This window comes from Luteimonas flava, from assembly GCF_036584485.1.
GTDB lineage: Bacteria > Pseudomonadota > Gammaproteobacteria > Xanthomonadales > Xanthomonadaceae > Luteimonas > Luteimonas flava.
Genome location: NZ_JAZHBM010000002.1, coordinates 623,289 through 1,084,661 on the forward strand (window position 1 = coordinate 623,289; position 461,373 = coordinate 1,084,661).

Annotated in this window: 393 protein-coding genes, 2 tRNA genes, 3 pseudogenes and 2 riboswitches (2 of these 400 running past the window's edge); of the genes and pseudogenes, 228 read left to right on the forward strand and 170 right to left on the reverse strand. The window is 67.5% G+C overall.

The window, feature by feature from the left end; all coding sequences use genetic code 11:
• From V3391_RS09930 to V3391_RS09955, 6 genes are all read left to right on the forward strand, one after another.
• Positions 1-249: the 3' portion of a class I SAM-dependent methyltransferase gene (locus V3391_RS09930; protein ID WP_332078246.1), read on the forward strand. Its footprint begins 1,458 nt before the window's first position; 249 of the gene's 1,707 nt are visible here — the last part of the coding sequence; the start codon falls outside the window, past its left edge; its stop codon occupies positions 247-249.
• Positions 246-2,459, forward strand: a complete 2,214-nt coding sequence (locus V3391_RS09935) for a glycosyltransferase family 2 protein (protein ID WP_332078247.1) — start codon at positions 246-248, stop codon at positions 2,457-2,459. Before V3391_RS09930 ends, V3391_RS09935 begins: the two co-directional genes overlap by 4 nt.
• The gene (locus V3391_RS09940; protein WP_332078248.1) at positions 2,449-4,833 is read left to right on the forward strand and encodes a glycosyltransferase family 2 protein; all 2,385 of its coding nucleotides are present in this window, start codon (positions 2,449-2,451) and stop codon (positions 4,831-4,833) included. Before V3391_RS09935 ends, V3391_RS09940 begins: the two co-directional genes overlap by 11 nt.
• Positions 4,834-4,914: 81 nt before the next feature.
• The gene (locus V3391_RS09945) at positions 4,915-7,488 is read left to right on the forward strand and encodes a DUF7657 domain-containing protein (protein WP_332078249.1); all 2,574 of its coding nucleotides are present in this window, start codon (positions 4,915-4,917) and stop codon (positions 7,486-7,488) included.
• Positions 7,489-7,619: 131 nt separating this feature from the next.
• Entirely contained in the window at positions 7,620-7,958 is a 339-nt protein-coding gene (locus tag V3391_RS09950; RefSeq protein WP_332078250.1) for a DMT family transporter, read from the forward strand.
• 70 nt (positions 7,959-8,028) lie between these two features.
• Complete coding sequence (locus V3391_RS09955; protein ID WP_332078251.1) at positions 8,029-9,231, forward strand: glycosyltransferase; 1,203 nt, start codon at positions 8,029-8,031, stop codon at positions 9,229-9,231.
• Positions 9,232-9,241: 10 nt separating this feature from the next.
• Here V3391_RS09955 and wecB read toward each other — a convergent pair whose 3' ends face one another.
• The 6 genes from wecB to V3391_RS09985 all read right to left on the reverse strand — a co-directional run bounded on the left by wecB (position 9,242) and on the right by V3391_RS09985 (position 15,033).
• Positions 9,242-10,369, reverse strand: a complete 1,128-nt coding sequence (gene wecB, locus V3391_RS09960; RefSeq protein WP_332078252.1) for a non-hydrolyzing UDP-N-acetylglucosamine 2-epimerase — start codon at positions 10,367-10,369, stop codon at positions 9,242-9,244.
• A 4-nt stretch (positions 10,370-10,373) separates the two neighbouring features.
• Entirely contained in the window at positions 10,374-11,411 is a 1,038-nt protein-coding gene (locus V3391_RS09965; RefSeq protein WP_332078253.1) for a polysaccharide biosynthesis protein, read from the reverse strand.
• On the reverse strand, positions 11,404-12,255 hold the full coding sequence (locus tag V3391_RS09970) for a dTDP-4-dehydrorhamnose reductase family protein (RefSeq protein WP_332078254.1): 852 nt from the start codon (positions 12,253-12,255) through the stop codon (positions 11,404-11,406). The genes V3391_RS09965 and V3391_RS09970 overlap by 8 nt, the downstream gene beginning before the upstream one ends.
• A complete protein-coding gene (locus V3391_RS09975) occupies positions 12,243-13,277 on the reverse strand; it encodes a glycosyltransferase family 2 protein (protein ID WP_332078255.1) in 1,035 nt (344 codons plus the stop codon). The genes V3391_RS09970 and V3391_RS09975 overlap by 13 nt, the downstream gene beginning before the upstream one ends.
• Positions 13,274-14,218, reverse strand: a complete 945-nt coding sequence (locus V3391_RS09980; RefSeq protein WP_332078256.1) for an electron transfer flavoprotein subunit alpha/FixB family protein — start codon at positions 14,216-14,218, stop codon at positions 13,274-13,276. The genes V3391_RS09975 and V3391_RS09980 overlap by 4 nt, the downstream gene beginning before the upstream one ends.
• Positions 14,219-14,286: 68 nt before the next feature.
• Complete coding sequence (locus V3391_RS09985; RefSeq protein ID WP_332078257.1) at positions 14,287-15,033, reverse strand: electron transfer flavoprotein subunit beta/FixA family protein; 747 nt, start codon at positions 15,031-15,033, stop codon at positions 14,287-14,289.
• Positions 15,034-15,240: 207 nt separating this feature from the next.
• Here V3391_RS09985 and rfbB point away from each other — a divergent pair, with 207 nt between their 5' ends.
• From rfbB to rfbD, 4 genes are read left to right on the forward strand one after another with little or no spacing between them, the layout of a single operon-like run.
• On the forward strand, positions 15,241-16,296 hold the full coding sequence (gene rfbB / locus V3391_RS09990) for a dTDP-glucose 4,6-dehydratase (protein ID WP_332078258.1): 1,056 nt from the start codon (positions 15,241-15,243) through the stop codon (positions 16,294-16,296).
• Positions 16,293-17,180 carry a glucose-1-phosphate thymidylyltransferase RfbA gene (rfbA, locus tag V3391_RS09995; RefSeq protein WP_332078259.1) on the forward strand — a complete coding sequence of 296 codons (888 nt, stop codon included), beginning with the start codon at positions 16,293-16,295 and terminating at the stop codon, positions 17,178-17,180. Before rfbB ends, rfbA begins: the two co-directional genes overlap by 4 nt.
• Positions 17,177-17,734 carry a dTDP-4-dehydrorhamnose 3,5-epimerase gene (gene rfbC, locus V3391_RS10000; RefSeq protein WP_332078260.1) on the forward strand — a complete coding sequence of 186 codons (558 nt, stop codon included), beginning with the start codon at positions 17,177-17,179 and terminating at the stop codon, positions 17,732-17,734. The genes rfbA and rfbC overlap by 4 nt, the downstream gene beginning before the upstream one ends.
• Positions 17,731-18,636 carry a dTDP-4-dehydrorhamnose reductase gene (gene rfbD, locus V3391_RS10005; protein ID WP_332078261.1) on the forward strand — a complete coding sequence of 302 codons (906 nt, stop codon included), beginning with the start codon at positions 17,731-17,733 and terminating at the stop codon, positions 18,634-18,636. The genes rfbC and rfbD overlap by 4 nt, the downstream gene beginning before the upstream one ends.
• 69 nt (positions 18,637-18,705) lie before the next feature.
• Here rfbD and V3391_RS10010 read toward each other — a convergent pair whose 3' ends face one another.
• Both V3391_RS10010 and V3391_RS10015 read right to left on the reverse strand, forming a co-directional pair.
• Positions 18,706-20,118 carry a mannose-1-phosphate guanylyltransferase/mannose-6-phosphate isomerase gene (locus V3391_RS10010; RefSeq protein WP_332078262.1) on the reverse strand — a complete coding sequence of 471 codons (1,413 nt, stop codon included), beginning with the start codon at positions 20,116-20,118 and terminating at the stop codon, positions 18,706-18,708.
• An 8-nt stretch (positions 20,119-20,126) separates the two neighbouring features.
• Positions 20,127-21,476, reverse strand: a complete 1,350-nt coding sequence (locus V3391_RS10015; RefSeq protein ID WP_332078263.1) for a phosphohexomutase domain-containing protein — start codon at positions 21,474-21,476, stop codon at positions 20,127-20,129.
• Positions 21,477-21,611: 135 nt separating this feature from the next.
• Here V3391_RS10015 and V3391_RS10020 point away from each other — a divergent pair, with 135 nt between their 5' ends.
• Both V3391_RS10020 and V3391_RS10025 read left to right on the forward strand, forming a co-directional pair.
• Positions 21,612-22,343: a CoA transferase subunit A gene (locus tag V3391_RS10020; protein WP_332078264.1), complete on the forward strand. Its 732-nt coding sequence runs from the start codon at positions 21,612-21,614 to the stop codon at positions 22,341-22,343.
• Positions 22,343-22,978 carry a CoA transferase subunit B gene (locus V3391_RS10025; RefSeq protein WP_332078265.1) on the forward strand — a complete coding sequence of 212 codons (636 nt, stop codon included), beginning with the start codon at positions 22,343-22,345 and terminating at the stop codon, positions 22,976-22,978. The genes V3391_RS10020 and V3391_RS10025 overlap by 1 nt, the downstream gene beginning before the upstream one ends.
• Before the next feature lie 24 nt (positions 22,979-23,002).
• Here V3391_RS10025 and V3391_RS10030 read toward each other — a convergent pair whose 3' ends face one another.
• The gene (locus V3391_RS10030) at positions 23,003-25,063 is read right to left on the reverse strand and encodes a glycoside hydrolase family 99-like domain-containing protein (RefSeq protein WP_332078266.1); all 2,061 of its coding nucleotides are present in this window, start codon (positions 25,061-25,063) and stop codon (positions 23,003-23,005) included.
• A 57-nt stretch (positions 25,064-25,120) separates the two neighbouring features.
• Between V3391_RS10030 and V3391_RS10035 the strand changes: the two genes are divergently transcribed.
• Positions 25,121-25,714: an alpha-ketoglutarate-dependent dioxygenase AlkB family protein gene (locus tag V3391_RS10035; RefSeq protein WP_332078267.1), complete on the forward strand. Its 594-nt coding sequence runs from the start codon at positions 25,121-25,123 to the stop codon at positions 25,712-25,714.
• 116 nt (positions 25,715-25,830) lie between these two features.
• Here V3391_RS10035 and V3391_RS10040 read toward each other — a convergent pair whose 3' ends face one another.
• The 4 genes from V3391_RS10040 to V3391_RS10055 are packed head-to-tail and all read right to left on the reverse strand — an operon-like array spanning position 25,831 to position 29,400.
• Positions 25,831-26,529: an ABC-type transport auxiliary lipoprotein family protein gene (locus V3391_RS10040; protein ID WP_332078268.1), complete on the reverse strand. Its 699-nt coding sequence runs from the start codon at positions 26,527-26,529 to the stop codon at positions 25,831-25,833.
• The gene (locus V3391_RS10045) at positions 26,526-27,452 is read right to left on the reverse strand and encodes an MlaD family protein (protein ID WP_332078269.1); all 927 of its coding nucleotides are present in this window, start codon (positions 27,450-27,452) and stop codon (positions 26,526-26,528) included. Before V3391_RS10045 ends, V3391_RS10040 begins: the two co-directional genes overlap by 4 nt.
• Positions 27,452-28,285, reverse strand: coding sequence for an ABC transporter ATP-binding protein (locus tag V3391_RS10050; RefSeq protein WP_332078270.1), 834 nt, complete (start codon positions 28,283-28,285; stop codon positions 27,452-27,454). Before V3391_RS10050 ends, V3391_RS10045 begins: the two co-directional genes overlap by 1 nt.
• 2 nt (positions 28,286-28,287) lie before the next feature.
• Complete coding sequence (locus V3391_RS10055) at positions 28,288-29,400, reverse strand: ABC transporter permease (RefSeq protein ID WP_332078271.1); 1,113 nt, start codon at positions 29,398-29,400, stop codon at positions 28,288-28,290.
• Positions 29,401-29,518: 118 nt separating this feature from the next.
• On the opposite strand from V3391_RS10055, the gene V3391_RS10060 reads away from it, so the two are divergent.
• Complete coding sequence (locus tag V3391_RS10060; RefSeq protein ID WP_332078272.1) at positions 29,519-30,772, forward strand: threonine/serine exporter family protein; 1,254 nt, start codon at positions 29,519-29,521, stop codon at positions 30,770-30,772.
• Positions 30,773-30,842: 70 nt separating this feature from the next.
• On the opposite strand, the gene V3391_RS10065 is transcribed toward V3391_RS10060, so the two are convergent.
• The 3 genes from V3391_RS10065 to V3391_RS10075 all read right to left on the reverse strand — a co-directional run bounded on the left by V3391_RS10065 (position 30,843) and on the right by V3391_RS10075 (position 33,579).
• Positions 30,843-31,220 carry an H-NS histone family protein gene (locus tag V3391_RS10065; protein WP_332078273.1) on the reverse strand — a complete coding sequence of 126 codons (378 nt, stop codon included), beginning with the start codon at positions 31,218-31,220 and terminating at the stop codon, positions 30,843-30,845.
• 179 nt (positions 31,221-31,399) lie between these two features.
• Positions 31,400-33,094 carry a proline--tRNA ligase gene (locus V3391_RS10070; RefSeq protein ID WP_332078274.1) on the reverse strand — a complete coding sequence of 565 codons (1,695 nt, stop codon included), beginning with the start codon at positions 33,092-33,094 and terminating at the stop codon, positions 31,400-31,402.
• 74 nt (positions 33,095-33,168) lie between these two features.
• Positions 33,169-33,579 carry a DUF4124 domain-containing protein gene (locus tag V3391_RS10075; protein WP_332078275.1) on the reverse strand — a complete coding sequence of 137 codons (411 nt, stop codon included), beginning with the start codon at positions 33,577-33,579 and terminating at the stop codon, positions 33,169-33,171.
• Positions 33,580-33,686: 107 nt separating this feature from the next.
• On the opposite strand from V3391_RS10075, the gene pssA reads away from it, so the two are divergent.
• From pssA to V3391_RS10095, 4 genes are read left to right on the forward strand one after another with little or no spacing between them, the layout of a single operon-like run.
• Positions 33,687-34,457 (forward strand): CDP-diacylglycerol--serine O-phosphatidyltransferase, encoded by a 771-nt coding sequence (gene pssA / locus V3391_RS10080; protein WP_332078276.1) that lies wholly within the window; start codon positions 33,687-33,689, stop codon positions 34,455-34,457.
• Positions 34,454-34,708: a hypothetical protein gene (locus V3391_RS10085; protein ID WP_332078277.1), complete on the forward strand. Its 255-nt coding sequence runs from the start codon at positions 34,454-34,456 to the stop codon at positions 34,706-34,708. Before pssA ends, V3391_RS10085 begins: the two co-directional genes overlap by 4 nt.
• Entirely contained in the window at positions 34,698-35,204 is a 507-nt protein-coding gene (gene rimI, locus V3391_RS10090; protein ID WP_332078278.1) for a ribosomal protein S18-alanine N-acetyltransferase, read from the forward strand. Before V3391_RS10085 ends, rimI begins: the two co-directional genes overlap by 11 nt.
• Before the next feature lie 55 nt (positions 35,205-35,259).
• Positions 35,260-36,054 (forward strand): NYN domain-containing protein, encoded by a 795-nt coding sequence (locus tag V3391_RS10095; RefSeq protein ID WP_332078279.1) that lies wholly within the window; start codon positions 35,260-35,262, stop codon positions 36,052-36,054.
• Between the two features lie 19 nt (positions 36,055-36,073).
• Here V3391_RS10095 and V3391_RS10100 read toward each other — a convergent pair whose 3' ends face one another.
• A complete protein-coding gene (locus V3391_RS10100; RefSeq protein ID WP_332078280.1) occupies positions 36,074-38,305 on the reverse strand; it encodes a primosomal protein N' in 2,232 nt (743 codons plus the stop codon).
• Between the two features lie 458 nt (positions 38,306-38,763).
• Between V3391_RS10100 and V3391_RS10105 the strand changes: the two genes are divergently transcribed.
• Complete coding sequence (locus tag V3391_RS10105) at positions 38,764-39,726, forward strand: hypothetical protein (protein ID WP_332078281.1); 963 nt, start codon at positions 38,764-38,766, stop codon at positions 39,724-39,726.
• Complete coding sequence (locus tag V3391_RS10110; protein ID WP_332078282.1) at positions 39,713-40,357, forward strand: DUF3106 domain-containing protein; 645 nt, start codon at positions 39,713-39,715, stop codon at positions 40,355-40,357. Before V3391_RS10105 ends, V3391_RS10110 begins: the two co-directional genes overlap by 14 nt.
• A 19-nt stretch (positions 40,358-40,376) precedes the next feature.
• Here the strand turns inward: V3391_RS10110 and V3391_RS10115 are convergent, their stop codons facing one another.
• The gene (locus tag V3391_RS10115) at positions 40,377-41,546 is read right to left on the reverse strand and encodes a DUF3667 domain-containing protein (RefSeq protein WP_332078283.1); all 1,170 of its coding nucleotides are present in this window, start codon (positions 41,544-41,546) and stop codon (positions 40,377-40,379) included.
• 179 nt (positions 41,547-41,725) lie between these two features.
• Between V3391_RS10115 and V3391_RS10120 the strand changes: the two genes are divergently transcribed.
• The gene (locus V3391_RS10120) at positions 41,726-43,105 is read left to right on the forward strand and encodes an MATE family efflux transporter (RefSeq protein ID WP_332078284.1); all 1,380 of its coding nucleotides are present in this window, start codon (positions 41,726-41,728) and stop codon (positions 43,103-43,105) included.
• Between the two features lie 117 nt (positions 43,106-43,222).
• Positions 43,223-45,118 (forward strand): signal peptide peptidase SppA, encoded by a 1,896-nt coding sequence (gene sppA / locus V3391_RS10125; protein WP_332078285.1) that lies wholly within the window; start codon positions 43,223-43,225, stop codon positions 45,116-45,118.
• Positions 45,119-45,190: 72 nt separating this feature from the next.
• On the opposite strand, the gene V3391_RS10130 is transcribed toward sppA, so the two are convergent.
• Positions 45,191-46,219, reverse strand: a complete 1,029-nt coding sequence (locus V3391_RS10130; RefSeq protein WP_332078286.1) for a sugar kinase — start codon at positions 46,217-46,219, stop codon at positions 45,191-45,193.
• A 193-nt stretch (positions 46,220-46,412) separates the two neighbouring features.
• Between V3391_RS10130 and V3391_RS10135 the strand changes: the two genes are divergently transcribed.
• The 5 genes from V3391_RS10135 (at position 46,413) to V3391_RS10155 (ending at position 58,529) form a co-directional block, all read left to right on the forward strand.
• Positions 46,413-49,193, forward strand: a complete 2,781-nt coding sequence (locus V3391_RS10135; protein WP_332078287.1) for a TonB-dependent receptor — start codon at positions 46,413-46,415, stop codon at positions 49,191-49,193.
• Positions 49,194-49,468: 275 nt separating this feature from the next.
• Positions 49,469-52,624 (forward strand): TonB-dependent receptor, encoded by a 3,156-nt coding sequence (locus tag V3391_RS10140; RefSeq protein ID WP_332078288.1) that lies wholly within the window; start codon positions 49,469-49,471, stop codon positions 52,622-52,624.
• A gap of 31 nt (positions 52,625-52,655) precedes the next feature.
• Complete coding sequence (locus V3391_RS10145; RefSeq protein ID WP_332078289.1) at positions 52,656-53,600, forward strand: pectinesterase family protein; 945 nt, start codon at positions 52,656-52,658, stop codon at positions 53,598-53,600.
• Positions 53,601-53,608: 8 nt separating this feature from the next.
• The gene (gene pelA, locus V3391_RS10150) at positions 53,609-54,658 is read left to right on the forward strand and encodes a pectate lyase (RefSeq protein ID WP_332078290.1); all 1,050 of its coding nucleotides are present in this window, start codon (positions 53,609-53,611) and stop codon (positions 54,656-54,658) included.
• 55 nt (positions 54,659-54,713) lie between these two features.
• The gene (locus V3391_RS10155; protein ID WP_332078291.1) at positions 54,714-58,529 is read left to right on the forward strand and encodes a LamG-like jellyroll fold domain-containing protein; all 3,816 of its coding nucleotides are present in this window, start codon (positions 54,714-54,716) and stop codon (positions 58,527-58,529) included.
• 91 nt (positions 58,530-58,620) lie between these two features.
• Here the strand turns inward: V3391_RS10155 and V3391_RS10160 are convergent, their stop codons facing one another.
• From V3391_RS10160 to V3391_RS10170, 3 genes are all read right to left on the reverse strand, one after another.
• A complete protein-coding gene (locus V3391_RS10160) occupies positions 58,621-59,427 on the reverse strand; it encodes a rhamnogalacturonan acetylesterase (protein WP_332078292.1) in 807 nt (268 codons plus the stop codon).
• A gap of 176 nt (positions 59,428-59,603) precedes the next feature.
• Positions 59,604-61,211, reverse strand: coding sequence for a carboxylesterase/lipase family protein (locus V3391_RS10165; protein WP_332078293.1), 1,608 nt, complete (start codon positions 61,209-61,211; stop codon positions 59,604-59,606).
• Positions 61,208-62,161 carry an alpha/beta hydrolase gene (locus V3391_RS10170; protein WP_332078294.1) on the reverse strand — a complete coding sequence of 318 codons (954 nt, stop codon included), beginning with the start codon at positions 62,159-62,161 and terminating at the stop codon, positions 61,208-61,210. The genes V3391_RS10165 and V3391_RS10170 overlap by 4 nt, the downstream gene beginning before the upstream one ends.
• 141 nt (positions 62,162-62,302) lie before the next feature.
• Here V3391_RS10170 and V3391_RS10175 point away from each other — a divergent pair, with 141 nt between their 5' ends.
• The 4 genes from V3391_RS10175 to V3391_RS10190 are packed head-to-tail and all read left to right on the forward strand — an operon-like array spanning position 62,303 to position 65,979.
• A complete protein-coding gene (locus tag V3391_RS10175; protein WP_425497236.1) occupies positions 62,303-63,157 on the forward strand; it encodes a 2-keto-4-pentenoate hydratase in 855 nt (284 codons plus the stop codon).
• Positions 63,154-64,146 carry a TRAP transporter substrate-binding protein gene (locus V3391_RS10180; RefSeq protein ID WP_332078295.1) on the forward strand — a complete coding sequence of 331 codons (993 nt, stop codon included), beginning with the start codon at positions 63,154-63,156 and terminating at the stop codon, positions 64,144-64,146. The genes V3391_RS10175 and V3391_RS10180 overlap by 4 nt, the downstream gene beginning before the upstream one ends.
• A 29-nt stretch (positions 64,147-64,175) precedes the next feature.
• Positions 64,176-64,694, forward strand: a complete 519-nt coding sequence (locus tag V3391_RS10185; RefSeq protein WP_332078296.1) for a TRAP transporter small permease — start codon at positions 64,176-64,178, stop codon at positions 64,692-64,694.
• Position 64,695: 1 nt separating this feature from the next.
• Entirely contained in the window at positions 64,696-65,979 is a 1,284-nt protein-coding gene (locus V3391_RS10190; protein ID WP_332078297.1) for a TRAP transporter large permease, read from the forward strand.
• A gap of 1,051 nt (positions 65,980-67,030) precedes the next feature.
• Here V3391_RS10190 and V3391_RS10195 read toward each other — a convergent pair.
• From V3391_RS10195 to xylB, 4 genes are read right to left on the reverse strand one after another with little or no spacing between them, the layout of a single operon-like run.
• Complete coding sequence (locus V3391_RS10195) at positions 67,031-67,897, reverse strand: methylglyoxal synthase (RefSeq protein WP_332078298.1); 867 nt, start codon at positions 67,895-67,897, stop codon at positions 67,031-67,033.
• Complete coding sequence (locus tag V3391_RS10200) at positions 67,897-69,303, reverse strand: sugar porter family MFS transporter (RefSeq protein ID WP_332078299.1); 1,407 nt, start codon at positions 69,301-69,303, stop codon at positions 67,897-67,899. Before V3391_RS10200 ends, V3391_RS10195 begins: the two co-directional genes overlap by 1 nt.
• A 33-nt stretch (positions 69,304-69,336) precedes the next feature.
• Positions 69,337-70,680, reverse strand: coding sequence for a xylose isomerase (gene xylA, locus V3391_RS10205; RefSeq protein WP_332078300.1), 1,344 nt, complete (start codon positions 70,678-70,680; stop codon positions 69,337-69,339).
• Positions 70,681-70,715: 35 nt separating this feature from the next.
• Positions 70,716-72,209, reverse strand: a complete 1,494-nt coding sequence (gene xylB / locus V3391_RS10210; RefSeq protein ID WP_332078301.1) for a xylulokinase — start codon at positions 72,207-72,209, stop codon at positions 70,716-70,718.
• A 223-nt stretch (positions 72,210-72,432) separates the two neighbouring features.
• Between xylB and V3391_RS10215 the strand changes: the two genes are divergently transcribed.
• The 7 genes from V3391_RS10215 to V3391_RS10245 all read left to right on the forward strand — a co-directional run bounded on the left by V3391_RS10215 (position 72,433) and on the right by V3391_RS10245 (position 81,117).
• Positions 72,433-74,043 (forward strand): family 43 glycosylhydrolase, encoded by a 1,611-nt coding sequence (locus tag V3391_RS10215; RefSeq protein ID WP_425497250.1) that lies wholly within the window; start codon positions 72,433-72,435, stop codon positions 74,041-74,043.
• A gap of 95 nt (positions 74,044-74,138) precedes the next feature.
• Positions 74,139-75,191 carry a LacI family DNA-binding transcriptional regulator gene (locus V3391_RS10220; protein ID WP_332078303.1) on the forward strand — a complete coding sequence of 351 codons (1,053 nt, stop codon included), beginning with the start codon at positions 74,139-74,141 and terminating at the stop codon, positions 75,189-75,191.
• Positions 75,192-75,702: 511 nt separating this feature from the next.
• Positions 75,703-76,551, forward strand: a complete 849-nt coding sequence (gene kduI, locus V3391_RS10225) for a 5-dehydro-4-deoxy-D-glucuronate isomerase (protein ID WP_332078304.1) — start codon at positions 75,703-75,705, stop codon at positions 76,549-76,551.
• A 46-nt stretch (positions 76,552-76,597) separates the two neighbouring features.
• Positions 76,598-77,353, forward strand: a complete 756-nt coding sequence (gene kduD, locus V3391_RS10230; RefSeq protein WP_101925695.1) for a 2-dehydro-3-deoxy-D-gluconate 5-dehydrogenase KduD — start codon at positions 76,598-76,600, stop codon at positions 77,351-77,353.
• Between the two features lie 82 nt (positions 77,354-77,435).
• Positions 77,436-78,074: an RpiB/LacA/LacB family sugar-phosphate isomerase gene (locus V3391_RS10235; RefSeq protein ID WP_332078305.1), complete on the forward strand. Its 639-nt coding sequence runs from the start codon at positions 77,436-77,438 to the stop codon at positions 78,072-78,074.
• Positions 78,075-78,161: 87 nt separating this feature from the next.
• Positions 78,162-79,271: a GDSL-type esterase/lipase family protein gene (locus tag V3391_RS10240; RefSeq protein WP_332078306.1), complete on the forward strand. Its 1,110-nt coding sequence runs from the start codon at positions 78,162-78,164 to the stop codon at positions 79,269-79,271.
• Between the two features lie 274 nt (positions 79,272-79,545).
• Positions 79,546-81,117 carry an SDR family oxidoreductase gene (locus V3391_RS10245; RefSeq protein WP_332078307.1) on the forward strand — a complete coding sequence of 524 codons (1,572 nt, stop codon included), beginning with the start codon at positions 79,546-79,548 and terminating at the stop codon, positions 81,115-81,117.
• Positions 81,118-81,139: 22 nt separating this feature from the next.
• Here V3391_RS10245 and V3391_RS10250 read toward each other — a convergent pair whose 3' ends face one another.
• Entirely contained in the window at positions 81,140-81,397 is a 258-nt protein-coding gene (locus V3391_RS10250) for a hypothetical protein (protein ID WP_332078308.1), read from the reverse strand.
• Positions 81,398-81,459: 62 nt separating this feature from the next.
• Between V3391_RS10250 and V3391_RS10255 the strand changes: the two genes are divergently transcribed.
• Positions 81,460-82,236: an SDR family oxidoreductase gene (locus V3391_RS10255; protein WP_159677844.1), complete on the forward strand. Its 777-nt coding sequence runs from the start codon at positions 81,460-81,462 to the stop codon at positions 82,234-82,236.
• Positions 82,226-82,720: a methyltransferase family protein gene (locus tag V3391_RS10260; protein ID WP_332078309.1), complete on the forward strand. Its 495-nt coding sequence runs from the start codon at positions 82,226-82,228 to the stop codon at positions 82,718-82,720. The genes V3391_RS10255 and V3391_RS10260 overlap by 11 nt, the downstream gene beginning before the upstream one ends.
• Here the strand turns inward: V3391_RS10260 and V3391_RS10265 are convergent.
• Together V3391_RS10265 and V3391_RS10270 are read right to left on the reverse strand one after the other, a co-directional pair.
• Positions 82,717-83,364: a hypothetical protein gene (locus V3391_RS10265; RefSeq protein ID WP_332078310.1), complete on the reverse strand. Its 648-nt coding sequence runs from the start codon at positions 83,362-83,364 to the stop codon at positions 82,717-82,719. The two genes, V3391_RS10260 and V3391_RS10265, sit on opposite strands and share 4 nt — an antisense overlap.
• Entirely contained in the window at positions 83,361-84,053 is a 693-nt protein-coding gene (locus V3391_RS10270; protein ID WP_332078311.1) for a DUF4124 domain-containing protein, read from the reverse strand. Before V3391_RS10270 ends, V3391_RS10265 begins: the two co-directional genes overlap by 4 nt.
• A 625-nt stretch (positions 84,054-84,678) precedes the next feature.
• Here V3391_RS10270 and V3391_RS10275 point away from each other — a divergent pair.
• Both V3391_RS10275 and V3391_RS10280 read left to right on the forward strand, forming a co-directional pair.
• A complete protein-coding gene (locus tag V3391_RS10275; protein WP_332078312.1) occupies positions 84,679-87,726 on the forward strand; it encodes a TonB-dependent receptor in 3,048 nt (1,015 codons plus the stop codon).
• 86 nt (positions 87,727-87,812) lie between these two features.
• Complete coding sequence (locus tag V3391_RS10280; RefSeq protein ID WP_332078313.1) at positions 87,813-89,327, forward strand: tryptophan halogenase family protein; 1,515 nt, start codon at positions 87,813-87,815, stop codon at positions 89,325-89,327.
• Positions 89,328-89,601: 274 nt separating this feature from the next.
• Here V3391_RS10280 and V3391_RS10285 read toward each other — a convergent pair whose 3' ends face one another.
• The 9 genes from V3391_RS10285 to V3391_RS10325 all read right to left on the reverse strand — a co-directional run bounded on the left by V3391_RS10285 (position 89,602) and on the right by V3391_RS10325 (position 104,246).
• The gene (locus V3391_RS10285) at positions 89,602-91,083 is read right to left on the reverse strand and encodes an FAD-dependent oxidoreductase (RefSeq protein WP_425497237.1); all 1,482 of its coding nucleotides are present in this window, start codon (positions 91,081-91,083) and stop codon (positions 89,602-89,604) included.
• Positions 91,083-95,549, reverse strand: coding sequence for a glutamate synthase large subunit (gene gltB / locus V3391_RS10290; RefSeq protein ID WP_332078314.1), 4,467 nt, complete (start codon positions 95,547-95,549; stop codon positions 91,083-91,085). Before gltB ends, V3391_RS10285 begins: the two co-directional genes overlap by 1 nt.
• A 192-nt stretch (positions 95,550-95,741) precedes the next feature.
• Entirely contained in the window at positions 95,742-96,308 is a 567-nt protein-coding gene (gene tsaC, locus V3391_RS10295; RefSeq protein WP_332078315.1) for an L-threonylcarbamoyladenylate synthase type 1 TsaC, read from the reverse strand.
• A gap of 10 nt (positions 96,309-96,318) precedes the next feature.
• On the reverse strand, positions 96,319-98,895 hold the full coding sequence (locus tag V3391_RS10300; RefSeq protein WP_332078316.1) for a DNA topoisomerase I: 2,577 nt from the start codon (positions 98,893-98,895) through the stop codon (positions 96,319-96,321).
• A gap of 144 nt (positions 98,896-99,039) precedes the next feature.
• Positions 99,040-99,969 carry an RDD family protein gene (locus tag V3391_RS10305; RefSeq protein WP_332078317.1) on the reverse strand — a complete coding sequence of 310 codons (930 nt, stop codon included), beginning with the start codon at positions 99,967-99,969 and terminating at the stop codon, positions 99,040-99,042.
• 43 nt (positions 99,970-100,012) lie between these two features.
• Entirely contained in the window at positions 100,013-101,014 is a 1,002-nt protein-coding gene (locus V3391_RS10310) for an RDD family protein (RefSeq protein WP_332078318.1), read from the reverse strand.
• Positions 101,015-101,342: 328 nt separating this feature from the next.
• Positions 101,343-101,816, reverse strand: a complete 474-nt coding sequence (locus tag V3391_RS10315) for a DUF494 family protein (RefSeq protein WP_332078319.1) — start codon at positions 101,814-101,816, stop codon at positions 101,343-101,345.
• Between the two features lie 33 nt (positions 101,817-101,849).
• Positions 101,850-103,001, reverse strand: coding sequence for a DNA-processing protein DprA (dprA, locus tag V3391_RS10320; RefSeq protein WP_332078320.1), 1,152 nt, complete (start codon positions 102,999-103,001; stop codon positions 101,850-101,852).
• Between the two features lie 87 nt (positions 103,002-103,088).
• Complete coding sequence (locus V3391_RS10325; RefSeq protein ID WP_332078321.1) at positions 103,089-104,246, reverse strand: LysM peptidoglycan-binding domain-containing protein; 1,158 nt, start codon at positions 104,244-104,246, stop codon at positions 103,089-103,091.
• A gap of 135 nt (positions 104,247-104,381) precedes the next feature.
• Here V3391_RS10325 and def point away from each other — a divergent pair, with 135 nt between their 5' ends.
• From def to V3391_RS10345, 4 genes are all read left to right on the forward strand, one after another.
• Positions 104,382-104,900, forward strand: coding sequence for a peptide deformylase (gene def, locus V3391_RS10330; RefSeq protein ID WP_332078322.1), 519 nt, complete (start codon positions 104,382-104,384; stop codon positions 104,898-104,900).
• A 115-nt stretch (positions 104,901-105,015) separates the two neighbouring features.
• Positions 105,016-105,942 (forward strand): methionyl-tRNA formyltransferase, encoded by a 927-nt coding sequence (fmt, locus tag V3391_RS10335; protein WP_332078323.1) that lies wholly within the window; start codon positions 105,016-105,018, stop codon positions 105,940-105,942.
• 1 nt (position 105,943) lies between these two features.
• Positions 105,944-107,239: a 16S rRNA (cytosine(967)-C(5))-methyltransferase RsmB gene (gene rsmB / locus V3391_RS10340; RefSeq protein ID WP_332078324.1), complete on the forward strand. Its 1,296-nt coding sequence runs from the start codon at positions 105,944-105,946 to the stop codon at positions 107,237-107,239.
• 39 nt (positions 107,240-107,278) lie between these two features.
• Positions 107,279-108,112 carry a glycosyltransferase family 2 protein gene (locus V3391_RS10345; protein ID WP_332078325.1) on the forward strand — a complete coding sequence of 278 codons (834 nt, stop codon included), beginning with the start codon at positions 107,279-107,281 and terminating at the stop codon, positions 108,110-108,112.
• Positions 108,113-108,142: 30 nt separating this feature from the next.
• Here the strand turns inward: V3391_RS10345 and V3391_RS10350 are convergent, their stop codons facing one another.
• Positions 108,143-108,907 carry a glycosyltransferase family 2 protein gene (locus tag V3391_RS10350; RefSeq protein ID WP_332078326.1) on the reverse strand — a complete coding sequence of 255 codons (765 nt, stop codon included), beginning with the start codon at positions 108,905-108,907 and terminating at the stop codon, positions 108,143-108,145.
• Positions 108,908-109,003: 96 nt separating this feature from the next.
• Between V3391_RS10350 and V3391_RS10355 the strand changes: the two genes are divergently transcribed.
• Positions 109,004-109,930, forward strand: a complete 927-nt coding sequence (locus tag V3391_RS10355) for a glycosyltransferase family 2 protein (protein WP_332078327.1) — start codon at positions 109,004-109,006, stop codon at positions 109,928-109,930.
• A 15-nt stretch (positions 109,931-109,945) separates the two neighbouring features.
• On the opposite strand, the gene V3391_RS10360 is transcribed toward V3391_RS10355, so the two are convergent.
• From V3391_RS10360 to V3391_RS10380, 5 genes are all read right to left on the reverse strand, one after another.
• A complete protein-coding gene (locus V3391_RS10360; protein WP_332078328.1) occupies positions 109,946-111,496 on the reverse strand; it encodes a PH domain-containing protein in 1,551 nt (516 codons plus the stop codon).
• Positions 111,483-112,019: a PH domain-containing protein gene (locus V3391_RS10365; RefSeq protein WP_332078329.1), complete on the reverse strand. Its 537-nt coding sequence runs from the start codon at positions 112,017-112,019 to the stop codon at positions 111,483-111,485. The genes V3391_RS10360 and V3391_RS10365 overlap by 14 nt, the downstream gene beginning before the upstream one ends.
• A gap of 31 nt (positions 112,020-112,050) precedes the next feature.
• On the reverse strand, positions 112,051-112,971 hold the full coding sequence (locus V3391_RS10370; RefSeq protein WP_332078330.1) for a lauroyl acyltransferase: 921 nt from the start codon (positions 112,969-112,971) through the stop codon (positions 112,051-112,053).
• A 761-nt stretch (positions 112,972-113,732) separates the two neighbouring features.
• Entirely contained in the window at positions 113,733-113,882 is a 150-nt protein-coding gene (locus V3391_RS10375) for a hypothetical protein (RefSeq protein ID WP_332078331.1), read from the reverse strand.
• A 10-nt stretch (positions 113,883-113,892) separates the two neighbouring features.
• Positions 113,893-114,759, reverse strand: coding sequence for an outer membrane protein assembly factor BamD (locus V3391_RS10380; RefSeq protein ID WP_332078332.1), 867 nt, complete (start codon positions 114,757-114,759; stop codon positions 113,893-113,895).
• 90 nt (positions 114,760-114,849) lie between these two features.
• Between V3391_RS10380 and rluD the strand changes: the two genes are divergently transcribed.
• On the forward strand, positions 114,850-115,839 hold the full coding sequence (rluD, locus tag V3391_RS10385; RefSeq protein ID WP_332078333.1) for a 23S rRNA pseudouridine(1911/1915/1917) synthase RluD: 990 nt from the start codon (positions 114,850-114,852) through the stop codon (positions 115,837-115,839).
• Complete coding sequence (gene pgeF / locus V3391_RS10390) at positions 115,836-116,600, forward strand: peptidoglycan editing factor PgeF (protein ID WP_332078334.1); 765 nt, start codon at positions 115,836-115,838, stop codon at positions 116,598-116,600. The genes rluD and pgeF overlap by 4 nt, the downstream gene beginning before the upstream one ends.
• Positions 116,601-116,786: 186 nt before the next feature.
• Here pgeF and V3391_RS10395 read toward each other — a convergent pair whose 3' ends face one another.
• Positions 116,787-119,234: a TonB-dependent receptor plug domain-containing protein gene (locus V3391_RS10395; protein WP_332078335.1), complete on the reverse strand. Its 2,448-nt coding sequence runs from the start codon at positions 119,232-119,234 to the stop codon at positions 116,787-116,789.
• A 227-nt stretch (positions 119,235-119,461) separates the two neighbouring features.
• On the opposite strand from V3391_RS10395, the gene V3391_RS10400 reads away from it, so the two are divergent.
• From V3391_RS10400 to gloA, 5 genes are all read left to right on the forward strand, one after another.
• Positions 119,462-119,944 (forward strand): DUF3574 domain-containing protein, encoded by a 483-nt coding sequence (locus V3391_RS10400; protein ID WP_332078336.1) that lies wholly within the window; start codon positions 119,462-119,464, stop codon positions 119,942-119,944.
• Between the two features lie 26 nt (positions 119,945-119,970).
• Positions 119,971-122,241, forward strand: coding sequence for a TonB-dependent receptor (locus V3391_RS10405; protein ID WP_332078337.1), 2,271 nt, complete (start codon positions 119,971-119,973; stop codon positions 122,239-122,241).
• Positions 122,242-122,416: 175 nt separating this feature from the next.
• Positions 122,417-124,030 (forward strand): SulP family inorganic anion transporter, encoded by a 1,614-nt coding sequence (locus tag V3391_RS10410; RefSeq protein ID WP_332078338.1) that lies wholly within the window; start codon positions 122,417-122,419, stop codon positions 124,028-124,030.
• A gap of 54 nt (positions 124,031-124,084) precedes the next feature.
• Positions 124,085-124,642: a DUF4166 domain-containing protein gene (locus tag V3391_RS10415; RefSeq protein ID WP_332078339.1), complete on the forward strand. Its 558-nt coding sequence runs from the start codon at positions 124,085-124,087 to the stop codon at positions 124,640-124,642.
• Positions 124,643-124,699: 57 nt separating this feature from the next.
• Positions 124,700-125,230, forward strand: a complete 531-nt coding sequence (gene gloA, locus V3391_RS10420; protein WP_332078340.1) for a lactoylglutathione lyase — start codon at positions 124,700-124,702, stop codon at positions 125,228-125,230.
• Between the two features lie 403 nt (positions 125,231-125,633).
• On the opposite strand, the gene V3391_RS10425 is transcribed toward gloA, so the two are convergent.
• The 3 genes from V3391_RS10425 to otsB are packed head-to-tail and all read right to left on the reverse strand — an operon-like array spanning position 125,634 to position 129,609.
• A complete protein-coding gene (locus V3391_RS10425; protein ID WP_332078341.1) occupies positions 125,634-127,007 on the reverse strand; it encodes an alpha,alpha-trehalose-phosphate synthase (UDP-forming) in 1,374 nt (457 codons plus the stop codon).
• Positions 127,004-128,794: a glycoside hydrolase family 15 protein gene (locus V3391_RS10430; RefSeq protein ID WP_332078342.1), complete on the reverse strand. Its 1,791-nt coding sequence runs from the start codon at positions 128,792-128,794 to the stop codon at positions 127,004-127,006. Before V3391_RS10430 ends, V3391_RS10425 begins: the two co-directional genes overlap by 4 nt.
• Positions 128,791-129,609: a trehalose-phosphatase gene (otsB, locus tag V3391_RS10435; RefSeq protein WP_332078343.1), complete on the reverse strand. Its 819-nt coding sequence runs from the start codon at positions 129,607-129,609 to the stop codon at positions 128,791-128,793. Before otsB ends, V3391_RS10430 begins: the two co-directional genes overlap by 4 nt.
• 34 nt (positions 129,610-129,643) lie before the next feature.
• Between otsB and V3391_RS10440 the strand changes: the two genes are divergently transcribed.
• On the forward strand, positions 129,644-130,078 hold the full coding sequence (locus V3391_RS10440) for a thiol-disulfide oxidoreductase DCC family protein (protein ID WP_332078344.1): 435 nt from the start codon (positions 129,644-129,646) through the stop codon (positions 130,076-130,078).
• A gap of 7 nt (positions 130,079-130,085) precedes the next feature.
• Here V3391_RS10440 and V3391_RS10445 read toward each other — a convergent pair whose 3' ends face one another.
• Together V3391_RS10445 and V3391_RS10450 are read right to left on the reverse strand one after the other, a co-directional pair.
• Entirely contained in the window at positions 130,086-130,502 is a 417-nt protein-coding gene (locus V3391_RS10445; RefSeq protein WP_332078345.1) for a hypothetical protein, read from the reverse strand.
• Positions 130,503-130,543: 41 nt separating this feature from the next.
• Entirely contained in the window at positions 130,544-131,257 is a 714-nt protein-coding gene (locus V3391_RS10450) for a glutathione S-transferase (protein ID WP_332078346.1), read from the reverse strand.
• Between the two features lie 187 nt (positions 131,258-131,444).
• Between V3391_RS10450 and clpB the strand changes: the two genes are divergently transcribed.
• The 3 genes from clpB (at position 131,445) to V3391_RS10465 (ending at position 136,048) form a co-directional block, all read left to right on the forward strand.
• Positions 131,445-134,042 carry an ATP-dependent chaperone ClpB gene (clpB, locus tag V3391_RS10455; RefSeq protein WP_332078347.1) on the forward strand — a complete coding sequence of 866 codons (2,598 nt, stop codon included), beginning with the start codon at positions 131,445-131,447 and terminating at the stop codon, positions 134,040-134,042.
• 142 nt (positions 134,043-134,184) lie between these two features.
• The gene (locus tag V3391_RS10460; protein WP_332078348.1) at positions 134,185-135,084 is read left to right on the forward strand and encodes a TIGR01777 family oxidoreductase; all 900 of its coding nucleotides are present in this window, start codon (positions 134,185-134,187) and stop codon (positions 135,082-135,084) included.
• A 94-nt stretch (positions 135,085-135,178) separates the two neighbouring features.
• Positions 135,179-136,048: an AraC family transcriptional regulator gene (locus V3391_RS10465; RefSeq protein WP_332078349.1), complete on the forward strand. Its 870-nt coding sequence runs from the start codon at positions 135,179-135,181 to the stop codon at positions 136,046-136,048.
• Between the two features lie 10 nt (positions 136,049-136,058).
• Here the strand turns inward: V3391_RS10465 and V3391_RS10470 are convergent, their stop codons facing one another.
• The 5 genes and pseudogenes from V3391_RS10470 to V3391_RS10490 form a co-directional block, all read right to left on the reverse strand.
• Positions 136,059-136,349 (reverse strand): SIR2 family protein, encoded by a 291-nt coding sequence (locus V3391_RS10470; protein WP_332078350.1) that lies wholly within the window; start codon positions 136,347-136,349, stop codon positions 136,059-136,061.
• Positions 136,350-136,387: 38 nt separating this feature from the next.
• Positions 136,388-136,813 (reverse strand): annotated as a pseudogene (locus tag V3391_RS10475) (Sir2 family NAD-dependent protein deacetylase); the annotation flags it as partial.
• Between the two features lie 2 nt (positions 136,814-136,815).
• Positions 136,816-138,546, reverse strand: a complete 1,731-nt coding sequence (gene ybaL / locus V3391_RS10480; protein ID WP_332078351.1) for a YbaL family putative K(+) efflux transporter — start codon at positions 138,544-138,546, stop codon at positions 136,816-136,818.
• A gap of 501 nt (positions 138,547-139,047) precedes the next feature.
• Positions 139,048-141,447 (reverse strand): TonB-dependent receptor plug domain-containing protein, encoded by a 2,400-nt coding sequence (locus V3391_RS10485; protein WP_332078352.1) that lies wholly within the window; start codon positions 141,445-141,447, stop codon positions 139,048-139,050.
• A gap of 176 nt (positions 141,448-141,623) precedes the next feature.
• The gene (locus V3391_RS10490) at positions 141,624-144,023 is read right to left on the reverse strand and encodes a TonB-dependent receptor plug domain-containing protein (RefSeq protein WP_332078353.1); all 2,400 of its coding nucleotides are present in this window, start codon (positions 144,021-144,023) and stop codon (positions 141,624-141,626) included.
• A gap of 209 nt (positions 144,024-144,232) precedes the next feature.
• Here V3391_RS10490 and V3391_RS10495 point away from each other — a divergent pair, with 209 nt between their 5' ends.
• The 5 genes from V3391_RS10495 to V3391_RS10515 all read left to right on the forward strand — a co-directional run bounded on the left by V3391_RS10495 (position 144,233) and on the right by V3391_RS10515 (position 149,740).
• Positions 144,233-146,101, forward strand: a complete 1,869-nt coding sequence (locus V3391_RS10495; RefSeq protein ID WP_332078354.1) for an ABC-F family ATP-binding cassette domain-containing protein — start codon at positions 144,233-144,235, stop codon at positions 146,099-146,101.
• Positions 146,102-146,160: 59 nt separating this feature from the next.
• Positions 146,161-146,856 (forward strand): hypothetical protein, encoded by a 696-nt coding sequence (locus tag V3391_RS10500; RefSeq protein ID WP_332078355.1) that lies wholly within the window; start codon positions 146,161-146,163, stop codon positions 146,854-146,856.
• Between the two features lie 123 nt (positions 146,857-146,979).
• Positions 146,980-147,327, forward strand: a complete 348-nt coding sequence (locus tag V3391_RS10505) for an FmdB family zinc ribbon protein (protein ID WP_332078356.1) — start codon at positions 146,980-146,982, stop codon at positions 147,325-147,327.
• A gap of 111 nt (positions 147,328-147,438) precedes the next feature.
• Positions 147,439-149,214 carry an aspartate--tRNA ligase gene (gene aspS, locus V3391_RS10510; RefSeq protein ID WP_332078357.1) on the forward strand — a complete coding sequence of 592 codons (1,776 nt, stop codon included), beginning with the start codon at positions 147,439-147,441 and terminating at the stop codon, positions 149,212-149,214.
• Positions 149,215-149,221: 7 nt separating this feature from the next.
• Positions 149,222-149,740, forward strand: coding sequence for a GNAT family N-acetyltransferase (locus tag V3391_RS10515; RefSeq protein WP_332078358.1), 519 nt, complete (start codon positions 149,222-149,224; stop codon positions 149,738-149,740).
• Between the two features lie 36 nt (positions 149,741-149,776).
• Here V3391_RS10515 and V3391_RS10520 read toward each other — a convergent pair whose 3' ends face one another.
• Positions 149,777-150,205: an organic hydroperoxide resistance protein gene (locus tag V3391_RS10520; RefSeq protein WP_332078359.1), complete on the reverse strand. Its 429-nt coding sequence runs from the start codon at positions 150,203-150,205 to the stop codon at positions 149,777-149,779.
• A gap of 115 nt (positions 150,206-150,320) precedes the next feature.
• Between V3391_RS10520 and V3391_RS10525 the strand changes: the two genes are divergently transcribed.
• From V3391_RS10525 to V3391_RS10610, 18 genes are all read left to right on the forward strand, one after another.
• Positions 150,321-151,121 carry an AraC family transcriptional regulator gene (locus V3391_RS10525; protein WP_332078360.1) on the forward strand — a complete coding sequence of 267 codons (801 nt, stop codon included), beginning with the start codon at positions 150,321-150,323 and terminating at the stop codon, positions 151,119-151,121.
• Entirely contained in the window at positions 151,118-151,759 is a 642-nt protein-coding gene (locus V3391_RS10530; RefSeq protein ID WP_332078362.1) for an esterase/lipase family protein, read from the forward strand. Before V3391_RS10525 ends, V3391_RS10530 begins: the two co-directional genes overlap by 4 nt.
• A gap of 37 nt (positions 151,760-151,796) precedes the next feature.
• Entirely contained in the window at positions 151,797-152,513 is a 717-nt protein-coding gene (locus V3391_RS10535) for a YebC/PmpR family DNA-binding transcriptional regulator (protein WP_332078363.1), read from the forward strand.
• Between the two features lie 8 nt (positions 152,514-152,521).
• Entirely contained in the window at positions 152,522-153,046 is a 525-nt protein-coding gene (gene ruvC, locus V3391_RS10540) for a crossover junction endodeoxyribonuclease RuvC (protein ID WP_332078364.1), read from the forward strand.
• Between the two features lie 115 nt (positions 153,047-153,161).
• Positions 153,162-153,752, forward strand: coding sequence for a Holliday junction branch migration protein RuvA (gene ruvA, locus V3391_RS10545; RefSeq protein WP_332078365.1), 591 nt, complete (start codon positions 153,162-153,164; stop codon positions 153,750-153,752).
• A gap of 37 nt (positions 153,753-153,789) precedes the next feature.
• Positions 153,790-155,715, forward strand: coding sequence for a potassium transporter Kup (locus tag V3391_RS10550; RefSeq protein ID WP_332078366.1), 1,926 nt, complete (start codon positions 153,790-153,792; stop codon positions 155,713-155,715).
• 790 nt (positions 155,716-156,505) lie between these two features.
• Positions 156,506-157,489: an LLM class flavin-dependent oxidoreductase gene (locus V3391_RS10555; protein WP_332078367.1), complete on the forward strand. Its 984-nt coding sequence runs from the start codon at positions 156,506-156,508 to the stop codon at positions 157,487-157,489.
• A gap of 109 nt (positions 157,490-157,598) precedes the next feature.
• The gene (gene ruvB / locus V3391_RS10560; protein WP_332078368.1) at positions 157,599-158,630 is read left to right on the forward strand and encodes a Holliday junction branch migration DNA helicase RuvB; all 1,032 of its coding nucleotides are present in this window, start codon (positions 157,599-157,601) and stop codon (positions 158,628-158,630) included.
• 19 nt (positions 158,631-158,649) lie between these two features.
• The gene (gene ybgC / locus V3391_RS10565; protein WP_332078369.1) at positions 158,650-159,099 is read left to right on the forward strand and encodes a tol-pal system-associated acyl-CoA thioesterase; all 450 of its coding nucleotides are present in this window, start codon (positions 158,650-158,652) and stop codon (positions 159,097-159,099) included.
• A gap of 6 nt (positions 159,100-159,105) precedes the next feature.
• The gene (tolQ, locus tag V3391_RS10570) at positions 159,106-159,903 is read left to right on the forward strand and encodes a protein TolQ (RefSeq protein WP_332078370.1); all 798 of its coding nucleotides are present in this window, start codon (positions 159,106-159,108) and stop codon (positions 159,901-159,903) included.
• Positions 159,904-159,969: 66 nt separating this feature from the next.
• Positions 159,970-160,407, forward strand: coding sequence for an ExbD/TolR family protein (locus V3391_RS10575; protein ID WP_159677951.1), 438 nt, complete (start codon positions 159,970-159,972; stop codon positions 160,405-160,407).
• 1 nt (position 160,408) lies between these two features.
• Positions 160,409-161,386, forward strand: a complete 978-nt coding sequence (gene tolA, locus V3391_RS10580) for a cell envelope integrity protein TolA (RefSeq protein WP_332078371.1) — start codon at positions 160,409-160,411, stop codon at positions 161,384-161,386.
• A gap of 210 nt (positions 161,387-161,596) precedes the next feature.
• On the forward strand, positions 161,597-162,919 hold the full coding sequence (tolB, locus tag V3391_RS10585) for a Tol-Pal system beta propeller repeat protein TolB (protein ID WP_332078372.1): 1,323 nt from the start codon (positions 161,597-161,599) through the stop codon (positions 162,917-162,919).
• A 65-nt stretch (positions 162,920-162,984) separates the two neighbouring features.
• Positions 162,985-163,497 (forward strand): peptidoglycan-associated lipoprotein Pal, encoded by a 513-nt coding sequence (pal, locus tag V3391_RS10590; RefSeq protein WP_332078373.1) that lies wholly within the window; start codon positions 162,985-162,987, stop codon positions 163,495-163,497.
• 8 nt (positions 163,498-163,505) lie between these two features.
• A complete protein-coding gene (ybgF, locus tag V3391_RS10595) occupies positions 163,506-164,324 on the forward strand; it encodes a tol-pal system protein YbgF (protein ID WP_332078374.1) in 819 nt (272 codons plus the stop codon).
• 3 nt (positions 164,325-164,327) lie between these two features.
• Positions 164,328-165,008 (forward strand): 7-carboxy-7-deazaguanine synthase QueE, encoded by a 681-nt coding sequence (gene queE, locus V3391_RS10600; protein ID WP_332078375.1) that lies wholly within the window; start codon positions 164,328-164,330, stop codon positions 165,006-165,008.
• Between the two features lie 74 nt (positions 165,009-165,082).
• On the forward strand, positions 165,083-165,760 hold the full coding sequence (queC, locus tag V3391_RS10605) for a 7-cyano-7-deazaguanine synthase QueC (RefSeq protein WP_332078376.1): 678 nt from the start codon (positions 165,083-165,085) through the stop codon (positions 165,758-165,760).
• 72 nt (positions 165,761-165,832) lie between these two features.
• Positions 165,833-165,908 (forward strand) — tRNA-Lys (locus tag V3391_RS10610).
• Between the two features lie 266 nt (positions 165,909-166,174).
• On the opposite strand, the gene V3391_RS10615 is transcribed toward V3391_RS10610, so the two are convergent.
• Complete coding sequence (locus tag V3391_RS10615; protein ID WP_332078377.1) at positions 166,175-166,528, reverse strand: hypothetical protein; 354 nt, start codon at positions 166,526-166,528, stop codon at positions 166,175-166,177.
• A gap of 244 nt (positions 166,529-166,772) precedes the next feature.
• Between V3391_RS10615 and V3391_RS17835 the strand changes: the two are divergent.
• The 3 genes and pseudogenes from V3391_RS17835 to V3391_RS10625 form a co-directional block, all read left to right on the forward strand.
• Positions 166,773-166,889, forward strand: a pseudogene (locus V3391_RS17835) (ESPR-type extended signal peptide-containing protein); the annotation flags it as partial.
• 63 nt (positions 166,890-166,952) lie between these two features.
• Positions 166,953-174,437 (forward strand): YadA-like family protein, encoded by a 7,485-nt coding sequence (locus V3391_RS10620; protein ID WP_332078378.1) that lies wholly within the window; start codon positions 166,953-166,955, stop codon positions 174,435-174,437.
• 101 nt (positions 174,438-174,538) lie between these two features.
• Positions 174,539-175,378 (forward strand): OmpA family protein, encoded by an 840-nt coding sequence (locus tag V3391_RS10625; RefSeq protein ID WP_332078379.1) that lies wholly within the window; start codon positions 174,539-174,541, stop codon positions 175,376-175,378.
• 54 nt (positions 175,379-175,432) lie between these two features.
• Here the strand turns inward: V3391_RS10625 and recQ are convergent, their stop codons facing one another.
• A complete protein-coding gene (recQ, locus tag V3391_RS10630; RefSeq protein WP_332078380.1) occupies positions 175,433-177,265 on the reverse strand; it encodes a DNA helicase RecQ in 1,833 nt (610 codons plus the stop codon).
• A 110-nt stretch (positions 177,266-177,375) separates the two neighbouring features.
• Between recQ and V3391_RS10635 the strand changes: the two genes are divergently transcribed.
• The gene (locus tag V3391_RS10635) at positions 177,376-178,728 is read left to right on the forward strand and encodes a dicarboxylate/amino acid:cation symporter (protein ID WP_332078381.1); all 1,353 of its coding nucleotides are present in this window, start codon (positions 177,376-177,378) and stop codon (positions 178,726-178,728) included.
• A gap of 98 nt (positions 178,729-178,826) precedes the next feature.
• Positions 178,827-180,815, forward strand: coding sequence for a transketolase (tkt, locus tag V3391_RS10640; RefSeq protein WP_332078382.1), 1,989 nt, complete (start codon positions 178,827-178,829; stop codon positions 180,813-180,815).
• 300 nt (positions 180,816-181,115) lie between these two features.
• Here tkt and V3391_RS10645 read toward each other — a convergent pair whose 3' ends face one another.
• From V3391_RS10645 to V3391_RS10700, 12 genes and pseudogenes are all read right to left on the reverse strand, one after another.
• Complete coding sequence (locus V3391_RS10645) at positions 181,116-181,439, reverse strand: BolA family protein (protein ID WP_332078383.1); 324 nt, start codon at positions 181,437-181,439, stop codon at positions 181,116-181,118.
• A gap of 64 nt (positions 181,440-181,503) precedes the next feature.
• The gene (locus tag V3391_RS10650; RefSeq protein WP_332078384.1) at positions 181,504-183,492 is read right to left on the reverse strand and encodes an acetyl-CoA hydrolase/transferase C-terminal domain-containing protein; all 1,989 of its coding nucleotides are present in this window, start codon (positions 183,490-183,492) and stop codon (positions 181,504-181,506) included.
• Between the two features lie 104 nt (positions 183,493-183,596).
• Entirely contained in the window at positions 183,597-184,058 is a 462-nt protein-coding gene (locus V3391_RS10655) for a hypothetical protein (RefSeq protein ID WP_332078385.1), read from the reverse strand.
• A gap of 69 nt (positions 184,059-184,127) precedes the next feature.
• The gene (locus V3391_RS10660) at positions 184,128-184,679 is read right to left on the reverse strand and encodes a flavin reductase family protein (protein ID WP_332078386.1); all 552 of its coding nucleotides are present in this window, start codon (positions 184,677-184,679) and stop codon (positions 184,128-184,130) included.
• A 63-nt stretch (positions 184,680-184,742) separates the two neighbouring features.
• Positions 184,743-185,357, reverse strand: coding sequence for a molybdenum ABC transporter ATP-binding protein (locus V3391_RS10665; protein ID WP_332078387.1), 615 nt, complete (start codon positions 185,355-185,357; stop codon positions 184,743-184,745).
• Positions 185,357-186,067, reverse strand: coding sequence for a molybdate ABC transporter permease subunit (modB, locus tag V3391_RS10670; protein ID WP_425497238.1), 711 nt, complete (start codon positions 186,065-186,067; stop codon positions 185,357-185,359). Before modB ends, V3391_RS10665 begins: the two co-directional genes overlap by 1 nt.
• Before the next feature lie 3 nt (positions 186,068-186,070).
• A complete protein-coding gene (modA, locus tag V3391_RS10675; RefSeq protein WP_332078388.1) occupies positions 186,071-186,865 on the reverse strand; it encodes a molybdate ABC transporter substrate-binding protein in 795 nt (264 codons plus the stop codon).
• Positions 186,866-186,898: 33 nt separating this feature from the next.
• Complete coding sequence (locus tag V3391_RS10680) at positions 186,899-187,408, reverse strand: hypothetical protein (protein ID WP_332078389.1); 510 nt, start codon at positions 187,406-187,408, stop codon at positions 186,899-186,901.
• A gap of 62 nt (positions 187,409-187,470) precedes the next feature.
• Positions 187,471-188,337: an MBL fold metallo-hydrolase gene (locus V3391_RS10685; RefSeq protein WP_332078390.1), complete on the reverse strand. Its 867-nt coding sequence runs from the start codon at positions 188,335-188,337 to the stop codon at positions 187,471-187,473.
• Between the two features lie 105 nt (positions 188,338-188,442).
• On the reverse strand, positions 188,443-189,264 hold the full coding sequence (locus V3391_RS10690) for a S1/P1 nuclease (RefSeq protein ID WP_332078391.1): 822 nt from the start codon (positions 189,262-189,264) through the stop codon (positions 188,443-188,445).
• Positions 189,265-189,486: 222 nt separating this feature from the next.
• Positions 189,487-191,154, reverse strand: a pseudogene (locus V3391_RS10695) (type IV secretory system conjugative DNA transfer family protein); the annotation flags it as partial.
• A 45-nt stretch (positions 191,155-191,199) separates the two neighbouring features.
• Complete coding sequence (locus V3391_RS10700; protein ID WP_332078392.1) at positions 191,200-191,769, reverse strand: hypothetical protein; 570 nt, start codon at positions 191,767-191,769, stop codon at positions 191,200-191,202.
• Between the two features lie 429 nt (positions 191,770-192,198).
• On the opposite strand from V3391_RS10700, the gene V3391_RS10705 reads away from it, so the two are divergent.
• From V3391_RS10705 to V3391_RS10795, 20 genes are all read left to right on the forward strand, one after another.
• A complete protein-coding gene (locus V3391_RS10705; RefSeq protein ID WP_332078393.1) occupies positions 192,199-192,639 on the forward strand; it encodes a hypothetical protein in 441 nt (146 codons plus the stop codon).
• A gap of 10 nt (positions 192,640-192,649) precedes the next feature.
• Positions 192,650-193,519 (forward strand): VirB8 family type IV secretion system protein, encoded by an 870-nt coding sequence (locus V3391_RS10710; protein WP_332078394.1) that lies wholly within the window; start codon positions 192,650-192,652, stop codon positions 193,517-193,519.
• On the forward strand, positions 193,516-194,298 hold the full coding sequence (locus V3391_RS10715; RefSeq protein WP_332078395.1) for a TrbG/VirB9 family P-type conjugative transfer protein: 783 nt from the start codon (positions 193,516-193,518) through the stop codon (positions 194,296-194,298). Before V3391_RS10710 ends, V3391_RS10715 begins: the two co-directional genes overlap by 4 nt.
• Positions 194,295-195,491 carry a TrbI/VirB10 family protein gene (locus V3391_RS10720; protein ID WP_332078397.1) on the forward strand — a complete coding sequence of 399 codons (1,197 nt, stop codon included), beginning with the start codon at positions 194,295-194,297 and terminating at the stop codon, positions 195,489-195,491. The genes V3391_RS10715 and V3391_RS10720 overlap by 4 nt, the downstream gene beginning before the upstream one ends.
• Before the next feature lie 7 nt (positions 195,492-195,498).
• On the forward strand, positions 195,499-196,536 hold the full coding sequence (virB11, locus tag V3391_RS10725; RefSeq protein WP_332078398.1) for a P-type DNA transfer ATPase VirB11: 1,038 nt from the start codon (positions 195,499-195,501) through the stop codon (positions 196,534-196,536).
• 85 nt (positions 196,537-196,621) lie between these two features.
• Positions 196,622-197,434, forward strand: a complete 813-nt coding sequence (locus V3391_RS10730; protein ID WP_332078736.1) for a lytic transglycosylase domain-containing protein — start codon at positions 196,622-196,624, stop codon at positions 197,432-197,434.
• A 50-nt stretch (positions 197,435-197,484) separates the two neighbouring features.
• Positions 197,485-197,862 carry a TrbC/VirB2 family protein gene (locus tag V3391_RS10735; protein ID WP_332078399.1) on the forward strand — a complete coding sequence of 126 codons (378 nt, stop codon included), beginning with the start codon at positions 197,485-197,487 and terminating at the stop codon, positions 197,860-197,862.
• Positions 197,855-198,172 (forward strand): VirB3 family type IV secretion system protein, encoded by a 318-nt coding sequence (locus tag V3391_RS10740; protein WP_332078400.1) that lies wholly within the window; start codon positions 197,855-197,857, stop codon positions 198,170-198,172. The genes V3391_RS10735 and V3391_RS10740 overlap by 8 nt, the downstream gene beginning before the upstream one ends.
• Before the next feature lie 2 nt (positions 198,173-198,174).
• The gene (locus V3391_RS10745) at positions 198,175-200,658 is read left to right on the forward strand and encodes a VirB4 family type IV secretion/conjugal transfer ATPase (RefSeq protein WP_332078401.1); all 2,484 of its coding nucleotides are present in this window, start codon (positions 198,175-198,177) and stop codon (positions 200,656-200,658) included.
• A 34-nt stretch (positions 200,659-200,692) separates the two neighbouring features.
• On the forward strand, positions 200,693-201,448 hold the full coding sequence (locus V3391_RS10750) for a hypothetical protein (protein WP_332078402.1): 756 nt from the start codon (positions 200,693-200,695) through the stop codon (positions 201,446-201,448).
• Between the two features lie 17 nt (positions 201,449-201,465).
• Positions 201,466-202,494: a TrbL/VirB6 family protein gene (locus tag V3391_RS10755; protein ID WP_332078403.1), complete on the forward strand. Its 1,029-nt coding sequence runs from the start codon at positions 201,466-201,468 to the stop codon at positions 202,492-202,494.
• A 115-nt stretch (positions 202,495-202,609) separates the two neighbouring features.
• Positions 202,610-203,038: a DUF4189 domain-containing protein gene (locus V3391_RS17840; RefSeq protein ID WP_425497251.1), complete on the forward strand. Its 429-nt coding sequence runs from the start codon at positions 202,610-202,612 to the stop codon at positions 203,036-203,038.
• An 867-nt stretch (positions 203,039-203,905) separates the two neighbouring features.
• Entirely contained in the window at positions 203,906-204,910 is a 1,005-nt protein-coding gene (gene gap / locus V3391_RS10760) for a type I glyceraldehyde-3-phosphate dehydrogenase (RefSeq protein WP_332078404.1), read from the forward strand.
• 113 nt (positions 204,911-205,023) lie between these two features.
• The gene (locus V3391_RS10765; protein ID WP_332078405.1) at positions 205,024-207,738 is read left to right on the forward strand and encodes a DUF2339 domain-containing protein; all 2,715 of its coding nucleotides are present in this window, start codon (positions 205,024-205,026) and stop codon (positions 207,736-207,738) included.
• Positions 207,735-209,099, forward strand: coding sequence for a DUF3999 family protein (locus V3391_RS10770; RefSeq protein WP_332078406.1), 1,365 nt, complete (start codon positions 207,735-207,737; stop codon positions 209,097-209,099). Before V3391_RS10765 ends, V3391_RS10770 begins: the two co-directional genes overlap by 4 nt.
• Positions 209,100-209,273: 174 nt before the next feature.
• The gene (locus tag V3391_RS10775; protein ID WP_332078407.1) at positions 209,274-210,449 is read left to right on the forward strand and encodes a phosphoglycerate kinase; all 1,176 of its coding nucleotides are present in this window, start codon (positions 209,274-209,276) and stop codon (positions 210,447-210,449) included.
• Positions 210,446-211,087 carry an HAD-IA family hydrolase gene (locus V3391_RS10780; RefSeq protein ID WP_332078408.1) on the forward strand — a complete coding sequence of 214 codons (642 nt, stop codon included), beginning with the start codon at positions 210,446-210,448 and terminating at the stop codon, positions 211,085-211,087. The genes V3391_RS10775 and V3391_RS10780 overlap by 4 nt, the downstream gene beginning before the upstream one ends.
• Before the next feature lie 153 nt (positions 211,088-211,240).
• Complete coding sequence (locus tag V3391_RS10785; protein ID WP_232137261.1) at positions 211,241-211,459, forward strand: DUF6289 family protein; 219 nt, start codon at positions 211,241-211,243, stop codon at positions 211,457-211,459.
• Positions 211,460-211,550: 91 nt separating this feature from the next.
• Positions 211,551-213,041 carry a pyruvate kinase gene (pyk, locus tag V3391_RS10790; RefSeq protein WP_332078409.1) on the forward strand — a complete coding sequence of 497 codons (1,491 nt, stop codon included), beginning with the start codon at positions 211,551-211,553 and terminating at the stop codon, positions 213,039-213,041.
• Between the two features lie 117 nt (positions 213,042-213,158).
• A complete protein-coding gene (locus tag V3391_RS10795) occupies positions 213,159-214,163 on the forward strand; it encodes a class I fructose-bisphosphate aldolase (protein WP_332078411.1) in 1,005 nt (334 codons plus the stop codon).
• Between the two features lie 63 nt (positions 214,164-214,226).
• On the opposite strand, the gene V3391_RS10800 is transcribed toward V3391_RS10795, so the two are convergent.
• Entirely contained in the window at positions 214,227-214,745 is a 519-nt protein-coding gene (locus V3391_RS10800) for an O-acetyl-ADP-ribose deacetylase (protein WP_332078413.1), read from the reverse strand.
• A 98-nt stretch (positions 214,746-214,843) separates the two neighbouring features.
• Between V3391_RS10800 and V3391_RS10805 the strand changes: the two genes are divergently transcribed.
• A complete protein-coding gene (locus V3391_RS10805) occupies positions 214,844-215,326 on the forward strand; it encodes a hypothetical protein (protein ID WP_332078414.1) in 483 nt (160 codons plus the stop codon).
• 118 nt (positions 215,327-215,444) lie between these two features.
• Here the strand turns inward: V3391_RS10805 and cysK are convergent, their stop codons facing one another.
• Positions 215,445-216,404: a cysteine synthase A gene (gene cysK / locus V3391_RS10810; protein WP_332078415.1), complete on the reverse strand. Its 960-nt coding sequence runs from the start codon at positions 216,402-216,404 to the stop codon at positions 215,445-215,447.
• 170 nt (positions 216,405-216,574) lie between these two features.
• Between cysK and V3391_RS10815 the strand changes: the two genes are divergently transcribed.
• The 6 genes from V3391_RS10815 (at position 216,575) to V3391_RS10840 (ending at position 225,565) form a co-directional block, all read left to right on the forward strand.
• Positions 216,575-217,693, forward strand: coding sequence for an efflux RND transporter periplasmic adaptor subunit (locus V3391_RS10815; protein WP_332078416.1), 1,119 nt, complete (start codon positions 216,575-216,577; stop codon positions 217,691-217,693).
• The gene (locus V3391_RS10820; RefSeq protein ID WP_332078417.1) at positions 217,690-220,827 is read left to right on the forward strand and encodes an efflux RND transporter permease subunit; all 3,138 of its coding nucleotides are present in this window, start codon (positions 217,690-217,692) and stop codon (positions 220,825-220,827) included. Before V3391_RS10815 ends, V3391_RS10820 begins: the two co-directional genes overlap by 4 nt.
• Entirely contained in the window at positions 220,820-221,377 is a 558-nt protein-coding gene (locus V3391_RS10825) for a GNAT family N-acetyltransferase (protein WP_332078418.1), read from the forward strand. The genes V3391_RS10820 and V3391_RS10825 overlap by 8 nt, the downstream gene beginning before the upstream one ends.
• A gap of 111 nt (positions 221,378-221,488) precedes the next feature.
• A complete protein-coding gene (locus tag V3391_RS10830) occupies positions 221,489-222,979 on the forward strand; it encodes an alanine/glycine:cation symporter family protein (RefSeq protein ID WP_332078419.1) in 1,491 nt (496 codons plus the stop codon).
• 1 nt (position 222,980) lies between these two features.
• Positions 222,981-223,889, forward strand: coding sequence for a TrmH family RNA methyltransferase (locus V3391_RS10835; RefSeq protein ID WP_332078420.1), 909 nt, complete (start codon positions 222,981-222,983; stop codon positions 223,887-223,889).
• A gap of 53 nt (positions 223,890-223,942) precedes the next feature.
• Positions 223,943-225,565, forward strand: a complete 1,623-nt coding sequence (locus V3391_RS10840; protein ID WP_332078421.1) for a hypothetical protein — start codon at positions 223,943-223,945, stop codon at positions 225,563-225,565.
• 114 nt (positions 225,566-225,679) lie between these two features.
• Here the strand turns inward: V3391_RS10840 and V3391_RS10845 are convergent, their stop codons facing one another.
• The 4 genes from V3391_RS10845 to V3391_RS10860 all read right to left on the reverse strand — a co-directional run bounded on the left by V3391_RS10845 (position 225,680) and on the right by V3391_RS10860 (position 228,781).
• Complete coding sequence (locus V3391_RS10845; protein ID WP_332078422.1) at positions 225,680-227,119, reverse strand: M20/M25/M40 family metallo-hydrolase; 1,440 nt, start codon at positions 227,117-227,119, stop codon at positions 225,680-225,682.
• Positions 227,120-227,223: 104 nt separating this feature from the next.
• Complete coding sequence (gene mscL / locus V3391_RS10850) at positions 227,224-227,652, reverse strand: large-conductance mechanosensitive channel protein MscL (protein WP_332078423.1); 429 nt, start codon at positions 227,650-227,652, stop codon at positions 227,224-227,226.
• Positions 227,653-227,692: 40 nt separating this feature from the next.
• Complete coding sequence (locus V3391_RS10855; protein ID WP_332078424.1) at positions 227,693-228,418, reverse strand: fumarylacetoacetate hydrolase family protein; 726 nt, start codon at positions 228,416-228,418, stop codon at positions 227,693-227,695.
• 69 nt (positions 228,419-228,487) lie between these two features.
• Entirely contained in the window at positions 228,488-228,781 is a 294-nt protein-coding gene (locus V3391_RS10860) for a hypothetical protein (protein WP_332078425.1), read from the reverse strand.
• A 77-nt stretch (positions 228,782-228,858) separates the two neighbouring features.
• On the opposite strand from V3391_RS10860, the gene V3391_RS10865 reads away from it, so the two are divergent.
• Positions 228,859-229,212: a Rieske (2Fe-2S) protein gene (locus tag V3391_RS10865; RefSeq protein WP_332078426.1), complete on the forward strand. Its 354-nt coding sequence runs from the start codon at positions 228,859-228,861 to the stop codon at positions 229,210-229,212.
• Positions 229,213-229,259: 47 nt separating this feature from the next.
• Here the strand turns inward: V3391_RS10865 and V3391_RS10870 are convergent, their stop codons facing one another.
• The 4 genes from V3391_RS10870 to thiS all read right to left on the reverse strand — a co-directional run bounded on the left by V3391_RS10870 (position 229,260) and on the right by thiS (position 233,255).
• Positions 229,260-231,104 carry an SLC13 family permease gene (locus V3391_RS10870; protein WP_332078427.1) on the reverse strand — a complete coding sequence of 615 codons (1,845 nt, stop codon included), beginning with the start codon at positions 231,102-231,104 and terminating at the stop codon, positions 229,260-229,262.
• Between the two features lie 129 nt (positions 231,105-231,233).
• Positions 231,234-231,989 (reverse strand): tRNA (guanosine(46)-N7)-methyltransferase TrmB, encoded by a 756-nt coding sequence (trmB, locus tag V3391_RS10875; RefSeq protein WP_332078428.1) that lies wholly within the window; start codon positions 231,987-231,989, stop codon positions 231,234-231,236.
• Positions 231,990-232,122: 133 nt separating this feature from the next.
• Entirely contained in the window at positions 232,123-232,920 is a 798-nt protein-coding gene (locus tag V3391_RS10880; protein ID WP_332078429.1) for a thiazole synthase, read from the reverse strand.
• A gap of 134 nt (positions 232,921-233,054) precedes the next feature.
• A complete protein-coding gene (gene thiS, locus V3391_RS10885) occupies positions 233,055-233,255 on the reverse strand; it encodes a sulfur carrier protein ThiS (RefSeq protein ID WP_332078430.1) in 201 nt (66 codons plus the stop codon).
• A gap of 164 nt (positions 233,256-233,419) precedes the next feature.
• Between thiS and V3391_RS10890 the strand changes: the two genes are divergently transcribed.
• The 5 genes from V3391_RS10890 to V3391_RS10910 all read left to right on the forward strand — a co-directional run bounded on the left by V3391_RS10890 (position 233,420) and on the right by V3391_RS10910 (position 237,569).
• The gene (locus tag V3391_RS10890) at positions 233,420-235,267 is read left to right on the forward strand and encodes an autotransporter domain-containing protein (protein ID WP_332078431.1); all 1,848 of its coding nucleotides are present in this window, start codon (positions 233,420-233,422) and stop codon (positions 235,265-235,267) included.
• Positions 235,268-235,346: 79 nt separating this feature from the next.
• Positions 235,347-235,420: transfer RNA gene (locus tag V3391_RS10895), tRNA-Gly, on the forward strand.
• 99 nt (positions 235,421-235,519) lie between these two features.
• Positions 235,520-236,800 (forward strand): hypothetical protein, encoded by a 1,281-nt coding sequence (locus tag V3391_RS10900; protein WP_332078432.1) that lies wholly within the window; start codon positions 235,520-235,522, stop codon positions 236,798-236,800.
• Between the two features lie 5 nt (positions 236,801-236,805).
• A complete protein-coding gene (locus V3391_RS10905; protein ID WP_332078737.1) occupies positions 236,806-237,090 on the forward strand; it encodes a tyrosine-type recombinase/integrase in 285 nt (94 codons plus the stop codon).
• A 74-nt stretch (positions 237,091-237,164) separates the two neighbouring features.
• Entirely contained in the window at positions 237,165-237,569 is a 405-nt protein-coding gene (locus V3391_RS10910; protein WP_425497252.1) for a very short patch repair endonuclease, read from the forward strand.
• Positions 237,570-237,582: 13 nt separating this feature from the next.
• On the opposite strand, the gene V3391_RS10915 is transcribed toward V3391_RS10910, so the two are convergent.
• Positions 237,583-239,088 carry a DNA cytosine methyltransferase gene (locus V3391_RS10915; RefSeq protein WP_332078434.1) on the reverse strand — a complete coding sequence of 502 codons (1,506 nt, stop codon included), beginning with the start codon at positions 239,086-239,088 and terminating at the stop codon, positions 237,583-237,585.
• Positions 239,089-239,332: 244 nt separating this feature from the next.
• On the opposite strand from V3391_RS10915, the gene V3391_RS10920 reads away from it, so the two are divergent.
• The 5 genes from V3391_RS10920 to V3391_RS10940 are packed head-to-tail and all read left to right on the forward strand — an operon-like array spanning position 239,333 to position 247,510.
• Positions 239,333-240,826 (forward strand): ATP-binding protein, encoded by a 1,494-nt coding sequence (locus V3391_RS10920; RefSeq protein ID WP_332078435.1) that lies wholly within the window; start codon positions 239,333-239,335, stop codon positions 240,824-240,826.
• A 14-nt stretch (positions 240,827-240,840) separates the two neighbouring features.
• The gene (locus tag V3391_RS10925; protein ID WP_332078436.1) at positions 240,841-243,537 is read left to right on the forward strand and encodes a Z1 domain-containing protein; all 2,697 of its coding nucleotides are present in this window, start codon (positions 240,841-240,843) and stop codon (positions 243,535-243,537) included.
• Positions 243,530-244,480, forward strand: a complete 951-nt coding sequence (locus tag V3391_RS10930) for a PD-(D/E)XK motif protein (protein WP_332078437.1) — start codon at positions 243,530-243,532, stop codon at positions 244,478-244,480. Before V3391_RS10925 ends, V3391_RS10930 begins: the two co-directional genes overlap by 8 nt.
• Positions 244,481-244,482: 2 nt before the next feature.
• Entirely contained in the window at positions 244,483-246,528 is a 2,046-nt protein-coding gene (locus V3391_RS10935; protein WP_332078438.1) for an AIPR family protein, read from the forward strand.
• Positions 246,529-246,583: 55 nt separating this feature from the next.
• On the forward strand, positions 246,584-247,510 hold the full coding sequence (locus V3391_RS10940) for a hypothetical protein (protein WP_332078439.1): 927 nt from the start codon (positions 246,584-246,586) through the stop codon (positions 247,508-247,510).
• Positions 247,511-248,095: 585 nt separating this feature from the next.
• Here the strand turns inward: V3391_RS10940 and V3391_RS10945 are convergent.
• The 4 genes from V3391_RS10945 to V3391_RS10960 form a co-directional block, all read right to left on the reverse strand.
• On the reverse strand, positions 248,096-249,196 hold the full coding sequence (locus tag V3391_RS10945; RefSeq protein WP_332078440.1) for a response regulator: 1,101 nt from the start codon (positions 249,194-249,196) through the stop codon (positions 248,096-248,098).
• Between the two features lie 26 nt (positions 249,197-249,222).
• A complete protein-coding gene (locus V3391_RS10950) occupies positions 249,223-252,042 on the reverse strand; it encodes a sensor histidine kinase (protein ID WP_332078441.1) in 2,820 nt (939 codons plus the stop codon).
• 52 nt (positions 252,043-252,094) lie between these two features.
• Positions 252,095-252,493: a hypothetical protein gene (locus V3391_RS10955; RefSeq protein ID WP_332078442.1), complete on the reverse strand. Its 399-nt coding sequence runs from the start codon at positions 252,491-252,493 to the stop codon at positions 252,095-252,097.
• Between the two features lie 460 nt (positions 252,494-252,953).
• Positions 252,954-254,366 (reverse strand): site-specific integrase, encoded by a 1,413-nt coding sequence (locus V3391_RS10960; protein WP_332078443.1) that lies wholly within the window; start codon positions 254,364-254,366, stop codon positions 252,954-252,956.
• A gap of 363 nt (positions 254,367-254,729) precedes the next feature.
• Here V3391_RS10960 and V3391_RS10965 point away from each other — a divergent pair, with 363 nt between their 5' ends.
• The gene (locus V3391_RS10965; RefSeq protein WP_332078444.1) at positions 254,730-255,149 is read left to right on the forward strand and encodes an H-NS histone family protein; all 420 of its coding nucleotides are present in this window, start codon (positions 254,730-254,732) and stop codon (positions 255,147-255,149) included.
• Between the two features lie 30 nt (positions 255,150-255,179).
• On the opposite strand, the gene V3391_RS10970 is transcribed toward V3391_RS10965, so the two are convergent.
• Positions 255,180-256,151, reverse strand: a complete 972-nt coding sequence (locus V3391_RS10970; RefSeq protein ID WP_332078445.1) for a hypothetical protein — start codon at positions 256,149-256,151, stop codon at positions 255,180-255,182.
• A gap of 193 nt (positions 256,152-256,344) precedes the next feature.
• Between V3391_RS10970 and V3391_RS10975 the strand changes: the two genes are divergently transcribed.
• Together V3391_RS10975 and V3391_RS10980 are read left to right on the forward strand one after the other, a co-directional pair.
• A complete protein-coding gene (locus tag V3391_RS10975) occupies positions 256,345-256,809 on the forward strand; it encodes a JAB domain-containing protein (protein ID WP_332078446.1) in 465 nt (154 codons plus the stop codon).
• A gap of 251 nt (positions 256,810-257,060) precedes the next feature.
• Entirely contained in the window at positions 257,061-257,681 is a 621-nt protein-coding gene (locus tag V3391_RS10980; protein ID WP_332078447.1) for an NYN domain-containing protein, read from the forward strand.
• A 20-nt stretch (positions 257,682-257,701) separates the two neighbouring features.
• Here V3391_RS10980 and V3391_RS10985 read toward each other — a convergent pair whose 3' ends face one another.
• Positions 257,702-258,037: a helix-turn-helix domain-containing protein gene (locus tag V3391_RS10985; protein WP_332078448.1), complete on the reverse strand. Its 336-nt coding sequence runs from the start codon at positions 258,035-258,037 to the stop codon at positions 257,702-257,704.
• A 98-nt stretch (positions 258,038-258,135) separates the two neighbouring features.
• Between V3391_RS10985 and V3391_RS10990 the strand changes: the two genes are divergently transcribed.
• The 4 genes from V3391_RS10990 (at position 258,136) to V3391_RS11005 (ending at position 261,679) form a co-directional block, all read left to right on the forward strand.
• Positions 258,136-258,606, forward strand: a complete 471-nt coding sequence (locus V3391_RS10990; RefSeq protein ID WP_332078449.1) for a hypothetical protein — start codon at positions 258,136-258,138, stop codon at positions 258,604-258,606.
• Between the two features lie 11 nt (positions 258,607-258,617).
• Complete coding sequence (locus V3391_RS10995) at positions 258,618-258,929, forward strand: hypothetical protein (protein WP_332078450.1); 312 nt, start codon at positions 258,618-258,620, stop codon at positions 258,927-258,929.
• 35 nt (positions 258,930-258,964) lie between these two features.
• A complete protein-coding gene (locus V3391_RS11000; RefSeq protein ID WP_332078451.1) occupies positions 258,965-259,501 on the forward strand; it encodes a hypothetical protein in 537 nt (178 codons plus the stop codon).
• Positions 259,502-260,122: 621 nt separating this feature from the next.
• Complete coding sequence (locus V3391_RS11005) at positions 260,123-261,679, forward strand: MobA/MobL family protein (protein ID WP_332078452.1); 1,557 nt, start codon at positions 260,123-260,125, stop codon at positions 261,677-261,679.
• Positions 261,680-261,751: 72 nt separating this feature from the next.
• On the opposite strand, the gene V3391_RS11010 is transcribed toward V3391_RS11005, so the two are convergent.
• Positions 261,752-262,051 carry a hypothetical protein gene (locus V3391_RS11010; RefSeq protein WP_332078453.1) on the reverse strand — a complete coding sequence of 100 codons (300 nt, stop codon included), beginning with the start codon at positions 262,049-262,051 and terminating at the stop codon, positions 261,752-261,754.
• Positions 262,052-262,323: 272 nt separating this feature from the next.
• Between V3391_RS11010 and V3391_RS11015 the strand changes: the two genes are divergently transcribed.
• The 4 genes from V3391_RS11015 (at position 262,324) to V3391_RS11030 (ending at position 266,991) form a co-directional block, all read left to right on the forward strand.
• Complete coding sequence (locus V3391_RS11015) at positions 262,324-263,358, forward strand: S1 family peptidase (RefSeq protein WP_332078454.1); 1,035 nt, start codon at positions 262,324-262,326, stop codon at positions 263,356-263,358.
• Positions 263,359-263,692: 334 nt separating this feature from the next.
• Entirely contained in the window at positions 263,693-264,616 is a 924-nt protein-coding gene (gene rimK / locus V3391_RS11020; protein WP_332078455.1) for a 30S ribosomal protein S6--L-glutamate ligase, read from the forward strand.
• 337 nt (positions 264,617-264,953) lie between these two features.
• A complete protein-coding gene (locus V3391_RS11025) occupies positions 264,954-265,637 on the forward strand; it encodes a response regulator transcription factor (RefSeq protein WP_159678036.1) in 684 nt (227 codons plus the stop codon).
• Positions 265,624-266,991, forward strand: coding sequence for a sensor histidine kinase (locus tag V3391_RS11030; RefSeq protein WP_332078456.1), 1,368 nt, complete (start codon positions 265,624-265,626; stop codon positions 266,989-266,991). The genes V3391_RS11025 and V3391_RS11030 overlap by 14 nt, the downstream gene beginning before the upstream one ends.
• A 37-nt stretch (positions 266,992-267,028) precedes the next feature.
• Here the strand turns inward: V3391_RS11030 and V3391_RS11035 are convergent, their stop codons facing one another.
• Together V3391_RS11035 and metF are read right to left on the reverse strand one after the other, a co-directional pair.
• Positions 267,029-267,610 carry a hypothetical protein gene (locus tag V3391_RS11035; RefSeq protein ID WP_332078457.1) on the reverse strand — a complete coding sequence of 194 codons (582 nt, stop codon included), beginning with the start codon at positions 267,608-267,610 and terminating at the stop codon, positions 267,029-267,031.
• Between the two features lie 54 nt (positions 267,611-267,664).
• Entirely contained in the window at positions 267,665-268,489 is an 825-nt protein-coding gene (gene metF, locus V3391_RS11040; RefSeq protein ID WP_332078458.1) for a methylenetetrahydrofolate reductase [NAD(P)H], read from the reverse strand.
• A 209-nt stretch (positions 268,490-268,698) separates the two neighbouring features.
• On the opposite strand from metF, the gene mqo reads away from it, so the two are divergent.
• Both mqo and V3391_RS11050 read left to right on the forward strand, forming a co-directional pair.
• A complete protein-coding gene (gene mqo, locus V3391_RS11045; protein ID WP_332078459.1) occupies positions 268,699-270,402 on the forward strand; it encodes a malate dehydrogenase (quinone) in 1,704 nt (567 codons plus the stop codon).
• An 88-nt stretch (positions 270,403-270,490) separates the two neighbouring features.
• Positions 270,491-271,048: a DUF3228 family protein gene (locus tag V3391_RS11050; protein WP_332078460.1), complete on the forward strand. Its 558-nt coding sequence runs from the start codon at positions 270,491-270,493 to the stop codon at positions 271,046-271,048.
• 78 nt (positions 271,049-271,126) lie between these two features.
• Here V3391_RS11050 and ahcY read toward each other — a convergent pair whose 3' ends face one another.
• Complete coding sequence (gene ahcY / locus V3391_RS11055) at positions 271,127-272,575, reverse strand: adenosylhomocysteinase (protein WP_332078461.1); 1,449 nt, start codon at positions 272,573-272,575, stop codon at positions 271,127-271,129.
• Positions 272,576-272,611: 36 nt separating this feature from the next.
• Positions 272,612-272,687, reverse strand: a riboswitch (S-adenosyl-L-homocysteine riboswitch).
• Positions 272,688-272,900: 213 nt separating this feature from the next.
• On the opposite strand from ahcY, the gene V3391_RS11060 reads away from it, so the two are divergent.
• The gene (locus tag V3391_RS11060) at positions 272,901-274,622 is read left to right on the forward strand and encodes a LysM peptidoglycan-binding domain-containing protein (RefSeq protein ID WP_332078462.1); all 1,722 of its coding nucleotides are present in this window, start codon (positions 272,901-272,903) and stop codon (positions 274,620-274,622) included.
• Between the two features lie 256 nt (positions 274,623-274,878).
• Positions 274,879-277,398: a S9 family peptidase gene (locus tag V3391_RS11065; RefSeq protein WP_332078463.1), complete on the forward strand. Its 2,520-nt coding sequence runs from the start codon at positions 274,879-274,881 to the stop codon at positions 277,396-277,398.
• Between the two features lie 294 nt (positions 277,399-277,692).
• On the opposite strand, the gene V3391_RS11070 is transcribed toward V3391_RS11065, so the two are convergent.
• The 4 genes from V3391_RS11070 to metK all read right to left on the reverse strand — a co-directional run bounded on the left by V3391_RS11070 (position 277,693) and on the right by metK (position 282,392).
• Positions 277,693-278,424: a proteasome-type protease gene (locus V3391_RS11070; protein WP_332078464.1), complete on the reverse strand. Its 732-nt coding sequence runs from the start codon at positions 278,422-278,424 to the stop codon at positions 277,693-277,695.
• 64 nt (positions 278,425-278,488) lie between these two features.
• Positions 278,489-279,496: an alpha-E domain-containing protein gene (locus tag V3391_RS11075; protein ID WP_332078465.1), complete on the reverse strand. Its 1,008-nt coding sequence runs from the start codon at positions 279,494-279,496 to the stop codon at positions 278,489-278,491.
• 92 nt (positions 279,497-279,588) lie between these two features.
• Entirely contained in the window at positions 279,589-281,001 is a 1,413-nt protein-coding gene (locus V3391_RS11080) for a circularly permuted type 2 ATP-grasp protein (protein ID WP_332078466.1), read from the reverse strand.
• A gap of 179 nt (positions 281,002-281,180) precedes the next feature.
• Complete coding sequence (metK, locus tag V3391_RS11085) at positions 281,181-282,392, reverse strand: methionine adenosyltransferase (protein ID WP_332078467.1); 1,212 nt, start codon at positions 282,390-282,392, stop codon at positions 281,181-281,183.
• A 208-nt stretch (positions 282,393-282,600) separates the two neighbouring features.
• Here metK and olsF point away from each other — a divergent pair, with 208 nt between their 5' ends.
• Genes olsF through V3391_RS11100 form a run of 3 tightly spaced genes read left to right on the forward strand, consistent with a single transcriptional unit; the run spans position 282,601 to position 286,210 of the window.
• Positions 282,601-284,295, forward strand: a complete 1,695-nt coding sequence (olsF, locus tag V3391_RS11090) for a bifunctional ornithine lipid synthase OlsF (protein WP_332078468.1) — start codon at positions 282,601-282,603, stop codon at positions 284,293-284,295.
• The gene (locus V3391_RS11095) at positions 284,292-285,122 is read left to right on the forward strand and encodes a UDP-2,3-diacylglucosamine diphosphatase (RefSeq protein ID WP_332078469.1); all 831 of its coding nucleotides are present in this window, start codon (positions 284,292-284,294) and stop codon (positions 285,120-285,122) included. Before olsF ends, V3391_RS11095 begins: the two co-directional genes overlap by 4 nt.
• Before the next feature lie 38 nt (positions 285,123-285,160).
• Complete coding sequence (locus tag V3391_RS11100; RefSeq protein WP_332078470.1) at positions 285,161-286,210, forward strand: metal-dependent hydrolase; 1,050 nt, start codon at positions 285,161-285,163, stop codon at positions 286,208-286,210.
• Between the two features lie 21 nt (positions 286,211-286,231).
• On the opposite strand, the gene dusB is transcribed toward V3391_RS11100, so the two are convergent.
• The 4 genes from dusB to V3391_RS11120 form a co-directional block, all read right to left on the reverse strand.
• A complete protein-coding gene (gene dusB, locus V3391_RS11105) occupies positions 286,232-287,227 on the reverse strand; it encodes a tRNA dihydrouridine synthase DusB (protein ID WP_332078471.1) in 996 nt (331 codons plus the stop codon).
• 53 nt (positions 287,228-287,280) lie between these two features.
• Positions 287,281-288,231: a ribokinase gene (locus V3391_RS11110; RefSeq protein WP_332078472.1), complete on the reverse strand. Its 951-nt coding sequence runs from the start codon at positions 288,229-288,231 to the stop codon at positions 287,281-287,283.
• Positions 288,232-288,244: 13 nt separating this feature from the next.
• Positions 288,245-289,546: a NupC/NupG family nucleoside CNT transporter gene (locus V3391_RS11115; RefSeq protein WP_332078473.1), complete on the reverse strand. Its 1,302-nt coding sequence runs from the start codon at positions 289,544-289,546 to the stop codon at positions 288,245-288,247.
• An 84-nt stretch (positions 289,547-289,630) separates the two neighbouring features.
• Entirely contained in the window at positions 289,631-290,764 is a 1,134-nt protein-coding gene (locus V3391_RS11120; protein WP_332078474.1) for a GGDEF domain-containing protein, read from the reverse strand.
• A gap of 97 nt (positions 290,765-290,861) precedes the next feature.
• On the opposite strand from V3391_RS11120, the gene V3391_RS11125 reads away from it, so the two are divergent.
• The 9 genes from V3391_RS11125 (at position 290,862) to gcvH (ending at position 299,771) form a co-directional block, all read left to right on the forward strand.
• The gene (locus V3391_RS11125; RefSeq protein ID WP_332078475.1) at positions 290,862-291,833 is read left to right on the forward strand and encodes an aldo/keto reductase; all 972 of its coding nucleotides are present in this window, start codon (positions 290,862-290,864) and stop codon (positions 291,831-291,833) included.
• Positions 291,834-292,159: 326 nt separating this feature from the next.
• Positions 292,160-292,366, forward strand: coding sequence for a hemin uptake protein HemP (gene hemP, locus V3391_RS11130; protein WP_332078476.1), 207 nt, complete (start codon positions 292,160-292,162; stop codon positions 292,364-292,366).
• A gap of 146 nt (positions 292,367-292,512) precedes the next feature.
• Positions 292,513-294,762, forward strand: coding sequence for a TonB-dependent hemoglobin/transferrin/lactoferrin family receptor (locus V3391_RS11135; protein WP_332078477.1), 2,250 nt, complete (start codon positions 292,513-292,515; stop codon positions 294,760-294,762).
• Between the two features lie 2 nt (positions 294,763-294,764).
• Positions 294,765-295,382, forward strand: a complete 618-nt coding sequence (locus V3391_RS11140) for a Hemin transport protein (RefSeq protein WP_332078478.1) — start codon at positions 294,765-294,767, stop codon at positions 295,380-295,382.
• Between the two features lie 28 nt (positions 295,383-295,410).
• Positions 295,411-296,358 carry a DUF6607 family protein gene (locus V3391_RS11145; protein ID WP_332078479.1) on the forward strand — a complete coding sequence of 316 codons (948 nt, stop codon included), beginning with the start codon at positions 295,411-295,413 and terminating at the stop codon, positions 296,356-296,358.
• 265 nt (positions 296,359-296,623) lie between these two features.
• Positions 296,624-297,589, forward strand: coding sequence for an SPFH domain-containing protein (locus V3391_RS11150; RefSeq protein WP_332078480.1), 966 nt, complete (start codon positions 296,624-296,626; stop codon positions 297,587-297,589).
• Between the two features lie 12 nt (positions 297,590-297,601).
• Positions 297,602-298,033 (forward strand): NfeD family protein, encoded by a 432-nt coding sequence (locus tag V3391_RS11155; RefSeq protein WP_332078738.1) that lies wholly within the window; start codon positions 297,602-297,604, stop codon positions 298,031-298,033.
• A gap of 177 nt (positions 298,034-298,210) precedes the next feature.
• A complete protein-coding gene (gene gcvT, locus V3391_RS11160) occupies positions 298,211-299,305 on the forward strand; it encodes a glycine cleavage system aminomethyltransferase GcvT (RefSeq protein WP_332078481.1) in 1,095 nt (364 codons plus the stop codon).
• A gap of 70 nt (positions 299,306-299,375) precedes the next feature.
• On the forward strand, positions 299,376-299,771 hold the full coding sequence (gene gcvH / locus V3391_RS11165; protein ID WP_332078482.1) for a glycine cleavage system protein GcvH: 396 nt from the start codon (positions 299,376-299,378) through the stop codon (positions 299,769-299,771).
• Here the strand turns inward: gcvH and V3391_RS11170 are convergent.
• The gene (locus tag V3391_RS11170; RefSeq protein ID WP_332078483.1) at positions 299,738-300,217 is read right to left on the reverse strand and encodes a hypothetical protein; all 480 of its coding nucleotides are present in this window, start codon (positions 300,215-300,217) and stop codon (positions 299,738-299,740) included. The genes gcvH and V3391_RS11170 overlap by 34 nt on opposite strands.
• Before the next feature lie 400 nt (positions 300,218-300,617).
• Between V3391_RS11170 and V3391_RS11175 the strand changes: the two genes are divergently transcribed.
• Positions 300,618-301,151 (forward strand): hypothetical protein, encoded by a 534-nt coding sequence (locus tag V3391_RS11175; protein WP_332078484.1) that lies wholly within the window; start codon positions 300,618-300,620, stop codon positions 301,149-301,151.
• Positions 301,152-301,466: 315 nt separating this feature from the next.
• Here the strand turns inward: V3391_RS11175 and V3391_RS11180 are convergent, their stop codons facing one another.
• Positions 301,467-302,891, reverse strand: coding sequence for a serine hydrolase domain-containing protein (locus V3391_RS11180; RefSeq protein WP_332078485.1), 1,425 nt, complete (start codon positions 302,889-302,891; stop codon positions 301,467-301,469).
• An 82-nt stretch (positions 302,892-302,973) separates the two neighbouring features.
• Between V3391_RS11180 and V3391_RS11185 the strand changes: the two genes are divergently transcribed.
• Complete coding sequence (locus tag V3391_RS11185) at positions 302,974-303,579, forward strand: LemA family protein (RefSeq protein ID WP_332078486.1); 606 nt, start codon at positions 302,974-302,976, stop codon at positions 303,577-303,579.
• Between the two features lie 34 nt (positions 303,580-303,613).
• Positions 303,614-305,506, forward strand: coding sequence for a M48 family metallopeptidase (locus V3391_RS11190; RefSeq protein WP_332078487.1), 1,893 nt, complete (start codon positions 303,614-303,616; stop codon positions 305,504-305,506).
• A gap of 7 nt (positions 305,507-305,513) precedes the next feature.
• Here V3391_RS11190 and V3391_RS11195 read toward each other — a convergent pair whose 3' ends face one another.
• Positions 305,514-307,118: a GMC family oxidoreductase gene (locus tag V3391_RS11195; protein ID WP_332078488.1), complete on the reverse strand. Its 1,605-nt coding sequence runs from the start codon at positions 307,116-307,118 to the stop codon at positions 305,514-305,516.
• Between the two features lie 172 nt (positions 307,119-307,290).
• On the opposite strand from V3391_RS11195, the gene V3391_RS11200 reads away from it, so the two are divergent.
• The 3 genes from V3391_RS11200 (at position 307,291) to V3391_RS11210 (ending at position 312,785) form a co-directional block, all read left to right on the forward strand.
• Entirely contained in the window at positions 307,291-310,182 is a 2,892-nt protein-coding gene (locus tag V3391_RS11200; RefSeq protein ID WP_332078489.1) for a TonB-dependent receptor domain-containing protein, read from the forward strand.
• Positions 310,183-310,297: 115 nt separating this feature from the next.
• Entirely contained in the window at positions 310,298-311,665 is a 1,368-nt protein-coding gene (locus V3391_RS11205; RefSeq protein ID WP_332078490.1) for an NTP/NDP exchange transporter, read from the forward strand.
• Complete coding sequence (locus V3391_RS11210; protein WP_332078491.1) at positions 311,649-312,785, forward strand: NAD-dependent epimerase/dehydratase family protein; 1,137 nt, start codon at positions 311,649-311,651, stop codon at positions 312,783-312,785. The genes V3391_RS11205 and V3391_RS11210 overlap by 17 nt, the downstream gene beginning before the upstream one ends.
• A 154-nt stretch (positions 312,786-312,939) precedes the next feature.
• Here the strand turns inward: V3391_RS11210 and V3391_RS11215 are convergent, their stop codons facing one another.
• The 3 genes from V3391_RS11215 to V3391_RS11225 all read right to left on the reverse strand — a co-directional run bounded on the left by V3391_RS11215 (position 312,940) and on the right by V3391_RS11225 (position 316,313).
• Complete coding sequence (locus V3391_RS11215) at positions 312,940-313,191, reverse strand: hypothetical protein (RefSeq protein ID WP_332078492.1); 252 nt, start codon at positions 313,189-313,191, stop codon at positions 312,940-312,942.
• Between the two features lie 70 nt (positions 313,192-313,261).
• Positions 313,262-313,741, reverse strand: coding sequence for a hotdog fold domain-containing protein (locus V3391_RS11220; RefSeq protein WP_332078493.1), 480 nt, complete (start codon positions 313,739-313,741; stop codon positions 313,262-313,264).
• A gap of 94 nt (positions 313,742-313,835) precedes the next feature.
• Positions 313,836-316,313, reverse strand: coding sequence for an acyl-CoA dehydrogenase (locus V3391_RS11225; protein ID WP_332078494.1), 2,478 nt, complete (start codon positions 316,311-316,313; stop codon positions 313,836-313,838).
• Between the two features lie 186 nt (positions 316,314-316,499).
• Here V3391_RS11225 and V3391_RS11230 point away from each other — a divergent pair, with 186 nt between their 5' ends.
• On the forward strand, positions 316,500-317,120 hold the full coding sequence (locus V3391_RS11230; protein ID WP_332078495.1) for a TetR/AcrR family transcriptional regulator: 621 nt from the start codon (positions 316,500-316,502) through the stop codon (positions 317,118-317,120).
• A gap of 24 nt (positions 317,121-317,144) precedes the next feature.
• Here the strand turns inward: V3391_RS11230 and V3391_RS11235 are convergent, their stop codons facing one another.
• Complete coding sequence (locus tag V3391_RS11235) at positions 317,145-317,978, reverse strand: DUF2145 domain-containing protein (RefSeq protein WP_332078496.1); 834 nt, start codon at positions 317,976-317,978, stop codon at positions 317,145-317,147.
• Entirely contained in the window at positions 317,975-318,391 is a 417-nt protein-coding gene (locus V3391_RS11240) for a hypothetical protein (RefSeq protein ID WP_332078497.1), read from the reverse strand. The genes V3391_RS11235 and V3391_RS11240 overlap by 4 nt, the downstream gene beginning before the upstream one ends.
• Before the next feature lie 135 nt (positions 318,392-318,526).
• Here V3391_RS11240 and V3391_RS11245 point away from each other — a divergent pair, with 135 nt between their 5' ends.
• A complete protein-coding gene (locus V3391_RS11245; protein ID WP_332078498.1) occupies positions 318,527-319,270 on the forward strand; it encodes a helix-turn-helix domain-containing protein in 744 nt (247 codons plus the stop codon).
• Between the two features lie 651 nt (positions 319,271-319,921).
• On the opposite strand, the gene V3391_RS11250 is transcribed toward V3391_RS11245, so the two are convergent.
• The 3 genes from V3391_RS11250 to hslO all read right to left on the reverse strand — a co-directional run bounded on the left by V3391_RS11250 (position 319,922) and on the right by hslO (position 324,982).
• Entirely contained in the window at positions 319,922-322,879 is a 2,958-nt protein-coding gene (locus V3391_RS11250; protein ID WP_332078499.1) for a TonB-dependent receptor plug domain-containing protein, read from the reverse strand.
• A 243-nt stretch (positions 322,880-323,122) separates the two neighbouring features.
• The gene (locus V3391_RS11255) at positions 323,123-323,968 is read right to left on the reverse strand and encodes an XOO1806 family protein (RefSeq protein ID WP_425497239.1); all 846 of its coding nucleotides are present in this window, start codon (positions 323,966-323,968) and stop codon (positions 323,123-323,125) included.
• Between the two features lie 111 nt (positions 323,969-324,079).
• Positions 324,080-324,982 carry an Hsp33 family molecular chaperone HslO gene (gene hslO, locus V3391_RS11260; protein WP_332078501.1) on the reverse strand — a complete coding sequence of 301 codons (903 nt, stop codon included), beginning with the start codon at positions 324,980-324,982 and terminating at the stop codon, positions 324,080-324,082.
• A 59-nt stretch (positions 324,983-325,041) separates the two neighbouring features.
• Between hslO and mtgA the strand changes: the two genes are divergently transcribed.
• Positions 325,042-325,800 (forward strand): monofunctional biosynthetic peptidoglycan transglycosylase, encoded by a 759-nt coding sequence (gene mtgA / locus V3391_RS11265; RefSeq protein ID WP_332078502.1) that lies wholly within the window; start codon positions 325,042-325,044, stop codon positions 325,798-325,800.
• Positions 325,797-326,777: a glycosyltransferase family 2 protein gene (locus V3391_RS11270; RefSeq protein ID WP_332078503.1), complete on the forward strand. Its 981-nt coding sequence runs from the start codon at positions 325,797-325,799 to the stop codon at positions 326,775-326,777. The genes mtgA and V3391_RS11270 overlap by 4 nt, the downstream gene beginning before the upstream one ends.
• A 4-nt stretch (positions 326,778-326,781) precedes the next feature.
• Here the strand turns inward: V3391_RS11270 and V3391_RS11275 are convergent, their stop codons facing one another.
• The 6 genes from V3391_RS11275 to V3391_RS11300 form a co-directional block, all read right to left on the reverse strand.
• Positions 326,782-328,752, reverse strand: a complete 1,971-nt coding sequence (locus tag V3391_RS11275) for an AsmA family protein (RefSeq protein WP_425497240.1) — start codon at positions 328,750-328,752, stop codon at positions 326,782-326,784.
• A gap of 73 nt (positions 328,753-328,825) precedes the next feature.
• Positions 328,826-329,218 (reverse strand): hypothetical protein, encoded by a 393-nt coding sequence (locus tag V3391_RS11280; protein WP_332078504.1) that lies wholly within the window; start codon positions 329,216-329,218, stop codon positions 328,826-328,828.
• A gap of 56 nt (positions 329,219-329,274) precedes the next feature.
• On the reverse strand, positions 329,275-329,931 hold the full coding sequence (trhA, locus tag V3391_RS11285; protein WP_332078505.1) for a PAQR family membrane homeostasis protein TrhA: 657 nt from the start codon (positions 329,929-329,931) through the stop codon (positions 329,275-329,277).
• A 76-nt stretch (positions 329,932-330,007) separates the two neighbouring features.
• Complete coding sequence (locus V3391_RS11290) at positions 330,008-331,612, reverse strand: peptide chain release factor 3 (protein ID WP_332078506.1); 1,605 nt, start codon at positions 331,610-331,612, stop codon at positions 330,008-330,010.
• A gap of 71 nt (positions 331,613-331,683) precedes the next feature.
• Positions 331,684-332,589, reverse strand: coding sequence for a M23 family metallopeptidase (locus V3391_RS11295; protein WP_332078507.1), 906 nt, complete (start codon positions 332,587-332,589; stop codon positions 331,684-331,686).
• A gap of 14 nt (positions 332,590-332,603) precedes the next feature.
• Positions 332,604-333,704 carry an NHL repeat-containing protein gene (locus V3391_RS11300; RefSeq protein WP_332078508.1) on the reverse strand — a complete coding sequence of 367 codons (1,101 nt, stop codon included), beginning with the start codon at positions 333,702-333,704 and terminating at the stop codon, positions 332,604-332,606.
• A gap of 115 nt (positions 333,705-333,819) precedes the next feature.
• Positions 333,820-333,948: riboswitch (SAM riboswitch) on the forward strand.
• A 100-nt stretch (positions 333,949-334,048) separates the two neighbouring features.
• Here V3391_RS11300 and metX point away from each other — a divergent pair.
• The 4 genes from metX to V3391_RS11320 all read left to right on the forward strand — a co-directional run bounded on the left by metX (position 334,049) and on the right by V3391_RS11320 (position 338,305).
• Positions 334,049-335,101, forward strand: a complete 1,053-nt coding sequence (gene metX / locus V3391_RS11305) for a homoserine O-succinyltransferase MetX (RefSeq protein ID WP_332078510.1) — start codon at positions 334,049-334,051, stop codon at positions 335,099-335,101.
• Entirely contained in the window at positions 335,098-336,339 is a 1,242-nt protein-coding gene (locus V3391_RS11310; RefSeq protein ID WP_332078511.1) for an O-succinylhomoserine (thiol)-lyase, read from the forward strand. Before metX ends, V3391_RS11310 begins: the two co-directional genes overlap by 4 nt.
• Positions 336,336-337,424 carry a homoserine dehydrogenase gene (locus tag V3391_RS11315; protein WP_332078512.1) on the forward strand — a complete coding sequence of 363 codons (1,089 nt, stop codon included), beginning with the start codon at positions 336,336-336,338 and terminating at the stop codon, positions 337,422-337,424. Before V3391_RS11310 ends, V3391_RS11315 begins: the two co-directional genes overlap by 4 nt.
• A 125-nt stretch (positions 337,425-337,549) precedes the next feature.
• Complete coding sequence (locus tag V3391_RS11320; RefSeq protein WP_332078513.1) at positions 337,550-338,305, forward strand: DUF1521 domain-containing protein; 756 nt, start codon at positions 337,550-337,552, stop codon at positions 338,303-338,305.
• 55 nt (positions 338,306-338,360) lie between these two features.
• Here V3391_RS11320 and V3391_RS11325 read toward each other — a convergent pair whose 3' ends face one another.
• The gene (locus V3391_RS11325) at positions 338,361-339,056 is read right to left on the reverse strand and encodes an alpha/beta fold hydrolase (protein ID WP_332078515.1); all 696 of its coding nucleotides are present in this window, start codon (positions 339,054-339,056) and stop codon (positions 338,361-338,363) included.
• Positions 339,057-339,063: 7 nt separating this feature from the next.
• Positions 339,064-340,446, reverse strand: coding sequence for an L-serine ammonia-lyase (locus V3391_RS11330; RefSeq protein ID WP_332078517.1), 1,383 nt, complete (start codon positions 340,444-340,446; stop codon positions 339,064-339,066).
• Positions 340,447-340,495: 49 nt separating this feature from the next.
• Between V3391_RS11330 and V3391_RS11335 the strand changes: the two genes are divergently transcribed.
• Positions 340,496-340,732 carry a glutaredoxin family protein gene (locus V3391_RS11335; protein WP_332078518.1) on the forward strand — a complete coding sequence of 79 codons (237 nt, stop codon included), beginning with the start codon at positions 340,496-340,498 and terminating at the stop codon, positions 340,730-340,732.
• Between the two features lie 14 nt (positions 340,733-340,746).
• Here V3391_RS11335 and V3391_RS11340 read toward each other — a convergent pair whose 3' ends face one another.
• Genes V3391_RS11340 through V3391_RS11350 form a run of 3 tightly spaced genes read right to left on the reverse strand, consistent with a single transcriptional unit; the run spans position 340,747 to position 342,597 of the window.
• Positions 340,747-341,304, reverse strand: a complete 558-nt coding sequence (locus tag V3391_RS11340; protein WP_332078519.1) for a YceI family protein — start codon at positions 341,302-341,304, stop codon at positions 340,747-340,749.
• A gap of 4 nt (positions 341,305-341,308) precedes the next feature.
• On the reverse strand, positions 341,309-341,893 hold the full coding sequence (locus tag V3391_RS11345) for a cytochrome b (RefSeq protein WP_332078520.1): 585 nt from the start codon (positions 341,891-341,893) through the stop codon (positions 341,309-341,311).
• Positions 341,890-342,597, reverse strand: a complete 708-nt coding sequence (locus tag V3391_RS11350) for a YceI family protein (protein ID WP_332078521.1) — start codon at positions 342,595-342,597, stop codon at positions 341,890-341,892. Before V3391_RS11350 ends, V3391_RS11345 begins: the two co-directional genes overlap by 4 nt.
• A gap of 149 nt (positions 342,598-342,746) precedes the next feature.
• On the opposite strand from V3391_RS11350, the gene V3391_RS11355 reads away from it, so the two are divergent.
• The 11 genes from V3391_RS11355 to V3391_RS11405 all read left to right on the forward strand — a co-directional run bounded on the left by V3391_RS11355 (position 342,747) and on the right by V3391_RS11405 (position 363,527).
• Complete coding sequence (locus V3391_RS11355) at positions 342,747-346,343, forward strand: two-component regulator propeller domain-containing protein (protein ID WP_332078522.1); 3,597 nt, start codon at positions 342,747-342,749, stop codon at positions 346,341-346,343.
• 106 nt (positions 346,344-346,449) lie between these two features.
• Positions 346,450-347,451 (forward strand): ligase-associated DNA damage response exonuclease, encoded by a 1,002-nt coding sequence (locus V3391_RS11360; RefSeq protein ID WP_332078523.1) that lies wholly within the window; start codon positions 346,450-346,452, stop codon positions 347,449-347,451.
• A gap of 40 nt (positions 347,452-347,491) precedes the next feature.
• Complete coding sequence (locus V3391_RS11365) at positions 347,492-349,198, forward strand: cisplatin damage response ATP-dependent DNA ligase (RefSeq protein ID WP_332078524.1); 1,707 nt, start codon at positions 347,492-347,494, stop codon at positions 349,196-349,198.
• A 118-nt stretch (positions 349,199-349,316) separates the two neighbouring features.
• Entirely contained in the window at positions 349,317-351,770 is a 2,454-nt protein-coding gene (locus V3391_RS11370) for a ligase-associated DNA damage response DEXH box helicase (RefSeq protein WP_332078740.1), read from the forward strand.
• A 7-nt stretch (positions 351,771-351,777) separates the two neighbouring features.
• The gene (pdeM, locus tag V3391_RS11375; RefSeq protein ID WP_425497253.1) at positions 351,778-352,446 is read left to right on the forward strand and encodes a ligase-associated DNA damage response endonuclease PdeM; all 669 of its coding nucleotides are present in this window, start codon (positions 351,778-351,780) and stop codon (positions 352,444-352,446) included.
• Between the two features lie 142 nt (positions 352,447-352,588).
• Positions 352,589-353,497, forward strand: a complete 909-nt coding sequence (locus tag V3391_RS11380) for a hypothetical protein (RefSeq protein ID WP_332078526.1) — start codon at positions 352,589-352,591, stop codon at positions 353,495-353,497.
• Between the two features lie 98 nt (positions 353,498-353,595).
• Positions 353,596-354,222 carry a hypothetical protein gene (locus V3391_RS11385; protein WP_332078527.1) on the forward strand — a complete coding sequence of 209 codons (627 nt, stop codon included), beginning with the start codon at positions 353,596-353,598 and terminating at the stop codon, positions 354,220-354,222.
• 43 nt (positions 354,223-354,265) lie between these two features.
• On the forward strand, positions 354,266-356,269 hold the full coding sequence (locus V3391_RS11390; protein WP_332078528.1) for a flotillin family protein: 2,004 nt from the start codon (positions 354,266-354,268) through the stop codon (positions 356,267-356,269).
• An 81-nt stretch (positions 356,270-356,350) separates the two neighbouring features.
• Complete coding sequence (locus V3391_RS11395; protein ID WP_332078529.1) at positions 356,351-361,684, forward strand: DNA repair ATPase; 5,334 nt, start codon at positions 356,351-356,353, stop codon at positions 361,682-361,684.
• Positions 361,684-362,427, forward strand: coding sequence for a hypothetical protein (locus V3391_RS11400; protein WP_332078530.1), 744 nt, complete (start codon positions 361,684-361,686; stop codon positions 362,425-362,427). The genes V3391_RS11395 and V3391_RS11400 overlap by 1 nt, the downstream gene beginning before the upstream one ends.
• Complete coding sequence (locus tag V3391_RS11405) at positions 362,424-363,527, forward strand: toxic anion resistance protein (protein WP_332078531.1); 1,104 nt, start codon at positions 362,424-362,426, stop codon at positions 363,525-363,527. Before V3391_RS11400 ends, V3391_RS11405 begins: the two co-directional genes overlap by 4 nt.
• 186 nt (positions 363,528-363,713) lie before the next feature.
• Here V3391_RS11405 and hemE read toward each other — a convergent pair whose 3' ends face one another.
• The 5 genes from hemE to V3391_RS11430 all read right to left on the reverse strand — a co-directional run bounded on the left by hemE (position 363,714) and on the right by V3391_RS11430 (position 368,372).
• Positions 363,714-364,787, reverse strand: a complete 1,074-nt coding sequence (gene hemE / locus V3391_RS11410) for a uroporphyrinogen decarboxylase (protein WP_332078532.1) — start codon at positions 364,785-364,787, stop codon at positions 363,714-363,716.
• Positions 364,788-364,826: 39 nt separating this feature from the next.
• Positions 364,827-365,081, reverse strand: a complete 255-nt coding sequence (locus V3391_RS11415; protein WP_332078533.1) for a WGR domain-containing protein — start codon at positions 365,079-365,081, stop codon at positions 364,827-364,829.
• A gap of 26 nt (positions 365,082-365,107) precedes the next feature.
• Positions 365,108-366,202 carry a 3-dehydroquinate synthase gene (aroB, locus tag V3391_RS11420; RefSeq protein ID WP_332078534.1) on the reverse strand — a complete coding sequence of 365 codons (1,095 nt, stop codon included), beginning with the start codon at positions 366,200-366,202 and terminating at the stop codon, positions 365,108-365,110.
• 52 nt (positions 366,203-366,254) lie between these two features.
• Positions 366,255-366,848: a shikimate kinase gene (locus V3391_RS11425; protein ID WP_332078535.1), complete on the reverse strand. Its 594-nt coding sequence runs from the start codon at positions 366,846-366,848 to the stop codon at positions 366,255-366,257.
• A gap of 699 nt (positions 366,849-367,547) precedes the next feature.
• The gene (locus tag V3391_RS11430; protein ID WP_332078536.1) at positions 367,548-368,372 is read right to left on the reverse strand and encodes a kinase; all 825 of its coding nucleotides are present in this window, start codon (positions 368,370-368,372) and stop codon (positions 367,548-367,550) included.
• Between the two features lie 76 nt (positions 368,373-368,448).
• Here V3391_RS11430 and pdxH point away from each other — a divergent pair, with 76 nt between their 5' ends.
• The 6 genes from pdxH to V3391_RS11460 all read left to right on the forward strand — a co-directional run bounded on the left by pdxH (position 368,449) and on the right by V3391_RS11460 (position 372,979).
• Positions 368,449-369,057, forward strand: a complete 609-nt coding sequence (pdxH, locus tag V3391_RS11435; protein ID WP_332078537.1) for a pyridoxamine 5'-phosphate oxidase — start codon at positions 368,449-368,451, stop codon at positions 369,055-369,057.
• Positions 369,058-369,193: 136 nt separating this feature from the next.
• Positions 369,194-370,672 (forward strand): GGDEF domain-containing protein, encoded by a 1,479-nt coding sequence (locus tag V3391_RS11440; RefSeq protein WP_332078538.1) that lies wholly within the window; start codon positions 369,194-369,196, stop codon positions 370,670-370,672.
• A 70-nt stretch (positions 370,673-370,742) separates the two neighbouring features.
• Positions 370,743-371,537: a cobalamin-binding protein gene (locus V3391_RS11445; protein WP_332078539.1), complete on the forward strand. Its 795-nt coding sequence runs from the start codon at positions 370,743-370,745 to the stop codon at positions 371,535-371,537.
• A 139-nt stretch (positions 371,538-371,676) separates the two neighbouring features.
• The gene (locus tag V3391_RS11450) at positions 371,677-372,294 is read left to right on the forward strand and encodes an NAD(P)-dependent oxidoreductase (RefSeq protein ID WP_332078540.1); all 618 of its coding nucleotides are present in this window, start codon (positions 371,677-371,679) and stop codon (positions 372,292-372,294) included.
• A gap of 5 nt (positions 372,295-372,299) precedes the next feature.
• Positions 372,300-372,662, forward strand: coding sequence for a DMT family transporter (locus tag V3391_RS11455; protein ID WP_332078541.1), 363 nt, complete (start codon positions 372,300-372,302; stop codon positions 372,660-372,662).
• On the forward strand, positions 372,659-372,979 hold the full coding sequence (locus tag V3391_RS11460; RefSeq protein WP_332078542.1) for a DMT family transporter: 321 nt from the start codon (positions 372,659-372,661) through the stop codon (positions 372,977-372,979). The genes V3391_RS11455 and V3391_RS11460 overlap by 4 nt, the downstream gene beginning before the upstream one ends.
• A gap of 24 nt (positions 372,980-373,003) precedes the next feature.
• On the opposite strand, the gene V3391_RS11465 is transcribed toward V3391_RS11460, so the two are convergent.
• The 3 genes from V3391_RS11465 to V3391_RS11475 are packed head-to-tail and all read right to left on the reverse strand — an operon-like array spanning position 373,004 to position 375,019.
• On the reverse strand, positions 373,004-373,477 hold the full coding sequence (locus V3391_RS11465) for a DUF4426 domain-containing protein (RefSeq protein WP_332078543.1): 474 nt from the start codon (positions 373,475-373,477) through the stop codon (positions 373,004-373,006).
• On the reverse strand, positions 373,470-374,309 hold the full coding sequence (proC, locus tag V3391_RS11470) for a pyrroline-5-carboxylate reductase (RefSeq protein WP_332078544.1): 840 nt from the start codon (positions 374,307-374,309) through the stop codon (positions 373,470-373,472). The genes V3391_RS11465 and proC overlap by 8 nt, the downstream gene beginning before the upstream one ends.
• A 56-nt stretch (positions 374,310-374,365) precedes the next feature.
• Positions 374,366-375,019 (reverse strand): YggS family pyridoxal phosphate-dependent enzyme, encoded by a 654-nt coding sequence (locus V3391_RS11475; RefSeq protein ID WP_332078741.1) that lies wholly within the window; start codon positions 375,017-375,019, stop codon positions 374,366-374,368.
• Positions 375,020-375,198: 179 nt separating this feature from the next.
• Here V3391_RS11475 and V3391_RS11480 point away from each other — a divergent pair, with 179 nt between their 5' ends.
• From V3391_RS11480 to V3391_RS11490, 3 genes are all read left to right on the forward strand, one after another.
• Positions 375,199-376,236 (forward strand): type IV pilus twitching motility protein PilT, encoded by a 1,038-nt coding sequence (locus V3391_RS11480; protein ID WP_055246947.1) that lies wholly within the window; start codon positions 375,199-375,201, stop codon positions 376,234-376,236.
• Between the two features lie 103 nt (positions 376,237-376,339).
• The gene (locus tag V3391_RS11485; RefSeq protein WP_159679746.1) at positions 376,340-377,470 is read left to right on the forward strand and encodes a PilT/PilU family type 4a pilus ATPase; all 1,131 of its coding nucleotides are present in this window, start codon (positions 376,340-376,342) and stop codon (positions 377,468-377,470) included.
• Between the two features lie 190 nt (positions 377,471-377,660).
• Complete coding sequence (locus V3391_RS11490; RefSeq protein WP_332078545.1) at positions 377,661-378,287, forward strand: superoxide dismutase; 627 nt, start codon at positions 377,661-377,663, stop codon at positions 378,285-378,287.
• Positions 378,288-378,347: 60 nt separating this feature from the next.
• Here the strand turns inward: V3391_RS11490 and V3391_RS11495 are convergent, their stop codons facing one another.
• Both V3391_RS11495 and V3391_RS11500 read right to left on the reverse strand, forming a co-directional pair.
• Complete coding sequence (locus V3391_RS11495) at positions 378,348-378,644, reverse strand: hypothetical protein (protein WP_332078546.1); 297 nt, start codon at positions 378,642-378,644, stop codon at positions 378,348-378,350.
• An 11-nt stretch (positions 378,645-378,655) separates the two neighbouring features.
• The gene (locus V3391_RS11500; RefSeq protein WP_332078547.1) at positions 378,656-379,195 is read right to left on the reverse strand and encodes a DNA-3-methyladenine glycosylase I; all 540 of its coding nucleotides are present in this window, start codon (positions 379,193-379,195) and stop codon (positions 378,656-378,658) included.
• Between the two features lie 108 nt (positions 379,196-379,303).
• Between V3391_RS11500 and V3391_RS11505 the strand changes: the two genes are divergently transcribed.
• From V3391_RS11505 to V3391_RS11525, 5 genes are all read left to right on the forward strand, one after another.
• Entirely contained in the window at positions 379,304-379,759 is a 456-nt protein-coding gene (locus V3391_RS11505) for an FKBP-type peptidyl-prolyl cis-trans isomerase (RefSeq protein WP_332078548.1), read from the forward strand.
• Positions 379,760-379,864: 105 nt separating this feature from the next.
• Positions 379,865-380,419, forward strand: coding sequence for a YqgE/AlgH family protein (locus tag V3391_RS11510; RefSeq protein ID WP_332078549.1), 555 nt, complete (start codon positions 379,865-379,867; stop codon positions 380,417-380,419).
• Positions 380,416-380,886 carry a Holliday junction resolvase RuvX gene (gene ruvX, locus V3391_RS11515; RefSeq protein ID WP_332078550.1) on the forward strand — a complete coding sequence of 157 codons (471 nt, stop codon included), beginning with the start codon at positions 380,416-380,418 and terminating at the stop codon, positions 380,884-380,886. Before V3391_RS11510 ends, ruvX begins: the two co-directional genes overlap by 4 nt.
• 116 nt (positions 380,887-381,002) lie before the next feature.
• Positions 381,003-381,947: an aspartate carbamoyltransferase catalytic subunit gene (locus V3391_RS11520; protein WP_332078551.1), complete on the forward strand. Its 945-nt coding sequence runs from the start codon at positions 381,003-381,005 to the stop codon at positions 381,945-381,947.
• Between the two features lie 57 nt (positions 381,948-382,004).
• Complete coding sequence (locus tag V3391_RS11525; RefSeq protein ID WP_332078552.1) at positions 382,005-383,399, forward strand: amino acid permease; 1,395 nt, start codon at positions 382,005-382,007, stop codon at positions 383,397-383,399.
• A gap of 37 nt (positions 383,400-383,436) precedes the next feature.
• Here V3391_RS11525 and V3391_RS11530 read toward each other — a convergent pair whose 3' ends face one another.
• The 16 genes from V3391_RS11530 to V3391_RS11605 all read right to left on the reverse strand — a co-directional run bounded on the left by V3391_RS11530 (position 383,437) and on the right by V3391_RS11605 (position 396,735).
• Positions 383,437-384,267 (reverse strand): carboxylesterase family protein, encoded by an 831-nt coding sequence (locus tag V3391_RS11530; RefSeq protein ID WP_332078553.1) that lies wholly within the window; start codon positions 384,265-384,267, stop codon positions 383,437-383,439.
• Between the two features lie 19 nt (positions 384,268-384,286).
• Entirely contained in the window at positions 384,287-384,931 is a 645-nt protein-coding gene (locus V3391_RS11535) for a DUF1294 domain-containing protein (protein WP_332078554.1), read from the reverse strand.
• 10 nt (positions 384,932-384,941) lie between these two features.
• The gene (mgtE, locus tag V3391_RS11540) at positions 384,942-386,303 is read right to left on the reverse strand and encodes a magnesium transporter (RefSeq protein ID WP_332078555.1); all 1,362 of its coding nucleotides are present in this window, start codon (positions 386,301-386,303) and stop codon (positions 384,942-384,944) included.
• A 198-nt stretch (positions 386,304-386,501) separates the two neighbouring features.
• On the reverse strand, positions 386,502-388,235 hold the full coding sequence (gene ptsP / locus V3391_RS11545) for a phosphoenolpyruvate--protein phosphotransferase (RefSeq protein ID WP_332078556.1): 1,734 nt from the start codon (positions 388,233-388,235) through the stop codon (positions 386,502-386,504).
• On the reverse strand, positions 388,235-388,504 hold the full coding sequence (locus tag V3391_RS11550) for an HPr family phosphocarrier protein (RefSeq protein ID WP_332078557.1): 270 nt from the start codon (positions 388,502-388,504) through the stop codon (positions 388,235-388,237). The genes ptsP and V3391_RS11550 overlap by 1 nt, the downstream gene beginning before the upstream one ends.
• A 51-nt stretch (positions 388,505-388,555) precedes the next feature.
• Positions 388,556-388,948 carry a PTS sugar transporter subunit IIA gene (locus tag V3391_RS11555; RefSeq protein WP_332078558.1) on the reverse strand — a complete coding sequence of 131 codons (393 nt, stop codon included), beginning with the start codon at positions 388,946-388,948 and terminating at the stop codon, positions 388,556-388,558.
• A gap of 91 nt (positions 388,949-389,039) precedes the next feature.
• Positions 389,040-389,915: an RNase adapter RapZ gene (gene rapZ / locus V3391_RS11560; RefSeq protein WP_332078559.1), complete on the reverse strand. Its 876-nt coding sequence runs from the start codon at positions 389,913-389,915 to the stop codon at positions 389,040-389,042.
• Positions 389,912-390,871 carry an HPr(Ser) kinase/phosphatase gene (hprK, locus tag V3391_RS11565; RefSeq protein WP_332078560.1) on the reverse strand — a complete coding sequence of 320 codons (960 nt, stop codon included), beginning with the start codon at positions 390,869-390,871 and terminating at the stop codon, positions 389,912-389,914. Before hprK ends, rapZ begins: the two co-directional genes overlap by 4 nt.
• Positions 390,868-391,341: a PTS sugar transporter subunit IIA gene (locus V3391_RS11570; RefSeq protein WP_332078561.1), complete on the reverse strand. Its 474-nt coding sequence runs from the start codon at positions 391,339-391,341 to the stop codon at positions 390,868-390,870. The genes hprK and V3391_RS11570 overlap by 4 nt, the downstream gene beginning before the upstream one ends.
• A 39-nt stretch (positions 391,342-391,380) precedes the next feature.
• Positions 391,381-391,707 carry a ribosome hibernation-promoting factor, HPF/YfiA family gene (gene hpf / locus V3391_RS11575; protein WP_232137053.1) on the reverse strand — a complete coding sequence of 109 codons (327 nt, stop codon included), beginning with the start codon at positions 391,705-391,707 and terminating at the stop codon, positions 391,381-391,383.
• Between the two features lie 135 nt (positions 391,708-391,842).
• Positions 391,843-393,300, reverse strand: coding sequence for an RNA polymerase factor sigma-54 (locus tag V3391_RS11580; protein ID WP_332078562.1), 1,458 nt, complete (start codon positions 393,298-393,300; stop codon positions 391,843-391,845).
• Positions 393,301-393,336: 36 nt separating this feature from the next.
• Positions 393,337-394,056 (reverse strand): LPS export ABC transporter ATP-binding protein, encoded by a 720-nt coding sequence (lptB, locus tag V3391_RS11585; RefSeq protein WP_232137050.1) that lies wholly within the window; start codon positions 394,054-394,056, stop codon positions 393,337-393,339.
• Complete coding sequence (gene lptA / locus V3391_RS11590) at positions 394,056-394,595, reverse strand: lipopolysaccharide transport periplasmic protein LptA (protein ID WP_232149058.1); 540 nt, start codon at positions 394,593-394,595, stop codon at positions 394,056-394,058. The genes lptB and lptA overlap by 1 nt, the downstream gene beginning before the upstream one ends.
• A complete protein-coding gene (lptC, locus tag V3391_RS11595; protein ID WP_232137047.1) occupies positions 394,573-395,139 on the reverse strand; it encodes an LPS export ABC transporter periplasmic protein LptC in 567 nt (188 codons plus the stop codon). Before lptC ends, lptA begins: the two co-directional genes overlap by 23 nt.
• The gene (locus V3391_RS11600; RefSeq protein ID WP_332078563.1) at positions 395,136-395,693 is read right to left on the reverse strand and encodes a KdsC family phosphatase; all 558 of its coding nucleotides are present in this window, start codon (positions 395,691-395,693) and stop codon (positions 395,136-395,138) included. Before V3391_RS11600 ends, lptC begins: the two co-directional genes overlap by 4 nt.
• A 40-nt stretch (positions 395,694-395,733) precedes the next feature.
• A complete protein-coding gene (locus tag V3391_RS11605; RefSeq protein ID WP_332078564.1) occupies positions 395,734-396,735 on the reverse strand; it encodes a KpsF/GutQ family sugar-phosphate isomerase in 1,002 nt (333 codons plus the stop codon).
• 163 nt (positions 396,736-396,898) lie between these two features.
• On the opposite strand from V3391_RS11605, the gene V3391_RS11610 reads away from it, so the two are divergent.
• From V3391_RS11610 to V3391_RS11620, 3 genes are read left to right on the forward strand one after another with little or no spacing between them, the layout of a single operon-like run.
• On the forward strand, positions 396,899-397,150 hold the full coding sequence (locus V3391_RS11610; RefSeq protein ID WP_232137043.1) for a BolA family protein: 252 nt from the start codon (positions 396,899-396,901) through the stop codon (positions 397,148-397,150).
• Positions 397,150-398,409, forward strand: coding sequence for a UDP-N-acetylglucosamine 1-carboxyvinyltransferase (gene murA, locus V3391_RS11615; protein WP_332078565.1), 1,260 nt, complete (start codon positions 397,150-397,152; stop codon positions 398,407-398,409). The genes V3391_RS11610 and murA overlap by 1 nt, the downstream gene beginning before the upstream one ends.
• Before the next feature lie 3 nt (positions 398,410-398,412).
• Complete coding sequence (locus V3391_RS11620) at positions 398,413-398,709, forward strand: hypothetical protein (protein WP_332078566.1); 297 nt, start codon at positions 398,413-398,415, stop codon at positions 398,707-398,709.
• Between the two features lie 70 nt (positions 398,710-398,779).
• Here the strand turns inward: V3391_RS11620 and V3391_RS11625 are convergent, their stop codons facing one another.
• The 5 genes from V3391_RS11625 to purM are packed head-to-tail and all read right to left on the reverse strand — an operon-like array spanning position 398,780 to position 402,333.
• Complete coding sequence (locus tag V3391_RS11625; RefSeq protein WP_332078567.1) at positions 398,780-399,478, reverse strand: DUF3108 domain-containing protein; 699 nt, start codon at positions 399,476-399,478, stop codon at positions 398,780-398,782.
• Between the two features lie 17 nt (positions 399,479-399,495).
• Complete coding sequence (locus tag V3391_RS11630) at positions 399,496-400,218, reverse strand: DUF3108 domain-containing protein (protein ID WP_332078568.1); 723 nt, start codon at positions 400,216-400,218, stop codon at positions 399,496-399,498.
• Between the two features lie 10 nt (positions 400,219-400,228).
• Positions 400,229-400,885 (reverse strand): phosphoribosylglycinamide formyltransferase, encoded by a 657-nt coding sequence (purN, locus tag V3391_RS11635; protein WP_332078570.1) that lies wholly within the window; start codon positions 400,883-400,885, stop codon positions 400,229-400,231.
• Between the two features lies 1 nt (position 400,886).
• On the reverse strand, positions 400,887-401,318 hold the full coding sequence (locus tag V3391_RS11640; RefSeq protein ID WP_332078571.1) for a hypothetical protein: 432 nt from the start codon (positions 401,316-401,318) through the stop codon (positions 400,887-400,889).
• Positions 401,290-402,333 (reverse strand): phosphoribosylformylglycinamidine cyclo-ligase, encoded by a 1,044-nt coding sequence (purM, locus tag V3391_RS11645; RefSeq protein ID WP_332078572.1) that lies wholly within the window; start codon positions 402,331-402,333, stop codon positions 401,290-401,292. The genes V3391_RS11640 and purM overlap by 29 nt, the downstream gene beginning before the upstream one ends.
• Positions 402,334-402,479: 146 nt before the next feature.
• Between purM and V3391_RS11650 the strand changes: the two genes are divergently transcribed.
• The 3 genes from V3391_RS11650 to hda are packed head-to-tail and all read left to right on the forward strand — an operon-like array spanning position 402,480 to position 405,502.
• Complete coding sequence (locus V3391_RS11650; protein ID WP_332078573.1) at positions 402,480-403,574, forward strand: DUF2066 domain-containing protein; 1,095 nt, start codon at positions 402,480-402,482, stop codon at positions 403,572-403,574.
• A 34-nt stretch (positions 403,575-403,608) separates the two neighbouring features.
• The gene (locus tag V3391_RS11655) at positions 403,609-404,793 is read left to right on the forward strand and encodes an AI-2E family transporter (RefSeq protein ID WP_332078574.1); all 1,185 of its coding nucleotides are present in this window, start codon (positions 403,609-403,611) and stop codon (positions 404,791-404,793) included.
• A 7-nt stretch (positions 404,794-404,800) separates the two neighbouring features.
• Complete coding sequence (hda, locus tag V3391_RS11660) at positions 404,801-405,502, forward strand: DnaA regulatory inactivator Hda (protein ID WP_332078575.1); 702 nt, start codon at positions 404,801-404,803, stop codon at positions 405,500-405,502.
• Between the two features lie 75 nt (positions 405,503-405,577).
• Here hda and murU read toward each other — a convergent pair whose 3' ends face one another.
• Positions 405,578-406,303: an N-acetylmuramate alpha-1-phosphate uridylyltransferase MurU gene (gene murU / locus V3391_RS11665; RefSeq protein WP_332078576.1), complete on the reverse strand. Its 726-nt coding sequence runs from the start codon at positions 406,301-406,303 to the stop codon at positions 405,578-405,580.
• Positions 406,304-406,454: 151 nt separating this feature from the next.
• Here murU and V3391_RS11670 point away from each other — a divergent pair, with 151 nt between their 5' ends.
• Positions 406,455-406,928 (forward strand): DUF6491 family protein, encoded by a 474-nt coding sequence (locus V3391_RS11670; RefSeq protein ID WP_332078577.1) that lies wholly within the window; start codon positions 406,455-406,457, stop codon positions 406,926-406,928.
• Here the strand turns inward: V3391_RS11670 and V3391_RS11675 are convergent.
• From V3391_RS11675 to ftsY, 4 genes are read right to left on the reverse strand one after another with little or no spacing between them, the layout of a single operon-like run.
• Entirely contained in the window at positions 406,904-407,179 is a 276-nt protein-coding gene (locus tag V3391_RS11675) for an oxidative damage protection protein (RefSeq protein ID WP_310236905.1), read from the reverse strand. The genes V3391_RS11670 and V3391_RS11675 overlap by 25 nt on opposite strands.
• 2 nt (positions 407,180-407,181) lie before the next feature.
• Positions 407,182-408,261 (reverse strand): A/G-specific adenine glycosylase, encoded by a 1,080-nt coding sequence (gene mutY / locus V3391_RS11680; protein ID WP_332078578.1) that lies wholly within the window; start codon positions 408,259-408,261, stop codon positions 407,182-407,184.
• Entirely contained in the window at positions 408,258-409,565 is a 1,308-nt protein-coding gene (locus V3391_RS11685; protein WP_332078579.1) for an AsmA family protein, read from the reverse strand. The genes mutY and V3391_RS11685 overlap by 4 nt, the downstream gene beginning before the upstream one ends.
• Entirely contained in the window at positions 409,562-410,860 is a 1,299-nt protein-coding gene (gene ftsY, locus V3391_RS11690) for a signal recognition particle-docking protein FtsY (RefSeq protein WP_332078580.1), read from the reverse strand. The genes V3391_RS11685 and ftsY overlap by 4 nt, the downstream gene beginning before the upstream one ends.
• An 81-nt stretch (positions 410,861-410,941) precedes the next feature.
• Here ftsY and rsmD point away from each other — a divergent pair, with 81 nt between their 5' ends.
• The 7 genes from rsmD to V3391_RS11725 all read left to right on the forward strand — a co-directional run bounded on the left by rsmD (position 410,942) and on the right by V3391_RS11725 (position 416,268).
• Positions 410,942-411,553: a 16S rRNA (guanine(966)-N(2))-methyltransferase RsmD gene (rsmD, locus tag V3391_RS11695; protein ID WP_332078581.1), complete on the forward strand. Its 612-nt coding sequence runs from the start codon at positions 410,942-410,944 to the stop codon at positions 411,551-411,553.
• A gap of 75 nt (positions 411,554-411,628) precedes the next feature.
• The gene (gene coaD / locus V3391_RS11700) at positions 411,629-412,123 is read left to right on the forward strand and encodes a pantetheine-phosphate adenylyltransferase (protein WP_232137019.1); all 495 of its coding nucleotides are present in this window, start codon (positions 411,629-411,631) and stop codon (positions 412,121-412,123) included.
• Between the two features lie 40 nt (positions 412,124-412,163).
• Entirely contained in the window at positions 412,164-412,715 is a 552-nt protein-coding gene (locus V3391_RS11705) for a hypothetical protein (protein WP_332078582.1), read from the forward strand.
• 158 nt (positions 412,716-412,873) lie between these two features.
• Positions 412,874-413,128: a YfhL family 4Fe-4S dicluster ferredoxin gene (locus V3391_RS11710; RefSeq protein ID WP_232115790.1), complete on the forward strand. Its 255-nt coding sequence runs from the start codon at positions 412,874-412,876 to the stop codon at positions 413,126-413,128.
• The gene (gene ggt / locus V3391_RS11715; RefSeq protein ID WP_332078583.1) at positions 413,125-414,909 is read left to right on the forward strand and encodes a gamma-glutamyltransferase; all 1,785 of its coding nucleotides are present in this window, start codon (positions 413,125-413,127) and stop codon (positions 414,907-414,909) included. The genes V3391_RS11710 and ggt overlap by 4 nt, the downstream gene beginning before the upstream one ends.
• 46 nt (positions 414,910-414,955) lie before the next feature.
• The gene (locus tag V3391_RS11720) at positions 414,956-415,864 is read left to right on the forward strand and encodes an MBL fold metallo-hydrolase (RefSeq protein ID WP_332078584.1); all 909 of its coding nucleotides are present in this window, start codon (positions 414,956-414,958) and stop codon (positions 415,862-415,864) included.
• On the forward strand, positions 415,861-416,268 hold the full coding sequence (locus V3391_RS11725; RefSeq protein WP_332078585.1) for an MAPEG family protein: 408 nt from the start codon (positions 415,861-415,863) through the stop codon (positions 416,266-416,268). The genes V3391_RS11720 and V3391_RS11725 overlap by 4 nt, the downstream gene beginning before the upstream one ends.
• An 86-nt stretch (positions 416,269-416,354) precedes the next feature.
• On the opposite strand, the gene upp is transcribed toward V3391_RS11725, so the two are convergent.
• On the reverse strand, positions 416,355-416,987 hold the full coding sequence (gene upp, locus V3391_RS11730) for a uracil phosphoribosyltransferase (RefSeq protein WP_332078586.1): 633 nt from the start codon (positions 416,985-416,987) through the stop codon (positions 416,355-416,357).
• A gap of 124 nt (positions 416,988-417,111) precedes the next feature.
• Positions 417,112-419,931 carry a TonB-dependent receptor gene (locus V3391_RS11735; RefSeq protein WP_332078587.1) on the reverse strand — a complete coding sequence of 940 codons (2,820 nt, stop codon included), beginning with the start codon at positions 419,929-419,931 and terminating at the stop codon, positions 417,112-417,114.
• Between the two features lie 405 nt (positions 419,932-420,336).
• Here V3391_RS11735 and V3391_RS11740 point away from each other — a divergent pair, with 405 nt between their 5' ends.
• Together V3391_RS11740 and V3391_RS11745 are read left to right on the forward strand one after the other, a co-directional pair.
• Positions 420,337-421,722, forward strand: a complete 1,386-nt coding sequence (locus V3391_RS11740) for a purple acid phosphatase family protein (RefSeq protein ID WP_425497254.1) — start codon at positions 420,337-420,339, stop codon at positions 421,720-421,722.
• Positions 421,722-422,330 carry an inorganic diphosphatase gene (locus V3391_RS11745; protein ID WP_425497241.1) on the forward strand — a complete coding sequence of 203 codons (609 nt, stop codon included), beginning with the start codon at positions 421,722-421,724 and terminating at the stop codon, positions 422,328-422,330. The genes V3391_RS11740 and V3391_RS11745 overlap by 1 nt, the downstream gene beginning before the upstream one ends.
• A gap of 19 nt (positions 422,331-422,349) precedes the next feature.
• Here the strand turns inward: V3391_RS11745 and V3391_RS11750 are convergent, their stop codons facing one another.
• Positions 422,350-422,664 (reverse strand): hypothetical protein, encoded by a 315-nt coding sequence (locus V3391_RS11750; RefSeq protein ID WP_332078588.1) that lies wholly within the window; start codon positions 422,662-422,664, stop codon positions 422,350-422,352.
• On the opposite strand from V3391_RS11750, the gene V3391_RS11755 reads away from it, so the two are divergent.
• A complete protein-coding gene (locus V3391_RS11755; protein WP_332078589.1) occupies positions 422,663-423,037 on the forward strand; it encodes a hypothetical protein in 375 nt (124 codons plus the stop codon). The genes V3391_RS11750 and V3391_RS11755 overlap by 2 nt on opposite strands.
• A gap of 70 nt (positions 423,038-423,107) precedes the next feature.
• On the opposite strand, the gene V3391_RS11760 is transcribed toward V3391_RS11755, so the two are convergent.
• Positions 423,108-424,604, reverse strand: a complete 1,497-nt coding sequence (locus V3391_RS11760) for an aminotransferase class III-fold pyridoxal phosphate-dependent enzyme (RefSeq protein ID WP_332078590.1) — start codon at positions 424,602-424,604, stop codon at positions 423,108-423,110.
• A 162-nt stretch (positions 424,605-424,766) separates the two neighbouring features.
• On the opposite strand from V3391_RS11760, the gene V3391_RS11765 reads away from it, so the two are divergent.
• The 6 genes from V3391_RS11765 to secF all read left to right on the forward strand — a co-directional run bounded on the left by V3391_RS11765 (position 424,767) and on the right by secF (position 431,188).
• Positions 424,767-425,198, forward strand: a complete 432-nt coding sequence (locus tag V3391_RS11765; RefSeq protein WP_332078591.1) for an Lrp/AsnC family transcriptional regulator — start codon at positions 424,767-424,769, stop codon at positions 425,196-425,198.
• A gap of 391 nt (positions 425,199-425,589) precedes the next feature.
• On the forward strand, positions 425,590-426,630 hold the full coding sequence (queA, locus tag V3391_RS11770; RefSeq protein WP_332078592.1) for a tRNA preQ1(34) S-adenosylmethionine ribosyltransferase-isomerase QueA: 1,041 nt from the start codon (positions 425,590-425,592) through the stop codon (positions 426,628-426,630).
• Between the two features lie 25 nt (positions 426,631-426,655).
• Entirely contained in the window at positions 426,656-427,792 is a 1,137-nt protein-coding gene (gene tgt, locus V3391_RS11775) for a tRNA guanosine(34) transglycosylase Tgt (RefSeq protein WP_332078593.1), read from the forward strand.
• Between the two features lie 117 nt (positions 427,793-427,909).
• Positions 427,910-428,248: a preprotein translocase subunit YajC gene (gene yajC, locus V3391_RS11780; protein WP_332078594.1), complete on the forward strand. Its 339-nt coding sequence runs from the start codon at positions 427,910-427,912 to the stop codon at positions 428,246-428,248.
• A 77-nt stretch (positions 428,249-428,325) separates the two neighbouring features.
• Positions 428,326-430,209, forward strand: coding sequence for a protein translocase subunit SecD (secD, locus tag V3391_RS11785; protein WP_332078595.1), 1,884 nt, complete (start codon positions 428,326-428,328; stop codon positions 430,207-430,209).
• Positions 430,210-430,222: 13 nt separating this feature from the next.
• Entirely contained in the window at positions 430,223-431,188 is a 966-nt protein-coding gene (gene secF / locus V3391_RS11790; protein ID WP_332078596.1) for a protein translocase subunit SecF, read from the forward strand.
• Positions 431,189-431,520: 332 nt separating this feature from the next.
• On the opposite strand, the gene V3391_RS11795 is transcribed toward secF, so the two are convergent.
• A complete protein-coding gene (locus V3391_RS11795) occupies positions 431,521-432,351 on the reverse strand; it encodes an inositol monophosphatase family protein (protein WP_232137004.1) in 831 nt (276 codons plus the stop codon).
• A 116-nt stretch (positions 432,352-432,467) separates the two neighbouring features.
• On the opposite strand from V3391_RS11795, the gene V3391_RS11800 reads away from it, so the two are divergent.
• The 4 genes from V3391_RS11800 (at position 432,468) to V3391_RS11815 (ending at position 437,503) form a co-directional block, all read left to right on the forward strand.
• Positions 432,468-433,250 carry an RNA methyltransferase gene (locus V3391_RS11800; protein ID WP_332078597.1) on the forward strand — a complete coding sequence of 261 codons (783 nt, stop codon included), beginning with the start codon at positions 432,468-432,470 and terminating at the stop codon, positions 433,248-433,250.
• Between the two features lie 71 nt (positions 433,251-433,321).
• Positions 433,322-434,251, forward strand: a complete 930-nt coding sequence (locus V3391_RS11805) for a phosphate/phosphite/phosphonate ABC transporter substrate-binding protein (protein ID WP_425497242.1) — start codon at positions 433,322-433,324, stop codon at positions 434,249-434,251.
• On the forward strand, positions 434,248-436,380 hold the full coding sequence (locus tag V3391_RS11810) for a putative bifunctional diguanylate cyclase/phosphodiesterase (RefSeq protein ID WP_332078598.1): 2,133 nt from the start codon (positions 434,248-434,250) through the stop codon (positions 436,378-436,380). The genes V3391_RS11805 and V3391_RS11810 overlap by 4 nt, the downstream gene beginning before the upstream one ends.
• Positions 436,381-437,221: 841 nt before the next feature.
• Positions 437,222-437,503, forward strand: coding sequence for a hypothetical protein (locus tag V3391_RS11815; RefSeq protein ID WP_332078599.1), 282 nt, complete (start codon positions 437,222-437,224; stop codon positions 437,501-437,503).
• Between the two features lie 14 nt (positions 437,504-437,517).
• On the opposite strand, the gene V3391_RS11820 is transcribed toward V3391_RS11815, so the two are convergent.
• Both V3391_RS11820 and V3391_RS11825 read right to left on the reverse strand, forming a co-directional pair.
• Entirely contained in the window at positions 437,518-438,147 is a 630-nt protein-coding gene (locus V3391_RS11820) for an exopolysaccharide biosynthesis protein (protein WP_332078600.1), read from the reverse strand.
• Positions 438,137-439,450: a hemolysin family protein gene (locus tag V3391_RS11825; RefSeq protein WP_332078601.1), complete on the reverse strand. Its 1,314-nt coding sequence runs from the start codon at positions 439,448-439,450 to the stop codon at positions 438,137-438,139. The genes V3391_RS11820 and V3391_RS11825 overlap by 11 nt, the downstream gene beginning before the upstream one ends.
• 267 nt (positions 439,451-439,717) lie before the next feature.
• Here V3391_RS11825 and V3391_RS11830 point away from each other — a divergent pair, with 267 nt between their 5' ends.
• The 4 genes from V3391_RS11830 (at position 439,718) to V3391_RS11845 (ending at position 442,583) form a co-directional block, all read left to right on the forward strand.
• Entirely contained in the window at positions 439,718-440,344 is a 627-nt protein-coding gene (locus tag V3391_RS11830) for a DUF47 domain-containing protein (RefSeq protein ID WP_332078602.1), read from the forward strand.
• Positions 440,345-440,357: 13 nt separating this feature from the next.
• Entirely contained in the window at positions 440,358-441,485 is a 1,128-nt protein-coding gene (locus tag V3391_RS11835) for an inorganic phosphate transporter (RefSeq protein WP_332078603.1), read from the forward strand.
• Positions 441,486-441,515: 30 nt separating this feature from the next.
• On the forward strand, positions 441,516-441,866 hold the full coding sequence (locus V3391_RS11840; protein ID WP_332078604.1) for an MGMT family protein: 351 nt from the start codon (positions 441,516-441,518) through the stop codon (positions 441,864-441,866).
• Between the two features lie 63 nt (positions 441,867-441,929).
• On the forward strand, positions 441,930-442,583 hold the full coding sequence (locus V3391_RS11845; protein ID WP_332078605.1) for a rhomboid family intramembrane serine protease: 654 nt from the start codon (positions 441,930-441,932) through the stop codon (positions 442,581-442,583).
• A 178-nt stretch (positions 442,584-442,761) separates the two neighbouring features.
• Here the strand turns inward: V3391_RS11845 and V3391_RS11850 are convergent, their stop codons facing one another.
• Both V3391_RS11850 and V3391_RS11855 read right to left on the reverse strand, forming a co-directional pair.
• A complete protein-coding gene (locus V3391_RS11850) occupies positions 442,762-444,786 on the reverse strand; it encodes a M13 family metallopeptidase (RefSeq protein WP_332078606.1) in 2,025 nt (674 codons plus the stop codon).
• Between the two features lie 379 nt (positions 444,787-445,165).
• Positions 445,166-447,253, reverse strand: coding sequence for a M13 family metallopeptidase (locus V3391_RS11855; RefSeq protein WP_332078745.1), 2,088 nt, complete (start codon positions 447,251-447,253; stop codon positions 445,166-445,168).
• A 278-nt stretch (positions 447,254-447,531) separates the two neighbouring features.
• Here V3391_RS11855 and V3391_RS11860 point away from each other — a divergent pair, with 278 nt between their 5' ends.
• Positions 447,532-448,443, forward strand: coding sequence for an ABC transporter ATP-binding protein (locus V3391_RS11860; protein WP_332078607.1), 912 nt, complete (start codon positions 447,532-447,534; stop codon positions 448,441-448,443).
• A gap of 12 nt (positions 448,444-448,455) precedes the next feature.
• On the forward strand, positions 448,456-452,037 hold the full coding sequence (locus V3391_RS11865) for an ABC transporter permease/M1 family aminopeptidase (RefSeq protein WP_332078608.1): 3,582 nt from the start codon (positions 448,456-448,458) through the stop codon (positions 452,035-452,037).
• A gap of 48 nt (positions 452,038-452,085) precedes the next feature.
• Here V3391_RS11865 and V3391_RS11870 read toward each other — a convergent pair whose 3' ends face one another.
• Positions 452,086-453,942, reverse strand: coding sequence for a monovalent cation:proton antiporter-2 (CPA2) family protein (locus V3391_RS11870; protein WP_332078609.1), 1,857 nt, complete (start codon positions 453,940-453,942; stop codon positions 452,086-452,088).
• 3 nt (positions 453,943-453,945) lie between these two features.
• Positions 453,946-454,308, reverse strand: a complete 363-nt coding sequence (locus tag V3391_RS11875) for a hypothetical protein (RefSeq protein ID WP_332078610.1) — start codon at positions 454,306-454,308, stop codon at positions 453,946-453,948.
• Positions 454,309-454,749: 441 nt separating this feature from the next.
• Here V3391_RS11875 and V3391_RS11880 point away from each other — a divergent pair, with 441 nt between their 5' ends.
• Positions 454,750-456,126 carry a DEAD/DEAH box helicase gene (locus tag V3391_RS11880; protein ID WP_332078611.1) on the forward strand — a complete coding sequence of 459 codons (1,377 nt, stop codon included), beginning with the start codon at positions 454,750-454,752 and terminating at the stop codon, positions 456,124-456,126.
• Positions 456,127-456,604: 478 nt separating this feature from the next.
• On the opposite strand, the gene V3391_RS11885 is transcribed toward V3391_RS11880, so the two are convergent.
• Positions 456,605-457,252 carry a C40 family peptidase gene (locus V3391_RS11885; RefSeq protein WP_425497255.1) on the reverse strand — a complete coding sequence of 216 codons (648 nt, stop codon included), beginning with the start codon at positions 457,250-457,252 and terminating at the stop codon, positions 456,605-456,607.
• A 360-nt stretch (positions 457,253-457,612) separates the two neighbouring features.
• Complete coding sequence (locus tag V3391_RS11890; protein WP_332078613.1) at positions 457,613-458,182, reverse strand: C40 family peptidase; 570 nt, start codon at positions 458,180-458,182, stop codon at positions 457,613-457,615.
• 89 nt (positions 458,183-458,271) lie between these two features.
• Here V3391_RS11890 and V3391_RS11895 point away from each other — a divergent pair, with 89 nt between their 5' ends.
• The 3 genes from V3391_RS11895 to V3391_RS11905 form a co-directional block, all read left to right on the forward strand.
• Entirely contained in the window at positions 458,272-458,751 is a 480-nt protein-coding gene (locus V3391_RS11895; protein WP_332078614.1) for an FKBP-type peptidyl-prolyl cis-trans isomerase, read from the forward strand.
• A 60-nt stretch (positions 458,752-458,811) separates the two neighbouring features.
• The gene (locus tag V3391_RS11900; RefSeq protein ID WP_332078615.1) at positions 458,812-460,047 is read left to right on the forward strand and encodes a DUF418 domain-containing protein; all 1,236 of its coding nucleotides are present in this window, start codon (positions 458,812-458,814) and stop codon (positions 460,045-460,047) included.
• A gap of 154 nt (positions 460,048-460,201) precedes the next feature.
• A protein-coding gene (locus V3391_RS11905) for an NAD(P)/FAD-dependent oxidoreductase (RefSeq protein ID WP_332078616.1) crosses the window boundary here: on the forward strand, positions 460,202-461,373 show its 5' portion. It continues 76 nt past the right edge of the window; only the first 1,172 of its 1,248 coding nucleotides appear in the window; the start codon lies at positions 460,202-460,204; its stop codon lies off the right edge, out of view.

Consider the following 461,373-nt stretch of genomic DNA (forward strand, 5'->3'; position numbering starts at 1 on the left):
CACATTCGAGGTGCCGACGAAGGCGCAAAGGCACGTGCGGCTTCGATGGATGCGCGTCTTTCGGAGATCGAGGCAGGTCTGGCAGCCGCGATGCGGTCAGCCGATGAGGATAGATCCGCCGCAGTCTCTCGATGGACCGAGTTGGAGACGCAGAACGTCACGATCGCGGCCGCGTTGGAGCAGTTGGCTGCCCAGATCTCCGATGTACGCCGAATCAGTATGACCCCCTGGTGGAGGCGACGCGCTTGAATACAGTTTCGAGCACATCGGCGATCGGCCTTCCGGGATGGACCATCGAGCCTGTTTTCGATCTCGAGCCGAGTGACCGACCGGGATACTGGCGCGCCACCGGCAGCGATCCCCAGTTCGTGTTGATTCCCAAGGCGCCCCTGCGCGCGGGCTGGTACCAGGTCAGCTTCTTGCTCGATGCCGACCGCGTCCAGACGCGTCGTCCGGTGTTCTACGTCGACGCCGGCGAGGGATTCACCGAACAGGGCCGCACGTCGTTGGATTGCGGCGCATCCAGTGCCGTCGCCGTTCTGATGAAGATTGAGCACGATGTGCTGCGGTTGCGCTTCGACCCGATCGATGTGTCCGGCGAATTCCTGCTTCGCGATCTCCAGATCAGAGGTCTGACGCCTGCCGAGGCGGCGTGGCTGGCATTGCGTGAGGAGCGCGACCAGTGGGGCTCCGCAGCGCCCTTGCGGTTCGCGGCGTTCCTGGCCCAGGCCCGACGCCAGCAGGACACGCAGGGCGCTCAGGCGGTGCCTGACTGGATCTTGGCGCAGCGGTTGGACGCGAATGCGCCGACACGCTACCTGCGCTGGATCCGCAATGCGGAGTCGCAGGTGCCTGCCCCGGCGGAGGGGGGGGCGGGCGTCAGCGTCATCGTGTTGCCGCGGGCGGACATCGCTGATGCACTTGCGGCATATGCGAGCGTCATCGGACAGCTCGGCCGTGGTGACGAGGTGTTGATCCCCCGCGAGCTTGCCGCCGAACTGCCGCAGATCCCCGACGGCGTCCTCGTTGTTGACCGGTCCGATCCGGTCTTGTACGGGCTGTCCGAGGCAAGCAAGCCCTTCGTGACCTGGATCGGTCCGGGGGAGAGGCTCCATCGCGATGCGCTCGTGATCATCCGTGACGTTCTCGATCGCAGGCCCGGCACCAAGCTCGCCTACACCGATGAGGATTTCATCGACGACACAGGCGAGCGCCATACGCCCTGTTTCAAGCCGGACTGGGACGCCACCCTGCTGCTCTCGCAGGATTATCCGGCAAGGTCCGTGGTCCTCGACCGACAGTGGGTCCAGAGCTGTGCGGCGACCGGGCCCGTGGGCGACGCCTGGCTCTATTCCATCAGTCTGATTGCCAGCGAAACGCTGGACCGCGACGCGATTGTGCATATTCCTGCAGTGACGCGTCACCACGTCCATGCGCCCGGACCGCTGTTCGCACCGCTGCATGCGGATGCTCTCGCCCAGGAAGCGGCGATGCACCTTGCGTTGACGAATTGGGCCGGGAAGTGGCATGCGGCCGCCGAGATCCAGGCAGCTCCGCTGGCGGGGCTGGCGCGAGTCCTGTGGCCGGTACCGGACGGCGCGCGGATCGATATCGTCATTCCGACCCGCGATCGCGTCGAGCTGCTGAAGGTCTGCGTGGATAGTCTGCTGGCCCTGACCCGCACGCCCGATTACACGGTCACGATCCTCGACAACGGCTCGGTCGAAGCAGAGACGCTGGCGTACTTCGACCGCATCTGCGGCGATCCACGCGTGCGCGTGATTCGCCACGACGTGCCGTTCAATTACTCGGCGATCAACAACCATGCAGTTGCGCAGGGGGATGGTGATTTCGTCGTCCTGCTCAACAACGACACGGAGATCATCGACGCACACTGGCTGGACGAGCTCGTGGGTCTGGCTGCACGACCCGGGGTCGGCGCGGTCGGGGCACGGCTGTTGTTCCCGGATGGTCGACTTCAGCACGGTGGCGTGATCCTCGGTGTCGGTGCGGTGGAGGGGGGGGTCGCCGCGCATGCGCACATGCATCTTTCGACATCCGACCCCGGCTATTTCGGCCGTGCGCAGTTTCCCCAGGCGATGTCCGCGGTGACCGCGGCTTGCCTGTGCGTGAGCCGCGTCGCGTTCGAAGCCGTGAACGGGCTGGATGAATCACTGTCGGTTGCATTCAACGACGTCGATTTCTGCCTGCGTTTGCGCGAGGCAGGCTACATCAACCTCTGGACACCCTATGCGACCCTGATCCACCACGAATCTGCGAGTCGTGGTTACGAGGACACGCCGGAGAAGCAGGCGCGGTTCCAGAGCGAAGTGCGCACCATGCTGTCGCGCTGGCATGCACAGCTCGGTAGCGACCCTGCCTACAACCCGAATCTCGCGCTGACGCCGCGGGAGTTCACTATCGATCCGCGACGTTACGCACGTCGCGGTGCAGCTTGAGTTCGACGATGGTGTCACGCTGCAAGGGTTTTGCAGCGCGACCCGCAGCATCGCGTCTGCCTCTTTGAATCATGGATTACCTTTGCGAATGAACGCAATTCCCCCATTGCAGGACATCGAACTCGTGCCCATTCGCCACCTGAAGAAGGGAGCGGATGATTTCTGGTGCGCCACAGGAAACGACCCGGGATTCGAGTGTCGTTTACCGGTTGCCCGTCTGCCCGCCGGCTGGTACGAGGTCGAGATCGAGATCGCCCAGGAAAGCGGGTCCCCGATGTGCGCGTATCTGTATCCCGATTACGGTGAGCAGATCCAGGAGGCCAATCGATTGTTTCTGCCGTTCGTGCAGGCGGGGCAGCGCGTCCACCGAGGCGTGATTCTGCTGGTGCGCGATACGCTTGCGTTGCGCTTCGATCCTTCGATCTCGCCCTTCGAGTTCCGCCTGGGCGTCATGCGCATCACCCCGATCGGTCGCCGTCGCGCTGCCATCGATATGGCCGAGCACCTGTTCGCACGCACGCAGACCAGAGTCCGTGATTTCGGCAGTATCGTTGCGGGATTCGCGAAAGGTGGATTCCGTGGTCTGGGCGATGCCCTGTACCACACGTACTCCCGTCAACCCTCCATCTCGTTCTCCGCGCCTTACCAGACGTGGCTGGATCTTTATGACCAGCATTCGCCGCGCGCGATGGGCCTGGCAAGGGCGAAGGCCGAGGCACTGCTCGGCGATGGAGCGGTGAAGTTCTCGGTCCTCATGCCCGTCTACAACACGCCCGAGAAGTGGCTGCGAAAGGCCATCGACAGCGTGTTGAACCAGGCCTACCCGAGCTGGGAGCTGTGCATCGCCAACGATGCGTCGCCCGCGCCCCACGTCAGGCGGGTTCTCGACGAGTATGCGCGTCGAGATCCTCGCATCAAGGTCACTCACCGGTCGCAGAACGGCCACATCAGCGCCAGTTCGAACACCGCTGCGGATGCGGCGACGGGCGAGTGGATGGTGCTGTTGGACCATGACGACGAGCTGCACAGCCTGGCGCTGCTGGAACTCGCCGAGGGCATCGGTCGCAATCCGCGGTGGCGCGTGGTGTACACCGACGAGGACAAGGTCGACGGAGAGGGCCGCCGCTACGACCCCTACATGAAGTCGGACTGGAACTACGATCTCTTTCTTTCGCACAACTGCATCAGTCATCTGGGGGCCTACCACGCGACGCTGTTCCGCGATATCGGCGGTTTCCGGGTCGGCCTGGAGGGCAGTCAGGACTGGGATCTTGCGCTGCGCGCGATCGAACGCATCGACCATCACCAGGTGGGGCATATTCCCAAGGTGCTCTACCACTGGCGCGCAATCGAGGGGTCGACGGCGCTGGCACCGCAAGAGAAGGACTATGCCCACGATGCGGGATTGCGAGCGGTCCAGGAGCATCTCGACCGCCTGGCTGAGGGTGCAGTCGCGAAGGGAATTCCGGGCCTGAGGGGCAACTACCGCGTGGTGTACCCGGTACCTGCGCCCGCACCTCTGGTGAGCATCATCATTCCAACGAGGGATGGTGTGGATCTGCTGAGGGCCTGCATCGAGTCCGTGTTCGAGCACACCACCTATCCGAACTTCGAAATCGTCGTGATGGACAACCAGTCCGGCGATGAGGCGACGCTGGCGTACTTCCAGGAACTCACCGGTGCTGGTAGCGCCCGGGTCATCCGCTACGACGAACCGTTCAATTACGCTCGCATCAACAACGCGGCAGTGCCAGCGGCGCGTGGCGACGTGCTGTGTTTCCTCAACAACGACATCACGGTGATCACACCCGGCTGGCTCGAGGAGATGGTGGGCCATGCCTGTCGTTCGAACGTGGGTGCCGTTGGCGCGATGCTGTACTACCCCAACAACACCATCCAGCATGCCGGTGTCATGGTGGGCGTGCACGGCGTTGCTGCGCACGTGTACTCGGGGCACGGGCGTGGCTATCCCGGTCATATGGGGCGCGCGCGTCTGACGCAGACCCTGAGCGCGGTCACCGCCGCGTGCCTGGTTGTACAGCGCGAGAAGTTCGTGCTCATCGACGGTTTCGATACCGCGCTGAAGGTCGCGTTCAACGATGTGGATCTATGCCTGAGACTCGACCAGCGAGGCTTGCGCAACGTATGGACGCCTTTCGCAGAGCTCCATCATCACGAGTCCGCATCGAGGGGGTTGGAGGACTCCCCCGAGAAATTGGCCCGATTCCACGGTGAGGTGAAGTTCATGGTGGAACGCTGGGGCGACCGTCTCCGCGTCGACCCTTATTACAGCCCGAACTTCACGCTTGACGAAGAGCCCTGCCAACTCGCATTTCCTCCGCGATGGGAGTGGGCATTCGGCTCGGAGAGCTGATCAGGGCGCGGGCGGACGTGAAACTTATTCGGAGGTCAGGCAATCGACATTTCATCTGAACGGAGCAGCGAATTCGCGCCGTTGAAACTTGCGGTCTTTGTTGCGTTCGTGTTTTTTCTGATCGCAAACCTCGCGCTGTTGCTGTCGAAGAACACCAGCGTGTACGTGGAGATGCGCTCCACCGGAACCGCGCAGGGCCAACTGTTCTACGCGGTCGATGGTGGCGGATACTCTGCCGAGCAGGAAACGAGCCTTGAGGTGGTTCCCGATGGCGAGTGGCGTCGTTACCACCTGGAGATTCCGGTCGCCAAACGCCTTTCAGGCATCAGGATAGATCCGGGCGGGGCGTCGGGCGAGCTGGAACTGAGGTCCATTTCGCTGCATCGCGGATGGCGGACGACGGCGTTGACGGATCAGGCCCTGGCCAGGGCAGTCAATGCCAGCAACAATCTGGAGCAGCTCGACCAGGGCCGGGCTGTGAGTTTCCGGGTAGTCGGCGGAGATCCGTATATCGGGTTCAATGTCGAGCCTCCCGGCGGTCGAACGTTGGCGACGCAGATCGTGTCGTCCTTCGCGCCTTCGTTCGCAGCGGGTTTTGTCGCATTGCTGGGGGCGCTGATGCTGCAGCGTCTGGCCGCATCGGTCGCGTGGCAGGAACGATTCGGTCCACGAATCAGGCACGTGCTGACGCGGCTCGCCAGGCAGATGACGGACCGGAACGTTCTCGAAGTTTCGCCCGCGATGGTGCTCGTGATGATCTGCACGTTCGCGGCCGCGGGATGCTACGTCGCGTTGAACCTCAATCAGTCTTCGGTCGGCGTTTGGGACGGCATGTTTGGCCGGCCGGCGCCCACGTCGCAGATCTACGGCGAGCCCAAGTCGATCCGCTCAGACGAATGGAATGTGCAGACCCCGTGGATCCTCAGTCAGAAGGCGGCAGGGTTTTCCGTCAGCAACGAGAATGTGGGAGGCGAGCGTGCGCCGCTTGTGGCGGGCGTTCCCGTCGATGAATCGCTGATCTCGCTGAACCCGAAATTTCTGGGCCTCTTCGTGTTCGAGAGTCCCGATCGCGGCATCTCCTGGCTCTGGGCCTTCAAGAGCTTCAGCCTGTTCGCCGGTTTCGTCTGGCTGTTCCTGATCCTCACGCGGGGCGATTTGAGGATCGCACTGATCGGCGGCGTATGGGTCTACGGCTCGTCCTTCGTGCAATGGTGGTTCTCGAGCGGCTTGCCAGACATTCTGTCCGGCTTCGCTTTCTCGTGCGTGGGAGCGCTCTACTTCCTATTCGGCTGTCGAATCCGCTCGGTGTTGGCTGGGGCGCTGGTCGGACTTCTCGGCGTGGTGATGCTGATTTCGAACATCTATCCACCGTTTATCGTGCCGTTGGCATACCTGGGTGCGGCGATCGTCATCGGTTTTGGTTTCTCTCTGCCCAGTGTTCGCGAGGCATTGATCGCCTTCCCCAAGGCAAAGGTGTTTACGGGTGTCGTGTGTGCGTTGGCTGTCGGTGCCGGGCTCTACGGCTTCGCCGAGATGGTCAAGCCGACTTTGGATGTCATGACTGCGACGGTGTACCCGGGGCAGCGCGTTTCGGTACCCGGCGAAATCGACTATCGCCTGGGGGCAGTCGGCTTGTTCGAATACTTGCGCGCTGACCAGGGGCGGTTTCCGGGCATCACCCCCAACGCGTCCGAGGCCGGGAATTTCCTCATTCTGGCGCCATTCGCTTTGCTCCTGCTGCCGATCACAGGGCTGTTGAAACGTCGGTCGGCCGTCGTCTTGGCGCTCGTGGGCTACATCGCACTGGTCTCGGCTTGGGTATTTGTCGATCTGCCAGCGAATGTCGCGTCGGTGATGCAGACAGGTGGCTGGAAGTACGTGCCATCCTTCCGGGCATTGTTTGGAATCGGACTTGCTTCGATCATTCTGTGCCTGTTGATCACCTCGGGAATCTCCGCAAAAGCGCTGCCGCGGTATCACCCTCTGGTTCGACTGGTGCTGGTGACGGTGTTCACCGGGCTCGCGCTCGCCGTCGGCCTCTACTTCCGTGGTGCCGATCCGGTGTTCTTCACGCCGATCACGGTCCTGCTGGGGGCGTGTGCGGTTGCTTTGATCACTACAGGCATGGCGTTTGGGCGCGTCAGCCTGCTCGCCATCGGCGTGACCCTGGTCGTTGCCCCTTCGCTGACCGTGAATCCGATATCCGTCGGCACCGACTCGCTGACCGCGAAACCCTCGTTGTTGAGGGTTGCTGAACTCAATCGTGCGTCGGATCGATGGATGACGATCGATGACTTCATCTTCAGTCAGGGCATGAAGGCGCACGGCCTCAACGTGTTCAACGGAGCGCGCATGCTGCCGGACCACGAAGAGATGGCGCTACTCGACCCCGACGCCGCCTATGCGGAGGCGTGGAACCGCTACGCCAATGTAGTCGTCGCCTCGGTGCCCGGCACATCGAAGACGGAGTTCGGCCTCCCGGGGGCCGATCTCTACGTGATCAAGCTCGATGTGTGCGGAGCCGCTCCTAGAAGCGTGGGCATCACCAAGCTGGTCTACACCCAGGCCGTCCCGTCGGAAGATCTGGCATGTCTCAACGAGCTGCAGACCGGCGAGCCAGGCGTCAGGGTCTTCGAGTACCGCGATCCGCCATGACTTACGGGAACGGACAAGTGGCACACACTGCATCGTGGCATGAGGCGCGATTGAATGCTTCTTGGAAGATCAACGGGTAGACAGAGATGATCCGCGAAATACTCATGATCCTGTTCGTTACGTGCTCCACGATGGGCAGCCAACTGCTCGTCAAGCGCGCGGTGACCCAGATCGCAGCACGCGAACCCGTACCGCAGGGGCTGCAATGGTTGATCGCGGCCTGTTTTTCGCCGAGCGTGATTGCAGCCGTGGCCATCCAGGGGATCGGCTTCATCGTCTGGGTGGTCGTCGTGAGTCGCGTGAAACTCGGCCTGGCTTTCGCGATTTCCGGCGCGTTCTTCTATGTGCTGATCGCCTTGTCGAGTTGGGCGCTCTATGGGGAACGCCTCGCTGCCGCGCAATGGGCCGGGCTGGTACTCGTGTCGTGCGGCGTTCTGCTGATGACCCTCAGCGGCGGCAGGCCGGCTTGAGTTCTTTTCCAGGCGCGTGCAGCGACAGGCGCCCGGCGGTGTCTGACCGCCTCGATAACGGATCCGACAGATGAAAATCCTCTGGTGTCACGAAGTCAGCTATCTCGACAAGCCCGTCTACGAGTACCAGGACTTTGCCGAACGGCTTTCCGGGCGCGGGCATGTGGTGGAAGTGATCGATTTCTCGGAGGCAAGCGCGACGGCGCTCGCTACGCGACGGGTCAGCAGGACCGGCGAAGGCGAGGTGGCGTTGACGCCGATTCCGCACCGTAATCTGCCGGTGCTCAAGTACTTCGAGGCGAGGGAGCGCTTCCGGCGGATGCTGTCTTCGCGCCTTCGCAAAGGCGATGTCGACGCGGTATTCGTGTACTCGGTCTTCATCAACGGCACCCAGGCCGTGCGCCTCGCGCGACGTTACGGCGTGCCCGTGGTGTATCGCGTCCTGGACGCCTATCACCAGCTCAGGCCTGGCGTCCTGGCGCAGGCGATTCTGCGTGCGGGCGAGCGCTACATCTACCGGCACGCCGACCACGTGCTCGTGACCAACGAGAAAATGGGCGACTACGTCCAGGCGCTCGCAGGAGCGGGCGCGGCTGCGCCTTCGAGTGTGCTCGATCATGGTGTGGACTGCGCGCACTTCTCGCCCCGCTCGCCGGATGTGCAGTTGATGGGCGAGTACGGAGTAACTCGCGGCGACGAAGTGATCGTCTTCCTGGGAACGACCTACGGGTTCAGCGGGCTGCTCGAGCTTGTCCGGCGAATGCCCGACATCCTTCGGCGCCGGCCGGCCGCGAAACTCCTGATCGTCGGCGGGGGGGAGATGGACGAGGCGCTGGCAGCCGAGGTGAAGGCCTTGAGGCTCGAGGAGCGTGTCGTGCTCACTGGCATGGTGTCCTACCAGGACGTGCCGCGTTATCTCTCGCTGGGTCATGTGGCCGTCAATCCCTTCGAGATCAACGACATCACGCGCGACATCATCCCCATCAAGATCCTGCAGTACCAAGCGTGCGGGCTGGCCGTCCTGTCCACGCCCTTGCCGGATCTGTTGCGCAAGCACGACAGTGCGCGATCGGGCGTGCGCTACAGCGCCTCGGACGCACCCGATGCATTCGTGGAGTCACTGATCGGCATGCTGGACGACCGTGCCGCTACGGAAGCGCAGGCGCAACGGGGACGCAGGCTGATGGAGACGAGATTCTCTGTCGATGCCGCGATCGACCAACTGGAGCGGACTTTCGTGGAACTCGCCGCGGCGTCGAGCCGCGGCGCCTGATCGGGAAACGCTAGCCTGTCTTGTGCCAGACCTTCCGATTCACGTATGCGGTGTAGCTGAGCAGGATCCGCAGCACCTTGTCTGACACATTGGTGGTTGCATAGTCGGCAACCATCCGCGTCATCCTGCCGTCGCTGCTGCGGCGCGAGGCGGCGGCCGATTCCACGATGTCCAGGGCCTGCCGGACTTCGCGCAGTTCCAGGCCGGTCATGATGACCGCACCCTCTTCGAATCCTTCGGGACGTTCGTGCGCATCGCGGATGTTGATCGCCGGGAAGTCGAGGATGGACGACTCCTCGGTGATCGTGCCGCTGTCGGACAGCACCGCACGCGCCTGCATCTGCAGATGGATGTAGTCCAGAAAGCCGAACGGCTTCTCGAAGCGCACGCGCGCAGGCGCGGTCAGGCCCAGGCTGTCGATACGCTTGCGGGTGCGCGGATGGGTGGAGACGATCACATCTGCATCGCGCTCGCTCGCCAGGTGCGCCAGGATATCGAACAGCTTGCGGAGCTTGTCGTCCGAATCGACGTTCTCCTCCCGGTGCGCGCTCACTACGTAGTAGCAGTCGGCTCGAAGCCCCAGTGCCTTGAGAACATTTGATTGGTCGATGGCGGGCCGGTAGTGCTCGATCACCTCGCGCATCGGGCTCCCGGTGCAGATGATCTGGTCAGGCGGAAGACCTTCACGCAGCAGGTACTCGCGCGCGATCTGGCTGTAGGTGAGATTGATGTCCGCGGTGTGGTCCACGATCCTGCGGTTGATCTCCTCAGGTACTCGAACGTCGAAGCACCTGTTGCCCGCCTCCATGTGGAAGATCGGAATCTTCCTCCGCTTCGCGGCGATGACCGCAAGGCTCGAGTTGGTGTCTCCCAGTACCAGCAACGCATCCGGCTTGGCATCGGCCATCGCAGCGTCGGCGCGCGAAATGACCATCGCGATCGTATCCGCGGCCGATACGCCGGCGGCTTCCAGGAATCGATCGGGTGCTCTGATCCCGAGTTGCTCGAAGAAGATCTGGTTGAGTTCGTAGTCGAAGTTCTGGCCCGTGTGGACCAGCACGTGATCGCAATGGGCGTCGAGCTTGTCGATTACCCGCGAGAGCCGGATGATCTCCGGCCGCGTCCCGACGATGGTCATGACCTTAAGCACGCATCTGCTCCAGGGGACCGAGCTTGCCGACGATCGCTTTGACGCCTTCGATGTCGAGGCGCTCTGTATTGTGCGATGTGTAGTCCTCGCTGAGCGAGATGTCGACTTCGCCGTCGACGAAGTACTGCTTGTAGTTCAAGTCGCGCGCGTCGGCGGGAATGCGGTAGTAGCGGCCGAGGTCCTCCGCCCGTGCCATCTCCTCGCGCGACACGAGCGATTCGAACAGCTTCTCGCCGTGACGGGTGCCGATGATGCGGATCTCGTTGTCGCGGTCCAGCATCTGCTTGAGGGCCTCGGCGAGTACCGCGATGGTGGATGCCGGTGATTTCTGCACGAAGATGTCGCCCTGGCGGGCGTGATGGAAGGCATGGAGGACGAGATCGACGGAGTCGGTCAGTGACATCAGGAACCGCGTCATTCCAGGATCGGTGATGGTCAGCGGCTTGCCTTCCAGCAACTGCGCGACGAACAGCGGGATGACCGAGCCGCGTGAGGCCATCACATTGCCGTAGCGGGTCGCGCACAGCAGGGTCTTGCCCGGGTCACAACTGCGCGACTTGGCGACCATCACTTTCTCGGCCATGGCCTTCGACATGCCCATCGCATTGATCGGATAGACGGCCTTGTCCGTGCTCAGCACCACGACGCGCGACACCTCGTTCTCGATCGCAGCGTTGAGCACGTTCTCCGTGCCGATAATGTTGGTCTTGACCGCTTCGAGCGGGTAGAACTCGCAGGACGGAACCTGCTTCAGCGCAGCTGCGTGGAACACGTAGTCCACGCCCTTGAGCGCGTCCCGAACGCTTCCATAGTCACGCACATCGCCGATGTAGAACTTGACCTTGTCGCTCCTGAGCGAGGCGCGCATGTCGTCCTGCTTCTTCTCGTCCCGGCTGAAGACGCGGATCTCGCCGATGCCCGAATCGAGGAAGCGGGAAAGCACGGCATTTCCGAAGGAGCCCGTGCCGCCCGTGATCAAAAGCGTCTTGCCGTCAAATGCAGAATTCATAGGGGGTTCTTCGTCATCCAAAGTTGTGCATGGCACCAATCAGCTCTGGCCAGGCAGGCGGCTGGTAACCGGTCGCGAGGTTGAAGCGGGACGCATCGAGCGATCGGTCGATCTCGAGGCTGTCGTCGGGCACGATCTCGATCTCACGGCCGTAGGCCTCCGCCACCAGGGTCAACAGGTCGTACTTGCTGATCGGTGCGGACGCGACGTGGTAGAGCCCATGCAGGGCCGGATCGGGAAGCACTCGGGACTCGATGATGTTCGCGATCTCGATGGTCGGAAAGCCGGAGAAGATCGCACGAGTGAAGCCGCGAACCTGGCCCTGCTGTGAAAGAAACCAGCCGATGAGGCCATTCTTCGATCCCAGCTCGTGACCGATGATCGAGGTGCGCAGCGTCACTGCATGGGGGTAGTCCACTTCGCCGAGGAGCTTGGAACGTCCGTAGAGGTCGTCGGCATCGGGATGGTCGCTCTCGATGTAGCCGCCCTTGGTGCCGGCGAAGACGCAGTCGGTGCTGATGTGGACGAGCCGGGCGCCGGCGACCGCGCACAGACGGGCGAGCCTGTGGGGAAACAGCGCATTGATCGGCAGCGCGTTGAGCGGGTCTTTCGAGGAGGCGAGTTGCTTGATCAGCCCGACCGCGTTGACCACCACGTCCGGTTTCGCCTGTTCGACAGCCCGGGTGATCGAGTCGAAGTTCTCGGCGTCCACGCCTTCGATGATCGTGCCGGCGTCATCGGCGAACGACGCCCGGCCCTTCGATCCGCGCACGGTTCCCAGGGTGGTGAAGGCAGCATTGGCGGAGAAATGGCGGAACAACGTGTTGCCGAGCATTCCGGTAATGCCGATGATCAGGATCCGCATGGGGTTTCCTCGTTCTGGAACGAATCGGGCCGGTTGGGCAGGCGCGGGAAGAGCGTCCGGCGCGGTACCGATTGCATGTCCCACATCAGAAAGGCGAGCAGCAACTGCAGCCCGAGTATGATCGGCAGCGCCGCTAGCATCACCGTGCCAGCGGTGGACGGTGCGCCCGCCTGGGCGGACCATTTGAGGGCGCCGTACGCAGTGCCGCCGAGTACGAGCGCGCAGCCCAGAAGCAACTGCAGCGACGCGGCGGACATGTCGCGCAGAAAATAGTTGTAGAACAGGCGCTTTGCGAAGTTGCGCAGATGTCCCAGCAGGAAATCGCCGAGGATCCGTGAGATCTTGAGGTTGCTGACCTCGTCGTTGTAGCGGGCCGCCATCGGAATGTCGACGACGACGGCGCGTAGCGTATTGAGTCGGAAGAGCAGGTCGGACTCGAAGAAGTAACGCTTGCTGATCCGGTCCATCGGCAGGTGTGCCGCCACACGTGCGTGGATCGCGGTGTAGCCGTTGGTCGGATCGAACAGGTCCCAGTAGCCGCTCGATGCTTTCGACATGAAGGACAGACCCGCATTGCCGAGCAATCGAACAGCAGGCATCGACCGGACCAGGGCGAGGTCGTAGAAGCGGTTGCCCTTGGTGTAATCGGCCTTGCCATCGAGGATCGGCCCCACGAAGCGGCCGAGCAGCTCGGGCGGCATCTGGCCGTCTCCGTCGATCTTCACCAGGATGTCGGCGCCTGCGCGCAGTGCGGCCCGATAGCCCGCCATCACCGCGCCACCCACGCCGAGGTTTTCCGGATTCCAGATGACCTGCACACGTGGATCGCGGCAATGCTCGGCCACGAAGCGTCCCGAGGCGTCCGGGCACGCATCGTCGACGACGAAGATCTGGTGGCACTCGTCGCCGATGCGCGCGATGACGTCGAGGATATGGCGGGTCACGCGATAGCTGGGAATGACCACCGCCACTCGGGGCGAGGGGAAGAGGGGTTCGCGTTCCGTCGCCTCATAGGTACTCACCCGAGTGCCGCCTCCAGCTCCGGCAGCACCCTGAACAGATCGCCCACCAGGCCGATGTCCGCGATCTCGAAGATCGGCGCATCCGCATCCTTGTTGATTGCGACGATCGTGCCCGCGTCCTTGATGCCGGTCAGGTGCTGGATCGCGCCGGAGATGCCGATCGCGACGTAGAGCTCCGGGGCGATGATCTTGCCGGTCTGGCCGACCTGCAGCTCGTTCGGGACGTAGCCCGCATCGACCGCGGCGCGCGAGGCGCCCACAGCGGCGCCGAGCTTGTCGGCGAAGTCGAAGACGATCTTGAAGTTCTCTTCCGAGCCGACGCCGCGGCCGCCCGAGACGACGCGCTTGGCGCTCTGCAGGTCGGGGCGGTCGGTGCTGCCTGCGGCGAGGCCGATGAAGCGGGTGTGCGTCGGCAGCTCGACGTCGACGCTGGTCGTCTCCACCGTTGCGCTGCCGCCGCGTGCAGCTTCCTGCCACGATGCGGTGCGCACCGTGGCGACGACCGGTTGGTCGGTCGGGGCTTCGACCGTGACGATCGCATTGCCGGCGTAGATCGGACGCTTGAAGACGTGGCTGCTCTCGACCGTCATCAGATCGGAGATCTGGTTCACGCCCAACAGCGCGGCAACGACGGGGAGCAGGTCCTTGCCGAATGTCGTCGACGGCGCGAAGACGTGGCTGTAGCCGGCGGCCAGCTTGGCGATCTGCGGGCCCAGCACCTGCGCGAGCGCCTGTGCGTTGGCCGGATTGGCGACAGCGAGCACCTTCGACACGCCGGCAATCGCGGCGGCTTCGGTGGCGGCACCCGCCGGGTCCGCGGCGAACACCGCGATGTCGATGGCGTCGGGCGAAAGCGCCTGCGCCGCGGCGACAGTCTTGGCGGTCGCGCTGGCGTTTAGAGTGCCGTCGAGGTGTTCGGCGATGACAAGGACTTTGGACATCATGTTCTCCTGCGATCCGGCCCCGGGCCGGACGTCACTGGGCTCCCGCGGACGGGGAGCAACGGAATTCAGAGCAGGCCCTTGGCCTTCAGGGCGGCGACCAGTTCGGCCGCGTCCTTGACCATGACGCCCTTGCCGCGCTTGGTCGGCGCCTCGAAGTGCGTGGTCTTGAGCGTGTCGACGGACTCGACACCGAGGTCGGCGAACGGGATCGATTCCATCGGCTTCGACTTCGCTTTCATGATGTCGGGCAGCTTGATGAAGCGCGGCTCGTTGAGGCGCAGATCGGTCGTGACGACGGCTGGCAGGTCGACTTCGAGCGTCTCGAGGCCGGCATCCACTTCGCGCGTGACCGTAGCCTTGCCGTCGGCGATCTCGACCTTCGAGGCGAAGGTCGCCTGCGGTCGGCCCCACAGCGTCGCCAGCATCTGTCCGGTCTGGTTGGCGTCGTCATCGATCGCCTGCTTGCCGAGGATCACCAGGTCCGGCTGTTCCTTCTCGATCAGCTTGAGCAGGGTGCGGGCGGCCGTCAGCGGCTGGATCGCCTGGTCGCAGACCACGTGGATGGCGCGGTTCGCGCCCATGGCCAGACCGTTGCGCAGGTGCGCCTGGGCGTCGGCGGGCGCGATCGTCGCGACCACCACCTCGGTGGCGATGCCCTTGTCGCGCAGGCGCAGGGCTTCTTCCAGCGCGATTTCATCGAAGGGGTTGGCCGAGAGCTTGACGCCATCGGTGACCACGCCGGACCCGTCCGGCTTGACCTGGATGCGGACGTTGTAGTCCACCACGCGCTTGTAGGCGACGAGGATCTTCATCTTTGGGGCATTCCTTGTACTGGCGGATCACCCGGCCGCGGCGGCAGGCGCGGGGCAATCCGCCGATTCTAACGGGGCGACCTCCGGCGTGCGAACTCGGACCATGCCGCCTCGGTGTTCATGTTCGTACCGAAATCGCCGGAACGAGCCGGTATCCTTGGCGGCTGGCCCCAGATGGGCTTTTCGATCGTCTACAGGAGTGAACTCGTGCCCACATGGCTCGTCACCGGCGGCGCCGGTTTCATCGGCGGCAATTTCGTACTGGGGGCCGTGCGTCGCGGCGTCCGCGTGATCAATCTCGATGCCCTGACCTACGCGGGCAACCTGCAGACGCTGGCATCGATCGAATCCGACCCGAACCACGTGTTCGTGCACGGCGATATCGGCGACCGCGCGCTCGTCGCTGGTCTGCTGGCCGAGCATCAGCCCGATGCGGTGTTGAACTTCGCGGCGGAAAGCCATGTCGACCGTTCCATTGATGGCCCGGCTGCATTCATCGAAACCAACGTCGTGGGTACGCTCGGTCTGCTCGAGTCGGTGCGCGATTACTGGAAGGCGCTGCCGGACGGCCGTCGCGAGGCGTTCCGTTTCCTGCATGTGTCGACGGACGAGGTGTACGGCACGCTGGGGGAGACGGGCAAGTTCTCTGAGACCACGCCCTACGCGCCAAACTCGCCGTATTCGGCGTCGAAGGCCGCGTCGGACCATCTGGTGCGCGCGTTCCACCACACCTACGGGTTGCCGGTGCTCACCACCAACTGCTCGAACAACTACGGCCCGTATCACTTCCCGGAAAAGCTCATCCCGCTGGTGATCGCCAAGGCCCTTGCAGGCGAGCCGCTGCCGGTCTACGGCGACGGCAAGCAGGTCCGCGACTGGCTGTTCGTCACCGACCACTGCGCCGCGATCCGCACGGTGCTCGAGAAAGGCCGCGTCGGCGAGACCTACAACGTCGGTGGCGATTCCGAGCGTCAGAACATCGAGGTAGTCGAGACGATCTGCCGCCTGCTCGACGCACGTCGTCCGCGCGAGGACGGCCAGTCTCGCGCCACGCAGATCACGTACGTCACCGATCGCCCGGGCCACGATCGACGCTACGCGATCGATGCATCGAAGCTGCAGGGCGAACTCGGCTGGAAACCCGAGCACACCTTCGAAACCGGCATCGAAGCGACCGTGGACTGGTATCTCGACAACCAGCCATGGGTGCAGCGCATCCTGGATGGTAGCTACCGTCTGGAGCGCATGGGAGAGCAGGCATGACCGCACGCAAAGGCATCATCCTCGCCGGCGGCTCCGGCACGCGGCTGTATCCCATCACCAAGGGCGTCAGCAAGCAGTTGCTGCCCGTGTACGACAAGCCGATGATCTATTACCCGCTCAGCGTGCTGATGCTGGCCGGTATCCGCGAGGTGCTGATCATCAACACGCCGCACGAGCAGGTGCTGTTCCAGACTCTGCTCGGCGATGGGTCGCAGTGGGGTATGGACATCCAGTACGCCGTGCAGCCGAGCCCGGACGGTCTGGCGCAGGCGTATCTGATCGGGCGGGATTTCGTTGCCGGCAAACCAAGCTGCCTGGTGCTGGGCGACAACATCTTCCACGGGCATGGCCTCACCGAGACGCTCAAGAATGCCGACGCGCGTGGCGATGGCGCCACGGTGTTCGGATACTGGGTCAACGACCCGGAGCGCTACGGCGTGGCCGAGTTCGATGCGGCGGGCAAGGTCATCGACATCGCCGAGAAGCCGGAGGCGCCGCGTTCGAATTACGCCGTGACGGGTCTGTATTTCTACGATGGGCACGCGAGCGACTACGCCGCTGAACTGAAGCCTTCACCGCGCGGCGAACTGGAGATCACCGATCTCAACCGCCGCTATCTCGACGATGGCGCGCTGTATCTCGAGCAGCTCGGTCGCGGGTACGCGTGGCTCGACACCGGCACGCACCAGTCGTTGCACGAAGCTTCCAATTTCATCCAGACCATCCAGGACCGTCAGGGTTTGCAGGTGTGCTGTCCGGAGGAAATCGCCTTCGGCAATGGCTGGATCGATGCCGAGCAGCTCGAGCGGCTTGCCGCCCCCCTGTTGAAGAACGGGTATGGAAAATATTTGCACCAGCTGGCAGTTCGCGGGAGCGTCGTATGAAAATTCATGAGACCACGCTGCCCGGATGCATGGTCATCGAGCCGGCTGTCTTCGGAGACACGCGGGGCTTCTTCTTCGAGACCTGGAATGCCGAGCGTTATGGCCAGCATGGCCTGCCGACCAAATTTCTGCAGAGCAATGTCTCATCGTCTTCGAAGAATGTGCTCCGTGGTCTGCATTACCAATGGCCTCGCCCGCAAGGGAAGCTTGTGAGTGTTCTCGAGGGCGAGGTGTTCGACGTGGCGGTCGATATCCGGCGTGGCTCCCCGACGTTCGGCAAGTGGGAGGGCGTCGTGCTGAGCGCGGAGAACAAGCGCCAGTTCTGGATTCCGGAAGGGTTCGCCCATGGGTTTCTCGGGCTGACGGATCGCGTGGTGTTCACGTATCTGTGTACTGATGTCTGGGTCAAAGAGGTGGACTCCGGCATTCGTTGGGACGATCCGGACATCGGCATCCAATGGCCAGTCGACTTGCCGCTGCTGTCCGATAAGGACGCAAAGGCACCACTTCTGGCCGACATCGCACAGGACCGTCTGCCGGTGTTCGCTGCATGAGCCTGCTGGTCTTCGGCGCAAACGGACAGGTGGGGCAGGAGCTGCTGCGCGCGCTCGTGCCGCTGGGCGATGTGCGCGGTACGACCCGCGCCGGTACGCTGCCAGATGGCAGCGCCTGCCTGACCGCTGACTTTGCCGATCCGGAGTCGGTCGTCGCACTGCTCGACGCAACGCGACCGACGCGCGTGATCAACGCGGCCGCGTATACCGCGGTCGACAAGGCCGAGACTGAGTCCGCGGCGGCGCAAGCCGCGAATGCGGAGACCCCGGGCGCGATCGCGCGCTGGTGCGCCAAGCACGCGGTGCCGCTGGTGCATTACTCGACGGACTACGTGTTCGATGGCGGTGGCTCGCGTCCGTATCGTCCCGATGACGCCACGGCGCCGCTCGGCGTCTACGGCGCGAGCAAGCTCGCGGGTGAAGAAGCGATCCGTGCTGCGGGCGGGCGCCATCTGATCTTCCGCACCGCTTGGGTCTACGCCGCACACGGTCAGAATTTCCTCCGCACGATGCTGCGTGTCGGTGCCGAGCGCGACGTGTTGCGCGTCGTGGCCGACCAGATCGGCACGCCCACGCCCGCGGCTCTGATCGCCGACGTCACCGCGCAGATCTTGCATGGTGACGACTCGAGATCCGGCACGTGGCATCTCACCGCGACCGGGGAGACGAGCTGGCACGGATTTGCCGAAGCGATCTTCGACGGCGCCGTCGCGCGCGGTCTGATCGCGCGTGCGCCGACCCTCGAAGCGATCACCACGGCAGACTATCCGACGCCGGCCAAGCGTCCCGCCTACTCTCGACTGGACATCACGACGCTGGAGCACGATTTCGGGATTGCGCTGCCGACCTGGCAGGCTGGACTCGACGGCGTGCTCGATACGCTGGCGGCGGCACAGCGCTGACCCTGCGGCGTCGCGGACATGAAAACGGCGCCCTCGGGCGCCGTTTCTGCGTTGAACGATCCGCGCCGATCAGGCCCGGCCGTAGGTGTCCTCGAAGCGCACGATGTCGTCCTCGCCCAGGTAACTGCCCGACTGCACTTCGATCAGTTCCAGCGGCACCTTGCCGGGATTGCGCAGCCGGTGCGTCACACCGAGCGGGATATAGGTGCTCTGATTCTCGCTCAGCAACAGGACATCGTCGCCGCGCGTGACTTCGGCCGTACCACTGACGACGATCCAGTGCTCGGCGCGGTGGTGGTGCATCTGCAGGCTCAGCACGCCACCCGGCTTGACCGTGATGCGTTTGACCTGGTGCCGGGGGCCGTTGTCGATCGAGTCGTACGCGCCCCACGGCCGGTAGACCTTGCGATGCCAGGCGGCCTGCGGCAGCTCGCGCGACTTGAGCTCGGCCACGACCGCCTTGACCTGCTGGATGCGGTCGCTGCGGCCGACGAGGATCGCATCGGACGTTTCCACGACGATCGTGTCCGCCAGCCCGATCATCGCGATCAGGCGCTCGCCGTAGGCATAGGTGTTGCGGCAATCGATCGACACGACCTCGCCGTGATGGGCATTGCCGTCGGCGTCCTGCGGCGAGACTTCCCGCAGACTTGCCCACGAGCCGACATCGCTCCAGCCGGCGTCCAGTGGCATGACGACGGCGGCATCGGTCTTCTCCATGACCGCGTAGTCGATCGAATCCGATGGGCTGGCAGCGAACGCGTCCGCATCGAGCCGGGTGAAGTCGACGTCCTGGCGCGCCGCCATCCACGAAGCGCGTACCGCCGAGAGCATCGCCGGCGCGTGGCGTTCGAGCTCGGCGAGATACGCGTCGGCGCGGAACAGGAACATGCCGCTGTTCCAGAAATGATCGCCTGACGCGACGTAGGCCTGGGCGCGCGCCAGATCCGGCTTTTCGACGAACGCCTCGACAGGCGCCGGCGCGTCGCCCGATCCGCTGGCCGCCTTGATGTAGCCATAGCCGGTTTCCGGTCCGCGCGGCACCACGCCGAACGTCACCAGTTTGCCGGCCTCGGCCGCAGGCAGCGCGGCGCGCACTGCCGCATGGAAGGCCTCGGGCGTCTGTACGACATGATCCGACGGCAGCACCAGCAGCACCGCGTCCGGCGTCTCACGCAGCGCCTCGAGTGCCGCCGCCGCGATTGCGGGGGCCGTGTTGCGGCCGACCGGTTCGAGCACGATCGCCGCCGGCGTGACGCCGACCTGCTGCAGTTGCTCGGCGACGACGAAACGATGTGCCTCGTTGGCGACGACGATGGGGCCCGTATCCCCAGCCAGCGGCGCTGCGCGCAACCAGGTCGCCTGCAGCATCGTGTCCGTGCCGACCAGCGGCAGGAACTGCTTGGGGTACATCTCGCGCGACAGTGGCCACAGGCGGGTGCCTGAACCACCGGAGAGCAGGACCGGGACGATCGTGGACATGTCGGGCCTCACGCAGACAACAGATCGGACAGCTCGCGCGTGCGCGCGTCGAGCAGCGCGCGGTCGGCGCGCGTCTCGATGTTGAGCCGCAACAGCGGTTCGGTATTGGAGCTGCGCAGATTGAAGCGCCAGTCGCCGAAGTCGGCGCTGATGCCGTCGGTCCGATCGATCGCCGGCGACTGCGCGGCGTAGTGCGCCATGACGCGATCGACCGCGACTTTCGCATCCGCGACGCGGAAGTTGATCTCGCCACTGCACGGAAACTTCGCGACCCGCTCCGCCACCAGATCACCCAGCGAGCGGCCGCTGGTGGAGACGAGCTCGGCGATCAGCAGCCACGGGATCATCCCGGAGTCCGCATACGCGAACTCGCGGAAGTAGTGGTGCGCGCTCATCTCGCCACCATAGACGGCGTCTTCGGCGCGCATCTTTTCCTTGATGAAGGCGTGGCCGCTCTTGCACAGCACCGGCACGCCACCGGCGGCTTCGACCTGTTCGACGGTGTTCCAGACCAGACGCGGATCGTGCACGACCTTGCCACCCGGCTGTTTGGCGAGGATCGCCTCGGCCAGCAGACCGACGAGGTAATAGCCCTCGATGAAGGCGCCGGTTTCGTCGAAGAAGAAGCAGCGATCGAAGTCGCCGTCCCAGGCGATGCCGAAATCCGCGCCGTGTGCGCGGACCGCATCGGCCGTCGCCTGGCGGTTCTCCGGCAGCAGGGGATTCGGAATGCCATTGGGAAAGTTGCCGTCGGCCTCGTGGAACACGCGCACGAAGTCGAACGGCAGGTGGGGCGCGAGCAGATCGACGACCGTGCCGGCGCCGCCGTTGCCGGCATTGACCACGAGCTTGAGCGGACGCAGCGCCTTGGCCTCCACGTAGCCCAGCAGGTGCTCGATGTAGGCCGATTTGTCGGGCGCGGCAGTTTCGGTGCCTGGTGTCGCCACCGGCGCAGGCAGATCACTGGCCTCGACCGCGTCGGAGATCGCGAACAGGCCCGTGTCCGAACTGATCGGCCGCGCATGCTCGCGCACGAGCTTCATACCGTTGTAGTCCATCGGGTTATGGCTGGCGGTCACCATGACGCCGCCCGCCGCGCCGAGGTGGTCGACCTGGAAATAGACCTCTTCCGTGCCACCGACGCCGATGTCGATGATCTCGCGCCCCTGGCTGCGCAGGCCTTCCGACAACGCCGCCTGCAGTGCAGGGCTGCTCAGGCGCACGTCGCGGCCCAGCACGATCGCGCCTGGCGGCAGCTGACCGGCCAATGCGATGCCGATGTCGCGGGCGAGGGCGGGATTGAGTTCGTCCGGCACGCGGCCGCGGAGGTCGTAGGCCTTGAAGGCGGGCAGGGGCATGGTCGATCCATCGGTGGGGACGCCCGATTCTAGCGTTTCGCGCGGACGGAACCGTTTGCGCCACTGCACCAAGGTCCAAGGCCGTGGACACGCGCAGCCGGTAGAATCGAAAGCCGTTGCGCCATGAGGATCACAATGAGCGAGCAGAGTTCCGCCGCGGGTCGACGCGGCAAGCACTATCCCGACGCCGCGACGGCATTGGCCGATATCGTGGCCGACGGCCAGACCTTCGCGGTCGGCGGCTTTGGCCTGTGCGGCATTCCCGAGGCGCTGATCGCCGCATTGCGCGATTCGGGCGTCAAGGACATCACCGCGATCTCCAACAATGCGGGCGTCGATGGCTTCGGCCTTGGCCAGCTGCTGGAAACCCGTCAGATCCGCAAGATGATTTCGTCGTATGTAGGCGAGAACAAGGAGTTCGAACGCCAGTATCTGGGCGGCGAGCTGGAGCTCGAATTCAACCCGCAGGGCACGCTGGCCGAGCGCCTGCGCGCGGGCGGTGCGGGCATTCCGGCGTTCTTCACCGCGACCGGCTACGGCACGATCGTCGCCGATGGCAAGGAAACGCGCGAGTTCGATGGCAAGCATTACGTGCTGGAAACCGCGCTGGTCGCCGACGTCGCGCTGGTCAAGGCGTGGAAGGCCGACACCGCCGGCAACCTCGTGTTCCGCAAGACCGCGCGCAACTTCAATCCCGCCTGCGCGATGGCCGGCAAGGTGTGCGTGGCCGAGGTCGAGGAGCTGGTCGAGATCGGCGACATCGATCCGGACCAAGTGCACCTGCCTGGCATCTATGTCGACCGCATCGTCGTCAACGCGACGCCCGAAAAGCGCATCGAACAGCGCACCGTGCGAGGAGCGAAGTAATGGCCTGGACCCGCGATGAAATGGCCGCGCGCGCTGCGCGCGAGCTGACCGACGGCGCCTACGTGAACCTCGGTATCGGCCTGCCGACGCTGGTGGCGAACCACATTCCCGACGGTGTCGACGTGTGGCTGCAGAGCGAGAACGGCCTGCTGGGCATCGGCCCGTTCCCAGCCGAGGACGAGGTCGATGCCGACCTCATCAACGCCGGCAAGCAGACCGTGACCGCACGCAAGGGCGCGAGCTACTTCGGCAGCCACGATTCGTTCGCGATGATCCGCGGCGGCCACATCGATCTGGCGATCCTCGGCGCGATGCAGGTCACCGGCAGCGGCGATCTCGCCAACTGGATGGTGCCCGGCAAGATGGTCAAGGGCATGGGTGGCGCGATGGACCTCGTCGCCGGCGTCAAGCGCGTGGTCGTACTGATGGAACACGTCGCGAAGGACGGCAGCCACAAGATCCTGCCCGAGTGCACACTGCCGCTGACCGGCGTCGGCGTGGTCGACCGGATCATCACGGATCTCGCGGTGTTCGACGTGACCGCAGATGGCCTCGTGCTCGTCGAGATGGCGGAGGGTGTGGACGCCCTGGATCTGCAGGACAAGACTGGCGTGGAGTTCACCCACGCATCCTGAGTCTCGCTGCGCGGCGCGCCGGAATCAGTTCCGGCGCGCGTATGCGTATGGAGCGGTACTCGAGCGCAATGGCGGTGTACCACTCGCTGTCGCCGCGTCATCAAGCCGCTTTCGCTGAGCATGCGCCAGCAATCCGATCAGGCGTTCGACGGCGTGCGCAAGTGTGCCGTCGAGCTGCCCCCCTTCCGCCTCGAAGTCATCCGCAGACAGATGCGCATCGAGCAGTGGGCGCAGCGTATCGAGCCTGACCCAGAACATGCTGCCCGCCGGGAACGGCAATTCTAGGTCTTCTGTCCATGTCACACCGGTGCGCCGGAGCAGGTGGTAGATCGCTGTCTCGTTCGAGCTGAGGAAATAGCCGAGCGGATGGATATGGCCTTCCGGTGCCACGATCCCGAGCGCCGGATCGTCGAATGCTGAAAGAAGTGCGGCGGCGCGCGCCGGCGCCAGCAGACTTTCCAGCATCTCCGCGCGCCACGCATCTCCATCCGGGCGATGCGTGGAACGCTTCGTGTGCAGCTTGAGTACCACGAGCTGGCCATCGTCGAGCAACTCGTCGGCGATATGCAGGAACGGCAGGATGTCGCGGCCGTGGTTGGCGAAAATCCGGATGTCGGCCGAGAGGCCGACGCTTTCGAGACATGCCTGCACGTGTTCGCGCTGGGCATGACCCGTGGTGATCACGATACGCCAAACAAGGCCACTGGCAGACAGAGCAGACAGGATCTCCGGCAGCACCTCGGGATACCAGGCATGGATGACGACGCAGGGCGTCTGCGCCGTCACGGACGCTGGTAGCGTGAGCGCGGCACGCGTTGCCGTCAGCCAAGCATGACCAAGCCGCGTGTCCGGCTCCAGCACCGCGCCTTCGGCCCACTCGTTCCACGCATTGACGAAGACGATCCGTTCGGCCGGCGCGACGTCGCGCAGGCGACCGTGGATCGTCGCGCGCAGCCAGTCGCGATAGCCGCGCGGCGACGCATGCGCGAACACGCGGCCGCGCCCGGAGCGCCGCGGTTCGTTGTCCCATCCGGGATTCACACCCGGATAGAGTGGATACGACGGCATCGGACGGACGGCCGCGTCTGCTGCGAGCGCACGCCAGTCGAGCACGTCTCCGTTGAAATCCGGGTTGAGCAGTGTCTGCCTGTCGACGATCGATCGTGGCGTGCTCATGTTGGGCGGAAACTCGATCGCCACATCGAAACCGATGTCACGGGGATCGGGACGTTCGAAGCCCTGTACATACGCGAGCTGGAGTTCGCCGATGCCGGCATCGCGGCACCAGTCGCGCCAGCGGCCTGCTGTGGCCGCGGCATCGGGCAGCAGGTGCGGACGATAGACGAGCAGCAGCGGTTTGCCGTCGACCCGGATGTAGCGGGGATCGCGCAGGTAGTCCGCGATGTACGCGATGAACGCGATATCGTCCTCGGCGCTGTGCGACTGCGCGACGAGAACGTCGTCGGCGCGGCCGTCCCAGCGGCGCGACCAGTTCTCGTTGGCCCAGCACAGGCACAGCGGCAGTTCTATCGTCGGCTCGTCCAGCCAGCCACGTAGCGGCGCTTCCAGTAGCGTCATGCCACCGAACCAGTAGAAATAGCTGCAGAAGCCTTCGATGCCGGCCTCGCGCGCAAGGGCCGCCTGCGCGCGCATGACATCGGGTGCACGCAGATCGTAGAAGCCCAGGTCGGCAGGCAGGCGCGGTTGCTGGTGGCCTTCGAACTGAGGCAGTGCACGGGTCACGTTGTGCCATTCGGTGAACCCGGCTCCCCACCAGACATCGTTCTGGGGAATCGGATGGAACTGCGGCAGGTAGAACGCGATCAAGCGTGCGGACACGTCCGTCGGGGGCGGATCCGTGATCCGCGCCCGATAACCGATGGCGCGTGCGCCAGCGCGGGAACGCGGACGCATCTCACGTCTCGTGCCTGCATCCTGACCACGCGGCGGCGGCGGAACGAGGTGACTGTAGCGATCGAGGAAACGCGCACGCAGACGATCGCGTGTCGCGACAGTCATCGGAACGCAACGGAATGCGAAGCGCAGGAGCTTGAATGCGAAGGTGCGCAGTCGACGGCTGGACATCGGCACATGATCCCAGATTCCGCGCAGGCTCACGACCCGAGCTGTTACGGTCTGACCATGGGACCAGACCTGCGCGACACAACCGGATGGACGTTGCAGGCAGGCTGGCTGCCCGAGGCCCACGCCACAGCGGTGCTGGAAGCATTGTCGGCCGACATCCCCTGGACGCGCCATCGCCTGCGCATCTTCGGGCGCGAGATCGATGCGCCGCGACTCAGCTGCTGGATCGGCGATCCAGAGGCGATGTATCGCTATTCGGGCACGCGGTTCGAGCCCGAGCCGTGGCCTGCGGCGCTCGTGCCGGTGCGCGATGCGGTTTCCGAGGCGGCAGGCGTCGGTTTTAACAGCGTGCTCGCCAATCTCTATCGCGACGGACAGGACGCGATGGGCTGGCACAGCGACGACGAGCGCGAACTGGGGCCCGAGCCGGTGATCGCGTCGTTGAGTCTGGGCGCGACGCGGCGCTTCGTGCTGAAGGCGCGGGTGGCGGACGCGGACGGACAGTTCGCGCGGCATGTGCTGGAGCTGCCGCACGGCAGTTTGCTGGTGATGCGCGGCGACGCGCAGACGCGATACCGGCATGCGCTGCCGCGGACTGCGCGGCCGGTCGGGCCGCGGGTCAATCTGACGTTCCGGCGGATCCTGACCTGAGTCAGGTCGTCGCGACGGCACCGCGGGTCGACCACCCGCGTCGTCGGACGCGGCTGCAGATCAGCCACGCGCGCCGGACGAGGCGCTACGCAAGAAAAGCGCGGCGAAGACGCGACTCAGCGCCGCGGCGCGGCCACCGCCGGCGGCCTGCGATCGTGGGTCACTTCGTGCGCGTTGCCCGACTCGAGAATCCAGCCGACCATCTCGCCGCTGATGCTCTGCAGGGCAACCGAGAACGCATCGACGACCTGCGCGACTTCGGTGCTCGACGCCGGCTGCGCCGCGATGAACGTGCGCGAGCCCACGACGGTCTGGTCGATGTTGTGGATCAGCTTGACGTTGGCTTCGATCGTCGCCGCCGGCAGCACGTTGCCGTTGTAGTCGGCCTCGAAGCGGCGCAGGTCGATGACCAGCTTGTAGTCGGCGGTGATGCCGGCGCCCTGACGCGCGACGGCGGGAATGTTGCCCGAGTCTTCCATCGTGCGCAGCACGGTGTCCTGCAGCATGTCGGTCGGCGTTTTCGCCCAGCTGGCGCCGCGGTAAACCTGCAGTTCGGCGGGCGTCGGGCGCACGGCGATGCGGAAGCTGTCGATCATGCGCGCGGCGGTCGGCGGGCTCAGCGTGAGCTGCCAGTCGGCGCGCGGCCATGCGGGATTGGCTTCGACGCGGGGATCGGGCGCATAGATAGTCGAACGGTCGCGTTCACCGCCACCGCCACCCAGCAGGGAGCTGCAGCCGGCGAGCAGTGTGCCGAGCGCGAGTGCGACGGCGAGACGGGGCAGGGCGCGTCGCGCGGAGGTCGTGGGCGTGATCATTCGGGTTCGAATTCCTTCGGCGCGTCGCGGCCGAGCAGGTAGCGCGCGGGATTGGCGTCGAGACGGTCGCTGATGCGGCGCAGGTCGCGGACGAGCGAACGCAGTTCGCCGAGCGTCGGGCCGAGCTGCGACAGGCCGTCGTTGGCGAAGCTGCTGATCGCCGCGCGGTTCTCGTTGAGGATGGTATCGGCGCCGCCGGCGGCCGAGTCCATGCGCGCGAGCGTGCTTTCCAGGCTCGACACCAGGCCCGGCAGCTTCTGCACCAGCTCGCGGTCGAAGTTGGTCATCGCGCGATTGGTCGTGGTCAGCGTCTGCTCCAGCTGTTCGCTGGCGGTCCGCGCATTGACGATGATCGCGGCGAGGTCCTCGCGCTGCCCGGCGACCGAGCCGGTCATGCCTTCGATGTTCTCCAGCGTGTTGGAGATGCGCGCGACGTTCTCCTCGCTGAGCACGCGGTCGAGGCGTTCGACGAGGCGGTTCGCGGTGTCAGAGATGTTCTGCAGCGCCGAGGCTTCGGTCTGGATGATCGGCACGCGGTCGCTGTCTTCGGACACCAGCATCGGCGCTTCGGGCGAGCCGCCGGTGAGCTGGATGATCGGAGAACCGGTCAGGCTGGTCATGGACATGCGCGCACGGGTGTCGGTCTTCACCGGCGCATTGGCCTGCACGCGCAGCCGCGCGATGACCTGGCGCGGGTCCTGTGGCGCGAGCTGCAGGTTGTCGACAGTGCCCACGGCGATGCCGTTGTACTGCACGCTGCTGCCCTCGGTCAGGCCGGTCACCGGCTCGCGGAAGACGACGTCGAACTCGTTCCAGCTGCGGTCGGACGAATACTTCGCCGCCCACAGCGCGAAGCCGAGCAAGGCGATCGACGCGATGAGCGTGAACGCGCCGATGAGGACGTAATTGGCTCTGGTTTCCATCAGTGGGCTCCCGGGGCGTTGGCCCTGGCGTCGCGTGCGGCACGGCCGCGCGGGCCGTGGAAATAATCCTGGATCCAGGGATGGTCGACCTGTTCGATCTCCGCCACCGGCGCCACCGCGATCACCTGTTTGTCGGCCAGGACCGCGATGCGGTCACAGATAGCGTACAGAGTGTCGAGGTCGTGTGTGATCAGGAACACGGTCAGTCCCAGCGCTTCCTGCAGCGTGCGGATCAGGCGGTCGAACGCGGCCGCGCCGATCGGATCGAGACCGGCCGTGGGCTCGTCGAGGAACAGCAGCGGCGGGTCGAGCGCCAGCGCACGCGCCAGGCCCGCGCGCTTGCGCATGCCGCCCGACAGTTCCGCCGGCAGCTTGTCGAGCGCATTGGCCGGCAGGCCGGACAGTTTGACCTTCAGCAGCGCCAGCTCGTAACGCAGTGAATCGCGCAGGTCCGGATGGTGTTCCTTCAGCGGCACCTGCACGTTCTCGCCGACGGTCAGCGACGAGAACAGCGCGCCGTCCTGGAACAGCACGCCGGTGTTGCGTTCGATGTGCCGGCGCTCCTCGACGTCGCGCGACAGCGCATCGGCGCCCAGCACCTCTATGGTGCCCGCCTGCGGTGGACGCAGCCCCAGGATGCTGCGCATCAGCACCGACTTGCCCGTGCCCGAACCGCCGACCACGCCGAGGATCTCGCCGCGACGCACGTCGAGATCGAGGTTCTCGTGCACGGTCTGCGCGCCAAAACGGTTGACCAGGCCACGCACGCGGATCGCGATCTCGTCGCTGAGGTCGTCCTGCGCGCGCGCATCGCGGGTGGGTGTGTCGGACATCGTCACCATCCCACGTGCATGAACCAGATCGCGGCGAACGCGTCGAATACGATCACCAGCGAGATCGTCTGCACCACGCTCGAGGTCGTGCGCTCGCCGACCGACTGCGCCGTGCCCTTGACCTGAAGGCCTTCCAGGCAGCCGATCAGGCCGATCACCATCGCGAAGATCGGCGCCTTGGACATGCCGACGAAGAAGTGCCGGACGTTCATGGTCTCGTACATGCGCGCCATGTAGGCCTGCGGGGGAATGTCGAGACTGAAGGCACCGACGGTCAGGCCGCCGATCAGGCCGGCGATCATCGCGATGAAGGTCAGCAGCGGCAGCATCACCATCAGCGCGACCACGCGCGGAATCACCAGCAGATCCACCGGGTCGAGCCCGAGCGTGCGGATCGCATCCACTTCCTCGCGGCTCACCATCGCGCCGATCTGCGCCGTGAACGCACTGGCGGTGCGACCGGCGAGCAGGATCGCCGTCAGCAGCACGCCGAATTCGCGCAGGAACGCGATCGACACCAGTTCGACGACGAAGATCGTCGCGCCGAATTCGGCCAGGACGGTCGAGCCGAGAAAAGCGATGACCGCGCCGACCAGGAACGACAGCAGCGCGACCAGCGGCACCGCGTCGAGGCCGACCTGCTCCATGTGGTGCACGGTCGAGGTCATGCGGAAGCGTCGCGGCGACACCAGCAGGCGTCCGAGCTTGAGCAGGGTTTCGCCGAGGAAGCTGACGAGCGCGACGATCTCGCGCCAGTTGTCGTGCATCGTCTCGCCGAAACGGGCGAGCGCGGCGTACACGCCGTAATCGCGCTTCTTCTTCGGCCGGTCGTCGGCGACGTCCTCGATTGCCTCGACCAGCGCGTGGTGGTCGTCGCGGAACCGGAACGTCGAAAAATCCAGGCCGCGTTTTTCGGCGAAGCGCAGCAGCTGCAGCACGCCCACCGAGTCCAGCCGGTCGACGCCGGTCGCATCCACGTCGCCCGCCGGCGCCTCGTGCGCGCGCAGGACCGTCTCGATGTCGCCGGCGTAGGCGAGCGTCCAGTGCCCGCGCAGCCGCAGCGATCCACCGTCACCGGAATCGGCGCTGGGCGTGGCGTGACGGGGGACGGTCATGCAGGCATCGGTCGGTCGAGGTGCAAACGCCGGTGAGCATACCGAAATCAGGTGTGAGGCCGCGCATCACGGCGGCTCGGCCTACCGGGCGCCCGGCGCGACGTGCGATCCTGTGCCGATGTCCGGCGCCACCCCGCTCACCACTGCCAGCTACGCCACGCGCATCGCCTTCGTGGTCGAGCTGGCCGAGCATCTGCATGCCTACGGCACCACCGCGCAGCGCCTCGAAGGCGCGGTGATCGCGGTGACCCAGCAACTCGGTATCGACTGCGAGCCCTGGGTGAATCCGACCGGCATGGTGCTGTCCTTCAGCGATCCGCTGCGCCCGCCGGGCGACAGCGACACCACGCGCGTGATCCGCATGTCGCCGGGCGACGTGAACCTCTACAAGCTGTGCGAGACCGACCGCATCGCAGAGCAGGTCATGGCCGGCGAGATGGATCTGGCCGAAGGCTACGCCGCGCTGCGCGCGCTCGACGCACGCGAACCGCGCGCCTGGGGCAAGGCGGCGCAGGTCATGGGCTTCGCGATGGTCGCGATGGGCGTTGCCGGCCTGTGGCGGCTGCCGTGGGCCGACATCGCGACGGCGGGCACCATCGGCCTGCTCATCGGTCTGCTCGACCTGGTCACGCGCAACGGTACGCGTCTCAAGGAAGCGCACGAAGCGCTGGCCGGCATGGTCGCCGGCGTGGTCGCGATCCTGGTGTCGGCCTTCGTCGCACCGCTGAATCTCAATACCGTGGTCATTGCCTCGCTGATCGTGATGCTGCCGGGTATGGCGCTCACCAATGCGATCAACGAACTGACCAGCCAGCATCTGGTGTCGGGCACGGCGCGCTTCGCCGGGGCGATCACCACGGTGCTCAAACTCACCATCGGCACGATCATCGCGCTCACGCTGATGCAGATGCTCGGCGTCACGCCGAACGTGCGCGCGCTGCGGCCGCAGCCCGACTGGGTGGAATGGGCGGCGCTGGCGACCGCGGCCGGCGCGTTCGCGATCCTGTTCCGCGCCGGTCGACGCGACGTGCTGCTGGTCATGGGCGCCGCCGCGTCGGGGTATCTCGTCTCGCGCTGGGTCGGCGCTGCGCTCGGGCCGAACATCGGCCTGTTCGTCGCCGCGCTGGTGACCACCGCGGCCGGCAACGGTTACGCGCGCTGGGCCAACCGTCCGGGCGCGGTGATCCGGGTGCCGGGGCTGATCATGCTGGTGCCCGGCAGCAACAGCCTGCGCGGTCTGATGAATCTGGTGCAGCAGCAGGACATGGCCGCCGGCCAGGAAGCGGCGCTGGTGGTGATGAACATCGTGCTGGCGCTGATCGCCGGCCTGCTGTTCGGCAACGTGCTGCTGCCGGCGCGCAAGAACCTCTGAGCCGCATACGCAAACGCCCTCCGGTCGGAGGGCGTTCTCGAACGTCAATGCGCGGCGCGCACCGCCGGGCTCACTTCTGGATCAGGAACTCTTCCAGCTTGCGGCCCTTCTTGGTGTGCGCGGCCAGCCACAGCGGCTGCTTGCCACGACCGGTCCAGGTCTCGGCCTTGTTCGCCGGATTGCGGTACTTCGGCGCCACCTTGCCGAGCTTGCGACCCTTGGTCGCGCTCTTGCGCGCCGCAGGCGCAGCCGCGGTCGATGCCGCGCGCGGTGCGCCGCCACCGAACAGCTCGGCGATGCTGTAACCCTCGGCCGCGGCCATGTCGGTCAGCTTCTTGCGCACGGCCGTCAGCGGCTTGCGCTTCTTCAGCGTCGTCTTGCGCTCCTTGGCCTGGGTGATCAGCGCGTCGAGCTGCTGGGGTGAAAATGCATTGAGGTCAAACGCCATTCGAGTCGGCTCCGGCTGATTATCGGGAATACCAGTCCATTGGCATGGGCGGCATCTTAATCCTGTTTATCCCGGGCCGACAAACACCGCGCACACGGCGGCGCGGCCCGCTCGTGCAGGCCGCGTGAACATTCGGGATTATCCGGCGGTAAATGCCGCCGGTTTCGCGCAGGAAACCCTCAGCCGCGCAGGCGCGAGAACAGCGCCTCGCGATCGAGATTCTCCGATTCGCTGGCATGGCGCGCGCGATACTCGAACGCGCCCGATTCCAGTCCGCGCGCCGAGACCACCACGCGATGCGGAATGCCGATCAGTTCGATGTCGCCGAACATCATGCCGGGGCGCAGGCCGCGGTCGTCGAGCACGGTTTCAAAACCGGCCGCGCCGAGCTCGCGGTACAGCGCGTCCGCGGCCTCGGCCACGTGCGCCTCGTTCTTCGGATTGATCACGCACACCGCGACCTGCCACGGCGCCATCGCGAGCGGCCACACGATGCCGTTGGCGTCGTGGTTCTGTTCGATCGCCGCCGCGACGATGCGCGACACGCCGATGCCGTAGCAGCCCATGAAGGGCACGGTCGCCTTGCCGTTGGCGTCGAGCACCTTGAAGTGCATGGCCTCGGCGTACTTGCGGCCGAGCTGGAACACGTGGCCGACCTCGATCCCGCGCGCGATCTTCAGTTCGCCGCCGTCTTCGGCGCGGTCACCGGCGACGACGTCGCGGATGTCGGCGACCACGTCGGCCTCGGGCAGATCGCGGCCCCAGTTGACGCCGGCGATGTGGAAGCCGGTGGCGTTGGCGCCGACGACGAAATCGGCCAGTGCGGCGACTTCGAGATCGGCGACGACGCGGATCGGCTTCGCTGCGCCGATCGGTCCGAGGAAGCCCGGCGCCGCGCCCAGATGCGCGGCGATTTCCGCTTCCGTCGCCATGCGGTAATCGCCCAGGCCGTCGACCTTGGCGAGCTTGATCGCATTGACCGCATGGTCGCCGCGCACCAGCGCGAGGACGAAGGTCTCGCCGGCCATCAGCGCGATCGACTTCGCGGTGCGCGCGAGCGGAATGTCGAGCAGGGCGGCGACGTCTTCGCAGGTCTTCTGCGTCGGCGTGTCGACCTTGCGCAGGGTTTCCGATGCCGCCGGACGCGGCGCGGGCGCAGCGGCGCGCGCGGCTTCGACGTTCGCGGCGTATTCCGAGCCGGTCGAGAACACCAGCGCGTCTTCGCCGGAGTCGGCGATGACGTGGAATTCCTGCGAGGCGTCACCGCCGATCGCGCCCGAATCTGCCTGCACCGAGCGGAACTCGAGACCCAGACGGGTGAAGATGCGCGTGTAGGCCGCATGCATGGTCTGGTACGACGCGGCCATGCCGGCCTCGTCGATGTCGAACGAGTAAGCATCCTTCATCAGGAATTCGCGCGCGCGCATCACGCCGAAACGCGGGCGGATCTCGTCCCGGAACTTGGTCTGGATCTGGTAGAAATTCACCGGCAGCTGCTTGTAGCTGGCCAGTTCGCTGCGCGCGAAATCGGTGACGACTTCCTCGTGCGTCGGGCCGAAGCAGTACCAGCTCTCCTTGCGGTCCTGCATCTTCAGCAGCTGGCCGCCGAACTTCTCCCAGCGGCCGGTTTCTTCCCACAACTCACGCGGCTGCACGGCCGGCATCAGCAGTTCGATCGCGCCGGCGGCGTTCATTTCCTCGCGCACGATGCCTTCGACCTTGCGCAGCACGCGCAGGCCCAGCGGCGACCACGTATAGAGACCGGCGCCCAGCTTGCGCAGCATGCCGGCCTTGAGCATCAGCTTGTGGCTGGTGACCTCGGCATCGGCGGGCGTTTCTTTCTCGGTGCGGAGATGGAACTGCGACAGGCGCATCGGCGGCTTCTGGCTGGGAACGGGGGGCGATAGTGTGCCACGCGCCCCGCGCGTGCCGGCCTGCCGGCCGGGTGTCAGCGGCAGTAGGCGCGGACCGCGGCTTCCGACAGCGCGAGCTGGTCGGCGCGTTCGCTGCCGGCGAGTTCGCGCGGCTTGCCGTCGGCGCCGAGCTGCTGCACCGCGCCTTCGCCCTTGAGTGCGGCAACGTTGGTCCGGGCGAGTGCGCACTGGCTGTTGTCGCCCCCCGCACTGGCGGTGGTCGCCGCCGGCGCCACCGCGGGTGCGGCCGCCGGTGCAGGCGTGGCCGCCGTGGACGACGCGGCGTTGCCGTGCACGTTGCGCACTTCGAAACGCGTGCCGGCCGGCGGCGGTGTCTGCGAATAATGGGTGACGCCGCGCGCGTCCTTCCAGCTGTAGACCTCGCTGGCGGCGAGTGGCGCGGCGGCGATGAGCAATGCAAGGGCGGTCACGAAAGTGCGGCGCATGGCGGTCCCCGGCAGGTGCTCGAATGTGGCGGCGATTGCAGCACTCCGGGGCCGCAGGCGCAACCGCTGTCGCCGGCCGGCCCGATGCAGGCGCTACACTGGCCCGCATGAGCCAACCCGACCCGACCCCGCGCCGCGGCCGCGGCATCTACCTGCTGCCGAATCTGTTCACCACCGGCGGCCTGTTCGCGGGATTCTTCGCGATCATCGCCGCATCGCAGGGCCGCTTCAGCGCCGCCTGCATCGCGATCTTCGTCGCCGCGGTGCTCGACGGCATCGACGGCCGGGTCGCACGCCTGACCAATACCCAGAGCGAGTTCGGCGTGCAGTACGACTCGCTGGCCGACCTGATCAGTTTCGGTCTGGCGCCGGCGCTGGTGATGTACCACTGGTCGCTGATGGCGATGCGCCTCGACGGCACCACGCTCGGCAAGATCGGCTGGCTGGGCGCATTCCTCTACGCCGCCTGCGCGGCGCTGCGTCTGGCGCGGTTCAACAGCCAGGTGGCGACGGTCGACAAGCGCTATTTCGTCGGCCTGGCGAGTCCCGCGGCGGCGGGCCTGATGGCGAGTTTCGTCTGGACCTGCCACGAGCTCGACTTCACCGGCGACGCGCTGCGCTACGTCGCGCTCGCGGTCACGGTGGTCTGCGGCCTGCTGATGGTCAGCCGCATCCGCTACACCAGCTTCAAGGGCAGCGGCACCGGGCCGAAGTCCGATCGGGTGCCGTTCGTGGCGCTGGTCGTCGCAGTCGGCCTGCTGATCGCGATGTGGGTGGATCCGCCCAAGACCCTGCTGATCGCCGCCGTGCTTTACGCATTGTCCGGTCCGACGCTGTGGCTGCTGCGCCGCCGCGGAGGCGCGGAGGCCGCCTCGTGACCTGGGATGCGCTGCAGATCGCGGCGCTTGATGCGCTGGGCCACGACCGCTATCGCGTGCAGGTGCCCGGGCAGGTGTTGCCGGACGACCCGCTCGTCGACCCGTTGCTGCGCGCTGCCGGCCTGAGTCGCGAAGGCGACGGGGCATTCGCCTTCGTGCGCAGTCTCGGCACGTTGGCCGATCTGCGCTCGGCGTCGGCCAAGCGTGCCCTGTGGCCGCGGCTGCGCCGGTTGCGCCGTCATGGTGGCTGAGCCCGACACGCAGTCGACGCCGGATGCCGCCGCTGCGGCGCGCGACTGGTCGCTGCGTCCGATGCGCGCGACCGATGTCGACGCGGTCATGGAGATCGAACTGCGCGCGTATCCGTTCCCGTGGACGCGCGGCATCTTCGACGACTGCCTGCGCGCGGCGTATCCGGCGTGGGTGCTGCACGTCGACCGGCGACTCGCTGGTTACGGTGTATTGAGCGTCGCGGCCGGCGAAGCGCACGTGCTCAACGTCTGCGTCGATCCCGACCTGCAGGGCCGGGGTCACGGCCGCCGCCTGTTCCGCGCGCTGGTCGATCTGGCCCAGCAGCACGGCGCGCAGCGCGTGTTTCTCGAAGTGCGACCGTCGAATCCGAATGCGGTCGCGCTGTATCACGACGAAGGGTTCAACGAGATCGGCCGGCGGCCGCGTTACTACCCCGCGCACAACGGCCGCGAGGACGCGATCGTCATGGCCCGCGAACTGTTCGGCGCGGACTGAACACCCCGCCGCGTTGCATCCGGCGCGCGCTGCGCGCCCCGACCGGAGAGCCGCCTTGGGCGAACACACCCGTATCGACAACGAAAAACGCATCGCGCTGCTGATCGATGCCGACAATGCACCGGCGGTGAAGATCGACGTGATCCTCGCCGAGGTCGCACGCCACGGCGTCGCCAACGTGCGCCGCGCCTACGGCAACTGGAAAAGCCAGCATCTGGTCGGCTGGGAGAAAGTGCTGCACGAATATGCGATCCGCCCGATCCAGCAGTTCGCCTACAGCACCGGCAAGAACGCGTCCGACATGGCGATGGTCATCGACGCGATGGACCTGATGTACGCGCGCAACCTCGACGGCTTCGCGATCGTGTCCAGCGATGCGGATTTCACTCCGCTGGTGATGCGGCTGCGCAACGACGGGTATGCGGTCTATGGCTTCGGCCAAGAGAAAACGCCGACGCCGTTCGTCAAGGCATGTTCGACGTTCCTGTATCTGGAGAAACTCCGCGCGGCCGACGAGGTCGACAGCGGCGGCACGACCAAACCGCGCACCGGCGGTGAGCTGCAGGCCGATCGCGAACTCGTGCAGCTGCTGCGCAACGCGGTGTCCGCAGGCGCCGATGACGCCGGCTGGTCGCATCTGGGCGAGGTCGGCAGCCATGTGCGCAACCAGGGCTCGTTCGACGCGCGCAACTACGGCTATCGCAATCTCAGTGCATTGATCGATGCGACGGGACTGTTCGAAGTGCGCCGGGTCGGGCAGGCGGTCGAGATCCGCGAGGCGCCGAAAAAGCCTGCCGCGCAGCAGGCGTCACGTGCACGCGGTCGCCGCAAGCCGGCGGCCACCGACTGACGTATCGCGTCCGGTCGATTCAGTACAGATCGACCGGATCCACATCCAGCGACCAGCGCGCGCGGCGCGCTTCGGGCAGGGCGTAGATCAGCGGCAGCGCCGCATCGAGAATCGCGTGCAGGCGCGGGCGCTGGTCGGTAGCGATCAGCAGTTGCGCGCGGTATACGCCTGCGCGGCGCGGCATCGGTGCGACCACCGGTCCATCGAGCAGCAACGTCGGCATGCCGCCAGCGTCGCGACCTGCGTGCGGCGCGAGCACGCGGCGCGCGGCTTGCAGGAACGCCATCGGCGGTTCGGCCTGCTGCGATTCGGCGCGCAGCAGTGCGAGTGGTGCGAACGGCGGGAATCCCGCGGCCTCGCGTTGCATCAGTTCTTCCGCGGCGAAGGCGTGATAGCCGCCCTGGATCAGCGTCAGCAGCAGCGGATGTTCGGGATGGTGCGTCTGCAGCAGCACCTGACCGGCTTTCTCCGCGCGCCCGGCGCGTCCGGCGACCTGGATCAGCAGTTGCGCGAGTTTCTCGCCGGCGCGGAAGTCGGCCGAGAACAGTCCTTCATCGATACCGACCACGCACACGAGCGTGAGATTCGGCAGGTCGTGACCCTTGGCCAGCATCTGCGTGCCGATCAGGATGCCCGGCTGGCTGCCGAGTTCGCCCAGTAGATTTTCGAGCGCATCGCGTCGACGCGTGCTGCCGCGGTCGATGCGCAGCACCGGCACATCGGCGAAGCGCGCGGCCAGCAGTTCCTCGATGCGTTCGGTGCCCACGCCCTGCGGCTGCAGACCGAGACTCGCGCAATCCGGACACGCCAGCGGCGCGCTCGCGCGATGGCCGCAGTGATGACATTGCAGGCGACGTCCGCCGGCGTGCACGGTCATCGGATGCGGGCGATCGGGCGTGCTGCAGCGCGGGCAGTGCGCGCTCCAGCCGCAGTCGTGGCACAGCAGCACCGGCGCATAGCCGCGGCGATTCTTGAACACCAGCACCTGTCCGCCGGCGGCGAGCGCGGCGGAGATCGCCGCGAACATCTCCGGCGACAGACCGGCCTCAAGCGGGCGCTTGCGCACATCGAGCACGCGCACGGTCGGCGGTTTCGCCGCGCCCGCGCGATGGGTCAAACGCAGATGCGCGTAGCGGCCGGAGACGGCGTTCTGCAGCGATTCCAGCGACGGCGTCGCGCTGCCCAGCAGCACCGGCACGTCGAGCGCCTTGGCGCGCACCAGCGCGAAGTCGCGCGCGTGGTAGCGGATGCCGTCCTGCTGCTTGTAGCTGCCGTCGTGTTCCTCGTCGACGACGATGAGCCCGGCATCGGGCAGTGGCACGAACACCGCCGAGCGCGTGCCGACGACGACGCGCGCCTCGCCGCGCGCTGCAGCCGCCCAGACACGCGCGCGTTCGCCGTCGCCCAGTCCCGAATGCAGCGCATGCACCGGCACGCCGAGGCGGGCACGGAAGCGCGCGAGCGTCTGCGGGGTCAGGCCGATCTCCGGCACCAGCACCAGCGCCTGTCGTCCGCGCGCCAGACAATCCGCGATCGCCTGCAGGTAGACCTCGGTCTTGCCGCTGCCGGTCACGCCATCGAGCAGCAGCGCGGCGAAACCGGTGCAGGCGGCGACCGTATCGACCGCCTGCTGCTGTTCGTCGTGCAGCGCCGGCCCTGGCTGTGGCGTGGGTGCCAGCTGGGAGGCCGGAATCGCGAAGCGTTCGGCGAGGCCGCGACCGGCCAGCGTGCGCGCGGCGGCGCGCCAGCCGTCCATCGCCAGGTCCAGCGCGTCTTCGTCCCTGGGCGTGGGGGCGAGCAGGGCGGCCAGGCGCTGCGGGCGGCCACCGGCTTTGAGTCCGGACAACGCGGTCCGACCGGCTTCGGTCAACCGCCAGGCCCAGGCGTGGGTATCGGGCAGCGCCTCACCGCGGCGCAGGGCGGCGGGCAGGGCCGTCGCCAGCACTTCGCCCAGCGGCGCATGGGTGTAGCGGGCGAGCCAGCGCAGCGAGGCGGCCAGCTCGCCGTGCAGCAGCGGAGCGTCGTCGAGCCACTCGAGTGCCTCGCGGAGCGTCTGCGCGGGATCGTCGGGGGCGCCGACGCCCGCCACGACGCCGACCAGTTCCCGGGGCCCGAACGGCACCCGGACCCGGCGTCCGACATCGCCCGGTCCGACGGCGGCGCCGGCGGGCGCGCGATAGTCGAACAGGCGCGGCAGCGGCACCGGCAGGGCGATCTGGAGGACGGAAAGGGCGGCGTTCGGATCGGGCACCTGCAAATTCTATCGGCTCGACCGGCGCCTTCCCTCATTTGCGCGCCCAACCTCCCTTGACTTGTACGTTGTCGCTGCAAGTGCCGGAAAGAAAAGGGATTGCCGCTTATCCACATGATCTGTGGATAAGCCTGTGCATACACCGCTTCGAACACGACGTTATGCGGTATTCAGTGGGGTAAAGGATATGTTGGACAAAAAAGTGCCATATGGGTAATCCACAATGGAATCAAAGGCTTGGCCGTGAAACATTGTTGTCATGCAGCATCGGCATGTGGCCTTCTTCAGCTGGATGACAGCGTTGTGAACCCTGTGAACAACCACTTGCGCGCGTCGGCGCCTGTGGAACGTTTGCGCAACGATCTGTCAAGGCTTGGGCCGCGGCGGCGGATGGCTATGATGCGCGGTCGCACACGCCGGCCCCGATGACCACGCCTCCCCAGTCAGCTCCACCCGGAATGTCCTCCGCCGTCGCCGCGTTCCTGCGCGGGGTGGAGCGGCGCGCGGCCGCGTTCGCGCAGTGGCAGAGCGGCGACATCGAGACCGGCGACGCCGCGCTGGCCGCCGCGATGACCGATTTCGGCCAGCTGGCGACCAATACCCCGTTCCCCGATTGGCCGCGCCGGTTCTGGGCCCAGCTGCTGGCGGCGCCGGCGCTGCGCGCGCCCGCGGTGCTGCCCGACGACGCCGATGGTCTGCCCGCACTGGCCGGTCTGTCCGGCGGTCCGCGCGTCACGGTGCTGCTGCGGATGGTGGCCGGCCTGCCGGAACACGAAGCGGCCGCGGTTCTGGGCGTCACCCGGGCCACGTATCGACTGGGCCTGCAGCGCGCCTTGCCGCATCGCGAGGACGGCAGCCCCGATCCCGACGCCTGGCGTCGCATCGCCGAGGCCGCGCAGGCGGCGATCCGCGCGCTGCCGCCCGATCGCCTGGCGCGCCTGGCCGGCCTGCGCGAGGCCGCGCTGCGCGGCCAGGTGCCGCCGCTGCGCCGGTTTCCGTTGCAGCGCGCCGTCGCTGCGCCGCCCCCGGCCGAAGCTGCGCCGTCGCCGCCCCGGACCCGTGCCCGCTGGTTGTGGCCGGCGCAGGCGGTGGTTCTGGTCGCGATGCTCACCGCGCTGGCCTGGACCTGGCGCGATGCGTTGCCGGGCGGCGGTCTCGACGACGACACGACGATCCGGATCGAAGCTCTGCCGGATGCCCAGTCCCCGGCAGCGACCTACGACGACGAGGTCGCGCTGCTGACCGCGCCGGACTTCGAACTGCTGACCGAATCGGAAAACGCGCCCTGGCGCGAGGACCCCGCGTTCTACGCGTGGCTGTCCACGCAGATCGAAACACCGACCGACGACACCCGCGACGCCCATCTCGACGACGTGCCGGACGATGCCGACGGCATGGAGACCACCGATGCCGATCTCTGAGCGCGTGCGCCGCTTCGCTGGCGTCGCGGGGCTGCTGCTCCTCGCCGCGCCGCTCGCGCAGGCCGCCCTGCCGCCTGCCTTGAAGGCCGAATCGTTGCCGGCCGCCGAACGCGCACAACTCGAAGCCCGCGCCGCACGCCTCGCGCAGATGACCCCGGCCGAACGCGACGCATTGAAGGCGCGCCTGGCGGCGTGGCAGATCCTGCCGGCCGGCGAGCGTGCACGCCGGCGGATCGCCTGGCAGGCGGCCGACGCCCTGCCGCATGCCGAGCGCATGCGGCTGCAGCAGGCGGCCGCGCATTTCGAGACCCTGCCCGAGCCCGAGCAGCGCGAGCTGCGGCTGGCCTTCGAACAGCTCGATCTGAGCCTGCGCCGCGGCTGGCTGCTGGGCCCGGTACTCGGCGCCGATTGGCCGCGCCTGCATTCGCTGTTCTCGGCGATGCCCGAAGACCAGCGCGGCCCGGTGCTGCTCGCGCTGCGTGCGACGTCGCTGCAGGCGCGCGACGATCTCGCCGCCCTGGCCCAGCGCACGCCGCCGCAGGAGCGCGACGCGCTGCGTGCGCAGTGGCTGGCGGTGCCGGCCGATACGCGGGACGCGTGGCTGCGTGCGCGGGTGGCCGGAACGCCCTGACGGCGTTTCGAACGCGACGCTACAACGCGTACAGCGCGTAGCCCGCCATCGGAATCGCGACGCTGAGAAACAGCGCGAAGTACGCCATGCCGATGATCGCGAACTTCACCAGTGTCCACGGCCACGACTGGCCGTACACGCGCTTCTGCATCAGCAGCAGATAGACCGGCATCGCCCACAGCAGCAGGATCTGCGCGACGCCGACGATGCCCGTCGACCACGCCGCGTGCGTCGCCAGCCAGGGCGATGCGAGTGCACCGCAGAGCACCAGCAACAACGCCAGCATCAGCGCCGCGTGGCTGTAGAGGCCGACGACGACGTGCTCGAGATACAGCCGACCCTGGAACAGGTAGAGCAGCTTCAGCAGCACGGCGAACAGCGGTACCAGGATGAAGAGCGCGGTCGGTGCGACGCCGAACAGGGCGCGCACGAAGATCTGCGGATCGTTGTTGAACCGTTCGATGTTGCGCTCGATGCGTTCGCCGATCGGACCGCCGATGGTCGGCGGGCCGGATGTCGACGCGTCGGCGTCGTCGGGCGCGGGTGTCGTCGCGGCCTGTGGACCGGTGTCCAATGTGGCGGCACCGGGCGCCGCATCGGGGGCGGTCGGCGCCGCGCCGTCGGGCGCGAGTGCCGCGATCCGGGCCTGCGCCTGCGCGCGCACTTCCGCCGCGGCGACGTCGAGTTGTGGGCTCACGCCCGGCAGTGCGCCGACGGTGCGGCGGGTTTCGGCGATGCCGGCCAGTGCGTCGTCGCGCATCGTCCGCACCTCGTCGACGGTCTGCGCCTGCGAGAACTCGGTGGCGACATCGTCGGTGCGCACCATCTGGCCGGGCTGGACGTCCTGCATCGCGTCCTGGACGACGAACTTGGCGACGAAGAACGTCAGCAGCGTCAGGATCACGAAGAGCCGCATCGGTGCGACGTAACGCACGCGATGGCCGCCGAGATAGCGGTTGGCGATGCGGCCCGGCACGAACAGGTCGCGCAACGTGCGGAAGATGCGACCGTCGAGATGCCAGAACGATTCGAAGACTTCCTCCACCGCGTGGGCGACGTTGCGCACCGGGCTGTGCGTGGACTGGCCGCAGGCATGGCAGAAGTCGCCCTGCAACGGCGTGCCGCAGTTCTCGCAGGCGGACGGGTGCGCGTCGTCGGACGGCAGCGGCGGCAGGGCGGCGTGGGACATGCGCGGACGGATTCCTGGCAAGGCCGCAGCGGCGCGGCCGCGGACACGGAAAAAAGCAAGATATGGGCGCCGCGCGTGTCGCTCCCCTGCGCGGCGTGCCGGTAGAATGCGGTCCTTCGCGCCCCGGTGCCAGCGCACGCATCCGTCGTACGCGCGGCCGCAGCCGCAGAGCCGTTCCCATGTCCTCCGCAATCACGCCGCCGCCCTTCGGTCACGAGGTGCGGCGCACCGCCGTTCTGGCGGCCCCGCTGGTCGCCGGCCACGTCGCCACCGGCCTGATCGGTTTCGTCGATTCCGTCATCGCCGGCCACCACGGCACCGCCACGCTGGCGGGTGTCGCCGTGGGCACCGCGATTTTCTGGCTGCCGCTGATGGTGCCGATGGGCACGCTGATGGCGGTGCCGCCGTCGGTGTCGCAGCTCGACGGCGAAGGCCGCCACGCCGAGGTCGGCCCGCTGTTCCGGCAGGCGCTGTGGCTGGCGGCGGGTCTGGGCGTGGCGCTGTTCGGGCTGCTGGCGGCGCTGGCCGCCGGGCTCGGGCCGTTCGGCATCGCGCCGGACATCGTGCCGGGCGCGACCGCGTTCCTGCACGGCATCCGCTGGGGCGTGCCGGCGCTGACGCTGTATTTCTGCATGCGCTATCTCAGCGACGGCCTGCACTGGACGCTGCCGACGATGGTGTTCGGCTTCGGCGGTCTCGCCGTGCTGGTGCCGATGGGCTATGCGCTCGCGTTCGGCTGGGGCCCGTTCCCCGAGGGCGGCGCCGGTGGGCTGGGCATCGCGTCCGCGATCATGATGTGGACCCAGTCGATCGCATTCGCCCTGTATCTGGCGCTGTCGAAGCGGTTCGCGCGCTACCAGCTGTTCACCCGCTTCGACCCGCCGCGCTGGACGGAGATCCGCGCGCTGCTGCGCACCGGTCTGCCGATCGGCGTGACCGTGACGATGGAAGGCAGCCTGTTCGTCGTGACCGCGCTGCTGATCGGCCGGCTCGGCGAGATCGAGGCGGCGGCGCACCAGATCGCGATCAACGTCGCGGCGCTGTGTTTCATGGTGCCGTTCGGCCTGGCCGAAGCGACCACGGTGCGGGTGGGCAATGCGATCGGTCGCGGCCTGGGCAGCGCCGGCGTGCGCCGGGCGGGCTTCGCCGGCCTGACGCTGGTGCTGGTGACGCAGACGGTGTCGGGCGTGCTGCTGCTCCTGGGCCACGACCACGTGGTGCGCATCTACACCGAGGATGCGGCGGTCGCCGCGCTGGCCGGTTCGCTGCTGCTCTACGCTGCCGCGTTCCAGTTTCCCGACGGCATCCAGGCGCTGTCGGCCGGCGCGCTGCGCGGGCTCAAGGACACGCGCGTGCCGATGTTCCTCGCCGCGGCCGCGTACTGGGGCGTGGGCATGGCGCTGGGCGCCACGCTCGGTCTGGGGCTGGGGTGGGGGCCGAAGGGCATGTGGATCGGCCTGATCGCCGGCCTCACCGTCGCGGCCGTGCTGCTGGGCACCCGTTTCCTGCGCAGCAGCCGGCGCGTGCCCGCGCCGACCCTGGACCCGACGGCACAGTGACGACCGGCGCATGCAATGCCCTGCCGCGCCCGGTAGGCTGCGTGCTGGGCGGACCCGTGGCCGCACCGCTGCCGGCGGCCACGACCCGCGATTTCTTCTGATGGAGCCGTTTTACGCATGAGTACTGTGCAGCCACGCGCGCCGCTGACGCGCTTCATTGTCGGCATCTGGGACGGGATGAATTTCATCCGCCGGTTGATCCTCAATTTCCTGTTCTTCGGCCTGCTGTTCCTGGTCGCACTGCTGATCCTCATCGCGATCGTCGGCGGCGGTTCGCGACAGTCGCCGCTGCTCGAGCGCACCACGCTGGTCATCGCGCCGGAAGGCGCGCTGGTGGAGCAGTACAAGTCCGATCCCTTCATGCGCGCGCTGGCCGAGAACAGCGGCAGCGGCGTGGGCGAAGTGCAGCTTCGCGACGTGCTGCGCGCGCTGGAAGCGGCGAAGACCGACGACCGCATCGAACGCGTGCTGCTGCGCACCGACCGCATGACCTTCTCCGGTTACGCGTCGATGCGCGAAGTGGCCGAAGCCATCAGCGAAGTGCGTGCGGCCGGCAAGCAGGTCGTCGCGTTCGGCGAGTATTTCGGCCAGCAGCAGTACCTGCTCGCCGCGCAGGCCGACGAGGTCTACCTGGATCCCGAAGGCGGCATGATGCTCGAAGGCCTGGCCGGCTATCGCCAGTACTACCGCGAGGCGCTGGCCGACAAGCTCGGCGTGGACGTGCATCTGTTCAAGGTCGGCGAGTACAAGTCGGCGGCCGAGCCCTACATCCTCGACGGCGCGTCGCCGGAGTCGAAGGAAGCCGATCTCTACTGGATGAACGACATCTGGCAGCGGCACATCGCCGACATCGCCAAGGTGCGCGGCACCACGCCCGAGGCGCTCAATGCCGGCGTCGACACGCTGCCGCAGGGCATCGCCGCGGCGCAGGGTGATCTGGCGCAGTACGCGCTGTCGCAGAAGTTCGTCGACGGCCTGAAGACGCGTGGCGAAGTCGAAGACCTGCTCGTCGAGCGCGGCGTCGCCGACGAAGACGCCGAGGGCGGCTTCCGCCAGGTCTCGATGCGCGATTTCCTCGCCCACGTCTCGCCGGCCAGCTCGGCCGCGGACCGTCGCGACCAGGTCGCGGTGGTCGTCGCCGAGGGCGGCATCACCGGTGGCGAGCAGCCGCCGGGTACGATCGGTGGCGAGTCGACCTCGGCCCTGCTGCGCGAGGCGCTCGAGGACGAGCACGTGAAGTCGGTCGTGCTGCGCGTCGATTCGGGCGGCGGCGAAGTGTTCGCGTCCGAGCAGATCCGTCGCGAGGTCGACGCGCTCAAGGCCGCCGGCAAGCCGGTGGTGGTGTCGATGGGCGATGTCGCCGCTTCGGGTGGCTACTGGATCAGCATGAACGCCGATCGCATCTACGCCGATGCGTCGACGATCACCGGTTCGATCGGCATCTTCGCGCTGGTGCCGACCTTCCCGCGCACGCTGGAGAAGATCGGCGTGCGCACCGACGGCGTCGGCACCACGCGCTTCGCCGGCGCGTTCGATCTGACCCGAGAACTGCAGCCCGAAGCCGGCCAGGCGATCCAGGCGATCATCGATCGCGGCTACGCCAACTTCATCGGCAAGGTCGGGGAGGCGCGCGGCCGCAGCAGCGCAGAGATCGACACCGTCGCGCGTGGTCGCGTGTGGAGCGGCACCCAGGCGCTCGATCGCGGTCTGGTCGACGAGCTCGGCGGTCTGCGTACCGCGATCGCCAAGGCCGCCGAACTCGGTGGGCTGGAAGAAGGCAAGTGGCGCACGCGTTACGTGGAGAAGACCGCGACGCCGTTCGGCCGCTTCCTGACCGGCTTCGTCAGCGGCCGTCTCGGCGGCGCGCTGGTCGGCCACAGCGACATCGCGCGCGGCCTGCTGGCGCGTGCGGTGCCGCGGGCGGAGCAGGATCTGCAGCTGCTCGAAAGCGTGATCACCCCGCAGCCGGGTCGTCCGGTCAAGGCGGTCGCGTACTGCTTCTGCGAACTGTGAGGTCGCGCAGCGCCTGACACACGAACGGCCCGCCATTGGCGGGCCGTTTCGTTTACGGGATCGCGATTGCGGTCAGCGGCGCACGTCGAGCCGGCCGCTGTCGACGAGCGCGGTCACGTCGCTCTCGCCGACCAGATTGAAGTCGCCCGGCACGCTGTGCTTCAGCCGCGCCGCCGCGAGACCGAACGCGAGCGTGCGGGCATCGTCGAGACCCGACAGCACGCCGTGCAGCACGCCGGCTGCGAACGCGTCGCCGCCGCCGATCCGGTCGACGATGCCGTCGACGGGCAGGGCGTCGATGCGCTGCACGCCGCCGTCGCGACGCACCAGCAGTGCGCCCAGCGCGTGGCGGTCGACGCTGTGCACCGTGCGCTGCGTGCACGCGATGCGCTGCAGATGCGGGAACGCGGCGAACGCGCGTGCGGATGCCTGCAGGGTGCGTTCGGCGCTGGCGTGTGCGCCGGTCTCGGATGCCTCCGCGCCGAGCACGAGATCGATGTCGCGGTGATCGATGAAGGCGATATCGGCCTCGGCCAGCAGGCCGCGCAGCAGCGGCGCGGGCGTGTCGTTCCACGCGGCCCAAAGCTTGGGACGGAAATTGCCGTCGAAGGACACCGTGGTGCCGCGTGCGCGTGCGGCGCGCACCGCGGCCAGTGCCGCCTCGGCGGCATGCGGGCCCACGGCCGGCGTCACGCCGGAGACGTGCAGGCAGTCGATGCCGTCGAGCAGGGCAGGCCAGTCGTAGGTGTCCGGCGCGGCGCGTGCGAAGGCCGAGTCGGCGCGGTCGTAGACCACGTCGCTGGGCCGCAGACCGGCGCCGGCGGCGAAGAAGTACAGGCCCATGCGGCCCGGCGTGCGGATGACGCGCGAGACATCCACCCCGTGCCGGCGCAGTTCGCCCAATGCGCCATCGCCCAGCGCATTCGCGGCCACCGTACCGGCCAGCGCGGCGTCGTGACCGAAGCGGGCGAGCGACACTGCGACATTGGTTTCCGCGCCGCCGACGTGCACGTCCAGATGCCGGGATTGCAGCAGGAATTCGCGCCCTGGCGCGCCCAGGCGCAGCAACAGCTCGCCGAAACAGAGAATACGTTTGCCCATCGCGGCAATGCCTTTCGATCTGGCCCGGTGGGGGGAGCGGGCATGTGGATGTGGCGGCGCAACATGCTTTGCAGAATCGCCTCTGCTAGCGTTTGACCCGCGGTGTCATTCCGGCACCGGCGAACACCATAACAAGCGCGTCGATGCAGTCAAGACGCGCCGAGACCGCTTCGCACCCTGGGAGGGGAACGACATGACGCAGTTGTTCGGTTCGAAAAAGACACCGGTTACCTTGCTGGCCGCGAGCATTGCGATCGCGCTGCAGGCGGTGGCCATGCCCGTGTTCGCGCAGACCGCCGGGACCACTGCGGACGACGGTGTCGAAGAGACCGCCACCGCCGGTGACGCGACCCAGCTCGAAGCGGTGCGTGTCGTGGGCTACCGCGCCAGCGTCGAGAAGGCGCTCGACATCAAGCGCGGCGAAGCGGGTGTGGTCGATGCGATCGTCGCCGAGGACATCGGCAAGTTCCCCGATCTCAACCTGGCCGAATCGCTGCAGCGCATCCCCGGCGTGGTGATCGCGCGCGACGCCGGCGAAGGCCGCCAGATCACCGTGCGCGGTCTCGGTCCGGACTTCACCCGCGTGCGCATCAACGGCATGGAAGCGCTGACCACCGTCGGCGCGTCCGACCAGAGCGGCGGCTCCAACCGTGGCCGCGGCTTCGACTTCAACGTGTTCGCATCCGACCTGTTCTCGCAGCTGATCGTGCGCAAGACCGCGTCGGCGGACGTCGAGGAAGGTTCGCTCGGCGCGACCGTCGATCTGCGCACCGCGCGTCCGTTCGACTACGACGGTCTGACGATCGTCGGCAGCGGCCAGGCCAGCTTCAACGACATGGCCAACAAGGCCGATCCGCGCGTCGCCGGCCTGATCGCCAATACCTGGGCGGACGGCAAGTTCGGCGCATTGCTGTCGGTCGCCTACAGCGAGCGCCAGGCGCTCGAGGAAGGCAGCGGTACCGGTCGCTGGGCCAATGGTCCCAGCAACGGCGGCTTCAGCGCGGCATCGCCGTTCGCCGCCGCACGCGGCGCGAACGTGTTCCACCCGCGCTTCCCGCGTTACACGCTGATGGAGCACGACCAGAAGCGCACAGGCGTCACCGCGTCGCTGCAGTTCAAGCCGACCGACCGCACCGAGTTCTCGCTCGATGGCCTGTACTCGAAGATCGACGCGATCCGCGACGAGAAGTACATCGAGGCGATCTCCTTCAGCCGCAGCGGTACCGGCAAGCCGCAGACGATCGTGCGCGACGGTGTGATCGATGATCGCGGCGCGCTGGTGTACGGCCTGTTCGATGATGTCGACATCCGCTCCGAGAATCGCCACGACGAGTGGAACACCGTCTTCACGCAACTCACGCTCGACGGCAAATTCGAGGTCACCGACGACTTCACGCTGTCGGGCAAGGTCGGCACCTCGCGTTCGAAGCACGAGAACCCGATCCAGACCACGATCATCATGGACAAGGCGAACGTCGACAATTACAGCTACGACTATCGCGGCGATCCCTACAGGCCGGTGCTGAACTACGGCATCGATCCGCTCGATCCCAACGGCTGGACGCTGGCGGAAATCCGTCTGCGGCCGCAATACGTCGACAACGATTTCGACACCGCGCAGATCGACTTCAACTGGAACATGAGCCCGGGCTTTCGCCTCAAGGGTGGATTGCAGGCGAAGGACTATGCGTTCTCCACCCGCGAATTGCGCCGGGGTTCGGAAGTCTCGGTGCCGCGCTTCGCAAACGGCAGTTTCATCGTGCCGGGTGCGCTCACGGGCACGGGCAATCTGAGCGGCATCGACGGATCGCCGTCGAGCTGGGTCGTGCCCAGCTACGAAGGTATCGCCGATTTCTTCGATATCTACAGCGGCACCGGCACCTTCGCGCTGACCGAGCGCGCTGTGAACACCCGCAGCGTGGAAGAGCAGGATCGTGGTGCCTACCTGCAGGGCGAATTCTCGACGGACCTCGGCTCGATCCCGCTCTCGGGCAACTTCGGCGTGCGTTACGTGCGCACCAAGCAGGCGTCGACGGGCATCGCAACCGCCAGCGGTACCCCGATCGCATCGACGGTGACGCGTGAGTACAGCGACACCCTGCCGTCGATGAACCTCGTTGCCGAGATCGCCCCTGATTTCCTGGTCCGCTTCGGCGCCGCACGCGTGATGTCCCGCCCCGGGCTCGGCTCGTTGACGCCAGGCGTCACGGTCAACGTCAGTGGCGGTGCGCGCACCGTCAGCGGTGGCAATCCGACGCTCGACCCGGTGCGCGCGGATACCGCCGATCTCGGCTTCGAGTGGTACATCGACGAAGGCGCGATGCTCGGCCTGGGTCTGTTCTACAAGGATCTCAAGACGACCATCCAGCCGTCGCGCGAAGTGCGCAGCTATGCCTCCAGCGGCCTGCCTGCAAGCCTGCTCGAAGGCACGGGCGCCACCGTCAACGACGACTTCGTCTTCAGCGTGCCACTCAATACGCCGGGTGGTCCGTTGAAGGGCTTCGAAGCGAACTACGTGCAGCCGTTCACGTTCCTGTCCGGTGTCTGGAGCGACTTCGGCATCCAGCTCAACTACACCTATGTCGACACCGAGATCCAGTACCTGACGGCCTCGGGTGCGAACTCGCTGCGCACATCGTTGCTGGGTTCGTCCAAGACATCGTGGAACGCGACGCTGTTCTACGAGGGCCAGAGCTTCTCGGGCCGCATCTCGGCGACCAATCGCGACGACTATCTGATCCAGGTGCCGGGACAGGAAGCAGGCTTCACCGAAGACGTCCACGGCCAGAACGGCACGACGGTGATCGATGCGTCGCTGCGCTACAAGATCAGCGAGCAGATCGAGCTGAGCCTGGAAGGCATCAACCTGACCAACGAGCCGTCGGAAACCTGGGTCGGCGCCGGCTCGCGCCTGCCGCTCGATTTCAGCGAAACCGGCCGTCAGTACCTGCTGGGCCTGCGCTACAAGTTCTGACGATACGCGTGACCACATCGAAGCCGGAGCGGCGACGCTCCGGCTTTTTTGTGTCTGCGATCGGCGTCGCATGACGAACGCGTCGCACGCACGAAAAAAAGCAGGTTTCACCCCACATTCGATGCCGTCTTGTTGCGTTGCAAGATGCCGCTCGTGCCCCGCGCTGTTAGGTTACGCGCCTCGATGACCATCGGTGTCATTGACGAGACAGAGAGGGCGCGGGACGCGACCTTCCGCACGAGAAGAAGACCACAGGTTTTGGGGAGAGCGCGTTGATGGATCGAATCCGTAGCAGCCGGAAGACACCGGTTACCTTGCTGGCCGCCGGCATCGCCGTCGTCCTGTCCTCGCCGGCGATGGCGCAGCAGCCCGCGGATCAGGCGCGCGCCGTCGACATGGCCGCCGTGACCGTGACCGGCTATCGCGAAAGCCTGCAGAAATCGCTCGACGAGAAGCGTTACAGCGTGGAGCAGGTCGATGCGATCTTCGCCGAGGACATCGGCAAGTTCCCTGACCAGAATCTCGCCGAATCGATGCAGCGCATCGCCGGCATCTCGATCGATCGCGAAGGCGGCGAGGGCCAGCGCATCTCGGTGCGCGGCCTGGGCTCCGACTTTACCCGCGTGCGCCTCAACGGCCTCGAAGCGCTGGCGACGGCCGGCAGCGGCAGCGCCGGCGTCAACCGGTCGCGCGGTTTCGACTTCAACACCTTCGCCTCCGAGCTCTTCAGCCAGGTCAAGGTCAACAAGACCCAGTCGGCGCAGATGGACGAAGGCTCGCTGGGCTCGACCGTCGATCTGCGTGGCTCGCGCCCGTTCGACTTCAAGGGCTTCCGCGCCTCGGCCAGCGCGCAGGTTGGCTACAACGAACTGTCCGAAGAGAACGATCCGCGCGTGTCGGGCCTGATCAGCAACACCTGGGCCGACGGCCGCGTCGGCGCGCTGCTGTCGGCGTCCTACAGCCAGCGCACGATCTTCGAGGAAGGCTACAACCCGGTCCGCTGGGAGCACGGCAACCACCGCAACTCCAACCAGTCCAACGTCGCCAACAACGGCACTTACGGATTCTGTTCGCCGGCCGGTTACAACCCGCAGACGCCGCGCAATCCGCTGGCGAACGAAACGCCGGCCGGTGTCGGCAGCCAGGCCAACCAGGACCGCAACAACGGTTGGGGCAGCTACGGCATCGACGCCAACAACTGCGGCACCGGGCTGCCGCGTCCTGCCGCGACGCCGGAGAACATCGCCGCCTACGAGACCGCGACCAATGCCTGGCTGCCGCGCTATCCACGCTACATCCGCACCAAGCACGACATCGAACGTCTCGGCGTCACCGGCGCGTTCCAGTTCCGGATCAGCGACGACACCCTGCTGAGCTTCGACGCGCTGTACTCCAAGCTCGACAAGGACCAGCGCGAGGATTCGCTGGGCGCGAACCTGCACCGCACCGCCAATCTCGGCGGCAAGACCCAGATCGTCGTGCGCGAGGCACAGGTCGACGACCGCAACCGGCTGCAGTACGGCGTGTTCGACAACGTCGATTTCCGCACCGAATCCAGCCAGATCGAAGAGTCGACCGAGTTCAAGCAGTTCAGCCTGCAGCTCGAACACCGCTTCAACGACGCGGTGCGCCTCGACGCGACGATCGGCCATTCGTCGTCGGACTACGCGCGCCCGATCTTCTCGATGGTCAGCTTCGACAACGCCAACCTCGACGGCTTCGTGCTCGATCTGCGCGGCGATCCCGAGATGCCGAGCATGACCTTCCCGTTCGACACCAGCAGCCCGGATGCGTGGCAGTGGCTCGGTTACGGCGCGGTGCCGGTCAACAGCAACGGCACGGCCCGCGGCGCGAACATCAGCGAAGTGCGTCTGAACCCGAACTACGTCAGCAACGCCTTCGATTCGGCCAAGGTCGATCTGTCGTTCGATCTCAATCCCACGTTCACCTTCCGCACGGGCCTGGCGTGGAAGGACTACGACATGAGCACCGAGGAATACCGGCACATCAGCTACGGCCGCCTGCCGCAGGCGCTGCCGGCCGGGGTGACGATCGGTGATCTGAGCACCACGCTCGACGGCTTCGGCAAGAACCTGTCGGGCAGCATGCCGGCCTCGTGGCTGATTCCGGATTTCGACAGGATCGCCGGTCTGCTGAACATCTACAGCAACGCCGACAACGGCGTGCCGGGCGGCGACTACCGTCTCGCCGGCATCGGTCACTTCGGTTCGTCGAACAACAACTTCTCGGTCAACGAACGCAGCATGGCGACCTACGCCCAGCTCGACTTCAACACCGATCTGTTCTCGCGCGCACTGCGCGGCAACGTGGGCGTGCGACTGGTCAAGACCCAGATCAGCGCCGCAGGCTGGGCGCCGTGCCCGACGGGCGGCGAGGCGAACTGCGAGCGCGTGTTCGGTGTCGCCAATGCGACGTCCGCGGCCGGCGACCGCTTCGTCGTCGAGAGCGTCGTCGGCCACAACTACACCGACGTGCTGCCGTCGCTGAATCTCTCCTGGGATCTGACCGATACCTTCGTGATGCGCTTCGGCGCGGCCAAGACCATGGCCCGTCCGACGCTGACCTACATGTCGCCCAGCGTCACCGGTGGCCCGACGAACTTCTTCGACGATGGTCGCTTCTACTCGATCAACCTCGGCAACCCGAAGCTCGATCCGTTCCGCTCGACCAACTTCGACCTGAGCGCGGAGTGGTACTTCGGTGAGGGCGCCCTGCTGTCGGCCGCGGTGTTCTACAAGGACATCGAGACCTACGTGCAGCGCACGCGTCTGCTGAGCACGTGGTCGGAGCTCGGCTACTCGCTGGATCTGCTGCCGCCGGGCTTCAACGCCAATACGATCTTCAACGTGCAGAGCTACTACAACACCCCCGGCGGTCCTTTGAAGGGCTGGGAGCTGACCTACCAGCAGCCCTTCACCTTCCTTTCGGGCTTCTGGAGCAAGTTCGGTGTGCAGATGAACTACACGCATGTCGATTCGGACATCGAGTACATGTTCAGCACCGCGGCCAGCAACAACACCGCGGTCGTGACCCAGATCACCGAGAACCAGCTGGTGAACCTGTCGCCGAATTCGTACAACGCCACGCTGTACTACGACGACGGCCGCTTCAGTGCGCGCGTGTCGACCAGCTACCGCGACGGCTACATCGGTGAGGTGCTGAGCCGGGAGAACATCGTCGATCTCGACGGCAACCAGTTCGGGACCGCCGACGTCACCGGCAAGCACAGCGTGCGCAACGTGGACTTCAACACCTCGTACAAGCTCACCGACAAGCTGAGCCTGACGTTCGAAGCGGTCAATCTGCTCGACACGCCGGACCGCCGCTACGTCGATTCCGACCTGATGCTGCCCGACCGTTACACCACGACCGGTCGCCAGTACTACGTCGGTGCGCGCTATCGCTTCTGAGGCCTCCCTGCGTCACCCGCTGCCGTCGCGGATGCGACGGTGGCGGGGGCGTGTCTGCCTCGCACTGGCATTGGCACTGCTCGCGCCGGCCGCCCTGGCCGAGCGCGTGTTCGACGTCGGCACTGGCGACGCTGCATTCGATGATGTGCAGGCCGCGGTCGATGCGGCAGTCGCGGGCGACGAGGCCGCCACGATCCGGATTGCGGCGGGCATCTGGCGCGGCGTCGTCGACGTACCGCCGGGTGCACCCGCGTTGCGTCTCGTCGGCGCGGGCACGCAGCACACCCGCATCGTCCAGAATCACTACGCGAGCCGGATCGATCCGCGCACCGGCCAAGCGTTCGGCACCTACGGCTCGGCGACGCTGTTCGTGCGCGCCGACGATTTCCACGCCGAACATCTGACCATCGCCAACGACGCCGGACCGGTCGGGCAGGCGGTGGCGCTGGTCGTCGACGGCACGCGCGCCTCCTTCGATGACGTGCACCTGCTCGGGCATCAGGACACGCTGTATCTGCGCAACGCTGGAACCCGTGCATGGTTCCGCGACTGCCGCATCGAAGGCACGGTCGACTACGTGTTCGGCGCGGCGACCGCGCTGTTCGAGCGCTGTGCGCTGCATTCGATCGGCGACGGCTATGTCACCGCGCCGTCGACGCCCGCAGACCAGGCCCACGGCTTCGTGTTTGACGACTGCACCCTGACTGCCGCGCCCGATGTGAGCCGGGTGTATCTCGGCCGTCCATGGCGGCCGCATGGCGCCACGCGCTTCGAGAACTGCCGCATCGATGCGCCGGTGCCCGCCGAGGGGTGGCACGACTGGGGCAAACCCGACAACCAGGCCACCGCACGCTTCGCCGAGCATGGCAACACCGGCCCGGGCAGCGCGCTCGACGGCCGCGTGGCCTGGCTGCGTGATACCGCGGCCGCACCCGACACCGCCACGCTGATGCAGGACTGGAGACCTTTCGAATGAGATGTCCGATGCGTGGGTTGCAGTGTGCCGTGCTGCTGGCAGGCCTCGTCGCGGGCACCGCCGCGTTCGCCGCCGGTGCGGATCCCGTCGCCGAACGCATGCTGCAGACGCAGACCGCGTCCGGCGGCTGGCCCAAGCATCTCGAGGGCAAGGCCATCGACTACGCGAAGCCCTTCGATGCCGCCGCGAGCGCCGCGCTCGCGCAGGCCGATCGCGCAGACGACGCGACGATCGACAACGACGCGACCACGCGCGAGATCGCGCATCTGGCGGACGCGTGGCGCACGCACGGCGACACGCGCTATCGCGATGCTGCCGTGCGCGGCGTCGACTATCTGCTCGCCGCGCAATACGCCAACGGCGGCTGGCCGCAGTTCCATCCGGACCGCTCCAGCTATCGCGGCCAGGTGACCTTCAACGACGACGCGATGACCCATGTCGTCGGCCTGCTGCAGGACATCGCCGAAGGCGAGGGCGCATTCGCGGCACTGCAGCCTTTGCGCGGCGACGCCGCGGCGGGTGCGGTCGAACGGGCGATCGCATTGATCCTCGACCTGCAGGTCCGCATCGACGGCACGCCGACGATCTGGGCCGCGCAGTACGACGAGACCACACTGCAGCCGGCCACCGCGCGCAGCTACGAGTTGCCGTCGCTGGCGAGCGCGGAATCGGTCGCGATCGTGCGTCTGCTGATGCGACAGCCACCGTCGCCGCGCGTCGTCGATGCGATCGAGAACGCCGCAGCCTGGTTCAAGACGCACGATCTGGAAGACACCGCGATCGAACGCATCGGCCGCGACGGCGCGCGGCCGCGCGACGTGCGCCTCGTCGCGCAACCGGGCGCGACGGTCTGGGCCCGGTTCTACGATCTGCAGCGGCAACGGCCGTTGCTGGTCGATCGCGGCGGCGCGGTGGTCGCGTCGCTGGCCGACATGTCGCAGGAGCGCCGCACCGGCTATGCCTGGTACGGCATCTGGCCGCAGGCGCTGCTGGAAAAGGATCTGCCGCAATGGCGTCGCCGCCATGCGCTGGAGGGCCGTCGGGCCGACAATCCGTAATGACGTGCCGGCTGCGGCCGGCGCGCGCTGTCGAGGAGATCGAGTGTTGAACCAGATGTCGAAGCGAGTCCTGGCCGTTGCCTGTGCCTTGGGCCTGTCCGCCGCCGTCCATGCGGACGATACGCCCCGCCTGCTGTTCCATGTGTCGGCCGACCAGGATTTCGTCGCCGATACCGCGGCCGGTGATCCGGTGCCGAACTTCAAGGACAAGGTACGCCTGGTCGACGACGGCGTCCGCGGCCGCGCGATCGAATGGGACGACGACGGCGTGCTGTCGTGGAACGCACCCGGCAACATCGACGCCGCACGCGGCACGCTGAGTTTCTTCTGGCGCTCGCGCGATCCGGTCGGCGAGGCGCCGTTCGTGATCTTCCGCGTCGGCTATGCCGACCACTCCAGCTGGGACATGGCCTGGCTGCGCATCGACTGGAACGGCGCGGGTTTCGACGCCTTCGTGACCGATGCCAACCTGGCGCGCACGCGCGTCTCGTTCAGGATGGACGCCGCGCCCGCCGCCGATGCGTGGACGCATGTGGCGTTCGCCTGGGACGAGACCATCGGCGTGCGTCTGTACATCGACGGCCGCGAGGTCGCGCGCGAAGAGCGTCCGGCGAATGCGCAGGCCGGTTTCGACTACGACGCGGGCCTGGACCAGTTCGGTCTGGCCGCACGCATTCTCGCGCCGCACCAGGTGCAGAGCCGCTACAACTTCCTGCGTGGCAGCGATTTCGACGACATCCGCGTGCACGACCGCATGCTCGATGCCAGCGGCGTGCAGGCCGTGCGCAGCTTCCGCGCGCCGACCGCGGCTGTGGCGCCGAACGATCGCCATGCCGCGTGGCTGTTCCGCCACGGCTGGGCGGACGGCGCCGCGCCGCCGGTGCTCGACACGCCGGTGACGACGATCCGCAAGGTCGAGTTCGCCGATACCAAAGACCTGAAGCAGTGGATGTGGAAGGCCACCGACGGCATCGCCGAAACCACGTGGCCGGGCGTCTACAACCGCTCTCGGTTGCGCGGGCGCGACGACTACTTCCAGTTGCCCGACTGGAACACCTACGTCGACGGCGGCAAGGCGCTGGATCTGACCCTGCCCGACGAACCCTTCAATCGCATCGAACTGCGTGGCGCCGCCTATGGCGAAGCGACCTACGGCGCCGATGCCGACACGCAGCAGCCGCTGTTCTCGCGCCATCAGGGCACGGTGCGCAGCGTCGATGACTTCGAGACCCGCCAGGGCGGGCATCTGCGCTTCGCCAACACCGCGCAGGAAACCCCGATCCAGGAGATCTGGGCGTATCACGTCAGCGATGCCGCCGAGCCCGAAGGTTCGGTGAAGCAGGCCTACACGATCCGCAGCAATGCCGAGATCGATTACACCAACCTCGCCGACCTGCGTGCGTTCATCGAAGGTCGCTATGCCCCCGAGGAGCGCAGCATGGTGCTGGCGCTGCCGGGCCGCGCGGCGTTCCGCGAACGGACCACGCCGCCGGTGCGCGAGGCAAAGCAGCCGATCGTGCACGTGCTGATTCCGTCGGGCATCGGCAACGCGCCGGCCGCGCAGCCGTTGATCCGCAGCTGGGCGCACAGCTGGGAGAACATGTACGACGGGCTCGACGGCATCGCCATCGACATTCCCGCATTGAAGCTGCCGGCGACGCACAGCGTGGACGGCGCAGACGCGATCCCGCTCAACATCCGCATCAAGGATCCGATCTGGCCGGCGCGCGACATGATCGACGTGTCGGTCTCGGTGACGCCGGGCGAGAAGCGCACGCTGTGGCTGGACCTGCGCGACCGCATCCTGACCAACGACAGCCTGTGGATCAGCATCGCCTCGGCTGCGCCGGGTTTCGATGCGGCCGCGCTCGACGGCGCCGAAGTGCGCATGGTCTACAAGCCGCGCGACGAGGCGATTGCCGAGCACGTCACTGATCGCTTCAACCAGGTCCGCGACAACTGGGGCTTCCTGGTCGAGGAACACACCACGTCCAAGCGTCAGCGCCTCTACGCACGCGCGTACGCGGACATCAGCGATCTGCTGCGGGTGGATCCGGGCCACGAACTGGGCCGGCGCTACTGGAACTACATGAGCTACAACAGCCAGGGCCTGCCGCCGTTCGAGCAGCCGCAGGCGCCGGCCGGTGTGCCGCTGTGGGCGTTCCGCCAGCTGGAAGACCTCAAGGCCGTGCGCCGCTTCATCGAATGGTGGATCGACGAGCGCCAGGTCGAGTTCGGCGATTTCGGCGGCGGCATCTCCGACGACAGCGATCTGTCGCAGCAGTGGCCGGGCCTGGCGCTGATGGGCGTGATCCCGGACAAGCTCAACGCCTCGATCACCGCACTCGCCGATGCCGCCTACGCGAACGACATGTTCGCCGGTGGCCTGTCGACGATCGAGACCGACGAGCTGCATGCCTACGAGGAAGGCATCAATACCAACAGCGCGATGACCCTGCTCAACTGGGGCGATCCGCTGACGATGACGCGGCTGATGGAAACCGTGCGCGATCTCGACGAGAAGATCGTGCTGCGCAACCCGCAGGGCCACGTGCTGTTCTCGAGCAACTGGTTCGGCGGCCACAAGGTCTACCGCGAACCGCGCTGGCAGTGGCAGAAGCCGTACTCGTTCCCGGTGCTGCATCCGGCGTTCCTGCTCGGCGTGTTCAATGCCGACCCGACCAGCCGCGCGATGATCACCGGGCTGGCCGATGGCTATCTCGCCCACGCCTACACCGACGAGAAGGGTGCCTGGCAGCTGCCGAACGAGATCAACTGGGCGACCGGCGAGCGCCGCGGCGGCGACCTGTTCGACGGCTCCGGCGGCGCCGACACGATGCATCTGTACTGGGCCGCGTGGCGCTGGACCGGTGACGAGAAGTATCTGAAGCCGCTGCAGTACCGCGTGGACCGCAGCGGACCCGCGGGGCTGTCGAATCTGGCCGAGAACTATGTCGACGTGCTCGGCAAGCGCGAGGACTGGGGCACGCGTCTGCAGCAGTCGGCCGACAAGGGCGACACCGGCGTGCAGAGCGTGTTCGCCTGGCAGCAGACCGGCAACAAGGCGTATCTCGAAGCCCTGCATGCCGACGGTATCCAGGCCAAGGCGATGCGCGAGTACATGAACACCGAAGGCCACTGGTGGTCGGATCGTGTCGAAGCGCCGAGCGAGTTCCTGCAGCGCGCCCGTCTCGGCGGTCTGGCCCTGCGTCGCAATACCACGTATCCCGGTCATACGGTGAGCTGGCGCTTCGACGATGACGCGCAGGCGGAAACCGTTGCGCTGCTGGTATCGGCCCCCTCGCGCGAGGCGTTCAAGGTGATCGCGCACAACACCGACGCGCGCACCGCGAACGCGGCCATGACCGGCTGGAACGTCGCGCCTGGCCGCTGGCGCATCACCAGCGGTGTGGATCGCAACGGTGACGAGACCATCGACGGCCGCGCGCAGACGCGCGAGGTGCTGCTGGAGTCGAGCGCATCGGTGGACCTGTCGTTCGCGTCCGGCCAGACCCAGGTGTTCGAGTTCGAGCTGATCGAAGCCGGCACGCCGGTCGAGATGCGCGCCGACATCGGCATCGGTCGCGGCGACGTGCGCGTGGTCGACGGCGCGGTCGAGGTGACCGTGCACAGCCTCGGCCATGCCGATGCGCCGGGCGGCGTCGCGATCCTCGAAGATGCGCGTGGCCGCGAGCTCGCGCGTGCGGACATTCCCGCACTCGAAGCGCCGCGTGACCTGCAGCCGCGCAACGCGACGCTGCGTCTGGAACACGCCGCCGGCGTCGATCCGCGCGGTGGCCGCGTGCGCATCGCGCTGCCGGGCGACGGCGAGGAAGTGACGCGACTCAACAACGTCGCCGAGGTGCGATGACGTGAGGGGGGTCGCCGGCCGCAGGGTCGGCGATCCATCCTGTTGCCGCCGCTGTCGGCGCGGCGCGCGGCAGTCGGTCGACGGTACCGGCTCAGGGAATCAGATTGCGCCGCAGCGCCGGCACCTGCTGTGCGAGTTCGTCGGCGACGATCGCCGCGAACAGAGCGGCGCCCTCCGGGCCGAGATGCGTGTAATCGAATGCGAGCTTGGCCTGGCCCATCGGTTCGGCCGCGGCGTTGTCCTGCGCGGCGGGCCGTGCAGTCGTCGCAGCCGGAGTCGCGGGCGCAGCGGATGGCGGCGTGCCGATCGTCGTGCCCGCCTGCGCGGCTGCGACCTGCTCGGGCGCCGCCGGACGCTGTGCTGCGCGCATCGCCAGGACCGGTCCCATGCCTTGCACGAGCGCGCGACTGCGCGCGTGCAGATCGACCAGCGGCACGTCGAGTTCGCGTGCGACCGCGCGCGTCGCCTCGGCCCAGGGCGCCAGATCGTCGACCAGCACGCCGTCCTCGAACTGCCGGCGCGTCAGCGGCGTCACCAGCACCGGATGCGCACCGGCAGCGCGGATCTCGGCGACGTAGCGGCGCAGGTTGTCGGGATACTCGTTTGCCAGATCGGTCGATCGGCCGGGCTTGCCCGGCTGGTCGTTGTGGCCGAACTGCACCAGCACGTAGACCGCTGCATAAGGCCCGGCGCGCATCTCGTGCAGCGCGATGTCCCACGAGCCTTCGGCGCGGTAGTTGTAGGTGCTGCGGCCACCGCGGGCGAGGTTGGTGCAGGCGAGGAACGAGGCAACGTGGCGATCGCAGAACGCGCCGCCCCAGCCGCCCTGCACGGCGGTCGTGGAATCGCCGACCAGCACGATCTTGCTGGCCTGGATCGGCGTGACCGGCGGCCGCATGGGGTCATCGGCCGCGATCGCGGGCCAGGGGGCGAGCAAAGCGCAGGCGAGGGCGGTAGCAAGACATCGATGCATCAGAACGGTTCCAGTCAGGGAGTGGGAGGCGACGGTCCGTGTGGCGGCATCAGACGGCGCGTGTGCCGCTTACGGTGCGGACACGCAGGCCGAAGCCGTCGTCACTGGGTGCCCCTCTGCACGAACGGCGCCTGCTGGTAGAGCCGGCGCTCGCCGCCGCGCGGGTCGTGCTCGAGACGCGGCGCCGTATCGAAGACCATCGTCTCGCGCGACGCCATCGAATACGGCGCCCAGGCCGGCATTCCGGCGTGGTTGGGATCGCCGCTGCGTGCGAAAGCCAGCAGGGCGTCGCGCATGTTTGCGGCGACTGCGCGTGCGTCGTCGGCGTTTCCTGTCTTCGCGCCGGCCACGCCGGTGTTGTCGAACACCAGCGGAATGTCGAGCGTGTGGAACGCGCGCAGACGCGCGCCTTCATTGGTGCGCGGATACCAGTCGAGCTGGTAGGCCCAGGTGTTGCGGCCCTGCGCGGCGCGCACTTCCAGTTCCTCGACCGCACCGCGCCATGAGCGTCCGGCGGTGGTCGCGGCGAAGAACACCTCCGACGGCGTGTACTCCGGATACAGCCGGCGGTACTCGGTGACGACGACGGCGGGATCGAGATCGACGAACTGCTGCGTGCGCAGCTTCGCCGGCAACGCGTCCCAGCTCAGTGTGAAGTTGTCAGGATCGTTGCCGAGGAAGGCGCGCGTTTCGTCGCGGGTGTTGCCGATGACCATCGGAATGCCGCTCGACTGCGGCGGTGCATCGGGCCAGAACGGATGCCGCGGCAGATGCATCGTGTCGACGACCGGCCCGAAGTACAGCGCGCTGTCCTCGACGCGCGAGGGATCGCGCGCGCGCTGCGCATCGAGCAATGCCTGCATCGGCAGCGTGCGCAATCGCTCGAGATCCCCGGGGGCGATGCCGAGCGCATCGAGAAAGATCTGCGCGCGCTGCGTGGCCGCGCGCGGCCCGGCGGCGGTGACCTGCTGGCCGCTCATCGTCCACGCGCGATGGAACAGGCCACGCGTGGCCGGCATCGCCATCAGCGTCGCGATCTTCGCGCCGCCGCCGGACTGGCCGAACACGGTGACGTTGCCGGCATCGCCGCCGAACTCGGCCGCGTGCGCGCGCACCCATTCCAGCGCCTGCACCAGATCGAGCTGGCCGACGTTGCCCGCATGCGCGAATGACGCATCGCCGAGATCGCGCAGATGCAGATAGCCGAATGCGTTGAGCCGGTGATTGACCGTGACCACCACGACATCGCCGCTGCGGCACAGCGCACCGCCGTCGTAGAGCGGATCGCTGCCCGAGCCGGTGTTGAACGCGCCGCCGTGGATGTACACCAGCACCGGGCGCTTCGCGCCATCGCGCAGCGCAGGCGTCCAGACATTGAGGCGCAGACAGTCCTCGCTGCCGGGGCCGTCGCTGCCGCGCTGCGGCGCCGACGGGCCGTAGTCGACCGCATCACGCACGCCGCGCCAGGCGGCTTCCTGCAGCGCCGGCTGCCAGCGCCGCGTCGCGGTATCGGCGCCATACGGTACGCCGCGGAACACGTGCACGCCGTGCTCGACGCTGCCGCCGATGCGGCCACTGCGCACGCGCGCGACGGTGGTGCGAGGTGATGTGTCTGCTGCGAATGCGCCGGGCAGCGCGGACAGCGCCGCGATACCGGCGCCGACGCGCAGCCAGTGGCGACGGCCGGGATCGGTCGGGAAGTCGGTCATGGGGTCGGGGTCTGTTCCTGGATCCAGTCGAGGGCGAGCTGCGGCCAGCGGGCGAGGGCGCCCGTTGCGCCGCGCGTGCCGAAGCCGTGGCCGCCGTGCGGAAACACGTGCAGCGAGGCCGGCACGCCGGCCCGCAGGGCGGCGGCATGCATCGCCAGTGCATTGCCGACCGGCACCACGTCGTCGTCCTGCGCATGCAGCAGGAACAGCGGCGGCGTTCGACCGTCGACGTGCAGATCAGGCGAGTAACGGTCGAGCGCGGTCGCTTCGGGTGTGTCGCTGGCGGCCAGTACACGCGTGCGCGAGCCAGCATGCGCCAGTGGTGCGTGCATCGAGATCACCGGATAGACGAGCAGGGCGAAGTCGGGTCGAAACGACTGCGCGTCCGCCGGATCCGTGTCGGCGTAGACCGCATCCTGCGTGGTGGCGAGTCGCGCGGCGACGTGGCCGCCTGCGGAAAAGCCCATGACGCCGACGCGCGCCGGATCGACGCCGTAATCGGATGCATGCGCGCGGATCAATCGCATCGCACGCTGCGCGTCCGCCAGCGGCGCATCCGCGCCTTCGGCATGGACGCGATCGGGAAGCCGATAACGCAGTACGAACAGGGTGAGGCCCGCCGCGTCCACGAAGGCCGGCACCAGCGCCGTACCTTCCTTGTCGAGCACGATGCGCGCGTAGCCGCCGCCGGGCGTCACCAGCAGCGCGGCGCCGTTCGGGCGCGCGGGTGCGTAGACGGCGAGATAGGGCGCGCGGACGTCTTCGATAACGCGGTCGGGCACCTCGGGATCATCGCTGCGCTCGGTGATCCGGCCTGCCGGCGCGCCGTCCTGCGGCTTCCACAGGACGGTCGTCCGCGCCGCATCTTCGCGTGCGGGTGCAGCATGCGCGGCTGCAGGCAGTGCGATCAGGAACACCCACAAAAGCGCTGTAAACCTGCTTGACCGCATCGCAATCGCTCCCGCTTCCAACCGCGTCTTCGTGTTTTTGCCGCAGTGCACATTGAAGATGACACCGGTTTACCATACAAGACACCCCGAGACACCGCGATCTGCGGTGCAGCAAACGGACCCAGGCCAGGAGCAACCCGCTTGAACAACGCCTCCGCGCATCCATCGACGTCGAACGCGGCGCCGAGCGACGCCACCCGCGGCATCGTGGACGCCTTCCTCGACGCACGCCGGAACGGGCAGTCGCTGCCCGGTTTCCCCGGCGACATTCCCGACGATCTCGTCGCCGCATATGCGGTGCAGGACGCTGCGATCGCGCAGTGGCCCGAAACCCTGGTGGGCTGGAAGGTCGGCTACATCGCCCCGGAAAAGCGCGATGCTTCCGGCGACGAGCGTCTGCTCGGACCGGTCTTCCGCAACCGTCTGCAGCAGGCGGGCGAGGCCAGCGAGTTCCATGTCTTCGCCGGCGGCTTCGGCGCGATCGAGGCCGAATTCGTGCTGCGTCTCGACGCTGACGCACCGGTGGACAAGATCGACTGGACCCCGGACGAAGCGGCCGCCCTGCCGGCGACGCTGTTCATCGGTCTGGAAGTCGCCAGCAGCCCGCTGGCCACGATCAACCAGCTTGGCCCGCGCGTGGTGGTGTCGGACTTCGGCAACAACAACGGCCTGGTCGTCGGCAGCGAGATTCCGGACTGGACGACGCGCGACGAAGCCACACTGACCGCCGAGAGCTGGATCGACGACACGCGCGTCGGCACCGGCGGCGCGACCACGCTGCCCGGCGGCCTGCGCGCGGCATTCGCCTTCGCGCTCTCGCGTTCGGCGCGTCGCGGCCGTCCGCTCAAGCGCGGCGAGCTGATCGCGACCGGCAATGCCACCGGTATCCACGACATCCTGCCGGGCCAGCGTGCCCGCGTGGTGTTCGCCGGTCATGGCGAACTGGCGCTGACGGCACGCGCCGCGGTTCCGCAGACGGAGGAGGACGCGGCATGACGACACGGCGCGCCTTCCTCGCCGGACTCGGCGCGGCCTGCGCCGTGCCGCTGCTCCCGTCCGTGTTGCGCGCCGACGAGGCGCACACGGTGCTGACCGCCACCGATGTCCACGTGGCCAATTATCCCACCGTCAACGCGGTCAAGTGGATCGGCGAAACGATGGACCGCGAAACCGGCGGCCGCGTGCGTCTGCGCCAGTACCACTCGGGCCAGCTGGGTCGCGAGTCGGAGGCGATCGACATGGCGCGCTTCGGCGCGATCGACATGACGCGCGTCTACGCGGGCGCCCTCAACAACGCGTTCCCGCTGACCACTGCGCTGTGCCTGCCGTACGCATTCGACTCCGTCGCGCACATGCGCCACGCACTCGACGGCGGCGTCGCGCAGACCGTGCTCGACGGCTTCGGCACGCGCGATCTCGTCGGCCTGGCGGTCTACGACAGCGGCGCGCGCTGCTTCTACAACACGCGCCACCCGATCGTGACGCCCCGGGACCTGCACGGCCTGAAGCTGCGCGTCGCTTCATCTGACATGTTCATCGACCTGGTCCGCCTGCTCGGCGCGAACCCGACGCCGATGTCGCTGGGCGACACGTTCTCCGGCATGGAGACGCACATGATCGACGGCGCCGAGAACAACATGCGCAGCTTCCACTCCAGCCGTCATTTCGAGGCCGCGCACTACTGGTCGCAGAGCGAGCATTCGTACGCGCCCGACATCCTGCTGATCTCACGCAGCTCGCTGGATGCACTGCGTCCGGGCGATCGCGATCTGCTGATCGACACCGCGCGCGCGTCGGTGCCGGTGATGCGCAAGATGTGGGACGAATCCGAAGGCGCCGCGCGCCAGCAGGTCGCCGACTACGGCATCGAGTTCAACGATGTCGACATGGATGCCTTCCGCACGGCGGCGCAGCCGATCCGCGACCGCTACCTGCAGCAGCCGGAACTGCAGGCCCTCTACCGTCGCATCCGCGACCTCGCCTGATCCGACAGACTCCGACACGGGAATCCACGATGTCCGAAGACACGACCCTCGCGCCCGATGATGCGCCCAAGAGCGCGCTCGATCGCCTGGCCGATGCCGTCATCGCCATTGCCGCTACCGCCCTGTTCGGGTTGGTGATCGTGCAGGGCTGGCAGGTGTTCGCGCGCTATGTGATCAACGATTCGCCGAGCTGGACCGAGCCGGTGACCCTGCTGCTGCTGAGCGTAGCGATGAGCCTGGGCGCGGCGGCCGGCGTCCACACCAGGCGCCATTTCGGGTTCTTCCTGCTGCAGGACCACATGCGTCCTGCGATCCGCAAGCTGGTGGATCTCCTGATTCCGCTGGTCATCATCGCGATCGGCATCGTCATCGCCTACTGGGGCGCGGTGCTGCTGTTCGACGGGCTGCACATCAAGGCCGCAGGCGCCTCGTTGCCACAGAGCATCAACTATCTGCCGCTGTCGGTAGGCGGCGCGCTGATGGTGGTGTTCGCACTCAATCAATTCGTGGGCGTGCTGCGCGCCGCGCCGGCCGGGGAGGGCCTCTGACATGGCGATCGCGCTTCTCTTCATCGTCTTCGCACTGCTGCTGATTCTCGGCGTACCGGTGGCGTTCGCACTCGCCGCCGCGGCGCTGGCGACGCTGCTGTATCTCGACCTGCCGACGATCGTGCTCGTGCAGCAGGTGTCAGCCGGCATCGGCAGCGCCTCGCTGATCGCGATTCCGCTCTTCATCTTCGCCGGCGAGATCATGATGCGCGGTGGCATTTCCGAGCGTCTGATCGCACTGGCCTCGTCGCTGGTCGGCCGCATGCGCGGCGGCCTCGGTCAGGTGTCGATCCTGTCGTCGCTGTTCTTCGGCGGCGTGTCGGGCTCGGCGATCGCCGACGTCTCCGCGGTCGGCGGCACGATGATTCCGCAGATGGTCAAGCGTGGTTACGACCGCGACTTCGCCGTCAACGTCAGCATCACCGCGGCGCTGGTCGCGCTGCTGGTGCCGCCGTCGCACAACCTGATTCTCTACACCGCGGCGGCCGGTGGCGGTCTGTCGATCGCCGACCTCTTCGCGGCCGGCATCATGCCCGCACTGCTGATGACCGCCGCGCTGATGGTGACCGGCTACTTCGTGGCCCGGCATCGCGGCTACGGCGTGGAGATCTTCCCGGGCTGGCGCGCGGTGCTGCTGCGTCTGGTGTCGGCACTGCCGGGTCTGGGTCTGGTCGCACTGATCTTCATCGGTATCCGCGCCGGCATCTTCACCGCGGTCGAGAGCGCTGCGATCGCCGTGGTCTATGCGCTGCTGGTGACGATCGTGCTGTACCGCCAGCTCAAGCTGCGCGAGTTCAAGGACACGATCGTCCATGCCGCGCGCAGCACGGGCGTGATCCTGTTCGTGATCGCGACGGCCTCGGTGTTCGGCTGGTTGCTGGCCTACCTGCAGGTGCCGGCTGCCGCGGTCGACTTCCTGCAGTCGTTCGCGCACAGCAAGCTCGCGGTGTTGCTGATGATCGTCGTGATCCTGCTGCTGCTCGGCACCTTCATGGATCTGGCCCCGCTGATCCTGATCTGCACCCCGATCTTCCTGCCCGTCGCCCGCGCCTACGGCATCGACCCGATCCACTTCGGCCTCGTGCTCGTGCTGACCGGCGGCCTCGGTCTTGTGACGCCGCCAGTGGGCTCGGTGCTGTTCATCGGCACGGCCATCGGCAAGATCACCGTCGGCGAGAGTATGCGCACGATCTGGCCGTTCTGGCTCGCGGGTCTGGGGGTCTTGCTGATCGTGGCGCTGTTTCCGGAGCTGTCGTTGTGGTTGCCGGGGGTGTTGCGCGCCTGATTGGCGGGTGACGATGGATTGACGAGACGGCCCCGCATGCGGGGCCGTTTCTTTTGATGGATCAGATTCCAGCTAGTTTCTGTTCGCTTTTGCCGCCTTTGCCACCGTTTTTCGCCGATGCTCGCCTTCGCTCGACCACCGTCATTCCCGCGAAAGCGGGAATCCATTTTGATGGTGATTGGGCTTTGGTTTCGGCTTGTGCTCTGGCTCTGTGCTTTTGACTTCAATCGAGTCGTAAAGCGAGCCGAGCATCGCAGGGCGACGGGGCCGAAGAGCAGCCCATGTCTGAGCGCAGCGAGTTCGGGCTGCGGAACCGTGAAGGTCCCAATGTGTCGCGTTGCCCGAGAAGCGTAGGGGACCGGCACGGCGTAGCCGGGTCGGCTCGCGTCCGGCGAAGACGGTTTTGCTTACTTTTGCCAAGACAAAAGTAAGCCGCGCGACAGCGCGGAAGCCCTGTCTTTGATCTTCTCTCTCGGCGTTCATTCGTCTCCCTCAAGCCGAAGAATCAAAGTCGCAAAGCGACGAGCAAAGAAGCCCGAGCAAGTGCAGGGCTTTCGCCCGCTGCGCGTGCGAGTCCCTTTTGGATGGACCCAAAAGGAACCAAAAAGTCCCTTCGCCGGACGCGATCCGCCGCGATACAGCCGCGGCGGTTCCCTGCGCTTCTCGGACGACGGGGCACGCAGCCCAAACTCGCTGCGCTCAGACATGGGCTGCTCTTCGGCCCCGTCGCCCTGCGATGCTCGGCTCGCTTTACGGCTCGATTAAAGTCAAAGGCGGAGGCCAAAGCCAAAGCCAAGGGCGGGCAAAGCCAAAGCAATATCGAAATGGATTTCCGCTTTCGCGGGAATGACGGCGGTGAAGCCATAGCCAAGTCAAAACGAAGGACGAATCAAACCCAAAGGCAAAGCAAAGCGCAAAGAAGACCCACTCAAACTGCCGGAGAAAACTGACCCGAGCGGAGCGAGCGAAAAGGCTTCTAACTAGAAGTCGCGACCAGTTGAGAGATAACTAGGCAAGGGAAAAGCATAGAGAGCGAACCCTCACTCAATCCCTACCGCATCCGCCTCTGTGCCGCCCGCGCCCACCGGTCCGCCACCGCCGGTGACGTCAGACACGCCACCGTATCCGTCACCGTCGTCACTGCCCGTTCCAGCAACTGGATATCCGCCTCGTGCTGACGCGCGACGTGCGGATCCTCGAAGAACACGGCGCGCTGGCAGCGGCCGGACAACACCAGATCGGCGATCTGGGCATCGCCGCCGAGCGGGCCGCTCTGGAAGCGCTGCGTCCACGGCTGGTCGACGGGCCAACCACGTTGCCAGGCGAGATCGTTGAGCAACTGCCCCGTGGTGCCGGTCGCGACGCGGCCGGCGAAGCGGGACAGCAGGTCGAAATGGTGTGCAGCGAACTCCAGCATCCGTGGCTTCATCGCGTCGTGGGCGATCAGGGCGACGGTCTGGTGTTCGAAAGCGTGCAGATCGTCGGCGCCGGGATCGGCGGCGAGCCCGGCATGCAGGCGCTCGCTCTCGATGAAATCGCGCGCCGAGGCCACGGTCGACAGGAACGGCTTGCCCTGGATCACGCACTGGCGTTTCAGTGCCACCGCTTCGGGAAAGATCGATGACGGATCGACCGGATCGATCAGATACACCACGCCGTCGAGCGTGCGCTCCGGGCCTAGACCGACGATTTCCGCGACCAGGGTCATCAGGCCGCCGTCGCGGCCGTAGGGATAGCGCCGCAGGCCGGCGTGACCAGCGAGTGCATCGCGTTCGACGATCGCGTCGAAGGTGCGGCCCACGGCGTGCAGGCCGATGTCGAGTGCGCGGATGCCGGCGCCGCTGGCGTTGAGCCAACGGAACAGCGCGGCATCCGGGCGCGCGTGGTGCAGCCGGTTCGCGGCCAGCCCCAGGCGCATCAGCCCTCCATCTGTTCGAGCGCGCGGCCCTTGGTCTCGTGCACATAGCGCAGCACGAAGAACACCGAGACGATCGCGGCGACCATGTAGATGGCGTAGGTGCCGGCCAGGCCGATGCCGGCCAGCAGCACCGGGAACGTCATCGTGATCGCGAAGTTCGACGTCCACTGGGCGGCGCCGGCGACCGCGAGGCCCGAGCCGCGGATCTGGTTGGGGAACATCTCGCCGAGCATGACCCACATCACCGGGCCCCAGGACATGTTGAAGAACACCACGTAGACGTTCGCCGCCACCAGTGCCACCGTGCCCATGTGGCCGGGCAGACGCAGCTGGCCATCGACCAGCGAGCCGGTGGCGAAGGCCCAGGTCACCAGCGCCAGCGACACGGCCATGCCGACCGAGCCCACCCACAGCAGCGGCTTGCGCCCGATGCGGTCGATCAGCAGCAGCGCGACGATGCAGGCGCCGATACTCAGCGCGCCGGACAGCACGTTGATCAGCAGTGCGTCGTTCTCGGAGAAACCCACCGCCTGCCACAGCACGGCGCCGTAATAGAACACCACGTTGATGCCGACCAGCTGCTGGAACGTCGCCAGGCCGATCGCCACCCACACGATCGGACGCAGCTTGCCGGTCGTGCGGCTGACCAGATCCGAGAGCCGCGGACGGTGCTGCTCGGCGGCCAGCGAGCCTTCGATCTCGCCCAGCGTGCGCTGCGCCTGCGACGTGCCGAACAGACGCGTCAGAACCGCCAGCGCTTCATCGCGGCGGCGCTTGACCACCAGGTAGCGCGGGCTTTCGGGGATCACCAGCAGCAGCACGAGAAACGCGACCGACGGAATCGCCATCATCCAGAACATCCAGCGCCAGGCGGGCATGCCCATCCAAAGCGCCTCGGTCGACGCGCCCGCCGCACGCGCGAGCAGATAGTTGCTGAGAAAGGCCGCGAACAGGCCGGAGATGATCGCGATCTGCTGCACCGTGGCCAGCCGGCCGCGATAGCGGGCCGGCGCGACTTCGGCGATGTAGGCCGGCGACATCACGCTGGCCGCGCCGACGGCGAAGCCGCCGAGCACGCGCGCGATGATGAACATCACCGAGCCCGTGGCCGCGCCCGAACCCAGCGAGGACAGCAGGAACAGCACCGCGGCGATCAGCAGGACGCTGCGCCGGCCCCAGCGATCGGCCAGGCGCCCGGCGAAGAACGCGCCGATTGCGCACCCGATCAGCATCGATGCGATCTCGAAGCCGTGCATCCACTCGCCGGACTGGAACGCGGCGTGCAGCCCGTCCTGGGTGCCGTTGATGACGCCGCTGTCGAAACCGAACAGGAAGCCGCCGATCGTGGCGACGCAACTGATCAGGATGATCAGGCGCGTGTTCTCGCCCGCGTGAGATGTGCTCATGCCGCGTCTTCTCCGGGAAGTGGACCGTCGCGATCAGCGACGCAGGTACTGGTTGATCAGGTTTTCGTAGAGTTCCTGGCGGCCGCTGCGCTGCTGCGGCTCGCCGCTTCTGCACGCGATCGCGTGCAGATCGGTCAGCGAGCGCTCACCGCGTGCGAAGGCCTGGCCGTCGCCGTCGTCGAAGCTCGCGTAGCGCGCGCGGCGCCAGTCTTCCATTGGCGAGGTTTCGAGCAGGGCGTGCGCGACCTCGAGGCCGCGCGCGAACGCGTCCATGCCGCCGATGTGCGCGGCGAACAGATCTTCTGCGTCGGTGGATTCGCGGCGCACCTTCGCGTCGAAGTTCAGACCGCCCGGCGCGAGGCCGCCCTGGCGCAGCACGACCAGCATCGCGCCGACGGTGTCGTAAAGATCGCTCGGGAACTGGTCGGTGTCCCAGCCGTTCTGCGGATTGCCGCGGTTGGCGTCGATGCTGCCGAGCACGCCGGCGTCGCTGGCGACCTGCAGATCGTGTTCGAAACTGTGGCCCGACAACGTGGCGTGGTTGGCCTCGATGTTGAGCTTGAAGTCCTGGTCCAGGCCGTGCGCACGCAGGAAGCCGACGCAGGTCGCGCTGTCGAAATCGTACTGGTGCTTCATCGGTTCCATCGGCTTGGGCTCGATGAGGAAGGTCCCCTTGAAGCCGATGCTACGCCCGTAATCGCGCGCTGCGGTCAGGAAGCGCGCCATGTGATCCTGCTCGCGCTTCATCTGCGTGTTGTGCAGGCTGGCGTAGCCTTCGCGGCCGCCCCAGAACACGTAGTTTGCGCCGCCGAGCTCCACCGTCGCATCCAGCGCCGCCTTGACCTGCACCGCGGCGCGCGCGACGACGGCGAAGTCCGGGTTGGTCGATGCACCGTTCATGTAGCGCGGATGCGAGAACAGGTTCGCCGTGCCCCACAGCAGCTGCATGCCGGTGGCCTGCTGGCGCTGCTTGGCCAGCGCGACCATGTGCTGGAGATTCTGTTCGTAGGCGCCGATGTCGTCGGCATCCGGCGACAAATCGACATCGTGGAAGCACCAGTACGGCACGCCGAGCTTGGTGAAGAATTCGAACGCCGCATCGAGGCGCGCTTCGGCCTTGTGCAGCGCCGTACCGGTGCCGGCGTCCCACGGATACGCGCGCGAGCCGGGGCCGAAAGGATCGGCGCCGTTGCCGCAGAAGCTGTGCCAGTAGCAGGCGGCGAACCGCAGGTGCTCGGCCATCGTGCGGTCGCCGATCGTCCTGTTCGCGTCGTAGACCTTGAACGCCAGCGGATTGTCGGAGTCCGGGCCTTCGAACGCGATGCGCTCGATGCCGGGGAAGAACGTGGTGTCGCCGGTGAAAACCTGGGTGGACATGTCGGGGTTCCGTGGTCGGTCGTGGGGGCGGGCGATCAGGCGCGGTAGAGCGGGGCGATCGCGTCGAGATGGCGCTCGAAGGCGCGGTACTGCGTGCGGTAGGCGTCGACGCTGGCGGCATCGGGCTGCGCGGCGGCCGACTCGTCGAGCTGCACGTGTGCATCGACGAGGTCGACCAGCGGAGCCCGGTCGCCCGCATGGCGCTGCAATGCCCACAGCGCCTGCAGCGCGGCGCCGAACGCGGCACCTTCGGGTTGTGTGGGCACCGAGACCGGCAGGTCGAGCATGTCGGCGGCCATCTGCCGCCAGGCCGCGCTGCGGCTGCCGCCGCCGGTGAGCAGCAGGGTGTCGAAACGCAGGCCCGCATCGAGGAATGCATCAAAGCCGCTGCGCAGGCTGCAGGTCGCGCCTTCCACTGCTGCGCGCACCAGATGCGCGGGCGTCATGTTCGATGGCGTCATGCCATGCAGGCAGCCGCGGCCGGCCGGCAGGTTCGGCGTGCGCTCGCCGTTGAAGAACGGCAACAGCAGCAGGCCGTCGGCGCCGGGCGACGTGTCGGCCAGCAGCGCTTCGCGCGCCGCCGTGGACACGCCCAGCAGCCGGCCGATGGTCTCGGTGGCGACGGTGCAGTTCATCGTGCAGATCAGCGGCAGCCAGCCATCGGCCGAGGCGCAGAACGCGGCCCAGCGCGCAGCATCGTCGACCACCGGCTGCGCGGCATGCGCGAACAGCGTGCCCGAGGTGCCGAGACTCATCGTCAGACGTCCGGGCACGACATTACCGGTGCCGATCGCCGCCATCATGTTGTCGCCGCCGCCGACCGACACGCGCACGTCCGGCGACAGGCCCAGCGACTCGGCCGTCGCCGCGTGGATCGGCACGCTGGCGTCCGCATCGAGCAGCGGCGGCAGGCACAGCGTCAGATCACGGTCGGGATCGATCGCCGCGAGCAGCTCGGGCGACCAGCGCCGCGTGCGCACGTCCAGCCAGCCGGTGCCCGAGGCATCGCCGGCTTCCATGAAACGCTCGCCGGTCAGCCAGAAGTTGAGATAGTCGTGCGGCAACAGCACGGTCCGCATCGCGCGCCAGGCATCGGGCCGGTGCGTGCGCGTCCACGCGAGCTTCGAGGCGGTGTAGCCGGCGAGGATCGGGTTGCCGGCCGCGGCGATGCAGGCGGCCTCGCCGCCGATCGCCGTCATGATCGCGTCGCATTCGGCCTGCGTGCTGGTGTCGCACCACAGCTTGACCGGCGCGACGACCGCGCCCGCCGCATCCACCGGCACGAAGCCGTGCTGCTGCCCGGACACGCCGAGCGCGCGGATGCGCTGGCGGATGTCGGGCGCGATCTGCGCGAAGCAGTCGGCGATAGCTGTCGTCCACCAGTCGGCCTGCTGTTCGCGGGTGCCATCGTCGCGTTCGATCAACGCCAATGCCGCGCTGGCGGCGGCGACTACGTGGCGGCGGCCGGTGTCGTAGACCAGCAGTTTGACGCTCTGCGTGCCGGCATCGATGCCGGCGACGAGCGTCACGATGGCACCTGCTGACGCACGCGGGACTGGCTGGCTATCGGTGTCATTCTGGCGCGGACCACGGCGGCTCGGATCGTTGCGACTGTAGCGGCGCGGTCCGTAAAAGCCTTGCTGCGACGCAAAATGATGGATCGGAGTGCGTCTGCTAGGGTCGGTTGACTATCGGTGTCATCCGGCTGGATGCACCTGCCGTTTCCGTCTGGAGTTGCTGATGTCGCGATCGATGTTGCGTGCCCCCGTTCTCGCTGCCTGCTGTGTGGCCGGCCTGTCGTTCGCCACGGCTGCATTCGCTGCGTCACCCGCCAGTGGCGGGTCGGAATCGTCTCCCTGGGCCCGCGGCATCGAAAACCAGCGCCAGGCCGATCTCGGTGACGGCACCTTCCTCAATCCGGTGTTCGCGGGCGATCGCCCCGATCCGTCGGTGCTCAAGGACGGCGACGACTACTACCTCACGCTGTCCTCGTTCGATGCCTATCCCGGCCTGCCGCTGTGGCATTCGCGCGATCTGGTGAACTGGCAGCCGCTGGGGCATGCGATCACGAAGAACGTCGGCTCGATCTGGGCGCCGGACATCATCAAGCACGGCGAGCGCTACTACATCTATTTCCCCGCCCGCACCGGCGGCACCGAAGGCAGCGAGCGCAGCAATTACGTGGTCTGGGCCGACGACATCAAGGGGCCGTGGAGCGAGCCGGTCGACATCGGCCTCGGCCGTTACATCGATCCCGGCCACGCGGTCGGCGAGGACGGCAAGCGCTATCTGTTCCTCAGTGGCGGCGCGTACGTGCAGCTGTCCGATGACGGCCTGCGCGTCGTCGGCGAGCCCAAGCACGTCTACGACGGCTGGCAGTACCCGGAAGAGTGGGATGTCGAGGCTTACGCGCAGGAAGGCCCGAAGATCAACTTCCGCGACGGCTGGTACTACATGACGACCGCCGTCGGCGGTACGGCCGGCCCGCCGACCGGCCACATGGTGATCACCGCTCGCGCGCGTTCGATCCACGGTCCGTGGGAGAACTCGCCGCACAACCCGATCGTGCGCACCGTGGATCGCAGCGAGCCGTGGTGGTCGCGGGGCCACGCGACCATCGTCGAAGGCACCGACGACCGCTGGTGGATGATCTATCACGGCTACGAGAACGGGTACTGGACGCTCGGCCGCCAGGCGCTGCTCGAGCCGATCGAGTGGACCGACGACGGCTGGTTCGTCGCCAGGGGGGGCGATCTCGGCCAGCCGCTGGCCAAGCCGGCCGGCGAGTCGGTCGGCCAGCACGGCATGCCGCTGTCGGACGATTTCAGCGGCAGCACCCTGGGCGCGCAGTGGTCTTTCTACAACCCGACGCAGACCGAGTACGCGCGCCTGGGCTTCGGGGACGGCACCTTGTCTCTGCAGGGCAAGGGTACGCAACCGCGCGACAGCTCGCCGCTGACGGTGATCGCCGGCGACAAGTCCTACGAATTCCAGGTGGAGATGGAGATCGAGCCCGGCGCGCAGGGCGGAGCGCTGCTGTTCTACAGCGACAAGCTCTACGTCGGCGTCGGCAGCAACGGCGAGCGCTTCATCATGCATCGCTACGGCGAAGAGCGGCCCAGCCAGATCGCGCCCAGCGCAACTGGCGGAAAGCTGTGGATGCGGGTCAGGAACGACCGGCACATCGTCACCATCCACACCAGCACCGACGGCGAAAGCTGGACCAAGTACCCGGTGCAGATGGAGATCTCGGGGTATCACCACAACGTGGCCGGCCGCTTCCTCGCGGTGAAGCCGGCGATCTACGCCGCCGGCGACGGCAAGGTGCATTTCCGGAACTTCCAGTACCGCGCGCTCGACTGAGCGGGCTTCGCTGCACCGGAGCGTCGTCGACGCGGCGCTCCGGGATCTGCCGCTAGAATGGAAACCGCGCGACAACCCGACGGACGGAACGACCGATGCCCGCAGCGAAGAAGACCCCGAAGGCAGCGGTGCCGACCGACCTGAAACGCCCGGCGACGATCAACGACATCGCCCGGCTCGCCGGCGTGTCGAAGAAGACCGTGTCGCGGATCATCAACCACTCGCCGCTGGTCCGTCAGGACACGCGCGAGAAGGTCGAGACGCTGATGCGCGAGGTCGGCTACTCGCCCGATCCGCTGGCGCGTGGACTCGCGTTCCGCCGCTCGTTCCTGATCGGCATGGTCTACGACAATCCCACCGCGCAGTTCATCGTCAACATGCAGTACGGCGCGCTGGATTCGCTGCGTGGATCGGGCTTCGAGCTGGTGGTGCATCCCTGCGACAGCCGCAGTCCCGACTACGTCGACGGCGTGCGCCGCTTCGTGCAGCAGCAGAAACTGCACGGCGTGATGCTGGTGCCGCGCGTGTCGGAAGATCCGGCGCTGGCGGCGATGCTCGATTCGATCGGCGTGCGTTACGTGCGCATTGCCGCCGTGTCGATGGACAAGCCCGAACGCATGGTGGTCACGCACGATCACGACGGCGCCGCAGAAGTGGCCGATTACCTGCAGTCGCTGGGCCATCGCGACATCGCCCTGATCACCGGCCCGCGCGATTACCGCTCGTCGATCGAACGCACCGGCGGCTTCCTGTCGGCGCTGCAGAAGCGCGGCATCGACCTGCCGAAGTCGCGTGTCGTCGAAGCCGGCTACACGTTCGAATCCGGCGTCGCCGCGGCGGAAAAGCTGCTGTCGGCGAAGAAGCGTCCGACCGCGATCTTCTGCGGCAACGACGAGATGGCCGCCGGCGTCTATCGCGTCGCGATGCGCGACGGCATCAATGTGCCACGCGACCTGTCGGTGGTCGGCTACGACGACAGCCCGCTGGCGACGCGTCTGTGGCCGCCGTTGACGTCGGTCCGCCGTGACACCCGCGACACCGGTCGCATCGCCGCGGCGATGCTGATCCAGCCCGAAGACGGCCCCCGGCCACTGGCCAGCGTGCGTCCGCATCTGATCCTGCGGGATTCCTGCCAGCCTCCGAAGTAAGACGCTGTCTGCCGCCGACGGCGGCAGACGCCAGTGCCGCTCTCTACGAGAGAGGGGAGGACCGGCTGCGAAGCAGGCGGTGGGGTGAGGGCCTCTTGCTTCGGTTCGGCCCACAGCCTCGTGCACGGTATCTGAGCTGAGGCCGTGCGTTCAGAGCCAAAGGCCACCCGGAATTGAACGCCCTCATTCCGGCGCAGGCCGGAATCCAGCGACTTTGACCAACTGAACGGTTACGCGTGCTTGTGGATGCGCACGAGGGCTGGCCGAGACGGTCCAGCGTGGGGCGCGCCGTCCGCGGTCTTGGTTAAAGCCACTGGATTCCGGCCTTCGCCGGAATGACAGGAAAGAAACAGCGCGCGCCGAGCTACGCCATCGCTCGGCAACCGATGGAAGTCCGGACCCATGCCGCGCCGCGGAATGACACCGGTTACCGGACATCATAGAATGGCTGTCCGCGCAGAGCCCGGCGCCGTGCCGTGGTGACCGTGCGCCGTCCCGTCCGGAGCCCGCCATGTACCAGAAGACCTATCACGCGACCCACCCCGGTGTGATGCAGGGCATCGACAACGACGCGCTGCGCGATCTGTATCTGCTCGACGGCCTGTTCGTCGACGACGCGATCCGGTTGAGCTACACGCACTACGAGCGCTTCGTCATCGGTGGGGCATCGCCGGTCGCAGGACCGCTGTCGTTGCCGGCGCAGACCGAACCCGCCTCCGCCGCCGGGCGTCCGTTCCTCGAGCGTCGCGAGCTGGGCATCGTCAATGTCGGTGCAGGTGCCGGTACGGTGACCGTCGACGGCACCGCGTATGCACTCGCGCCGAAGGATGGCCTCTACGTGCCGATGGGCAGCGCCGAGGTCGTGTTCGCGTCCGACGACGCGTCCGCGCCGGCGAAGTTCTACTTCGCCTCGACGCCCGCGCATGCGCGTTTCGAAACGAAGAAGATCTCGATCGCCGACGCGGTGCCGCTCGAGCGCGGGTCGCTCGAAACCAGCAACGAACGCACGATCTACCAGTACATCGTGCCGGCGACGTGCCAGTCCTCGCAGCTGCTGCTGGGCCTGACGATCCTCAAGCCGGGCAGTGTCTGGAACACGATGCCACCGCATCTGCACGACCGGCGCAGCGAGGTCTATTTCTACTTCGATCTCGGCGACGCCGACCGCGTCTACCACTTCATGGGCGAGCCGCACGCGCAACGCCACATCGTGGTCCGGAACAACGAGGCCGTCGTGTCGCCGCCGTGGTCGATCCACATGGGCGCCGGCACGTCGAACTACTGCTTCATCTGGGCGATGGGCGGCGAGAACCTCGACTACACCGACATGCACGTGCTGGACATCTGCCAGCTCAAGTAACCGGCCGCACGTGGCCACCACCCGTATCGCAACAGGGAGCAACGCAATGACGAATCCGTTCAGTCTCGAAGGCAAGGTCGCGCTGGTCACCGGCGCCAACACCGGCCTGGGGCAGGGCATCGCAGTGGCACTGGCGGAAGCCGGCGCCGACATCGCCGCTGCAGGCATCAGCCCGCCGACCGAGACCGAAGCCAAGGTCAAGGCGCTGGGCCGCAGGTTCGTGTCGATCGAAGCCAACCTGACCAGCATCGAGCCGGTCGCGCGTCTGCTCAAGGAAACGCTCGACGGCCTCGGTGGCGTCGACATCCTGGTCAACAACGCCGGCCTGATCCGCCGCGCCGACGCGGTCGATTTCAGCGAGCAGGACTGGGACGACGTCATGAACGTCAACATCAAGTCCGCGTTCTTCCTGTCGCAGGCCGTCGGCCGCCACTTCATCGCGCAGGGCAGCGGCAAGATCATCAACATCGCGTCGATGCTGTCGTTCCAGGGCGGCATCCGCGTGCCGTCGTACACGGCCAGCAAGTCGGGCATCGCCGGCATCACCCGCCTGCTCGCCAACGAATGGGCCGGCAAGGGCGTCAACATCAACGCCATCGCGCCGGGCTACATGGCGACCGACAACACCGCGCAGCTGCGCGCCGACGAGGCCCGCAACAAGTCGATCCTCGATCGCATCCCGGCCGCGCGCTGGGGCGAGCCTTCGGATCTCGGCGGCACGGCGGTGTTCCTCGCCAGCCGCGCGTCCGATTACGTCAACGGCGCGGTGATTCCGGTCGACGGCGGCTGGCTCGCGCGCTGATCCACGCACGTTTTCCGGCAGGTCCGTCCTATCGGCCGGCCTGTCGTTTCTTTCCCCTTCGAACACGCAAGAGAGACACGCAATGAAAATCGCACTGATGCAGGAATTCAGCCAGGCCGCCAAGAACCCGGTCGTGCTGGAGCAGCTCAACACCGTCGCCGCGGACAAGGGCCACACGGTCTTCAACGTCGGCATGGACGGCGACAACGACCACCGCCTGACCTACATCCACCTCGGCATCTGCGCTTCGCTGCTGCTGAACGCGAAGGCCGTCGATTTCGTCGTCGCCGGTTGCGGCACGGGCCAGGGCGCGCTGATGTCGCTCAATGCATGGCCGGGCGTGTACTGCGGCTACTGCATCGAGCCGACCGACGCGTTCCTGTTCGCGCAGGTCAACAACGGCAACGCGCTGGCACTGCCGTTCGCCAAGGGCTACGGCTGGGGCGCGGAAATCAACATCCGCTACATCTTCGAGAAGGCGTTCGACGGCGAGCGCGGCCAGGGCTACCCGGCCGAGCGCAAGGAATCGCAGATGACCAACGCCGGCATCCTCGCCGACGTCAAGAAGGGCGCGTCGAAGGATTTCGTCGAAGGCCTGAAGGCGATCGACCAGGAGCTGGTGAAGCAGGCCGTCGGCGGCGAGCGCTTCCAGAAGGCGTTCTTCGACAACGCCCAGGACGAGGCCATCGTCGCCTACGTCAAGGGTGTGCTGGGCAAGTAAGCCCCGCCCGACACCGTTGCACGACGCAGGCCGCCGCCCAGGTGCGGCGGCCTGCGGTTCAACCCGGATTCCTCGCGGAGCGCCCGCATGCTGAAACGTCTGTTGTCGCTGCTGCTGTCGGGTGTCGCGGGCACCGCATTCGCCGCATCGCCCGCACCGCATCGCGTCTTCATCGCCGGTGATTCCACCGCGGCGACCTACGGCGCCGAGCGCGCGCCACAGGCCGGCTGGGGCCAGAAATTTCCTGACTGGACCGCCGACGGCTGGGATGTGCGCAACCATGCCGTGGGCGGACGCAGCACGCGCAGCTTCATCGACGAAGGCCGACTCGACGCGATCGCCGGCGAGATCGGCGCAGGCGACTTCCTGCTGATCCAGTTCGGCCACAACGATGCCAAGCGCGAGGACGCCACGCGCTATACCGATCCCGCGACCGCCTACCCGCAGCTGCTGCAGCGTTATGTCGAGGTCGCCCGCACACACGGCGCCACGCCGATCCTGATCACCCCGGTCGCGCGACTGCTCTACGACTTCCGTTCGCTGGTCGACACCCATGGCCGCTACACGCTGGCGATGCAGGCCCTGGCGGAACGCGAAGGCGTTGCGCTGATCGATCTCAACGCCACGTCCAGCGACTGGATCCGCGCGCACGGCGAAGACGGCGCCAGGCCCTATTTCATGTTCACGCAGGGCAGGACCGACGGCACGCATTTCAGCGAGGCCGGCGCCGATGTCGTCGCCTGTCTCGTCGCCGCCGGCTGGCGCGGCATCGATGCCGATGCGCCGGTCAAGGCCGTGACGGCCGCCGAGTGCAACGCCTTGTCTGCGCCGGCCGCAGTGCCGGTGTCGCCCTCGGTGGTCGTGCAGGAGCGCGATATCGCGATCGAACAGCCAAGCCCGCACGAGGGCCTCGGCACGACAACGGCGTATCCGTTCTTCTCCGACGCCACCGGCTTCGACCTGATCTTCCGCAAGCGCGCGTTCCATCCCGGCGCGACGATCGGCGACCACGTCAACGACAAGGACGAGATCTACTACGTGCTGTCGGGCCGTGGCCGCTTGACCCTGAACGACACCGTCCGCGAGGTCGGGCCGGGTGACGCGATCCTGACCCGCAACGGCGACCGCCACGCGCTGGACCAGATCGGCGACGAGGCACTGGTGATCTTCATCGTGTATCAGCCGGTGAAGCGCTGACCGATCCGCTGACGGGGCGCGGCCTGCCGCGGGCACCGGCATGACGAAACGGACCGCGGCGGCGGTCCGATGGCACAGCCCCCGCTGATCGGCGAAAATAGGGCCGTCGCTGATCCCGAACGATCGGCGGCACGGCCACACACCAGGCGCCTCGCGCCACTGTCGTGACCGCTCCACGCCCGCGACGGCCGACCCGCCGATGCACCGCATGCTTTCCCCCGCTCGACATCGGCGCCCCGCGTCCGACACGTCGCGCACGCCCACGGACACGCTCTTGAATTCGACCTCCGCTCCGCTTCCGTCCGCCGACGCCGACGACTCCCTGCCGCAGCGCGCCCGTATCGCATTCGAACTGCTCGAGGCGATCCGCGACGACCGCCGCGTGCTCGAAGCGCTGCCCGACGAAGACCGCATCCGCCTGCTGCAGGCGGTCGCGCTGGTGCACCACCCGGAGCCGCGCGCGCGTCGCAAGCAGGCCAAGGAAGCATTGCGCGAAGCCAACCGCGAGAAGGTGCGGCGCACCGAGGCGCTGCTCGACCAGACCGGCATCCGCGTGCTGCGCAGCAAACCGGTGTTCACCACGCCGAACTATTTCCCGCCGCAGCCGCCCGGCCAGCACGATCCGCGCAACGCCGCGCCGGAGGAACCCCGGTTCGCCGAATCGCCGGAGCTGCTGCACTGCTACGTCTGCAAGCAGAAGTACACGCAGATCCATCATTTCTACGACCAGCTGTGCCCGACCTGCGCGGCGCTGAACTTCGTCAAGCGCACCGAGACCGCCGACCTCACCGGGCGCGTCGCGCTGCTGACCGGCGGCCGGGTCAAGATCGGGTATCAGGCCGGTCTGAAGCTGCTGCGCGCGGGCTGTTCGCTGATCGTCACCACGCGGTTTCCGCGCGACTCCGCGCAGCGCTACGCGCAGGAGCCGGATTTCGGCGAGTGGGGCCATCGGCTGGAAGTGTTCGGCCTCGACCTGCGCCACACGCCCAGCGTCGAAGCGTTCTGCGCCGAACTCGTCGCCACGCGCGACCGGCTCGACTTCATCGTCAACAACGCCTGCCAGACCGTGCGTCGCCCACCGGCGTTCTACGCGCACATGATGGCCGGCGAGACCGCCGCACTGCACGAGTTGCCCGAACACGTGCGCAAGCTCGTCGGCGGCTACGAGGGCCTGCGCGCGGCCGATCTGCTGCCGGGCGGCAGCCAGTCGCTGGTCGAGAGCAGCGCGGGGCGCGCCGGGCTCGCGCGCGCGGCGGAACTGTCGCAGGTGCCGCTGCTCGCCGACGAGCTGGTCGGCCAGGCGCATCTGTTTCCGGAAGGCCGCGTCGACAAGGATCTGCAGCAGGTCGATCTGCGTGGGCGCAACTCATGGCGCCTGCAGATGGACGAAGTGCCGGCGGTCGAGCTGCTGGAAACGCAGCTGGTCAATGCGGTCGCGCCCTTCATCCTCAACGCGCGTCTGAAGACGTTGATGACGCGCAGTCCCGAGCGCGACAAGCACATTGTCAACGTGTCCGCGGTCGAGGGGCAGTTCTACCGCAACTTCAAGACCACCAAGCATCCGCACACCAACATGGCAAAGGCCGCGCTCAACATGATGACGCGCACCTCGGCCGCGGATTACCACGGCGACGGCATCCACATGAACGCCGTCGACACCGGCTGGGTGACCGACGAGGATCCGGTGGAGATCGCCGAGCGCAAGATCGTCGAGGAACGCTTCCATCCGCCGCTCGACATCGTCGACGGTGCGGCGCGCATCGTCGATCCGATCATCGACGGCATCAACACCGGCACCCACGTCTGGGGCCAGTTCCTCAAGGACTACAGGCCGACGGACTGGTGAGCCGTCGCAGCGCCGGTGCGCCTCAGCCGCCGGCGTCCTCGATCGCCTTGCGTTGACGCGCCGCATCGGCATCGACCGCGGCCTGCGCCGCGCGTGCGTCGTCGAGCGGTTTCTGCATCGCGTCGCGCAACTGCGTGGCCTGCGGTTCGGCCGGTTTTTCCGTCGGCTCGTTCGGCGGCGGCGTACACGCCGCGCAGCCGAGCAGCAGCAGCGCAGCGATGCCGACGCGGGCGCGGTGATGGATGCGGACGAGATGCGGAACCATGCGTTGACTGGACATGCGGCACTCCGACGGGCGGGCTCGGCGCTATCCTAACGCCGACGCAGATTGGGGGAATGTCGATGGATCCGCACCGCTGGCGCCTGGATGGACAACTGGCCCTCGTCACCGGCGGCAGCGCCGGTATCGGCCGCGCGATCGCGCGCGAACTGACCGGCTTCGGCGCGACGGTGCTGATCGTCGGCCGCAACGGCGACGCGCTGGAATCGACGCGCGACGAACTGCTCGAGGAATTTCCGCAGGCCGACGTCCGCGCGATGATCGCCGACGTCGTCGACGAGGAGCAGCGCCGCGAAATCCTCGACTGGGTCGAGGACCAGGGCGACGGCCTCGACATCCTGGTCAACAACGCCGGCGGCAACCTCAGCCGCGCGGCGAACGACTATGCCGAAGACGAATGGCGCGAGATCTTCGAGGTCAACGTGTTCAGCGCCTTCGAACTCGCGCGTTACGCGCATCCGCTGCTGGCGAGTCGCGGCAGCTCGGCGATCGTCAACGTCGGCAGCGTGTCGGGCATCACCCACGTGCGCAGCGGCGCGCCCTACGGCATGAGCAAGGCGGCGCTGCACCAGATGACCCGCAACCTCGCGGTCGAGTGGGCCGAGGACGGCATCCGCGTCAACGCGGTGGCGCCGTGGTACATCCGCACGCGGCGCACCTCGGGTCCGCTGTCGGATCCCGACTATCTCGACGACGTGCTGCTGCGCACGCCGATGGGGCGCATCGGCGAACCGGAAGAAGTCGCGGCGGCAGTTGCCTTCCTGTGCTTGCCGGCCTCGGCCTACATCACCGGCGAATGCATCGCAGTCGACGGGGGATTCCTGCGCCATGGTTTCTGAGCCGATGGACGTCGCGCCGCGCGCGCCCCTGCTGGTGCGCAGCACGTCGCCGGTGCAGTGCATCCTGGCGTTTGCAGCAGGCGCCGGCCTGCAGCACGCGTTCGGTCTGCCGCTGGCGCCGGAAGACAGCCGCGCCGCACTGCATCTGCTGGGGACGGTGCTGGCCGACGCCGGCCTGGTGCTCGCCGTCTGGGCCTTCGCGCTGTTCGCGCGGCGCAGGACCACGATCATCCCTGCGCATACGCCGGCGCGACTGATTGTGCGCGGCCCGTTCCGGTGGACGCGCAATCCGATCTACCTGGCCCAGGTGCTGGCCTACATCGGACTGGCCCTGATGCTGGATCTGCCCTGGGCGCTGTTGCTGCTGCCGTTGCCCGTGCTGGCCCTGCAGTACGCGATCATCCCGTTCGAGGAAGCGCGACTGCGCGCGTGTTTCGGCGCCGATTACGAGCGCTATCGGACGTCCGTCCCGCGCTGGCTCTAGTCGGCTGCGGGCGCGATGCCCGCGCCCCGGCCACACGTGCTGTCGCGCCAGGTGGTGAACAGCTGCTCGTATTCCAGACGCAGCGGATCCTGCGCGCGGCCCTGCGCATAGCGCCAGCGGAACTCCGCTTCGCGCACGCGGGTTTCCCAAGTGCTGCACAGCGCGTCGGCCGGGACCGCCTCGCAGACATCCGCGACCTGCTCGCAGGCCTGGCCCGCTGCCATGCCGGGCAGTCCGCCGATGCCGACGGTCTGCATCGGCCGGCAGCGCAGGGGCGGGGTGTCGTCCTCGCGCCAATAGGTGCTGTTGTCGAAGACGCGGCAGGCGAACAGTGCGGGCGGCGGCTCGGGCGCGTCGTCGTCCTCGCGCGGCGTCACCGGTTCGGCGGCGGGCAGGCGCGAGATCAGCGGCACCTGCGGCGCGGCGACCGGCGTCGCGGGCGGCGACACGAAGGCGGGCATCGGCGCGGCCATTTCCACCACGCGGCGTTCCTGCATATGGCCGGCGGGGCAGGCGGTGCCGTTCTGGAACGTCACCGCGCCGGCCGGATCGGTGCAGCGGTAGATCACCGTGGTCACCGCCTCGCTGCCGCCACTCGCCAGCGCGCACGCGAGCGCGACGGCTCCCACAGCCCTGCGGTTCACCGGTCGCAATCCTGCGACAGACGGGTGTTGATGGTCTGTTCTTCGTTCGTCAGCTGGCTGCGTTCGGTCGGCTGCGCGTTGAAGAAGCGGCGGCGGATCTCTTCGCGACGATTGACCAGCAGGCTGCAGACTTCGCCCTGTGGCATCTGCCGGCATTCGTCGCGGATCCAGGTACCCGCGCCGTAGTAGCCGCCGCGCGCGCGCGGACGTGTGTCGACACTGGAATCGACTTCGATGCTGCCGCGTCCGTCGCCGGCCTCGACACGCGCCGACGGTCCACGTCGCGCCGGCCCGTAGCCCAGTGTCCACAGCGGCACCCAGCGTGGATTGCCCTCCGACGAATCGCTGGTGTAGCTGCTGCCATCGGGGCGCACGCAGCGGTACATCGGCTGCGGTGGACGCATCACGATCACCTGCGGCGCCGGCGGATCGACGACGGCCGCGGTGGGTCCGCTCGCGCGCGGCGGCAGTGGCGTGCCGTCGACGGGGCGCAGCATGTTGCGCACTTCCTGCGTCGCGCCGTCCGCGCAGGGCGAGTCGCGCAGGGCGACGCGGCCACTCGCGTCGGTGCAGCGGTAGACGGTGACCTGCGGCGGCGTGTCCGCCATGACCGACGGTGCCGCCGCGCTGGCGAGGGTCGCCAGCAGCGTCGTCGCGAGGAAACTGCGGAAGCGGGGTCGTGGGTACATGGCCCCATCATGGGACGTTGAAAGCGCTGCGGAAACCCGCAGCTTCTTGAATGGGGACCAGTAATTCAGGGGACGCATACACGACGTGCGCACGCCATCGGATTCCGCCGTGCTGCATTGCGGGATGTAACCGCTTTCAATGGGTGTTAGCGTCCGCCTCACTGACGAGGGCGGACGTTCGAATGAGCGCGGGGGCGGTCGGATACGGGGACCATGCGGCAGCAGGCCGCCGGGCAGGTTCGGCCTTTCCGGCCCCGATGATCGTCCTCGTAGACGGCGACGCGGCGCGGGATTACGATGCGCGCCGACCCGCCCCACCACGCCCCCTCCTGACCCGAGGCCGCGCGGTTGACGCAGGCGCCGGCGCCCGCCGCGACCCGTGCCCCAGCATGGACCGCGACCAGGCGCGATCGGTAGGACGCCGATCCGGCCAGGAAGTGGATGCAACCCGGCATCCGCGCTCCGTCCCGTCGACATACAGGTCCATTCCCGCTTCCGAAGCACCGGCGAAGACTGGTGCGCGGTTGCGCGTGGGCGTGCCGCAAGTGCTGTGCCGCTGTGCCGTTGTCCCGACCCCACAACAACAATTCGAATCACGTAACGGAAATCCCTCGGAGGGGATGCCATGAAAGCCAACCGCACCTCGCGTGCCCCCAAGCCCAGTCTGCTCGCGTGCGCGCTGCTGGGGTGTCTCGTCGTCGCGACGCCCGTGCTCGCCCAGTCCAGCAGCGCCACGCTGCGCGGCCAGGTGTCCTCCCAGGCGGGTGCGGAAGCCGGAACCACGGTGTCCGCCACCAACATCGCCACCGGCGCGACCCGAAGCGTGCAGACCAATGCCAACGGCAGCTACACGCTGGGTGGCCTGCCGCCGGGCACGTACCGGGTCGAAGCCGGCGGTGCATCGCAGACGGTGACGCTGACGGTCGCCTCCACCTCGACGTTGAACCTCTCGGGCACCACCACGGAGACGCCGACCCAGGGTGCCGTGACGGACATCGGAACGGTGAACGTCACCGCGCCGGTGCTGCGCGAGGTCAAGACCTCGGAAGTGGGCAACACCATTTCCCTGCGCCAGATCCAGCAGCTGCCGCAGGCTACGCGCAACTTCCTCGAGTTCGCGGACGTCGTGCCGGGCATGGTCTTCGAGATCGACGGCAACGGAAACACCAAGCTGCGTGGCGGCGCCTCGAACGCGAGCGCCGGCAACCTGTACATCGATGGCGTGGGCCAGAAGAGCTACGTGCGCAGCGGCGGCATCGCCGGCCAGGCGGACACGCAGGGCAACCCGTTCCCGCAGCTCGCCGTCGGCGAGTACAAGGTCATCACGTCGAACTACAAGGCCGAGTACGGCCAGATCAGCGGCGCGGCCATCACTGCGGCGACCAAGTCGGGCACCAACGAGTTCGAAGGCGAAGTCTTCTACCGCTTCACCGATCAGGATCTGCGCGAAGAACGTCCCGACGAGGCGACGAGCGGCAAGATCGATTCGCAGACCAAGGAATACGGCTTCGCCCTCGGCGGCCCGATCCTGCAGGACCGTCTGCACTTCTTCGTTGCCTATGAGGGCAAGGAGAACATCGTTCCCAAGAGCATCCAGGCGGATCCCAGCGCGCTGCCGTTCGTCGGTCTGCTGCCGGCCAATCTCTCCAGCCAGTACGGCGCGGCCAACATGCCGTTCGAGCAGGACCTGGTCTTCGGCAAGCTGACCTTCGAGGCCGGTGAGAACGACCGCATCGAGCTCAGCACGCTCTATCGCGACGAAACCCAGACCGCGAACGTCGGCGGCATCAACAATCTCGAGCAGGCCACCGAGAAGCTCAACACCGACAAGCGCACCAACCTGCGCTGGCAGCACTACTCCGACAACTGGATCAACGAACTGGTCGTCGGCACCGAAGATTCGTCCAACAATCCCAGCGCGACCAGCCTGGGCAACGGCATCGTCTACAAGGTCCTGCCGCCGCGCCCCAATTCGACTGACGTCGACGAGTACGCCTTCCTCGCCACCGGTCCGGCCGGCGGTCTGAGCGTGCAGAACAAGAGCCAGAAGGGCTGGTTTCTGCAGAACGCGCTGACCTTCACCAGCTTCGACTGGCACGGCGACCACACCGTCAAGATGGGCTTCAACTACAAGGACGTGGAACTGACCTCGCAGGACGCGGCGTCGGTCAATCCGCAGTTCTCGTATGAGGTCGATGCCGCAGGTGTCGCAGCCACGCCGTACCGCGTCGACTTCGTCGCGCCGTACGACACACCCGGTCAGCGGGCGACCGTGGTCTCGCCGTCCAAGCAGTACGGCATCTTCATCCAGGACGACTGGGCGGTGACCGACAAGCTGCTGATCAACCTGGGTATCCGCTACGACTACGAAGACACGCCGGCCTACACAGACTTCGTGACCTCGCAGGGCATCGTCGACGCACTCTACGGCGACGATCCGGACCTGCCGGGCCAGCAGCCGTGGGCGAACCGCCTGCTGCCCAGCGGCATCGACATCGCCGACTACATCAGCACCGGCAACAACCGTGACAACTTCAAGGATGCGTGGGCGCCGCGGTTCGGCTTCTCGTACGACTTCCTGGGTGACGAGACGGCCGTGCTGCACGGCGGCGCTGCGCGTTCGTACGACCGCAACCTGTTCGAGCAGCTCGCGCTGGAAACCAGCAAGGCTGCGTTGTCGCCCGTCGCCGTGTACTTCGAGGACCCGGCGACCGGCCAGTGTTATCGCGCGGACCGCGTCTGCGTGCCGTTCGACCAGCGTTATCTGGGCGGCATCGACCAGCTCAACACGATTCCGGGCGTCAGCGGCAGCGCGGAGCTCTTCTTGTTCGACAACGAGATCAAGACGCCCTACAGCGACCAGTTCAGCATCGGCATCAGCAACCAGGTCGGCGAGTGGCTGACCGACGCGACCTTCCAGCGCGTGCTGAGCTACGACGGCTTCGCGATGTCGTTGATCAACCGCTATCCGGATGGCTCGTACTTCCAGAACGGCAATGTGCCGTGGGGTGAGCCGGTGCCCGGCTACCAGAACACGATCATCGGCTCGAACGGTCTGGAGCAGCGCAGCAGCCAGATCCTGCTGTCTGCCGAGCGTCCGTACACCGAGGAATCGGGTTGGGGCCTCAACCTGGCCTACACGCACACCAGCGCACGCCAGAACCGCAACATCGACGAGGCGTTCGCGTTCGACAAGGCAACGATCCGCGACTACCCGTTCGTGAAGTCGAACGCGGCGTCGGCGCATCGTTTCGTCGCGTCCGGCTCGATCGACGGCCCGTGGGACATCACCTTCGGCGCGAAGATCGTGCTGGCGACGCCCGAGCCGATCAACACGATCGCCTGCTTCGGTTTCACTGATCCCGATGGCGCGACCTGCCAGCAGGTCGGTGTGACGCCGCCGGGCGCGGGCAAGTTCATCTTCGGTGGCGACATCTGGGGCTACCGCACGGTCGACTTCCAGGCCAGCAAGGACTTCACCGTGGCTGGCAACTTCAAGCTGTCGACGCGCGTGAACCTGCTCAACGCGTTCGACTTCAAGAACTACTCGTCCTATGCCTACAACGGCTTCGGCAGCAACGGCCGCTTCAATCCGGACATCACGATCAACACGACGGGCGATATCCTGTACGTGCCGCGTACGGTGACCTTCGAGGTCGGCCTGAAGTTCTGACGCAGTCCATCGCGTTCGCGTGACCACGACGGGACCTGCGGGTCCCGTCGTGCTGTGTGTCTTCGCCATCGCAACAGGAGACCGGAATGGAACGTCTGCAACGCATCGTCATCGTCGGCGGCGGGACCGCGGGCTGGATGACCGCAGCCGCGCTCGCGCGCGTGCTCGGGCCCGGTTACGACATCGCGCTGGTCGAGTCGGAACAGATCGGCACCGTCGGTGTCGGCGAAGCGACCGTGCCGCACATCAAGGCGTTCAACCAGTTGCTGCGCATCGACGAAGCCGATTTCGTGCGCAGCACGCAGGGCAGCTTCAAGCTCGGCATCGAGTTCGTCGACTGGCTCGATGTCGGCGAACGCTACATCCACGGCTTCGGCAGCGAGATCGGGCATCCGCTCGGGCTGTTGCCGTTCCACCAGTACTGGCTGAAAGCACGGCATGCCGGACGCGCGGGGCCGCTCGGCGATTACACGCTCAACACGCTGGCCGCGCAGCGCGGCCGCTTCATGGTGTCGGCGACCGACGTGCCGGCGGGTTCGCCGCTCGGCAACATCGCCTACGCCTACCACTTCGATGCCGGGCTCTACGCGCGGTATCTGCGCAGCTATGCCGAACAGCGCGGCGTGCGCCGGCACGAGGGCATGATCGACCACGTGGCGCAGGATCCCGAGAGCGGCTTCGTCACCTCGGTGCGGCTGCAGGACGGCACCGTGCTCGACGGCGATCTGTTCGTCGACTGTTCCGGTTTCCGCGGTCTGCTGATCGAGCAGACGCTCGAGACCGGATACCACGATTTCACCCACTGGCTGCCCTGCGATCGCGCGCTGGCCGTGCCGACCGCGAACGTGGGACCACCCGCACCGTTCACGCGCGCGACCGCGCGTCCGGCCGGCTGGCAGTGGCGCATTCCGCTGCAGCACCGCACCGGCAACGGCTACGTCTATTCCAGTGCGCACGTCAGCGACGACGAGGCCGCGGCCACGCTACTGGCGAATCTGGAGGGCGAGGCGCTGGGCGATCCGCGTCCGCTGCGGTTCGTCACCGGCCGCCGCAAACAGTGCTGGAACCGCAACGTGGTCGCGATCGGACTGTCGAGCGGATTCCTGGAACCGCTGGAGTCGACCAGCATCCATCTGATCCAGTCGGGTATCTCGAAGCTGCTCGAACTGCTGCCGCGGGACGGCTTCAATCCGGTGCTCGCCGAGCGCTACAACGCGCAGCTGGCGTTCGAGTTCGAGCGCATCCGCGATTTCATCGTGCTGCACTACAAGGCGACGCGTCGCGACGACACGCCGTTCTGGCGTCAGTGCCGGACGATGGACGTGCCCGCGGAGCTGCAAGGCGTCATCGATCTGTTCCGCGACAGCGGCCGGTTCTTCCGCAATGCCAGCGAGATGTTCGCCGAGATCAGCTGGGTGCAGGTGATGATCGGGCAGGGCATCGTGCCGCAGCGCTGGCATCCGCTGGTCGACAAGGTGCCGGACGCGGAAGTGCATCGTTTCATCGACAGCATCGGCCGCACGCTCAACGCCTGCGTGGATGCGATGCCGCCGCACCAGGCGTTCATCGACCGGCACTGCAAGGCGACGCCGCCGGTGTGATCCGCGCTTCCGTCGTTTGAGGTGCGCCCGTCCGCGCCGATCCCGCGTGCACGGCGTATCGCCAGCGTGCGGAATCCGCACCTTCCCCCGCTTGCGGGGGAAGGCTGGGATGGGGGCGAACCGTGCGCGCCGGCTCGAATGCATCGGGCGTGGACTTGCCGTCCAAGCCGCCTATTTCTGGGTGTATCGCGATCAGGCCGTTTGCCCCCACCCAAGCCCTCCCCCGCATGCGGGGGAGGGCTTGGTCACCAGAGCCTGACGCGGCCGCGACCCCTCAGATCGCGTCGAGCGCCGCCTTGGCGGGCTGCGCGGCCTTGCGCAACATCCGCGCGATGCTCGCTGCGGCGTCGCGGCCTTCCTGCACGGCGGTGACGACGAGATCGGCGCCGCGCACCGCATCGCCACCGGCGAACAGCTTCGGATGGGCCGTCTGGTAGGGCAGGCGACGCTCACCGCCCACGCCGATGCGGCCGTTGCCCCTGGCTTCGACGCCGTGCGTGGTGAGCCACTCGGGCACCACCGGCGAAAAGCCGAAGGCGATGATCACGACGTCCGCGTCGAGCAATGATTCCGTGCCGTCGATCGGCACCGCGGCGCGGCGGCCGTTCGCATCCGGCTCGCCGAGCTTCGTCTCGACCACGCGCACGCCGGCGACGTCACCGGCGTCGTTGGCGTCGACGCCCAGCGGCTGGCGGTTGAACAGGAAGCGCACGCCTTCCTCGCGCGCGTTGCCGACTTCGCGCGCCGAGCCGGGCATGTTGGCTTCGTCGCGCCGGTACGCGCAGGTCACGCTGGCCGCGCCCAGGCGCACCGCGGACCGCACGCAGTCCATGCCGGTATCGCCGCCGCCGAGCACGACGACGCGCTTGCCTTCGAGGTTCGGCAGCGTCAGCGAGGTTTCCCAGCCGGCGACCGGGCGGCCCCAGGTATCGCCGCCGGTGACGATGCGGCCGTTGTGCACGAGGAAGGGCAGGGCCGGCAGCACGCCGGGCAGATCCTGGCCGGGCAGGCCACCATCGGTGTAGCGGTAGGCGCCGGTGCCGACGAACACCGCATCGAATTCTTCGAGCAGGCTGTCGATCGCGACGTCCTTGCCGATCTCGACGCCGAGGCGGAACTCCACGCCCATGCCTTCGAGCACCGTGCGGCGCGTCGCGATCACCGACTTGTCGAGCTTGAAACTCGGGATGCCGAACTGCAGCAGACCGCCGATCTGCTCGTAGCGGTCATAGACGACCGCCGCGATGCCGGCACGCGCCAGCCGGTCCGCGCACGACAGGCCCGCAGGCCCGGCGCCGATCACCGCCACGCGCTGGCCGGTCGGCAAGACCTTCGACAGATCCGGCCGCCAGCCCTGCGCGAACGCGGTGTCGACGATGTATTTCTCGACCGCGCCGATGGTCACCGCACCGAAGCCGTCGTCGAGTGTGCACGCGCCTTCGCACAGGCGGTCCTGCGGGCACACGCGGCCGCACATCTCGGGCAGCGGATTGGTTTCGTGGCACAGCGCCGCGGCTTCGAGCACGCGGCCTTCCTGCACCAGCTTCAGCCAGTTCGGAATGTAGTTGTGCACCGGACACTTGGCTTCGCAGTACGGGTTGCCGCAGTCGAGGCAGCGGTCCGCCTGATGGGCGGCCTCGCGGTCTTCGAAACTGCCGTAGAGCTCGTTCCAGTCGCCATCGGTGCGCAGGGGGAGCGGTACCTTGTCGGGCATCTCGCGCGGTTCATTGAGGAACCGGAACACGTCGCGCTTCATCAGGCAGCCCTCCTCAGATCTTCCGCGAGTGCTTCGAGACTCGCGGCCTTCGGCTTGACCAGCCAGAACTTGCCGACGAAATCGCGGAACTCGTCGAGGATGCGTCCGCTCCACGCGCTGCCGGTCAGGCGGGCGTGGGTCTCGATCAGATCGCGCAGGTGCGAGCGGTAATTGTCGAAGGCCTCGGGCGTGACGCGCAGGATGTCGATCAGTTCGTGGTTGTAGCGGTCGACGAAATCGCGATCGAGATCGAGCACGTAGGCGATGCCGCCGGTGAAGCCGGCACCGAAGTTCAGGCCGATGCGGCCGAGCACCGCGACCGCGCCGCCGGTCATGTATTCGCAGCAGTGATCGCCCGCGCCTTCGATGACCGCGACCGCGCCCGAGTTGCGCACGCCGAAGCGTTCGCCCGCGCGACCCGCGGCATAGACTTCGCCGCCGGTCGCGCCGTACAGGCAGGTGTTGCCGAGGATCGGCGTATTGCGCGATTCGAACACGCTGCCCGCGGGTGGGCGCAGCACGATGCGGCCGCCGGCCATGCCCTTGCCGACGTAGTCGTTGGCTTCGCCTTCGAGATCGATGTGCAGGCCCCCGGCGTTGAACGCGCCGAGGCTCTGCCCGGCGGTGCCGCGCAGGCGCAGCGTGACCGGGCGATCGCCCATGGCGGTGTTGCCGTGATGACGCGCGATCAGGCCCGACAGACGCGTGCCGATGCTGCGGTCGGTGTTGCGGATCTCGAAGTCGAACTCGCCGCCGTCACCGCGTTCGATCGCCTTCGACACGCGCGCATCGAGCGCGGCGGCCAGACCGTCGGGCGGTGACTGCAGCGCCGGTGTGCCGCAGTACGACAGCGGCTTGTCCGGATCGCGGCGCAGCAGCATCGACAGGTCGATGTCGACCGCGTCGCGGGTGTGGCGCAGGTGCTGTTCGAGCAGATCGGTGCGGCCGACGATCTCGTCGAGCGAGCGCATGCCGAGCGCAGCCAGATGCTCGCGCACGTCCTCGGCGACGTTGCGGAAGAACGTCTCCACGCGCTCGGGCAGACCCTTGTAGTGGTTCGCGCGCAGGCGCTCGTCCTGCGTGGCCACGCCGGTCGCGCAATTGTTGAGATGGCAGATGCGCAGGTACTTGCAGCCCAGCGCGATCATCGGCGCGGTGCCGAAGCCGAACGTGTCGGCGCCCAGCATCGCGGCCTTGATGACGTCGAGACCGGTCTTCAGGCCGCCGTCGGTCTGCAGCAACACCTGGCCGCGCATGTCGTTGAACTGCAGCGCTTGGCGCGCTTCCGACAGGCCGAGTTCCCACGGCGCACCGGCGTAGCGGATCGAGCCGAGCGGGCTCGCACCGGTGCCGCCGTCATGGCCGGAAATCGTGATCAGATCCGCGCCGGCCTTGACCACGCCGGCGGCGATCGTGCCGACCCCCGCGTGGCTGACCAGCTTCACCGAGATCAGCGCGTCGGGATTGACCTGGCGCAGATCGAAGATCAGCTGCGCGAGATCCTCGATCGAGTAGATGTCGTGATGCGGCGGCGGCGAGATCAGGCCGATGCCGGGCTTGGCGTAGCGCAGGCGCGCGATCAGCGGATTGACCTTGCTCCCGGGCAGCTGGCCGCCTTCGCCGGGCTTGGCGCCCTGTGCGACCTTGATCTGCAGGACCTCGGCATTGATCAGGTATTCCGGCGTGACGCCGAAACGCCCCGACGCGATCTGCTTGATCTTGCTGCGGCGCTCAGATCCATAGCGCTCGGGATCCTCGCCCCCTTCGCCGGAATTGCTGCGGCCGCCGAGACGGTTCATCGCGATCGCCAGCGCTTCGTGCGCCTCGGGCGACAACGCGCCGAGACTCATCGCCGCCGAATCGAAGCGGCGCACGATCGACGCCACCGGTTCCACGTCGTCGATGGAGATCGGCGTCGCGGCCTTCGGGCGCAGCAGATCGCGCAGTGCGGCAGGCGGTCGCGTGTCGACGAAATCCGAATAGCGCTTCCAGTCGTCGCGTTCGCCGGTCAGCACCGCGCGCTGCAGCGAGGTCACCACGTCCGGATTGAACTGGTGGTACTCGCCGCCGTGCACGTAATGCAGCAGGCCGCCCGGCTCGGGCAGCGCGGCATCGTCCCAGCCCTGTTCGGCGAGATGGCGCGCGTCGGCTTCCAGGCGCGCGAAGCCGGCGCCGCCGATGCGCGACGGGGTCGCTTCGAAGCAGAGGTCGACGACTTCCGGCGCCAGGCCGACGATCTCGAACAGCTGCGCGCCGCGATAGCTGGCGATGCTGCCGATGCCCATCTTGGACATGATCTTCAGCAGGCCCTTGCGGATGCCGCGGCGGTAGCTGCGGCCGAGCTGCAGATGTTCGTTGCCGACCTTGGTCGCCAGCACGCCACGGCGACCGAGCGCATGCAGGGTCTGGAACGCGAGATAGGGATAGACCGCTGTCGCGCCGAACCCGATCAGGCAGGCGAAGTGGTGCGGGTCGCGCGCGGTGCCGGTTTCGATGACCAGATTGACGTCGCAGCGCAGGCCCGCGCGCACCAGATGCAGATGGATCGCACCGGTCGCCAGCAGCGCGTGCACGGGCACGGTGCCGCGCTTGGGGTAGCGGTCGCTGAGCAACAGGATCTCGACACCCGCGCGCGTCGCGGCTTCGGCCTCGGCGCACAGGCGATGCAATGCGCCTTCGAGCGTTTCGGTATCGGCGTCGAAGTACATATCCAGCAGCAGGTTCGATTCGGCGAACCGCGGCAGCGCCAGCAGCTGGCGCAACTTGCGCTGCGACAGCACCGGCGAGTTCAGCAGCACGTGGTGCACGTTCTCGGCGCGGTCGAGAAAGATGTTGCCTTCGCGGCCGATCTGCGTGGACAGCGTCATGACCGCGCCTTCGCGCAGCGGATCGATCGGCGGATTGGTGACCTGCGCGAACGCCTGGCGGAAACAGTCGTAGAGCGGGCGCACGCGCTGGCTGATCGCGGCCATCGGCACGTCGTCGCCCATCGAGCCGATGCCTTCCTGCTCGGTCTCGGCCAAAGGCCGCAGCACCGATTCCTGTTCCTCGCGCGTGAGCTGGAACAGCTTCTGGAACGCGAGCAGGGTGTCGGGCGCGAACGGTTCCGCGGCGAGCGCGGGATCGATCAGTTCGGTGTGCAGATAGCTCATGCCGCGCTTGAGCCACTGCTTGTACGGCGCGCGCGCGCGATTGACCTCGTCGATCGCGTCGTTGTCGAGCAGGGTGCCGGTGGTGAGATCGATCGCGATCATCTCGCCCGGGCCCAGCTTGCCCTTGGCCTTGACGCGCTCGGGCGCGACGTCCCAGACGCCGGCCTCCGACGCGATGACGAAGATGCCGTCCTGCGACAGCGTCCAGCGCGCGGGGCGCAGGCCGTTGCGGTCGAGCGTGCACGCGGCATGGCGGCCGTCGCACATCACCACGCCGGCCGGACCGTCCCACGGCTCGGAATTGATCGCGTAGTACTCGTAGAACGCGGCGAGATCGGCGTCCTTGTACTCCAGCGACTGCGTGGCCGGCGGCATCAGGATGCGCATCGCCTGCAGCAGATCCATGCCGCCGAGCAGCATCCACTCGAGCATGTTGTCGAGCGTCTGCGAATCCGAGCCGTGCATGGTCACGGTTTCTTCGAACTCGCCGATGTCGAGCTGCGGCGACGCCCACACACCGCGTCGCGCCTGCGCCCAGCGCCGGTTGCCTTCGATGCTGTTGATCTCGCCGTTGTGCGCCAGGCGCCGGAACGGATGCGCCAGCGGCCAGCGCGGCAGCGTGTTGGTCGAAAATCGCTGATGGAATACGACGGTCTTGGCCGCGAGATCTTCGCGCGCGAGATCCGGGAACAGCTGGGTCAGATGGCTCGGCAGCACCATGCCCTTGTAGCCGAGCAGGCCGGGGGTGAGGCCGACCACGTAGAAATCCTCGTGCGCGCGCAGCGCCTGTTCGGCACGACGGCGGGCGAGGTAGAGCGCACGTTCGAAGGCCTGCGCGTCGTCGCCGTCGGCGATCACGAACACCTGCTCGATGCGCGGCTTCGAAGTGCGCGCGAGTGCGCCCAGCGCCGCATCGTCGAGCGGCACCTCGCGCCAGCCGGCGACGCGCACGTCGACATCACGCAGCAGCTGCGTGAGCGTCTCGCGGCACTGCGCTGCGGCGTCGGCTTCGTCCGGCAGGAACACCATGCCGGACGCACGGCGTGCGCCGTCGAACGCGAAGCCGGCTTCGGCCGCGAGCGTGTCGACGAACGCGTCGGCGGCGTAGAGCAGCACGCCGCAGCCATCACCCGAGAGGCCATCGGCGGCGATGCCGCCTCGATGGGCCATGCGCGACAGCGCCTGCAGCGCACCGTCCACGATCTCGCGCGAGGCGTCGCCGCCGATCGTCGAAATCAGGCCGAAACCGCAGGCATCGCGTTCGTCAGCGGGGTCGTAAAGACCCCGATCCGGGAGTTCCCGCATCGTCGTCATCGCAGTCCGTGGAGAGGTGCATGGCCGGCGCGGGGATCGGAGCGCCAAGGTCCTTGCATCGCGACAACGCGTCCACACCGGGTCACGACTAGAGCATAGTTTGTGCAGTGCGGCAACCCGGTTTTTCGCGGGATTTCAGTTGCGAATGCAACCGCAGCGCAACGTTCACGAACGCGCCGCTGCGAGGCGGATTCAGGCCCGGAACACGTCGCCGGTCAATGCATCGCGGATCGTCGACGGGCCGCTGCGTCCGCCGGTCCGGCCATCGAGCAGACCGTCGATGCGCGCGAGCAGTCGCCCGTCGAGCGCATCGCGATCCGCGACCGCGGGTTCGCCGGTCAGGTTCGCGCTGGTGGAGACGAGCGCACCGCCGAACCCCGCGCACAGCGCGACGACATCGGCATGGGCACTGACGCGGACCGCGACGCTCGCGTGCGCGCCGGTGATCCACGCGGGCACGTCGGCGCGGGCGGGCACGACCCAGGTGTTCGGGCCGGGCCAGCTGTCGGTCACACGCGCGCGCGCGTCATCGGACAGCCGTGTCCAGTCGACGATCGCATCGAGTTGCGCGCGCGCGCCAGCGATCAGGATCACGCCCTTGTCGACCGGACGCTGCTTGATGTCGAGCAGCCGCATCACCGCGTCGCGATCGAAGGGATCGCAGCCCAGACCCCAGACGCCTTCGGTGGGGTAGGCCACCACGCCGCCGCGCGCGAGCAACGCGGCGGCGGCGGGAATGTCGAGCACGGGCGCGGTCATGCGCGGCGGGTCAGAACGGCGCGTCGTCCGTGACCGGCTTGTCGCCGCCGGCCTTGATCACGCGCTTCTTGCCCGGCGCGACCTTGGACGCGGTCAGCAGCGACTTCGCCGGCTCGACCGCAGGCGCGATCGACTTCGTGGTCTTCTTCGTCGCCTTTTTCGCGGTCTTCTTGGCGGCCTTCTTCGCAGGCGCCTTCTTGGTCGCGGCCTTCTTCGCAGCCGGTTCCTTCTTCGCCGCGACCTTCTTCGCGGCGACCTTCTTGGCCGGCGCCTTCTTGCCGAAACCCTTGCGCACCGGCTTGCCGGTTTCTTCGAGCAGCTTCGTCACTTCCTCGAACGTCAGCGACGCCGGCTCGCGATCCTTCGGGATCTTGCCGTTGAGCTTGCCGTCGCTGATGTAGGGGCCGAAGCGGCCGTTGAGCACCTGGATGTCGCTGTCCGGGAACTCCTTGATGATCCGGTTGCGCGCGATCTCTTCCTTCTCTTCGATCAGGAACACCGCGCGCGCCAGGTCGACCTTGTACGGATCGTCTTCCTTCTTCAGCGACGCGTAGACGCTGCCGCGCTTGGCGAACGCGCCGAAGCGGCCGATGCCCACGCTGACCTGTTCGTCCTTGTCCTCACCGAGGATGCGCGGCAGCAGGAACAGCTCCAGCGCGTCCTCGAGCGAGATCGTGTGCATGGACTGGCCGGGACGCAGCGAGGCGAACTTGGGCTTGTCCTCGGCGTCCTCGGCGGTGCTGCCGATCGCCGCGTACGGTCCGAACCGGCCCAGACGTACGCTGACCGGCTTGCCGGTCTTGGGGTCGGTGCCGAGCTCGCGCGCGCCGGTGGCTTCGTTGCGGTCGACGGATTCCGACTTGTCGTCGACGAGTTCCTTGAACGGACCCCAGAACTTCTCCATCAGCGGGATCCAGTCTTCCTCGCCGCGGCTGACCGCATCGAGTTCGTCTTCGAGCTTGGCGGTGAAGTCGTAGTCCACGTACCGGGTGAAGTGGCTGGACAGGAACTTCGACACCGCGCGGCCGACGTCGCTCGGACGGAAGCTGCGGCCCTCCATCTCGACGTACTTGCGGAACTGCAGCGTCTGGATGATCGAGGCGTAGGTCGACGGACGGCCGATGCCGTATTCCTCGAGCGCCTTGACCAGCGCCGCTTCGGTGAAGCGCGGCGGCGGCTGGGTGAAGTGCTGTTCGGCGATGATCTTGTCCAGCGGCACGCGGTCGCCCGGCTTCATCGCCGGCAGCTTGCGGCCTTCGTCCTCGTCTTCCTTGCCCTTGGTGTCCTTGCCTTCCTCGTACACGGCGAGGAAGCCCGGGACCACGACGGTGGTGCCGCTGGCGCGGAAGCTGTGCTCGCTGCCGGCGGCCAGATCGACCGACACGGTGTTGAGCGTGGCCGGGATCATCTGCGAGGCGACGGTGCGCTTCCAGATCAGCTCGTAGAGGCGGCGCTCGTCGTCGCTGAGGAAGCGCGCGACCTGCGTCGGCGTGCGCAGCGCGGACGTCGGGCGCACGGCCTCATGCGCTTCCTGCGCGTTCTTGGACTTCGTCTGGTAGACGTTCGGCTGGTCGGGCAGCGAGCTGGTGCCGTAATCGCGGGCAATGACGTCGCGGATCTCGCCGAGTGCGTCCTGCGACAGGCTCACCGAGTCGGTACGCATGTAGCTGATCAGGCCGACCGTGCCTTCGTCGCCGAGCGCGACGCCCTCGTACAGCTTCTGCGCGACCTGCATGGTCTTGCGGGTGGTGAAGCCGAGCTTGCGCGCGCCTTCCTGCTGCAGCGTCGAGGTGGTGAACGGCGCGGCCGGACGGCGCTTGCGCTCTTTCGCGCCGACGTCGGTGACGTGCAGCGCGCCCTGCGCGGCGGCCTGGATGCGCGCACGCGCCGATTCGGCGGTGTCGCCGTCGGTAACGGTGAACTGTTCGAACTTCTGTCCGTCGAGCTTGGTCAGGCGCGCGGTGAACGGCTGCACCTGGTGCGCGCACGCGGCGTCGATCGACCAGTACTCGCGCGCGTTGAAGGCTTCGATCTCTTCCTCGCGCTCGACGATCATGCGCAGCGCCGGCGACTGCACGCGGCCGGCCGACAGCCCGCGCTGCACCTTGCGCCACAGCACCGGCGACAGGTTGAAACCGACGAGGTAGTCCAGCGCGCGGCGCGCCTGCTGGGCATCGACCAGATCGCCGGCGATCGCGCGCGGCTTGAGCATCGCTTCCTTGATCGCGCGCGGCGTGATCTCGGTGAACACCACGCGCTGCAGGGTCTTGTTCTCCAGCAGGCCGCGCTCTTTCAGGATTTCCGCGATGTGCCAGCTGATCGCCTCGCCCTCGCGGTCCGGGTCGGTCGCCAGATAGATGTCGTCGGCGCCCTTGGCGGCCTTGGCGATCGCCTCGACGTGCTTTTCGTTCTTCTCGATCAGGTCGTAGCGCATCGCGAAGTTCTGCGACGGGTCCACGGCGCCCTCTTTGGGAATCAGGTCGCGCACGTGGCCATAGGAGGCGAGGACGTGGAAATCCTTGCCCAGATATTTGTTGATCGTCTTGGCCTTGGCGGGCGATTCGACGATGAGGAGGTGCTTGGCCATGGCGGCGGGATCCGGGGCACGCCGGGGGGCGGCCCAACAAAAAAGGTGAAGATGACGACGCCCGGGGACGGGCCCCGGGCGTCGGTTGCTTTTATAGTGGAATCACGGGCGGGGGGGTGTGTCAAGCGCCGCCGTGGCTGCCGGTCAGGAAAAGGCCGCGAATCCGGCCAGCGCCAGCAGCACCAGCAGACCCAGGCCGGTCACGATGCCGACCAGGACCAGCACCACCACGGTCACCGTGCCAAGCTCGCGGCGCTGCAGTTCGGGCCGGTCGGTGAACGCCCAGCGGTCGACCACCAGCGTGTCGCAGACCATGTCATGCAGCGCCTGCTTGCGCTGGGTGAAGCCGGCCATCAGGAAGCCGATCATCAGGATCAGGCTGCTGAGGATGGTCGCGAAGTAACGGCCGATGCCGCGCAGGAACGAGATCCGCGACCCGTCGAGGCGCACGACCTTGATGCCGACGGCCATCTTGCCCGGCGTCGCCATCGCGTAGGCGGCGTGGAACCACGCGAAGTACAGCGCCGAGAGCACCAGCGAGACCGCATTGAGGACCGCCTGTTCCATCCAGAAGCCGCGGCCGAATCCGCCGACGCCCAGCAGTTCATAGATCAGCCCGCCGATGACGGCACTGGCGATGCCGACGATGACGGCGTCGATGGCATACGCCGCGACGCGTTTGAGGAACCCGGCCAGCACGACGTCGCCGCCGTGGGTGACGGCATCGGGCCGGGCGACGTTGGCGGTCGGCGGCGCGTAGGGCGAAGCGGTGTGACCGGTGTCGTCTGCGGCGCCGGTGGCGGTGAGCGGGCGCCAGCCCGCGTCCACCGCATCGCCCGCGGTCGCGGTTGGCGCCGGCGCCACCGGCTCCAGCGCCCAGGCTTCGATGCCGGCCGCAGGCGCGAGACCGAGCTCGCCCGCCAGTTCGCGGAACGGTTGCCAACCGGCCAGGCCGTCGCGCCAGACCAGGGTGCCGTCGCTGACGATGCCGTCCTGGCGGAGCTGCAGCAGCGCGGGCCGGGTGACGGGTCCGTGGCGCGTGTTGCGCCCGTCGGCGTAATACCAGTCGGTCATCGGTGAACGTCCTTGTCGGAGATGGAGAGGCTTGGGTGTGGGGTCAGAGCGAGGCGGCGATACCGGCCACGACCACCGCGCCGACACCGAGCAGCAGCAGGCCGGCCCACAGCACGAGGATCACGATGGCCACCGTGCCCAGCGAGCGCTGCTGCAGCTCGGGATGATCGGTGTAGGCCCACTGGTCGACGACGTAGGTGCTGGCGACCATGTCGTGCAGGCCCTGCTTGCGCTCGGTGAACAGCGCGACCAGGTACGCGATGCACAGCGTGACGTAGGCGAGCAGGTGCGAGGCCCAGCGCGCGAACGCGCGCCCGCGGCCGATGCGGCCGCCGTCGAGGCCGGTGACCTTGATGCCGACCGCCATCTTGCCCAGCGTCGCCTGGCGCGCGGAGGATTCCATCAGCACGTAGTAGAGCCCGCTCACAAGCGGCCAGGCGAGATAGATCACCGCGACCAGGAAGATGCCGGCGACGCCGAACTCGGGCGTGTCCGATCCCAGCCGCTCGAGCGTGCCGCCGAGCCCGAACACCACCATCGCCGCGAGAATGATGGCGTAGTAGACCGCGGTGACCAGCAGCGAATCGATGAACAACGCCGCCGCTCGCTTGAGGAAGCCCGCATCGACGACGTCGCCGCCATGCACGACCGGCGTGGCACGGACGACCGGCGCGACCGGTGGCGAGTACGGTGAGGCCGCGTCGGGCCCGGATGTGGGCTGGCTGGGCGACGTCCGGTCACTGCTAGCCGGGTGCCACGCATCGTCGACAGAGGTTGCCGGCGTTCCGACATCTGTGGCTGCAGGCGCCACCGGCTCCAGTGCCCAGCCGTCCGCCGTCGTCGTGGCCGCGATGGGCGACGCCGTCGGATCCGCCAGTCCCAGCTCGTGCGCAAGGGCATGCAGCGGCGTCCAGCCATCGAGACCGTCGTGCCACAGCAGCGTCCCGTCACCGAGCGTGCCCTGCTGGCGCAGCTGCAGCAGCGCCGGCGTCGTGATCGGGCCCTGGCGGGTGTTGGTGGTGTCGGCGTAGTACCACTCGGTCATCGGGCAGGCGTCCTTCTGGTTCAGGCGTACAGGCGGTGTGGCGGTGGGTGACGGGACTCAGGCGCGGCGACGTTCCAGCGGTGTCTGTAAAGCGCTTACCCGGGCCGGCGTCGGACAGAACCCTGCGTCGGCGCGCATCGGGCCGTTGCGCCTGCAGTCGGGCGTCGCGTGGAACCGGGTTTCCGCCATCGATGATCCTGCCGGGCCGGATGTCCGGCCGCTCCCCGTGTTCATCCTACAGCGGCATCGTGGGCCGCCCAACACACCGGAAACGCGACAGGCGCCCGGGTGGGCGCCTGTCGGTGTCATCGTCGGACGGGATGCCGCGTCAGTGCACCGGCTCGGGCTCGTCGGCGAACATCTGGGTTTCCATCCATGCGTAGGCCGCTTCGCTGCCCGGCTGGTTGAACAGCACCATCAGCACGACCCACTTCAGATCGTCGAGATCCAGCTCGTCCTGATCGAGCGCCATCGCACGGTCGAGGACCAGTTCGCGCTGGTCGGCATCGAGCACGCCGTGCTGTTCGAGGAACAGCAGGAACCCGCGGCAGTCGACATCGAGCCGGTCGAGTTCGGGCGCGGAGAAGACACGGGTGGGACCGTTGGCGCGGACCACCGGCACGGCCGGACGCTGATCGGCCAGCGCATCGAGCCAGTCGAAGGCCTTGCTGACTTCGGCGGGGCTGAAACCGGCCTGGAGCAGGCCGCTCTGGAGGGAGTCGCGATCGCGGACGAGATCCGCATCCTCGGTGAAATAGTGTTCGAACAGGTACAGCAGCACATCCAGGATGCTTTCTTTCATTTCCCCTCGGCCTGCGCCCTTGGGCGCGTCGTTTCAGGACTTTCGGGAATACCGACCGTGCAGCAGAGCTACACGTCCATCCAGCTCCATGGACAGCAGCATGGCCGACGCCCGGGCGACCGTCAATCCACTGCGCGCGACCAGTTCATCCATACCGGTTGGGTCGTGCCCGAGGGCTCTCCACAACCGGTTGTAGTCCGGATCGTCGCTGTCGGGATCGGGTAGGGCACCCGCGCCAGCCGTGTTCAGTATCGTCTCGACGCTCTGGATGGGGGCGTCGAGTCGCTCGCGCAAGGCGTCGGCGAGTTCGCCGGCGATCGCCGACAGAGCGCCGGTCACCTCTTCGGGCGCTTCAACGAGGGTGGCGCCATCGCGCAGCAGTCGATGGCAGCCGCGCGCCATCGGGTTGTGGATCGAGCCGGGGATCGCGAACACCTCGCGGCCGGCGTCGGCGGCCAGGCGCGCGGTGATCAACGCGCCCGAGCGTTGCGCGGCCTCGACCACCAGGGTGCCAAGCGCGAGCCCGGCGACGATCCGGTTGCGGCTGGGAAACTGCTCGCGTCGCGCCGGCGTGCCGGGCGGATATTCGCTGGCGACCGTGCCGGCTTCGACGATGCGCGCATGCAGGCGGAGATTGGAGCGCGGGTAGGGCATGTCGATACCGCTGCCGAGCACCGCGACGGTGTCGCCGCCGGCATCGAGCGCCGCGATGTGTGCGGCCGCGTCGATACCGCTGGCCAGACCGCTGACCACCGCCAGGCCATCGAGCGCGAAGCGGCGCGCGAACTGTGCCGCGTTGTCCCGTCCCCCCGCAGTCGGCGCGCGACTGCCGACCACGGCCACACCGGCGCGCCACAGCCGGCAGGGATCGCCTTCGACGAATAGCGCCAGCGGCGGCGCCTGCATGCGTTTGAGCAGCAGCGGGTAATCGGGATCGTGCCAGCCGATAACCTGGCGGGCGGGTGCGCCGGCGAGCCAGCGGCGCCAGTCGTCGACCGCGTCTTCCGGACCGCCCAGCGCCGCGCGCTGCGCCGCATCGAGACCGGCCTCGCGCCAGGCCGGGGCGCCGCCCGCCAGTGCGGCGGCCGGGCCCTCGGCATGTTCGAGCAGGCGGCGGCGCGGCGCCGCGGCCCCACCGGCGTGGATCAGGCGCAGCAGCGCGTGCGCATCGGCATCGTCGTCCATGAGCGAAGCCTAGGCCGCACATGAAAACGGCACCCGAAGGTGCCGTCGTCTGATGCCGTCGGGAAAGCCCGCGCAGCGGGCCGCCCCTTACTGCTCGGCGTCGGGGTGCTTGAGCGTGTAGCCGACGCCGGCCGGCTTCTCGCCTTCCATCACCAGCGCGTAGCTGACGAAATCGAAGGTCAGAAAGACCATCGCGTGCGCGGCGTACTCGTCCGGCAGGCGGTCGCGGCGGGTGCCTGCGTTCGGCGACTCGGTGATGCGCGAGGTGTTGGGGTGCGCGACGCGATCGACGTTGTACGAGCCGGTGCGCCAGATCGAGAACACGGTGCCGTTGTCGACGCCGTTCTGGTGGCCGGCAGAGATCGCGATGACGTCGCGCGGGCCGCCGGTGACCAGCATGTCGGCCACGCCGATCACGCGGGCCTCTGAGGCGAGCGCATCGGCGCTCGGCGGATGCGGGAAGAACTGCAGGTCGTAGGGCTGCGGGTTCACCGGGACGATACGGTCGCCGGCGCGCGCCTCGAAGCCGTCGTCGTCCAGCGCCAGCGCGGTGGTGTCGCTCTGCGCGGTCGGGCCGTGGATGACCGTGCCCACGCCCATCTGCACCATCTCGTAGCCGAGGAACGCATCCTGCTGGCGCGACTTCGGCTGGGTCTGCGACCACAGGTTGCTTTCGCCCGGGATGCGCTTGCCGCGGAAGTCGAGATCGCGCGAACGACGCGCCCCGTAGAACTCCGTGGCCGGGCGCAGCACGGCGTAGCGTTCGCCCGGACGTGCGGCGTCCAGACCCTTGACGTAGACATTGCGGTCCACGCTGCCACGCAGGCGGCCGTCTTCGTAGCCGAGCACGTAGGGCAGGGTCTCGAAGTCGAACACGATGCGGCGGTTCTTGAGGAACGGCTCGACGTCCGACAGCGGAATCGCGCCGATCGGCGAGGCGTCGACCGGGCGCGGACCCGGACGCATCGTCACGCGGTTGAGATACGCCAGGCTGATCACGTCACCCGGGTAGATCAGGTGCGGATTCGCGATCTGCGGGTTGGCCTGCCAGATTTCCGGCCACAGCCACGGCTTGTCGAGGAACCGGCCTGCGATGCCCCAGAGGGTGTCGCCGCGGACCACGACATAGGTCTCGGGATGATCGCCGCGCATCTGCTGGGCAGCTGCGAACGTGGTGACGGTCAGCAACGCGACGGCACAGCCCGTGCGGAACGACCTTGAAAGGCGTTGAAGCTTGCCGGCCATCTACCTGCTCCCCTTGGATTTTTCCCCTTGCAGCGGCGCAATATAGCCTGAAAGGTCCGCGCGGACGCAAGTGTGCGGCACGTTACAATGGTCGTTTCGTCCCCGCGGCTGTGACCGCCTTCGCTCTTCGACCCCATGGCCCTGCTCGAGATCCTCGAATACCCCCATTCCCGCCTGCGCAAGCTGGCCGAGCCGGTCGCGGCCGACCGGTTCGCCGACCCCGCGTTCCAGCGTCTGCTCGACGACATGTTCCAGACCATGTACGAAGCCCCCGGCATTGGCCTGGCGGCGACGCAGATCGACACCCACGAACGCTTCATGGTCATCGACGTGACCGAGGGCCGCGAGCAGCCGCTGGTGTTCGTGAACCCGGAAATCCGTGACCGCTCGGCGGACCTGCGCGTCCATACCGAAGGCTGCCTGTCGATTCCGGGCGTGTTCGCCGATGTGACCCGCGCCGACGGCATCACCGTCACCGCGCTCGATCGCCACGGCAAGCCCTTCGAACTGAGCGTCGACGGCCTACTGGCGACCTGCGTGCTGCACGAGATCGATCATCTCGACGGCAAGCTGTTCATCGATTACCTGTCGCCGCTCAAGCGCGACCGCGCGCTGAAGAAGCTTGAGAAGCTGCGCAAGGGCGAGCGCGACTGAGCCGCCCGCCGCACGCGGCGACGACGGATCCGCCCCGCGCGCGCCGCGTCATCGCGCGCCGTCGCCGCGCTACGCGTCCTGCCCAGGCAGGACGCCTTCCAGGACACAACGCCCCATGAAAATCGTCTTTGCCGGCACGCCCGATTTCGCCGTGCCCTCGCTGCTCGCGGCCGATGCGCGCCATGAAGTGGTCGCCGTCTACACCCAGCCCGATCGTCCCGCCGGCCGCGGCCGGTCGCTGACCGCCTCGCCGGTCAAGCAGATGGCGGTCGAGCGCGGCCTGACCGTGCACCAGCCCGAGCGCCTGAAGGGCGCCGAAGTGCTCGACACGCTGCGCGCGCTCGAGCCCGATCTGATGATCGTCGTCGCCTACGGCCTGCTGCTGCCGCAGGCGGTGCTCGACATTCCCACCCATGGCTGCTGGAACGTGCATGCCTCGCTGCTGCCGCGCTGGCGCGGCGCCGCGCCGATCCAGCGTGCGATCCAGGCGGGCGATGCCGAGACCGGCGTGTGCCTGATGCAGATGGAGAAGGGGCTCGATACCGGCCCGGTGCTGCTGCGTCAGACCACGCCGATCACGCCCGAGGACACCGGCGGCCGCCTGCACGACCGGCTGGCCACGCTCGGCGCGCAGGTGCTGGCCGACGGCCTGGGTCTGCTGCGCGCAGGCATGAAGCTGGGCCCGGCGTTGCAGCCGGAAGTCGGCGTGACCTACGCGCACAAGCTCGACAAGGCCGAAGCGCGACTCGACTGGTCGCAGCCGGCGCGCGTGCTCGCCGACACCGTGCGTGCGTTCGATCCCTGGCCGGTGGCCGAGGCCGAAGTCGCCGGCGAGCGCCTGCGCATCCACGCCGCGACCGCGCTGCCGCTGGCGCACGGACGGTCCCCGGGCAGCGTGCTGTTCGCCGGCCGCAACGGCATCGACATCGCCTGCGGTGACGGCGCGCTGCGCCTGCAGCGCGTGCAGCGGGCCGGTGGCCGAGCGATCGATGTCGCCGATTTCCTCAACGCGCGCAGCGATCTGCGCGGCGCGGGCGCCTGACGTGGACCACGGTGCACAGGCCCGGCTCGCGGCGGCGCGCGTCATCGACGCGGTGCTGCATCACGGCCGTTCGCTGAAGGCGGAGCTGTCGACGGCGCTGGCCGGCATCGACGACGTGCGCGACCGCGCCTTGGTCGAGGCCATGGCCTTCGCCGCGATCCGCCATCAGGGCCGCTACGCCGCGGCGCTGTCGCGCTGGATGCCGCGTCCGCCCGGTGCGCGCGATGCGCCGTTGCGTGCGTTGATCTACGCCGGTTTCGCCCAGCTCGATCCGATGGGGCTGCCGGCGCATGCCGCGCTCAATGCGACCGTCGATGCCGCGCGCCTGCTGGGCCGCGCGCACCAGGCCGGTCTCGTCAACGCGCTGCTGCGGCGCGCGCAGAAGGACGGTATGCCGACCGCCGCAGCCGATGCCGCATGGCCCGCATGGCTGCTGCAGGAAGTGCGCGCCGACTGGCCGCAGGAGGCCGAGGCGATCCTCACCGCCAGCGCTGCCGCCGCGCCGCAGTGGCTGCGGGTCAATACCCGCCGAGGCACGCGCGACGCCTATTACACGCGGCTGATCCAGGCCGGCATGCAGGCCGACGTCCCGGACGACATGCCCGATGCGCTGCGGCTCGCGACGCCGGTGCCGGTCGACGCATTGCCCGGCTTCGCCGATGGCGATGTGTCGATCCAGGACGGCGCCGCGCAGCGCGTGGCCGATGCGATGCTGCCGGCGACCGGCGCCCATGTGCTCGATGCCTGCGCGGCACCTGGTGGCAAGAGTGCGCATCTGCTCGAACGCGATCCTGCGCTGCGCCTGCTGGCGATCGACATCGCCGCGCCGCGCGTCGCACGCATCGAACAGACCTTCGAGCGGGTGGGCATCGGCGCGCAGGCGCGCGTGCGCACCGCCGACGCGCTCGATCCCGCGCGCTGGTGGGACGGCACGCCGTTCGATGCGGTGCTGCTGGACGCACCGTGTTCGGCAACCGGCATCGTGCGCCGCCAGCCCGATGTGCTGCTGCACCGGCGACCCGCCGATCTCGATGCGCTCGCCGCGCTGCAGGCGCAGCTGCTCGATGCACTGGCCGCCGTCGTCGCGCCGGGCGGCACGCTGCTGTATGCGACGTGTTCGATCCTGCGGCGCGAGAACGCCGCGCAGGTCGAAGCCTTCCTCGCGCGCCATCCGGACTTCGCGCTCGAACCGCTGGATGCGCGCTTCGGACGTGACACCGGCGCCGGCCACCAGCGCCTGCCCGGCGAATCGGGCATGGACGGCTTCTTCTACGCGCGCCTGAAGCGTGTGCGCTGAGCCCGGCCCGCCGCCGGGCCCTCGCTTAGAATCACCGGCATGCAGACACCCGCCGCCAGCCTGATCATCAGCACCTACAACAACACCGACTGGCTGCAGCGGTGTCTGTGGGGCTATGCGCAGCAGGACCGGCAGGATTTCGAACTGATCGTCGCCGACGATGGCTCCGGCCCGGCGACGCGCGAGATGCTCGCCGCGCTCGCCCCGGACCTGCCGTATCCGCTGCGACACGTCTGGCACGAGGACGCCGGCTTCCGGAAGTGCACGATCCTCAATCGCGGCATCGAGGATGCGCGGTCCGATTACCTGGTCTTCTCCGACGGCGACTGCGTGCCGCGCGCGGATTTCGTCAGCCAGCATCTGCGCCTGCGCGAGCCGGGGCGTTACCTCGGCGGCGGTTACTGCAAGCTGCCGATGGATCTGAGCCTGAAGATCGACCGCGACGTCATCGCGCGTGGGCTGCATACCGATCTCGACTGGCTCAAAGCCAACGGCCTGCCGCGCAAGAAGCGTTCGCTGAAACTCTGGGCGCGTCCGGGCTGGCGCGAGCGCGTGCTCAACGCGACCACGCCGACGAAGCCGCGATGGGCGGGCAACAACGCTTCGGGCTGGAAGGCGGACCTCGTGCGCGTCAACGGATTCGACGAGCGCATGACCTACGGCGGCGAGGATCTCGAGCTTGGCGAGCGGCTCGCGAATGCCGGCGTGACCGGCAAGCAGATCCGCTTCTCGGCGGTGTGCATCCATCTCGATCACGCGCGTGGCTACGTGAAGCCGGAAATGAAGGCGGCCAACCAGGCGATCCGTGATGCGGTTGCCGCCGGACGGCTGACGTGGACCGAGTTCGGTCTGGTGCACGGGCCGAAGCGCTGAGCGACCGTGCCCGCGGGGGCGCGCGCCTGGTCAGGACAGATCGCGCAACCGCCGGTACTTCTCCAGCACGTAATCGGCCTGCGCCCTGTGGAAGCGCCAGCCCGGCGCGCCATCGAGAAACGCGCCGCGCAGCAGGTACTGCTTGAGCAGATAGGCCGCCGCATGCAGCGGGCCGTCGAGCGCGTGTGCGCGTTTGCCGGCATCGCGCCGCTGCTGCGCCCACAGCGCGGCGTACTTCGACAGCTTGGCGACGTGCTCGGCATGGCTGCGCGAGGTGTCGTGTTCGAAGTCGGCGTCGAGCTTCGCGACCGTCTTGCCTTCGAGATCCGGACGTTCGTGCACCTGCGACGGCAGATAACGCCAGCCCGCGCGCACCAGACGCTCCATCGGTTCGCCGCCGCGCAGGCGATGGCCGAGGAACCAGTTGCGACGGGTCAGCAACCAGGCGTCGGCGGTCTCGACACGCCCGTCCGCGAACAACGCGCGGATCTTTTCGTCGGTGCCCGGCGACAGCCATTCGTCGGCATCGAGCAGCAGCAGCCAGTCGTGCACGGCCAGCGTGTTGGCGAAGGTTTTCTGCGCCGCATAGCCCAGCCAGTCCTGCTGCACGACCCGGGCGCCGTGCGCGGTGGCGACGGCGACGGTGTCGTCGGTCGAATCGGAATCGACCACGATCAGCTCGGCGCACAGGCCGCGCATCGAATCGAGGCAGCGGCCGATACGGTCGCCCTCGTTCTTGGCGATGACGACGCCGGAGATCGGCAGCGGCGCGGTGGCGGGTACAGGATTGGACATGCCGAGATTGTCGCCGATCGCGCCGGCCGCGTCCGGATGCGGCGGGGCGCGTTGTTATGATGCCGGCGCCGCATGCGCGGCGACGCCCCGATGTCCATGACCGCTTCCGTCCGTCCCACCGTCAGCGTGCTCGTCTCGAGCTACAACTACGCCGCGTTCGTCGTCGAGGCGATCGAGTCGGTGCTCGCGCAGACGGAACCCGCGCTGGAAGTCATCATCGTCGACGACGGTTCGCGCGACGGCTCGCCCGAGCTGCTGCGCCAGCACTACGGCACGCATCCGAAGGTCACGGTGATCGAGCAGGCCAACGGCGGCCAGCTGCAGGCGTGGATCACCGGCTTCGCGCAGGCGCGCGGCGACATCGTCGCGCTGCTCGATTCCGACGACCGCTGGAATCCCGACTACCTGCAACGCATCGTCGACGTCTACGCCGCGCGGCCGGAAGTCGATTTCGTCTACACGAACATGCAGCTGTTCGGCGATCTCGACGAACCGATGTTCAAGCCCGGTCCGGATCGCGACCTCGGCCTGTCGATCCTGCTCAACGCCTATTACCATCGCTTTCAGGGCGCGGCGACGTCGGCGGTGAGCCTGCGCAGCACGTTGATGGCACGACTGCTGACACTGCCACCCGAACGCGCCGCCGACTGGCTCTCGCGGCCGGACGACTGCATCGTCTATGGCGCCGACATCCTCGGCGCGCACAAGGTCTACCTGTCCGACACCCTGGTCGGCCATCGAGAGCACGGCAGCAATGCGCTCAAATCCTTCGGGCCATCGCCGCTGCGCGTGTATCGCCACGTCGTCGGCAGCGAACGCATGCTCGAGTTCTATCGCCAGCAGGCCGGCATCACGCCGCGCTGGTTGCGCATGGCCAAGGCCGAATTCCGCACCAAGCCCGCGCCGACGTTCTGGGAGCTGCGCGCCTACAGCTGGCTGCTGTTCCAGGCGCCGATGCCGCTGACCAAGCGCATCGAGCACTGGGTCGGCATGGTCTCGCACTACTTCAAGTCGCGCCGCTGATCGCGGCGCATTGATTCACCAACGCAGCGGTCGCCTCGCGATCGCCTGCGCGAGCGTGGCGTGGATGCGCTCGGCATCGTCCAGTGACAGGAAGCGCAGCCGCAGCGGGGTGGTCAGCGGATTGGCGCCTGCGGTGTCGAGCCACACCGAGGCCATGCCGAAGCGTCGGTCGAGCGGCGACTGGCGCAGTTCGACGGCCTGCAGCTTGCCGAGTTCGGCGAAGCGCCAGGTGCGCGACCACCAGCCTTCGCGTACCGCGACCAAGGCATCGTCGACCGCGTAGCCGGCGCGCGCGGCGTGGCGGCGGGCGACGAACATCGACCACGGCAGCCACAGCAGGCCCAGCGCGCCCCACCACTGGAAGAACCAGGCCAGCGCGGCGCACAGGCCGATGGTCACGAACAGATCGCCGAGCATCAGCCGCTGCCAGGCGCGTGGATGCAGTGGCTGCCAGTGCTGCGGCGGCCACGACGGCAGCAGCGCGATGTCGCGCACGATCGCATCGCAGGTGTCCGGCGGCGCGATCGGCGCGAGGGCATCGAGCCCGCGCTGCGCGTTCGCGTTGCCCTGGCCGTCGCCGGTGCGCGCGCTGGCGGTGTCGATCTCCAGCGTGCGCCGCGCGAACAGGCGGTGCAGGACGCCTTCCTGTTGCGTCCAGGCCTGGATGCGCCGACGCGGCACGCTGCTCCGCGAGCGACCCAGCAGGCCGCGCTCGACGGTCAGGCGTCGCCCCTGCCGCTGCAGACGGAACCCGTGGTAGCGCAGCAGCGACAGCAGCACCGAGAACGCGCGGATCAGCACCAGCGCCGTCGCGACGACGCCCATCAGCACCAGGCCTTTGGCCATCCACGTCGTTGCGAAGCCGCTGGCGTAGCCGAAGGCCTCGCGGCCGTACTCGACCAGCAATCGCCCCATCGCGCGCTCGGGCATGACCTGGAACGACAGTGCGACCGCGCCGGCGACGACGATTAGCCCGCGGTTCGAGATCAGGCCGAGCTTGACCACTTCCCAGGTCGACAGCGCCAGCAGCGTGGTGCCCTCGGGCGCGGCGAGCGGTGTGCCATCGGGCGCGGCAACTGCTGCATCGGCGCGGCCGCGATCGCGGATCAGCTGTTCGAGCGCCAGCGCCTCGGACATGCGCAGCACGCGCATCTGCGCTTCGGGTTTGGTGCCGCCGGCCGACTCGAGTCGCACTTCGGCGACGCCCATCAGGCGATGCAGCAGGGTCTGGTGGATGGCGACGTTGTGGATGCGCGAATAGGGAATCTGCCGGACGCTGCGCTCGAGCAGGCCGCTGCGCACGATCAGCCGGTCGTCGTCGATGCGGTAGCGGAACGTCAGGTACTGCCACACCGACACGACCACCAGCGCGCCGACGCCGATCATCGGCAGCCACCACGGATAGCCGTCGTCGCGGCGGCCGCCGGCGAACAGCAGCACCGCCAGCGGCACGATGAACTGCCGCAGGTTCTGCAGCAGCACGAACAGCCACGAGCCCGGATGCAGGCGGCGCTCGTGGTCCTCGGGCAGCAGCGCCTGTGGCGCGGCCGGCTCAGGCGTCGTCATGGTCGTCGTCGCGGGCGGCGCGCGCGGCCAGCGTGTCGCGCAGGCGTTCGGCCTCTTCGAAGTCCAGGCCAGACAGCGACAGCGCGCTGTTGCGGGTGCCGGCGGTGTGCACGATCAGCGTCGCCAGTCCGAATGCGCGCTCCAGCGGCCCGCGGCGCACGTCGAGATGCTGCACGCGATTGCCGGGCACGCGCGTGTCGCTGCGCCACATGTGCCCGCGGCGCACGCCGAAGCCGTCGTCGTCGAGCCGCCAGCGCGTGCGCAGCCAGCGCCGGCGCGCGATCCACACCGTCCATGCCGGAATCACCAGCAGCAGGCCACCGGCGATCGCGAACGACAGCGGCTGGCGATCGGCGGCGATCAGGCCGACGCCGAGTGCGATCGCGAGTGGAATCAGGGTGCCGATCAAGGTCGCGATCGTCGCCAGCGTGCGCGCCCGCAGCGGCAGCGGCTGCCAGACGTCGGTTTCGACCTGCGGCGCCGGCAGCGCCGGCTCGACGGGCAGCGGCGGCGGTGTGGACACGGGGTCTTCGCTGGGGATCATCGGCGCGTGCTCATCGTCGACGTTCGAGGTCGAGATAGGGGTTGTCGTCACCCGAGCCGGATGGCCGGGCCTTGTAGCGTTTGTAGGTCCACTGGTACTGCGCCGGATCGCGCCGCGCGATGTGTTCGACGCCGGCGTTGAGCGCGGTGGTCGCGCGGACCAGATCGGCATCGGCGATCGCGGGATGCGCGGGTTCGATACGCAGCGCGAAGTCGGGACCATCGCCGATGCGTTCGCAATAGGCGAACAGCACGGTCGCACCGGTGCGCTCGGCCAGGCGCGAGGCCAGCGTCATCGTCAGTGCGGGCATGCCGAAGAACGGCGCGAACTCGCCGTCGCCGGCCTTGGGCTGCTGGTCGGGCAGGATGCCGACCACGCCGCCGTCCTTGAGCGTCTTCCACAACTGGCGCACGGCCGGGCCTTCGGCCCGCACCTGGCGCACACGGTCGCCCGCCCCGGCACGCACGCGGCGCAGGAAGGCCTCGCCGACCGCCGAATCCGGCGCGCGGTAGAGGATCGAGATCGGCGTGCGCGCGGCCAGCCACTGGTTGAGCAGTTCCCAGTTGCCGTAGTGCGGCGCGCAGACGATCAGGCCGCGGCCATCGGCCAGTGCCGCGTCAAACAGGCCGACGCCGTGCTGCTCGCGCAGCATCCGCAGATTGCGCGCATGCGGACGGGTCCACAGGCGCAGCGTTTCCAGCGTCTGCAGCGCGGTCGTACGCAGGATCGCCTGCTGCAGCGCCGCGCGTTCGTCTTCGGTCAGTTCGGGATAGGCGAGTTCGAGATTGCGCAGCGCGACCCGGCTCTCGCGGCTGCCCGTCAGTCGCCCGAGCGCAGCAACCGCGCCGGCGATCCCGCGCAACACCGGCGCCGGCAGTGCGCCGACGAGAGTGGCGAGCAGATACAGAATGCGTGCGATCAGATCCGGCATGCCCGAAGTCTAGGCGGTGTCGCGCGGGTGGGGATAGGTGCCGGAAGTCGGCGTTGCTTCAACGTTCTCTTCGCACGTGTACCGCTGGGCGGACGCTGTCGCGTCGCGCGGGCTGTTTGCGGTGTGCTTGATCCGGCTCGGGCTCGGGCTCCGGCTCCGGCTCTGGTTTTGGCTTTGGCTTTGGCTTTGGCCTTGGCTTTGGCCTTGGCTTTCGCGCTTGCTTCTGCTTCGGCTTTTCGCCTTGCTCTTGATCTCAATCGAGCCGTAAAGCGAGCCGAGCATCGCAGGACGACGGGGTCGTAGAGCAGCCCATGTCTGAGCGCAGCGAGTTTGGGCTGCGTGCCCCGTCGACCGAGAAGCGCAGGGGACCGGCACGGCGCAGCCGTGTCGGATCGCGTCCGGCGAAGACGGTTTTGCTTACTTTTGCCAAGACAAAAGTAAGCCGCGCGACAGCGCGGAAGCCCTGTCTTTGATCTTCGCTCTGAGAGCAATTCGCTTGGCGATAGAAAAGTCCAACGCCAAGGCTGAGAGGCGAGAGCAAGTGCAAGGCTTTCGCCCGCTGCGCGTGCGAGTTCCTTTTGGATGGACCCAAAAGGAACCAAAAGGTCCCTTCGCCGGGCGCGAGCCGATGCGGTGAAGCCGCATCGGTGCCCTCCGCTCCTCGCCTGACGCGGCACGCAGCCCAAACTCGCTTCGCTCAGACATGGGCTGCTCTTCGGCCACGCCAGGCTCCGGTGCTCGGCTCGCTCTACGGCTCGCTTTCAGATCAAAAGCTGGAAGCCAAAGCCAAAGCCAAAGCCAAAGCCAAAGCCAAAGCCAAAGCCAGAGCCAGAGCCAGAGCCAGAGCCAGAGCCAAAGCGCCGCAGATGGCGCAACGCAAAACGCCGCCCGAAGGCGGCGTTTTCATCCAACAACCAGCAATCAGTCGCGGTCGTTGTCGATCGCGGTGCGCTCGCTGGCGAACGGGTTGAGGCGGCGGATCTTCCACGGCTCGTTCGGCCACTTGCCGGTCAGCGACGGGTGGTCGGGCTCGTTCTGCTCGAGCACGCGACGGGCGTCGGCGGCCAGGGCGTCGTTGCCGAGGTTGGCGTAGCTCGCGGCGAGCAGCGCGACCGCGTCGTTCTGGTACTCGCTCTGCGGGTAGGTCTCGAGCAGGTAGGTCGCGCGCTGCGCGGCAGCTACGTAGGCCTCGCGGCGCAGGTAGTACAGGCCGGTCTCGATCTCGTGGCGCGCGAAGGTGTTGCGCAGCGTCGCCATGCGATTGCGCGCATCGGCGGCGTAGCGGCTGTTCGGGTAGCGGTCGGTCACGGTGTTGAAGTCCGCGTAGGCCTGGTTGGGCGAGGCGAGATCGCGACGGCTGCTGTCCAGGCTCCACACGCGCTGCAGGAACACCGTGTCGCGGTTGGAGTTCACCAGGCCGCGCAGGTAGTACATGTAGGGGATGTTGCGATGCGTGGGATAGGTGCGGATGAAGCGGTCGATGCCCGAGATCGCTTCCTCGTTGTTGCCCATCTTGTAGTTGGCGTACGCGGTCTCGACCAGCGCCTGCTCGGTGTAGGGGCCGTAGGGGTACTGGGCGACGAGGCGGCGGAACGACGTGGCGCCGTTGCTCCAGTTGCCCTTGCGCATCGAATCGTGGCCCTTCTGGTAGAGCTCGGCGACGGGCACGCCCTCGTTCTCGTCGTCCTTGGTGTTGCGGGAGCAGCCCGCGGCGACCATGACGACCAGCAGCAGAAGCATCGAAGTGCGGGCCAGGGCGCGGATCGGCGAGGCGAGGCGTGGGGTCATGGGGGCAATTGGGCGTATGGGCACGAACCGCGGATAATAACAGTCCGGGCGGATCGCCCGGCTTTCCCCGCCTGAACCCGAGCCGTCCCGATGCAGCAAGACCCCAGCGACCACCCCGACCACCGCACCGCCACGGTGCCGGATGCCGCGGCAGGGCGCCGTTTTGACGCCGTGCTCGCCGAGCTCTTCCCCCAGTTCTCCCGCTCCAAGCTGACCACCTGGATCAAGTCCGGCGAGGTGCTGCTGAACGGTGAAGTGCCGCGCCCGCGCGACGCGGTGGTGGGCGGCGAGACCGTCAGCCTGAACGTCGTGCTCGACACCCAGACCACGGCCGAGCCGCAGGACATCCCGCTGTCGGTGCTGTTCGAGGACGACCAGGTGATCGTGGTCGACAAGCCGGCCGGGCTGGTCGTGCACCCGGGCGCCGGCAATTACGACGGCACCCTGGTCAACGCGCTGCTGTTTCGCGACGCCTCGCTGGCGACGCTGCCGCGTGCGGGCATCGTGCACCGGCTGGACAAGGACACCTCGGGCGTCATGGTGGTCGCGCGCACGCTTGAAGCGCACAACGCGCTGGTCGAACAGCTCTCGGCCCGTGACGTGCATCGCCAGTACCTGGCCGTCGTGGTCGGCGCGCTGGTTTCGGGTGGCACCGCGGATGCGCCGATCGACCGCCACCCGCGCGACCGCCTGCGCATGGGCGTGCGCGAGGACGGCCGCGAAGCCGTCACCCATTACCGCCTGCGCGAGCGCTTCCGCGCGCACACCGCGCTCGAATGTCGGCTCGAAACCGGCCGCACGCACCAGATCCGCGTGCACATGGCGCATCTGCGGCATTCGATCCTCGGCGATCCGCTCTACGGCGGTTCGCTGAAGCTGCCCAAGGGCGCGTCGGACGAGATGATCGCGACGCTGCGCGGTTTCCGGCGCCAGGCGCTGCACGCCGAGACGCTGGAGTTCAAGCATCCGGTCACCGGCGAGGCCGTGCGCTGCAGCGCGCCGATGCCCGAAGACATGCAGGTCCTGCTGAGAGTGCTGCGTGCGGACGCGATCCAGCACGCGGAGATGGGCCGCCGGTGAGTGCGCTGCTGCACGCCGACTGGCCCGCGCCGCGTGGCGTGCGCGCGCTGACGACGCTGCGCCACGGCGCCGGCGTGTCGCAGGCCCCGTTCGACAGTTTCAATCTCGGCAACCATCGCAGCGCCGCCGGTGACGCGCCGGAGGCGGTCGCGCGCAATCGCGAGGCGCTGGTCGACATCGCCGGCCTGCCATCACCGTCGCACTGGCTGCAGCAGGTGCACGGCGTCGAGGTCGCGCGCTTCGTTGCGCCGGCGGGCGTAGCGCAGCAGGCGCTGGTCGAAGCCGATGCATCGGTCACATCGGAGCCGGGCGTGGTCCTCGCGATCCTGACCGCCGATTGCCTGCCCGTGGTGTTCGCCGCCGATGACGGCAGCGAAATCGGCGCCGCGCATGCGGGCTGGCGTGGACTCGCAGCCGGCGTGCTCGAAGCGACGGTCGCGGCGATGCGGACGTCGCCGGCGCAGCTGCGGGTGTGGCTGGGGCCGGCAGCGGGACCGGTGTCCTACGAGGTTGGGGCGGAGGTGCGCGATGCGTTCGTCGCGGGCGATCCGGGCGCGGAGGCTGCGTTCGTTGCAACACGCGACGGGCATTGGCGCGTTGATCTGTACGCGCTGGCGCGGCGGCGACTGGAAGCGGTCGGAATCCGCGGCGATGCGATCCATGGCGGCGACCGCGACACGATCGCCGAATCCGAAGCGTTCTTCTCGCATCGTCGGGATGCGCGCACGGGGCGGATTGCGACGCTGGTGTGGATGGCCTGAGGCTTCGCAATCTCTTTCGCGAAATACAGTTGGCACAGCACCTCTCCCTCCGGGAGAGGTCGACGCGCAAAGCGCGTCGGGTGAGGGTGAGCTCTACTGGAATGTGTGGAAGAGCGCCCTCATCCGCCCTCCGGGCACCTTCCCCCAGAGGGGGAAGGGCACACGCGATGATTCGCCAAGCCGACCTCAGAACGCGTACCGTACCCGCGTGTAGTAATACGCGCCGCTGCTGCCGATGCCCGACAGCACGTCGTAGGGCAGGTTGCCGAAGTAGAAGATGTCTTCGTTCGAAAGATCCGCATACTCGTCGGTCAGGTTCTGGCCGCCGATGGCGAGCGTCCACCTGTCGCCGAGGCGCACTTCGGCCTCCGCGTCGAGCTGCCACTTCGCGCCGTAGACCTGCTCGGGTTCGAAGCCACCGCCGAAGTTGAAGACGCGCTTGGTGCTGCCGTGGCGGGTCACGCGCGTGAGCAGATTCCAGGTGTCGTTGCCCCAGCTTCCGGTGAACGCCGAGCGCGTGCGCGGCGCGGCATCGGTCAGCGTGTTGCTTTCCTCGACGCCGAACAGCACCGCGTCGGGCACCACCGCCGACAGCGCCGCCGGGGTCGCGACGATGCGCTTGATCTCGGTGTCGGCGTAGCTCCAGGTGCCGGTCAGCAGCAGCGAGCCGCCGGCCAGCGGATGACGCCAGTTGGCGACGGCCTCGGCGCCGCGCGTGCGCGTGTCGGCGGCGTTGGTGAAGAAGCTGACGCTCTGCACACCCGGCACGCCGAATTCGGCGTCGATGAAGTCGGTCAGCGCATCGCTGGTGATCGCTTCCGACAGCGCGACGCGATCGTCGATGTCGATCTGGAACAGGTCCAGCGAGAAATCGAAATTCTCACCGACGCGGCTGGTGAAGCCGAGGCTCGCATTGATCGACTGTTCGGGCGTGAGGTCGGTCGCGCCGAGCGCGCGGGCGATCGGGTTGTTGACCGACAGCAGTCGGCTCTGGATCAGCTGGCCGGCGGCGTTGTAGCCGGTGCCGGTGGATTCGTAACCGATCTGGCCGAGCGACGGCGCACGGAAGTTCTTCGACAGCGCGCCGCGCAGCGCGAACGCCGGCACGAACTCGTAGCGCGCGGCGAGCTTGCCGGTCACTTCGCCGCCGAAATCGCTGTAGCGCTCGTAGCGCACCGCGGCATCCGTGCTGAGCTTCTCGCCGAAGCTGCTCGACACGCTGGCATAGACGCTGGCGACATCGCGGTCGAGATCGGCTTCGTCCTGCGGGGTCAGGCCGCCACCGGCCTGCGAACCGGTCGGGCGATCGGTGAACGGACCGGCCGCGTAGCTCGCCGGATCGCCGGCGCCGGTCTCGTAGTGTTCGACGCGGAACTCCACGCCGGTGGCGAAGGTGTGCAGGTTGTCGCCCTGCGCGAACAGGCGGCTGACGTCGACGTTGGCCAGCGTCTGGTCGAATGCGTAGTCGCCGGTCTTGAAGCGCGTCGGGCTGGACGGGCCGAGCGAGGCGTTGATCGAATCGCGCAGGCGATAGGTGAATTCGTTGCGGCCGTGGTTGAGGCTGGCGTCGACGTCCCAGTCGCCCCACTGCGTGCGCACACCGGCGACGCCGGCGACATCGAGGTTCTCGCCGATCGACACCGGCCGGAAGCCGTTGGGATACACCTCGAGCCAGTTCGCTTCGCCGTCGGGGTAGCGGAAATAGTTGGCGCCTTCGGTGTCGCGCTGGTTGTAGGTGCCGAACGCGTAGAACGTCGCGGCGTCGCCGAGGGCGATCTCGGTGTTGAGCCAACCGTTGATGTCCTTGGCCGCGCCGTTGCCGTGGTGGTAGTTGCGCTGGCCCTGCAGGGCGAGATTGCGCGGCGTCTGGTCCCACGGCGGGATCTGGTCGAAACCGGCGCGGTTGGTCGGCGAGAGTTCCTTGTATTCCAGGCCCACGCGCAGGAACCCGTCATCGCCGAGCGCGGTGCCCACCTTCGCCGCGAGCGAAGCGCTCTGGCCGTCGGTGATGCGCTGGTCGGTCGGCTCGAACTTCGTGTGGTGCGCGCCGTAGCTGGCTTCGATCGCGCCGCCATCGCCGCCGTCGTCGAGGATGATGTTGATCACGCCCGCGACCGCATCGGCGCCGTACTGCGCGCCCGCGCCGTCGCGCAGCACTTCGATGCGCTTGATCGCGCTGAGCGGAATCGCGTTGAAGTCGACCGGCGTCGTGCCGCGGCCGACCTTCGAACCCGTGGTCACCAGCGACGACACGTGCCGGCGCTTGCCGTTGACCAGCACCAGCACCTGGTCCGGCGAGAGGCCACGCAGCTGCGCGGCGCGGATGTGATCGGCGCCGCCCGAGTTCGACTGGCGCGGGATGTTGAAGGACGGCAGCAGCGCCTGCAGCGCAGCGCCGAGTTCGCCGTTGACCGCGCCGGCGCGGCGCAGGTCGGCTTCGTCGAGCACGTCGATTGGCGACGTCGATTCGAGCACCGTGCGGTCGGTCGCGCGGGTGCCGGTGACGATCACCGCATCCAGGCGGGTCGCGCCGTCGGCATCGGCGGTCTGCGCGGCGGCCGGCAGGGCCAGGCCACATGCGATGGCCAGCGCCAGAGGGGTGGAGACGAGGCGGCGGGCGGACGGCATGGGCATGACGGTTCCTGGCGAAGGCGGGAAGAGGGGCGGTGCCGGGCGCCGACCTGGGGAGGGGCGACGTGACGCCCGGCACCGCGACCGCGCAGGGCGCGGCCGGTCCACCATTGGGCACGCTTCCAATTCATACGTCCATCCGGATTGAGCGATACAGTGTTGCGGCACTGCAACAATTCCCGGCCGTCCACGCCTCTAGCATGGCGGCCCCGCACTTTCCGGCCGTCGCCATGTCCCTGTTCCGTCCGTTGCTGCCGATCCTCGCCGCGTCGGCGCTCGCCGCCTGCGCCACCACGGCGCCCACGTCCGCGCCCGGCGTGCCGGAGAAGGTCGTCACCTCGGCCTACCACGGCGATGCCGCGCGGCCGGCCGAGGGCATCGGCTGGGTCCGCACCGAGCTGTACTTCGCGACCGGCCAATGGGTGTCCTCCCCCGAAGAGACCGCGGCCTCGGAGCAGCGCTGGCTCGACTTCCTCGACCGCGAAGTCACGCCGCGCTTTCCCAAGGGCCTGAGCGTGATCGACGTCTACGGCCAGTGGCTGCCGCCGGGCGCCAGCACGCCGTCGCGCCTGCGCTCCAAGGAGCTGGTGGTGCATCATCCCGATACGCCGGAGCAGGCCGCCGCGATCGAGGCCATCCGCACCGCATGGAAGCAGGAAACCGGTCATCTGTCGGTGCTGCGCTCGCAGCTGCACGCCGACGTCTCGTTCTGATCCTCCCGCGTCACCTGCCCGCCGAGGTGTTCCCCATGTCGTCCAGCCGCGCCCGCCAGACCGTGCTCCGTCCCGCCCGCCTTGCCTTCGCACTCGCGTGCGCCCTGCCGGCGACGGTCTTCGCCCAGGACGCGGCTACGCCCGCCGCCGCGCCGCAGGAACGCGCCGCCACGCTCGATGCGGTGCAGGTCACCGCGCAGCGCCGGGTGGAGAACATCCAGGACGTGCCGGTGTCGATCACCACGCTCGATGCCGAGAAGCTCGGCGTACTCGGCAGCGGCGGCACCGACATCCGGTTCCTGAGCGGTCGCGTGCCCAGCCTCAACATCGAATCGAGCTACGGCCGCGCCTTTCCGCGCTTCTACATCCGCGGTCTCGGCAATACCGACTTCGATCTCAATGCCTCGCAGCCCGTGTCGCTGATCTACGACGACGTGGTGCTGGAGAACCCGCTGCTGAAGGGCTTCCCGGTGTTCGACATCGCCGGCGTCGAAGTGCTGCGCGGCCCGCAGGGCACGCTGTTCGGCCGCAACACGCCGGCCGGCGTGGTGAAGTTCGATTCGGTGCGCCCGAGCCAGGATTTCGAGGGCTACGGCAAGCTGGCCTACGGCAGCGACAACATGTGGAACTTCGAAGGCGCGGTCGGCGGCGCGTTGACCGAGCGCTGGTCGGCGCGCGTGTCGGCGCTGTACCAGCGCCGCGACGATTCGGTGCGCAACACCCTGGCCGGCGCACCCAACGACGGCTTCGAGGGCTACGACGAATCCGCCGCGCGCGTGCAGTTCCTGTACGAAGGCGACGGCTTCGAAGGCCTGTTCAATCTGCACCGCCGCGATCTCAACGGCACCGCGCGCCTGTTCCGCGCGAACCTCGTCGAGCCGGGCAGCAACCGGTTCGTGCCGGGCTTCGATCGCGACACCGTGTCGCTGGACGGCGTCAATTTCTCCGATCTGGAGACCTGGGGCGGCAGCGCCCGTCTGCGCTGGGATTTCGGCCAGTACAGCCTGTACTCGATCACCGGTTACGAGACGCTGGAATCCTTGAATCGCGGCGACATCGACGGCGGTTACGGCGCGGCGTTCCTGCCCGATTCCGGCCCCGGTTTCATTCCGTTCTCGGCCGAGTCGGCCGACGGCATTCCCGACCACAAGCAGATCACCCAGGAAGTGCGCCTCGAGTCGAATCTCGACGGCCCCTTCGACTGGCAGGCCGGCGCGTTCTGGTTCCGCGAAGAGCTGACCGTCGACAGCCTCAATTACGACTCGCTCGCCCCCGGCAATCCGCAGACCGGCCACGCCGTGCAGGAACAGCGCAATACCGCGTGGGCGCTGTTCGCATCCGGCGAATACGACGTCAGCGACAAGCTCAAGTTGCGCGGCGGCCTGCGCTACACGCAGGACAAGAAGGATTTCAGCGCCAGCGTGCTGCAGGCGGTGCCGTTCGGCACGCCGGTCGGTGGCCCGTTCTTCGAGAACACCGATGTCGACGACATCAGCTGGGACGCGAGCGCGGTCTACGCACTCAACGACGACGTCAACGTCTACGGCCGTGTCGCCAAGGGCTTCCGCGCACCGTCGATCCAGGGCCGGCTCGCGTTCGGCGGCATCTCGGTCGCCGATTCCGAGGAAGTGATCTCGTACGAAGTCGGCATCAAGGCCGACCTGTGGGACCGCCGCGGCCGCATCGGCTTCAACCTGTTCCGCTACAACGTCGACGGCCAGCAGCTGATCGCCGTCGGCGGCGCGACCAACCAGGCAATTTTGCTCAACGCCGACAAGTCGATCGGGCAGGGCGCCGAACTCGATCTGCAAGCGTGGTTGACCGACACGCTGCTGGTGACCTGGGGCACGAGCTACAACGACACCGAGATCCGCGATCCGAACCTCGCGGTCGCGGTCTGCGGCGGCGGCTGCACCGTGACCGATCCCACCGTGAACGGCTTCGCCCTCGTCGACGGCAACTCGCTGCCGCAGGCGCCGAAGTGGATCCACAACCTCACCGCGCGCTGGGCGACGCCGGTCGGCGACGACGCCGAGTTCTACGTCTACACCGACTGGGCGTATCGCGGCCAGGTCAACTTCTTCCTCTACGAATCGCCGGAATTCCGCGGCCGCTCGACGCTGGAAGGCGGCCTGCGCGTCGGCACGAACTGGAACCAGGGCAACTACGATCTCGCCGTCTTCGGCCGCAACATCACCGACAGCACGCGCATCGTCGGCGGTATCGATTTCAACAACCTCACCGGCTTCATCAACGAACCGCGGACCTGGGGTGTGGAGTTCACGGCGAAGTTCTGAGGTGGTAGGCGCGCGTGAGGTCACCTCGCGCGCCGTAGCCGTCATTCCGGCGAAAGCCGGAATCCAATGACTTCCGCGGGGGCTCGATCCGAGCAGCCTGCCCAGCAGAAAGCAAAGACGCTGGATTCCGGCTTCCGCCGGAATGACGGAGTCGATGTTTAATTCCGGAACCCGAATGGCCGCTTCTTCTCGCACACCCCATCACGCCGCCCCCCGCTGGTTCGTCCCCGGCGACATCAACGGCTTCTTCGGCCTCGTCGTCGACAACCTCTCGATCCTAGGCTTCATCGCCGCGGCGCTGGTCGGGATCTTCGGCGTGCCGGCCGACATCGTGTTCGGGCGGATGTTCCCGGGCACGGCCTTCGGCGTGCTGGTCGGCAACCTGATGTACACGTGGATGGCGCGGCGCCTCGCGCAGCGCACCGGCCGCGACGACGTCACCGCGATGCCGCTCGGCCTCGATGCGCCGACCAGCATCGGCATGGCGCTGCTGGTACTCGGTCCCGCGTTCGTCGCGTTCCGCCAACAGGGCCTGGACGCGAACGCCGCGGGCATCGCGACCTGGCAGCTCGGCATGGCGTCGCTGGTGGTGATGGGCGCGCTGAAACTCGCGCTGTCGTTCGCAGGCGACTGGATCACCCGCGTCGTGCCGCGTGCGGCGTTGCTCGGTTCGATCGGCGGCGCGGCGCTGATGCTGCTCGGCTTCCTGCCGCTGATCGAAACGCTGCGCTCGCCGGTCGCCGGCTTCGCGACGCTCGGCCTGCTGCTGTACGTGCTGGTCGCGCGCGGTCCGGTGCCGCTGCGCCTGCCCGGCGTGCCGTTCGCTCTGCTGGTGGGGCTGGCGCTGTACTACGGGCTCGGACTCGCTGGCTTCTCGCCCGGGTTTGCATTGCCAGACGCGAGCTGGCCCGCCCCGGCGCTGCCGTGGCCGAACCTCGGCTTCGTCGACGGGTTACCGGCGACGCTGCCGTATCTGTCGCTCCTGCTGCCGTTCGGCCTGCTGATGGTCGTCGGCGGCATCAACGTCAGCGAAAGCGCGCGCGCCGCCGGTGACGACTACCGCACGCGCGACGTGCTGCTGGTCGAAGCGGTGTCGACGCTGGTCGCCGGCGTCTGCGGCGGCGTCGCGCAGACCACGCCCTACATCGGCCAGCCGGCCTACAAGCACATGGGCGCGCGCACCGGCTACACGCTGCTGACGGGCCTGTTCATCGGCATCGGCGGCATGCTCGGCCTGGTCTCGGGCCTGGTGCAGTGGTTGCCGGTCGCGGTGCTCGCGCCGATCATCGTCTTCGTCGGCATCGACATCACCGTGCAGGCCTTCCACAGCACGAAGCGCGAACACGCGATCGCGGTGTCACTGGCCTTCCTGCCGGCGATCGCCTACCTGCTCAACATCAAGTTCGGCAATCCGGCCTGGATCGATCCCGAGCGCATGGCCGCGCTGTATGCGCAGGTCGATGCCGGGCACGGTTTGCCGGAGATGGCGACGATCGTCGTGCTCGGCAACGGCTTCATCATCACCGCGATGCTGTGGGCGACCGCGCTGGTCGCGCTGGTCGACCGGCGGCCGGGCGTCGCGGTCGCCACCCTGTTCGCCGCGGCGGTCGCGACGCTGTTCGGCGTGATCCATTCGGTGCATCCGACCGGCGCGCTGGTGCTGCCGTGGCAGCTCGACGGCCTGCGCCAGGCGATCGCGTTCCAGTTCGCGGCGGCCTACGCGGTGCTGGCGGTACTGATGGGCCTGCTGTCGCTGCAACGGCAAGCGAAGCCGGTGACCCCGGACTGATCGAAGCGGGCGCGCAGGCGCTATCCTGCGCCGCCCGGATACGACCTGCGTGCGATGACGCCGACCCTCTACCAGACCCTGCTCGGCGCTGCGTTCTTCCGTCTGCCCGATGCGCTGCGCGCGCTGCACGGCGTGCACGGCACGGCGCGCTACAGCGGACAGGTGACGGTGGTGCGCGGCACGGGCCTGCTGTCGCGCCTGTGCGCGCGCATCGCGGGTCTGCCGCGCGCGATGACCGATGCGCCGGTGACCGTCGAGTTCGCCAGCGGGCCGAAAGGCGAGATCTGGTCGCGCGTGTTCGGCACGCCACCGAAGGCCTCGCGCATGCGCTCGCGCCTGTGGCATCGCGACGGCGAACTGCGCGAGCGGCTCGGCCCGGTGCAGTTCCGCTTCGTGCTGCACACCTGGGAGGGCACGATCTTCTGGAACGTCGCCGGCGCACGCCTGCTCGGCGTGGTGCCGCTGCCGGCCGCGCTGTTCCGCGACGTGCGCTGCAACGAACGCGAGATCGACGGGCGCTATGCGTTCGAGGTCGAAGCCGCATTGCCGCTCGTCGGTCAACTGGTGCGTTACCACGGCTGGCTGCTTCCGGCTGACACCCGCGCCGCGTGACCACGGCCTTGCGGCGGCTTCGCCGATAATGGACGGCCCCTCTCAGGAAGCCGTGCCATGACCGCACAGACCCTCGCCGATCTCGCCAACGTTCCGGGCGTCGCGCCGCGCGATGCCGCGACCCGCGATTTCGTGTTCAACCACACCATGCTGCGGGTCAAGGACCCGGTGGCCTCGCTCGACTTCTACACCCGCGTGCTCGGCTTCACCCTGGTGCGCAAGGCCGACTTCGAACAGGCGAAGTTCTCGCTGTTCTTCCTCGCACTGGTCGACGACACCGCCGGCATCCCGGACGACGAAGACGCCCGCCGCGAATGGCTCGCGCGCCAGCCCGGCGTGCTCGAACTCACCCACAACCACGGCACCGAATCGCAGGACGGCCCGGTCTATCACGACGGCAACAGCGATCCGCGCGGCTTCGGCCACATCTGCGTCAGCGTGCCGGACGTGCGTGCCGCCTGTGCGCGTTTCGAGGAACTGGGCGTGACGTTCCAGAAGCGCCTGACCGACGGCACGATGAAGTCGATCGCCTTCATCAAGGATCCTGACGGCTACTGGGTGGAGATCATCCAGCCCACGAAAATATGATGTCTTCCGCCGTAGGTGGATGCCGTTGGCCCCTCGCAATCTGGGAGAGGGGAAGACCATCGGCGGATGCCGATGGTGGGGTGAGGGCGGGCCTTTGCCGATCTACTGAGTTTTTTTGCAGAGCGCGCGAAGAGCGCCCTCACCCCAACCCCTCTCCCGAAGGGAGAGGGACTCAAAGCGCATCCGGCTCGACATGGCGTGATCTATCCCGATGCACAACTCGCACAAGCGGACCAGCACCTCTCCCTCGGGGAGAGGTCGATGCACGCAGTGCGTCGGGTGAGGGCTGAACGTCAGCAGCAACGCCTACGGATTCGCGGCATCGAGAACCAGACGGTCAACCTTCGCGCGCGAGAAGCGATGGGTTTCGCTTCGCCCTACCCATCCTACGAAACGCGACGGCTCAGTTCCGCGTCGCCGCCAGCCGCGACAGAAAATCCTTTCGCCACGCGTGGATGTCGTACTCGCGGATGCGCGTGATCATCGACTGCCAGCGCTCGCGCCGTGCCTCGCGCGGCATCGCCATCGCAGCGGCGATCGCGTCGGCGACACCGTCGCTGTCGAAGGGGTTCACCAGCAACGCGCCGTCCAGCTCACGCGCGGCGCCGGCGAAGATCGACAGCACCAGTGCGCCGGGATCGTCTCCGTCCTGCGCGGCCACGTATTCCTTCGCGACGAGATTCATGCCGTCACGGAGCGGCGTGACGAGGGCCATGCGCGACAGGCGGTAGAAGCCGGTCAGCGCGGGATGCGGATATGTGCGGTTGACGTAGCGCACCGGTGTCCAGTCGGGCTCGGCATGTGCGCCGTTGATGTGGCCGGCGTACTGCTCGAGTTCCCGGCGCAGCGTGCGGTAGCTGGCGACGCCGCCGCGCGAGACAGGCGCGATTTGCAGGTAGGTCATCTTGCCGCGCTGGTCGGCATGGCGTTCGAAGAAGCGCTGGATCGCGCGGAAGCGCTCCGGCAGACCTTTCGAGTAATCCAGCCGGTCCACGCCGATCGCCAGTGCACGGCCGTTGAGACTGGCCTGCATGCGCTTCGTCGTCGCACTGCGTGAGGCGGTCTCGGCCAGCGATTCGATCACGCCGGCGTCGATGCCGATCGGGAAGGCCGCCGCACTGAAGCGGCGGCCGTCGTGGTCGCGCAGATCGCCCTGGGCGGCGACCTGTCCGCCCCGGAACAGGCGGATGTAATCCTGGAAGCGTTCGAGATCGCGCTCGGTCTGGAACCCGACGAGATCGTAGGACGACAGCGCGCCGAAGGTCTTCTCGTGATGCGGCAGGCCGGCGACGATGTCGGCCGAGGGAAACGGCACGTGCAGGAAGAACCCGATGCGTGCACGCACCCCGCGCTTGCGCAGCTCCTGCGCGAGCGGAAACAGGTGGTAGTCCTGCACCCAGACGATGTCGTCGTCGCGCAGTTCCTTCGACAGTTTTTCGGCGAACAGCGCGTTGACACCGCGATAGGCGGCCTGGGTCAGCGCGTTGTAGTCGACGAGATCGAGCCGGAAATGCAGCAGCGGCCACAGCGTGCGGTTGGAGAAACCGTTGTAGTAGCCCTCGTAATCCTCGCGCGACAGATCGACGGTGAGGTACTCGATGCCGTCGGCCTGCTGGTGATGCACTTCGCCCGAATGCGCACGTGCGACCTTGCCGCTCCAGCCGAACCACAGGCCGCCGGTCTCCTTGAGCGCCGCGTCGAGCGCCGTCGCGAGGCCGCCGTTCTGGCTGGCGCCCGGCAACGCGACACGGTTGGAGACGACGACCAGGCGGCTCATGCCGCGTCCTGCCAGGACCGCGACAGGCGCATCGCCGCCATGATCAGACCGACGTGCGAATAGGTCTGCGGGAAGTTGCCCCAGGCCTCGCCGGTTTCGAACGACAGATCTTCAGACAGCAGGCCGAGGTGGTTGCGGCGCGACAGCAGGGTCTCGAACAGCTGCCGCGCTTCGTGCGTGCGGCCGATCGACGCCAGCGCGTCGATGTACCAGAACGTGCAGATCGTGAAGCTGGTCTCCGGCGTGCCGAAGTCATCGGGCGTGACGTAGCGGAACAGGCCGTCGCCGTGACGGAGCGACCGGCCGATCGCCTCGACCGTGCCGATGAAGCGCGGGTCTTCCGGCGTCACGAAGCCGAGATCGGCGAGCAGCAGCAGCGAGGCGTCGAGCCGGTCGCCGCCGAAGGCGTCGGCGAAGTGGCCGAGTTCGGCATTCCATGCTTCGCCCAGAATCCGCTCGCGCATGCCGTCCGCGCGTTCGCGCCAGTATCCGATGCGGTCGTCGATGCCGAGCTGTCCGGCGATGCGCGCGAGCCGGTCGCAGGCCGCCCAGCACATCACTGCGGAGTACGTGTGCACATGCGCCTTGCCGCGGAACTCCCACAGGCCGGCGTCGGGCTGGTCGAAGAGCTTGAACGCGAGTTCGCCCAGCGGTTCGAGCTTGCGGAACGTCGCCTCGTCGCCGCGATGCTCCAGACGGCGATCGAAGAACAGCTGTGTGGACGCGAGCACCACGCTGCCGTAGGTGTCGTGCTGACGCTGCACGTAGGCGAGATTGCCGCGGCGCACCGGGCCCATGCCGCGATAGCCGTCCAGCGCCGGCATCGTCTCCTCGGTGAGCGTGTGCTCGAAGCCGATGCCGTACAGCGGCTGCATGTCGCCGTCGTCGCTGACGGTCAGGTTGAAGATGTAGCGGATGTACTCCTCCATCGTGCGCGTCGCGCCGAGACGGTTGAGCGCGCGCACCACGAACGCCGAATCGCGCATCCAGCAGTAGCGGTAATCCCAGTTGCGCTCGGTATCGGCGGCTTCGGGGATCGACGTCGTCATCGCCGCGATGATGCCGCCGCTGTCCTCGTACTGGCACAGCTTCAGCGTGATCGCGCTGCGGATCACCGCCTCCTGGAAGTCGAGCGGAATCGACAGGTAGCGCACCCATTCGCGCCAGTAGTTCGTCGTGCGGTGGAGGCCGTCGCGCACGAACTCCACCAGCGGCTGGGTCAGCGTTTCGTCGGGGCCGAGGATGAAATGCAGATCGCGATCGAGCACGAAGGGCAGGCCGTCGCGCAGCAGGCGGATCGGCAGATCGGTGGTCGCGCGCAGCGTGAAACCGGGCAGCACGTAGCGGATGTGGTTGCTGCCCCAGGTGCTGTCGGGTACGCGTGCGCCCCAGTCGGCCAACGGACGCAGCAGCACGCGGATGCGCGGGCTGCCCGAGAGCAGACGCACGCGCCGCATCAGCATGACCGGACGGTAGAAACGGTCGTGCTGGCGCCAGCGCGGCGCGAAATCGGTGATCTCAAGCGACGCGCCATGGCGGTCGTACAGCACGGTGCGCAGGATCGCCGTGTTCTCGACGTAGCTCTGCTCGCTGCGTTCGAAATCGTCGAGCTCGATCGACCAGTCGCCGTGGCCGTCCTTCGGCGACAGCAGCGCGCAGAACGCGGGATCGCCGTCGAAGGCCGGCAGGCAGGACCACACCAGGCGCGCGTTGCGGTCGAACAGCGCGCCGAAACTCCCGTTGCCGACGAGGCCGAGGTCGAGACTGGGGGCAAGCGGTTGGGTCATCGGGCACTCTCCGGATTCGGGTCGCCTGCGGGCACGCCGAGCCATGCGTGGATCGCGGCAGGATCGGGCAGGCGGAAGCGGGCGGCGCTGCCGGCGCGATCGCCGACCAGCACGCTGATGCCGCCATGGGTGTTGACGGCCGAAAAGCCCGGCTCGTCGGTGAGATCGTCGCCGGCGAACACCGGCACGCGACCTTTGAACGGCGCTTCTTCGAGGAACGCGAGAATCGCGCTGCCCTTGTCGGCATGGCGCGGGCGCAGCTCGATGACGTGGTCGCCGGGCTGCAACTGGTAGTCGGGCAATCCGGTCAGCGCGCCGGCGGCGAATGCACGCAGCGCGAGTTCGGCAGCGGCCTTGTGCTCGGGCGCGACCATGCGCCAGTGCAGACCGAGCGCCGCGCCCTTGTCCTCGACCAGTGCGCCGGGATGCGCGTCGATCAACGCGATGGCCGCGTCCCGTGCGCGCACCAGCGCGGATGGCACGTCGCCGGCGACGCCGGTGTGGCCGAGGCGGCGTCGTTCCACGCCATGCAGGCCGGCGGCCGCGAACATCTGCGGCGCGAACAACTGGTCGAGCGTGGCGAGATTGCGACCGCTGACCAGTGCCAGCGCGCCGTCCAGCGCCTGCTGCAGGACGGTCAGACGCGCGAGCAGCGCAGGCGGGACCTCGACCGCGTCGGGACGCGGCGCGAACGGCAACAGGCACCCATCGACATCGAGAAACAACGCCGCGTTCGTCGGCAGCGTGGGCGGCGGAGGCAGCGCGGTCGCGGCCGGCGTCAGGAAGGGTGGGGTGGCTTCCGGTGATTGGCGCATTGCAGCATGATGGCCACGCGTCCGGAAAACCGATGTGAACCCCGCCAGCCCATCCGCCTCATCCACTGCGCCGCATGACGGTCCGATCGTCGTGTTCGACGGCGTGTGCGCGCTGTGCAGCGGCTGGGTGCGCTTCCTGCTGCGCCACGATCGCCGCGCCGGTTTCCGCTTCGCCGCGATGCAGGACCGCATCGGCCGCGACCTGCTGGTCGCGCACGGGATCGATCCGGACGATCCGGTGTCGTTCCTGCTGGTCGACGGCGATGCCGGCTGGCACGACAGCGATGGCGTGATCGAAGTGCTGAGGCGGCTCGGTGGCGTGTGGCGGATCGCCACTGTGCTGCGCCTGATCCCGCGTCTTCCGCGCGATGCCGCGTATCGGCTGCTGGCGCGCAACCGCTACCGCGTGTTCGGGCGCCGCGACAGCTGCATGCTGCCGCCGGCAGGCATGCGCGGACGTTTCCTGTGAGGTCGGCTCAGAACCGCAACCAGCCACTGGCGTAAGGACCGCCACAGGCGAGGGCGATGTCGCGCCGGACGACGCGCTCCGGGAGGATTTCACTCCCGCCACCGCCGCCCAGACGGACCCGTTCGCCCGCGAACGCGACGTTGCCCTCGGTATCCATGACGCCACGGCGGCCGTCGCTGCGAACCACGGCCCGATAATCGTGCGGCCACAGAATCGTGACATCACCAGGCGGCGTGCTGTGTTCGAGCCGGAAGCAACCCCCGCGATACGCGAGCCTGCCGCTGGATTCGCCTGTCAGCCAGATGTCCTCCATGCCGGGAAGCGGCGGCTCGAACCGCACGAGGTCGTTCGGGGTGACGGGTCTGTGTGCGCACGCCGTGATCGCGAGCAGTGCGAGCAGTGCACCCAGCGCGCCGCGCGACATGCGGAGAAGACATCCTTGTGCATGCGCACCCTCCGTGATGATCAACCGTCGATACCGCCATCCAGCTCGGGATACTGGCGGAAAATCCCCTGCGTGTTGAACGCCAGCCGGCGCTCCGAAGCCAGATACGTAGCGATGTTCGGCCGCGCAGCGATCCTTGCTTCCAGCTTGCGCAGCTGCGGGACCTTCGGCACAAGCGCCTGCATCGCCTTCGGATACGCGTAATCGAGTCCCCGTATAAGCTGGAACAGTGAGAGGTCGACGTAGGAGTGCGTTCCTAGCGCATGCCCATTGCCGCGATCGACCACCTGCTCGAAATAGCCGAGAAACTTCGGCAACCGGTTCGTCCGCAGATCGGAGGCGCGGCGCTTCGCCGCGTCTTTCTGGTCTTCGTAGTACGCGGCGCTGGCGATCGGGTGGTGGCTGTCGTGGATCTCGGTGACGAGGTCGGCGATCGTGAGCTGCAGTTGCAGCGCCTGCAGTCGCGCGGCTTCGCCCTCGGGCACCAGATCGAGTCGCGGCCCGAGGAAGTGGAGGATGTTGGCGACCTGGGCGACCACGAGATCGCCCGATACCAGAAACGGCGGCGCAAACGGCCGGGCGCCGGTGCGGTCGCCGTTGAGGAAGGGCTGCATCGCGTCGTCGCCGTCCACGCGGGCCACGTCGACGTAGTCGGCGCTGGCGTCCTCCAGCGCGAGCCGCACGAACTCGCCGCGACCCTGGATGCCGGTCCAGTAATAGAGCTGGTAGGTCATGTGCGGCTCCACGAGAAGGAAGGCGGCCACCGTAGGACCGCCCGCGCAAGCGGCAGGTGAGGGCGGCGGGAGGTTTCCGTTGCGCCCCGGACGCCTTGCCGGCCCCGACCGCTTGCAACACGCCGCTTCGACCGCATCTGTTGGACATTGCCGGCACGGCCGGCCCCGATCTCCCGAGGATTTCCCGATGCGGATGGACAAGCTCACTTCGCGTTTCCAGCAGGCGTTGAGCGACGCGCAGTCGCTGGCCGTGGGCCGCGACCACAATTTCATCGAACCGGTGCATCTGTTGCTGGCGCTGCTGGACCAGCAGGGCGGCGGCACGCGGCCGCTGCTCGGCCAGGCCGGCGTCAACGTGCCGGTGCTGCGCGAGCGCCTGACCGAAGCGATGGACCGGCTGCCCAAGGTCACCGGCCAGGCCGGCCAGCTGTCGGTCGGCAACGATCTCTCCCGCCTGCTCAACGTGACCGACAAGCTGGCCCAGCAGCGCGGCGATGCGTTCATCGCGTCCGAACTGTTCGTGCTGGCGGCGCTCGACGACGGTGGCGACGCCGGCAAGGCGCTCAAGGCCGCCGGCGCCGACAAGGCGCGCCTCGAAGCCGCGATCACCAAGGTACGCGGCGGCGAAAGCGTCAAGGACGAGAACGCCGAAGACGCGCGCCAGGCGCTGGAGAAATACACCATCGATCTGACCGCGCGCGCCGAGAGCGGCAAGCTCGATCCGGTGGTCGGCCGCGACGAGGAAATCCGCCGCACGATCCAGGTGCTGCAGCGGCGCACGAAGAACAATCCGGTGCTGATCGGCGAGCCGGGCGTGGGCAAGACCGCGATCGTCGAAGGCCTGGCCCAGCGCATCATCAACAACGAAGTGCCCGAAGGCCTGCGCGGCAAGCGGGTGCTCTCGCTCGACATGGGCGCGCTGATCGCGGGCGCCAAGTTCCGCGGCGAGTTCGAGGAGCGCCTCAAGGGCGTGCTCAACGATCTGTCGAAGAACGAGGGCCAGATCATCCTCTTCATCGACGAACTGCACACGATGGTCGGCGCCGGCAAGGCCGAAGGCTCGATGGACGCCGGCAACATGCTCAAGCCCGCGCTCGCGCGCGGCGAGCTGCACTGCATCGGCGCGACCACGCTCGACGAGTACCGCAAGTACGTCGAAAAGGACGCCGCGCTGGAGCGTCGCTTCCAGAAGGTGTTCGTCGGCGAGCCGAGCGTCGAGGATACGATCGCGATCCTGCGCGGTCTCAAGGAACGCTATGCGGTGCATCACGGCGTGGAGATCACCGATCCGGCGATCGTCGCCGCGGCCACGCTGTCCAACCGCTATATCGCCGACCGCCAGCTGCCGGACAAGGCCATCGACCTGATGGACGAGGCGGCCTCGCGCATCCGCATGGAAATCGACTCCAAGCCCGAGGAACTCGACCGCAAGGAACGTCGCCTGATCCAGCTCAAGATCCAGCGCGAGGCCTTGAAGAAGGAGAAGGACGCCGAGTCGAAGCAGCGCCTGGCCGATCTCGAGGCCGAGATCGCCACGCTCGAGCGTGATTACAACGACATGGAAGAAGTCTGGAAGGCCGAGAAGGCCAGCGTGCAGGGCGCCACGAAGATCAAGGAGCAGATCGAGGCGGCCAAGCTCGATCTCGAGTCCGCGCAGCGCACGCAGGACTACGCGCGCATGAGCGAGATCCAGTACGGGCGCATTCCCGAACTCGAAAAGCAGCTCAAGGCGGCGCAGGAGGCCGAGACCCAGGGCTTCACCCTGCTGCAGGACAAGGTGACCGCCGAGGAGATCGCCCAGGTCGTCGCGCGCTGGACCGGCATTCCGGTCAGCAAGATGCTCGAAGGCGAGCGCGAGAAGCTGCTGGCGATGGAATCCCAGCTGCACACGCGCGTGATCGGCCAGGAGGAAGCGATCAAGGTCGTGTCCGATTCGGTGCGCCGCTCGCGCGCCGGCCTCAGCGATCCCGATCGCCCGACCGGCTCTTTCCTGTTCCTCGGCCCGACCGGCGTGGGCAAGACCGAACTGTGCAAGGCGCTGGCCGAGTTCCTGTTCGACAGCCAGGACGCGATGGTCCGCATCGACATGAGCGAGTTCATGGAGAAGCATTCGGTCGCGCGCCTGATCGGTGCGCCGCCGGGTTACGTCGGCTACGAGGAAGGCGGGTATCTGACCGAAGCCGTGCGCCGCCGCCCGTACAGCGTGATCCTGCTCGACGAGGTGGAGAAGGCGCATCCGGATGTCTTCAACATCCTGCTGCAGGTGCTCGACGATGGGCGTTTGACCGATGGCCAGGGCCGCACGGTCGACTTCCGCAATGTCGTCATCGTGATGACCTCGAATCTCGGCTCGCACCAGATCCAGGAGATGAGCGAGCGCGGCACCGATGCCGACAGCGCCGAGGGCTATACGCAGATGAAGGCCGCGGTGATGGGCGTGGTGCAGGCGCACTTCCGCCCGGAGTTCATCAACCGGCTCGACGACATCGTGGTGTTCCATCCGCTGCAGAAGGCGCAGATCCGCGAGATCGCGAAGATCCAGCTGCGCGGCCTCGACAAGCGTCTGGCCGAACGCGGGCTGCGCATCGAAGTCTCGGATGCCGCGTTCGATCTGCTCGGCAATGTCGGCTTCGACCCGGTCTACGGCGCGCGTCCGCTCAAGCGCGCGATCCAGCAGCAGTTGGAGAACCCGTTGGCGCAGCGCATCCTCTCGGGCGCGTTCGTCAGCGGCGACATCATCAAGGTCGATGCCGCCGGTGGCCAGCTGGTGTTCGAACAGGGCTGATCGCGTCCGCGTCTGCGCCGGTCCATCGCATCCGCGGTGACCGGCGCTCGGGCACGATGAGGTTGTTGAAAGCGCAGCGCCTTGACACGCGCTCACGCGGCGACTGCCACGATAGCGTTCGTCCGCAGCCCGAGGCACGTCCATGCGCATCCTGATCACCGGCGGCAGCGGCTTCATCGGCAGCGCGCTGACCGCCCGTCTGCAGCGCGATGGTGCGCACGTCACCTGGCTGTCGCGGCGCGCGTCCACGCCGTCGCCCGAAGGCGTCGATGTGCGCGACTACGCGTCGCTGTGGGCCGACGATCGTTTCGACGCGGTGGTGAATCTCGCCGGCGCGGGTATTGCCGACGCGCGGTGGACCGCGTCGCGCAAGCAGACGCTGCGCGACAGCCGGCTGATTCCGACCGGCGTGCTGACCGACTGGATCCGTTCGGTGCACACGCCCCCGAAAGTGCTGCTCAGCGGTTCGGCGATCGGCTGGTACGGCGCGCAGGGCGATGCGCCACTGGACGAAGACAGCGCATCGCACAACGAATTCCAGCATCGCCTGTGCGCCGACTGGGAAGACGCCGCGCGCGCAGCCGAGGACCGCGTGCCGGTGGTACTGCTGCGCACCGGCGTCGTGCTGCATCCGGCCGGCGGCATGCTGAAGCGCCTGCGGATGCCGTTCCAGCTCGGACTCGGTGCGCGTCTGGGCGATGGTCGCCAGGTGCTGAGCTGGATCGCGCGCGAGGACTGGATCGATGTGGCGGTGTCGCTGCTGCGCGCGCATCTCGATGGCGCCGCCGATGCGCCGACCGGCGCCTTCAATCTCACCGCGCCCGAGCCGGTCGCCAATACCCGGTTCACCCGCGCGCTGGCCGATGCCCTGCGGCGCCCGGCGCTGCTGGCGGTGCCGGCGAAGGCGCTGGAACTCGGTCTGGGCGAAATGGCGACGCTGCTCGTCGACGGCCAGTGCGTGCTGCCTGCGCGTCTGCAACAGCGTGGCCACGCGTTCGCCTGGCCGACGCTGGAGCCGTATCTGGAATCCGTGCTGCGCTGAGCCACGTTGCGCCGAGGCCGCGCTGCGCAAGATCGGGTACGCGTACCGTCCGCCGGAACCGGATACTCGTGGCAAGCCCATCGCGAGTGCCGCCATGAAAGCCGACACACGGACCCGTCTCGCACCGCGCATCGCCGCTGTCGCCGGGCACCTGCACGACATCGTCGCCGAGGGCGCGGCGCTGCCGCCGCTGGAGACGCTCGCGCGCCAGGCCAGCCTGTCGCCGTTCCACTTCCATCGTGTGTGGCGCGCGGCGACCGGCGAAACGCTAGGCCGCACCCTGACGCGACTGCGCCTGTCGCGCGCGCTGCAGCTGCTGGCCGCGGGCGAGACGGTCACACAGGCCGCGCTCGCGGTCGGTTATGCCAGTCCGCAGGCATTGGCCCGCACGTTCCGGCAGACGCTCGACGTCACGCCTGCCGAGTTGCGCGGCCAGGCGGCACAGGCGACGGCTTTGCTGGATCGGCTGCAACCACCCTCGCCGCAGACGTTCGAGCCGCTGGCCGTCGAGCTGGTGGAGATCGCACCGTTTGACGTCGTGGCCCTGCGCGCGCGCGGCGCGTTCGACGATCTCGACGATGCCTTCGGCCGTCTGTTCGGCTGGGCCGAAACGACCGGGCTGGTGGAAGGCATCGAAGCGCTGATCGGCGTGCCCTTGGGCGATCACCGCGACCTGCCGCCGCACGCGCTGCAGTTCGATGCCGCGGTGTGTCTGCCGGTGCCGGCGCGTGTGCCGCGTCCGCTGCGCAGGCTGACGATCGGCGGCGGTCGCCACGCCCGCGTGCGCCACGTCGGTGCCTATTCGGGACTCGAAGACATGACCGATCGACTGCTGGCGCAGTGGTGGCCGGCGAGCGGCGAACGCCTGCGCGACGCGCCGCTGCATTACCACTTCCTAGACGATCCCGAGCAGGTTGCAGAGGCCGATCTGCGGGCCGACATCCTGTTGCCGCTGGACGACTGAGGCGCGGCGCTTAGCCCGCGAGAACGCGCCTCGGATCGTCCGGCGTCTGCTGCAGACGCGCGCGCAGCTGCGCCATGCCGGCGGTCGCGGTCAATGACCAGTGCGCGGTCGCACGCGACGACAGCGGCGTCGCCTGCGGATTGATGTCGAGCACCGGCGTGCCGGCGCGCAACGCGCGTTCGGGCAGGCCAGCTGCCGGCCACACGAGTGACGCGGTGCCGACGACGACCAGCAGATCGCAGGCGTCGACAGCCGCTTCGGCCGCGTCCCAGGTGTCGGCCGCAATGCTTCTCCGAACCACACGACATCGGGCCGGAACGCTGCGCCGCAGGCCACACATGCAGGCGGGGTTTCGCGCGTCCCGCCGGCGGGCGGCAGAGGCGGCGCGAGGATCGGATCGGGCGTGACGCGCGCACCGCAACCGATGCAGCGCGAGGCCAACAGCCGGCCATGCAGGTGCAGCACGTCGCGTGTACCGCCGCGTTCGTGCAGATCGTCGACGTTCTGGGTGATCACGGTCAGCGCGTGACCGTCCCCGACGAGCGCGGCGACATCCACGTGTGCGGCATTCGGCGCGGCCGCGGCCACCATCGCCGCGCGCCAGCGGTACCAGCCCCAGACGAGCGCGGGATCGGCGCGGAACGCGTCGTCCGTCGCGAGGCGTTCGGCATCGAATCGCGCCCAAAGCCCGGTCAGTGCATCGCGGAACGTCGGAATGCCGCTCTCGGCGGAGATGCCCGCACCGCTGAGTACGACGAGGCGCATCGTCAGCCCGGCTGCGGCGCCTCGACCGGGACCGAACCCGGACGCACCGGTCGGAACGGCGGCGTCGACATCACCATTTCGGCCAGCGAATACGCCAGCTCGCGTTCGGCCAGCACCGCACCGTCGGCGCCGTGCTGCAGCAGATGTTTGACCTCGCCGTCGCTGTGCGCGCGGGCGAGTACGGTCAGTGCGGGATTGACCGCCTTCATGCGCTCGATCGCCTCACCGGCTTCAAGTGCCTGCGGAATCGCGAAGATCGCCAGTGCCGCGCGGTCGGGCGCGGCATCGAGCATCACCGGCTCGGACGCGATGTTGCCGCGCACGACGGTGAAGCCGCGCTCGCGGCCGCGGCGCACCAGTTCGTTGTCGTCCTCCACGATCACCAGCGGCACGCCGCGCTGCTTGAGCAGATCGGCGAGCTGACGACCCACGCGGCCGTAGCCGACCAGGATCGCGTGCCCGTGCAGATCGTCCGGCACGCCGTGTTCCGGCGGCAGCGGCGCTTCATGCGCGGCCGAGGCGGCGCGCGCGGCGAGTTCCTGCTTCGCCTGCCAGCGGTCGAGCCAGCCGAACAGCAGCGGATTGACCACGATCGACAGCAACGCACCTGCCAGCACCAGATCGCGCCCGGTTTCGGGCAGCAGCTTCAGCGCGACGCCGAGGCCGACGAGGATGAAGGAGAACTCGCCGATCTGCGCGAGGCTGGTCGAGATCGTCAGTGCCGTCGAGCGCGGGTGCTTGAACAGCCGCACGATGTAGTACGCGGCGATCGACTTGCCGACCACGATGATCAGGAACGTCGCCAGCACCTGCCACGGATGCTCGACGAGGATCATCGGGTTGAACAGCATGCCCACCGACACGAAGAACAGCACCGCGAACGCATCGCGCAAGGGCAGCGAATCGTTCGCGGCCTCGTGGCTGAACTCCGATTCGTTGAGCACCATGCCGGCGAAGAACGCGCCGAGCGCGAACGACACGCCGAACAGTGCGGACGCACCGAAGGCCACGCCAAGCGCGATCGCCAGCACCGACAGGGTGAACAGTTCGCGCTGGCCGGTGCCGGCGATGCGCTCGAGCACCCACGGAATCACCCGGCGGCCGACCAGCAGCATTACTGCGACGAAGGCGCTGACCTTGACCAGCGTCCAGAGGATCATCAGCGTGATCGCGCCGGCGCCCGGCGGCGTGTCGCCGCCGCGATCGGTGTAGATGTCGGCCAGCACCGGCAGCAGCACTAGGGCCAGCACCATCACCAGATCCTCGACGATCAGCCAGCCGACCGCGATCTTGCCGCGCCGGGTATCCAGCAATCGCCGCTCTTCCATCGCGCGCAGCAGCACCACCGTACTGGCGACCGACAACGCGAGGCCGAACACGAAGCCGCTGACCATCGGCCAGCCCATCAGCCACGCCAGCACCCAGCCGAGCACGGTGGCGACGGTGATCTGCGCGATGGCGCCGGGAATCGCGATGGACTTCACGTCCATCAGATCCTTGAGCGAGAAGTGCAGGCCGACGCCGAACATCAGCAGCATCACGCCGATTTCGGCGAGCTGGTTGGCGAGATCCTGGTCGGCGACGAAGCCGGGGGTGAACGGTCCGACGATGATGCCCGCGACCAGATAGCCCACCAGCGGCGAGAGCCGCAACTTGTTGGCGAGCGCGCCGAACACGAAGGCCATGCCGAGGCCGACGGCGACGATGTTGATCAGGTCGGTGTTGTGCGGCATCGAGGCTTCGCGCTGGACTGGTCTTGCAGTGTCGCCGACGCATTGCGACAGGGGCAAGCAGCAATGTGTGCGTTCTTCGTCGAATTTCGGTGTTGGCGGTGGGAAAGGCCGGGAACGGGCGGGAATGTGCCGGTCAAACGGACGGGATCGATATTGCAGCGAGCGCCTGCGCTCGGCCTCGGGCATGCGCGGCTGCTGCCAAGTCCATCTTCGGGGTCCGGTGGCAATCGATAAACCAAAGCACCCGAAGCAGTGAACCTGACGACCCGACAGCGGCCGGGCGGGCGCAGGCCGCGCCGAGCGCGCCATGGAGGGCACGCGCCCGAGTCAGGGCACGACGCTCTGACCGAGGGACGAGCGGTCCGCGCCCGCCCGGCCGCTGCGTTTCCGAAGTCGACGCCGTTCGATCCGAGTTCGCAGAGCGTCCTAAGAAAAATCCAGCCCCCGAAACGACGATGCCCCGGCAAGCCGGGGCATCGAAGCGCAGTCAGCAGATGCCGATTACCAGTTGTAGGCGACCTTCGCGTAGGCGAACGCGCCGCCGAAGCCGAACGGCGAGAGGTTGCTGTAGGGGAACTGCCCGTTGGTCGAGTTGCCGAAGATGTTCTCGTCCGGGTACTCGTTGAGCACGTTGTCCGCGCCCAGCGTCAAGGCCCAGTTGTCGCCCGGCTTGAACGTCGCCGACAGGTCGAGCAGCCACTTGGCGCCGTACTTCTGGTCGAGCGCCGCGTTGTTCGGCGTCGTGCGCACGCTGCCGTAGCGCGTGGTCGACACCGCGAACGCCCAGTCGTCCACGTTCCAGGTGCCCGAGAGCAGCAGCTTGTTACGCGGGAAGCCGTCCTCGATGCGGCCGATCTCGACGCGGTCGATGCGCTCGAGGTTCAGGCCGTTCTGCGCCAGTTCTTCCGGGTTCGCCGCGATGCGGGTGATCTCGGTCTTGGTGTGGTTGTAGCCGGCGGTCAGATCGAGGCTGCTAGCGGCGAGATCCCAGCGATAGCTGCCGACGACGTCGATGCCGCGCGTGCGCGTGTCGATGGCGTTGGTGAAGTAGCGGCCGCCGGTGATGCCGAAGATGCCCTGCGATTCGAGCAGGCGACGCACCGCGTCGCCGGTGAGGTTGGACGACAGCGCGATGCGGTCGTCGACATCGATCTGGTAGGCGTCGACGGTGACGTAGAGATTGTCGACCGGCTGCAGCACCAGACCGAGGCTGTAGGACAGCGATTCCTCGGGCTTCAGCGCCTCGGCGCCGAAGGCCTGCGCGACCGGGCTGCTGGCCGGGAAGGTGCGGATCTCGAACGGCGTGGTGATGCCGGCGATGAAGGTCGTGCTGACGGTCTGGAAATACTGCTGCGCCAGCGACGGTGCGCGGAAGCCGCTCGACACCGTGCCGCGCAGCGCGATCGCATCGTTGAAGGCGTAACGCGCCGAGAGCTTGCCCGAGACCTGGCTGCCGAAATCGTCGTAGTCCTCGTAACGCGCCGCGGCGCCGGCCGAGAACTTCTCTGTGAGGTCCGCTTCCAGGCCCGCGTACACCGCGTGGCTGTCACGGTCGAAGGCACCGGCGACTTCAGGCGCGAAACCGCCGAAACCCTGCGCACCTGCGCCCGCACCGGGCACGCCGCGGCCGGCGTTCGCGTACGAACCGAACTCGCCCGGCGACTGGTTCCACTTTTCGTTGCGACCTTCCACACCGAACGACAGCGTCGCCGGATAGGCCAGGCCGAGTTCCAGCGGACGGCTGATGTCGAGGTTGACGATGTTCTGCGTGGTCTCGAGCGCGCCGTCGTAGAACGACGTCGGCGAGGTCGCGCCCAGGCTCGCGTTGAGCGTGTTGCGCGTATAGAACTCGAGATGGTTGTAGCCGTAGTTGTAGCTCAGGTCCCAGTTCCACTCGCCGGCGTGGCCCTTGACGCCCGCGACCAGCGACCGGTCCTTGGAAATGTTGTTGATCTCCGGCAGGAAGCCGTCCGGATAGATGCTGCGGATGTTCTGCGCGGTGTTGTTTGGGGCGCGGAAGAACGCGAACGAGGTGATGTCGCGATTGCTCGCGGTACCGAATCCGTAGACGCTGATGCTGTCGGTCAGGGCGATGTCGGTGTTGAAACCGACCGCGCCGAAATCGACTTCCGGCTCGCCGATCACGAAGGCCTTCTGGCCGAGCGCGGGCTGGGTGACGCCGGGCGTGCCCGCGAACGGACGCGCGCGGTTGGTCTCTTCCTGCTGGCCGACCTGCGCCGACAGATGCAGGAAGCCGCGCTCACCGAGCGCCAGACCGGTGTCACCGGCGATCTGGGTCTGCTTGCCGTCGCCGGCCGAATACTGGCCCGCGCTCACCGACAGGCTGCCGCCTTTGGACGATCCCTTCAGCACCACGTTGACGACGCCGGCGATCGCATCGGAGCCGTACTGCGCCGATGCGCCATCGCGCAGCACTTCGACGCGGTCGATCGCCGAGATCGGAATGGTGTTGAGGTCGACCGGCGACGAGCCGCGGCCGATCGTGCCGTTGAGGTTGAGCAGCGACGAGGTGTGGCGGCGCTTGCCGTTGACCAGCACCAGCACCTGGTCGGGCGCGAGGCCGCGCAGCTGCGCCGGGCGGATCGCCGAGGTGCCGTCGGTCAGCGCCGGGCGCGGGAAGTTCAGCGAGGGCAGGGCGCGGGCGAGCGCCGTCGCGAGTTCCGTCGTGCCGGAGGCGGTCAGCGTCTCGGACGTGATGATGTCGATCGGCGACTGCGATTCGGCGACCGTGCGGTCGCTGACGCGGGTGCCGGTGACGATCAGCGTGTCGAGCGTGGAGGTGCGCGCCTGCGTGTCGGCGGGCGACTGCTGGGCGAACGCGGCGGTCGGGAACACCAGCGCCGCGGCGACGGCGAGGGTCAAACGGTGGGGGCGAAGCATCGGGGGAGGCCTGTTGTTGGAAATTCGTAAAGGCGATTGGAGCGCGTTGTCCTGAAAACGTCAATGATGATAAAAATGCGATCCAATCGTTCCTTCGGTGGAACGACGGTATCGGCCGCACACGACGACGCCCCGGCAGGCCGGGGCGTCGAGGACTCGCGGCATGACGCGCGGGTTTACCAGCGGTAGGCGGCGTTCGCGTAGACGAAGGCGCCGTTGAAGCCGAACGGCGAACTGCCGCTCCACGGCAGCTGGCCGCCGGTGGAGTTGGCGAACAGCACTTCGTCCGGATACTCGTTGAGCACGTTGTCGCCGCCGACGGTGAACTTCCACTTGTCGAGCGCGTAGGAGAACGCGAGATCCAGCGTCCAGGCCGCGTCGAAGGTCTGGTCGAGTGCGGCGGTGCTGCCGAGCACGCTGAACTCGCCGTAGCGCGTGGCATTGGCCGTCGCTTCGAACCCGCCCGCCGTCCAGGTGCCGCCGAGCAGGACCTTGTCGCGCGGCGCGCCGACCTCGAAGCGGCCGCGTTCGACCCGGTCGAAGCGCACCGCGGTCGGATCGATCGCGGTCAGTGTGGCCGGGTTCTCGGCCACCCGGTCGATGGTGGTCTTGTTGTAGTTGTAGCCGAGCGTCAGGTCGAGCTGGCTGTTCGCAAGCGCCCAGCCGTAGGTGCCGACCAGGTCCACGCCCTTGGTCGTGGTGTCGATGGCGTTGGTGAAGTAGCGACCGCCGCCGACGCCGGCGAAGCCGTTGGCCTGCAGGTAGTTGCGGACCGGCGCCGACGTGAGGTTGGCCGACAGCGAGATGCGGTCCTCGACCTTGATCTGGTAGGCGTCGACGGTGACGTAGAGGTTGTCGACCGGCTGCAGCACCAGACCCAGGCTGTAGTTGGTCGACTCCTCCGCGCGCAGCGGTTCAGCGCCCAGCGCGATCGCCGCCGGGTTGGTCACGCGGAAGGTCACGATGTCGAACGGCAGCGTGCCCTGCGGCGTCGCGATGAAGTTCGTCGCCGTCGACTGGAAGTACTGCTGCTGCAGCGACGGCGCGCGGAAGCCGGTCGAGGCCGTCGCGCGCAGGGCGATGGCATCGGTGAACTCGTAGCGGCTGGAGATCTTGAAGTTGCTGGTGTCGCCGAAATCGCTGAAGTCCTCGAAGCGACCGGCCACGCCCAGCGACAGCTTGTCGGTGAGGTCGGCTTCCAGGCCCGTGTAGAACGACAGCGCGTTGCGGTCGAACTCGCCGCCGTCGCCGGGACGGAAGCCCGCGAACACCTGCGCGCCCGGCAGCGGCGTGGTCTGGCCGGGCGCGACGACGCCGCCGTTCGCATACGACGCCGGCGCGCCCGGCGATTGGATGAAGCCGTCGCCGCGCCACTCGGCGCCGTAGGACCAGGTCACCGGATAATCGAGGCCCCATTCGAGCTGCTTGCTCAGATCGAGATTCAGCACGTGCTGGCGGACTTCCAGTGCGCCGGCGTAGAACTCGGTCGGCGACGTCGGCCCCAGGCTCCGGTTGAGCGTGTTGAGGATGTCGAACGTCATCTCGCTGTCGCCGTAGGTGTAGCTGAAGTCGATCGCGGTGCCGCCCGCGGTCTCGGCCTTGAAGCCGGCGGTGAAGTGGTGGTCGGTGGTGACGTTGTTGATCTGCGGCAGGAAGCCGTCGGGATAGATCGACGGGATGTTGCGCGGGTCGCCGGCCGGGCGGAAGAAGCCGTTCGAGAGCGAATCGCGCTTGGTATAGATGCCGGTGCCGTAGAACTGCAGGTATTCGGTCACCGGCAGTTCGGCGTTGAACGTCACCGAGCCGTGGTCGACTTCGGGATCGCCCTGGCGCTGCACGACGCGACCGAGCGGCGCGGTGGTCGGGCCGGGCGTGCCGATGAAGGGCCGCGCGCGGTTGGTCTGGTCCTGGTGCGCGCCCTGCGCGGACAGGTGCACGAAGCCGTCGGTGCCGATGCCGAAGCCGGCATCCGCCAGCACCTGGTACTGCGCGCCGTCACCGGCGCTGTACTGGCCGTAGCGCGCGGACACGCCACCGCTGCCGGCGCGTCCCTTGAGCACGATGTTGATCACGCCGGCGATCGCGTCCGAGCCGTACTGCGCCGACGCACCATCGCGCAGCACTTCGACGCGTTCGATCGCCGAGATCGGAATGGTGTTGAGGTCGACCGGCGACGAACTGCGGCCCTGCGATCCGTTGACGTTGACCAGTGCGCCGGAGTGGTAGCGCTTGCCGTTGACCAGCACCAGCACGTGATCGGGCGACAGACCGCGGATCTGCGCGGGGCGCACGGCGTCGGTGCCGTCGTTGATCGCCGGCCGCGGGAAGTTCAGCGACGGCAACGCGCGCGACAGCGCGGTCGCCAGTTCCGGTGTGCCGGTGGCGGTCAGCGTTTCGGGCGTGAGGATGTCGATCGGCGATTGCGATTCGGCCACCGTGCGATCGGACACGCGTGTGCCGGTGACGATCAGGGTGTCGAGTGTGCGCGGGCCTTGCCCGGCGGGTGTGTCCTGGGCGAGGACGGGGCCTGCGGCGAGCGATGCGAGCAGGGCCAGATGCAGCGGGTGTCGGGTCATGCGGCGGTCCTCGTGGGGGTAGGAGAGCGATGCGTGCGAAACGACTGCCCTTCGGCTTTAACACGCACGTAACAAACCGGTCAAAGGTTTCATCGGTATCGATGGCCGCTTCTGCCCCGGTTCCGCGTTTAAGCGATCCACGCACGAAATCCGCCGCCGGCACGTGCCGGAAAGCCGCCCGACAGGCGGCGTCCGGTAGAATCAGCGCCATGATCTCTTTCAAGAATTTCGCCCTGCGGCGCGGCGAACGGCTGCTGCTGTCCGAAATGGACCTGACCATGCATGCCGGTTGGCGCGTGGGCGTCGTCGGCCGCAACGGCACCGGCAAGTCCTCCCTGTTCGCGGCCGTGCGCGGCGAGGTCGAGGCCGACAAGGGCGATCTCGACCTGCCCAACCGCCTGCGCCTGGCGAGCATCGCCCAGGAGATGCCGTCGCTGCCGGACCCGGCCATCGAGTTCGTGCTCGGCGGCGACGCCGCCGTGGCCGCCGTGCTCAAGGCCGAGGCCGATGCGCTGGCCGCGGAAGACTGGGAAGCCGTCGCCGACGTGCACCTGCGCATGGCCGAAGTCGGCGCCTACGACGCCGGCGCGCGCGCCGGCAAGCTGCTGCATGGTCTGGGTTTCCCTGCCGATACCCACCAGCGCGCCGTCGCGACGTTCTCCGGCGGCTGGCGCGTGCGCCTGAATCTCGCCCGCGCGCTGATGACGCCCAGCGACATGCTGCTGCTCGACGAGCCGACCAACCATCTCGATCTCGACGCCGTGCTGTGGCTGGAGCAGTGGCTGCTGAAGTACCCGGGCACGCTGCTGCTGATCTCGCACGACCGCGAGTTTCTCGACAACGTCTGCACCCACACGCTGCATCTGCACGGCGGCAAGGCCAAGCTCTATTCCGGCGACTACACCTCGTTCGAGCGCCAGCGCTCCGAGCAGCTGCGCCTGCAGCAGATCACCCACGAGAAGTCGCAGGCCGAGAAGGCGCATCTGCAGAAGTTCATCGACCGCTTCAAGGCCAGCGCGGCCAAGGCCAAGCAGGCGCAGTCGCGGGTCAAGCGTCTGGCCAAGATGGCCGACACCGAAGCCGTGCGCGCCGAGCGCGAAGTGCAGATCGATTTCCCGGCGCCGGTGAAGCTGCCGCACGCGCTGCTGCGCATCAATCACGGCACCTGCGGCTATCCGGCCGCGGACGGGCAGGTCGTCATTCTCGACAACGTGGGCTTCGGCCTCGAAGCGGGGGATCGCATCGGTCTGCTCGGCCCGAACGGCGCCGGCAAGTCGACGCTGGTCAAGACGCTGGTCGGCGAGCTGCCGCTGCTGGCCGGCGAGCGCTACGCGCATCCCGATCTGCGCATCGGTTACTTCGCCCAGCACACGGTGGAATCGCTGGTCGCCGGCACGTCGCCGATCGACCATCTGCGCGAGATCTCGCCGACCGCGTCGATCCAGTCGTTCCGCGATTTCCTCGGCAAGTGGAGCTTCCCCGGCGATCGTGCGTTCGAAAGCATCGACGGGTTCTCCGGCGGCGAACGCGCGCGTCTGGCGCTGGCGCTGATCGCCTGGCTGCAGCCGAACGTGCTGCTGCTCGACGAACCGACCAACCATCTCGATCTGGAAATGCGCGAAGCCCTGGCCGAAGCGCTCAGCGATTTCGCCGGCGCGATCGTGCTGGTCTCGCATGACCGCCATCTCATCGGCCTGGTCAGCGACACCTTCTGGCGCGTGTCCGACGGCGTGGTGATTCCGTTCGATGGCGATCTCGACGAATACGCCGCGTGGCTGCGCGCGCGCGGCAATGCCGGCGAACTGCGCACGCCGCCGCCGACCAAAGCCGCCGCGCCCGCGCCCGCCGCCGCACCGGCCGCGGCGCGTCCGAAGGCCAATCCGCACAAGCTGCAGAAGGCCGAAGGGCGCGTGGCCGAACTCGAGCAGGCGCTCTCGGAGATCGACGGCGCACTCGCCGATCCGGGTACCTACGCCGATCCCGACAAGGCGACGTCGCTCGGTCAGCGCCAGGCCGCGCTGCGCGCCGAACTCGAACAGGCCGAGGGCGATCTGCTGGCGCTGTACGAGGCCGCGTGATCACGATCCCCGGGTTCGCCCGGGTTGCCGCTCCTGCGGGTGCCGGTTAGGGTGATGCGATGAACCCGAATCCGCTCCGACTCGCCCTGCTCGCCACCGTGATTTCGCTCGCCGCCTGTGGTGGGAAGGAATCCGCCGAACCCGCGCCGCCTGCCGCGGCCAATCCCACCGCCGATGCCGCCGCCGCTGCCGCGGCGGTCGATGCCGCCACCCAGCGCGTGCCCGCCGACGAATTCCTCGCCGCGATCGCGCGCCACTGCGGCGAAGCCTTCGCCGGCCGCATCATCACCAACGAGCCGGCGCCTGCGCCGGGCGCCGAGCCCGATCCGTTCGAAGGCAAGGAACTGGTGATGCACGTGCGCGACTGCAGCAACCGCAAGGAAGAGCTGCGCATCCCGTTCCATGTCGGCGACGACCACTCGCGCACTTGGATCCTGACCCGCACCGAACACGGCCTGCGTCTGAAGCACGACCACCGCATGCCCGACGGCAGCGACGATCCGGTGACCATGTACGGCGGCGAATCGCAGAACGCCGGCACCGCGCAGCGCCAGGAATTCCCGGTCGACGCAGAGTCCATCGCGCTGTTCGAGAAGGAAGGCCTCGACGCCTCGGTCACCAATACCTGGGCGATGGAAATCGAGCCCGGCAAGCGCTTCGTCTACGAGCTGGCCCGTCCGGGCGGCCGCAAGTTCCAGGTCGAGTTCGACCTGACCAAGACCGTCGCCGCCCCGCCGACACCCTGGGGCTACTGACCCGGCACGGGCGCCCTCGATGCGGCGCCCGCTCCGATCCCGCACAATCGCGCCCCCGGCCGGCTTGAACCGGCCCGGGGCGTCCTCATGTCCGTCCCCCTGAATTCCTCGCAGCGTCCCGCCATGCCGATCTATGCCTTCCAGTGCGCCGAATGCGGCCACAGTTTCGACCGTCTGCAGAAGATGTCCGATCCCGATCCCGACACCTGCCCGGAATGCGGCGCGTCCGCGGTCAAGCGGCAGCTCACCGCGCCGTCGTTCCGCCTCGCGGGCAGCGGCTGGTACGAGACCGACTTCAAGAAGGATGGTGACAAGAAGCGCAATCTGGTCGAAAGCGGCGACAGCGGCGCCAAGTCCGGCGGCGACAAGCCGGCGGCCGATGCGCCTGCGGCCAAGACCGAATCCAAGCCCGCGGCCAGCGAATCCAAGCCGGCCGCCAAGCCAGCCGCGAAGCCCGCTTCGGCGGACTGACGCCCCGCCAGCCGCGCGTGCCGCGGCGACGCCTTAAACTAGCGGGCTTCCATCCAGCACGACCGTCGCCACGGCGGCCCGTGCGCCCGCGCTTTCGTGTCCGGAGTTCCCATGCGTACCCATTTCTGCGGCCTGATCGACGAATCGCTGATCGGCCAGACCGTCACCCTGTGCGGCTGGGCCGACGTCGCCCGCGACCTCGGCGGCGTCTGCTTCATCGACCTGCGCGACCACGAAGGCATCGTGCAGGTGGTCGCCGAATCGTCGGATGCGGACGGCAACGCCGCCGTCGTCGCGACCGCGGAGCAGGTGGGCTACGAGGATTGCCTGCGCATCACCGGTACGGTGCGCGCGCGGCATTCGGTCAACGCGAAGATCCGCACCGGCCAGGTCGAGATCGTCGCCACGCAGATCGAGGTGTTGAACAAGGCCGAGCCGCTGCCGTTCCACCATCACGAGAACCCGGGCGAGGAAACGCGCCTGAAGTACCGCTATCTCGACCTGCGCCATCCGGAGATGCAGCGCCGGATGCGCACGCGCACGAAGCTGGTCAGCGCGCTGCGCCACTGGCTGGACGACAAGGGGTTCCAGGACATCGAGACGCCGATCCTGACGAAGGCGACGCCGGAAGGTGCGCGCGACTTCCTGGTGCCGGCGCGCATGCATCCGGGCGAGTTCTACGCATTGCCGCAGTCGCCGCAGCTGTTCAAGCAGATCCTGATGATGGCGGGCTTCGACCGCTACTACCAGATCGCGCGCTGCTTCCGCGACGAGGCGCTGCGCGCGGATCGCCAGCTGGAATTCACCCAGCTCGACATGGAGTTCGCGTGGGTGTCGGAGCGCGACGTGCAGGATCTCGTCGAGGCGATGATCCGCGATGTGTTCCGCGATGTCGCAGGCGTCGAGCTCGCCGCCGAATTCCCGCGCATGACCTACGCGGAAGCCATGCGCCGCTACGGGTCCGACAAGCCGGACCTGCGCATCGCACTGGAGCTGGTCGACGTCGCCGATCTGGTCAAGGACAGCCAGTTCGCGGTGTTCACCGGTCCGGCCAACGAAGCCGGCGGCCGCGTGTGCGCGCTGCGCATTCCGGGCGGCGCGGGTCTGAGCCGCAAGCAGATCGACGAGTACGCCGCGCACGCTGCGAAGTACGGCGCGAAGGGTCTGGCCTACATCAAGATTTCGGAGACGGGCGAAGTCAGCTCGCCGATCCAGAAGTTCTTCGACGAAGCCGCGTTCGCCGCGCTCGTGTCGCACGTCGGCGCCGGCAATGGCGACCTCGTGTTCTTCGGCGCCGGCAAGTATTCGACCGTCAGCGACTTCATGGGCGCGGTGCGCCTGAAGGCCGGCAAGGATTTCAGCCTCGTTGCCGACGGCTGGGCGCCGCTGTGGGTGACCGACTTCCCGATGTTCGAATGGGACGACGAGGCGCAGCGCTACGTGGCCCTGCATCATCCCTTCACCGCGCCGTCGGTCGACGACGAGGCCGACCTGCGCGCGAACGCCGCGACGGCCGTGTCGCGCGGTTACGACATGGTGCTCAACGGCAACGAGATCGGCGGCGGTTCGATCCGTATCCACCGCTCCTCGATGCAGTCGGCGGTGTTCGAGCTGCTCGGCATCGGCGCCGAGGAAGCGCAGGCGAAGTTCGGCTTCCTGCTGGACGCGCTGAAGTACGGCGCGCCGCCGCATGGCGGCATCGCGTTCGGCATCGACCGCATCGCCGCGCTGATGGCCGGTACCGAATCGATCCGCGACGTCATCGCATTCCCGAAGACCACCGGCGCGCAATGCCTGATGACCGATGCGCCGTCGCCGATCGCCGATGCGCAGCTGGCCGAAGTCCACATCCAGGTCCGTCCGGTCGTGGCGAAGCCGGCGGCCTGATCGCGCGATGACGACGCTCCGCCGCGCCACCGTCGACGATGCGCAGACGCTGTCCACGCTGGCCGCGCGCACGTTCACCGAGACCTTCGGCCATCTGTATCCGCCGGAGGATCTCGCGGCGTTTCTCGCCGATGCCTACGCGGTGGAGAAGCAGCGCACGATCCTCGCGCACCCGGGCTACGCGGTCTGGTTGCTGGAACACGAAGGCGAGGCGATCGGGCACGCCGCGGCCGGCCCCTGCGGCTTGCCGCACGCCGACGTCGCCAAGGGCGACGGCGAACTCAAGCGGCTCTATCTCGTGCAGGGCCACCAGGGCGGCGGCAACGGCACGCGGATGATGGACGCCGCGATGGACTGGCTGCTGCGCGACGGTCCGCGCACGCTGTGGGTCGGCGTGTGGTCGGAAAACCTCGGCGCGCAGCGCTTCTACGCGCGCCACGGCTTCGAGCAGGTCGGTGACTACTTCTTCCCGGTCGGCTCGATCAACGATCTGGAATTCATCCTGCGCCGTCCGGCGCAGGGCTGAGCGGGACGCGCCAGGCGCGTCCCACCCACCTGCGACTTACTCGGCGATCGACAGCGTCACGTCGATGTTGCCGCGGGTCGCATTCGAGTACGGGCACACGATGTGCGCGGCATCGACCAGCGTCTGCAGCTGCTCGCGATCCACGCCGGGCGCCGAGATGGTGAGATCGGCCTGGATGCCGAAGCCGGTCGGGATCTTGCCGATGCCGACCTTGCCGGTGACCGTGGTCTCGGCCGGCAGCGCGACCTTGTGCTGGCCAGCGACGAACTTCAGCGCGCCGAGGAAGCAGGCCGAGTAGCCCGCGGCGAACAGCTGTTCGGGATTCGTACCCGGGCCGCCGGCGCCGCCGAGTTCGCGCGGGGTCGACAGGGTGACGTCGAGGACGTTGTCGGACGAGGTGGCGCGGCCTTCGCGGCCGCCGGTGGCGCTGGCGGTGGCGGTGTAGAGCACGGTGTCGATGGACATCGGAAAATCTCCTGTCGGACCGGTCACGGGATGCGCCGGCGATGTGGTCATCGTGCACGGTCGCGGACGACGATTGGTGATACAAAGTCCATCAAACTTGTCCCGGAGTCCTGTCATGGTCGATCGTCTCGCGGCATTGCTCGACCGCTTTCCGATCACGGCGCGGGTCGATCCGCTCGGCGACGGCGCGCCGGGCGCCGCGCTGTGGTTGCTCCGCGACGGCGCCATCGCGCTGCCGGGTACCGGGGCGTGGACGGGCCCCGGGCTGCTGTTGCAGCCGCGCATCGAGGCCCGCGACGCGGTCAGCCCCGAAGCCGGCGCGGCCTGGATGCGCGTGCGGCTGTTGTTCGAAGGCGGCGCCGACAGTCCACTGGCCACGGCATTGCCGGGCGCGCTGTGGGTCTCGCCGGATGCGCTGCCGGGTTCGCAGGGCCTGCTGGCATTGCTGTTCGAAGAGGCCTTCGACGGACGTTGCGGTCGCACCGCGCTGATCGAGCGGCTGGTCGAGGCGCTGCTGGTGCAGGTGCTGCGCCAGCAGATGGAGGCGGGCGCGTTGCAGGGCGGATTGCTGGCCGGCATGGCGCATCCGCGGCTGCGGCGCGCGCTGGTGGCGATGCACGAGGCGCCGGCGCAGCCGTGGTCGCTGGAAACAATGGCGGACGCGGCCGGCATGTCGCGCAGCGCCTTCGCCGACGCGTTCCGCGAGGCGATCGGGCAGACGCCGGGCCAGTATCTGCAGGCCTGGCGCATCGGCCTCGCGCAACGCGCGCTGCGCCGCGGGCGGCCGCTGAAACTGATCGCCGACGAGGTGGGTTACGGCAGCGAGGCGGCGCTGTCGCGCGCGTTCAAGGCGCACAGCGGCGTATCGCCGCGGGCCTGGCGACAGGCGCGGGTGGCAGGCGAGGCCGTCGCGTGAGCGCTGCGCCGACGCGCGTGCTGCTGCTGCACGGCATCTGGATGGTCGGCCTGACGATGCGCCGATTCGCGCGTGGCCTGGCCGAGGCCGGCTTCGAACCGGAGATCATCGGTTACCCCAGCATCGCGGGTGGCCCGGATGCGGCGGCCGAACGCCTCGCCGACGCGTTCGCGCAAGGCCCGGCGCACGTCGTCGGCCACAGTCTCGGCGGCCTGTCGGCGCTGCGGGCGGCGGGCGCGGCGCCGGATCTGCCGGTGGGCCGCATCGTCTGTCTGGGCTCGCCGGTATGCGGCAGCGGCGCGGCGCATGCGCTGTCGCGGGTGCCGATGTCGCATCTGTACTTCGGCCGCAGCGCCGATCTCCTGCATGCGGGCTGCATCGAATGGCCGGCCGGCCTCGAGGTGGGCATGGTCGCCGGCTGCGTGCCGCGCGGGCTGGGCGCGCTGCTGGCGCGGTTCGACGGGCCGCACGACGGCACGGTATCGGTCGAGGAAACCCGCGCACCTGCGCTGGCCGACCACATCGTGGTGCAGGCCAGCCACAGCGGCCTGCTGCTGTCGGCCGACGCAGTGCGGCAGACAGTGGGATTCCTGCGTCACGGCCGCTTCGAGCACGCGCGGCCGCGGCATGCGGAGTAAAATCGCCGGCTTCCAACGCCAACAGACCTGACGACCCATGGGACGAGGACCTTCGATCGAGGCCCGCAAGAACGCGACCGACGCCAAGCGCGGCAAGATCTTCACCAAGATCATCCGCGAAATCGGTGTCGCGGCGCGTGCCGGCGGCGGTGATCCGTCGAACAATCCGCGCCTGCGCACGGCGATCGACAAGGGCATGGCCCAGAACATGACCAAGGACGTGGTCGAGCGCGCGATCAAGAAGGCGACCGGCGAGCTGGAAGGCGTCGAGTACGAAGAGATCCGCTACGAGGGCTACGCCCCGGGCGGCGTCGCCGTGATCGTGGACACGCTGACCGACAACCGCGTGCGCACCGTGGCCGAAGTGCGCCATGCGTTCGGCAAGTGCGGCGGCAACATGGGCACCGAAGGCTCGGTCGCCTTCATGTTCAAACGCCAGGGCGTGCTGAGTTTCGAGGGCATGGACGAAGACGCGGTGACCGAGGCCGCGATCGAGGCCGGCGCCGACGATATCGTGGTGTACCCCGAGGACGGCGCGATCGACGTGGTCACCAGCGCGGACGCGTTCGAATCCGTGCGCGATGCGATGGCGGCCGCGGGCATCGTCGCGGGCCACGCGGAGGTGACGTTCCGCGCCGACAACGACATCGCCGTCGACGGCGAGACGGCCGAGCAGGTGCGCAAGATGCTCGATCTGCTCGAGGATCTCGACGACGTGCAGGCGGTCTACTCGAACGCGCAGTTCGAGGGCTGAAGACCCCCGTGACCCGCATCCTCGGCATCGACCCCGGTTCGCAGCGCACCGGGGTCGGCATCATCGACGTGGATGCGGCCGGCAAGGTCACGCACGTGTTCCATGCGCCGCTGGTGCTGGTGACGGCGGGCGAGTTTCCCGCGCGCCTGCGTCGCCTGCTCGATGGGCTGACCGCGCTGATCATCGAGCACCGGCCCGACGAGGTCGCGATCGAAAAGGTCTTCATGGCGCGCAACCCGGACTCGGCGCTCAAGCTCGGCCAGGCGCGCGGCGCCGCGATCGGCGCGGTGGTGCTGCGCGATCTGCCGGTCAGCGAGTACGCCGCCACCGAGGTCAAGCTCGCGGTGGTCGGTCGCGGCAGCGCCGAGAAGGCGCAGATCCAGCACATGGTCGGGCTGATGCTCGGCCTGAGCGGCAAGTTGCAGGCCGACGCCGCCGATGCGCTGGCGGTCGCGATCACGCACGCGCACGTCAGCGCCACCGCGAAGCGGCTCGGCGTCGGCGTGCAGCAGGCCTGGGGGCGCAAGGGATGAACGCCGACGCCGTCGGACACGCGCATCGCGTGGCATCCATCGCGTGCTGGCCCGTTGCTTGCGTGTCCGCCGTACGCCAATCCACCTGTTCCACTCGCCCTGAGAGGCATCGCCGATGATCGGAAGACTGCGCGGCACACTGGCCCACAAGGCACCGCCGTGGCTGGTGATCGACGTCAACGGCGTCGGCTACGAACTCGAAGCGCCGATGAGCACGTTCTACGACCTGCCCGAGGTCGGCCGCGAGGTCGCGTTGTTCACGCACTACGCGCAGAAGGAGGACAGCGTGTCGCTGTACGGCTTCCTGCACGAGTCCGAACGGCGCCTGTTCCGCGACGTGCAGAAGGTCACCGGCATCGGCGCGAAGATCGCGCTGGCGGTGCTGTCGGGCGTCAGCGTCGATGCGTTCGCGCGGCTGGTGCAGACCGGCGACGTCGCGGCGCTGACCAAGATTCCCGGCATCGGCAAGAAGACCGCCGAGCGCATGGTCGTCGAACTGCGCGATCGCGCGGCCGATCTGGCCGGCGCGGGCGGTGCGATCGGTGGCGTGCAGGTGCCGGCCGATCCGATGTCCGAAGCGGTCGTGGCGCTGCAGCAGCTGGGCTACAAACCCGCCGATGCGGTGCGGATGGCGAAGGCCGCGGCGAATGAAGGCGACCCGCCGGAAATCATCATCCGGAAAGCGCTACAGTCCGCGCTTCGCTGACCCCCACTCCCACATCCGTCGGCAAGGTCGACACTACATGTCACACGCCAGCAGCCAGCCCGGCACGGGCCCGCGTACCCACGGTTCGGGACATGGCAAGGTGGGTCTCGCCGGGCTGATCGCCGGTGCCATCGGTGTCGTCTTCGGCGACATCGGCACCAGCCCGCTGTACACGTTGCGCGAGGCGTTCTCGCCGCACTACGGGCTGGTGGCCAACCACGACACCGTGCTCGGTGTGCTGTCGATGATCTTCTGGTCGCTGATGATCGTGGTGACGCTCAAGTACGTCACGATCATCCTGCGCGCCGACAACGACGGCGAGGGCGGCATCATGGCGCTGATGGCGCTGGCACAGCGCTGTCTCGCCAAGGGCGGCAAGTCCGCGTATCTGGTCGGCATCCTCGGCGTGTTCGGCGCGTCGCTGTTCTTCAGCGATGGCGTGATCACGCCCGCGATCTCGGTGCTGTCGGCGGTCGAGGGCCTCGAGGTCGTCGCGCCTGGACTGCACGCCTGGATCATCCCGATCACCGTCGTCGTGCTGACCGCGCTGTTCGCCACCCAGCGCTACGGCACCGCCAAGGTCGGTCGCGTGTTCGGCCCGATCACGATGCTGTGGTTCCTGTCGCTCGCGGCGCTCGGCGTGCTCAACATCCTGCACGAGCCGGAAGTGCTGCACGCGATCAACCCGCTGTGGGCGGCACGCTTCTTCTGGGAACACAGCTGGGGCGGTGTTTTCATCCTCGGCGCCGTGGTGCTGGCGGTGACGGGCGGTGAAGCGATCTACACCGACATGGGCCACTTCGGCGCCAAGCCGATCCGCTACGCCTGGTACTTCTTCGTGCTGCCGTCGCTGATGCTCAACTATCTGGGGCAGGGCGCGCTGGTGCTCGAAGACCCGGCCGCGATCCAGAACCCGTTCTACATCGGCGTGCCGCAGTGGGCGCGCTGGCCGATGATCGTGCTGGCGACCTGCGCGACCGTCATCGCCTCGCAGGCGGTGATCACCGGCGGCTTCTCGGTCGCGCGCCAGGCGATGCAGCTGGGCTACATCCCGCGCATGCACGTGCGCCACACCTCCAGCGACACCATCGGCCAGATCTACATTCCCGGCATCAACTGGGCGATGGCGATCGTCGTGATCGCGCTGGTGCTGACCTTCCAGACGTCCTCGGCGCTGGCCGCGGCCTACGGCATCTCGGTGTCGCTGACGATGCTGATCGACACCCTGCTGCTGATCGTCGTCGCCCGCGCGCTGTGGCCCCGCTGGCGGCGCTGGGTGCTGCCGTGCTGTGCGGGCTTCATCCTGATCGACGTGGCGTTCGTGGTCGCCAACGGCGCCAAAGTGCTGCAGGGCGCGTGGTTCCCGCTGGTGCTCGGCATCACGCTGTTCACCCTGCTGCGCACGTGGCGCCGCGGCCGTCAGCTGCTGCACGCCGAAATCCAGAAGGACGGCATCCGTCTCGATACCTTCCTGCCGGGCCTGATGCTCGCCCCTCCGGTGCGCGTGCCCGGTACCGCGGTGTTCCTGACCAGCGACCGCGGCATCGTGCCGCACGCGCTGATGCACAACCTCAAGCACAACAAGGTGCTGCACGAGCGCAATGTGTTCCTGACCGTCGAAACCCTGACGCTGCCGTACGCCGCGCCGGACCGGCGCCTGAAGATGGAGTCGATCGGCGACGATTTCCACCGCGTCACGATCCGCTTCGGCTTCATGGAAACACCCGACGTGCCGATGGCGCTGATGCGCTGCGGCGATGTCGAAAGCGGCATCGTCATCGATCCGATGGACACGACCTACTTCACCAGTCGCGAGACGGTGGTGGCGAGTCCGCGGCGCGGCATGCCGGTGTGGCGCGACAAGCTGTTCGCCTTCATGCATCGCAATGCGGCGCCGGCGACGGTGTTCTTCCGGATTCCGGGAAATCGACTGGTGGAGTTGGGGTCGCAGGTGCAGATCTGATCTGGCTCTGTTTTTCGCATCAGCGCCACGATGCGTGCGACTGGCGCTTCGCTGCCTTTGATTGGCCTTCATGAGGCGTAACGCCGTGCTGCAGCGGCCGACCCATAGGGCGCCGCCCATGGATGGGCGGCGTTTTCCGACCGAGGCAGGATGCCGAGTCGGAAAATCCCTGCGGACTACGAGCCGCGGGCTTCGGACGTGTCGGGGAGACGTTTTTCTTTGGTTCCGTTTCTTTTGGCGTCTACCAAAAGAAATGAACTCGGCCGCGTCAGCGGACGAAAGCAATTAACGTTGCTGTTCTGATCTTTGCCTAGAGCGAACAGGCAAAATCAAACGCTTCCACTCGCCTTGCGGCGAGCGGGTTCATTTCTTTTGCTGGCCCAAAAGAAACGGAACCAAAGAAAAGGGCCAGCCCCGATCACAGCGTCATGGCGCGTTGTTCGTTTCGGGATTTTTCGACTCGCCATCCTGGCTCGGTCGAAAAACGCCGCACATCCATGTGCGGCGCCCTACGGGTCTGCGCGCTTTGCCGGCTTGTCAGCGCCGCGAAAATCCAGAGCAAAAGCCAGAGCAGAAGCTGATACGGTCCATTTCCTCCTTGATGAGGCGCTCGCTATGGATGGCCCCGTACGCTGCGATCCGAGTAGAAGGAAGCAAGAGCGCGGCAATGCAGATGCACTGCGGCGCACGGCGCCCGCCGAGCTGATCTGGAACAGAGCACCCCACCGCCCACGCTGGTGTTCTCTTCCGGCCGCCCCAAGGTCTAGGGCATCCCTCAGGATGTCCCGCCATGATTCCCTTCTCGATTCTCGATCTCGCCCCGGTCACCGAGGGCAGCACGCCGGCCGAATCCTTCGCCCGGTCGCTCGATCTCGCCCGGCACGGTGAAGCGCTCGGCTACGCGCGCTACTGGCTGGCCGAACACCACAACATGCCCGGTATCGCCAGTGCGGCGACGGCCGTATTGATCGGGCACATCGCCGGCGGCACGTCGACGATCCGCGTCGGCTCGGGCGGCGTGATGCTGCCCAACCATGCGCCGCTGCAGGTGGCCGAGCAGTTCGGCACGCTGGCGTCGCTGTATCCGGGGCGGATCGACCTCGGGTTGGGGCGCGCGCCGGGCACCGATCAGCCGACGACGAAGGCGCTGCGCCGCTATTACGCCGGCGCGGATGCGTTTCCATCCGATGTCATGGAACTGCTGCGCTACTTCGAGCCCGCGCAGCCGGGCCAGCCGGTGCAGGCCGTGCCCGGCGCGGGGCTCGACGTGCCGGTGTGGATCCTCGGTTCCAGCCTGTTCGGCGCCGGTCTCGCGGCCACGCTCGGTCTGCCGTATGCGTTCGCCTCGCACTTCGCCCCGGCGGCGATGTCGGAAGCGCTGGCGCTGTATCACCGCGATTTCCGCCCCTCGAAACACCTGCGCCAGCCGCACGCGATGCTCGCACTCAATGTGGTCGCGGCGGATACGCGCGCCGAGGCGCAGCGCTTGTTCACCACGCAGCAGCAGAGTTTCGTGCGCCTGCGCCGTGGCGCGCCGGGGCTGATTCCGCCGCCGATCGACGATATCGAGGCGTTCTGGACGCCGGCCGAGAAGGCGATGGTCGCGCAGTCGCTGGCGTGTTCGGTGATCGGCGATCCGGCCGACGTGCGCGAAGGCATCGCCGAATTCGTCGCGCGCCATCGCCCGGACGAGCTGATGCTGACCGCCAACATCTTCGACCACGGCGCGCGCAAGCACAGCTTCGCGCTGGCCGCGGAGGCGATGCGCGGCTGATCGGGTCCTGTGGGAGCGTCCCTGCGCGCGATGCAGATCGCAGTGCAGGATCACGCCTAAGGACGCGCCCACAAGCGATGCCATGCCCGCGGCATGCGATCATGCGCGAATGACCGCAGACCGCATCATCGCCGCCGACGCCACCCGCGAGGACGACGCCATCGAGGCGAGCATCCGGCCGCAGCGGCTGGACGATTACCTCGGCCAGGTGCCTGTCCGCGAGCAGATGTCGATCTTCATCGAGGCCGCGAGGCAGCGGCGCGAGGCACTCGATCACGTGCTGATCTTCGGGCCGCCGGGCCTGGGCAAGACCACGCTGAGCCACGTGATCGCCAACGAACTCGGCGTTGCGCTGCGCGTGACCTCGGGGCCGGTGATCGAGAAAGCCGGCGATCTCGCCGCGTTGCTGACCAACCTGCAGCCGCACGATGTGCTCTTCATCGACGAGATCCACCGTCTGTCGCCGGTCGTGGAAGAAGTGCTGTATCCGGCGATGGAGGATTTCCAGCTCGACATCATGATCGGCGAAGGCCCCGCGGCGCGTTCGATCAAGATCGATCTGCCGCCCTTCACCCTGATCGGCGCGACCACGCGCGCGGGCCTGCTGACCGCGCCGCTGCGCGACCGCTTCGGCATCGTGCAACGGCTGGAGTTCTACAGCACCGAGGAACTGACCCGGATCGTGCGCCGCTCGGCGCAGATTCTCGGCCTGTCCTGCGAACCCGATGGCGCTGCCGAGATCGCGAAGCGCGCACGTGGCACGCCGCGTATCGCCAATCGTCTGCTGCGCCGCGTGCGCGATTACGCGCAGGTGCGCGCCGGTGGCCGCATCGATCGCGACGTGGCCAATGCCGCGATGCTCATGCTCAAGGTCGACCCGGAAGGCTTCGACGAACTCGATCGCCGCCTGCTGCATCTGATCATCGAAAACTTCGATGGCGGCCCGGTCGGCGTCGAGTCGATGGCGGCCGCGCTCAGCGAGGAACGCGGCACGCTCGAAGACGTCATCGAGCCATATCTGATCCAGCAGGGCTACCTCGTGCGCACCGCGCGCGGGCGCATGGCGACGGTCAAGGCCTGGCGCCATCTGGGTCTGGAACCGCGCCGCGACGCCACTGCGACCCCCGGCCACCTGTTCTGATGTCCTGCGAGGTGCGGCTTTGACAGCGATTTCCAGCCTGGGGACCGGTCCGACCGGTCTATTCAGTTGGCCGACACGCGTCTATTGGGAAGATACCGACGCAGGTGGCGTCGTCTATCACGCGCAGTACGTGGCGTTCATGGAACGCGCGCGCAGCGAGTGGCTACGGGCGCACGGCTACGGACAGCAGATGTTGCGCGATACGCACGGCACATTGTTCGCGGTCCGTGCGATGCGGATCGATTTCCGCAGTCCGGCGCGGCTCGACGATGCGCTGGAGGTCAGCGTGGCGCTGCGGCAGTGCCGGCGTGCGAGCGCGGTGTTCGTGCAGGAGGTGCGCCGCGATGGCGATCTGCTGCTCGATGCCGAGGTGCGCGTCGCCGCGTTGTCGGCATCCGATTTCAGGCCGCGTGCGATTCCGGACGCGCTCTACACACAACTCAAGTCACTCGAAACGTCAGCGGAGTAATCCTGGATGAGTCTCATGCCCGTGCTGTTGCAGTCCGCCGCCCAGGTGCAGGCGTTGCCCGAAGAGGCCGCCGCAGGCGCGACCGAGCTCGCGAACACCGGTGCCGCCGCGGCCGCCACCGCACCGCTGCCCAATGACCTCAGCATCCTCGAACTGATCCTGCACGCGTCGATTCCGGTGCAGCTGGTGATGCTGTTGCTGCTGTTCGCGTCGGTGTCCTCGTGGGTGATCATCTTCCGCAAGAAGCGCCTGCTCGATCGCGCCGAGAAGGAAGCCGACCGCTTCGAAGAGCGGTTCTGGTCCGGCGCGGAGATCAGCAAGCTCTACGCCTCGGCGACCGAGCGCAACCGCGAGATCGAAGGTCTGGAAGCGATCTTCGAGGCCGGCTATCGCGAGTACTCGCGTCAGCGGCAGCGCCGCGGCGTCGATGCGCGTACGCATCTCGAAGGTGCGCAGCGCGGCATGCGCGTCGCCGGTGCGCGCGAACTCGACGGGCTGGAAAGCAATCTCGAGTACCTCGCCAACGTCGGTTCGATCGCGCCCTACGTCGGCCTGCTCGGCACCGTGTGGGGCATCATGATTTCCTTCCACGGCCTGGCCAGCGTCAAGGAGGCGACCATCGCCACCGTCGCGCCGGGCATCTCCGAAGCGCTGATCGCGACCGCGATGGGTCTGTTCGCCGCGATCCCGGCGGTGTGGGCCTACAACCGCTTCGCGACCAAGGTCGAGCGCGTCGCCACGCGCTTCGAGGCCTTCTCCGACGAGTTCTCTTCGATCCTCGAACGCCAGAGTGGCACCGACTGATCCGCGCGGCGCGCTCCGGCGCGCCCGACCAGTCCCGTTCGACCGTCCCCGCATCCGGATTCCGCCATGTCGTCGATCTCCCTTCGCCGTTCCAAGCGGCGCAAGCTCAAGAACGAAATCAACGTCGTGCCCTACATCGACGTGATGCTGGTGCTGCTGATCATCTTCATGGTCACCACGCCACTGATGAATCTGGGCACCGACATCAACCTGCCGGATTCGCGCGCGATGTCGCTCGGCTCGCCGCAGGATCCCGTCGTGGTCAGCGTCTATCCCGACGGCCAGCTGGCGCTGATGGTCGAGCAGCAGAACACCTCGGTCTCGCGTGAGGATCTGGTCGCGCGCCTGCGCGGCATCCACACCCAGAACCCGGACGCGACCATCCTCGTCAGCGGCGACGGCGCGGCCAGCTACCAGCGGATCATGAACGCCATCGACCTCATCAACGAGGCCGGCATCACCAAGGTCAGCCTGATCAGCCGTCCGGCGGAAAGCGCGAACTGAGATGCGCGAGTCGCGTTCCGACAATGTGGTGGCGATCGGACTGTCGATCCTGGTCCATGTGCTGCTGTTCGGGCTGATCATCCTCGGCGCGCTGTGGAGCGCGTCGTCGCGGCCCGAATCGGCGATGGGCTCGCCGGTCTCGGCCGACATCATCGATCCCAATGCGCTGAGCGCCGCCGACCGGCGCGCGCTGGCCAGTAAGCCCGAGCCGCTGCCCGATCCGGAGCCCGCGCCCGAACCGGTGCCCGATCCCGTGCCGGAGCCGGTGCCCGAGCCGGTGGAAGAACCCGCGTCCGCGCCGCCGCAGCCTCTGCCCGAACCGCGTCCTGAAGACGCCGTCGAGCAGCGCCAGCCGCAGTTGCAGGAAGTCGTGCCCGAGCCCGATACCGTCTCGCAGGCCGCCGTGCGCCGCGACGCGCTGGCCGCCGAGCAGCGCGAGAAGGAGCAGGAAGAGAAGCGGCGTCAGGCGCAGATCGAACTGGCCGAACAGCAGAAGCAGCAGGAAGCCGAGGAGAAGCGCCGTCTCGCGCGCCAGGAACTCGAGAAGCTGCGCGCCGAGCGCGAGAAGACCCAGCGCGAAGCGCAGCTCGCCGAGCAGCGTCTGAAGCAGATCGCCGAGCGCAATGCGCAGCAGGCCTCCGAGCAGCGCGCCGCCGCGTCCGCCGCGAGCCCGCCGCCCGGTCGTCCCGATGGCGACAGCGGCCTGGCCGCGAAGTACGCCGCCGCGCTGCAGGAGGCGATCCGTCGCAACTGGCGTCGCCCCGACAACGTGCCGCTGGGCCAGCGCTGCCGCCTCTACATCACCCAGTTGCCGGGTGGCGAGGTGTTGAACGTCGAGTTCGACGCGTCCTGTCCTTACGACGCGCAAGGCCGCCGTTCGGTCGAAGCCGCAGTGCGCGCGGCCGAGCCGCTGCCGTATGCCGGCTTCGAGGCGGTGTTCAACCGCAGGCTCAACCTCAACTTCACGGCGCAGGACTGACGCCGGCGAGGCGCGTCGTACGCGCCCGTTTGGCGTCGTGCAGCGTGCGCACGGCTCTGCGCCGTCGCGTCGTGCCGGCACCCTCCTGGCGTTGCCGTGGCTTCACCACCACGTTCACCTGCGCGGGGCGATGATTGCGCTGGTATTCATCCTGTTCCCCGGTCCAGCGGCCAAGCTGCCCGGGTTCACTCTCTTCAAACCGGTAAGCCGATGAAACCCATTCTGATCCGTTGCCTGTTGGCTCTGTTCGCGCTCGGCCTGCCCATGCTCGCCAGTGCGCAGCAGCAGGGCCTCGAGATCGACATCACCGGCGGCAGCGCCCAGGCGATGCCGATCGCGGTCGTGCCGATGCCCTACCAGGGCAGTGGCGCCGCGCCCGACACCGATGTCGCCGCCGTGGTGCGCGCCGACCTGGACCGTTCCGGCCAGTTCCGCACGCTGCCCGAGCGCGACATCGTCGAGCGTCCGACCCGCGGCAGCGAGGTCCAGTACCCGACCTGGCGCGCGCTGCGTCAGGACTTCCTGGTCGTCGGCCGCGTCGTCGATGCCGGCGGCGGCAGCTACCGGGTCGAGTACGAACTGTTCGACGTCGCCAAGCAGGAACGCGTACTCGGTCTCGCGATGACCGCGCGTCCGAATGCGATGCGCGACGTCGCCCACCAGATGGCCGACGCGATCTACGAAAAGATCACCGGCGTGCGCGGCGCGTTCTGGACCCGGATCGCCTACATCACCCAGACCGGCGTCGGGCCGAGTGCGCGTTACGCGCTGATCGTCGCCGACTCCGACGGCCACAATCCGCAGACGGTGGTGCGCTCCAACGAGCCGCTGATGTCGCCGAGCTGGAGCCCGGACGGCCGCCGCGTCGCCTACGTCAGCTTCGAGAGCGGCAACTCGGCGATCTACATCCAGGACATCACCAGCGGTGGTCGCGAGCTGGTCTCGAGCTTCCGCGGCATCAATGGCGCGCCGGCGTTCTCGCCCGACGGTCGTCGTCTGGCGCTGTCGCTGTCGCGCAGCGGCAACCCCGAGATCTACGTGATGGACCTTGGCAGCAAGGCGCTGACCCAGGTCACCAACCATTTCGCCATCGACACCTCGCCCTCGTGGGCGGCCGACGGCGGCAGCCTCTACTTCATCTCCGATCGCGGCGGTCGCCCGCAGGTCTACCAGGCGCCGGTGTCGGGCGGCAGCGCCACCCGGGTGACCTTCGAGGGCAGCTACAACGCCGATCCGTCGGTCTCGTTCGATGGCAAGAAAATCGTCGTGGCGCAAGGTTCGGGCAACGTGTACCGTATTGCACTGCTGGATCGCAGCCTGGGGTCGCCCCGCTGGTCCACGCTGTCGCCAGGGTCGCTCGACGAATCGCCGAGCTTCGCCCCGAACGCCGGCATGGTCCTGTACGCGGCGCGTGAGGGGCGCAGGGGTGTGTTGTATGCGGTGTCCTCGGACGGCCGTGTGCGTCAGCGCCTCGTCCTCGCCGATGGCGATGTCCGCGAGCCGGCTTGGGGTCCGTACCGGGAACAGCGCTGACGCTGCCTGCACGTCCCGTCCAATAACAATTGCCCTGTTGCCATAGAAAACCAAGGATCGACGAGATGAAGACGACCACCCGTTTGATGCTGGCCGCGATGCTCTGCACCGCTGCCGTTGCGTGTTCCAAGAAGGTCAAGGAAGAGGCACCGGTCGATACCGGTCCGTCGACCGGCACCGTGGCGCCGACCGCCCCGACCGCGGGTGCGTACACCCCGGCCGACCTCGACAGCGATGCATGCCTGCGTCAGCGCGTCGTCTACTTCGATCTCGACCAGGACAACCTGCGTCCCGAGTTCCAGGCCGTGATGGCCTGCCATGCCAAGTACCTGCGTGACCGCAGCGCTGCGCGCATCTCGCTGGAAGGCCACGCCGACGAGCGCGGCAGCCGCGAGTACAACCAGGGCCTGGGCGAGCGCCGTGGCAATGGCGTGTCCTCGGCACTGCAGGCAAACGGTGGTTCGGCTGCACAGCTGGCCGTCGTCAGCTATGGCGAAGAGCGTCCGGTCTGCAATGACTCGAACGAAGATTGCTGGGCCCGCAATCGTCGCGTCGAGATCATCTACACCGCTCGCTGATGCGTTCGATGCGTCATTGGCTGGTACTCCCAGTAGCGTTCGCGGCGACCCTCGTGGTCGCCGCGCCCGCATGGGCGCAACGGGCGAGCCTCGCGGACCGCGTGGCCTCGCTCGAAGCGCGCGCGGGTGACACCAGCGCCAACGTCGATCTGCTCAACCAGCTCAACCAGCTGCGGCAGGAGATCGTGTCCCTGCGCTCGCAGGTGGAAGAACTCCAGCAGCAGAACGAGCAGCTCAAGTCCAGCAACCGCAGCCAGTACCTCGACATCGACGGCCGGCTCAACCGGCTCGAGAGCGGGCAGGGCGGCGGTGGCGGTGGTCTTGAACTGCCCGATCCCACCGGCGCTGCAACGCCGGCACCCGCGTCAGGCGCGAATGCGCAGGCCGCGCGTGGTCCCGCGACGGGCGCTGCGCCCGTCGCAACGCAGGCCGTACCTGCCGACGAACGCGCCGCTTACGAGCAGGCGTTCGATGCATTGAAGAACGCGCGCTACGACGAATCCGCCACGCTGTTCCAGGGCTTCCTGCAGCAGCACCCGCAGGGCAGCTACGCGCCGAACGCGCTGTACTGGCTCGGCGAGAGCTATTACGTCACCCAGAATTACGCACTGGCGCAGGAGCAGTTCCTGTCGCTGCTGCAGCGGTATCCGCAGAGCGACAAGGCCCCGGGCGCGATGCTCAAGGTCGGCCTGTCGCAGTACGGACTGAAAGACCTCGACGGCGCCGAGACGACGCTCGCCGATGTCGGCAGGCAGTATCCCGGCACCGACGCGGCACGCACCGCTGCCGACCGGCTTCGCGCGATCCAGCTCTCGCGCCTGCGCTGACCCATGACCGCTGTCGCGCCCGATGCGGTCGCCGCATCCGCGGCCGACCGGCTCAAGCTCACCGAAGTCTTCCTGTCCTTGCAGGGCGAAGCCCGCGACGCCGGATGGCCGACGGTGTTCGTCCGCCTGACCGGCTGCCCGTTGCGTTGTACCTACTGCGACACCGCGTACGCCTTCCACGGCGGCCAGTGGTGGACGATCGACGACATCCTCGCGGAAGTCGCGAAGCACGGCGTGCGGCACGTCTGCGTGACCGGTGGCGAGCCACTGGCGCAGAAGCGGTGCATCGGCCTGCTGCGTCGCCTGTGCGACGCCGGTTACCACGTGTCGCTGGAAACCTCGGGCGCGCTCGACATCAGCGACGTCGATCCGCGCGTCAGCCGTGTGCTCGACATCAAGACGCCGGCGTCCAACGAAGCGCATCGCAACCGCTGGGACAACCTGCCGCTGCTGACCGCGCACGACCAGATCAAGTTCGTCGTTTGCTCCCGCGCCGATTACGAGTGGGCGCGCGATCTCGTGCTGACCAAGGGCCTGCCGCATCGCTGCGACGTGCTGTTCTCGCCGAGCAAGGGCGAGATCACCGGCCGCGAACTGGCCGACTGGATCGTTGCCGACCGCCTGCCGGTGAAATTCCAGATGCAGCTGCACAAGCTGCTGTGGGACGACGAACCGGGGCGATGAGCCCGGTCTTCGATCGAAGGCTGCGCTAGCCTGTCACGCGACACCCGAATTTCCGTTTTGCATCCAGATCACCCATGAAAAAAGCTGTCGTCCTGTTGTCCGGAGGCATGGACTCCGCCGCCGTCATCGCCATCGCCCAGGAACAGGGCTTCGATGTGCATGCGCTGAGCGTGCGCTACGGCCAGCGCCACACGTCCGAACTCGATGCCGCCGCGCGCGTCGCCGCCGCGATGGGCGTCACCGTGCACAAGACCGTCGACGTCGACCTGCGCAGCATCGGCGGCTCGGCGCTCACCGACGACATCGACGTGCCGGAGGCGGGCGGCGCCGGCATACCGGTGACCTACGTGCCCGCGCGTAACACGATCATGCTGTCGCTGGCGCTCGGCTGGGCCGAGGTGCTGGGCGCAGCCGACATCTTCTGCGGCGTCAACGCGGTCGACTATTCCGGTTATCCGGATTGCCGTCCCGAATTCGTCGATGCCTTCGAGCGTCTGGCCAATCTCGCGACCAAAGCGGGCGTCGAAGGTGCTGGCATCCGCGTGCACGCGCCGCTGCAGCGCATGGGCAAGGGCGACATCGTGCGCGAAGGCGTGCGCCTGGGCGTCGACTTCGGCCTGACGGTGTCCTGCTACAACGCCGATGCGCAGGGTCTGGCCTGTGGCCATTGCGACGCATGCCGTCTGCGCGCGGACGGATTCGACGCCGCGGGCGTGCCTGACCCCACGCGGTACGTACAAACGACGGCCTGAGGCCGACGCGCGGTCCACATTGCGCTAGAATGCGCCCCCTGCGCCGGCCACTGCTGCCGGCGACTGTCTTCCGGGTCGTTAGCTCAGTCGGTAGAGCATCGGACTTTTAATCCGCTGGTCGATGGTTCGAATCCATCACGACCCACCAGCTTTCCAAGGCGCGTTCGCACGGGAAGAGTTTCTTGACCGGCGGCGCGTCGTCGTATCCGGGAATTCCCGCATTAACGCTTTGCGGTAGTGGCGGCGCTTGCTCGATGTCTCGCGGGGGCCTCCGGGCCAAATTTCGTGACGAGCAACTGTTCAACCGCCAGTCGTGCAAGTTGGCAGTGATGCCACTTAGCGAATCTGGTCCGCGAAAAGCTCCAGTCACTGAATCGCATGGGGGACCGGTCCGGTGGAGATCAATCAGCCGTGTCAGAGCGCTTGCTTGACGAACTCCGCATTGAGCGCGAAGACAAACCGCCCGATCTCCGGCGTGATGCACGCGTTGAACGTTTGCGGGTCGGCGCAGCGAGCATCTGCCTGTTCCGCGTGGCGGCGAGCATCTGCGGCTGCCAGGATGGCGCGGGCCCGGGCATAGCATCGGGCCGCATTGGAGCCTTCGCGGAGCGCTCCATGTTTGGTCATGCAGTAGGTCATCGCAGTACCGAGACCCGCCGCGCTCATTGCGTAGATCGATTGCGGTGCAGTCGGTCCGGAGGGCGACTGGGCAAGCGCGGGCGCAGCCACCGCAGCAGATAGCGCGAACGTGAGAAGAAGGCGATTCATCGCATCTTTATAGCAGTTCAATTCGTCAAGTCGCTCAGGTCAGAATCTTCTCAAACTGCTGAAACCCGTCACTTTGTGACGTGGGTCCACTCTGAAAACAATCGTGTAAGCGGTTTCTGAAGGCTTTGCGTAACGATAATTCTGGCACATAAATTGCTTAAACGTGACCTGTATTCAATTTCGAGTGCGAAGCCGGACTGCTTTCCGGCGTTGCCTCCCATGTTCGACTACAGGAGAAAGCGTGATGAACAGGATTTTCCGCCGCGTCTGGAATGTGTCTCTGCAGCAATGGGTGGTAGCGTCCGAGCTCGCCTCGGGCCACCGGCCCGTCGGCGCTTCGCCTAGGCTCGCCGCCACTGCAAGCACTGGGCGCGCATTCGGGCTTCCGCTTGGCGTCCTCTGTGCTGCGCTCTTCAGCGCGCCGTTGGCTGCGCAGGAATTCACTGTCACTGATGGTGACAACGATGCAGTCGTTGGTCAGGGCGGCACCGTCACGTTCACCGGCGACCCGAACATTCGCGTCACCCAGACCGGTAGCAACGATGACGCGGAAATCGTGATCCAGCTGGCGCGCGACATCGACGTCGACACGGTGACCGCCGGTGCGACCCGTCTCGATACGAACGGCGTCGCGGTCGGGACTGCCGCGCTGCGCGGCAACGGACTGACCTTGGGGGCGGGTGCGCCAAGCATCACGACGGCAGGCATCCAGGCCGGCAATCTGGCCATCACTGGCGTCGGTAATGGCACCGCCGCCGATCACGCCGTCAACTTCTCGCAGCTGCAGGCCGTGCAGGCTCAGGCGGGCGCCGGCTGGAACGTCGCGGTGGGCGCGAACGCCTACAACATCGGGCCTGATGGACGGGTCACCTTCTCGGGAGATGCCAACCTCGGTGTCGCACTGACCGGCGCGGACGATGCCGCCGGCGTCGCGCTCACTTTGAACCGCAATCTCAATATTGACAGCGTTGCCGCAGGCACGACGTCGCTGACGGGCACGGGTGTCCAGGTCGGCAGCGCCGTACGTCTGATCTCGACCGGTTTGACGATCACCGGTGGCCCGAGCGTCACCACGGCGGGCATCAATGCCGGCAATCGCGTGATCACCAATGTCGCAGACGGCGCAGTCAGCGCCACCAGCACCGAGGCGGTGAACGGACGCCAGATCTTCGCGCTGCGTCAGGAGCTCTTTGTCGAAGGCGAAGGCGTCAAGTACTTCCATGCCAACTCCACGCTGGCCGACTCACGCTCCGAAGGCCTCGAGTCTGTCGCAATCGGCCCGCGCACGGTTGCGGAAGGCAGCAGCAGTTTTGCGGCTGGCGACGGGGCAGCGACGAGTATCGGTGCGACTGCGGGCATCGCGGTCGGCCAGGGCGCGACGGTCGGCACTGCCGCGGCCGCAATTCCAGACGGTGTGGGCGCGGTGGCGATCGGCCGAAATGCAGCCGCCGCCGGCACCAGCACGATCTCCTTGGGCGACGGCGCGCGCGTCGGCTCGGAGTTCGTCAGCAATGCGTTGGCTATCGGTACGGGCGCCAGCGTGACGGGCGCCCAGAGCAACAGCGCGACGGCCATCGGCTTCCAGGCCAATGCCAGCGCTGGCAATGCAACCGCGCTGGGCGCGCTCGCAAGCGCGTCGGGCGGCGGCAGCATCGCCATCGGTCAGGCTTCGGCGAGCGGTGGAAACACATTCGCCGCCGGCAACGGCGCCCAGGCCGCATCGCCAAACGGCATCGCACTCGGCACGGGTGCTGGCGTCGGCACCAATGGTACCGAAGCTGGCGACCGCACGTCGCACATCGCGATCGGTACGGGTGCGGGCACGGCGGTCGTCGGCAATCAGACCACTGCCATTGGTTTTCAGGCGGGAACTGGAGTGCTGGGCGACCAGAACATCGCAATCGGCAGCCAGGCGGGGACTGCGGTCGAGGGTGACTTCAATATCGCGATCGGTTACCGCGCGAACCAGAACGTGGGGGAGATCGATCGTGGCACGGCGCTCGGCGCACTCGCGTCGACGACCAGCGATTCGGTGGCCATCGGTTACAACGCACGCACCACGGGCGTCAGCGCAGTGGCCCTCGGCGCGGAAGCCTCTGCGGCAGGCCAGGGCGTCGCGCTGGGGCGGAGCGCATTTGCTGAAGGCGGTAGCGCGGCGCTTGGCTTCAATTCCCGCGCAGCGGCTGCCGATGCGGTCGGTACGAGTTTTCTGACTGGAAATACGTTCGGTGACGGCACCGTGGTCTCGGTCGGCAACACTGCCGCCAATCTGCAGCGGCGCATCGTCAATGTGGCCGACGGTGCCCAAGGCTTTGATGCCGTGAACGTCAACCAGTTGCGCGCCGCCCAGACGGCGACCGCCAACCTTGTGGGCGGAAATGTGATCGTCAATCCCAACGGCAGCTATGGCGGATACGTCATCGAACTGACCGACATCGACGGAAATACGCAGCGATACAGCACGGTTGCAGCAGCGATCAACGCGGTGTCGAGTGGCGCGGTCAGTGTGATGCCGGGCAATGCGGTGATCTATAACCCGGACGGCACGATCACGACCGGAACGGCGACGCTCGGCGACCAGGCGGTCAATCTCTCGCAGCTCAACGCTGCGATCGACGCGAACGCGTCGCGTTACGTCAGCATCAATTCCGCCGACCCGTCCAACAGGGACAACTCAGGTGCCTCGGGCGCTAATGCCATCGCGATCGGTCCGCAGGCCGATGCAGATGGCGCAGGCGGAATGTCGGTGGGTTACCAGGCCCGTTCCGTCGGAGATGCAGCCAGCGCGCTGGGCAACGACGTTGCTGCGCTTGGCAACCGGTCGACTGCGATCGGCAGCTCGAGCCAGGCGTATGACGACGGCACTGTCGCGATTGGCGACCGTGCCGTCGCGAACGGCCTGAACTCCGTCGTGATCGGCACCAACGCGCAAGCGGATCGCAAGTCGCCGAACGACACGGTCGACAACGCCGTCGTCATCGGTACCGATGCGGAAGTCACTGCTGACAATGGAATTGCCGTCGGCAATAGCGCGCTCGCGTCCGAGCGCAATGCCGTTGCGCACGGCTTCGATGCGCACGCCGTCGCAGAAAGTGCGGTGGCAACGGGCACTCGCGCACGTGCCAGTGGCGTCAACGCGCTTGCCAGCGGCACCGATTCTGCAGCGTCAGGCTTTAACTCGATCGCGTCGGGTACCGACAGCCGCGGTCTGGCGTCCAACAGCGTTGCAATCGGCACAGGTGCGGTATCGGGCTTCAGCCCGCAACCTGGCGCGGAAGGTTTTAACGTCAACACCATCGCGATCGGCAACGGTGCGCGGGCGGTTTATCAGGACGCAACGGCCATCGGTCGTGCGTCGCTGGCCTCGGAGGTTGCAGCCACCGCCATCGGCGACGCGGCGACCGCGAGCGAAGAGGCGGCATTGGCGGTCGGTCGCAATGCGAACGCCAGTGGCGTGTCTGCGATCGCGCAGGGTGACGGCGCAACTGCGAGTGCGTTAGCTGCGCAGGCACAGGGCCGTGGCGCAACTGCCAGTGGCATCTCGTCGCTGGCGCAGGGCGACGGTGCGCAGGCATCGGAGACCAATGCAACCGCGGTCGGTCACGTTGCGCAAGCGACACAGGCGTCGGCGACGGCGGTCGGTGATGACGCCCGCGCAACCGGCATCAACGCCATTGCTGCAGGCCGGGCCTCGCGGGCTTCGGGCGCGGCTTCGGCTGCGTTCGGCAACGATGCACAAGCGACGCTGGCCAATACGCTGGCGCTGGGCGGCGCGTCGCGGGCGACTGCCGCAGGTGCCTCCGCAGTCGGCAGCGATGCGCAGGCCACGGCGGCGGGCGCAACAGCGCTCGGCCAGGGCACGCGTGCGACGCATGCCAACTCGGTCGCGCTGGGGCACAACGCAGTGACGGCGGCAGCGGTGGCGACGCTAAACGGGACGATCGACAACGTCGTTTACACCTACGCGGGGACCGCGCCTGTGGCGACGGTCAGCGTGGGCACGGGAACCGAGAAGCGGACGATCACCAACGTCGCCGCGGGGCAGGTGAACGCAGCGAGCACCGACGCCATCAATGGCAGTCAGCTCTTCAGCACCCAACAGGCCGTGACCGCCCTGGGGACCAACGTGGATTCGCTCGGCAGCAGCACCGCCGCGGCCTTGGGCGGTACATCTGCCTACAACCCGACGACGCACCAGGTGACCGCAGGCCTGGCGGTCGGGGGCACGCAGCACACCAGCGTGCAGAGCGCGTTGAACCAGGTGAATGCAACCGCGAATGCCGGCTGGAATGTCGGCGTGAACGGCGAGACGACGCGTGCGAACGTCGGGCCTGGCGGCAACGTGGACTTCCGCAACACCGACGACAACATCGAGATCGCCCGGACCGGCACCAATCTGGTGTTCAACCTTGCCGACGAGATCACTGTGAACCGCCTGACTGCAGGCAACACGGTGATCGACACGACGGGTGTTGCGGTCGGCAACGCGGTCAAGCTGGGCGATACCGGTCTTGTCATTGCCGGTGGTCCCAGTGTCACGACGGCCGGCATCAATGCCGGTGGGCAGAAGATCACCAATGTCGCCGCCGGCACCGCGCCGACCGACGCGGTGAATGTCAGCCAGTTGTCCAACACGATCAACGCCAGCACGACGCGCTATTACAGCGTCAATGACAATGGCGTGCAGGGCGGGAACTACGCCAATGACGGCGCAACCGGCGTCAACGCGATCGCGATCGGCGTCAATACGACGACGGCGGGCGCGTCGGGCGTTGCGGTCGGCGATGGCGCCAGCACGAGTTCGGCAGGTGGCGTCAGCATCGGCAAGGGCGCGGCCGCGCGTGCGCAGGAAGGCGACGTGGCCCTGGGCAGCGGCAGCGTGACCGACGCCGTCGTCGGGACCGCGGGCGCCACCTTGAATGGCACGGCCTACACGTTCGCGGGCGCGACACCGACCAGCACGGTCAGCGTCGGCAGCGTCGGCGCCGAGCGCACGGTGACCAACGTCGCGGCCGGCCGCATCAGCGCGACCAGCACCGACGCGATCAACGGGTCGCAGCTGCACGCGACCAACACGGCGCTCGACGCGGTCGCCGGCGTGGCGAACGCCGGCTGGAACGTCACGGCTGCAGGCGTCAACGGCAGCAATGTCGGAGTCAACAGCCCAACCGGCAACACGGTCGACTTCAAGAGCGGCGACGGCAACATCGTCGTGTCGAAGACCGTCGGCAACAACGATGTCTCGTTCGATCTGGCCGACGACCTTGAAGTCGCAGGAAGCGTCAAGGTCGGCGACACCGTGATCGACACGACGGGCGTCACTGTCGGCAGCGACGTCAAGCTGGGCGACAACGGCCTGACGATCGTGGGCGGCCCTAGCGTGACGGTTGACGGCATCGATGCCGGTGGCAGCGTGATCCGCAATGTCGCAGCAGGTGTGGCGGTGACCGACGCGGTCAATGTGGGCCAACTCAACAACACGATCGAAACGAGCCGCATCAAGTACTTCAGCGTCAACGACAACGGCGTGCAGGGCGGCAACTACGCCAATGATGGCGCAAGCGGTATCAACGCCGTCGCGATCGGTGTCGGTACCATCGCCACAGGTGATGCGAGTTACGCGGCCGGTGCGGGCGCCGAGGCAGCAGCCCAGAACGCCGTCGCCATCGGCAACGGCACGCGCGCCCTCGGCGCCAGTGCGATCGCGCTGGGTCGGGGTGCGATCGCCAGTGATGCATTCAGCATCGCCCAGGGGCAGCAAGCGACGGCATCGACCACCGGTGCGATCGCGATGGGCGTCAACGCGACTTCGAATGGCGTTCACAGCGTCGCCCTCGGCTCCAACACGCAGGCGCTGCACAACAACAGCGTCGCACTGGGCGCCAGCTCGGTGACGGCTGACGCGGTCGCGACGACCGGTGTGACGATCAACGGCACGGATTACCTGTTCGCAGGTTCGGCGCCGACGAGCACGATCAGTGTCGGCCGGGTGGGCGAAGAGCGCACGATTACCAACGTGGCCGCGGGCCGCATCAGCGCGACCAGCACCGATGCGATCAACGGATCGCAGTTGAACGCGACGAACACCGCGCTCGCAGAAGTGGCGACTGTGGCCAACGCAGGCTGGAACGTGACGGCCGAAGGCGCGAATGGCAGCAATGTCGGCCTCAACAGTGCGACTGGGAACACCGTCGATTTCAAGAGCGGCGACGGCAACATCGTCGTGTCGAAAACGGTGGGCAGCAATGATGTGTCGTTCGGCCTCGCGGACGATCTCGACATCGCGGGCAGCGTCAAGGTCGGCGACACGCTGATCGACACCATGGGCGTGGCAATCGGCACAGACGTCAAGCTGGGCAATACCGGGCTGACGATCGTCGGCGGTCCGAGCGTGACACTCGCCGGCATCGATGCAGGCGGCTCGGTCATCACCAATGTCGCTGCCGGCAGCGCGCCGACCGATGCCGTCAATGTGAGTCAGCTGACCGACACGGTCGAAACCAACCGCACGAAGTACTACAGCGTGAACTCGACCGGCGGTGGCAACTTCAACAACGAAGGCGCCACTGGCGACGACGCGATTGCAGCCGGCAAGGATGCGACGGCCGAAGGTGACGAGGCGGTCGCACTCGGCATCGGCAGCGCCGCAACGGGCGACGGCGGCATTGCGATCGGCGCGCGTGCGCAGGCGTTGTCGCTCAACAGCCTGGCGATCGGTGCGGGCGCGGTGAGCAGCCACGCCAACAGCATCGCGCTGGGTGCGGGTTCGGCGACGACCGTGGGCGCACAGACCGGCTATCAGGGCGCGTTCGTGGGCAGCAGCGATTCCACCGGTGAACTCAACGTCGGCGGCCGTCAGATCACGGGTGTCGCGGCGGGTTCGGCAGCGACCGATGCGGTGAATGTCAGCCAGCTGCAGGGCGGTGTGGACTATGCGATCACCCAGTCCAACAGTTACACCGATGGGCAGATTGACGGCGTCAACAACCGAATCGATGTGATCGATGGCCGCGTGACGGCGATCGAGGGCGACATCATCGATATCCAGGGCGACATCACGGATATCCAGGGTGACATCGTCGACATCCGCGGCGACATCACCGATCTCGATGATCGTGTGTCCAATGTGGAGGGTGTGGTCGTGGAAGTGGGCGGTCGCCTCGACAGTCTCGAGACCGGCGCAAGTGGTCCGTTCCAGATCAGCCAGGGCGAAGCCTACGTCGCGCCGACGCCGAGCGGACAGAACGCATCGGCAGGTGGCAATGGCGCAGTCGCGAGCGGCAACAACAGTGTGGCGCTGGGCAACCAGAGCCAGGCGACCGGCGCAGGCAGTACGGCGGTCGGGCAGGGCGCGAAGGCAACGGCCACCAACAGCACGGCGCTGGGTCAGGGTGCGACGGCGAGTCATGCCAACAGCGTGGCGCTGGGCGCGGGTTCGGCCACCACGGTCGGCGCCCAGAGCAACTACAACGGCGCGTATGTGGGCACTAGCAGCTCGACCGGTGAAGTCAACGTCGGCGGTCGCACGATCTCGGGCGTTGCGCCGGGCATCGCCGGCACCGATGCGGTCAACGTCAACCAGCTCACCGGTGGCGTGAACCAGGCGATCAATGTGGCCAATCAGTACACCGACGGTCGCATCACCCAGATCCAGGACGACATGTGGTCCATCGAACGCGGTTACCGCGGCGCGACTTCTTCGGCGATGGCAATGGCGGGTCTGCCGCAGGCCTACCTGCCGGGCAAGAGCATGCTGGCGGTCGGTGTCGGCGGCTACCAGAGCGAGTACGGCATGGCCGTCGGTCTCTCGGGCATCACCGAGAACGGACGCTACGTCTACCGTGCGCAGGCCAGCGGCAACACCGCGCGTGACTGGGGCTTCTCGGTGGGTGCAGGTATCCAGTGGTGATGCACGGGCCCGGCCCTTGCCGGGCCCGTTGTTCCATTGACGAGATCAGGGATTCGACACCGCCCGTGCCCAATGCACGGGCCTCTCAAGAGGTTCAGGACATGCGCTATTCCATCAATGCTTCCAAGGCGGCGCGCAGCGCGCTGCTCGCCATCGCCGTTGCCGGTGCGCTCAGCGCCTGCGGCACACGCCACATCAGCCGTGACATCTCGCCCGAGGGTGTCGCTGGTGAGGTCGTGTTCCCCGACCCGGCCCGCGCCGTGCTGGCAGAGGGCACCTTCCCCAACGTCGCCGACCTGCGCAGCATCGGTCCCGGTGTGACCAAGGATCAGCTCTATCAGACACTGGGCCGGCCGCACTTCCGCGAAGGTCTGGTCGGCGTGCGCGAGTGGGATTACCTGCTCCACTTCCGCACCCCCGAAGGCGTGGTGACCTGCCAGTACAAGGTCATCTTCGACCGCGATTACCGCGGACAGAGCTTCCATTGGAGCCCGGCGTCGTGTGCGGATCTGCTGGCCGATACCGCGCGCACGGATACCACCGAGGCAGGCGTGCGTCGCGTGAACCTGTCAGCCGATGCGCTGTTCGCATTCGCGCGCCACGAGGCCGGTGACATCCTGCCCCGCGGCAACGAGCTGCTGACCCAGCTGGCATCGGACATCCGTGAAGTGGGCCCGTCGGTCGTCACCGTGATCGGGCACACGGACCGCATCGGCAGCGCCGACGCGAACCAACTGTTGTCGCAGCGCCGCGCCGACACCATCCGTGCATTGCTCGTGTCCAACGGCGTGCCGGCGGACTCGATCATCGCTGTCGGCAAGGGCAAGGCCGAACCGGTTACCACCAGCTGCACCGATGCGCTCGCGCGTCCGGCGCTGGTCGAGTGCCTCACGCCCGATCGTCGGGTCGAAGTGGAAGTGCGCGGCGTCGCCGCGCGCTGAAAGCTGCACAACGCCCGGTCGGTCTGAACGCCGGCCGGGCGTGTGGCATCGCGGTCAATCCGCGTCGAGCACTACTTCCAGTACGGCATCGCCGTAGCGTTCCAGCTTGCCGGCGCCGACGCCGCCGATGCCGCCGAGCTGGCCGTGGCTGATCGGGCGCAGGCGTGCGATCTCGCGCAAGGTCGCGTCGTGGAAGATCACGTAGGCGGGCACGTTCTGCTCGCGCGCCAGACGGCCGCGTAGCGCGCGCAGCGATTCGAACAGCGGCCGGTCGGCCGGTGCCAGGTCGATGTCGGCGCCGGTCGCGGCGCGTGTGGTGCGTGCGCGCTCCTTCGTGTTCGTCGGCTTGCGCAGCATCACCTGCGTTTCGCCCTTGAGCACACCGCGGCTGGCTGGCGTCAGACGCAGGCCGCCATAGCCTTCGGCATCGACGTCGAGCAGGCCCTGTGCGACGAGCTGGCGCAGCACGCTCTTCCATACGCGCGCGTCGACGTCGGTGCCCACGCCGTAGGTGCTGAGCTGGTCGTGGCCGAACTGGCGGATGCGCTCGCTCTCGCTGCCGCGCAGGATGTCGATGATGTGCGCGGCGCCGAACCGCTGGCCGCTGCGATACACGCAGCTGAGCGCTTTCTGCGCGGGTACGGTGGCATCCCACGCGGCCGGCGGGTCGAGGCAGTTGTCGCAGTTGCCGCAGGGCTGGCCCGCGCCCTTGGCCGCGTAGTCCTCGCCGAAGTTCGCCAGCAGCACCTGACGGCGGCAGCGCATCGTTTCGCAGTAGCCGACCAGCGCGTCGAGCTTGCGGTGTTCGAGCCGCTTGCGTTCGTCGCCGGACTCGGACTGTTCGATCATCTGCCGCAACAGCACCAGATCGCCGAGGCCGTAGCACATCCACGCATCGGCGGGTTCGCCGTCACGGCCGCCGCGGCCGGTTTCCTGGTAGTAGCCCTCGATGGATTTCGGCAGGTCGGTATGCGCGACGAAGCGCACGTCCGGCTTGTCGATGCCCATGCCGAACGCGATCGTCGCGACGACCACCACGCCGTCGCTGCGCAGGAAGCGGCGCTGGTTCGCCGCGCGCAGTTCCGCATCCATGCCGGCGTGATACGGGATCGCATCGATGCCTTGGCCGGCGAGATACTCGGCCGTCTCCTCGACCTTGCGCCGCGACAGGCAGTAGACGATGCCGGCTTCGCCGCGATGCGACTGCACGAAATCGAGCAGCTGGCGCTTGGCGTTTTCCTTCTGCACCACCGTGTAGCGGATGTTGGGCCGGTCGAAGGAACTGACGAAGCGGCGCGCGTCTTCCAGTTGCAGGCGCTCGGCGATCTCGCGCTGGGTCGGCGGATCGGCGGTCGCGGTCAACGCGATGCGCGGCACGTCCGGCCAGCGCTCGTGCAGGATCGTCAGCTCGCGATACTCGCGGCGGAAATCGTGGCCCCATTGCGACACGCAGTGCGCTTCGTCGATCGCGAACAGCGCGAGCGGCGCGCGGTCGAGCAGCGACAGGAAGCGGGGCGTGAGCAGGCGCTCGGGCGCGACGTAGAGCAGGTCGAGTTCGCCGGCCAGCAGCTCGCGCTCCACGCGCTGCGCGGTCTCGCCATCGAGCGTGGAGTTGAGATACGCCGCGCGCACGCCCGACTGCAGCAGCGCATCCACCTGGTCCTGCATCAGCGCGATCAGCGGCGACACCACGATCGCCACGCCGTCGCGCAGCAGCGCCGGCACCTGGTAGCACATGGACTTGCCGCCGCCGGTGGGCATCAGCACCAGGGCGTCATGGCCGGCGGCCACGTGGGCGACGATCGCGGACTGTTCGCCGCGGAACGCGGCATGGCCGAACACGCGCTGCAGAACCTCGAGCGCGCCGGCGTCGGAAGACGAAGACATCGGACAAGGATACCGGCTGCGGCCGGCGCGCTGGCATCGCCGAAGCGCGCATCGAAGCGTCGTCCGGACGGCGTTTGTTAAGCTGACCGGTCTTCCCGCAGGACGACCGCATGACCTCGACGCCCGGATCCGGCGGCATGCCGCTTCACAACAAGATGCTGATCGGCTTTCTCGTCGGCGCGATCGCCGGCCTGGCGATCAACCTGCTGACCGGCCATCTGACCGTCGACGGCGTCCCGCCTGCGTTCTCCGGATGGGTCGAAGGCCTGATCCGCTACGTCACCGAACCGATCGGCCAGTTGTTCCTGCGTCTGCTGTTCATGCTGGTCGTGCCGCTGGTGTTCTCGGCGCTGATCCTGGGCGTGGTAGAGATCGGCGATCCGCGCGCGCTCGGCCGTCTCGGCGGCAAGACGCTGGTGTGGGTGTTCGGTACCACGTTTATCGCGGTGATCATCGGTCTGGTGGTGGTGTCGATCATCCAGCCGGGCGCGGGTATCGATCCTGCGTTGCGCGACGCGATGCTGTCGGATTCCGTCGCCGCGGGCGCCACGATCGCCGAGCCCGCCTCGATCGGTCTCGTCGACATGCTGCTCAACATGGTGCCGCGCAATCCGATCGCCGCCGCCGCCGCGACCGATCTGATCGCGGTGATGGTGTTCGCGCTGCTGTTCGGCATCGCCGCCACCGTGGTCAATTCGCCGGGCACGCGCAGCTTCGTCGGCGCGGTGCAGGGCATCTACGACATCAGCCTGAAGCTGATCGACTGGGTGATCCGTCTGGCGCCGTACGCCGTGGCCGCGCTGCTGTTCACGCTGACCGCGCGCATGGGCCTGGGCCTGATGGTGCAGCTGGGCTGGTTCGTGCTGACCGCAGCGCTGGCGCTGGCGCTGCATTTCTTCGGCACGTTCTCGCTGATGATCGCGGTGCTCGCCCGGCGCTCGCCGCTCGATGTGTTCAGGAAATCGCAGCCGGCGCTGCTGACCGCGTTCTCCACGTCGTCCAGCGCGGCCACGCTGTCGACCTCGCTCAAGACCGCCGAGGAAAACCTCGGCGTGCCGCGACGCGTGGCGCGCTTCGTCTGCACGCTCGGTGCCACCGTCAACATGAACGGCACGGCGCTCTACGAGGGCGTGACCGTGCTGTTCCTCGCCCAGCTGTTCGGCGTCGAGCTCACGCTGCTGCAGCAGGCGATGATCCTGGTGATGTGCATCATGGGCGGCATCGGCGCGGCCAGCGTGCCGGGCGGCTCGCTGCCGGTGATCGCGACGATCCTGGTGATGTTCGGCATTCCGCCCGAGGGCATCGGCATCATCCTCGGCGTGGACCGTTTCCTCGACATGTGCCGCACGACCGTCAACATCGGCGGCGACATGGTCGGCTCGGTGGTCATCGGCCGCGGCGAAGCGGACGAGGACGACGACGCCGAAGCGGTGACCGACCAGGCGCTGCCGCGCACGGCCTGAGGCCGCATCACGCCGCTGCCGGGACATCACCCGGGCAGCGGCGCGGCGCTCGTGGGACAATTGGCGGCTCCCGCCCGCTGCCGCCCGTCTCCGAGCCCATGACCACGTCGACCCGTCGCGAACTCGCCAACGCCATCCGTTTCCTCGCCATCGACGCCGTCGATGCCGCCAAGTCCGGCCATCCCGGCATGCCGATGGGCATGGCCGACATCGCCGAAGTGCTGTGGAACGACCACCTCAGCCACAACCCGGCGAATCCGCAGTGGTTCAACCGCGACCGCTTCGTGCTGTCGAACGGCCACGGCTCGATGCTGCATTACGCGCTGCTGCACCTGTCGGGTTACGACCTGCCGCTGGAAGAGCTGAAGAACTTCCGCCAGCTGCACAGCAAGACCGCCGGTCACCCGGAGCGCCACGAGACGCCCGGCGTCGAGACCACCACCGGTCCGCTGGGCCAGGGCTTCGCGAACGCCGTCGGCTTCGCACTCGCCGAGCGCCTGCTCGCGCAGCGTTTCAACCGTCCCGAGTTCGCCGTCGTTGACCATCGCACCTGGGTGTTCATGGGTGACGGCTGCCTGATGGAAGGCATCTCGCACGAAGCCGCCTCGCTCGCCGGCACGTTGGGCCTGGGCAAGCTGGTCGCGTTCTGGGACGACAACCGCATCTCGATCGACGGCAACACCGAAGGCTGGTTCACCGACGACACCCCGGCGCGTTTCGAGGCCTACGGCTGGCGCGTGATCCGCGACGTCGACGGCCACGACGCCGATGCGATCTCGCGTGCGATCGAAGCCGCCACCGCCGAAGACGACAAGCCGGTGCTGGTGTGCTGCCGCACGACGATCGGCTTCGGTTCGCCCAACCGCGCCGGCAAGGAGTCCTCGCACGGCGCGCCGCTGGGCCAGGACGAATCCGACGCCACGCGCGCCGCGCTCGGCTGGAACCACGGTCCGTTCGAGGTGCCGCAGGCGCTGCGCGACGGCTGGCGCGCGGTCGAAGCCGGCCAGGTGCGCGAGTCGGAGTGGAACCAGCAGTTCGATGCCTACCGGGCCAAGTACCCCGAGCTCGCCGCCGAACTCGTGCGCCGCTCGCACGGCGACCTGCCCGACGGCTTCGTCGAGGCGGCCGATGCCTTCATCGCCAAGCTGCAGAGCGACGGCCCGACGATCGCCTCGCGCAAGGCCTCGCAGATGGCGATCGAGGCGTTCGCGCCGCTTCTGCCGGAAATCATCGGCGGCTCGGCCGACCTCGCGCATTCCAACCTGACCCTGTGGAAGGGCAGCACGTCCGCGGCCAGCACCGATGCCAACGCGAACTACGTCTATTACGGTGTGCGCGAGTTCGGCATGAGCGCGATCGCGAACGGCCTGGCGCTGCACGGCGGTTTCATTCCGTTCGACGCGACGTTCCTGGTCTTCAGCGACTACGCCCGCAACGCCGTGCGCATGAGCGCGCTGATCCCCGCGCACGCGATCCACGTCTACACGCACGATTCGATCGGTCTGGGCGAAGACGGCCCGACCCATCAGCCGGTCGAGCATCTGGCGAGCCTGCGCTACATCCCGAACAACGACGTGTGGCGCCCGTGCGATGCGGTCGAATCGGCGGTGGCATGGAAGTCGGCGATCACCCGTCAGGACGGCCCGAGCTGCCTGATCTTCTCGCGCCAGAACCTGCCGCACCAGGCACGCGACGCCGCGCAGGTGGCCGACATCGCGCGCGGCGGCTACGTGCTGAAGGATTCGGTCGGCACGCCGGAGATCATCCTGATCGCGACCGGTTCGGAGATCGGTCTGGCGACCCAGGCGGCCGAACAGCTCGGCGACACGGTGCGCGTGGTGTCGATGCCCTCGACAGACGTGTTCGATCGCCAGGACGCGGCCTATCGCGAATCCGTGCTGCCCAACGCCGTGCGCAAGCGCGTTGCGATCGAAGCCGGCGTCACCGCCTTCTGGCGCGCGTACGTGGGTCTCGACGGTGCCGTGATCGGCATCGACACCTTCGGTGCCTCGGCGCCGGCCGACAAGCTGTTCCAGCACTTCGGCATCACGGTCGAGAAGATCGTCGAGGCGGCGAAGGCGCTTTGATCGGTCGCTGCGATCTGCAGCAGTGAACGAAAAAGCCCGCGCAAGCGGGCTTTTTTTCTGACCCCTCTCCCTCTGGGGTGAGGCGGCACGCTTGCGAGCCACTGGCTCGCGTGTCGACGAACGCCCTCGCGCCAGCGCGAGGGCCGGGGCGCGGAGCGGGGGTTGGGGTGAGGGCTGACGCTCGCGAAGTTCGATCAGCGCGCGGTTCTGCGGCTACAAACGTCGCTGCGCCCCATCCACGAATCACGAGCGGCGCTTTCCTGCGGCTCACGATTCGCCCTCTGCAAGCAGGGGAGCGCTTCAGATACCGCCCACCGACGTGTCGTGCTTGCTCCCACCCCGGCAATGCGGCGAATCGGGCACCTGCACTTCGGCCGCCCATTCCTCGGGCGTGAACGTATGCAGCGCCAGCGCGTGGATCTGCTGCATCTGCGAACCGAGCGCGCGGTACACCGCCTGGTGCCGCTGCAGCGCACGCTTGCCGTCGAACGCCGCGCTGACCACGACCGCCTTGAAATGCGTCTCCAGCCCGCGGCTGTGCATATGGCTCTCGTCCTCGACATCGAGGTGCGTGGGCTGCAGTGCGGCGAGGGCGTCGCGGAGCTGGTCGGCGCGGGTGGTCATGGTCGGGTCCTGCACGGGTGTCGTCGAACGAAATGGAGGCGCGCTGCGCGTTCGCAACCGCGCTTCAGGCCGCGGATGTCGGCGCGATCACATCCTGCGGCGCACTGGGTCGCGCGGTGCGGCGCAAGCCGAGCGACACCAGTCGCGCCATCAGATGTTCGTTGAAGCCGCTGGGCGCCTGCAGCTGCATGCGCGCGAGCGCGGGCGTGTCGTCGCCGATGCCTGCGCGCAAGGCGTCGATCACGGTCGTGAGCTTGCCGCGTCGTGTGGCGGTCTGCGTGCGCAGCCAGGCCAGCGCGCGCAACAGGCGCTGCTCGACGACATCGAAATCGCTGCCCAGCGGGTAGTCGGGCAGACTGCCGTCGGCGCGCAGCGGCGCCAGCGACTTGCGCAGCGCGTCCGGCGTGTTGCGCTGCCAGGGCGCGGGCACGACGAAGCGCGCATCGAGCTTGCCGGCCGCCTGCGCACGCTGTACGAGTCCGACCTGATGCGGGGCTTCGGCGACGCGCACCATCGCGCGCGTGCAGTCCTCGTCGGTCGCGCCGCGGATGTCGGCGATGCCGTACTCGGTGATGTAGACATCGCGCAGATGCCGGGGAATCGTCGTGTGGCCGTAGTTCCAGCGGATGTTGGCCTCGCGGCCGCCGCCGGCATCGCGCGCGGCGCGCAGCAGCAGCACCGAGCGCGCGTCGGGCAGCGCGTGGCCCATCGCGACGAAGTTGTACTGGCCGCCGACGCCGGACACCACGCGGCCATCGTCCAGTCCATCCGACACCGCCGCGCCCAGCGCGGTCGCCATCATGCAGCTGTTGAAGAAGCGCGCATCGCGGCGTTGCAGGCGCTCGAGGCCTTCGTCGAGACCGTAGAGCTCGTTGACCTCGCCGACGCGCTTCATGCCGATGCCGCGACGGGTCTCGTCATCGAGTCCGCGCAGCCAGGCATAGAAATCCGGCGAGCCGAGGTAGAACGCGCCGTGGAGGAACTCGCCGTTGCGTTCGATCAGATCGAGATCGAGCGCGCTCGCGGTGCCGTCGTTGGCGCGGCGCATCAGGCTGGCCTTGTCGACGACGCGGCGCTTGATCACGCCGACTTCGACCAGGCGCTTGAAGCCCTCGTTGATCATCTCGCTGCAGCCGTAGAGGCCGATCTCGAACGGATCGAGTCCACCGACGGCCTGCACCGTGCGATGCGCGGCGAGATCGGGATCGAGCGCGTGGAGCACGCGCCGGTACGCCGCGTTGTCGGTATGGCGCAGCGCCAGTGCATGGCACAGCGCATCGGCGAGCGCGCCGATGCCGATCTGCAGCGTGCCGCCGTCGCGCACCAGCGTGCTGGCGTAGAAACCGATCGCGTAGTCGGCATCCGATACGGGCTGGCGCGGCAGGCCGAACAGGCGCGGGTAGGGCGGTGGCGGCGCGATTACGACGTCGAAGAACGCCGCGTCCACCGCCGCGGTGCCGTCGAGCCAAGGCAGCGCAGGATCGACTTCGCCGACGACCAGCGGGCGCGGGTGACCGGCTGCCACGAGTGCATCGATCGCATCGAAAGTCAGGTCGGTGTTCGACGACAGCGAAAAGCGCGTGCCGTCGTCATTGGCCGCGACCTTCTGCACCAGCACGTTGACGCCGCGGTCGGCGAGTGCGCGCGCCACGTGCGTGTAGTTGAGGCTCGCGTAGCGGCGCTGCGCCTGGGACGAGCCCAGCATCGCGCCGGACTGCATGTAGAACTCTTCGACCTCGACATGCGGCGGCAGCGCGTTGCGGCGCAGCGCGTCCACGTATTTCAGATGCACGAAGTCCTCGCCGAAATGCCGCTTCGCGAACGGGCCGATGAAACGACCTTCGAGATCGTCGCCACCCTTGGGCGGGTCCAGCGAGAGGGCGGTGTAGAGGGTGAACGGCCGTGCGGGATCCGCGATCGCGGCATCGAACAGCGCGTTGAGCAACCGGTGCGGCTTGCCGATGCCGAGCGGCGCACCGATGTGGAGGGCACCGTCGACATGCGCATGGATGCGGCTGACGGCGTCTTCGATGGAGTCGACGTAGGCGGTCATGGCGAGAGGATACGCAGGCGCACGTGAATAGGCGGCCGCCCGGGCGCCGGCGGTGCGCGCGACCATCTTCACGCGCGTGCGCCGGTGCGCCGACGTCCGGAACGTCAGCGCGTGGGCGTTGCCCGCGGTCGCACGCGGATCGCGTCGGGCTCGGCGGTGATCTCCGCATTCGCGTCCTGGCCCAGCAGGGTCAGCACCGCGCTCAGCGGCATGCCATCGAAATGCAGCGAGACCGTGTGATCGAGCGTCACCCCATCGGCGATGTCGAGCGGCACGCCACTGGCGGTCGCGATCTGCTCCAGCACATCGCGGGCACGCGCGTCGCTGACCGACAGCGCGATTTCCGCCTGCGCGCCGGTCGCCGCGTAGCTGGTGCCGGAGGTGAAGCGCACCGCGTCATGCGTGGGCGGCTGGGCAGGCGTGGCGATGGCCGCAGGCGGCGCGGCGTTGCCAGCAGGCGCGACGGGCGCCGCATCGCCGTTGGCGCTGCCGCAGCCGGACAGCGAGAGCGCAACGAGCGCCATCGTGCACAGCAGGCTCGGACGTGAAACGCGTGGGTGGCGCATCGGGAGCTCCTTGCGGTCGACGGGGCGGGAGGGCAGGCGATTACACGATACCGCCGTCAGCGGCGGCGTTCACGACTCCAGCATCTCCGGCTTGAACAGCGCCCGTCGCGAACGTTCGTTGCCGCTGACCATGAACTGCCCGTCGCCGCGGTAGTGCACGGTGCGCGGCCATTTCGGACGTTGTGCGGCGTGCGCGGCAACGACGCGCCAGACGAACAGCGGGTAGTCGGCGGTGATGCGGGTCTCGTGCAGGCGGCATTCGAAACGCGCGTGGCATTCGCCGATGCCGGGGGCGTCGACGACGCTGCCGTCGACCGCGGTCAGGCCGAAGCGTTCGAACTTGTCTTCGTCGGCGCTGCTGCTGTTGCCGATGCGCACGACGGTGTCGAGCATGTCGGCGGTCGGCAGGTTGATCACGCATTCGCGACTGGCGCGCGCGAGTGCATGGCTGCGGTTGGCCGACCAGATGTAGGTGCCGACGAGGTCGTAGCCCAGCATCATGTGCCAGCCCAAGGTCATGATGCCGCGCTCACCCTTGTGCGCGGTCGACAGCAGCACGACGGGGCCGGGTTCGAGAAAGCGACGCGTCTGGTCGGGCGGAATCGCGTGGGTGCGGGGCATGGCGCGGACCTGCAGGCGGGCCTGCGATTGCCGCAGGTCGGCGGTGAACGTCGCGTCGCCCGGTCAGTCGAGCGTGTGCACCGCATCGGCCAGACGCCGCACGTCGTCGCTGGTGTGGCTGACGTAGAGCATCGGCAGACGCACTTCGTCGCGCACACGCTGCAGCCACGGGATCAATTCTTCGCGCCGCGCTTCGTCGAGCGCCGACAGCGGCTCGTCGAACAGCAGCACCGCCGGCTGCGACAGCAGCGCACGGCCGATCGCCACGCGTTGCGCTTCGCCGCCGGACAAATTCGCCGGTTGGCGCTGCAGCAGCGCGCCGATGCCGAGCAGTTCGACCACCTGATCGAGTGCGAAGGTGTCGGCGCCCGCGTGGTGGCGGCCGTAGCGCAGGTTGCGCAGCACGTCGAGGTGCGGGAACAGGCGCGCGTCCTGGAACACGTAACCGACACGCCGGCGATGCGCGGGCACGTCGATGCGCGCGGCGCTGTCGAACAGCACGCGGCCGTCGATCTCGATGCGCCCCGCGCGTGGGCGCACGAGGCCGGCGATCGCATTGAGCACGCTGGTCTTGCCGGCGCCCGACGGCCCGGTCAGCGCGAGCACGCGCTGCGTGGCGTCGATGCGGATGTGGCGCGCGAAGCTGCCGCGGCGCAGGTCGATGTCGACGTGCAGCATCAGTCGTGCACCTCGCCGCGCTGGCGCCGCACCAGCCACTCGGACGCGAGCAGCGCCGCCAGCGAGATCGCCACCGACACGGCCGCGAGCCGCCAGATGCCGGCTTCGCCATCGGGCACCTGCATCAGCCCGTAGATCGCGGACGACACGGTCTGTGTCTCACCGGGGATGTTGGAGACGAAGGTGATCGTCGCGCCGAATTCGCCCAGCGCCTTCGCGAACGCCAGCACGGCGCCTGCGATCACGCCCGGCCACGCCAGCGGCAGGGTGATCGTGAAGAACACCCGCCAGGGACTCGCACCCAGCGTGGCCGCGGCCTGTTCGAGGCGTCGGTCGACGTTCTCGATCGACAGCCGGATCGTGCGCACCAGCAGCGGGAATCCCATGATCGCGCTGGCCAGCGCGGCGCCGGTCCAGCGGAATGCGAACGAAATGCCCAGCGTCTCTTCGAGCCAGCGGCCGATCACGCCGTTGCCGCCCAGCAGCACCAGCAGCGCGTAGCCGACGACCACCGGCGGCAGGACCAGCGGCAGATGCACCAGCGCATCGAGCAGCGACTTGCCGAAGAAGCGCCGGCGCGCGAGCAACCACGCGATCGCGATGCCGAACGGCAGGCTGCACAACGCGGCGGCGGCCGCGACCTTCAGGCTGAGCCGGATCGCGACGAGTTCATCGGGCCCGAAGCCCAGCAGTGTGCCCGGGTCCGCCATCGATCAGCGGATCGAGAAACCGTGTTCGCGGAAGATCGCCGACGCGGCCTCGCCGTCGAGCCAGCGCACGAAGGCATCGGCCTGGCGGTTGCGACTGGCGGCGACGCGCGCCACCGGATAGACGATCGCCGGATGGCTGTCGGCCGGGAACGTGGCCAGCACCTTGACCCGCGGTTCGGCCTGGGCATCGCTGCCGTAGACCACGCCCAGTGGCGCCTCGCCGCGCGCGACGAGGGTGAGCGCCGAGCGCACGCTGTCGGACTCGGCCACGCGCGGCTGCAGGGCCGACCACTGGCCCAGCGATTCGAACGCCGCCTTGGCGTACTTGCCGGCCGGCACGCTCGCCGTCAGCGCCAGCGAGAGGCGACCGCGCGCGCCGAGCAGGGGCAGCAGATCGGTCCCGCGCGCGAGTGTCAGCGGCTGCGCGGCGCTGTCGGCCGGCGCCACCAGCACCAGGGTGTTGCCGAGCAGCACGCGGCGCGAGGCGTTATCGATGAGGTTGCGTGTCTGCAGCCAGTCCATCCATTCCAGATCGGCGGACACGAATACATCGGCCGGCGCGCGCTGTTCGATCTGCCGCGCGAGCGCGGAACTCGCGGCGTAGGAGACGCGGACCGGTTGGCCGGTGTCCTGCTGATAGCGCGCGGCCGCGGCGTCCATCGATTCCTTGAGGCTGGCCGCGGCGAAGACGGTGATCGGCGCGCGTTCCTGGGCGACGGCCGGCAGGACGGCGAGCGCAACGAGAGCGGTGAGCAGCACGGCGGCAAAGGTGCGCAGCCAGCGGCGGGAACGGAGCATGTGCATGGCGATTCCGGCAGGAGGGCGACAGGATCAGGGCGCGGCGATGATGGTGATGCGTTCGACCTGGCGTACGCCGCGTGCCGGGCGCGTGTCGTCGGGCACCAGCAGACGCAAGGGGCCGTTGTCGGCATCGAGCGGGGCACCGTCGCAGCGGTCGACCAGATAGACGCCGCGATTGCCCAGCGTCGCGTCGAGTTCGCCGAGCGAGAACACCGCGCGGTAGCCGTCACGCGCGCTGACCAGCACGTAGCGATCGAGATGCGCGCCGCGCAAGGGCGCGTCCGGCATCGCGCCGCTGGACTGCAGCAATGCAGCCAGCGACACGCCTTCGCAGCGCAGCGTCTGGCCGTGGGCAGTGGCCTCGACCGTGTGCCGGGTCAGTGTGGCGCGTGCAGCAGCATCCAGCGGCACGACGACCGGCGACGGATCGGCCGGCGGCGCCGCGCGCTGGTGCGCGGCGTGGTCGTGCGCCTCGGGCGCCTGCGCATGGACCGCGGTGGCGCACAGCAGCAGCGCAGACAGATGCAGGCCACGGACCATGGCGGCTTTCCTCGTTATGAACGACCGAGCATAACGACCCGCTGCACCGGCGACAACGCGCCTCAGACCGTATCGATCGGCAGCTTCATGTAGCGCACGCCATTGGCCTCGGCCTCGGGCAGGGCGCCGGCGCGGATGTTGGTCTGCACCGAGGGCAGCAGCAGCGCCGGCATCGGGAGGGTGGCGTCACGGGCCTCGCGCAAGGCGACGAAGGTGGCCTCATCGATGTGGTGGCCGACGTGGATGTTGTCGCGCTTCTGCGCACCGATCGTGGTCTCGCAGGCCACCGCGCGGCCGCCAGGGCCGTAGTCGTGGCAGACGAACACGCGGGTGGCGTCGGGCAGTTCGAACATGCGCTGGATCGAGCGGTACAGCGTGGCCGCATCGCCGCCGGGGAAATCGCAGCGGGCGGTGCCGCCGTCGGGCATGAACAGCGAGTCGCCGGTGAACAGCGCATCGCCGATCAGGTACGCGCTGCTGTCGCTGGTGTGACCGGGCACCGGAATCGTGCGGCCTGCGAGCGCGCCGATCGCGAACGTGGCATCGGCTGCGAACAGCTGGTCGAACTGCGAGCCGTCGACCGGGAAATGCTCACCCAGATTGAAGATCGGCCGGAAGGTCTTCTGCACCGTGCGGATGCCGTCGCCGATCGCCAGGCGCGCGTCGGGCAACTGCTGGCGCAGCCAGTCGCCGGCCGACAGATGATCGGCGTGGGCGTGTGTCTCGAGGATCCACTGCACGTCGAGGCCGTGCGCCTGCACGTGATCGAGCAGCAGCATCGCCGAGGCCGATGACGTACGCGCCGAGGCCATGTCGAAGTCCAGCACCGGATCGATGATCGCCGCCGCGTTCGAAGACGGGTCACGCACGATGTAGCTCCACGTGCCGCTGCCGGCGTGGTGGAACGGGGTGACCTGCGGTTGCGGCATCGCGATCCTCCTGGGAACCGGGGCGGCAGACGCCGTCCGGACGGCGTGTAGACCGCGTCCGATGCTAGTCCACGCGGCCCGCGCGGACGTTGCGATTGCCTAATGTCAGCGTTGCGTGGGCGGCGCGAGCGCGGTGTTCAGCAGCGCACCGAGACGGGCGCCTGCATCGCGCAGTTCCTGCTCGGCCTGCGGCAGATGCGTGGTCACGTAGGTCTCGCTGACGCGCGCGCGGCGCGGATAGACGCCCGGCGACAGGGCAATGCGGCAGGCGGCTTCGGCCCAGTCCGCAGCCGGCGGTGGCAGGCGCACCGGGCCGCTGGCGTTGGCCGACGGTGCACGCGCACCGATCCGCGCCAGCCAGGCATCGCCGGACAGGTTCTGGCTGTTGAGCATGCCGCTGTCCCAGAACGCGTGCAGGTTGGTGCCGCGACCGCGGAAGTTGATCTGCTGGTCGTTGCCGCCGCGGTCGTGCCCGTAACCGGCATGCATCGGCTGGTGCGCATCGCCGGTGAAGTGCACGACGAACTTCAGCGCCTGCGCCCGCTCGGCGCGCGGACGGCTGCGGTCGGCGAGGATCGCGGTCTGGGCCTTGAGCGCTTCGACCACGCAGTTGCCATCCGGACAGTCGCGTCGCGCCTCGTAGCGGCAATTCGACTCGCCGATGTTGACGTAGTGCCAGGCCGCCGAGCGCTTGCCCAGATCCGGGTCGTGCTCACGCAACTCGTCAGCCCAGCTGGCGACGCCAGGCAGGGTGGGATCGGGCTCGCCGGCCAACAGCCGGGATATCTCCGCGCGCGCGGCGGGCGTCAGATCGCGCTCGGCGATCTGCGCCACCAGACGGTGACCGAGCTTGCCCCAGGCGAGGGCGGAGGAAGGGAGGGCGAAGGCGGCCAGCAGGCCACCGCACAGAAGGATTCGACGCAGCATGGGCGCAGTTTAACCGGCCGATGCCCGATGGACCTGACAGCGCGGGGCTGGCGAGCCGGGAACAGGACGGATGTCGCCGATCGTGGTGGTTCCGATACCCGGCAGGCCCGCAGAAATATTGCCTGGGCAAGGAGGTCAGGCGGCCGATGTCGTGCGCGCGGAGGGGCAGGTCTCGACGCGCGCCGGCTTGTCGTCGGTGGACGGCGCTGGCGGGATCCGATCGAGTGACAAGGCTGCGATCTCCACCTTGGGCAGCAGGCGTCTGGTGAAGTAGCCGTCCTTGTAGTAGCGGATCTTCCTGCACAGCACCGGATGCGCGAGCCCTTCGTAGAGCACGATCTCCTTCTCGGGGCCCATCGCCTTGAGCTCCTGCGGCAGCATCAGGGCGCGGCGCTCCAGCACCTCGTTGTCGGACACGTTGCTGACGCCGCCGTGCGAACGCGTGCGTGCGCGGCGACGGACGGTGGTGAAGCCCAGCATTTCGGAATAGTCGTTCGCGTCCTGCTGTTCGCGCGGGGCGTAGATGATCTGCAGCGCATGGTTGGTGATGATCGTGCGCGAGAGGTCCTTGCCGTAGACCGCGTCCAGCTGCGCCATCGACTGGATGATCGGCAGCAGGCGCAGGTTGTAGCCCGCCATGTAGGCGACGGCCTTGGCGATGATGTCCACGCGACCGATCGACGTGAATTCGTCCATCAGCAACAGGCACTGGTGCTTCAGCGACGCATCGTTCTGCGGCAGCGTGCGCGTGTTGACGTTGATCAGCTGGCTGAAGAACAGATTCACGATCAACCGGCTCTCGGCCAGCTTGTTGGGCTGGATGCCGACGTAGATGGTCATGCGCTTGCGGCGCACGTCGTCAAGGCGGAAATCGTCGCCGCTGGTGGCCGCATCGAGCACCGGATTGAGCCAGGCGTTCAGCGGTTCGCGGAACGAGCCCATGATCGAGGCGAAGGTCACGTCGGCCTGGGAGAGCAGGCCCGCGAATGCGGTCCGCGCCTGCGCGCCGAGGAAGGGCGCCTCGGACAGCGTCTGCAGATAGGGCTTCAGTTCGCTGCCGTCGCCCGACGACACGCGCAGCACTTCGCCGAGCGTAGGCGTCGGGGCATCGTTCGAGTGGTCGGCGCGTTCGAACAGGTACAGCGTGAATGCCAGAAACGCATTGCGTGCCTGGCTGGTCCAGAATTTGTCGCGGTCGTCGCCGTCCGGGTACAGCATCGCGGCGATCGCCTGCAGATCCGAGACCCGGAACGATGGATCCGACGACACGTAGGTCATCGGATTCCAGCGATGTGAGCGCCGGTCTTCGGCAAACGGATTGAACAGGAAGATCTCGTGACCGATCGAGCGGCGCCAGCCCGAGGTCAGATCAAAATTCTCCTGCTTGATGTCGAGTACGACGGCCGATTCGCGGTAATCGAGCAGGTTCGGGATCACCACCCCGACGCCTTTGCCCGAGCGCGTGGGCGCGGCCAGGATCACGAACTGCTGGCCCGACAGGCGCAGAAGCTTGCCGTTCATCTGGCCGAGCACGATGCCGTCGTCGCGATGTTTCAGCAGCCCTGTGTGGGCGAGATCAAACATGCCCGCGAAGCGTGCGCGGCCATGGATGTTGCGGTGACTGCGCAGCTTGAACAGCATCACCACCAGCGCCAGCCAGACCAGGCCCATCAGACCGAAGCCGATGCCGCCCGCGGTCCAGATCCGCCACGCATGCGGCGCAACCTGCGGATGATCGACGACGCTGGCATAGGTGTACCAGGTGCCGATGCCGAGCTGCGTGGTGTCCAGCCCGAGCAGCACCAGCAATAGATAGCCTGCGAGATAGAGCGCCGCGACGGTGGCGCCGGCGGTGACGAGCGCTGCACCGATCCAGCGTTCAGTAGACATGCGCATTCCTCCATGCGCGCCGCCCGGGAGACGATGAGCACCCGGTCATGGCGCCACCTGCTGCGTATCGACAAACACGTAGTCGTCGTTCGAAGGCCAGCGGGCGAGCCCGTCATCGAGCTTGATGCAGGGGCGACCATCACAGGCGGTGATCGCGACCTGTTGCAGCGCCTCCAGCACCTCGGCACGCACGCTCGCGCGTTCCGCGCGCTCCAGGTTGAGCTTCGCGACGTAGCCACTCGCGCCGATGAGGGCGGCGCCGCCCAGCACGAGCGCCAGCAGGGCACCGCTCCCCAACAGACGTGAGCGCGCGGTCAGTCCCGCCTGCGTCCGGTCGAGGTGTGCGATCAGATGTTCGAGTCGTTGCGCAGCCGATTCGGCGCGTGCAGTGGTGGCGTCCAGCTGACCGGTCAACGTCTCGCGCACCGCCGTGGTCGTCGCCCGCAATACGGCATCGCGTCCTGCGGCGGTGTGTTCGGCGACGCCAGTGGCCGCGTCCTGCAATGCGTCGGCGGCATCGCGTTGATCGCGCGCAGCCTGTTCGCACTGCTGCGTCAGATGCGCGGCCAGCAGTGCCGCGCTCGCAACGAAGTCCTCCATCTGCGTCCGTTCCATGGCTCCTGCTGACGATGTCGTTCCCGGATGACGAGGATGCGGGCTGGCGCAGTGCAGAAGCCGACGTGATTGTCCGGATCGGCGGGTCGGGAAATCACCCGAGGGCTTGCGGAAATCATGTCATCACGCGTCAGCGCAGGCCCGCGTCCAGTGCAGGGCTGCAGAATCGGCGAGGATGCAAAGCGCCGGAAAATCACGTGTTTCCGGTCACTTCAACCGCGCGTCAGGCGACCGGAACGGCTCGTTTCGAACTGCTCGGACGCGGCGCGTCGCCGCGTTGACGCGAATTTTCCGTGTCGCTTAGTTTCGAACCGTCATCGCTTCGCAGTCGTCGGAAACGCGACGTGCGCAGTGACCAGGGGACGCACGTTCGACGCTCGCGACAGGCACCGCGGCGGAGCGTGCACATCAGGGAAGAACCGCGTGGGTATGAGCACATCAGTCGCAGGATGGAGGTTCGCGGTAGTCGTCGGCGTCTGCCTGACCGCGATCGCCGGGTGTGCCACACCCGATGCAGCGGACCCGCGCGGCAAATGGCGGCCTCTGCACCAGTTCGCGGAGGCACCGCAGGCGATTCCGCTGCAGCAGACCTACGTGTTCCAGGCGTTTCCATCGGACCAGACCCTCAAGACGTTGCTGACGCGCTGGTCGAACGATGCCGGTCTCGGTCTGTCGTATCTGCACGCCAACGACTACACGCTGCACGCACCGGTCGCGCAGCTCCGCACCACGAGCATCGAGCAGGCGGCATCGGCGTTGTCGTCGGCGTATGCAGCGCAGGGCGTGCGGGTGTCGGCCGAACGCGGCGCGATCGTGGTCAGCCACGCGCAGGCCGCTTCGGTTGCGCCGGCCGACGGCGCGACGGACTGACGGGGCACGCATGTTCGGCAAACGCACCGCATCCCCGGAGATCGACAAGACCGTCGCGCAGGGGGTCAGTTACGAACTCACCTTGACCGACCAGATGCGGCGCAGCGAGCGGCGCGCCTGGCGCGTGGCGGGCTGTGCGGTTGCGATGTCGGTGATCCTCGCCGGTGGTTACGTGCTGTTCCTGCCGCTGAAGGAGCGCGTGCCCTATCTCGTGATGGCCGATCCCTATACCGGCACCGCCAGCGTCGCGCGGCTGTCGGGCAACTTCAACGAACGCGACGTCACGACGGAAGAGGCGATCAACAAGAGCAATGTTGCCCAGTTCGTGCTCGCGCGCGAGTCCTACGACTCGGGACTGATCGGTCAGCGCAACTGGCGGACCACGCTGTCGATGGCCGGTCCTGCGGTCGCACCCGCCTACATCGGCCTGCATGCCGAACATAACCCCGAACGCCCGTTCCGGATCTACGGGACGGGCCGTTCGGTACGGACGCGGATCCTGAGCATCGTGCTGATCGGTGGAGGCGAAGGTCGTCGCCCGTCGGGTGCGACCGTGCGCTTCCAGCGCAGCCTCTACGACAAGTCGAATGGGCGCGTGGAACCCATCGATGCGCGGATCGCGACGCTCGAGTTCGCCTACAACCCGGAGCTGCGATTGAGCGACGAAGACCGCCTGCTCAATCCGCTGGGCTTCCGGGTGACGAACTACCGCGTCGATCTGGATTTCGCCGCCGGTCCCGTGCCGGATCGCGAGTTCCCCGTGCCGCGTCCTGCGGCGACGCCGTCGACGCTCGGCGCGGCTGCGCCACCGCCGGCTTGGTCGGATGACGACGCCGACATCCCGCCGATCGAACCTGGCGTGACCGGAGCCCTCCCATGAGTCGTGGTGCACACCGCCGCCCGATCGCAGCCGCATGCCGCGTACTGGTCGCGCTGTTGCTGCTGGCCCCGCTGTCGGCGCTGGCGCAAGTCGTGGAGGAATACGCCTACCAGCCCGATGCCGTCTACCAGGTGCGGACCGGGCTGGGCATCACCACCCAGATCGAGCTCAGTGCGCACGAACAGATTCTCGACTACAGCAGCGGCTTCAGTGGCGGCTGGGAGATCAGTCGCCGCGACAACGTGTTCTACGTCAAACCGCGGAACGTCGACGTCGACACCAATCTGCTGGTGCGCACCGCCGCGCACGCCTACATCTTCGAGTTGAAGGTCGTCGCGAGCGACTGGCGCTCGCTCGATCAGGCACGGGCCGCCGGCGTGCAGTACAAGATCCGCTTCAGTTATCCGGGCGATACCCGCTTCGCGCCCGAGACGGCCGAAGCACCGGAGGCAGCCGTCGAACTGAGTACCGGCCTGCAGCCCGACCGGCAGTACCACTTCCGTTACGACTACACCCAGCACCGGCGCACGCCGCACTGGCTGGTGCCGTCGACGGTCTACGACGATCGGCGCTTCACCTATATCCGCATGGGGGACCGTGCCCGCTTTCCCAGCGGCAATTTTCCCGCGGTGTTCGCCCGGGACAGCGAACACGGCGAGGAGTTCGTCGTCAATTCGACGGTCGAAGGTGATGTGATCGTGGTCCATGGGACCTATCCCTTTCTGGTCGTCCGGCACGGCGCGCACGTCGTCGGCCTGCGCAGGAGTGCCGAGCCGTGAGCGAGCATCCCGTCGACTCCGAACGCGCGCCCGGTCCGGGCGGTCGCGGCCCGGCCAATCCCTACGAGGCGCGGTTGGGCCAGCAGGCGGATCTCGATGCGGACGCGCCGGTGCTGCAGGCGGCCGAGGTCCAACGCCTCAACCGCCGCGCGCTGGTGTTCCTCGCAGGCATCGTGCTGCTGCTCGGCGGGCTGGCGTTCTGGGTGTTTTCGGGCGGCGGTCTGGCCAGCGATGACGCGCGTCCCCGCACGCAGACCGGCGAACAGATCGTGATCCCGGCCGCGCCGCGGGATCTGCCCGAACTGCCGGTGGCAAGGCCCGCAGCGCCGCCCCCGGAGCTGCCGCCATTGCCGGTGATCGAGGATCCGCGTCCGGCGCCGTCCGCCGGCATGGGCGAGGCACTGTCGGGCGGCATGTTCTCCGGCAGCGCCGCGCCATCGCTCCTGGAACGGCGCATGCAGGATGTCGCGGGTGGATCGGGCATGTCCGGCATGTCGAGCACGGGGCCTGATGGAATGCCGGGTGTGCCCGACGGCTTCGGCGCGGCCGCGCCGGCGTCCGTCATGCAGGCGCCCGCGGATGGGCCCACCAGTGCACGCCCGCTCTACAGCCCCGACACCCTGCTGCTGCGCGGTACCTACATCCGGTGCGTGCTGCAATCGCGCGTCATCAGCGACTTTCCCGGCTACACCTCCTGCATCGTCACCGAGCCGGTGTACTCGGTGAACGGCAGACGCCTGCTGCTGCCGCGTGGTTCGAAGGTCATGGGCTTCTACAACGCCGACAGTGTCATCGGCGATCGCGCCGGCATCGTCTGGGACAGGATCACCACGCCCACCGGGCTCGACGTCAACATGCGCAGCCCGGGTGTGGACGCGCTCGGCGCCGCCGGCAACGCGGGCCACTACACGGCGCACTGGGGCCAGCGGCTCGCCTCGGCGTTGCTGATCAGCATGCTCAGCGACGCGTTCAAGTACGCGGCCGCCGAACACGGCCGGCCGCAGACGTCATTCGGCAACGGTTTCGTCGTGCAGAACCCTTACGAGAGCAACACCGCACGCACGCTCGAGCGGATGGCCAACATGGCGTTGGAGCGCAACATGGCGCGCCCACCGACCGTCACGATCAACCAGGGCACCGTGGTCAACGTCTACGTCGCACGCGATGTCGACTTCTCCGCGGTGGTGCGCTGAGCCGGCCATGGACCTCGAGCCCGCCACCGTCGCGCAGATCTCCAACCGGTTCCTCGAGTACCAGTACGAGGTGCTCGGCATCGGTGCGCACATGCAGTCTTCGGACGTGACCGAGATATGCATCAATCGGCCGGGCGAGCTGTATCTGGAAACCCGGGAGGGCTGGCGCCGCACCGACGTCCCGTCGCTGACGTTCGAGCGCGCGCGGCAGTTCTGCACGTCGATCGTCAACGAGAGCAATACGGGCCAGCGGATCACCGACGTCGATCCGATGGTGTCGCTGACGTTTCCCACCGGGCAACGCGCGCAGTTCGTGATTCCGCCGGCCTGCGACGCGGGGCGGGTCTCGATCACGATCCGGCTGCCGTCGCGCTACGCCCGGACACTCGACGAGTACGAGCGCGACGGCTTCTTCGCCGAGATTCCCGAGACGTCGGCGTCGATCAGCGACCAGGATCGGGAACTGCTCGAACTGCGACGCGCCCGCGACTACGCGCAGTTCTTCCGCCAGGCCGTCCGCTACCACAAGAACATCGTCGTGGCCGGTGCGACCGGCAGCGGCAAAACCACGTTCATGAAATCCCTCGTCGACCACATTCCCGAGCAGGAACGGCTGGTGACGATCGAGGACGCCCGCGAACTCTTCCTGCGCCAACCGAACGTCGTGCATCTGCTGTACTCGAAGGGCGGCCAGAGTGCGAGCAACGTCACCGCCAAGAGCTGCATGGAAGCCTGTCTGCGCATGAAGCCTGACCGGATCATCCTCGCCGAACTCCGCGGCGACGAGTCGTTCTACTTCATCCGCAACTGCGCCTCGGGCCATCCCGGGTCGATCACCAGTTGCCACGCGGGCAGCACCGAACAGACTTGGGACCAGCTCGCATTGATGGTCAAGGCATCCGCCGAAGGTGCGGGGCTGGAGTTCGACGTGATCAAGCGCCTGCTGCGCATGACGATCGAGATCGTCGTCCATATCAAGGCGCACGCGGGCCGCCGCTTCATCACAGGTATCGATTTCGATCCCGAACGCGCGGTGGCGGCATGAGTCGGGTGCCGACGTTCACGCAACCGCACGCGGCGGTCCACATGACGCGCACGCAGACGGGGAGGGTGTACTGATGCTGCCCGGCATGGAGCTGATGGGCTGCGCCGGGCTTGCCGTCCCTGCCGAGGTCATGCACCACGTGGTGCGTGTCGAGTCGTCGTACAACCCCTTCGCGATCGGTGTGGTCGGCGGCCGCCTGGCACGCCAGCCGCGGACGCTCGAGGAAGCGCTTTCGACCAGCCGGATGCTCGAGCGCGAGGGCTACAACTTCTCGCTCGGTCTGGCGCAGGTGAACCGGCACAACCTGCGTCATTACGGGCTCGACTCACACGAGAAAGCCTTCGAGATCTGTCCGAACCTGCGTGCAGGCGCGCAGATCCTCTCCGAGTGCCACACACGCGCCGGCGGCGACTGGGGCAAGGCCTTCAGCTGCTACTACTCGGGCAACTTCGTCACCGGCTACCAGCACGGTTACGTGCAGAAGGTGCTCGCCTCCTGGCAGGCTGTCGCGCCGGCACAGTCGATTCCGGTAATCCGCAACGGCGCTGCGTCCGCTCCTACCTCGCGCGTCGGCGAGGCCGCGGCGCCGTCCTCGAGGCTGGCCCGCCGCGTGCAGGAAGCTGCCGGTGCTTCACGTGGAAACAGGCCCCTCTCTGAGACTGCGATTGCCGGACAGGCGGCGCCCACGGATTCGATGATCCGTCTTCAGGCGAGCGGGACCGCGCTGCCGGCGTCCGTCCGCCAGGCACCCGACGCGAGATCGCCGCAGATCGACGCGGACGCCCCGGTCACGGTGCAGCTCACGTCCGCGCCACCCCAACAGCGCGCGCCGACCACCAGCACGACCGGTCAATCCGGGACGCCCAACCCATCCACCGACACCGCGTTCGTGTTCTGAACAGACCGCCAACCCGCGAACTCACCACCGCCAACGCCAAGGACAGCATCATGCAGAAAATCATCACTCCCGATCGCGCCCGCCATGCCCGCACCCGACTGCGCGGGGCGCTCGTCTGCGGCGCGCTCGCGCTGCTCCCGATCGCCGCCTGGGCCCAGGACGTGGCCGGCGCGACCACACGGGTGCAGAGCTTCTTCGGCAACATCAACGCGCTGCTGAACGTCGCATCGATCGCGGTCGTCACCATTGCGATCATCTTTGCCGGCTACCAGATCGCGTTCAACCACAAGCGCATCGGCGACGTCGCACCGGTCCTGATCGGTGGCTTCCTGATCGGCGCCGCGGCGCAGATCGCCAAGATGCTGCTGCCCGACGACGTCACGTCGACCGCCATGATCGCGGTCCAGCTGCTGCCGGGCTATGCGTAAGGACATCCTGTTCCGAGGCTGCACCCGCCCGCCGATGTTCATGGGCGTGCCTTACCTGCCGTTCGCGGTCGGTGCGGGCGCCTGTCTGCTGCTGACGTTCTATATCGACATGTTCTTCCTGGCGTTGCTGCCGTTCGTGATCATGGTCATGCGGCAGATGGCCAGACGCGACGAGATGATCTTCCGCCTGCTGGGCCTGCGCTGGATGTTCCGGCTCCGTGCCCGGGATGTCGGCCGGCACGGCAACGTCTGGATCTTCACGGCGAACAGCTACCGGCCGGACATCCACGACGGCCGCGGGACATCCTGACCATGCGCGCGCCCGCCACGTCGATCGCCGAGTTCGTGCCGCTGTCGGCCCATGTGTCACCGCATGTGGTCAAGACCACCGGCGGTGACTATCTGCTGACCTGGCGTCTGGGCGGCCTGCCGTTCGTCGGGCGGGAGACGTGGGAACTCGAACACCGGCACGCCACCTTCAACCGCATGCTGCAGACGCTGCGCGCGCCGGATTTCGTCAACGTCGCCTTCTGGGTGCACGACGTGCGCAGACGCGGTCGTATCGACATGTCGGCCGATTTCGCGCAGACGTTCAACCAGGCGCTGTCCGACCAGTACTTCGAGGCGCTCTCCACGCAGAAGATCATGCAGAACGAGCTGTACCTGACGATGATCTTCCGGCCGGTCGTCAGCGGCAAAAAGCTTGTCGAGAAATCCTCCGATCTCGCGCGGCTGCAGGCGGAGCAGGACCAGGCGGTCGCCAAGCTCGTCGAACTGGCCGGCAATGTGGAAGCGGTGCTCCGGGATTACGCGCCTGCACGGCTTGGCATGTACACCGGCGACAACGGTGTCGTCTTCTCCGAGACGCTGGAGCTGTTCGCCTACCTGTTGAACCGGATCGACGCCCCGGTCCCGGTGCTGCGCGCGCCGGTCTGCGATTACCTCGCGGTGAGCGGACACACCTTCTCGGCTCGCACAGGCGACTTCGTGATCAGTACGCCGGGGGGCGGCAACCAGTACGGCGCGATCCTCAACATCAAGGAGTACACCGACGCCACCTGGCCGGGCATCCTCAATGCGCTGAAGTATCTCGACTTCGAGTACGTCATCACGCACTCCTTCAGCCCGATGGGTCGGCAGGACGCGTTGAAGGTGCTCGACCGCACCAAGGGCATGATGATCTCCTCCGGCGACAAGGCAGTGAGCCAGATCGCGGAACTCGATCATGCGATGGACGAGATCGCATCGGGCAATTTCGTGCTCGGCGAGTACCACTTCATCATGGCGCTGTACGCGCCGGACCAGCAGGCGCTGGCGCAGCAGATCGCCACGACGCGTGCCGAACTGTCCAACGCCGGATTCGTGTCGGTGAAGGAAGACCTCGCGGTCTGCGCGTCGTTCTATTCCCAGCTGCCGGCGAACTGGAAGTTCCGCACCCGGCTGGCCAATGTCAGCTCGCTGAATTTCCTCGGGCTCTCGCCGCTGCACAACTTCGCCACCGGCAAGCGCGCGCACAATCCGTGGGGTGACGCGGTCACGGCGTTGCAGACCACCAACGGTCAGCCCTACTACTTCAACTTCCACGCCACGCATCCGGCCGAGCAGTCGCTGGGGGAGAAGGCGATCGCCAACACGATGGTGATCGGCAAGTCCGGCACCGGCAAGACGGCGTTGATCAACTTCCTGCTGAGCCAGGTGCAGAAGTTCGATCCCGTGCCCACCATCTTCTTCTTCGACAAGGACCGCGGCGCCGAGATCTTCGTGCGGGCCTGTGGCGGCGCCTATCTCGCGCTGGAGAACGGCGCGCCGACCGGCTTCAATCCGTTCCAGTGCGCGCACACCGAGGCCAACGTGCAGTTCCTCGCCGGGCTGGTCAAGGTGCTCGCCGGAAAGTCCCAGTACACGGCGCGCGAGGACGAGGATATCCACCGGGCCGTGGAAAGCATTCTCGACATGCCGGCCCAGCTGCGATCGATGGGCAACTTCCAGAAGAGCCTGCCCAACATGGGCGACGACGGCCTGTACGCGCGCCTGCGCAAATGGACGGCCGGCAACGCACTGGGCTGGGTGTTCGACAATCCCGTGGACGTCATCGATCTGGAGCGCGCCAGCATCATCGGCTTCGACTACACCGAGGTCATCGACAACCCCGAAGTGCGCGTGCCGGTCATCAATTATCTGCTGCACCGGCTCGCAGCGCTCATCGACGGCCGGCCGCTGATCTACGTCATGGACGAGTTCTGGAAGATCCTCGACGGTGGCGGCGCGCTCAAAGAGTTCGCCAAGAACAAGCAGAAGACGATCCGCAAGCAGAACGGCCTGGGCATCTTCGCGACGCAGAGTCCGGAGGATGCGCTGGCGAGCGACATCTCCGCGGCCCTGATCGAACAGACGGCGACCCTGATCCTGCTGCCCAATCCGAACGCGTCGCGCAAGGACTACGTCGAAGGCCTGAAGCTGACCGAAGCGGAGTTCGAGGTCGTCCGCTCGCTCGACGAGCGTTCGCGCAGCTTCCTGGTCAAGCAGGGACATGCCTCGACCGTGTGTCAGTTGAATCTGCGCGGTATGGACGATGCCCTGGCGGTCATCTCGTCGAGTACCGACAACATCGAGATCATGCATCGGATCGTCGCGGAGCAGGCGACGTCCCTGGGCGTCGCGCATGGCGAGCTCGGCCCCGAACACTGGCTGCCCGCGTTCTATGCGCAACGGAAAGGGTCCGGACGGGCTCGTCACGGGCAGAATCCGGTTCAACCTGGCAACCGCCCGGACGCCGTCGCACTCGTGGATCGATGAACTTTCCCCGCCACACGGACACAGGAGGTGTCGCATGAGGTCCCGGATCAGCCATCAGGCGGGTGCACACAGCCTCGCCAGCGGTCTGCATCGCACATTCGGAATCCGCCCCGGTTGGCCGCGCTTGCGGCGCCGGTTCGTCGTCGCGATCGCGGTCGCCGCCATTCTCGCCACAGGCGCCGCGACGGCCGCATGGCAGGTGCATGATCGCGAGACCTACCAGCAGGTGCAGCAGCTGCGCGACCGCATCGGCGGAGGCGGCAGCACGACCGTCGTCGGCGAGCTGCAGAAGGTCAACACGCGATTGCAGGTCAATCACAAGCCGACCGGCGAGACCGTCGAACTCGTCGCCGAGCCGGAAGGCACGGCCAAACTCGATCCGTCCGCGCCTTCGGCCGCGTCCCTGAGCATCGGCAGGCTGTGTCCGTCCGGTATCTCGAGCGGTCTCGGGCAGCGGCAGCGCACGCTCTGCCGCGAGATGGTGCAGACCGAGCTCGCACAGTACGCATTCGCGATGCGGATGTTCGAGCGCGCCGCCGAGCACCATGCGCGTCTGGAAGCGATCGAGCAGCGTCGCCGCGCACTGGGCACGGACGACTATGCCGACCTGCAAGCCAATTCGAACGAGCTGCTCGCGCTGACCGCACTGATGGACAACGATCGCGACCGTTTCCAGACCTACATGCGTGCCTACGAGGCGAGGGTCGCGCACATCCGGCACACGCAGATCGCGCTGACCCGCAATCTGTTCACCGGCCGGGGCGGCGTGGACCTGCCCGCCTCGCTGTAACGACTTCGGAGTTCGACATGGACAGTCTGGCCGGCTTCGCCCAGTGGGCGTTCTTCGCGCTGATCTTCGAGTTTCTGAACTCCCAGATCGCCTCGTTCCAGACCGGTCTGATCGCGCGCGGCACGCAGTTCGTCAGCGGCCTCGCGCTGACGCTCTGCACGCTGTGGATCCTGATGCAGGGCTTCATGATCGTCACCGGACGCAGCCGGGAATCGATGATGGGCCTGGTCGTCGGCTCGCTGCGGGTGTTTCTGATCGTATCGGCCGCCACCGCGATGTCGTTCGCCGGCACCAACCTGACCAGCTTTCTCGCCGACGGCCTGCCGAAATCGATCAACGCCATCGTGACCGGCACCGACGAAAAGCCCGAAGAGTCGATCGACAAGAATCTGAAGATCATGGGGTTGATCTTCGTGCTGGTGGACCGGGTCGGCGTCGGCGCGGACGACCCGCAGAACAAGACCAGCCAGGACCGCACGATCACGCTGATGGGCATCGGCATCGCAGGGCCGTCCGTCGTCGGCGGCGCGATGCTGCTGCTCTACAAGATCGCGCTGGTGCTGTTTGTCGGGTTCGGACCGCTGTTCATTCTGTGCCTGATGTTCGACCAGACCAAGGACCTGTTCAAACGATGGCTGCTGTACGGTCTCGGGACCATGTTCAGTCTGGCCGTGCTGTCCTTCATGGTGTCCGTGGCGACCAAGCTGGTCGCGATCACCGCCGCCGCCATGCTGTTGCAATACACCCTGATGACGCAGGACATCATCGATGTGCCCGGTGTCGTACCCCCGGGCGGCCTCAATGCGGCGGCCATGCAGCAAGGCGGCATCGGCCTGCTGATGTCGGTGTTGATGGTCATGGCACCCCCGATGGCCGCAATGTTCTTCAGCGGGACGCTGGGGCAGTTCGCAGCCAATTCCAGTTTCGGTGCTGTCGGTCGCAATAGCTCGGGTCAGGTTGCTGATACAACTATGCCCACGCAGCGCTCAGGCCCTAGAAAAAGCACTGACGATGACGGTTACGTTGATGGCGTGAGAGGTAGATAGGGCCTCGCAGTCGCGGGCTGGTCCAAGGAGCGGATTCGGAATGCTACGAGCAGTTTTTTTCTTCTCTACTCTTGGTATCGGGCTCCTGCTTTGGGGCGTTCCAAGTTATGCACAGATGACGCCTTCGCAGCAGGCTCAGGTGCCTGAGAGCAATCCCAACTCGAGCTTTTACAACTCTCGCTATCTGCCTTCGTTAGGTGCTTCTGACCCCCATTACCCTTGGATCGACCGCTTTGGCGCTTATGCAATGAGCCGTAGCACGGGATGGTCAGGCTGGGCTCAAGATGCCGCGTCAGAGGAATCCGCTGACTCAGATGCGCTTGAGCAATGTCGAGTGCGGAGTGGCGGAGTAACTGATTGCGAGATCATTTTTACTTTCCAGAATCAGTGCGGCGCCGTCGTCCGGTCTGAGCGTCACACGGCATATGGAAGAGCGGATGAACTCGAGGGTGCGCGAGATGCGGCCACGCGCAGATGCGAAGCTTTGGGCGGCGTATGCGAAGTGTTCAGAGAAGGTTGCAGTCTTCCTGAACTGAGACGTTAGCTCTCTCCAACAGTATGCGTTCCATCGATACCCTTCTTTGACTGAAGTGGCGGTAGTCGGTTAGCCCTTACTGGCGCGGCTTCTGAGAAGCAGTTGGTGGCGAAGGGAGCTTGCCTTGCCTTGCGGCAATGGGTCTCGTTGCCTAGTGATCACTTCCCGCCACACTCTCAATCGATATCACTGCGCAGGCATCAGCCGCTTGCAGTACTCCGCGCGCTCGCGTCTCGCCAGACTCCGTGAGTCATCCAGCTCGAGCTTGATGCCCGCGAGTGAGCCTCTGGTCTCTTCCCGGCGGATGTCGCGCAGCTGACGCTCACGCCAAAGAACGGGCGACGCGGGTACGGGGCGCGGAGTTCAGCGTCGACTGCAGATAGACAGTGCGATCGACGCTGGGATCGGAATTGAGGCGAATCGCGATACGTTGAGCAATCCGATGCCCGCAATTGCAAGAGGTAGCCGATAGCCATCTTCGGACGGGTGCTGCCGCCGATCTGGAGCGGCAGCATGCGGTCGGCGAGCCAAGCGCCGCGAACGTCGGGGTCATCTGATGGGCGGTCAGGGTGAGGGTGCAGTCTCCGACTGGATAGTCCGTTGTGCGAAACCGGCGCCACAATCGCGATGGCGGTCAGTGTAGGAAAAGGCGTGCGCGCAGGCGGTTCTGATCGTCGTTTGGGAGACCTCTTGACAGGCGCTGGCCTGAAAAGCGTCTCGATCGGAATTGTCTCGCGCGCCGCGATGCGTCACGGGGGCGCCGCGATCGGCTCGGCTGGTAGACTGTGCAGCGCTGTCCGGGCTGGCGCCCACGCGCCGCGCGGCCACGTCTTTCCCACTTTTGCCGCGTGCGCGCGGCTGCAGGAGTCCGGATTCATGGCGATCAAGGTAGGCATCAACGGCTTCGGCCGCATCGGCCGCAACGTGCTGCGTTCGGCAGTGGAGAACTTCGACGGCGACATCGAGATCGTCGCGATCAACGATCTGCTGGAGCCGGACTACCTGGCCTACATGCTGTCCTACGACTCGGTGCACGGCCGCTTCAAGGGCACGGTGTCGGTCGAGGGCAACACGCTGACCGTCAACGGCAAGCAGATCCGCCTGACCCAGGAACGCGATCCGGCCAACCTGAAGTGGGACGAGGTGGGCGCCGACGTCGTCATCGAGTCGACCGGCCTGTTCCTGACCAAGGACACCGCGCAGAAGCACATCGATGCGGGCGCGAAGAAGGTGATCCTGTCGGCGCCGTCGAAGGACGACACGCCGATGTTCGTGTTCGGCGTCAACGACAAGTCCTACGCCGGCGAGGCGATCATCTCCAACGCCTCGTGCACCACCAACTGCCTGGCGCCGATCGCCAAGGTCATGCACGACAAGTGGGGCATCAAGCGCGGCCTGATGACCACCGTGCACGCGGCGACCGCGACGCAGAAGACCGTCGACGGCCCGAGCAACAAGGACTGGCGCGGCGGCCGCGGCATCCTGGAGAACATCATTCCGTCCTCGACCGGTGCGGCCAAGGCCGTCGGCGTGGTGATCCCGGAGCTCAACAAGAAGCTCACCGGCATGAGCTTCCGCGTGCCGACGTCCGACGTGTCGGTGGTTGATCTGGTGGTCGAACTCGACAAGCCGGCGAGCTACGAGGACATCTGTGCCGAAATGAAGGCGCAGAGCGAAGGCGCGCTGAAGGGCATCCTGGGCTACACCGAAGACAAGGTCGTCGCCACCGACTTCCGCGGCGAGACCTGCACCTCGGTGTTCGACGCCGAGGCGGGCATCGCGCTGGACCCGACCTTCGTCAAGCTGGTCAGCTGGTACGACAACGAGTGGGGCTACTCCAACAAGTGCCTGGAGATGGTCCGCGTGGTCGCGGCCAAGTAACCGCGCAGTCTCGCGACGCGATACCCGAAGCCCCGCACATGCGGGGCTTCTTGTTTTCGTGCATTCGCCGCGTAAGGTGGCCGGGCGCGCCCCTCCGGCGCCGCGGGGGTGCCATGGAAGAACTCGTCGTACTGATCGGGCTCGCGTTGCTGACGGTGCCTGTTCTGCTGGTCGTCGGACTGGTCATGCTGTTCGGCCTGCGCCGCCGCGTCGCCGATCTCGAAGACCTCAGCGAGCGGCTGCGCGCGGAGATCGCCGGCCGGGCGATGCCGGCAGCGCCGGCGCCTGCCGTGGCATCACGCGCTGCGCCTCCCGCTTCGGTGGCCACGCCCGACGAAAGCCCATCGGCCGCGCCGCCGCCGATCACCGAACCGCTGCGCCCGGCAGCGCCTGCACCCGTCGCAGGCCCGCCGCCGTTGCCGCTCGCGCTGCCGCGCGCGAGCTGGCGTGATGCGGACCCCGTGCGTCCAGCCGCGTCCGATGCGCCGCGGGCCGCACCCGCCGCGCCGGCAGGGCCGGACGTGTTCGAACGCGGCCTGCGTCTGGTCCGGCAGTGGTTCACCTCCGGCAATGTGCCGGTGAAGATCGGCATGCTGGTGCTGTTCGCCGGCGTGGCCGCATTGCTCAAGTACGCCAGTGACGCGGGCCTGCTGCAGGTGCCGGTGTCGCTGCGCCTGGCCGGGGTGTCGGTGGCCGCGGTGGCCGGGCTGGTGTTCGGCTGGATGCGACGCGCCAGCCATCGGACATTCGCGCTCAGCCTGCAGGGTGGGATGATCGGCATCCTGTTGCTGGTGGTCTTCGCCGCGTCGCGGATGTTCGGCCTGGTGCCGATGGAGTTCGCGTTCGCCGCGAGCGTGGCGCTGGTGTTCGGCGCCGGTGCGCTGGCGGTGCTGCAGGGCGCGATGGCACTCGCGGTATTCGCGGTGCTGGCCGGCTTTCTCGCGCCGATCTGGCTGTCGACCGGCAGCGGCAACCACGTCGCGCTGTTCGGCTACTACGCGGTGCTCAACGCGGCGATCGTCGCCATCGCGTGGTTCCGCGCCTGGCGCCTGCTCAATCTGCTGGGGTTCGTCTTCACGTTCGGCATCGGCACGCTGTGGGGCGTGCTTGATTACGAGGCTGCCGACTACGCGTCCGCGCAGGCGTTCCTCGCGTTGTTCTTCGCGATCTATCTGGCGGTGCCCCTGCTGCACGCGCGGCGCAGGCCAGTGGGGCGTCGCGATCTGATCGATGGCTGTCTCGTGTTCGGCACCCCGCTGATCGCGTTCTCGCTGCAGTCGGGGCTGATGCGTGACGACACGACCACGCTGGCCCTGTGCGCGCTCGGTCTCGCGGCGGTGTACGCCGGCCTGTCGTGGTGGTTGCGTCGTGGCGGTCGTTTTGAAGTGCTGCAGCAGTCGTATGCGCTGTTGGCCGCGGGCTTCGCGACGCTGGCTGTGCCGCTGGCGCTGTCGGCACAGGCCACCGCCAGCGTGTTCGCGCTCGAAGGTGCGGCGCTGGTGTGGCTGGGCCTGCGTCAGCAGCGGCGCCTGCCGCGCTGGTCGGGCATCGCGCTGCAGATCGCGGCGCTGGTCGCGTATGTGTTCGCGGCCGGCAATACGACGATCGACGAGACGCCGTTCGTGCACGGCCTGTTCGTCGGCGCGATGTTGTTCGTGATCGCTGGGCTCGCGATCGCCTGGGCGTATTCCCGTGCAGGTGCCGTCGCGCCCGCGCGCATCGCCTACGTCTGGGCGATGTTCTGGTGGCTCGGCGCCTGGGTATTCGAACTGCAGCGCGTGCTGCCGGGACGCGACGTCCCCGATGCGTGGCTGGTGCTCGCCGCGGTCACCGGCTGGCTGGCGGCGGAGCGCAACCGGCGCGTGTTCGATCCCTTGCTGGCCGGCACCGCGTGCCTGGCGCTGGCGGCCGCATTGCCGCTGGCTGTCCTGCAGGCCGAAGCGCATCAGCAGCCGTTCGCCGGCAACGGCGTCTGGGCGTGGCTCGTGTTCGCCGCGCTCGGCGTGCGCAGCCTGTTGTGTCTGCGCGTCGGCGACAGCGGGTTCGCCCGCGCTGCGCAGTTCGTCTGGTGGCTGCTGTGGCCGTTCGCGGTGTCGCTGTTGCTGGTGCAGCTGTCCGACCGGATCGGCGGAGGCGATGGCTGGTGGCTCGTGGCCGCGGTTGCGCCCTGGCTGGCGATCAGCGCGGTGGCGCTGCTGCGTTGGCCGTGGCTCACGCACCCGCTCGGCGCGGCGTTCGATCCCATGCGCGGGGCGTTTCGCACGACCTGTTGCGGGCTGCTGGCGCTCTGGTGGTGCGTGGCGCTCGGCAACGCCGGTAACCCCGCACCACTGCCGTGGATCGCGCTGCTCAATCCGCTCGACCTCGCCCAGATCGCGGCGCTGCTGCTGATCGCACGCTGGGTGTGGTCCGGCGACGCGCCGGTCGGCGCGCGCGCCCGCATGCCGCTGCTGTCGGCCGGCGCGTTCCTGCTGGTCACCGCGATCACGCTGCGTGGCGCGCATCACTGGGGCGGCGTGCCGTGGAGCATGGCGCTCGTCGACAGCAGCTTGGCGCAGACCAGCCTGACCATCGTGTGGAGCGTGCTCGGCGTACTCGGCTGGGTCATCGGCTCCCGCCGTGGCCAGCGCGTGCTGTGGCTGGCGGGCGCAGTGCTGATGGCGATCGTGCTGGCCAAGCTGGTGCTGGTGGATCGCAGCCATCTCGGCAATCTGTGGGGCATCGGCTCGTTCATCGCCTATGGCCTGCTGTGCACGGTCGTCGGCTTCTTCGCGCCCGCGCCGCCGCGCGCCGCCACCTTCGAACCGGCACAGGAGGCCGGCGCATGAACCGGACTCTGAAATGCCTGGCTGTCCTCACCGGCGGCGTCCTCTGCAGTGTTGCGATCGCAGCCGCCGGCGACGCGGCCTTCGTCGCGCAGTGGCCGCTGGATCTGCCGTCGTCCGATGCCGGTGCCTACCAGGTCGAACTCGATGACGCCGTCTACGCGACCACGGTGTCGCCGGCGCTGCGCGATCTGGTGATCGTCAACGGCGCGGGCCGTCAGGTGCCGGCGCTGCTGCAGTCGGCGCCGGCGCCCGCGGCGCGCCGCACCACGCAGGCGCTGGCGTGGTTCCCGCTGCCGGCGACGGCCGCGCGCGTGGGCAGCGACATCGCCGCGATCAGCGAACTCGATCCCGACGGCCGCCTGCGCCGCATCCAGTGGCAGTCCGCGCCGGGTGCCGCGCCGCCGGCCGCGTTGCTGGTGGATGCCAGCGCATCGGCGTTGCCACTGCAGGCGCTGGTGCTGGACTGGGGCGTCGCGGATGTGGCGTTCGAGCGCACGATGCGGGTCGAAGGTTCGGAAGATCTGCGCGACTGGCAGCCATTGTCCGCAGGCGGTCGTCTGCTCGATCTGCGCCGCGGCGAAGCGCGGCTGGTCGAGCGGCGGATCGTCTTCGACACGCCGGTGCGCACGCGCTATCTGCGGCTCTCACCGGGTGCCGGCGCCGGTGCGATGCCGGCAATCGTGTCGGTGACCGGTGAATCGCCGGCGATGACCGATGCGCCCGCCCTGCAATGGCGTGCCCTCGAGCCGGTCGGACCGGCCGATGCGCAGGGTGGGCACGTGTTCCATCTCGATGCGCGCGTGCCGGTGACGCATGTCGATCTCGGTTTCGACGGCAACGCGACCGCGCGCTGGACGCTGTCGGTGCGGGAGCACGAGGCGGCGCCATGGCGCACGGTCGCCAGCGACTGGCTGGTCTATCGGATCGGCGCCGATGCGGCATCCCGCACCCCGCCGCTCGCGCTCGATGCAGTCGTGCGCGAACGCCAGTGGCGGCTGGTGCCCGACGCGCCCGCCGCCGGTACGGCGCCGGTGCTGCGACTCGGCTATCGCCCCGAGCGTCTGGTGTTCGTCGCCGAGGGCGCGCCGCCGTTCTCGCTGCGCGCCGGCAGCGGGCGTGCCACGCGTGTCGATGCAGCGGTCGCACCCTTGCTCGCGGATCTGCGGGCGCGCAATGGGGGTCGCTGGGCACCGTCCGTCGCGACGCTGGGCGCGCGGACCGAACTCGCCGGCGCAGCCGCACTCGACGACACACCGCCGCGCGACTGGGGCACGTGGCTGCTGTGGGGCGTGCTGGTGCTGGGCGTGCTGCTGGTCGGCGGCTTCGCGCTGAGTCTGCTGCGGGCGCCGAAGCCGCGTTGAGGGGGCGGGCGGGCGCTCACGCGCGACGAAGCGTTGCCGATGCGCCCGATCGCGCGCAAGCGCGCTCCCACCGGCTTCGACGCGGGCGCCGGTTTGCCTGCCTGCATCGAGTCCGCGGACAATGGGCGGCTGACGCGTACGCGTTCTCCTTCCGAATACAGCGAGCCCAGCGCCATGACCATCGTCCGCATGACCGACCTCGACCTTTCCGGCAAGCGCGTGTTGATCCGGCAGGATCTCAACGTCCCCGTCGACGGCGGCACGATCACCTCCGACCAGCGCATCACCGCGTCGCTGCCGACGCTGAAGGCCGCTCTGGCGCAGGGCGCGGCGGTCATGGTGACCTCGCATCTGGGGCGGCCGAAGGAAGGCAGCTGGAGCGAGGCCGACTCGCTGGCGCCGGTGGCCGCGCGTCTGTCCGAACTGCTCGGCATCGACGTGCCGCTTGTGCGCGACTGGGTCGACGGTGTCGAGGTCGCGCCGGGCCAGTTGGTGCTGCTTGAAAACTGCCGCATGAACGTCGGCGAGAAGGACGACGACGAGGCGCTGTCGAAGAAGTACGCAGCGCTAGGCGACGTGTTCGTCATGGACGCGTTCGGCACCGCGCACCGTGCGCAGGCGTCGACGCACGGCGTGATCCGTCATGCGGCCACCGCCGCGGGCGGCCCGCTGCTGATGGCTGAACTCGATGCGCTGGCCAAGGCGCTCGACGCGCCGGCGCGCCCGCTGCTGGCCATCGTCGCCGGCAGCAAGGTCTCGACCAAGCTCGAACTGCTGTCGTCGCTGGTCGGCAAGGTCGACCAGCTGATCGTCGGCGGCGGCATCGCCAACACCTTCATCGCCGCGCTGGGTCACAGTGTCGGCAAGTCGCTGGTCGAGACCGATCTGCTCGACACCGCGAAGCAGATCATGGCCGACGCCAAGGCACGCGGCGCCGACATTCCGGTCCCCACCGACGTCGTCGTCGCGCCTGCGTTCGCGGCCGATGCACCGGCGACGGTCAAGGCGGTGGACGCGGTCGAGGCCGACGACATGATCCTCGACATCGGCCCGGACACTGCGAAGCGCTACGCCGCGATGATCAATGAGGCCGGCACCGTGGTCTGGAACGGCCCGGTCGGCGTGTTCGAGTTCGATGCGTTCGGCAAGGGCACCGAGGCGCTGGCGCGCGCGGTGGCGTCGTCGAAGGCGTTCTCGATCGCCGGTGGCGGCGACACGCTGGCGGCGGTCGACAAGTACGGCATCGCCGATGACGTGTCCTACATCTCCACCGGTGGCGGCGCGTTCCTCGAATTCCTCGAAGGCAAGACGCTGCCGGCGGTCGCGGCGCTCGACGCCCGCGGCGCATGACGCAGGCGCTGTTCTTCGATCTCGACGGCACGCTGATCGACTCGGAGCCGGGCATCCTCGGCGGCATCGCGCACACGCTCGATGCGCTGGGACATCCGCCGCTATCGCGCGAGGCGCTGCTGCCGTGGATCGGCCCGCCGTTGCGCGACAGCTACGAGGCGCTGTTCGACGGCGATCGTGCGCGCGCCGAGCGCGCGGTCGCGCTGTATCGCGAACGCTACGACGCGCAGGGCTGGCGCGAGCATTCGGTCTACGCCGACATTCCGGAGACGATCGCCGCGCTGCAGGCCGCCGGTCACCGGCTGGCGGTCGTCACCTCGAAGAACGAAGGCTTCGCGCGGCGCATTCTCGAGTCGCTGCCGTTCGGCGCGGCATTCGAGACCGTGGTCGGCGCCAGCGACGACGGCATGCGCCGTTACAAGCGCGAACTGATCGCCGAAGCGCTTTCGCGGCTCGCGCTGACCGCGGCGGACGCGGTCATGATCGGCGACCGTCGTTACGACATGGAAGGCGCGCGTCAGCACGGCATGCGCGGCATCGGCGTGCTGTGGGGCTTCGGCGCTGCGGATGAGCTGCGCGCAGCGGGCGCGGATGTCGTCGTCGATTCGCCGGCCGCGCTGCAGGCCGCACTGGCCTGAGCGACGCGACCGTGCACGGGTCGCGTTCAGCACGAGACCCCGCGCCGCAAATGCGCGGCGCGCCGCATGCTTTAACGCTTCGCCAACCCGCCACCGCCGCTTCGCTGCGAGGGTGAGGCCGCGGCGATCGGCCGCGACGTGGAGGGCAGCATCATGAAGACACGGACCCGTTGGGGGCTCGGCATTCTTGCCACCTGTCTGCTGGCCGGTGCCGGCATCGCGGGCGCGAACGGATTCCCCGGCGCCGAGATGTATTACGACGATGCCGGCGTGCTGGTCGGCGAGGCGACGTTCGGGTGTGTGCCGAACCAGGCCTGGGGTGAGGTGACCGACAACGTGGTGGTCCGCGCCGGCTGCGGAGTTTCGCAGTAAGCTTCGGAAACGGCGCGCCAGCTCTGGTGCGCCGTTTTCATGTTGCCGTGCAACGTGCGGCTGACCACCGGTGGACATTAGACTTGGCGCCATGACCACGACCGACCTGCCTTCCGTTCCGGCGCACCGTCGCCGCACCCGTATTCTCGCCACGCTGGGCCCCGCGACCGATGCGCCCGGTGTGCTCGATGCGCTCATCGCCGCTGGCGTCAACGCCGTGCGCCTGAACTTCTCGCATGGCGATCCGTCGTCGCAGCAGGTGCGCGCCGAAGCCGTACGCGCCGCGGCAGACCGTGCCGGCGTCGAGATCGGCATCCTTGCCGACCTGCCGGGCCCGAAGATCCGCATCGAGAAGTTCGCCGAGGGCAAGGTGCAACTGCGCGCCGGCGCGCGCTTCGATCTGGTCGCCGATCCCGCGGCGCCTCCGGGCACCGTCGACGAGGTCGGCGTCAGCTATCTCGGCCTGCCGGGCGACGTGGAAGCCGGCGACGTGCTGCTGCTCGACGACGGCCTGATGCAGCTGCAGGTCACCGCCGTCGAAGGCGCGCGCATCGTTACCACCGTGCTCAACGACGGCGTGCTGTCGAACCGCAAGGGGCTGAACAAGCAGGGCGGCGGCCTGTCGCTCGGCGCGCTGACCGACCACGACCGCCAGCTGATCAAGGTCGCGGCCGACATCGGCGTCGACTTCATCGCGGTGTCGTTCTGCCGCAATGCCGCCGACATGGAAGAGGCACGTTCGATCGCACGCTCGCACGGCAGCGATGCCGCCCTGGTGTCGAAGATCGAGCGCACCGAGGCGATCGACAACCTCGCCGAGATCATCGACGCCAGCGACGTGGTGATGGTCGCGCGTGGCGATCTGGGTGTGGAGATCGGCGATGCCGAGCTGCCGGGCCTGCAGAAGAAGATCATTCGCGAGTCGCTGGCGCGCAACAAGGTGGTGATCACCGCGACGCAGATGCTGCAGTCGATGGTCGAAAGCCCGATGCCGACGCGCGCCGAAGTGCTGGACGTCGCCAACTCGGTCATCGACGGCACCGATGCGGTGATGCTGTCGGCCGAGACCGCCGCCGGTGCGTATCCGGTGCGCGCGGTCGAAGCCATGGCGCGCATCTGCGTCGGCGCCGAACGGCAGTTCGCCCACGACACCGATTTCGAGAAGGCGCAGCGCAACCTCGAACGCGCCGACCACGCGATCGCGATGGCGGCGATGTTCCTGTCCGAGCACGTGGGCGTCGGCGCGATCGTCGCGATGACCGAATCCGGCGGCACCGCACGCTATCTGTCGCGTTTCCGCGGCGGCGCGTCGATCTATGCCTTCGCCCGTCACGACGGCGCACGCCGGCGCATGTCGCTGATGCGCGACGTGTTCCCGTTCAACTACGACAGCCGGGGCCAGACCCCGCGCGAGGCAGCGCGCGGCAGCGTGCGCCTGCTGGTCGAAGCCGGTCTGCTCGGCCCCGGCCAGCGCGTCGTGTTCACCAGCGGCGAGCACATGGAAACCCATGGCGCCACGAATACGCTGCGTCTGCTGCAGGTCGGCGTCGACGGTCGTGCCGAGGGACTGGGCGAGCTGTAACGTCCGGCCGGCCGCATCCGCCGGGGAGGGCGGGGAGCGACACGCTGTCTCGAAAGGCCCGGCCGATGCGCCGGGCTATAATCGCGGCCCTTTCCCGTCGCGATCCCGGAACCCGTCATGAGCATCGAACAGCTTGCCGAAACCGCCCAGGCCATGGTGGCGAAGGGCAAGGGCATCATCGCGATCGACGAGTCGACGGGCACGATCGGCAAGCGCTTCGAGCAGGTCGGCATTCCGAACAACGAAGAAAACCGCCGCGCCTACCGCGAGCTGCTGCTCACCACGCCGAAGCTGTCGGAGCACATCAGCGGCGCGATCCTGTTCGACGAGACCCTGCGCCAGTCGACCAAGGCCGGTGTGCCGTTCGCCAAGTACCTCACCCAGAACGGCATCATCCCGGGCATCAAGGTCGACAAGGGCACACATGCGCTGGCCGGCTTCCCGGGCGAGCTGGTGACCGAAGGCCTCGACGGTTTGCGTGCGCGCCTGGAGGAGTACTACAAGCTCGGCGCGCGGTTCGCCAAGTGGCGCGCGGTGATCACCATCGGCGAAGACATGCCGTCGGGCACCTGCATCGACGTCAACGCGCACGCCCTCGCGCGCTACGCCGCGCTGTGCCAGGAGCAGGGCCTGGTGCCGATGGTCGAGCCGGAAGTGCTGCTCGACGGCGACCACGACATCCAGACCGCGTACGAAGTCACCGAGGTCGTGCTGCGCGGCGTGTTCGATGCGCTCTACAGCCAGAACGTCATGCTCGAAGGCACGATCCTCAAGGCGTCGATGGTGGTGCCGGGCAAGGACTGCGAGGAAGACGCGGATGTCGAGGAAGTCGCCGAAGCGACCCTGATGTGCCTCAAGTCGTCGGTACCGGCGATCCTGCCGGGCATCGTGTTCCTGTCGGGCGGCCAGTCCGACGAACTGGCCACCGCGCATCTCGATGCGATGAACCGCCTCGGGCCGAATCCGTGGCCGCTGTCGTTCTCCTACGGCCGCGCGATGCAGCAGGCCGCGCTGAAGCTGTGGTCGCAGGATCTCACCGGCAATGTGCGCAAGGCGCAGGACACCGTCTACGCGCGCGCCCGCGACAACGGTCTGGCCGCGCAGGGCAAGTTCAACGGCTGATCGCGATACCCGCATCGCTTTCCGGAAACGCCGGCCTCGTGCCGGCGTTTGCGTGTGCGGCGTTCAATCCGCGAGTGCGGCCTCGTAACGCGTCAGCATCGCGGCATCGAAGCAGCAGAACAGCACGTGCGTCGGCACGTCGCCGGTCCAGGCGCGCACGGTGTCGACGGCGATCTGCACCGCCTGGTCGATCGGATAGCCGTAGACGCCGCAGCTGATCGCCGGAAACGCGATGCGTGCGAGACCGTGTTCGGCTGCGAGCGCGAGGCTGTTGCGATAGCAGGCCGCAAGCATTCCGGCCTCGCCGGCAGTGCCGCCGCGCCACACCGGTCCGACGGTGTGGATCACCGATCGGGCCGGCAATCCGAACCCCGGCGTGATCCGCGCTTCGCCGGTCGGGCAACGCACGCCCGGACGCACCTGCGGCAGAGCCCGGCAGGCCTGCAGCAGGGCGAGCCCCGCAGCGCGATGGATCGCGCCATCGACGCCGCCGCCACCGAGCAGGGTTTCGTTCGCGGCGTTGACGATCGCATCGGCCTCGACGCGGGTGATGTCGGCCTGACGGGCTTCGAGAGTCGGCATGCACGCAGGCTTGATGCCGCGGCGTGGAGGCCGGGTGAGTCCCGTGCGCGCGGCCGGCGATTAGGCTGGTCCGGCATTTCCGAGCACCGAGGTCACCGATGAGCGTCGTTTCCCGATCCACACGCCTGCACGTGCCGCTCGCGGTCCACGACGCACTGCGGCGCGGCAGCGCGATCGAGGCGATCAAGCAGCTGCGCGACGCGAATCCCGGACTGAAGCTCGCCGACGCGCGCGATGCGGTGCAGCGTCTGGCGGAGAACCCGTCGGATGCGCTGGATCCCGACGACCGGTTCCGGCCCGCGGGCGGCGCCGCGCCACCGTCGAGCGGCACGCTGCCCAGCGAAGTCGCCGCGAAGCTCGCGACCGGCAACACCGTCGATGCCACGAAGCGCCTGCGCGACGTCAAGCCGGGACTGAGCGAAGAGGCGGCGCGCGACGCGATCGCGAAGCACGGCTCGTCCCTGATGCGCGAGCCACGCCAGGAAACCGTGGTGCGCGGTGACAGCGGCCAGTTCGGCTGGCTGGGCTGGGTGCTCGCGCTGGTGATCGTCGGCGGTGGTCTGGCGATCTGGCTGGGTTGAGCGCCCGGCCCGCACGAAGGGCACCCTGCAGGAGCACGCTCGCCTGCGATGGGCTCGACAGGCAGCCGCCATCGCGCGCGAGCGCGTCCACACGAGATCCGTACTGGAACTCAGCCGGTCACGGCAGACCGGCCAGCCATTCGTCGTCGGAGCCTTCATTGATGTCGGCGAACAGGGGCGTGGAGAAGTAACGCTCGCCGGTATCGGGCAGCATCGTCAGGATCACTGCCCCATCGGCAGCGGTCTTCGCGACCTGGAGCGCAGCGGCGAGCGTGCCGCCGGCCGAGATACCAACGAAGATGCCTTCTTCGGCGGCGAGTCGACGCGCAGTGTCGATCGAGTCGGCATCGTCGATCGACAGCACCCGGTGCGCGACATCGCGATTGAGCACGCCAGGCACGAAGTCGGGTGTCCAACCCTGCACCTTGTGCGGCGCCCATTCCTTGCCCTGCAACAGCGCGGCACCCGCCGGTTCGCAGGTCACGATCTCCACCTCGGGCCGCGCGACCCGCAACACCTCGCCCACGCCGGTGAGCGTGCCGCCGGTGCCCCAGCCGGTGACGAAGTGATCAAGCCGGCGGCCGGCGAAATCGCGCAGGATCTCGGCGGCCGTGGTCTGCCGGTGGTACGCCGGATTGGCGGGATTTTCGAACTGGCTGGCCCAGAACCAGCCGTGTTCCTCGGCCAGCGCCTTGGCGCGCTTGACCATGCCGCTGCCACGTTCGGCGGCGGGGGTGAGGATCACCTTGGCGCCATAGGCGCGCATCAGCTTGCGGCGTTCGATCGAGAAGGTTTCGACCATCGTCGCAACGAACTTGTAGCCGCGCGCCGCGCAGACCATCGCCAGCGCCACGCCGGTATTGCCCGAGGTCGCTTCGACGACGGTGTCGCCGGGCTTGAGCAGGCCGCGCTGTTCGGCGTCGAGAATGATCGCCAGCGCGAGGCGGTCCTTGACCGAGCCGCCGGGGTTGAACGACTCGACCTTGGCGTAGAGTTCGACGTTCGGCGGGGCGATGCGGTGCAGACGCACGACCGGCGTATTGCCGATGGTCTGGAGAATGTTGTCGTACAGGGCCATGGGGGTGCCTCGACACGGGCGCTGGGCGCGGTCGGACCAGACTGGGCCATAACGCACGAGGCCGCCAGCGGTTGACGTGGAACGCTGTTTTTTCATGCCCATCCGATGGCACAGGGAACGTCACGGACCAGCGGGTAAGATCGGCCGGTTTTCCGTCCCGGTAGCATCCCTTGTCCCAGTCGCATGTCTCCGTCCGACCCGCGTTTCCGTTGCGGGCCCTTGGTCTGGCCGCCGCGCTCGTGCTGTCCGCCTGCGGCGGGGGCGAGGCCGGACCGTCCGGCCAGGCCGCAGCCGCGCCCGTACCGGTGACGACGACCGTCGCAGCGCCGCGGCAATGGAACGACAGCGTCACCGCGCTGGGTACCGTGAATGCGCGCGAGTCGATCACCGTGACCGCCAAGGTCAGCGAAATCGTGCAGCGCGTGCACTTCGACAGTGGCGACGAGGTTGCCGCCGGCGCGCCGCTGATCACGCTCAGCGGCAACCAGCAGCAGGCCACCTTGCAGGCGGCCGAGGCGGCGGCGATCGATGCCGACAGCCAGTTCCGCCGTGGCGCCGAGCTGGTCGACAGCCAGCTGATCGCGCGCGCGTCGGTCGACACCTTGCGCGCGAACCGCGACTCGGCGCGCGCCAACGTCGCCGAGATGCGGGCCAACATCAGCGACCGCACCATCCGCGCCCCGTTCGCCGGCGTGCTGGGGCTGCGCCAGGTGAGCCCGGGCGCACTGGTCACACCCGGCACGCCGATCGCCACGCTCGACGACATCGGTGCGGTCTATGTCGATTTTCCGGTGCCCGAGACGCAGCTCGCGCGCGTGGTCAACGGCCAGCGCCTGTTCGGCCGCGTGGCCTCGTTCCCGGGTCGTGATTTCGAGGGCGTGGTGCAGACGGTCGATGCGCGCATCGATCCGCAGTCGCGCGCGGTGACCGTGCGCGGTGCGTTCGAGAATCCGGATCGCGAGCTGCGCCCCGGCATGCTGGTGCAGGTGCGCCTGCAGCAGGCGGCGCGCGAGGCGCTGATGATTCCCGAGATCGCGGTGATCCAGGTCGGCCGCGACACCTTCGTCTATCGCGTGCGCGAGGACGAGACCGTCGAGCAGGCACCGGTGACGGTGGGCGTGCGCGCGGAAGGCCTGGTCGAGATCCTCGACGGCCTGGAGCCGAACACCCGCATCGTCGTCGACGGCACGGGCAAGCTGCGCCCCGGCATGCAGATCACCGAGGGCACGGTGCAGCAAGCGAAAGCGCAGCAGGCCGACGAGGCCGCACCGGCGGGTAACGCCCAGTGAAGCTGTCCGATCTCTCGATCAAGCGGCCGGTCTTCGCGGCCGTCATCAGCCTGCTGCTGGTCGTGCTGGGCATCATGGCGTTCATGCGCCTGACGGTGCGCGAACTGCCGAACGTCGATCCGCCGATCGTCTCGGTCGACGTCAGCTATGCCGGCGCGTCGGCGGCCGTCGTCGAAACCCGCATCACCCAGATCCTCGAGGACGCGCTGGCCGGCATCGAGGGCATCCGCACGATCGAGTCGCGCAGCCGCAACGGCCGCTCCGACGTCACCATCGAGTTCAATCTCAACCGCGACATCGAAGCGGCGGCCAACGACGTGCGCGACGCGATCAGCCGCGTCATGGACCGCATGCCGATCGAGGCCGACCCGCCGGAGATCTCCAAGGTCGAGGCCGACGCCGATCCGATCATGTGGCTCAACATGCGCTCCACGGTGATGGACACCATGGAGTTGAGCGACTACGCCGACCGCTACGTCGTCGACCGTCTGTCCTCGCTCGACGGCGTGGCCCGCGTGCAGCTCAGCGGCGCGCAGCGCTACTCGATGCGCATCTGGCTCGACCGCGATTCGATGGCGGCGCGCGGCATCACCGCCAACGATGTCGAGACCGCGCTGCGCAACGAGAACGTCGAACTGCCGGCCGGCCGCATCGAGTCGGAAACCCGCGACTTCACCCTGCGCGTGGAACGCGGCTATCGCGAACCCGAGCAGTTCGCGACGATCCCGCTGCGCCGCGGCGACGACGGCTACGTGATCCGCATGGGCGACGTGGCCCGGATCGAACTGGGCACGGCCGAGCGTCGCTCCTACATGCGCAGCAACTCGGTGCCCAACGTCGGTCTCGGCATCGTGCGCACCTCGATCGCCAACGCGCTCGACGTGGCCCACGCCGCACGCGCGGAGGCCGAGCGCATCCAGCAGACGCTGCCCGAAGGCACCGAGATCTTCGTCGCTGCCGACAACACGGTCTTCATCGATGCGGCGATCAGCCGCGTGTACTGGACGCTGGCCGAAGCGATGGGCCTGGTGTTCGTCGTCATCTGGCTGTTCCTGGGCAGCCTGCGCGCGGCACTGATTCCCGCGATCACGGTACCGGTGTGCCTGGTCGCGGCCTTCATCGCGCTGTATGCGTTCGGCTTCTCGATCAACCTGCTGACCCTGCTCGCGCTGGTGCTGTGTATCGGCCTCGTCGTCGACGACGCGATCATCGTGCTGGAGAACGTGCAGCGCCGCGCCGATCTCGGCGAGCCGCCGCTGGTCGCGGCCAAACGCGGCACCGCGCAGGTCGCGTTCGCGGTCATCGCGACGACCGCGGTGCTGGTCGCGGTGTTCCTGCCGGTCGGTTTCATGGAAGGCAATTCCGGACGGCTGTTCCGCGAACTGTCTGTCGCCCTGGCCGGCGCGGTCGCGCTGTCGGCGTTCATCGCGCTGACGCTGACGCCGATGATGTGCTCCAAGCTCGTGCGCCCGCAGAGCCACAAGAAGACCGGCTTCAACGCGTGGACCAACCGCCACCTCACGCGCCTGTCCAACGGCTACGGCCGTCGCGTCGGTGGTCTGGTCGCATTGTCGGGTGGCCGCCTGTTGCTGCTCGTGGTCGGCGCGATGGCGGTCTGCGCCGTAGCCGCGGTGCTGCTGTACTGGCGCGTGCCCAGCGAACTGTCGCCGGCCGAGGATCGCGGCCGCTTCTTCATCGGCGTCGATGGCCCGGAAGGTGCGGGTTACGACTACACGGTCGCGCAGATGCAGCAGGTCGAGCGGATCTTCGCGCCGCTGGTCGGCGACGACCAGCCGATCGAACGCGCCAACTCGCGCGTGCCGCGCGGCTGGGGCGGCAGCGAGGACATGCACACCGGACAGATCGTGGTGTTCCTGCAGGACTGGCGCACGCGCGACGTCAGCACGGCGTCGGTCGTCGAACAGCTGCGTGGACAGCTGGCCGAACTGCCGGGCGTGCAGGCGCGCGCCAACGTGCCCGGTGGCCTGGTCGGCGGTCGCGGTCAGCGTTACCAGCTGGTGCTGGGCGGTCCTGACTACGCCGAGATCGCGCAGTGGCGCGACCGCATGCTGGCGCGCATGCGCGAGAACCCGGGCATCCAGGATCCCGATTCCGACTACAAGGAGACGCGTCCGCAGATGCGCGTCGACATCGACCGCGCACGCGCGTCCGATCTCGGCGTGTCGGTGCAGGAGATCGGCCGCACGCTCGAAACCATGATGGGCCAGCGCCAGGTCACGACCTTCGTCGACAACGGTGAGGAATACGACGTGCTGCTGCAGGCCGACCGCGACCGTCGCATGTCGCCGTCCGATCTCACCGGCACCTTCGTGCGCGGCCGCGACGACACGCTGGTGCCGCTGTCGAATCTGGTGACGCTCAGCGAGATCGCCGAGCCCGGCAGCTTCAACCGCTTCAACCGTCTGCGTGCGATCACCATTGCCGCCGGCCTCGCGCCGGGCTACACGATGAGCGAGGCGATCGCGTGGACCAACGAAGTCGCCGCCGAAGAATTGCCGGACTACGCGCAGGTCGACTGGAAGGGCGAGAGCCGGGAATTCCAGGAAGCCGGCGGCGCGGTGCTGCTGACCTTCGCGATGGCGTTGCTGATCGTCTATCTGGTGCTGGCGGCGCAGTTCGAGAGCTTCATCCATCCGCTGTCGATCATGCTGACGGTGCCGCTGGCGGTGCTCGGCGCGCTGCTCGGACTGTGGGCGACCGGCAGCACGCTGAATCTCTTCAGCCAGATCGGCATCGTGATGCTGATCGGCCTGGCGGCGAAGAACGGCATCCTGATCGTCGAGTTCGCCAACCAGTTGCGCGACGACGGCCGCACCGTGCGCGAGGCGATTACCGAGGCGTCTGCGGTGCGTCTGCGCCCGATCCTGATGACCTCGGCGGCGACGATCATGGGCGCGATCCCGCTGGTCGTGGCCGGCGGCCCGGGTTCGGCGAGCCGCGCGACGATCGGCATCGTGGTGATCTTCGGCGTCGCGTTCTCGACGCTGCTGTCGCTGTTCGTCGTGCCGGCGTTCTATGCGCTGCTCGCGCCGTTCACGCGTTCGCCCGACGCACTGGCGCACGAGCTCGAGCGGCTCGAAAGCGAGACGCCCGAAGTCAGCGGCCATGCCTGACGCCGCGCGCTGGGACGCGGTGCGTCTGGGCGGTGCGGGCTTCGTGCTCCGCCGCTGGCGCGCCAGTGATCTCGGCGCGCTGTTGCATCACGCGGACGATCCACTGATCGTTCGCGGTCTGAGCGACCGCTTTCCGCATCCCTATACGCGCGCCGACGGCGAGGCCTTTCTCGCCGGACACGTGGTCGATCTGTCGCTGCCGGTGTTGGCGATCGAAATCGACGGCGCGGCCTGCGGCAGCATCGGCGTGCGCCGTGCCGCGAGCGGCGAGCGCGCGCATGCGGCGGAGCTCGGCTACTGGCTCGGCCGCGCGCACTGGAACCGCGGCGTGATGCGCCAGGTCGTCGCGCGGTACGTGCCTTGGGTGATGGGCGCGCTGTCGCTGACGCGCCTGCAGGCCAACGTGCTCGACATCAATCCGGCCTCGGCGCGGGTGCTGCAGGCCAACGGTTTCGTCGAGGAAGGCCTGCTGCGCGGCGCGATCCGCAAACCCGACGGGCTGCACGATCTGCGCGTATTCGGGCTGCTGCGCGACGCCGCGATCGGCTGATCCACGCGCGAAAAGCCCGCCGGGCGGGGCACGCCGCGCGGAAATGCAGGTATCGTGTCCGCCAGTTGCGACGGGGATCGCGACAGCCACCCGACGGGAGCATCGCGCAACGTGGATACCTTACTCAGTGCATTGAACGGGCTGATCTGGAGCAAGGCGCTGATCGCGCTGTGCCTGGGCGCGGGCCTCTGGTTTTCGTTCCGCACCCGTTTCATGCAGGTCCGCGGCTTCGTCGAGATGACCCGGCTGACCTTCAGCGGCAAGAGCTCGAACGCGGGCGTGTCCTCGTTCCAGGCGCTGGCGATGTCGATGGCCGGCCGGATCGGCATCGGCAACATCGCCGGCGTCGCGACCGCGATCGCCTTCGGCGGTCCCGGCGCGGTGTTCTGGATGTGGGTGATGGGCTTCCTCGGCGCCTCGACCTCGTTCGTCGAGTGCACGCTGGCGCAGATCTACAAGGAAAAGGACAGCGAAGGGCGCTATCGCGGCGGCCCGGCCTACTACATCGAAAAGGCCATGGGCCTGAAGTGGTACGCGCTGGCGTTCGCGTTCGCGACGCTGATCGCCGCCGGTCTGCTGATGCCCGGCGTGCAGGCGAACGCGATCGCCGACAGCATCGCCAACGCCTGCGCGGGCACGTCGGTCTGCGGTGACCTGTCCGGCCAGTGGATGGGCATGGACGCGCGCACGGCGCTCAAGGCGGGGATCGGCATCACCGTGGCGCTGATGCTGTCGGTGATCATCTTCGGCGGCGTCAAGCGCATCGCGGCGTTCGCCGAACTGTTCGTGCCGTTCATGGCGCTGGCCTACATCTTCATCGCGGTCGCGGTGATGATCATCAACTACGACTTCGTGCCGACGATGTTCCGCATCATCTTCGAGAGCGCGTTCGGCGTGCATGCCGGTTTCGGCGCGATGCTGGGCCTGGCGATCGAGTGGGGCGTCAAGCGCGGCATCTACGCCAACGAGGCCGGCCAGGGCACCGGTCCGCATGCGGCGGCCGCGGCCGAGGTGTCGCACCCGGCCAAGCAGGGGTACGTGCAGGCGTGGGCGATCTACTTCGACACGATGCTGGTCTGCACCGCGACCGCGTTCCTGATCCTGGCGACCGGCATGTACAACGTGATCATGCCCGACGGCACCGTGCTGCATCAGGCGCTGCCCGGCGTGGAAGCGGGCTCGGGCTTCGCCCAGGCGGGCATCGAATCGATCCTGCCGGGCTGGGGCGCGGCGATGGTCGCCGTGGCGCTGTTCTTCTTCGCGTTCACCACGATCATGGCCTATTACTACATGGCCGAAACCAACCTCACCTACCTCAACAACCACGTCGCCCGGCCGACCCGCACGCTGCTGCTGCGTCTCGCGATCCTCGGCATGGTGATCTTCGGCGCGGTGCGCAGCGCGGAGGTGGCGTGGATGCTCGGTGACATCGGTGTCGGCCTGATGGCGTGGCTCAACATTGTCGCGATCCTGATCCTGCAGAAGCCCGCGATGCTCGCATTGCGCGATTACGAGACGCAGAAGAAGCAGGGGCTCGACCCGATCTTCGATCCCGACAAGCTCGGGATCCGCAATGCCGATTTCTGGCGCAAGGCCCCCTGACATGACGAAGTCCCCCTGGTCCGGCGGTGGCCGCGACACGCCCCGCACGCCGGCGCCCGCGCCGGGCCGCGACAGTCCGTGGGGCGCGCGTTCGCGTCCCGACACGCCTGCACCGACGCGCGCTGCCGCGCCGCGGCCCGACGTGCGCGCGGACGACGCGGAGGGCAGCGAAACCGAAGACCGGCGCGAGATGCGCCTCTACGGGCGCAACGCGATCGACGCCGTATTCGCGCGTCGACCCGACGCGATCCGCAAGCTCTATCTGCTCGAGGCGCGCATTCCGCAGCTGCAGCCCCTGTTGAAGTGGTGCGCGGCGAATCGCGTCGGCTATCGCGTCGTCGCCGAAGACGATCTGCGCAAGCTCGCGGCCAGCTCGCACCACGAGGGCGTCGTCGCCGACGTACTGCGCGAGGCGCCGCAGTCGCTGGGCACCTGGCTGCAGTCGCTGCCGGCCGGTCCGGCATGCGCGCTGTGGCTCGACGGCGTGGGCAATCCGCACAACCTCGGCGCGATCCTGCGCTCGGCCGCGCATTTCGGCGTGGGCGCGATCCTGCTGCCGAAGACCTCGCCGCTGGCGCTGTCCGGCGCCGCTGCGCGCGTCGCCGAAGGTGGCGCCGAATCGGTGCCGTTCGTGCGCCTCGGCCGCGACGACAATTCGCTGGCCCAGCTGCGCAGCGCCGGTTTCTCGCTCGCGGCGACCGTCGTGCGCGGCGGCGACAGTGTGTTCGCCAAACCGCTGCCCGACCGCGTCGTGTTCGTCATCGGTTCCGAAGGCGAGGGCATGGATCCCGAACTCGCCAAAGCCTGCGATCTGCGCCTCGGCATCCCCGGCAGCGGCAGGGTCGAAAGCCTCAACGTCGCCTCGGCGACGGCCGTGCTGCTGGCGCAGTGGGCGGCTCAGCGCGCTTGAAGCCCGTGGAGGCTTTGCGACGTCAGCGGACGCTCCTGGGCGCCGCAATCACCTTGGCTGCCCTCTATGGTCTGTCCGCGTTGTCCGCGATGTGGCTGCATGCGCCACGCGTGCCGTACGCGGATGGTTGGCGCTACATCGCGGTCCTGGCGGATGCGCCGTTCCTAGACGGTGTACTGATGGTCAGCAACGGCCACCGCGAGGTGTTCCCCAATATCGTGCGCTGGCTGGATCTCCGCCTGTTCGGCGCATCGCAGCTTCTGCAGATCCTAGTCGGTATCGCCTTGCTGCTCGGCACGCTCGCGGTTCTCTGGCGTCCATTGGGGCGCCTCGCCCCGCTCACGCGCGTCGCTGCGTATCTGTGGGCAATCGTCGGTCTGTGCTGGCTCGGCAATGCGCGGGCCTTGGCGCATGCGCAGGAAAGCGTGCACGCCTATCTGGTGACACTTGCACTGGTCTGCGGAGTGACGCTGCTGGCTCGCGCGCCGCACGATGGCCGCGATGCCTGGCGCCGTGGCCTTCTTGCGAGTGCTTGCGGTCTTGTGGCGACGTTTTCGTTCGGGTCAGGTGTCGCATGTTTCGGCGCGTTCCTGATCGTGCTCTGGTTGCGGCGCGCTTCGTGGCGCGATGCGTTGCCCATATTGTTCAGCGCGGGACTGGCCGCAGTGTCCCTGGCGATCGCGGGCGTCGGTGACGAGCGGATCGGCTTTGCGCCGTTGGTACAGGGCGAACGCCTGCTGCGCTGGCTCGCCGCGCCTTCCCTGTATGCCGCTTGGCCGGTGCTCGACCCCGAGATCGCCGCACGTCTGCCACTCGCTCCGCTGCGTGCAGTGGTGCTGCCGGTCGCTGAGGGCATCTCCAACGTGACTGGTCCGGCACACGTCGCGCGCTGGCCGCACCTGCTCACAGGCGTGCTCGGCGCCGCGTGGCTGCTGGTCGCAAGCATTCGCTGCAGGTGCGCACCGACCGCGCCTGTCGTGGTCGGTCTCGGCGTCGCCTGGTTCGCGGTAGGCGTAGGTGGGCTGATTGCTCTGGCCAGACTGGGCTACTTCGAGCTGTATCCAGAGCAGTTGCTGGCGTCGCGCTACGTCGTCTGGTCGAGTCTGTTCTGGGCCGGACTCGCCTATGCGACGATCTCACGTGCTCGCAGCGCGACTGTATCGGGTGTCGCGATCGTCCTCGCGCTGGTGCTCATGCCGAGCCAGCTGTGGATGTGGCGGTATGCCGAACGGCTACAGGAAGTGGCGCTACCGGTTGCGACAGCGGTTGCAGTGGGTGTGCTCGATCCTGCGTTGCCGCTCGGCGAGAATGTCGTCGGCGAACTGCGCGATGCATCGAAGCCGCTGGAAGCGCGCGGCGCAGCGATGTACGCCTGGCCGGAAACATCTTGGTTGGGACGCAGGCCGGACGCTGACGCAGTGCATGCGATTGCCACCGGTGCACTGACGGTTTCAAGTTTCGAAGATCAACTGTCGCCCGGCGAAGCCGCAAGACGGGTGGAGTTCGCGACGCCGTCGACGCGCACCGAGCGCTGGCTGCTGCAGGACGAGGATGGGGTGGTGCGCGGGCTCGCGACCCGTGATCCCCTCGATGCAAGGCGTGCGATCGGCTGGATGCGCGGCCCAGCGGAAGCGCCGCCGCGTGTGCTGGCGCTGCGCGAGGTCGACGGCAGCTAAGCGCGGGCACGTCTCACGGCTGCATGCCGCTATCACCGCTCGCAGCAATTCATCGGGCCGGGGACGTTACGACACGGCGTGCCGTCATCAGCGAAGCGCCGCGACGCACCAGCATCAATGCTCCGGCGTCGCCTCGGTCTTCGCCGCGCTGCCGAAGCCGCCTTGCGATTCCGCCGCCAGCCACGCGAACACGGCGTAGGCGGCGGTGTTCTGCGCGACGGCGTCCGGGTCGACCTTGTCGAGCGTGTCGTTGGCGTTGTGGTGCAGGTCGAAATAGTCGGTGCCGTCCTGGCCCAGCCAGCCCCAGGCACCGCCCTTCGCAGCCAGCGGGGAAATGTCCGGGCCCGGGCCGCCCTTGTCCTGCAGGTAGTCGATGCCGAGCGGGCGCAGTACCTCGGCGATCGCGTCGCTGGTCGCGCGCTGTCCGGCCGGCGCGCTGGTGTTGAAACCGTAGATGCGACCGGCGCCGAAATCGCTTTCCGCGCCGATGATGTGCTGCGCGATGACGTCAGCGCCGCCGTGTGCCTCGGCGTAGGCGCGAGCGCCGAGCAGTCCCTGCTCTTCATTGGCGAACGCGACCACGCGCACTGTGCGGCGCGGGCGCTGCGGCAGCTGCGCGATCAGATGGCCGGCGGCCATCGTGATGCCGACGCCGGACGCATCGTCGACCGCGCCGGTGCCGAGATCCCACGAATCCAGATGCCCGCCGATCAGTACGATCTCGCCCGGCGCTTCGCGCCCCGTGATTTCGCCGATGACGTTCTGCGAGGTGTAGTCGCCGTTCCAGCCGACATCCAGCGCCAGATGCACCTGCACGGGGCCAAGTCGCAACAGGCGCGCAAGCTGGTCGGCGTCGGGCAGCGACAGCGCAGCGGACGGAATCGGAGTGACATCGGCATCGAAGCGGGTGATGCCGGTATTGGCGACGCGGTGCGGACTGGTGCTGATCGAGCGCATCAGATAGCCCGCGGCGCCCTTGCGCGCCGCGATCGACGGGCCGCGGCCACGCACCGGGCCCGCAGCGCCATAGCCGCTGCCGTCGCGCGAGCGCGCCATCTGCACGTCGACGAACGCGAGGTTGCCACGCAGCGTCGCGGGATCGGCTGCTTCCAGCGCGGCGACGCTGTCGAAGCGCACAAGCTCGGCGGTGACGTCGCCGGCGGGGCTGCCGCCGAGCGCGGTGATCACCAGCGGCTGTGCGTGCGCGCCGACCACGGCTGCGTGCTCGCTGCGACGTTCCCACTTCGGGAACGTCACCGGTTCGGTCCAGACCTTGTCGTAGCCGAGCGCCTCGAACCGGGCTTTGGCCCAGGCGACGGCGCGGGCGTCCGCTTCGCTGCCGGGCAGGCGCGGGCCGATCTCGGTGGTCAGCGATTCGATCAATCCGTAAGCGGTGCCGTCCTGCGTGGCGCGTTCGCGCAATTGCGCGGCCTGTTCCAGCGCAGCCGCCGACAGCGGCGCGGCCTCACGCGATTGTGCGAAGGCGGGCGAGGCGGCCAACAGCGCGGTCGACAGCAGGGCAATGGCCAGAGGCCTGACGGACGGAACGCGCATGTGGACGACTCCAGCGGTGAAAGGGATCGGCAGAAACAAGAAACGGGCCGCGGCATTGTCGCGCGCGGCCCGTCGGATGGATCGAGCGTGTCTGGAACGCTGCGTCAGGCTTGCGGACGCAGCGAATCGCGGATCTCGCGCAGCAGCTTCACTTCTTCACTCGGCTCGGCGGGCTTGGTCGGTTCCGGCGCCTCGGCCTGCTTGCGCTTCAGGCGGTTGATGAACTTCACCGCGAGGAAGATCGCGAACGCGACGATCGTGAACTGGATGATGGTGTTGATGAAGATGCCGTAGCCGATGGCGACCGCGGGAATCTCCTCACCGGTGGCGGCATCGACCGTCGCGGCGCGCAGCGTGACGGCCAGTTCGGTGAAATCGACGTTGCCGATCAACATGCCGATCGGCGGCATGATGATCTGGTCCACCAGCGCGGTGACGATCTTGCCGAACGATGCGCCGATGACGACACCGACCGCGAGATCGATGACGTTGCCGCGGACCGCAAATTCCTTGAATTCGGACAGAATGCCCATGGATCACTCCTGCACTGTGTAAGGGAACAAGCGCGGGTGACTATACCGACGGCGAAGTGATTTCGAGATGCAGTGCGATCACGTCGTCGAGCGCGGCGACGCAACGATCGCCCGGCTGCAGCGCGGCCACGCCGGCGGGCGTGCCCATGAAGACGAGGTCGCCGGCGCGCAGCGCGAACAGTTTCGACAGTTCGTGCAGGATTTCGGGTACGTCCCAGATCAGCTGGTCGAGCGTCGACGTCTGGCGCAGCGCGCCGTTGACCTGCAGTGACAGCGTGCGCGATGCAAGCGCGCCGATCTCCGCCGCCGGCACGAGTTCGCCGACCGGTGCGGATGCGTCGAAGCCTTTGGCGATGTCCCACGGCAGGCCCTTCGCCTTGGCCGCGGCCTGCAGGTCGCGACGGGTGAGATCGAGGCCGATCGTGTAGCCGAACACCAGCGCCTGCGCATCCTCGACCGCGAGCACGCCTGCAGGCGCGTCGGCACCGAGCGCGACGACCAGTTCAACCTCGTGATGCAGATCCTGCGTGGCGCTCGGGTAGGGAACAACCTCGCCGGTCGTCACCGCATCGGCTGGCTTGGCGAAGAACACCGGTGTGCCGCGTGCGGCCTTCGAGGCCGGCGCCTCGGCGCCCATTTCCTTCGCGTGGTCGGCGAAATTACGGCCCACGCAGTACACCCGGCGTACCGGAAAACGGCCACCGCCGCGCACCGACAGGCGCACGGGCTCGAGAGCTGGCACGACATCGCGCGCGGGGTCGGTCATCGCGGGTCCTCGGCGCAGCGCGCCATCAAGATGCAAGCCAGGCGCGGCGCAGTCGCCGCGCGCGTTGGATCAACGCAGTGCGGCGTGGTCGCGATCGCGCACGACGCGATATTCGGCGTCGACGATGCGCGTGTCGCGACGCGGCGCGGGGCCGCGGACGAGCAGGCGACGGGCGATGCCGAACAGGATCATCGCCGCGCCGATGAAGACGCCGGCGACGAGCAGCACCGCGAGCATCGCCACGCCGACCAAGCCGAGCGCGATGCGCAGCAGCGGATGACGCGGTTTGCGCGGCGCGAACATCGCGCGCACGCCGGAGGCGTCGAATCGGGCATGGAGATCGCGGAAGAAAGGCTTGGACATGGGTTCCGTCAACGTCGTGACACAATGCGGCTGGTGGGCCGGCGACCAGTATCGGGCCCGGGCCGATCGGAGTTGTAATGTCTTCGTTAAATCCACGTGAAGCGCATGCGCCGCTGCTCGCGCTCGACGCCATCGCCGACGGCGGATTCGCCGAAGTGGAGGCGACGCTGGACGGCGATGCCGAATCGCTGGTGCTGTTCCGCGAAGGCGCACGCGTACAGGCGTGGTTGAACATCTGCCCGCATGCGGGGCGTCGTCTCGACTGGGCACCCGGCCAGTTCCTGCGCGCGAAGACCGGTGAGCTGGTGTGCGCCGCGCACGGCGCGAGTTTTTCGTTGACCGACGGTGTGTGCGTCGCCGGCCCCTGCCGCGGCGAGTCGCTGCGCGCGGTCGCGGTGCGCGTGCAGGACGGGCAGGTCGTGCTGGATTGAACGTGTGCGGGACGCATCACGCCTGCGGCGGAACGTGATCGCGTCGGTCAGAACAGCAGGTTGACCATCAGCACGACGATCACCGTGTAGATCAGCGAGATCGGCAGGCCGATCCGCCAGAGCTCGCGCGCCTTGTAGCCGGCCGGGCCGATGATCATCGACATCACCGGGTTCGACTGGGTCATGAAGTTGTTGGATGCCGACAGCGCGACGATCAGCGCGAATGCAGTCGGATTGCCGCCGACCGCGAGCGCGAGATTGATCGCCAGCGGCACGACGACGATCGTCGCGCCGACGTGGCTGATGACCATCGAGAACGCCGCCGTCAGCAAAGCGACCGCGATCTCCAGCACCCACACCGGTAGACCGCTCGGCAACCGTTCGATCGTGTGCCCGGCGACCCACGCCGCCGCGCCGCTGGAATCCATCGCCCAGCCCAGCGGAATCAGGCAGGCCATCAGGAACACGGTCTTCCAGTTGATGGCGCTGTAGGCCTCGTCCATCTTCAGCACGCCGAACACCAGCATGCCGGCGACGCCCGCCATCAATGCGACCGAGGTCGGCACGCGCGAGGACAGCGCGATCAGCATCGTCACCGCGAAGATCGCCATCGCGATCTTGAACTTGTGCGGCCTCTGCTCGCCCTTCGGATAGTCGGTGACGATGATGAAGTCGAGCGACTTGGCGGTCTTCGCCAGGTCCTGCCAGATGCTGTGCAGCACCAGCATGTCGCCAGCGCGCAGCGTCATCGAACGCACGTCCTCGCGGATCACCTGCTTGTCGCGGTTGATCGCGAGCAGGCGCACGCCGTACTTCTTGCGCAGGCTCAGTTCGGCCGCGGACTTGCCGATGAACTTCGAGGTCGGCGGCACCACGGCTTCGGCGATGCCGGCGCGGCTGGGATTGAACAGATCGCCGAAATTGCGCAGCCGCGTGCTCAGGCGCAGGAACTGGTTCTGGGCGAAATCGGCGACCTGCTGGCGCTGGCCCATCGCGCCGATCACGCTGCCGACCCAGATGCGCGCATCCGATGGCGGCGCGAGTCGCGATTCGTTCTCGGACTTGAGCGCCAGCAGCACCGGCGCATCGTGGATCGATTCCGCTTCGCCGAAGGTCATGCCGACCAGCGGACTTTCCGCGGTCACTACGAGTTCGTAGACGTCACCGTCGATGCCGTAGGCGCTAGCGAAGTAACTCTGCGTGCGCGCCGGCGTGACGTTGCCTTCGCCGTCACCCAGATCGCCCAGCTGCCGGTTGCCGCGGAAGTGGAAATAGGCGAGGCCCGCGGCGAGCAGCACCAGGCCGATCGGCAACGGCGCGAACATGTTGAGCGATTCGAGTGTCGCCGAGCCCGAGGGCAGGTTGGCATTGGCCGCGGTCAGCAGATCGTTGAGCAGGATCAGCGGCGAGGAGCCGACCATCGTCAGCGTGCCGCCCATGATGATGGCGACGCAGATCGGCAAGAGCATCTGCGCAAGCCGCAGACCCGAGCGCGATGCCAGGCGCGCGGCGACCGGCATGTACAGCGCCATCACCGACGGGTTCTGCATCACCGAGGAATTGAGGCCGGCGATACCGGCGGTCAGCATCAGCAGCCGGTCTTCCTGGCCCTTGGCCCGCCGCAACAGCCAGCCCGCGAGGCGGTTCAGCGCGCCGGTGCGGTCGAGTCCCATGCCGAGGATCATCGTGGCGATGACGCTGATCGTCGCGTTCGACGAGAAGCCGTTGAATACGTCTTCGGGTGCAACCAGGCCGGTGAGCCCGAGCATCACCAGCACCACCAGCGCGACGAGATCGGCGCGCACCCGCTGGAATACGAACAGCACCATCGTCAGGCCCACGAGGGCCAAGACGATCTTCATGTCGGTGGTGAGGGCGAGCGCGGTGTCCATCAGCGTCGCAGACCGTCCTGGCGCTGGGTGACGCAATGATCGGTGCGGGCGCGGGCCATCGGCCACAGACTGCGCGGCGCCGCGTGCAGCGGATGTCGAACCCGGCGTCCTGGGGCCCGTGTCACGGCACTAGCGTCCGGCGGCGTCTTCGGCGACGCGGTCGTACAGCAGATCCCAGACGCCGTGCCCGAGCCTCTGCCCGCGGGTTTCGAAATGGGTCTGCGGCCGCCACGGCGGTCGCGGCACATGGCCGCGCGGGCCGGCGCGATTGCGCAGGCCGGGCGTCGCGTCGAGCACGTCCCACATCTGCTCGGCGTAATCCGCCCAGTCGGTCGCCAGATGCAGGCGGCCTTCGGGACTGAGCTTGCGCACCAGCAAGGCGGCGAATTCCGGCTTCACCAGACGGCGCTTGTTGTGGCGCTTCTTGTGCCAGGGATCCGGGAAATAGATGCGGATCTCGTCGAGCGCGCCGTCGGCGATCTCGTGTTCCAGCACTTCGACCGCGTCGTGGTGATACACGCGGACATTGCCGTTGCCGTCCTCGGCCAGCGCATTGAGCACGCGGCCGACGCCCGGTGCATGCACTTCGATGCCGATGTGGTCGCGGGCGGGATCGAGCTGCACCGAGTGGCGCAGGGCTGCGCCATTGCCGAACCCGATCTCGACGATGCGCGGCGCACGGCGTCCGAAGGCGGCGTCGAAATCGCGCGGCGTGCCCTGGTAATCCAGTCCGAACTTCGGCCAGGCGTCGTCGAACGCGCGCTGCTGGGCCGGTGTGAACCGGCCCTGGCGCAGCACGAAGCTGCGGATCTCGCGACGGCCTTCGGTTGCCGTGAACGGCTTCGGCGGGGCCTTGGCACCTTCGCTGGAAAACGGGTTGGTCATGGAATTGTCTGGTCGTTCCGCAGCGATGCTGCCGTCCATGGCGCAGCGACAGCGACTCCGGGCTGCCCGGCCCGGTCATCCGTGGCCGGGCGTTCGCCGATGTGCGCGGCAGTGCCGCGCGAGCGACATCTGCTCACCCGATCACGCCATCAACGGGCGAAGACGCGCTCGCGAACCGCTTGCGCGGAATGCGGCCGGCGAGGAACGCCTCGCGACCGGCTTCGACCGCCTTGCGCATCGCGCTGGCCATCAGCACCGGATGGCGCGCGCCGGCGATCGCGGTGTTCATCAGCACGCCGTCGCAGCCCAGCTCCATCGCGATCGCCGCGTCGGACGCGGTGCCGACGCCGGCGTCGACGATGATCGGCACCTTCGCGTTCTCGATGATCTCGATCAGGTTGTACTTGTTCTGGATGCCCAGGCCCGAGCCGATCGGCGCGGCCAGCGGCATGACCGCGGCGCAGCCGATCTCTTCCAGGCGCTTGGCCAGGATCGGATCGTCCGAGGTGTAGACCATGACGTCGAAGCCGTCCTTGACCAGCTGCTCGGCCGCTTTCAGCGTCTGCACGACATCGGGGAACAGCGTGCGCTGGTCGCCCAGCACTTCGAGCTTGGTCAGGTTGTGTCCGTCGAGCAGTTCGCGCGCGAGGCGACAGGTGCGCACGGCGTCTTCGGCGGTGTAGCAGCCGGCGGTGTTGGGCAGGATGGTGTAGCGGTCCGGCGGCAGCACGTCGAGCAGGTTGGGCTCGCCCGGGGTCTGGCCGATGTTGGTGCGGCGGATCGCGACGGTGACGATCTGCGCGCCCGCGGCCTCGGTGGCCAGGCGGGTCTCGTCGAGATCCTTGAACTTGCCGGTGCCGGTCAGCAGGCGGGAGGAATAGGTCTTGCCGGCGATGATGAGGCCGGCATCAGCGGGGGATGCAGTGGTCATCGGGGGATTATCGCCGATGCGGCCGGGGCATGTGGGCGTTCGCGATCGGCCGTCGGAATCGAGCGCGCTTCGGGCCGCACGCGGAGGTGCCCGGTGGGGCCCGGGCATCATCCGACGCGACGCCGGATGGACGCTCAGCCGCCGCCCAGCGCGTGCACGATCTCGACCCGGTCGCCCTCGTGGATCACGTGTTCGGCGTGGCGGCCGCGCGGCACGATGTCGCCATTGATCTCGACCGCGACGCGGCGGCCGGCCAGTCCCTGTTGGATGAGCAGTGCGGCGATGGTGCTGCCGGTGTCGAGGGCGAGATCCTCGCCGTTGAGTCGGATATTCATGGCCGGATTGTCGCCGCTTCGCACAGCCGGCGCACGCGTGCCGCACTGCGGCGTGCCGGCGCCGGAAACGGCATGGGATGATCCCGCGATTCGGCGCCATGCGCTGCCGGATGGATCGGCGGGAACGCGCCGGCCAACGTCAATTCCCCAGGAGAAACCCCCAGATGTCGTCCACGCCCATCCGTGCCGCCCTCGCCGTTGCGCTCGCCGCGGCCGCCATTCCCGCTCTCGCCGACGACACGTTCTCGCGCACGGTGTTCTTCGGCGACAGCCTCACCGACTCGGGCTATTTCCGCCCCGCCATCGTGCGCGCCGTCGGCGCCCAAGGCGCCCTCCTCGGCCGCTTCACCACCAACCCGGGCCTGACCTGGGCCGAGCACGTGGCCGACCGCTACGGCACCGAGGCGTACCCGAACGGCAATGGCCAGGTCGGCGACAACTACGCCGCCGGCGGTGCGCGCGTGGCCGTGGCCAATCCGACCGCGCTCGGTGTCGCGCCGTCGCTGGCGTCGCAGGTCAACACCTACCTGTCCGCGAATGGTGGCCGCGCCGATGCGAATGCGCTCTACACCGTGTGGGGCGGCGCGAACGACCTGTTCGCGGTTGCCGCCAATCCCGCGCAGGCGCAGCAGATCATCGGCTCGGCGGTCACCGCCCAGGTCGGCCTGGTCGGCACGCTGCAGGGCGCGGGCGCCCGCTACGTCGTGGTGCCGTCGATCCCCGACATCGGCCTGACCCCGCAGTCGCGCGCCGGTGGCGCCGTTGCGATGGCGACCGGCACCGCGCTCGCCAATACCTACAACACCGCGCTCTACGGCGGCCTGGCCAGCCAGGGCCTGCGCGTGATCCCGGTCGACACCTTCCACTTCCTGCAGGAAGTCAGCGCCAGCCCGGCGCTGTACGGCTTCGCCAACGTGACCTCGGCCGCGTGCCGCGCGCAGCCGGGCATCGGCGACTCGTCGGTGTTCTGCAATCCGAACTCGCTGGTCACCCCGTCCGCGGCCGACACCTATCTGTTCGCCGACGGCGTGCACCCGGCCAGCCGCGCGCACGAGATGATCGCCGACCTGGCGATCGCGATGATCGACGGCCCGCAGCAGATCGCGGTGCTGCCGCAGTCGGCGACCGTGAGCGGCCGCGCCCGCGCCGATCGCATCAACAACCGCCTGAGCCTGGCGCCGGCACGCAGCGAAGGCCGCAGCTGGTGGGCCGACGTGCGCGCCGACATGCAGCGCTACGACCACGGCGATGCCTACGACGGCGTCGGCCCGGCGCTGACGGCCGGCATGGACTGGACCTCGGGTGACACGACCTTCGGCGGCTTCGTCGGCTACGGCAAGCAGGGCAACGACTGGGGCCTGCGTCGCGGCAACTGGGACCAGAGCGAAGCGACGGTCGGCGGTTTCGTCGGCTGGCGCGCCGACAGCGGCGCCTGGGTCAACGCGCAGCTGAGCTACACCTGGCTCGACTTCGACACCGACCGCACGGTGCAGATCGGCCCGGTGACGCGCGTGCATTCCGGCCAGGCCGACGGCAGCAACGTGACCGCCGCGATCGGTGCCGGCTGGAACTTCGGCGAAGGCGCGCTGCAGCACGGCCCGGTGCTGTCGCTGGTCGCGCAGCGCATCGAAGTCGACGGTTTCGCCGAAAGCGATCCGACCGTGTCGAGCTCGCTGGCGTATCCGTCGCAGGACATCGACTCGCTGATCGGCAGCGCCGGCTGGCAGTTCGCCTACGCCGCCAGCGACGCATTCCGCCCCTATGCGCGCCTGACTATCGATCGCGAGTTGGAAGACGCGCCGACGGAAGCCTTCGCGCAGGCGCAGTCGCTGCCGTCGACGCTGCCGTACGCGGTGCCGGCGCGCGGCTACGACAACAGCTACGCCACCGCGACGCTGGGCACGCAGACCAAGCTGTTCGGCCTCGACGCCAACGTCGGCGCCAGCCTGACAATCGGCCAGAAGGGCGGCAGCAACACCACCGCGTTCGCGACGATCGGCGCCGGCTTCTGAAGGCTGCGTCGACAGGCAACGGCGCCCGGCTGGCGTCGTTGCCAATGCGCGCAGGGCCGGCATAGACTGCCCACCTCGCGCGGGTGTAGCTCAATGGCAGAGCTGTTGCTTCCCAAGCAACTGACGAGGGTTCGATTCCCTTCACCCGCTCCAACATGGATCCTCCCGATCTAACTCACTGATCGGGAAGGATTTCCGAAATCACATCGACCCTGAAATCGAAACCCTTGGGTATCGTTTTAGGTATCGATCGTGCCGAAACCGCTTTTCTTGACTCGCCCTTCGGGTCTCTATGTTCGCTTCCTCGTGCCGGCGGAATTTCGATCCGCAGTCGGCTCGCGTTTCGTCGTGCGCGCGCTCGGATCGCTGCGGGGCGACGAGGCGCGACTACACGCCGCGGTCATTGGCATGGCACTCTCCAAAGCATTCGACGCGGTGCGTCGAGGAGAGGCCAGGATGGTCGATGTCAAGAAGCTGCTGGAAGACGCAAGGCGCGCTGACGCAACCGGCGGGACCATGGACTGGACCGCCAGCGCGCTACAAGTCGGCGGCGTGAGCTTCGGACAGGTCACCGTTGATGGTCCTGAGGACACCGACGACTTCATCCGCGCGGCTCAGGCGATACTGCAAAGGCGAGACAGCCTGGTCGCCGCGCGGCTTCAGTTGGAGGCAGCAGGCCCTCCGGTAGCTCCCGCAGCCCCCGAAGAGTCCGTTCCGCGGCTCGCTGAAGAGATCCAGACCCATTTGGGAGATCTGGAGCGGCGCAAGCTCAACCCCGACACCATCACGGAGAGCAAGCACTCGCTGCGCATCTTCCTTGCGCTGACGGATGACATCCCTGTGCGCGAGATCAAGGCATCGCATGTGCGTGCGTTCCTTGATGCCGTCCGCTGGTGGCCGGAGCGCGCGACCGTGCGTCCCCAATACCGCGGCATGTCGGTGCTGGAGATCATCGAAGCGGGCAAGCGTGAGCAGGTCGCGGTGTCGCCACACACCTACAACAAGCACCAGTCCCGCTTGGGTGTCTTCCTCAACGCCTTGGTCAACCAGGATCTGCTCAGCAAGAACCCCTTGAAGGCGATCAAGCCCGAGATCGACACCTCGACCGACCTCGACACAGGCCGCGCGTTTACGCCCGAAGAACTGCAGACCATGTTCGAGCCCGATCGCTTCCAGGCGTGGGCCACTTCACCTCATCGTTGGTGGGGGCCAATGCTGGGTCTCTACAGCGGTGCCCGTGTCAGCGAGGTCGCGCAGCTCTACATCGATGATGTGCGCGAGGTCGATGGCGTGTGGGGGCTGTTTTTTGGAAGAACGCTCGCGGGCAGAAGATCAAGAACAAAGCGTCCATCCGCTTCGTGCCCTTGGCGCAGCCACTCCTCGACGCCGGCTTCCTGGACTTCGTTGAAGACATGCGCCAGACCGGGCATCCGCGCCTGTTCCCGCATCTGCCAGCTGGCACCAAAAAAGATGGCACCCCGAACGGCAAGGGCTACGGCAGGCAACTGTCCAGGCAGTTCGGCGCATATGTAAAGACTATCGGTGTCGAGAAGGGCACTGGCTTCCATTCATTCCGCCACACGATGTCGACGGTGCTGGCAGAGCAGGGGATCCCAGAGCGCGAGATCGCGTTGATCACTGGGCATGCGATCACCTCACAGGTGCCGACGCTCGCGCGGCACTACATCCACATTGCGGATACAGCCACGCTTTCAAGGCGTGTAGAGGTGTTGGCCTCCTTTACGCCTTTGATTCAGCCGCTTCGATATCGTAGTGGGCAGTTCGCGACCACACTGCGCAATGCCGCTGATGTTCATCCATAAACTCGCCACTGCGTCGCACCTTCCTGGGTGCGGGCATGGCTGAAAAGATCAGTCCAGAGACCCGCTCGCGCATGATGGCGGGGATCCGAGGAAAGAACACGAAGCCAGAGCTGACCATCCGGCGCTGGCTACACGCGGACGGATTTCGCTTTCGATTGTTCCGACGCGATCTGCCTGGCCGTCCCGACATTGTTCTCCCGCGATGGAACGTAGTTGTATTCGCGCACGGGTGTTTCTGGCACGGTCATCAAGGATGTTCTTACTTTCGTCTGCCTAAAACGCGACCCGAATTCTGGGAAAGCAAGATCAGACGCAACGCTGAGCGCGACCATGAGGCGATAGGCAGACTGGAAGAAGCAGGCTGGCGCATAGCAGTGATCTGGGAGTGCGCGCTGCGCAAGGAACCAGAGGTAACGCTTCGTCGCCTGTCCTCATTCATTCGGTCCGCACAGCAGAAGCTCGAAATCGGACTGGGTTAGCGCCAGCCGCTGCTCACGACAGTGCCTTGTGAACAACACTTGCGATCTGATATCCCAGCCATGGAGGCACGGCGTTACCGACCTGCCGCCGCTGGCTACCTGCCGGTCCCTCGAAGATGTAGTTGTCGGGGAAGGTCTGGAGGCGAGCTGCCTCGCGCACAGTGAGGCTCCGCAGCTGGAGCGCATCGGGATGGATGTAATAATGCCCATCCTTGGCGATGTGACTGGTCACCGTCGATGACGGTGCGTCGCTGCGCTGGACCTTAAACCGATCTACGAAGCGGTTGTTCTCGAACCAGCTGCGATGCATTGGGTGCAATTGGCTGGGGAACTCTTCACAGCCTCGCGGTGAGCGTCCGTTCTCTGCAGTAAACGCGGCCGCAAATCCATAGCGCATCAGATCGCTGGCCATGTGCCCACGCGCCTGGTGGTTGATCACGCCATTGAGGCGTGGATCCCTGATGAACTTGTCCAGGTGCGCCGGCATCTTGCAGTTCGTCTTCCCTTCCATCCAGCGTTCGCCTGGTCCAATGTCATCGCCTTCCAGCGCTTCGTCGGCGAGCTGCCTCAAACGCTCGGCCGTAGGCTTGTGGAGCGAGCGGGAGTAGCTCGCACAGTTGCGCAGCAACTTGTGCGAGAACTTCGGCCAAGAAGTAAAGGATGTATCGGTCAGATTGCTTCTCAAACGCGGCAAACCGTTGGTCATGTCGGCAACCGTATAGCGTTCCTGCTGCGGCTGAAGCGCCGAAATTGGATGCGCAGCACCGTCGAGAACGCCGATGAGGATGACGCGATGCCGCGCCTGCGGCAGTCCGAGAGCTTCCGCATGAACAACGAAATCACGCGGCTGCCAATTGCTGCTTTCGTCGAGCGATTGGACAAGAGGCTCTATGTGATAGCGGGGACCGCGGGGGCCGCCCGGCCGCTGCAAGCCTTCAAACATCTCGCTAAAAACGCTTTGGCCTGCCAGCTTGGAGGACAGCATGCCCTTCACATTTTCCAGCACGAAAACGGCAGGACGAAATTTGGCGAGGATGGTCAGGTAATGCTGGTAGAGGTAGTGCCGTTCATCGTCTTCGGGCACATATCCCGTCTTCCCCCGGTTGCGCGCCCGCCCAATGAGGGAAAAAGCTTGGCAGGGCGGGCCGCCTACGAGCACCCATGGCGTATTGCGGCGGCCGGCTTCGGCGGAAACACGCCGGATGCGTCCTCGCAAGGCCTCATCATGCGAGAGGTCGCCCAGCCGCAGCTGCATGACCTCATCACAGGCTGTCTCCCACTGGTGCCGAGTGGCTGGGGTCCAGGGCTCTGGAATCTGGCCAGCCGCGTATTGGTAGTAGCTCTGCGGCACTTCTGCGGGCTGGAACTGGCGATAGAAGGCCCGGGTGCGCAAAGTTTGCGCAGCGTGGGCGTCCATCTCCGCTGACGCCATGATCTCGAACGCCCCGGGTCTGGAGCGATGTCCGAAGGCGGCAAAGCCCTCTCCAAGGCCACCGGCACCCGCGAAGATGTCTACCACGGGAATTGCAGGCACGGAATAGGTCCAGTTTCAAGCGTCCTGGGCACAAAAGATCGCAGGCCCGAAGGGCCCGTGTCAAAATCTCCTGCGTGCCACAAAGGACCAAGTTAGCGTGTAGGTTACGGAGGGCAGTCTACGACAAGCAGCCTGGATCAGTTGGCCCCCGCAGCTGATCCTTGGAGCAACAGACACTTACATTCCTGTGGTCAAGCGGGAATCAGATGGAACGAGGCGGGTGGGGACTATGGAAGGCAGTGAACTGACGCTGCGGCCGAGCGCAGCAAGGTTGCTGGAGTCAATGCGGGACATCGGCTACTCCTTCGAGAGTGCTTTGGCTGATATCGTCGACAATTGCATCTCAGCAGCCGCGACTGAGATCCGGATCCTCAACGATCTCGATCCGGATGGAAGCCCGTTTCTCGCAATTGTGGACAACGGCCGAGGCATGAGGCCGGCTGAACTGACTGCCGCCATGCGCCATGGCAGTCGTAGCCCGCGCGAGATCCGTGAGGCTGGCGATCTGGGCCGCTTCGGCCTAGGCATGAAGACTGCCTCGTTCTCTCAGTGCCGACGCCTGACGGTGGCCTCACGAGTGGACGGTGTCTGGGCGGCTCGCCGCTGGGACCTCGATCGGGTTATAGAGACCGACGATTGGTTGCTCCAGTGCCTCGGGGATGCCGAGATCGCTGCGCTACCGATGATCGACCAGATGGCAGGCGATGGGACTCTCGTGCTCTGGCAGAAGCTCGATCGTCTCGACGCCGTAGGCTCTCGGCCCGAGCACGCATATGCGGCTCTCAACGAAATGTTCGCTACTGCACAGCGGCATCTTGCCCTGACTTTCCATCGCTTCATTGCGCCCGAGCCCCGCGACGGAGTGTCTCCTGTGCGGATGACGGTGAACGGAGCGCCGGTCGACGCCCTTGATCCATTCGCCCGTCTTGGAGAGCCCCAGTCGGAGGCGCACGAGGTCGAAATTCTGAGCCACGGCGGAAGCGATGTCGTAGTTCAGGCATTCACGCTTCCACATCAGAAGCGATTGACCTTGACGCAGCTCGCCGACCTTGAACTTGGTGAGAGCCTGGTCCAGACACAGGGGCTCTATGTCTACCGGGCGCGTCGTTTGATTGCCGGGGGCACCTGGCTTGGACTGGCCCGAAAGGCCGAACTTACAAAGCTGCTGCGAGTGCGAGTTGATGTGCCGACTTCGCTTGATGCCCAATGGAGCATCGATGTGCGCAAGTCACGCGTGCGCACGCCTTCTGTCATCCGTGAACGACTGCGTCCACTTATCCGGCGCATGACCGAAGCAGCGAAGAGACCCTACACCTATCGTGGCACACGGGACGCGGCGCCAGCAGGGCTGCCAATGTGGGCGCGCGTAGAGGAGCGCGGTGCTGTGCGTTACGAAGTGCGCCGCGAGCATCCGCTCGTTGATGCGTTGCAGAAGGCGGCTGGCACGCGTGCCAGCATTGAGCCGCTTCTCATCGCAATCGAAGCCACGCTGCCGCTCGAATCCCTTTTCGCCGATGTAGCTGGCAGTCCAGAAACGGTGCGCCAGCAGGATATGGACGCCAGCGAGCTTGAACAGCTTCTTGCGGCCTTTGTCGAGGCCATGACGCCTGGACAGGACACTCTGCCAGCAACCGTCGCAGAAGCAATTCTCGCCACCCCGATCTTTACGGCACAATCCACCGCGCGCACCGTTCTTGAGCAACTGCGACGCATTGAGACCTGACACAAGGACGATCCATGCCTCACGAGCAGCTTCTTGGCCTTGCACGCACCGCCATGGCGCAGCAAGCCGCGCAGACCCCGGAACAAATTGAAGATCGTGTGCGCGAGCTGGCCGCGCTTCCGTTTCTGAGCCCACCACCCACACAAAATGACATTCGCGAGTCCGCGCAGCAGATCGAGCGCGAGTTCAAGGTTGTGCTCGGGAGCTCGCATACGATCCAGGCCACCGGCCACCGGCCTTGGCTGCGTGCACGAAAGCACGAGATCGAGTTTCGCTACTGGGACCGCTACCGCCGTTACCTGATTGCCGAGGGCTTGGGCGAGCCGGTGGTCAACAAGGTCAGCGAGATTACAGACACGATCGTGGACCTGGCAGGCGACCCGAAGATCGAAGGGGCGTGGTCGCGACGCGGTCTTGTCGTCGGACATGTGCAAAGTGGGAAGACCGCGAATTACCTGGGCGTCATCAACAAGGCGGCGGACGCCGGTTACCGCGTCGTCATCCTGATTGCGGGCGTGCACAACAACCTGCGCTCGCAGACACAGGAGCGGGTCGACTTTGGGTTCGTGGGGCGCGACAGCGATCAGCTCCTGTCCAAGCAGGCTAACGCAGCCAAGGTGGGCGTCGGTGGCCTCGCTCCGGGCTTTACTGCGACCGCCTACACGAGCCGGGCGACAGATTTCAGCAGGCCGCGAGCTGAAGGTCTGGGCATCCCGATCCAGAACAGCCGTGAGCCGGTCATCCTCGTTATCAAGAAGAACCCCGCGATCCTGCGGAACCTCATCGACTGGATCCGCGGGACCAGCGCCGAAAGCGGAGGGCTGACACTGCCGATGCTCGTTATCGATGACGAGGCCGACAACGCATCCGTCAACACCTCAAAGGATCCCGAGGCACCGAGGACCATCAATCGCCTGATCCGGGAACTGTTGAACCTCTCTGCCCGAAATGCCTACATTGGCTACACGGCTACGCCGTTCGCCAACATTTTCATTGACCCTGATCAAGAGACCGATGGCCAAGGGAAAGATCTTTTTCCCCGCGACTTTATCGTTGGGCTTGATGCTCCTTCGAACTATGTTGGCGCGCACGACTACTTTCTGTCCGACGACGCGGACTGGTTAACAGTTGACCTTGAAGGAACCGAAGACTGGCTTCCGACGACACACAAGATCACCTGGACCGTCGAAGGGTTGCACGAAACCCTCATCGAAGCGGTCGACTGCTTCGTGCTTTCTAAAGCTATCCGGATCCTCCGTGGTCAGGGAGCCAAGCATCACTCCATGCTGGTCAATGTTTCGCGCTTCACCTGCGTCCAAGGCGATGTTGCTCGCGAGATTGATCAGCATCTGACCGGCATGAAGGCAGCGATCCAGAACCGTTATGCATTGCCGGTTGAGGTTGCGTTGCGGGATCCGTCCATGCATTCCTTGCACACGACATGGCAAAAGCATTATGCCCATGCCGATGAAGAGTGGGATGCCATTCAGAGCGAACTGCATCGAGCCGCCGCCAGCATGTCCGTGGTGCAGGTCAACGCCTCGAAACAGTCCGGCAAACTGGATTACAGAGCCCATGCCGAAACGGGTCTCAATGTCATAGCGGTAGGTGGCAACTCGCTCTCCCGGGGCTTTACCCTAGAGGGGTTGACGGTCAGCTATCTCCTCCGCAACACCCAGATGTATGACACGCTTTTGCAGATGGGTCGGTGGTTTGGCTACCGCGACGGCTTCAGGGATCTCTGCCGATTGTTCCTGCGAGAGGACGCCAGTGACTGGTATGGCTTTATCGCGGGCGCAACTGATGAACTCCGAGACGAGATCCGGCGAATGGAGCTCAATGGCCTGACGCCAATGGATTTTGGATTTGCGGTGCGTAGTCATCCCGGCACCCTGATGATCACAGCCAAGGACAAGATGCGCACCGCGAAAGAAATGGTGCGACAGGTGGGGCTCGCCAACTCGATGGTCGAAACATCGGTGCTGCTGTCGGCCGAGCCATCACGCACTGGCAATGTGGCTGCGTTGGAAAGGGTTGTGAAGGTGGCGCAGAGCCTTGGTCCGTCCGAGGCGACAGGAGAGGAACGAGTTCTCCCAACTCAGATCTTCCGTTCCATCCCGACCGAGCATGTGCTCGATTTCATCGCGTCGTTCGGGGTGCATCCGGGTTTGCTTGAGATGCAGGCCTCACCGCTTTCGGACTACATCCGCAAGCGCGGCTTCGCAGAGTGGGATATCGCGCTTTACTCAAGCAGTCGAGCAACTGGTGATGATGTCCTAGATGTTCATGGAATAGCAGTTGGCGCGCAGAAGCGCTTTGTGCATGACCGGAAAAACGCGCTTCTGGTGTCCGGAACAAAGCGTCGTGTGGCGTCCAGAGCCGCTGAGAGGGTCGGACTGACTCCGCTTCAGGTCGGAGAGGCAATCAAGGCTCACGGCTCCGACACAAATGTTCCTGATAAGGCATACCGTGCACAGCGTTCGCGGCCCCTTCTGATGTTGCACCTGCTGCGCGTCAACCATCGAGATCCAGACACCAAGGCCGAGACGCCTGGGGCGATCCACGCTGCCTATGGTCTGAGTTTTCCCGATCTTCCTTCCGGCCAGAAGGAAGAGCTGGTGACCTACGCAGCAAATTTGGTCGCTTACCGCGAGCTGTTCGGCAACAGCGTGGACGAGGATGACGACGAGGAGGCGCCAGCCGATGCATGAGGATCCTTGGGCTCGTATCGAGCCTGCCGATCATCTGGTTGGCCATCGCATTGCCGAGGATCATCCACTGGCCGTCTATTGGACACGCCGACATGATGGCGCGAGAGGAGTTCTGTTCAAGCATGCCCATGCGGAGCAGTTGCCAACCGAGCGACCTCTGCTGGAGGGCATTGTGGTCGAGATGGGGGACGCGCCGCCGCTGTCAGTAGCGCTCTATCTCAGCGACGATACGCACCATGAAGTTTTCGATCTGATGTGCAGGGACATCATTGAGGCATCCAGCCGTGCGATAGACACGGCGCAGGCTACCGCAGCGATCTTTCGTCGCCTCGATCACTGGCAGGCAATGCTCGCCGAGGGGCGAAGCAATGATCTGACTGCGCAGCAGGTTCGGGGTCTCATGGGAGAATTGTGGTTCCTAGACCAGATCGCGGCGCGTCGCGGCGTAGCTGCTGGTATCAGTGCTTACGTTGCCCCCGACGATCATCCACAGGACTTTGCACTTCCTCTTGGGCTCGTCGAGGTCAAGACTAGACTTGCGGGCAGCCGCCAGCAGGTGTCGATCTCCTCGCTCGACCAGCTGGAAGCGGCAGACATCCCGCTGGTTCTCCTTGTCGTCGAACTTATACCTGACATTGAGGGCGCGTCCCTCAATGATGTGGTGGACGGGCTCAATGGTCAATCCAACGAGGCTGGTGCTGCTTGGGAAGCGCGGCTTCGCATGTCATTGCTGCGGCGGGACTACACACGCTCCGACCGCTACGACGGACAGCGCTACCGCATTGGCACCGTGCGCGCATTCAATGTCGAGCCGCAGTTTCCTCGCCTCGTGCGTTCGGCAACCGACATGCGCGTGCTTGGAGCCACCTACTTGCTCGATTTGACAGGGCTTGGCGATTTCGAGGTCGAGCCTTATTCCACCATCGCGACACTGTTGGGTTAGGCATGGACGAGGACACCCTGCGCTATCGCGAAACACTTCTTGGCGAGATCCACGCTGAAGGACTGGCGGAGGGCGACTACAGTCGAACCCGCTTTATTGACCGAGCCTGCTCGCTTCTCGAAAGCGCCGAGGAACTCACCGAGTATCACCTCTGCCGAGCGCATACCGTCAGTGCGAAGGGTGGGCTCGTGCAAGTCGATGCCTACTCGTTCTCGCCTTCAGACGGTGTGGTGAACCTGATCATCGCAGAATGGTCGGGCGTCGACTTTCCCGAACCGATCATGACGGAGGAGGCGCGTCGACTTGTCCAAGGTGCTTACAGGTTCCTGGAAGGCAGCGTGCACGATCGGCTCTCAGACCGCTGGGATGAGAGCAGCGATGCCCATTCCTTCTCGCGTGAGCTCTTTGCTTTCGCTACCGGCGAAGAGTTCTCAAAGGTCTACATCTATCTTGTGTCTGACCGTCCGCTGGGTGCGCAGACCTCAAAGACATTCGATCTGCGCTTGGGCACAGCCGAGATCGAGGTGCAGCTCTGGGACATCACGCGCATGGCGCGCGTCGAGGCATCCAGCAAGGGCCGTGAGGACATACGCATCGATTTCCTGTCGGAGTATGGGCGCGGTGTGCCGGCGCTTGCCGCTGGATCGGATCCGGATGGGCGCTACACCTCCTACATGTGTGTGATCCCTGGCGGCGTGCTTGCAGGGCTCTACGACCGTTTTGGTGGGCGCATCCTTGAACAGAATGTGCGGGCATTCCTAGGTGAGGGGCGCAAGGTCAACAAGGGGATCAGGGAGACCCTGCGCACCCAGCCAGAAATGTTCTTCGCCTTCAACAACGGTTTGACGGCGACCGCTGCCGAAATCGAGCTTGCACGCACCGAAGATGGCGCCACAGAAATTGTGGCTGCGACAGGGCTGCAGGTGGTCAATGGCGGGCAGACGACCGCGTCGCTCTTCTGGGCACACAAGGCGGGGGTGGACCTGTCGAAGGTGCAGGTCCAGATGAAGCTGTCGCGGCTGGCAGAGGAGGGATTTGACGACGCCGTCCATAACATCGCGCGCTACGCCAACGCGCAGAATGCGGTTTCGGCATCCGACCTCTTTGCTGGCCATCCATATTTCAAGCGCCTCGAAACACAGTCACGCGAGACGCTGGCCACGGGCGGGGCTAGCGGACTGGGAGGCTACTGGTATTTCGAGCGCACCACGGGCGGTTACAGGGTTGAGCAGCGCCGCCGCACCGGAACCGCCCTAAAGGTCTGGCAGACGCTCAATCCGAAGTCCCAGCTGCTTACCAAAACGGATGTCGCTCGCTACGAAATGACCTTTGCGTGTCAGCCGCACTTGGTCAGCGCGGGCGCCCAGAAGAACATCGCTGCGTTTGGCAAGACAATCACGCAGTTATGGGACCAGAACCCCGAGAATTTTGATGCCGGCTACTTTCGGCGCATCGTGGGCCGCGCCATCCTCACTCGCGCTCTCGATGCACTGATCCCGAAGCAGCCATGGTATGGCGGGTCGATCCTGCGACCACTGTCGACCTACACACTGGCCTTGATGAGCCGGCGGATGCGTGAGCTCAGTATGGAGCCCGACTATGAGGCGATCTGGCGATCGCAGCGCGCAGCCCCCGAGTTCATGGATGAGGCGCTGCGCTTGGCCGAGCTCGTGCAACCGTTACTACAGGACATACCCCCCGAGCAGGTGCGCAACCGCCTCATCACGGAGTGGGTGAAGCGCGAAAGCTGTTGGACGCGTGTTGAGGCATCGCCCTTGCAGCTCGATATCGCGTTCGTCCGCACGCTGCTGTCTGCGGCGGCGCCAGAAAAGGGGGCGGCGCCTTGGCATATCCGTGCGCAGCAACTCTGGCGCGAAGGCAAATGGAAGAAGCTCCGCGCGTGGAACGAGGTCGAGCAGGTGCTGACGCCTGACGAGGCTGATCTGGTGAACTGGGCGTCGGTCGCAACACCTTTTTCGCCAAAGGGCTTCAAGCTGACGAAGTTGCGAGAGGGCTACGAGCGGGCACTGATCAACGGATTCGCCTAAGAATGCGGGCATCGGCAAATACAGGGGAATTTGGCTCAGACATGGTTGAAGCAGAATGAGTGATCATGAAGTCGATGACACCCCTTGGGAGGTATCGGTCTTCGCTGCGCTTCTGAACATGCGGTGGGCTCATTATGTCCAAGCAGATCGCCTGCCGGACGCCATGAACGCGCTGGATGGTCCCGCAGAGACAGCATTGGCCGATGTCATCCTGAAGCATGACGATCGCCTCTTCCTTCTGGAGCTGAAGGCTACATGGGAGCGTGCGGCGTCCGAGACGAAGAAGCCAATCTTCAGGCGATACAAGGCGTTGCACAGCCGCGCACAGATGCAGTCAGACTCGACAGAGTTCGATGAGCTCATGCTGTGGTCAGTTCGCTGCCATCATTTGGTTTACTGGGAAGATGGTGCCTTGCTAGGCGACGGGTCGGTTCGTGGTTCGATTTCATTCAGTCCATATGCGCTTTGCGTCCTAGATCGGGTCATAGGCTCGCGGTGTTTACGCATCGACTTCCGTAAGCGGCATTCCCTTGCCCTAAAAAGGCAGGGTGGTGCATCAGTCATTGAAGCCGCAGAAATACAGGCGCTATTTAATCAATCGGCGAAAGCGGTGTCAGGAAATCTGCTGACTGGCGCACATCCCGTTTTCTCAGAGCTTGGCCTCAGTCAGGTCGAGTTTCTGAAATTCGTCCAGTGCCTTCGAGGCAGCGAGGGGCAGGGCAATATTGCCTTGAAGTTGATCGCATTTAGCCCTCGGTCGGGATTTGTCAGGCGGATATGCTCTCTTGATGAGGCCGTCGCTCTTGGCGTTGATTGGGCGAATGACACAGCTTCCGCGAAGCCAGTTCAAGTGCGGGGTGATCACAGGACCGGCAAGGCACGCAAAGTCGGCGAGCAGTTGCTCATATGCTCTGCCTCAACCCAGTCGCTGGCGCGGGGATTGAAAGGCCCAGGTGGCAAGAGGAACGGCGACGGAAAATAGCGCTCAGCTTTCTGCAGCAGCTTCCACTCGATCCCTTGCGAATTGCAATCGTTCTTGGACCCAGCGATCGACCGCTTGATCCGCGGTAAGTGCCGCATCTTCCCAGCTCTGGCTCTGCAGTGCCCGCATGTATGCAACCGTCCATATGTCGAACGGAACGCATCTATGAGTTTCCTTGATAAGCTGGTTATCGATCATGCTGCCAAGCTAGTAGATCTCTGTCGTCTGTCAAATGGCCTAGCCATCAGCCTGAAGAGTCTTCAGTTGCTGATCAAAGGAGCTACTGCTGTTTGCACGCTGAGGCCCTCGATGCCAAGGGGTTGAGCAGATCGTTGAGGTAGACCTCTCGCGTTACTCGTCTCACACGCAATCTGCAGTCACGCTGGGTCTGCGCATTCATTGCATCCCAGTTGCCGGATGCCATCTTCCGCACCGAGCCCAGGCTCGCGGTGTGGTTAGATCGGGCGAACACTGACCACATGAATTTCTCGGGCGGCGAGAGCTGTAGCAGGGCGCGGTGCTCACCTCGATGTCGGAGCTGCGATCAGCTCGTTGCCATAGACGCTCCATGCTCAATTACCTGCTTCAGGGTGCGGCGGCAGCGCCTGCCGTGCGAGCGGCTGGTCGGCAAAGATCGATCAAGAGCCTTGCGTTGAGGTCGGGCTGGCCGATGCGTCCAATGTATGCGGAGTGCCGCTGAACGAGATTGGCAATGAACTGCGGCGCCACGGTTGCTATCCGCTGCTTCAGCAGTTCGGCCACCTTGCTGCTGTCGATGACACGAAGCTCGCGGAAATCCACTAGCCACGGGCCGCGTGTCTCAAGCGGTGGCATGAAGTGCGTCGCAATAGCATGGCCTTGCGTTGCGTGTTTCCCGATATCGTCCTCGGCCCTCTCCTTGGCCTTGCTGGAACCGCCTAGATCTCCTTGCCATTGAGCCCATGCCTCACATGGGGCACACACCGCAAACACGATCTTCGTCGGCAACTTGTTGGCTAGGTTGCAGCGAGGCGTCAGCACGATCAGCGTTTCCTCTTCGTGCGTAAGGATGTCGCCTGTCTCCAGCCGATCCGCGTATAGCGCCGGAACGACATAGAATTCGTCGGGATGGTGCGCTGGCGCCTGTGACAGTGCATCGGCGACATGTGCCACGGTCTGGCGGGTAATAATTCCCTTGATCAGCTCCCGATCCTCCCGCGTCGCCCAGCGTTCTTCCCACCGCGGCCAGATCGAACGGTTGAAGAGAAGCGATGTCTCCTGCGCCACCTTGCACCGCATCTGATCCATCGCGTCCATTAGGCCAGCCTGCTTTTCAAAGTCCTCAAGGATGGCTGTGGAGGCTCCTCCTTCTTTGCGTGCAACCTTGATGTTGGATGCTTTGACCTCATCGCTGACCTCACTTTCGTAGCCGCTATAAACCCAAGCCGGAATGCCTAGATTGCTCAGCACACCGTGGAGCACATCGTTCCCGACAGGCACTCCGGTGCCGTGTTCTTCGGGGCTGTTGGGTAGGCGCAGGTCGACGACCGCGCAGTCGAAGCGCTGTCGCGCAAGCTTCTCCAACGCCTCCTGCTTGCTCCTTGCATATGATTGTGTGAACGCGAACGCCTTGTTCGCGCGCCGGTTGAAATCCTGGATATCGCGGTCCCAGCTTTCGATGGCCAGCGCTTCGTCCTCGACGATCAAGATATGGCAGGTGTCCAAATTGCCCCCTATTGCTCAGCAGTGGTGATTGTCAGCTTGAACTTGGCGCCTTCGTCTGACGGCACAAACACGAGATCGCCGTTGCTACGGAACATGGCTTCCCTCGCGATGCTCAAGCCCAGTCCAGTTCCGTTGGTTCGTGTTGAAAATCCGACATCGAACAGCTGGTCCACGAAGTCTTCTGAAACTCCGGGACCGTTGTCTTCGACGAGGATGGTTCCTTTTCTCTGTTGTTCCTCCGCGCCAGTGATCTGGATGCGCGGCGACGCGATCTGGTGATGTGCGAGCCAGTGCAGCGCGTTTTCGACCAGATTGGTGAGCGCTGTCATGAGATCGGCCTCATATCCATGCGCCACCATTGCCAGCACCGCGGGGTCGACATCGAACTTCACACCCATGGCCTCGAAGCGGGAGCGAAAGAGAAACTGAACGCGGCTGATTACTTGGTCAACCGCGAAGTCCTGCGGCTGACCTCGCTTCGCACCCGAAAGCGGGCTCAGCGCATTGAGTAGAGAACGAAGGGTGGCGGCACTCGCTCGCAGTCCGTTGAAGATCCTGGGGAGGTCTGCGCGATCTTCTGCGGCCTCTTTAGTGTCATCAAAGAGTGTCGGCTGTCTTCTCTGGAGGCGGGCGCTTTCGTTCTCAATGAAGCTCAGCGGCGTATTCCCTTGGTGCATCACTTCGCCGACGATCAGGCCGAGGGTAACTTGGGCTTCGAGCTTGGCTTGCCTTTCTTCCAGTTCCTTGAGGTGCCCCGAAAGGCGATCGCTTTCCCGCGCGATGACCTTTTCCGCCTCTTGCCGTTCGGGGGCGGGTATTTTCGCCAAGAGCGCGTCGGCCCAAGCATGCTGGGCGTTCTGCATAACCTCGCGAAAGTTCGTCTGGGGTCGTCGATCGATACCTGCCGAAATTCTGAACTTGCGCCGCCTTGGCTCAACTTCCTCCGATAGCAGCGTCAGCAACAGGGTCTGCAGTCGTCTAAAGCTCCCGTTCTCCTCCAGCCCCTCGCGACTACTACGCTCGACTAGACTAGAGCTCTCCTCGTCATCCACAACCACGGTGCCGGCTACCTGATTGCGGCCGATCTTTAGGGTGGGGTTCTGGACGCGCTTAGCGTCAAGCGTGAGCCAGTCGTTCTCTGCATCGCCATAAGGCCTGACGCGAAAGCCGGCACGATAAATCGCAATGCCGGCAATCTTGTCCAAAAGCTTTCGCGCTTCCCGGATGCCGAGATGCCCAAATCCTGCCTTCTGTGCCGTGCTACGAATAGTCTCTGCTTCACGATCAAAGATGCTCAGGCGAACAGCCACAATTCCACACGGCTCTTGCCCTTCGCCTAAAGGCACGCGTAACAGGATCGGAACCGGATCCGTGCCAGCGCGCTGGATGGTCATCGTCCCTTCAAAAACGCCGCTTTCGTCGAATATCCCGTCCACCAAGTAGTCGCTCGCATCGAGCACAGGGAATGGCCGGACTTTCCACGGATCAATCTTGACGCCGTCGATCAGATCCGTCTGGACGCCTAGCATGGCGAAACCGTCGAAACCACTGTTCTCAATAGTGCAATGGGAGAGATCAAGGTGGATCTCGAACTCGCCATCTTCCGAGTTCACTGGGCTCACAAGGCGACGCAGTTCGTCATGAAGCTTGTTGATAGATACTTCAGTCCACTCATCGCGAAGTTGCGTGATGTAAAGCCGTGTTCCGGGTGGCTCATCCGTTGGCTCATTGCGATAGGCGAAAGATACCGTGTCCAGGTATTTCGCTTCCTCGAACTGCTCCCAGTCCAGATCGCTAATGGTTGTTCGCTCGAAAGCCGGCTGGTCGGCTCCTTCGCCGATGCTAGCCACGGAGATCAATCGAAGGTGGGAGCCAAGACGAGCCGCTGCAAATCGGCCAATACCCTTCGAGCCAAGCAACTTCCTGCCGCCTGGGCTGGTTGATCGAGTGCGTTTGTCGCTTGTGGCTGGCTCCATCCACTTATCGCGGATGTCCGAAAAGGCCATCCCGTGGCCATCGTCCGTAAAAACAATCTCGCCAGCGCCTGCTTTTAGCGGCGGAACAAGCGTGATGCGCACGGAGCGCGCGTCGGCGTCGTAGCTATTCTTTACGAGCTCGATGACCGCTGCTTCGGGACCGCTGATCAACCGGTCGCCGATGGTTCGGATGATCCGGGCTCGCGGCCTAAAGGTAAGACGAGGGCTTGGCCACCCTTCTGGTCTTCCATCGGGCCACAGGGCGCCTAGATCTGCAGGCACTACTGGCGAGGCGTCGGACCAAGCGTTGTGCTCCGCTAGCTCATGAGCACGGGTCAGTTCTGCGAAAATTGCGTCTTCAGTGGCCGGCTCGGCCCTGACGCTCCAGTCGACCGCCTCTCGCATGGTGCGAGCATTCGCATCCGAGACGATCTCGGGGAAGGCGCACCGCAGAGCGAGCAGCGCCAGCGCTATGGCTGACCAACCTCGACGACAGAACGGCTCGATATGCTCATCCAGAGACAGGTCGGCATGTGTGTTGTTCGCAGCCTGTGCGTATCCGCCTAGAGCCAGTGCGAGTGCTTCGATATCGTAGTTATCGAAATACTCGCCGTCGATCTCGAAGGTATCGCTTATGCCTCCATCCCCGCCTCGCGCAGCCGCTCGCTCGGCAAGGGCAACCGCGTTTCGGACCGCTATGCGCGCCCCTGCGGGCTCGTGCACATCATCGGCATATGCATCGGCGAAGCGCCTCGCGATCCGGGCCGTGATGGCTACGCTCGCCCATCTCGGCAGAGGTCTGTCCAGCTGCAGGGGAAAACGCAACAAATGATCATTGGAGCCATCAGTCACGGCGAACCTCTTTGGCTGGGATGCGGGGCGGGAACGGAGTTCGTAGGTGGCTTCACCAAGCGACATGACATGCAAGATAGTCGCATATGAGGATCTTCACCCAGTTGCCGTTGCCTTGGCCGACGGCGTAGGCATAGCTCCCTTCTTGCACGGTGCGCCACCTCTCAAAGGCACTAGGGATGCCAGCCATGACAGCGCTGAAGCTTCGGCTGCCCAACTCCGGCCACATGCCCGTGCTATCAACGATAAAGAATAACTCTTGATCAGCTGTCGACATTGAAGAAAGCGGAGCGATGCTGACGCTTTCAGCTTCGCCCTGAAATGGAATGCTCAGCTCGTGGAACAAGTGACCAGTGGCCAGCTTGGTCACGACCTGCCTTACTTTCCTTTCATCTGGAACCCAGACGGATCGTCCATCTGCCTGCTTTCGGTGAGACGCCTCGATCTGCATGGCGAGGTGCGGTCGGGCTGCGAGTGTTCGCACGACCTTGTCTCGTCCGATGCCTGCCAACCTCGTCGTGCCTTGTTTGACGCATTCCAGAAAACAAGCGAAGTATTGCTCTGCTTCCGAAAAGCTGGTGTTGCATGTGCTGCAGCACTCAATAACAGGCAAATCCTGAGGATATGGCAAGTCCAAGAAAACCTTCGACGGCACATGATCGCTCGTCTCGGGCGGCCCTCCGCAGTAGGCGCAAATGCCGCTCAAGCGACTGTCTACTGTGAGCTGTCTAGGGTCCATCGCATTGGCTAGTCTTGGGTGGTATGTGGAACTGCTACTCAAGTGAGAGTATCCCGGTCGGGCTGGGCTTGTGAATCTGGTCGCCGTCTCGCACGCGCGGCGTGCTTTCGAGCTGGCCGTTAGATATTCGGTGCGGAGAGCTCGGGGGATTGCCGAATTGTGTGCGTTCTGCTCATGGATAGAACACATTCCCCGGCACCAACACCTGGTCGAACTGCCCTGCGCGATAGACAGGCACCTGCACATTCGGTTGATAGGCTTTCAATGCCTGCTGCTGCCTTCTACGACGATGCTGGGGCTGACGCTCGCCGGGGTGGTAGTAATTGTCGTGGAGCACAGGTGCCCGCTTCTCGACCGCATGCCCGGTGATCAAGGCCAAGTCGGTCTCAGAGATGCCTTGGTCATCTAGATCGGTTGCCAGCGTATGTCGGAACGCATGGAAGCCGATGCCTTTCGCGAAGCCGAGAGACTTGAGATACCGCCCGAAATCCTGCTGGAGCGTGGCCGAATAGCGCGCGTTGGTTTCGCCCGTGGTGCGGTTGACGCCGGCCGAGAGGTGCGGGAACAGTCGCTGGTGGCCGTAGCGCTCCAGGTCAGCGATGAAATCGCCGAAGCCGGCGGCGAGCACCGGGTCCGTCAACGGAACACTTCGAACGGATGTGTTGCCCTTGATGGTCATGCGCGAGCGAACTTCCTTGCCGTCCAGGTCCGGATCGGCAACGGCGTGGATCTGGATCGACAGCCCACCATGCGGCTCGCGGATGACATCTGCCAAGTGGAGTTGCGCGATCTCGCTCACACGCGCTCCGGTATAGAGCGCCAATATCGGACACCACCAACGATGGGGGTGGGCAGAGGCCCAGGGCAAGAAGTTATCTGGCCCGAAGATGCGCTGGAGATCGGCATCACTGAACAAGCGAAGCGTCTTGCGGGAGCTCTTGATCTTGGACCTGCTCGGAAGCTTGAAGCCCTTCATGGGACTAAAGCCAATAGCTTTGTGCTCGACCAGGTAGTTGAAGAAGGCGCTCAAGACACGGTGGTGAAGCGCCATCGTCTCCTCTGCCAAGGCTGGCTTGTTCGAAGCCATGCCCAGCTCAATCAGCGCGTCTACCGACTGCTGCTTAAGGTCCGGATCGTTTGCCAGATTGGATGGCGCCCACCGCAGAAGCTCCCACATCCTTTGGATCTGCTGACGATCAATGCGTGAGACTTCAATGTCGCCCGTCACCATGCCCAGGATGGTGAGGGTGCGCTCGATCGTCTTGATCGAGTCCGGCTTCAATTTCACCCGACGCTTCTCTGCCACATAGTCGGCGACTTCTTCCGATAGAAGCCTTCCAGGCGTGCCGGGCGGAAGCACATCGATAAAGCGTTTGCCATCCCGTCGGACGCGGTTTCGTTGCGTGCGAACGCATGAAAGCTCCATGAGGTTGTAAAGGGTGTTGGCGGCTTCGCGCCCCACGACCTCAAGGTCATGGAAAGCGATCCGTCCGACGCGTAGTGTCTTCACCCGCAGGGAGCCAAAGGGCGCGTCAACGAACGCCTGGATGCGCTGTGCGATGTCATTGTCGAGGGGTTGTTTCACGAGGGCAGCTCCGAATTGAGATGCACCTTGTGATAGGCCAGCGCCCGAGACTGTCAACGGACCGATGTCGCAGAAAATGGCATGGTCACCAACGCATATGCCTCTCTCGGCGGGGTGTCCAACACGCAATATTTCAGTATGAGAATAGTGGTCTTCGTTCGAGCTTTATTCTCGCTCAATCAATAACTTACAGTCGCGGATATGGCGCGTAGCAAAGTAAGCATCTATAGTGTTATTTGAGCGTCCTACGACGCATAAGGGTCCTATTAAAGATCTTTATGCGTGTAATTCAGATTGGGATGGCCGTCTCAATTGTTGTTGCCGCGCATTATCGTGGTGACCTGACTGCTCGGGGAGCAACGCGTGCGATTTGATCTTGAGAAGTTCAGCTCACGAGAGCTCGACCTGCTGATCGCGACTGCTGAGAAGCGCAAGAAGCTGCTTTCGAAGCGCAGGCCCATTGCGGTCGTCAGGGCTGAGCTGACAGCGATGGTGACGGCGCACGGCTACACGGTCGCGGAGATCGTAGGGAAGCAGCCTGCGGCTGATCCCTCGCAGGGGCGTGCGAAGCGACGGAAGGCGAGCAAGGTGGCGGTGAAATATCGCGATCCAGACGACCGGCGAAACACTTGGTCTGGTCGCGGCTCGATGCCGCGTTGGTTAGCCGAGAAGGTCAGGCGCGGCAAGAGCGCCGCCGACTTCTTGATCCCAGGACTGGGGCGGCCAACTGCCAAGAAGAGCGATCAGATTGGGCAGAAGACCGTTTTCAAGAAAGGGCGTTAGAAGCCGCGGCGCTGACGGTGCGGTGAGCACCTAGGGTGCGGGATCATCTACGACTGGCTTCGCGCTCGCATCCTTCAGATCAATGGCCTCGCACAGCTCTGCTGCAAGGGCGCTGAAACAGTCGATCGCCTTCTTCGCTCGCTGATATTCGGCTAGGTTTGCCTTGTAGGTCTCTTCGAGCGACAGAGGTTCTTGGCTCCCCATCGCGTAGGTAACAGCTCTCTTCGTCGGATGCTCTGTGCGCCGATATCTGCCGCCGTCTAGAAGAACCATGTCCATAGAAGGACCGATTGAGCGGGTCGCGCGCGCGATCTCGCCTAGCATCAGGCGGGGCGAGAACGAATGTGCAGCTAGATCCCGGTAGTTGCGCGTGAGCCGCGAGTATTCGTCACTGTCGAGCGCATGTAGCGCTTGCTGAAACGCTTTGAACTTCGACCACCGCTTTCCTAGCTTCCCCAGTTGTCGACGCCGGTCTGCCCTACGAATGGGCTTGCCGGGGCGCTCGTCTTGAACGAGACGGTCGGGCTCTTCGGGAGACATCCGCTGGTTCGCTTGATGTAGAAGGTTCTCGGCCGTCAGTGCGAGGCGGTCCGCGAAGCCGCTGGGCTGGAGCATGCAGTAGAAGACGACCGGTTCCAGAAAGTGGTGGAGCACCTCCCACCTGTCCTCTTCGTCGCTGTAGCTTGAGAGCACAGCATTCCACGCCTGCCATTCGTGGAGACGCACGCCCCAAGCGTTGAGCGAGTTGATGCTCTCGCGCACTTCACTGGCAGCGCCCCAGTGCCAAGCGAAGGTCCCTTGGGTTCCGTCGACCCGATCAGCGATGTCGTAACTGGTCAGACCAGGATGCCGCCGTCTGATCTGTTCGATGGTGTCCTGATATCGCGCATAGGCGTCCTGCGAGAAGGCCTTCCACTTCCGCCACTGCTCTTCTGCTTCCTCACTGATCGGCAAGGCGGGTTCGTCATCAATAGGGTGAGTGCTTTCCTTGCTCTGGGTCACGGCCATCTCCCGGCGTCTATGCCTCTCAAAAGGGATCCTAGCTCGCCTGCCTAGCCGACAAGGGGCAAGCCCTTCTCCACTGCGTTACGACCCACGCTGTGCGCGCTGGCGCGTGCTCGCTTACGGGTGTCAGCCCGGCCGACGGCTCGCTGCTCGGCTCCCACGAGGCAATCTCGCCTCCGGGAGATCAGACATGCGAACCAAGTCCAGCACCAAAGAGAACAGTGACGAACAGATCCTCGCCGCGGCAGAAGCCATCCTGCTCAAGCGCCTGGAGCGACAGGGCAAGGTCTCGGAGCCCAGCGAAGCAGGCCGCTACCTGCGAGCTCGGATCGGACACAGCGAGCGCGAGGTCTTCGGGTACCTCTTCCTCGATACCCGCCACCAGATCCTCGGCTGCGAGCACCTCTTCTTCGGGACCATCGATGGCGCCGAGGTCCAGCCTCGCGAGGTCGTGAAGCGGGGTCTGCTCTTGAACGCCGCGGCGGTGATCGCCTTCCACAATCACCCGTCAGGCAACCTGGAGCCTTCCGCAGCAGACAGGGCGGTCACAGCGCGGCTGAAGCAGGCGCTGGCACTGGTCGACATCCGGTTGCTGGACCATCTGGTGGTCAGCGCTGAAGGCTTCACCAGCATGGCTTCGAGGGGCTGGGTATGAGCTGAGCCATCGCCGGCATGCTTCGAAAAACTGACAACGGCAATTGATGAAGACTAAGCCGAATCAGCTGATAGGCGAGCTTGTCTGCGCTCGGTATGATGGGGCCGCATTCGCGGCCCCATCATACCGAGCAGCGAGCAAAAAGAAGGGGGCCAGCCCTAAGGCGCGGCCCCCTTTTCCGTCAGGCTCCCTTGAAGCCTCCTGACGGGTGGATGTGTCTATCTTACTCAAAAAATTGCCAGGAGCAACACATGGCCAAGGTCGGCTTCTATGTAGACGGCTTCAACCTGTTCCATGCCATCGAAGGGCTAGGCGACAGCAGGCTTAAATGGTTGAATTTAAAGGCTTTAGCGAACTCGTTCCTGCGGCCAGGGGACTCAATGGAGTGTGTGAAATACTTCACTGCCATTCAGCTCCATGATCAGATAAAGCAGCAGCGACACAAGCAGTATCTGGCAGCACTTCGAGCTGTGGGTGTCGAGGTCGTCGAATCAAATTTCAAGAAGGCCAAGAAGTTCTGCTTTGAGAATGACCGGTATTGCATGTTTCGAGAAGAGAAGCAGACAGATGTGGCGCTTGCGACCTCATACCTTCTGGATGTGATCGAGGGCAAGATTGACCGTCTCATCTTGGTGACCGCAGATAGTGATCAGATCCCGGCCATCAGAGCGATACTGCAGCGAAAGCCTAATTTTGATCGGCTTCTGGCCCCGCCGCCTGGGCGACTACAAGAAGCTCGGGACTTGGGCAACCACTTCTCTGATCGCCGAGAGATTAGTTTAGGGCGTATGACGCAGTGCCTTCTACCTAGGAATGTTGTCTCGCCGACTTCGGGGAAGGTGGTGGCGGTCTGCCCTGTTGCCTATCAGTAGATGCCGGCAATTCATTATCGCTATGCATCGTCAGCAAGTCTCCTGAGCAACGCTAAGGCTTGCTTCTGCTGACGAGGGTTGAGCTGCGAGATCAACAGGATTGCTTCGGCCAACACCTCGGAGCTCGCCACAAAATACGCCGCTGGCAAGTCCAGCAGCTTCGCAAGGCGCTCGATGGTGTTCAGATCCGGCTTGTGCAAACCGCGCTCCCAACGGCTGACCCGGGGCGCCGCCACATTCGGATCCTCTTCTCCGAACAGAAGCTCCCCGAGCTGAGCCTGCGTCAACTCTTTAGCCAGGCGCGCCGCACGAAGGCGTCGACCAAGAGCGGTGGCAGGGGGTAAGGCAGCAGGCATTCGGGAGCAACAAGACGTTGACTCCACGAAGTGTGCCGGGCAGAGTCTAGCCAGTCATTTGCATCCAACGCAAATAAAAAGCAGAGGGGAGACGCGGGATGAAAAAGTGGACTGTGGTGTCGGTCATGAGTGCCGCGATGTTTGCCTCGACGGCCTACGCAGGGGGGCACCTGTCTTGCCAGCTCCACGCTGCTGAAGGCTCTGCGCTTGAAGGCCAGCCCAAGGTCACGGAGTTCCTGTGGAGCACTGCCAACGGTGCTGCGAACCCAACGGGACCGATCGCAACGAGCATCGGTGTGATTGATCAGGGAAAGGCGGTCGGCAGCTTGGCACTTGATAGCGCACCTATCCAACTGCCTCCAGAGCTTGGCGGGCTGGTCCATTTCGGCCAGGCATACGACTACGGCAACCGCGTTGCGCTGGCCTATCTGGTCGAGCGCGCCGAAGACAGCTCTGCCTTGCCAAGCCAAGTGGTGCTGATGCTCGACAAGACAGGTCGAGTGATCGCCAGCGATCTGATCCCGGGCGACGCCGAGCCGGCACCCGGCCAATGCCGCCTGATCAATTGAAGGAAAACACCATGAAGAAGGTTCTGATGTTGATCGCCGTGAGCCTGGCGCTTCCCGGCTGCGCTGGAGCTGGCCCCGGCAAGGCTGATGTGGAGGCGGCGCTGATCAAGCACTTCGAACAGGCTTCTGGCGGGATGCGCACGACCTTTCAGAAGCTTGAGGTGGGCACTTGCCGGAAGGCCGAAAGCGCTCCCGGCTACGCGTGCTCGGTGAACGGCCAAGCCCAGATCGATGTAGGCGGGCGGCTCCAGAAAGAGGCGCTGACGGCCACATTCGTGTTCGACAAGGTCGGCGATCGCTGGACCGTCGTCTCCGCGCACTGACAACTCGGCTCCGAGGGAGCCCCAAAGGACGATCTATGTGGACCCTGTTCAAGCTGATCCGGTGGCTGGTCACCGGACTGGCCGCGTGGTGGGTGTTTTCTCAAGCGACAGAAGAGGGCATGACGGCGCAAGGTTCGCTGCTGGCCGTCATGGTGTTCGGGCAGTTCGTGTTCTGGCCGGTGCTAGCGTTGTGGGTGGTCCCAGCGATTTTTCGGCACCGCGCGCCGACGGCCAAGAAGCATGACCGATCGGTCTTCAGCCCGAGCATTGCGCACGATCACATCGCGCTGGATCAGGGACGCGACAAGCTTTGGATCCGAGATCCCGGACGCGGTGAACGCTACTTGGATCGGAACGACATCCTGTCGATCCGCACAGCCTTCGATGTCCGCGGGTCGGTGACGAACCAGCGGTTGGAGCTGCAGGTTCGCGACATCGAACATCCGCTGTGGCAGGTCCCATTCGTGCGTCACTCCGATCGCCGGCAGAGGGGTATGGAGCGAAACGGCGCAGAGCGCGATGAATGGTTTGCCCGCCTGAAGGCTTGGACGGGACTGTCGACCATCCGCTGACGATCCCGCACAGCCGCACCGGAACAAGTGCTTGCGTGGCAGGCAGCCAGCGGCGAGCGCCGCGAGGTGGGCGTCTCCTGCCGTGCGAGCCCTGGCTCTGCCTTCGCGGTCAGGATGTCCAGCGACATAGTTCAACAGCGCAGTGACGATTTCGCCGTCGGGTAGATCTTCGCAGCCGGCGGCGAACACGAGCGATCCTAACTTGGTCTTCCTGAGGGTCTCATTTCGTCGCGCTGTCGCTCGATGGCGCGCAGCTTCGCGTTGCGCAGCCATAAGCTCCTTCGCCTTCAGCTGTGCCAAGCGCGTCGTCGCCTGAGTGATTTGATCGTAGAGCTGCTTACTGCTTCCCATAGTGCTTCCTCGTGATGGATGACACAGCTATCCAAGCACGCAGCGGAAGGGCGTCAAGCCTCAAAAACAAGGGTAAAACGCCAACGCATGGAGCTGGAGCAAGAACGCACTTATGCGTTGTCTTCGACAACGCGTGCGGTAGGGGCTTTGCCCCTACAACCCCGAGCGCATGGCGCTCGCCCCCAATGCTCGACCCCCTGGGATCATCGCTTGCCAAAGCCGAAATCCACTTCATAAAGAAGAGGGCATAAGCGTTTTGGAGCAAGTCGAGTGGCGATCTACCACACACGGATCAAGATGTTTTCGCGCAGCAAGGGACACTCTGCGGTCGCCGCTGCGGCTTACCGCGCAGGCCTGCTGCTGTTCGACGATATGACGGGCATCAAGCATGACTATCGCCGCCGCAGCGGCGTCGTCACCACCCGATGCTTCGCGCCACTTGGTGCGCCGGAGTGGGCGACAGAACCACAGCAGCTGTGGCGGGAAGTGCGCATGAAGGAGAAGCGTAAGGATAGCCAGGAAGCGCGTGAGTTCGAGATTGCGTTGCCCTGCGAACTTACTGACGAGCAACGCTCCGATCTGGCCTGGGACATCTGTCGCGATCTTGTCGGGCGCTACGGATTTGCCATCCAAGCCAGCATCCACGAGCCTCCAACCCGAGGCGGTCAGAATTGGCACCTACACGCACTCGCGACCACGCGGCGCATCCGGGACAACGGGCTACACGACAAAACGCGGGAGCTCGACGGCGGCGCATCTGGCAAGGCTGAAGTTGAGTGGGTGCGTGAGATGGTGGCATCTAGGACCAACGATCATCTCGCCGCCGCGGGCCACGAGGCCAGAGTCGACCATCGCAACTTCGGCGATCAGCTCACCGCCGCAATCGAGGAGGGTGACTTGGAGCGCGCAGCTGAACTTGCCGGGCGAGAGGCCACGCTTCCTATGGGCAAGTCGGCCATCGCCCTTCAGCGTCTTGGAGCAGACTGTGCGATCGCCGACGCCAATCGATCGATCCGCCAGCGCAATGCGAGGCGTCATGCGGATCTTCGTCAGAGCATGGCCGAGAATGGCTATCTGCCGGCGCCGTCGGAAGGTCATGGTCACGAGCAGGCATTGCGTGACAGGCAGCGTGAGCTGGAGCAGCCGATTGCCTTGGGCGGGTCCGGCAGTGTCGGAAGCATTCAAGGACTAGGTCCGCTGACTGACCTACGCACTCCTGCCGAGCGCCAGGATGCAAAGCGGGCTGAAGCACGCACCGCATTCTCAGAAGCAGCAAAGCTGTGGGCCGAGGATTTCATTGCCACGATTGACCTCGCCTTTGCCGCAACCCGGAAGTTGCTCGCGCATCATGCGGAGCGCGCGGCCACCTTTGCTCACCTGCCGTCCTTCCGTGCGGATGTCCGCGCCTTCGTAAAGTGTCTCAAGCGGCTCAAAGAAGATGCTCTGCGCTTCCGGAGGCGCTTGGAGACCGAGGATCGTCTTTCTCACCTGGTCAGCCAAGCTCAGACGGAGCTAACGCGCTTCGACGGCGAGCATCCGCATCCGGGCCTATGGACCAAGCGCCAGTGGCAGATGCGGCGTGCCCGACGGTTCCAAGCCGTGGGACAGCGGCAGGAAGCCCACCGGAAGGCTGTCGAAGCCACGCAGCCCGAGGCGCAGGCTGATTACACAAGGCGGGCGCTTGAGACAGGCGTCGAACTCGAACGAGTGAGCACTGCGATGCTGGCCCGATATCCACTTCAGTCAGATCTCGGTGTCGATCAACGGGCGGCACCAAGCGGGCATGGCCAGACTGATACGCCACTGTCGCGTGGGCCTCGCCTCTAACCCGGACACATGAAGAGTGCCCCTTCCGGGGCACTCTATGCTGCGATGCCGATGAGAAGGTCTGGTCCGCGATCAGTGGAGGCGAGGGCCTTTTCTAGGGGCGGAGACCGGTGCCTCGCGTCTGCCAAGGAGAAGCTCCTGAAGCGTCTCCCTCTCAATCGTGCGTTCCTGGACCTGCCTGGCGGGTGGCAACATCGGCGGCGCATGCTCCAGGGTCGGATTGCCATCCTCCGCCGCCAGGCGGATCAATGCTTCCGCGGTAGCCAAGGCGTTGCGGAGTTCCAGTTCCCGCTCTTGTGGGGCCTTGGTGCCGTCTTCGCGGCAGATCCCGCTCAGGAAGTGACTGGCAATCTCGATCTTCAGCTTTTGCATCGTGGTCTCGGGTCTGGGAGTGGACCTCCATCCAAACTTGCTTTGCGTTGAACGCAAGTCGGCGTTGTATGACCGTGATCTCAAAAGGCTGAATAGGTGGCCGCAGATCGCAAGACATATGCGTCTACGAACTCCCAAACGGGGTCGTTTGCCGGCCAGGTGGTGTGCAAAGACCTAGTCGTTCGCAGTTACAAGCAACTGGATTAGCTGCTATCGGCAGCACGATGATCGGTAACCTAAGCGTAAGCGCATGATCTTCTGAAGGAGCAGGAATGGGATCGCGAACTGAGATCACAGACAAACCGCAGTCGATCCATCCGCTGTCTCGGGCCACCACCTATATTGAGAGCTACTTCTTCGACCCATTGAGCGGCGAGCAGCGGCTGCGCACTTACGCGACCGGGTTCTTTGTTCGAGCTTCAACAGCGATTTTGCTCGTCACCAATTGGCATGTCATGTCCGGGCTAGATCCGTCTCAGCCGTCCATGCTGGGCAAGACGCCTCCGCCGCATTTCCTCAAAATATTCGTGCCTACCGTTTCGGGTGGGCTGAGCTCATTGAGCCTTCCTCTCTATGACGCAGAGATGGCGCCGAGATGGGAAGAGCATCCAGATCGTGAAGCAGTCGATATGGCCATCTTCCCGCTGCCGCTTTCCTTAGAGCAGCACTTCCATTTCTTCGATGTCCCAACGGCGGCCGGCGCACATGAAATCGAAGAGGCTGTCGCAAAAGATGTATTTGTCCTCGGCTATCCATTCAGCCAAGATGAACTCAGAAAGAGTTTTGGGGACGGCGCGCCCTTCTTTCTTCCTGTATGGAAGCGTGGAAGCATCGCGACAGAGCCCGCCACGCGGTTCAACGATCGAGTCATTCTGATCGACGCGTTAAGCCGCCCTGGTATGTCCGGAGCCCCCGTGCTTGTTGCTCAAGACGAACCTGTCTTGCAGAGCACATCAGCGAGAAATGCCGAAGTATTCGATGCCATTAATCGCGGCGGCGGCAACGCCTTGGAAGTGCTATCGAGGCTAGACACGGCGAGTCTTCGCAGTTCCACAGTCAAAAGGTTCAGTCTGTTGGGTGTCTATTCCGGGGTCATCGGCAACACCCGCCTTGAGCAGATTGCGCTAGGAAAGTGTTGGCATGTAGACACTTTAAGAGAGCTCACCGCCAATAGCTGCCCAGGAGCGATGCCATTCCACGCGCCAGTAGCGAACCGCTTCTACGATGCGCTTCTCAGCGAAGTGAGCGGTGGCAGGCTAGTGGTCAAGAACTTAGAGGGGGAGGTAGTTCGGAACGATCCCATCTAGCACCGTGGCGGGATTAGCGCGTGCTCCGAGACACCTCGCGCGCTTTCGCTATCGTCACCGTCCGCGAGACGCGCGGATGACCTCTGTGCTTGCTTCCACCACCCGCCCTGCGATACGTTTCGACCCGAGTTCAGGGTATCGTTTGCGATATCGTTGATTTCGGTCTGATCGATTGATAAGTGATTGATCAGAAACATATTTTGGAGCGGGAGTCGATTCCCATCACCCGCTCCAACCGGTGTGTGTGACATCCGTGCGGCGACACCATCGAACTGGTGTCGCCGTTTTCGTTGGTGGTCCGTCTCTCTTCGCTGTGCGCCCGTCCGGTGATTCGATGAAGCTCGCGATCCTCTCCCGCAACACCAAGCTCTATTCCACCCGGCGCCTGGTCGAGGCCGCGCGCGTGCGCGGGCACACCGTGCGCGTGCTCGATCCGCTGCGCTGCTACATGCGCATCAGCAGCGAAGGGTTCTCGATGCGCTACAAGGGCAAACCGGTGGTCGGCTACGACGCGGTGATCCCGCGCTTCGCGGCGTCGGTCACCCGTTACGGCAACGCGGTGCTGCGCCAGTTCGAACTGATGGGCACGTTCGCGCCGAATCCGTCGGCGGCGTTCGCGCGCGCGCGCGACAAGCTGCTGTGCCAGCAGCTGCTCGCCGCCGAAGGGCTCGGCCTGCCGGTCACCGTATTCGGCGACAACCCGGACGACACGGATGATCTGCTGGCGATGCTCGGCCCGCCGCCGCACGTCATCAAGCTCAACGAGGGCAGCCAGGGCGCGGGCGTGATGCTCACGGAGAAGCCGTCGGCCTCTCGGGGCGTCGTCGAAGCGCTGCGTGGGCTGTACGCGAGTTTCGTGATGCAGGAATTCATCGCCGAAGCACAGGGCGCGGACCTGCGCTGCTTCGTCGTCGGCGATCGGGTGATCGGCGCGATGCAGCGACAGGCGCCGCCGGGCGATTTCCGCTCCAACCTGCACCGCGGCGGCACGGCCAGCCCGGTGGAGACGACCCCGGAAGAACGCGCGGCGGCCGTCCATGCGGCGCAGGTCATCGGTCTCGGCATCGCAGGCGTGGATCTGATCCGCTCCGCGCGTGGTCCGCTGGTGCTGGAGGTCAATGCCTCACCGGGCCTGGAAGGCATCGAGGAAGCCACCAGCGACGACATCGCCGGCGGCATCATCGAGTACCTCTCGGCCCACGTCGCGGCGAAGCCGCCGACCCGCCGCGCACGGCGTGCGATTCCGAACGGAACTTGAACGTTTTTTTTCCGGATTTCGACGGCGGCCTCTCTAATCTGCACATCCGGAATGCGCTCGCGCTCTCTCCGTCCCGGGCAACCGGGGCCGCAGCGGATGACGGCAATCGGGGCAACACTCCTTCGACCCGGGCGGTTTCCGCCCGGGTCTTTTTGTGTCCCGTCCCGGCAACGGCAGTCGACAGCCTGGGCACGTGCCTCGAGCGCCGGCGCGCCGGACCGGTTTGTATGCGCGATGACGACGGTCGTCGTGGAAGCATCGCAGCGCTGTGCCATCATCCGGCGCAGACCCGTATTCACCGTATGCGTCCGATCGGGCGCGACGCCAAGGACACCCAATGCACATCCTCGTCATCGAAGACAACCAGGACATCGCCGCCAACCTCGGCGACTATCTTGAAGACCGCGGGCATACCGTCGATTTCGCCGCCGATGGCGTCACCGGCCTGCATCTGGCTGTGGTCCACGATTTCGACGCGATCGTGCTCGATCTCAATCTGCCGGGTATGGACGGCCTCGAGGTCTGTCGCAAGCTGCGCAACGACGCGCGCAAGCAGACGCCGGTGCTGATGCTCACCGCGCGCGACAGTCTCGACAACAAGCTCGCCGGTTTCGATTCGGGCGCCGACGACTATCTGGTCAAGCCCTTCGCGCTGCAGGAAGTGGAGGTCCGCCTCAATGCGCTGTCGCGTCGCGGCAAGGGCACGCACACGCGCGTGCTCGACGTCGGCGATGTCGAGTACAACCTCGACACGCTGGAAGTGCGCCGCGGCGGCAAGCTGCTGCAGCTCAATCCGACCGCGCTGAAGATCCTGCAGTCGCTGATGGAAGCCTCGCCGGCGGTGGTGACGCGGCAGGAACTGGAAACCCGCGTCTGGGGCGAAGAGCTGCCCGATTCGGACTCGCTGCGCGTGCACATCCATGGCCTGCGTGCGGTGATCGACAAGCCGTTCGACACGCCGTACATCCAGACCCGTCACGGCATCGGCTACCGCATCGCGGTTCCCGATGCGGCCACCTGAGCCCAGCCAGGGCCGACCGGCCCGCACGCGCGGGCGCCGTCGTTACCGGCGGCGTCTGCGCAGTCGCATCATCCTGTCGTTCGTGCTGCTCGGTCTCGGGCTCACGACGCTGTTCGCGTTTCTGACCCAGGAAGCGCGCGACCGCGTCGAGAACACGCTGGTCGAAGACCTGATGAACCGCAACATCGACGAGTACGCCCGGCGGTACTACGTCGATCCGGCGCGCAATCCCGCTGTGCCGCTGGAGCAGATCCGTGCGCGCGTGATCAAGCGCGACCGCTTCCAGGAACTGCGCCGCGATCAGCCCGACTGGTACGAACTCGGCGACGGCATCCACAACCTCAGTGGCGTCGACGAGGACGGCACCCCCTTCATGTACAAGCTCGCGGTGCGCAAGACGCCCGACGAGTGGTTCTTCCTCGCCTACGACATGAGCGAGACGATGCGCGGCGCGACGCAGTTCCAGCGCGCGATCTTCGGCTCGGTGGTGCTGGTCTCGCTGTTGTCGCTGCTGATCGGCTGGTGGTCGGCCGCGCGGGTCATGAGTCCGGTGTCGGCGCTGGCGAACCGCTTGCGCAGTTCCGGCGACTCGTCGACGCCCGAGGCCTTGGCGCCACATTTTCCGGACGACGAAGTCGGCCAGCTCGCGAGCGCGCTCGATGATTACGCATTCCGGTTGACCGAAGTCGTGCAGCGCGACCGCGAGTTCAACGCCGACGTCAGCCACGAACTGCGCACGCCGCTGGCGGTGATCAAAGGCGCGGTCGAACTGCTGCTGTCGCGCCCGGAACTCGACGACAAGACCCGCACGCGACTGCAACGCATCCAGCGTGCCGAACAGCAGTGCACCGATCTGATCAGCGCATTGTTGCTGCTCTCCCGCAACGAACGCGGGCACGGCGCGACTGACGTCGGCCGCGTGGTGGAGCAGCTGTTCGACGCGCATCGCGGCCAGTTGGCCGGCAAACCGTTGACGCTGCGGCTCGAGGCCGGCGCGCAGCCGCTGGTCGTCGATGCGCCCGAAGCCGCGGTGACCGTGGCGCTCGGCAATCTCGTCGGCAACGCGATCAAGTACACGCTCGAAGGCGAGGTGGTCGTGCGGTTGGGCGAGCACACCGTCGAAGTCGCCGATTCCGGTCCGGGCCTCAGCGCGGAAGATGCCGCGCGACTGTTCGAGCGCGGCTATCGCGGCACGCATGCCGAGCATTCGCAGGGTGGCGGCATCGGCCTGTCGATCGTGCGCCGTCTGTGCGCGCTGTACGGCTGGCAGGTGCGGGTGGTGCCGGGCGCGGTGCGTGGCGTCGTGGCGACGCTGTCGTTCCGCCCCGAGCGGCCGTCGATGCCGGCGGGCTGAAGACGACTGCTAGGAACGCGCGCCGCCCCCCGGTTGTCTAGAGGCTCACCCACCAGCAGCCGAGATGCCGGCGGAGGCCGAACACTGTCGTCACCGTGCCGCCGCCGCTCGCGCCGGTCTGGTCGATCCGCAGCGAAGTCGGTGGACGCTCCGGCGCCGCGGTCGGGATGTCACGCGCGCTGACCCAGCCGGTGAAGCCCGATCGCTCCTGCGCGACCACGGTCTGCGCCGGACGCTGCGCGGTGATGTTGACCAACGGCCGCTGCGCGATCGCGTCGAGGCGTTCGAGGATCTGGTAGCCGCCGCTGTGGCTCAGGCCTTGCCAGTGGTAGAGCCCGGCTACGCGATTGGTGTCGCGCTGGTCGATCGCGAAACTCAGTTCCTGGATCAGCCCGCGCAGCTGGCGCTGGCAGCCGATCCGCGGCAGGGCGGACGGCGCGGGACCGCGTCGTGGCGTACTCGTGGTGGCACCGACGGCAGAGCAGGCCCGATCGGTGTAGATCGTGCCGCCGTCGGGCGCGGTGCAGCGACGCACCTGCGCCGAGGCGCTCGACGGCACACACACGGCCGCGATCGCCGAGGCGGTCAACAGCAGGGCGGGGACGGGGTGGCGGGGCATCGGCGCAGCCTAGCGGCTGGCAGGTGATGACGACAGTGGCGCCGGGCGCGGCGGTCAGGACAGGCGCGCGAGGACGGCCTGGGTCGGCTTGGACAGATTGAGCGTGTAGAAATGCAGCGCCGGCGCGCCGCCCGCGATCAGGCGTTCGCACAGGCGCGTGACCACCTCCGTCGCCAGTTCGCGGATCGCATCGGCGTCGTCACCGTGCGCGGTCATCTGTCGCTGCATCCAGCGCGGAATCTCGGCGCCGCAGGCTTCCGAGAACCGGCGCAGCTGACTGAAATTCGAGATCGGCATGATGCCGGGAATGATGGGAATCTGGATGCCCGCGCGGCGCACGCTGTCGACGAAATGGAAGTACGCGTCGGCGTTGTAGAAGTACTGCGTGATCGCGGCGTCCGCGCCGGCGTCCACCTTGGCCTTGAAGTGACGCAGGTCCGCGCGCGCGTCGTCGGCCTGCGGGTGGATCTCCGGATAGCAGCCGACCTCGATGCGGAAATGGTCGCCGAATTCGCTGCGGATGAAGGCGACGAGATCGGCCGCGTATCGCAGATCGCCCGGCTGGCCCATGCCCGACGGCAGATCGCCGCGCAACGCGACGATGCGGTTGCAGCCGATCGCGCGGTAGAGCTTCAGCAGCTCGCGGATCTCCGCGCGGCTGCCGCCCACGCAGGACAGATGCGGGGCCGCGTCCAGACCGTGCTGCTGCTTGAGCCGGCGCACGGTCTCGGGCGTGTGGCTCAGCGTCGAGCCGCCGGCCCCGAAGGTGCACGACACGTATTCGGGCGCATGCACGGCGAGCTTCTTCGCAGTGCGGTCCAGCTGGCTGCGCTGGTCGTCGGTCTTGGGCGGATAGAACTCGAAGCTGAGCGGGAGCATGCGCGGCCTGCGACGGCGGAGTGCCTTGATTGTATCGCTTGATCGCGATGAAAGCGAAGACCCGCACGCCACTTCGCTGCGTGGAACACGCCTTCCCGCCGGCTCCACGCGCGCCGGACCTATAATTGGCCGGTCGCCCGGCCCCTTGCCGGGCCGTGCCCCTCGACGGTCCTGGCCGCCGACCGGCGTCCTCCCCCAAGGATCCCGTCATGAAAAAATTCCTCAAGGCCCTCGTCGGCCTCGTCGTGCTGGTGGCGATCGCCGCCGGACTGTTTCTCTACTGGCCGCTGTTCGAACGCGCGCCGCCCGAGCCGGACAACGCCGAGCCCGTGGACGTGGTGCTGATCGGCGCCGGCGTCATGAGCGTCACGCTGGCCACGTACCTGCAGGAACTCGAGCCCGACTGGCGCATCGAGATGTACGAGCGCCTGGATGGCGTGTCGCTCGAAAGTTCGGACGGCTGGAACAACGCGGGCACCGGACATTCGGGGTTCGCCGAACTCAACTACACGCCCGAGCGCGAGGACGGCAGCATCGAGACCTCGCGTGCGGTCGACATCGCCGAGCAGTTCGAGATCTCGCGCCAGTTCTGGTCGCACCAGGTCGAAGCCGGCCGTCTCGGCGCGCCGGGTGAATTCATCAACGCCACCCCGCACATGAGCTTCGTCTGGGGCGACGCGAACATCGATTACCTGCGCCGGCGCCACGCTGCGCTGTCGAAGGAGCCGCTGTTCAACGGCATGGCGTACTCGGAAGATCCGAAGCAGATCGCCGCGTGGGCGCCGCTGATGATGCAGGGGCGCGATCCGGCGCAGAGGATCGCCGCGACCTGGATGCCGCTCGGCACCGACGTCAATTTCGGCGTGATCACCCGCCAGCTGACCCAGGCGCTCGAGCGCAGCCCGAACTTCGGCCTGCATCTGCGTCACGAAGTCCGCAAGCTGCAGCGCAATGACGACGGCACCTGGACCGTCGCGGTGCACGATCTGGCGAGCGACACGACGCGCTCGATCCGGACGAAGTTCGTGTTCGTCGGCGCCGGCGGTGCCGCACTGACGATGCTGCAGCACTCGGGCATCCCGGAAGCCGCGAACTACGGTGGCTTCCCGGTCGGTGGCCAGTTCCTCGCTGCCGACAATCCGGCCGTCACCGCGCAGCATGAGGTGAAGGCCTACGGCAAGGCGGAAGAAGGCTCGCCGCCGATGTCGGTGCCGCATCTCGATGCGCGCATGCTCGACGGCAAGCCGGTGCTGCTGTTCGGCCCGTTCGCGCTGCAGAGCACGCGTTTCCTCAAGCACGGCTCGTGGTTCGACCTGTTCTCCTCGGTCAACAACCACAACGTCGCCGGCATGATGCGCGTGGGTGCGGAGAACCGGGATCTGGTGGGCTATCTCATCAGCCAGGCACGCCTGTCGGACGCCGATCGCATGGCTGAACTGCAGAAGTACTATCCGGGCGCGCAGCCCGCCGACTGGCGTCTGGTGACCGCAGGTCAGCGCGTGCAGGTGATCAAGCGCGATCCGGAGAAGGGCGCGATCCTGCAGTTCGGGACCGAGATCGTCACCGATGCCGACGGCAGCATCGCTGCGCTGCTGGGTGCGTCGCCGGGCGCGTCGACGTCGCCGAAGATCATGCTCGACGTGATGCGCAAGGCCTATCCGGCGCAGATGGACGGCCCGTGGCGCGAACGCATCGCGCAGATCGTCCCGTCGTTCGGCCAGACGCTCAACACCGATGTCGCGCTGACCAACCGCATCCGTGGCATGACCAGCCGCGTGCTGCAGCTGCCGTATCACGAAGTGCCGGGCGCCGCGGTCGGCGATGGCCAGCCGCCGGCGGCGAACGACGAACTGCACGGCCCCGATGAAGGCCCGGACGAGGCCGAGCTCGACCGGCGCACGCAGGCACTGTGATCCAAACGAACAGGCGGGCCGCGAGGCCCGCCTTTTTCTTGCGCGGTGCAGGCGCGTTACCCTGTCGCGCCCCGCATGCGACCCGCCGATGTCCATCGTTCTCACGCCGTTCGCCCGCCCGCGTCTGTTCCCGCGCACGCCGCGCGGCAACACCATCCAGGACATCACGCCCGCGCAGTTCGAAGCGCACCTCAACAGTGAAACGCCGCACGCCGTGCTCGACGGCTACGCGCCGTTCTGCAAGCTGCACGTGCATCGCAACTGGACCTCGACGCGCTGCCTGACGGTGCCGATCACCGACGCCAACCGGCACCTGCTGCGCTCGGGTTACGAAGCGCGCAACAGCGCGGAACTGCCGGTGCTGGTGCGCTGGTTCGAAGGCGTGGAGTCACCACGTGCCGAGTATCTCGTCGTGATCCTCTACAGCGCCGAACAGCTCGCGAAGGAAGGCTCGCCGATCGATGCGGACTGGGGCATCGTCGGCTGCATCTACACCGCCGAGCCGGAAGAGATTCCGATGGCCCCGATCACGATGCTGCGCAACGCACTCGGCGTGGAGGAGGGCGGTTCTGGTGTGCCGCTGGATCGCGAGGCCTACCGGCGCAGTGTGGACTTCTGGGAGCGGAATGCGAACTGGCGGCCGTAACTCAGTCTGGCAGTCGCCAAACGAAAAACGGGCGCCTTTCGGCGCCCGTTCCGTGTCGCATCCGCAGAAGCGGGTCGATCAGTAGCGGTAGTGGTCCGGCTTGAACGGGCCTTCCACCGGCACGCCGATGTAGTCGGCCTGTTCCTTCGACAGCGTGGTCAGCTTCACGCCGATCTTCTCGAGATGCAGGCGCGCGACTTCTTCGTCGAGCTGCTTCGGCAGCAGGTACACCTTGTTCTCGTAGCGGTCCTTGTTCGCCCACAGGTCGATCTGCGCGAGGGTCTGGTTGGCGAACGAGTTCGACATCACGAAGCTCGGGTGGCCGGTGGCGCAGCCGAGGTTCACCAGGCGGCCGTCGGCGAGCAGGAAGATCGCGTTGCCGTTGCCGAACACGTACTTGTCGACCTGCGGCTTGATGTTGATCTTCTCGACGTCCTTGAGCGCATTGAGCGCGTCGACCTGGATCTCGTTGTCGAAGTGGCCGATGTTGCAGACGATCGCCTGGTCCTTCATGCCCTGCATGTGCTCGACCGTGATGATGTCCTTGTTGCCGGTCGTGGTGACGTAGATGTCGCCGCGGCCCAGCGTGGACTCGATCGTGTTGACCTCGAAGCCTTCCATCGCCGCCTGCAATGCGCAGATCGGATCGATCTCGGTGACGACGACGCGCGCGCCGTAGGCACGCAGCGACGCGGCGCAGCCCTTGCCCACGTCGCCGTAGCCGCAGACCACGGCGACCTTGCCGGCCAGCATCACGTCCATCGCGCGCTTCAGGCCGTCGGCCAGCGATTCGCGACAGCCGTAGAGGTTGTCGAACTTCGACTTGGTGACCGAGTCGTTGACGTTGATCGCGGGCACCAGCAGCGTGCCGGCCTGGGCCAGCTGGTACAGGCGATGCACACCGGTGGTGGTCTCTTCGGAGACGCCCTTCCACTCGGCGACCGTGCGGGTCCAGAAGTCCGGGCGCTCGCTGCGCACGCGCTTGAGCAGTGCCTTGATGACCTGCTCTTCGTGGCTGCCGCCGGTGCTGTTGACCCAGCTCTCGTCGCCCTTTTCGAGCTCATAACCTTTGTGGATCAGCAGGGTCACGTCGCCGCCGTCGTCGACGACCAGCTCGGGACCGATCAGGCCGCCCTTGCCGTCGGGGAAGCTCAGCGCGTCGAGCGTGCAGTCCCAGTATTCCTCCAGCGTCTCGCCCTTCCACGCGAACACCGGCGTGCCGGTCTTGGCGATCGCGGCGGCGGCGTGGTCCTGGGTCGAGAAGATGTTGCACGAGGCCCAGCGCACGTCGGCGCCGATGTCCTTGAGGGTTTCGATCAGCACCGCGGTCTGGATCGTCATGTGCAGCGAACCGGTCACGCGCACGCCCTTGAGCGGCAGGGTGGCGGCGTGCTTCTTGCGGATCGACATCAGGCCCGGCATCTCGTGCTCGGCAATGTCGAGTTCCTTGCGGCCCCAGTCGGCGAGCGTGATGTCGGCGACTTTGTAATCGCCTTCCGTCGAGAAGGTCTTCAGCTGTGCGTTCATAGCAGGCTCCGTAGTGGAATGCGCCACGCGCATTCGCGATTACGGGCGCCGTTCACAGGACACCGCGCCGAGCCTGGCCGTGCAGTCCACGGTCGCAGCGCCCCTCGGCGAGGCGACCCCCATTCTATCGCAGGCGTGTGACTGACGGCCTGCTGCCGGAGCCGGCAACCGCGCCGATCGAAGCCGTCGGTATGAACGTGGATTCAGGCTGCGGCGACGACCTCGGGTTTACCCCAGTAGGTCGCTTTCGTCCGCATGCAAGACCATGTCCGCACCGCGCTGGATGCGTGGCTCCCATGAACAGGACGAGGCAACGCGTTTGAACATGCACGTACATGATGGCGGCGGCTCCATTGCACCGACCCTGCCCACCCCGACGCTCGATCCCACGCGGCACAACGTGGTGGCCGGCGACACCGTCGCGACGCTCGCCGAGCGCTACATGGTCAGCCCCGAGGCGATCCACGCGGCCAATCCGCAGCTGGTTTCGCCCACTGCGCAGGGCGGCAATGCGATCCAGCCTGGCGATGTGATCGAGATTCCGGCCTCGCCGATGAGCGCCAGCGGCGACATCGACGGCGGCAGCGCGAACCATTCCACCACCGACGTCAAAGTCAGCGCCAAGGCCGCTGACGGCAGCATCACCTGGCAGCCCGACAGCCGCACGGTCAAGCTCACCGCGGAGCAGGAAGTCGAGCTCGGCAACAATCGCGCCGAGGGCGCGCCGGCGAGCAGCCGTGGGGCGTCGATCAGCGTGTCCAGCGAGTCTTCCGTCGAATTCCAGCAAAGCCAGGGCGACGGCACGACGTCGTTCTCGGTCACCACCGGTTCGCAGATCAGCGTGTCGGGCGAAGCGAACGCAGGCGGCCGCGGCGGCGCCGAGGTCGAGGCGAGCGCCGCGACCGGTTTCGAGTCCACCTACAAGGTCACGCTGCCGGGCGAAGGCCAGACCGTCGAAGCGGCGGCGGCCGTGAATCCCTTCGATCCGACGACCATCCCGGTCGGCGGCAGTGTCACCCTGGACAGCAGCGCGTTCGCCGAAACCGCCTTGTCCGGCTCGTTCCGCATGATCGGAACGGAGACCAACATCAAGGCGTCCGACGGCGTGAGCTACACCGTCGAGCGCGTGGATGCGGACACCGTGCGCGTGACCACAGGCCCGACCGAGACGATCAATGCGTTCAACGGCGTCGGCCTGCGCGCGGGCGACCTGTCGGTGATGGCGGGCCGCGAAGACCAGCTGCATGGCGCGACCCTGCAGACGGCCGAGTTCGACATTTCCAGCGTCGAAGGCCAGGCCGCGTATGCGCACTTCAACGCGACCGGTCAGGTCGCGCATGCAACACCGGGCGTCGACAACGTCGCGACGATCTCGCGCATCGACTACTCGTCGCAGACCCAGCTGCGCGCCGGCTTCGACCAGCTCAGCATCGCGCTCGGCGGCCAGGCCAATCTCGGCAGCACCGTGCAGGTGGAATACGCCGACGGCTCGCGCGCACTGACCACCGATCTGAGCTACGGCAGCAACGTGCCGCTGACGATCGAGCAACGCTTCGACGCCGCCGGCAACGAACTGCCGAGCGAGCGCAGCTACGCGTTCGAACTCAGCACCGATCGACCGTCCTACAACTGGTTCGAGCGCAACATCCTCGGCAGGAACGAGGCCAGCGAAGAACAGGCCAATGCCGATCTGCTGAACTGGGCGTTGACCGGCGGATTCGACGGCGGTGGTCCGGTCGGTGCGGGCGACACGGTGACGCTGACCTTCAGCGAATCGCAGCTCGAAGCGCTGATCGGCCAGACCCGCGCGACGGTCGAGGGCGGGCAGGGCATCGGCGGCGCGCACAGCGATCTGCGCGTGCTCGTCGAGGACTACAGCGGCAATCCGGTCAACGACACGATGGACTTCGCCGTCTCGCTCGCCCGCAACCTGGGCGGCGATCCCTACGGCTTCGCCGCGCGTCTGCAGACCATTTCCGCAGGCGCCGACGGCAACGTCGCCAACGACAGCTACGCACGTATCGATGCGGATGTGCAGGTGCAATAGGGCGTGTCACCCATCCCCGAGCCTGCTCGGGGAAGGGTGACACGCCCTCATCCGCTGCACGGTTTGGCATCGACTGGATGTCAGGTTTGGGGGCCGCCTTCGGGCGGCCCCGTTTTTTTGAGCGTCGTGGACACGCGCATCGCCTGACGGAAGCCGCGCTGCGGCGCAAGTCCCGTCGGTCCCGTCCCGCAGACGGCGGCTGCGCCCGACTCGGCGGTTATGCTCGACGACCCGTGTGCTTCCGGATCGCCTGCCGATGTCTTCCACGATCGCCCGCCGCCGTCTCTCCATCGTCGTCTCCGCCACGCTGCTCGTCGCGAGCCTGTCCTGGGGCGCACCCGTGCTCGCGCAAGGCGCGAATGCGGGTCAGAGCACGGCCGCGTCGGCCGATACCGGCTACCGGTTGCCGCCCGAAGCGCTGCAGGCGATCGTCGATGCGCCGCGTCCGCCGCGGCTGCTGCTGAGCCCGCAGCGCGATCTGGCCGCATTCCTGCAGACGCCGGCGCTGCCCAGCATCGCCGAGGTCTCGCAGCCCGAGCTCAAGCTCGGCGGCATCCGCATCAATCCGAAGACGTATTCGACCAGCCGCGCCTCGTTCGTCACCGACCTGTGGCTCAAGCCGGTCGACGGCGGCGACGAACAGCGCATCGCCGGCCTGCCGGAGCCGCTGTCGCTGGCCTCGCTGCTGTGGTCGCCGGACCAGCGCCACATCGCCTTCAGCCAGGTCGACGTGCGTGCCGGCGAAGTGCAGCTGTGGATCGTCGACGTGGCCACGCGACAGGCGCGCCGTCTGCTCGCGCAACCGCTCAATGCCGTGGTCGGCAACGGCTTCGAATGGATGCCCGACAGCGCCGGTCTGCTGGTGCGCCTGCGACCGGCCGGGCAGGGCGAGCTGCCGCAGGACGACGGCATTCCCGCCGGTCCGAACGTGCAGGAAACCGGCGCCGGCGGCACGGTGCAGCAGCTGCGCACCTATCAGGATCTGCTGCGCAGCGAGCAGGACGCACGCGTGTTCGCGCACTACATGACCAGCCAGCTCGCGCGCGTCGCGCTTGACGGCACCGTGTCGCCGATCGGCGCGCCAGGCCTGACCACCAGCGCGACCATGTCGCCCGATGGCCGTCACATCCTGCGGCAGCAGATCGATCGTCCGTTCTCGTATCTGGTGCCGTACACGCGCTTCCCGCGGCGCATCGAAGTCGTCGGTCTGGATGGCAAGATCCAGCACACCGTCGCCACGCTGCCTCTGGTCGAAGGTCTGCCGGTCGGCAACGATGCGGTGCCCACCGGCAAGCGTTCGGTGGCCTGGCGCAGCGACGCGCCGGCCACGCTCGCGTGGGTGGAAGCGCAGGATGGTGGCGATCCGGCGCGCGAGGTCGCGGTGCGCGACATCGTCTACATGCAGGCCGCACCGTTCCGCGGGCAGCCGCAGGTGCTGGCCGAACTCTCGATGCGCTACGCCGGCATGCAGTGGGGCAGCGGCGATCTCGCGCTGCTGACCGAATACTGGTGGAAGACGCGGCGCATCCGCGAATGGCGCCTGCAGCCCGATGGCGGCGACGCGGTCATGGTGCGCGACGGCTCCTACGAGGATCGCTACGCCGATCCGGGTATGGCGGTGACCATGCCCGATGCGACCGGCAACAGCCGTCTGCTGATCGCGTCGGATGGCAACAGCATCTACCGCATCGGCGATGGCGCATCGGAGGAGGGCGACCGCCCGTTCCTCGATCGCCAGAACCTCGCCGACGGCAGCACCACGCGGCTGTTCCATTCGCAGGCGCCGTACTACGAATCGCCGAGCGCGGTGCTCGACGCCGACGCGACGCGCCTGCTGACCTCGCGCGAAACCCAGACCGAGCCGGCGAACTACGTCGTGCGCAATCTGCAGGCCGCCGCCGACGGCGCGGATCCGGTGCCGCTGACCGCGTTCGAACATCCGACGCCGCAGCTGCGCGACGTGCAGAAGGAACTCGTGCGCTTCAAGCGCAAGGACGGTGTGGATCTCACCGGCACGCTGTACCTGCCGGCCGGCTACGACGCCAAACGTGACGGCCCGCTGCCGATGCTGATGTGGGCGTATCCGGGCGAGTTCAAATCCGCCGATGCCGCCAGCCAGGTCACCGATTCGCCGTACCGTTTCAACGCGATCGGCTACTGGGGGCCGCAGGCGTTTCTCGCGATGGGCTATGCGGTGTTCGCCGACGTGTCGATGCCGATCATCGGCGAGGGCACTGCGGAACCCAACGACACTTACATCGAGCAGCTGGTGGCGAGCGCCGAAGCGGCGATCGACGAAGCGGTACGCCGCGGCGTCGCGGACCGTCGTCGCGTCGCGATCGGCGGGCATTCCTACGGCGCCTTCATGACCGGCAACCTGCTCGCGCATTCGCGCCTGTTCGCCGCCGGCATCGCCCGCAGCGGCGCCTACAACCGCACGCTGACCCCGTTCGGCTTCCAGGCCGAGGAACGCAACTACTGGCAGGCGCAGGAGACCTACCTGCAGATGTCGCCGTTCAACTACGCCGGCGACATCAAGGATCCGATCCTGCTCATCCACGGCGAAGAGGACAACAATTCCGGCACGTTCCCGATGCAGAGCGAGCGCATGTTCGCCGCGATCAAGGGCCTCGGCGGCAACGCGCGTCTGGTGATGCTGCCCAAGGAATCGCACGGCTACCGCGCGCGCGAATCGATCCTGCACATGCTCTACGAGACCAATGCCTGGCTCGACACGTACGTGAAGAATCGGCCGGCGGAAGACGCGGCGCGCTGAGCATCAAAAGGTTGGAGCTTCACGTCTCACGCTTGACGACTTCTTTCGAGCGGGCTTTGGGCCTTTCTGCGCGTAAAGTAATAGTCGGCAGCAGCCGGACACCTCTCCCTCCGGGAGAGGTCGACGCGCAAAGCGCGTCGGGTGAGGGCGGGGCTCTACATAGAAGCCGTCTAAATCACCCGCATCCGCCCTCCGGGCACCTTCCCCCAAGGGGGACGGGAAGACACGGGTCTCTTGATTTCGGGTTCGGCCCGGGTTGAAACACGACGTACCAGCGCGACCAGACCGCTCAGATCAAGCCCACTCCGGCGACGGCAACTCCGCGACCGCGCGCCGCATGCTGTCGTTCCAGTGATTGCGGATCGACTGCAGATACGCGTCGCCGTCCTCGAAGCGCTGCTGGATCTCGACCTTGAAGCTGTCGCGCCTGTAGACCAGCAGGTCGATCGGCGGGCCGACCGAGAGGTTGGAGCGGATCGTCGAATCGAACGACACCAGCGCGCACTTGGTCGCGGTGACCAGATCGGTGTGGCTGTTGATCACGCGATCGAGGATCGGCTTGCCGAACTTGATCTCGCCGGTCTGGAAGAACGGCGTCTCGCCGGCGCTCTCGATGAAGTTGCCTTCCGAATACACCAGGAACAACCGCGGCGCCTCGCCGGCGATCTGGCCGCCGACGATGAAGGACCCGCTGGGATCGATACCGCCGTCGCGCAGGTAGGCCTCGTCGCGGCCGCGGATTTCGCGCATCGCATCGCCGACCACCTGCGCCACCTGGAACATGGATTGCGCGTTGAGGATGCCGATGCGTTCGGGTTCGTGGCGGGCGCGATGCTCGAGCAGATTGAGCACGTTCTGCGTCAGCGAGAGGTTGCCCGACGACAGCGTCACCACCACGCGTTCGCCGTCCTGGGCGAAGACCCGCATCTTGCCCGCTCGGCGGATGTGGTCCACGCCGGCGTTGGTACGCGAGTCGGAGGCCAGCACGAGGCCTTCGTCGAGGTTGAGTCCGATGCAGTAGGTCATGTCATGTCGCGGTACAGCGCAATTGCAGGCGCCATTGTGCCCCGCGATGACGGGCAGTGACAGCTCAGGACTTGCGCTGCCATTGCGACTGGCGCATGACCGGTGGTGCGACGGGCGCCGCGCCGGTGGTCATGAACTGCCGGTGGATCTCGTCGCCGAGCTTCGACAGCCGCGACATCGTGTCCTGCAGCCACGGTTCCAGGCCGCCGGCGATGATCTCGTCGATGTGCGCGTAGCGCGCCTGCGCGGCCAGTGCGCCGGCCTGGCGGGCGACTTCCAGCGATTCGCCGCCCGACAGTTGCTGGAGAATCTGATGGATCGCGCCGACGCAGGTCTGCAGCGAGCGCGGGTTGTCGTCGTTGAGCAGCATCAGCGCGGCGACGCCGGCCGGGCTGACCGATTCGCGATACAGCCGGCGGTAGGTTTCGAACGCCGACAGCGCCTGCAGCAGCGCGCTCCACTGGAAATACTGCGTGGCATCGCGCGCTTCGCCGGTCTCGGGCAGTTCCTCGTCGCTGCTGATCATGTCGAGCAGGCGGATCGACCAGTCCGCGCGTTCGATGAAAGCGCCCATCTGCAGGAACTGGTAGCCCTCGCCACGCCCGAGCGTGCCGATGGTGATGCCGCGGAACGCGGCCGAACGGGTCTTGACCCACTCCAGCGCGCTGCTCAGGCCGTCCTGGCGCAGACGCGCGCCGTCGAAGCGGCGGATCTCCAGCCATGAACTGTTGAGGTCTTCGTACATCTCCGCGGTGATCGCGACGCGCTGCGCACGTGCGTTCTCGCGCGCGGCGCGCAGGCAGCAGTAGATCGAGCCGGGATTGTCGGGCGAGAGCAGCAGATGCTGGACGACGCTCTCGGCATCGATGCGACCGTGCGCCTGCTCGAACTCCTGCGCCGAGCCCAGCGAGTCGAGCGCGCGACGCCACGGCGCCGCCTGCGCCTTGCCGCGGTCCAGGCGCTCGGGCAGCAGTGCGATGCGCTGGGCCATGTCGAGCAGGCGCGCGGTGTTCTCGGCGCGCTCCATGTTGCGGGCCACCCAGTAGAGATCGTTCGCGGTGCGGCAGAGCATGGGTCAGCGCCTGTTCGGATGGCCGGCACGCGACGCGCCGTTGGACGTGTGTGTGCGGGCGCGGGCGCCGGGGCAGGTGGGCATCGCGCGGCTCATGCCTCCATCACCCAGGTGTCCTTGGTGCCGCCGCCCTGCGACGAGTTCACGACCAGCGAGCCCTCGCGCAGCGCGACGCGGGTCAGGCCGCCGGGCACCACGTGGATGCGGCGTCCGCTGAGAATGTAGGGCCGCAGATCGATGTGGCGCGGCGCGAGGCCGCTCTCGACGTAGGTCGGGCAGGTCGACAGCGACAGCGTCGGCTGGGCGATGTAGTTGCCCGGATCGGCGAGGATGCGCGCGCGGAATTCCTCGATCTCCGCTTTCGTCGACGCCGGCCCGACCAGCATGCCGTAGCCGCCGGCGCCGTGGACTTCCTTGACCACGAGTTCGGGCAGATGTTCGAGCGTGTACTTGAGGTCGTCCTTGTTGCGCAGCTGCCAGGTCGGCACGTTGTGCAGGATCGGCTCTTCGCTGAGGTAGTAGCGGATCATCTCCGGCACGTACGGGTACACCGACTTGTCGTCGCCGACGCCGGTGCCCGGCGCATTCGCCAGCGTGACGTTGCCGGCGCGGTAGGCGCCGAACAGGCCGGGCACACCCAGCATCGATTCGGGGCGGAAGACGGTCGGGTCGAGATAGTCGTCGTTGATGCGGCGGTAGATCACGTGCACGCGCTGCGCGCCGCGCGTGGTCTGCGCGTAGACCATGTCGCCCTGCACGAACAGATCCGCGCCCTCGACCAGTTCCACGCCCATCTGCTGGGCGAGGAACGCGTGTTCGAAATAGGCGGAGTTCGCCGCGCCCGGCGTCAGCACTGCGACCACCGGGTTGTCCACGTTCGCGGGCGCGCACTGGCGCAGCACTTCGAACAGGGCATCGGGATACCGCTCGACCGGCGCGATCTGCTGGCGCGCGAACAGCTCGGGCGTGAGCCGCGCCATCATGCGGCGGTTCTCGAGCATGTAGGACACGCCGGAGGCCACGCGCAGATTGTCTTCGAGCACGTAGTACTCGCCGTCGCCGGCGCGCACCAGATCGATACCCGACACATGGGAGTAGGTGTTGCAGGCGACCTTGAGGCCCTGCATTTCCTTGCGGTACTCGCTGTTGTCGAGCACCAGTTCGGTGGGGATGCGGCCGTCGCGCAGGATGCGCTGGTCACCGTAGATGTCGCCCAGGAACAGGTTCAGTGCGTGCACGCGCTGGCGCAGGCCGGCTTCGAGCATCCTCCACTCGTGCGCCGGCAACACGCGCGGCACGATGTCGAACGGGATCAGGCGTTCGTTGCCCGATTCCTCGCCGTAGACGGAGAACGTGATGCCCACGCGGTGGAAGGAGATTTCCGCCTCGCGCCGCTTGTGCGCGACCTGTTCGTCGGGCGTGGCCTGCAGCCAGTCGTCGAAGCCGCGATAGTGCGGGCGGACATGCCCGTCGGCATCGTGCATCTCGTCAAAGCTGGGCGGCATCGGGTGACAGGCTCCGTGGGCAGTACGCGGGCGGATCTGTGCTGCACTGCACAGATAGCATGCGAACTCCGCGATGCACAACGGGTGATGGCATGGGGAACGCCCAATGAGAAACGGGCCGCATGTGCGGCCCGTTCCCGGAGGTGACGCCGTCGCGGCAGACGCCGCAGCCCGATTCCTTACTTCAGCTTCGCGTCCGCGCGCAGCGCGTCGGCGCGGTCGGTCTTCTCCCACGAGAACGACGTCGCGTTCTGCGACTTGCCGGCACCGTCGGTGTAGCTGAAATCCTTCGGCTTGCGGCCGAAGTGACCGTAGGCCGCCGTCTGCTGGTACATCGGGTGGATCAGGTCGAGCATCTGGATGATGCCGTACGGGCGCAGATCGAAATGCTTGCGGATCAGTTTCTCGATCTTGTCGTCCGGAATCTTGCCGGTGCCGAAGGTCGTCACCGAGATCGAGGTCGGCTCGGCGACACCGATCGCGTAGGACACCTGCACTTCGCAACGGTCGGCGAGGCCGGCCGCGACGACGTTCTTGGCAACATAACGAGCGGCGTACGCGGCCGAGCGGTCGACCTTCGACGGGTCCTTGCCCGAGAACGCACCGCCACCGTGGCGCGCCCAGCCGCCGTAGGTGTCGACGATGATCTTGCGGCCGGTCAGGCCGCAGTCGCCGACGGGACCGCCGATGATGAACTTGCCGGTCGGGTTGATGTGGAACTTGGTGCCCTTGTGCAGCCACTTGGCCGGCAGCACGGGCTTGATGATCTCTTCGCGGACGGCTTCGATGAGGTCCTTCTGCTTGACGCCCGGATCGTGCTGGGTCGACAGCACCACCGCATCGATCGCGGTCGCCTTGCCGTCCTCGTAGCGCAGCGTGACCTGCGACTTCGCGTCGGGACGCAGCCACGAGAGGTTCGAATTCTTCTTCTTGCGGATCTGCGCCTGGCGCTCGACGAGGCGGTGCGACAGGTGGATCGCGGCCGGCATGTAGCTGTCGGTCTCGTTGGTCGCATAGCCGAACATCAGGCCCTGGTCGCCGGCACCCTGCTGCTCGGGGTTCTTGCGGTCCACGCCCTGGTTGATGTCGGGCGACTGCTTGCCGATCAGGTTCAGCACGCCACAGGTCTCGCCGTCGAAGCCGACGTCGGAGCTGTTGTAGCCGATGTCGAGGATCACCTTGCGGGTCAGCGCTTCCAGATCGATCCACGCGCTGGTCGTGACTTCGCCGGCGACGATCGCCACGCCCGTCTTGACCATGGTCTCGCACGCCACGCGGGCGCGCTTGTCCTGCGCGAGGATCGCGTCGAGGACGGCATCGGAAATCTGGTCGGCGATCTTGTCCGGGTGGCCTTCGGAGACCGACTCGGAGGTGAAGAGATAGCTGGACATCAGGCCTATATCCCTATATTCGGATGAAAAGATGGGCCGAAATGATACAGCGCCGGCCGCGGAATTGCATTGTGCCCTGCCCAGGATTGCGCTGCGGTTAAGCGCACCGGCGCCGATGCCGCGACTGTCATGGGCCTGAAAGCGCGCTGCAATGCGGGCGACGCGGCGCGGGCACAGGCTGTGCGCATCCCGCCCGCACTGGCCCCCCATGCTCCGGATCGAGGATCGCCTTCGGCAGCGCTGGCCCGACTGGTTCCGCGGTCGCCGCGTCCGCATCACCCGCCCGCTGCTGCGCGGCATCGGCCACTGGTCGCGCTTCGACGACATCGACGCCTTCCTGGCCGGCAGCGCCCACCTTTCCGGGTTCGACTTCGTTGCCGCCTGCAGCGAGCACCTGGGCCTGCGCTTCGAGGTGGGCGATGCCGACGTCGCCCGCATCCCGGCGCGCGGCCGGTTGCTGGTGGTCGCCAACCATCCCTCCGGCGCGCTCGACGCACTGGCGCTGCTGGCCTGCATCGGCCGGGTGCGCCGCGACGTGCGCATCGTCGCCAACGACCTGCTGTCGACGGTCCAGCCGCTGGCGCCGCTGATGCTGGGCGTGCGGATTCTCGGCGGCCGGCCGACCGAAGCCAGCATCGCCGCGGTCGAAGCCGCGCTGCGCGAAGACGCCTGTGTGGTGATCTTCCCGGCCGGCGAAGTCTCGCGGCTCGGGCCGGGTGGGGTACGCGATTCGCGCTGGCGTCGCGGCGTGCTGCGCTTCGTCCGCAATACCGGCGCGCCGGTGTTGCCGGTCCGCATCGAGGCGCGCAATTCGCCGCTGTTCTACGGCGTCTCCGCGCTGTACCGGCCTGCCGGCACCGCGCTGCTCGCGCGCGAGATGTATGTGCGGCGTGGCCGGCCGCTGCGCCTGCGCATCGGCACGCCGCTGGCCTTGCCGGCCGACGGCGATGGCGACGCCGTGCTGCGTTCGCTGCGCCGCCAGCTCTATGCGATCGGCACCCGCCGAGAGGCCTGCGCGCAGGGCCAGGCGCCGCTGGCACGTCCGGCGTCGCCGGCACGTCTGCGCGCGGCCGTCGCCTCGACGGACTGCCTGTGCGAACTCGGCGCCGGTCAACACGTGCGGTTGCTGCGCGGTGACCTGCGCAACCCGCTGCTGCGCGAGATCGGCCGCCTGCGTGAGCTGACCTTCCGCCGGGTCGGGGAGGGCACCGGACGCGCCCGTGATCTCGATGCCTTCGATGCGCATTACGACCACATCGTGCTGTGGGACGACACCGCCGCGCGCGTCGTCGGCGCCTATCGCGTCGCCTGCGGCGCGGACGTGCTCGCGCAGCGCGGACTCGCCGGTCTGTACTCGGCATCGCTGTTCCGCTACGCCGATGCGGCGCTGCCGCGGCTGCAGGCCGGCATGGAATTGGGCCGCAGCTTCGTGGTGCCCGAGTGCTGGGGCGGGCGCGGGCTCGATGCGCTTTGGCAGGGCATCGGCGTGTATCTGCAACGTCATCCACAGGTACGCTGGCTGTACGGACCGGCGTCGATCAGTGCGGCGCTGCCGCGCGATGCACGCGAACACCTGGTCGCATATTTCCAGCGCTACCACGCCGGCGATGGACTCGCAATCGCGCGCCGCCCGTTCGCGTTCGCCGGCGACGCGCCCTCGTTCGGCGATCTCGACGCCGCATCCGCGCTGACGCGACTGAAGACCGGACTCGCCGCGTTCGGTGCCGGCGTGCCCACGCTCTACCGCCAGTACGTCGAGCTGTGCGAGCCGGGTGGCGCGCGGTTTCTCGCGTTCGGCGTCGATCCCGACTTCTGCAATTCCGTCGACGGCCTCGTCGAACTGGATCTGCACCGCCTGCGTCCGCACAAGCGGCGCCGCTACCTGGGGAAGACCGACGCATGAGCCTGCCGACCCGACTGCCGCCACCGCGCCCGCACCACCGCGCGGTCTTCGTCTCCGACGTGCACCTTGGCGCCAAGCACTGCCACGCCGCGGAACTGGCCACGTTCCTCGATGGTCTGCGCTGCGACCGGCTGTATCTGGTCGGCGACATCGTCGATCTGTGGTGGATGGCGCAGCGCCGCGCGCGCTGGGGGGCACCGCAGATCCGCGTGGTCGAAGCGCTGCATGCACTACGTCGCGCCGGCACGACGATCGTCTACGTGCCCGGCAACCACGACCGCGCGCTGCGTCGCGTCTGCGGCCTCGCGCTGCCGGCGATGCAGGTGCGCCGGCGCACCGTGCACGAAACCGCCGATGGCCGCCGCCTGCTGGTCACCCACGGTGACGATTACGACGCGATCACCCACTTCGGCGGCCTGCAGGAACGGTTCGGTGACTGGCTCTACTACCGCATCCTCACCGGCAACCAATGGCTCAACCGCGCGCGCCGGAAGCTGGGCATGCGCTACTGGTCGCTGTCTGAATTCCTCAAACAGCGAAGCGGCGCGGCCGAGCGCTATATCGAACGCTTCGTGCAGGCCGGTCTCGACGACGCGCGCCGGCGTGGCTTCGACGGCATCGTCTGCGGGCACATCCATCGTGCATCGCTGGTCGAACGCGACGGTCTGGTCTACGCCAACGATGGCGACTGGGTCGAAAGCCTGACCGCGCTGGCCGAAGCGCAGGACGGCAGCCTGCGCCTGCTGTCGCACCAGGGCGAGGTGCTCGCGGCCCTGCCGGCGCGGGCCGCGAAGGTGCCGGCCGAACACGTGCCGCGCGCGGCCTGAGGCATCGTGGTCGCGTGGCCGGCTGCTAGCATCGGCGGATGGATTCCCTGACCCAGATCGTGCTCGGCGCATCGGTCGCCGCTGCCATCGTGCCTGCCGCCCATCGTCGTGCCGCGCTCGCCGCCGGTGCCGTGCTCGGCACCCTGCCGGACCTCGATGGCTTTCCGATCGCGCTGATGACCGACGATCCGGTGCTGCGGATGACCCTGCATCGCGGGCTCACGCATTCGCTGCTGGTGCTGCCGCTCGTCGCGGTCGGCATCTGGTGGCTGTTCAAGCGCTTCGGCAAGGGCCGCGTCGCCGAGTCGCCGGTGCGCTGGTTCTGGGCGATCGCGCTGGCGCTGATCACCCATCCACTGCTCGATGCGTTCACCGTCTACGGCACCCAGCTGTGGTGGCCGCTCACGCCACCGCCGGCGATGTGGTCGAGCGTCTTCATCATCGATCCGCTGTACACGGTGTGGCTCCTGATCGGCGTACTCGTCGCCGCGTTCGCCGGCCCGCGCCTGATCGCCGGACGCATGATCGCCGCCGGGCTCGTCTTGAGCACGGCGTACCTGGGCTGGTCGCTGGTGGCCAAGACGCTGGTCGATCGCGAAGCCGATCGCGCGCTGGTCGCGATGGGTCTGGGCGATGCACCTCGGTTTTCGGTGCCGATGCCGGCCAATACCGTGTTGTGGCGTGTCGTCGCGATGACCGACGACGGCTACGTCGAGGGCTTCCGCTCCCTGATGGCCGATCAAGGCCCGATGCGGTTCACTGCGTACTCTTCCGATGTCGCCGCGCTGCGCGAGAACGCAGGTCTGCCCGCCGTGCAACGCCTCGCGTGGTTCAACCACGGCTTCATGGGCGCGGCCGTCGTCGACGACACCCTGCAGCTCAGCGACCTGCGCATGGGCAATGAGCCGGACTATTTCTTCCGATTCGATGTGGCGCGGCGTGCGGGCGATGGCTGGCGATCGATCCCGCCAGTGCAGCCGCCGATGGCGCGCGATCTCGCCGGTACGTGGAACGCCACCTGGGCGCGCATCTGGCACCAGCCGGCATCGCCCGGTCTCGACACGGGCGAGGCGGTGGGCAGCCATTGAGCCCGTGTCGGACGGGCGGGCTCAGGCCGCGAGCGTCGGCCGGAGGTCGCCGGCGACCAGCGCATCGAAGTAATCGCGGGTCAGCGCGATCTGCGCCTCCGCGGTCTCGGCGCGGTTGACCACACTGCGGAACGCCGCGTTCTCGGGCCGGTCCTTGGCATACCAGCCCAGATGCTTGCGCGCGATGCGCACGCCGGAGGTTTCGCCGTAGAACGCGTGCAGCGCGTCGAGATGGCCGAGCAGGATGTCGCGCACTTCCGTCAGCGTGGGCGGCGGCAGATGCGTACCGGTGGCGAGGAAGTGCGCGATCTCGCGGAAGATCCATGGCCGGCCCTGCGCGGCGCGGCCGACCATCACCGCATCGACGCCGGTGTGGCGCAACACCGTCAGCGCCTTCTCCGGCGAATCGATATCGCCATTGGCGAGCACCGGAATCGACAGCGCCGCCTTGATCGCGGCGATCGTGTCGTACTCGGCGGTGCCGGTGTAGTGCTGGTCGCGCGTGCGGCCGTGCACGGCGAGCGCGGCGATGCCGGCATCCTGCGCGATGCGCGCGATGGTCGGCGCGTTGCGATGCTCGGCACACCAGCCGGTGCGGATCTTCAGCGTCACCGGCACGTCGACCGCGCGCACCACGGCATCCAGGATGCGCGCGACCAGCGCCTCGTCCTGCATCAGCGCCGATCCGGCCCAGGCGTTGCAGACCTTCTTCGCCGGGCAGCCCATGTTGATGTCGATGATCTGCGCGCCGTGGTCGACGTTGTAGCGCGCGGCGTCGGCCAGCATCGCCGGCTCGGTGCCGGCGATCTGCACGCCGACCGGCGCGGGTTCGCCGTCGTGGTCCATGCGCCGCAGCGACTTCTCGGTCTGCCAGAAGCGCGGATCGCTGATCGTCATTTCCGACATCGCCAGCCCCGCGCCCAGCCGCTTGCACAGCTGCCGGAACGGCTTGTCCGTAACCCCGGCCATCGGGGCCAGGACCACGTTCGGTTCGATGCGGTAGGGACCGATGTGCATGCCGCCATTGTCGCCGATCGACGGAATGCGGCGCTCGCGGCCGCTCCGGGTGTTCAGCCGCCGGCGGCGAGCCGCGGCATCGCCAGCGCCGCGCCGACGTGCTCGGTCGACAGACCGGCATAGCGGTTGGCGAAGCGCACGTGTTCGGCGAACGGATGCGCATGCGCGGCCGCATAGGCCGCGGCGAGGGCGCCGTTGAACGCATCGCCGGCGCCGGTGGTGTCGACGGGTTCCACCTTGTCGGCGGCCACGCGATAGAACGGCGCGTCGTCGCCGCGCAGCAGGTCTTCGCGGTGCGAGACGAACGCGCCGGCGGCGCCGAGCGTGATCACCACGGTGCCGCGTGGCAGCAGGGTGCGGCACAGACGGTGCAGCTGCGCATCCGGCGTGCCGGCGATCGCATCGCTGTCGATACGGTGGCTGGTGTGGCGTTCCAGCAGCGCGGCGAACTCGGTTTCGTTCGGCGTGAGGATGTCGGCCGCGGCCAGCAGTTCGCGCAGGCACTGCGCGTTCGCCGGTGCCGGGTTGAGCATCGTGATCGTGCCGGCCGCGCGTGCCAGGCGCATGGCTTCGAGCACGCTGTCGAGCGGCGATTCGAGCTGCGACAGCAGCACGCGCGCGCCGGCGAGCGCCGCGGCCTGGCGGCCCAGCCACGCGACGCTGAGATCGGCATTGGCGCCGGCGCCGATGACGATGGTGTTGTGACCGGCTTCGTCGACGTAGATGCCGGCCGTGCCGGTGGGCTGGCTGCTGTCGTGCACGCGCAGGTCAATGCCGTCGGCTTCGGCCAGCGCACGCGCCTGGCGGCCGCCGTCGTCGTTGCCCAATGCGCACAGGAAGCCCGTCTCGGCGCCCGCGCGCGCGGCCGCGACGGCTTGGTTGAAGCCCTTGCCGCCCGGACCGGTGTGGTAACGCCCGCTCAGCGTTTCGCCCAGGCGCGGCAGCGTGGCGCAGTTCCAGACATGGTCGACATTGAACGACCCGACGACGACGACGTGACTCACGCGAATAATCCGATCAGGCGCCGATGTAGGTCAGCACGCCGGCGATGGTGGCCGTCATCAGCGTGGCGATCGTGCCGCCGAGCACCGCGCGCAGGCCGAAGCGTGCGAGGTCCTGGCGACGGTCCGGAGCGAGCCCGCCGATGCCGCCGATCTGGATCGCGATCGAGCTGAAGTTGGCGAAGCCGCACAGCGCATAGGTCGCGATCAGGCGGCCCTGTTCGCTGAGCACCACGCCGTCGACGCGGCCGTTGACGATGTCGGCCAGCTGCAGATACGCGACGAATTCGTTGATGACGATCTTCTGGCCGATCAGCGAACCGACCACCGAGGCGTCCTGCCACGGCACGCCGATCAGCCACGCGATCGGCGCCAGCACGAAGCCGAAGATCGTCGCCAGGTTGGTCGGCTTGCCGATCGCCTCGGCCAGGCCGGTGACTTCGCCGATCCACTCCAGCGGATAGTTCACCATCGCGATCAGCGCGATGAAGGCCAGCAGCATCGCGCCGATGTTCAGCGCCAGACGCAGGCCGTCGCCGGCGCCCGCGGCCGCGGCGTCGATGATGTTGCTGGTGGTCTTTTCGACCTCCATCTTCACCGTGCCGCGGGTCAGCGGCTCACCGGTTTCGGGAATCAGGATCTTGGCGATCACCAGCGTGGCCGGGGCGGCCATGATCGACGCGGCCAGCAGATGCTTGGCGTAGAACGCCTGTTCTTCCGGATTGCCGCCGCCGAGCATGCCGACGTAGGCCGCGAGCACGCCGCCGGCGATGTGCGCCATGCCGCCGATCATCATCGTGATGAGCTCGGATTCGGTCATGCGCGAGATATAGGGGCGCACCGTCAGCGGCGCTTCGGTCTGGCCGATGAAGACGCTGGCGCAGACGCTGGTGGTCTCGGCGCCCGACACGCGCATCACCTTGGTGATCGCCGAGGCCATGATCCGCACGATGAACTGCATGATGCCCAAGTGGTACATCACGCCCATCAGCGCGGCGAAGAAGATGATCGTCGGCAGCACCTGGAAGGCGAAGATGAAGCCGTAGGTCTCGACGTTCATCAGGCTGCCGAAGATGAACTCCGAGCCGGCGTTGACGAACGAGAGGATCTTGACGAAGCCGTGGCCGAGCGCGTCGAACACCTCGCGGCCACCCGGCACGCGCAGCACCACCGCGGCGAACGCGATCTGCAGCGTCACGCCGGTGGCGACCAGTTTCCAGTCGACCTTGCGCTTGTTGTTGGAGAACAGCCACGTGATCGCGAGCAGCACGGCCAGTCCGAACAGGCCGAAGCCGATCCGCGTCAAGTCATCCATCATGGCCCCCGGGCCCTTCGCCAAGTCGCGCAGCCTAGTGCAGCGGGCCGGCCCGGGCAACCACAGCGCCTGTGAAAACGCCGTCGTTCAGGCGTCACGCGCTTCCACGCGGTTGCGTCCGGCGCGTTTGGCCTGCTGCAGACGCCGGTCGGCGACGCCGAGCAGGGCGGACACGTCGCCGCCGTCGGGCGGAAACGCGGCGAGTCCGGCGCTGAAGCTCAGCGGCAGGGGGCGCCCGTCGCGATCGACGACCAGCGACTCGCAGGCCATGTCGCGTCGCAGCCGGTCCAGCCGCTCCCACGCGCTGCCGGCCGGACACCGCAACAGCAGCACGAACTCCTGGCCGCCGATCCGCGACAGCGATTCGTCGTCTTCCAGCATTGTCTGCAATCGCAGGGCGATGCCGCGGATCGCGCGGTCGCCCGCGCGCGGGCCGGCATCGGCATTGATCCGGCGGAAGCCGTCGAGGTCGAGCAGGCCCAGCGTCAGCGAGCGGCCTTCCCGTCGCGAGTCGGCGAGCTGCCGCGGTGCGTGCTGCAGCAGCCAAGCGCGGTTGGGCAGGCCGGTCAGCCCGTCGCGCCCGGACAGATCCACCAGCCGCTGCATGCGATAGACGACCGCGCAGGCGACCACCGTCATCATCGCCAGCAACAGCAGGCGCTCGACCTGGCCGGCGACCGAGGCCACGCCGTAACCGAGTGACGCGGGGCGCGCCTCTCCGGTGCCGGCCATCAGCGCGATCGCCAGCGCCGCGTACTGCACGACCGCCAGCCCGCCCACGTACACGGCCAGGCGTCCGTCGTTGCGCAGGGCGGTAAGTGCGATCGCCAGCATGTAGAAGTTCCACACCACCACGCTGTTGAGCGCGGCCGCCGGCTCGCGGGTCGCCAGCAGCACCAGCACCAGCGTGGTCATGCTGATGTCGTAGCTGGCGGTCGCGTAGGGCAGCCAGGGGTGCCGACGCTGGCGCCGGGCGAGTGCCAGCCAGACCTGGGCCATCAGATTGGCGAACACCGCCAGCGCGAGTCCGACGACGACGGTGCGGGTGCCATGACCGCCGCTCGCGGCGATCAGCGGCAGCAGCAGGATCAGCAGAGAAAGCGCGGCGCGGACGCGCGCGACCATCAGTTCGCCGCCGGCGCCGAGTTCGAGCATCACCTCGTCGGCGCGGCCGAACAATGTGGCGACGACGCCCTGCCGGGTGCGTTGCGGTGCGCGCATCGAGACGGTCCTTGTGGCAGCTGCGGCAGCATAGCGCGGGCGGTCGCCGGTGGACGGCGGGCATACTTTGCGCATTCCGACCGTTCCAGGAGTTCCCATGCAGTACCGCCGCCTCGGCTCGTCCGGCCTGCAGCTGTCCGCGTTGTCGTTCGGGGCCTGGGTCACCTTCGGCAGCCAGATCGGCCGCAGCGAAGCGCGCAACCTGGTCGCGGCCGCGTGGGACCACGGCGTCAATTTCTTCGACAACGCCGAGGGCTATGCCAACGGCGCGGCCGAACAGGTCATGGGTGACGTCATCGCCGATCTCCGCCTGCCGCGCGACGGCTATTGCGTGTCGAGCAAGGTGTTCTTCGGCGCGGCCGCCGATCCTCGCCCGACGCAGCGCGGCCTGTCACGCAAGCACGTGCGCGATGCCTGCGACGCGGCGCTCAAGCGCCTGCGCGTCGAGCATCTCGATCTGTACTTCTGTCATCGGCCCGATCCCGACACCCCGGTCGCCGAAACCGTCTGGGCGATGGATGCGCTGATCCGCCAGGGCAAGGTGCTGTACTGGGGCACGTCCGAATGGCCGGCCGCGCTGATCCGCGAGGCCGCGCAGATCGCACGCGCGCACCATCTGCACGGCCCGACGATGGAGCAGCCCGAATACAACCTGCTGCGGCGTGAGCGCGTGGAGCTGGAGTACGCACCTTTGTATGCGGAACTCGGACTCGGCACGACGATCTGGTCGCCGCTGGCCTCCGGCCTGCTGACCGGCAAGTACGCCGACGGCGTGCCGGCCGACAGCCGCCTCGCGCAGCCGCAGCTCGAATGGCTGCGGGGCAGCGTGCTCGGCGAAGCGAACGCCAACCGCGTCGGACGGGCAGGGCGCTTCACTGCGCTGGCCGCCGAACTCGGTGTGGCGCCCGCGCCGCTGGCGATCGCGTGGTGCCTGACCAATCCACATGTCTCCACCGTGCTGCTGGGCGCGAGCCGGGTGTCGCAACTGCTCGAAAACCTGCAGGCGCTGGAGTTGCTCGGGCGCTTCGACGACAGCGTGTGGCGGCGGGTGGAGGCGGTCACGGGGTGAGGTGCAACTCTTGAAGAGTGATTGCGCGCCTGAGCGCGCGAGATCGCGCTTTACGTCCTCCCGCGCAAGCGGGGGCGGGTTGGGTGGGGGCAAACCGTCGGCTCCCGTCGATGTCCGGTGCGTGCACTTGTCAATCAGCGCGGCGCTTTTTGCTTCTGATCGCGCTCGAGACGGGTTGATCTCCCTCTGATCGTTCGCCCCTCCCAGCCTCCCCGCGGCGGGGAGGAGAAAAGCGGATCAAGCGTGTGCAGCTTCCAAATGACATCCGCTCTTGACTGGCGAATGAGAATCACTATCATCGAAATCCTCTTCCGGAGGATCCCGACATGCGCGTATCCCAGTTCCAGGAGGCATCCGCTCCCCGCGACGCCCACGACGCCGGCAACGTCCATCCGTTGACGCGTGCGCCCGAGGTCATCGAGCTCGACAGCGTCCAGCTGTTGCGCGGCCAGCGCGAACTGCGCATCCGCCACGGCAACGAGATCTACCGTCTGCGCCACACCCGCAACGACAAGCTGATCCTCACCAAGTAATCCGCCCTCGCGCGTCGTGGCCCGGTTCCGATGGACCGTGCGCGCGACGCGCCGTGTCACCCCACCCTCTCCCCAGAGGCTGCCCGCCCGCGCGATCCTCCCCCCGCGCCCGCCAGCTCGCCGATCTTCACTTTTCGCGAGCGCCCATGCGTCCCAGCCTGCTGTCCGTCTCCCTGGCCCTGTGCCTGTCGTCCACCGCCGCCGTCGCCGCTCCCGAAGGCGCGCCGCGCGACTTCGACCAGATCGTCGTCACCGCCACCCGCACCGAGCGGGCGATCAGCGACGTACCCAATACCGTCGACGTAATCGACCGCGCACGCATGGACACGCTGCTGGTGCGCGACATCGCCGACCTGTTCCGCTACGAGCCGGGCATCACCGTCGGCAGCAGCTTCGGCCGCTTCGGCCTCAACGACATCCGCATCCGCGGCCTCGGCGGCAACCGCGTGCGTATCCAGACCGACGGCATCGCGGTGCCGGATGCGTTCGCGATCGGCAGCTTCTCCAGCGCCAACCGCAACTTCGTCGATCTCGAAACGCTCAAGCGTGTCGAAGTGGTGCGCGGGCCGACGAGTTCGCTGTACGGCTCCGACGCGCTCGGCGGCGTGGTGTCGTTCGTCACCAAGGACCCGTCGGACTACCTGCGCGCAGGGAAGACTGCGCACTTCGGCGCCAAGATCGGTTTCGAGGGCGCCAACGAGGGCCTGTTCGCCGGTGCGACTGCCGCCTTCGGGGGCGAGCGCTGGTCGGGCCTGGTCGCGGTGAGCCATCGCCAGGGCAAGGAGACCGAGAACATGGGCGAGGTCGGCGGGGCCGGCAGCGCCCGGACCCTGGCCAATCCGCAATCGTTCAACGGACGCAGCGTGCTCGGCAAGGTGGTCTTCGCACCCAGCGAAATGCAGCGCTTCAAGTTGACGCTGGACGCCAGCGAAGACGACATCGACACGGATGTCCTCACGTCCTACGGCCTGCAGACATTGACCGGTGCCACCAACACCCAAGTGCTCGGCGACGACCACCAGTCGCGTGCGCGCATTACCTTCGGGCACGAACTCGATGCCCTGTCGTCGGCGCTGGCCGACAGCGTCGATTGGCAGGTCTACCGGCAGGACAGCCGCACCCGGCAGGACAGCGTCGAAGTGCGCCGCGTGCCGTCAGCCGGCGCGGTGATCCGCGATCGGCGGGAGCGCGAGTTCCATTTCGACCAGCGCAGCGTCGGCCTGCAGGCGAACGCGCGCAAGGCGTTCGAGACCGGTAACGTGCAGCACGCGATCGCCTACGGAATCGATGTCGAACGCACCGAGACGAAGCAGAAGCGCGACGGTCGCCGGATCTTCCTCGATACCGGTGTGGTCACCAACGTCATGCTGCCTGACGTGTTCCCGGTGCGGGATTTTCCGGTCAGCGATACCACCAAGGCGTCGTTGTACGTGCAGGACGAGATCGCATTCGCCGATGGCGCGTTCCGGCTGGTACCGGCAATCCGCGTGGACCATTACAGACTCGATCCGGAGGTGGACACGATCTTCCGCGAGGACAACCCGACCACGCAGGTCGCCGATCTCAGCGAGACCAGCGTGTCGCCGAAGCTCGGCTTCGTCTGGCATCTGGGGCAGGACTGGTCGCTGTTCGGCGGCTATGCGCGCGGCTTCCGCGCGCCGCCCTACAACGACGTCAACATCGGATTCACCAACTTCCAGTTCGGCTACACGGCCATTCCGAATCCGGACCTCAAGTCAGAGACCAGTGACGGGCTGGAGCTCGGCCTGCGCTTTTCCAGTAATGCGGCCTACGCAAGCCTGAGTGGCTATTACACCGAGTACGACGACTTCATCGAGTCGACGCGATTCGTCGGCATCGACCCACTGTCGGGGCTGATGGTCTACCAGTCGCAGAACGTGGAGGATGCGCGCATCCGCGGCGTCGAGGCCAAGGGCGGCATGTACCTCGACGCGTTCGCACCGGCGCTCGCTGGCTGGTCGGTGCGCGCTGCTGCGGCCTGGTCGCGCGGTGAGGACCGCGGCACCGGCGAGTCGCTGACGACGATCGATCCACTGAACGCCACGCTCGGCGTTGCCTTCGAGCGCGCGACCTGGGGCGCGGAGCTGGCGGGCCGGTTCGCCCGTCGCCGTGATCGGCTGCCGACGCCGGCACCCGCGCAGAACGGCGCACCCGGTGCGGCGTACTTCGAGAGCCCCGGCTATGCGGTGCTCGATCTCTACGCGCACTGGACCTTCGCACCCGGAACGCGTCTCAATGTCGGTGTGTTCAACCTCGCCGACCGCAAGGTCTGGCAGGCGGGTGCGGTGCCGGTGATCGCTGCCACCAGCGCGACACGAGACCGCTACACCGCACCGGGCCGCAACGTCGCGGTCAGCCTGTCGGTCGACTTCTGACCATGGCCACCGCCCTGTCGCCGTCCATTGCATGCGTCGTCCCCACGCCGTCGCAGCTGGCGGCGCTGGGCACGGTGTTGTGTCTGCATCGCCCGGGCGCCGCGCGCGAACTCGGCGGCTGGTCGTCTGCGCGCCGCGCCGAAGCACACGCCGGTCTCGACCTCGACGGCATGCACGAAAGCCTGCGCTTCTTCGATGCCGACGATGCCTGTTGCTGGCAACTGCATCTGCTGCCCGACAGCGACTTTCTCGCCTGGGAGCGTCTGGCCGGCAATCTCCCGCGTTGCAGCGATGTGGCGCCCGGCGGCATTGGCGAGCGTCTGTGGCGCGGCCTCGCGCAGCGCATCCGCGGCCTCGCGCAGCGCATCCGCGGCGGCGCCTGGGAAGCCAGCGTGCTGCGCTTCCAGGCGGTACCGGCGGCGCTGGAGGAAGGCGGCCCGATGCTGGTTGCCAGTCTCGGCACGCTGTCGCCGCTCGGCATCGATTGCGCGCGCCGCATCGCGCGCGGTAACGGCATCGCCCCGTCGTCCTCGCTCGACGACTGCTGCTGTCGGCGCGCAGCCGCAGCCGCCAGCATCGCGTCGCCCGACGCGTACCGCCATCCGATCCCTCTCTCCTGACGTTTCCCGACCACGAGGTTCCACCGACATGACACCGCAAGCGACCGCGCTGGCACTCGCCGCCCTGCTGGCCTCCACCGCCGCACCGGCTGCCACCCGCACGCCCGCCACCCCGCCCGAGGCCGACCGCAGCGCGATCCTCGGCATGCAGGGCGAGTACACCGTGCGTTTCCTGTTCGACGAGACCGTCGTCCTCGCGCCTGGTTACACGCGCAAGGACCCCAAGCGCAGCGGCGGCGACGAAGTCGTCATCGTCGTCGAGGACACGCCGACGAAGATCGTGCTGCAGCACCTGCTGCTCGACGTCAAAAGCGGCCACGTGATCAAGCACTGGCGCCAGGACTGGACGTTCGAAGCGCCGACGCGCTGGGAGTTCGCATCCGACCAGACCTGGCGCCAGCGCGCCGTGCCCGCCGAACTGGTGCGCGGCGGCTGGACCCAGTGCGTGTTCGAAGTCAGCGATGCGCCGCGCTACTGCGGCAGCGGCCGCTGGGTGCACGAGAACGGTGCGTCGACGTGGACGTCCGATGCCGGCTGGCGTCCGCTGCCGCGTCGCGAATACACCACGCGCGAGGACTACAACGCGCTGGCCGCGGTCAACCGTCACACCATCGTCCCCGGCGGCTGGACCCATGAGCAGGAAAACCGCAAGGACGTCCGCGACCCGGCCGGCGCGGTCACCTCGAGCATTGTCCGCGAGACCGGCTTCAACGATTACGTGAAGACCGATGCGATCGACTTCACCCCGGCCTACGCCTACTGGAAGGCGACGCAGGACTACTGGGCACGGGTGCGCGCGCGCTGGCATGCGCGACTGTCCGCGCCGGCAGGCTTGCACCTGAAGACGAAGGTCGACGGCATGGCGCTGATCGTCCCGTTCTTCGAACAGGCGCAGACCGTGCAGGACGGCGGCAGTGTCAGCGACGCGCAGATCGATGCCGTGTTCGCGCAATGGGTGGACACGCCGCGCGACTGACGCTGAGCTACGGTTTCCCCGCGCGCGGGGGAAGGTCGGGATGGGGGCAAACCTTCCGACCACTCGGTCACCGGATTCAATAGCGGTGGTCGCCAAACCGCTGACCACCCATCCACGATTGCATCGGCTGAAGCCTGACGGTTTGCCCCCACCCAACCCATCCCGTTGCACGGGGGAGGGCTTCGTTCCGCCGATCGGTCCGCGACACCCCTGCGCCTATACTCGACGCCAGCGGCATCGGCCGCCCGCACACAAGGATCGAACTATGGGAACCGGACTGTTTCTCGCCGTGGTACTGGCACTTGCCGGCGTCGTCGTGCTGTTCAAGACCGTGCGCATGGTGCCGCAGGGGTTCGAATGGACCGTCGAGCGCTTCGGCAAGTACACGCACTCGATGGCGCCGGGCCTGCATTTCCTGATTCCGGTGGTCTACGGCGTCGGCCGCAAGATCAACATGATGGAACAGGTGCTGGACGTGCCGAGCCAGGAAGTCATCACCCGTGACAACGCGGTCGTGCGCGTCGACGGCGTGGTGTTCTTCCAGGTGCTGGACGCGGCCAAGGCGGCGTATGAAGTCTCGAATCTGGAGATCGCATCGATCGCGCTGGTGCAGACCAACATCCGCACCGTGATCGGTTCGATGGATCTCGACGAGTCGCTGAGCAACCGTGAGCGCATCAATGCGCAGCTGCTCAACGTCGTTGACCACGCCACCAATCCCTGGGGCATCAAGGTCACGCGCATCGAGATCCGCGACATCCAGCCGCCGCGCGACCTCATCGACTCGATGGCCCGGCAGATGAAGGCCGAGCGCGAACGCCGCGCGGTGATCCTCGAGGCCGAAGGCCACCGGCAGTCGGAAATCCTGCGCGCGGAAGGCGACAAGCAGTCGTCGATCCTGCAGGCCGAGGGCAAGAAGGAAGCCGCGTTCCGCGAGGCCGAAGCGCGCGAGCGTCTGGCCGAAGCCGAGGCCAAGGCGACCGAGATGGTGTCCAACGCGATCGCCAACGGTGACGTGCAGGCGATCAACTACTTCGTCGCGCAGAAGTACGTCGAGGCGTTCAAGGAACTGGCGATGGCGCCGAACCAGAAGTTCGTGCTGATGCCGATGGAGACCAGCGGCCTGATCGGCTCGATCGCCGGCATCGGCGAGCTCGCGCGCGAGGCCTTGTCTGGCAAGCCGACGCCGCCCGCGCCGCCGCCGGTCCAGCGTCCGCACGCCGGAGTCTGAGCCATGGACTGGATGCGCTGGGATGTCGCGGGTTGGGGCGCGCTGGCCTTGCTGCTGATGGCGGCGGAGACGCTGGCGCCGGGCGCGTTCCTGTTGTGGATGGGCTTCGCCGCCGCGGCGGTGTTTCTGGTCGCGCTGTTCGCGCCCGGTCTGACATTGCTCACCCAGGTCGCGCTGTTCGTCGTGCTGAGTTTCCTGTCCGTGCTGGTCTACCAGAAGTTCTTCCGCAAGCGCGCCCGTCAGAGCGACCAGCCGCTGCTCAACCGCCGCGCGCAGCAGCACGTCGGTCGCGTGCTGCCGCTGGAGCAGGGCATTGTCGACGGCCGCGGCCGGATCAAGATCGGCGACGCGTTCTGGGTCGTTGAAGGTCCGGACCTCGCCACCGGTACGCCCGTGCGCATCGTTGGCACCGACGGCGTGAACCTGCACGTCGAAGCGGCCTGAGTTGCCTCACACCCTCCCCCCGCAAGCGGGGAGGGGTTGGGTGGGGCGAACCATCGTGCGGGTGATCGCACTACCAGGCGAAGCGTCCTGGACTTCGGCACATCTCTGCGACCGGTCCCCCGCGGCCGGCGCGTCCGACCTGCGATAATCCCGGCTTTCCGCTTGCGAGCCGGCCAGATGACGCAGAAGACGATCCTCAACGATGCCCACCGTGCGCTCGGCGCACGCATGGTCGATTTCGGCGGCTGGGACATGCCGCTCAACTACGGCTCGCAGATCGAGGAACACCACCACGTCCGCCGCGACGCCGGCATGTTCGACGTCAGCCACATGACCGTCGTCGACCTGCGCGGCGCGGGCACGCGCGATTTCCTGCGCCGCCTCGTCGCCAACTCGGTTGACAAGTTGAAGGTGCCGGGCAAGGCGCTCTACACCTGCATGCTCACGCTGGACGGCGGCATCGTCGACGACCTGATCGTCTACTTCATGGCCGACGACTGGTTCCGCCTGGTCGTCAACGCGGCGACGCGTGAGAAGGACCTGGCGTGGATCGCGGCGCAGGCCGCCGACTTCGATGTCGCCGTGACCGAGCGCCCGGAGCTCGCGATGATCGCCGTGCAGGGCCCGCAGGCGCGCGACACGGTTGCCAGGCTGCTGGGCGACGACGGCAAGACCGTCGCCAAGCTCGGCCGCTTCGCCGCCGCCGCGCTCGAGGGCACCGCGTTCGGCGATCTGTTCGTCGCCCGTACCGGCTACACCGGCGAGGACGGCTTCGAGATCGTCGTCGGTGAATCGCATGCCGTTGCCCTGTGGACGGCGCTGCATGAAGCGGGCGTCGCACCGGCCGGTCTCGGCGCGCGCGACACGCTGCGCCTCGAAGCCGGCCTCGCGCTCTACGGCCAGGATATGGACGAGACCGTGTCGCCGTTCGAAGCCGCACTCGGCTGGACCGTCGCCCTCGACGAAGGCCGTGCGTTCAACGGCCGCGCGCTGCTGGAGTCGCAGGCCGACGGCGCGCCGCGGCAGATGATCGGTCTGGTGATGGACGACAAGGGCGTGCTGCGTCACGGCCAGACGGTCACGACCGCGAACGGCGCCGGCGAGATCCTGTCGGGCACGTTCTCGCCGACGATCGGCAAGGCGATCGCGTTCGCGCGCGTGCCGGCCGGCGAGCCGGGCGAGGTCACGGTCGACATCCGCGGCCGCCAGGTGCCGGTGCGCGTGGTCAAGTTCCCGTTCGTCAAGAATGGCCAGCCCGCCGACGGCGTCTGATGCGCGCCGCTCGGCATCGTCGTTACACTAGCCCCACCTTCCCGATCGAACGTTTTCCCCGGAGCCGACCATGAGCGAAATCCCTGGCGACCTGAAATTCCTGAAGTCCCACGAGTGGGTCCGTATCGAAGGTGACGGCAAGGTCACCATCGGCATCTCCGACCATGCCCAGGGCCTGCTCGGCGATCTGGTCTACGTCGAACTGCCCGCCGTCGGCGACGACATCCAGGCCGGCACCGGCGTGGCCGTGGTCGAGTCGGTCAAGGCCGCGTCCGATGTCTATGCGCCGGTCTCGGGCACGATCACCGCCGTCAACGAGGCACTGGCCGACAAGCCGGAGACGATCAACGAAGACGCCTACGGCGAGGGCTGGTTGTTCGTCGTCGAACTGAGCGAACCCGACCAGCTCAACGAGCTGCTGGCGCCCGACGATTACGCCGAGCAGATCGAGGGCGAAGAAGACTGACGTCTTCGCGCGAACGTCGTGCACATCGACCGGTGCGTTCCGAGAGGAACGCGCCGGTTTTCGTTTCCGGCGTTCCGATCCGACGACGTGACGGCGGCGTCGTGCGAGGTCGTCGCGCCGCGACCGTCGACGCCCTCGATGCACGACGCGAACGTCGGTCGACGCGTTCGGAGGCTGCGCATTTTTCGCGCAAACCGATCCCGCAACCGCGCAAACGTGTCGCGCACGGCGCAGCCGGATTTACGTTGCGGTCGGGTGGGTGATTCTTTTTTCACCACGCCAGAAATGCCTGTGTGCGCAGGCTCGAAATGCACGCGATGAAAGCGCGCCGATGCATTGATGCCTTTTTTTATGATGTTTTGCGAAAGCGGTTCGCGTGCGATGCGCGAGGTCGCATGCCGGATCACACCGCGTGCGTGGCATCGCCGCACCGCGTCGCCCGACACGCGTGCCGGCGGCGCCGGAAAAATTTTGCGACGACCTGTTGACAGTGGAAAAAACCGTGATTAGGTTTCGCGGCAACACACGTCCGCAACGAAACGAGTGAGTCGAACCACGACACCAGCGCGCAGCACAACTCGAACCTCTGCCAGGAACATCACACGGTGGATGCGGGCATCGTCTCCGCTGCGAAATATCCCCACACATTTTCCCGACCTCCGCGACAGATCTGGCGCGTGCAGGTTTCCGCTTCACCGGGGCGACGTCGTGCAGTCGACGACCCACCCTTCGAATCCGGTCCGATGCGCGGTGCGCGTCGGCGGTTGTGCGCGGGTCCAACTCCCGCGTGCCGTTTGAGAACTGGGCCGCTGTACATGCAAGTCCACTGACGAGGAGAGCCATTCCATGGCCACGAAGAAAGCCGTAAAGAAAGCGCCTGCCAAGAAGGCGGCCAAGAAGACCGCGAAGAAATCCACCGCCAAGAAGGTGGTGAGCAAGGTCAAGAAGGCTGTGAAGAAGGTCGCGAAGAAGGTCGCCAAGGTCGCCAAGAAGAAGCCGGCGGCGAAGAAGACCACCAAGAAGGTCGCGAAGAAGAAGGTCGCTGCCAAGAAGACCGCGAAGAAGGCAGCGAAGAAGACCACCAAGAAGGTCGCCAAGAAGAAGGTCGCCAAGAAGTCCGTAGCGAAGAAGGCGACCAAGAAGACCGCCAAGAAGTCGACTGCGAAGAAGGCTGCGAAGAAGGCGACCAAGAAGTCCGCGACCAAGAAGACCGCGAAGAAGTCGACTGCCAAGAAGGCCACGAAGAAGGCCGCCACCAAGAAGGCAGCGACCAAGAAGTCTGCAACGAAGAAGGCCGCGACGAAGAAGCGCGCGCCTGCCAAGCGCACCAAGAAGTCCGCGCCGGTCGTGATTCCGCAGATGCCGACGCCGCTGATCTGATCTGACGTAGCTGCACTTCGTCATCGAAAGCGCTTCCTCCGCGTGCCCAGGCGGAGGAGGCGTTTTTTTTTGCCCGTGGTCAGCCGCGCATACGGACGGGCCGCTGCCGTGAAGTAGGATGGATAGAGCGGAGCGAAACCCATCGCCCGCGTTCGGACCGCGCACGCCCTAGGCAGTCCCGGGTCCCGGAGACAAGAGCGAACTCGCCCGCGTCGCGTTGAAGGCTGTGCGCATGCGCATGCGCGTGCGATCGCTGGCGCAGACACGCGAAGGCCGCCCGAAGGCGGCCTCGTGCTCTCCCGCGTCCCGGGAGGTTTACTCCGGCGTCGCCGCCGCGCGATGGGTCGTGCTGCCCGACGAAGGTGTCGAGGCCGGCGCGTGCGTGCGCTGGGCGTGCAGCGTTTCGAGGTTCGGATCGACGTCCAGCCAGCGTTGCGGTGGCAGGCCGATCGCGCGGTCGAGGATCGTCGGCAGCAGGCCCGAGGGCAGGCTGCTCTCGCTGTTCCACAACACGACCATGCCGAAGTCTCGATCGGGAATCATCGCCATCAGGCCGCGATAGCCCTGCACCGCGCCGCCGTGGAAGACCACGCGCTGACCGGCGTAGTCGTAGACGCGCCAGCCCAGGCCGTAACCCGCGGCGTCGAGGCGATCGCGACGCCACGAGGAATTGCGCATCTCCGGCGGCGTGCCGACGATCGGCGCCTGCAGCGTCGCCAGCAGCGGCGCAGGCAACACGTCAGGGCGATGGCCGGTCTGCGCGACCAGCCACTGCGCCATGTCGCTGATGCTGGCATTGACGCCGGCGGCCGGCGCCAGCCGGTAGTAGGTCGGCTTGGGCATCAGCGACGTCCAGCCACCACCGGCACGCACGTGCGGCTTGGCCCAGCGCGTGCTCGCCTGGATGCCGTCGAGCCCGTAGCTCGCATCGTTCATGCCGAGCGGTTTGAAGATCCGGCGTGACACCGCTTCGCTGAAGAATTGGCCGGAGGTCGCGAATACCACGTCGCCGACCAGACTGAAGGCGACGTTCTGGTAGGCGTAGCAGTTGCCCGGCTGGCAACTCATCGGCGCAGCGGCGAGGCGCTGCACGAGGTCGTGATAGTCGGCGTTGCGTTCGATATCGCGGTCGTAGGTGTTACGGCCCAGACCGACGCGATGGCTCAGCACGTCGGCAACGGTGAGCTGCTGCGCGGCCAGCGGATCGGAGAAGCGCAGCGACGGCAGGTAGTCGACGATGTGGCTGTCCCAGCGCAGTGCGCCTTCGGACACCAGCATGCCGGTCACGGTGCCGGCGAAGGATTTGGACAGCGACGCGAGCCGGAACACGGTGTGCGCATCGACCGGTTCGGCCGCCTTGACGTCGGTGATGCCGTAACCGCGCGCGCTGAGGATCTGGCCCTTGTGCACGATCGCCATCGCCAGGCCCGGCACGCGCTGGTTGGCGACGAGATCCTGCGCCATCGCCTCGAGCAGCGTCACGTCGAACGTGGATGCCAGCGGCTTGTCCTGGCCGGGCACCCGCGGCTGCGGTTTGACGGCGTCCTCGCGACTGACGATGGCCGACCGGCTGGCCTGCTCGTCGAGCGGCACGATCGCGGTGATCTCGTCTTCGCTTTCGTTCTCGACGACATCGGCGGAGGTCGGTGCCTGCGCCGCGGAGCCCAATGCGGCAGGCAGCAGTAGCCCGATGAGACCCAGCCGGACGAGCGGCCGGCGGGATGGATATCGGCTTTTCATCGGGCCTGCCCCCTGCGTATGCTCTGGTGCTGCGGCGATGATAGCGCCTGTGTAATGGATTGCATGAACAAGGGGAAGTTTGATGGCTAGCGCATTGATCCTGCTGGTATTGCTCGTGGTGATTGCTGCGGGTCTGGCGCTGTGGGGCGTCGGTATCTACAACGGGCTCATCACCGCCCGCAACGCGTACAAGAATGCGTTCGCCCAGATCGACGTGCAGTTGCAGCGTCGTTTCGACCTGATCCCGAACCTCGTCGAGACCGTCAAGGGCTACATGCGCCACGAGCGCGAGACGCTCGAAGCCGTGACCCAGGCGCGCAATCTGGCGCAGGCCGGCCTGTCGGCGGCAAAGGCCGATCCCGGCGATCCCGCGGCGATGGCGCAGCTCGCGCAGTCGCAGGGCATGCTCAATGGCGCGCTCGGCCGCCTGCTCGCGGTGTCGGAGGCCTATCCGGACCTCAAGGCCAGCCAGAACATGATGCAGCTCACCGAAGAGCTGACCAGCACCGAGAACAAGGTCGCGTTCGCGCGCCAGGCCTACAACGACTCGGTGATGGCCTACAACAACAAGCGCGAAGTGTTTCCCTCGAGCGTCCTCGCCGGCATGTTCAATTTCAAGGAAGCGGCGCTGCTCGACATTCCGGCCGATCGCGCCGAAGTGCGCGACGTGCCGAAGGTGACGTTCTGAGGTCGACGCACCCGCCGGCACCGGTCGCATCGCGATGAATTTCTTCGAACGCCAGGCCCAGGCGCGGCGCAACAGTACGCGCCTGATCGCATTGTTCTCGTTGGCGGTGCTGGGCATCGTGCTGATGGTCGGCGTGCTGGTGCTGCTGGTCGTCGGTCCGCGTCCAGGTCCGTTGCTTGCGGTCGCGGTGGTGACGCTGGCGGTGATCGGTCTGGGTTCGCTGTTCCGTATCTCGTCGCTGCGCAGCGGCGGCGAGACGGTCGCCCAGCAGCTCGGCGGCGTGCCGGTGGCGGAGGACACGCGCGATCCGCAACTGCGGCGGCTGCGCAACGTGGTCGAGGAGATGTCGATCGCGTCGGGCGTACCGGTGCCGAAGATCTACGTGCTCGAACAGGAGGCTGCGATCAACGCGTTCGCGGCCGGATACTCGACATCGGATGCCGTCGTCGCGGTGACCCGCGGCGCGCTCGACCGGCTCAACCGCGACGAGCTGCAGGGTGTCGTCGCGCACGAGTACAGCCACATCCTCAACGGCGACATGCGGCTCAACATCCGCCTGATCGGCGTGCTGTTCGGCATCCTGATGATCGGCATCATCGGCCGCAAGATCCTGATCCACGGCCGCGGCTTCCGGAACAGCGCGACGATCGTGGTGATCGTCGGCGCGCTCGCGGCGATGGCGGTCGGCAGCCTCGGCATGTTCTTCGGCCGCATGATCAAGGCCGGCGTGAGCCGCTCGCGCGAAGTGCTGGCCGATGCATCAGCGGTGCAGTTCACCCGGCAGACGGCGGGCATCGCCGGTGCATTGAAGAAGATCGGCGGTCTCGACAGCGGGTCGCGACTCGCGCACCGCGAGGATGCCGAGGAAGTGAGCCACATGCTCTTCGGCGACGGCGTGGGCCTGAGCGGACTGTTCGCCACGCATCCGCCGCTGATCAAGCGCATCCAGGCGCTGGAGCCCGGCTTCCGTCCCGAACAGCTGTCGCGTCTGCAGCAGCAGTGGATGATGAATCCGCCCGACGGTCTGCAGGAAGATGTGGCGCTCGGCCTGGTCGCGCCGGGCGAAGCACTCCCGCACAAGGACCGCGCATTGGCGGTGACGCCGCCGATGGTCGCCGCGCAGGTCGCGCATCCGCATGACGACGACTACGCCCGCGCGCATGCGCTGGTCACGGCCATTAGCGATCCGCTGCACGATGTCGCCACGCATCGCGAGGCGGCGATGCCGCTGGTGCTCGCCCTGCTGCTCGACGACAGCGATGTCGTGCGCGGTCGCCAGCACACCGAGATCGTCGCGCGCATGGGGGCGTCGGTGGCGACGGAGGCGGCGCATCTGCGCGACACCCATCTGCTGGACCTGCACCCGATGCTGCGCATGCCGCTGGCGGCATTGGCGTTCCCGGTGCTGCGCCGCCGGCCGCGTCCGGAACTGGCGACGTTCCTCGATACCGTGCACGCGGTGGTGCATGCGGACGAGCATGTGTCGCTGTTCGAGTACTGCCTCGGCCGGTTGCTGGAAGTGCAGTTGCGCGAGACGCTCGACCCGGGCCGTCACATTCGCTTCGGCCGGCGCAAGCCCGGCAACGTGAAGCAGGAATTCGCGACGCTGCTCGCCGTCGTCGCGCAGGCTGGCAATCCCGGCGACCAGGCCGCGGCGCAGCGTGCCTATCTCGCCGGCATGCAGCGTGTGCTGCCGCGCGACCACGTGCCCTACGCACCGCCGGCCGGCGGCGTGCAGGCGCTGGACGATGTGTGGGAGCCGCTCGACGCGCTCGACCCGCTGGCCAAGCAAGTGATGGTCGAGGCGATCACCGCCGCCGTTAGTCATGACGGCCAGGTCAGCGTGGCGGAGTCCGAACTGCTGCGCACGATCTGCGGCGTGCTGCATTGCCCGCTGCCGCCGACGCTGGAACAGCTGCCGCACTAGCCATGCTTCAGCCGGTGCGAATCATCTCCGCCGCACGCTCGGCGATCATGATCACCGGCGCATTGGTGTTGCCACCCGGCAGGCTCGGCATCACGGATGCATCGACGACACGCAGTCCGTCGACGCCGCGCACGCGCAGCTGCGGATCGACCACCGCGTCATCGTCGATGCCCATGCGGCAGGTGCCGACCGGGTGATAGACCGACTCCGCTTTCGCGCGGACGAACGCCGCCAGTTCGGCATCGCTGAGATCGTTGCGCGCGGGAAAGATCGGCACGCCGCGGATGCCGTCGAACGCGGCCTGCGACAGGATCGTCCGCGAGATGCGCGCGCACTCGACCATCATCTTCAGATCGAAGCCGTCCGGATCGCTGAGGTAGTTCGCCTCGATGCGCGCCTTGTCGCTGACGCGGTTGCTGACCAGCGTGACGCGACCGCGGCTGCGCGGGCGCAGGAAGCAGGCGTGCAGGGTGTAGCCGTCGCCGGCCAGACGGTTGCGGCCGTGGTCGTCGAGCATCGCCGGCACGAAATGGAACTGGATGTCGGCGCGATCGTCGGGTGCGAGCGGTGAGCGGTAGAAGCCGCCGGCTTCGGCGATGTTGCTGGTGCCAGGGCCGCGACGGCCGCGCACGAAGTAGTCCCATGCGATCGCGACGTCGCTGGCGCGGTCGTAGGTGATGCGCTGCGTGGCATGGAACAGCGTGCAGATGTCGAGATGGTCCTGCAGGTTGCCGCCGACGCCGGGCGCGTCGTGCACGACTTTGAGGCCGTGCCGGCGTAGATCCCGCGCCGGGCCGATACCGGACAGCATCAGCAGTTGCGGCGTGTTGATCGCGCCGCCGCACAGCAGCACCTCGCGCGTCGCAGGCTGATGGAACGCGCCGCGCGCGGTCGAATACACCACGCCGGTCGCGCGTCCATCCTTGAACGTCACGCGGCTGGCGACCGCGCCGGTCTGGATCGTCAGGTTCGGACGCGCGCGCGTGGCGCGATCGAGATACGCCGTCGCCGCCGAACACCGCGCGCCCTCGCGCTGGGTGACCTGGTACAAGCCGACGCCCTGTTGCCGCGGCCCGTTGAAATCGTCGTTCGCCGGCAGCCCCGCCTGCTGCGCGGCCTCGATGAACATCCGCGAGACAGGATTGACGTAGCGCAGATCCGACACCGTCAGCGGGCCGTCGGCGCCGTGCAGCGCATCGCCGCCGCGCGTGTTGCCTTCGCTGCTGCGGAACCACGGCAGCACCTCGTTCCAGGACCAGCCCTGCGCGCCCTGCGCAGCCCAGTCGTCGTAATCCGACGGCGCGCCGCGGATGTAGCACATCGCATTGATCGAGCTCGAGCCGCCGAGCACCTTGCCGCGCGGCCACCACAACGCGCGGTTGTCGAGCTGCGGCTCGGGCGCGGTGTCGTAGTCCCAGTTCACACCCTTGCGGTTGACCAGCTTCGCCAGGCCCGCGGGCATGTGGATGAAAGGGTGCGTGTCATTCGGGCCCGCTTCGAGCAGCAGCACGCGCACGTGCGGATCGGCGCTGAGCCGATGGGCGAGCACGCAGCCGGCGGAACCGGCGCCGACGATGATGTAGTCGTAGACGGGAGCGGGACGGGGAGGCATAGCGGCACGGTAGGCAAGGGGGCTAGAGCATATGCTCCGCGGCCATGCGAGCTGGGGGAAACCCTGATTGTTTCAATTTCGTGAAGCGGAATAGTGGGATGCCTGCCCGGTTATGGCACGGCGCTTTGCCGATCCTGCCGGTGATGCAGGGATGCCCTTCACGGAGAGAGAGATGCCCATCAGAACTTCCCGCCTGCGCGATGCCGTCGTTCTCGCGATCGTCGCCGGAGCCTGCACGTCGGGCAATGCGCTCGCGCAAGACGCTCAACCCGCAGCGTCCCCGGATGCCACACAGCTCGATACGGTCACGGTGACCGGCAGTCGCATCGCGATTCCCGGTCTCACCACCAACAGTCCGGTGACCACGATCGAACGCGACGAGATCGATCGCAACCAGCCGGTCGCGGCCGAGGATTTCCTCAAGCAACTGCCGAGCGCGGTACCTGCGATCGGCTCCGGTACGAACAACGGGACCGGTGGCGGCGCCACCCTGGATCTACGCGGCATCGGCTCGCAGCGCACGCTGGTCCTCGTCGACGGCCGGCGCATGGTGCCGTTCAATCTCGACGGCGTGGTCGACACCAACGTCATTCCGGTGGGCCTGATCCAGAGCGTGGACCTGGTCACGGGCGGTGCGTCGGCGGTCTACGGCGCTGACGCGGTCGCGGGTGTCGCCAACTTCATTCTGCGCCGTGATTTCGAGGGCTTGGAACTCCGCGCCTCGCACGGGCAGTCGAGCAAAGGGGATGCGGCGCGTCAGAACATCGACGTGACGATGGGCGCCAACCTCGACGACGGCCGCGGCAATGTCGCGCTGAGCCTGAGCCGCACCCAGGCCGATCCGCTGCTGCAGGGCGCGCGTCCGTATGGTCGCCAGTCGCTTTCGTCGGTGACCGGTCTGCCCGAAGGCTCGTTCACGACGGTGCCGTCCTATTTCGAAGCATTCAACCCGGATGGCGGCGGTGATGGGCTGTTCGGACAGATCGATCCGTCGACGGGCCTGCTGACCGACGACGTGGCGACCTTCAACTTCAATCCGAAGAACTATTACCAGACGCCGCTCGACCGTCACCAGGCGACGGCGCTCGCGCGCTACGACATCACTGACAACCACGAGGCCTATGCTCAGGTGTTCTACACCCGCTCCGATGTGGGCTCGAGCCTCGCGGAGAGCGGCATCTTCTTCGAGACGCTTGACGTGCCGATCGGCAATGCATTCATTCCGCAGCCGCTCCGCCAGCAGCTGTGCACCGAGTTCGGCATCGCCGACTGCACCCAGGGCAACACCACCGCGATTCCGTTGACCATTGCACGCCGCATCACCGAGTTCGGGCCGCGCCTCAACGACTTCAAGAACAAGACCTTCCAGTTCACGGCGGGCCTGCGTGGCGATCTTGGCGACAACTGGCGCTACGACACCTATTACACGCGCGGCGAGGCCGACCAGACCCAGCTGCTGATCAACTGGGGATCGCTGTCGAAGGTGCGACAGGCACTGGCCGCCGTCGATGCCGACGCCTGTCTCGATCCGTCGAACGGCTGCGTGCCGCTGGACGTGTTCGGTCCGGAGGGCTCGATCACGCCGGAAATGGCCGCCTTCATCAATCTCGATGCGATCACGCTGCAGTCGGTGGAGCAGGAGGTGATGTCGGGCTCAGTCTCGGGCGATCTGGGTGATTTCAAAATGCCGTGGGCTGACTATCCGATCGGCGTGGCGTTCGGACTCGAGCACCGGCGTGCGACCGCCTCGATCAAGTCGGATGCCTCGTTGCAGATCGCGGGCGAGGTCATGGGCACCGGCGCGCCGTCGATCGACCAGACCGGCCGTTTCTCGCTCAGCGAGGCGTATGGCGAGCTGTTGCTGCCGATCGTGAGTGGTCAGCCGGGCATCCATGCACTGACGCTCGAAGCGGGTTACCGCCATTCCGATTTCAAGGTCGGTGCCAACTCAGAGGATTACGGCACCTTCAAGTACGGCCTGGAGTGGGCGCCGATCGAAAGCCTGCGTTTCCGCGGCATGGCCCAGCGAGCGACGCGTGCACCGAACATCAACGAATTGTTCCTGCCCGAAACCACTGGCCTGGACAATCTCGCTGTGGATCCCTGCGCGGGTCCGGGACTGAATCCGGCGAATGCCGGCACGCCCGGCACGCTGGAGAACCTCTGTGTACAGACCGGCGTTCCGCAGGCGCGCCTGGGCAGTCTCCAACAGCCGTCCGCCGGTCAAGCGAACGTGCTGATCGGCGGCAACCCGGCGCTGTCGCCGGAGAAGGCGGACACCCGCACCGTCGGTCTGGTATGGCAGCCGGCGTGGCAGAACGACTTCGCGCTGACGCTCGATTACTGGAAGATCGAGGTTGACGAGACCATCTCGTCGCAGAGCATCGACGACGTCATCAACGGTTGCTACAGCACGGCGCTCAATCCGGACCGCGCCTTCAACGACGACTGCGCGCTGGTCGGTCGTGATCCCGGCAACGGCTCCTTCAATGGCTCGGGTGCCCAAGGTGTCGCGCTGCTGCTGTCGAACCTCGGACGCATCAAGACCGACGGCTACGATCTCGGATTGCGCTATGGATTCGGCCTCCCCGACGCCTGGGGTCGACTGGATCTCGCGCTCGACGCGACCAAGGTCAACAGCCGCCGCTTTCAGGCCACACCGACCTCGGTGGATCGCGAATGCGTGGGCCTGTACAGCAACTCCTGTGGCGTCGGCACGTACGACTTCAAGTCGAATCTGCGCGCCGCCTGGACGATCGACCAGCTCGAGCTTTCGCTGGGCTGGCGCTACCTGAGTGGAATCGACGAGGAATCGCGTGGTGAGGCAGGCTTCCTGCCGGCTTATTCGTCGATTGATGCGTACAGCTATTTCGATCTGGGCGTTGCCTATACCGCGCCGTTCAACGCGCGTTTCCAGCTCACCGTCAACAACCTGACCGACAAGCAGCCGCCGATCGTCGGCAACAGCATCGGCTCCACCACTGACAACAGCGGCAACACGTTCCCGCAGTACTACGACGTGCTCGGCCGGTTCGTCACACTGGGCGTCACCTTCAAGTTCTGATCTCTCCAGACCTTCGGGTCTTCGCGAGGCGGGCGTCCCGCCTCGCGTCTTTTTGCTGGCGATGGTGCCCGTCAACCGTGTGCGCTAAGGTGCCGCGGTCCGCCAGGAGCCCGCCATGCGCCCCCCCGTCATGACGCCGCCACGCCCGCGGCTGCGCGCCGCGCTGGCGGAGTCGCCGCCGCTGTGGTGGGCGCTGCTGTATTTCTTCTGCCTGCTGTGCGGCTATTACGTACTGCGCCCGGTGCGCGATGCGATGGGTGCGTCGTCGGATGCCTCCGCGGTGTTCCCCTCGTTCCTGCTGGATTGGGCCGCGGCGCGCGGCATCGCGCTGGGTGATTTCACGTTGCAGGCGCTCTTCAGCGCGACATTCGTCGTCATGCTGCTGTTGCAGCCGCTCTATGGCGCGCTGGTGTCGCGCTTCCCGCGCCGGGTGTTCCTGCCGGTGGTGTATCTGATCTTCATCGTCTGCCTGCTGGGGTTTCGCTGGGCGTTCGACACGGATCTCCAAGGCCGCGGCGCGCTGTTCTTCGTCTGGATCGCGGTCTTCAACCTGTTCGCGGTCACCGTGTTCTGGAGCTTCATGGCCGACGTGTTCGACAACGAGCACGCCAAGCGCTACTACGGTTACATCGGTGCGGGCGGCACGATCGGCGCCTTCGTCGGGCCCTTCATCACGACGATGCTGGTCGGGAGAATCGGTGTGGCGAACCTCACGCTGGTGTCGGTCGGGTTTCTCTGCGTGTGCCTGCTGTGCATCCTCAATCTGCGCAGCTGGGCACGGCGCAACGAAGCAACGCGCGCCGAGCAGGGCGAGCAGGCGATCGGCGGTTCGATCTGGGCCGGCCTCAAGCTCATCGCCGCCGATCCGCTGCTGCGCGGCCTCGCGCTGCTGATGTTCTTCGGTGTCGGCGTCGGCACGCTGCTCTACAACGAACAGGCCGCAATCGTGCGGCGCCTGTATCCCACCGCCGAGGCAGCGACGCGCTACTACTCGATCATCGACTGGGCGGTCGCCAGCCTGACGATCCTGGTGCAGCTGCTGCTCACCCGCTGGCTGCTGCGCCGCTACGGCGTGGCACCGCTGCTGTTGCTGCCGGCGGTGGCCATCCTGATCGGCTTCGCGCTGCTGTCCGCATCGCCGCTGCCGCTGCTGATCGCGACGGTGCAGGTGATGACCCGTGCCAGCGAGTTCTCGCTGGCCAAGCCGGCGCGCGAGACCCTCTACACCCGGGTGAGCCGCGAATCGCGCTACAAGGCCAAGGCGGTCATCGACACGGCCGTGTATCGCGGCGGCGACGTGACCTTCGTCTGGGTGCACAAGGCGCTGGCGGTGCTGGGGTCGCAGCTGGTGTTCGTGGCCGGCATCGGCATCGCGCTGGGCATGACCTTCGGCGCATGGCGGGTGATCCGCGCCGAGCGCAGGCTGCCGGAACAGCCGGCACCTGCCCGGCCTCCGGAGCACACCCATGGCAAGCCGTCGTGAGTTCCTCGCCCACAGCCTGACCGCCGCGACGTTCGCCGCGCTGCCGGCCGCCGTCTTCGCATCGACCGGGCGCGCAGCGCGTCCGCTGAAACTCCTGGTGCTCGGCGGCACCGGTTTTCTCGGTCCGCACTTCGTCGAACGCGCGCATGCACGCGGCCACACGCTGACCCTGTTCAACCGCGGCCGCAGCAATCCGAGACGTTTCGACGGCACGCCGCTGGCCGGCATCGAGCAACTGCGCGGCGACCGCAAAGACGATCTCGCGGCGCTCGAAGGCGACCGCCGCTGGGACGCCGTGCTCGACACATCGGCGTATTTCCCCGACGACGTCGCACGCAGCGCGGCGCTGCTGGCCGGCCGCGTTGGCCACTACCAGATCATCTCGTCGATCTCGGTCTACGCGCGCAACGACATCGCCAACGACGAGGACAGCGCGCTGGCGACGCTGGACGATCCTTCGACGCGCACGATCACCGGCGAGACCTACGGCGGGCTCAAGGCCGCCTGCGAGCGCGCCGCGCAAAGCGCGTTGCCCGGCCGCACATCAGTGGTGCGGCCGGGGCTGATCGTCGGCCCCGGCGATCCGACCGACCGCTTCACCTACTGGCCCGCACGCGCCGACCGTGGTGGCGAGATCGCAGCCCCGGGTGCGCCCGGCAATCCGACGCAGTGCATCGACGTGCGAGACCTCGCGGCGTTTCTGTTGCAGCTGATCGAACAGGACACGACCGGCGTGTTCAATGCCGATGCGGCGCCCGGCACGCTCGACATGGGGCGTCTGCTCGACACCTGCCTGCAGCAGGCGAAGGCGGCCGGCGGGGCACCGGATGCGCGGCTGACGTGGCTGCCGGCGGAGTTTCTCGACGCGCAGGGCGTGGACGCGTGGTCGGACATGCCGGTCTGGATCGCGCCGGTGGGCGAGTACGCCGGTTTCGGACGGACGCGCGTCGATCGCGCGATTGCGGCCGGACTCTCCCATCGCCCGATCGACGACACCGCGCGCGACACGCTGGCCTGGTGGCGCACGCAGCCGGCCGAACGCCGCGCCGCGCTCAAGTCTGGATTAACGCCGCAGCGAGAGGCCGAAGTGCTGGCGACCTGGCACGCGCGCAGCGGCTGAGGCCGCGCTGCGCTTCCGTGGGAGCGCGCTTGCGCGCGATGGGGCTCGTTCGTGAAAGCGTCCTCGCGCGCAAGCACGCTCCCACAATCGACATTTCAGCGCGAAGCGGCGACGTCAGACCACGAACGCCCCGCGCAGCCGATGCACAAGCGGATCAGGCGCGCGCAGCCGGAAGAACTGCAAATCCAATCTCAGCCACCAGACGCCGGCCATCTCGGCGAGCAGCGTCCGTCCGAGCGGGGATGATGTCCAGGTCGCCGGGCATCAGGAAGCAGCGCAGGGCGACCGCACCGAACACCCACACGAGCTGTGCGTTCGCGATCTGCACGATTGCGCGATTGGCGCGCGTCGTCGGCTGCAGCGTGCGCGGCCAGTCGAACAGCAGCCATAAGCCGAGGTGGAACAACGCGAAGGCGGCGCTGTGCAGGCAGAAAACGAGGATCCACCAATCTGATGCGGCCGACGTCTGCGCGGACTCAACCGCCGCGTGCGCTGCGCGGTGAGACCCACATCGCGATCTGCGCGCGGAGCACGGCATCGCCGGCCGGGTCGCGGATCACCACGTCGACCGGCAAGGCGTAGCCCGCGTCGGATGCGACAGGCTGGATCGCAGGCGTCGCCGTGGCGGTCATCGTGCCGACGGCCTTCTTCAGATATTCGACGGTCATGCCCTTGGGGATCCAGCGCATCGACGCTGGAATGCTGACGTCCGTCGTCAGGCCGCCGATCAGTTCGGCCAGGTTGCACAGCGCGATCGCATGTACGGTGCCGATGTGGTTGGTGACCGCGCGACGGTGGCGCATCGTCGCCTCGCCGCGCCCCTCCTCCAGCGCAGTGATGCGCGGCGCGATGCTGGCGAAGTAGGGTGCCTTGCGGCACACGAGGACGCCGAACAGCCAGGCACCGCCCGGCCAGCGGATGAAGCGGTTGCGCAAGGTAAGCAGCGGGGCGCTCATCGCGTGCTCCGACAAGAGGATGGAAAACCGGAAGTCCGGATACGGCAACGGCGGGACTCGCCCGCCGTTGCCGCTGTCACGTCACGCTGGTCGCTCAGGCCGCTTCGCGAGACTCGCTCGACGGCTGCGTCGGCGCGCGATAGCCCGCCGAACGCAGTTCCTCGGTGTCGAAGTCGTCGACGGTGATCGCGTCCAGCGTGAGTTCGCGCAGCTCGACCAGCAACGCGCGCTCCTCGGCGGTGATGTGACCTTCGCGCACCGCTTCGTCCAGCTGCGCGTCGTAATCCAAAGCCTCGATGCCCTTGCTCTTCATCGCCTTGAGGAACTTGCGCTCGACCGGCTCGGCCGCGATCGCCTTGGCCAGATAGCTGTCGATGCGGCCGCCCGGATTGTTCTCGCAGGGGGTCATGAACACGCCTTCGGCCAGACGCGAACGCGCTTCGTTCGGCGCCATCAGCAGCGCTGCGACGCGACGCGACAGGCGATCGCCCGGCGCTTCGGCACGACGGCCCCACGGGAAGATCAGCAGCCACATCAGCCAGCCGACCGGACGGATCGGGAAGTTGCGCAGCGCAGCCGACAGCGCGAGTTCGATCTTGTGCACGCTGTCGTGGAAGGCCCAAGCCAGCAGCGGCTGGTCGGCCTGCGGCGCGCCTTCATCGTGGTAGCGCTTGAGCATCGCGCTGGTCATGTAGACGTGGCTCAGCACGTCGCCGAGGCGACCCGATAGCGATTCCTTGAACTTCAGCTTGCCGCCGAGCGTCAGCATCGACACGTCGGCCATCAGCGCGAGATTCGCGGAGTAGCGGTCCAGCTTGCGGAAGTAGCGGCGCGTGTAGTCGTCACCCGGTGCCGCACCGATCTTCGCGCCGGTCAGGCCGAACCAGAACGAGCGCACGGCGTTGGAGATCGCGAAGCCGATGTGGCCGAACAGGTTGCGGTCGAATTCCTCGAGGCCGCGCTGCGCGTCCGGATCCTGCGCCGCCTTCATTTCCTTCATGACCCACGGATGGCACAGGATCGCGCCCTGGCCGAAGATCAGCAGGCTGCGCGTCATGATGTTCGCGCCTTCGACGGTGATCGCGATCGGCGCCGCCTGCCAGCTGCGGCCGGCAAAGTTCTTCGGGCCCAGGATGATGCCCTTGCCGCCGACGACGTCCATGACGTCGCTGATGACTTCGCGACTCATCGAGGTGCAGTGGTACTTGGCAATCGCCGACGGTACCGACGGCACGTCGCCGCGATCGACTGCCGCCGCAGTGGCCTGAGACAGCGCGCTGATCGCGTAGGCCTTGCCGCCGATGCGCGCAAGCGCTTCCTCGACGCCCTCGAAGCGACCAACCGACAGGCCGAACTGCTTGCGGATGCGTGCATACGCACCGGTCACCACCGCACCGGCCTTCGCGCCGCCCGAGGCGGTGGAGGGCAGGGTGATCGAACGGCCCACCGCCAGGCATTCGTTGAGCATGTTCCAGCCCTTGCCCGCCATTTCCGCGCCGCCGATCAGCTGGCTCAGCGGAATGAAGACGTCCTTGCCGTGGATGGGGCCGTTCTGGAACGGCGAGTTGAGCGGGAAATGACGACGGCCGATTTCGACGCCCGGCGTCTCGCGCGGCAGCAGCGCCAGCGTGATGCCGATGTCCTGGGTGTCGCCGATCAGGCCGTCGGGGTCGTACATGCGGAACGCAAGGCCGACCAGCGTCGCCACCGGCGCCAATGTGATGTAGCGCTTGTCGAAGGTCAGGCGCACGCCGAGCACGTTCGCGCCTGCCCACTCGCCCTTGCAGACGATGCCGTAGTCGGGAATCGAGGTCGCGTCGGAACCGGCGAACGGGCCGGTCAGGCCGAAGCACGGCACTTCCTGGCCGATCGCGAGACGCGGCAGGTAATAGTCCTTCTGCTCCTTGGTGCCGTAGTGGTTGAGCAGTTCGCCCGGGCCCAGCGAGTTCGGCACGCCGACCGTCGAGCTGACCACGCTCGACATCGACGCCAGCTTCTGGATCACCTTGTGGTGCGCCAGCGCCGAGAATCCGAGGCCGCCGTACTCCTTCGGAATGATCATGCCGAAGAACTTGTTGGCCTTGATGTAGTCCCACAGCTCCGGCGGCAGATCGGCGTGGACGTGGGTGATCTCCCAGTCGTTGATCATGCTGCAGAGCTCTTCGACCGGCCCGTCGAGGAACGCCTGCTCCTCGGCCGTGAGCTGCGGCTTGGGATAGTCGAGCAGCTTCTGCCAATCGGGATCGCCGGTGAACAGTTCGCCCTCGAACCCGACCGAGCCGGTTTCCAGCGCGATGCGTTCGGTCTGCGACAGCGGCGGCAGCACCTTGCGGAAGAACTTCAGCAGCGGCGTGGTGATCAGTGACTTGCGCACCGACGGGATCAGCAGCGGCACCGCGATCGCGGCGACCAGCAACGCGGCGATGACCGTGGCGACGCCATTGGCGCCGAGCAGCCAGCAGGCGAGCAGCACAGTGACCGTGATCGCCGCCCAGTAGACGAGACGAAGACGGTGGTAGGCGGCGAAGGCACCCACCAGCAGAAAGGCGAGAAAGGGGATCGCGACGCTCATCATCAACTCCGGCAAACGGCATTACAGAGAACGGGGCCGGCGCTGTGCCGGCTGCACGGGCGGATCCCGATGCTGACCGTACGGTCGAGTATGGTGACGGTTTCCAGTGGTGTCAATGCTGCCAGTCGGCCTGTGTCCGGCATGTCGATACTGTTGCGGATGGATGCGTATGGATAGACTGTCGCGATGAGCAGACCTGCCCCGAAATCCGCAGTGATCGCCCAGTCGGGCGATGCGTCACCCGCCGAACGGCCAAGCCGCCTGAGCGCCGATGACTGGGCCCAGGCCGCGCTCGACCTCATCGCCGAGACCGGCGTGCAGGCCGTCGCGGTCGAGCCTTTGGCGCGCCGTCTCGGCGTGACTAAGGGCAGCTTCTACTGGCACTTCCCATCGCGCGATGCGCTGCTGCAGGCCGCGCTCGAGCGCTGGGAAAACGTCGAGCAGGAAGCACTGTTCGGCGCGCTCGAAAAAGTGCCGGACGCGCGTGAGCGTCTGCGCGCGCTGTTCCACATGGTCGCGCGCGAGTACAAATCGCATGTGATCTACAGCGCGCTGCTCAAGGCGCAGGACCATCCCACCGTGCACCCGGTGATCGAACGCGTCTCCAAGCGTCGTCTCGACTATCTGACCGCGTCGTTCCGCCAGGCCGGCCTCGGTCGCGAAGACGCGCAGCACCGCGCACGTCTGACCTACGCCGCCTACGTCGGCTTCCTGCAACTCAACCTGCAGCTGCACCAGGCGCGCATGCAGCAGGACGAGTTCGACGCCTACGTCGAACATCTGGCGCAGACGTTGGTCCCGGCCTGATTCCGCCGAACTTCCTGATCTGTCTCAGCCCGGTCCGGGCTGCGCCTGCAACACGCCACCGCGCCATTCCGCCTGCTCGTGCGCAAGCGCGCTGCGGTCGAGCCACCCGAGAATCGCACGCACCGTGACCACCGGATAGCGACCCGACAACCGCGTCGCGACCGGATGGTCGCTGAAACTGACGTTGCCACCGAACAGGCCGCCGGCGACGCGCCTGGTATAGGCGATCCGCAGGACATCCGGTTCGAAACCGGTTGCCAGCGCCAGCGCGTAGGCGATGTGCCGGGTGCGGATGTCGCCGCTGGCCGGCTGCGTGGCCGCGAGCGTCTCGAGGATCCACGAAGTCGAATTCTGGTACTGCGTGCTGTCGGGGCGTGCGATCAGGTTGTAGCGCGGCTGGAACAGCGACGCCTGCGGCAGGCCCACAAGATGCGAGGCCAGCCGTTCCGCGTGCGCCGGCTGCAGCCAGACGATCCGCGCGTCCTGGGTAACCAGATCGTCCGCGAAGAAGTTCACCAGTCCCTGCACGTACAGACCCGATGCGTGCGTGCCGCACTCGTTGAGCAGATGCACGACCGACCAGCGACCGCTCGCGTGATCGCGGACCGCGAAGCCCGCATGACTGTAGACGAGTCCATGTTCGGACAGGTCCTGCCCGACGCGCGCGATCAGCGCGACCGGCGCATCATGGGCGTCGAGTGCGGCGGCTGTGCGTAGCGCGGTTGATGCCGCATCCGCCACGCGCGCAGGGGCCAGTGGCTCCGGGTTGCAGCCGCCACCCGCGTGCGTGGTCGTGGAAACGAGCATGCCGAGCAGCAACGCTACCGCGTATGCCGCCGTCCGCGGTCGTTCGGTCACGACGAGATCCGCATCGAATGGATGAAGGGCCGGGTGAGCGCATCCGCGACGAACGCGATGCCTTCGCCCGCCGCGCTGAGGATCCAGCCCCCGCTGACGGCCACCGCCACGATCGCAGTGCCGGCAACGATGCCGAGGCGTCGAACGAGTTCTGCCGACACCACGATGACGGCCGACGCGGCGAGTCCGACGCCTGACACCGTCAGCATGACGGTGTCGCCGCTCGCTTCGAGCGCGGTGATCGAAAAGCGGCCACCGGCCGACAGCGCCTCGGTCATCGCGACGGGTACCTGCACCGACGCCAGCAGACTGGCATCGGACTGCCGGCTCATCGCATTCGACTGCGCGAATGCGGCACCGCATCCGAACAGGCTGCCAACGAGCAACAACGCGGTGCAGATGGCGGATTGCATGCCGCGGGGTCGATGTCGGATCACCGGTATCTCCAGTCCATGAGGTGGGCCGAGCCTCGTACTGTGTCGGATCAACGACAACCGGGATCGCTCAAGTCTCTGTTTCCGCGCCGCGTGGTCGCGTATTTTTAGACCATGAGTCTTTCCGTCGACCTGATCGAAGCCCTGAAGCGCGCACTGCGCGCGCAGGGCATGACCTATCGCGTGCTGTCGCAACGCCTGGCGATCAGCGAGGCGGCGGTCAAACGCATGTTCTCGCGGCGTGCGATGACGCTGGTGCGGCTGGAGTCGATCTGCGAGGTCCTCGGGATCGGCCTGCAGGAACTCAGCGGCGACGCCGATCGAGGGCGCGAGCCGATGGCGCGGCTGAGCGAAGCGCAGGAGCAGGCGCTGGTCGACGAGCCGGCGCTGATGCTGGCGATGTTCCTGACGATCAACCGCTGGTCGCAGGGCGAAGTGCTGGCGCATTTCGATTTCGACGTCCCGCAGTGGACAGGACTGCTGGTGCGGCTCGACCGTCTCGGCATCATCGAACTGCTGCCCGGCAATCGCGCACGCGCGCTGACCGCGCGCAACTTCCGCTGGCGCAGCGACGGGCCCATGGAGCGTCATTTCCGCGCAGCGCTGCTCGGCGATTACTTCTCGACGCCGTTCACAAGCGCTTGCGACGCGCTGTTCCTGCTCAGCGGCAGCCTGGGACCCGACGGCATCGCCCAGATGCGCTCGCGCCTCGAAGACCTCGCACGCGAATTCGACGGCCTGCTCGCACGCGACGCGGGCCTTTCGGCGGAAGCGCGCACCGGCGTCAGCCTGGTGCTGGCACAGAAGCCCTGGACGCTGCAGGTGTTCGACCGGTATCGGCGTCTGCCGTTCGGCTGACACAAGGAAGTCGCGATGTGCGAAGACATTAGCTGTTCGATTGACCGGCTTCGACGGTCGCGCTGAACGTCATAGCCGATTCGATCAATGACACACACACACACACTCTCTCTCTCTCTCTCTCCAGTGAGTCATGAGATATCCTCGGCGAGACCTGCTGCAAATGTCAATTTAGACGCCAAAGTCAGCAAATATCAACTGATACTAGCGAGAAGAAGTGAGAAATTAAAGTTCTTTAACAAGTGCTGTGCCAAGAACGAACAGCGCATTCTGTGACTCTGGTGCGAGTTGACCTCAGCTCTTCTTCGATAGACGTCGGGTCGATCTCGAAGTCCCTAGGGCAAACCTCTGTAGTCGAGGCTTGAGGGTTCGCTTGTTTCCGCCGGTGTGTCTGGACAGCAGGCGGCGCTGCCGCAACTCAAGCTGTGCTCAAAGTCTTCAGTGCTGAAATTTCGGTGCTACTCGTACTTTCGAGGTGATCTTGCCGAGAGACCGTGGCGATCAAAAGCGGGATGGTGGGTAGGCGAACCGTCCTTTCACGCGGTTGCCCCTGCGAGCGTCACAAACGACTGCAGTGTCTAGAAAAAAGCAACGGCTCCCTCCGGAGCCGTTGCCAGGAATCTCTAGAACCAATGTTCTAGAGGCCTTTTCTTAGAACGTCTGCTGATAGTTGAGGTAAATGAAGCGCCCCGGGATCAGATACTGCGCATCGAATGTGTTCGCGAAAGCGTTCGACGACAACGGCGGATCCTTGTCGAACAGATTGCGCACGCCAGCAGTGATCTTCGCATTCCAAGGTGCCTTCCAACCGGCCTGGATATGCGTGTAGGTGGTGCCGCCGAGATAGTTGATCGGCGTGATCCGGGGAACCCCGACCACATTGCTCGAACCCGGTACGAACTCGTACTGGTCGATAATCAGATTGGGGTCGGTACACATGTTGACCAGATCGAGGAACTGAGGATCCACAGCGCCGAGAGCAAGCGCGGTGCTGCGGAAGTTGGTGCAGCTCTCGCGGACGCGGCTACGGTATTCCAGCGTGACAGAGGCGTTGAAGTCCGCGTACTGCCAGCTGGTGGTCAGGCTCGAGCGGAGGCGGTGACGCGGCGCACCCGTCGAGGAACCGGATGCGACCTGTCCGACCACGTTGCCACTCGAGATCCGACCATCACCATTGAGCGTTCCACGTTCGGGCTGGCCGACGTCGCCGTAATAGGTCACGTATGTGCTGTCCATACGGAGCTGGAACTGGCCGAGGCTGGAGGTTTCGAATCGGTAGGCCGCGCCGAAATCGAAGCCTTCAGTCTCGAGCCCGCCGACGAAGTTGGTGTTCTGCGCCATGATCGCCGAGACCTCCCCCGGGTTGCCGTTGACGGCGCCGGTGGTGTCACGGGTAATGAGCGCACAGCTGTTCTGGTTCAACTGGTAGTAGCACTCGTTGAGGATCGTCTGGGCGCCCAGTGCGCCGATCTGGTTGCGGATGGTGATGTTGTACCAATCGACATAAGTGTCGAACCCGGAGAACCAGTCGGGCGAATACACGAAGCCAAGCGTCTTGGAGACCGAAGTCTCGGGCTGCAGGGCCGGGTTGCCACCGGTCGTTGCATAGGTCTGGGACAGCTGTGAGGCATAGCCCACCGGGGTGCCCATCGCGCGACACTGTGCGCGGGTTGCCTCGCTGTTCCGGAACGTCGTATTCGATGCAATGTCGCTACACGGATCCTGGAATGCGGGTCGGCCAGTAGCAGAGCCTTGGAACAGCTCTGCAACGGCGGGTGCCCGGAAGCCTTCGCCCCATGAGCCGCGGAACATCAGATCGTCAACGACCTGCCAGCGGAAGCTTGCCTTCGGATTCGTGGTGTCGCCGAAGGTGGAGTAATCCGAGTACCGCGCCGCAAGCGACAGTTCGAGCGACTTGGCCAAGAACACCTCGGACAACAGAGGAACCTGCAACTCGAGATAGGCTTCGTCGACGCTGTAGCTACCACGCGTCGGCAGGAATGGGTTGTCACCCAACACCAGACCGGCGGCCGTCAGCGGATCGGGCTCGCTGGAGCCGAACTCCTTGCGGTGTTCGAGGCCGAACGCGAATGCGGCAGTGCCGCCGGGCAGCGGGAACAACTCACCGCTGATGTTCGCGGTCACCGATTCGAGAGTCGACTTCTGCACGTTCTTCGGATTCACCGCAATCCAGTCGTACATTTCCTGGGTGAAGCCGTTCGGGCCGCCCATGACATTCATGGGGACGCAGCCCGCAATGATCGCCGTAGGGGTGCCGCAACGTGCGACGCCCGTGCTGTCGATGAACGATGGGCCTGTCGCCTGGTTGACACGGGTCGAGAAGTAGAAGCCGTTCTTGGGCTGAAGCTGCTTGTTCTCGGCGTACGAGTAACCGATATCCCAGTTGAAATAACGGTCACCGATGTCGAAGAAGCCATCGAGCGCGGCGCTGAAGCGCCAAGTGTCCTGCTCCTGGCCGAACACGCGCGGGAAGTCGGTCGGTCGGAACGCGCCACCGCTGATGTTCGTGCCGAAGGGGTTGTAGATGCTGGCCGACGAAATGGTCAGGGGAGACAGCGGCTGCGCGGCAAGCTGCGCTTCGCCGGTCCGGTTGGTATAGAACACGTCGGTGCTGAAGCGAACGGCGTCATGCAGCTGGTAGCTCGCTTGGCCGAAAAGCGAGTAGCTCTTTTGCGGCTGCACCAAGTAGTTGTCGGGCGCGAAGTTATAGCCGTCGGTCAGGAAATTGTAGTTACGGAAGTCGCCTCGTGTCGCTGCGGTACACACCTGGTTCGGCAGGCAGCCGGGCCGCGACGGATCGAGGATGATGTTGCGACCTGCGACAGTGAAGTTGCCGTAAGGGCCAACCGGGCTTGCGCGGCCTGGTGTCGAAACCGTTGCCGGGAAGCCAAACAGTGGAACTGCCGAAATCTCGCGGTCGCCAGCAGAGATCGCCTCCTGCTTGTTGTAGGACATGCTCAGCAGTCCAGAGAAGCGTTCGGTCGAGCCACCCAAGGTGAAATCGTAGGTTTCGCGAGCCCCATCGCCGTCGGTGTACTGGCCGTAGTTGGCGTTGAACTGGGCCCCATCGAAGTCGCGGCGCGTCTGGATGTTGACAACGCCGCAGATTGCGTCCGAACCATACAGCGCGGAGGCGCCGTCTTTCAGGACCTCGACGCGCTCTATCGCAGCAAATGGGATTGAATTGAGGTCAACCGACCCGCTGAGGCCGTTATCGCTCACCCAGCGACGACCATTGACCAAGACCAGCGTGCGGTTTGCACCGCAGTTGCGGAGATTGACGCTGGAGTTGCCGCTCGTATTGCCGTTGTTCGTGTTCAGGCTGAGCGCCGGGCCGTTGGCGCTGATTTCGCGCAACACATCTGCGACTTGCGTCAGACCGGTCGCTTCCAGTTCCTGACGGGTAATCGCGAGAACCGGCAACGCCGCTTCCGCTTCAGAGCGCTGAATACGCGAGCCGAGAACTTCGACTCGGTCGAGTGTCTGCGCTTCCTGCGCGATCGCCACGCCGGTGCCTGCGAGTGTAGTCGCGCCCGCAATAAGCGCGAACGAAATCGCGTCACGGAGCTTGGTGGTCTTGAAGGTCATCTTTCTCTCTCTCTCTTCCAAGTAGGTCTTGGGAAATCCCCGGGTGTCCTGCTACAGCGTCAATTCAGACGCCAGACTCGGCAAGACTGGCCGACTATAGCTGCGAACTTTCGAGAATTAAAGAGTCGTTAAGAAAAAAGATAGATTGTGTGAATAGGTCGTGGGAAAGATTCGTGGGCAATAAAAAAAGCCGGCTTCAGGCCGGCTTTCGAGCAAAAACAAAGTCTTATAAACCGATCGAAATCACAAATCCTGCTGGTACCGGATGTACGGCACCGCGCCCTCGTCGTCCGCGTTCTCGGTCATCTTCGAGAACGGGTTCTTGCCGCGGGTGATCACGTTGTCGGCGCCGACCGTGAGCTGGCCGCTCCACGGGGTGCGCCAGCTGACGCCGAGGCCGACGCCTTCCCATTTCGGAAGGCCGGGGGTGTCGACGACCTGGCCGACGATGTTGGCACTGAAACGGCCGATGCCGCCGCCGACGCTGAGGCTGCGGCTGGTCCAGTGGTCGCTGAGCGTGGCGGGCGCGGCGGATGTCGGGATCAGCGTGGCCTTGGCCAGGGTGCCGGCGAGCGACACGTAGGCGTCGTCGCCGATGTCCTTCTTGGCGAAGACGGTCAGGTCATGGAGATCGACCTGGCCGGCCGACGCGACCCGCGACGGGCTGAGGAAGCCGGGGAGGGTGTCGCGGCCTTCGCCGAGGGTCAGGCCGACACCGCCGCCGGGGCGGCTCAGACTGGCCGTCGCACTGGCGCGGCGTGCGCCGGGCGTGTTGTCGCCGACCGAAGCCAACTGGCAGTTGCGCGCCAAGCTGCTGACGGCGCCGTTGAAGCTGCTGCCGGGGCTGCAGAGCAGGGCGAGCGAGCTGCCGGATTCGAGGCCGAAGGCGGCGTCGAACTGGCTTTCGCCGAAGCGCCAGCGACGGCTCGACTGGTTGGCGGTCGCTGGTTCGAGCACCAGGAAGGCCTCGACCTTGCCGGACGTATCGAGCACGGGGAGTACGGTCTGGTTGCGTTTTTCCTGGGCGGCCGCGCCCGAGGCCGCCGCGAGGGCGAGACCGAGAGCAAGTACGAGACGCGTGACAGGCATTCGCATGGCCGTTGTGACCCGGGCTCGGCCCGGAAGTTCCCCTATCGTTCGTTCCGGGACTCTAGAACATTTATATTTCTTTAACAATCGTCGCCCGGCGATCAGACGCTGTTATTGCAACCGCTCCGACACTTCCACATCGACACCGGGCGTTTCGAGCAGCTGGTCGATCTCTCCGGCACTGAAACCGTAGGACTGCCCGCAGAACTCGCAGATCACCTTGGCTTCCCCTTCGACGACCGCGGCGCGGGCCTCGTCGGCCCCGAGCGAGGCCAGCATCTCCTCGACGCGTCCCCGGGAGCAGGAGCAGCCGAATTCCAGTGGTCGTTCCCCGAGCAACTGCGGCGCATCTTCCGGAAACAGGCGCGCCAGCAGGGTCTCGGTAGGCCATCGAAGCAGTTCCGTCGTCGACAGCGTGTCAAACAGGGCGCTGGCGCGGTTCCAGCCGTCGTCGTCGCCGTCGTCGCCGGGCAGCTTCTGCAACATCAGGCCCGCGGCCTCGCCGCCGTCGACCGCCAGCAGGACGCGCGTGGGCAACTGTTCGGACTGGCGGAAATAGTCCTCGAACGCGCCCGACAGCGACTCGGCCGTCAGCGCGACCAGACCCTGATAGCGGTTGGGCTCGCGATGCGGCGAGGGGTTCTCGATCGTGATCGCCAGCAGCGCATCGTCGCCGAGCGCGCGCAGGTCGCGCGAGACGTCCGCGCCGTCGCCGTCGAAGCGGGCGATGCCGCGGATCGTGCCTGCCGCGGTGCATTCGGCGAACAGCGTGCGCATCGGGCCCGGCGCGCGCAGTTGCACCGACAGGCGGCCGTCGACCTTGGCGTGGCCGGTGAACAGCGCCGACGCCACGCAGGCTTCACCCAGCATCTCTTCGATCGCCGGTGGGTAGGGGCCATTCGCGCGCACCGCCTGCCAGGCCTCGCGCAGGTGCACACGCACGCCGCGCACGCCGGCGGTCTGCAGAATGAAGCGTGACAGGCGGTCGCTGTCGGGCTGGGCGATGTCGGTCATGTCGGCTCGCAAAGGGATTTCGATTGGCGGCGTCGAGGGTGACCGATAGAGTGGCCGCCATGGAACAACCGGCTCTCCGACATGGGGACGGCACTGCCGTCCCGCAAGCACGCCCCTCGTCCGCCCGTCGCTGGCTGCGCCGGCTGCTGTGGCTGTGCGTTCTGCTCGCCGTGCTGCCGGTGTTGCAGGTCCTGACGCTGCGCTTCATCGATCCGCCGTTCTCGACCTTCATGGCGATCCGGCAGGTCGAAGCCTGGACGGGCAGCGAACGCGAATTCAAGCTCTATTACCAGTGGCGCGATCTGGACCGCATCGCGTCTTCGCTGCCGGTGTCGGTGATCGCCGCCGAGGATCAGAACTTCGCCAGGCATCGCGGTTTCGATCTGGACGCGATCGAGAAGGCGCGCGCGCACAACGCCAGCGGCGGGCGCATGCGGGGTGCGAGCACGATCAGCCAGCAGACGGCGAAGAACCTGTTCCTGTGGGGCGGACGCAGCTGGGTGCGCAAGGGTCTGGAGGCGTATTACACGCTGCTGATCGAAACGCTGTGGCCGAAGACGCGGATCCTCGAGGTCTACCTCAACGTCGCCGAATTCGGCGATGGCATCTACGGCGCGCAGGCTGCTGCGAAGCGGCACTTCGGCAAGGACGCCGCGCGCCTGAGCGCCGGCGAAAGCGCGCGGCTGGCGGCGGTGCTGCCGAGTCCGCAGCGCTACAGCGCTTCGCGCCCCGGGCCGTATGTGCAACGACGCGCGCAGTGGATCCAGCGCAACGCGCGCCAGATCGGCGGCGAGTCGTATCTGGAGGCGCTCAAGTGAGTGCCCACGATCGACTGACCATCGTCATCGCCGCGTTCGACGAGGCGCATGCGTTGCCGATGCTGCATCCGCGCATTGCCGCGGTGATGGAGACGCTCGCCGCGGACGGCATCGAAACGCGTGTGCTGTACGTCGACGACGGCAGTGGCGACGCGACCTGGCAGGTTCTGCAGGGCATCGCGGCCGGCGACGCACGCGTGGCGCTGCTGCGGCTGTCGCGCAATTTCGGCAAGGAAGTCGCGCTGACCGCGGGCCTCGACATGGTGACCGAAGGCGCGGCGATGATCCTCGATGCCGATGGCCAGGATCCGCCGGAACTGATCCCGCAGTTCGTCGCGCACTGGCGCGACGGCTACGACGACGTCCACGGCACACGGCTGAGCCGCGAGGGCGAGAGCTGGCTCAAGCGATCCACCGCGCACGTGTTCTATCGCGTCATCCAGCGCCTCGCGAAGACGCCGGTGCCGGCCGACACTGGCGATTACAGGCTGTTGTCGCCACGCGCGCTGGATGCGTTGCGCCAGTTGCGCGAACGGCATCGCTTCATGAAGGGGCTGTTCGGCTGGATCGGATTCAACCGCATTGCCGTGCCGTACGCGCGCGAGCAGCGGATTGCCGGACGCACCAAGTTCGGATTCTGGCGTCTGTGGAATTTCGCGCTCGATGGCGTGACGAGCTTTTCGACCGCGCCCTTGCGCCTGGCGACCTACGTCGGCGTGTTCACCGCCTGCGGCGCGTTCGTGTTCGCGCTGTACGTGATCGGCAAGGCGCTGATGTACGGCGACCGCGTCGCGGGGTGGCCGACGATGATGGCGGTGATCCTGTTCCTCGGCGCGGTGCAGCTGGTCGCGCTGGGCGTGATCGGCGAGTACCTGGGCCGCCTGTACGAGGAATCCAAGCAGCGCCCGCTCTACTTGGTGAGTGCCTGGCATCAGGCGCCCGGACCGGGCTCATTGGATCGGCTGCCCGACGTCTGAGCGCTTATTTGGCGTAAGGCCCGCCGCAACCGCTGTCTTCGCCGCCGCCCAGTTCCAGCGTCGCGAGCAATGCGGCCGGCGGCGCGATCGAACCGAGCGCGAGGGCGATCGCGCCGCGAAGGCCCAGACGCGCGAGATCGGGCCGGAAGCTCGGTGATGCGAACGTGCCGCTGATCGTCAACGGCGTACGCAGCGCAAGAATGCTGCGGTCCTTGGGGCGCGGCCGCAGCAGCAGATCGAGTTGTTCCTCGCGCAGATTGATCGTGCCCTCGCCGAGGATGATGGTGTCGGTGGTGTCGAACGCGAACGCGCGGCTTTCCATGACGCCTCGCTGCACACCGAAGTCGGCGAAGGCGCAACGGACGGGAATCTGCTTGTCGTTGCCGATCAGATATTTCAGCGTCTCGTAGACGTCGATGCCGGCCAGCTCTACGAGCAGGTTGCTGACCCGGCCGGCGCCCATGCCGATCGCGACGTCGCCGTTCGCGCTGCCGAGCATCGCCGCGACCGAATTGCCGGTGCCGGCGAGATTGAAGTCTCCGCCGATCCGGCCGACGGCTTCGCCGGCAAGCGTATCGGGCGGGAACAGGCCGCCGAGACTGATGCGTCGCACCGAGGCCTGCAGCCGGGTCTGGATGACGTCCTGACGCGCATCGAGCCGGATGTTGGACCGGATGTTGCCGCCGGCCACGCCGAAGTTCAGCGGTTCGAGCCGCAACAGGCCGGCGTCGAGTTTGAGGTGCGCGTCCATGTCGTCGATCGGCAGCTTGGGCGCGTTGATGCGTTGTGCGCGCAGGCGCACGTCGGCGTCCATCGCCCGCAGTTTCGCGAGGTCGTAGGGCGTATCGGGCAGCACGCGGCCCTTGGACGCGAGCGCGCGTTCGCGTTCGACGAGCTCGGGATCGAGCGCGTCGCCTTCGGCGTCGGGCGCACCGCCGATGAAGCCGGCGAGATCGTCGAAGTCGAGGCGCTTGGAGACCAGATCGGCCTTCAGGAACGGCCGTTCGCCGCCGAGCGTGATCGCGGCGGAACCGCCGAGATCGCTCTGGCCGACCTTGCCGGTGAAGCCGTCGTAGTGCCACGTGGCCGCGTCGCGGGTCAGGCGACCGTCGAGCGCGTAGGGCGGCGTGTCGGGCAGGGCGACGCCGACGAGCGGAAACAGATCGGCGAGGTTGCGGCCCGACAGTGCAAACTGCAGATCGAAATCGCGCAACTGGAACGGCGCGACCAGCGAACCGCGCACATGGGCGCGCGTGGCGCCGGCGCGGGCACGCAGATCGATGCGGTATGGCTTGTCGGTGTCCTGCAAGGCGAGTGGCGATTCGGCCACGCCCTCCAGCGTGAACCCGTTGTTCGTCCAGCTGCCGCCGCCTTCGATTCCGATCGCCGGCGCGGCATCTTCACCGCCGCGCGATTCACGGCTGGCCAGACGCACGTCGATATCGGTCTGGCCCGGCACATCGAGATAGCGTAGGCGGCCGTCTTCGACCCAGAGGCGACGGATCTGCGGCGGCGGACCGTCGCCACCGTCTCCGAATGCAATGTCCCAGTTGGCGGTGCCACCGTCGGGATTGGTTTCCAGGCGCAGAATCGGTTTGACCAGGCGGATTTCGGGCAGGCGCACTTCGCGTTTGAACAGAAGCGGGAAGACCTCGACCTTGATCTCCAGCCGCTCGACCGACGCCATCGTCTGTGACTCGGACCAGTCCGCATTCGCGAACCGCAAGGCGTCGGCGCGGACGGTGGTCGTGCGGCCCAGATCGACGTCGAGATCGCCGCCGATCACCAGTGCGCGGCCGGTGCGGGCTTCGACGATGCGTTCCACCGGTCCCTTGAACCAGTTCCAGTCCCACAGGAGAACCAGCAGCGCAATCGCCACCAGAAGCACGAGCGCAACGACATGCAGCGGTCGCGACGATGCGAATCGACGGAAGCGCGGACGGGGTGATGCGGGAGGTGGGGGCGTGGTCGTCATGGGGGGCCTTGTTCAGCCCCACCATCGACGCGCTGCGGTCAACTGCGGGTGAATGTTCCGTTGCGGTTCGGCATCACGATGCGTCAGCGGGCACGGAGTCCGGCAGCGCGGTCTCCGTGCAGCGCACAGTCCTGCCGTTGTCCTGCGAGAGTTCGGCGCCGTCGTCTGTGGTCACGAATTGCAGGCCGACTTCCGACCACACCGGCGGCTGGCTGCCGCGGATCACGCCCAGATTCACGATGCGCCCGTCGGTCATCCGCAGGCGGGCGAAGCGTCCTTCGCGGATGATTTCGACGATCGCGGCCGTCGGGCAGTCGTAGGCCGCGGTGACGGTCTCCGGCGCGGGTGCGGGGGTGGCCGGCGGTGGCGCCGGTGCAGCCGCGGGCGTGGGCGGCGCCGGCGTTTCGGCGGAACAGGCCGCCAGCGTGACGACGGCGAGGACGGGCAGCATCGGGACGGATCGCATGCGGAACTCCGGCGTGGACGACGACCGCTCGATTGTCGCGACGCGCGCGCCGGTGATCAACGCGCCGGTACGACCTGGGCCAGCACGGCCACGTAATGGCAGACGCTGCCACCGATGCAGAACAGGTGCCAGATCGCATGCGCGTAGGGAATCGAATCGCGCATGTAGAAGAAGGTGCCGAGCGTGTAGAACACGCCGCCGGCGATGATCCAGCTCAGCGTCCAGGTGTCGAGCGCGGCGGCGACCGGGCCGATCGCGATCACCACCAGCCAGCCCATCGCGACGTAGATCGCCGTCGACAGCCCGCGGAAGCGGCCGGTGTAGAACAGCTTGAACACCACGCCCGCCAGCGCCAGCGTCCAGATGATGCCGAACAGCCACCAGCCCAGCGTGCCGCGCAGTCCGATCAGCGTGAAGGGCGTATAGGTGCCGGCGATCAGCAGATAGATCGCGCAGTGGTCGAATACTTTCAGGCGGCCCTTGGCCACCGGATGTTCGACCGCGTGGTACAGCGTGGACGCCAGATACAGCAGCAGCAGCGAGACGCCGAACACGATCGATGCGCCGAGCTGCCAGCCGTTGCCGTAGAGCGCGGCCAGGGTGATCAGGACCGCACCGCCGGCGAGCGCGGCGGTCGCGCCGAGACCATGGGTCAGGGCGCTGGCAAACTCTTCACGTTTCGCGCGGAGCGAACGGGGCGGGGCGGTGGTCATCGACGTCCGGCTGGGGGATTGGACTGCCGCGAAGTATGACCGGGTGCCCGTGTCCTGTCAGAGACCGCGCCGCGGATCAGTCCACCGAGACCGCATGCGCGTGCTCGCGTGTGGCGAGGAACTCGACACCCTCCGCGCGTTCCTGGGCCAGCTGCAGGTTCACCCGGGTCGGGGCCAGATAGACCAGCTGATCGGCGGCGTCGTAGGCCAGGTTCATCGCGTGCTTGTCGCGGAACGCTTCGAGCGTCTTCGCGTCCTTGCAGCGGATCCAGCGCGCCGTATTGACCTGCACCGGCTCGAAGCTCGCATCGACGCCGTATTCGTCCTTCAACCGGTAGGCGACCACGTCGAACTGCAGCACGCCGACCGCGCCGAGGATCAGGTCGTTGCTCATCAGCGGCTTGAAGAACTGGGTCGCGCCTTCTTCCGACAACTGGGCCAGGCCCTTCTGCAGCTGCTTGAGCTTCAGCGGATCGCGCAGGCGCGCGCGGCGGAACAGTTCCGGCGCGAAGTTCGGGATGCCGGTGAAGGCGATGTTCTCGCCCTCGGTGAAGGTGTCGCCGATCGAGATCGTGCCGTGGTTGTGGATGCCGATCACATCGCCCGGATAGGCCTCGGCGGCGATCTCGCGATCACTGGCCATGAAGGTCAGCGCGTTGGCGAGCTTGAGCGGCTTGCCGGTGCGCGGATGGAAGGCCTTCATGCCGGCTTCGAAGCGACCCGAGCACACGCGCATGAACGCCACGCGGTCGCGGTGCATCGGGTCCATGTTCGCCTGGATCTTGAACACGAAGCCGGTGAGCTTGTCTTCTTGCGGCGCGACTTCGCGTGTTGTCGTCTCGCGTGCCTGCGGCGGCGGGGCGTGTTCGACGAAGAAATCCAGCAGCGGCTGCACGCCGAAGTTGTTGACGCCCGAGCCGAAGAACACCGGCGTCTGCCTGCCGGCGCGATAGGCCTCGAGATCGAAGGGATGGCTGGCGCCCTGCACCAGTTCCAGTTCGTCGCGCAGGTCGGCCAGCATCTTCTCGCCGATCTTGTCGCTCAGGCCTGGCGCGTCGATCGACGGGAAGATCGTCGAATCCTGTCGGGTGAAGTTGCGGCCCGGCTCGTAGAGATGTACTTCACCGGTCACCAGATGCACCACGCCCTTGAGGCGCTGGCCCATGCCGATCGGCCAGGTCACCGGCGCGCACTGGATGCCGAGCACGGTTTCCACTTCATCGAGCAGATCGATCGGGTCCTTGCCCTCGCGGTCGAGCTTGTTGATGAAGGTCATGATCGGCGTATCGCGCAGCCGGCAGACCTCCATCAGCTTGATCGTGCGTTCCTCGACGCCCTTGGCGACGTCGATGACCATCAGCGCCGAGTCGACCGCGGTCAGCACGCGATAGGTGTCCTCGCCGAAGTCGGCGTGGCCGGGGGTGTCGAGCAGATTGACGACGCGGCCCTCGTAGGGGAACTGCATCACCGAGCTGGTCACCGAGATGCCGCGCTCCTTTTCCAGCGCCATCCAGTCGGACGTCGCATGGCGCGCGGCCTTGCGGCCCTTGACCGATCCGGCCATCTGGATCGCACCGCCGAACAGCAGCAGCTTTTCGGTCAGCGTGGTCTTGCCGGCGTCGGGATGCGAAATGATCGCGAACGTGCGGCGGCGGGAACTTTCGGAGGCGATATCGGACATGCGGGCGGCCGCGCGGGTGCGCGCAGGCTGGAATCGGGAAGCCGCCGATTATACGACGCCGTGCGGCCGCCTCAGGGCGGGGCGTCCGTGTCGGCCCGTACCTGTCCGAAGCGCAGCGGGCCGTCCGGTCCGGCCATGCGGAACGGCAGCGATTCGAGCCGCATGCCGCGGTTGGCCTGCACGACGAAGTGCAGGTGCGGGGCGGCGCTCAGGCCGGTGTTGCCGGAGAACCCGATGATCGTGCCGCGCAGCACGCGTGCGCCGGGTGCGACGACCACGCCGGCCTGTTGCAGATGGGCGTAGAGCGCCATGGTGCCGTCGTCGTGGAGCACGCGGATGAAGTTGCCGCGTACGCGGTCGTCGCCTGCATCCACGATCGCGTCTGGATCGAGGCGCGCGCTGGCGCCGGATTCGACCTGCATCACCACGCCGTCGCGCGCCGCCAGCACCGGCGTACCGGCGGGGACCGCGAAATCGACCGCGTGCCGGTTTTCGTTGTCGTCATGACTGAAGCCGCCGCCGAACCCCTGGGCGATCCGCACGGGCGCGTCGCGCAGCGGGTACAGGTATTCGACATTGCGCGCCCGTGCGGTCGGCAGGCCGGGGATGGCCACGAGCCGCAAGCGTGTGCCGGCGGCGCCATCCGTCAATTGCGCGATCACGAGGCGGCCGCCGCCCGGCACGGTAACGCGTGCCGGCAGGGCCGGTGTGGCGTGCGGCGGCGGACCGTCGCTCAGCAGCGTCACTTCCACCGGGCCGGCGAGATGATTGATCGCAGTGGCCTCGGTGCCACCGAAGCGCGGGCGCAGTTCGAGTTCGACACTCGACGTGCGCGGCGCCGATGCGACGGCCGCCTGTGCAGGCACGGAGGGCGCCATCGTTGCACCGGGCCAACTGCCGCTCGACGGCGTCTGCGCGGACGCGGCGCCGGATGCGCACATCGCCAGCAACGCGAACGCCGGCCACCATCGAGGCATCGGCATCTGCAGGCTCAGCGGCTGCAGTCGGGATCGAGCTGCAGCGCGGTCGCGACCTCGCGCAGATCGAACGCGACCACCGAGGCATCGTCGTCGACGGCGAACAGCGCACCGGCGGGGAAGCGTGCGGTAGGCGCGGGATGCAGTGCGATGCCGTCGGTCGCGGCGACGCGTGTACCGGTGAAGCTGCCGGCCGGCGCCAGCTGCGCACGTTCGAACACCCGGAACACGGTGCGCGGCCGCAGCTGGTCGGCGACGATCCAGTAACCGCCGTCGACACTGCACGACCACAGCGCGATGCCTTCGGGTTCGGCGTCGAACGTGCCCGCCGGCAATGCACGACCGGTGTATGCGCCTTCGAGCGTGTAGACGTGGACCGTCGCGTTGTGGCGCAGATCCTCGTCGGCGATCAGCAGCTGGTCGTGGGCGGCGTCACCGGCGATCGACTCGACGATGCGCAACGCGCTCTGCGCATCGGTGGCGCCAAAGGCGCCGAGCGCGGTGACCTTGGGCGAGCCGCCGTCGTGCGCTTCGAAGCGGTAACGGCGCACGCGCTGGTCGAGGCGGGTGAAGTCCGGCACCTGCTTGTGGTCGGCGCCGTCCATGAAGCTGTCGGTGACGTAGACCTCGAGCGCGTCCGGCGCGGTTTCGTGGACCCACAGGCCGTAGGGGCTGCGGAGGTCGTCGGCGCCGAACGCGGCCAGCGGGGTGAAGCCGGGAAGCGACAACACCTGCACGCGATGATTGTCGCGCTCGGCGACGAACACCAGGTCGCCGTGCACGGCGATGCCGTTGGGCCGGTCGAACTGGCCGGGCATGGCCCCGCGGGCGCCGACGGTGCGCAGCATCGCGCCGGTGTCGGCATCGAATACGCGCAACTGGTGGGTGCGCTTGGCCGTGGCGATCAGCCAGGTACCGCCCTCGGGCGTGGGCCAGGTGGCGAGCGAATCCAGTTCGTCGCCCGCGTGCGCGGACGAGCGCCAGGCTTCGACGATCACCGGTCGATCGGCCGCCGCCACGCCGGCCATGGCATCGGCCTCGGGTGCGGTGGGGCGCGGGGAATGGGCGGTGCAGCCGGCCAGCAGGGCGGCCGCGAACAGGAGGGCGATGCGCATCCCCGGATTATGACGAGCGCCGTGCGATCTGCGTGACCCGTTGCATCCGGAATGATCCATCGCTGCATCCGGATGAAGCGATTGACATATGCAAAGGGCGCTGGCAATCTGCACGCATCCATCGAGACCGGCGGAGGGGCAGGCCCTTTGATGCCGGGGCAACCTGATGGGATCCGCGCGTCGCGCGGCGTCCATCGCGGTGCCAAGTCCTGCGGGGACCTGTGTGTCCACCGGAAGATGGTGATGCCGTATCGGCGTTCGCGCCGATGTCGTATTCCGCCGACAGGCGACTTCCGGTGATTCCCGCGAGACGCGATGGCCCAGTCCATCCGGAATCCCGTGCCATGAGTCTCGTCGACACCGCCACCCGTCCCGAACCCACGCCCGACACGGCGTACGTGCACGCGCTCGCTGCCGATGCGCTGCTCGCGCACGACGTCACCCGCGGCAGCCTCGACGTGCAGCTCGCCACCCGGCATGCCGGCATGCGTCGGGTCACGCTGCGGTATCAGCTGCAGGGCCCGGCCTCGGCGCCGGTGGTGTTCGTCGCCGGCGGCATTTCCGCGCATCGCCATCTGGCGTCGAATGCCGCGCATGCCGAAGCCGGCTGGCTGGAGGAACTGGTCTCACCCGGCCGTACGCTCGATCCGGCGCAGCTGCGCTTGTTGGCCTTCGATTTCGTCGGCGCCGATGGCGCGCTCGATGCGCCGATCGACACGACCGACCAGGCCGATGCGGTCGCCGTGCTGCTCGATGCGCTGGGCATCGCGCGACTGCACGCCTTCGTCGGCTATTCCTACGGCGCACTGGTCGGCCTGCAGTTCGCGGCGCGCCACGCGACCCGCGTGCAGCGGCTGGTCGCGGTCAGCGGTGCGCATCGCGCGCATCCCTATGCGGCCGCCTGGCGCGCGCTGCAGCGGCAGGCCGTCGCGCTGGGCCAGCTGCAGTGCGCCGACGCGCAGGGTCTGTCGCTGGCGCGCCAGTTCGCGATGCTCAGCTACCGCACACCGGAAGAATTCGCCGAGCGCTTCGACGCCGCGCCCGAAGTCGTCAACGGCCGCGTGCGCGTCGCCGCCGAGGACTATCTCGACGCCGCCGGTGCGCGTTACGTCTCGCGCACGCCGGTCACCGCGTGGCTGCGGTTGTCGGAATCCATCGATCTGCACCGCGTCGATCCGCGCGAGATCCGCGTGCCGACGACCGTCGTCGCCGTCGAAGGCGACCGCCTCGTGCCGCTGGCCGATGCGGTGACGCTGCTCGAAGGCCTGGGACCGAACGGCCAGCTGCGCGTGTTGCGCTCGCCCTACGGCCACGACGCCTTCCTCAAAGAAACCGACCGCATCGATGCACTGCTCGCGACCGCGCTGCGTGCCCCCACTTCCGGAGACCCCGCATGAGCATCCACGCCCCGACCGACGCCGCCTGTCAGCCTGCGACCCGCGCCGTGCGCGCCGGCATCGACCGCGATCCGGCCTATGGCGCGGTGACGCCACCGATCGTGCTGTCAAGCAACTTCAGCTTCGCCGGCTTCGGTGAGAAGCGGCAGTACGACTACACCCGCAGCGGCAATCCCACGCGCGATCTGCTTGGCGAAGCGCTGGCCGAACTCGAAGGCGGTGCGGGCGGTGTGATCACGCCGACCGGCATGGCCGCGATCACCCTCGTGCTCAATGCGCTGCTCGAGCCCGGCGATCGTCTGGTCGTGCCGCACGATGCCTACGGCGGCAGCTGGCGTCTGTTCGATGCGCTGGCGCGCAAGGGACACTTCGAACTCGTCACCGCCGATCTCACCGATCCGCGCAGCCTCGCCGACGCGCTGGCCACGCAGCCCAAGCTGGTGCTGGTAGAGACGCCGTCGAACCCGCTACTGCGCATCACCGACCTGCGTTTCGTCATCGAGGCCGCGCATCGGGCCGGCGCACTGGTTGTGGTCGACAACACCTTCCTGTCGCCGGCCCTGCAGCGCCCAATCGAATTCGGCGCCGACGTCGTGCTGCATTCGACGACCAAGTACATCAACGGCCACAGCGATGTCGTCGGCGGCGCGGTGATCGCGCGCGATGCCGAACTGCATGCGCAGCTCGCGTGGTGGGCGAATGCGCTGGGTATCACCGGCTCGCCGTTCGACAGCTTCCTGACCCTGCGCGGTCTGCGCACGCTGGACGCGCGCCTGCGCGTGCACCAGGAGAACACCGCCGGCGTGGTCGCGCTGCTCGACGCGCATCCGGCGGTCGCGCGCGTCCACTATCCGGGTCTGGCCGATCATCCGGGTCACGCGATCGCCGCGCGTCAGCAGTCGGGCTTCGGCGCGATGCTGTCCTTCGAACTCGCCGGCGCGCCCGGTGTGGCGCAGGAAGACGTGGTGCGCGCATTCGTCGCCGGCCTCCAGCAGTTCACCCTGGCCGAATCGCTGGGCGGCGTGGAAAGCCTGATCGCGCATCCGGCGACGATGACGCATGCGGCGATGACGCCGGCGGCGCGCGCAGCGGCCGGCATCTCCGACGGTCTGCTGCGCTTGTCGGTCGGCATCGAGGCGCTGGACGATCTGCTGATCGACATCGAGGCCGGCCTGGCTCGCGCCGCGACCGTGCTGGACGCGGCCACGCGTCCGTCCCGCGCAGGCGTCGAAGCATGAGTACCGTCGTGCAGTTGCGGCAGGGCCGCCGCGCACAACCGCGGCCCGCGCGTCTGGCCTTGCTCGGCACCGGCACGGTCGGCTCGGCGTTCGTCGAACGTTATGCGCGACTCGCCGCGCAGGGCGTGGCGCTGCCCGAGGTCGCGTGGCTGTGCAATTCGCGGACCCAGGTCGGCGGTGGCGACGATCTGCATGCCGCGCTCGCGCAGGCCCGCGCCGCGGCGCGTCGGCGCGCCGGATTCCCGCCGTGGGCAGAAGGCGAAAGCCCGAAGCCGGGCGACATCATCGTCGACGCGACCGCGAGCGAAACCGTCGCCGACTGGCACCCCGAATGGCTGACCCGCGGCGTGCACGTGGTGACTGCGAACAAGCTCGGCACCGGCGGCGATCTCGGTCGCGCGTTGTCGATCGGCGATGCGCGCGCGATCGGCGGCCGCTACGGCGACAGTGCGACGGTCGGCGCCGGCCTGCCGCTGTTGCGCAGCCTCCGCGCACTGATCGACGGCGGCGATCGCATCCACGCGATCGAGGGCGTGCTGTCGGGCTCGCTGGCCTGGCTGTTCGCGCACCACGATGGCAGCCAGCCGTTCTCGGCGCTGGTGCGCCAGGCGAGTGCGGCGGGTTATACCGAGCCGGATCCACGCGTCGATCTGTCTGGCGAGGACGTGCGCCGCAAGCTGCTGATCCTCGCGCGCGCCGCGGGCATCGGATTGCCCGCGCACGAAGTCGTCATCGAATCTCTGGTGCCGGATGTGCTCGCACGCGCCGCGGATGCGGACGTCGATCAGGCGCTGGCCGCACTCGACGACACGCTCGAAGCGCGCCGCGCGGAGGCGACTGCGAACGGTGAGCGCCTGTGCTTTGTCGGCCGTTTCGACGCCGACGGTGCCCGCGTGGGTCTGCGCGCATTGCCGGTCGGCCATCCGCTGTGCGCGGGCAATGGCACCGACAACCGCGTCGCGATCCACAGCGATCGCTACAGCGCGCAGCCGCTGGTGATCCAGGGCCCGGGCGCGGGCGCGGAAGTCACCGCGGCGGCGTTGCTCGACGATGTGCTGAGCATCACCCACGCGCAGGTGGTCTGAAAGCGCCGCAAGTTTCGGAAGTCCCTGACTGGGGCGAACCCTAGATCGGGTGCGCCCCGGTGTTATGAGCGCTGCGCGCGCGCTGGAATGGCGGCATTCAGATTCCATCCAGCCAGGGGCCCACCGTGACCGACAACCTCAGCATCTCCGTCTCGCTCAGCATCAGCGGCCAGCTGCCGGCTGTGCAGAGCGCCGCCAGTACGCAGCGCACCGCCGACGGCCGCGTGCAGTTCGAGAACGAGAACTACCGCATCACCGCCGGCGACAACGACGAAGTCATCGTCTTCAACAAGGGCACCGGCGAGAACTACCGGATCTGGGGCGACCCCCACGTCGAGATCGACGGCAAGCACGCCTTCGATTTCTGGGGCCAGACCACGTTCCAGCTCGACGACGGCACCAAGGTCACGATCGAGACCACGCCTTGGGCGCAGGGCGGCGACGGCGCGACGGTCGCGTCCGTCGTGACGATCACCGACGGCGACTACGGCGTGCAGATCAGCGGCGTGGACAGCAACACCCACGGCGATCTGTCGTTCCAGGAATTCGCCGGCGGCGGCCGCGTGCTCGATGCCGCGGTGCGCGACGGCAACGTGCTACTGGAGAACGAGAACGGCAGCGGCTTCATCGCCGTCGACCGCAACGGAAACCTCCAGAACGTCGACCAGGCCTTCATTCTGGCGACCGACGAACTGAAGAACGGCGGACCGGATTTCCTCGCCCACTTCGCCGAGATCTTCTCGTTCTTCACCGGCCTGATGGCGATCAGCTTCAACGGCGGCCTCGCGCTCGGCAGCGACAATCCCCAGCGCGACCCCGAGCCGACCGCCCAGCCGGCAGCGCCGTGGCAGTTCAGCCTGACGCTGTCGATCAGAGCTTGATCCAGAGATTTCTTCGGACAACAAGTCACCGCTGCGACAGGACAGATGTGCAAGCTCAGTGGTCGGCGCCTGGAAGGCTAGAGACAAATTGCCGGATCGCGGCGGCCGCAGCGCGAGGCTGATGCTGCAGGATGAAATGCGGTCCTTCGAGTTCGACGTACTTCGCGGCAGGCTGAATGCGTCGAATTTCGTCCCAGCTGTGCGATGGAACCAAACGGTCGTGGCGGGCCTGCAGGTAAAAGAGAGGAGCCGTCACATCTGAAAGCGATTCCGTTTCATTGACTCCCAACACTTCGGAAAGGCGGTGGCGCACGACCGAAGCCGTCAGCCCGCGCATCGCGTTCTGTTGGCGAAAGGTCCAGGTTGGTGTCGTCCAGCGCCCCATCATCAGCGGCATCAGCATTTCGAGCGGCGGCATGGGCAACGGCAGTCGGAGTATCGGCCTCAAACGGCGAAGCCGCGGGCGGGGCGATGTCGCGAACGTTGCGCACAGGACAAGCGCGATCAGTCCTTGCGGTCGCAGGGCGGCGATTCGCATTGCCAGTGGTCCAGAGAACGACTCACCAATCAGGAGGAAAGGCGTTTCTCTCGGAAGCCGGTCGAGTGCGAACGGCAACAACGCGTCGTAGCCAAGCAGGGAATCGGACGGAAAGCTGACGACTTCCGCTGCTATGTCGGGCGCGAGCGCCGCGATGAAATCTGTCAGCAGCGCGCCCGAGCCGTCCATGCCAGGGAGAATCAAGGCGCGCATTTCAGCCTCAGCACTCGATGACGTTGACCGCCAGACCGCCGCGCGAGGTTTCCTTGTACTTGTCGCGCATGTCGCGGCCGGTGTCGCGCATCGTGCGGATCACCTTGTCCAGGCTGACCTTGTGCTTGCCGTCGCCGCGGAACGCCATGCGCGAGGCGTTGATCGCCTTGACCGCGCCCATCGCGTTGCGCTCGATGCACGGGATCTGCACCAGGCCGCCGATCGGATCGCAGGTCAGGCCGAGGTTGTGTTCCATGCCGATCTCGGCCGCATTCTCGATCTGGCTCGGCGTGCCGCCGAGCGCGGCGGTCAGGCCGGCGGCGGCCATCGAGCAGGCCACGCCCACCTCGCCCTGGCAGCCGACTTCCGCGCCCGAGATGCTGGCGTTCTCCTTGTAGAGGATGCCGACGGCGGACGCGGTCAGCAGGAAATCGAAGATGCCCTGTTCGGTGGAGTTGGGGCAGAAACGGTCGTAATAGTGCAGCACCGCGGGCAGGATGCCGGCAGCGCCATTGGTCGGCGCGGTGACGACACGGCCACCGGCGGCGTTCTCTTCGTTGACTGCGAGCGCGTAGAGATTCACCCAGTCGAGCACCGTCAGCGGGTCGCGCATGCCGGCTTCGGGCTTGGACGACAGTTCGGCGTGCAGCGCGGGCGCGCGGCGGGTGACGTGCAGGCCGCCGGGCAGGGTGCCGGTCTGGCGGATGCCGCGCGCAACGCAAGACTGCATCGCCGCCCACAGTTCGCGCAGGCCGTCGCGGATCTCGTCCTCGCTGCGCCAGACCTTCTCGTTCTCCAGCATCAGCTTCGCGATGCTCAGGCCGTGGGTGTTCGCCTGCGCGATCAGCTCGTCGCCGCTGGAGAACGGATAGGGCACGTCGGTGGTGTCGGCGACGATGCGGTCTTCGGCCGCTTCGTCCTCATTGACCACGAAGCCGCCGCCGACCGAGTAGTAGTCGCGCGTCGCGATGACCGCGCCGTCGGCGTCGTAGGCGGTGAAGCGCATGCCGTTGGTGTGGAAGGGCAGCTTCTGGCGCTTGTTCATCACGAGATCGGACTTCTCGTCGAATGCGATCTCGTGCGTGCCGCCGAGCCGGATTCGCTTGTCGCCGCGGATGCGGGTCAGGGCATCGGGAATGATGTCGGGGTCGATCTGGTTCGGCATGTGGCCTTCGAGCCCCATCATCACGGCCTTGTCGGTGCCGTGGCCGCGACCGGTCAACGCCAGCGAGCCGAACACCTCGGCGCGGATGCGCGTCACGTCCTGCAGGCGACCGGGCACCTCCAGCCAACGGCGCACGAAACGCGCGCCCGCGCGCATCGGCCCCACGGTGTGCGAGGAACTCGGCCCGATGCCGATCTTGTAGAGGTCGAACGTGCTGACTGCCATGTGGCTATTCTACGGCCCGCGCCTGCATCCAGGCCTGCCGCAACGCGACATGACCGCTCCCACCCTGATCCTGTACCAGCGCGACGACTGCCACCTGTGCGATCTGGCGCTGGACGTGCTCGCCAACGCCGGCGTGCCGGCGTTCGACAGCGTCTTCATCGACGACGATGCGGCACTCGAAGCCCGGTATGGCACGCGGGTTCCGGTGCTGCGCGACCCGCACGACGGTCGTGAGCTCGACTGGCCCTTCGATGCGGATGCGGCGCGGCGCTGGCTGCGCCGCTGACCGCGCCGCGCCGGTTACTTCGCCGGCTGCAGATAGACCCGCGTGCTGACCGCGATCTCGTTCGGGATCGTGCCGGTGTCCGCCCACTCGCCGCCGCCGACGCCGAAATCGAGACGGCGCACGGTCGCGCGGCCCGACAGCAGCGGTCGCGCGCCGTCCGTCCAAGTGAAGGTCAGGGTCACCGGCTTGCGCACGCCGCGCAGCTCCAGCGTGCCGTCGGCGGCGTACTGGCCGTTGCCGAGATCGCGGAAGCCGGTCGCGGTGTAGGTGGCCTGGGCGAACTTCGACGCATCGAAAAACGCGTTGCCGCGCATCTCGGTGTCGTAGTCGGCGTTCTGCGTGGTCGCGGTGACCACCGGAATGGTCACCGCGAGCTTGCCGGCCGCCAGGTTGGCCGGGTCGAAGCTGACCGTCGTGCGGAAGCCGGGGAAGGTGCCGGAGAACGTCTCGCCCTGGTACTTGCCGGCGAAGGCGAGCGAAGAGCCCGGCGCCTGCACGTAATCGGCGGCGAGGGCGGGCAGGGCGAGCGCGGCGGTCAGCGCGCCGAGCGCGAGGGAGCGGATCATGCGCATGTCATCAGTCCTGCAGGGGCGGAGTCGGAGTGCGGGTGCGCAGCCAGCCGCGCGGCAGCATGCGCGCCAGCGTGTCGTCGCGCTGGAAGATGTGGTGGTACAGGGCAGCGGCCGCGTGCAACAAGGCCAGGCCCACCAGCGTCCAGAACAGCAGTTCGTGCACGTTGCCGGCGAGCTGACGCAGGTCCGCGTCCCGCGTCACCAGCGCGGGCAGATTGACCAGCTTGAACCACTGCAGCGGATAGCCGGCGGCGGAATTGAAGGTCCAGCCGCTGAGCGGAATCGCGAACAGCAGGCCGTAGAGCAGCCAGTGAGTGACCGAGGCGACCCGGTCCTGCCAGCGCGGCGTGCCAGGCACCGCGCGCGGTGCGCCGGCATACAGGCGCCACAGCAGCCGCAGGGTGGCAAGCGCGAGGATCGTCAGCCCCAGCGATTTGTGCAGCGCGTAGATCTCGATCTTGGTCGGGCTGTTGCGCATGTCGCCCATGACCAGGCCGAGGATGCCGGTCGTCAGGATCAGCGCGACGACCAGCCAATGCAGCAGCTGGCTGACGCCGCCCCAGCGATCGGGTGGATTGCGCAGCGTCACGGGGTCGGCTCCGTCGGCGGGGGTGCAGGCGCCTCTTCGACAGGCGCGTCGGCCGCCGGCACTTCGGCATCAGGCACGTCGTCCGGGGCATCGGCATCGTCACCTGCGTCCGAACCGCCGCGGCTGCGCGAGGCTTCGACTTCCAGCCGCAGTTCCACGGCGTCGCCGATCACCGATTTCCACGCGTCGATGCCGAACTCGGCGCGGGACAGCGCGGCGGTCGCGGAAAAGCCGACGGTGCGACGGAACGGCGGCAGCGGATACCGCTTGAGCCCGTTGAGCACCACCTGCAACGCGACCTCGCGGGTCTCGCCGCGCAGGGTCAGGTCGCCGTGCACGATCGCGCGCCGCGCGTCGATGGGCTCGATGCGGGTGGAGACGAAAGTCGCGACCGGGTGACGTTCGCCGTCGAGCAGGTTGCGCGCGAGTGTCGCCTGGTTCCATTTCGCATCGCCCAGATCGACGCGCGCGATCGGAATCGACACCGCCACGCGCGCGGTGCTCCAGTCGTCGGGATCGAACACGATCGTGCCGGTGCTGCCCGACACCGTCCCGATCGCCTTCGAAAACCCGGCATGGTCGATCGCGAACTGCACGCGGGTATGCACCGGATCCAGCGTGTACTGCGCCGGCGCGGACCATGCGGGCGTGCTCATACCCAGCAGCAGGCAGGACGGCAGGAGGAACTGGCGCGGCAGTCGCATCGGAGGTCCGGAGGGCAGCGGGGCGGGCGGTCGTGCCGATTCTAGGCGCGGGCCGCCGGTGCAGCGCAACTTGCGGTGGCAACGCAGCGTTGCGAGGATGCCCGTCGGGACGCGCGCTCGACGCGCGGCAGTGCTGTACGGGGAGCGGGATGCGTGTTGCAGGGATGATGCTGGTGTGGCTGTGGTGCTGCCTGTCGGCCGGCGCCGCGTGGGCGCAGAACGGCCCGGTCACCGCCAGCATCCCGCAGCCGCGGCAGATCGGCGTGCTGGATGGGCTGCCGTCGAATCGCGTGAACGCCATCGCCGAAGACAGGCAGGGCTATCTGTGGATCGCCACGCGCGACGGGCTGGCGCGTTACGACGGTGTGGGCTTCCGGGTCTGGCGCGTCGAGGACGGCCTCGGCGACAACTACGTCTGGGCGGTGCACGTCGATGCGCAGGACCGCGTCTGGGTCGGCACGCGGCGGGGTGGCCTGTCGATGCTCGACGCGAAGCGCACCACGTTCACACGTTACAACCACGACACCCACGCCGAGATCGGCGTCGACGACGTCTGGGCCGTGATGTCGACGCCGGATGGGGCGATCTGGTTCGGAACCGCCGAGTCGGGTCTCTACCGGCTCGCGCCCGATGGCGGACTGCGGCGATTCCGATCGGATCCTGACGACCCGCGCAGCCTGCCGGCGGATGGCGTCAGCTACATCGTGCCTGCCGCCGAAGGCGCGCTGTGGATCGGCACGAAGAACGGTGCCGCGCGCTGGAACGGACGCGATTTCGAACCTGTTCCGTCGCCTGCAGAGGCCACCCGCATGGTCAATGGTCTGGTGATCGATACGGCTGGCGATCTGTGGATCGGTGCGCAGGGCGGTGGTGTCGTGCGGCGCGCGGACGGCCGGGTCGAAATGATGCCGGAGGTCGATCCGGTGATGCGTGCGCCCGTGCTGCACATGCTCGTCCAGGATCGCCAGGGCGTGCGCTGGTTCGACACGCGCAGCGGCCTCGCGCGTGAGGTGGAGGGCCGGCTCGATGACGTGCCGCTCTACAGCTTCGCCAGTCGGGGACCCGTGCGACCGTCGTGGTCGTCGGGCTTCCAGGATCGCGAAGGGGGGCTCTGGTTCGCGAGTCTGGATGCGGGGCTTTGGTACCTCCCGGCGAACTGGCGCAATTTCACCGTGTTGCAGCGCCGCGTGCTGGACCCGACCACACCTGCGAATGCGTTCGTGCATGGGGTCGCACGGGCTGCCGACGGAGGCTTCTGGCTTGTCGGCAATGGTGGGGTTCTCGATCACCTGGATCCGGTCACGGGCGCCGTCGAACACCGCCTCTCCGAGGTGTGTGGGAGCGAACCAAACCGCAGTGTCCTTGAGACCAACGCCGGTATCGTCTGGATCGGATGCTTCCGGCAACTCGTGCGCTTCGATCCGGCGAGTGGCGATGTGCGGCGCTGGTACCAGGACGATGAGGACGCGCCGGCGCCGAGTGGTCAGCACACCGACAGCATCGTCGAACAGCGTGACGGCACGGTCTGGTTCGCCAGCGACCACGAGGTGCAGGCGCGCGCCCCGGATGGACGTCTGATCGAATCGATCCGGGCAGGCGATGGCCACGGCATTCCGTCGCTGGCGCGGCCGATGACCATCGCGCAGGCGCCTGACGGCAGCGTCTGGCTCGCCACCACACGCGGCATCTACGCGTGGAAGACCGGCACCCGCACCTTCGAACCCGTGCCCGGCGCACCCCAGCGCACGATCAGTGCGATCACCCAGCAGGGAGCGAACACCGTCTGGCTGGCGGGTCCGGGGACACTTGAGGCCTACCATTGGAATGGCGCGCTGCTGACCCGGCAACTCGCCTTCGGTCGTGCGAACGGACTGCCGCAGGTGATGCCTGGCGGTGTCGCCGTCGACGCCAGCGGTACGGTGTGGATCACCACCGTGCGTGGACTGGTGCGTCTGGATCCAACGACATCCCGCATCCGCGTCTACGGCGTGCACGACGGCTTGCCCAGCCAGGAATTCAGCGAACAGCACATCGGTGTATCACGCGATGGCCACTTCGCGGTGGGAACCGGCGAGGGGCTGTTGCTGTTTCATCCAGCCGACGTGCATCGACGCGACGAGACGCCGCCACTGGTGATCGAGTCGATCGATCTGCGCCGCGACGACGATGAGCTCGAGCTTGCGCCCTCGGGCCCGATCGAGCTGCGTCACGGCGACCGGGATCTGCGCGTGGTCGCGCGCCTGCTGTCGTTCACGGATGCGCATGCCCATCACTATCGATTCCGTCTGGACGGCTACGAGTCGGAATGGGTGGATGCGGACGTCACCGCGGAACGTGTGTTCCCGCGGCTCGAGCCCGGGCGGTACACCCTCCACGTGGAAGCGCGGACGGAAGACGGCGAGTGGACCACACTGGCCCCGCTGACCATTCGCCAGGCGCCGCCGTGGTGGCGCACGATCTGGGCGCTGCTGGGATTGCTGCTGCTCGCAGGTGTCGTGCTGTGGTGGGTGGCCCGCGCCTACCGGACGCGCCTCAAGCGCCGCCATGCCTGGCAACTCGCCGAGGACAAGCGCAGCCTCGCCGAGCAGGCCTCCCTCGCGAAAACGCGCTTTCTCGCCACGCTGGGCCACGAGGTCCGCACACCGATGACCGGCGTGCTGGGCATGAGCGAGCTGCTGCTCCACACCTCTCTCGATCCACGCCAGCGCGGCTACGCCGAATCGATCCGGCGCGCGGGTGATCACCTGATGCGTCTGGTCAACGACGCACTCGATCTCGCCCGCATCGAAGCCGGCAGGCTCGAGCTCGATCCCCAGCCGTTCGAGGTCGCGCGGCTGGCGCAGGACGTCGTCGCGATGTGCGCGCCGATCGCGCGACAGAAGTCGCTGGGCTTCGACGTGGTCATCGACCCGTCCGTGCCGGCGTGGGTGCTCGGCGATCCCGGGCGCGTGCGCCAGATCCTGCTCAATCTGCTGGGCAACGCGGTCAAGTTCACCGAGACCGGCCGGGTCGGGCTGCATGTGGACGTCGATTCCGCCGGGGCGCTGTGTTTCGTCGTCACCGACACGGGGCCGGGCCTGAGCAACGAGCAGCGCGAGCGCCTGTTCCGACGGTTCGAACAGGCCGAAGGTGCGCGCACTGCATCGCGCTACGGCGGCAGCGGGCTCGGGCTGGCCATCAGCCAGGAGCTGTCGGCGACGATGGGCGGGCACATCGAGGTCGAGAGCACGCCGGGGGAAGGCACCCGTTTCCGCGTGATCCTGCCGCTGCCGGTGGTGACCGATCCGCCGCATCCGCAGATCGAATCGGGCGTCGAACGCATCACCTCCGCGGTCGGCCTGGAGATCCTGCTGGTCGAGGACGACCAGACCGTGTCCGAAGTGATCGCCGGACTGCTGCAGTCGCAGGGCCACGAGGTGGTGCACGTGATGCACGGCCTCGGCGCACTGTCGGAGATCGCCACGCGCAGCTTCGATCTGGCGCTGCTCGATCTCGACCTGCCCGGCATCGACGGTCTGACCCTCGCCGGCATGATGCGCGCACACGGGTTCGTCCAGCCGATGATCGCGGTCACGGCGCGGGCCGATGCCGATGCCGAGGCCGCGGCGCATGTCGCCGGTTTCGACGGCTTCCTGCGCAAGCCGCTGACCGGCGAGATGCTGTCCGACACCCTGGCGTGGACCTGGCGCCCCACGCGCGACGACGACGAGCCCGATGCCGAACTCTCCGGCTACGACGCGCGCTGATCCCCGCTGAACCGCAGCAGGAGACGCGCGCCGGCGTCTCATATCCCGCGACGGCGCGGTTGCAGGCTTGCCGCCTCGTGCACAAGCCGCTACCCAGACTGCGCCCATGGCCGTCGCGTCCAACGATCTGATCCAGCTGCGCCCGGAAGGGCTGTACTGCCCGGCAGGCGATTTCCATATCGACCCGTGGCGCCCGGTGCCGCGCGCGGTGATCACGCACGGGCACGGCGATCACGCCCGGACCGGCATGGGCGCGTATCACACGACCCGGATCGGTCTGCCGATCCTCGAATGGCGGCTCGGCGAGCAGATCTATGCGGCACACGAATACGGCGCGCCGTTCCAGATGGGCAATGCCACCGTGTCGCTGCATCCGGCGGGCCACGTGCTGGGATCGGCGCAGGTGCGCGTCGAGGTCGACGGCGAAGTCTGGGTCGCCTCGGGCGACTACAAGCGCCAGCACGATCCGACCTGTGACCCGTTCGAGGTCGTGCGCTGCGACACCTTCATCACCGAGGCGACGTTCGGGCTGCCGGTCTATCGCTGGCCGGACACGTCCGAAGTCGCCCGCGACATCGTCGCCTGGCGCGACCACTGCGCCGAACGCGGCGAGGCGGCGATTCTCTACTGCTACGCGCTGGGCAAGGCGCAGCGCGTGCTGGCCGAACTCGCGGTGCATACCGACGAGCCTGTGCTGTTGCATGGCGCCGTCGCGACCGGCGTCGAGGTGTATCGCCGCGCCGGCGTGTCGCTGATCGACACATTGCCGGTGGCCGATACCGACAAGGCTGCCGACTTCGCCGGCAAGCTCGTCCTCGCGCCGCCATCCGCTGCGGGCAGTTCGTGGATCCGCCGCTTCCGCCGCGCGCAGCAGGGTTTCGCCTCCGGCTGGATGCAGATCCGCGGCAACCGCCGCCGCCGCAATTACGACCGCGGCTTCGTGGTGTCCGATCACGCCGACTGGCCGGACCTGATGCGCACCGTGCGCGAAACCGGCGCCTCGCGCGTGATCGCCACGCATGGCAACACCGACGCGATCATCCGCGCGCTGCGCGAGGACGGCATCGCGGCCGAAGCCTTCCGGACGGATTTCGGAGGCGAGGAATGACGGCGCTTCGCAAGGCGTCCGCCGCGCTGGAGCGGCGGGCATGAAGCGCTTCGCGCAGCTGTATCGCGAGCTCGACCAGAGCACTGCCACGCTCGACAAGCGCGCGGCGTTGATCCGCTATTTCCGCGAGGCGCCGCCGCGCGATGCAGCATGGGCGCTGTATCTGCTGTCGGGCGGCAAGGTCGCCAGTGCGCGCAAGAAGATCGCCAACACGCGCGAACTGCGTGAGTGGATCGCGGTCGAGTCGGGCACGCCGGACTGGCTGGTCGACGACAGCTACGACCAGGTCGGCGATCTGGGCGAGACGCTGGCGCTGCTGCTGGGCGATCCGGCCGAGGCGTCGCCGGACGTCGCGCTCGCGGACTGGATCGAAACGCGCTTGCTGCCGGTCGCCAACAAGGACGTCGAGATCCGTCGCGCCGTCATCGTCGAGGCTTGGCGCACGCTGCGGTTCGACGAGCGCCTGCTGTTCAACAAACTGCTGACCGGCGCGCTGCGCGTCGGTGTGTCGCAGCGGCTGGTGCAGCAGGCACTGGCCGAGCTGACCGGCATCGACATCGCACGCCTTGCGCAACGCATGCTCGGCAGCTGGGCACCGACACCGGAGTTCCTGCGCGATCTGCTGTCGCCGGAAGAACTGCCCGGCGATCGCCAGCAGCCGTATCCGTTCTTTCTCGCCTCGCCGCTGGAGTCCGCATTGCGCGCGGAAGCGGGTCTACCCGATGCGGAGCCGGTCGAAGACGACGCGCCGACGGTCGCGCCCGACATCATTGCGCTCGCCAACGATCCCGATGCGGTCGCGCGCGCGCTCGGACCGATCGAGGACTGGCTGCTCGAATGGAAGTGGGACGGCATCCGGCTGCAGCTGTTGCGCCGCGATGGCGAGGTCGCGCTGTGGTCGCGCGGCGAGGAGCGTCTGGATGGGCGCTTCCCGGAAATCGAAGCGGCCGCGATGGCCTTGCCCGACGGCGTGGTGCTCGACGGCGAACTGCTGGCCTGGCGCCCGGACGACGAGGCGCCGCTGCCGTTCACCGCCTTGCAGACGCGCATCCAGCGGCTCAAACCCGGACCGAAGACGCTGGCCGACACGCCGGTGCGCCTGCAGGTCTACGACCTGCTCGAACGCGACGGCGAGGACTGGCGCGCCCGTCCGCAGTTTGAGCGCCGCGCGGCACTGGAGACCCTGATCACAGCGCACGGCGATCCGCGCATCGTCGTGTCGCCACGCGTCGACGTCGCCGACTGGTCGTCGGCGGCCCAGCTGCGCGAGGAGGCGCGCGATCGCGGCGTCGAAGGCCTGATGCTCAAGCGCGCGAGTGCGCCGTACCAGACCGGTCGGCGTCGCGGCGACTGGTGGAAGTGGAAGATCGATCCGCTGACCATCGATGCGGTGCTGCTTTACGCCCAGGCCGGGCATGGTCGTCGCAGCACGCTCTATACCGACTACACGTTCGGCCTGTGGGACGGCGACATGCTGGTGCCGGTGGCGAAGGCGTATTCCGGTCTCGACGACAGCGAGATCCTCGCGCTCGACAAGTGGATCCGCGCGCACACGCTGGAACGCTTCGGGCCGGTGCGCTCGGTGCGCGCGCACCACGTGTTCGAACTCGGCTTCGAAGCGGTCAATGTGTCGAAGCGGCACAAGTCCGGCATCGCGGTGCGGTTCCCGCGCATTCTGCGCTGGCGCCACGACAAGCCGATGGCCGAGGCCGACCGGCTGGACACCTTGAAGGCACTGGCGCGATGACGTGCGTGTGTGGGCGCGCGCTTGCGCGCGAAGAGGATGTATCGGGAGTGTTCCATCGCGCGCAAGCGCGCTCCCACGGGAACAGCCGGTGAAGCGTCTGCGCGGCCCCGACGCGCCGATGCGCGCATGGTTCGAAGCGCAGGGCTGGACTGCCGCGCCGTTCCAGCGCGAAGTCTGGAAGCGCTATCTCGCCGGCGAGTCCGGCCTGCTGCAGACACCAACCGGCAGCGGCAAGACGCTGGCCGCGATCGGCGGCCCGCTGCTCGAAGCAGTCGCGTCGGCGCCGCGTGCCGAAGCACCATCGAAATCACGCAAGCGACCTGTGACGCGTCCGCCCGGCAGCCTCAAGGTGCTGTGGATCACGCCGCTGCGTGCGCTCGCGGTCGACACCACGCGCGCACTGCGGGCGCCGATCGAAGCGCTGGGGCTGGACTGGGTGGTGGCGATGCGCACAGGGGACGCGAGCGCGCGCGACCGGCGTCTCGCGCGCAGCGGCCAGGCCGACGTGCTGGTCACCACGCCCGAATCGCTGTCGTTGCTGCAGTCCTATGCCGACATGGCGCCGCAGTTGTCACAGCTGCAGTGCGTGGTCGTCGACGAGTGGCACGAACTGCTCGGCAACAAGCGCGGCGTGCTGCTGCAGCTGGCGCTCGCGCGCCTGCGTCGCCTGAATCCTGCGCTACGGATCTGGGGTGTGTCGGCGACGCTCGGCAATCTAGATGAAGCGCGCGACGCACTGCTGCCGCATCTGCCGGAAGCGCCGCTGGTCGCCGGCGTCGCGCCCAAGCGCTTCACCCTCGACACCCTGTTGCCCGGCGAGGACGAACGGTTCCCGTGGGGCGGTCATCTCGGTCTGGCGCAGTTGCCGCGCGTGCTCGAACGGCTGATGGCCGAGCGCACCAGTCTGCTGTTCGCCAATACGCGATCGCAGGCCGAGTTGTGGCATCGCGCCTTGAATGCCGTGTGGCCGGAAGCGCCCGAAACCCTGGCGCTGCACCATGGTTCGCTCGATCCCAAGCTGCGCGCGGCGGCGGAAGAGGGCCTGCGCCACGGCAGCATCCGCTGCGTGGTGGCCACGTCGAGTCTCGATCTGGGCGTCGATTTCCCCGCGGTCGACCAGGTGCTGCAGATCGGCAGCCCGAAGGGCGTCTCGCGTCTGCTGCAGCGTGCCGGTCGTGCGCGGCATCGTCCCGGCGAAGCCGGGCACGTGGTCTGCGTGCCGACGCATGCGCTGGAACTCGTCGAATACGCCGCCGCGCGCGCGGCGGTCGCGGCCGGCACCATCGAATCGAGGCCGCCGCCGGTGCTCAGTCTCGACGTACTGGCCCAGCATTGCGTCACGCTGGCGCTCGGCGGCGGCTTCGAGGCCGACGCGCTGCTCGCGGAGGTGCGCGACACCCACGCCTTCCGCGCGCTCGACGACACCGCCTGGCGCGCGGTGCTCGACTTCATCGTGCAGGGCGGCACCGCGCTCGCGCACTATCCCGAGTTCCGCCGCGTCGTGCGCGACGAGGCGGGCGTCTACCGCGTCGACGACCGCCGCATCGCGCTGCGCCATCGCCTGTCGATCGGCACGATCGCCAGCGACGGCTCGGTGCGGGTGAAGCTGATGCGGGGCGGCGGTCTGGGTTCGGTGGAAGAGAGCTTCATCGGCCGGCTGCGACCGCGCGACAAATTCCAGTTCGCCGGACGCACGTTGGAACTCGTACGGCTGGAGGACATGACCGCGTACGTGCGCGTGGCGAAGTCCGGCAGCGGCACCGTGCCGAAATGGTCGGGCGGGCGCATGGCGCTGTCGGGCACGCTGGCGCACGAGGTCGAGCGGCTGTTCGAAGCACCGCGCGACGTGCCCGAGTTGCGCGCGATCGGGCGCCTGCTCGATTTGCAGCATCGCCTGTCGGCGTTGCCGGCGTCGGGCCGTCTGCTGGTGGAATGGATCCACGTGCGCGGCGGCCGGCATCTGTTCCTGTATCCCTTCGCCGGCCGTCAGGTCCACGAAGGGCTGGCCGCGCTGTGGTCGCTGCGTTGGGGGCGCAGGCACCCCAACAGCTTCACGTTCGCGGCCAACGATTACGGACTGGTGCTGTCGCCCGCGCAGGATGTCGAGCTCGACGCCGACGACATCGCCGCGTTGCTGACGCCCGAATCCCTGCTCGAGGATCTGCGCGAGAGCCTCAACCTCGCCGAACTCGCACGTCGCCAGTTCCGCGACATCGCCCGGGTCGCCGGCCTGCTGCCACCGTCGCTGCCGGGACGCGCGCCGCGCTCGATGCGCCAGCTGCAGGCGTCGAGTGGCCTGCTGTTCGACGTGCTGCGCCGGCACGATCCCGACCACATGCTGCTGGCGCTGGCGGAGCGCGAAGTCTTCGCCGCGCAGCTCGAAGTCGTGCGCCTGCGCGAAACGCTGGAAGACTGCAGTGGCCGCACGCTCGCGCTGCATGCGCTGAAGACGTTCACCCCGATGTCGTTCCCGCTGTGGGCCGAGTCGCTGCGTGGACAGCTCAGCACCGAGGACTGGCGCACCCGCGTGCAGCGCGCCGCGGCGCAGCTGGAGAAGCGCAATCGTGGTTGAGACCGCGGTGCCCGGCAGTCTCGCCATCACGCTGGCCGGCGAATCGCTGGTGCTGCTGCCCGATCGCGCGCTGTGGTGGCCACGGATGTCGCTGCTCGCGATCGCCGATCTGCATCTGGGCAAGGGTGACCATTTCCGCCGCGCGGGGATCGCCTTGCCGAAGGGCGGCACCGCGCACGATCTCGACAGGCTCGACGCGTTGCTGGCGCAGACCCGGGTCACGCGTCTGCTGGTGCTGGGCGATCTGCTGCACGCGGCCGTGCACGATGCGCACTGGCGCGATGCGTGGATGCACTGGCGCGCGGGCCGGCAGGCGCTGTCGGTGGAACTGGTCGGCGGCAACCACGATCGCGCGCTGACCGCGCGTCCAAGCGTCGCCGATACGCTCGGTATCCACCTGCATGGACACACGCTGGCGTTCGCGCCGTTCCTGTTCGTCCACGATCCTGCGCATGGCGCGGACACCGCGGACACCGCGGGCTACCGGCTCGGTGGCCATCTGCATCCCGTCGTCCGGCTGCCGGGCGTGCCGCGCCTGCCGGCGTTCCTGTTCGGCGAATCCGCCGGCGTGCTGCCGGCCTTCACCGCCTTCGCCGGCGGCTGGCGCGTCGATCGCGAGCCCGGCACGCGCCTGTTCGCCTGCGCGCCGGATGTGGTGGTCGACGTCTCTGGCTAGCTGCGCGCGCTCGCACGCCGGTGCCCGGCAGATCCGGAGGCGACATGGACACCGCACGCCCCGATCCGGTTAGCATCGCCACAGGACAGGGGAGGTCTGCATGGCACCGGATCGGGCTCGGACGGGTTCACGTGTATTCGTATTGGCGTGTCTGGCGCTGCTGGCCACGGGCGCGCTTCCGGGGACCGTCATCGCAGCCGATGACGTCGCACCGACGCCGCTGCTCGGCGGTTATCTGCGCGAAACCCGCATCGTCTATCCGTTGACCGTGCAGGGCTGGGAGGCACAGGGTGAAAAGCGCTACGAGCAGCCCGAGCTCGGCGTGTCGGTGCGCTACGCGCAGGATGCGATGCCCGGCTGGATCGACGTGTTCTTCTATCCGGTCGGCGAGGCCGACGCTGCAGTGCTCGATACGCACATGCGGGGATCCATCGCGGACATCGGCACGCTGGTCGGGCGGCAGGATGTCGTCGCGGTCCACTTCGATGCGACGCGTGCGCGTCGCATCGCATTGCAGGGGGTCGAGCCCGAGAGCGCCGATGGCGAGGTCCGGACCGCGTCCGGCTGGATCGAGCGTGCATCGGGCCGTTACGACACCGCGATGACGATCGGACTGCGCCAGCTTCACTTCATCAAGGGCCGGTACTCGCGCCCTGCGGATGCCGGTGGTGTTCCAGTCGGCGATCTGCTCGACGCGTTCGTGGGCGCACTGTTCGCGGACGTCGGGATACAGAGCACGGGCGACTGCGCACGCGCGCTGCCGATCAACGTGATCGCAGCCGGACAGGCCCCGTCGGATGCTGCGGTCGACGGGGGCGATGACGATGCGCGCCGTGCGGTGCTCACGCCGGATGGCCGCGTCGTGGCGGCTGATGGCGATGCGCCCATGACGCAGGCGCTCGCCGAACTGGGCGCTGTGATGCGCCGGCAACGGTTTCCCGGCTGCGTCGGCGCAACACCCGTCGAACCGCACGTGCCCGAGGGCCATCGCGAAATCCGCATCGAGTATCGAGCGCCGTCGCCGTCGCGCGCACTGGTGTCCATCGACTGAACCCGCGATGGCGCCGCGCCCTGCCGCGCTGGCATGATAGGACCGATGGATGGGGTGGGGCCGCGCACGCGGCCCGCAACAGGGAGCGGGAACCGGGGATGGCGGAATTCGTGCATACGGCGCTGGGCTTTCCCACGCTGGTCTACAGCATCGTGCTGGCGTTCTGCACGATCTACTGGCTGCTCGCGGCCACCGGTCTCGTGGACCTCGATCTCGACGGTCTCGATGCCGTCGAACTCGGCGAAACCAACGGTCTGGCCGGCATGCTCGGGCGCTTCGGGCTGGACCGGCTGCCGTTGATGCTGGTCGTCACCCTCGTGGCCTTCTTCGCCTGGTTCCTGACCTATTTCGTGCATCTGTTCGTGCTCGGACAGTTCGCCGGCTGGCTGCGCTGGCTGGTCGGCAGTGGCGTCGCGCTGGTCGCGTTCGTCGCGTCGGTGTTCATCGCGTCGGCCGTTCTGCGCCCGGTGCGTCTATGGCTGCTGGCAAGGCGCACACCGGCGCAGCAGTCGCTGCTCGGACAGGTCGCGGTGGTACGCACGCCGCTGGTGTCCGAACACGTCGGCATGGCCGATGTCGACAATGGCGGTGCCGGCCTGATCCTGCAGGTGCGCGCCGATGCGGGCACCGATCTGCGCCGCGGCGACCGCGTGGTACTCGTCGACTTCGACGCCGCCACGCATGCCTGGCGCGTGCTGCCCGAAACCCGGTACCGAACCCTTTGATCCCTCGGCCCGCGTCCGCGGGTCTCATGTGCAAGGAGCTGCAATGAGCGTTGCCACGATCGCCCCTTTCCTGATCGGCCTGGGGGTGCTGCTGGTCGCCCTGCTGGGCATCGCGGGCCTGTTCAAGGCCTTCTACAAGAAGGTCGACCAGGGCACCGCGCTGATCGTCAACGACATGAGCGCGACGCCGAAGGTGCACTTCACCGGTGCGCTGATCATCCCGGTGCTCTACCGCGCCGAGCACATGAAGATCAGCCTGATCACGCTGCAGATCGACCGCCGCGGCAAGGAAGGCCTGATCTGCCGTGACAACATGCGCGCCGACATCGCGGTCGCGTTCTACCTGCGCGTCAACGAGACCCAGGCCGACGTGCTGCGCGTGGCCAAGGCGCTCGGCGCCGACCGTGCGTCGGACAAGCACGCCGTCGACGAGCTGTTCAACGCCAAGTTCTCCGAGGCATTGAAGACGGTCGGCAAGAAGTTCGACTTCACCGATCTGTTCGAGAAGCGCCAGGAATTCCGCGACGAGATCATCGCGGTGATCGGCAACGACCTCAACGGCTATGTGCTGGAAGACGTCGCGATCGACTATCTCGAGCAGACACCGAAGCACGTGCTCGATCCGCACAACATCCTCGACGCCGAAGGCATCCGCAAGATCACCGAGCTGACCGCGTCGCAGAACGTGGTCACCAACGAGCTCGAGCAGAACGAGCGCCTGGCGATCACCAAGAAGAACGTCGAGACCCGCGAAGCCACGCTCGCGCTGGAACGCCAGCAGGCCGAGGCCGAGGCGCGGCAGAAGCGCGAGATCGAGACCATCCAGGCCCGCGAGACCGCCGAGACGCAGAAGGTGCAGGAAGAGCAGCGCCAGCTTTCGGAGAACGCGCGCATCGAGGCGCAGCAGCTGATCGACATCCGCGAGGAGAACCGCCTGCGCGAAGTCGAAGTCGCCACCCAGAACCGCCAGCGCGCCGTCGCCATCGAGGCCGAGCGCGTGGAGCGCGCGCGCAAGCTCGAGCAGGTGACGACCGATCGCGAAGTGCAGCTGCAGGGCGTGGAGCGCGACAAGGTGGTCGAGCAGGGCCGCATGGACGTCGCCAACATCACCCGCGAGCGCATCTCGATCGACCGCACCGTCGCGGCCGAAGAAGAACGCATCAAGGAACTGCGCGAAGTCTCCGAGGCCGATCGCCTGAAGCAGGTCACCATCCTCGATGCCGAAGCCAAGGCGCAGGAATCGCTGGTGCGCCAGGTCAAGGAAGCCGAGGCGCGCGAGACCGCGGCCCGTCACCGCGCGGTCGAGATCACCACGCTGGCGCAGGCCGAATTCGATGCGTCCGGCAAGCAGGCCGAGGCCAAGAAGCTGCTCGCCGAAGGCGTGCAGGCCGAGCGCGCCGCGCCGGGTCTGGCCGAAGCGCAGGTCAAGGAAGCGGGTGCGTCGGCGATCGAGAAGGTCGGTATCGCCGAAGCCCGCGTGGTCGATGCGATGGCCGATGCCAACCTCAAGCAGGGCGCCGCCGAGGCCAAGGTGCTGGCCGAGCAGCTGGCCGCACGCGCGCAGGGCGAGGAGCAGATGGGCCGCGCCCGGGCGACGGCGACCGAATCGCTGGGCCTGGCCGAGGCCAGCGTCATCGAGAAGAAGCTCTTCGCCGAGGCCGAAGGTCTGACCAAGAAGTTCGGTGCGATCGACGCGCTCAGCGACACCGCGCGCGGGCACGAGGAGTTCCGCATGACCCTCGACACCAGCCTCAAGCAGGCATTGGCGGCATTCGAGGCCGGCAAGGAAGTATCGAAGGAGAATGCCGAGGTCATCGCGACCGCGTTGCGCAATGCCGACATCGATCTGATCGGCGGCGACGGCGGCATGTTCGAGAACGTGGTCAAGGCCGTTTCGCTGGGGCGCTCCATCGAGGGCCTGACCGAGAAGAGCCCGATCCTGCAGGATCTGCTGCAGCGCTATCTGGGGGTGTCCAGCGGATCGCTGCCCGCTGCGCGCAGCGGCAGTGCGCCGGCGGCTCGCGTCGTCGAGGGCGATCCCGCCTGAACCCGCATGCGGCCCAGGTCGCCATCTCGAACGCTGGGCGCGCCTTGACGGCGCGCCCGCGCCAGCCCGGATCGTGAGCCGATGACCGAACAGCCCCAGGACGCCGCGACGGCGTCGCCCGAAGACACTCATATCGATCAGGCCGTCGCCCGCGGCGGTGCCTACGAGGTGCTGCGCCGGCGCCTGCTGGAACAGGGCACACGCCTGCGCATGCTCGCCGAATCGCTCAACACGCGCCGCCTCGCCGAGTTCGGCGACAGCCGCATGGAGGTGATCGGGCGTTTCCGCATCCGCACCGAGAACAACTGCGTCGGTCGCGACATCGTGCAGATTCCCGGCGACCAGGTGCTGTTCGGTTACAACGTCTACATCGGGCTCAAGAGCAAGACCCGGATCGAGGACGTGTTCGGCCTCTATCGCCTGGTGGAGGCCGATGGCGGCGACGACGTGGTGCCGGTCGACCTTGCCGGCACGTTCCTGGCGCAGCCCGGCTTCGTCCACGATTTCACCGAGCTCTACGCCTACTACAAGCATGCGCGGCTGCTGCAGCTCATCGTCCGCGAGGGCCGGCTGCTGGCCGCATTCCAGATCGGCGAGCGCAGCACCGACGTGCGCGTGTTCCGCTGGTCGATCACGAACACCGGCGAACTGAGCTATCTCGATTCCCGCGGCGAACGCGACATCGCGCTGCCGCCGCCGTTCGATTTCGAATGGACCCGCGCCACCCGCGAACTCGCGGTCGATGGCCGCCACCCGCATCTGAACATCCTCGACACGCTGTTCGTCGAGACCACGGGCGGCGATCTCACCGTCAAGGTGGAGAACAACACCGAAACCGGCGCCGGCATCTACAGCGAGCCGGTCGACGACCGCACCCAGTCGATCGACGATGCCACCTTCGATTTCGCCAGGGTCGGCACGCTGATCCTGCTGAAGGTGCTGCCCTACCGCGAGCAGCAGTGGCGCGGGCTGATCTACAACACCATCACCGGGAAGATCGTCCGCAACGACGCCATCGTGCAGGCCTGCGTCCAGCTGCCCGAAGACCACGGCATCATCTTTCCCGGCGGCTACTACCTGCAGAACGGCGACCATCGCGCCTTCGACGCGCAGATGGACGGCATGCAGTTCAAGCGCGCGATCCGCTCGCCGAACGGCGAAGACGTGATGTACATCTTCTACGACCGCGCGGCGGGGCGGTCGGCGTTGTTCGTCTACAACACCATCCAGCGCGCGCTGCAGAACCCGGTGTTCGGGCATGGCTATGCGCTGCTGCACGACGGCCGCATGGTGCTGTTCCATGCCGAGGGCGATGCGCCGACGCGGGTGCACCCGATGCAGGTCTGGCAGACGCCGTTCACCAGCGACGAGTTCGCCGCGCACGTGCCGGTAGGCAACAGCTTCATGGGGCGGATCGGCAATCCGGAGCTGGTGCGCGGCATTTCCAACCTGCTCGATCTCGCGCGCACGATCGACGGCCGCGATGTGTCCTTGCAGCGGTATCAGCTGCTGGTGCACGACACCCGCCGCATGTTCGACGCCCACCACTGGCTTGAAGATGCCGACAGCGAAGGCGCGGGCGCGCTGTTGCACGAGATCGCCGCGACCGGCGAGTCGGTGCTCGACGAGTATGAAAAGGTCGAAGGCATCCGTCGCCAGTCCGATGCCGCGATGCGTGAGGCCGGGACTGCGCATCGCGCATTGCTGGGTCGTCTGCAGCCGGAGAGCTGGAACCGCATCGAAGAGTTCGTCGAGGCGCTGAACGAGATTTCGAAGCAGCGCGGCCATCTGCTGACCATCCGCGAGCTGCGTTACGTCGACACCGGCGCCATCGACGCGATGGGCGACGCGCTGCAGGCCGCGCAGGACACGGTCGGCGCCGCGACCGGCACCTTCCTCGCCGGCGAGCGTGCCTTGCAGCCGGTGTCCGAGCGCCTGCAGGTGCTCGACACCGAAGCACAAGCGGCGACCACCGCGAAGGCGCTCGCCGCCTCGATCGCCGAGATGCAGGCACTGTCCGGCGATCTGGACATGCTGTCGGAGCTGATGGCGACGCTGAAGGTCGATGATGCGACCGAGCGTACGCGCGTGGTCGATGCGATCTCCGGTCTGTACGCGCGGCTCAACCAGACCCGCACACGCGCCGACCAGCGTCGCCGCACGCTCGGCTCGGCCGAAGCCGTCGCGCAGTTCGGCGCGCAGTTCGCGCTGTTCGGCCAGGCGATCGCGGGCGCGCTGGCGCTGGCGACCGATCCCGAGCGCGCCGACGAGCAACTGTCGCGGCTGATGGTCCAGCTCGAGGAGCTGGAGAGCCAGTTCGGCGAGCACGAGCAGTTCCTCGGCGACATCCTCGCCAAGCGCGAGGAACTGCTGGACACGTTCGAATCGCACAAGCAGTCGCTGCTCGATGCGCGCCAGCGCAAGGCGCAGGCGGTGTTCGATGCCGCCGCGCGCATCCTCGACGGCCTGCCGCGGCGCACCGAGCGCTTCGAGGCCGCCGACGAACTCAACGCCTTCTTCGCCGGCGATCCGCTGATCCTCAAACTGCGGGAGCTCGCCACGCGCCTGCGCGACTACCGCGACACGGTGAAGGCCGACGACGTCGAAGCGCGCCTGAAGGCCGTGCGCGACCAGTCGGTGCGCAGCCTGCGCGACCGCAGCGATCTGTTCGAGGGCGGCGGCCAGGTGATCCGTCTCGGCCCGCGGCATCGTTTCAGCGTGAACACGCAGCCGCTGGACCTGACGATCCTGCCGCGTGGCGATGGGCTGTCGATCCACCTGACCGGCACCGATTTCTACGCGCCGATCGAAGATCCCGAACTCGAGACGCTGCGCGACTACTGGCAGGTGACGCTCGATTCCGAATCGCCGGACATCACCCGCGCCGAGTATCTCGCCGGCCTGGTCCTGCAGGCCGCGATCGAGGGTCGCGAGGGTCTCGATCTCGACCGGCTGCAGCGCGAGCTGCCCGAGCCCGAAGCACTGGAGCGCAGCGTGCGCGCATTCGCCGCGCCGCGCTATCGCGAAGGCTACGAGAAGGGCATCCACGACCACGACGCCGCGCTGATCCTGCGTGCGTTGCTGCCGCTGCACGCCCAGGCCGGTCCGTTGGCGAAGCCGCCCGCCGCGCGCGCCCTGGCGATGGCCTTCTGGGCCTTCGGGCGCGCCGGCACCGCCGCCGACCAGTGGCCCGAGCGCAGCGCCGGGGCGCGCGCGATCCGCCAACTGTTCGCGTCGGATGCCGGCATCGATGCGCTGCGCACCGAGATCGCCGATGCATTGGCAGCGTTCGTCGCGGCGCAGAACCTGCCGTTCGATGCGGCGCTCGCACCGGTCGCGGCCGACTACCTGTTCGAGGAGCTGCGCGAAGGCGCGCCGACGTTCGGCATCAGCCATTACGCGCGTGATCTCCGCGACGCACTGCGCAAGGCGCTGGACAGCGCCGGTCTGACCGCCGATGTCGAGCGCGCGCTCTCCGATGCGGCGGCGCCGCTGGCGCAGCGCTGGTCGCTGGCCGCGCAGTGGCTGGGTGCGCTCGGTGCCAGCGAGACGCATGCCGCGCTCGCCGGTTACGTGCCCGAGGCCATCGTGCTGCTGCTCGCCGCCGACACGCTGCCGCACGCGGTGCGCGAGGTCACGCTGATCACCGATGTCGACGGTCTGCTCGGCGAGCATCCGCGGGTGCTCGCAGGCCGCCTGCGTCTGTCGCTCGACGGCTTCCTGCAGCGCTTCGACGCGCACCGCCTGCAGTTCGTGCCGGCCTTCCACCGCTACCTGAGCGCGCGCCAGCGCATCGCGGCGCGTGAGCGCGATGCACTGCGCCTGTCGGAGTTCAAGGCGCGGCCGCTGACCTCGTTCGTGCGCAACAAGCTGATCAACGAGGTCTACCTGCCGCTGATCGGCGACAACCTCGCCAAGCAGATGGGCACGGTCGGCGAACACAAGCGCAGCGACCTGATGGGCCTGCTGATGCTGATTTCGCCGCCCGGCTACGGCAAGACGACGCTGATGGAATACGTCGCCAGCCGGCTGGGCCTGGTCTTCATGAAGATCAACGGCCCGGCGCTGGGACACGAGGTGCGCTCGATCGATCCGGCGCAGGCGCCCGACGCGACCTCGCGTCAGGAACTGGAGAAGCTCAACCTCGCGCTGGAGATGGGCAGCAACACGATGCTGTATGTCGACGACATCCAGCACACGCATCCCGAGTTCCTGCAGAAGTTCATCTCGCTGTGCGACGGCACGCGCCGCATCGAGGGCGTGTGGAAAGGCCGCACCAAGACCTACGACATGCGCGGCAAGAAGTTCTGCGTGGTCATGGCCGGCAACCCGTATACCGAGTCCGGCGAGGTGTTCAAGATTCCGGACATGCTGGCCAACCGCGCCGACATCTACAACCTCGGCGACGTGCTCGGTGGCATGGAGGACTCATTCAAGCTCAGCTACATCGAGAACAGCCTGACCTCCAATCCGGTGCTCGCACCGCTGGCGACGCGCGACATGGCGGACCTCTATCTGCTGGCCGAGCGCGCCGCCGGCAAGGACGTTTCGACCAACGACCTGTCGCACGCCTACAGCGGCGCCGAGGTCAACGAACTCACCGCGACGCTGCAGCGGCTGCTGCAGGTCAGCGAGATCGTCTATCGCGTCAACCAGCAGTACATCGCCAGCGCCGCGCAGGCCGACCGCTACCGCACCGAGCCGGCGTTCCGGCTGCAGGGCAGCTACCGCAACATGAACAAGCTGGCCGAGAAAATCTCGCCGGTGATGAATGCCGCCGAGCTCGAACAGCTGCTGGACGACCACTACATGGGCGAGTCGCAGCTGCTGACCACCGGCGCCGAGGAAAACCTGCTCAAGCTCGCCGAGTTACGCGGCAAGCTCGACGAGACCGCCTCTGCCCGCTGGGCCCAGATCAAGCGCGACTTCATGCGCGACAAGGCGATGGGCGGCGAGGATGCCGACACCGGCGCACGCGTCGTTGCGCAGCTGGCGGATATCGCCGCGGGCCTGCAGTCGATGGGACAGGGCAGCGAGGCGCCAGTCGCACCTGCGCCGTGGGACCAGTTGCTGGCCGCGCTGCACGGGCTGCGCGCGCCGGCGGCACCGACGCCTGTCGAGGTGGCGCCAGTGGTCGGGCCAGACGACACGGCACGGGCCGTTGCAGGCGAACTGCAGACGGCGCTGCGTGAAACAGCAGGTCCGCTGCTCGCGCAGCTCGGCCAGTCGGTCGCCGGACAGGCCGCGCTCAATGCTGCGCTTGCGGAACTGGCGCAGTGGCTGCGTACACGCGGCACGACGCTCGACAGCAGCACGCCTGCGCGCCGCCGCGAGCGCACCCCGGCCGAGCGGCGTCTCGATGCCGCGCTCGATCGCCTCGGCGCAGCCGAATCCGACCCGGACGCGCAGGCCTGATGTCGACCGGTGACGACATCGACGCGGTGCCCGACGATGCGGCCGGCATCTCGGCCTACGGCGATGCAGTCATCGCCGAGCTGGCCGCCATCGATATTGCGGACACGCTCGATGCCGCGCCGGCGGCCGCGTTGGTCGCGCGTCTGCGTGATCTGCACATCGCGATGCGCGCCGCGCTTCCATTGCGTGGCCGGCCGCGTGCCGGTCTGTTCGCGCGCCTGACCGGTCGTGACGTCATCGACCAGCACGAAGCGGAAGCGCTCGGCGCACGCATGGGCGTGTTGCTGATCGACGCCGACCGCGCCGCCGCAGCCCTGCGCGCCGATATCGCGGCGCATCGCGCGCGTCTGGCGGCATCGGCACCTGCACTCGACCGGCTGGACCGGGCCGCGGCTGCAGTGCGCGCCGGCAGTGCCGAGGACGAGGTCCATCAGGATCTGCGGCTGCGCCGCGCGCAGCACCTCGACACCGTGCGCGCGACGCATGCGTTGTCGGCGCGGCAACTGCAGCTGATCGCCGAGCAGCACGAGGCCGTGCTCGCGCACTACCGCAACGTCCGCGATGTTCTGCTGCCGTTGTGGCGGCAACGCGCGGTCGGTGAACGCGCTGTCCAAGGCGCCGCGCAGGCGGTGACTGCGGCCGACATCGAAGTCGACGTCGCCCATGCACTCGATGCCATGACCGCTACACTCGCCCGACGCGCGCCCGATCGCGCCGACAGGCCCAAGGAGACCGACGCATGACCCAGGACACCGCCTATCCCACGCACGTGCCGTCGGCGACGCCGGTGACCGACGATGCCGCATTGCAGTCGCTGGGTCTGGTGCCCGCCGACCGCGCCGACATCGAGGTCGTCGGCCGCAGCCTCGCGGACATCACGCCCGGCAACCTGCACGTGTTCGGCCGCGACGCGGCGAGCAAGACCGCGGCGTTCTCCAGCCAGCTGCTCGACCAGGTGCGCAACAGCGATCTCGACGCGACCGGCGACAAGCTCGGCGAAGTCGTGCGGATCGCGCGCGCGCTCGACCTGGGCAGCTTCGCCGGCCGGTCCAAGGTGCCGGTGCTCGGGCGCCTGATCGACAGGATGCGTTCCGGCCGCGACGAGCTGGTGCAGAAGTTCAGCAACACCAACCAGCAGATCGAGCGGCTGATGGGCGATGTCGGCCGCCAGCAGGACCTGCTGACGCGCCGCATCACCGACTTCGACCGCATGCACGACGTCGTGCTCGACGAGCGCCGTGCGCTCGGCGTGCACGTGATCGCGGGCCGCGAGCGGCTGGCGAGCCTGGCCGCCGAACAGGCGACGCTGGCCGGCGCGGAAGATCCGCAGTCACGCACGCGCCGCGCCGAGATCGAGAACGCGGTCCGCCTGCTCGACAAGCGCGTCGGCGACCTGCTGGTGATGCAGCACGCCGCCGACCAGTCGTTGCCGATGATCCGCCTGATCCAGGCCAATGCGATCCAACTGGTCGAGAAGTTCAACACCGTCCGCAACATCACGATTCCGTCGTGGAAGCGGCAGTTCGCGATCCAGCTGTCGCTGGGCGAGCAGAAGAACGCGGTGGAGCTGTCGAATGCGATCGACGACGCCACCAATGAGCTGATGCGCAGCAATGCGGACCTGCTGCGTCAGACCTCGGTCGAGACCGCCAAGGCCAACCAGCGTGCCGTCATCGACATCGGCACGCTGCGCCACGTGCACGAGCAGCTGATCCAGACGGTCGAGGAGGTGCGCAGCATCCATCGCGACGGCATGCAGCAGCGCCGCGAAGCCGAAGGCGAACTCGCGCGCCTGCGCGACGATGTGCAGAAGCGGTTGGCGGCACCGACGGAAGGGGTCTGACGCAAAGCACGCACAGGTGATTCAGCCCGCTCGCGGAACCTGAGCACCTCTCCCTTCGGGAGAGGTCGACGCGCGCAGCGCGTCGGGTGAGGGCAGGGCGGCGCGGAGTCGTCAAAAGCGCCCGCATCCGCCCTCCGGGCACCTTCCCCCGGAGGGGGAAGGAAACACACGTCGCATTCGCAGGAATCAGCGCGCGCTGTACGCGTGTACCTCGTCGACCAGCACCCCGACATGATCGGGATTCATGTCCGGCGACATGCCGTGGCCGAGGTTGAAGATGTGGCCGTCGCGCGAGCCGCCGTTGCCGTGAGCGTAGCTGTCGAGGGCGTGGCGGACCTGGGCGCGGATCGCATCCGGGGCGCCGTACAGCGTGGTCGGATCGAGGTTGCCCTGCAGGGCGACGCGGCCTTCCGTGCGACGCGCGGCGTCGCCCAGTTCGATCAGCCAGTCGACGCCGACGCCTTCGGCGCCGGAGCGCGAGAGCTCGTCGAGATACGCGGCATTGCCCTTCCCGAACAGGATCAGCGGCGTGCGCCCGGCGCCGTCGCCACGCTGCAGTTCCTGCGCGATGCGGGTCAGGTACGGCAATGAGAACTCGCGGTACATCGCCGGCGACAGCACGCCGCCCCAGGTGTCGAACACCTGCAGCGCCTGCGCACCGGCCGCGCGCTGCGCGGCCAGATACGCGATCACCGCATCGGTGTTGACCGACAGCAATGCGTGCAGCGCCTTCGGATCATTGAGCGCCATCGCCTTGATGCGGGCGAAATCCTTGCTGCCGCCGCCTTCGACCATGTAGCAGGCGAGCGTCCACGGGCTGCCGGAGAAGCCGATCAGCGGCACGCGGCCGTCGAGTTCACGGCGGATCGTGCGCACCGCGTCCATCACGTAACGCAGGTCCGTTTCCATGTCCGGCACGCCGAGCTTCGCGATGCTGGCCGCGTCACGGACCGGGTGGCGGAACTTCGGGCCTTCGCCTTCGACGAAATACAGGTCCAGACCCATCGCATCGGGGATGGTCAGGATGTCGGAGAACAGGATCGCCGCGTCGAGATCGAAGCGCGCCAGCGGCTGCAGCGTGACTTCGCAGGCGAGATCGGGATTCTTCGCCATCGCGAGGAAGCTGCCGGCGGCCTTGCGCGATGCGCGGTACTCCGGCAGATAGCGGCCGGCCTGGCGCATCAGCCAGACGGGCGTGCGGTCGACGGGTTCGCGGCGGAGGGCGCGGAGGAAGCGGTCGTTCTTCAGGACGGCGGACATCGGGACTGGAATTTCCTGGTGGAGGCGGTGGTCGCGCGGTCAGGCCGGCGCGTCGCTGCCGCGGGCGAACATCAACTGGAAGCCGCGCTTGAGCTGCGCATCGCGCGCGGCTTCGAGCGCCTTGATCGCGCTGGGCTGGTCGAGGAACTGGTCGCGCCGCAAGGTGCTGCGGCCGCCGACCTGGCCGGTCTCGCGCAACAGCACCCAGCCGCCCAGCAGATCGGGCTGCAGGGTGAGCTGCACGAATCGCGGGGATTCGTGGCCGTCGGGGTGCTGTTGCAGGAACAGGCGCATGGCGCCGATTGTACGGCGTGCCGTGTTCAGGCCTCTTGCAGGACCGACAGCACGGCCGATTCGGGCACATCGCTCAGCACTTCCGCGCGCCCGGCGCCGCGCCAGACGATGAAGCGCAGGCCACGGGCGACCGCCTTCTTGTCCAGGCGCATGTGCGCGAGCAGGCGCTCGGCATCGAGTCCGGCCGGCACGTCGACCGGCAGTTGCAGGCGCACCAGCAGCGCGCGCAGGCGCTGTGTGTCGGCCCCCGGCGCCAGCCCCAGCGTTTCCGACAGGCGCGCTGCGAGCACCATGCCGACCGCGACCGCCTCGCCATGGTTGAGGCCGCCGTAGCCCTGCTCGGTCTCGATCGCGTGGCCGAAGGTGTGGCCGAGATTGAGCAGGGCGCGTTCGCCATGTTCGAACGGGTCGCGCGCGACGATCGCCGCCTTGTGCGCGCAGCTGCGGGCGATGGCTTCGGCCAGCGCGGCGTCGTCCATCGCCAGCAGCGCATCGGCGTTGGCATCGAGCCAGTCGAGGAAATCCGCATCGCCCAGCGCGCCGTACTTCACTACTTCGGCCAGGCCGGCGCGCAGTTCACGGGGCGGCAATGTGCGCAGCGCGGCGGTATCGGCGATCACCGCGCGCGGCGGGTGGAAGGCGCCGACGAGGTTCTTGCCCTGCGGCAGGTCGACTGCGGTCTTCCCGCCGACCGACGAGTCCACCATCGCCAGCAGCGTGGTCGGCAGCTGCACGCAGTCGATGCCGCGCATCCAGCAGGCCGCGGCGAAGCCGGCGAGATCGCCGATCACGCCGCCGCCGAGTGCGAACAGCGTCGAATCGCGGCGCATGCGCGCATCGGCGAGCGCGGTGGTGACTTGCGCGAAATGCGCGAGCGTCTTGGCCGCTTCGCCCGGCGGCAGCACGTGCCGGTGGATGCGCAGGTCCGGGCGCGCGGCCTGCAGCGCGGCGATCACGCGATCGGCATACAGCGGCGCGACGTGCGTATCGCTGACGAGCATGGCGTCGCGCCCGCGCACGCTGCGCGCCAGCAGCGCGCCGTCGTCAAGCAGGGACGGGCCGATATGGATGGTGTAGGGCGTGTCGCCAGCGACGGCGACCTCTCGGGCACTGGTGGTCATGCGATCCGGATACGGGTGGGGGATGTGGCCGGCGCGACGTTTGTTGCGCGGCTCATGAGGCGTGGGTCGACGCCACGTCGGCGGCGGCGTCGGAAATGACTGTTTCGACGCTGCCGGCCGGCGGATGCCAGTGCGCCTCGACCAGATGGCCGAGCTGGGCAGCCGCCTCGTTGCAGGCGTGCGGGCCGGTGTCGAAACGCAGATGCGCGGCGTCGGCGTACAGCGGCGCGCGTTCGATGGCGAGACGCTGCAGGACTTCGGTGCGGTCGTCGCCCGCGAGCAGTGGTCGCGTGCGGTCGCGCGCCAGCCGTGCGAGCTGGGCGTCGACATCGGCATGCATGTGCACGACGAACCCGCGCGACCGCAGCAGGGCGCGGTTGGCGGGATCGAGCACCGCGCCGCCACCGGTCGCGATCACCTGGCCACTGCCGGCGAGTATCTCCACCAGGGTCGCCCGCTCGCGCGCGCGGAAACCGGCTTCGCCTTCGCACTCGAAGATCGTCGCGATCCGCGCACCGGTACGGACCTCGATCTCGTGGTCGACGTCGACGAAGACCACGCCGAACCGCGCCGCGAGGCGACGGCCGATCGAGGATTTGCCGGCGCCCATCGGACCGACGAGCACGAGGTTGGGGGCGGGGTGCATGGCTGCATGCTAGCAGCGGGGGCGGGAGGCGCCGAACGTTGCAGACGCAAGCTTTGCTTTGGCTTGTGCTTCCGACCTGGTTTTTCCGCTTTGGACGTTTGCTTTGTCTTTCCAACGGAATGAAGAATCTGGTCTATCGCCAACCCGGAGGGCGCCGCCCATGGATGGGCGGCGTTTTCCGACCGAGGCAGGATGCCGAGTCGGAAAATTCCTGCACACGACAAGCCGCGGGCTGCGGACGTGTCGGGGAGACGTTTTTCTTTGGTTCCGTTTCTTTTGGCGTCAACCAAAAGAAATGAACTCGGCCGCGTCAGCGGACGAAAGCGTTTGACCTTGGTCTTACGCCCGCGGCGAGAAGCAACGTCAAACGCTTCCACTCGCCTTGCGGAGAGCGGGTTCACTTCTTTTGCCGGCCCGCGCACGCAGTGCGAACGGCGAAGCCGGTCCCGAAGGGGCGAGCATCGAAGATGCGAGTCAAAGAAACGGAACCAAAGAAAAGGGCCAGCCCCGACGGAGCGAATCCGGCCAGTCGTTCGTTCCGGGATTTTTCGACTTACCGTTATGGCTCGTTCGAAAAACGTCGCACATCCATGTGCGACGCCCTAAGGATCTGCGATACGTGTTGACGCGTCAGCGATGAGCAACTGCAACAGCGGACGCAGATGGAGACGCAAAGAAGACCTTTGCACGACGAATAGCCTAAGAAAATCGGGCTCCTCCCGCCGGAACAATCCCCCGCTCGGCATCGAGCGTCACCACCACATCCGCCAGACCCGGCAACGTCCGCAACGCTTGCCGGCTCACCCGCTCGTAGTGCTGCACGAACCGGGCAACGCCGGCCGCGTCCATGCCACCACGCCCCGGCTCGGCCGCCTGCAGCGCCTGCTCCTGCTGCAGGCGCCAGTCGAAAACGACCTCGAAGCCGGGCGGTTGCAGGAACAGCAGGCGATCGAGGCCGGCCCACAGTGCGGGGTAGTTGCGGGCGAGGGCGGTGTTGCACCAGCGGCGCCAGGTGCCGGTGGGGTCTTCGTCGCGTTCCAGGGTGTTGACCGGCTCGACGAGCGCGCTCGCGGGTTCGGCCGGCGTGCCGACGCACCAGCCTTCGAACAGCAGCAGGTCGAGGCCCTGCACCGTCGGCCAGCCGGTTTCCGGCAGGCGGCGGTCGCCGAGTTTGTCGAAGCGCGGCAGGCGGATCGGGGTGCCGGCGCGCACGGCGTCGACTGCAGCGAGTCCCAGTGCGACTTCGTGGGTGCCGGGCGGGCCGCGGGTCGCGAGCAGCGGATGCACCTCGCGGGCGAGTGCCTGACGGGCGTCGCGATCCAGATACAGATCGTCGAGCGAGAGCACGGCAGCGCGCAGCCCACGTGCTCCGGCGGCGCGGACGACCTGGGCGGCAAGGGTGGATTTGCCGGTGCCCTGGAGACCACTGATGCCCAGCACGCGCGGCGCGCCGCCGGGCTGCTGGCCGGTGAGCAGGGTGTCGACGAGGGCGTCGGGCCAGGGCGAGGGTGGTGTGGCGTGCATCGGGGCACGATAGCGCGGCCTGCGCGTGCTGCGCCGCGGTTCGACATTGCAGTGCTCGAGCGGCGATCATCGAGGCATGCACACCGCCACCACGACCCTGCTGTCCGAAGCCCTCGACACCTTCGCCACCCTGTTCGACGAGGCGCAGGCCGCGGGCGAACCCGATCGCACCGCGATGACCGTCGCCACCGCCGCCCTCGACGGCCGGCCGTCGGCGCGCACCGTGCTGCTCAAGGCCTGGGACGAGCGCGGTTTCGTCTTCTATACGCATCTCGACGGGCGCAAGGGCCGCGAGCTGCAGGAGAATCCGCACGCCGCGCTGCTGTTCCACTGGCCGCGCGTCCGTAAGGGCGTGCAGGTGCGGATCGAAGGGCCGGTGGTGATCGTCGCCGACGACGAGGCCGATGCGTATTTCGCCTCGCGCCCGCGCGGCAGCCAGCTGGGTGCGTGGGCGTCGAAGCAGTCCGAGGTGCTCGACACGCGCGAGACCTTCGAGCAACGCCTGGCCGATCTCGAGCGCGAGTTCGAAGGCCGCGACGTGCCGCGTCCGCAGCGCTGGTCGGGCCTGCGCGTGCGCCCGGATCGCGTCGAATTCTGGTACGGCGCCGAGTACCGCCTGCACGAGCGCTGGCTCTACGAATGCGACTGCGCCGGCGACTGCCGCAAGCGGATGCTGTATCCGTGATCGCCGGGTGACTTCGACCGTGGTCTCTGTCGCAGTGTGCCTCGCATGTCCGTCCGCATCCCTGTAGAAGGGTCTGCACACGCCCGGCGCTCGGACGGCTGACAACAGTCACTGCGCCCGATCACAGCAGGATCCGATGGACAAGACGTGGTTGTGGCACTGGCTGTTGCCCCCCGAGCGATTCCCGCTGGAAGCCACGGATGCCTATATGCGCGCGGTCGGCGTCGTGCTGATCGCCCTGGCTGCGATCGCACTGATCGGCGCGATGGGCGCGATGGAACTCGTGCTGGGCGGCACGTTCGGCCGCTATCTGATGGTCATCGTGCTCCTGCTGCTGCTCACCCTGGCCGGTTTTCGCCACTACGGCGGCGTGACCCGCTTCGGTCACCTCACGGTGGGCGTGGTGATCCTGGGCATCGCGGTGGTGATGGCGATGACCGGTGGTCGTGCCGTGGGCGGCGCGATGATGCTGCCGCTCTTCGTGCTGCTGGCGATGCTGGTGCTGCCGCGCTGGCAGGGCGCGCTGTGGGCCGTGGTGGCGGTGGCGGCGATCGGCCTGTCGTATGCGCTGGCCAGCGCCGGTGCGCCCGCCTGGTTGCGCCCGCACCCGCAGTGGGCGGCCAGCGCCGGGTATCGCGTGCCGATTGCGCTGTGCGTGTTGAGTGCGATGTTCGGGCTGTATTTCATGCGCAGCTACCGCGAACTGCTCGCAGGTCTGGAGGCGTCGCGTCGCAGCGAAACCGAGCTGCTGCGGATCGCCACCCTGCAGAAGGAACGCTTCGTCGATTTCGCCCTGGTGGCGGCGGACTGGTTCTGGGAAACCGACGCCGACGACCGGCTGGTCCATGTCTCGGCCGGCTTTGGCCACGCGCTCGGCCTGAGCAACGAGGAGGTGATCGGCTGCACCCCGACGCAGGTCGCCTCGCGCCTGCTGCCGCCGGACCGGGCCGCCGCGGTGGCCGATCTGCTCGCCGCGCGGTCCGACTTCACCGGTCAGCTCCTGCGCGCGTCGAGCGCCGATGGCGAGCACCGCATTCTCAGCAACAGCGGCCGCGCGCTGTGGTCGCGCGATGGCGAGTTCCTCGGATACCGAGGCGCCGCGGTGGATGTCACCGCACTGCAGGGCCTCAACGAGGAACTGCGGTACATGGCCGAGACCGACGCGCTGACAGGACTGGCCAACCGCCGTTCCGTCTCCCGGAGTATCGAGTCCGCACTGGGTGGGCGGGGCTGGCTGCTGTTCATGGATCTGGACGGGTTCAAGGCGATCAACGATACCCACGGCCACGATGCCGGCGATGCCGCGCTTCGCGACATCGCGCAGGCGCTGTTGCGCTGCGCCCGCGACACCGATGTGGTGGCCCGTCTGGGTGGGGACGAGTTCGCGATCCTGCTGCTCAACGACAAGCACAAGGCGGCCGAACTGGTCGCCACCCGGGTGCTGGATGAGGTCGCCGCCGTCGCCGCCACGGACGCGCGCTTCGAAGGCCTGGGCATCAGCATCGGCATGGCCCGGCTGGACGGCGCCGGGAGTGTGGAGCAGGCGCTGATCCGCGCCGACGCGGCCTGTTACGCGGCCAAGCGCGCTGGTCGGCACCGGTTCGAGACCGGCTGAACGCGCGCGCGGTCACGGGTGCCATCTGCACATGCGCGACAATGCCTGCAGTATCTCATCGAGTCGCCGCATGGGTCCGCAACGCATCGTCTGCCTGACCGAGGAACCGACGGAAGTCCTGTACGCGCTCGGCGAGCAGGACCGTATCGTCGGCATCAGCGGTTTCACCGTGCGTCCGCCGCAGGCGCGCAAGGAGAAGCCCAAGGTCAGCGCGTTCACCAGCGCGAAGATCGACGAGATCCTCAAGCTCGAACCGGATTTCGTCGTCGGCTTCTCCGACATCCAGGCCGACATCGCCGCCGAGCTGGTGCGGCGCGGCGTGGAGGTGTGGATCAGCAATCACCGCAGCGTCGACGGCATCGTCGATTACGTGCGCCGGCTCGGCGCGCTGGTCGGCTGCGCGGCGCGCGCCGACGCCTATGCCGACGAACTGCGCCGCGGACTGGATGAGATCGAGGCGCAGAGCGCGCGCCTGCCGCAGCGCCCGCGCGTGTACTTCGAGGAATGGGACGAACCGATCATCACCGGCATCCGCTGGGTCGCGGAACTGGTGCGCATTGCCGGTGGCGACGACGTGTTCCCGGAACTGTCGATTGAGCCGCTGGCCAAGGCGCGCATCCTCGCCGATGGCGATCCGGTGATCGAACGTGCGCCGGACATCATTCTCGGCTCCTGGTGCGGCAAGAAATTCCGCCCCGAGCGCGTCGCCGCGCGGCCGGGCTGGCACGCGATTCCGGCGGTGCGCGACGGCGAGCTGCACGAGATCAAGTCGCCGCTGATCCTGCAGCCGGGTCCCGCGGCCCTGACCGACGGGGTGACCGCGATGGCGAAGATCGTGCAGACCTGGGCGCAGCGGCAGGGCTGACGCGGCGCGGTCGCGTGGCGCGCAGGGCCCTGTGCCCCACGCGCGGCGGGACTCCGGAACAGTGGGTTGCGATGCCGTGACCCCGCCTGCGCCGGCAGGCGCCTAGCATGGCGCCTCCCCACACCGCAGGTGCAGTCCCATGCAGCGCATCGCCCTTCTCGGCATCACCGGACGCGCGGGCTCGCGTATCGCCAGCGAACTGCTGGCGCGCGGCCATCGCGTCACCGGCATCGCCCGCAACACCGCCGACACCCAGGCCCAGGCCGGCCTGACCCTGCAATCGGCCGACGCTTCGCGCGCCGACGCCATCGCGCCGCTGCTGCAGGGCCACGACGTGGTCGTCAGCGCGACGCGCTTCGATGGCGGCCCGACCGCCGACGTGCTGCTCGACGCCGTGCGCCAGGCCGGCGTGCGTCGCCTGCTGGTCGTCGGCGGCGCCGGCAGTCTGGAGGTCGCGCCGGGCGTGGCGCTGATCGACACGCCGGAATTCCCGGAGATCTACAAGGCCGAGGCCGGCGCGGGCCGCCGTTTCCTCGACGCGCTGCGCGGCGCCGACGACGTCGACTGGACCTTCGTCTCCCCCGGCGCGGTGTTCGAGCCCGGCACCCGCACCGGCGCATTCCGCACGGGCGGCGATGCCCTGCTGGTCGACGCGGACGGCAACAGTGCGGTCTCGATGGAGGACTACGCGATCGCCTTCGCCGACGAGATCGAACATCCCGCCCACGTGCGCGAGCGTTTCAGCGTGGCGTACTGATGGCGATGGCGGGACGCGGGACCGGCCGCTACTGGGCGCTGGTGTTCGCCGGCGGTCTGATCGAGACGGTCTGGGTGGTCGGGCTCAAGGCCGCGACCACGCCGCTGGGCTGGACGCTGACGATCGGCGCGATCGCGGTGAATTTCGCATTGCTGATGCGTGCGATCCGCTTCCTGCCGGTCGGTTCGGTCTACGCGGTGTTCTGCGGCCTCGGCGCGGCGGCTTCGGTGATCGCCGAGACCGTGTGGTTCGGCGAGCCGGTGCAGCCGGCGAAGATCGCGCTGATCGCCTTGCTGATCATCGGCGTCGCCGGCCTGAAACTGGTGACGCCGCTGGCGCCGGCGCCCGACGTGGAGAAGACGCCGTGACCGGCTGGCTGTTCGTGTTCGCGGCTGGGCTGGCGGAAGTGGCCGGCGTGATCGCGATGAACGCGATCAAGCAGAAGCCGGGCGCATGGGCCTACGCGCGGCTGGTGGCGTGTTTCGGCGTGAGCTTCGGCCTGCTGTCGCTGGGCCTCAAGAGCGGCATGTCGATCGCGATCGCCTACGCGGTCTGGGTCGGCATCGGCACGGTGGGCGCGGTGGTCGTCGGCATCCTGCGCTACGGCGAATCGGCGCGGCCGCTGCGGCTGTTCTTCGTCGCGCTGGTGCTGGCCGCAGTGGTCGGGCTCAAGCTGATCGGCTGACGTTGTTCGGCCGAGCGCGCGTCGTCAGCGCGGGATGTCGCGGTTGAAGCGCAGCGTGGCGCGTGCGCCGTCCTCGGCGGTGATCCGCAGGTCTAGGCGCAGCGTATCCGGGCCGCTGACGCGCGCGACGGCCACGTGTTCGACGCGGCCGTCGAGATCCACGGCATCGAAGGCCAGGGTCTGACGCACGCCGCGCAAATCGCGTGCCTCGCCGGTGATCTGCACCGGTACCGACACATCGCCGCGCTGCACGCTGACCAGCACCAAAGCCCGGTCGCGCGCCGGCTCGATCGCGTAGCGCCGGGCAACCGCGGCGCCCATGTGCGCGGCCGGCACCACGCTGGCCATCACTTCGGCATCGCCGAGCATCGTCTGCGCTGGCATCGCGGCGTTCTGCGCGCCGCTTGCCGCGCCCGCGTCGTCGGACGGCGTCTGCCCGCACGCGGTCACCAGCAGCACGAGCGCGGCGAGGCACAGCGCGCGCGTGATCTCAGTCATTGGCGGCCGACAGTTCGCCGCCGCGACGTGCGGCGTTGGCGATTGCCTCGCCGACAAGCGTGCGCAACCCGCCGGCTTCGAAGGTCTCGATCGCCGCCTGGGTGGTGCCGCCGGGCGAGGTGACGCGACGCCGCAGTTCCGCCGGCGCCTCGTCGGATTCGACCAGCATCCGCGCCGCGCCCAGCACGGTCTGCAGCACCAGCGTGCGTGCATCGTCTGCAGGCAGGCCCTGGGCGATCGCGGCTTCTTCCATCGCCTCGGCCAGCAGGAAGATGTAGGCCGGGCCGCTGCCCGACACGGCAGTGACCGCATCCATGCGCGCTTCGTCGTCGATCCACACGGTTTCGCCCGCGCTTTCCAGCAGCGCCTGCGCACGCGCGCGTCCGGCAGCGTCCACGCGCGCGTTCGCGAACAGGCCGGTCACGCCGGCGCCGAGCAGGGCGGGGGTGTTGGGCATCGTACGCACCACGGGCACATCGCCGCCGAGCCAGCGGACAAGCTGGGTCGCGGTGATGCCGGCCGCGATCGACAGCACCAGCGGCTGCGTGGCCTGCGCCACGTCGGCCAGCGATTCGCAGACCCCGCGCAACACCTGCGGCTTGGTCGCCAGCACCCAGGTCGCGGCGCCGTCGACGGCCTGCGCCGCGTCGGCGAACGTGCGCACGCCGAAATCGCGGGCCAGCGCATCGCGGCTGTCGGCGTTGGGATCGACGACGCGGACCGATGCGGCATCGCCGCCACGTGCGACCAGGCCGCCGATCAGGCTGCGCGCCATGTTGCCGCCGCCGATGAAGACGATGGGCGTGGCGGGTGTGTCGTGGAGATCGGTCATGGCGGCTTCGCTGTCGGGAACGCGTCGATGGTATCCGACCGCCCGCGCGGCGCCGGTCAGGACGCGGGGCGTGCGCCGAACAGCGCCGAGCCGACGCGCACCATCGTCGCGCCCTCGGCGATCGCCAGTTCCAGGTCGTCGCTCATGCCCATCGACAGCGTGTCGATCGCCGGGTCCTGTCCGGCCACGGTGTCGAACAGCCTGCGCATGCGCGCGAAGGCATCGCGGCGGCGTTCGGGTTCGGCGTGCGGGGCGGGAATCGCCATCAGTCCGCGCAGGCGCAACGACGGCGCCGCGCGGATCGCCGCGACCAGTGCCGGCACTTCCGACGGCACGCAGCCGTGCTTGCTCGACTCGTCGTCGATGTTGACCTGCACCAGCACGTTCAGCGCGCCACGCGCGGCCGGGCGGTGCGCGGCCAGCGCGTCGACCAGCTTCGTCCGGTCGACGGTCTGCACCCAGTCGAACAGCTCGGCCGCCTGCTTCGCCTTGTTCGACTGCAGGTGGCCGATCAGATGCCATTCGAGGCCCAGCCCGGCCAGCGCGCCGATCTTGTCCGCGGCTTCCTGCACGTAGTTCTCGCCGAACGCGCGCTGGCCCGCGGCGGCGAGCGCGGCGATGGCGTCGGCGGGGTGGCGTTTGCCGACCGCCAGCAGACGTGGCGGCGCTGGCCGCGCGGCGGCGGTGGCCGCGTTCGTCAGACGCGACATCACGGCGTCGAGCGCGGCGCGGGCGGGGAGCGAAGTCACGGGAATCGGGTGTCCGGGCAGGTGTGAACGGGCTGGTTTTGTGCAGGGTTTACAGGTCTATACTGCCGCCGGGGACAGGGAGGCGCCAGCCGGGAAGGCTCGCTGCGCGCCCTGTGCGGATCATCATCAAGGGGTGTTGCATGGATATCGCCGAACTGTTGGCGTTCTCGGTCAAGAACAAGGCGTCGGACCTGCATCTGTCCGCGGGACTGCCGCCGATGATCCGCGTCGACGGCGACGTGCGCCGCATCAACATCCCCGCGCTCGAGCACAAGCAGGTGCACGCGCTGATCTACGACATCATGTCGGACAAGCAGCGTCGCGACTTCGAAGAGTTCCTCGAGGTCGACTTCTCGTTCGAGATTCCGGGCCTGGCCCGCTTCCGCGTCAACGCGTTCAACCAGAACCGCGGCGCCGGTGCGGTGTTCCGGACGATTCCGTCGGAAGTGCTGACCCTCGAAGACCTGAACTGTCCGCCGATCTTCCGTCAGCTCATCGACCAGCCGCAGGGTCTGATTCTGGTGACCGGCCCGACCGGCTCGGGCAAGTCGACCACGCTCGCGGCGATGATCGACCACATCAACAAGAACGAATACGCGCACATCCTCTCGGTCGAGGATCCGATCGAGTTCGTGCACACCTCGCAGAAGTGCCTGATCAACCAGCGCGAAGTGCACCGCGACACGCACGGCTTCAACGAGGCGCTGCGCTCTGCGCTGCGCGAAGACCCCGACTACATCCTGGTCGGCGAGTTGCGCGATCTGGAAACCATCCGTCTGGCGCTGACCGCCGCGGAAACCGGCCATCTGGTGTTCGGCACGCTGCACACCTCCAGCGCGGCCAAGACCATCGACCGCATCATCGACGTGTTCCCCTCGGGCGAGAAGCCGATGGTGCGCTCGATGCTGTCTGAAAGCTTGCGCGCGGTGATCTCGCAGTCGCTGCTGAAGAAGGTCGGCGGGGGCCGGACCGCGGCCTGGGAAATCATGGTCGGCATGCCGGCGATCCGGAACCTGATCCGCGAAGACAAGGTCGCGCAGATGTACTCGGCCATCCAGACCGGCCAGCAGTACGGCATGCAGACGCTCGACCAGCACCTGCAGGATCTGGTCAAGCGCGGCCTGATCACGCGCCCGGCTGCCAAGGAATACGCCAAGGACAAGCGTCTGTTCGAGTGAGGCGTGAGTCGTGAGGAGGTAGGACGTCAGTCGTCGCTTCCTGCACTCCCCGCGCCGCCCTGACGTTTCACGCCTTACGCCTCACGTCTTACGGAGTTTCGACATGAGCAGCATCGACTTCACCTCGTTCCTCAAGCTGATGGCCCATCAGAAGGCCTCGGATCTGTTCATCACCGCCGGCATGCCGCCGTCGATCAAGGTGCATGGCAAGATCTCGCCGATCACCCAGAACCCGCTGACGCCACAGCAGGCGCGCGATCTGGTGCTCAACGTGATGACCCCGCCGCAGCGCGAGGAATTTGAGAAGACCCACGAGTGCAACTTCGCGATCGGCGTCTCCGGCGTCGGCCGCTTCCGCATCTCGTGCTTCTACCAGCGCAACCAGGTCGGCATGGTGCTGCGTCGCATCGAGACGCACATCCCGAGCGTCGAAGAACTCAACCTGCCGCCGATCATCAAGACGCTGGCGATGACCAAGCGCGGCATCGTGATCTTCGTCGGCGCGACCGGTACCGGCAAGTCGACGTCGCTCGCGGCGATGATCGGCTACCGCAACCAGAACTCGACCGGCCACATCATCACGATCGAGGACCCGATCGAGTTCGTGCACAAGCACGCCGGCTGCATCATCACCCAGCGCGAAGTCGGCATCGACACCGACAGCTGGGACGCGGCGCTGAAGAACACGCTGCGCCAGGCGCCGGACGTGATCATGATCGGCGAGGTGCGCACGCGCGAAGGCATGGACCACGCGATCGCGTTCGCCGAAACCGGCCATCTGGTGCTGTGCACGCTGCATGCGAATAACGCCAACCAGGCGATGGACCGCATCATCAACTTCTTCCCCGAAGACCGCCGCAACCAGCTGCTGATGGACCTGTCGCTGAACCTCAAGGGCGTGGTCGCACAGCAGCTGATCCCGACGCCGGACGGCAAGGGCCGGCGCGTCGCGATGGAGATCATGCTCGGCACGCCGCTGGTGCAGGACTACATCCGCGAAGGCGAGATCCACAAGCTCAAGGAAGTCATGAAGGAGTCGACGAACCTGGGCATGAAGACCTTCGACCAGGCGCTGTTCGAGCTCTACCAGGCCGGCGAGATCTCCTACGAGGATGCGCTGCGCTACGCCGACTCCGCGAACGAGGTGCGTCTGCGCATCAAGCTCGCCCAGGGCGGCGACGCGCGCACGCTGTCGCAGGGTCTCGATGGTGTCGAGGTGGCCGAGGTCCGCTGACCGTTCGCCTCCATCGCGAACGCTCGACAGACGCCCCGCATCCGCGGGGCGTTCTGCTTTCTTATGGGCGCCCGCAACGCAGTGTTGCCACAGACCGTCACGTCGCAGCGGTATCGTGACGCCGCCTTGTCGCCAACTTGACCCCGTCCGGGGGACAATGCGGCGCATTCATTCACGAAGGAGATCGCTGATGGCCTACACCCTCCCCGAGCTGGGTTACGCGTACGACGCGCTCGAGCCGCACATCGATGCCAAGACGATGGAAATCCATCACACCAAGCATCACCAGACCTACATCAACAACGCCAACGCCGCGCTGGAAGGCACGCAGTGGGCGGACACGTCTGCCGAAGACCTGATCGCCGATCTCGACGCGCTGCCGGAAGACAAGCGCGGCCCGCTGCGCAACAACGCCGGTGGCCACGCCAACCATTCGCTGTTTTGGACGGTGATGTCGCCCAAGGGCGGCGGCAATCCGGTCGGCGACGTCGCCAAGCACATCGACAGCGACCTCGGCGGCTTCGACGCCTTCAAGGAAGCCTTCACCAAGGCTGCGCTGACCCGTTTCGGCAGCGGCTGGGCGTGGCTGTCGGTCGACAAGTCGGGCGTGCTGAAGGTCGAAAGCAGCGCCAACCAGGACAACCCCCTGATGAAGGGCATCGGCTCGGGCAACACCCCGATCCTCGGCCTCGACGTCTGGGAGCATGCGTACTACCTGAACTACCAGAACCGTCGTCCCGACTACATCGCCGCGTTCTACAACGTCGTCGACTGGAACGAAGTCGAGCGTCGCTACCAGGAAGCGGTCAAGGGCTGAGCTTCTGCGTCTTGATGCAATCCCGTTCCGGCCGCGCAAGCGGCCGGAATGCTGTGGGGCCTACTGCGGCGGTTTGTCACGGCGTCGGCGCGACAAGGTGACCCACGCGATCAGCACGCAGATCCCGTACCAGCCGAACAGCCAGGCGAGCGCGTCCCAAGTCCGCGGACCGAAGAGCCACAACGCTTGCTGGCAACTGATGGGTTCGGAGGTGCGCCATCGCTGCATGAAGCACGGCGGTTCGAGTGTGTAGAGGTGGATCAGACCTGCGGCCATCAAGATCCCGGTCAAGACCAACGATGCCGCCAGAAGCCACAGTGCGCGGCGAAAGACGTGGGTTAGCGTCGGTCGCGCCATGGATGCCTCCGCTATCCGCGCCTCGCCCGCGCGATATCCCGCATCACCGGGCAATCCGGTCGATGCGCGCCCGGCAGATAGCCCAGGCTCATCAGGAATTCGCCGGTGATCTCGCCGCCGGTGAAGCGGAAGGTCTTCTTGAACAGCTTGACCCACGAGGCCTTGTCGCGCGGCGCGCCGTGCTCGACCGCATGTGCGTCCAGCCAGTCGACGAAACCGCCGTGACTGTCGCGCAGGTTCTGGATCACCTGCGCGTTGTGGATCGCGGCGTCGACCTTGAGCCGGTTGCGGATGATCGAGGCGTCGCCGAGCAGGCGCGCGCGATCGGCCTCGCCATAGGCGGCGACCTTGTCGACGTCGAAGCCGTCGTAGGCCGCGCGGAAGCCGGCGCGCTTGCGCAGGATGGTTTCCCAGCTCAGGCCGGCCTGGTTGATTTCCAGCAGCAGGCGCTCGAACAGCACCGCTTCTTCGCGCTGCGGAAAGCCGTACTCGGTGTCGTGGTAGGGGCCGTGGACCGGATGGCCCGGGGCGATGTCGCAATAGCCGCTCATCCACGCAGCATAGGGCGCGCGGACGGGGCCCGCCATCCGGTGCGACCCCGGTTGCGGCTTTCACGTCACGCACGTCACCATGCGCCGTCGCCCTTGCCGGATCCGTCGATGGAAATCGCCCACCGCCGCGTTGCCACCGTGCACTTCACCCTGTCCGACGACAGCGGCCAGCGCATCACCACCACCCGCGGCCACGATCCGCTGGTCTACATGCACGGCAACGGCTCGATCATCGCCGGGCTGGAAGAGGCGCTCGAAGGCCGAAAGGCCGGCGAGACGTTCACGGTCGACATCCCGCCCGAGCGCGGATTCGGTCCGCGCCACGACAGCCTCGTGCAGACCCTGCCGCGCACGATGTTCAGCGGCAGCACCACGCCCGCGGTCGGCGAGAAGCTGCGCGCGCAGACCGAGAAGGGGCCGTTGGACGTCATCGTGACCGCGCTGGACGACAGCGAGATCACCGTCGACGGCAACAACCCGCTGGCCGGGCGCCTGCTGCGCGCGGACGTGGAGGTCGTCGGCGTGCGGGTGGCCACGCCCGACGAGCTCCAGTTCGGCCTCTGAACCACGGCGGCGGGGCGGCGACAGCCGCTCCGCCGTTCAGTCCCGGTGGGGACATGCGAAGGCGCCTGGCCGGTTCGCCGACAGCCGGTTGGCTAGAATGCGCGCATGTCGTTCTTCGCCAACCAGATGCTGGTCGCGCTGCCTGCGCTCCGGGATCCCAATTTCGCACGGACCGTCGCGCTGATCTGCCAGCACGATGCGGACGGTGCGATGGGTGTGGTCATCAACCGGCCCTCGGAATACACCTTCGGCGATCTGCTCGACCAGATGAACATCCTGCTGCGCGACGAGCGTCTGCGGGATCATCGCGTGCTGGCGGGTGGCCCGGTGCATCCCGAGCGCGGATTCGTGCTGCATGACGGCGAGGGCGGCTGGGATTCGAGCCTGGCGATCAGCGAAAGTCTGCACGTGACCACGTCCCGCGACGTGCTCGAAGCGATGGCGGCCGGCGACGGTCCTGAGCACGCGACCGTCGCGCTGGGCTGCGCCGGCTGGGGCAAGGGCCAGCTGGAGCGCGAACTCACCCAGCACAGCTGGCTGACCGTGCCGTCTGATGCGCAGCTGATCTTCGAGACGCCGCTCGACGCGCGCTGGCAGGCGGCCGCGGGGCGCATCGGCGTCGACATGATGCACGTCGCCAGCCACAGCGGCCGCGCATGAGCGACACACCTGCGCCGGCGATCCGCCGCGACGGCACGGTGCTCGGCTTCGATGTCGGCTCGCGCCGCATCGGTGTGGCGGTCGGCAGTGCCTTCGGCCACGGCGCACGCGCGCTGGCGGTGATCGACGTGCACGGCGACCAGATCGACTGGCAGGGCGTCGATCGCCTGCAGAAGGAATGGCGGCCCGACGGCATGATCGTCGGCGATCCGATGACGCTCGAAGGCGGTGACCAGCCGGCCCGCGCACGTGCCCACGCGTTCGCGCGCGAGCTGGTCGCACGCTACCGGTTGCCCGTGGTGCTGGTGGACGAACGCGCCAGCTCGATCGAGGCCGCGCAGCGCTTCGCGATCGATCGCGCCGAAGGCCGCCGCAAGCGTCGCGATGCCGCTGCGCTGGACGCCGTGGCGGCCGCGGTGATCGTCGAACGCTGGCTGGCGTCGCCGGATGACGGCGTGCCGGTCTGAGGCATCGCACTGTGGTGCGCTGACCCGCACCATCTGTACTTGACGCATGACGCGGCACTCGCCGCATGCGCGTCGCTGCTGGACAATGTCGCTCCCGACGCCGCACGTGCCCCGCGATGACTTCTGCTCCCGATGCCCAGATCGATGCGACCGGCCGCCTGCGCCATCTGCTGACACTCGAGGGCCTGCCGCGTGCGACGCTCGACGCATTGCTCGACCGTGCGCAGGCGATGGCCGACGCCGGAGAAGTCAATGCGCGCCTGGCCGGCATCGCGGTCTGCACGCTGTTCTTCGAGCCCTCGACGCGCACCCGGCTGAGCTTCCAGCGCGCCAGCCAGCGCCTCGGCGCCGATGTGCTCGGCTTCGATGCCTCGACGTCGTCGACGACCAAGGGCGAGACCGCACTCGACACCTTCCGCAACATCGAGGCGATGGGCGTGCGCGGATTCGTCGTGCGGCATTCCGACGATGGCGCGGTCGCCGCACTCGCATCCGCGGCTGCGCCGGACACCGCCCTCATCAATGCCGGCGACGGCCGCAGCGCGCATCCCACCCAGGGTCTGCTGGACATGCTGACCCTGCGCCAGGCGAAAGGTATCGATTTCTCGGGCCTGAAGGTCGTCATCGTCGGCGACGTGCGGCACTCGCGCGTCGCGCGCAGTGATCTGCATGCGCTGCGCACGCTCGGCGCCGGCGAGATCCGCGTTTGCGGACCGGCCTCGCTGCTGCCCGATGCTGGGCTGCTGTCGGGCTGCACGGTCTCGCACGATCTCGACGCCGCGCTCGAAGGCGTCGACGCGGTGATGATGCTGCGGCTGCAGCGCGAGCGCATGGCCGAAGGCCTGGTCGATTCGCTCGAGGACTACCACCGCGATTACGGTCTCGATGTGCGTCGCCTGCGCCGCGCCGCGCCCGACGCCGTGGTGCTGCATCCCGGGCCGATGAACCGGGGCGTCGAGATCGACGATGACGTCGCCGACGGCCCGCAGTCGCTGATCCTGCGTCAGGTCGCCAACGGCGTCGCCGCGCGCATGGCGGTGCTGGAGACGCTGCTCGGCTGAGGGCCGGGTCGACTTGAATCCGGTATGGTGCGGCGTCCCTAAGATCGCGCCCACACGATGTCTTCGAACGATCCGCACGCTTCCCTGCCGGCGCAGGCCGCCGCCGCGCCCGCGCACGCGCTGACGCCGCGCCAGCTGGTGATGATGGGGCTGGGCAGCGCGATCGGCGCCGGCCTGTTCCTCGGCTCCGGCGTCGGCATCCAGACCGCCGGTCCCGCGGTGCTGGTGTCGTATCTGATCGCCGGCGCGCTGGTGATCGTGGTGATGCACGCGCTCGGCGAGATGGCCGCGGCCAAGCCGGCCAGCGGCGCGTTTTCGGTCTACGCGGCCGATGCGATGGGGCCGGTGGCCGGTGCGACCGTCGGCTGGCTGTGGTGGCTGCAGGTGGTGATCGTGATCGCGGCAGAAGCGGTCGGCGCGGCGGGCTTGCTCGCGTCGATCTGGCCGTCGCTGTCGGTGCCCGGCCTCGCGCTGTGCTTCATGGCGGTGTTCACCGCGATCAACCTGCTGGGCGTGCGCAGCTTCGGCGAATTCGAGTTCTGGTTCGCGATCCTCAAGGTCATCGCGATCCTCGCCTTCATCGCGATCGGCATCGCGCTGATCGCAGGCTGGCTGCCGGCGGTCGCATCGCCGGGCCTGTCGAACCTGATGGGCCCCGACGGTTTCGCGCCGCGCGGCTGGGCCGGCATCGGCGCGGCCTTGCTGGTCGTGGTGTTCGCGTTCGGCGGCACCGAGATCGTCGCGATCGCCGCGGCGGAAACCAATGACCCGGCGAAGAGTCTCGCGCGTGCGATCCGCACCGTCGCCTGGCGGATTCTGGTGTTCTACCTCGGCTCGATCGCGGTGATCGTCGCGGTGGTGCCGTGGGACAGCCCGGCGCTGTCGTCGCCGTTCGCCGCGGTGTTGCAGGTCGCGCGCATTCCGGGCGCGGCGACCGCGATCACGCTGGTCGCGGTGATCGCACTGCTGTCGGCGCTCAACGCCAATCTCTATGGCGCGTCGCGGATGATCTGGTCGCTGGGTCGCCGCGGCGATGCGCCGGCGGTGCTCGGTCGCAGCGACCGCCGCAACGTGCCGATCGCCGCTGTCGTCGCCAGCGTGAGTTTCGGATTCGCCGCCGCCGCGCTGGAACTCGCATTCCCGCAGCGCGTGTTGCCGGTGCTGCTCAACATCGTCGGCGCGACCTGCCTGCTGGTCTGGACGCTGGCGCTGGTGTCGCAGTTCATCCTGCGCCGCCGCGCCGATCGCGCGAACGCGCCGCTGCCGTTCCGCATGCGCGCGTTCCCGGTGCCCACGCTCGCCGCGCTGGCGGTGCTCGCCGTGATCTTCGCGATGCTGGTCGCCTCGCCCGATACCCGCGCGCAGTTCCTGTCGATGGCTGCGCTCACGCTGGCCATCGCCGGCCTCAATGCGCTGGCCCAGCGCCTGCGGCGGAGGCCGCCCGCAGGCTGAGGCGTGAAGCCTGGTCGAGGTCGGCCGCGCTTGCGTGTCAGCGCTTCTGCGCGAACAGCCACGGCCACAGCGCCTCGGTGCGGTAGGCCGCATCCCAGCTGTTGTGGTTGGCGTCGGGAAACTCGGTGTAGCGCACGTCCGCGCCGGCATCGCGCAGCGCGGCGTGCATGCGCCGCGACTGTTCCGGCGGCACCACGTCGTCGAGTGCACCGTGGAAGATCCAGCTCGGAATGTCGCGCAGGCGACGCGCAGCCTCGGCGAAGGGATCGCGGGCCGCATGCGTGGATTCGACGAACAGCGTGTCCAGATCGGGCCGCGAGCCGGGCGGGGTGATGCCGCCGCACACGGGCACCAGCGCGGCGAAGCGTGTCGGTTCGCGCAGTGCCAGCGACCAGGTGCCGTAGCCGCCGCGCGACATGCCGGTCAGCGAGGTGCGGCTGCGGTCGCCGTCGAATTCGGCGGTGGCCGCATCGAGCGTCGCCAGCGCCATCGTCGCGGTGTCGCCTTCCCAGGACTCGCCGTCGGGCGACTGCGGGAACACCACCAGTGCCGGGAAGTCCGCTGCGTGCGCGCGCACGTAGGGTCCGAGGCCGGCGTGGATCTGCTTCTCGCCATCGTCGCCGCGCTCGCCCGAGCCGTGCAGGAACAGCACCACCGGCAGCGGACGCGGCACCTGGGCCGCCGGCACGAAGACCTGATAGGCGTAGCGGCGGCCGTTCGAAGTGAGCTCGCGCCGGACGAAACGGCCGGCCGTCGTGCCGGTCGCGGGCAGCGCGCTCACGCAGCCCTGCAACACGGCGGCACCGCCGGCGAGGGCAAGGCCGCGCAGCAGGCGACGGCGGGTCAGGGAATGGGAAACGTTGGACATGCGATCACTCCGGAATGGATCAGGCGAAGGTCCACAGACCCAGCGCCAGCAGGTGCAGGACGACCATCGCGACGAATACCCGACGGTAAGCCGGTTTGGCGCGTTTGTGGCGCAGCAGCTGCTGCGCGAGTCCTGCGGCGGGCCAGCCCCCGAGCAGTTCGAGAAGATGCAGATGCGCCTCGGGCGTGCGCCAGCGGCCGTGGCGCGCGGCGTGTTTGTCGAGCGCATAGGCGGCTGCAGTCAGGACATTGAGTCCGGCCAGCACGGCGAGCGCGAGGTGCGGCAGGCGTCCGGAGACCACGCCAGTGCCGAGCAGCGCGCACCAGACCACGATCGCGATCGGCAGCCCGCGCATGCCGCCCGCAGAGGCGGACGCCGATGCGCGACTATCGCGGCGCTTCGACGTGGCGCGCGCCGTGCGCGTTGATTGCGCCGTGCCGACTGCGGCAACGTGGACCGCGCGCCAGCGTCCGTCAGCCTGCCGCTCCGGCGTATAGCGCACACGTGCGCCGGCGGCCGGGCGTGCGCCGCTGCGATCGAAATCGCGAACATGGAAGAACAGGCGATCCGTTCCATCGGCAGCGGCGTCTTCGGGCGTGATGAAACCGAAGCCGCGCGCGTCGTCCCAGCGTTCGATCCGACCGAATCCGGCACGTGCGCGCATGGTCGTGGCCTCAGCGCAGCATGATCGCGGTGGCAAGGCCGAGGAAGCTGAAGAAGCCGACGATGTCGGTCACCGCGGTCACGACCACGGTGCCGGCGACAGCGGGATCGACGCCCATGCGCTTGAGCAGCAGCGGCAGCAGGGTGCCGGCCAGCGCGGCCGAACAGAAATTGATCACCAGCGCGGCGAAGATCACCAGCGACAGCACCCAGTCGTGGAACCAGACCAGCGCCACGAGGCCGACCAGACCGCCGATCAATAAGCCGTTGATCAGGGCCACGCGCAATTCTTTCCACAGCAGGATGCGCGCATTGCTCGCGCCGACCTGGCCCAGCGCGATGCCGCGCACCATCAGCGTCAGCACCTGCACCGCGGCATTGCCGCCGATGCCCGCGACGATCGGCATCAGCACCGCGAGCGCGACGATCTGCTCGATGGTCGCCTCGAAGCGGCCGATCACGAACGCCGCCAGGAACGCGGTGCACAGGTTGATGCCCAGCCACACCACGCGGCCGCGCACGGCGCGCCTGATCGGCGAGAACAGATCCTCGTCCTCGTCGAGACCTGCGGCGGATAGCGCCTGGTGTTCGGCCTGCTCGCGGATGATGTCGATCACGTCGTCGACCGTGATGCGGCCGAGCAGGATATTGCCGTCGTCGACGACCGGTGCCGACACCCAGTCGTTGTCCGAGAACTGGCGCGCCACCTGCTCGGCGGATTCGGCGACGTGGATCGAATCGAGTTCGTCGTCGATCAGCTTGTTGATCGGCGTGCCCGGCTCGCGGGTGACCAGATCCTGCAGCGCGACCCAGCCGGCCAGCTGATGGCGGCGGTTGACGACGTACAGGTGATCGGTGTGCTCGGGCAGTTCGCCGCGCAGGCGCAGGAACCGCAGCACCACGTCCACGGTGGTGTCGGCGCGTACCGTCACCACGTCGGGATTCATCAGACGGCCGGCGGTGTCCTCGGGATACGAAAGCACCTGCTCCAGACGTTCGCGGTTCTCGCGGTCCATCGCCCGCAGCACTTCGTCGATCACCGCGTCGGGCAGATCCTCGACGAGGTCGGCGAGATCGTCGATGTCGAGATCCTCGACCGCGGCGACCAGCTCGTCGGCATCCATGTCCGCGATCAGGCTTTCGCGCACCTCGTCGCCGACGTGGACCAGCACCTCACCGTCGTCTTCGGGATCGACCAGACCCCACACGACCATGCGCTTGTCGTGCGGCAGCGATTCGAGGAGGTTGCCGATCTCGGCAGGCGCCAGCGTGTTGACCAGCCGGCGCACCGGTCCGAGTCGACCGCTGTCGAGTGCATCGGACAACAGACGCAGCTGGCGCGCGGTCTTGTCGGGGCGGACGGCTTCGGCCATGGAGAGCTCCGTTGCGCGTCGCGACAGTCTCGGCGCGACAGGGGTCAGATGTGCATCCGACCATTATCCGGGAAAGCGCACGTCTTACGCCATCGTCCGTGCGTCGGCGGGCAGGTGGGCTTCATGCGGGCGGCGCTCGCGACACGCGCGGCAACCGGAGCGACAGCCTTCGCAGGCAGCCGCGACGCGTGCGCGGATTCAGTCGGCGGCGTGCACCGGCTGCACCGCGTCGAGCCAGCGCTCGATGCCGGCGCGGTCGCGGGCGCGCAGCAGCGCTGGTGCGCGGGCACGCAGATGGCCGAGGTCGAGCGCGCGGATCGCGCGGCGCACTTCGAGCAACGGCGATGGATGCAGACTCAGTTCTTCGATGCCGAGCGCGAGCAAAAGCGGCGTGAAACGGGCATCGCCGGCGATCTCGCCGCAGATGGAAGCCGGCATGCCGCGCGCGCGGGCGACGCGCACGACGCTGTGCACCAGTCGCAGCACGGCCGGGTGCAGCGGCGAATACAGATCGCCGAGCGCGTCGTTGTTGCGGTCGGCCGCGAGCAGGTATTGGACGAGATCGTTGGTGCCGATGGAAATGAAATCGAGATCGCGGGCGAAGGTCGGCAACGCGATCGCCGCCGACGGCACTTCGATCATCGCGCCGAGCGCGATCTGCACGGCGGTCTCCTGACCCTCGCGCGCGAGATCCTGCAGCACGCGCGTGAGCATCTGCCGCACGGCGACGATCTCCTCGCGTCCACTGACCATCGGCACCAGGATCCGCACCGGGCCGTAGCCCGAGGCGCGTGCGATCGCACGCAGCTGGGTTTCCAGCAGGCCGGTGCGCGCCATCGACAGGCGCACGCCGCGCAGGCCGAGCGCGGGATTGGGCTCGTTGCGCAGCGCGAGGCCGCTGTTGTCGGCCTTGTCGGCGCCGATGTCGAGCGTGCGGATGGTCACCGTGCGGCCGGTCATGCCCAGCACGAGATCGCGATACGCGCGGAACTGCGCTTCCTCGTCCGGCACCTCGCGACCCTGCAGGAACAGGAATTCGGTGCGGTACAGGCCGATGCCGGCCGCGCCCAGCGCGTGCGCCTCGGCAACGTCCTCGCGCGATTCGGCATTGGCGTACAGCCGGATGTCGACGCCGTCGAGCGTCTTGCTGGGCTCGCGCCGCAGGCGGCGCAGCTGCTTGCGCTCGCGCTTCTCCTCGCGCAGGCGCGCGCGGTAGATGCGCAGATCGCTCGGGCCCGGCTCGACGACGATCTCGCCGGTGCTGCCGTCGATGACCAGCACGTCGCCGTCGTTGATCGCGCCCAGCGCCTGCGGCGCATTGACGATCAGCGGCAGGTGCAGGCTGCGGGCGAGGATCGCGGTGTGCGACAGCATGCTGCCGCCCGAAGTCACGATGCCGAGCACGCCCTGGGCGTGCAGACGGCCGATCTCCGACGGCGCGATCGCATCGGTGACCAGGATTTCGCCGGCGACGCCCTGCAGTTCCGCCTCGTGGTCGTGCAGCGCGGCGTGCACGCGCCCGATGACGTGGTCGATGTCCTCGATGCGGCTGCGGAAATAGGCATCGTCCATGCCTTCGAACACGGCCGCGAGTCGATCACGTTGCAGGCGCAGGGCGTAGTCGGCGCCGTACAGGCCGGAGCGCACGAGTTCGTCGAGGCCCTGCAGCAGTTCCGGGTCTTCGAGCAGCAGGGTGTGCAGGTCGAGGAATTCGCCGACCTCGTGCGCCAGTGCGCCGTGCAGCTGGTCGCGCATCGCGCGGATCTCGCCACGCACCTGTTCGATCGCGGCATGCAGCCGCGCCAGTTCCGCTTCGGCCTCGGACGGCGCGATGCGCACCTCGGCCACTTCCAGTGCATGCGGTTCGCGCACGCGTGCGCGACCGAGCGCGCTGCCGCGGGAGGCACCCTGTCCGTGGAGCCCCTGCCGCATCAGCCCTCCTCGTCGAACCTGCGTTCGAACAACGCGGCAGCCGCCTCCATCGCGGCGGCATCGTCCTCGCCATCGAGTCGCAGCACGACCTGGGTGCCGTGCCCGGCGGCCAGCAGCATCACGCCCATGATGCTCTTGGCGTTGACCTCGCGGCCCTTGGCGACGAGCGTGGCGTTGCAGCGGAAGCCCGACAGCACCTGCACCAGCTTGGCGGTCGCACGGGCGTGCAGGCCGAGCTTGTTGGCGACGAGCAGTTCGCGTTCGATCATCGGGGAGCAGTCCTGGTACGGCGCGGGGGAAAGAGGGCGGAGCGGTGCGACTCAGGCATCGTCGAGCAGGACACCGTTCCGGGCGCCTGCCGCGGCGGTGGCCGGCAGGTCGTCGAGCGCCTGCTCAGGATAGTTCATGACCCTGAGCAGCATCGGCAGGCTCAAACCCGAGACGCGTCTGGCCGGTGTGCCCAGACGCGCGAGCTGCGCGGCGACGTTGCTCGGGCTGGCGCCGTAGAGATCGGTCAGGATCAGCACGCCGTCGCCACCGTCGACACGCCGCATCGCCGCACTCGCGCGGGGCAATGCGACGTCGGGATCCTCGTCGAACGGCATTTCGAACACGTCCGTCTTCAACGGCAGCTGCTGCATCAGACGGGTCGCCACCGCGAGCATCGCGGAACCGATCCCCTCGTGGGTCATTAGAAGTACGCCGACGGCCATCCGTGGACGTTAGCAGAGCAGGGGGATCGCCCGGAAGCGTCGTGCGCGCGACGCTGCATCCGTGCGCGTCGATGCTGCGTTGCCGCAGGCGTCAGTCGAGTTCGCGGTGATAGGTCGCGACGTCGCGCCAGCCCTGTTCGCGCGCGTGCCGTGCCAGCGTCTCGGCCAGATACACCGAGCGATGGCGACCGCCACTGCAGCCGAAGGCGACGGTCACGTAGCTGCGCGTGTCGCTGCGCAGCCGCGGCAACCAGTTGCCCAGGAACTGCGAGACCTGTGCGATGAATTCACCCACGTCCTCCTGGCCTTCGAACCAGGTACGCACGTCGGCATCGCGACCCGACAACGGGCGCAGCCGCGGATCCCAGTGCGGGTTCGGCAGCGCACGCGCGTCGAACACGAAATCCGCATCGGCCGGCACGCCGCGCCGGTAGGCGAAGGATTCGAACAGCAGCGAGACCGACTGGTCCTGGGCGAGATCCAGCTCGGTGATGATGCGTCGACGCAACTGGTGGACGTTGAGATCGCTGGTGTCGATGACCGTGTCGGCGAGACTGCGCAGCGGACGCAGCAGATTGCGCTCCAGCGCGATCGCATCGGCCAGCGACAGGCCGACCCGGCTCAGCGGATGGCGTCGGCGGGTGTCGGCGAAGCGTCGCAGCAGCACTTCGTTGCCGGTCTCGAAGAACACCAGCCGCGGGTCGAGGCCGAGTGCGCCGACATCTGAGAGCCAGCCGGGCACCTTCGACAGATCGGTGTGGCGGTTGCGCACGTCGATGCCCACCGCCAGCCGTCTCGGCGGCTCGTCGGCGCGCGTCAGATTGGCGACGAAGTCGGCGAGCATGCCCGCGGGCAGGTTGTCGACGCAGTAGAAATCCAGATCCTCGAACGTGCGCAGCGCGACCGACTTCCCGCTGCCCGACAGACCACTGACGACGTAGAACAGCGGCGGCGTCGTATCGCTCACGGCGCACCCCGCTCGAGGAATTGCGAATGCCGGGCGAGGAAGGCCGCGGCCGGGTCGAGACCCTTGGTGCGCAGGATGTGGATGCGCGTGGCGGCTTCGGCGAGCACCGCGAGGTTGCGACCGGGCATGACCGGCAGGGTGATCAGCGGCACGTCGAGATCCAGCACGCGACGCATGCCCAGGTCACCGGTCAGGCGCACCATGCCGTCGCCATCGCCGGCCATCGTGTCGGCGTTGGGCCGGCTGAGATGGATGATCAGGCGCAGATACTTGTTCCGCTTCACGGCGGTGTCGCCGAACATCTCGCGGATGTTGAGCACGCCGAGACCGCGCAGTTCCAGCAGGTCCTGCAGCAGTTCGGGGCAGGTGCCGTCGAGCACGTCGGGCGCGATCTGGGTGAACTCGGGCGCGTCGTCGGCGACGAGCCGGTGGCCGCGCGTGATGAGTTCCAGCGCCAGCTCGCTCTTGCCCGACCCCGACTCGCCGGTGATCAGCACACCGATCGAATACACCTCCATGAAAACGCCATGCAGGGTGATGCGCGGCGCCAGCTGGCGCGCCAGGTGGTACTGCAGCAGGTTCAGCAGTTCATGGCCGCGGTTGGGCGAGGTCCACAGCGGTGTCTGCGATTCCTCGGCCGCCTCGCGCAGATCCTCGGGGCAGGGCTGGTCCTTGCTGATGACCAGCGCGAGCGGACGGTACTGGATCACCCGCTCGATCGTTTCCCAGCGCAGGCGCGAGTCCAGCCCGTCGAGCCAGGCCAGTTCCTCGGTGCCGAGGATCTGCACCTTGTTGGGATAGATGATGTTGAGATAGCCGGCGAGCGAAGGCCGGCGCGCGACCGTTTCGATCGATTCGAGCACCTTGCGGCCGCCGTGCTGGCCCGCGAGCCAGCGCAGGCCCAGGCGCTCGTGCAACTGCGCGAACAGTTCCTGCGCCTGGATGCTCGCGTTCACGCGCGGACCGTGTCGGCGAGCGGGGCGGCGTCGAGCAGCAGACTGCGCAATCGGGCGAGATCGGGCGCGGCGCGCAGATCGTCGCGGAAGTCGGCGTTGGAAAAATGTTCGACCAGTCCCGACAGCGTCTGCAGATGCTGTTCGACCTGGTGGTCGGGCACGCACATCGCGAACACCAGATCCACCGGCTGGCCGTCGGTGGCACCGAAATCGATCGGGTGCGAAAGCCGCAGGAACGCGGCGCGCGGTTCGCGGAACGCGGTGCTGCGTGCGTGCGGAATCGCGACGCCGCGACCGATGCCGGTGCTGCCCAGTTGCTCGCGCTCACGCAGTGCGTGGCCGAGCAACGGGGTCAGCGTCGGGGAATTGCCGGCGAGCAACCGCGCGGCGGAGTCCAGTACGACATCGCGGGAACCGGGAGCGACCAGCATCACGATGCGGTCGGCCGAGAGCAGATCGGAGAAGGACATGCCGCGCGTGGCCCGGAGGCAATTCGTGGGAGCAGCAGCCTAGCCGAAAGTGCCGTCGCGTGCAGGGCTCTCACCGCGGTGATGGTCGACGACCTTCTTGCGGTGCTTGACCAGCAGGCGGTCGACTTTGTCGGTCAGCTGGTCGATCGCGGCGTACATGTCGGCCGCACTCGCATCGGCGTGGAACGTCTTGCCGGCGATGATGGCGGTCGCCTCGGCCTTGTGGAGCAGCTTTTCGACACTGAGCTGGACACGCACGTGCAGTGGCTGATCAAAGTGCTTGGCGAGCTTCTGGAACTTGGTGTCCACGTGCTCTCGCAGTGCGGGCGTCACCTCGAGCTGGTGGCCATGGGTCTCGACATGCATCAGCAACCTCCTTCAACGGTTCGGGAAGGACCCGTCCGCGATCGACGCGAACGATCGGGTCCAGAGTAGCGCGGCGGAGGCCCGGTGCAAGCGCCGTCCGTCACGTCTCTGGGACCAACTTAGGGAACCGGAAGTTCAGGCGATGCGAACGCGCTCGTGCGACGAGACGATGTGCAGCGCTTCGCGGTACTTGGCCACCGTACGGCGCGCGACGGGCACACCGGCGGCCTTGAGCAGGTCGGCCAGGCGCGCGTCAGACAGCGGTTTACGTGGGTCTTCGGCGTCGACGAGGCTGCGGATCATCTGCTGGATCGCGGTGCTCGACGCCTCGCCGCCACCCTCGGTACCGACGCCGGAATCGAAGAAGTCCTTCAGCGACAGCGTGCCGCGCGGCGTGTGCACCCACTTGCGTGCGACCGCGCGCGACACCGTGGATTCATGCATGCCGATCTCCTCGGCGACTTCGCGCAGCGTCAGCGGGCGCAATGCGCGCTTGCCGAACTCGAGAAACCCCGACTGCTGCCGCACCAGACAGCGAACGACCTTGAGCAGGGTTTCGCCGCGTGCCTCGATGTTCTTCAGCAGCCAGCGCGCTTCCTGCAGACGTCCCTTGAGATAGCCGGCATCGCTGGCGCCCGCGTGCTGGATCATCTGCTCGTAGCCGCGATGGATCGTCACGCGCGGAAAATGCGAGCCGGCGAGCGTGACTTTCCAGACGCCGTTCTGCCGCGCGATCACGCAATCGGGCGTCACGTAGTTGTCGTGCGGCACGTTGCCGATCTGCGCGCCCGGGCGCGGATCGAGACTGCGCAGCAACTGCAGGGCGGTCGCGGCTTCCGCGGGCGGACAGCCCAGCGCATCCGCCAGTCCCGGCGCGCCGAGTTTCGGCAGACGTTCGATGTGATCGCGCGCGGCCAGCAGCGCCACCGCGCGACCGGGTGTGTCGACGTGCAGCGGTTCGAGTTGCAGGCGCAGGCATTCGCCCAGATCGCGCGCGCCGACGCCGACCGGGTCGAACCGCTGCACGCGGCACAGCACCGCGGCGACTTCACCGACGGTCGCGCGTGTTTCCGGCAGCAGCGCCGCGACGATGTCGTCCAGCGATTCGCGCAGATAGCCGTCGTCGTCGATCGCGTCGATCAGCGCCACGCCGATGTTGCGGTCGCGCGCGGACATGGTGCTCAGGTGCAGCTGCCAGGACAGGTGGTCCTGCAGGCTTTCCGACTGAATCATGCGATCGGCGGCATCGCCGTCGCCATCGTTGTCGCCGTGGCCCTGACCGCTGCCGCTGCCGCGCTCGTTCCAGCCGTCGTCGCCATCCCAGGCGGCGGGAGGTTCTGCATCGCCGTCGCGGCCGTTGTCGTCACGGTCCTGGCGGGTGTCGTCCTGGTCCTGCGGAGTGCCGCGTTCGGACAGCGGCTGCGCGGAGATGGACTCGGGTTCTTCCCAGTCGAGCAGCGGATTGCTCTCGACCGCGGTGATGATCTCGGTTTCGAGTTCCACCGTCGACAACTGGAGCAGATGCAAGGCCTGACGCAGTTGCGGCGTCAGAACCAGATGTTGCCCCAGCGATGTCTGCAGACGTGGCTTCATCGACTCCGGAACTCCCTGGCCGGATGCGTGCGCCGACTACAGACGGAAGGATTCCCCCAGGTAGACACGACGCACGTCTGGATTGGCCAGCAGTGCTTCCGGAGCCCCCTGCGCGAGCACGCCGCCGTCACTGAGGATATACGCCCGGTCACAGATCCCCAAGGTCTCGCGGACGTTATGGTCGGTGATCAGCACGCCGATCCCGCGTTCCTTGAGATGGGTGACGATCCGCTGGATCTCGCCGACCGAGATCGGGTCGACGCCGGCGAAGGGTTCGTCGAGCAGCATCATGCGCGGATTCGCGGCCAGTGCGCGGGCGATCTCGACCCGGCGCCGCTCGCCACCCGACAGGCTGGCGCCGGCCTGGTCGGCGACGTGGGTGATCTGCAGCTCGTCCATCAGGTCGGCCAGCGTCTTCTGGCGGCCGGCCTTGTCGAGATCCTCGCGCAGCTCCAGCACCAGCATGATGTTGTCGGCGACGCTGAGCTTGCGGAACACCGACGGTTCCTGCGGCAGGTAGCCGACGCCGCGCTTGGCGCGGGTGTACATCGGCTCGGCGGTGATGTCGTGGCCGTCGAGCACGATGCGCCCGGCATCGGCCGGTACCAGGCCGACGATCATGTAGAAGCAGGTGGTCTTGCCGGCGCCGTTGGGGCCGAGCAGACCGACGACCTCGCCCGATTCGAGCGTCAGCCCGAATTCCTTGACGACCTCGCGCTGCTTGTAACTCTTGCGCAGACCTTCGGCGACGAGCATCAGCGGCCGCCCTGCGCTGCGGGCGCCGGCTGCGCCGGCGTCTGGTTGCGCGGCTGGAACTGCATGCGCACGCGGCCCTGGCCTTCGCCGCCGCCCTGCACCCGGCCGGTCGACATGTTGTAGACGATGCGCTGGCCTTCGATCTTGCCCTGGCCCGGCTGGTTGACGACGGCATTGCCGGTCAGCACGACGGTGTCGCTGGTCATGTTGTAGTCGGCCTGGGCGGCGGTCGCGTCGACCCAGCCACCGTCGTCCATCTGCTGCTTCATCTTCACCGGGCCGCCGTTGAGGATCACGCGCTGGAACTCACCGCTGCTGCGGCGCAGGTCGGCGCGCGTGGCCTGGATCTCGAGCGTGCCCTGGGTGATCGTCACGCCGCTGGTGAGCAGGCACGGCAGCCGTTCGTCACTGACCGAGCAGTCACTTCCACCCGCGTCGACGTCGAGCGGCTGGTTGCGGTCGGACGACTTCGCGGCCGCGCCCATCGGCACGGCCAGCGCGGCGACCAGAAACAGACTAGCGGCGGGAATTCGGTTCATTGCGGAATTTCACCTTGGAAAGAAGCTCGATCCGTCCCGAATCGAGGTCGGCACGCATGCCGGTGCCCTGCATTGTAGAACCGGGCTGTTCGACGTCGACCAGCGCGTCGGACGTGGCCTGGTTGCGTTGCGGAAAGACGTTCATGGCCTCGGTGCGCATGCGGGTCGGACGCGGGCTGCCTTCGGGGCTGTCGGCGGTGACCTCGCCGCGCAGGCGGACTTCTTGGTTGTCCTCGGACACCCAGCCGGTCTTCGAGCGGATCTCCCAGCGGCCGTCGCCTTCTTTTTCCGGGACGTGGAACAGCGGGGTCACGAGTTCGAGCGTGCGCGCGCCGGGCGTCTGCTGCAGCTGCGGCGCCTGCAGCGAGAACGCTTCGCGGCCTTCGTTGTCGAGGGCGACGATGTCGAAGTCGCGCAGCAGATAGTCGGTGCGACCGTCGGCCGGATCTTCCGAGACGATCGTGTCCTTCTGCCGCCAGGCCGACCAGCCGGAAATCAGCGCGCCGAGCAGCAGCACCACGGTCAGGGTCAGGCGCCAGTTCACGAGACCCGCCCATCGGCATGGATGCCGGCCAGGCGACCCTGCGCGTGCAGGATCAGATCGCACAGCTCACGCCCTGCGCCGCGGCCACCGTTGGCGCGAGTGCGCCAGTGCGCGCTGTCGCCGGCGCAGGCGTGCGCGTCGGCGGGCGACACGGCGAAACCGACGGCGCGCATCACGCCGACATCGGCCAGGTCATCACCCATGAAGGCGACTTCGTCCAACGTGATGCCGAGCGAGGCGCTCAGCGATTCGACGCGCTCGCGCTTGTCGGCGACGTGCACATGCGCCTCCACGCCGAGATCGGCCGCGCGGCGCTCGACGATGCCACCCTTGCGCGCCGTCACCAGTGCGACCGCGATGCCGACCTTGCGCAGCAGTACCAGGCCCTGGCCGTCGTGGACATGGAAGGTCTTGATCTCGCGGCCGTCGCTGTCGAAGCCCAGGCTGCCGTCGGTCAGCGTGCCGTCGACATCGAAGCACGCCAGGCGCACGCGGGCAGCGCGGGCGAGGATCGCGTCGGAGACATCGGCGAAGGGGGCGGAAGCGTCGGGCATGGTTTCGAAAGTATCGGGCATCGGATGAATGGGCGCCGGCTCAGACCACGCGAGCGCGCAGCAGGTCCTGGATGTTCAGCGCCCCGACCACCCGGCGATCGCCGTCGATGACCGGCAGCATGGTGATCTTGCGGGTTTCCATCAGGCGCGCGGCCTCGACCGCGAGCGCATCGGCCGCGATCGCGATCGGATCGCGGGTCATCACGTCGGCGATGCGGGCATCGCGGACGTCGAGCGCCGGATCGGTCAGCGTGCGCCGCAGGTCGCCGTCTGTATAGAGGCCGATCAGGCGCTGGGCTTCGTCGACGACCACGGTCATGCCCAGCCGCTTGCGGCTCATCTCCAGCAGAGCATCGGCCAGCGAGGCGTCGGCAGGCACGGTCGGAATCTCGCCGCCACCGTGCATGACGTCGCGGATGTGCAGCAGCAGGCGGCGACCGAGCGCGCCGGCCGGGTGCGAGCGGGCGAAGTCGTCGGCCGTGAAGCCGCGCGCTTCCAGCAGCGCGACCGCCAGCGCATCGCCCATCGCCAGCGACGCCGTCGTGCTCGCCGTGGGCGCCAGCGCCAGCGGACAGGCTTCGGCCGGCACGCTGATGTCGAGGTGGATATCGGCGGCCATGGCCATCGTCGAGGCGGCGCGTCCGGTCACCGCGATCAGGGCGTTGCCCTGGCGCTTGAGCACCGGCAGCAGCATCAGGATCTCGTCGGATTCGCCCGAGTACGACAGCGCCAGCACCACGTCGGCGTCGGTGATCATGCCCAGATCCCCGTGGCCGGCTTCGCCCGGGTGCACATAGAAGGCCGGGGTGCCGGTCGATGCGAAGGTGGCGGCGATCTTGCGGGCGACGTGGCCCGACTTGCCCATGCCCATGCAGACCACGCGGCCGCGGCATTCGAGGATGCGCGCGCAGGCGGCGGAGAATTCACCATCCAGCCGCGCGGCCACTGCCTGCAGACCTTCGACCTCGACCGCGAAGACACGTCGTCCGCTGGCCGCGAAATCGGACCGCGCAGCGGCATCATCACGGGGGTGGTCGACCATATCCGGCACAGGGCTTTTCCGTTAGGCTAAGCCGTTCATTTTATGCGCTTTCCGGCGTGAATGCCCCGCGACAGGCGGCGTCGGCGATGACGGCTCATCCGCGCTTCACGCAGCGGTCGCAGCGACGTTCACGGCCCGGCAGCGCGGCCACAGGACCCGATTCTTGGATACCCAGACCATCACCGACCTTATCCAGCAGGGTCTGCCCGACGCCGTGGTGCACGTGCAGGGCGACGACGGCGTGCACTTCGAGGCGCTGGTCGTCTCGCCCGCATTCGCCGGCAAGCTGCCGCTGGCGCGTCACCGCATGGTGTATGCGACGCTCGGCGCGCTGATGGGTCGCGAGATCCACGCGCTCGCACTCAACACGAAGACGCCCGACGAACACGCGGCCGCCGGCGCAGGGCAGGGCTGATGGACAAGATCATCGTCACCGGCGGCGCGACGCTGCAGGGCGAAGTGCGCATTTCCGGTGCCAAGAACGCCGTGCTGCCGATCCTGTGCGCGACCCTGCTCGCCGATGCGCCGGTCGAAGTCACCAACGTGCCGCATCTGCACGACGTGCTGACGACGACCAAGCTGCTGTCGGGTCTGGGCGCGGGCGTGGAGCACGACGTCGAGAACGGGCGCGTCACCGTCGATCCGCGCAGCGTGACCAGCCATGTCGCACCGTACGAACTGGTGCGCACGATGCGCGCCTCGATCCTCGTGCTCGGCCCGTTGCTGGCCAAGTACGGCGCGGCGGAAGTCTCGCTGCCGGGTGGCTGCGCGATCGGTGCGCGCCCGGTGGATCTGCACATCAAGGCGCTCGAGGCGCTGGGCGCGACGATCACCGTCGAGCACGGTTTCATCCGCGCGCAGGCCGAGCGTCTGCGCGGCGGCCACGTGGTGTTCGAGACGATCAGCGTCGGCGCGACCGAGAACGTGCTGATGGCGGCGACGCTCGCCGACGGCACCACGCTGATCGACAACGCCGCGCGCGAGCCGGAGATCGTCGATCTGGCCGAATGCCTGATCGCGATGGGCGCCGACATCCGCGGCGCGGGCACTTCGCGCATCGAAGTGCGCGGCGTCGAGCGTCTGCACGGCGCCACGCATGCCGTCGTCGCCGACCGCATCGAGACCGGCACCTTCCTCGTGGCCGCGGCGATGACCGGCGGCCGCGTGACCGCGGTCGGTGCGCGTCCGGACACGCTGGGCGCGGTGATCGAACGCCTGCGCCACGCGGGCGGGACGGTCGAGATCGACGGCGATCGCGTCACCGTCGACATGCAGGGCCGTCGCCCGCGCGCGATCGACATCGTCACCGCGCCGCACCCCGGTTTCCCGACCGACATGCAGGCGCAGTTCATGGCGATGAACTGTGTCGCCGAAGGCACCGGCACGATCGACGAAACGATCTTCGAGAACCGTTTCATGCACGTCAGCGAGCTGATGCGCCTCGGCGCGGAGATCGACATCGACGGCCCGCGCGCCAGCGTGCACGGCGTCGAGCGTCTCAGTGGCGCGCCGGTGATGGCGACCGATCTACGCGCTTCGGCATCGCTGATCCTCGCCGGCCTGGTGGCCGACGGCGACACGACGATCGACCGCATCTACCACCTCGACCGCGGCTATGAGCACATCGAACGCAAGCTGTCCGGTCTGGGCGCACGCATCCGGCGGGTGAAGTAGGTCATGGCGTTCAGGGGCCGGTTGTCGAACCGCCGCATCGCACTGTTCGCGACGATCGCGGTGGTGCTGCTCGCGCTGGGCTGGATGCGCTACACCAATGCCGCGGCGCTCAGCGGGATGCCGTTCAAGGAGATGGACTGGAACGAGGACGGTGAACTGACCCGCGGCGAGGTGCTGCAGGGCTTCTTCACCATCACCGCGGTGCGCACGCAGGACGGCAACCGCAGCTGCGTCGACTACCGTCGGCGCGGCTCGGCCGAATCGATCCGGGTGGAGTGCAGGACCGAAACCGCGCCCTGACGCGCAGTCGCCCGCACGAGAAAAAAGGCCCCGCGATGCGGGGCCTTTTGCATGACGCGATGCGCGTGGATCAGTTGACCGACTGCAGGCGCATGTCGATGTGGTCCTTGCCGTCGCGACGCTGCAGCAGACGTGCCGGCACCGGCATGTCGTCGACGATCCACGCGATGATTTCGCGGCGACCGTCGGTGCGCACGACCTTGGTCGCCTGCATCGACTTGCCGCCCACCGTGACCTGCTCGGTGCCCTGGCGCTCGAACAGCTGGCGCTTGGCACGGCCGTCCTCGACCAGCCGGTAGCGCAGCGGCGACTTGCCGGCCTGCACGTCGCGCACCAGCACGAGGTTCATCAGCATGCCGTCGAGATCGCCGGTCTGCAGCTTCACCGGCGCGCTCTGGCCTTCGCGCACGTCGCCTGCGAAACGGGCCTCGCCCGCGTTCCAGTCGTAGGTGGTGTTGAGTTCGCGGTTCTTCATCAGCATCGCCGCGAGGCCGGATTCGCCGCGCTGCGAATCGCTGCTCGACACCGGGCGCCACTGCTCGCCGTTCGCTTCGAACGTGGTCGACTGTTCCAGACGCGCACCGGCGCCGGCGACCTGCAGGCCGTACTTCCAGCGGTTGCCGCCTTCCTGCGCGAGATTCATGTTCGCCTGCGCGCGCATGCCCATGTAGTTGGCCTGGTAGGTCGCGGTGAACGGCTCGATCGCCAGCGCGGGCAGCGCAGCGAAGGCCAGCAGCGCAGCACCGGTAGCGGTCAGCAGTCGGGTCATGGGGGCTCGTGTCTTCATCATGGTGCTCCTTGGTATTCGACCAGGCGCAGGTCCACCGCGTCCTCGCCATTTTCGCGTTGCAGGATCCGGACCGGCGTCGGTACGCCGTCCGCAACCCAGATGATCATCTCGTCGTTGCCGCCGTTGGTTCGTGAAACGCGCAACGCCGAATAGCTGATGTCGCCGACCTGCACGAGCTCCGGCTCGGCCGCCGCCTGGTACGCGTATTGACGCACGCGGCCGCCGTCGACGAAGCGGTACTGCAAGGCGGCGTTCGGCGCGGCGTCGCGCATCACCGCCAGATTGATCAGCAGAGCGCTCATGTCGCCGGACTGCAGCGGTACCGGATCGCGGCGACGCTTGCTCAGATCGCCGGTCCAGCGTGCGACGTTGTGGGCCCAGTCGTAGACGCCTTCGACCTTGCGGTTGAAGAACACCGCGGCCTTGCGCGTCGTGCTCTGGCGCAGCGGGCGGTAGACGGTACCGACGACGTCGAACACGGTGTCCTGTTCCAGATTCAGACCGAGGATGCCGGCAAAACCGCGATTGCCGCGGATGCCCAGATCCACCTGCCACTGCGCGCCCTGCGGTTGCAGGCGCATCGTCGCCGTGCCGGCCTGCTTGCCCTGATACCAGGCGTCGTAGGTCGCGACGAACGGCTCCAGCCCGGCACCGCGCGCGGCCGTGGGCCAAGCGACGATCAGCAGGGCAGTCGCGAACAGGGAGAGGAGGGCGCGCATAGGACGGGCATCATGCGAAGCGGTCGGTGGCTGCCAGCTGAAGCGGCGCGGCGGCGCGTTGGCCGTCGACATGAACGCCGTCTTCATGCAGCCGCACGCGGCCGGCGGCGATCCAGCGCAATGTCTCCAGCAGCAGCGGATGTTCCCGGCCCAGCACGCGCGCCGACAGCGTCCCGGCATCGTCGCCGGGCAGCACCGGCACCCGCGCCTGCGCGACGACCGGGCCGCCGTCGAGCTCGGCGGTCACGTAATGCACGCTGGCGCCGTGTTCCGGCACGCCGGCATCGAGCGCGCGCTGGTGCGTGTGCAGGCCCTTGAAGTCGGGCAGCAGCGAGGGATGGATGTTGATCATCCTGCCGGCGCGCGCGGTCATCACCCCGGCGCCGATCAGGCGCATGTAGCCGGCGCAGACGATCAGGTCGGGCTCCGCGGCATCGAGGGCGTCGAACAGCGCGGCATCGTGCGCGGCGCGATCGGCGAAGTCGCGCGGGCGGATCGCACGGGCCTGCAGTCCCGCGTCGCGGGCGCGCACCAGCGCCTGCGCGTCCTTGCGGTCGGACCAGGCGCCGATGACCTCGGCGTCCAGCGTGCCGGCCGCGATCGCGTCGAGGATCGCCTGCAGATTGGTGCCGCGACCCGAGGCCAAGACTGCGATGCGCAGTGGCATCTCAGGCTGCCGCGAACCGCGCCTTGACGGCCGGCCGTAACAGGACGATCAGAGAGCAGACACCCAGCACGGTGCCGAACGGCGCAATCGCGCAGCACAGACCTGCGACGATCAGGCAGGCCAGATGTCGGCGCCTGTTCGAGAGATTGCGTGCGGTCCAGGCCAGCACCGCCGCAAAGCCGAGGCCCATCGTGATGAAGGTCAGCGCGATCGCGACAAGAATGCCGCCCACGAACCGGGCATCTGCGTCGCCCGGCGGCAGGTGCCCGGTCAGGATGCCGATGCCCATCACCAGATGCAGCGTCGGCAGCAGGGCGAACATGGCTGTAAACGCCGCCAGCACGTAATGGAAGATCGCGAGCAGGCGCAGATGTTCATCGTCCCGCGCGCGCTCGATCGCCTCCTCAAGCGATAAGGACACGGTCGCCGCCATCCGTCTTCACGACCTCGCCGATCGTCCAGTGGGCGAGATCCAGACCCTCGAGCGCGGCGCCGAACGCAGCCACGCTGTCGGCCGGCACCACCAGCACGAAGCCGATGCCGCAGTTGAACGTGCGCCACATCTCGTGATCGGCGACGGCGCCTTCGCGCTGCAGCCACTCGAACACCGGCGGCTGCGGCCAGGATTTTGCGTCGATCGTCAGGCCGAGGCCGTCGGGAATCACGCGGATGATGTTCTCGGTCAGGCCGCCGCCGGTGACGTGGGCCATCGCATGCAGCTGCGGGCCGAGATCACCACGCAGCAGTTCCAGCACCGGCTTGACGTAGAGCGTGGTCGGCGCCATCAGCGCGTCGACCAGATTGACGCCGCCGACTTCGACATCGGTCGGTCGGCCGGCGCGTTCGAAGATGCGGCGGATCAGCGAATAGCCGTTGGAGTGCGGGCCGCTCGATGCGATGCCGACCAGCACGTCGCCGGCCTGCACCTTGCTGCCGTCGCGCAGCTCGGACTTTTCCACCGCGCCGACGGTGAAGCCGGCCAGGTCGTATTCGCCGATGCCGTACATGTCCGGCATCTCGGCCGTCTCGCCACCGATCAGCGCGCAACCCGACAGCTCGCAGCCGCGGGCGATGCCGCCAATGACCGACGCGGTGGTGTCGATGTCGAGCTTGCCGGTGGCGAAGTAGTCGAGGAAGAACAGCGGCTCGGCGCCCTGCACCAGCACGTCGTTGACGCACATCGCGACCAGATCGATGCCGATCGTGTCGTGGCGGCCGAACTGCTGGGCCAGCTTGAGCTTGGTGCCCACGCCGTCGGTGCCGGAGACCAGCACCGGTTCGCGGTACTTGCCCGAGAGGTCGAACAGCGCGCCGAAACCGCCCAGGCCACCCATGACCTCGGGCCGGAAGCTGCGCTTGACCAGCGGCTTGATGCGTTCGACGAGTGCGTTGCCCGCGTCGATATCGACGCCTGCATCGCGGTAGGTCAGGGGAGTGGGGGCAGTCACGGCAACCGTCGCAAGGCGGGAAGACCGCGGATTTTAGCAGCCGGCCGGCCCGCAGTCGTGGCCCGTGCATCGGCGTCGCCACGGACCGTCCGCATCGTTTATGGCACCATCGCGCCTCGATGACGCCCCGATCCAGGACTTGCCGGATGCACCGCCCGAAGCGCTCGTTCAACATGATGACGTGGCTGCTGGCCGCGCTGCTGGGCACGTTCGCCGTGTCGGGAGCCGCCTCCGCGCAGCGCGTGGAAGGCGACCGGGCCGCGGCCGTGGGCCTGTATGCGGCCGAGATTCCGGTGCGCAGCCAGAGCGAATCCGAGCGCGAGGCCGGCTTCACCCGCGCGCTGGCGCAGGTGCTGGGCAAGCTGTCGGGCGACCGCAACGCCGCCCAGCGCCCCGGCGTGTCGCAGGAACTCCGCCGCGCGGCGCAGTACGTCGAGGGCTACGACTACCGTCAGGACGAGGGCGTGTCCTCGCGCGGCTCGCCGACCTTCACCACCACCCTGGTCGTGCGTTTCCGCCAGGACGACGTGGACGCCGTCGCCGGCGCGCTGGGCCTGCCGGTGTGGCCGGACCCGCGGCCCAAGCCGGTGATGTGGCTGGCGATCGACGACGGCTCCGGCCCGCGTCTGGTCGCGCTGCAGCAGAACAACGTGGCCCGCCCGACGCTGCAGCGTGCGATCGAGCGCGGCTACCGGCTCGGCCTGCCGTCCGGCAACGCCGCCGAACAAGCCGCAGTGGGTGCGATCTGGCGCGGCGACACGGCTTCGGTCGCGCGCATTTCGTCGCGCTACAACCCGCCGATGCAGCTGATCGGCAAGCTCTACCGCGACGGCGCCGGCTGGAAGGCCGACTGGATCTTCGTCGACAGCGGTCGCGTGCTCGCGCGCTGGAGCGAAACAGGCGCCGATGCCCGCCGCACGCTGGCCAGCGGCGCAGACGGCGCGGCCGATGCACTGACCAAGCGCTATGCGCGCACCAGCCCGACCGGTGCGCCGTCGACGCAGGCGATCGTGTTCTCCGGCATCAACAGCAGCGCCGACTACGTGAAGCTGTCCGCGCAGCTGCAGCGCATGTCGGTGGTGCGCGGCATCCGTCCCGTCCGGGCGACGCCGCTGGGACTGGAAGTCCAGCTCGACCTGCTCACCGGCCTGACCGGCTTCCGCCGCATGGCCGACGAGAACGTGTTCGTCGAAGCCGACGGCAACATCGAGGGCGTCACGCCCGTGTTCCATCTGCGTTGATCCCTTCTTCGCTGTACCGCACGGACCGCCACCGATGATCCAGACAGATCCCGCGAACGCCGACATCGCGCGTTTCCTCAAGCGCCTGCAATGGGGTCTGGTGGCGTTCGCCGTCGGCTACGTGATCTGGCTGCTCGGCCCGATCCTCACCCCGTTCGTGCTGGCGCTGCTGCTCGGCTGGCTCGGCGATCCGCTGGTCGATCGCCTGGAGCGTCGCGGCCGTTCGCGTGCGGTCGCGGTGACGCTGGTGTTCCTGCTGATGACGCTGCTGCTGGCGCTGGTGCTGATCATCCTGGTGCCGATGATCGAGCGGCAGATCGTCACCCTGATCGACAGCCTGCCGCAGTACCGCGACTGGCTGCTCGGCACCGCGCTGCCGTGGATCGAGCAGCGCACCGGCTACGAAGTGATGTCGTGGCTCGACACCGAGCGTCTGATCGAGCTGATCCGCGGCCACTGGCAGCAGGCCGGGGGCGTCGCGGCGACGGTGCTGGCCTACGCATCGCGCTCGGGCTTCGCGATCCTCGCGCTGGTCATCAATCTGGTGCTGGTGCCGATCCTGGCGTTCTATTTCATGCGCGACTGGGACCTGCTGGTCGAGCGCGTGGCCGCGCTGATCCCGCGCGACCACATCGACACCGCGACCCGTCTCGCCCGCGAAACCAGCGAATCGCTGGGCGGTTTCCTGCGCGGCCAGTTCCTGGTGATGCTGGGGCAGGGCGCGATCTACGCGGTCGGCATGTCGATCGTGGGGCTGCGTCTGGGCCTGCTGATCGGCATGGTCGCCGGCTTGATCAGCTTCATTCCGTATCTCGGTGCGACGGTCGGCATTCTGCTCGCGCTGATCGCCGCCATCGTGCAGGCGCAGGGCTTCGACTGGCAGCTGCTGATCCTGATCGGCGTGGTGTTCACGATCGGCCAGCTGGTCGAGAGCTACGTGCTGACGCCGCGCCTGGTCGGCGATCGGATCGGCCTGCATCCGGTCGCGGTGATCTTCGCGGTGCTCGCGGGTGGCCAGCTGTTCGGCTTCCTCGGCATGCTGCTGGCGCTGCCGGTGGCGGCGGTCGTCAACGTGCTGCTCCGCTTCGCGCACGAGCGCTACACGCACAGCCGCCTGTACGCCGGCGACAAGCCGGACATCGAGATCGCGGGCGCGGCGACATCGCAACGCCCGGTGATCATCGTGACCGACAGCAAGGATCCGGACGGCGAGCGTTGAGCCAGGCATGAGTGGTCCATCGCCCCAGCTGCCGCTGGCGCTCCGGTATCCGCCGGACCAGCGGCTCGAAACCTTCGTTGCCGACGATGCCGCGTTGCTGCCGCAACTGCGCGATTTCGCGCTGGCCGGCGTGCGCCGCGGGCTCTACGTCGAGGGCGCCTCGGGCACCGGCAAGACCCATCTCGCGATCGCCTTGTGCGCGGAAGCCGACCGGCTCGGCCGGCGCGCCGTGTACCTGCCCCTGCGCGGCATCGCCGGTCGCCTGCGCGACGCCGCGCAGGCGCTCGATGGGCACGATCTGGTCGCGATCGACGACGTCGATGCGATCGCCGGCGATCGCGACGACGAGGTCGCGCTGTTCGATCTGCACAACCGTCTGCACGATGCCGGCCGCGCGGTCTTCTACACCGCCTCCGCGTCGCCGGACGCGCTCGCGCTCGGCCTGCCGGATCTGCGCTCGCGACTAGGCCAGTGCGTCCGCGTGCCGTTGCCGGTACTCGACGACGCCGGCCGTCATGATCTTTTGCGCCTGCGCGCCGAACGTCGCGGCCTGCAGGTGGACGCCGCCACCATCGACTGGCTGCTGCGTCGTCACGACCGCGATCTCCCCGCGCTCACCGCGCTGCTGGACCGTCTCGATCACGCCTCGCTTGCCTCGCAGCGCCGGCTGACCGTGCCCTTCGTGCGTCAGGTGCTGGCGCTCGACTGAGCGCGGCAGCCCGCAAATACGCTTCGTAGGATGGGTGGCGCGCAGCGAGACCCATCGCCACCCTCGCGGACATCTCTAGCGCAACGCCGCATCCAGCTGCGCCAGCCGCTCCGGCGTGCCGACATCGGTCCAGCGCCCAGCATGATGCGCACCGCTCACGCGGCCGTTGATCATCGCCGCGCGCAGCAAGGGGGCGAGCTTGAAGCGTGGTGGCTGCAGATCGACGCCGGGCGCGCTGCCGATGATGTCGCGCCAGCGATGCAGCAGCGCGGGGCGATAGACGCCGATCCCCGAGAACGTCAGCTTCGACGCGCCGTCGCTGTGCACCTGCGCGTCGACGAGCGCGAAATCGCCGTCCGGGTTGTGCGCGGGATTGTCGACGAGCACCAGATGCGCATCGCCTGCCGGCTCGGCCGGCAACTGCGCGAAGTCGCAATCGCTCCAGATGTCGCCATTGACCGCGATGAAGGGGGCATCGTCGAGCAGGCGCAGCGCATGCAGCATGCCGCCGCCGGTTTCCAGTGGTGGCGCGCCTTCGTGCGAGTAGTGCAGCCGCAGTCCCCAGCGGCTGCCGTCGCCGAGTGCGGGTTCGAACCGGTCGGCGAGCCAGGACACGTTGACCACGACATCGCGCACGCCCAGCGCAGCGAGTTTTTCCAGATGCCAGACGATCAGCGCCTTGCCGCCTGCCGCCAGCAACGGCTTGGGCGTGGTGTCGGTCAGCGGCCGCATGCGCTCGCCCAGACCCGCGGCGAAGATCAGGGCCTGGCGATGGCGGGCAGGTGCGGTCGCGTTCGACACGGCGTGTCCAGCAGGGCGGGCGCGACAGCGTAACCGCAGCGCCGGCCGGCCGGCGACTGAACGCCGTATGCGCCGTCGGCGACGTGACCACATCGGGACGCGCATCATCCGCGTGACATCCATCGCCGCGCGGATCGCGCAGGAGACCGCCATGGCCGCATCCTTCTTCCGACACGCGGCACTCGCCGCGTTGTGTGCCGCGACGTCCGTGCTCGGGGCATGCGCCTCCACGTCGAACATGACAGACGCGGAGAAGTACGCGCTCAACGATGCGCACGCCGGTGCACGCGTCGACCATTTCCGTTACCTGGGTTCGATCAACGGCTGGACGCCGCTCGGCGATGCGGCACTGATCGTGTGGACGCGGCCCAGCGAGGCCTGGTTGCTGGATCTCTCGGGCACCTGCCAGGATCTGCGCTCCACGCCCGCGATCGGTCTGACCAGCAGCATGGGGCGGGTCAACGCGCGCTTCGACAAGGTGCTGGTGCGCAGCCGCGGGTCGATCAGCATGCCGTGCCACATCCGCCAGATCCGCCCGCTCGACGTCAAGGCGGTGCGCGCGGCGGAGAAGCAGAACGCGGCCGGCGTGCCGTCGATGGATCAGGCGTCGGACGCGGGTACGTAACCGGCGACGCTGCCGGTCTGACGTTCGAACAGGTACTTGCGCATCTCGCCTTCGAGGAAGGCCCGATGCTTGGGATCCAGCGGCGACAGCCGGTTCTCGTTGATCAACATGGTCTGGTGCGCCAGCCAGCGCGCCCAGGCCGGCTTGCCGATCTCGGCGAAGACCTGCTTGCCCAGTTCGCCCGGCCAAGGGATGAAATCCAGACCGTCGGTTTCGGTCTGGTCGTGGACGCAGAAGACGCGTCGGCTCATGGTCAATCCTCGGTTGCGATGCGCGGCGCCAGCAGCAGCGTGCGGATCGGGGCGGGAATGCCGAGCGTCGCGAGTTCATCGCGTGCCACCCAGCGCAGTCGGTCATTGTCGCCCACGCGGTGACGGGCCGGGAGGCCCGACCAGTGCAGCGGTTGCAGGCGCAGTCTGAAATGGGTGAAACCGTGCTGCACCGGCAACAGGCGCCGCGGCGTATCGAGATCGACGGCGTCGACGAGGCCGGGCGCATGCGCACGCAGCCAATCGACCGCGCGCGCGTCATCTTCGGCCTGCGGCAGCGACCACAGCGCAGCCCAGATGCCGGTCGGCGGGCGCTTTTCCAGCAGCACGCGGCCCTTGGCGTCTTCGAGCAGCAGCACGCTGGCGTCGCGCTCGGGCAGGGCCTTGGTCGGGCGCGGCGTCGGCAGTTCGTCGACGCGGCCCTGCGCGAACGCGGCACAGTCGTCGTTGACCGGGCACAGCAGGCACGCGGGGTTGTGGCGCGTGCACAGCGTCGCGCCGAAATCCATCTGCGCCTGGGTGTAGTCGGCCAGGCGCGTTGCCGGCAGCAGCGTCGCGGCGATCGCCCACAACTGCTTTTCGATCTTCGGCTGCGCAGGCCAGCCCTCGACCGCGTGGCGCCGCGCGAGCACGCGTTTGACGTTGCCGTCGAGGATCGGAAACGGATCGCCCCAGGCCTGCGACAGGATCGCGCCGGCCGTGCTGCGGCCGATGCCGGGCAGGGCCAGCAGGGCATCGAGATCGCGTGGCAGATCGCCATCGTGCAGCTCGACGCAGCGCTGCGCCGCGGCGTGCAGATTGCGCGCGCGGGCGTAATAGCCGAGGCCCGACCACAGTGCGAGCACGGTGTCCTGGGGCGCGCCGGCGAGTGCGCGCACATCGGGCAGCGCGTCGACGAAGCGCTCGAAGTACGGAATCACGACCCGCACCTGGGTCTGCTGCAGCATGATTTCCGACAGCCACACGCGATACGGCGTGCGCGGGTGCTGCCACGGCAGGTCATGGCGGCCGTGCACGTCGAACCAGGCCAGCAGACGCGTCGCGTAGTCGGTGCGTGCGCTCACGGCGTCGTGTCTCCGCTGCCATCGTCGAACGTGATCTCGACGCCTTCCAGCACCGCGCCCGACACTTCGACGCGATCGGCGGTCAGCTGGCCGCGCAGCGGCGGCAGCGGCGAACCGCTGGCGAGCGTGTCGAACCAGTCGAGCATCGCCGCGATCCGCGCCTCTCCATCGAAGCGTGCATGTTCGTGTTCGAGCCGCAGCGCGATCGGCGCGGATACATCCGCCGGACCGTCATAGCGCAGCGCGAACGGCAAAGGCTGCGTCGAGTTCGACAACGGCGGCGGCAGCGTCGGCCATGCCTCCGGCCACCGCGCGATGCGGCCATCGAGCGAGAGGGCGAGTCGATCGCCGAGTGCGATGCGTCCGCCGGCGACGAGATCCGGCACCACACCTTGGCCGCGTAGCGCGATGCCCATCGGCGCGAAGCCGAGCACGTTACCGTCGCCGCCGACATGCAGCGCGCCGTGCAGGCCGAGTACGAACGGCAGCGGTTCGGCAGCGTCGGTGCCCGTCCAGCGCGCATCCGCCGCGACGCGCAGCGGTGACAGCGCGAAGCCGGGCATGTCGGCATCGATGCGTGTGGCATCGGCCTGCAGCGTGGTGTCGAGCCGGCCGGACGCATGGATCAGAGCGAGCGTGCCGCGTGCATGCAGTGCACGCGCATCGACCGCGCGATCCGCATGCAAGCGCAGCCGGAATGGCGCCTGCAGCGCATCGAGATGCACGGTGCCGCCGATCTGCGCGTCGATCGCGCGATCAGCATGCAGAGCCGGCAGCTCGAACGCGAGTCCGTCGATGCGCCAGCCATCGCCGTCGAGACGTCCGCGCACGATGCGCACGCCATCGGTGATCGACGGCACCTTGCCGTCGCCCGGTGGACGCGCATCGAGCCAGCGCAGCAGCGACGGCAGATGCAGGCGCGGCGCATCGAGTTCGACGCGGGTGATCTCGAGATCGGCGCCGCGGCTGCGGATGGTCTTCCACGGCAGCGACAGCAACATGCGTTCGGCCTGAAGCATCGGCGGGTCGGACGTGTCCGATCCGGTCGCGGCGATGCGGACGTCGCGCACCACCAGCTGCGGCGTGCCGCGCAGGCGGTACTCGACATCGCCTTCGAAGCTGATGCGCAGTCCGAGCGTGGGTTCGAGGCGCGCGAGCACCAGGCGCAGGGCGCGTTCGGGCGGCAGCAGCACCTGCACCAGCAGCGCGGCGACGATCGCCAGTGCGAGCGCCATCAGCAGCAGGCGCAACCCGCGCAGGCGCCGCGGCGCCGATGGCTCGGGCGCCGGAGCGGGGTTGCTCACGCCCCCAGCGTCTCCGGCAGCATCGCGTCGACGAAGGATTCGGCGTCGAACACGCGCAGGTCTTCCGGGCGCTCGCCGATGCCGGCGAAGCGGATCGGAATGCCGAACTCGCGGGCCAGCGCGAACACGACGCCGCCCTTGGCGGTGCCGTCGAGTTTGGTCACGACCAGACCGGTGACCTGCGCCGCGGCATTGAACTGGCGCAACTGCGACAGCGCATTCTGGCCGGTGGTGCCGTCGATGACCATCAGCACTTCGTGCGGCGCGGTGGCGTCGATCTTGCCGAGCACACGGCGGATTTTGCCGAGCTCGGCCATCAGGCCCTGCTGCGTGTGCAGGCGGCCGGCGGTGTCGGCGATCAGGATGCCGGTGCCGCGCGACTTCGCCGCCTGCAGCGCATCGAAGGCGACCGCGGCCGGATCGGCGTCCTGGCCCTGGGCGACGACGGGCACGCCATTGCGCTCGCCCCAGGCCTTGAGCTGGGCGACCGCGGCCGCGCGGAAGGTGTCGCCGGCGGCGAGCATCAACGCATGGCCTTCGTCCTTGTAGCGCTTGGCGAGCTTGCCGATCGTGGTGGTCTTGCCGACGCCGTTGACGCCGACGGTCAGGATCACGAACGGCTTGGCATTCGTATCGATCACCAGCGGCTTCGCGACCGGTTCGAGCATGGCGATGAGGTCGCCGCGCAGCGCCTTGAGCAGATCGTTGGCATCAACGAACGCGCGCGCCTTCATGCGTTTGCGCAGGGACTCGACCAGTTCGGTGCTCGCGGCGACGCCGACGTCGGCCGTCAGCAGCGCGGTTTCGATCTCGTCGAGCAGATCTTCATCGAGCTTCGGATTGCGGGAGAACAGACCGCCGAAGCTCTTTGCGAACGTGCTGCCGCCCAGACGCTCGCGCCAGCCGGACTTGCCGGGCGCGGCGGCGGGCATGGTGCTCGCGAACACGTAGTCGGCCAGCGCCGCGGCTGGATCGACAAAGGCGGGCGGCGGAGGCGTGGGCGTTGCGACGGCTTCGGGAACGACCGGTGCGATCGCGGTCGCCGGCGACGTCGCGTCAGCGGACGAATGCTCGGCATCGAGCGATCGCGGCTGTGTCGCGACCGGTTCGACAGCCTGGGTATCAGGCGTAACGGCGGGCGTCGTCGGCGACACCACGGGCGGCTGCGCAGGGGCAGGCGCGGGCGCAGCGGGCGGCGCGAACGCGGCAGCGATTTCTTCGGCGCTGAGGCGGCGTCGGCCGCTGTCGGCCTCGGGCTTGTCGGGGGATTTGTCGCGCTTGAACCAGCTGACCATGCGGCGGTCGGGTCGGGGATGGGGGAGAATGGCGCGCATGGTATCACCCGCCTTTCAGGCGCCCCGTGCGGGCGCAGACGCATGAAGACCCCTCGTCACGGCGGCTCGGGCAGGTCGTCACCGAACGTCGACCGCAACACCGGCCCGGGCCGGGTACGCATCGTCGGCGGTCGCTGGCGTGGCACGCGGCTGGAGGTGCCCGATGTCGCCGGCTTGCGGCCGACCTCGGACCGGGTGCGCGAAACCCTGTTCAACTGGCTGCAGCCGGTGCTGCCGGGCGCGCGCGTGCTCGACCTGTTCGCGGGCACCGGCGCGCTCGGGCTGGAGGCGGTTTCGCGCGGCGCGGCCAGTGCGGTGGTGGTCGAACGCGACCTCGGACTCGCCGCAGCCCTGACCGCGACCGCGGCGCGCCTGTCCGGCGGCGAGGTGGTCTCGGTCCAGCGCGGCGATGCAGTGTCGATGGCGGGCGCGTTGCCGGCGGGCAGCATCGACATCGCCTTCGTCGATCCGCCGTTCGCCGCCGACCTGTGGGCGCAGGCCTTTGCCGCGCTCGCGCCGGTGCTGGCGGCCGACGCCTGGCTGTACGTCGAATCGATGGCCGAACGGCCCGCGCAACCCGGTGCCGGCTGGCAGTTGCACCGTGAGCTGGCGACCCGCGAAGCGCACTGCGCGCTGTACCGGCGCGCCGGCTGATCGCCGCCCGCGCCGCTGCTACACTTGCCGCCCGCGCCACGTGCCTCCCGATTCCTTCGACAGCGAACGCAAGCCATGAGTGCGAGCCGCCACCGCATCGCGGTCTATCCCGGGACCTTCGATCCGATCACCAACGGCCACGTCGACCTCGTCGACCGGGCCGCGCCGCTGTTCGAGAAGCTGATCGTCGGCATTGCCGAAAGCCCGGCCAAGCGCCCGGCGATGACGCTCGAAGAGCGCGTCGAACTGGCCCGCGTCGCGACCGCCCACCACACCAATGTCGAAGTCATCGGCTTCGATTCGCTGCTCGCGCACTTCGTGCACGAGGTCGGCGCCGGTGTGCTGCTGCGCGGCCTGCGCGCGGTGTCGGATTTCGAGTACGAATTCCAGCTCGCCAGCATGAACCGGCATCTGATTCCGGATGTCGAGACGCTGTTCCTCACGCCGGCTGAGCAGTACGGCTTCATCTCCTCCACGCTGGTGCGCGAGATCTCGCGTCTCGGCGGCGACGTGTCGGGTTTCGTGCCCGCCGCAGTCGATCGCGCATTGCGCAAACACTCGCAACGCTGACGTTGCCCATCAAACACCAGAGAAAAGAAGAGGGAATCCCATGAAGTCCATCACCCGCGCAATGCTGATCGCCTGCCTCGTCCTGCCGGTCATCGCCTGTGGCAAGAAGGAAGAGCCGCAGCAGGTCGAAGCCGCGCCGGTCGCGGTGCCAACCACCGAGGACAAGACCGCGTGGAACGCCTATCTCAACGACGTGGCCGGCCGCCACATGGAAGGCGTCAACAACTCGCCCTACGTCTATCTGGTGCCGCCGGCGCCGGCGCCCGCCGCCGACGCGCCGCCCGCAGAGGCCACGACCGCAGACGGTGACCCGACGATGTCGACCCCGGTCGACGGTGCGTACGAGCGTCTGCTCGAGAAGGCCGAGCAGGACGTCGCCCGCGGCATCACCCGCGGCAACCTGCTGATCTTCGCGGGCCTGGATTCGACGCGCACGGCTGATCTGACCGTCGCCTCGTTCGCCAAGGTCGGCGCCGGCACCATGAACGGCGTGCGCGTGCTGTTCATCGGCAGCGCAGCGGACAGCGAGCGCGTCAAGGCCGCCGTCGAGCCGACCGGTTCGCAGTACGTGTTCATCGACAACGCAGGCTGATCCAGCGCTTCGACGGCGGCCGGCGCGTCCGGCCCGCCGTTCCTCGACGACGCCACCGCGCGCAAGCCCGGTGGCGTCGTCGTATCTGAAGGGCGCGCGGTGGACCGAGTTCCACCGATGGAACGCCGGCGCCACGGCGCACCCTCTACAATGCGCACATGTCCTTGAAGATCAACGAGCTCTGCGTCAACTGCGACGTCTGCGAGCCGGCCTGCCCGAACCAGGCGATCGCGCAGGGCGAGACGATCTACGTCATCGATCCGGCGCGCTGCACCGAATGCGTGGGCCACTTCGACGAGCCGCAGTGCGTGGTCGTCTGCCCGGTCGAATGCATCGATCCCGATCCCGACATCCCCGAAACCCAGGTGCAGTTGCTCGCCAAGCTGGCGCGCCTGCAGCAGGAGGCGTCATGAGCCGTTCCCGCTTCGCGTCCGCCGGCCTGCCGGCGCTGCTGCTGTCGATGCTGCTGCTCGCGGTCGCGCCGTCGTGTGCACGCGACGTCCGTGCGCCGGATGCGCCTGCGGCCCGCAGTGCGCAGAACACCGCGACGCCGCCCGGCAACGCGGTCGCCTCGGCGCATACGCTCGCGACCGAAGCCGGCCTGCAGGTCATGCGCGAGGGCGGCAACGCCTTCGACGCGGCGATCGCGACCTCGGCGGTGCTGTCGGTGGTCGAACCGATCTCGTCCGGCCTCGGCGGCGGCGGCTTCTTCCTGCTGCACGACGCCAGGACCGGCCGCGACATCTTCGTCGACGCGCGCGAGACCGCACCGGCCAGCGCGCAGTCGGATCGCTACCGCAAGCCTGACGGCAGCTTCGACCGCGACCGCGCGGAGAACGGCCCGTGGTCGGCCGGTATTCCCGGCCTCCCTGCCGCCTTCGCGCACATCGCCGAGACCTACGGTGCGCTGCCGCTGTCCAAATCGCTGGCGCCGGCGATCCGCATTGCCGAAGAAGGTTTCCCGGTCTATGCGCGGTTCGCGCGCGGCTACCAGTCGCGTCGCGCGGTGATGGAGCGCTACCCCGGCACGCGCGCGGTGTTCCTCGCCGATGGCCAGGCACCGAAGGAGGGCGACACCTTCCGCCAGCCCGATCTCGCGAACACCCTGCGTCTGCTCGCCGAGCGCGGCTTCGACGGGTTCTACGGCGGCGACACCGGCGCTAAGCTCGTCGCCGGCGTGAATGCAGAAGGCGGCGAATGGACCGCTGCGGATCTCTCCGCTTACAAGGTCGTCGAACGCGAGCCGATCCGTTTCCGCTACCACGACTGGGACGTGGTCACCGCGCCGCCGCCGTCGTCGGGCGGCATCGCGATGGCGCAGATGCTGCAGATCCTCGAGCCCTGGGATCTGACCAAACTCGACGATGCCGCGCGCACGCATCTGGTCGTCGAATCGATGCGCCGCGCGTTCCGCGATCGCACCTTCTATCTGGGCGATCCGGACTTCGTGAAGATTCCGCAGCGCACGCTGCTGAGCCGCGACTACGCCGCCGGCCTGCGCGCGACGATCAATCCGGCGAAGGCAACGCCGAGCGATCTGCTGTCGGGTGATCCGACCCCGCTGGAAGACGAGGAGACCACGCACTTCTCGATCGTCGATGCCGCCGGCAACCGCGCCGCGGTCACGCAGACGGTCAACCTGCTGTTCGGCAGCGGCCTCGTCGCGCCCGGCACCGGCGTGCTGCTCAACAACGAGATGGACGATTTCGCGCTGCAGCCCGGCGTGCCGAACGCGTTCGGCGTGATGGGTTTCGAGGCGAACGCGCCGAAGCCGGGCAAGCGCCCGCTCAGTTCGATGACGCCGACCTTCCTCGTGTCCGACGATCGCGTCGCCGTGCTCGGCACGCCCGGTGGCAGCCGCATCATCACGATGGTGCTGCTGGGCATCCTCGGCTACGACGCCGGCCTCGATGCGCAGTCCGTCGCCGCGCTGCCGCGCTACCACCACCAGTGGATGCCGGACACGATCTCGGCCGAGTCCGATGCGTTCTCCGCCGACACCGCGGCCAAGCTGCGCGCGATGGGCCATACCGTCGATCTGCCCGGCGATCGCGCTGCGGGTGGTCGCGGGTCCAGCCACGTCTGGGGCAATCTGCAGACCATCGAATGGAACCGCGCGACCGGCACACTCACCGGCGGTAGCGATCCGCGCAATCCGGTCGGCTCGGCGAAAGTGGAAGCCATCGCGCGCTGAGCGGCTGCGCCTACAATCGGCCACCGGTCTGACGCGGGAGGGTGTCATGAAGCTGTGGTCGATCCAGGGCAACACCCAGAAGCTCGACGGCGGGTCGATGTTCGGCAACGCGCCGCGTGCAATGTGGACGCAGTGGGCCACGCCCGACGATCTCAACCGCATCCCGCTGGCGACGCGCGGCCTACTCGCGACGCCGCTCAACGGCAAGACCGTGCTGGTCGAAACCGGCATCGGCGCGTTCTTCGAGCCGAAGCTGCGTGCGCGCTTCGGTGTGCAGGAAGACCGGCACGTGCTGCTCGACTCGCTGCGCGACGCGGGGTTCGCGCACACCGATATCGACGTCGTGGTGCTGAGCCACCTGCATTTCGATCACGCCGGCGGCCTGCTGGCGCCGTGGTCGGAAGGCGGTACGCCAGAACTGCTGTTCCCGAACGCGACCTTCGTGCTGTCCACGCCGCACTGGCTGCGTGCGAAGCGACCGCATGCGCGCGACCGCGCGAGCTTCATTCCCGGCCTGTGCGAACTGCTCGAAGCCACGGGCCGGCTGGAATTCATCGAAGGCGCGCACGCGCCTTCGCTCGGCGACGCAGTGCGCTTCCATTACAGCGACGGCCACACGCCCGGCATGATGCTGGCCGAGATCCTCGGCCCCGACGTGCACGACGGCGTGCATCACGGCGGCGTGGTGTTCTGCGCCGATCTCGTGCCAGGCCTGCCGTGGGTGCACGTGCCGATCACGATGGGCTACGACCGCTTTCCCGAGCTGATCATCGACGAGAAACAGGCGTTTCTCGTCGACATGGCGGCGCGCGGCGTGCGCCTGTTCCTCACGCATGATCCGGACATCGCGCTGGTGCAGGTCGTACGCGATGAGGCCGGCCGTTTCAGCGCCACACATCCGACCGCGGCACTCGCCGCGCGTTCCCTGCAGCATCCCTTCGAGACCACGCCATGACGCCTCGCATTTCGCTTCTCATCGCATCGCTGCACGTGCTGCTGTACCTCGTGCTGACCGTCCGCGTGGTCCTGCACCGCAACGTGCACAAGATCGGCATCGGCACCGGCGGCGACGAGACCCTGTCGCGCAAGGTCCGGGTGCATGCGAATTTCATCGAGTACGTCCCGCTCGGCCTGCTGCTGCTCGCGCTGCTGGAACTGGCGGCCGTCAACACCACGCTGCTGTGGACGTTCGGCATCGCGCTGCTGGTCGCGCGCGTGCTGCATGCGATCGGACTGGGCGGCTCGGCGGGCTATTCGTTCGGTCGCGGTACCGGGGCGTTGCTGACGTTCGCCACGCTGTTCGCGATGGCCGCGTTCGGCATCTGGCGTTTCGTCGTCGGGGCGATGATCGTCCCGTAACCGTTCGGGTGGGAGCGCGCTTGCGCGCGATGGGCGTTCGCGCGCAACGCCATCGCGCGCAAGCGCGCTCCTACGGCCGCGGGTTTTCAGTCCACCCGCGTACCGAAGATCTTGTCGCCGGCATCGCCGAGGCCGGGCAGGATGTAGCCCTTCTCGTTGAGGCGTTCGTCGATCGAGGCGGTGTAGACCTCGACATCCGGATGCACCGCTTCCAGCGCCTGCAGGCCTTCCGGCGCGGCGACCAGGAACAGGCCCTTGATGCGGCTCGCGCCCGCGGCCTTGAGCATCGCCACCGTGGCGATCAGCGTGCCGCCGGTCGCCAGCATCGGATCGAGGATCAGCGCGGTGCGGTCGGCCATGTCGCCGACCAGATTCTCGTAATAGGGCACCGCTTCGAGCGACGCCTCGTCGCGCTTGATGCCGACCACGCTGACCTTGGCCGCGGGAATGAGATCGAGCACGCCGGGCAGCATGCCGATGCCGGCGCGCAGGATCGGCACCAGGGTGATCTTGCGGCCCTTGATGCGGCGCACGCGCACGGTGCCGGCCCAGCCCTCGACCTCGGCATCCTCGGTTTCCAGATCCGCCGTGGCCTCGTAGGTCAGCAGCGTCGCGACTTCCGCCGAGAGTTCGCGGAAGGTCTTGGTGCTGTTGTCGGCGCGGCGCATCAGGCCGAGCTTGTGCTGCACCAGCGGGTGGCGGACTTCGACGGTTTTCATGGTGTGACCTGTGCGGAAGCGATGCGCATAGGATCGCATGCGTCTCCGCAGCGGGCGCCCCCGTCTCCGGAACGCAGAGGGGCCGGACAGGCCGGCCCCTCGTCACGCACGGTGAGGCGATGGATCAGAACTGGTAGCGCACGCCCGCCAGCCACGAGCGGCCGAAGCCTTCCATTTCCAGCACGCGGTTGCGCTGGCCCTGGAAGCGGATCTGCTTCGTGTCCTGGATGTTGTTGATCTCGCCGAACACGCTCCAGCCATCGCCGAGCGTATAGCTGGTCGAGAAATCCAGGCTGGCGCGGTCGTTCCAGTACACGTTTAGTTCCGGATTGCTGATATCGAAGGACTGGATGAACTTCGAGCGGTAGTTGTAGGCCAGACGCGCGTTGAGACCGGACTTCTCGTAGGTCAGGGCGACGTTGTAGTTCGTCCGCGAGGTGCCCGGCAGTTCGGTCTCGCCCAGATCGAACGGCAGCTCGGCCTTCGACTTCGCGTAGGTGTAGTTGGCGTAGACGCCCAGACCCGAGAGGGCACCCGGCAGCCTGTCGAAGGTCTGCTGCCACGACAGTTCCGCGCCGTAGATGCGACCCTTTTCGCCGTTCTCGGCGCGGGTGATCCGGAAGACCTGGCCGGGACCGGCGGCCTCGTCGCGCGAAGCGACGAACAGCGGGTCGTCGATGCGCTTGTAGAACAGCGCCGCCGACATCAGGCCGAGCGGTCGCAGGTAATGCTCGAACGACAGGTCCAGGTTGTGCGCGAATGCTTCGCGGACCAGCGGATTGCCTTCGCTGATGGCGATCACGTTGAGATCGTCCGCCTCGCCGATCACCCGGTAGGGCGCGGTGTGTATGAAGTCCGGGCGGTTGATCGCGGTGGAGTAGGCGGCGCGCAGGATGGAGTCCGGATTCGCTTCGTAGCGGAAATGCAGGCTCGGCAGCACGTTGCCGTAGCTGCGGCTGGCGGTCTGCGGCAGCACGTCGCCGCTGTCTTCGTCGAACTGCAGCGCGCTGCCTTCGAGCTCGGTGCGCTCGTAGCGCACACCGGCGATCATCGTCAGCGCATCCCAGTTGGCATCGATGCGCGCGTAACCCGCGTAGACGTTCTCTTCGGCCCGGTAGTCGCCGGTCAGCGAGTCGGGGATCAAACGCGCGTGATTGCCACTCTCGAGCAGCGGGCCGGCGTACTTGTCGAAGATGTCGCGGCAGAAGCGGCGACCGGTCAGGAAGTAATCGAAGTTGTTCGACAGGCTGTCACACAGCATGTCCGAATAGCGGATGCCGAGGCCGGCGAAGTCGGAGGCGCTGCCGTTGCGGTAACGCTCGTCGTCGAACATCTTGTCGCGCTGGCGGGCGCGGACGCCGAACTTGATGTCGCCGCTGTCGCCCAGGAACGTCTGCTGGCGCCCAAGGTCCACGCGCAATGCGTTCTCGTCTTCCTCGCCGTATTCGTAACGATCGTTGAGGCGACGGAACGCGTACCAGCTCTCCGGAAGGTTGACGCCGCTGGCCGGCGCGTCGGGACGGCCGAGAATGGTCCAGGTCGGGAAGTCCGGATTGGCATAGTCGTAGGCGAACTGCGGACGCACGCTGGAGCGGAAGATGTACTGCATGCGCGGACTGGTGGTCTTGGTAGCCCGGCTCTGCGAGGCCTGCCAGTCGAGCTTCCACATCTCGCCGAGGAAATGCTCACCGGCGAGGTTGTAGGTGCGGATGGACTTGTCGTAGGTGCGCTCGCGCAGCTCCTTGTCGAACGTCGCGCGCGCGCGGCCGGTGGTCTCGTCGGAGCCGGTGGCGTAATTGTCGAGCGCGATCGTCAGGTTGTCGCGGAACTCGCGGTCGACGAAGTTCGAGTCCGACACGACGAAGTAGACCAGGTTGTCGGGGTTGATGCGGTAATCGAAACGACCGGTGATGCCCTTGCGCGTGCGCAGGCCTTCGTAGTCCTTGATCTGGATTTCGCTGGGCGCGAACGTGTCGGCGCCGATGCGGCTGTACAGCGTTTCCACGTTGTCGGTGAAGCGCCCCTGCTTGCTGATCGAGCCGGAGATCAGTACGCCGATGTTGCCATCGGCGCCGAAGCGGTTGCCGATGGTGGCGTTGTAGCGCTGGTTGTCGCCGTCGCCGAGCTGGTACTTGCCGCCCGCCGCCGACGCGCGCAGCGTCAGGCCTTCGCGGTCCAGCGCGCTCTGCGTGCGGATGTTGATGTTGCCGGCGATCGCGTCACCGTCCATGTCCGGGGTGATCGCCTTGGTGACTTCGAGCGCGGCGATGACGTCGGAGGGAATCGTGTCCAGCTCCACGCCGCGGCTGGCGGCATCGGGATTGGCCAGCTGCACGCCGTCGATCGTGACGGTGGTGAACTCTTTCGGCGCACCGCGCACGGTGACGTAGCGGCCTTCGCCCTGGTCGCGTTCGATCGACACGCCCGGGATGCGCTGCGTGGATTCGGCGATGTTGTTGTCCGGGAACTGGCCCAGCAGATCGGCCGAAACCACGTTGACGTAATTCGTCGAAGCGCGCTGCTGGTTGAGCGCCATGGCCTGCGCGTCGCGGCTGGCGCGCACTTCGACCACGCCCATGTCGGTCGCGGCCACCGTGCTGCGCAGCGTGACCTCGACCTGCGCGCCGCGGGTGTCGCCGACTTCGACGTCGGACAGGTGGCGCGTATAGCCGAGATAGTCGACCTGCAGCGGATAGCGGCCCGGCGCCAGGCCGGTCACGCGGAAGAAGCCTTCGCGGTCGGTGCTGACCTGGCGGCCGTCGACGGTGACGATCGCGCCTTCGAGCGACACACCGCGCGAGGCTTCGCTGACCTTGCCGACGATCGTGTTCGCCATGGCGGCGATCGTGTCGACGCTCGACGGCTGTGCGGTGGCGGGCTGCGGGCAGGCCAGGGCGAGCGTGGCGGCGATGGCCGCGGCGAGGACGGTACGACTGGGTGACATGGGGACTCCGATGAGGGCTGCGTGTGTCGAGGGCATGGCGAAGCCGCCGCCGTCACGTCGCGGAAAGCGGCGTGCGTTGCGTGGTCTGCGTCGTGGCGTACGTCGCCCGTCGGCGACGACCCGTTCCCCCGGGGTCGGCATCTTGCGACGCTTCGATGACAGTTCTGTTGTGGCGACGCGTCAGTGCGATGTCGCGGCGTGCATGCAACGTGTCTGCAACTTCGCGCGGCGATCATGACGCGCTGTGTCGATACGCATGACCGTCCCGCGACATCGATGCGACGGTGAGATGGCGGTCGCCGCATCACCTCTCCAGACCCGCTTCTTCGACATCCGCCGTGCGCGACGCGTTCGCCTGCAGCGGATGCGGTTCCACACAAGGACACCTCCCCGATGAAATACGCGCTGCCCGCACGCCTGCCCCGTCTTCTGCTGCTGAGCGCCGCGCTGCTCGCGATGCCGCTTCACGCCGGCGCCGCCGGCGAGACGCGCGTCGAGCCGAACACGCTCGTACCCGAAGGCGTGATGCGCTACGCGCCGAGCGTGTTTCCCGATCGCATCGTCGCCTCGCCCGCGCAGGACGCCTCGACGGGCTTCGGCGTGTCCTGGCGCACGGCAGCTTCGGTCGAGTCGCCGGTGCTGGAACTCGTCTTCGCCGGCGATTCGCCGGACATGGGCCCGCGTCGGCGCATCCCCGCGCGCAGCGCCTCGCTCGAAGGCGAGAACGGCGCGGCGCAGTTCCATCGCGCGCAGGTCGACGGCCTGCAGCCCGATACGCTCTACGCATGGCGCGTGCAGGGCGGCGGCACCTGGAGCCCGTGGATGCAGACGCGCACCGCGGCCGCGGCCGATGCGCCGTTGACGCTGCTCTACTTCGGCGACACCCAGAACAAGAACGCGAGCCTGAGCACGCGCGTGCTGCGCGAAGCGCACCGGCAGGCGCCCGACGCGAAGCTCGCGCTGTTCGCCGGCGATCTGGTCAGCGGTGGCGACGGCGAGGACGACAACGAGTGGGGCGAGTGGTTCGACGCGGTCGGCCCGCTGGCGACGATGGTCGTCAACGCACCGGCACCGGGCAATCACGAGTACTGGGAAGAGTTCGAGGACACGCCGCAGGAGCGTCGCGTGCTCGGCGGCCACTGGCCGCGGACGTTCGCGCTGCCGGCCAATGGCGCGCCCGGTGCGGAGCAGACCAGCTACTGGTTCGACTATCAGGGCGTGCGCGTGGTGGTGCTCGACGGCACGTCCGCGCTCGATCTCGGCACCGCCGCAGCGCAGGCCGCGTGGTTGGATCGCACGCTGGCCGCCAATCCGCATCCGTGGTCGATCGCACTGATCCACCAGCCGATGTATTCGCCGCGCCAGGATCGCGACAACGTCGCGCTGCGCGAGCAGGTGCTGCCGGTGCTGGAGCGCCGCCGCGTCGATCTGGTGCTGCAGGGCCACGACCACGTCTATGGCCGCCGCCCCGGCGAGGACGCGAAACGCGCGACGCCGCAGTACCTCGTGTCGGTGGTCGGCGCGAAGCAGTACCGCCTGTCGGATGGCGCCCGCCGCGACATGGCGCCGACCGCCGAGGACACCCAGCTGTTCCAGGTGATCCGCCTCGACGGCGACACGCTGCACTACGAATCGCGCACCGCGACCGGCCGCCTCTACGACGCGTTCGAGATCCGCGGCGCGACGCCGGAGACACGCACGCTGCACGAGATCACCGAAGGCCGCATCGCACCGCGCGACTGCGCGCGTGACGAGACGCTCAAGGGACGTGCCGACCGGTGCTGGGAGTGATGCACGTGCGCACCCGACTGTCCGCAACGCTGCTCGCCGCCGCGCTGGCCTGCGCGATCCCCTTCGCGGCGCATGCCGCGACACCGCCCGCGCACGATCGCCAGCCGGCGAACGCGCCGGAGGAGGCCGTGCTGCTGGTCGAGATTCCGGCCGGCAGTTTCACCAAGTACGAGAGCGATGCGGAAGGCCGGATCTTCGTCGACCGGTTCCTGTCGATGCCGATGGCCTACCCGGCGAACTACGGCTCGATGCCCGGCACGCATGCCGGCGACGGCGATCCGCTCGACGCACTGGTGCTGACGCGCGCGCCGCTGCATCCGGGCGTGCTGATCCGTTTCCGCCCGCTGGGCGTGCTGCGGATGATCGACGGCGGCGACGCCGACGAGAAGATCATCGGTGTGCCGGTCGACGACGTGGATCCGACGTATGCCGGCATCCGCTCGATCGACGACCTGCCCGCGATGGAGCGCGAGCGCATCGAGGCGTTCTTCCGCGTCTACAAGGATCTGCCGGCCGGCAGCAAGCGCGTGGAACTGCGTGGCTGGGGCGGGGTGGACGAAGCGAAGACGGTAATGCGCGCGGCGAAGGACGGCTTCGACGCGAGGTGAGCGCGCACCGCGTCGCGCTTCAACTGCAGAACTGCTCGCGGGCCAGCACCGCGTCCTGCAGCAGGGCGCGTTCGCGGGGCGATGGCATGTCGGGTGTGGCCGCGATAAGCCCGCGGATCGCCGGGCACGGGCTGTCGGTATAGCCGGGCGGCCACAGGCCCACGAGTTGCGCGAAGCCGCGGACGACATCTTCCGGCGTGATCTGGCGGCGCATCCGGAAACGTTCCGGGCGCGCCTCGAATGGCGTGCGCCACGCATCGCGTTGGCCCGGCAGACGTTCGGCGAACGCGATGGGCGCGGTGTCACCCAGCAGCGCGCCGTAGTCGAGACGCATGGCGGCGTCGGGTGCTGTGTGCGTCGTGTCCGTCGCGGGATCGGGCGCGGTGCGGGATGGGACTGTCGCCCGACGCGGCATCGGTGCGCGCGTATCGGCGATCGCGGGCGGGGCCAATGGGGTAGGGCTGGCCGAAGACAGCGGCGCCGGCGTCAAAAACACCAACTCGATCGCAACGGCGGGCCTGCCGGACACCCGCGCGTCCCGCGCGGGCAGCCAGTGCAGTACCGCGATGCCGAGCAGGACGGTGAGACCGGCGGATGCGATGCGCGCGACCGTGTCGCTCGCGAACAGTCGTGCCGCGCGGTGGCGGCTGCGGGATCCGGCGGAATACGCCACATCGATTTCCTTCCATGGAATCGATGCAGATTAATCGAAGGGCCCGCTTGCGCGCACGCGGGCCCGATCGGCCTTCCGCGGCGGAAGGCGATCGGCGCGGACCGTCAGGCCGCCGCTGCGCTCGTCTGGCGAGGACCTTCGCGCAATGCCTTGCCGACCATCGACACGACCAGCGCGATCTCGGCGTCGTCGATGTTGAAGTGCGGCGTGAAGCGCAGCGAATTGGTGCCGCCGTGGATGACGCCCAGACCCTGCTCGCGCAGCCATTCCTCGGTCGAGCCGGCGCCGTAGCACTTGAACTGCGGCGCCAGTTCGCAGGAGAACAGCAGGCCGGTGCCCTGGACCTTGGTGATCAGGCCGCCGAGTTCCGCCTTCAGCGCTTCGAGCGCTTCGACCGACTTGCGGCCGGCGTCGCGGATGTTGGCGCGCACTTCGGGCGTGAGCTGCGCGAGCACGGCGCAGGCGACTTCCAGTGCACGCGGATTGGCGGTCATCGTGTTGCCGTAGACGCCGCTCTTGTAGAGCTGCGCGGTGCGTTCGGTCACGGCGAGCACCGACAGCGGGTACTGGCCGGCGTTGAGCGCCTTCGAGTAGGTCTCCATGTCCGGCGCGTCGAGGCCTTCGAAGCCGGGATAGTCGGCGACCGACAGCACGCCGTGCGCGCGCAGGCCGGCCTGGATCGAATCCACCAGCAGCAGGCTGCCGTGTGCGCGGGTGAGTTCGCGGGCGACGGCGTAGAACGCCGGCGGCAACGCGCGGCCGGGATCGCCTTCGCCCATCACCGGCTCCAGGAACACCGCTTCGACGAACCAGCCGTTCGCATCCGCATCGGCGAAGGCCTGGCGAAGCGCGTCGGCGTCGTAGGGTGCGATCGCGATCAGCGAATTCTCGTCGCGGAAGCTCGCGAGGTACTTCTTGTAGGTCGCGCGCGAGGAATCGGAATACAGCGCCGGGCGCTCGGTGCGGCCGTGGAAGCTGCCCTTGACGACGATGCGCTTGACCGTGCGGCCGGCGTGGCGGCCACCCGGATCGGTCTGCGTGCGCGTGTTGATATCGGCAATGCGCGCGGCGAGACCGACCGATTCCGAGCCGGAGTTCAGGCACAGGAAATGGCTGTACGGCGAGCCGCCGCGGGTGTGGCCGATCTCGCGGCGCAGGGCACGATCGAGCTTCAGCTGCGACAGGCTGGGCGTCATGATGTTGGCCATCGGCACCGGCTGCGCCATCGCGTCGATCACGGCCTTGGGCGTGTGGCCGAAGCCGAGCATGCCGTAGCCGCCCGAATCGTGGAGCACGGCGCCCTTGAGCGTGACGATCCACGGGCCGCGCGCGGTCAGCGCGACGTACGGGTTCACCGCGTCCCCGGGGTAGAAATTGATGTAGCCGGCCTGCACGGCGCGCGCCTGCGCATCCTCGTCCAGGTCGAGCAGATCGGCGAAGTCCTGCTGCAGCTGCGCGTGCGCGTCGACGGCGGCGTGCGCGGCTTCGAGAAGCTCGGGGTGCGTCGCGGCGAAGCGTTCGAGCACATCGTCCGGCAGACCGGTGGTGCGGCGCGTGCCGCCATGGGCGCGCAGCGGGGCGAGGATCTGGATCACGGACATGCGAATCACTCCTTGGGACGTCGGGGAGGGCCGGCAGCACACCTGTTCGATCCAGCGGCGCCGGCGCTCTCTCCATTATCTGGACGATTCCGTCGGACGGAAGCGACGGAACGCCGAAGGAATCGTAGAATTTCGGCAGATCGCCGAACCGTGCCCGTGCCCATGTCCACCGAATCCGCCGATGTCCGCCTGCTGATGCTGCTGCGCGAGAACGCGCGCCTGTCGACCGCGGAAATCGCGCGCCGGCTGGGCCTGTCGCGCACCACGGTGCAGAGTCGCATCGAACGGCTGGAGCGCGAAGGCGTGATCAGCGGCTACACCGTGCGCGTGCGCGACGACTTCGAGCAGGGCCACATCCGCGCCCAGATCATGATCACCGTGCGTCCGCGGCAGACCACGCCGGTGGTGACCGCCCTGCGGGCGATCGATGCGGTGCGCGCGCTGCATTCGGTCAGCGGGCCCTATGACCTGATCGCGCTGGGCGTGGTGCCGACGGTGGCCGACATGGACGCACTGACCGACCGCATCGGCTGCATCGAAGGGGTCGAGCGGACGACGTCGTCGATCATCCTGTCGACGAAGTTCGAAAGATGAATCTGTCTTCCGCTTGCGGAAGACGCGCTGGCCCCTCTTCCTCGGGGAGAGGGGAGGACCATCGGCGGATGCCGATGGTGGGGTGAGGGCGGGGCTCGCGGATCGACCCAACACCTCTCCCCCCGGGAGAGGTCGATGCGCGTAGCGCATCGGGTGAGGGCAGGGCTTTCCAGCCGTCCCGTCCTGTCATCCCGGAATGAAAAGCACCCTCACCCCAACCCCCGCTCCGCGCCCCAGCCCTCGCTTCGCCGCGAGGGCGTTCATCGACACGCGAGCCAGTGGCTCGCCAACGTCTTTCTTCACCCCAAAGGGAGAGGGGCTCAAGCTTCGCCCCGCCGACCTCGTTGTCTGCCTTCATTACAATGTCTCCCCCGCATTCCCCGCCGATCTCTTGAAGAAGTCCGACTTCCACTTCGACCTGCCCGAACATCTGATCGCCCAGGCCCCCTTGGCCGAGCGCTCGGCGAGCCGGCTGCTGGTCGTGCCGCCAGGCCAGGGCGCGTTCGAGGATCGGCACGTTCGCGACCTGCCGGACCTGCTGCAGCCGGGCGATCTGCTGATCTTCAACGACACGCGGGTGATTCCGGCGCGGCTGTTCGGGCAGAAGGACAGCGGCGGGCGCGTGGAAATCCTGATCGAGCGGCTGCTGCCCGGCAACGAGGCGCGGGCGCAGATCGGCGCGAGCAAGTCGCCCAAACCCGGCGGCCGCATCCAGCTCGATGCCGGTGGCAGCGCCGAGGTGCTGTCGCGCGACGAGGGCTTCTATCACCTGCGGTTCGAGCTCGACGACACGCTCGAATCCTGGCTGCTCAAGGCCGGGCGCATGCCGTTGCCGCCCTACATCCGGCGCGAGCCGGGCCAGGACGACGCCGAGCGCTACCAGACCGTATTCGCGCGCGAAGTCGGCGCGGTCGCGGCGCCGACGGCCGGTCTGCATTTCGACGACGCGCTGCTCGCGCGCCTGCGCGCGCGCGGCATCGACTTCGGTCACGTCACCCTGCACGTCGGCGCCGGCACCTTCCTGCCGATGCGCGTCGAAGACGTCCGCGAGCACCGCATGCACAGCGAGTGGCTCAACGTCGGCGCCGAGCTCGTCGCGCAAATCCGCCGCACGAGAGAGGCGGGTGGTCGCGTGATCGCCGTCGGCACGACGGTCGTGCGTGCGCTGGAAAGCGCCAGCGTCGACGGCGAACTGCATCCGTTCGCCGGCGAGACGCAGATCTTCATCTTCCCCGGCTACCGCATCCGCAGCGTCGACGCGATGGTGACCAATTTCCATCTGTCCGAATCCACGCTGCTGATGCTGGTCTCGGCGTTCGCCGGCAAGGACCGCGTGTTCGCCGCCTACGACCATGCCGTGCAGGCGGAATACCGCTTCTTCTCCTATGGCGACGCGATGCTGCTGTGGGGCGCGCACGCGCCCGCCGCCTGACCGTCGTCCGCGATCAAGAGTCTCCATGTCCAGATTGCAGTTCGAGCTGATCACCACCGATGGCGTCGCGCGCCGCGGCCGCCTGACGTTTCCGCGAGGCACCATCGAAACGCCCGCCTTCATGCCGGTCGGCACCTACGGCACGGTCAAGGGCGTGCTGCCCGAGCAGGTGCGCGCGCTGGGTGCGGAGATCATTCTCGGCAACACCTTCCATCTGTATCTGCGTCCGGGCCTGGAGGTCATCGAGGCGCATGGCGGCCTGCACGGCTTCGCGCGCTGGGACAAGCCGATCCTCACCGATTCCGGCGGTTTTCAGGTCTTCTCGCTGGCGCACAAGCGCAAGATCACCGAGGAAGGCGTCACCTTCGCCGCGCCGACCGATGGCGCGAAGGTGTTCCTCGGGCCCGAAGAAAGCATGCGCATCCAGAAAGTGCTCGATTCGGACATCGTGATGATCTTCGACGAGTGCCCGCCGGTGCAGATCGACGGCAAGCCGGTGCATCCGCGCGTGGTCGAAAAATCCATGGAGCTGTCGCTGCGCTGGGCCGCGCGCTCCAAGCGCGCGCACGAGGGCAACGATGCGGCGCTGTTCGGCATCGTGCAGGGCGGCGTGCACCACGACCTGCGTACGCGCTCGGCGGAAGGTCTGAAGGACATCGGCTTCGACGGTTACGCGATCGGCGGCCTGGCCGTCGGCGAAACCGAGGACGAGCGCAACGCGATGCTCGACCACACCGCGCCGCAGCTGCCCCAGGACCGCCCGCGCTATCTGATGGGCGTAGGCCGGCCGGAAGATCTGGTCGAAGCGGTCGCGCGCGGCGTCGACATGTTCGACTGCGTGATGCCCACCCGCAACGCGCGCAACGGGCATTTCTTCACCTCGACCGGCGTGATCCGCATCCGCAACGCGAAGTTCGAGAAGGACCTGCGGCCGATCGAGGAGGGCTGCGGCTGCGAGGCCTGCAGCGGCGGCTTCACCCGCGCCTACCTGCGGCATCTGGACCGCTGCGGCGAGATGCTCGGGCCGATGCTCGGCACCCTGCACAACCTCTGGTACTACCAGACGCTCATGGCCGACATGCGCGCGGCGATCGCCGCGGGAACCTTTGCCGCGTTCCGGGAGTCTTTCTACAGCGCCCGGGCGGGGAATCCGGGCGCCTGAGCCGTCCCGGCGACGTCTCCGGCCCCATCACCGCCCATTCACCCGCGACCCGGCCTGCGCCCGCGCCCGGCCGTGTCATAATCGCCCGCTGTCTGTTTTCGACCCATGGATGCTCCGATGAATCTGCTGGACCTTGTGATCGCCCCCGCCCACGCCGCTGCCGCCGCACCTGCCGGCCCCAGCATGCTGTCGACGCTGGCCTTCCCGATCATCCTGATCGCGATCATGTACTTCCTGATGATCCGCCCGCAGATGAAGCGCACCAAGGAACACCGCGCGATGCTCGAGAAGCTGTCGGTCGGCGACGAGGTCATCACCAACGGCGGCATCGCCGGCGTGGTGCGCAACATCGGCGACAGCTTCCTGACGATCGAAATCGCCGAGCGCGTGGAAATCCGCGTGCAGAAGGGTGCGGTCGGCAACGTGCTGCCCAAGGGCACGCTGAAGTCCGCCTGATCCCGATCGTCGATCGTTGATCCTTCGTTCCGTCATCTCTCCAGGCGCCGCCCGCGTGCGGCGTCCGAGGCAAGGCAATGCTTGAATTCCCGCGTTGGAAATATGCCCTCATCCTGGTCGTTCTGGTGCTGGCCGCGCTGTACGCGCTGCCCAATGCCTACCAGAAGAACCCGTCGGTGCAGATCACCCCGAGCACCAGCGAGGCGCGCATCGACGAGGCGCTGAAGACGCGGGTCGACGGACTGCTCAAGGCCGCCGGCGTGACGCCGGTCGGCACCGAGATCGACGAGAACCACCTGCTGTTGCGCCTGCACGATGCCGATGCGCAGACGCTGGCGTCCGACACGCTGCGTCCGGAACTGGGTGAGAACTATTCGGTCGCGCTGAATCTGGCTTCGACCGTGCCGGACTGGCTGTCGAACATGGGCGCGCGTCCGATGTCGCTGGGTCTGGACCTGCAGGGCGGCGTGCATTTCGTGATGCAGGTCGACCAGGCCGCGGCGCTGCAGAAGCGCGTCGAGGGCTACGCCGACAGCATCCGCACGGTGTTGCGTGACGCGCGCATCGGCTATTCCAGCGTCGAGCGTCGCCCCGACAACAGCATCGGCGTGGTGCTGACCGAAGGCGCCGACGTCAACGCCGCGCGGACGCAGATCGCGACCAGCCTCGCCAGCGCCTCCGGCCAGACCGTTGGCGGCAGCGGCCCGCAGATCACGACCGAAGGCAACCGCATCACCGTACGCCTGTCGCAGGGCGAGATCTCGCGCATCGCCAGCGACGCGGTCGAGCAGAACCGCACCGTGATCTCCAACCGCATCAACGCGATCGGCGTCGCCGAGCCGGTGCTGCAGCGTCAGGGCGAAGACCGTCTGGTCATCCAGCTGCCCGGCCTGCAGGACACCGCTGAAGCCAAGCGCCTGATCGGCGCCACCGCGACCCTCGAGTTCCGCGCCGTCACCGGCGACGAGAACCAGGCCGCGGCTGCGGTCGCGTCGGGCAACATCCCAGCCGATTCGCGCATCTACTACAACGACGCCGGTACGCCGCTGCTGCTGTCGCGTCGCGTGCTCGTACAGGGCGATCAGTTGATCAACGCGAATCCGCAGACCGATTCGCAGACCGGCACCCCGGCCGTGGGCATCACGCTCAACAGCGCCGGCGGCAAGCGCATGCTCGACCACACGCTGCAGAACGTCGGTCAGCGCCTGGGCATCGTGTACGTCGAGCGGATTCCGACCGTGCGCATGGTGAATGGCGAAGAAGTGCGTTCCTCGCGCAGCGTCGAGCGCGTGATCAGCTCCTCGACCATCCGCGGCGTATTCGGCCGCGAGTTCCAGACCACCGGTCTGAGCCGCGAGGAATCCACCGATCTGGCGAGCCAGCTCAAGGCCGGTGCACTGGCCGCGCCGATGGACTTCGTCGAAGAACGCGTCGTCGGTCCGAGCCTGGGCGCGGAGAACGTCGAGCGCGGCGTGACCGCGGTGCTGTACGCGTTCGTGTTCACCCTGATCTTCTTCCTGTTCTACTACCGCATGTTCGGCGTCGTCACCTGCCTGGCGCTGATCCTGAACCTGCTGATCGTGGTCGCGGTGATGTCGCTGTTCGGCGCCACGATGTCGCTGCCCGGCTTCGCCGGCCTGGCGCTGTCGATCGGTCTGTCGGTCGACGCCAACGTGCTGATCAACGAGCGCATACGCGAGGAGCTCAGGGCCGGCATGCCGCCCAAAGCGGCGATCGTGACCGGCTACGAGAAGGCCTCGGACACCATCTTCGACTCCAACCTCACCGGCATCATCGCGGGTACCGCGTTGTACGCCTTCGGCACCGGCCCGTTGCAGGGCTTCGCGGTGACGCTGGTGATCGGCATCATCGCATCGATGTTCACCGCAATCGTCGTCTCGCGCGCACTGGTCACGCTGATCTATGCACCGCGCAAGAAGCTCAAGTCCCTGGCGATCTGACGGAATAGACCCCATGAAAATTTTTCCGTTGACACTCGTCCCCAATGACACCCGCATCGACTTCCTGCGGCTGCGACATGTGTGGATCGCAATGTTCCTGTTGCTGTTCGTCGGCTCGTTCGCCGTCGTCGGCCTGAAGGGCTTCAACTTCGCACTCGACTTCACCGGCGGTACCGCGGTGAACGTCCGCTTCGACCAGCCGGTCGGCGTCGACGACGTGCGCGAACGCCTCGAGAATGCAGGCATCTCCAATGCCCAGGTGCAGACCTACGGCAGCGGCAACGATCTGCTGATCCGTGTGCGCGGCGACGAGACCCAGACAAGCGTGGACGGCAACACGGAGCTCGCCCAGAACGTGCTTGCGGCGGCGTCCAGCGAAACCAATCCAGCCCGCATTCTGAGCACCGAGTCGATCGGCGCGCAGGTCTCGGGCGACCTGCGCAAGAACGCGATCTACGCCGCGATCTTCGTGCTGGTGGGCTTCCTGCTGTACATCAGCGTGCGCTTCGAATGGAAGTTCGCGGTGGTCGCCAGCGTCACGACGCTGTTCGACGTCATGGTGGTCGCAGCGATGTTCTCGCTGACCGGTCGCGAGTTCGACCTGACGGTGATGGCCGGCCTGCTGTCGGTGATGGGCTTCTCGATCAACGACACCATCGTGGTCTTCGACCGCGTGCGCGAGAACTTCCGCGGCATGCGTGCGGCGCCGCTGGATGTGTTCAACCGGTCCATCAACCAGACCCTGTCGCGCACGATCATCACCTCGCTGGCGTTCTTCCTGACCACGCTGGCGCTGTTCCTCTACGGCGGTGGTTCGCTCGAAGGCCTGGCGCTGACCCAGATGATGGGCGCGGTGGTCGGTACGGTGTCCTCGATCTTCATCGCGTGCCCGCTGCTGACCTACGGCATCCTGCGTGTGACCAAGCAGGACCTGCTGCCGAAGGCCAAGGACGAGGAAGCGCTCGCGCGTCGTCCCTGATCCCGCGTATCCGGTCCGCGTCACGCGGATCGGACCGGTTGTACGAAGAAGCCGCGCGCTGCGCGGCTTTTTCGTGGGCGAACGGTGCGGCGAGGTGACCGTAAGGAGGGGTAGAACGCAGCGAAACCATCGTCGTGGTGCCTGCGAATCGGGAGGCGCGGCAGGTCGCGCCGTCGGCGATGACGCGCGGTGCTCCGTATCGCGTTGCCGAGCGGGCAATCGATGGGTTTCGCTGCGCTCTACACATCCTGTGAGAACGCAGGCGCGGCTCGTATCCCAACAAAAAAGGCCGCACTTGCGCGCGGCCCTTCCGATCCAGCCGATCCGGCGGCTTACGCGAATTCTTTCGCGTAGCCCGAGTCGACCAGCGTCTTCTGCAGCGGCGCGACGATGTGCACGTTGCCGGCAATGACCTGACGGCCACCAGCGAACGCGACGTGCAGCGGGCCACCCGGGCCGCCCTTGAAGTCGCTGACGCGGCCGCCGGCCTCGCGGACCAGCAGCACACCCGCCGCGATGTCCCAGGGATGCACGCCGGCTTCGAAGTAACCGTCGGTACGCGCCGCGGCGACGTAGGCCAGGTCCAGCGCGGCCGAACCGGTGCGGCGCACGTCCTCGGCCGACTCCAGCAGCGCCTCGACCGCACGCAGCTGGGCGCCGACACGCTTGCGCTCGCGCGGGGCGAAGCCGGTGCTGAGCATCGCGCCGGTCAGTTCGCGGCGTTCGGACACGCGGATGCGACGCTCGTTGAGCTGGGCGCCGGCGCCCCGCGTGGCGGTAAACAGTTCGTTGCGCAGCGGATCGAAGATCACCGCGTGCAGTGGCTCGCCGCCCTCGACCAGCGCGATCGACACGCACCAGTGGGGCAGGCCACGCAGATAGTTGCTGGTGCCGTCGAGCGGATCAATGACCCAGGTGTAGCGGCTCGGGCCGCCACGGCCCGGCTTGGCGCCGCCTTCTTCGCCGAGCACGGCGTACTCGGGATAGGCGCGGCGCAGTTCCTTGACGATCGCATCTTCGGCGAGGCCGTCGACCTCGCTCGCGTAATCGTGGCGCGCTTTCTCGACGACGTTGAGCGCATCGAGCTTGTGCATGTTTCGCAACAGGACGCCACCGCCGGCGCGCGCCGCCTTGACCATGACATTGACAGCAGGTTGAAGCATCGCGGACGACTCCGGGCGCGGGCAGGATCGAGGGGGAAAAGAGCAGTGCCGGCGCGAGGCCGGTCGGGCAGTTTACCATTCGCGCCATGCAAGCGCCCCTGAATCCAGAGTCCGGCATGGACATCGTCGCCGCGGACGGCCCTGCCGCCCGTATCCGCATCGTGCTCGTCGGCACCCAGCACCCCGGCAACATCGGCTCCGCCGCCCGCGCCATCAAGACGATGGGCCTGCACCGGCTGGTGCTGGTGGCGCCGCAGAAATATCCGCACAACGAGGCCGACATGATGGCCGCCGGCGCCGAGGACGTGCTCAATGCCGCGGTCGAAGTGGCGACGCTGGCCGAGGCCGTGGCCGACTGCCGGCTGGTGCTCGGTTGCACCGCGCGCAGCCGTCGCGTGCAGCTGCGCGAGCTGCGGCCGCGCGATGCCGCCGCGTCCGTGCATGCGGAAGCCGCGGCCGGTGGCGAGGTCGCGCTGGTGTTCGGCCGCGAGCGCACCGGACTGGAGAACGAGGAGCTGCAGCTGTGCCACGCCGCAGTGCACATCCCGGCCAATCCCGACTACAGCTCGCTGAATCTGGCCGCGGCCGTGCAGGTGTTGAGTTACGAAGTGCGGCTGGCGCTGCTGGGCGAGGGCGGCGAGGTCACGCCCGCCGCCATCGCGCCGGTGAATCCGGACGCGGTGCCGCATGCCGAACTCGAAGGGTTCTTCGGCCAGCTGGGCGATACGCTCGAGGACATCGATTTCCACAAGGGTCGGGCGCCGGAGTCGGCGATGCGCAAGCTGCGGCGGCTGTTCGTGCGCACCGGGCTGGACCAGAAGGAAGTCCGGCTGCTGCGCGGCATCCTCGCCGATGCCCAGCGCATGGCCCGGATCGCCCGCGACCGCGGCGACGGCTGAGCCGCGGCGTCTGTTGCCGGCGAATGGCTTCCGCTAGGCTTGCCGCTTCGCTCACGCCTTCCGGACCCGCCTTGGACCCGCGTCACTTCCTTCGACGGCTCCTGTCGGGTGTGCTGCTGGCGCTACTGGCAGTTGCGTTGCCGCTGCAGGCGGCCGAGCCGCGCAACGTGCTGGTGCTCGGGCGCATCAGCGACGATCCCAAGGCGCACTACGAACAGCTCAAGCCGCTGCTCGACTACGTCGTCGCGCGCATGGGCGATGTCGGCATCACCGAAGGCCGCGTGCTGATGGCGCGCGACGTGCAGCAGATGCAGAGCTATCTGCGGCGCGGCCGCGTGGACTGGGTCACCGAGACCGCCAGCGGCGCGACCCTGCTCGAAGCGCGCGCCGGCGCGACGCCGCTGCTGCTGACCGAGCGCAACGGCGTCAGTCACTATCACACGGTCTATTTCGCACGTCGCGACAGCGGCATCCAGTCGCTCGACGATCTGCGCGGTCGCAGCATCGTGTTCCAGAACCGGCAGTCGACCAGTGCCTACTTCGTGCCCGCGACCGAGATGCTCGCCCGCGGCATGAAGCTGGAGATCCTGCTGTCGCCGCGCGACCAGCCCGAGCCGGATTCGGTCGGCTATCTGTTCGCGCGCTCGGAGCTCAACATGTCCTCATGGGTGCACAAGCACCTCGTCGACGCCGGTGCGATGAGCAACCTCGACTGGGACAGCGACCGGCGCGTGCCGCCATCGTTCAAGCGCGATTTCGTGATCTTCCGCGAGAGCGCGCCGTTCCCGCGCGCGATCGAGATCGTGCGGGGCGATCTGGACGCACGCGTGACCGCGCGTCTGCGCGAAGTGCTGATCGAGGCCAGCCAGGATCCCGCCGCCGTCGATGCCTTGCGCGAGTTCTTCCGCACCACCGCGTTCCTGCCGATGGATGCCGCCACCCGCGCGGAACTCGACATCCTGCGCACCGGTGCGTTGCGCGTCGTGGCGGACGTCGAATGAGACTGCGCACCGGCCTGCAGGCCATGTTCCTGGCGCTGGCAGGCGCCGCCGTGCTCGTCGGCCTCGTCGCGGTGGCGCTGGTGCTGCAGCAGCAGGACCAGGCGCAGAGGCAGATCCTGGCGCTGAGCCAGCGCTCGATGCACGCGCTCGCGTCGCAGCGTCTGCTGCTGCGCGGCGAGGCGGTGTCGGCGCAGGTCGCCGACGGGCTGGTCAATCCGCTGTACTACTTCGACCTCGAGGCCATCGGCGCGGCGGTCGGCAACGTCTTGCGCCAGCCCGACGTCAGCTACGTGATCGTCTACGACGCCGACGGCAACATCGTCCACGACGGCAGCCGTGACATCGAGCGCTACGGCCAGCGCATGGACGATCCGTTCGCGCTGGAGGTCGTCGCCGCGACTGGCCAGCACATGCAGAGCGACGGCAAGCTGCTCGACGTGTCGATGCCGATCCGCATCGGCGACCAGCGGCTGGGTGGCGTGCGCATCGGCTATTCGCTGGCGACGGCGAAGCAGGACGAGGACGCGATGGTCGCGACGATGCAGGCGCGTCTCGACGAGATCGCGCGGCGTCATCTGGTCGCCGTCGGCCTGCTGCTGGTCGTGCTGGTGGCGCTCGGCGCGCTCGTCGCGGCGATGCTGCAACGGCGGCTCGTGCGCCCGGTGCGCGAGCTGGCCGATGCCGCGCAGCGCATCGAGGCGGGGCATTACGACGTGGTGGTGCCCGCGGACGCGCGTCAGGATGAAATCGGCGATCTGGTCCGTGCCTTCGATCGCATGCGCGACAGCATCGCGCGCCACGATCGCGACATCCGCCGCATGGCCTATACCGATTCGCTGACCGGACTGGCCAACCGGCTCGCGCTGCGCGAGACGCTGGACCAGCGTCTGCTGGAAATGCAGGGCGCCGCCGGACGCCTCGCGTTGCTGTTCGCCGACGTCGACGATTTCAAACGCGTCAACGACACGCTGGGCCACGACGCCGGCGACGAGGCGCTGATCCAGTTCACCGCGCGCATCGACGCCGCGGTGCGCGAGTTCGATGTCGCCGACGCATTGCTGGCGCGCTTCGGCGGCGACGAGTTCGTGGTGCTGCTGCAGCTGCCCGAGGCGAGCGCCGCCGACCTGCGCACCGTCGCCGGCGAACTGGCGGACCGTCTGGTGGCGGAGGTCGCACGCCCGATCGAAGTCGAAGGCCGCCGCGTATTCCTCGGCATCTCGATCGGCATCACCGTGTTTCCCGACGACGCCACCAGCGCCGCGATGCTGCTCAAGAACGGCGACATCGCGATGTACCAGGCCAAGCTGGCCGGCAAGAACTGCCACCGCTTCTACAGTCTGGCGATGGACCAGGCGGTTGAGCGCCGCATGCACATGGAACACGAACTGCGCGGCGCCTGGGATCGCGGCGAACTGAGCCTGGCCTACCAGCCGGTGTTCCGCATGGGCGATAAGACGCTGGTCGGTGTCGAAGCCCTGCTGCGCTGGCAGCACCCCGAGTTCGGCAGCGTCGCGCCGCCGGTATTCATCGACGTCGCCGAGCAGAGCGGCCTGATCGACATCATCGGCCCGCAGGTGCTGCACGCCGCCTGCGTCGAAGCGCGCGCCTGGCAGCAGCGATATCCCGCCGCGGCCGATCTGTTCGTCGCGGTCAACGTGTCGCCACGCCAGCTGCGCGGCGCGGCATTCGCCGTCGAGGTCGAAGCGGCATTGCGCGAGTCGGGTCTGTCACCACGCCATCTGCATCTCGAACTCACCGAGACCGCGGTCATCGGCGACGAAGCCCGCATCGGCCAGCTGCTGAGCGCATTGCGCGCACTCGGCGTCAAGATCTGGCTCGACGATTTCGGCACCGGCTTCTCCGGCCTGAGCCACCTGCGCCGGGTGCCTGTCGACGGCGTCAAGATCGACCGCAGCTTCGTCGCCGACGTACTGCGCGATCCCGACGATCTGGCGTTGACGACGGCGATCATTTCGATGGCGCACTCGATCGGGATCACCGTGGTTGCCGAAGGCGTGGAGAAGGAAGGCCAGTTCGAAGTCCTGCGCGATCGCGGTTGCGATCTGGGACAGGGGTTCTGGCTCGGGCATCCGCTGCCAGCGCGGGGGTTCGATGCGCTGTTGAGGTGAGGCTTCGTTCTGCTTCGCTTGTTTTGCTTCCGCTCCAGCGTTGCCGTTGCCGTTGCCGTTGCTCCGCTTTTGCTTCCGCCGTTGACTTCAATCGAGCCGTAAAGCGAGCCGAGCATCGCAGGGCGGCGGGGTCGAAGAGCAGCCCATGTCTGAGCGCAGCGAGTTTGGGCTGCGTGCCCCGCTGCCCGAGAAGCGCAGGGGACCGGCACGGCGCAGCCGTGTCGGATCGCGTCCGGCGAAGACGGTTTTGCTTACTTTTGCCAAGACAAAAGTAAGCCGCGCGACAGCGCGGAAGCCCTGTCTTTGATCTTCGCTCTGAGAGCAATTCGCTTGGCGATAGAAAAGTCCAACGCCAAGGCTGAGAGGCGAGAGCAAGTGCAAGGCTTTCGCCCGCTGCGCGTGCGAGTCCCTTTTGGATGGACCCAAAAGGAACCAAAAGGTCCCTTCGCCGGACGCGAGCCGGCCGGGTTACACCCGGCCGGTTCCCTGCGCTCCTCGCCTGACGCGGCACGCAGCCCAAACTCGCTGCGCTCAAACACGGGCTGCTCTTCGGCCACGCCAGGCTCCGGTGCTCGGCTCGCTCTACGGCTCGATTGAAGTCAAAAGCTGAAAGCCAAAGCCAAAGCCAAAGCCAGGGCCAGATCCCGAGCAAACGACGAAGCTGGAGCAGGGTAGAGCGCCAATCGGCACGGAACAAGGACCGGTGCTCAACGCCGTGAAGCGCCCAAGTGCTCGCGAGGCCGCAGGCGCAAGAACAAGCAGCCCGGAATCATCCACGCTACACGCCACCAGTCCCCGACAGCGATATGCTGGCCCTCCCCGAAAGCACATGGATGTCGCGATGGGTCAGTGGTCTCCAGTCGAGATGTTCTGCCTGCTGGCAGGCCTGGTCGTCTGGGCCGTCGCCAGTGTGGTGAGCGTGCGTCTGGTGCTCGCGCATCGGCGGGTGTGGCCGCCCGAGACCGTGGAGCACGGCGTGGTGCATCCCGAGTTGCCGATGCATGCACGGCTGGCGGCGCTCGATGCCCTGCTGGCGCACGGGCGCATCGGCGGCGCCGAGCATGCAGCGCGGCGGCGGGATCTGATGCTGGAGTCGGGCGCGCGGTCCCGTCAGAACGTCTGAAGACGCCGGGCCGGTCAGAAGATCCGCGCCAGCCATTCGGTAGCGGCCGTCGCCAGCGTGCCGCTGAGCACGCCGAAGAAGCCGATCGCGATGATGCCGCCGAGCCACGCCCACAGCATCAGCGCGCCGTCGCGTTCCAGCAATGCGAGCGCATAGGCCAGCAGCAGCAGGCCGAACACGTAGTTGGTGAACGGAATCGGCAGCGCCAGCAGCACGCCGAGCAGCACGAGCTGCAGGCCGGTGAACATCGCCGCGGCACGGTGGTCGAGGACGCCCGGCAGGCGCGGGCGGCTGAAGCGTTCGACGCGGCGCAGCCAGGGTTCGAGCACGGTTTCGAAGCGTTGCACCGCGCTGCGGTGCGGGCCGCGTTCGGCGATGAAGCGCGGCAGCCAGGGCTTGCGCAGACCGATCAGCAGCTGCGCGCCGACCAGCGCGACCAGCGGCCCGCCGATCGCGCCGCCGACGCCCGGAATCGGGATGAAGGCGGGCAGGGTGGCGACGAACAGCATCATGCCGAACACGCGCTTGCCCAGACCGATCAGCAGTTCGGTGAAGCGCAGCTGGTCGTCGGGATCGCCCAGCGCCATCGCGGCGAGCAGCTCACGGGTGCTGGCTTCCTCGCGCGAGGGGATCTCAGGCGTCATCGCCGCCCGCGTCCGCATCCGGAAGGCGCTGCAGCAGCAGCTTGTCGACGCGCGGGCCGTCGAGGTCGACGATCTCGATCCGCCAGCCCTGCCACTCGAAGTGCTCGGCGACGTTGGGAATGCGGCTGAAGCGCGCGATCGTCATGCCGGCCGCGGTATGGAAGATGTGCTCGTCCTCGCCCGGCAAGGGGCCGCCCCCCAGCAGTTCGCGCAGCGCGCCGGTCGGCAGTGTGCCGTCGACCAGCATCGAGCCGTCCTCGCGCTGGACCACCAGCGGCGCGGCGTCGAGGCCGCTGCTCTGGGTGCGGCCGATCACCGCTTCCATCACGTCGTTGAGCGTGACCATGCCGGTTATGTCGCCGTATTCGTCGACCACCAGCGCCAGGGATTGCTGGTTCTCGCGCAGGATCTCCAGCAGCTTCATCGCCGGCGTCGATTCGGAGACGAACAGCGGCTCGCGCAGGTACTTGAAGAGGTCGAATTCCTTCTTCTCGAGCCGGTCGATCAGCGACTTGATCTCGAGCACGCCGACCACGTCGGAATCGTTGCCCCGGAACACCGGATAGCGCGAGTAGGGCGTCTCGCGCATCTCGGCGAGGTTCTCTTCGAAGCCGGCCGAAACGTCGAGCCAGGCGATGCGCGTGCGCGGCGTCATCAGGCTTTCCGCGTCACGGTCGCCGAGCGTGAGCACCCGGTTGACCATGTTGCGCTCGTCGGCATCGATCACGCCCTGCTCGTGGCCTTCGCTGACCAGCATGCGGATCTCTTCTTCCGAGACCTGCGCCGCTTCGGTCTTGTCCAGGCGCAGCAGCTTCAGCAGCCCGCGCACGCTGGCGCTGAGCAGCCAGACCGCTGGGGTGGCGATGCGCGACAGCCAGTGCATCGGCAGGGCGACCAGGGAGGCCAGGCGCTCGGGCGCGAGCAGGGCGAGCCGCTTGGGCAGCAGTTCGCCGAAGACGATCGTCAGGAACGTGATCAGGCTCACCGCGAGCACGGTGCCGACGGTCGAGGCATACGTACCGAGGATCGGCAGGCTCGACGCGAGCCAGGTGCCGATCAGGCTGCCCAGCGCGTCGCCGCCGAGCATGCCGGTGAGCACGCCGATCGTGGTGATGCCGACCTGCACCGTCGACAGGAAGCGCTCGGGATGTTCGGCCAGTTCCAGCGCCGCGCGCGCACTGCGGTGCTCGGCGGCCATCTGTTTCAGGCGCGGTTTGCGGGACGTGACCACCGACATTTCCGACAACGCGAAGAACGCGTTGCAGGCGATCAGGGCCAGGACGATGAGGATCAGTTCGAGCATTGCCGGGGCCTCCTGCCGGATTGAGGGCGATGCAGAGCATCGGGGGAGGCGTCAGCGGTGTGCGTCGCGGGGAGCGGTCTAGAGTCGTCGTCCATGTGAAAGATGAACAGCGCAAGGGGCGCGGCGGCGACTATAGCAGGCTGCGATGTGACGACCGCCGTACACCCCGGGGCGGCCCGGGCTGGCCCGGAGTGTCATCGAACCGTCATAATCCGCGCCTTGCGCAGAGCGTCCGGTCCCGGGCGCGCGACTTCAAGGCGTCCCGGCATGTTCTCCCTGCAAACGATCTTCGGCCAAGGCAACCAGTTCTACACGCTGCTCGAGGAGGCCGCCGTGGCCGCGCACGACAGCACCGTCGCGCTGCATTCGATGCTCAAGGCGTCGGACCGCCAGCCGGCGCTGGACGCGTTCAAGCTGGCGCGCATGCGCGAGCGCGAGGCGTCGGACAAGATCAGCCAGGCGCTGGTGGACAGCTTCATCACCCCGATCGAGCGCGAGGACATCGAAGCGCTGGGCTCGGCGCTGTACAAGATTCCCAAGCAGGTCGAGAAGTTCGCCGACCGCTACTCGCTGGCGACGCGCCATCTCGAACACATCGACTTCGCGCCGCGCGCGGCGATGCTCGAGCAGGCGTCGGCGGTCGTGGTGAAGATGGTCAAGACCCTGCGCAGCATGAAGCTCGAGCCGATGAAGGCGCTCAACGACGAACTGCGCGCGCTGGAGAACGAGGCCGACCGGTTGATGCTCGAGCTCTACCGCGACATCTACTCGGGCCAGCTCGAGCCGCTGCAGATGTTCCTGCTCAAGGAGTTCTTCGAGATTCTCGAAAAGGCGATCGACCGCTGCCGCGAGGCGGGCGTGGTCGCCTACGAGATCGTGCTGAAGAACTCCTGACGGATTCCAGATCATGCTGACCCTCGTGCTGATCGTGGTCGCAACCGCGCTGGTGTTCGAATACATCAACGGGTTCCACGACACCGCCAATTCGATCGCGACCGTCGTCGCCACCAAGGTGCTGTCGCCGATGCAGGCGGTGGGCCTGGCCGCATCGATGAACCTGATCGGCGCGCTGATGGGCACGGCGGTCGCGAAGACCATTTCGTCGGGCCTGATCGACGCCGGCGTCATCGACGTGGGCTCGCAGCTGATCCTGTGCGCGCTGCTGGGCGGCATCGTCTGGAACCTGATCACCTGGTGGTGGGGCCTGCCGTCGTCGTCGTCGCACGCGTTGATCGGTGGTCTGATCGGCGCCGCGCTGGCGGCCGCGTCCAACAATCTCGACGTGGTGATCTGGTCGGAGCCGGCGCAGCCGATCTGGCACAGCGCGGGCGTGCTGTGGAAGGTCATCGTGCCGATGGTCAGTTCGCCGGTGCTGGGGTTCGCCGCGGGCTTTCTGATGATGGGCGTGCTGTTCTTCGCGATCTCGATGATGGCGCGCAGCGGCGGCGTGCTCGCGCGCATCGCGCGGCCGCGCTGGGTCAACGCGTTCTTCGGCAAGAGCCAGATCGTCTCGGCTGCCGGCATGGGCTTCGCGCACGGCATGAACGATGCGCAGAAGACCATGGGCATCGTCGCGCTCACCCTGGTCAGCGCGCAGAGCGTCGGCACGCTCGACAACCTGCCGGCCTGGCTGGCGTTCCTGCACCCCTCGGACGCCGCGCTGGCCGAAGGCGACATCGACCTGTGGATCAAGATCACCTGCGCCGTGGTCATGGCCGCCGGTACCGCCGCGGGTGGCTGGCGCATCATCAAGACGCTGGGCCACAAGCTGGTCAAGCTGCACCCGATCCACGGTTTCGCCGCCGAGACCAGTGCAGCGTCGGTGATCCTGGCCGCCTCGTCGATGGGCATTCCGGTGTCGACCACGCACAACATCTCCGCCGCGATCATGGGCGTGGGCACGGCCAAGCGCCTCAACGCCATCAAGTGGACGGTCGTCAACAAGATGATCTGGGCGTGGATCCTGACGATCCCGATGTCCGGCGGCATCGCCTACGGCCTTTTCCGGATGTTCCACCACTTCGGCTGGGTCTGATCCCGTCACGCGCCGCCGCATACTGCGGCGATGCATGACGCCCACTCGAAGGCGGACGCCCGCGCCCGCATCCTCGCCGCGATCCGCGCGGTGGCGGCCGGCCGCGTTGCCGGCTACGGACATATCGCGCGCCGCGCCGGTCTGCCCGGGCGTGCGCGGCTGGTCGCGCGGGTGCTGCGCGATCACGGCGATCCGGACCTGCCGTGGCATCGCATCGTGCGCAGTGACGGGCGCATCGCGTTCCCCGACGGCTCGCCCGGGTTCCGCGAACAGGCGCAGCGGCTACGCGCAGAGGGCGTCACCGTGACGCGTGGTCGGGTGCGGATGCCGATCGACGACACGCTCGACGCAACGCTGTGGGGCCCCGACGCACACGCCTGATCCGGCACGATCGTCTACACGTCTGCGCCGGTATCATGACGCCGGAGAAAACGAGGAGTCCGGATGTTTCCGAGGTTGCCGCTGGCCGTCAAAGTGATCCTGGCCATCAACGTGGTCGTGTTCGTGCTGCAGCTGGCGATCGGCAACGCGCTCGCGCATTTCATGCTGTGGCCGCTGGGCGGCGCGGAGGCCGGCGGGCTCGGCTTCCAGCCGTGGCAGCTGGTGACCTACGGCTTCATGCACGACCCGCGCAACATCGGGCATCTGGCGTTCAACATGCTGGCACTGGCGATGTTCGGCTCGCAGCTCGAATACACCTGGGGCACCAGGCGCTTCGTCACCTATTACCTGGTCTGCGTGATCGGCGCGGGGCTGTGCCAGCTCGGCGTGGTGACGTGGTCCCTGGCGCAGGGCGCGTTTCCGTATCCCACGCTCGGTGCGTCGGGCGGTGTGTTCGGTCTGCTGCTGGCCTACGGCGTGCTGTTTCCGAACCAGCGGCTGGTGCTGCTGTTTCCGCCGATCCCGATGCGCGCACGCACGCTGGTGATCGTCTACGGCCTGGTCGAGCTCGTGCTCGGCATCACCGGCACGCGCTCGGGCGTCGCCCATTTCGCCCACCTGGGCGGCATGCTGTTCGGCTGGCTGCTGCTGCAGCACTGGCGCGGACGTCCGCCGTTCAATCGCAGTGGCGGCAAGCGGCACGTGCGCAGGGTCTGAGGCGCCCACTTCCATCGGGTTTCGATGGGTTTCGCTTCGCGCTACCCCTCCTACGAAAGCCCAGCCGGTCGACGCACGGTCGAGCGTCAGCCGCACACATCGCCTGACGCTTCACGAAACGCCAAAAAAAATGCGCCGGACGCGCCGGCGCATTTTTCGTGTCACGCGTGGCCCCGGCTCAGCGCCAGATCCGCACCTGGTCTTCGGCCTTGCGGGTCATCGCATCGTTTGCGCCGCACTTGAAGGTTTCGGTGTAGGCCGGGAGGTTCGTCACCGGGCCGTTCGCCCGCCACTGGCCCGGCGCATGCACGCTGGTCGCGGCGCTGCGGGTCGCGGTGTCGACGGCCGACTGCTGGCGCCACAGCTGCGCCCAGCCGCGGAAGAAGGCTTCCTTGCCCGATTGCGCGAGTTCCGGGCTCGCGGTCTGCAGCGCATCCCATGCGAGTTCCACGCCGGCGAGGTCGGCGGCGTTCTCGTCGCGGGTCAGCGCGCCGTTGACCTGGGTGCCGGTCAGGCCCGGATATCCGTAGCCGTTGTACTGCGAGACGAGCTTGTCGGTGGCGGTCAGCCAGCCGGCGTCGTCGTCGGTGCTCCACCAGGTGCGCACGGTGCCGGCGCTGTCGACCAGCTTGCCCTTGATGTCGACCGCGCGGCTCAGCTCGTGGCCCACCAGTGCGCCGTAGGTGCCGTAGTGCGTGGCGGCGTCGGCAGCGACGTCGAGCACCGGCGGCTGCAGCACGGCGGCGGACACGATCAGGCGGTTCTGCGCGAGGTCGTAGGCCAGCGCCGGCGTCTGCGGCAGCACGTCCCAGCGGCGGCCGGCATTGGCCTGGCCGATGCGGCGCATTTCCTGCGCGTGGCGCCAGGTCGATGCGATCAGCATGTTGCTGCCGAAGCTGGCGCGGCCCATCGGCTGCACCGTGTAGTCGATGTCCTGCACAGGCGCGCCGATCTCGATCTTCAGCGCGGCCAGCTTGGCCTTGGCCTCGGTCTTCGCGGTCGGGGTCATCCAGGTGTTGCGCTCGATGCCGCGGCCCAGTGCATCCCGCACCTGGCCGGCGATCGTCTCGGCGCGCGCGCGGGTGGTGTCGGGCAGATACGCGGCGACGTATTCGCGCGACATCATCGGACCAGCGGCGCGGTTGATCGCGCCCAGCACCAGCTGCTGACGGCTCGGCTGCGCGGTTTCGCCGCGCAGGATGCGGCCGTGGAAATCGTATTCGGCGTCGCGGAAGCTCTTCGACAGGTACGGCGCCATCGCGTTGCCGATATGGAAGCGCAGGTACGCCTTCCACTGGTCCGGCTTGAGCGCATTGACCAGCGTGTCGAGCTGGGTGAACAGCTCGGGGTTCGCCAGCGACACCTGCGGTGCCTGCACGCTCTGCGCGGACAGGAACGTGCCCAGCTGCAGGCGGCGGTACTGCTTGTCGAGACCGGCCGTGTCGACGAGCGCGTACTGCGTGCGCGGATCGCGCAGGTCGGCCAGCGGCTTGGACACGGCGGCGATGCGACGCTCCAGATCGATCACCAGCGCGGTCTCGGCGTCGAGACGGTCTTCGGCGGTGCCGGTCAGCGCGAGGATGTTGCGCACGTACTGCGTGTACTGCGAGACGATCTGCTGCGTCTCGGCATCGCCACGGCTGTAGTACGCCGGGTCGGGCAGGCCGAGGCCACCCTGGGTGAAGTAGCCGACGTGGCGGTTGAGATCGGCCAGATCGACCTCGGCGCCGAACTCGAACAGCACCGGGATGCCGACCTGGTGCAGCGCGGCGAGTGCCGGCGCGATGTCACGCGTGCGGCGGATGCCGTCGATGCGGGCGATCAGCGGAGCGATCGGCTTGGCGCCGTCGGCTTCCACCGCGGCCTCGTCCAGGCCGCTGGCCCAGAAGTCGCCGAGCAGGCGCTGCACGTCGTTCTGCGGCGCCGTCATCGCTTTGTTGAGCAGGTCGTGCTGCTGGGTGAGCGCGAGCGCCTGCAGTTCGCCGAGTGCGGAACGCGTGCCCTGACCGGCGACGACCATGTTCGCGGCCAGCCAGTCCTTGTTGACGAAGCTGTAGAGGTCGGTACAGGCGGTGACCGGCGGCGGTCCCTTCGGGGCGGCGGCGCGGCGACGCTGGGCGTCGGCATCGGAACTCAGCCCGACCAGCAGTGCGATCGAGGCGGCGAGCAGGGCGGGGCGGGCAAGCGTGTGCTGGATCGGCATTGCGGAGTCCGTGCGGGCATGAATCGCGCAAGTCTAGCAAGCCGCGCGGTGGCAGGACGGTGCGGGATTTCGCGTTCAGGGATGTCCCGTCGCACGCGTGGTGCACGACGTGACCGCAGCCTGGTCCGTTCCGTCGATGCGCGGGCAGTTGCTGACGCACGGAAGTGCCTGCGAAACGTCGTGGCGCCGGGTACATCACGGCGTTCTAGCTACAGCCATTGCGCCGTGGGCGTCGACCCCGGATCAAGTCCAGGGCAGGTACGCTTCCGCAGGCGCAGTGTCGAAAACGACGTGCGTCGCTCGCCCTCGCGCCGTGGTCGGGACACGAAAAAGCCCGGCATCGCTGCCGGGCTTCGTCGTTACCGCGATACCGCGTGGATCACCAGATGACGACCTGCTGGTCGCCGGTGCGGACCATCGGATCGCCCGGCTTGCACGAGAACGCGGCCGCGAACGCGGGCAGGTTCGACGGCGCGCCGATCGCGCGGAAATTCGCCGGGGCGTGCGAGTCGGTCTTCAGGCGCACGTCGAGTTCCTGCGGGGTGAAGTTGCGACGCCACACGGTGGCCCAGTTGAGGAAGAAGCGCTGGTCGCGGCTCAGCCCGTCGGTCATCGGGTCGGGCGTGTCGCCGGCCGCCTTCTTCATCGCGTCGTAGGCCGTCGCCAGACCACCGAGATCGGCGATGTTCTCGCCAAGGGTGAGCTTGCCGTCGACGTGCTTGCCCGGCGCGGCCTCATACGCGTTGAACTGCGAGGTCAGGAGATCGGTGCGGCCGGTGAAGCCGGTCGAGTCGGCCTTGGTCCACCAGTTCTCGAACTTGCCGGTCGGGCCGAAGCGGCTGCCCTGGTCGTCGTAGCCGTGGGTCATCTCGTGACCGATCACCGCGCCGATGCCGCCGTAGTTGATCTCGTCCGACGCGTCGGGATCGAAGAACGGCGGCTGCAGGATCGCCGCCGGGAACACGATCTCGTTCTGCAGCGGGTTGTAGTAGGCGTTGACCGTCTGCGGCGTGATGCCCCACTCGGTCCTGTCGACCGGCTGGCCGATCTTCGACAGCATCCACTTGTAGTTGAACTCGGTCGCGGCGAGCACGTTGCCGATGTAGCTGTCGCGCGAGGTCGACAGGCCGTCCCACGCGCGCCACTTCTCGGGGTAGCCGATCTTCGGCGTGAACGAGGCCCACTTTTCCATCGCCTTGGCCTTGGTCTCGTCGCTCATCCAGGCCAGGTTCTCGATGCGCACCTTCAGCGAGTCGCTGAGGTTCTTGACCAGCGTCTCCATGCGCGCCTTGGACTCGGCCGGGAACGCGACCTGCACGTACAGCTGGCCCAGCGTTTCGCCAGCCTGGTCGTTGAGCGTGTCGAGCACGCGCTTGCCGCGCTCCTTGAGTTCCTTCTGGCCACGCAGCTTGTTGCCGTAGAAGTCGAAGTTCTCCTGCACGAACGCATCGCCCAGATACGGCGCCGCGCCGTCGACGAGGTGATAGCGCAGGTAGGCCTGCCAGTCGGCGACCGGCGTGTCGCCGAGCATCGCGCTGACTTCCTTGTGGAAGTCCGGAATCGCCAGCGAGAACTTCTCCGGCACCGCGACGCCCTGCGATTCGAAGAACGTGGTCCACGGGAAGTTCGGGCTCAGCGCATCGGCTTCCGCCGGCGTGACCGGGTTGTAGAACAGCTTCACGTCACGCGACATCTCGACGCTGGACTTGGACTTCGACGCCAGGCGCGTTTCGAACGCCAGCACCGACTTGGCCTGCGTCGCCGCATCGGCGGCCGGCACGCCGGACAGTTCGAGCATCTTCGCCACGTGGGCGACGTACTGCTCGCGCACCGGGGCCTTGTCGGCATCGGTGTAATAGCTGGTGTCGGGCAGACCCAGACCGCCCTGCATCGCGTAGGCGATGTTCATGGTCGGCACGTCGAAATCGGCCTCGGGGCCGAAGCCGAACAGGCCGCCTTCGCCGCGTGCATAGGTCTGGCGCAGGTATTCGGCAACGGCCGGGCCGTCCGCCAGCGCTTCGATCGACGCCAGGCGGTCCTTCAGCGGCTCGACGCCCTGGGCGTTGATCTTGGCTTCGTCCATGCCGGTGGCCCAGAAGTCGCCGACGATCTTCTCGACGCCGGTCGCGGCGGTATCGGCCGCGGACTGCTCGGCGAGCTGGCGCTGGATGGCGGTCGAGCGCTCGTCGAGCATCTCGAACGCGCCCCACGAGGTGCGATCGCCCGGGATGGCGTTGGCGGCGAGCCACTTGCCGTTCGCGTAGGCGTCGAAATCGGTACAGGCGTTCTTGCTGGTATCGAGATCGCCGATCTCGAAGCGGTTCACGCCGGGCAGCGTGCTCTCGTCGAGCGTCAGCTTTTTGGGCGCGGCGGCATCCGTCGCCGGCGCGGCGGCCGTGGCCGGCGGGGTGTCCTGGTCGCCCGAACAGGCGGACAGCGCCAGCACCACCGAACAGGTCAGCAGCAGGCGCTTGGGAACGAAGGCAATCACGTGGAATCTCCGAAAGGAAGGACCGCCGGGGCGACGCCCGGTGTGGGCGCACTCTACGCCTGCCCCGGAGGCGCCGGGGGTGTCGAAGGTCATGCGTGCGGCCGGGGCGCCGGGGCGCGGTCCAGGGCCCGCCGCACGTGGTTTTGCGGTTCGTGGCGATCCACCTTTCAACGGCGGGTGACGTTCGACCCATGCGCGGCTGCGTGGGACAGGCGAGGATCGCGCCATCGTGCCGATGGCACAGGGAGACGCCCATGCTCGCGATCCGTGGTCTGACCAAGACCTATGCCAATGGCGTGCGTGCCCTCGACGGCGTGACGCTCGACATCCCGCGCGGCATGTTCGGGTTGCTGGGTCCCAACGGCGCGGGCAAATCCTCGCTGATGCGCACGCTGGCGACGCTGCAATCGGCCGACAGCGGCAGCGTCACGCTCGACGGCAGCGACGGTCCGATCGACGTGCTGCGCGACAAGGATGCCGTGCGTCGCCAGCTCGGTTACCTGCCGCAGGATTTCGGCGTGTATCCCAAGGTCAGCGCGCTGGATCTGCTCGAACACTTCGCGGTGCTCAAGGGCCTGACCGATCGCAAGCAACGGCGCGAGGTCGTCGACGGCCTGCTCGCGCAGGTGAACCTGTGGGATGCGCGCAAGCGCAAGCTCGGCACGTTCTCCGGCGGCATGCGCCAGCGTTTCGGTATCGCCCAGGCGCTGCTCGGCAATCCGCGCCTGGTCATCGTCGACGAACCCACCGCCGGTCTCGATCCCGAAGAGCGCAACCGCTTCCTCAACCTGCTGGCGGCGATCGGCGAGGACGTGGTGGTGATCCTGTCGACGCATATCGTCGAAGACGTCACCGACCTGTGCCCGACGATGGCGATCATGAACCGCGGCCAGGTACTCCTGACCGGGCGCCCCAGCGACGCGATCGAGGCGCTGTCGCAGCAGGTCTGGCGCAAGCAGGTGACCAAGGAGACGCTGTCCGGCTACGAGGCCACGCATACGGTGCTGTCGACGCGGCTGGTCGCCGGCCAGCCGGTGATCCACGTGCACAGTGCGGATCGTCCGGAGGACGGTTTCGTGCAGATCGAACCGGATCTCGAAGACGTGTACTTCCAGCGCCTGCGTCTGCAGGCGCGGCAGCAGGCCACGCCTGCGCCGGTCGTCTGACCGGAGCACACCATGATTCTCGAATTCTTCCGTTTCGAGCTGCGCCAGCAGCTCCGTTCGCCGCTGCTCTGGTGCCTCGCGGTGCTGTTCGCGCTGCTCGGGTTCGGCGCCGCGTCGAGTGATGCGGTGCAGATCGGTGGCGCGATCGGCAACGTGCATCGAAACGCGCCGGTCGTCGTGGCGCAGTTGTTCGGCGCCTTCACCCTGTTGACGATGCTGATCGTGCCGATCTTCGTCAGCACCGCGTTGCTGCGCGATTTCGAACAGGGCACCGCGGACCTGCTGTTCGCGGGGCCGGTACGCCGGCGCGACTATCTGCTCGGGCGCATCGGCGCTGCGCTGTCGGCCAGTCTGGCGGTGTTTGTCGTCATCGGTCTCGGTCTGTTCGTCGCGCAGTTCATGCCGTGGATCGATCCGGCGCGCCTCGGGCCGGTGTCGCTGCAGCCGTATCTGTGGTCGCTCGGCGTGCTCGTGCTGCCGAACCTGCTGTTCGTCACGGCGCTGCTGGCGGTTCTTGCGGTGACCACGCGTTCGATCCTCTGGGTCTACATCGGCGTGCTGGCGTTCTTCGTGCTCTACGGCGTCAGTGCGACGCTGATCAAGGACATCGACAACATCTGGCTGGCGACCCTGGTCGAGCCGCTCGGCGTGCGCGCGTTGTCGCGCACGGTGCGGTACTGGTCGGCCGAGGAACGCAATGCCGGCCTGCCCGCATTCGCCGAGTATCTGCTCGCCAATCGCGCGCTGTGGCTGGGCGTATCGCTGACGCTGTTCGCTGCGGCCTTCGCGCTCTTCCGGACCGAGCGCAGCGGGACGGGGCGCGGACTGTTCAGGCGTCGACGCGTGACGGCTCCGGCCACCGTGGCATCGGTCGTGCCGTCGCGCGCACCGATCCGCGTCCAGCCTGTGTTCGGCGCGGCGACCGCCTGGACGCAGACCTGGCGACAGGTGCGGTTCGACACCGCAGGGGTGCTGCGCAGCGTGCCGTTCCTGGTGATGCTGCTGTTCGGCATCCTCAACTTCGTGCCGTCGGCGCTGTTCCAGCAGTCGCTGTACGGCACGTCGGTGTATCCGGTGACGTCGCAGATGCTCGACGCGCTGCGCAGCAGCTACAGCTTCCTGCTGATGCTGGTGGTGATGTTCTACGCCGGCGAACTGGTGTGGAAGGAGCGCGGCGCCAAGCTCAACGAAGTGATCGATGCGATGCCGGTCGCCAACCGCATTCCGCTGCTGGCCAAGTTCCTGACGCTGCTGGTGGTGACCGCGCTGTTCCAGCTCATCGGCGTGGCGATGGCGATGGTCATCCAGGTGTTCAAGGGCGGCGTGCAGCTGGAGCCGCTGGTCTACGCGCAGGCGCTGGTACTCGATTCGATTCCTTACGTGGTCATGGGTGGGCTGGCGCTGGCCTTGCAGGTCCTGGCCAACAACAAGTTCATCGGCTACGGCCTGCTGGTGTTGGTGCTCGTCGCGCAGTCCGTGCTCGGCATGCTCGATTACACCCACAACCTCTACACGATCGGCGCGTGGCCGAACGCGCCGTATTCCGACATGAACGGCTACGGGCACTTCCTCGCCGGCCAGCTGGCATTCCAGGGCTATTGGGGTCTGTTCGTCGCAGCGCTGTTGCTGCTCGCGGCCGCCCTGTGGGTGCGCGGCGTGGATGGTGGCTGGCGCCAGCGTCTGGCGGACATGCGCGCGCAGTTGCGTGGCGGGCTCGGCGTGGCGTTCGCGGCTGCAGTGCTCGCGTTCGCGGCGGTCGGTGGCGTGCTGTTCTGGAACACCAACATTCGCAACGATTTCGTCTCGCCCGATGGCCAGCTCGATCTGCAGGCCCGCTACGAGCGCGATTACAAACAGTACGAATCGCTGCCGCAGCCGCGCATCATCGCGAGCCGCTCGGACATCGACCTGCGCCCCGAAACGCAGTCCATGACGGGCACACTGGTCTATACGGTGCGCAATCCACATGCCGGGCCGATCACCGATTTGCACATCGGTATGAGCGACGACCGTGCGCTGGTCGACGTGGATCTCGGTGGGCAGGTGCTCGCCAAGCACGACGAGCCGCTGGGCTATCGCATCTACCGGCTCGCCACACCGTTGGCGCCGGGCGAGACGCGCGAGTTCCGCTTCAGGGTCGACTTCCATCCAACCGGCATCACCAGCACCCAGGCGCAGACGCAGTTCGTCGAGAACGGCAGCTTCTTCAACAGCAGGATGTTTCCGCAGTTCGGCTACAACGCACGTGTCGAGGTCAGCGACCGCAACGAACGGCGCAAGCGCGATCTCGGCGAACCGCGGCGCATGCCGAAGCTGGAGGACGAAGCCGCCCGCGCGAACACCTATCTGACCGACGACGCCGACTGGATCGATTTCAGCACCACGATCTGCACCGCGCCCGACCAGATCGCGCTGGCGCCGGGCTACATCGAACGCGAGTTCGAGCGCGACGGGCGTCGCTGCTTCAGCTATGCGATGGATCGCCCGATGCTGCACTTCTACGCATTCCTCTCCGCGCGCTGGGAGGTCCGCAAGGGCATGTACAAGGACATCCCGATCGAGGTGTATTTCGACCCCAAGCATCCGTTCAATGTCGACCGGATGATCGAGGCGACGCAGAAGTCACTGGCGTACTACGAGGCCAACTTCACGCCGTACCAGCATCGCCAGTTGCGCATCATCGAGTTCCCGGGCTACGAGAGCTTCGCCCAGGCGTTCGCCAACACGGTGCCGTATTCGGAGTCGATCGGCTTCATCGCCGACCTGCGGGATGCCGACAAGCTCGACTACGTGTTCTACGTCACCGCGCACGAGGTCGCACACCAGTGGTGGGCGCACCAGGTGATCGGTGCGAACGTGCAGGGCGCGACGATGCTGTCCGAATCGCTGTCGCAGTATTCGGCGCTGATGGTGATGGAGCAGGAATACGGCCGGCCGCGCATGCGCCAGTTCCTGAAGTACGAACTGGACCGCTACCTCGGCGGTCGCGGCGGTGAGCTGCTGGAGGAGCTGCCGCTCTACCGCGTGGAGAACCAGCAATACATCCACTACCAGAAGGGTTCGCTGATGTTCTATCGCCTGCGCGAAGAGATGGGCGAGACCGCGCTCAATCGCGCGCTCAAGCGGTTCCTCGAAGACAAGGCCTACCAGCAGCCGCCGTACACCACGTCGCGCGAACTGCTGGACTACATCCGGGCCGAAGCGCGACCCGACCAGCAGTCGTTGATCACCGATCTGTTCGAGACGATCAGCTTCTACGACAACCGGGTGGTGACGGCGACAACGACGCGTCGCGACGATGGCCGCTATGACGTCACGCTCAACCTGCATGCGGCCAAGCGCTACGCCGATGGCACCGGTCGCGAGACAGCGGGCGTGCTCGACGACTGGATCGAGGTCGGCGTGTTCGCACGCGGGCCGTCGGGCAAGGAACGCGACGAGAAGGTGCTGTACCTGGAGCGCCACCACATCACGACCGCCGATCCGGTGATCACGGTGACGGTCGACGAGGCGCCGTTCGAGGCCGGCTTCGATCCCTACAACAAGCTGATCGACCGGGTGTCGTCGGACAACCGGCGACGGGTGACGCAGTAACGGAACCGGTTTCCGGGGCGATGCAGGTCATCGCCCCGGACTCCGCGTTCAGGGCAATGGCGCGCCGGGTCCGGGCGGTGCCGCTGCGGCATCGTTGAGCCGCTTGCTCTCGCGGCGCGGACGCGTCAGAGGCGTCGGCTTCGGGCCCGGCGCATTGGTGTTCTTGATGATCAGCGGGATCCCGGCGCGGGTGTCGTTGCTGGCGGTTTCCAGTTCGAAGCGTTCGGTGTCCAGACGCCGCACCTGGGTCGCGATCGCATCGGCGTCCTCCTCCGACACATCAAGCTCGCGCAGCACGGCGGCGCCAAACTGCACGGCCGATTCGAAGGTCTCGCGGATCTGGAAGTCGACGCCGGCGTTGACCAGGCGCAGCGAATGCTCACGGTCGAACGAGCGGACCAGCAGCTTGGCCTGGGCGAACTCGTGCTGAGCCAGTTCGACGATGCGGTCGGCGGCCGCGCGGTCGTCGATGCAGATCGCGATCGCGCGCGCGGTGCGGGCGCCCGAGGCGTGCAGCACGTCGAGACGGGTGCCGTCGCCGTAGTAGACCTTGAAGCCGAACTCGGCCGCGCTCTGGATCATCTCGATGTCGGTGTCGATGATCGTGACGTCGACATCGCGCGCCAGCAGCGACTGGCTCATGACCTGGCCGAAGCGGCCGAAGCCGATGATCAGCACGCTGCCGCTCTGGCCTTCGACGTCTTCCACGTCGTCCGGCCGCGCGTCCTTGGCCTTGACGATGAAGCGCTGGGTCATCAGCACGACCAGCGGGGTCAGCGCCATCGACAGCACGACGATCGCGGTGAAGTTGGCATTGACCTCGGCATTGATCAGCCCGGTCGCGGCAGCAGTGGAGAACAGCACGAACGCGAACTCGCCGCCCTGCGCCATCAACACCGCGCGCTCCAGCGCTTCGGGATGCGAACTGCGCGTCACGCGCGCGACGATGTAAATGCACAGCGCCTTGGTGGCCATCGCCGCGAACACGCCGCCGACGATCAACGGCCAGTTGGCCGCAACCACCGTCAGGTTCAGCGCCATGCCGACGCCGAGGAAGAACAGGCCCAGCAGGATGCCGCGGAAGGGTTCGATGTCGGCTTCGATCTGGTGGCGGAACGAGGATTCCGACAGCAGCACGCCGGCGAGGAACGCACCCATCGCCATCGACAGGCCGCCCAATTGCATCAGCAGCGCCGCGCCCAGCACCACCAGCAGCGCGGCCGCGGTCATGACCTCGCGCGCCTTGGCGGCGGCGAGGATGCGGAACATCGGATTGAGCAGATAGATGCCGGCGACGATCAGCGCGACCAGCGAGCCGATGCCGATCGCGATCGACATCCAGCGCGAGGGCGCATCGACGGCAGCCTCGGGCGTCGGCGCGAGAAACGCGATCAGTGCCAGCAGCGGCACGATCAGCAGGTCCTCGAACAGCAGCACCGAGACGATCTTCTGGCCATGGGGCAGGGCGATCTCGCCGCGTTCGGACAGCAGCTGCATCACCACCGCGGTGGACGTCATCACGAAGCCGGACGCGCCGACGAAGGCGATCGGCCACGGAAAGCCGAACGCCGCGCCGAGCAGGGTCAGCGCGGTGATGCTCAGGATGATCTGCAGCGCGCCGAGGCCGAAGATCTGCCGGCGCAGGCTCCACAGATGCGAGGGCCGCATCTCCAGGCCGATCACGAACAGGAACATCACCACGCCGAGTTCGGCGACGTGGAGGATCGATTCGGGATCGGAGAACCAGCCGAAGCCGAACGGGCCGATCGCCAGGCCTGCGGCGAGATAACCGAGCACCGAGCCGAGCCGCAGCTTGCGGAACAGTGGCACCGCGACGACGGCGGCGCCGAGCAATGCGACCACCTGGATCAGCTGGCTGGTGGTTTCGTGGGCCTCGGTGGCCATGGATCACTTCCTCGGTGCGGTCGCGGCCAGCAGCAGGAAGCCGCCGGCCAACGCGATGTTCTTCATGAAATGCAGCAGCTGGCCGTCGAGCGCCGTGGCGCGCGCCGACCAGACCGGATGCGACAGCAAGGCGTCGGCTACCAGCAGCGCCGCGGCCGCCAGCGCGACCCAGCGCAGGCGCCAGCCACCGAGCAGCAGCAGGCCCAGCAGCAGTTCGCCGACGCTCAGCACCAGCGCGGCGTTCGACAGCACCATCCCGTCGAGTGCGCTCCAGACCCGCCAGCCGCCGAGCACGATGAACAGGCTCGCCATCAGAACGCGCGCAAACAGCATCGGGGCGGACGGCGCGCTGGATCGGAAGGCCATGGGTGGATCCTGTCGAGGATGCGTGAAGGGTGACACAGCGCCGGACGGGCGCCCAGCGGCGACGTGGCACGCATCGTGTCGCGACCGCGGCGCCTGAGCGCCGGCTGTCGCAGCGCGTGGCCGGCGGCTGGAGTGGCAGGCTGAATTGGAGTAGACTCTGCCTCGTTCTGCAACACGGCTGCCCCTGTCCGACGCGATCCGCGCCGACAGATACGATCCTGGTACGCCTACCGCATTGATCGATTCCTGATCCGCGCGGACTTATCCCGCACGTCTTTCGTCGCGCAGACCACGGCCCGGAGCATCCGGCAGCCGTTTCATCATTGCTCGCAGCGCGGTTCTGGATAGCTCCGAGCAAGACTTCCCAGCGTTTCCGTTCCGGTGTTCGTGCGTCCGCACGATTCGCAGGCGGTGGCGTGCGGAAGCGCAAGGAGTTCCAAGATGACGTTTGAAGACCTCGGGCTGTCGCCCGCGCTGCTGCGCGCGCTCGCCGAAAACGACTACACCACGCCCACGCCGATCCAAGCGCAGGCCATTCCGCTGATCCTCGGCGGCAACGACGTTCTGGGCGGCGCCCAGACCGGTACCGGCAAGACCGCCGCGTTCGGCCTGCCGCTGCTGCAGCGTCTCGCCAAGGAAACGCCGCCCAAGGGCCCGCGCAAGCCGCGCGCGCTGATCCTGGTGCCGACCCGCGAACTCGCGGTGCAGGTCGCCGACAACCTCAAGACTTACGGCCGCCATCTGCGTCTGAATGTCACGACTATCTTCGGTGGCGCCGGCATGCAGCCGCAGATCGACAACCTGCGCCGCGGCGTGGACGTGCTGATCGCGTGCCCGGGTCGTCTGCTCGACCATATGGACAGCGGTCACGCCAAGCTCGACGCCGTCGAGGTGCTGGTGCTGGACGAAGCCGACCGCATGCTCGACATGGGCTTCCTGCCGCAGATGAAGCGCATCATGAACCGCGTGCCGAAGCAGCGTCAGACGCTGCTGTTCTCGGCCACGTTCGAGCCGCGCATCAAGGCGATGGCGCTGGAGTTCATGCGTGATCCGCAGCAGGTGCAGGTGGCGCAGAACAGCACGATCGCCGACACCATCGCGCACCGCGCGCATCCGGTCGACAACAGCCGCAAGCGCGACCTGCTGGTCGACCTGCTGTCCAAGCGCCACACCGACCAGGTGCTGGTGTTCGGCAAGACCAAGCACGGCTGCAACCGTCTGGCCGAACAGCTGGCCGAGTCCGGCCTGCCGGCGGTCGCGATCCACGGCAACAAGAGCCAGGCGCAGCGCCAGAAGGCACTGGACATGTTCAAGTCCGGCCGCGCCCGCATCCTGGTCGCCACCGACGTCGCCGCGCGCGGTCTCGACATCCCGAACCTGCCGCTGGTGATCAACCACGATCTGCCGATGGTCGCCGAGGACTACGTGCACCGCATCGGCCGCACCGGTCGCAACGGTTCGACGGGCGAGGCACTGTCGCTGGTCTCGCCGGAAGAGGGCGGTCTGCTGCGCCAGATCCAGCGCATGCTCAAGGCCGAGATCGACCTGACCGCGGTGCCCGGCTTCGAGCCGAGCCAGCCGGTGCGTCTCGACACGCCGATCCCGAAGAACGGTGGCGGTCAGCGTCGCCAGCCGGCCGGTGGCCGTCCGGGCGCACGCATGGGCGAGCAGAAGCCCGGTGGCGAGCGCGCACCGCGCAAGCCGGGCAACCGGGGTCACGGCAAGCCGGCGGACCGCAGCGCACATGCGCACGCGGGCCCGAAGCAGCACCGTCCGGGTGCCGGCCGTCCGCAGGAACGCCGCGACAGCCGCGCGTGATGCAGGGCGCGGCGTGGGCCTGACGGTCCGGGTCGTGTTCGATCCGCGTTGATGGAAAAGGCCGCCTTCGGGCGGCCTTTTTCTGTTCCGGCGCTGGCGCAACGCTGATGTCGGGTTACATCGCCGCTGACTCTTCAGGCCCCGGATGTATCAGATGCTGCATGACCGAAGCCCTCCCCCGCTGCGGGGGAGGGTTGGGTGGGGGCAACCCCTCAGGCGACGGCGCCCTTGATGCGCGCGCTGCTGGCGTCCGCGCATCCGCTTTGAGCGCTCCGAGCTTGGCGCCTATTGGAACCGTGCGTCGAGACGTTTGGCCGCGCGGGTCGTTTGATCTCCGCCGTGACACTTCGCCCCCACCCAACCCTCCACCCGTGAGGGGCGCATTGCCCCGCGCACGGGGGAGGGCTTCGGCGTGCAAGCTGCAGCCACAACGCAAAAGGCCGCCTTTCGGCGGCCTTCTCGCATCGGGCGTCAGCCCTCAGACGCCGGCGACGCGGCGTGCGGACTTGAAGCGGGTGGCCCAGTAGCCCGAGTCCAGCTCGGAGACCATCACGTCCTTGCCGCTGCGCGGAGCGTGCACGAAGCGGCCGTCGCCCAGATAGATACCGACGTGGTCGATGCGGTTGCCGCGGCGGCCGAAGAACACGAGATCGCCGGCGGTCAGGGCGGTGCGCTCGACGCGCTCGCCGTTCTGCGCCATGTCGCGGGAGACGCGCGGCAGGTCGATGCCCAACGCGGTGCGGAACACATAACCCACCAGACCGCTGCAGTCGAAGCCGCTGTCCGGGCTGGAGCCGCCCCAGCGGTACGGGGTGCCGATGAAGCTCAGGGCGCGCTTGAGCAGGCCCTCGACGCGGCCGTCGGCCTGGACCGGCTTGTCGACGTCCATCGCGATCAGCTGGTTGATGTCGCTGGCCAGCAGCATTTCGGGCTGGGCGAGCTGCGCGGTGGGCGTGGTGAGCGCGCGGGCGACCGAGGTGGTCGCTTCGATCTGGTCGGCGGAGTCGCCGGCGAGGCCGGGGCCTGCGAAAACGGGTGCTGCGGAGAAGGCGAGGACACTTGCGACGAGGGCAGTGCGAAGGCGGCTGTGGCGTTTGGCGCGAGCGCCTGGCGTTGCGTCTGTCATCGTCACGTGGGTTTCACATTGTCGCGGACCAGCGGGGGAAGCTACCGGACGGGAATGTGAAAGTTGTTAAACAAAAATTAATGAATGCGTACAAGTCCTCGTTTTTGAACAGAAATCGGTGAAGAGCATGTGGAGAAATCGTGTCGCGCTTCAGTCCCGAGGCATGGACGATCGGCGTTGCAGCCACGATGTGAAAAGGTGAATGCGGGTCTGGATGAACGAGGTACCGACAGATTGCAGGGCGGCGTCAAAGAAGAACGAATCTGCGTGTCATCGATCCGGTTCGAGCGCACCGACTGCCCGGTGCATCGGGCGACGCCTTCGCGACACTCGTGGCTCGCGCCCCGACGGATGCATTCTCTAGTGAAGCACGCGCTTGGACCCGGAGTAGTTCCGCACCCAGTAGCTGCCGTCCAGATGGTCCAGACGCACGGTGCCGCCGGTACTCGGGGCGTGCACGAAGCGGCCTTCGCCGACATAGATGCCGACGTGGGTCACGCTGCCGCCGCTGCCGAAGAACACCAGATCCCCGGTGGCGAGGCGGCTCGGCTCGATCTTCGGGCCTTGGTAGGCGAACAGCTCGCGGGAGGTGCGCGGCAGGCGCAGGTCGAGCATGTCGCGGAAGACGTAGTTCACCAGGCCGCTGCAGTCGAAGCCGCCCTCGGGCGTATTGCCGCCGTAGCGGTAGGGCGTGCCGACGAGGCTGATCGCCCGCATCAGCACCGCATTCGCCGCCGCCGGGTCGGCCGGGGCGACCGGTGTCCAGGTGCGGGTGGCGGCCTGCGGCTTCGCAGCGGGCGGGGTGGGGCGCACGTCGTCGCGTCCGCAGGCGGCCAGCGCGAGCGTCCCCACCAGCAGCGGAACCAGCCAGCGGCGCGCGGCGGTTGGCGCCGGCGTGCCGGAGTCCGGATAATGTGGGGTTGCTCGCATGGGGCGCCCGGTCGATTGCATCGCGGCATCCTGCCCCAGCCACACCTCCTCCTCAAGCGGCGCTGCCGCGCTATCCGGATATTCCAGCAATGAAGATCGAGAAAGACCGCGTCGTCCGTTTCCACTACAGCGTCGCCGAAGCCGGCCAGGAGCCGGTGGAGACCTCGCGCGACCGCGAGCCGCTGGCCATCCTGTTCGGCCACGGCAACATCATCCCGGGTCTGGAAAAGGCGATGGACGGCCGCGAAGCCGGCGAGACCTTCAAGGCCGACGTGACCGCGGCCGACGCCTACGGCGAGCGTCGCGACGGCATGACCCAGCGCGTGCCCAAGAAGCACTTCGGCGACCAGAAGCTCGCCCCGGGCATGCAGGTCGTGCTCAACACCAGCTTCGGCCCGCGCGCGGTGACGATCGAGAAGATCGGCATGAGCGTGGTCGACGTGGACCTCAACCATCCGATGGCCGGTAAGGACCTGCAGTTCGACATCGAAATCGTCGACGTGCGCGAAGCCTCGGCCGAAGAAGTCGAGCACGGCCACGTGCACGGCGACGGTGGCCACCAGCACTGAGATCGGGCGCCGCCGCCGGCAGTGACGCTGGCGGCGCTTTGACATCGCGAGGACCGCAGGATGCACACGCAGGCCGCGCTTGGACCGGTCCGCACCGGTCAGCGTCTCGAGGTGATGGACGTGCTGCGCGGCATCGCGCTGCTCGGCGTGTTCGCGATGAACATCGAATGGTTCAACCGGCCGATGCAGCAGATGGGGTCGGGCATTCCGGTCGACGCGACCGGGCTCGACCATGCGGTCGCGTGGGTCGTGCACGTGTTCGTGGCCGGCAAGTTCTGGACGATGTTCTCGCTGCTGTTCGGCATGGGCTTCGTGCTGATGAGCGGGCGCATAGCCGCCGCCGGGCTGTCGGTGGGGCGCGTCTATCTGCGCCGGATGGCGGCGCTGTTTCTGTTCGGCGTCGCGCATATCGTGCTGCTGTGGCCGGGCGACATCCTGCATACCTATGCGATTGCCGGCGCGATCCTGATGGCGATGCGCGCGGTCGCGCCGAAATGGCAACTGCTGACCGGCCTGCTGCTGTACGCCGGCATCGCGGCTTTCTATCTGTTGTTCGCGGCGGTGATGTTCGTGCTGCCCGAATCCGCGCTGGCCGAGATGTCCGCGCCGATCGCGGCGAGCGCCGAGCGCGCGGCGAGTATCTATCCCGATGGCGGCTTCGGTGCGGTGCTCGTGCAGCGCGTCAGCGATTACGCGCAGATCGGCCTGATGGGCCAGACCATGATGGTGCCGATGGTGCTGGGCGTATTCCTCATCGGCAGCTGGCTGATGTCCGGCGGCTGGCTGCAGGCCCCGGCCGCGCAGCGCCGGTTCTGGTGGCGTCTGCTGGCGATCACGTTGCCGACGGGTCTGGTGTTCACCGCGCTCGCGGTCAATGTCGGCACGACGTTCACGCTCGGTGCGATGGATGCGCGCGGCATTCTGGCGCAGGGGCTGATGCTGTGCGGTGCGCTGCCGATGTCGCTGGCCTATGTCGCGCTGATCGTGCTCGCGTGGAGCAGCGGTGCGGGCGCGCGCGTCCTCGGCGTGTTCGCGCCGGTCGGGCGCATGGCGCTGACGCACTATCTCGCGCAGTCGCTGATCTGTTCGCTGCTGTTCTACGGCTACGGCTTCGGCCTGTTCGGCGAACTGGGCCGCGCGGCGCAGACCGGCATCGTGCTCGGCGTGTTCGCGCTGCAGATCGGGATCAGCCATGCGTGGCTGTCGCATCACCGCTATGGACCGATGGAATGGACCTGGCGCTGGCTGACCTACGGACGTCGTCCGGGTTGGCGGCGCATTCCCGCGCTGCCGTGAGAATCTGTCCAATATCCTGCTGCGCTTGTCGGAAGGCGCGCGTGCGGTGCCCGGAGTGCTCACGTACCCAACGTACGCTGCGCCTCCTGCGATGCGCCACGCGCCATCCGGCTGCGCTCGCGACGGATCTCGAACAGATTCCGAGGGCGCCGGCATGAACGCGCAGAATGACGTGCTGATCGTCGGTGGCGGGGTCATCGGCCTCGCCAGCGGCATCGCGTTGCTGCAGGCGGGCCGCGGCGTGCGTGTGCTGGAGGCCGGCACCGCGGGCTGCGGCAGTTCGCACGGCAATTGCGGCACGATCACCCCGAGCCACGCTGCGCCCCTGGCCGCGCCCGGCACGGTGGCCAAGGCGCTGCGCTGGATGCTAATGCCCGACGCGCCGTTCCGCGTGAGCCCGCGCATCGACCCGGCGCTGTGGTGCTGGATGATCGGTTTCGCGCGCCACTGCAACCGGCCCGACTGGCTGCGTGCGATGCGTGCGCGCTCGACGATTCTCGAAGCCTCGCGCGCGGCGTTTCCGGATTGGCTCGAGACGCTGGGCATCGATTGCGAGTTCGAAGCCTCCGGCGTCGATTACGTCTATCGCGACCGCGCCGATTTCGACGCGTTCGAGGACGAGGCCACGCAATTGCGCGCGCTGGGCGTCGCGGTCGAGCGCATCGACGGCGCCGACTATCTGCGTCAGGAGCCTGCATTGCGCGAAGGCGTGGTCGGCGCGATCCGCTTTCCCGGCGATGCGCGTCTGCGCCCCGATCGTTACGTCGCGGGTCTGGCACGCGCGTTCCGCGCGCTGGGCGGCGAACTGGTCGAGCACTGCGAGGTGCACGCGATCGAAGAAACCGGCGATGGCGTGCGCGTGGACACCCGCCAGGGCGTGTTCGCGGGACGCGATCTGCTGCTCGCGACCGGCGCCTGGTCGCCGCTGCTCGCGAAGTCGCTGCGCCTGCGCGTCCCGGTACAACCGGGCAAGGGCTATTCGATCACCTATTCGCGCCCGTCGATCGTGCCGCGCACGCCGATGGTGCTGCACGAACGCAGCGTCTGCGTGACCGTGTGGGACAGCGGGTTCCGACTCGGCAGCACGATGGAATTCTCCGGCTACGACCGCTCGCTCAACCGCGTGCGCCTCGATGCGCTGGAGCGCGCGGCGCGCGAATACCTGCACGAACCGGTCGGCCCGGTGCGCGAGGAAGAGTGGTACGGCTGGCGCCCCGTGAGCGTGGACGACGTGCCGATTCTCGGCCTCGCACCCGGTCATCGTCACCTCTGGCTCGCGACCGGGCATGGCATGCTCGGGGTCAGCATGAGCGTGGCGACCGGACA

Excerpts from the sequence above, each read along its gene's own strand:
- V3391_RS09950 (WP_332078250.1), top strand. The coding sequence starts at position 7,620 with ATGGGCAGCCAACTGCTCGTCAAGCGCGCGGTGACCCAGATCGCAGCA.
- V3391_RS09955 (WP_332078251.1), top strand. The coding sequence starts at position 8,029 with ATGAAAATCCTCTGGTGTCACGAAGTCAGCTATCTCGACAAGCCCGTC.
- wecB (WP_332078252.1), bottom strand. The coding sequence starts at position 10,369 with ATGACCATCGTCGGGACGCGGCCGGAGATCATCCGGCTCTCGCGGGTA.
- V3391_RS09970 (WP_332078254.1), bottom strand. The coding sequence starts at position 12,255 with ATGCGGATCCTGATCATCGGCATTACCGGAATGCTCGGCAACACGTTG.
- V3391_RS09980 (WP_332078256.1), bottom strand. The coding sequence starts at position 14,218 with ATGTCCAAAGTCCTTGTCATCGCCGAACACCTCGACGGCACTCTAAAC.
- V3391_RS09985 (WP_332078257.1), bottom strand. The coding sequence starts at position 15,033 with ATGAAGATCCTCGTCGCCTACAAGCGCGTGGTGGACTACAACGTCCGC.
- rfbA (WP_332078259.1), top strand. The coding sequence starts at position 16,293 with ATGACCGCACGCAAAGGCATCATCCTCGCCGGCGGCTCCGGCACGCGG.
- rfbC (WP_332078260.1), top strand. The coding sequence starts at position 17,177 with ATGAAAATTCATGAGACCACGCTGCCCGGATGCATGGTCATCGAGCCG.
- rfbD (WP_332078261.1), top strand. The coding sequence starts at position 17,731 with ATGAGCCTGCTGGTCTTCGGCGCAAACGGACAGGTGGGGCAGGAGCTG.
- V3391_RS10010 (WP_332078262.1), bottom strand. The coding sequence starts at position 20,118 with ATGTCCACGATCGTCCCGGTCCTGCTCTCCGGTGGTTCAGGCACCCGC.
- V3391_RS10015 (WP_332078263.1), bottom strand. The coding sequence starts at position 21,476 with ATGCCCCTGCCCGCCTTCAAGGCCTACGACCTCCGCGGCCGCGTGCCG.
- V3391_RS10020 (WP_332078264.1), top strand. The coding sequence starts at position 21,612 with ATGAGCGAGCAGAGTTCCGCCGCGGGTCGACGCGGCAAGCACTATCCC.
- V3391_RS10025 (WP_332078265.1), top strand. The coding sequence starts at position 22,343 with ATGGCCTGGACCCGCGATGAAATGGCCGCGCGCGCTGCGCGCGAGCTG.
- V3391_RS10030 (WP_332078266.1), bottom strand. The coding sequence starts at position 25,063 with ATGTCCAGCCGTCGACTGCGCACCTTCGCATTCAAGCTCCTGCGCTTC.
- V3391_RS10035 (WP_332078267.1), top strand. The coding sequence starts at position 25,121 with ATGGGACCAGACCTGCGCGACACAACCGGATGGACGTTGCAGGCAGGC.
- V3391_RS10040 (WP_332078268.1), bottom strand. The coding sequence starts at position 26,529 with ATGATCACGCCCACGACCTCCGCGCGACGCGCCCTGCCCCGTCTCGCC.
- V3391_RS10045 (WP_332078269.1), bottom strand. The coding sequence starts at position 27,452 with ATGGAAACCAGAGCCAATTACGTCCTCATCGGCGCGTTCACGCTCATC.
- V3391_RS10050 (WP_332078270.1), bottom strand. The coding sequence starts at position 28,285 with ATGTCCGACACACCCACCCGCGATGCGCGCGCGCAGGACGACCTCAGC.
- V3391_RS10055 (WP_332078271.1), bottom strand. The coding sequence starts at position 29,400 with ATGACCGTCCCCCGTCACGCCACGCCCAGCGCCGATTCCGGTGACGGT.
- V3391_RS10060 (WP_332078272.1), top strand. The coding sequence starts at position 29,519 with ATGTCCGGCGCCACCCCGCTCACCACTGCCAGCTACGCCACGCGCATC.
- V3391_RS10065 (WP_332078273.1), bottom strand. The coding sequence starts at position 31,220 with ATGGCGTTTGACCTCAATGCATTTTCACCCCAGCAGCTCGACGCGCTG.
- V3391_RS10070 (WP_332078274.1), bottom strand. The coding sequence starts at position 33,094 with ATGCGCCTGTCGCAGTTCCATCTCCGCACCGAGAAAGAAACGCCCGCC.
- V3391_RS10075 (WP_332078275.1), bottom strand. The coding sequence starts at position 33,579 with ATGCGCCGCACTTTCGTGACCGCCCTTGCATTGCTCATCGCCGCCGCG.
- pssA (WP_332078276.1), top strand. The coding sequence starts at position 33,687 with ATGAGCCAACCCGACCCGACCCCGCGCCGCGGCCGCGGCATCTACCTG.
- rimI (WP_332078278.1), top strand. The coding sequence starts at position 34,698 with ATGGTGGCTGAGCCCGACACGCAGTCGACGCCGGATGCCGCCGCTGCG.
- V3391_RS10105 (WP_332078281.1), top strand. The coding sequence starts at position 38,764 with ATGTCCTCCGCCGTCGCCGCGTTCCTGCGCGGGGTGGAGCGGCGCGCG.
- V3391_RS10110 (WP_332078282.1), top strand. The coding sequence starts at position 39,713 with ATGCCGATCTCTGAGCGCGTGCGCCGCTTCGCTGGCGTCGCGGGGCTG.
- V3391_RS10115 (WP_332078283.1), bottom strand. The coding sequence starts at position 41,546 with ATGTCCCACGCCGCCCTGCCGCCGCTGCCGTCCGACGACGCGCACCCG.
- V3391_RS10120 (WP_332078284.1), top strand. The coding sequence starts at position 41,726 with ATGTCCTCCGCAATCACGCCGCCGCCCTTCGGTCACGAGGTGCGGCGC.
- sppA (WP_332078285.1), top strand. The coding sequence starts at position 43,223 with ATGAGTACTGTGCAGCCACGCGCGCCGCTGACGCGCTTCATTGTCGGC.
- V3391_RS10130 (WP_332078286.1), bottom strand. The coding sequence starts at position 46,219 with ATGGGCAAACGTATTCTCTGTTTCGGCGAGCTGTTGCTGCGCCTGGGC.
- V3391_RS10135 (WP_332078287.1), top strand. The coding sequence starts at position 46,413 with ATGACGCAGTTGTTCGGTTCGAAAAAGACACCGGTTACCTTGCTGGCC.
- V3391_RS10140 (WP_332078288.1), top strand. The coding sequence starts at position 49,469 with ATGGATCGAATCCGTAGCAGCCGGAAGACACCGGTTACCTTGCTGGCC.
- V3391_RS10145 (WP_332078289.1), top strand. The coding sequence starts at position 52,656 with ATGCGACGGTGGCGGGGGCGTGTCTGCCTCGCACTGGCATTGGCACTG.
- pelA (WP_332078290.1), top strand. The coding sequence starts at position 53,609 with ATGCGTGGGTTGCAGTGTGCCGTGCTGCTGGCAGGCCTCGTCGCGGGC.
- V3391_RS10155 (WP_332078291.1), top strand. The coding sequence starts at position 54,714 with ATGTCGAAGCGAGTCCTGGCCGTTGCCTGTGCCTTGGGCCTGTCCGCC.
- V3391_RS10160 (WP_332078292.1), bottom strand. The coding sequence starts at position 59,427 with ATGCGGCCGCCGGTCACGCCGATCCAGGCCAGCAAGATCGTGCTGGTC.
- V3391_RS10165 (WP_332078293.1), bottom strand. The coding sequence starts at position 61,211 with ATGACCGACTTCCCGACCGATCCCGGCCGTCGCCACTGGCTGCGCGTC.
- V3391_RS10170 (WP_332078294.1), bottom strand. The coding sequence starts at position 62,161 with ATGCGGTCAAGCAGGTTTACAGCGCTTTTGTGGGTGTTCCTGATCGCA.
- V3391_RS10180 (WP_332078295.1), top strand. The coding sequence starts at position 63,154 with ATGACGACACGGCGCGCCTTCCTCGCCGGACTCGGCGCGGCCTGCGCC.
- V3391_RS10185 (WP_332078296.1), top strand. The coding sequence starts at position 64,176 with ATGTCCGAAGACACGACCCTCGCGCCCGATGATGCGCCCAAGAGCGCG.
- V3391_RS10190 (WP_332078297.1), top strand. The coding sequence starts at position 64,696 with ATGGCGATCGCGCTTCTCTTCATCGTCTTCGCACTGCTGCTGATTCTC.
- V3391_RS10195 (WP_332078298.1), bottom strand. The coding sequence starts at position 67,897 with ATGCGCCTGGGGCTGGCCGCGAACCGGCTGCACCACGCGCGCCCGGAT.
- V3391_RS10200 (WP_332078299.1), bottom strand. The coding sequence starts at position 69,303 with ATGAGCACATCTCACGCGGGCGAGAACACGCGCCTGATCATCCTGATC.
- xylA (WP_332078300.1), bottom strand. The coding sequence starts at position 70,680 with ATGTCCACCCAGGTTTTCACCGGCGACACCACGTTCTTCCCCGGCATC.
- V3391_RS10215 (WP_425497250.1), top strand. The coding sequence starts at position 72,433 with ATGTTGCGTGCCCCCGTTCTCGCTGCCTGCTGTGTGGCCGGCCTGTCG.
- V3391_RS10220 (WP_332078303.1), top strand. The coding sequence starts at position 74,139 with ATGCCCGCAGCGAAGAAGACCCCGAAGGCAGCGGTGCCGACCGACCTG.
- kduI (WP_332078304.1), top strand. The coding sequence starts at position 75,703 with ATGTACCAGAAGACCTATCACGCGACCCACCCCGGTGTGATGCAGGGC.
- kduD (WP_101925695.1), top strand. The coding sequence starts at position 76,598 with ATGACGAATCCGTTCAGTCTCGAAGGCAAGGTCGCGCTGGTCACCGGC.
- V3391_RS10235 (WP_332078305.1), top strand. The coding sequence starts at position 77,436 with ATGAAAATCGCACTGATGCAGGAATTCAGCCAGGCCGCCAAGAACCCG.
- V3391_RS10240 (WP_332078306.1), top strand. The coding sequence starts at position 78,162 with ATGCTGAAACGTCTGTTGTCGCTGCTGCTGTCGGGTGTCGCGGGCACC.
- V3391_RS10250 (WP_332078308.1), bottom strand. The coding sequence starts at position 81,397 with ATGTCCAGTCAACGCATGGTTCCGCATCTCGTCCGCATCCATCACCGC.
- V3391_RS10255 (WP_159677844.1), top strand. The coding sequence starts at position 81,460 with ATGGATCCGCACCGCTGGCGCCTGGATGGACAACTGGCCCTCGTCACC.
- V3391_RS10260 (WP_332078309.1), top strand. The coding sequence starts at position 82,226 with ATGGTTTCTGAGCCGATGGACGTCGCGCCGCGCGCGCCCCTGCTGGTG.
- V3391_RS10270 (WP_332078311.1), bottom strand. The coding sequence starts at position 84,053 with ATGTACCCACGACCCCGCTTCCGCAGTTTCCTCGCGACGACGCTGCTG.
- V3391_RS10275 (WP_332078312.1), top strand. The coding sequence starts at position 84,679 with ATGAAAGCCAACCGCACCTCGCGTGCCCCCAAGCCCAGTCTGCTCGCG.
- V3391_RS10280 (WP_332078313.1), top strand. The coding sequence starts at position 87,813 with ATGGAACGTCTGCAACGCATCGTCATCGTCGGCGGCGGGACCGCGGGC.
- V3391_RS10285 (WP_425497237.1), bottom strand. The coding sequence starts at position 91,083 with ATGAAGCGCGACGTGTTCCGGTTCCTCAATGAACCGCGCGAGATGCCC.
- gltB (WP_332078314.1), bottom strand. The coding sequence starts at position 95,549 with ATGACGACGATGCGGGAACTCCCGGATCGGGGTCTTTACGACCCCGCT.
- tsaC (WP_332078315.1), bottom strand. The coding sequence starts at position 96,308 with ATGACCGCGCCCGTGCTCGACATTCCCGCCGCCGCCGCGTTGCTCGCG.
- V3391_RS10300 (WP_332078316.1), bottom strand. The coding sequence starts at position 98,895 with ATGGCCAAGCACCTCCTCATCGTCGAATCGCCCGCCAAGGCCAAGACG.
- V3391_RS10305 (WP_332078317.1), bottom strand. The coding sequence starts at position 99,969 with ATGACCGACTGGTATTACGCCGACGGGCGCAACACGCGCCACGGACCC.
- V3391_RS10310 (WP_332078318.1), bottom strand. The coding sequence starts at position 101,014 with ATGACCGAGTGGTACTACGCCGACACCACCAACACCCGCCAGGGCCCG.
- V3391_RS10315 (WP_332078319.1), bottom strand. The coding sequence starts at position 101,816 with ATGAAAGAAAGCATCCTGGATGTGCTGCTGTACCTGTTCGAACACTAT.
- dprA (WP_332078320.1), bottom strand. The coding sequence starts at position 103,001 with ATGGACGACGATGCCGATGCGCACGCGCTGCTGCGCCTGATCCACGCC.
- V3391_RS10325 (WP_332078321.1), bottom strand. The coding sequence starts at position 104,246 with ATGGCCGGCAAGCTTCAACGCCTTTCAAGGTCGTTCCGCACGGGCTGT.
- def (WP_332078322.1), top strand. The coding sequence starts at position 104,382 with ATGGCCCTGCTCGAGATCCTCGAATACCCCCATTCCCGCCTGCGCAAG.
- fmt (WP_332078323.1), top strand. The coding sequence starts at position 105,016 with ATGAAAATCGTCTTTGCCGGCACGCCCGATTTCGCCGTGCCCTCGCTG.
- V3391_RS10345 (WP_332078325.1), top strand. The coding sequence starts at position 107,279 with ATGCAGACACCCGCCGCCAGCCTGATCATCAGCACCTACAACAACACC.
- V3391_RS10350 (WP_332078326.1), bottom strand. The coding sequence starts at position 108,907 with ATGTCCAATCCTGTACCCGCCACCGCGCCGCTGCCGATCTCCGGCGTC.
- V3391_RS10355 (WP_332078327.1), top strand. The coding sequence starts at position 109,004 with ATGACCGCTTCCGTCCGTCCCACCGTCAGCGTGCTCGTCTCGAGCTAC.
- V3391_RS10360 (WP_332078328.1), bottom strand. The coding sequence starts at position 111,496 with ATGACGACGCCTGAGCCGGCCGCGCCACAGGCGCTGCTGCCCGAGGAC.
- V3391_RS10370 (WP_332078330.1), bottom strand. The coding sequence starts at position 112,971 with ATGCCGGATCTGATCGCACGCATTCTGTATCTGCTCGCCACTCTCGTC.
- V3391_RS10380 (WP_332078332.1), bottom strand. The coding sequence starts at position 114,759 with ATGACCCCACGCCTCGCCTCGCCGATCCGCGCCCTGGCCCGCACTTCG.
- rluD (WP_332078333.1), top strand. The coding sequence starts at position 114,850 with ATGCAGCAAGACCCCAGCGACCACCCCGACCACCGCACCGCCACGGTG.
- V3391_RS10395 (WP_332078335.1), bottom strand. The coding sequence starts at position 119,234 with ATGCCCATGCCGTCCGCCCGCCGCCTCGTCTCCACCCCTCTGGCGCTG.
- V3391_RS10400 (WP_332078336.1), top strand. The coding sequence starts at position 119,462 with ATGTCCCTGTTCCGTCCGTTGCTGCCGATCCTCGCCGCGTCGGCGCTC.
- V3391_RS10410 (WP_332078338.1), top strand. The coding sequence starts at position 122,417 with ATGGCCGCTTCTTCTCGCACACCCCATCACGCCGCCCCCCGCTGGTTC.
- V3391_RS10415 (WP_332078339.1), top strand. The coding sequence starts at position 124,085 with ATGACGCCGACCCTCTACCAGACCCTGCTCGGCGCTGCGTTCTTCCGT.
- gloA (WP_332078340.1), top strand. The coding sequence starts at position 124,700 with ATGACCGCACAGACCCTCGCCGATCTCGCCAACGTTCCGGGCGTCGCG.
- V3391_RS10425 (WP_332078341.1), bottom strand. The coding sequence starts at position 127,007 with ATGAGCCGCCTGGTCGTCGTCTCCAACCGTGTCGCGTTGCCGGGCGCC.
- V3391_RS10430 (WP_332078342.1), bottom strand. The coding sequence starts at position 128,794 with ATGACCCAACCGCTTGCCCCCAGTCTCGACCTCGGCCTCGTCGGCAAC.
- otsB (WP_332078343.1), bottom strand. The coding sequence starts at position 129,609 with ATGCGCCAATCACCGGAAGCCACCCCACCCTTCCTGACGCCGGCCGCG.
- V3391_RS10445 (WP_332078345.1), bottom strand. The coding sequence starts at position 130,502 with ATGTCGCGCGGCGCGCTGGGTGCACTGCTCGCACTGCTCGCGATCACG.
- V3391_RS10450 (WP_332078346.1), bottom strand. The coding sequence starts at position 131,257 with ATGACCTACCAGCTCTATTACTGGACCGGCATCCAGGGTCGCGGCGAG.
- clpB (WP_332078347.1), top strand. The coding sequence starts at position 131,445 with ATGCGGATGGACAAGCTCACTTCGCGTTTCCAGCAGGCGTTGAGCGAC.
- V3391_RS10460 (WP_332078348.1), top strand. The coding sequence starts at position 134,185 with ATGCGCATCCTGATCACCGGCGGCAGCGGCTTCATCGGCAGCGCGCTG.
- V3391_RS10465 (WP_332078349.1), top strand. The coding sequence starts at position 135,179 with ATGAAAGCCGACACACGGACCCGTCTCGCACCGCGCATCGCCGCTGTC.
- ybaL (WP_332078351.1), bottom strand. The coding sequence starts at position 138,546 with ATGCCGCACAACACCGACCTGATCAACATCGTCGCCGTCGGCCTCGGC.
- V3391_RS10485 (WP_332078352.1), bottom strand. The coding sequence starts at position 141,447 with ATGCTTCGCCCCCACCGTTTGACCCTCGCCGTCGCCGCGGCGCTGGTG.
- V3391_RS10490 (WP_332078353.1), bottom strand. The coding sequence starts at position 144,023 with ATGACCCGACACCCGCTGCATCTGGCCCTGCTCGCATCGCTCGCCGCA.
- V3391_RS10495 (WP_332078354.1), top strand. The coding sequence starts at position 144,233 with ATGATCTCTTTCAAGAATTTCGCCCTGCGGCGCGGCGAACGGCTGCTG.
- V3391_RS10500 (WP_332078355.1), top strand. The coding sequence starts at position 146,161 with ATGAACCCGAATCCGCTCCGACTCGCCCTGCTCGCCACCGTGATTTCG.
- V3391_RS10505 (WP_332078356.1), top strand. The coding sequence starts at position 146,980 with ATGCCGATCTATGCCTTCCAGTGCGCCGAATGCGGCCACAGTTTCGAC.
- aspS (WP_332078357.1), top strand. The coding sequence starts at position 147,439 with ATGCGTACCCATTTCTGCGGCCTGATCGACGAATCGCTGATCGGCCAG.
- V3391_RS10515 (WP_332078358.1), top strand. The coding sequence starts at position 149,222 with ATGACGACGCTCCGCCGCGCCACCGTCGACGATGCGCAGACGCTGTCC.
- V3391_RS10520 (WP_332078359.1), bottom strand. The coding sequence starts at position 150,205 with ATGTCCATCGACACCGTGCTCTACACCGCCACCGCCAGCGCCACCGGC.
- V3391_RS10525 (WP_332078360.1), top strand. The coding sequence starts at position 150,321 with ATGGTCGATCGTCTCGCGGCATTGCTCGACCGCTTTCCGATCACGGCG.
- V3391_RS10535 (WP_332078363.1), top strand. The coding sequence starts at position 151,797 with ATGGGACGAGGACCTTCGATCGAGGCCCGCAAGAACGCGACCGACGCC.
- ruvA (WP_332078365.1), top strand. The coding sequence starts at position 153,162 with ATGATCGGAAGACTGCGCGGCACACTGGCCCACAAGGCACCGCCGTGG.
- V3391_RS10550 (WP_332078366.1), top strand. The coding sequence starts at position 153,790 with ATGTCACACGCCAGCAGCCAGCCCGGCACGGGCCCGCGTACCCACGGT.
- V3391_RS10555 (WP_332078367.1), top strand. The coding sequence starts at position 156,506 with ATGATTCCCTTCTCGATTCTCGATCTCGCCCCGGTCACCGAGGGCAGC.
- ruvB (WP_332078368.1), top strand. The coding sequence starts at position 157,599 with ATGACCGCAGACCGCATCATCGCCGCCGACGCCACCCGCGAGGACGAC.
- tolQ (WP_332078370.1), top strand. The coding sequence starts at position 159,106 with ATGAGTCTCATGCCCGTGCTGTTGCAGTCCGCCGCCCAGGTGCAGGCG.
- V3391_RS10575 (WP_159677951.1), top strand. The coding sequence starts at position 159,970 with ATGTCGTCGATCTCCCTTCGCCGTTCCAAGCGGCGCAAGCTCAAGAAC.
- tolA (WP_332078371.1), top strand. The coding sequence starts at position 160,409 with ATGCGCGAGTCGCGTTCCGACAATGTGGTGGCGATCGGACTGTCGATC.
- tolB (WP_332078372.1), top strand. The coding sequence starts at position 161,597 with ATGAAACCCATTCTGATCCGTTGCCTGTTGGCTCTGTTCGCGCTCGGC.
- pal (WP_332078373.1), top strand. The coding sequence starts at position 162,985 with ATGAAGACGACCACCCGTTTGATGCTGGCCGCGATGCTCTGCACCGCT.
- ybgF (WP_332078374.1), top strand. The coding sequence starts at position 163,506 with ATGCGTCATTGGCTGGTACTCCCAGTAGCGTTCGCGGCGACCCTCGTG.
- queE (WP_332078375.1), top strand. The coding sequence starts at position 164,328 with ATGACCGCTGTCGCGCCCGATGCGGTCGCCGCATCCGCGGCCGACCGG.
- queC (WP_332078376.1), top strand. The coding sequence starts at position 165,083 with ATGAAAAAAGCTGTCGTCCTGTTGTCCGGAGGCATGGACTCCGCCGCC.
- V3391_RS10615 (WP_332078377.1), bottom strand. The coding sequence starts at position 166,528 with ATGAATCGCCTTCTTCTCACGTTCGCGCTATCTGCTGCGGTGGCTGCG.
- V3391_RS10625 (WP_332078379.1), top strand. The coding sequence starts at position 174,539 with ATGCGCTATTCCATCAATGCTTCCAAGGCGGCGCGCAGCGCGCTGCTC.
- recQ (WP_332078380.1), bottom strand. The coding sequence starts at position 177,265 with ATGTCTTCGTCTTCCGACGCCGGCGCGCTCGAGGTTCTGCAGCGCGTG.
- V3391_RS10635 (WP_332078381.1), top strand. The coding sequence starts at position 177,376 with ATGACCTCGACGCCCGGATCCGGCGGCATGCCGCTTCACAACAAGATG.
- tkt (WP_332078382.1), top strand. The coding sequence starts at position 178,827 with ATGACCACGTCGACCCGTCGCGAACTCGCCAACGCCATCCGTTTCCTC.
- V3391_RS10645 (WP_332078383.1), bottom strand. The coding sequence starts at position 181,439 with ATGACCACCCGCGCCGACCAGCTCCGCGACGCCCTCGCCGCACTGCAG.
- V3391_RS10650 (WP_332078384.1), bottom strand. The coding sequence starts at position 183,492 with ATGACCGCCTACGTCGACTCCATCGAAGACGCCGTCAGCCGCATCCAT.
- V3391_RS10655 (WP_332078385.1), bottom strand. The coding sequence starts at position 184,058 with ATGCGCCACCCACGCGTTTCACGTCCGAGCCTGCTGTGCACGATGGCG.
- V3391_RS10660 (WP_332078386.1), bottom strand. The coding sequence starts at position 184,679 with ATGCCCCGCACCCACGCGATTCCGCCCGACCAGACGCGTCGCTTTCTC.
- V3391_RS10665 (WP_332078387.1), bottom strand. The coding sequence starts at position 185,357 with ATGCTGCACGTCGACATCGACCTGCGCCGCGGCAGCTTCGCGCGCCAC.
- modB (WP_425497238.1), bottom strand. The coding sequence starts at position 186,067 with ATGGCGGACCCGGGCACACTGCTGGGCTTCGGGCCCGATGAACTCGTC.
- modA (WP_332078388.1), bottom strand. The coding sequence starts at position 186,865 with ATGCTCCGTTCCCGCCGCTGGCTGCGCACCTTTGCCGCCGTGCTGCTC.
- V3391_RS10680 (WP_332078389.1), bottom strand. The coding sequence starts at position 187,408 with ATGGTCCGTGGCCTGCATCTGTCTGCGCTGCTGCTGTGCGCCACCGCG.
- V3391_RS10685 (WP_332078390.1), bottom strand. The coding sequence starts at position 188,337 with ATGCCGCAACCGCAGGTCACCCCGTTCCACCACGCCGGCAGCGGCACG.
- V3391_RS10690 (WP_332078391.1), bottom strand. The coding sequence starts at position 189,264 with ATGCTGCGTCGAATCCTTCTGTGCGGTGGCCTGCTGGCCGCCTTCGCC.
- V3391_RS10700 (WP_332078392.1), bottom strand. The coding sequence starts at position 191,769 with ATGGAACGGACGCAGATGGAGGACTTCGTTGCGAGCGCGGCACTGCTG.
- V3391_RS10705 (WP_332078393.1), top strand. The coding sequence starts at position 192,199 with ATGAGCACATCAGTCGCAGGATGGAGGTTCGCGGTAGTCGTCGGCGTC.
- V3391_RS10710 (WP_332078394.1), top strand. The coding sequence starts at position 192,650 with ATGTTCGGCAAACGCACCGCATCCCCGGAGATCGACAAGACCGTCGCG.
- V3391_RS10715 (WP_332078395.1), top strand. The coding sequence starts at position 193,516 with ATGAGTCGTGGTGCACACCGCCGCCCGATCGCAGCCGCATGCCGCGTA.
- virB11 (WP_332078398.1), top strand. The coding sequence starts at position 195,499 with ATGGACCTCGAGCCCGCCACCGTCGCGCAGATCTCCAACCGGTTCCTC.
- V3391_RS10730 (WP_332078736.1), top strand. The coding sequence starts at position 196,622 with ATGGAGCTGATGGGCTGCGCCGGGCTTGCCGTCCCTGCCGAGGTCATG.
- V3391_RS10735 (WP_332078399.1), top strand. The coding sequence starts at position 197,485 with ATGCAGAAAATCATCACTCCCGATCGCGCCCGCCATGCCCGCACCCGA.
- V3391_RS10740 (WP_332078400.1), top strand. The coding sequence starts at position 197,855 with ATGCGTAAGGACATCCTGTTCCGAGGCTGCACCCGCCCGCCGATGTTC.
- V3391_RS10745 (WP_332078401.1), top strand. The coding sequence starts at position 198,175 with ATGCGCGCGCCCGCCACGTCGATCGCCGAGTTCGTGCCGCTGTCGGCC.
- V3391_RS10750 (WP_332078402.1), top strand. The coding sequence starts at position 200,693 with ATGAGGTCCCGGATCAGCCATCAGGCGGGTGCACACAGCCTCGCCAGC.
- V3391_RS10755 (WP_332078403.1), top strand. The coding sequence starts at position 201,466 with ATGGACAGTCTGGCCGGCTTCGCCCAGTGGGCGTTCTTCGCGCTGATC.
- V3391_RS17840 (WP_425497251.1), top strand. The coding sequence starts at position 202,610 with ATGACGCCTTCGCAGCAGGCTCAGGTGCCTGAGAGCAATCCCAACTCG.
- gap (WP_332078404.1), top strand. The coding sequence starts at position 203,906 with ATGGCGATCAAGGTAGGCATCAACGGCTTCGGCCGCATCGGCCGCAAC.
- V3391_RS10765 (WP_332078405.1), top strand. The coding sequence starts at position 205,024 with ATGGAAGAACTCGTCGTACTGATCGGGCTCGCGTTGCTGACGGTGCCT.
- V3391_RS10770 (WP_332078406.1), top strand. The coding sequence starts at position 207,735 with ATGAACCGGACTCTGAAATGCCTGGCTGTCCTCACCGGCGGCGTCCTC.
- V3391_RS10775 (WP_332078407.1), top strand. The coding sequence starts at position 209,274 with ATGACCATCGTCCGCATGACCGACCTCGACCTTTCCGGCAAGCGCGTG.
- V3391_RS10780 (WP_332078408.1), top strand. The coding sequence starts at position 210,446 with ATGACGCAGGCGCTGTTCTTCGATCTCGACGGCACGCTGATCGACTCG.
- V3391_RS10785 (WP_232137261.1), top strand. The coding sequence starts at position 211,241 with ATGAAGACACGGACCCGTTGGGGGCTCGGCATTCTTGCCACCTGTCTG.
- pyk (WP_332078409.1), top strand. The coding sequence starts at position 211,551 with ATGACCACGACCGACCTGCCTTCCGTTCCGGCGCACCGTCGCCGCACC.
- V3391_RS10795 (WP_332078411.1), top strand. The coding sequence starts at position 213,159 with ATGAGCATCGAACAGCTTGCCGAAACCGCCCAGGCCATGGTGGCGAAG.
- V3391_RS10800 (WP_332078413.1), bottom strand. The coding sequence starts at position 214,745 with ATGCCGACTCTCGAAGCCCGTCAGGCCGACATCACCCGCGTCGAGGCC.
- V3391_RS10805 (WP_332078414.1), top strand. The coding sequence starts at position 214,844 with ATGAGCGTCGTTTCCCGATCCACACGCCTGCACGTGCCGCTCGCGGTC.
- cysK (WP_332078415.1), bottom strand. The coding sequence starts at position 216,404 with ATGGCCCTGTACGACAACATTCTCCAGACCATCGGCAATACGCCGGTC.
- V3391_RS10825 (WP_332078418.1), top strand. The coding sequence starts at position 220,820 with ATGCCTGACGCCGCGCGCTGGGACGCGGTGCGTCTGGGCGGTGCGGGC.
- V3391_RS10835 (WP_332078420.1), top strand. The coding sequence starts at position 222,981 with ATGACGAAGTCCCCCTGGTCCGGCGGTGGCCGCGACACGCCCCGCACG.
- V3391_RS10845 (WP_332078422.1), bottom strand. The coding sequence starts at position 227,119 with ATGCGCGTTCCGTCCGTCAGGCCTCTGGCCATTGCCCTGCTGTCGACC.
- mscL (WP_332078423.1), bottom strand. The coding sequence starts at position 227,652 with ATGGGCATTCTGTCCGAATTCAAGGAATTTGCGGTCCGCGGCAACGTC.
- V3391_RS10855 (WP_332078424.1), bottom strand. The coding sequence starts at position 228,418 with ATGACCGACCCCGCGCGCGATGTCGTGCCAGCTCTCGAGCCCGTGCGC.
- V3391_RS10860 (WP_332078425.1), bottom strand. The coding sequence starts at position 228,781 with ATGTCCAAGCCTTTCTTCCGCGATCTCCATGCCCGATTCGACGCCTCC.
- V3391_RS10865 (WP_332078426.1), top strand. The coding sequence starts at position 228,859 with ATGTCTTCGTTAAATCCACGTGAAGCGCATGCGCCGCTGCTCGCGCTC.
- V3391_RS10870 (WP_332078427.1), bottom strand. The coding sequence starts at position 231,104 with ATGGACACCGCGCTCGCCCTCACCACCGACATGAAGATCGTCTTGGCC.
- trmB (WP_332078428.1), bottom strand. The coding sequence starts at position 231,989 with ATGACCAACCCGTTTTCCAGCGAAGGTGCCAAGGCCCCGCCGAAGCCG.
- V3391_RS10880 (WP_332078429.1), bottom strand. The coding sequence starts at position 232,920 with ATGACCACTGCATCCCCCGCTGATGCCGGCCTCATCATCGCCGGCAAG.
- thiS (WP_332078430.1), bottom strand. The coding sequence starts at position 233,255 with ATGAATATCCGACTCAACGGCGAGGATCTCGCCCTCGACACCGGCAGC.
- V3391_RS10890 (WP_332078431.1), top strand. The coding sequence starts at position 233,420 with ATGTCGTCCACGCCCATCCGTGCCGCCCTCGCCGTTGCGCTCGCCGCG.
- V3391_RS10910 (WP_425497252.1), top strand. The coding sequence starts at position 237,165 with ATGGCGGGGATCCGAGGAAAGAACACGAAGCCAGAGCTGACCATCCGG.
- V3391_RS10920 (WP_332078435.1), top strand. The coding sequence starts at position 239,333 with ATGGAAGGCAGTGAACTGACGCTGCGGCCGAGCGCAGCAAGGTTGCTG.
- V3391_RS10925 (WP_332078436.1), top strand. The coding sequence starts at position 240,841 with ATGCCTCACGAGCAGCTTCTTGGCCTTGCACGCACCGCCATGGCGCAG.
- V3391_RS10930 (WP_332078437.1), top strand. The coding sequence starts at position 243,530 with ATGCATGAGGATCCTTGGGCTCGTATCGAGCCTGCCGATCATCTGGTT.
- V3391_RS10935 (WP_332078438.1), top strand. The coding sequence starts at position 244,483 with ATGGACGAGGACACCCTGCGCTATCGCGAAACACTTCTTGGCGAGATC.
- V3391_RS10940 (WP_332078439.1), top strand. The coding sequence starts at position 246,584 with ATGAGTGATCATGAAGTCGATGACACCCCTTGGGAGGTATCGGTCTTC.
- V3391_RS10955 (WP_332078442.1), bottom strand. The coding sequence starts at position 252,493 with ATGCAGATCGAGGCGTCTCACCGAAAGCAGGCAGATGGACGATCCGTC.
- V3391_RS10975 (WP_332078446.1), top strand. The coding sequence starts at position 256,345 with ATGCGAACCAAGTCCAGCACCAAAGAGAACAGTGACGAACAGATCCTC.
- V3391_RS10980 (WP_332078447.1), top strand. The coding sequence starts at position 257,061 with ATGGCCAAGGTCGGCTTCTATGTAGACGGCTTCAACCTGTTCCATGCC.
- V3391_RS10985 (WP_332078448.1), bottom strand. The coding sequence starts at position 258,037 with ATGCCTGCTGCCTTACCCCCTGCCACCGCTCTTGGTCGACGCCTTCGT.
- V3391_RS10990 (WP_332078449.1), top strand. The coding sequence starts at position 258,136 with ATGAAAAAGTGGACTGTGGTGTCGGTCATGAGTGCCGCGATGTTTGCC.
- V3391_RS10995 (WP_332078450.1), top strand. The coding sequence starts at position 258,618 with ATGAAGAAGGTTCTGATGTTGATCGCCGTGAGCCTGGCGCTTCCCGGC.
- V3391_RS11000 (WP_332078451.1), top strand. The coding sequence starts at position 258,965 with ATGTGGACCCTGTTCAAGCTGATCCGGTGGCTGGTCACCGGACTGGCC.
- V3391_RS11010 (WP_332078453.1), bottom strand. The coding sequence starts at position 262,051 with ATGCAAAAGCTGAAGATCGAGATTGCCAGTCACTTCCTGAGCGGGATC.
- V3391_RS11015 (WP_332078454.1), top strand. The coding sequence starts at position 262,324 with ATGGGATCGCGAACTGAGATCACAGACAAACCGCAGTCGATCCATCCG.
- rimK (WP_332078455.1), top strand. The coding sequence starts at position 263,693 with ATGAAGCTCGCGATCCTCTCCCGCAACACCAAGCTCTATTCCACCCGG.
- V3391_RS11025 (WP_159678036.1), top strand. The coding sequence starts at position 264,954 with ATGCACATCCTCGTCATCGAAGACAACCAGGACATCGCCGCCAACCTC.
- V3391_RS11030 (WP_332078456.1), top strand. The coding sequence starts at position 265,624 with ATGCGGCCACCTGAGCCCAGCCAGGGCCGACCGGCCCGCACGCGCGGG.
- V3391_RS11035 (WP_332078457.1), bottom strand. The coding sequence starts at position 267,610 with ATGCCCCGCCACCCCGTCCCCGCCCTGCTGTTGACCGCCTCGGCGATC.
- metF (WP_332078458.1), bottom strand. The coding sequence starts at position 268,489 with ATGCTCCCGCTCAGCTTCGAGTTCTATCCGCCCAAGACCGACGACCAG.
- mqo (WP_332078459.1), top strand. The coding sequence starts at position 268,699 with ATGAAAAAATTCCTCAAGGCCCTCGTCGGCCTCGTCGTGCTGGTGGCG.
- V3391_RS11050 (WP_332078460.1), top strand. The coding sequence starts at position 270,491 with ATGTCCATCGTTCTCACGCCGTTCGCCCGCCCGCGTCTGTTCCCGCGC.
- ahcY (WP_332078461.1), bottom strand. The coding sequence starts at position 272,575 with ATGAACGCACAGCTGAAGACCTTCTCGACGGAAGGCGATTACAAAGTC.
- V3391_RS11060 (WP_332078462.1), top strand. The coding sequence starts at position 272,901 with ATGCACGTACATGATGGCGGCGGCTCCATTGCACCGACCCTGCCCACC.
- V3391_RS11065 (WP_332078463.1), top strand. The coding sequence starts at position 274,879 with ATGTCTTCCACGATCGCCCGCCGCCGTCTCTCCATCGTCGTCTCCGCC.
- V3391_RS11070 (WP_332078464.1), bottom strand. The coding sequence starts at position 278,424 with ATGACCTACTGCATCGGACTCAACCTCGACGAAGGCCTCGTGCTGGCC.
- V3391_RS11075 (WP_332078465.1), bottom strand. The coding sequence starts at position 279,496 with ATGCTCTGCCGCACCGCGAACGATCTCTACTGGGTGGCCCGCAACATG.
- V3391_RS11080 (WP_332078466.1), bottom strand. The coding sequence starts at position 281,001 with ATGCCGCCCAGCTTTGACGAGATGCACGATGCCGACGGGCATGTCCGC.
- metK (WP_332078467.1), bottom strand. The coding sequence starts at position 282,392 with ATGTCCAGCTATCTCTTCACCTCCGAGTCGGTCTCCGAAGGCCACCCG.
- olsF (WP_332078468.1), top strand. The coding sequence starts at position 282,601 with ATGCTCCGGATCGAGGATCGCCTTCGGCAGCGCTGGCCCGACTGGTTC.
- V3391_RS11095 (WP_332078469.1), top strand. The coding sequence starts at position 284,292 with ATGAGCCTGCCGACCCGACTGCCGCCACCGCGCCCGCACCACCGCGCG.
- V3391_RS11100 (WP_332078470.1), top strand. The coding sequence starts at position 285,161 with ATGGATTCCCTGACCCAGATCGTGCTCGGCGCATCGGTCGCCGCTGCC.
- dusB (WP_332078471.1), bottom strand. The coding sequence starts at position 287,227 with ATGCACATCGGTCCCTACCGCATCGAACCGAACGTGGTCCTGGCCCCG.
- V3391_RS11115 (WP_332078473.1), bottom strand. The coding sequence starts at position 289,546 with ATGATGGATGACTTGACGCGGATCGGCTTCGGCCTGTTCGGACTGGCC.
- V3391_RS11120 (WP_332078474.1), bottom strand. The coding sequence starts at position 290,764 with ATGCGCGCACCGCAACGCACCCGGCAGGGCGTCGTCGCCACATTGTTC.
- V3391_RS11125 (WP_332078475.1), top strand. The coding sequence starts at position 290,862 with ATGCAGTACCGCCGCCTCGGCTCGTCCGGCCTGCAGCTGTCCGCGTTG.
- hemP (WP_332078476.1), top strand. The coding sequence starts at position 292,160 with ATGCGCGTATCCCAGTTCCAGGAGGCATCCGCTCCCCGCGACGCCCAC.
- V3391_RS11135 (WP_332078477.1), top strand. The coding sequence starts at position 292,513 with ATGCGTCCCAGCCTGCTGTCCGTCTCCCTGGCCCTGTGCCTGTCGTCC.
- V3391_RS11140 (WP_332078478.1), top strand. The coding sequence starts at position 294,765 with ATGGCCACCGCCCTGTCGCCGTCCATTGCATGCGTCGTCCCCACGCCG.
- V3391_RS11145 (WP_332078479.1), top strand. The coding sequence starts at position 295,411 with ATGACACCGCAAGCGACCGCGCTGGCACTCGCCGCCCTGCTGGCCTCC.
- V3391_RS11150 (WP_332078480.1), top strand. The coding sequence starts at position 296,624 with ATGGGAACCGGACTGTTTCTCGCCGTGGTACTGGCACTTGCCGGCGTC.
- V3391_RS11155 (WP_332078738.1), top strand. The coding sequence starts at position 297,602 with ATGCGCTGGGATGTCGCGGGTTGGGGCGCGCTGGCCTTGCTGCTGATG.
- gcvT (WP_332078481.1), top strand. The coding sequence starts at position 298,211 with ATGACGCAGAAGACGATCCTCAACGATGCCCACCGTGCGCTCGGCGCA.
- gcvH (WP_332078482.1), top strand. The coding sequence starts at position 299,376 with ATGAGCGAAATCCCTGGCGACCTGAAATTCCTGAAGTCCCACGAGTGG.
- V3391_RS11175 (WP_332078484.1), top strand. The coding sequence starts at position 300,618 with ATGGCCACGAAGAAAGCCGTAAAGAAAGCGCCTGCCAAGAAGGCGGCC.
- V3391_RS11180 (WP_332078485.1), bottom strand. The coding sequence starts at position 302,891 with ATGAAAAGCCGATATCCATCCCGCCGGCCGCTCGTCCGGCTGGGTCTC.
- V3391_RS11185 (WP_332078486.1), top strand. The coding sequence starts at position 302,974 with ATGGCTAGCGCATTGATCCTGCTGGTATTGCTCGTGGTGATTGCTGCG.
- V3391_RS11190 (WP_332078487.1), top strand. The coding sequence starts at position 303,614 with ATGAATTTCTTCGAACGCCAGGCCCAGGCGCGGCGCAACAGTACGCGC.
- V3391_RS11195 (WP_332078488.1), bottom strand. The coding sequence starts at position 307,118 with ATGCCTCCCCGTCCCGCTCCCGTCTACGACTACATCATCGTCGGCGCC.
- V3391_RS11200 (WP_332078489.1), top strand. The coding sequence starts at position 307,291 with ATGCCCATCAGAACTTCCCGCCTGCGCGATGCCGTCGTTCTCGCGATC.
- V3391_RS11205 (WP_332078490.1), top strand. The coding sequence starts at position 310,298 with ATGCGCCCCCCCGTCATGACGCCGCCACGCCCGCGGCTGCGCGCCGCG.
- V3391_RS11210 (WP_332078491.1), top strand. The coding sequence starts at position 311,649 with ATGGCAAGCCGTCGTGAGTTCCTCGCCCACAGCCTGACCGCCGCGACG.
- V3391_RS11220 (WP_332078493.1), bottom strand. The coding sequence starts at position 313,741 with ATGAGCGCCCCGCTGCTTACCTTGCGCAACCGCTTCATCCGCTGGCCG.
- V3391_RS11225 (WP_332078494.1), bottom strand. The coding sequence starts at position 316,313 with ATGAGCGTCGCGATCCCCTTTCTCGCCTTTCTGCTGGTGGGTGCCTTC.
- V3391_RS11230 (WP_332078495.1), top strand. The coding sequence starts at position 316,500 with ATGAGCAGACCTGCCCCGAAATCCGCAGTGATCGCCCAGTCGGGCGAT.
- V3391_RS11240 (WP_332078497.1), bottom strand. The coding sequence starts at position 318,391 with ATGCAATCCGCCATCTGCACCGCGTTGTTGCTCGTTGGCAGCCTGTTC.
- V3391_RS11245 (WP_332078498.1), top strand. The coding sequence starts at position 318,527 with ATGAGTCTTTCCGTCGACCTGATCGAAGCCCTGAAGCGCGCACTGCGC.
- V3391_RS11250 (WP_332078499.1), bottom strand. The coding sequence starts at position 322,879 with ATGACCTTCAAGACCACCAAGCTCCGTGACGCGATTTCGTTCGCGCTT.
- V3391_RS11255 (WP_425497239.1), bottom strand. The coding sequence starts at position 323,968 with ATGCCTGTCACGCGTCTCGTACTTGCTCTCGGTCTCGCCCTCGCGGCG.
- hslO (WP_332078501.1), bottom strand. The coding sequence starts at position 324,982 with ATGACCGACATCGCCCAGCCCGACAGCGACCGCCTGTCACGCTTCATT.
- mtgA (WP_332078502.1), top strand. The coding sequence starts at position 325,042 with ATGGAACAACCGGCTCTCCGACATGGGGACGGCACTGCCGTCCCGCAA.
- V3391_RS11275 (WP_425497240.1), bottom strand. The coding sequence starts at position 328,752 with ATGACGACCACGCCCCCACCTCCCGCATCACCCCGTCCGCGCTTCCGT.
- V3391_RS11280 (WP_332078504.1), bottom strand. The coding sequence starts at position 329,218 with ATGCGATCCGTCCCGATGCTGCCCGTCCTCGCCGTCGTCACGCTGGCG.
- trhA (WP_332078505.1), bottom strand. The coding sequence starts at position 329,931 with ATGACCACCGCCCCGCCCCGTTCGCTCCGCGCGAAACGTGAAGAGTTT.
- V3391_RS11290 (WP_332078506.1), bottom strand. The coding sequence starts at position 331,612 with ATGTCCGATATCGCCTCCGAAAGTTCCCGCCGCCGCACGTTCGCGATC.
- V3391_RS11295 (WP_332078507.1), bottom strand. The coding sequence starts at position 332,589 with ATGCCTCGATGGTGGCCGGCGTTCGCGTTGCTGGCGATGTGCGCATCC.
- V3391_RS11300 (WP_332078508.1), bottom strand. The coding sequence starts at position 333,704 with ATGCGCATCGCCCTCCTGTTCGCGGCCGCCCTGCTGGCCGGCTGCACC.
- metX (WP_332078510.1), top strand. The coding sequence starts at position 334,049 with ATGAGTCTCGTCGACACCGCCACCCGTCCCGAACCCACGCCCGACACG.
- V3391_RS11310 (WP_332078511.1), top strand. The coding sequence starts at position 335,098 with ATGAGCATCCACGCCCCGACCGACGCCGCCTGTCAGCCTGCGACCCGC.
- V3391_RS11315 (WP_332078512.1), top strand. The coding sequence starts at position 336,336 with ATGAGTACCGTCGTGCAGTTGCGGCAGGGCCGCCGCGCACAACCGCGG.
- V3391_RS11325 (WP_332078515.1), bottom strand. The coding sequence starts at position 339,056 with ATGCGCGCCTTGATTCTCCCTGGCATGGACGGCTCGGGCGCGCTGCTG.
- V3391_RS11330 (WP_332078517.1), bottom strand. The coding sequence starts at position 340,446 with ATGGCAGTCAGCACGTTCGACCTCTACAAGATCGGCATCGGGCCGAGT.
- V3391_RS11335 (WP_332078518.1), top strand. The coding sequence starts at position 340,496 with ATGACCGCTCCCACCCTGATCCTGTACCAGCGCGACGACTGCCACCTG.
- V3391_RS11340 (WP_332078519.1), bottom strand. The coding sequence starts at position 341,304 with ATGCGCATGATCCGCTCCCTCGCGCTCGGCGCGCTGACCGCCGCGCTC.
- V3391_RS11350 (WP_332078521.1), bottom strand. The coding sequence starts at position 342,597 with ATGCGACTGCCGCGCCAGTTCCTCCTGCCGTCCTGCCTGCTGCTGGGT.
- V3391_RS11355 (WP_332078522.1), top strand. The coding sequence starts at position 342,747 with ATGCGTGTTGCAGGGATGATGCTGGTGTGGCTGTGGTGCTGCCTGTCG.
- V3391_RS11360 (WP_332078523.1), top strand. The coding sequence starts at position 346,450 with ATGGCCGTCGCGTCCAACGATCTGATCCAGCTGCGCCCGGAAGGGCTG.
- V3391_RS11365 (WP_332078524.1), top strand. The coding sequence starts at position 347,492 with ATGAAGCGCTTCGCGCAGCTGTATCGCGAGCTCGACCAGAGCACTGCC.
- V3391_RS11370 (WP_332078740.1), top strand. The coding sequence starts at position 349,317 with ATGCGCGCATGGTTCGAAGCGCAGGGCTGGACTGCCGCGCCGTTCCAG.
- V3391_RS11385 (WP_332078527.1), top strand. The coding sequence starts at position 353,596 with ATGGCGGAATTCGTGCATACGGCGCTGGGCTTTCCCACGCTGGTCTAC.
- V3391_RS11390 (WP_332078528.1), top strand. The coding sequence starts at position 354,266 with ATGAGCGTTGCCACGATCGCCCCTTTCCTGATCGGCCTGGGGGTGCTG.
- V3391_RS11395 (WP_332078529.1), top strand. The coding sequence starts at position 356,351 with ATGACCGAACAGCCCCAGGACGCCGCGACGGCGTCGCCCGAAGACACT.
- V3391_RS11400 (WP_332078530.1), top strand. The coding sequence starts at position 361,684 with ATGTCGACCGGTGACGACATCGACGCGGTGCCCGACGATGCGGCCGGC.
- V3391_RS11405 (WP_332078531.1), top strand. The coding sequence starts at position 362,424 with ATGACCCAGGACACCGCCTATCCCACGCACGTGCCGTCGGCGACGCCG.
- hemE (WP_332078532.1), bottom strand. The coding sequence starts at position 364,787 with ATGTCCGCCGTCCTGAAGAACGACCGCTTCCTCCGCGCCCTCCGCCGC.
- V3391_RS11415 (WP_332078533.1), bottom strand. The coding sequence starts at position 365,081 with ATGCGCCTGTTCCTGCAACAGCACCCCGACGGCCACGAATCCCCGCGA.
- aroB (WP_332078534.1), bottom strand. The coding sequence starts at position 366,202 with ATGACCACCAGTGCCCGAGAGGTCGCCGTCGCTGGCGACACGCCCTAC.
- V3391_RS11425 (WP_332078535.1), bottom strand. The coding sequence starts at position 366,848 with ATGCACCCCGCCCCCAACCTCGTGCTCGTCGGTCCGATGGGCGCCGGC.
- V3391_RS11430 (WP_332078536.1), bottom strand. The coding sequence starts at position 368,372 with ATGCACGCCACACCACCCTCGCCCTGGCCCGACGCCCTCGTCGACACC.
- pdxH (WP_332078537.1), top strand. The coding sequence starts at position 368,449 with ATGCACACCGCCACCACGACCCTGCTGTCCGAAGCCCTCGACACCTTC.
- V3391_RS11440 (WP_332078538.1), top strand. The coding sequence starts at position 369,194 with ATGGACAAGACGTGGTTGTGGCACTGGCTGTTGCCCCCCGAGCGATTC.
- V3391_RS11445 (WP_332078539.1), top strand. The coding sequence starts at position 370,743 with ATGGGTCCGCAACGCATCGTCTGCCTGACCGAGGAACCGACGGAAGTC.
- V3391_RS11450 (WP_332078540.1), top strand. The coding sequence starts at position 371,677 with ATGCAGCGCATCGCCCTTCTCGGCATCACCGGACGCGCGGGCTCGCGT.
- V3391_RS11455 (WP_332078541.1), top strand. The coding sequence starts at position 372,300 with ATGGCGGGACGCGGGACCGGCCGCTACTGGGCGCTGGTGTTCGCCGGC.
- V3391_RS11465 (WP_332078543.1), bottom strand. The coding sequence starts at position 373,477 with ATGACTGAGATCACGCGCGCGCTGTGCCTCGCCGCGCTCGTGCTGCTG.
- proC (WP_332078544.1), bottom strand. The coding sequence starts at position 374,309 with ATGACCGATCTCCACGACACACCCGCCACGCCCATCGTCTTCATCGGC.
- V3391_RS11475 (WP_332078741.1), bottom strand. The coding sequence starts at position 375,019 with ATGTCGCGTCTGACGAACGCGGCCACCGCCGCCGCGCGGCCAGCGCCG.
- V3391_RS11480 (WP_055246947.1), top strand. The coding sequence starts at position 375,199 with ATGGATATCGCCGAACTGTTGGCGTTCTCGGTCAAGAACAAGGCGTCG.
- V3391_RS11485 (WP_159679746.1), top strand. The coding sequence starts at position 376,340 with ATGAGCAGCATCGACTTCACCTCGTTCCTCAAGCTGATGGCCCATCAG.
- V3391_RS11490 (WP_332078545.1), top strand. The coding sequence starts at position 377,661 with ATGGCCTACACCCTCCCCGAGCTGGGTTACGCGTACGACGCGCTCGAG.
- V3391_RS11495 (WP_332078546.1), bottom strand. The coding sequence starts at position 378,644 with ATGGCGCGACCGACGCTAACCCACGTCTTTCGCCGCGCACTGTGGCTT.
- V3391_RS11500 (WP_332078547.1), bottom strand. The coding sequence starts at position 379,195 with ATGAGCGGCTATTGCGACATCGCCCCGGGCCATCCGGTCCACGGCCCC.
- V3391_RS11505 (WP_332078548.1), top strand. The coding sequence starts at position 379,304 with ATGGAAATCGCCCACCGCCGCGTTGCCACCGTGCACTTCACCCTGTCC.
- V3391_RS11510 (WP_332078549.1), top strand. The coding sequence starts at position 379,865 with ATGTCGTTCTTCGCCAACCAGATGCTGGTCGCGCTGCCTGCGCTCCGG.
- ruvX (WP_332078550.1), top strand. The coding sequence starts at position 380,416 with ATGAGCGACACACCTGCGCCGGCGATCCGCCGCGACGGCACGGTGCTC.
- V3391_RS11520 (WP_332078551.1), top strand. The coding sequence starts at position 381,003 with ATGACTTCTGCTCCCGATGCCCAGATCGATGCGACCGGCCGCCTGCGC.
- V3391_RS11525 (WP_332078552.1), top strand. The coding sequence starts at position 382,005 with ATGTCTTCGAACGATCCGCACGCTTCCCTGCCGGCGCAGGCCGCCGCC.
- V3391_RS11530 (WP_332078553.1), bottom strand. The coding sequence starts at position 384,267 with ATGTCCAACGTTTCCCATTCCCTGACCCGCCGTCGCCTGCTGCGCGGC.
- V3391_RS11535 (WP_332078554.1), bottom strand. The coding sequence starts at position 384,931 with ATGCGCGCACGTGCCGGATTCGGTCGGATCGAACGCTGGGACGACGCG.
- mgtE (WP_332078555.1), bottom strand. The coding sequence starts at position 386,303 with ATGGCCGAAGCCGTCCGCCCCGACAAGACCGCGCGCCAGCTGCGTCTG.
- ptsP (WP_332078556.1), bottom strand. The coding sequence starts at position 388,235 with ATGCGGCAGGGGCTCCACGGACAGGGTGCCTCCCGCGGCAGCGCGCTC.
- V3391_RS11550 (WP_332078557.1), bottom strand. The coding sequence starts at position 388,504 with ATGATCGAACGCGAACTGCTCGTCGCCAACAAGCTCGGCCTGCACGCC.
- V3391_RS11555 (WP_332078558.1), bottom strand. The coding sequence starts at position 388,948 with ATGGCCGTCGGCGTACTTCTAATGACCCACGAGGGGATCGGTTCCGCG.
- V3391_RS11570 (WP_332078561.1), bottom strand. The coding sequence starts at position 391,341 with ATGTCCTTCTCCGATCTGCTCTCGGCCGACCGCATCGTGATGCTGGTC.
- hpf (WP_232137053.1), bottom strand. The coding sequence starts at position 391,707 with ATGCATGTCGAGACCCATGGCCACCAGCTCGAGGTGACGCCCGCACTG.
- V3391_RS11580 (WP_332078562.1), bottom strand. The coding sequence starts at position 393,300 with ATGAAGCCACGTCTGCAGACATCGCTGGGGCAACATCTGGTTCTGACG.
- lptB (WP_232137050.1), bottom strand. The coding sequence starts at position 394,056 with ATGCTCGTCGCCGAAGGTCTGCGCAAGAGTTACAAGCAGCGCGAGGTC.
- lptA (WP_232149058.1), bottom strand. The coding sequence starts at position 394,595 with ATGAACCGAATTCCCGCCGCTAGTCTGTTTCTGGTCGCCGCGCTGGCC.
- V3391_RS11600 (WP_332078563.1), bottom strand. The coding sequence starts at position 395,693 with ATGCCCGACGCTTCCGCCCCCTTCGCCGATGTCTCCGACGCGATCCTC.
- V3391_RS11605 (WP_332078564.1), bottom strand. The coding sequence starts at position 396,735 with ATGGTCGACCACCCCCGTGATGATGCCGCTGCGCGGTCCGATTTCGCG.
- murA (WP_332078565.1), top strand. The coding sequence starts at position 397,150 with ATGGACAAGATCATCGTCACCGGCGGCGCGACGCTGCAGGGCGAAGTG.
- V3391_RS11620 (WP_332078566.1), top strand. The coding sequence starts at position 398,413 with ATGGCGTTCAGGGGCCGGTTGTCGAACCGCCGCATCGCACTGTTCGCG.
- V3391_RS11625 (WP_332078567.1), bottom strand. The coding sequence starts at position 399,478 with ATGACCCGACTGCTGACCGCTACCGGTGCTGCGCTGCTGGCCTTCGCT.
- V3391_RS11630 (WP_332078568.1), bottom strand. The coding sequence starts at position 400,218 with ATGCGCGCCCTCCTCTCCCTGTTCGCGACTGCCCTGCTGATCGTCGCT.
- purN (WP_332078570.1), bottom strand. The coding sequence starts at position 400,885 with ATGCCACTGCGCATCGCAGTCTTGGCCTCGGGTCGCGGCACCAATCTG.
- V3391_RS11640 (WP_332078571.1), bottom strand. The coding sequence starts at position 401,318 with ATGGCGGCGACCGTGTCCTTATCGCTTGAGGAGGCGATCGAGCGCGCG.
- V3391_RS11650 (WP_332078573.1), top strand. The coding sequence starts at position 402,480 with ATGCACCGCCCGAAGCGCTCGTTCAACATGATGACGTGGCTGCTGGCC.
- V3391_RS11655 (WP_332078574.1), top strand. The coding sequence starts at position 403,609 with ATGATCCAGACAGATCCCGCGAACGCCGACATCGCGCGTTTCCTCAAG.
- hda (WP_332078575.1), top strand. The coding sequence starts at position 404,801 with ATGAGTGGTCCATCGCCCCAGCTGCCGCTGGCGCTCCGGTATCCGCCG.
- V3391_RS11670 (WP_332078577.1), top strand. The coding sequence starts at position 406,455 with ATGGCCGCATCCTTCTTCCGACACGCGGCACTCGCCGCGTTGTGTGCC.
- V3391_RS11675 (WP_310236905.1), bottom strand. The coding sequence starts at position 407,179 with ATGAGCCGACGCGTCTTCTGCGTCCACGACCAGACCGAAACCGACGGT.
- ftsY (WP_332078580.1), bottom strand. The coding sequence starts at position 410,860 with ATGGTCAGCTGGTTCAAGCGCGACAAATCCCCCGACAAGCCCGAGGCC.
- rsmD (WP_332078581.1), top strand. The coding sequence starts at position 410,942 with ATGAAGACCCCTCGTCACGGCGGCTCGGGCAGGTCGTCACCGAACGTC.
- coaD (WP_232137019.1), top strand. The coding sequence starts at position 411,629 with ATGAGTGCGAGCCGCCACCGCATCGCGGTCTATCCCGGGACCTTCGAT.
- V3391_RS11705 (WP_332078582.1), top strand. The coding sequence starts at position 412,164 with ATGAAGTCCATCACCCGCGCAATGCTGATCGCCTGCCTCGTCCTGCCG.
- V3391_RS11710 (WP_232115790.1), top strand. The coding sequence starts at position 412,874 with ATGTCCTTGAAGATCAACGAGCTCTGCGTCAACTGCGACGTCTGCGAG.
- ggt (WP_332078583.1), top strand. The coding sequence starts at position 413,125 with ATGAGCCGTTCCCGCTTCGCGTCCGCCGGCCTGCCGGCGCTGCTGCTG.
- V3391_RS11720 (WP_332078584.1), top strand. The coding sequence starts at position 414,956 with ATGAAGCTGTGGTCGATCCAGGGCAACACCCAGAAGCTCGACGGCGGG.
- V3391_RS11725 (WP_332078585.1), top strand. The coding sequence starts at position 415,861 with ATGACGCCTCGCATTTCGCTTCTCATCGCATCGCTGCACGTGCTGCTG.
- upp (WP_332078586.1), bottom strand. The coding sequence starts at position 416,987 with ATGAAAACCGTCGAAGTCCGCCACCCGCTGGTGCAGCACAAGCTCGGC.
- V3391_RS11735 (WP_332078587.1), bottom strand. The coding sequence starts at position 419,931 with ATGTCACCCAGTCGTACCGTCCTCGCCGCGGCCATCGCCGCCACGCTC.
- V3391_RS11745 (WP_425497241.1), top strand. The coding sequence starts at position 421,722 with ATGCACGTGCGCACCCGACTGTCCGCAACGCTGCTCGCCGCCGCGCTG.
- V3391_RS11755 (WP_332078589.1), top strand. The coding sequence starts at position 422,663 with ATGGCGGCGTCGGGTGCTGTGTGCGTCGTGTCCGTCGCGGGATCGGGC.
- V3391_RS11750 (WP_332078588.1), bottom strand. The coding sequence starts at position 422,664 with ATGCGTCTCGACTACGGCGCGCTGCTGGGTGACACCGCGCCCATCGCG.
- V3391_RS11760 (WP_332078590.1), bottom strand. The coding sequence starts at position 424,604 with ATGTCCGTGATCCAGATCCTCGCCCCGCTGCGCGCCCATGGCGGCACG.
- V3391_RS11765 (WP_332078591.1), top strand. The coding sequence starts at position 424,767 with ATGTCCACCGAATCCGCCGATGTCCGCCTGCTGATGCTGCTGCGCGAG.
- tgt (WP_332078593.1), top strand. The coding sequence starts at position 426,656 with ATGTCCAGATTGCAGTTCGAGCTGATCACCACCGATGGCGTCGCGCGC.
- yajC (WP_332078594.1), top strand. The coding sequence starts at position 427,910 with ATGAATCTGCTGGACCTTGTGATCGCCCCCGCCCACGCCGCTGCCGCC.
- secD (WP_332078595.1), top strand. The coding sequence starts at position 428,326 with ATGCTTGAATTCCCGCGTTGGAAATATGCCCTCATCCTGGTCGTTCTG.
- secF (WP_332078596.1), top strand. The coding sequence starts at position 430,223 with ATGAAAATTTTTCCGTTGACACTCGTCCCCAATGACACCCGCATCGAC.
- V3391_RS11795 (WP_232137004.1), bottom strand. The coding sequence starts at position 432,351 with ATGCTTCAACCTGCTGTCAATGTCATGGTCAAGGCGGCGCGCGCCGGC.
- V3391_RS11800 (WP_332078597.1), top strand. The coding sequence starts at position 432,468 with ATGGACATCGTCGCCGCGGACGGCCCTGCCGCCCGTATCCGCATCGTG.
- V3391_RS11810 (WP_332078598.1), top strand. The coding sequence starts at position 434,248 with ATGAGACTGCGCACCGGCCTGCAGGCCATGTTCCTGGCGCTGGCAGGC.
- V3391_RS11815 (WP_332078599.1), top strand. The coding sequence starts at position 437,222 with ATGGGTCAGTGGTCTCCAGTCGAGATGTTCTGCCTGCTGGCAGGCCTG.
- V3391_RS11820 (WP_332078600.1), bottom strand. The coding sequence starts at position 438,147 with ATGACGCCTGAGATCCCCTCGCGCGAGGAAGCCAGCACCCGTGAGCTG.
- V3391_RS11825 (WP_332078601.1), bottom strand. The coding sequence starts at position 439,450 with ATGCTCGAACTGATCCTCATCGTCCTGGCCCTGATCGCCTGCAACGCG.
- V3391_RS11830 (WP_332078602.1), top strand. The coding sequence starts at position 439,718 with ATGTTCTCCCTGCAAACGATCTTCGGCCAAGGCAACCAGTTCTACACG.
- V3391_RS11835 (WP_332078603.1), top strand. The coding sequence starts at position 440,358 with ATGCTGACCCTCGTGCTGATCGTGGTCGCAACCGCGCTGGTGTTCGAA.
- V3391_RS11840 (WP_332078604.1), top strand. The coding sequence starts at position 441,516 with ATGCATGACGCCCACTCGAAGGCGGACGCCCGCGCCCGCATCCTCGCC.
- V3391_RS11845 (WP_332078605.1), top strand. The coding sequence starts at position 441,930 with ATGTTTCCGAGGTTGCCGCTGGCCGTCAAAGTGATCCTGGCCATCAAC.
- V3391_RS11850 (WP_332078606.1), bottom strand. The coding sequence starts at position 444,786 with ATGCCGATCCAGCACACGCTTGCCCGCCCCGCCCTGCTCGCCGCCTCG.
- V3391_RS11860 (WP_332078607.1), top strand. The coding sequence starts at position 447,532 with ATGCTCGCGATCCGTGGTCTGACCAAGACCTATGCCAATGGCGTGCGT.
- V3391_RS11865 (WP_332078608.1), top strand. The coding sequence starts at position 448,456 with ATGATTCTCGAATTCTTCCGTTTCGAGCTGCGCCAGCAGCTCCGTTCG.
- V3391_RS11870 (WP_332078609.1), bottom strand. The coding sequence starts at position 453,942 with ATGGCCACCGAGGCCCACGAAACCACCAGCCAGCTGATCCAGGTGGTC.
- V3391_RS11875 (WP_332078610.1), bottom strand. The coding sequence starts at position 454,308 with ATGGCCTTCCGATCCAGCGCGCCGTCCGCCCCGATGCTGTTTGCGCGC.
- V3391_RS11880 (WP_332078611.1), top strand. The coding sequence starts at position 454,750 with ATGACGTTTGAAGACCTCGGGCTGTCGCCCGCGCTGCTGCGCGCGCTC.
- V3391_RS11885 (WP_425497255.1), bottom strand. The coding sequence starts at position 457,252 with ATGACAGACGCAACGCCAGGCGCTCGCGCCAAACGCCACAGCCGCCTT.
- V3391_RS11890 (WP_332078613.1), bottom strand. The coding sequence starts at position 458,182 with ATGCGAGCAACCCCACATTATCCGGACTCCGGCACGCCGGCGCCAACC.
- V3391_RS11895 (WP_332078614.1), top strand. The coding sequence starts at position 458,272 with ATGAAGATCGAGAAAGACCGCGTCGTCCGTTTCCACTACAGCGTCGCC.
- V3391_RS11900 (WP_332078615.1), top strand. The coding sequence starts at position 458,812 with ATGCACACGCAGGCCGCGCTTGGACCGGTCCGCACCGGTCAGCGTCTC.